The sequence below is a fragment of the Serratia nevei genome (genome assembly GCF_037948395.1).
GTDB classification, from domain to species: domain Bacteria; phylum Pseudomonadota; class Gammaproteobacteria; order Enterobacterales; family Enterobacteriaceae; genus Serratia; species Serratia nevei.
This window is the reverse complement of sequence record NZ_CP149940.1, coordinates 4,829,369-5,283,563: the sequence shown is the minus strand read 5'-3', so window position 1 is coordinate 5,283,563 and position 454,195 is coordinate 4,829,369. Positions and strand designations below refer to the sequence as shown.

Below are 454,195 nucleotides of genomic sequence, written 5' to 3'. Positions count from 1 at the left end.
ATCGCCACGCTGAGCTTCCGCGGTGCCAAAACCATGGCGGCCAAGCTGGAGCAGAATAAAGAGGTCGCGTATCTCTCCTATAAGCTGGCGACGATCAAAACCGACGTCGAGCTGGATCTGACCTGCGCTGAGCTGACGGTGTCCGAGCCGGATGTCGATACGCTGCAACAGCTGTTCAAACAGTACGAGTTCAAACGCTGGTTGGCGGACGTGGAAGCCGGCGTATGGCTGGAAAACAAGAAAGGCGCGGGTGCGAAAGCTGCCGGCGCCGCCAAACCGGCCGCCGCGGCGGAAGCGCCGAAGGCGCTGGCGGAGGCCAAGCTGTCCCAGGAGGGGTATGTCACTATCCTGGATGAAGCGACCTTTACCGACTGGCTGGCGCGGCTGAAAAAGGCCGACGTGTTTGCCTTCGATACCGAAACCGACGGCCTGGATACCCTGACCGCCAACCTGATCGGCCTGTCCTTCGCGATAGCACCGGGCGAAGCGGCTTATTTGCCGGTGGCGCACGATTATCTGGATGCCCCGCCACAGCTGGATCGCGCCTACGTGCTGGAAGCGCTCAAGCCGCTGCTGGAGGACGATAAAGCGCTGAAGGTCGGGCAAAACCTGAAGTTCGATATGAGCCTGCTGGCGCGCTACGGCATTGAGATGCGTGGTATCGCCTACGACACCATGCTGGAGTCCTATGTGCTGGACAGCGTCGGCGGCCGTCATGATATGGACAGCCTGGCCGATCGTTATCTGGGCCACAAAACCATCACCTTCGAAGAAATCGCCGGCAAGGGCAAGAACCAGCTGACGTTCAACCAGATCGCCCTGGAGCAGGCGGCGCCTTACGCTGCCGAAGACGCGGATGTCACGCTGCAGCTGCACCTGGCGATGTGGCCGCAGCTGAAGCAGAGCGCAGAGCTGCTGACGGTGTTCAACGAGATTGAAATGCCGCTGCTGCCGGTGCTCTCGCATATTGAACGCACCGGGGTGCTGATCGATCCGGCCATTTTGTCGGCCCACTCCCAGGAGCTGGCCAAGCGTCTGGCGGAACTGGAGGCGCAGGCCCATGAGCTGGCGGAAGAGCCGTTCAACCTGGCGTCGACCAAGCAGCTGCAGGCTATCTTGTACGAAAAACAAAAGCTGCCGGTGCTGAAGAAAACCCCGGGCGGGGCGCCCTCCACTAACGAAGAAGTGCTGGCCGAGCTGGCGCTGGACTACCCGCTGCCGAAGGTGATCCTGGAATACCGCGGCCTGGCGAAGCTGAAGACCACCTATACCGACAAGCTGCCGCTGATGATCAATCCGGTCAGCGGCCGGGTGCATACTTCGTATCATCAGGCGGTGACCGCGACCGGGCGTCTCTCCTCGAGCGATCCGAACCTGCAGAACATCCCGGTGCGCAACGACGAAGGGCGACGCATTCGCCAGGCCTTTATCGCGCCGGAAGGTTACCGCATCGTCGCGGCCGACTACTCGCAGATCGAGCTGCGCATCATGGCGCATCTGTCACAGGATGAAGGGCTGCTGAAGGCCTTCGCCGAAGGGAAAGACATTCACCGCGCCACGGCGTCGGAAGTCTTCGGCGTGCCGTTGGATAAAGTGACCGGCGAACAGCGCCGCAGCGCCAAGGCGATTAACTTCGGTCTGATTTACGGCATGAGCGCCTTCGGCCTGGCGCGTCAGCTGGGGATCCCGCGTGGGGAAGCCCAGCGCTATATGGATCTGTACTTCGAGCGTTACCCGGGCGTGCTGGACTACATGGAGCGTACCCGCCAGCAGGCTTCCGAACAGGGCTATGTCAGCACGCTGGATGGGCGCCGCCTGTATCTGCCGGACGTCCGCTCCAGCAACGCCATGCGCCGCAAGGCGGCCGAGCGTGCCGCCATCAACGCCCCGATGCAGGGCACGGCGGCCGATATTATCAAGCGTGCGATGATCGAGGTCGACGCCTGGCTGCAAGGGCAGGAGAAGCCGCTGGTGCGCGCGATCATGCAGGTGCACGATGAATTGGTGTTTGAGGTGCACGAGTCGGTGATCGAAGAAGCCAGCCAACGTATCCGCCAATTGATGGAGGGCAGCATGACGCTGGCGGTGCCGTTGAAGGTCGACGTGGGCGTCGGCATGAACTGGGATGAGGCGCACTGATCGCCGGTTTATCGCCGGATGTGCTAACTGGCGAGAACCTAAGCATTTTTCGTAATTAAGCTACAAGATGCGGCGATAGTTTCCCCAACTTCGCCGTTCTTGCGCCGCAAATTGTGTAAGTAAACTACAAAAAATTCTTTTGCCCTGTGAAAAAATGATGTAGAGTTACAGGCGTAGGGTACAGAGGTAAGATGTTCTATCTTTCAGACCTTTTACTTCACGTAATCGGATTTGGCTGAATATTTAGCCGCCCCAGTCAGTATTGACTGGGGCGTTTTTTATTGTAAAAACAGCAGCAAACCATACTTTTTTCCTATCTCTTCGCACCGTTTTTCGTTCCCGCTCCCGCTCCCTCAACGCCGTGATTTGGTGAGATCAGCCTGCCTGGCGATAAGTTTTTATGATGGCTTTATTTCAGAACTGTAATTAGATAACAAAAAATCCCGCCTGTGGCTGAACTGCGGGCATAAAAAAGCCGATGCGGTGAGGCATCGGCTCTGGCGTTCAGCCTGGGCTTATTCGCCGGCTTCGTCTTCCGGCAGCACTTCCGGCGGGATCTCGTTAAACCAGGTATCCAGCTTCTGGCGCAGCTTGTCGACGCCGATCTTCTTCAGCGACGAGAAGGCTTCAACCTGGATATCCCCCATAAACGGCAGCACCGCTTCACGCACCATATTGAGCTGCGCCTTGCGTGCGCCGGAGGCCAGTTTGTCGGCCTTGGTCAGCAGCACCAGCACCGGGGTGCCGACGTCGACCGCCCACTGGATCATCTGCTGGTCGAGATCTTTCAGCGGATGGCGGATATCCATCAGCACCACCAGGCCTTTCAGGCTGTTGCGCATCTGCAGGTATTCGCCCAGCGCGCGCTGCCATTTGCGCTTCATCTCTTCCGGCACTTCGGCGTAGCCGTAACCCGGCAGGTCGACCAGGCGGATGCCGTCTTCCACTTCGAACAGGTTGATCAGCTGGGTGCGCCCCGGTGTCTTACTGGTGCGCGCCAGGCTTTTTTGGTTGGTCAGGGTATTCAGCGCGCTGGATTTCCCGGCGTTGGAACGGCCGGCAAAGGCGACTTCAATTCCTGCATCCCCCGGCAGATGGCGAATATCGGGTGCGCTGGTGACGAAATGGGTCACATGATAGTTGTAGTTCTTGCTGGTCAAAATTTTTCGTCTCCGTGAGGATGGCTAACTGGTTGGCGATTATAACTGCATCAGCGGTAAAAATGGCGTGTTTCTCGGTTTTTAAGCGGTGGGACGCGATAAAACGACAGTTATGCCGCGCGTAGGTTGTGAGACATTTGCCATTCGAATCGCGGGTAATGTCGCTTTATTCGAAAGTGATATTTCTGTTTTTATTTTAAAAACAACATGTTGTTTTTTCGTTGTAGGGAAATGTCATCCAAAACGGTGTCAGGTGCCTTGAGCCTTCGCAACAATAACGTAAAGTAGTCGTTAACGCAGGGTTGCGCAGGATTAGGGAACATCCGGGAAGGATGACAAATCTCAGGGAACGCACAGGGCGTGCAATGAGTGCCAGGATGAACGCAAAAGGAAGTGACCCTTTCGCACCGGAATAGGCGGCAGGCACATCGGATGGTGAAGTATCGGCAATTTGGATGCCCGCAGGAAGCGCGCTCGGGAAGAGCGGATGCGAATGGATTGCGCCATGGACGATTTTTCTTTCAGGATGAAGGACGTAGTGGCAGGGAATGCGGTTATAGCAGAGGGAAAAACCGGGATGTTGCATGTACGCAAGGAGCGCGTAACAGGAATACCCTTCGCGAGAAGGTGCGAAATAGGCGGCAGGTTTAACCTGCCGCCTTTTTTCTTTGTCCGCTTTCTGCTAGATTCCGCCGCAATTCTATACTGAATCTACATACCTAAGAGCACACGCTATGAACCAGCCATCAAAAGCACCTCGCGGCAGCGCGGCGAAGTCAAAAACGAAAAAGAAAAGCCGTATGGAGCTCGATCAGGAAGCGCGCGAGCGCAAACGCCTGAAAAAGCGCCGTGGCCTCGCTTCCGGTTCGCGCACCCAGGTCGAGTCCGGCAGCCAGAAAAACAAATCGGCGGCGGCAGCCAAAGATCCGCGTATCGGCAGTAAAGTGCCGGTTGCGCTGGTGGTCGACGAGACCAAAGTGAAGGCCAAACCGCAGCCGAAACCAAAGGCCGAAGCGAAACCGCGCCTGTCGCCGGAAGAAGAGCTGGCGAAGCTGGAAAATGACGAGCGCCTGAACGCGCTGCTGGATCGCATCGACGACGGCGAAACGCTGAACGCGGAAGAGCAAGCGTATGTCGACAAGACGCTGGATCGCATCGATGTGCTGATGGACGTGCTGGGCATCGAACTGGGCGAAGACGACGACGAAGAAGAAGAGAAGCAGGAAGATATTCTGAAGCTGCTGAAAGGCGGCAATCCGAAAGACGCCTTTTAACGCGCTATGTGGCTAATCCCGACAATAGCCCTACTCTTGATGTGTTATCTGCTGTGGTTATTCGGTAAACTATGGCGGCTGTCTAAGCGCAAAGCGCGTTTTCGCAGCGCTTCCGTGGCCAGACAGCGCAGACAACCGCCCCTCTCCCGGCCCGGTAGAAAAAGATATCGGAAGGAGTGAGCATGTCAGAGCAGACGATTGTCTGGGATTTGGCCCTGATCCAAAAATATAACTACTCAGGGCCGCGTTATACCTCATACCCCACGGCGCTGGAGTTTAACCAGCGCTACGACGAAGCGGCGTTTCAACGCGCCGCTGCGCGCTACCCTGAGCGGCCGCTGTCGCTGTACGTGCATATCCCTTTCTGCCATAAGCTGTGCTACTTCTGCGGCTGCAACAAGCTGGTGACGCGCCAGACGCACAAGGCCGACGAATACCTGAACGTTTTGGCGCAAGAGATCGCCAGCCGTGCGCCGCTGTTCGCCGGCCGTAAGGTCGGCCAGATGCACTGGGGCGGCGGTACGCCGACCTACCTGGATAAAGCGCAAATCAGCCGGCTGGTGGCGTTGCTGCGCGAACACTTTGATTTCCTGCCCGATGCGGAGATGTCGATCGAGGTCGATCCGCGCGAGATAGAGCTGGATGTGCTCGATCATTTACGTGCAGAAGGCTTTAACCGTCTGAGCATGGGGGTGCAGGATTTCAACAAGCAGGTGCAGCAGTTGGTCAACCGCGAGCAGGACGAGGCCTTTATCTTCGCCCTGATTGAGCGGGCCAAAGCGCTGGGCTTCCGCTCGACCAATATCGATCTGATCTACGGTCTGCCGAAACAGACGCCGGAAAGCTTCGCTTTCACGCTGCAGCGGGTGGCTGAGCTGAATCCCGATCGCCTCAGCGTGTTCAACTACGCGCATATGCCGAACTTGTTCGCCGCCCAGCGCAAAATCAAAGACGCCGATCTGCCGGGCGCGCAGCAGAAGCTGGATATCCTGCAGCAGAGCATCGCTTTCTTGACCGGCGCCGGCTATCAGTTCATCGGCATGGATCACTTTGCGCGCCCGGACGACGAGCTGGCAATCGCCCAACGCGAAGGCAAGCTGCACCGCAATTTCCAGGGCTACACCACCCAGGGCGACAGCGATCTGCTGGGGCTGGGCGTGTCGGCCATCAGCATGCTAGGCGACAGCTATGCGCAGAACCAGAAAGAGCTGAAGCATTACTATGACAGCGTACAGGCGCAGGGTAATGCGCTGTGGCGCGGGCTGGCGTTGACGGACGACGATTGCCTGCGGCGCGATCTGATCAAAACCCTGATCTGCAATTTCCGGTTGGCGTATCAGCCGCTCGAACGGCAATACGGCATCGACTTTACCGCTTACTTCGCCGAAGACCTGCAGCTGCTGGCGCCGTTTGAACGCGATGGGCTGGTGGAGCGGGACGAGCAGGGCATCCGCGTCACGCCGCGCGGGCGCTTGCTGATCCGCAATATCTGCATGTGTTTTGACCGCTATCTGCGGCAACAGGCGCGCAGCCAGCAATTCTCACGGGTGATTTGAGGATGAAAAAACAGCCGCTGATGCGGCTGTTTTTTTAACTGAAGAAGTTAATCAGCGCGGCGCACAACACCGCGGCAACCGTCGCCTGCGGGGTGTGACTGGCAGCGGAGCCCAGCTCCGCGCCCTGAGAAATGAATACGATGAAAGAGTCCAGCATCGTCAACCTCCAGAGTGTGCGACACGATCATACTGCGCCCGCACCGGCTGTAAAGCCTGCGATTGGCGTTTTTTTGTGCGCTGGACTGCGTTTTTCATCATCCATCCCGCTCCTATTCCATGCCCAGCTCTTTGAGCTTGCGGGTCAGGGTATTGCGCCCCCAGCCCAGCAGGCGCGCGGCTTCCTGTTTGTGCCCCTGAGTGTGGCGCAGCGCGGTGGTGAGCAGCGTGCGCTCCATTTCCGGCTGCGCTTCCGACAGCAGGTTTTGATGACCGGAACGCAGCGCGCGATCGGCCCACTGCGCCAGCAGCGTGGCCCAACTGTCCGGCAAACTGTGGCTGGGGCTTTCCGGCGCGGCGGTTTCGAACAGCTCACCCGGCAGATCCTGGATCAGCACTTCCTGCCCGGCGGCCATCACCGTCAGCCAGCGGCAGGTGTTCTCCAGCTGGCGCACGTTGCCCGGCCAGGGCAGGCGGGTCAGCGCGGTTTCGGTTTCCGGGTGCAGGTTCTTGGCCTCGACGCCTAACTCTTTGGCGGCGATCTGCAGGAAGTGGCGCGCCAGCCGCGGGATGTCTTCACGGCGCTCGCGCAGCGGCGGCAGGTGTACGCGGATCACGTTCAGGCGGTGGAACAGATCCTCGCGGAACTTGCCTTCCTGCACCCGCAGCTCCAGGTTCTGGTGCGTGGCGGCGATGATGCGCACGTCGACCTTCACCGGCGCATAGCCGCCGACCCGGTAGAACTGGCCGTCCGCCAGCACCCGCAGCAGGCGCGTTTGCACGTCGAGCGGCATATCGCCGATCTCGTCGAGGAACAGCGTGCCGCCGTCGGCCTGTTCAAAGCGGCCCTGACGGATTTGGTTCGCGCCGGTGAAGGCGCCTTTCTCGTGGCCGAACAGCTCCGACTCGATCAGATCCTTGGGGATGGCGGCCATGTTCAGGGCGATGAACGGCGACTTGGCGCGCGGGCTGTGGCGGTGCAGCGCATGCGCCACCAATTCCTTGCCGGTGCCGGATTCGCCGTTGATCAACACGCTGATCGACGAACGCGACAGCCGGCCGATGATGCGAAACACGTCCTGCATCGCCGGCGCTTCGCCGATGATGTCCGCCGCCGGATCGCTGGCCGGCTGGCTGCGCACCGGCTGCTGCTGCTCCTGATAATGGCTGATGGCGCGCTCGACCAGCGCCACCGCTTCGTCGATGTCGAACGGCTTCGGCAGGTAGTCGAAGGCCCCTTGCTGATAGGCGCTGACGGCGGCGTCCAAATCCGAATGCGCGGTCATGATGATCACCGGCAGCATCGGATGGCGCTGTTTGATCTGCTTGAGCAGCGCCAGGCCGTCTATACCCGGCATGCGGATATCGGACAGCAGCACGTCGGGGGTTTGCGTGGCCAAGGCTTCCAGCACGTCATTGCCGCCTTCGAAGGTGGCGCAGCTCAGGCCCGCGCCGGTGAGCGCACGCTCAAGCACCCAGCGGATGGAGCTATCGTCATCGACGATCCAGACTATCCCTCGTTGCATAGCAAACCTCACTGACGAATGGGCAGGTAGACCGAGAATTCGGTATGACCTGGCCAACTGTTGAATTCAATTTTTCCGCAATGCTGATCGATAAGATTGCGGGCGATGGATAATCCCAGGCCGGTACCGCCTTCACGGCCGCTGACCATCGGGTAGAACAGCGTGTCCTGCAGCTGCGCCGGTACGCCGGGGCCGTCGTCTTCGACGTCGATGCGCGCCGCCAGGCGGTAGCGGGTGCCGTGCAACGTAATCTGAAACGCGGTGCGGGTGCGCAGCGTGATGGTGCCGCCCGCTTCGCCCAGCGCCTGCAGCGCGTTGCGGGTGATGTTCAGCAGCACCTGTTCAATCTGATCCGGGTCGTGGGCCATTTCCGGCAGGCTCGGATCGTAGTCGCGCACCAGCGTGACGTTATCCGGCATTTCCAGCGACACCAGCTGGCAGACGCGCTCCGCGACCTGATGAATGCTCTGGGTAATGTGCTGGCCGGGCCGCTGTGGGCCGAGCAGGCGATCCACCAGATTGCGCAACCGATCGGCCTGCTCAATGATCACCTTGGTGTATTCGGTCAGCGCCGGATCGGGCAGTGCCTTGGCCAGCAGCTGCGCCGCGCCGCGCAGGCCGCCCAGCGGATTCTTAATCTCGTGCGCCAAACCGCGCACCAGATCGCGAGCCGCCACCTGTTGGGCATGCTGCAGCTGTTCCTGGCTCAGGCGGCGCTGATTGTCCATCGGCGCCAGCTCGACGAGGATATAACCTTCCGGCAGCGCCTGAGCGGTCAGGGAAAGGATATGCGCGCGGCCATCGACTACCAGGGTCACTTCGTTGTCGGTGAAGCCCTGACCGGCGCGCAGGCTTTCGCGCATCAAAGAGACGTTCAGCGAAAAATAACCGAGCAAATCGGGCAGCGGCGTGCCGAACAGCTTGCGGGAGCTTTGCGCCAGCAGCTGCTGTGCCGCCGGGTTGGCGTAGTGAACCGCCAGTGAGTCATCCAACAGCAGGATGCTGTTGATGAGTGAATTGAGGATCTGCCCAGCATCGGGCAGCTTGCCAGTTGCCATACAGCAGACTCCTGCACCTTTTTAGTGCATCTATCCTACTCCATCCGGGATCGGCGCGGTATGGAATAGTTTTGCAGAAAATACGGTGGAGAAAAAAACCCATCCGAAGATGGGCTGAAAGTTTCCACGGCAACAAAAAAGCGATAACAAAAATGTGGGCGCCGCCCACCTGTGCAGACGGCGCGGGTAGGGCTTAGACGCTGTAGTACAGTTCGAACTCAACCGGGTGTGGCGTCATGCGAACGCGGTCCATCTCTTCTTTGCGCAGTTCGATGTAGGCATCGATCGCATCGTCGGTGAACACGCCGCCGCGGGTCAGGAACTCGCGGTCTTCGTTCAGTGCGGCCATTGCTTCGTCCAGCGAGCCGGCCACTTTTGGGATCTCGGCTTCTTCTTCCGGCGGCAGGTCGTACAGGTTTTTGTCCATGGCGTCGCCAGGGTGGATCTTGTTGATGATGCCGTCCAGGCCGGCCATCAGCAGCGCGGCGAAGCACAGGTATGGGTTAGCCGCCGGATCCGGGAAGCGGGCTTCGATGCGGCGCGCTTTCGGGCTGGAGACCACCGGGATACGGATGGACGCGGAGCGGTTACGGGCGGAGTAAGCCAGCATCACCGGCGCTTCGTAGCCTGGCACCAGACGCTTGTACGAGTTGGTGGTCGGGTTGGCCAGGGCGTTGATCGCTTTGGCGTGCTTGATGATGCCGCCGATGTAGAACAGCGCGGTTTCAGACAGGCCGCCGTATTTGTCGCCGGCGAACAGGTTGGTGCCGTTCTTGGACAGCGACATGTGGCAGTGCATGCCGGAACCGTTGTCGCCGAACATAGGCTTCGGCATGAAGGTCGCGGTTTTGCCGAAGGCGTGCGCCACGTTGTGCACCACGTATTTGTAGATCTGAATTTCGTCGGCTTTCTTGGTCATGGTGTTGAAGCGGGTTGCCACTTCGTTCTGACCGGCGGTTGCCACTTCGTGGTGGTGCGCTTCAACCACCAGGCCCATCTCTTCCATGGTCAGACACATGGTGGAACGCAGATCCTGCGAAGAGTCGACCGGTGGAACCGGGAAGTAACCGCCTTTCACCGCCGGACGGTGGCCTTTGTTGCCGCCGTCGTATTTTGTACCGGAGTTCCAGGCGCCTTCGATGTCGTCGATGGCCACGTGGGAACCGCGGATGCTGCTGCCGAAGCGGATGTCGTCGAACAGGAAGAACTCAGGCTCTGGCCCGAACAGCACGGTATCCGCGATGCCGGAGGAGCGCAGGAAGTCTTCGGCGCGTTTGGAGATGGAGCGCGGGTCGCGATCGTAGCCTTGCATGGTGCCCGGCTCGAGAATGTCGCAGCGAATGATCAGCGTAGGTTCTTCGAAGAACGGATCCAGAACCGCCGTGCTGGCGTCCGGCATCAGCACCATGTCAGATTCGTTGATGCCCTTCCAACCACCGATAGAGGAGCCGTCAAACATTTTACCTTCTTCGAAGAAGTCGGCGTTTACCTGGTGAGCCGGGATAGTCACGTGCTGTTCCTTACCCTTGGTGTCAGTGAAACGCAGGTCTACGAATTTCACTTCATGCTCATTCAGCATCGTCAAAACGTGTTCAGCGGACATACTTAACTCTCCCGGTTTATCATTGTCGTTGTCGTGGAACGAATCTGTGGAACTGGCTTTTTTTCGCCTTGAAAAGACTAAAGCGAAAAGCGTGCCAACTTTTAGAAAAGGCTTTTATCGCCTCTCTGCGCGGGTTTTACCCAGCCACAGTATGCACCATCAACGATAAATTGCACTGTTATGGTGCAACAAGGGTGGGCGCGGGCACCGAAATGGTGCAAAAGTGCAACGATTGCGGCTTTTTGCACCGTGAAAGGGATCACAAACTGACCGGTACGCGGTTGTTTATAAGAGATGGTTGTGATCTTGTTTAGTCCCTCGCTTAATACGTGTACAATAGCGCGCTATTTCTAATGCCCGAGGCAAAGCTGTGATCGAAAATTTGCGTAACATCGCCATTATTGCCCACGTTGACCATGGTAAAACCACCCTGGTTGATAAGCTGCTGCAACAATCCGGTACTTTCGGAGAGCGTGCGGAAGCGACCGAACGCGTAATGGACTCCAACGATTTGGAGAAAGAGCGTGGGATTACCATCCTCGCAAAAAACACCGCCATTAATTGGAACGGTTACCGTATCAACATCGTGGATACCCCAGGACACGCCGACTTCGGCGGCGAGGTAGAGCGCGTGATGTCGATGGTTGACTCGGTGCTGCTGGTTGTGGATGCAATGGATGGCCCTATGCCGCAAACCCGCTTCGTGACCAAGAAGGCCTTCGCCAACGGTCTGAAGCCGATCGTGGTCATCAACAAGGTTGACCGTCCTGGCGCGCGCCCTGACTGGGTTGTGGATCAGGTGTTCGACCTGTTCGTGAACCTCGACGCGACCGACGAGCAGCTCGACTTCCCGATCATCTACGCTTCTGCGCTGAACGGCATCGCCGGCGTCGACCACACCGACATGGCGGAAGACATGACCCCGCTGTATCAGGCGATCGTCGACCACGTGTCTGCGCCGCAGGTTGAGCTGGAAGCGCCATTCCAGATGCAGATCTCCCAGTTGGACTACAACAACTACCTGGGCGTTATCGGCATTGGCCGCATCAAGCGCGGTAAAGTGAAGCCGAACCAGCAGGTCACCATCATCGACAGCGAAGGTAAAACTCGCAACGGTAAAGTGGGCAAAGTGCTGGGCCACCTGGGTCTGGAGCGTATCGACAGCACCCTGGCGGAAGCGGGCGACATCATCGCCATCACCGGCCTGGGCGAGCTGAACATCTCCGACACCATCTGCGACACCAACGCCGTAGAAGCGCTGCCGGCGCTGTCCGTCGACGAGCCGACCGTAACCATGTTCTTCAACGTCAACACCTCGCCGTTCTGCGGTAAAGAAGGTAAGTACGTAACGTCGCGTCAGATCCTTGATCGTCTGAACAAAGAGCTGGTACACAACGTAGCGCTGCGCGTTGAAGAAACCGACGATGCGGACGCCTTCCGCGTATCCGGCCGTGGCGAACTGCACCTGTCGGTGCTGATCGAAAATATGCGTCGCGAAGGTTTCGAGCTGGCGGTTTCCCGTCCGAAAGTTATCTTCCGTGAAATCGATGGCCGCAAGCAGGAGCCATTCGAGAACGTAACGCTGGATATCGAAGAGCAGCATCAGGGTTCCGTGATGCAGGCGATGGGTGAGCGTAAAGCCGACCTGAAAAACATGGATCCGGACGGTAAGGGCCGCGTGCGTCTCGACTACGTGATCCCAAGCCGCGGTCTGATCGGCTTCCGTAACGAATTCATGACCATGACTTCGGGTACCGGCCTGCTGTACTCCACCTTCAGCCACTACGACGACGTGCGTCCGGGCGAAGTGGGCCAGCGTCAGAACGGCGTGCTGATCTCCAACGGCCAGGGCAAAGCGGTAGCGTTCGCGCTGTTCGGCCTGCAGGATCGCGGCAAGCTGTTCCTGGGCCACGGTGCAGAAGTGTATGAAGGCCAGATCATCGGTATTCACTCACGCTCTAACGACCTGACCGTAAACTGCCTGACCGGTAAGAAGCTGACCAACATGCGTGCTTCCGGTACTGACGAAGCGACTACCCTGGTTCCGGCCATCAAAATGACCCTGGAGCAAGCTCTGGAGTTCATTGATGACGACGAACTGGTAGAAGTGACGCCAACCTCGATCCGTATCCGTAAGCGTCACCTGACGGAAAACGATCGTAAGCGTGCCAGCCGCGGTCCTAAAGACGCTTAATCGCTGATTGAGTGTCTCATGCTTAGGGCGCGGTTCTCGCGCCCTGAGTTTTTTCCTCTGTTGTTCCCCGTTTGTGCGGCGCGCTATGCGCTTTTCCGTTCGCTCCCTGTTCAGCTGTTCCTTTTCCCGCTACAGTGAAATCTCACCGGCCCATCAGGAGAGGACTATGCTGTATATCTTTGATTTAGGTAATGTGATCGTCGATATCGATTTCAAGCGTGTGCTGGGCGTGTGGAGCAATTTGAGCGGCACGCCGTTGGCGGTGCTGTCCGATCGTTTCACCATGGGTGAGGTATTCCAGCAACATGAACGCGGTGAAATCAGCGACGAAGACTTCGCCGGCAAGCTGTGCGATGAAATGGGCATCGCGCTCAGCTTCGAGCAATTCGCCACCGGCTGGCAGGCGGTATTTGTCGCGCTGCGCCCGGAAGTGATCGACATCATGCAGCGCCTGCGCAACGAGGGTCACCGGGTGGTGGTGCTGTCGAACACCAACCGTCTGCACTGCAACTACTGGCCGCAGCACTATCCTGAAGTGGCCGCCGCCGCCGATCATCTTTATCTGTCGCAAGATCTCGGCATGCGCAAGCCGGAGGCCGATATCTATCAACATGTGCTGGCTGCGGAAAACACCGCCGCCGCCGACGCGGTGTTCTTCGACGATCACCCGGCGAACGTCCTCGCCGCGCAGGCGCTGGGGATCAAGACGGTGCACGTCACCGATCGCGACGTGGTGCCGGCCTATTTTGCCCAATGAGCGCAGGGCGCGTTAAGCTTAAGGCGTATCAACTGACATCAAGGAGTGACCATGTCGTTTTTCCGCCGCAAGAAGCTGCCCTCTGCGATTAAGCCCGGCGTCACCTTCGGACGGTTGCTGTACCAGCGTATCGATCACGATGGCCTGACGATGTTGGCGGGCCATCTCGCCTATGTTTCCCTGCTGTCGCTGGTGCCGCTGGTCACCGTGGTGTTCGCGCTGTTCGCCGCTTTCCCGATGTTTTCCGACATCAGCGAACAGCTGAAGAGCTTCATCTTTTCCAATTTCGTGCCGGCCGCCGGCAACGTCATACAGAACTACCTGGAACAGTTCGTCGCCAACTCCAACAAGATGACCGCCGTCGGCACCTGCGGGCTGATCGTCACCGCGCTGCTGCTGATCTCCTCGGTGGACAGCGTGCTGAACACCATCTGGCGCAGCAAGAACAAGCGGCCGATCGTCTTCTCCTTCGCCGTGTACTGGATGGTGCTGACGCTGGGGCCGCTGCTGGTGGGTGCCAGCATGGCCATCAGCTCCTACCTGCTGTCGCTCAACTGGCTGGCACAGACCGGCGTCAACGGTTTGGTGGATCAGGTGCTGCGCATCTTCCCGCTGATTTTGTCGTGCATCTCCTTCTGGCTGCTGTATTGCATCGTGCCGACGGTGCGGGTGCCGCCCAAAGACGCGCTGATTGGCGCGGTGGTGGCCGGATTGCTGTTCGAGCTGGGCAAGAAGGGATTCGCGCTGTACGTCACCATGTTCCCCTCCTATCAGCTGATTTACGGCGTGCTGGCGGTGATCCCGATTTTATTCCTGTGGGTCTACTGGAGCTGGTGTATCGTGTTACTCGGCGCGGAAATCACCGTGACCATCGGCGAATACCGCGACTACCGCCGGCAGAAGGCGGAGCAACAGGAACAGAAACCAGAAGGGCAGCAGGAATGATTGCGTTGATTCAACGGGTGTTAAACGCCAGCGTCACGGTGGGTGGCGAGACGGTAGGCAAGATTGGCCCCGGTTTGTTAGTGTTATTGGGCGTGGAGCAGGGCGATAACGAGCAAAAAGCGCAGCGCCTGTGCGAACGCGTGTTGGGATACCGCATTTTCGGCGACGAGAACGACAAGATGAATCTCAACGTCCAGCAGGCCGGGGGCAGCGTGCTGGTCGTTTCGCAGTTCACCCTGGCGGCGGACACCCAAAAGGGCATGCGGCCCAGCTTCTCGCGCGGTGCTGCGCCGCAGGAAGCCGATCGGTTGTATCAATATTTTGTTGGCCAGTGCCGCGAACGCGGCGTAGAGACCCAGACCGGCGAGTTCGCCGCCGACATGCAGGTGGCGCTGGTCAACGATGGTCCGGTGACATTCTGGCTACAGGTCTAAGCATTCGGAGAACAGGCGTCTATGTATCACCTACGAGTACCCGTAACAGAGCAAGAACTGAAGGAGTATTACCAGTTTCGCTGGGAAATGCTGCGCAAGCCGCTGCACCAGCCGGTGGGTTCGGAAAAGGATGCCTATGACGCCATGGCCCATCACCAAATGGTGGTGGACGAGGCCGGTAAAATCGTCGCCATCGGGCGGCTGTACATCAATGCCGACAACGAGGCGGCGATCCGTTTTCTGGCGGTAGATCCGACGCTGCAGGATAAAGGGCTGGGGACGCTGGTGGCGATGACGCTGGAGTCCGTTGCGCGGCAGGAGGGCGTGAAGCGGGTGGTGTGTAGCGCCCGTGAGGACGCGGTGGACTTCTTCGCCAAGCTGGGGTTCGTCAATCAGGGGGAGATCACTGCGCCGCAGACCACCCCGATCCGCCACTTTTTGATGATCAAACCGGTAGCGACGCTGGACGATATCCTGCATCGCCCCGACTGGTGCGGCCAACTGCAGCAGGCTTGGTATGAACATATCCCGCTGAGCGAAAAGATGGGCGTGCGCATCAGCCAATACACCGGCCAGCGCTTCGTCACCACCATGCCGGAAATCGGCAACCAGAATCCACACCATACGCTGTTCGCCGGCAGCCTGTTCTCGCTGGCGACGCTGACCGCCTGGGGGCTGATTTGGCTGCTGCTGCGCGAGCGCCATCTCGGCGGCACCATCATTCTGGCGGACGCGCACATTCGCTACAGCAAACCGATCACCGGCAGGCCGCGGGCGGTGGCGGATCTCGGCTCGCTGAGCGGCGATTTGGCGCGTCTGGCGCGCGGCCGCCGCGCGCGCGTACACGCCGAAGTGCATCTGTTCGGCGACGAGGATAAAGGCGCGGTGTTCGAAGGCACCTACATGGTGTTGCCGGCCGAGCCGGATGTGCCGTTGGATAAGGGCGGTTCTGAAGCGCTGGAAGAATAAGGCGGCGGCCCTGCCCTGAGGGCGGGCCGCGCAGTGCATTACGGCAGTTGTTGGTTCACCGCTTGGCCGTCGCCGGCGGTGGCCTGCAGATTGCCCTTCAACGAGGCTTTGAACGGCCCGTCGCTGTTCAGCAGCCCTTTCAACTGCAGCTCAAGGTTGCCGTCGCCCGTCAGCGGCACCGGCTGCCATCCCCATTGCTGCAAAGTGTTGATCGGTACCGATCGGCCGTGCAGCGTCAGCTGGAACGGCTTGCCCGGCAGCTGATCGACGGTCGCTTTGGCCTCAAGCAACCCATTAGGCATAAAGGCGCTGAGCTCGGTGACGGCGATCTGATTGGCGTCGGCGTTCAGCGCCAGCGAAGGGCGCCGCACGTCTATCTTGTTGAAGGTCGCTTCGCTGCCGTTCAGGTTCAGCGAGCCGGACCAGATGCCCCATTGGCGATCGCGCGCCAGCAGCAGGTTGCTGCCGTAGCCGTCCAGCGCGGTGATCTGGAACGGGAATGCCGGGTTGATATCGATGATCAGATTGCGGTTGGTGGTCAGTTTAGTGACGTACACCTCCGCCAGCCAGTCCGGCAGCGGTTTCAGCCACAGCTCGCGCCAGTCGATCGGCAGGGTGTACTCCAGCGCCGCCATGGCCACTTCATCCAGCTGCAGGCGTTTGCCGGCGCGCAGCCAGTTGCCGGAGGTGCGCAGCAGCCCGCCTTCCCAGCGGGTGGTGAATTGCTGAATGGCGATGCCGGCGGAAGAGAGCCGCAGGGTGGCGATCGGATCGATCAGGTGGAAACTGCCGTTGATCACGTCACCGGCGTTGACGTTGAGCGAGCCGTCTTCGCTGCGCCAGTCGCCTTTTTCGATACTGACGTTTTGCAGCGACAGATCGAGATCGTTAAACGCCCATGCCTTGCCTTCCAGGCGCGCGTCGATCAGATCGAAACGCTTGAGGGTGACCGGCGGCAGCGTGGTAAAGCGCTGCATGAATTCCGCCAGCGTCAGCGGGGTCTGCATGCGCACGCCGCTCAGCCGCAGGCGATCCACCTGCCAACTGCCGTCGGCGGCGCGGCTGGCCACGCCGGTCAGGTCGCCCTGCGCCAGATTGGCGCCGAAGTTGTTCAACAGCAGCTGGCCCTGTTTTTGCTCCCCCTGCACCAACACCTTCGAGGCGGGTATGCCGTTCAGCGTCATCGAACCGGCGCTGAACTGGAACTGGTTGTTGTCCCCCAGCAGATGGCCGGCCAGCGGGCGCCACGGCGTGATGCCGGCAGTGACCTGCTGCGCGTTGAGCTGCCACTCGCTATCGTTGGACTGCAACGCCATGTTGCTCAGCTGCAGCACGTCGGCCTGTACAGGCAGCGCCGCCGCCTGCGGCTGCACGTTCAACGTGCCGTCGCGCAGCGTGACGCTGTGGAAATAGCGCGGTTCGGTGATTTGGCGCAGGCTGAGGCCGAGATCGACGCGTTTGGCGACCAGCGCCTGCGGCTGGCCGTTGCGCGCCAGCTGCACGTCTTCCAGAGCGATCTGCTCCGGCTGGCTCCACGAATGGGTGATTTTTCCTATCGACAGGCGGTATTCGCTGTTGTCGCTGATCCAGGCGCTCAGGCGGCCTGCCGCCCAGCGAGTTTGCCCCACCAGGTACAGCACCACCACCGCCAACACGATCAGCAGCAGCAACGTCAGCAACAGCTTTCCGATAAATTTCATCGTCTACATCCGCATCGGTCAAAAAAGATACCCTGTTTATGCCGCAATTGGCCGGGCATCTCAAGGGCAATGGTCTGATAGACAATAAAAAACGGCCGCAAGCGGCCGTTTGAACATCAATGGACGGGTTACTTTTTCTCGAGTTCCTGCGGGAACACCAGGTTCAGCACGATGGCGGTAATGCCGCCGGCGGCGATGCCGGAAGAGAGCAGGGTTTTCAGCCAGTCCGGCGCGAACTGCAGGATCAGCGGCTGCTGGGAGACGCCCATGCCGACGGCCAGCGACAGCGCCATGATCATGATGGCGCGACGGTTCAGACGCTCGCGCGACACGATGCGCACGCCGGAGGCGGCGATGGTGCCGAACATCACGATGGTCGCGCCGCCCAGGACCGGCTCGGGAATGTGCTGTACGAAGCCGGCCACCGCCGGGAACAGCCCCAGCGCGATCAGCATCAGCGCCACCACGAAGCCAACGTAGCGGCTGGCGACGCCGGTCAGCTGGATCACGCCGTTGTTCTGGCCGAAGCAGGAGTTGGGAAAGGTGTTGAACACTGCCGACAGCATCGAGTTCAGGCCGTTGGCCAGCACGCCGCCCTTCAGGCGCTTCATGTACAGCGGCCCGCTGACCGGCTGTTCGGAGACGTCGGAGGTGGCGGTGATGTCACCAATGGTTTCCAGCGAGGTGACCATAAAGATCAGCATCAGCGGCAGCAGCAGGTTCCAGTCGAAGCCCAGGCCGTAATAGAGCGGCGTGGGGATGGTGATCGCCGCCGTGGGGGCCGCCGGTGCGTCGGCGGGCAGCATGTCCATCGCCCAAGCCAACAGATAGCCGACCGCCATGGCGATCACCAGCGAAGCCACGCGCAGATAAGGGTTGCGCTGGCGGTTCAGCAGGATGATCACCGCCAGCACCGCGCCGGCCAGCAGCAGGTTTTTCGGCGAGCCGAAGCTGTGATCGTTCATCGCGGCGTAGCCGCCGCCGATCGAGGTCAGGCCGACCTGAATCAGCGACAGGCCGATGATCATCACCACGATGCCGGAAACCAGCGGGGTGATGATGCGGCGCGCCAGATGCAGCACGCGCGACAGCAAAATTTCGGTGCAGGAAGCGACCATCAGGGTGCCGAACAGCGCGGCCATCATGGTCGGCACGTCGGCGCCGCCGTTTTTCAGCGCCAGACCGCCCATGATCAGCGGCGAAACGAAGTTGAAGCTGGTGCCCTGAATCGACAGCAGCCCGGAACCCACCGGCCCCCAGGTTTTGATTTGCAGAATGGAAGCCAGACCGGAGGCGAACAGCGACATGCTGATGATGTGCTGGGTATCCTGTGCCGGCAGGCCCAGCGCCTGGCAGATCAGCAGGGCCGGAGTGATCACCGCGACGAACATCGCCAGCAGATGCTGGCCGGCGGCAAACAGCGTCTGCGGCAGCGGCGGGCGATCTTCCAGGCGATAAATCAGTTCACTGGCGCGGGGTTCTGAGGCGGCTTGGCGCGCGGCATCAAGCTCGGAGGATGACATGCTCATGGTGTGGCGTTTCCAGATACGGCAAAGCAGGCATTTTAATGCTCCGCCCCGCAAAAGCAAACGGTTGCGCGTAAATATTATGTTGCCGACTTTCTCGTTTATGTCGCATTTTCATTCATTTTTTCTTGTCATCTCAGCGTTTTTTACTTTTAATCCCGCACTCATCAAGTTTAAAAACTAAGTGGTTTTCTATAACTTATTATTTTTATTTGGATCTTTTCCCTTACATGGAGTACCTGGATGTTTCATCTTGATACTTATGGCACGTTAGTCGCGGCGACGCTGGTTTTGCTCCTCGGGGGCAAGTGCGTCAGAACCATTCCTCTGCTGCGAAAATATACCATTCCTGCTCCCGTCGCTGGCGGTTTGCTGGTGGCTCTCCTGCTGTTAGCCCTGAAAAAGCTCGTCAACTGGGAAATCAGTTTTGACATGTCGCTGAAGGACCCGCTGATGCTGGCCTTCTTCGCCACCATCGGCCTGAACGCCAACCTGGCGCGTTTGCGCGCCGGCGGCAAGGTGCTGGTGGTGTTCCTGTTCGTGGTGCTGGGGTTGCTTATCGTGCAGAACGCCATCGGCATCGGGATGGCGAAAATGCTGGGGCTGGATCCGCTGATGGGCCTGATCGCCGGGTCGATCACTCTGTCGGGCGGGCATGGTACCGGGGCGGCCTGGAGCAAGCTGTTCATCGAGCGCTACGGTTTTGAAAACGCGACGGAAGTCGCCATGGCCTGCGCCACCTTCGGGCTGGTGCTGGGCGGCCTGATCGGCGGCCCGGTGGCGCGCTATCTGGTCAAGCACTCCTCCACGCCGGAGGGCACCCCGGAAGACAGCGTGCAGCCGAGCGGCTTCGAGAAGCCGGAAAGCGGTCGCCTGATCACCTCGCTGGTGATGATCGAAACCATCGCCATGATCGCCATCTGTCTGAGCCTGGGGCAGCTGATTGCCGGCCTGCTGAGCGGCACGGTGTTTGAACTGCCGAACTTCGTTTGCGTGCTGTTCGTCGGGGTGATCCTCAGCAACACGTTGGCCTTCACCGGTTTTTATACCGTGTTCGAGCGGGCGGTATCGGTGCTGGGCAACGTCAGCCTGTCGCTGTTCCTGGCGATGGCACTGATGAGCCTGCGCCTGTGGGAGCTGGCCTCGCTGGCGCTGCCGATGCTGGCGATCCTGGCGGTGCAGACGCTGGTCATGGCGCTGTACGCGATCTTCGTTACCTACCGGGTGATGGGTAAAAACTACGACGCGGCGGTGCTGGCTGCCGGCCACTGCGGCTTCGGCATGGGCGCCACGCCGACGGCGATCGCCAACATGCAGGCGATCACCGATCGCTTCGGCCCTTCGCACGTGGCGTTTTTGGTGGTGCCGATGGTGGGGGCGTTCTTTATCGATATCGCCAACGCCATCGTCATCAAGCTGTATCTGCTGCTGCCGGTGTTCCCGGCGGTGGGGTGATATCGCGAGTCATAATGAAAAGGGCGCCTGCGGCGCCCTTTTTTATGCGTTGGAGTAGCGTGCCTTCTCCGGCAGCCAGCGTTCTATCAGCGCCTGGGCGTGCTCCGGATAGTGCTGATGGAGATGGCGAGCGACGCGCTGCACTTCGGGGATCATCGCCTGGTCGCGCAGCAGGTCCGCCACCTTGAATTCGGCGCTGCCGGTCTGGCGGGTGCCAAGCAGCTCGCCCGGGCCGCGGATCTCCAGATCGCGCTGCGCGATGACGAAGCCGTCGTTGCTGTCACGCAGCACCTGCAGGCGCGTTTGCGCAGTCTTGCTCAGCGGCGTTTTGTACAGCAGCACGCAGTGTGAGGCCACGGCGCCGCGTCCTACGCGGCCGCGCAGCTGGTGCAGCTGCGCCAGGCCCAGCCGCTCCGGGTTTTCGATGATCATCAGGCTGGCGTTCGGCACGTCGACGCCGACTTCGATCACCGTAGTGGCGACCAACAGCTGCAGCTCGCCCTGTTTAAACGCCTGCATCACCGCCTGCTTTTCCTGCGCTTTCATGCGGCCGTGCACCAGCGCCACCTTCAGCTCCGGCAGCGCGGTTTTCAATTCTTCCCAGGTGGCTTCCGCCGCCTGCGCTTCCAGCAGTTCGGACTCTTCGATCAGCGTGCACACCCAGTAAGCCTGCCGCCCCTCTTCCAGACAGGCGCTCTTCACCCGTTGAATGATGTCGGCGCGGCGGGTATCGGGAATGGCGACGGTAGTCACCGGCGTGCGGCCCGGCGGCAGCTCGTCGATGACCGAGGTATCGAGATCGGCATAGGCGGTCATCGCCAGCGTGCGTGGGATCGGCGTGGCGGTCATGATCAGCTGATGGGCGTGGAAGCCCTGTTCTTCGCCTTTCTCCCACAGCGCCAGCCGCTGATGCACCCCGAAGCGGTGCTGCTCATCGATGATCACCAGCGCCAGGCCGTTAAATTGCACCTGCTCCTGGAAGATGGCGTGGGTGCCGACCACCATCGACACCTGACCGCTGGCGATGGCCTCCTGCTGCGCGATGCGCGCCTTGCCTTTCTGTTTGCCGGCCAGCCAGCCGACCTCCAGCCCCAGCGGTTCGAACCACTGGCGGAAATTGTTGGCGTGCTGCTCGGCCAGCAGCTCGGTCGGCGCCATCAGCGCCACCTGCTTGCCGTGCGCGATAGCGCGCAGCGCCGCCAGCGCCGCCACCAGCGTTTTGCCGGAGCCGACGTCGCCCTGCACCAGTCGCATCATCGGGAAGTCTTTTTGCATATCGGCTTCGATGTCGGCCACCACGCGCGTTTGCGCGCCGGTCGGCGAGAACGGCAGCTGGGCGAGAAAACGGTTTTTCAGCCGATCGTCTGGCAGCAGCGGCTGCGCCTGGTAACTCTGGGCGCCGGCGCGCACCGCCAGCATGCTGAGGTTATGCGCCAGCAGCTCTTCGAGGATCAGGCGTTTTTGCGCCGGGTGTTTGCCCAGCTCCAGATCCGCCAGCTGGATGTCCGGCGGCGGGCGATGCAGGGTGTGCAGCGCCTGCGGCAGGCTCATCAGGCCGCCGCTCAGCTCCGACGGCAGCAGTTCGGCGATGGCGCAGGTATCCAGCAGCTCCAGCGCCTGATCGGTCAGCTTGCGCAGCGTGGCTTGCCGCACCCCTTCGGTGGTGGGGTAGACCGGCGTCAGCGACTCCTGCAGCTCGACTTCGCTGGCTTCGCCCTGAATGCGGTATTCCGGATGGATGATCTCCGCGCCGTGGTTGCCGCGTTTGATCTCGCCGTAGGCGGTCACGCGGCGGCCGGTGGCCAGGCTGTTCTTCATCGCGGCGTTGAAGTTGAAGAACCGCATGGTGAGGATGCCGGTACCGTCGCTGATCTGGCAGGTCAGCATGCGGCGGCGGCCGAAGCTGATGTCGCTGCGCAGCACTTCCCCTTCTACCGTGGCGTAGATGCCCGGCAGCAGATCGTTGATCGGGTAGAGGCGAGTGCGGTCTTCGTAGCGCAGCGGCAGGTGCAGCAGCAGATCCTGAATGGTCTCGAGGCCAAGCTTGGCCAGTTTGCCCGCCTGGCTGGCGCCAACCCCGGAAAGCGTGGTGAGTGGGACAGCATCCAGCAGGCGGCCTTTCATTTGCGCGCCGTCGCCTGCATGGCCGCCCACCATTCGGCGCTGGCGACCACCTGGCCCTGCTCGTCAATCTGCGGGCGTGGCAGCCCTTTGCGCTTGGCCACGTTGGCCAGCACCGGGTAGCCGCCTTCGAACAGCAGACGCTGCTGCTCTTCTTCATCCAGCATACTGTTGTCGCGGCGATACAGGCCGGCGTTCTGCCGCTGGCGCTGCGCTTCATACAGGATCAGTGCTGAGGCCACGGAGACGTTGAGCGATTGCACCATGCCGATCATCGGAATGACGATGTCCTGATCGGCCAGCGCCAGCGCTTCTTCGGTGATGCCGGTTTTTTCCTGGCCGAGCAGCACGCAGGTGGGCCGGGTGTAATCCACCTCGCGGAAATCGACCGCGCGCGCAGACAGATTGGTGGCCAGAATTTGCATGCCCTGCGCTTTCAGGTGACCGACCGCGTCGCCGATGGAGCGATGGGTTTTGACGCTGACCCAGCTGTTGCTGCCGGCGGCGGAGGAAACCAGGGTGCGCATGCGGGTGGTGGGCCACACGGCGTGGACCTGATGCACGCCGACGGCGTCGGCGGTGCGGATAATGGCGGAGACGTTATGCGGTTTGTGCACTTGCTCCAGGCAGACCGTCAAATCCGGCTGCCGGGTCGCGAGCATTTCACAAATCCGCGCATAGCGTTCAGGACTCATAAGCGCTAGTTTCGGTTGCGGTTAACTTTGATCACATCCGGCATGATACGGATTTTACGCATAATGTTTGCCAAATGGATGCGATCGCGGGTGGTCAAGCGGATAAAGGCGCTATAAACCCGACCGTCTTTCTCTTCGGTGTTCAGGCTCTGAATATTGGACTCGGCTGCGTTGATCGCCGCCGTCAGGTTGGCCAGCGCGCCCTGGTGGTTGAACATGTCCACCTTGATCTCGGCGATGAACTCCTGCTCGGTCTCTTTATCCCACTCGACCGCCATGAACTTCTCAGGCTCTTTCTGATAGCCGCGAATATTGCGGCAGGATTCATGGTGGATCACCAGCCCTTTGCCCGGGCTGACGTGAGCGATAATCGGGTCGCCCGGAATCGGACGGCAGCACTTGGCGAAGGTGATCAACACCCCGTCGGCGCCCTTGATGGCCAGGTTACGCACGCCGGAGGAAGCGCCCAGGCTGGACTGATCGCCCTGCAGGTTCTTCGCCACCACCACGCTCATGGCGTTGCCGAGGCCGATTTCCGCCAGCAGATCGTCCAGCGTCGCCAGCTTCATGCGGTCCAGCTCGTGCTGAATGTTTTCCTGCGGGATTTCGGCCAGCTTGCGGCTGCCACCCAACGCGTGGTTGAGCAGACGGCGGCCGAGGCCGACGGAGTCGTCGCGCTTGAGATTCTTCAGCATCTGGCGAATTTTGGCGCGCGCTTTCGAGCTGACTACGAAGTTCAGCCAGGCGGCGTTGGGCCGTGCGCCCGGTGCGGTGATGATCTCGACGGTCTGGCCGCTGGTCAGCGACTGCGACAGCGGGTATGGCTGACGATCGACGCGCGCGCCGACGCAGGCATGGCCGATATCGGTATGCACCGCATAGGCGAAATCGACCGGCGTGGCGCCGGCGGGCAGCTCGACGATGCGGCCTTCCGGGGTGAAAACGTAAATCTCATCCGGGAACAGATCGGATTTGACGCTCTCGATAAATTCAAACGAACTGCCGGCGCTTTGCTGCAGCTCCAGCAGGCTTTGCATCCAGCGCTGGGCGCGGATCTGCGCCGTGGTGCCGGTTTCGCCCTGTTCTCTTTCCTTGTAAGCCCAGTGCGCGGCCACCCCCATCTCAGCCATCTGATCCATGTCTTCGGTGCGGATCTGCACTTCGACCGGCACGCCGTGCGGGCCGATCAGCGAGGTATGCAGCGATTGATAGCCGTTGGCCTTGGGAATGGCGATGTAATCTTTCACTCGCCCCGGGCGCGGTTTGTACAGGCTGTGCACCTGGCCGAGCACGCGGTAGCAGGTATCGACCTCTTTCACGATCACCCGGAACGCGTAGATATCCATGATGGAATGGAAACGCTGTTCTTTGAGGTGCATCTTGAGGTAGATGGAGTAGAGGTGTTTTTCCCGCCCGCTGACGCGGCAGGCGATGCCGGCTTCGGTCAGCCGCCCTTCGATCTCGGAGAGGATTTTTTGAATCATCTCTTTGCGGTTGCCGCGCGCGGCTTTCACCACTTCCTTGATCACGCGATAGCGGTTCGGGTACAGCGCCTCGAAGCCCAGCTCTTCCAGCTCGGTCTTCAGGTGATGAATACCCAGACGGTGGGCGAGCGGGCTGTAGATTTCCAGGGTTTCACGCGCGATGCGCCGGCGTTTGTCGGGGCGCAGCGAACCGAGGGTGCGCATGTTGTGCGTACGGTCGGCCAGCTTGATCAGCACGACGCGGATATCCTGCACCATCGCCATGATCATCTTGCGGAAGTTTTCCGCCTGCGCTTCTTTCTTGTCCTGGAACTTCAGCTTGTCGAGCTTGGAGACGCCCTCAACCAGTTCGGCGACGCTCTTGCCGAACAGCTGTTCCATATCTTGATAGGTGGCTGGGGTGTCTTCGATGACGTCGTGCAGCAATGCCGCCATCAGCGTCTCGTGATCGAGACGCATTTCCGCCAGGATGCAGGCCACGGCGACCGGGTGAGTAATGTAAGGCTCACCGCTGGAGCGTGTCTGGCCCTCGTGCGCGTCGCGCGCGACGAGGTATGCCTGTTTGAGGCGCTTAATCTGCTCCTCGGGCAGGTAACGTTGAATCAGCAGATTCAGGCTTTCAAACAGGTACAAGGCGGACTCGCAGTCTAATTAACGACGACCTTCAGCAATCGCGGTAACCGCTTGAATCTCTGCGGCTTCCTGCTCTTGCTGTTCCTGGCGCTCACGCACGTCGAGGATCTGGCTGGTGATCAGGCCTTCTTCGATTTCGCGCAGGGCGATAACGGTGTACTTGTCGTTCTCTTCCGGAACCAGTGCATCTTTGCCGCCGGTCTGGATCTGACGCGCCCGACGAGCAGCGACCAACACCAGGTCAAAACGGTTACCAATTTTCTCTACAGCGTCTTGAACAGTTACGCGTGCCATATTTGTGCTACTCCACAGGTGACGAAAAGACTGGGCATGATACTGAAACTGCCTTCAGTCTGCCAATAGTTTGCTGATTAAAGCGTCATGCCGCAGCAACTGGCGGCCCAAACGCAGGCGTTCGGCGCGAATGATGGTCTTCAGATCGGACAGCGCCAGATCGAAATCATCGTTCACAATCAGGTAATCGTACTCCGCATAATGCGTCATTTCCGCCACGGCCTGAGCCATGCGCTTGGCGATCACCTCTTCGGAATCCTGCCCGCGCCCGCGCAGGCGGCGGCCCAGTTCTTCCTTCGACGGCGGCAGAATGAAGATGCTGCGCGCCTGCGGCATTTTGGCGCGGATTTGCTGCGCGCCCTGCCAGTCGATATCCAGAAACACGTCTACGCCGGTCGCCAACACTTGTTCGATGGCGGCGCGCGAGGTGCCGTAATAGTTGCCGAACACTTCGGCGTGCTCAAGAAACGCGTCCTGCTCGATCATCCGGCGGAATTCGTCTTTCGAGACGAAGAAATAGTGTTCGCCGTGATTTTCACCCGGGCGGCTGTCGCGCGTGGTGTGCGAAACCGAAACCTGCGTGTCGTACAGCGGTTGCGTCTTTAACAAAGCCTGAATCAGACTTGATTTACCTGCGCCACTGGGAGCAGAGACAATATAAAGCGTGCCTTGAGCCATGATGATGTTCGTTGATAACGGTTGATATGCCAATAACAGCGGATGTGTATTTTCTCCGCACAGTATACACGGCTAACGCGCCGGGTGCAGCGTTAGCTCGCATTTTGCCCGCCGCTTTGCGCGGAAAAAGCGGCGAATGAGCGAATTTGCGCGTCGAAGGGCAACATTTCAGCTGTTTTGGCCTCGGCGGCGAGGCCATGTCAGATTACGGCGCGTCGGTAATGCGTGGGGCGGACGAAGGGGTTTCCCGTGCGGGGGGGCGGAGAAAGAGAAAGATAATGACGGCGGACGCCAGCGTCGTCAGGGCGAGTAAGTACAGCAGATTCTGGAAAGCCAGTTCGTAGGCGTGCTTCAGCCGTGCGGCGTCCGCATTGAGCAGGGCGGTCGCCCGCGGCATATCCCCCATGGCCAGGGCGTGCGCGCCGGCGGCGTTTGCGGTTGGGGGAGCGAGATGGCGCCCAACCAACAAGGTCAACAGGGCACCGACGATCGCCAATGCAATGCCTTCCCCCGCGACGCGAACGGTGCTGAAAATGCCGGTCGCCATGCCCGCTCGCTCTCGTGGCACGACGCTGACGGCTAAACCGTCCATCAATCCCCAGGGCAAGCTGATGCCGCAACCGATGGTCAGCATCGGCAGCAGTAACCGCGCGAGCGATTGCCCCGGCGCATAGTGCGCCAGCCATGCCAGCCCGGCGGCGCAAATCAACAAGCCGAGGCTGGAAACGGCGCCGGCGGAAAAGCGGTGAGCGAATACCCCGGTCAGCAGCGGCAGCGCCAGCATTGGCGCGGACAACGTCAGCATCATCATGCCGGTTTCCACGGTGCCGTAACCCTCGATACCGATAAATCGGAGGGGAAGCAGCACCAGCAACACCACGTATGAATAGGCCGGCGCTGCCGCCAACAGCTGTACGCCGACAAAGCGCGGGTAGCGAAACAGCGACAGATCGAGCATCGGCCGAGCGGTGCGGCGTTCTATCAGGATAAAAGCCAGCATAAACAGCAGCGCGCCGGTCAGCGGCCTAATGACTTGCGCGCTGCTCCAGCCGCTGTCGGGCGCCAGCAGCACGGCGTAAGTCAACAGCGACAGCGCCAGCGTAAAGACGATGGCGCCGGGCCAATCGAGGCGAGAGGCGGCGGGATCGCGCGATTCGGGCATATCGCGCTGGCCGCTGAACAACGCAATGGCGCTGAGCAGCGCCAGGCAGAGAAAAAGCGCGCGCCAGCCGAAGAGCTGCGTCAGCGTGCCGGCCAGCAGCGGCCCGAATGCCAGCCCGATGCCGAACGTGGTACCCAGCAGGCTGAAGGCCTTGCTTCTCTCCGGTCCGTTAAATACCTGGGCCAGGCTTGCGGTTCCGCCGGCCAGTGCGGCCGCGGCGGAGATGCCTTGCAGCGCGCGTATCGCGTCGAAGGACATAATGTCTTGCGCCGCGCTCATGAGCAGAGCGCTGAGCGCGAGCGCCGCCAATCCACAGATAAACACACGCTTGCGGCCAAAACGATCGGCGAGCGCTCCGGCGAGCATCAGGCTGCAGCCGAAGGTCAGCATAAACGCGTTGGTGACCCAACTGAGCGCGACCAGTCCGCCGCCCAAATCTTTGGCGATTGCGGTGAGCGCGACTGCGGGGCCGGTAAAGCTCAGCGGCATGATCAGGCCCGCGAGACACACGGAAAAGAGTATGAGCCAGCGCTGCGGGGGCGCATTCCGGGATGGATGAGCGTTCATGGGCGATTCCTGATGCGGTGGTTTCGATGGGTATGGATGATAAATAAGACTGAATAGGTTAAAAATAAGGCTGAATTCCACACTTTCAGGACAAAAACGCTCTAATGGGGGCCATATGGAAAGTTTGAGCGGGCTGCTGGCGTTTGTTCGCGCTGCCGAATCGTGCAGCTTTGTCGCTGCTGGGGAGCGATTGGGGGTGTCGGCCTCGGCGGTGGGTAAAAGCGTGGCGCGGCTGGAGGCGTCGTTGGGCGTTAGGCTGTTCAACCGCAGCACCCGGCGCATCAATTTGACGGAGGAAGGGGCGCTATTTTACGAACGCTGCCGGCGTATTGTTAGTGACATCGAGAACGCTGAAGCCGAGATGGTACGTATTTCAGAGGCGCCGCGCGGCAAGCTGCGCGTCAGCATGCCCGCCATCGGTTACCGCATGCTGGTGCCGCTGTTGGCTGATTTTACCGCGCGTTATCCTGAGATTGAGTTGGATGTGGACTTCAACGATCGCATCGCGGATCTGATCGCCGAGGGCGTTGATGTGGCGGTTCGCGGCGGCGAGCTGGCTGATTCCCGCCTGATGGCGCGGCGTCTTGGACCGTTTCGACAGGTTTTAGTCGGCGCGCCGGACTACTTCCGCCGGCGCGGAACGCCGTTGAAACCGGCGGATCTGCTCGAGCATGCTTGTTTGCGTTATCGCTTCCCGGGCGGGCAGCAGTTGCAGGCGTGGCGGCTGAGCGCCGACGATGAGGCGTTGTCGTTAAGGTTGCCGGTGACGATGAGTTTCAGCAGTGTTGAGGCGCTAATCCATGCGGCGCAGCAGGGATTGGGCATCGCCTACCTGCCGGATTTCACTTTGAGCCAGGCCCTGCGCAGCGGGCAGCTGACGGCGGTGCTGCAAGACAGCACGCCCGAGCGCGGCGCGTTTTCTGCCGTGTGGCCCTCTAACCGGCACATGTTGCCGAAAGTCCGGGTGTTCGTGGATTATCTGGCGCGGTACATGCTGCCGGACGATCAGTGATCCGGATGCTGGTAGTTGAACACCGGCAGGCCGAGGCGGAAGCGCAGGGCGATCAGGCGCGCGCTCAGGCCGGCGACCAGCGTGAGGATCACCACCAGATTGTGCGGCAGGCTGAGGTGCTGCAGGCCGATATACAGCCAGGCGGCGCTGAAGGAGATGCCGGCATAGATCTCTTTCTGGAAAACCAGCGGGATACGGTTGCAGAACATGTCGCGCAGCACCCCGCCGAAGACGCCGGTGATCACTGCGGCGATGGCGGCGATAATCGCACTGTGCCCCATATCCAGCGCCACCTGCGCGCCGATGATGGAGAAGACGATCAGGCCGACGGCGTCGAGCACCAGGAACAGGCGGCGCAGATGGCGCATCAGGGGGGCCACCCAGGTGGTGACGATCGCCGCTATCGCGACGATGACGATGTATTCCGGGTGTTTGACCCAGCCCAATGGAAAATGCCCGAGCAGCATATCGCGCACCGACCCGCCGCCGATCGCCGTGACCGAAGCGATGATGATCACGCCGAACATGTCCATTTGGCGGCGGCCGGCCGCCAGCGCGCCGGTCATGGCTTCGGCGGTGATGCCGATGATATAAAGGATGCTCAGTAACATAAGGGATTCACAGCGTACTTGCGTCAGAATGATGGCCGGCAGGGTAATCGCCGCCGATGGCGCGCGCCACTGAGTTTTTTTCACTGATGGTGTTTCGGATTAATTTAGCTAATCCAAAATCCGTTTTTATTGCCGATAACCAGCCTTTTTTAACATCTGGCTGTTGATAAAAGCATTAGAAATTTCGCGCTGGTTTCCATCGCTGACTATGCTTTTTGCAGCTAATCCTTCAACCGAGAAACCGAGACTGCAGATGAAAAACTCCCCGAAACTGGCCGCCGGCGCCGTGGTGGCCGCCCTGCTGCTGAGCGGCTGCGTGGCGCCAGGCCATCAGGCTGTGTCACCCGCTCCGGCTTGCCACACCGGCGATCCGATGATGCAAACAACGCTCTACTTCGGCCTGAATCGCCCGGCGGGGCCGGCGATCACCGCCGCCGAGTGGCAAACCTTCGTCGACAGCCAGGTGACGCCGCGTTTTAAAGACGGGCTGACGGTCTTTGATGCCAAAGGGCAGTGGCTGGGCCACGACGGCAAGCTGGCGCGCGAGAACAGCAAGGCGCTGCTGTTGATCCATGCGCCGGGCAAAGAGAGCGAGGCGAATATCGAGGCGCTGCGCAGCGGCTATAAGCAGCAGTTTGCGCAGGATTCGGTGATGCGGGTGGATGCGCCGGTGTGCGTGGCGTTTTAAAGCGAACTCCCGGCCATGCGGCCGGGAGTGGGGATTACAGCACCAGGCCGGCGATGGCCGCTGACAGCAGGCTCACCAGCGTCGAGCCATAAACCAGCTTCAGGCCAAAACGGGAAACTACGTTGCCTTGCTGCTCGTTCAGCCCCTTGATGGCGCCGGCGACGATGCCGATGGAGGCGAAGTTGGCGAACGACACCAGGAACACCGACAGAATACCTAGCCCGCGCGGCGACAGCTCCGCCGCGATTTTCTTCAGCTCAATCATCGCCACGAATTCGTTGGCCACCAGCTTGGTCGCCATGATGCTGCCCGCCTTCAGGGCCTCCTCCGCCGGGATGCCGATCAGCCAGGCCAGCGGATAGAACACATAGCCGAGGATCTGCTGGAAGCTGATGCCGAGCACCGCGGAGAACAGCGCATTGACGGCGGAGATCAGCGCGATAAAGCCGATCAGCATCGCCGCGATGATCATCGCAATCTTGAAGCCGGCCAGAATGTACTCGCCCAACATTTCGAAGAAGCTCTGATCTTCATGCAGTTTGTTCAGCTTCAGCTCCGGCTCGTCTTCGACCTGATACGGGTTGATGATCGACAGAATGATGAAGGTGCTGAACATATTAAGGATCAATGCCGCCACCACATACTGCGCGTCGATCATCGACATGTAGGCGCCGACGATGGAGAGCGATACCGTCGACATGGCGGTCGCGGCCATGGTGTACATGCGGCGCGGCGAGATATCGCCGATGATGCCTTTATAGGCGATGAAGTTCTCCGACTGCCCCAGCACCAGCGTGCTGACGGCGTTGAACGACTCCAGCTTGCCCATGCCGTTGACCTTGGATAGCAGGGTGCCGACCAGGCGGATGATCAGCGGCAGGATACGGAAATGCTGCAAAATGCCGATCAGGGCGGAAATAAAGATGATAGGGCACAAAACGCCGAGGAAGATAAACGCCAGGCCATCCTTGCTCATGCCGCCGAACACGAACTCCGATCCTTGGGCGGCGTAGGCGAGCAGGGTGTCGAAGAAGCCGGCGACGTGTTTGATCACGCTGAGCCCGCTGGCGGAGTGCAGGAAGAAATAGGCCAGCGCGCCTTCGATCACCAGCAGCTGGATGATATAGCGCAGGCGGATTTTCTTGCGATTATTGCTGACCAGCAGCGCCAGGGCGATGATCACCACCAGAGCCATAATAAATTGCAGAATTTGTGGCATAAACGGTCCGTACGGTTCACGGGCAGAGAAAAAACACATTTAGCCACAGCATCGACGTCCTTTCATTACCTTGCGTGATAATTAGAACAAAATACTTATGGCATGCGGGATATCTTGCCAAATGTCATCCACACGTGCTGTCCGGCAGTTTTTCATAAGCTTCCCGGTGCAGGGGCCTGCCGGCTCGCAACCTGATGCAATCACTGTCACTCGCGTGCAAACGCCTGGAATCTGGCTCGCAACTGGTGCTTTTTCATGGCGTAAAGCGTGGTTTTCTCGAGGGAGGCAAAGAAAAATGTCTGAACAAGGCGCCACGACCGGCGCATCTTCTCGGATAAGGAGGCGAACAATGAATACCGGCACGTTGCTCAGGGCGCTGGCCAACGGGGTTAATCCCGACACCGGTGAGCTGTTGAGACCGGCTTCGGCGGCTTGCGCGCCGGAGGCTATCCGCCTGCTGTTCGCGTTGGCCAACGAGTTCGACGGTGAAGCCGAACTGCAGAAAAAAGCCCGGCTGACGCCGGAGGAGAAGCGGCAGAAGAATCTGGCCGAGGGGCGGCCGGCCAATGCCTACTTCCCTTGGCCGGAAGAGGAAAAGCTGAGGTTGCGCGAGAGCCATGCGGCCGGGGCGACGCTGGAAGCGCTGAGCGATGAGTTTGAACGCTCAACCTGGAGCATTGCGGTGCAGCTGCAGAAAATGGGGCTGATGGGCGAAGAGCCGGTGGCTGCCCATCGCTGATCTACAGCCATAAAAAAGCCCGCTTGGCGCGGGCTTGATGGCGTGCGGGGCCGGATCACTCGATGTTCTGAATCTGCTCGCGCATTTGCTCGATCAGCACTTTCAGCTCGATGGCGGAAGCGGTGACGTCGGCATTGATCGACTTGGAGGCCAGGGTGTTCGATTCGCGGTTGAACTCCTGCATCATGAAGTCGAGGCGGCGGCCGACGGCTTCTTTCTTCTTCAGGATGTTGTGCGTCTCTTTCACGTGCGCTTCCAGACGGTCCAGCTCTTCGGCGACGTCGATGCGCTGCGCCATCAGCACCAGCTCCTGCTCCAGGCGGGTGTTTTCCAGCTGTACCTGCGCCTCTTCCAGCTTGCTGACCAGGCGTTCGCGCTGCCATTGCAGGATGTTCGGCATCTGGGCGCGCACTTTGACCACTTCGGCGCTGACGCCGTCGAGGCGTTGTTCAATCAGCGTTTTCAGCGCGGCGCCTTCGCTTTCGCGTGCGACGATGAAGTCATCCAGCGCGCCGTCCAGCGCCTGCATCAGCTCGGCGCTGATGGCGTCCAGATCCTGCTCCTGCGCGGACATCACGCCCGGCCAGCGCAGCACGTCGATCGGGTTGATTTCCCCTTCGTCGCTCTGCATTTTCACCCAGTTGGCGGCTTCAACCAGCTGTTTGGCCAGTTTTTCGTTCAGGATCAGCGAGCTTTGCGCGCTTGGATCCAGTTCGAAACGCAGGTTGCATTCGACTTTGCCGCGGGTCAGGCGGCCACGGATACGTTCACGGATCACCGGCTCCAGGCTGCGGAATTGTTCCGGCAGGCGGATGTAGGTTTCTAAGTAGCGCTGGTTAACGGAACGCAGCTCCCAGGCTGCGCTGCCCCATTCACCCTTGATTTCACGCCGGGCGTAGGCGGTCATGCTGCGGATCATTGATGCGTACCCGTAATAGGAAAAGATGGGGCGATTATAGCGTCGCGGCTGCGGGCAGGATAGGCATTACGTCACGAAGCCCGTATAATGCGCAGCCAATAGTTGATTTGAAGCCGGAGAGAGCCCATGCGTCCTGCAGGCAGAGCACCACAGCAAGTTCGCCCCCTGACACTGACCCGTCACTATACCAAACACGCTGAAGGTTCAGTGCTGGTTGAGTTTGGCGATACCAAAGTCTTGTGCACCGCCACGGTAGAAGAGGGCGTTCCGCGCTTCCTGAAAGGCCAGGGGCAAGGTTGGATCACCGCCGAGTACGGTATGCTGCCGCGCTCCACCCACAGCCGCAATGCCCGTGAAGCCGCCAAAGGCAAGCAGGGTGGCCGCACGCTGGAGATCCAGCGCCTGATCGCGCGCTCGCTGCGCGCCGCGGTGGATCTGAAAAAGCTCGGTGAATTCACCATCACCCTCGACTGCGACGTACTGCAGGCCGACGGCGGTACCCGCACCGCCTCCATCTCCGGCGCCTGCGTGGCGCTGGCCGATGCGCTGAACACGCTGGTGGCCAACGGCAAGCTGAAAGCCAACCCGATGAAGGGCATGGTGGCGGCGGTTTCCGTCGGCATCGTCAATGGCGAAGCGCTGTGCGATCTGGAGTATGTGGAGGATTCCGCGGCGGAAACCGACATGAACGTAGTGATGATGGAAGATGGCCGCATGATTGAAGTGCAGGGTACCGCCGAAGGCGAGCCGTTCAGCCACGATGAGCTGTTGGCGCTATTGGCGCTGGCCCGAGGGGGCATCGAAACCATCTTCCAGGCGCAGAAAGCGGCGCTGGCGGACTGATTTTTTAAGGCGACTGAGAAGTCGCCTTTTTTATGCCCGACGATCGGGCGGCAGTAATGACAAGACCCAAGCAGATTCAGACGAGGAGAAGCAGTAATGAAAGCCTATCAGCGCCAGTTTATCGAGTTCGCGCTTAACAAGCAGGTATTGAAATTCGGCGAGTTCACCCTGAAGTCCGGCCGCACCAGCCCGTATTTCTTCAATGCCGGCCTGTTTAATACCGGGCGCGATCTTGCGCTGTTGGGGCGCTTCTACGCCGAAGCCCTGATGGACTCCGGCATCGATTTCGACCTGCTGTTTGGCCCGGCCTATAAAGGTATTCCTATTGCCACCACTACGGCGGTGGCGTTGGCGGAACACCATGAGCGCGACGTGCCTTACTGCTTTAACCGTAAGGAAGCCAAGACCCACGGCGAAGGCGGTTCGCTGGTAGGCAGCCCGCTGCAGGGGCGCGTGATGTTGGTAGACGATGTGATCACCGCCGGCACCGCGATCCGCGAGTCGATGGAAATCATCGGCGCCAGCGGCGCTTCGCTGGCGGGCGTGCTGATCTCCCTCGACCGTCAGGAACGCGGCCGCGCGGATATCTCCGCCATTCAGGAAGTGGAACGCGACTATCACTGCAAGGTGATTTCAATCGTGACGCTGAAGGACCTGATCGCCTATCTGGAAGAGAAACCGGAAATGGCGGACCACCTGGCGGCGGTGCGCGCTTACCGCGAGCAGTACGGGGTGTAAGTAAAAACGCCGGGCATGCCCGGCGTTATCTTTATTGCAGCTGGGCCGCCAACAGCGGCCAGCGGGCGTCAAATTCCTGCGTTGGGCGATAGCGGAATTCCGAACGCACATAGCGCGACAACATGCCTTCGCAGAAGGCCAGCAGCTGGCTCGCCAGCAGCGTTTCATCGACGATAAAGCCTTTGCCTTCGCGCAATTTACGCTCTTTCAACACCTGGCGCAGCTGCGCCTCGATGCGTTCGAACAGCTGGTTGATGCGGCCCTGCAGGCGATCCTGTTCAAACATCAGCGCGTGGCCGGTCATGATGCGCGTCAGCCCCGGGTTGCGTTCCGCAAAGCCCAGAATCAGCAGTAAAATCAGGCGCAGACGATTAAACGTCTCTTTCTCGTCCTGCAAGATCAGGTTGATGCGGGTGATCAGGCTGTCTTCGATAAACTCGATCAGGCTGTCGAACATCCGTGTCTTGCTGGGGAAATGCCGATACAGCGCAGCTTCAGAAACACCCACGTTCGCGGCGAGCTTGGCGGTGGTGATGCGTTGGCTGCCGTCGCTGGACTCCAGCATCTGGGCTAACGCCTGCAATATTTCCTCGCGCCGATTCCTTTTCGTCTTTTCTTTTTCTGCCATGTCTGATTAGACCCTTGCTAAAACTTAACTGACGGAAACCCGCGCACCGGCCGCTGCAGAGCAGGCTCTGTGCGGCTTATGTGATAGCTTTTTTACGATGCTGGGGTCAGCGGCCTTAACGGCCTTTTTCCGCGCTGCCTGGTGTGCGCTGCAATTGTCGCGGTAAAACCTTGCCGCAGAGACATCCTTCTCCCCGGAAAGGCAAGGTTCAGGCGACGTTTCCCTGCCGGCCATCGTGCATTGGGTGGCGCTTAGTGGCGCCCCGAGTGGCCGAAGCCGCCTTCGCCGCGCTCGCTGCTGTCGAACTCTTCCACCAGGTTGAATTCGGCCTGCACCACCGGCACGAAGACCATCTGAGCGATACGTTCGCCCGGCTCGATGGTGAAGTGTTTCTGGCCGCGGTTCCAAACGGACACCATCAGCTGGCCCTGATAATCGGAGTCGATCAGGCCGACCAGGTTGCCCAGCACGACGCCGTGCTTGTGGCCCAGGCCGGAGCGCGGCAGGATCACCGCCGCCAGGCCGGCGTCGGCGATGTGGATCGCGAGGCCGGTAGGCAACAGCGTGGTTTCACCCGGCGCCAGCTCCACCGCGCTGTCCAGGCAGGCGCGCAGGTCGAGACCGGCGGAGCCCGGCGTGGCGTAGGTCGGTAGCGGGAAATCCTGACCGATGCGCGGGTCGAGGATCTTAACGTCGATTTTTTTCATCATAACGGCTGACTATCTCGTCTATTAAACGTTGGCCAAGGAGTGCCTTGTCGCTCAGCGCCAGGCGCTTTTCTCCATCCTGCCAAAAAAGATGCAGGGCATTGGTGTCGCTGTTGAACCCGTGCTCTGCAAGCGATACATCGTTAGCGCAAATCAAATCCAGCTTCTTACGCGCCAGTTTTTGCCGCGCGTATTCTTCCACATTCTGGGTTTCGGCGGCAAACCCCACGACAAACGGTCGATTTTTGGTCATCGCCGCCACGCCGGCGACGATATCGGGGTTTTTTACCATCTTGAGGACGATTTCATCACCCTGTTTTTTTATTTTTTCATCGGCGATCTGCTCGGGGCGGTAGTCGGCCACGGCGGCGCAGGAGATGAAAATCTGCTGCTGCGCGGCGCGCTGTTGCACCGCCTGCTCCATCTCCAGCGCACTGGTGACGTCCACTCGGGTGACCGATGGCGGCGTCGGCAGGCTGACCGGTCCGGCGATCAGCGTCACCTGCGCGCCGCGGGCGGCGGCGGCGCGGGCAATGGCGAAGCCCATTTTGCCGGAGCTGTGATTGCTGATGAAACGTACCGGATCCAGCGCCTCACGCGTCGGGCCGGCGGTGATCATAACCTGTAAATGTTGCAGATCCTGCGGGGCGGAGAAATGCGCGTTCGCCAGGTCGACGATGTCCAGCGGATCCAGCATGCGGCCCGGGCCGACGTCGCCACAGGCCTGGCTGCCGCTGTCCGGCCCCCAGAGCAGCATGCCGCGCGCCTGCAGCGTTTGCAGGTTGGCCTGCGTGGCGGCGGCGCGATACATCTGCTGGTTCATGGCCGGGGCGGCGGCGATAGGGGCGTCGGTCGCCAGGCAGACGGTGGTCAACAGATCGTTGGCCATGCCGGCGGCGACGCGCGCCAGCAGATCGGCGGTCGCCGGCGCCAGAATCACCAGATCCGCCCACTTGCCGAGTTCGATGTGGCCCATGGCGGCTTCGGCGGCGGGATCCAACAGATCGTCGGACACCGGGTAACCGGAAACGGCCTGCAGCGTCAGTGGCGTAATGAACGCCTTGGCGGCGTGGGTCATCACCACGCGCACTTCTGCGCCCCTGTCGCGCAGGCGGCGCACCAGCTCTGGGCATTTGTAGGCGGCGATGCCGCCGCTGATGCCAAGTACAATATGTTTGCCGGAAAGTCCCGTCATCATCATTGTCCGATTGAAAGCCGAAAGATGCGCCATTTTAGCATATCCGCCGTTCAGGTGAGCGATTCCGCAATGACTGCAGGGCGTTACATTGTGCTTTGCGAAACACTTCGCAATGTTATCAAACACCTGTCGAACGCGCCGGGCAGCACATGGCATGCTGTAGCCCTTTCAGGGAGGAATACGATGAGCAACCCGATTGTGGCGTGCTGGCCGGGCGCGCTGGCGCCGCGTGAAAAGCTGTTGATGCAGGGGGCGGCGGCGCTGTCAGACGCAGAACTGTTGGCCATTTTTTTGCGTACCGGGCTGCCCGGCGTGCACGTGATGCAGCTGGCGGAGCAGCTGCTGCGCCGGTTCGGCTCGCTTTATCACCTGATGTCGGCCGATCATCAGGCTTTTTGCAGCCAAAAAGGCCTGGGGGACGCCAGCTATACGCAGCTGCAGGCGATTGCCGAGCTGGCGCTGCGCTTCTTTTCCAGCCATTTGTCGCAGGAAAACGCCATGCTCAATCCGCGCGTCACCCAGCATTATCTGCAAAGCCTGCTGGCGCATCGCGAGCGTGAGGTCTTTTTGGTATTGTTTTTAGACAATCAGCACCGGGTTATTCGCCATCAGGAGATGTTTGCTGGTACCATCAGCAGCGTCGTCGTCTACCCGAGAGAAATTGTGCGTGAAGCGTTGAAGGCTAATGCCGCCGCGCTGATTCTCGCGCATAATCACCCTTCGGGTAAGGCTGAACCCAGTCATGCCGACCGTTTGATAACGGAACAGGTGGTGAAAGCCTGTCAGTTATTGGAGATCCGAGTGCTTGATCATTTGGTGATCGGTCGGGGTGAATGCGTCTCTTTTGCCGAGCGCGGATGGCTTTAAGCGATTTTTTCGCGATCCTTGTGGGATCTTTAGCTGTTCGGGACTTGAGCACTTACGCTTCAGAGCGTATACTACGCCACCTTTGAGAATCTTGGGTTTGGCGCAAGAGCCTATCTCAGCAGGTTTCTGACCTGATGTGTGGTTTCTACCTGATGACGAGAGTCTCCTCAGTATGAAGTTTGCTGAGATGGGCTCTAAAAGCCTGACGAGGCGGCCATACCCTATACGAAGCTCGAGCTGATTTGATTTTTGGAGAATAGACATGTCCCGAGTCTGCCAAGTTACTGGCAAGCGCCCGGTGAGCGGTAACAACCGTTCCCACGCAATGAACGCGACCAAACGCCGTTTTCTGCCTAACCTGCACTCACACCGTTTTTGGGTTGAGGCTGAGAAGCGCTTTGTAACTCTGCGTGTATCTGCTAAAGGTATGCGTGTTATCGATAAGAAGGGTATTGAGACGGTTCTGGCCGATCTGCGTGCCCGTGGTGAGAAGTATTAAGGAACTGAATCATGGCTAAAGGTGTTCGCGAGAAGATCAAGCTGGTTTCTTCTGCTGGTACTGGTCACTTCTATACCACCACGAAGAACAAGCGTACTAAGCCGGAAAAATTGGAACTGAAGAAATTCGATCCAGTTGTCCGTCAGCACGTAGTATACAAAGAAGCTAAAATTAAATAATTTTAGTGGATTAATGAAAAACCCGGCCTTGGCCGGGTTTTTTGTTTTATAAAGGGTAGAAAACGTCGGAGGGGAAGCCAGATGCCTGAATTACCGGAAGTTGAGACGAGCAGACGCGGTATAGAGCCTTATCTTGTCGGCCACAGCATTCAGTATGCGGTGGTGCGCAACGCGCGCCTGCGCTGGCCGGTTTCCGAGCAGATCCTGACGCTGAGCGATCGGCCGGTGCTCAGCGTGCAGCGCCGGGCTAAATACCTGCTGATCGAGCTGGAGAACGGTTGGATTATCGTGCACCTGGGCATGTCGGGCAGCTTGCGCATGCTGCGCGAGGAAAACGAAGATGAAGCCGGCAAACACGACCACGTCGATCTGGTGATCAGCAACGGCATGATCCTGCGCTATACCGATCCGCGCCGTTTCGGCGCCTGGCTGTGGTGCGAAGATTTGGCGACCAGCAGCGTGTTGGCGCACCTGGGGCCGGAACCGCTGAGCGAAGCGTTCAACGGCGACTACTTGTATGAAAAATCACGCAATAAGCGCACGTTGATTAAACCGTGGCTGATGGATAACAAGCTGGTGGTCGGGGTCGGCAATATTTACGCCAGCGAATCGCTGTTCAGCGCCGGGATCTTGCCCGATCGTCCGGCGGGATCCTTGAGCAAAGCCGAAGCGGAACTGCTGGTGAAGACCATCAAGGCGGTGTTGCAGCGTTCTATCGAGCAGGGCGGCACGACATTGCGCGACTTTTTGCAGTCGGACGGCAAACCGGGGTATTTCGCACAGGAGCTGCAGGTTTACGGGCGGGCGGGAGAACCGTGCCGCGCGTGCGGCACGCCGATCGAATCCGCCAAGCACGGGCAGCGCAGCACCTTCTTTTGCCGTCGCTGCCAGCGCTGAGCATCACTCGGCGGCGAGCTTCGCCATCAGTGCCTGGGTGACCACGTCAGGCAGGAAAGGTGCGATATCGCCGCCGTGACGGGCGACCTCTTTCACCAGTGAGGAGGAGATGAACGACCACTCTTCGGAAGGCATCAGGAACACGCTTTCCAGCGTCGGCATCAAATGGCGGTTCATGTTCGCCAGCTGCAATTCGTATTCAAAGTCAGACACCGCACGCAGGCCGCGCACCAGGATATTGGCATTTTGGTGAGCGGCGAAGTGCGCCATCAGCTCGCTGAAGCCCAGCACTTCCACATTGTCCAGATGCGAGGTGACCTGCGTCGCCAACGCCACGCGTTCATCCAGGCTGAACAGCGGCTTTTTACTCGGGCTGGCGGCGATGGCCAGAATCACGTGATCGAACATCAGTGACGCGCGCGTCACTAAATCCAGGTGGCCGTTGGTCATGGGATCGAAGGTCCCGGGATAGATGGCTTTGCTGGTCATGATTCACTTCTCTGAGTAGTTGCGGCCCAATGCCCATAATGCGGCATATTTATTGAAGGTATATTGCGCGTTGACCACCGCTAACAGCAACCCCTGTTTGCCATCCAGGAAGCCGGCGCGCAGCAGCCAGGTTTTGACGAAGGCGCCGAGCGTGTGGGTCAGGATAGACAGATAGCCGCAGCGCTTGCCGGCCCGGTGGCGCTGCGTGGCCCACTCTTCGGCGTAGCGCAGCTGTTTGCGCTGGAAGGCGAAGAAGTCGCGGCAGGTCAGGTGCAGCATATCACCGCTGAGGGGGATCACTTTGGCGCCGCCGATGTTCAGCGATTCGTGCACCAGATCGTCGTTATAACGATAGCGTTGGTTGGCGTACAGGCGGTTGACGCGGTCGGGATACCAGCCGCTGTGGCGCATGAAGCGGCCTAGAAACAGGTTGCGCCGCGCACAGCTGTAGACGGCGCCGTCGTCCGGCGCATTCAACACCCGCTCGATGGATTGCCGCAGCTCGGGCGTGACGCGTTCGTCGGCGTCGATCATCAAAACGTAGTCATGGCTGGCGTAGTTTTGCGCCAGCTGACGCTGCTTGCCGAACCCTTGCCAGTCGGTGTGCGTGAAGACTTTGGCGCCCAGGCCTTCGGCGACGGCGACGCTGTCGTCCTCGCTGCCGGAGTCCAACACGATGATTTCATCGGCCCATTCGACCGAACGCAGACAGTCCGGCAACAGCCCGGCTTCGTTTTTGGCGATCATCACCACCGACAGGCTTTTGCGGCTGCTCATTCAGTGACTCCGGGGCGGCAGGTGCGGTTCCAGCAGCTGCAGCAGGCGCTGCAACGCTCCCTGATTCTGATACAACACTTCCACCGCATGGCGGCCGTAGTAGCGCCGGTAGTCTTCGTCGGTCAGCAGGGTTTCCACTTCCTTCACCAGCGAATCCACGTCGGTCACGGTGATCAGGCCTTCGGCCTGCGAGAGCTTGGCGCAGATGTCTTTGAAGTTGAAGGTATGCGGGCCCATCAGCACCGGGATGGCGTGCGCGGCGGCTTCCAGCGGGTTGTGCCCGCCGCGTTCCACCAGACTGCCGCCGACAAAGGCCAGATCGGCGATGCCGTACAGCAGCATCAGCTCGCCCATGGTATCGCCGATCACCACCTGGGTGCTGCCGGACGGGATTTCGCCGCTGCTGCGCAGGGTGTAGCTGAAGCCGGCCTTCTGCACCAGCTCTTTAGCGGTCGGGAAGCGTTCCGGATGACGCGGCACCAGGATCAGCAGCAGGTCGGGGTGTTTTTCCAGCAGTTTGCGATGCGCTTCCAGCAGGATGGTTTCTTCACCGTCATGGGTGCTGGTAGCGATCCACACCGGGCGGCGCGGCGCCCATTGGCGACGCAGCGTAACGGCGCGGGCGGCCAGTTCCGGGGTGACGGAGATATCGAACTTCAGGCTGCCGGTTACGGCCAGCTGCGAGCGCTTCAGGCCCAGTTCGATAAACCGATCGCCGTCTTCCTGGTTCTGTGCGGCGATCAGCGTAATGCGGCGCAGCATATCGCGCATGAACCCGCCAATTTTCTTATAGCCGGCGGCGGAGCGGGCCGACAGGCGCGCATTGGCGATCACCAGGGGGATCTGCCGCTGATGCAGCGCGTTAATCAGGTTAGGCCACAGCTCGGTTTCCATGATGATCACCAGCTTGGGATTCACCTGGTCGAGGAAGCGGTTCATGGAACCGGGCAGATCGTAGGGCAGATAGACATGATGTACGTCTTTGCCGAAAGCGGACTGGACGCGTTCTGAACCTGTTGGGGTCATTGTGGTCACAGTTATCGGCAAAGCGGGGTAACGGTGGCGCAGTGCCCGTACCAACGGGATGGCCGCCAGCGTTTCGCCGACGGAGACGGAATGCAGCATGATGCCGCCTGGCACGACTTTCCCGGCGCAGAAGCCATAGCGTTCCGCCCAGCGTTTACGGTAGGCTGGAGCTTTGCGGCTGCGCAGCAGTAAGCGGAGCCAGATCAGGGGTTGGATGAGGTAGAGTAGTACCTGATATAAACGCAGCAACATTCTATCAATTTCATTTATATGGGTTATTCGGAATAGTACCATAACTGGAAGGGAAAGGCGCTAATTTGGTAACCTTGGGTGTCAGTTTCAGACAACCGGCGAGCGATTTCGCCGACAGGCTCGGAATGAAGAATATTTTAATTATTCGCCGCGACAACATCGGCGATCTTGTTTGCACCACGCCTCTGATTGAAGGGGTGAAAATTGCCTATCCGGACGCTAAAGTTTATCTGCTGATCAATAAAGTCAGCCAGGACGTTGTTAAAAACAATCCTCATCTCGAGAAAGTCTTTGTCTATAAAAAGGCCAAGCACAAGGCCAAAAATGAAACGACGTTGGGCGTTTATTTCGAACGCTTGATGATCTTCCTGAAGCTGCGAAAAATAAAGTTCGATGCGGTCATTCTGGCCAACCCGGTGCCTTGCAAATACAGCCTGCGTTTAGCGAAAATGGCCGGCGCCACCCATATCATCGGCGCCGATTTGGGCACGAAAGATATCCATCGTCCGTTCCGCAAGGACGATTTCCACGGTCAACATCAGGTCGAACATACCTACAGCTATTTATCGGCGATAACCGACCAATCCATTCCGATCCCGCCGGTGCGGGTGTTTCTGACGCCTGAAGAGCGGCAATTGGCGGCGCAACGGCTACAGGAGCGTCTGCCGCCGGTCGAACGCGTATGCGCCGTGCACATCAGCAGCCGCAGCCCGAAAAGGCGTTGGCCGGTTGAACGCTATGCCGAAATCATCAACCGTCTGGTTGCCGATCCCCACACCGGCGTGCTGATCTTCTGGTCGCCGCAGGGCACGCTGGCGCCGGACGACATCGGCGACCAGCAGCGCGCCGAACAGCTGTTGGCGCTGTGCCAAAACGAACGCGTCGCGCTTTATCCGACGGCCTCGGTGCGCGAGCTGTTGGGTGGGTTCGATTTATGCGACCGGGTGCTGTGCAGCGACGGTGGGCAGATGCATCTTGCTGCCGCGCTGAATAAGGACATGGTGGTGTTCTTTGGCGATACCGATAAAGCCTCCTGGCATCCATGGACCGGCCGTCATCATATTTTGCAGAGTGAGTCGGGGCACTGTGAAGATGTTTCTGTCGATGAGGTTTGGCAGAAAATGCAGGCGCTCAGCTAACGAAGAAAATAAGGCAGGTACCCCCTGCCTTATTTATTTCTCTATTATTTTTCTTTCAGCTCAATATATTGACGGCAAATAGGCTCCAGCCCATAACTCAGCAATTGCTGTTGATTTATCTGGGGCGGATTGGCGTAAATTTCCGCCATTTTTTCTGCCAGCGACGCTTCGTTTAATTCCGCCAGCGCGTTAGCCATGCCGGCTTTTTCCAGAATTTCCGCAGGGCCGCCCGGGCAGCGAGTGCTGACCACCGGCGTGCCGCACAGCAGCGATTCCACCAGCACGTTACCAAACCCTTCGCTGTCGGAGCTGAGCACCAGCAGCGAGGCATGGCGAATAAACGGGTAAGGATTGGCCTGGAAACCGAGGAAGAGCACGCGCTCTGCGATGCCCAGCTCTGTCGCCAGACGTTTGACCTCGGCGACTCTGGCATCATTCCCGGTGCCGATCAAGGCCAGCGGTGCCTGAATGCCCGAGTGCGCATAGGCTTTCAGCAGACGGTCATGCCGTTTGGTGGCGTGAAAGCGGCCGACGTGCACCAGATAGTCCTGGCCGGCCAGTTCGCAAGGCGCCGCCGCCTGTTGCTGGATGGCGTCGATGTCGAACGGGTTGTTGATGACCGCCAGCCGGCGTGGGCGAATCGGCAAGTTCTGCTGCAGATCGTCGCCAACCGCCCGTGAAACGGCGACGATATTTCTTCCTTGGTAAACGTTGGCGATTTTGCGCTGCTTCAGCCAGCGATCCAGGCCCTTGCGGTGGCCGAGATAGGAGGTGGAGAGAATGCCGTGAATGCAGAACCACAGGCGATCCGCGGCCAACCGCTTGCTGCGGCTGACGATGCGATCGGTTTTATGCAGATTGGAGAACACCAGATCGAACGCGCCGTGTTGGCGCTCGTGTTCGGCTATTGCCCGATCCAGCGCGGCGGCGCGGCGCGACAGCTCGGTCAGCTTGCGCCAGGGGGCACGGCTGCGATCGGCCACCACCTGATAATCAATGCCTGACGGGATAGGGTAATTGCAGACGTCGCGCAGCGAGATCAGACTGACGTCATGCCCCTGTTGCTGCATGCCCTGGCATAGGGTCAGCACCACTTTTTCCGCGCCGCCTCCCGGCAGGCCGTCGATGATCATCAGAATACGCATAGCTAATCCAGTAACCGGTTATAGAGGGAAATCAGCTGTTCGGACAGATGCGCCGGCGTAGCCGTCATAATGCGCAATCTCGCCGCTTCGCCCATGGATGATCCCAGCGCCTGGCGCGGCAGCGCCCGAATGGCCTCCGTGATGGCCGGTACGTCGAGCGCGTCGGTCACGAAGCCGTTCTGGCCGGGGGTGATAAACTCGGCGCCGCCGCAGGTGGTGCTGGTGATAACCGGCAGGCCGCACGACATCGCTTCCAGAATCACATTCGGGAACGGATCGTACAGCGTCGGCAGGAGCAGCGCGTCCGCGGCCTGATAGAACGGCAAGGTCTGCTTCTGCACGCCCATAAAGTGAACCTGCTCGCCGCAGCCCTGCGACTGTGCCAGCGCTCGATAGCGTTTTTCGGCCTTGTCTTTGCCGACCACCAACAGGTGGCTGTCGGTCGCCGCCACGGCGCGGATGGCGGCGGCCAGCCCTTTGCGCTCGAAACCGGAGCCGACGAAGATCAGGCAGTGCGCCCGTTGTGGGATCTGATACTGCTCGCGCAGACGTTGGCGCTGGGCCTCGTCGGCGGGCGGGAATTTTTGATTGTCGATGGCGTTATAGATCACCGTGATTTTGTCGGCAGGCACGCCAAAGTCGGCGATGATTTCCTGCTTGATCATCTCGGCGTTGCAGATGACGGCTTTCAGCTCCGGCGCGGCGTACATGGCGCGTTCGGCGCACATCACATAGCGGTGATAGCGATTGGAGAACAGCCATTTGCGGCGCCATTCCGGCAGCAGACGCGCGCGTTGCAGCAACCAGCGGCGGTGTACGCCGTCGCCGGCGCGGTAGATGTCGCAGCCGGGAATGCGCTCGTGGCTTTGCACCAGATCGAAACGCTCTTTCTGCCACAGCGCCCTGGCTGCCACGGCGAAGCCTCGCTCGCGGCTGATGCGGCCGAGTTTTAACGGGTTGCACAGGTGGATATGCCAGTTGGGATTGGCGTCACCCTGCCATTCGCGGGTGATGACGTTCAGATCGAGATCCTGTTGCTCCAGCGCCTCCAGGGCGCGGGAAACGAAACGTTCGGCCCCGCCGTCCGGGCGGTATTTTTGGCGAACGATCGCCAAACGAAATGCTTTCATGCCAGCGTGCTCCGCGCGGCTGCAATCACCGCGTCTGTAGGAATAAGGTCGAGATACCGTTCGTCGGTGCCGGTATCAATGGCGTCCGGATCGGGCAGTTCGCCGAAGTCGCCGGCCCAGATCACGGCGCCGGTAGCCTGCCATGGCCGCCAGAAAGTCAGCTTGGAAGGGCCGAACAGCGCCACACACGGCGTTTGCAGCGCGGCGGCCATGTGCATCGGCACCGAATCCACGCCGATAAACAGCTTGGCGTGGTCGATCAGGGCGGCCAGCTGGCGCAGCGTCAGCTGGCCGGCCAACGAGATCACGCCCTGCGGCGGGCAGAGCGCCAAAATGCGTTCTACCATGGCTTGTTCTCTGGCGTCGGGGCCGGAGGTGATCACCAACTGATGGCCATCGGCCTGCAAGGCGGCGAGGGTGGCGGCCATTTTCTCTTCGCTCCAGCATTTGAAGAACCAGCGCGAGGTGGGCTGCACCACAATATAACTGCCGGCGACGCCCTGTTTCTGCAACCGTTGCTCACAGGCCTGCCAATCCTGCGGATCGTAACTCATGGTCACATGATCACTGAGCGCGGGCAGGTTCAGCGGCGCCAGCAGCGAGAGATTTTGTTCGACGGTATGCAGGTGGGCGTGATTGTCGACCGGCACCAGCTGCGTGTGGCAGTGGCGCCACAGGAAGCCGCGGCGTTTGGGGAAATCGAAGCCCAGACGGATGCGCGCGCCGGTCAGGCGCGTGATAATGGCGCTGCGCCACTGATCGGCCAGGTTGACCACCAGATCGTAGCGCTGCGCCTTCAGGCGGCGCAGCAGCGCCAGCTCGTGCCCCAGATGCGCGCGGGTGCCCTGTTTTTTCCATTGGCGGTCGATGGCGAACAGCGTCGACAGTTCCGGATTGCTGGCCAGCATCTCCTGCGTTTCCTGATACAGCAGCACATCGATCTGCGCCTGCGGGTAGTTTTGCCGCAGGCTGCTGATGACCGGCGTGACCAGCAGCATATCGCCGTGATGGCGCAGTTTTATGATCAAAATACGCTGTACGGATGGGGCGGAAGTTGGGGCTGGCGCGTCGTTCATCATGAGTCGCTTTCTGGGAAACCAATCTTTGATTCTAAATGACCCGATCGCATGTGGCTACTGTTGCAAGGTTTTCTTGCCGGGCCGCAAAAAAATCGTCGGGCCGGGGACGAATGCGCTTCAACGTTGTCCAAACCAGGCAGCAAAGTCGTTTGCCCTGGCGAAACGGCCTGCGTAACATAGTGCATTCTGTTGATATCAGGCTCGATATTCATGACTAAACCGGCGTTTCTCATCACCATTGATACCGAAGGCGATAATCTGTGGCAAAACCACGATCGCATCGCGACCGAAAACACGCGTTTCTTGCCGCGCTTTCAGGCATTGTGCGAAAAATACGCCTTCAAACCGGTTTATCTCACCAACTATGAAATGGCGATGGATCCGGCTTACGTCGAGTTCGCGCGCGACGTGATCGCCCGCGGCGCGGGAGAAGTGGGCATGCACCTGCACGCCTGGAACAGCCCGCCGCTGACGCCGCTCACCGACGACGACTGGCGCCACAAGCCTTATTTGATCGAGTATCCCGCCGATCAGATCCGCGCCAAGGTCGATCACATGACCAAGCTGCTGGAAGATGCCTTCCAGACCAAAATGCTCAGCCATCGCGCCGGCCGCTGGGCGTTCAACGAATATTATGCCTCGCTGCTGCTGGAATACGGCTATCAGGTGGACTGTTCGGTGACGCCGCGGGTCAACTGGCAGTTTTCGCCGGGCAATCCGCAGGGCAACGGCGGCACCGATTACACCCGGTTCCCGTCGCAGGCTTATTTTATCGATCCGCAGAACATTGCCAAACCGGGCGCTTCGCCGCTGTTGGAAGTGCCGATGAGCATTCAGTACAAGCACTCGGCGCTGATGAACGCGTTCAAGCAAGGTTATGACCGGCTGCGCGGCAAGCGGCGTTCGCCGTCCGTCAACTGGCTGCGGCCGAGTGGCGGCAACGTGGCCAAGATGATAAGCGTGGCTGAGGCGTCGCTGGCGCAGGGGCATGACTACGTCGAATTTATGCTGCACTCCTCCGAATTTATGCCGGGCGGCAGCCCGACGTTCAAAACCGAGCAGGATATCGAAGGGCTGTACCGCGATCTGGAGCAGCTGTTTGACTGGCTGCAGCAGCGTACGGTGGGCATGACGCTGGCCGAGTATTATCAACTTAAAGCGAACTAAGCACGCACATGTCGAAGAAATGGAAAATCAAGGTTGCCGACTGGTTCTTGCGGCGCTATACGGCGAAGTACGGCCGTTTTCAGGATAAGGCGACGTTCGACGGCGCCCAGCAGTTTGACAATATCGTTATCTATTCCACCACGGCGTTGGGCGACTTCATGTTCAACACGCCGGCATTGAGGGCGATGAGGGAACGCTACCCCAATGCGCACATCACGCTGGTGGTGCACAAGAAAAACCGCGAGCTGGTGGAAAACGGCCGTTATTACGATCGCGTGGTGTATTGGGACAGCAAGATCAAGACGATACGCCCATTGCTGAAATCGTTGCGCGAACATCAGCCGGATTTGGCGCTGATTCTGCACTCCCACCTGCCTTATGACATCATCAGCGCCGTACTGGCCGGGGCGAAGTACATTATCAGGGATAACTACAGCTCGGGCATTTGCGGGCTGGAGCCTTGGCTGACCAACTATATCTTCCATTATTACGGCCACTTTGTACGCCGCAAACTGGAGCTGATTTCCATCTTAGGCTGCCGCAGCGACGATCCGACGATGGAAATTCCCGTGGATTATCAGCGCGGCGTCAAAAGCAGCGAGCATCCCACCATCGGTTTTCAGCTGGGGGCGTCAACAGAATCGCGTTGCTGGCCGGTTTCGCACTATGCGCGGCTGGCCGATGAGCTGGTGGCGAAGCACCCCAATGTGCGCATCGTGCTGATTGGCGCACCGTTCGACGACGGCAAGGCCAAACAGTTTATGAGCCTGATCGGCCCGCAAACGCAGGCCTGCGTGGATAACCAGATCGGTAAAACGGGGCTGCAAGGCTTGCTGACGTTGATCGACAGTTTCCATGTTCTGGTCACCGGCGATACCGGGCCGCTGCATCTGGCGGTGGCGTTGAAGGTGAAAACCATCAGCCTGTTCGTGACCGCCGACTCACGCTCCACCGGCCCGATTCAGGATGCTGAACTGCACCGCATCATTCAGGTGTCGCGTACCGGCTATACGATGCCGCTGGAGGCGGAAAACCCGATGGGGGTCATCCAGCCGCAGCGGATTTATGATGAGCTGGTCGCGCACGTGCCTTTAGCGCGCTGAGGGAGCGACGACGCATCGGCCGCCCGGCCGATGCGGTTAGTGCGGCTTGCGCCCGCGCAGCTTCGAAAGAAAGGTATCCACTCGCGCATAGCGCATCTGGCGGACTTTTTTGCCCGGCACGTCGCTGTTGCGGCAGATATCGGCGGCGCGGCGCAGGGTGTGCAGCGTTGCCGGCGCGTAATGATAATAGCCGTACACCGCCTTCGACATGCTTTTCACCTCGGAAAAGCAGTTGGCCAGCATCAGGGCGGCCAACCGGCGCAGCGGCTCATCCCCGGGATGCTGCGCCACAAAACGCAGCATCTTCTCCATGGCGAACAGCAGATCTTCAATATCTTTGGGTTTGATATTGCGAGTGATGCCTTGGCTGTTATCCCGATAGAAATAGAGCTCGCAGTCCAGATGGGCGATGCGGCGGGTTTTGAAATACTGAAAAGGCGTGAAAATCACGTCTTCATAGCGCCTGCCGTCTTCGAACGTTTCCCCTTCCAGCAGCGAACGTTTATACACGCGGCTCCAGAGATGCCACATCGAGCGTGCGAACAGCGGTTGCAGGCAGCCGAGCCCCAACTGTGAAAAGTCGTAGGTTACGGGCTGAGTCGCGCGGTTATCCGGCGTCGGCGGTTGTTCGGTGAACTTCTGATAATTAAAGTCGATCAGGTCATATTCACCGGTGGTAAGCAGGGGCCGCAGGATTGCCAGATAGTCGTCGCTCAGCAGATCGTCGCCGTCGAGGAAGGTGAGATAGCGGCCGGTGGCCAGCCGTAAGCCGACATTGCGGGCGTGCGCAATGCCGCCGTTGGCCTGTGAAGTAAAGACCACGCGCGGGTGCCGCCGCTGCGCCAGATATTGGTTGACCTGCGCACCGGAGGCGTCGGTGGAGCCATCGTCGATGATCACCACCTCGATATCGTCGCTAATCTGCGCAAATAACGAATCCAGCGCAGCGATAACGAACGCTTCATTATTATAAAACGGCACGATAACGCTGAGCAGCGGCTCCTGAGGATTCACGGGGTGGGCTCCTGAACAAGGGGCTGTTTCGTGACGGAAAGAACGGCGGCGAGCAGCGCCAGGCAGAACATGGCGGTGCCTTCCGTGCTGAAGAAGATGACGTCGCTCAGGCCGTAAACGAACAGGCTGACGCTAACGCTCAGCAGCAGCGCGTTGCGCTGTGGCCGGAACGAAGAGAAGAACAGACAGACATAGAGCGCCAGCAGCAGCAGTACGCCCCAGACGCCCTTGAGCGAGTAGGTTTCCAGCAGCTCGTTGTGCAGGTGGACGTTGATGTAGGGCATGACGCCAGACAGGCGAGGTTGCTGTGCGACCATTGCACGGATCTCTTCGCCGCGCTGTTCGGCGGATTGGCCCCAAGGGGCTTGTGAACCGGTGCGCCATGCCAGCGTTTGCATCGACAGCCGTGAAATGATCGAGTTTTCAGTCTGTGGCTGATCCATCAGACGCATATCGGTCTCAAAGGCCTGAATGCGTTCTTCTATCTGCGGTTTAAACACCAGGCCGCAGGCTACGAGCAGCAGCGGTACCGAGGCCACCAACGCGAGTTTGTGTTTCCTGGAAACCAGCTGCTTGGTCGCCAGCAGCGACAGGCAGACCGCTACCGGGTAGACCAACATGGCCGCGCGCGTGCCGGTGAGCACCAGTGCAGAGAAGGACAGCAGGAATGCCGCAATGTACAACACCAGGCGGTAGCGGGTGCGCAGCATCAGGATGGCTTGCATCATGACCAGATCGATGGCGGTCATCAGGTAGGCGGCGACCGTGGCGCGATCGAAGTTGAGCTCTACGCGCGGGATATCCAGCCGCAATCCCTGATAGAGGGAATAGCCGTTGACCGCCAGGCCGGTGGCGAGAGCTACAACGATCAGCAGGCGCTGCACGCACAACCGCTCATTGAGTGCGATCAGCAAGATGAAGGCGGTCGCGAGCTGCAGTTTGCCGGTCGACATATAAGAGCGATAAATATTGATGTACTCACCCGGCTGTTTGAAGTGATGCATCCAGAGGATGGTTCCCATGCCCACGCTGAACATCAGCGCGGGCAGCAGCAGATTTCTCGCGTTGCTGAAGTAGTAGCGCGGGTACAGGCAAACGGCGATAAAGGCGATGTAGCTGGAAACGTAAAACAGATTGCGTCCGGTCGCGGAACCGAAAGGGATGGTGCAAAAAGCGATGGCGCACCCCAGATAGATCAGATAGCTGAAGGCAGGGTGCGGCGTTCTGTGTTTTAGCATCGGGCGTGTTTTCCGGCTCACGTTTCAATTAAGCGATAAAGGATCGCAGCGTGTCGTCGAACTCAGCTTTGAACTGAGCATAGTTGAAATGTTCCGCAGGATAGCGCTGCGCATTTCGGCTCAGAGTCTGGTAGGTTTCGCGCGCCAGCAATTTCTCAACCGCATCCGCACAGTCGAGATGCGACAGCAGCTTGGGCGCGACCAGGCTGTCGGTCAACGGATCGTAGACCTCATGCGGGAAGTCGACCTCGATATCGGTGAGCTGCCGGTGTTGTTCGACGGTGACCGACGGCGTCAGGCCAATGCCGCAGACGCCGTCCTTGACCGCTTCCGGCTGGCCGTCAACCTGCGGGAAAATGACCGGCACGCCGAAATAGAGCGATTCCATGCAGGACAAGCCGAACGGCTCGGTGATCGGCGTGCTCATGTAGATGTGCGTGCGATTGAAGAAGCCGGCGACGTCATCCTGATAACCGCTGAAGGTGACGCGGTCGCCGAGCTGAAGCCGGGCCGCCAGCGCCTCGAACGCCGCGCGATCCGGCCCTTTGCCGGCCACTTCCAGCGTGACGTCATGCCCGCGCCGCAGCAGTTCCTGCATCATTAATAATGAAACGCTGATGCCTTTCAGGCTGACCAGGCGTGAAGCGGTGCCGATCCTGACCGGCTGCGACAGCGTTTTCGGCGCAGTGTCGATCCCCGCCGGCGTCTTGATGCGGTTGATCACCACGTGATTTGGGCAAGGCAGATTAAAACGCAGCTCCATCACCCGCTTCGACGCGTGCGAGGCGGAAATGACGCCGTCCAGCATGGCGAAGAAACTCAGCGTCTTTTTATTCTTGGGGTAACGCCAGGAGCAGCCGTGATCGTAGTAAACCAGTTTGCCGCGTTTGGGTTTGGCCGCCAGCCCCGGCACCAGGTCCCAGACGATCACCACGTCGGCGTTCGCCCGCTCGATTTTCCACTTCAGCAAAAATTTGCGCAGGAACTGCGGGCAGCGTAACGGCAGCGCATTGATCAGGCGGTTGGCGAAGGTGACGGGCTGATGCGCAGGCAGCTGGCGGCGGATCTCTTCGCCAATGTCGCCGCTGATGCACAAGACCTGGTTGCTGCCGTCGGTGGTATCGTTGATGTACTGCAGGAACAGGCGTTCGACGCCGCCCATTTTACCCAGGTTGATAATATGCAGTTTTTTCATGCTATAACCTTTTGCAACGCCTGCCATGCCGTATCGGCGTCGATTGTCGCCATGCTTTTTTCCGGCGAAATCAGCGAGTGCTGATTTTGCCCGTAGCCGCCGATCAGGCCGGGATCGGTCGGCCCGAACAGCGTGATGTTGGGTTTGTCGAGCGCGGCGGTCAAATGGCTGAGCCCGGTGTCGACCGAGACCACGCCCTTGGCGCCGGCCAGCACCTCGGCCACCTGCTGCAGGCTGAGCTTCGGCAGCACTTCGACATGTGAAAAACCTTCCGCCAACCGCAGCGCGCGCTGATGTTCATGCTCTGCGCCCCACGGCAGTTTGATCTTCAGCCCGCTGTCGGCCGTCAGCGCGATCAGCTCGCGCCAGTTCTGCTCCGGCCAGTGCTTGTCGTCACGCGTCGTCGCGTGCAGAAACACCAAATACTGCCCGGCATCGGCCGGCGGGCGGCTGAGAAAGCGCGCGGCGATGGCGTAATCGCCGTAGCTGCCCGGTTTGTCGTAACCGAGGCTTTTGGCGAACAGCTCACGGGTGCGTTCCACCGCGTGCTGCTGTTTGTCTATCTCATGGCGCACGTTGTAGAACCAGCTGGCGAACGGCTCGCGCGCGCTCTTGCAGTCCGGGCCATGTTTGTTGCCTTTGGCGATGCGCGTGATCAGCGCGGCGCTTTTGATCAGGCCCTGAGCGTCGATCACCACGTCGTAACGGCGTTCTTGCAGCGCGCGCTTGAAGTCGCAGCGCTGTTGCCGGGTGTCGTTGCCGAACCAGTTCTTGCGCCAGCGGCGAATGGCCACCGGGATCACGCGATCCACCGCCGGGTGCCAGGTGGGGATTTGGCTGAAGCCTTCTTCCACTACCCAGTCGAAGCGGATATCGGGAATGGCCTGCAGCGCGTCGGTCAGGGCGGGCAGCGTATGCAGCACGTCCCCCATCGAGGAGGTTTTTACGATTAACACCTGCATGACTATTCCTCGCTGGCGACAAGTAACGGCGTCAGCGCGTCCAACACTTGCTGCGGCTGAATATCGATCAAACTTTGGTGGTACCCCTGCTCGGCATCGCCCTTACGCACCTTGTGGTAGCCGCTGATCAAGCGAATGACCCGCGCCTTGTCGGAGAGCGGCGGCGTGAAGTCGGGGCTGCTTGGGCCGTACAAGGCTATCAGCGGTTTGTTCAACGCTGCGGCAACGTGCATTAAGCCCGAGTCGTTGCTGACCACTGCCCGGCAGGCCGCGATCAGGATCACCGCCTGCTCCAGCTGGGTTTTTCCGGCCAGGTTAAGGCAGAAATCGCGCGCGTCTTCCTGCAGCGCGGCGCGGATCTGTTCGCCGGCCTCGTGGTCTTTCGCCGAACCGAACAGCGCTATTTGATAGCCGCTCTCGATCAGCCGCTGAGCCAGCGCCGCGTAGTGATAGTGCGGCCAGCGTTTGGCGGGGCCGAATTCCGCGCCCGGGCAGAAGCCGACGATCGGTCGGCTGCCGGTCAGGTTGAAAGCCGCGGTGGTGTCGGCGATTTCTTCGTCGCTCACCTGCAACTGCGGCCACAGCAGCGGCTGCGGCAGATCGTCGGCGCGCTGAATGCGGCCTTTGTCATAGGCCAGCGCCACGTAGCGCTGCACCATCAGCGGGAAGGCCGCCTTGTCGAGCACGCGGACGTCGTTCAGCAGGCCGTAACGCATTTCGCCCCGCCAGCCGGTACGCTGCGGGATATCGGCAAAGAAAGGCACCAGCGCGGATTTGAACGAGTTGGGTAGAACGTAGGCGCGATCGTAACGGTTGGCGCGCAGGGCGCGCCCCAGGCGGCGACGCTCGCCGAGCCCCAGCGCGCCGTGGCCCAGCGGCATCGCCAGCGCCTGATTGACTTCCGGCATGCGCGCCAGCAGCGGGCGGCACCAGGCCGGCGCCATCACATCGATCTCCGCCGACGGGTATTCGGCCTTCAGGGTGCGATAGAGACTTTGCGACATCATCATGTCGCCAACCCAAGAAGGGCCGATAACCAGTATTTTCATACCCAGCGTTAATTCCTTCAGCTTATGCGGTGCGGTTCAACCAGGCCATGTACTCTTTCACGCCTTCGGCGACCGTTTTGAACGGTGCGTCGTAGCCGGCGGCGCGCAGCTTGGTCAGATCGGCCTGGGTGTACGCCTGATAGCGGCCCTTCAGCTTCTCCGGGAACTCGATGTATTCCACCGCGCCCTTCTGGTGGAAGTCCACCACCGTGTCGGCCACCGCCTGGAAGGTTTCCGCCCGGCCGGTGCCGCAGTTGAAGATGCCGGATTTGCCGGTTTCCCAGAACCACAGGTTAACCGCCGCCACGTCGCCGACGTAGATGAAGTCACGCTTGAAGTGTTCGCTGCCGGCGAACAGCCTCGGGTTTTCGCCGCGGTTGATCTGGGTATTCAGGTGGAAGGCGACGCTGGCCATGCTGCCTTTGTGGCCTTCGCGCGGGCCGTAAACGTTGAAGTAGCGGAAGCCGCAGATCTGCGAGTCCGCTTCCGGCAGGATCTCGCGCACGTACTGGTCGAACAGGAATTTGGAGTAGCCGTACACGTTGAGCGGTGCTTCATACTCCCGCTCTTCGATGAACTCTTCGCGGCCGCCGTAAGTGGCGGCGGAGGAGGCGTACAGGAACGGGATTTCGCGATCCAGGCAGTAGTGCAGCAGGTCTTTGGAGTACTGATAGTTATTGTCCATCATGTACTTGCCGTCCCACTCGGTGGTCGCGGAGCAGGCGCCTTCGTGGAAGACCGCTTCGATATCGCCCAGATCGTCGCCGGCCACGATGCTGGCGATAAAGTCTTCTTTATCGATATAGTCGGCGATGTCCAGATCGACCAGGTTGACGAACTTGGTGCCGTCTTTCAGGTTATCCACCACCAGGATATCGCGATATCCCTTGTCGTTCAGTGCCTTAATGATGTTGCTGCCGATCATGCCGGCGCCGCCAGTGACGATAATCATTGGGTTACCCCTGCTAAGCTGCTGGCGGGGCACAATGCCCCACGCTCAATGGCGGTTATCATAGCATTTCATGCCGCGGCAAACAGCGGAAGGGCTCCGAATATCCCGCATTGCCATTGAAGCCCGCCTTTTGCCGTGATATCTGCTGCAATTTTAATATTCTCTCCCGCGCATTCTCGTCAGTTTGGTTACAAATCAGTAAAATATGCCGCAAATAGCCCAATCCTGGAGATAACCGAATGTCAGCGTCTTTTTATCAGCAGTTGGAACAACAGCTTGCCGCCACTCGCAGTGAAGGGCTGTTCAAGGAAGAACGCATCATCACCTCCGCGCAACAGGCGGACATCGCCGTCGCCGACGGCAGCCATGTGATCAACTTCTGCGCCAATAACTACCTGGGTTTGGCCAATCATCCGGCGCTGATCGCCGCCGCCAAGTCGGGAATGGACAGCCACGGTTTCGGCATGGCGTCGGTGCGCTTCATCTGCGGCACTCAGGACAGCCACAAGCAGCTGGAACAGAAACTGGCGGCTTTCTTGGGCATGGAAGACGCGATCCTGTACTCCTCCTGCTTCGACGCCAACGGCGGGCTGTTCGAAACCCTGCTGGGCCCGGAAGACGCCATTATCTCCGATGCGCTGAACCACGCGTCGATCATCGACGGCGTGCGCCTGTGCAAGGCCAAGCGCTATCGCTACGCCAATAACGACATGACCGAGCTGGCCGCACAGCTGAAGCAGGCCAAAGCCGACGGCGCGCGTCACATCCTGATCGCCACCGACGGCGTATTCTCGATGGACGGCGTGATCGCCAACCTGAAAGGGGTCTGCGATCTGGCGGACGAGTATCAGGCGCTGGTGATGGTGGATGACTCCCACGCGGTGGGCTTTGTCGGCGCCAACGGGCGTGGCACCCATGAATACTGCGAAGTGATGGGCCGCGTCGATATCATTACCGGTACGTTAGGCAAAGCGCTGGGCGGCGCGTCCGGCGGCTACACCGCCGCCAAGAAAGAAGTGGTGGAGTGGCTGCGCCAGCGTTCGCGCCCGTACCTGTTCTCCAACTCGCTGGCGCCGGCGATCGTCGCCGCGTCGATCAAAGTGCTGGAACTGCTTGAAGAGGGCGACGCCCTGCGCGATCGCCTGTGGGCTAACGCGCGTCTGTTCCGCGAAAAAATGACCGCCGCCGGCTTCACATTGGCCGGCGCCGATCACGCCATCATCCCGGTCATGCTGGGTGAGGCGAAGCTGGCGCAGGAATTCGCCAATGCGTTGCTCAAGGAAGGCATCTATGTGACCGGTTTCTTCTATCCGGTGGTGCCGAAAGGCCAGGCGCGCATCCGCACCCAGATGTCCGCCGACCACACCCCGGAGCAAATCGAACGCGCAGTGGCGGCGTTTACACGTATCGGTAAGGATCTTGGCGTTATTGCATAAGGTAAAACCATGAAAGCACTGTCAAAACTGAAAGCGGAAGAAGGGATTTGGATGACCGACGTGCCTCAGCCGGAGCTGGGCCACAACGACATCATGATCAAAATCCGCAAAACCGCGATCTGCGGCACCGATGTGCATATCTACAACTGGGACGAGTGGTCGCAAAAAACCATTCCGGTTCCGATGGTGGTCGGCCATGAATACGTGGGCGAAGTGGTGGCGATCGGTCAGGAAGTCAAAGGTTTCAGCATCGGCGATCGCGTGTCCGGCGAAGGCCATATCACCTGCGGCCACTGCCGCAACTGCCGCGGCGGCCGCACGCACCTGTGCCGCAACACCGTCGGCGTGGGCGTGAACCGTCCGGGCAGCTTCGCGGAATACCTGGTGATCCCGGCGTTCAACGCCTTCAAGATCCCGGATAACATCTCCGACGAACTGGCTTCGATCTTCGATCCGTTCGGCAATGCGGTGCACACCGCGCTGTCGTTCGATCTGGTCGGTGAAGACGTGCTGGTCTCCGGCGCCGGCCCGATCGGCATCATGGCGGCGGCGGTGTGCAAACACGTCGGCGCCCGTCATGTGGTGATCACCGACGTTAACGAATACCGTCTGGAACTGGCGCGCAAGATGGGCGTGACCCGCGCGGTGAACGTCAGCAAGGAAAACCTCAACGACGTGATGGCCGAGCTGGGCATGACCGAAGGGTTCGACGTCGGTCTGGAAATGTCCGGCGCGCCGCCGGCGTTCCGCACGCTGCTCAATGCGATGAACCACGGCGGGCGTATCGCCATGCTGGGCATTCCGCCTTCGGACATGTCGATAGACTGGAACCAGGTTATCTTCAAAGGGCTGTTTATCAAAGGGATTTACGGCCGCGAAATGTTCGAAACCTGGTACAAGATGGCGGCGCTGATCCAGTCCGGGTTGGATTTGACCCCGATCATCACCCACCGCTTCTCGATCGACGAGTTCCAGCAGGGCTTCGACGCCATGCGCTCCGGCAAATCGGGCAAAGTGGTGCTGAGCTGGGATTGATCTCGGCAAACGTGAAAAGGGCCGGCATGCCGGCCCTTTTTTATGCTTGCGGTTTGGCTTGCGTCCAGTGCTGCCAATGACGCTTGATGAAGGTCACCGGCGGCGAGCTGGCGATGCTGTCGGCGATGATGCCCAGTGCGGTACCGGCGTTGGTTTTTTCCTTCGGCGGTTTGACCTTGCACTGCTTGATGCCGCCGCTGAACGGGTTCTTCGGCTGCGGTTTTTGCGGTTTGACCGGCGGCGGGACGTAGCTGCCGCCAGCGTTGCCCTGCGGTTCGTTCAGCAGCGCGCTCGGTTTGACCAGCACGATATCGGCGGGCAGCGATGGCAGCATCTGCTGCAGCACCTTTACCGTCGCCGGGCGCGGGTGGCCGATGGCGATGGCGGAGCCGTTGCGCCGCGCCAATTCGACCGCGCGGTTGAACTGGCGGCGGATGTCGGCTTCGTTCGCGGTATCGTCGAGAAACACCTTGCGTTTGATCACTTTCACGCCGGTGCCGGCCGCGGCGCGGGTCGCCTGGCTGCTGCCGATGGTCATGCTGTCGAGGAAGTACAGGCGGTAGCTTTCGAGCGCCTGCATCACTTTCTGCATGCCCGGCAGGCTGGAGGTCATGGCGCTGCCCATGTGGTTGTTCATGCCGACCGCGTAGGGCACGTTGTTCACCGCATTGCGGATGATGCGCTGGATCTCGTCGCTGCTCATGGAAGGCTGCAGGGTATCGCGCTCCAGCGGCTGCTTGCTGAGCGGCGCCATCGGCATGTGGATCAAGACTTCGCGGCCCTGGCTGTGGGCGCGGGTGGCCATCAGGCGGGCATGCGGCGCGTTGGGCAACACCGCGACCGAGATCGCCGTCGGCATTTGCAGCACCGCGTTTTCTTCGTGAGGGCGGTAGCCCACGTCATCGATGACGATGGAGAGTTTTCCTGCCTGCGCAGCGTAAACCTGCAGCAGACAGCCTATTAACAGAGCTGTTCGGGTTTTGACATAGCGCAAATCTATCTTCCCAACCACGGCAGTGGGTTAACCGCCTGTCCCTGACGACGGATTTCGAAATAGAGCGACGGCGTTCCCTGGCCGCCGCTGGTGCCGACCAGAGCGATCGGCTGGCCGGCGCGCACCTGCGCCCCGACGTTGACCAACGCGCTTTGGTTGTAGCCGTACACGCTCATGTCGCCTTTACCGTGTTCGACCACCACCATCAGGCCATAGCCTTGCAGCCAGTCGGCCAGCAGCACGCGGCCATCGGCGACGGCTTTCACTTCGCTGCCTTCGCGGGCTTCGATCACCATGCCTTTCCAGCGTAGCTCGCCCTGCTGCTGTTCGCCAAAGCCGTGCAGCGTGCGGCCGCGCACCGGCCACATCAGCTGGCCGGCCGGACGACCGAGGCCGCCGGTTCGCGCCATCAGCGAGCGATCGGCTTCGCTAGGTTTGTAGGTCGTGCCGGTTTTCTTCGCCTGCTGCTCCTTGATGCGCACCTGTTCGCGCACCTTGGCCGCTTCACGCGCTTCGCGTTCGGCGCGCGCACGGGCTTCGCGCTCCGCCCGAGCGATCTTGTCGCGCATGCGGGCTTCGTTCTGGCGCAGTTCCACCAGGCGTTGTTGGTCTTTTTCCAGCGAGGCTTCCAGCGCGGTCAGCGTTTTCTTGCGGGCGCCACGCGCCTGCTCCAGCTTCTGCTGCTGCGTCTGTTGCTCGCCCAGTAAGGATTTTTGCTGGCCCTGTTTGGCCACCAGCGTGGTTTTTTGCTTCGCCAGCTCGGCGCGGGTCTGCTTCAGCTCTTCGATGGTTTTCTGACGCGCTTCGTTCAGATAGCCGAAATAGGCCAGAATACGTTCGCTGCGCTGGCTTTCTTCACCGCTGAGGATCAGCTGCACGGCGCTGTGCTGCCCTTGCCGGAAGGCGGCGTCGAGCTGTTTGGCGAGGAGGTTTTGTTGGGTCGATTGCTGCTTTTGCAGTTTGGCTATCGAGGCGTTCAGGCCGGAAATGTCTTTGCCCAGCTGGGTGAGCGTGCCCTGGGTGTCGCGCAACTGGCGGCTGGCCTGGGCGATGGTTTTTTCCTGCTGACGCAGCTGATCCTGCAGCGAGCTGCGCTGCTGTTGCTGCTGCTTCACCGCTTTTTCTTTCTCGGCGATGCTCTGCTGGATGTCTTTCAGCTGGGATTTATTGTCTTCCGCCGCCTGGCCGGCGAGCGGCAACAGCAAGACGCCAGCGCAAAATACGCTGGCGCACATGGCGGTGAACGTCCTTGGCGCGGTGCGTTCAGGCAGCGGTCGGCTGCCTGCGTTTGCGCTTCGGGTTACCCTTGATAGTGCAAAAAACGCCATCTCCCTCATGGAGAAGGATTATTCCACGATGAACAGCGGCTTACCAGTCATCTCTTGCGGGATTTCCATTCCCATCAGCGTTAACAGGGTTGGCGCGATGTCCGAAAGCTTGCCGCCTTCGACCGCCCGCGCCGGTTTGCCGACGTAAATCAATGGCACCGGCAGGCTGGTGTGGGCGGTGTGCGCCTGGCCGGTGGCCGGATCGCGCATCTGCTCGGCGTTGCCGTGATCGGCGGTGATCAGCAGCTGGCCGTCGACGTCGCGCACTGCATCAACCACCTGGGCGATGCAGGCGTCCAGCGTTTCCACCGCTTTGACCGCCGCTTCATACACGCCGGTATGCCCTACCATGTCGCCGTTCGGGTAGTTGCAGATAATGGCATCGTATTTGCCGCTGCGGATGGCGCTCAGCAGCTTGTCGGTCAGCTCGGCGGCGCTCATCTCCGGCTGCAGATCGTAGGTGGCAACCTTCGGCGAGTTGACCAGCACGCGGTCTTCGCCCTTGAACGGCGTTTCCACGCCGCCGTTATAGAAGAAGGTGACGTGGGCGTATTTTTCGGTTTCCGAGATGCGCAGCTGGGTTTTGTCGTGCTTCATCAGCCATTCGCCGAAGGTGTTGGCCAGCGACGCCGGCGGATAGGCGCAGGCGGTCGCGATGTCGGCGGCGTATTCGGTCAGCATCACGAAATCGCCGAACTGTACCTGCTTGGCGCGTGGGAAACCGTCGAAATCCGCGTTCACGAAGGCGCGGGTGATCTGGCGCGCGCGGTCGGCGCGGAAGTTCATGAAGATCAACGCGTCGCCGTCCTGCATTGCGGCATCAGCCTCACCGGCGGCGCGGATCACGGTCGGTCTGACGAACTCGTCGTTTTCACCGCGCTGATAAGCGGCCTGCAGGCCGGCCATCGCATCCTCGGCCACGGCGTCGCCTTTGGCCGCGGTCAGCAGGTCATAGGCCAGCTGCACGCGATCCCAGCGGTTGTCGCGGTCCATCGCGTAGTAGCGGCCGATCAGCGAGGCGATGCGCCCGACGCCCAACGCGGCGAAGGCGTCACGGCAGCGTTGCAGCGGGGCTTCGGCGCTGCGCGGCGGCGTGTCGCGCCCGTCGAGGAAGGCATGCAGATAAACGGCTTTGGCGCCGCGTTGGGCGGCTAGCTTGATCATGGCCAGGATGTGCTCGTCGTGGCTGTGCACGCCGCCCGGCGACAGCAGGCCCATGATATGCACCGCCTTGTCGGCCGCTACGGCCTTATCGACGGCGGCGGTCAGCACCGGGTTGGCGAAGAAGTCGCCGTCGGCGATCGCTTTGTCCAGCCGGGTCAGATCCTGGTACACGATGCGCCCGGCACCCAAATTGACGTGGCCGACTTCGGAGTTGCCCATTTGGCCGTCGGGCAGGCCGACATCCAGCCCGGAAGCGGCGATCAGCGTATGCGGCTGCTCCCGCCACAGGCGATCCATCACCGGGGTGCCGGCGTTCAGGATCGCGTTGTCCTGCCGCTCTTCACGATGGCCGTAACCGTCCAGGATCACCAGTACCATCGGTTTTTTGTTGCTCGACATTGCATTGACCTCTTATGAACTTTTTAAGCTGCGAATAGCCATGCGCCCGCCGCAGGCATGGCTATTCACCCTCGAAAAACCGGCTGATTTTACACCGCCGGCGGCGATAAATAGCCCAAAGAGATCAAGGTTGCGGCGAATCGCGCGGGCTTTTATGCTCTGACGTCGGGAATTTCTCAGCGCAGCCCGCAGTTTCTACAATCGCGCTTGCTTATTGGCTGTATTTGCCGCACTCGGCAGGTATACTCTGGAACCTTGACTTATTTATCCCTTAACTGACGGGAGTTGTTACACCCCATGCTGCAAGAAATTATGCCATTCGTAAGCAGACACCCTATTCTGAGCCTGGCTTGGATCGCTCTGCTGGTCGCCGTGATCGTCATGACCTTCAAAAGCCGTTTCTCCAAGGTTAAAGAGATCGCCCGCGGTGAGGCTATTCGCCTGATCAATAAAGAAGAAGCCGTGGTGGTCGACACCCGCAGCCGCGACGATTTCCGCCGTGGTCACCTGGCCAACGCCATCAACCTGACCGCCAGCGAAATCAAAAACGGCAGCCTGGGCGAGCTGGAAAAACACAAAGCGCAGCCGATCATCGTCGTGTGCGCCAACGGCACCGCCTCCCGCGAGCCGGCGGAGAACCTGAGCAAGGCCGGTTTTGAAAAGGTGACTATGCTGAAAGACGGCATTTCCGGCTGGAGCGGAGAAAACCTGCCGCTGGTGCGCGGTAAGTAACCGTTTAACCTATTTGAGGTGGCAATCCATGGCTAACATTGATATCTACACCAAAGCGACCTGTCCGTTCTGTCATCGCGCCAAGGCGCTGTTGAACAGCAAGGGCGCGGCGTTTAACGAGATCGCCATCGACGGCGATAACGCCAAGCGCGAAGTGATGATCGAGCGCAGCGGGCGCACCACGGTGCCGCAGATTTTCATCGACGGCCGGCATATCGGCGGCTGCGATGATTTATATGAACTCGATGCTCGCGGCGGCCTGGATCCGCTGCTTTAAGCAGCTTGCCGGTTCACCGAGTGTCAATAAGGACGTTTAACCAAGGGTATTACTCACATGTCAGAACAAAACAGCACCGAAATGGCTTTCCAGATCCAACGTATTTATACCAAGGACATTTCCTTCGAAGCGCCGAACGCGCCGCAGGTTTTCCAGCAGGAATGGCAGCCGGAAGTTAAACTTGATCTGGATACCGCGTCCAGCCAGCTGGCTGACGAAGTGTATGAAGTGGTACTGCGCGTAACCGTGACGGCGAGCCTGGGCGAAGAAACTGCGTTCCTGTGCGAAGTGCAACAGGCGGGCATCTTCTCGGTAGCAGGCATCGAAGGCACGCAGCTGGCGCATTGCCTGGGTGCATACTGCCCGAACATCCTGTTCCCGTATGCGCGCGAGTGCATCACCAGCCTGGTTTCCCGCGGCACATTCCCGCAGCTGAACCTGGCACCGGTCAACTTTGACGCGCTGTTCATGAACTATCTGCAGCAGCAGGCGGAAGGCGAAGGTGCCGCACCACATCAGGATGCCTGATGAACACCGTCAATGCTTCAATGACTGTCATCGGTGCCGGCTCGTACGGCACCGCATTGGCCATTACGCTGGCGCGTAACGGCCACTCCGTGGTGCTGTGGGGGCACAACCCCGCGCAAATTCAAACGTTGCAGCAAGATCGCTGCAATCAGGCGTTTCTGCCCGACGTTCCCTTCCCCGATACCCTGCTGCTTGAAGCCGATTTGGCGCGTGCGCTGGCGGCCAGTCGCGACGTGCTGGTGGTGGTGCCGAGCCACGTGTTCGGCGACGTGCTGCGCCAGCTGAAGCCGCATCTGCGCCCGGACGCCCGTATCGTGTGGGCCACCAAGGGGCTGGAAGCGGAAACCGGCCGGTTGCTGCAGGACGTGGCGCGTGAGGCGTTGGGCGAGACGATCCCGCTGGCGGTGCTCTCCGGGCCGACGTTTGCCAAAGAGCTGGCCGCCGGCCTACCGACGGCGATCGCGCTGGCGGCGACCGATGCGCAGTTCGCCGACGATCTGCAACAGCTGCTGCACTGTGGCAAGAGCTTCCGCGTCTATAGCAATCCCGACTTCATCGGCGTGCAGCTTGGTGGCGCGGTGAAGAACGTGATCGCCATCGGCGCCGGCATGTCCGACGGCATCGGTTTCGGCGCCAACGCCCGCACCGCGTTGATTACACGCGGGCTGGCGGAAATGAGCCGTCTGGGTTCTGCGCTCGGCGCCGATCCTTCGACGTTCATGGGCATGGCGGGGCTGGGGGATCTGGTGCTAACCTGCACGGACAACCAATCGCGCAACCGCCGCTTCGGCATTATGCTGGGGCAGGGCAAAGGCGTGCAGGAAGCGCAGGACAGCATCGGCCAGGTGGTCGAGGGCTATCGCAATACCAAAGAGGTGTTGGCACTGGCGCAGCGGCACGGCGTGGAAATGCCGATCACCGAACAGATTTATCAGGTGCTTTACTGCCATAAAGACGCCCGCGAAGCGGCGCTGAGCCTGCTGGGGCGAGCCCGAAAGGACGAAAAACCCAGCGCGTGACATAAAACGATATGCCGGGGCAGCGTGCTGACCCCGCAAATGACCTGGGCCGCTTCGCGCTACCGTGTGAAGCGGCCCGTTTGGCAAGGCAGAGGGGAATGTGATGTCGTCAGAAGAGTTGGAGCAGGTCTGGAACAGCATTAAATCAGAAGCGCGAACACTGGCTGATTGTGAACCGATGCTGGCCAGCTTTTTCCATGCGACGTTGCTCAAGCACGAGAACCTGGGCAGCGCGCTCAGCTATATGCTGGCCAACAAGCTGGCGACGCCGATCATGCCCGCCATCGCGGTGCGCGAGGTGGTGGAAGAGGCGTACAAGTCCGACAACCAGATGATCGTTTCGGCGGCGCGCGATATCCTTGCGGTGCGGCTGCGCGACCCGGCGGTCGATAAATACTCCACGCCGCTGCTTTACCTGAAAGGGTTCCATGCGCTGCAGGCTTACCGTATCGGTCACTGGCTGTGGCAGCAAGGGCGGCAAGCGCTGGCTATCTACCTGCAAAATCAAATTTCCGTCGCCTTCGGCGTGGACATCCACCCGGCGGCGACCATCGGCTGCGGCATCATGCTCGATCACGCCACCGGCATCGTGATCGGTGAAACGGCGGTGGTGGAGAACAACGTCTCTATCCTGCAGTCGGTCACCCTGGGCGGTACCGGTAAAACCAGCGGCGACCGTCACCCGAAAATTCGCGAAGGGGTGATGATTGGCGCAGGCGCCAAAATTCTCGGCAATATCGAGGTGGGCAAGGGCGCGAAGATCGGCGCGGGATCGGTGGTCTTGCAGGCGATACCGCCGCACACCACCGCCGCCGGCGTACCGGCGCGCATCGTCGGGCGGCCGGAGAGCGATACGCCGTCGATGGATATGGACCAATACTTCAACGGTACCAATCACGGCTTTGAGTACGGCGACGGCATTTGAGTGCCGTCTGCGCAGCCATTCAGGGGGAGCTTCGGCTCCCCCTGTGTTTTTCAGGCGGCGGTCAGCCCTGTTTCGGGAAGTTGGTGATATCGGTAACGATGTCGTCGATCGCCGCCTTGACGTCATCCGCCGTGACCGGCGTGCTGTCGTTGTTGACGGTTTTGCCGTAAGCCTTGCGTACCACTTCCATCACCGTTTTACCGGTATCCTGGTCGATCAGCTCGCCTTCGATATACAGCGCGGTATTTTGCGTCCGGTGCCCGGTCGCCGCCATGGTGCTGGCAACGACCGCCGCGACCGGTACCACCTCATAGAACTTCATGTCTTCGTTTTCGGCGGAAACGGCGGTGATGGCGAGTTTGGCTACTAATACACGTGAGCCTGCCGGGCTGGGCAGAATGGTGAAGCGGTTCTGTAGCGCGGCTTTAATCCGCTGGGTCGCATACGCCTTGATTTTGTTCAGCGTGTCCTGGCTGACGCGCGTGGTCGGTTTTTCCGCCGGGAAATAGACCACCGGTTGGAAATAGAGGCCGCGGTAGTTGGATTCCTTGTAGTTTGGATCTATCCAGCGCAGCGTTTTATGGCCGCTTGGCGAGGTGGTTTCCTGCAGTTTGCTGTAATCGGACAAGAAGCCCGAATATTGAGACGTTTGGGTGACTTTGGACGAACAGCCCGCCAGCAACAGGCCCGCTGCCAGAACCGCCATGGCAACGCTCAAGCGTTGTTTCTTCATATGGTTTCCTATGATGAGTGGTGATTACCCTTACAAAACATAGCGCATTATCTGTGCCTCATCGGGCATTTTCGGGGCCGGGCGTGCCCTGCCGTGGCCTTTTTTCAGGATCGTGATGCGCCGCCGGTTTTCGCCGCCAGCGCCGGTGATAAGGCGGCGAGTAGGGTATCCGCTCTGGCCAGCGCCTGGCGTTGCTCAACATGCCATAGGGGCAACAACGGCCAGAGATCCGCCTGATGCTCGGCCTGCAGGCACCAGACCTCCCGATCGTGCCAGTCGCCGAGGGCGTTTTGCGCCGCTTTGAGGCCCGCCGTCGCTTCGGCAGAGAGGGAAAGGCGTTGCGGATAGGCTTCGGCGGCGTAACGCAGGCGTTTTATCAGCAGCCGCAGATGGTGGCGATCGTAGCCGGTATCGGCCAATGCCCGGCGCAGCTGCCGCTGTTGGCGCTGCAGGCGCCGGTTCAGGCGGTATTTGGCGGTGCGTCGCGCGGTGCGGCGGAAGCGGCGCGGCCAGGCGTGCAACAGCGAGGGAAAGTCGATGAGCTGCGGATGGGCGAGCAGTTGACGGCAGCGAGCCTGAAGATCGCTCCGGCGCACGTTGGCCTGCCAATCGAGGCGATGGCTTGCCAGTTCGGCGATCAGCACCTCGAGATCGCGCAGCGGCGTCGTGAGCCTGCCCAACTCGGCGGCGGCCCGATCGAGCCGCGTTGCGCCGGGGCAGCCGCGCAACGGGCGCAGCAGGCTGCGAATGCGGCGCAGACAGACGCGCAGGTCGTGCAGCGCTTCGCTGTCTTGCGCCTGCTGCAGCCGCAGCAGCGCCTCGTTCAGCGCCGTCTCGAGGCGGCGAAGCTGGGTGACAATATCCTCGATGAAAGCCATGTGCCGTTCCTGGAAAGAACATCGCAGCGATGATGCTTCCAGTATGGCGCGTCGTCGCGGATTATGCCTTGATCAGCGCGCCGGCATAGTCCAGCTGCCGCCAGGCCTCATACACCACCACCGATACGGCATTCGACAGGTTCATGCTGCGGCTTTGCGCCTGCATCGGGATGCGGATTTTTTGCTGCGCAGGCAGTGCATCGAGGATGTCGGCGGGCAACCCGCGCGTTTCCGGGCCGAACAGCAGGTAGTCGCCGGCCTGATAGCTGACGGCGCTGTGCGCCGGCGTGCCTTTGGTGGTCAGGGCAAACAGCCGCTGTGGGTTTTCGGCGGCGAGAAAGGCAGCGTAATCGGCATGGCGGCTGACGCGGGTGAACTCATGATAGTCCAACCCGGCGCGGCGCAGGCGCTTGTCGTCCCACGGGAATCCCAGCGGTTCGATCAGGTGCAGGTTAAAGCCGGTATTGGCACACAGGCGGATGATATTGCCGGTGTTGGGTGGAATTTCGGGTTCAAATAAAACGATGTTCAGCATGTTGCAGGCCCCTCGTGAACGAGGGGCGCAGGATAGCAAACTCTTACTGTTCTGTCTTAGTCGACAGACGTTGATGATGCAGCGGCAGCCACAGCACCAGCCGCAGGCCGCCAAGCGGGCTGTCTTCGGCCTTCACCCAGCCGCGATGCTGGTTGACTGCCGCTTCGACGATCGCCAAGCCGAGGCCGGTGCCGCCGGATTCGCGGTCGCGCGCTTCATCGGTGCGGTAGAACGGACGGAAGATCTGCTCGCGATCTTCGGCGCTGACGCCGGGGCCGTCGTCGTCAACCTCGATGGTCACGCCCTGATTGTCGGCGCTGAACGCCACGGCAATGCGGGTGTGCGAATAACGCAGGGCATTGCGCACGATGTTTTCCAACGCGCTGTCCAGCGCACTCGCGTTGCCGAACAGCGTCCACGGGCCGGGCGGCGCGGTGATCTCCAACTGCTTGCCCATCTGTTCCGCTTCGAAACGGGCATTGTCCAGCACGTCGGCCCACAGGTCGTTGGCCTTCAGCTGCTCGCGCGCCAGCTCGCCTTTTTGCTGCCCGCGCGACAGCGCCAGCAGATCGTTGATCATCGAATCCAGCCGCTGCGCTTCGGTTTCGATGCGCGCCAGCTCGTGGCCTTCACCATGGCGGCGACGCATCAACGCGGTGGCCAGCTGCAGGCGCGTCAGCGGCGTGCGCAGCTCGTGCGAGATGTCCGAGATCAGCCGTTGCTGCGCGTTCATCATGCGCTCCAGCGCGCTGACCATCTGGTTGAAGCTGGCGCCGGTGGCCAGAAACTCCTGCGGGCCGGCCTCCAGTTCCGGATGCTGCTTCAGGTTGCCACGCGCCACGTCATCGGCGGCGTTCTTCAGCTTGCGTGCCGGTTTCGCCAGGCTCCAGGCCAGCCACAGCAGCAGCGGGGCGCTGATCAGCATGGTGACGATCAGCAGCAGCAGCGGCCGGTCGAACATCAGGTTGATGAAATCGGATTGCGGGCTGTTGGCGGGGCGGATCAGGTACAGCTGGTAGTTGTCTTCGCCGTCGCGCACCGCGAACGGCCCGACCAGCTCGACGCGACCGTACTTTTTCTTCTTCGGATGATCTGAATTATCGGATTGGCCGATGAAGTTGCGGACGATCTGCATTTCATTGCGCTGCGCGCCGATCACCCGGCCTTCGCTGGTGACCAGCAGCAGGCGTTGGCCCGGCGGCGCCCATTTGTCGATGGCGCGGAACAGGCGGCGCCACCACATCAGATCGTTGGCCGGATCGTTTTGCAACTCGGCCTCGACGTGCTGTTCCAGCATCAACCCCTGCCGCTGCTCGCTGTCGAGCAGCGAGGTCATTTGGCGGGAGTCGAGCTTGGGCACCATCAGCACCAACATTAGCACCAGGGCTAACGTGAACCAGAAAATGGCGAAGATGCGTGCCGTCAAACTGTTGATCATGTTGCAGATACCATCAAATAACCCCGCCCGCGCAGGGTTTTGAACCACGGATGCCCGTCTTTGCGATCCGGCAGCTTACGCCGCAGGTTGGAAATGTGCATGTCGATGGCGCGATCGAACGGGGTCAGGCGTTTGCCCAGCACTTCCTGGCTCAGCAGTTCGCGCGACACCACCTGGCCGAGATGCTGCGCCAGCAGGTAAAGCAGGGTGAATTCGGTGCCGGTCAGATCCAGTACCTGACCGTCGAAGCTGGCCTCCTGGCGGCCGGGGTTGAGCTGCAGGCCATCGACATCCAGCGTCGGGGCGCCGCTGTCGACCTGCTGCTGCTGTTCGCTCCAGTTGGAACGGCGCAGAATGGCGCGAATGCGCGCGACCAGTTCGCGATCGTTGAAGGGTTTCGGCAGGTAATCATCGGCGCCCAGCTCCAGACCCAGCACGCGGTCCAGTTCGCTGCCGCGCGCGGTCAGCATGATGACCGGCGTCTGGTGATGTTGGCGCAGTTCTTTCAGCGTATCGATGCCGTTTTTCTTCGGCATCATGATGTCGAGCAGCAGCAGGTCGACGGAGCTGTCCAGCAGCGACAACGCCTGCTCGCCATCGTGCGCGACGACGATATTAAAACCTTCCATTTCAAGCAGTTCTTTTAACAGCGAGGTCAACTCGCGGTCGTCGTCAACTAACAGAATCTTGTTCATTATGATTTACCTCCAGACGCAAAATACGTCATCAACTGTTGCCATTCCATGACTTTACGTAGTTTTACATGCACTGACGCAGGTTTTCAGGTGTAGCGGTACACTGCTCCTCGTTGATTCGCAAAGTGAGAAAGCTTGAGGAGTTGAAATGCGTAAGGTGACCGCATTAGTTATGGCATCACTGCTGGCAATTGGTTCGACCGCTGCCTTCGCTGCCGACACTATACCGGACACAGCCCAACCTCCCGGCAACGACGCGATGACCCGAATACCCGGCCAGCACCATATGTTCGACGGTGTCAGCCTCAGTGAACAGCAGCGCCAGCAAATGCGCGATTTGATGCGCCAGGCCCGGCACGATCTGCCTGGTGTCAATGTAGCTGAAATGGAAGCCATGCATAAACTGGTGACCGCAGAGAAATTTGACGAAGCCGCCGTGTATGCCCAGGCGGAAAAGATGGCCCAACAGCAGGTCAAGCGCCAGGTCGAAATGGCCCGGGTGCGCAACCAAATGTATAACCTGCTGACGCCAGAGCAAAAAAGTGTTTTAGACCAGAAACATCAGCAGCGTATGCAGCAGATGGAGCAACAAATTTCTGGTTTGCAGCAAGCTTCTGCCCAGAAGTGAAGTACGACTGAGTAGTCCCCTGTTTTTCCTTGCCATAGACACCATCCCTGTCTTCCCCGCCATGATGGCGGGGTTTTTTTTATCCGACATTTCGCTATATTGAGCGCCACACCTTTTGACCGGGATCCCTTCATGGAACAGCGCTATGCACGCCTGGTAAAGTCCGCTGCGTTGGGCGCTACCGCGCTGGCGTCGTCGCTGCTGTTGATCAAAATCGTCGCCTGGTACCACACCGGTTCAGTCAGCCTGCTGGCGGCGCTGGTGGATTCGCTGGTCGATATTGCCGCCTCGCTGACCAACCTTCTGGTGGTGCGCTATTCGCTGCAGCCGGCCGATGCCGAGCACACCTTTGGCCACGGCAAAGCGGAATCGCTGGCGGCGCTGGCGCAAAGCATGTTTATTTCCGGCTCCGCCCTGTTTCTGTTCCTCACCGGCTTCCAGCATCTGTATGCGCCGCAAACGCTGCGCGATCCCGGTATTGGGATCGTCGTGACGGTGATCGCGTTGGCCAGCACCCTGATTCTGGTTACCTATCAACGCTGGGTGGTCAGAAAAACCCGCAGCCAGGCCGTGCGCGCAGATATGCTGCATTATCAGTCAGATGTCATGATGAATGGTGCTATTCTTATCGCTCTTGGGCTAAGCTGGTACGGCTTCCACCGGGCAGATGCGCTGTTCGCGCTGGGCATCGGCGTATACATCCTCTATAGCGCGCTGCGTATGGGCTACGAAGCGGTGCAGTCGCTGCTGGATCGGGCGTTGCCGGATGACGAACGCCAGGCGATTATTGAGGTGGTTTCCTCCTGGCCCGGGGTGAAAGGCGCGCACGATCTGCGCACGCGGCAGTCGGGGCCGACGCGTTTCATCCAGCTGCATCTGGAGATGGAAGACACGCTGCCGCTGCGTGAGGCGCATCGGTTGGCCGATCAGGTGGAACAGGCGTTGCGGCACCGTTTTGCGGGGGCAGACGTCATCATTCACCTGGATCCGTGCTCCGTGGTGCCACCGGGTAGGCAGGGGCATTGGGAGCTATAATCAGATAGAGGCATAGATCGAAGTATTATCATGAATATCTGAGTTAGCTCAGCGTGCCATGCGGTATTTTTACCGTTATATTGCGTGACTTGAATCAATTCAGCTGGGTGTTTTTGATATAATATCCAGCAATAAGCCGTAAAGCTGGTTTTCTGCAGCCGGAGAGGTTTCAAGACGATCGGCGGAGACAGAATTCTTAAGAAATTGCATCTACACAGTTCAGAGGTAGTCATGATCAAGAAAATCGGTGTACTGACGAGCGGCGGTGATTCGCCGGGTATGAACGCTGCAATCCGCGGCGTTGTGCGTTCTGCGCTTTCAGAAGGTCTGGAAGTTTTTGGTATTTACGATGGCTACCTTGGCTTGTACGAAGATCGCATGGAGCAGCTGGACCGCTATAGCGTGTCCGACATGATCAACCGCGGCGGCACCTTCCTCGGCTCGGCCCGCTTCCCGGAGTTCAGGGATGAAAACGTGCGCGCCAAGGCGATTGAAAACCTGAAGAATCGCGGCATCGACGCGCTGGTGGTGATCGGCGGCGACGGTTCCTACATGGGCGCCAAACGCCTGACGGAAGAAGGCTTCCCGTGCATCGGTCTGCCGGGCACCATCGATAACGACGTTGCCGGTACCGACTACACCATCGGTTACTTCACCGCGCTGGAAACCGTGGTGGAAGCGATCGACCGCCTGCGCGATACCTCCTCTTCGCACCAGCGTATCTCCATCGTGGAAGTGATGGGCCGTTACTGCGGCGATCTGACGCTGGCGGCGGCGATTGCCGGTGGCTGCGAATTCATCGTGCTGCCTGAAATCGAATTCAACCGCGAAGATCTGGTGTGCGAAATCAAGGCCGGTATCGCCAAGGGTAAAAAACACGCCATCGTGGCGATCACCGAGCACATCTGCGATATCGATGAGCTGGCGCGCCACATCGAGCAGGAAACCAAGCGTGAAACTCGCGCTACCGTGCTGGGCCACATTCAACGCGGCGGTTCGCCGGTTGCCTACGACCGCATCCTGGCCTCGCGCATGGGCGCCTACGCCATCGAGCTGCTGCTGCAGGGTTACGGCGGCCGCTGCGTCGGTATCCAGAACGAAAAAATGGTGCATCACGACATCATCGACGCGATCGAAAACATGAAGCGTCCGTTCAAGGGTGACTGGCTGGAAACGGCGAAAAAACTGTACTGATATGCCGCTCACCGCACGACAAAAAAGCCTCCGCTCGCGGGGGCTTTTTTATGCCCGTCGGCGATATATTCCGGAATCATCTATCCCAAAATTTTTTATTCTTTAATTGCCGGGAAAGTTTCTGGCAGGCTCTGATGCTAAATCAACCGATTGAGGTTGCGCTTAATTTTCTGGGAGAGCCTGTCGATGCGTAAATGGGGTGTTGGTCTGACATTGGTGCTGTTGGCGTCCGGCGCCATGGCGAAGGATATTCAACTGCTGAACGTGTCATACGATCCGACGCGTGAGTTCTATCAGGCTTACAACACGGCATTCAGCAAGCACTATCAGGCGGAAACCGGCGATAAGGTGACGGTGCGCCAGTCGCATGGCGGCTCCGGCAAACAGGCGACCTCGGTGATCAACGGCATCGAGGCCGACGTGGTGACGCTGGCGTTGGCCTATGACGTCGACGCTATCGCCGAACGCGGGCGTATTGAGAAAGATTGGATCAAACGCCTGCCGGACAACTCGGCGCCTTACACCTCGACCATCGTCTTCCTGGTGCGCAAAGGCAACCCGAAACAGATTCACGATTGGCCCGATCTGCTCAAACCGGGCGTGTCGGTGATCACCCCGAACCCGAAAACCTCCGGTGGCGCCCGCTGGAACTACCTGGCCGCCTGGGGCTACGCGTTGCACCACAACAACAACGATAAGGCCAAGGCGCAGGAGTTCGTCAAAAACCTGTACAAGAACGTCGAAGTGCTGGATTCCGGCGCGCGCGGCTCGACCAACACCTTCGTTGAGCGCGGCATCGGCGATGTGCTGATCGCCTGGGAAAACGAAGCGTTGTTGGCGGAGAAAGAACTGGGCAAAGACAAGTTCGAGATTATCACCCCGAGTGAATCGATCCTGGCCGAACCGACGGTGTCGGTAGTGGATAAGGTGGTCGATAAACGCGGTACCCGCAACGTGGCGACCGCCTACCTGAAGTATCTGTATTCACCGGAAGGGCAGACCATCGCGGCACAGCACTATTACCGTCCGCGCGATGCGGCGGTGGCGGCCAAGTTTGCCGGGCAGTTCCCGCAGCTGAAGCTGTTCACCGTGGATGACACCTTCGGCGGCTGGACCGAAGCGCAGAAGGTGCACTTCGCCACCGGCGGCGTGTTCGATGAGATCAGCAAACGCTGATGCCGGCTGAGCGGCAATAAAAAACCCCGGCTTGCCGGGGTTTTTTTATGACAAGCCTAAGACAATCAGGCTTTTTTCGCTGCGGCAGCGGCTTTGACGATCACGGCGAAAGCGTCGGCTTTCAGCGAAGCGCCGCCAACCAGCGCGCCGTCGATGTCCGGCTGAGAGAACAGCTCTGCGGCGTTCTTGTCGTTCACCGAACCGCCGTACTGGATGATGATTTCAGCGGCAACCGCGGCATCGTGTTTGGCGATGTGGTCACGGATAAATTTGTGCACGGCCTGCGCCTGCGCAGGGGTAGCGGACTTGCCGGTACCGATGGCCCAGACCGGCTCATAGGCGATCACGGTGCCTTTCATCGCCGGTGCGCCCAGCGTTTTCAGCACGGCGTCGATCTGGCGCGCGCACACTTCTTCAGTTTTGCCCGCAGCGTTTTCCGCTTCGGTTTCACCGATGCACAGCACCGGGATCAGGCCGGCTTCTTTCAGCACGGCGAATTTCTCGGCGATGACTTCGTCGCTTTCTTTGTGGTAGGTGCGACGCTCGGAGTGGCCGATGATGATGTACTGGGCGCCGACGTCTTTCAGCATGTTGGCGGAAACTTCACCGGTGAAGGCGCCGGACAGGTTAACGTCCACGTTCTGCGCGCCCAGCGCGATGCGGCTGCCGGCCAGCGCGTGCTTGGCCTGATCCAGATACATCACCGGCGGGGCGATGGCGACGCCACAGCCGTCAACGCTGCTCAGCTCATTGCGCAGGCCGGCGATCAGTTCGTTGACCATGTGGGTGCTGCCGTTAAGCTTCCAGTTACCCATAACTAATGGATGACGCATGTTTTTTCCTCCAACTAGAAAACGCGAGAGTCGAAATGACAACTGCCGGACCGGCAGTTTACCTGCCCAACAGTATAGAGATCATTAAGCGCGAAGGCTTTGCTTTTCGTCATTAAATGCCGCGCCGTTACGGCTCGGAAAGCGCCAGCTTAATCGGTTCAACCGCGAAGGTTACGCCTTTATCGCCGTTGTCCGAGACGACATAGCGAATGGCGCCGACCTGCTGTTGGTAAAAGCGCGACCCTTTGCCTTTTTCCAGCAGGCTGTTCACCTTGTTCTGGCTCTGTTCCATTGTCAACGCCGGTTCGAACTGGCGCATCAGCGCCGCCATGTAGCTGATGGCGATGGCGCGCGCGGTTTTTTCTTCATTGGCCTGCTGCAGCGGCAGGTGAGTGATCTGCAACGTTTTGATTTTACCGGTGCCTTTCTCCAGCGCGGTGGAGGCGTACAGGTTTTCGTTGAGTTTGCTGGCGGCGCGCGTCAGCAGCGGCGAATCGTCTTCGGCGGTGGGAATGGCGCGGAATTCGCCAATCGGCAGCTTCGGGTTATCGCGGTTGTATTTTTCGCGGAATTTGACCACCGTCAGATCGAACGTCGGTGCCCCGGCCAGCAGGTAAGGTGCGGCGGGCGTCGCATCGGCGGGCGGCGGATCGGCCCAGGCGCTGGCGGCCACCTGCAGCAGGCAGGCGATGACGAGGGTTTTTCTCAGCATGGCGTATGGCATCAAGGACAAAGATGGCTCCGATTAAAGCGATAACCCGCGGGGCTTGTCAAAGATCCCACGCCATTATCGGTTCGCTGACGAGAAAGCTGTGCGGCGCACCGCGTTATGCGAGGCGGAAAACTCGGCCCGGCAGCGCCTATGTTACACTGCGGCGCAGAATATGGGCAGGCTTAGAGCGCAGGAATCGATGACGTTACAACAGTGGTGTTTTTCTTTTAAGGGCCGCATCGGGCGGCGCGACTTCTGGATTTGGATGGGGCTGTGGTTGGTGCTGATGGCGGCGGCGTTTACGTTGGCCAATTATCAGCTGGTCGCCATCCAATCCATCGCCTTCTTTATCGTGGCGCTGCTGTGGCCGACGGCGGCGGTGCTGGTCAAGCGCCTGCACGATCGCAACAAGGCCGGCTGGTGGGCGCTGCTGCTGATCCTGGCGTGGATGCTGGCGGCGGGGAACTGGCAGATGCTGGCGCCGATCTGGCAATGGGGCGTTGGGCGTTTCATTCCGACGCTGATTATCGTGATGATGATGATCGATCTGGGTGCCTTCGTCGGCACGCCGGGAGATAACCGGTTTGGCCCGGAAGCCGAACCGGTGAAGTTCCGCTGACCCTCGCCGGGTTACCAGTAGTGTTCGCTGGTGATGTGGCCCGGCTTGCGGCGCAGGTGCTTGCGCATCTGGCGGTGGTCTTTCAGCGTTTGCTGGGTGTCCCGCACCATTTGCGGGTTGCCGCACAGCATCACGTGGCTGGTTTCGGCGTCGATAGTCAAACCGATCGCCGCTTCCAGCCGGCCGTCCTCGATCAGCGCCGGTACGCGGCCGGTCAATGAGCCGGGCGCCTCTTCGCGGCTGACGACGGTCTGGATGCGCAGCTTGCCGTTGTAGCGCTGCTGCAGTTGCTGCATCAGCGGCAGGTAGCTCAGGTCACGCGCAAAGCGCGCGGCGTGCACCAGCACCAGGTTGTTGAAGCGCTCCAGGCCGGCGCCCTGCTGCAGAATCGATAAATAGGGGCCGATGGCGGTGCCGGTCGCCAGCATCCACAGCGTATCGCAGTCGGGCACCTCGTCCAGCACGAAGAAGCCGGCCGCTTCTTTGGTTACCATCACGTCCGAGCCCGGCTGCAGCTGACTGAGGCGCGGGCTCAGCTTGCCTTCCGGCACGGTGACCAGATAGAACTCCAGATTGGCGTCGTCGGGGGCATTGACGTAGGAGTAGGCACGTTGCACCCGTTCGCCGTCGATCTCCAGCGCCAGCTTGGCAAATTGCCCGGCGGTGAAAGGATCGATGGGGGCATTGACCACCAGGCTGAACAGCCCGTCGGTCCATTGTTTTACCTGCGTAACCTTGCCGTTTACCCATTCAGCCATACTCTAAAGCTCCCGTGGTCGAATCAAATAAGCACAATGTCGTGAGCCGGAAATGGCGTGCGCGGTGCGCTCTACCCGGTAGTCGTTGCCGAACAGGCGGTGAAACAGCTGCAGCTCGGAATTGCACAGGCTGCTGCAGCTGGAACCGGCCACGCCAATCGGGCAGTGGTTTTCCACCAACAGCGCGCCGTGCGGGTGGTCGAACAATTCGGCCATGTAACCGTCGTGTTGCCGCAGGCGCACCAGGCGGGCTAACCGGTCCTGATGGCTGCGCTCGGAGGACAGCTCTTCGGCATAACGCAGATAAAGCTGCTCTTCGCGCGCGTTGAGCAACGGCTCCACCCCGGCGCCGCCAAACAGCTGCAGCGCGGATGCCCGCAGCCGCTCCTGATCGGCGGCGGCAAAGGCGTGCCCTCGCTCGGTCAGCGACCAGTAGCGCGTCGGGCGGCCGACCTTGCTGCGCGCTTCTTCGTAACAAACCAACTCACGTTTTTCCAGGGATTGCAGATGTTGTCGGATGCCCATCGGCGTAATGTCCAGACGCTCCGCCAGCATTTTGGCCGAGTGCGGGCCGAGAGCCTTTAACTGCAATAAAATCAGCTCAGGTGTTTTCATGAACCAAATCCCTATGGTGTTATTTTATTTCAAGTTGATGAAAAGAATTATCGATTAAATGCTAAAGCGCGGCTACTGCAAGGGCGCTATTTTTAACTCCAAAGCGTTAGACGTACAGTTTAATTTACGAGCCTGGTCGGGTTTGCTGCCAGTGTGACCTGGATCAATATCTTCCTGAAACTCGCTAAAAAAATCAGATTTGATTAGTTTATGCCGCCATAGAGGGCTGCTCGCCGTTCTGGCTGCTGCAACGGCCATACCGGGACGCTGTGACGAGTTGAAACGTTAACGAAGATAATGAGAAAACTAGAGAATTTTCACCTGCTGGTGATGCTTATCCTGTTGGTCGCCGTCGGCCAGATGGCGCAAACCATTTATGTTCCCGTGATTGCTGATATCGCCCACGATCTGTCGGTTCGCACCGGCGCCGTGCAACGGGTGATGGCGGCGTATCTGCTGACCTACGGTTTCTCCCAGCTGATTTACGGTCCGATATCGGACCGTATCGGACGTCGTCCGGTGATCCTGACCGGCATGATGATCTTCCTGGTCGGTGCGCTGGGCGCGCTGCTGTCCACCAACCTGACGATGCTGGTCGCCGCCAGCGCGATTCAGGGCATGGGCACCGGCGTGGCGGGCGTGATGGCGCGCACCATGCCGCGCGATCTGTATGCCGGCACCGCGCTGCGCTACGCCAATAGCCTGTTGAACATGGGGATTCTGGTTAGCCCGCTGCTGGCGCCGGTGATCGGCGGCGCATTGGCAATGGTGTTCGGCTGGCGCGCCTGTTATGCCTTCCTGTTGGCGCTGTGCGCCTGCGTCGCCTTCGCCATGTTTCGCTGGTTGCCGGAGACCCGCCCGGTGCAGACGGAAAAACGCCGCATGCTGGCCAGTTTTCGCCAGCTGCTGGGCGACAGCACCTTCAGCTGCTATCTGGTGATGCTGATCGGCGCGCTGGCGGGGATTGCGGTATTCGAGGCCAGCTGTGGCGTGTTGATGGGCGGCGTATTGGGGCTGAGCGGTCTGACCGTCAGCATCCTGTTCATTCTGCCGATCCCGGCGGCGTTTTTCGGCGCCTGGTACGCCGGGCGCGACGGCAAGACCTTCCACACCCTGATGTGGCATTCGGTGATTAGCTGCCTGCTGGCGGGGGCGATGATGTGGATCCCGGGCTGGTTCGGCGTGATGAACATCTGGACGCTGATCGTGCCGGCCGCGCTGTTCTTCTTCGGCGCCGGCATGCTGTTCCCGCTGGCGACCACCGGGGCGATGGAGCCGTTCCCTTACCTGGCCGGCGCGGCGGGCGCGTTGGTGGGCGGCATGCAGAACATGGGATCGGGGCTCGCGACCTGGCTTTCCGCCATGCTGCCGCAAACCGGGCAGTTCAGCCTCGGATTGCTGATGTTCGCGATGGCGCTGCTGATCCTGCTGTGCTGGTGGCCGCTGTCCAACCGGATGCAACATCAGGGGCATACCGCATAACCCTCTTCCTGAACCGGCGCAGGCCTTAGTCTTGCAAGACGACTAAGGTCCTGCCGCCGGTTTGACCCAGGTTATTACTGCGCTGAGGCGATCGGTATACACTTTACCGACAGTATTTTTCCGGGTTATTCGCTATGTCATCACTGCAGTGCATTCAACGTGTTCCCGTCGGTTTCTTTGGGATGGTTCTGGGGGTTTTCGGCCTCGGCAGCGCCTGGCGATACGCCGCCACGCTCGGCTATGGGCCCGGCTGGCTGGGTGAGTCGCTCATCTTTCTCGGCAGTGCTATCTGGCTGGCGTTGGCGCTGATCTATCTCTGCCGCTGCCTGATTGACCCACGCGCGGTGCGTGACGAGTTTCGCAGCAACACTCAGTTCAGTTTTATCAGCTTGCTTCCGGCAGGCGGCGTGTTGGTGTCCATCGGTTTGCACCCCTACAGCCTGCCGCTGGCGAATGGGCTGATGGTCGCGGGCTCCGTCGGCCAGCTCATCTTCTCGGCCTGGCGCTGTGCGCCGTTGTGGCGCGGCGAGTTCGCGTCGGAGGCCACGACGCCGGGATTCTACCTGCCGACGGTGGCCGCTAACTTTATCTGCGCGATGGCGTTTGGCACCGCCGGCCACCCTGATATCGGCATGATGTTTCTTGGCGCCGGTTTGATTTCATGGCTGACCCTCGAACCCGCCATTATCCACCGTCTGCGCACCAAGGCCGCGCTGCCGGCCGCCGCCCGCGGCGTTATCGGTATTCAGCTGGCTCCGGCCTTTGTCGCCTGCTACGCGTGGTTATGCGTCAATGGCAACGACTTCGATACGTTCGCCTTAATCCTGTTGGGCTACGGCCTGCTGCAGCTGTTTTTTATGTTCCGGTTGGTGCGTTGGTTTTTTGCCGGTGGCTTCAGCCCGGGCATGTGGGCTTTCTCGTTCGGCTTATCGGCGATGGCGAACGCGTCGCTGCGGTTGTTGCAGAGCCAGCGCGGGGCCGATATGCAAGTGCTGGCCTGGGGGCTGTTCGCGTTGGCTAACCTGCTGCTCGTCGGCCTGATGGTGAAGACGCTGTGGCTGCTGTTGCGTGGGAAACTGCTGCCCGCCAAAACGCCGGTGGCGGGATGAACCCGCCCTCAGCGGCTACTGGGGGCGGTCTCTTGTCGGCTTACAGCAAAAACTCGTGCAGCGCCGGGTCTTTGCGATCCAGATAGTGGGTCGAACGGATGCGGCGGATGGTGCGTGACTTGCCGCGGATCAGCAGGGTTTCGGTCGTGGCCATGTTGCCCTGGCGGCTGATACCCTCCAGCAGATCGCCCTTGGTGATGCCGGTGGCGGAGAAGATCACGTTGTCGTTGCGCGCCATCTGGTCCATGCGCAGCACCTGACCGGCCTCGATACCCATTTCCCGGCAGCGCGCCAGCTCCTGTTCGCCGATGCGGCGGTTCTCGGCGCTGTCGCCTTTCACTTCATGGCGCGGCAGCAAACGCGCCTGCATGTCGCCGTCCAGCGCGCGGATCACCGCAGCTGAGATCACCCCTTCCGGCGCGCCGCCGATGCCATACATCACATCGACCTCGCTTTCCGGCATGCAGGTGAGAATGGAGGCCGCCACGTCGCCGTCAGGAATGGCGAACACCCGCACGCCCAGCTGCTGCATCTGCGCGATGACGCCGTCGTGGCGCGGTTTGGCCAAGACGATCACCGTCAGCTGCGACAGCGGTTTGCCCAGCCGTGCGGCGACGTTCTGCAGGTTCTCCGCCAGCGGCAGGTCGAGATCGATGGCGCCGCGCGCCGCCGGGCCGACCACCAGCTTCTCCATGTACATGTCCGGCGCGTGCAGGAAGGTGCCGCGATCGCCCACCGCCAATACCGCCAGCGCATTCGACTGGCCCATGGCGGTCATGCGGGTGCCTTCGATCGGATCGACCGCGATGTCGACCGCGTCGCCCTGGCCGGTGCCGACCTGTTCGCCGATATACAGCATCGGCGCTTCGTCGATCTCGCCTTCGCCGATCACAATGCGGCCATCGATATCCACTTTGTTGAGCATGATGCGCATGGCGTGGACCGCCGCGCCGTCGGCGGCGTTCTTGTCGCCGCGTCCCAGCCATTTGTAGCCCGCCAGCGCGGCGGCTTCGGTAACGCGGGAAAATTCGATGGCTAATTCACGTTTCATGGCAAACCTGTCTGTGAGAAAGGGAAGAAAATATCGGCAAAGTCTATCACAGCACGGTGGCGGCGGGGCGGGGCAAAAAAAAGCGCCGCCCGCAGGCAGCGCTTGTTGGAGAAACGGCAGCGTCGAGATTACTCGTGATCTTCCCATGCCTGAGCACGAGCCACCGCTTTTTTCCAGCCGCTGTAGCGGTAGTTGCGTTCGGTGGTTTCGATGCTTGGGCGGAATTCGCGCTCAATCACCGCTTTGCTCTTCACTTCATCCAGATCGTTCCAGTAGCCGATGGCCAGGCCCGCCAGGAACGCGGCACCCAGCGCCGTCGATTCACGCACCTCAGGGCGTTCTACGCGGGTGCCGAGGATATCGGACTGGAACTGCATCAGGAAGTTGTTGGCGACCGCGCCACCGTCCACGCGCAGCGATTGCAGGCGGGTGTTGGCGTCGGCCTGCATGGCGTCCAGCACGTCACGGGTCTGGAAGGCGATGGATTCCAGCGTGGCTCGGATGATGTGGTTGCTGTTGGCGCCACGGGTCAGGCCGAAGATGGCGCCGCGGGCATACGGATCCCAGTAAGGGGCGCCCAGGCCGGTAAAGGCCGGCACCACATAGACGCCGTTGCTGTCTTTCACCTTGGTGGCGAAGTATTCGGAGTCGGCGGCGTCGCTGATCAGTTTCAGCTCATCGCGCAGCCACTGGATAGACGCACCGCCGATGAACACCGCGCCTTCCAGCGCATAGTTCACTTCGCCGCGCGGGCCGCAGGCGATGGTGGTCAGCAGGCCGTTTTTCGAGCGCACCGCTTCTTTGCCGGTGTTCATCAGCAGGAAGCAGCCGGTGCCGTAGGTGTTCTTCGCCATGCCCGGTTGAACGCACAGCTGGCCGTACAGCGCTGCCTGCTGGTCACCGGCGATACCGGCGATAGGAATACGCGTACCGCCCTTACCGCCGATGTTGGTCTGGCCGTACACCTCGGAGGAAGGACGGACTTTCGGCAGCATGGCGCGCGGGATATCCAGCACTTCCAGCATGCGCTCATCCCAGTCCAGCTCGTGGATGTTGAACATCATGGTGCGTGAGGCGTTGGTGTAATCGGTAACGTGTACGCGGCCCTGGGTCATTTTCCACACCAGCCAGGTATCGACGGTGCCGAACAGCAGTTCGCCGCGCTTGGCGCGCTCGCGGGCGCCTTCGACGTTGTCCAGGATCCACTTCACCTTGGTGCCGGAGAAGTACGGGTCAACCACCAGGCCGGTGTTGTGACGGATGTACTCTTCCAGGCCGTCGCGCTTGAGCTTCTCGCAGATGTCGGCGGTGCGGCGGCACTGCCAGACGATGGCGTTGTAAATCGGCTTGCCGGTCTCTTTTTCCCAGACGATGGTGGTTTCGCGCTGGTTGGTGATGCCAATGCCGGCGATCTGATCGGAACTGATGTCGGCTTTCGCCAGCACTTCTACCAGCGTCGAGCTTTGCGACGCCCAGATCTCCATCGGGTCGTGCTCAACCCAGCCGGCCTTTGGATAGATCTGCGGGAATTCGCGCTGCGATACCGCAACGATGTTGGCGTCGTGATCGAGCACGACGGCGCGTGAACTGGTGGTCCCTTGGTCGAGTGCGACAATGTATTTTTTTTCTACAGTCATGGTAATTATCCTGCTGTTGTTAACCGTGTAAAACTGCACCCATCACGCTTTGCGCTGCTGGGTCTTGGCATCAGGCTCTTCTTCCGTCACGCAGACGTCGCACGGCAGGTGGCGGCCAATCAGCGCGCGGTAACCGAAAGCGCCCAGGCCACAGCCGACGATAGGGGCGAAGATCGGCACCAGGAAGTACGGGATGTCCCGTGCGCCGGTGAAGGCGACTTTGCCCCAGCCGGCCAGGTAGGCAAACAGTTTCGGCCCGAAGTCACGCGCCGGGTTCAACGCAAAGCCGGTCAATGGTCCCATGGAGGCGCCGATCACGGCAATCAGAATACCGATCAGCAGCGGGGCCAGCGGGCCGCGCGGAATGCCGTTGCCGTCGTCGGTCAGCGCCAGGATCAGGCACATCAGAATGGCGGCGATCACCGTTTCTACCAGGAAGGCCTGGCCGACGGAGATGTGCGCGTTAGGGTAAGTCGAGAAGATGCCCGCCAGTTCGAGGCTTTCGTTGCTGCCGCGCACCATGTGGTGAGCCGCTTCAAAGTCGAAGAACAGGTTGTAGTACAGCCCATAGACCAGGGCAGCGGCGCAGAAGGCACCGGCGACCTGTGCAATGATGTAAGGCACCACTTTGCGCCCGTCGAAGCAGGCGAACAGCCACAGAGCGAGGGTGACCGCAGGGTTGAGATGCGCGCCGGAAATGGCGGCGGTCAGATAGATGGCCATGGCGACGCCCAGGCCCCAAATGATGCTGATTTCCCACTGGCCGAAGCTGGCACCCGCCAGTTTCAGCGCGGCAACGCAGCCTACGCCAAAGAAGATCAGCAGCGCCGTGCCGAGGAACTCGGCGATGCACTGGCCTTTTAATGTCGGACTGGTGGTTTGGCTCATAATGTTGTTGTCCTGCAAAACGGCGGTTGTTGGTTTATAGGCTCAGTTGGGTATACATCCGGCCTATGGGCACAGTTTTTTTCATCTCGTCCAATTATTGAATAAGGACGTGATGTAAATTTATCGTTAACGAACATAAACGAGAAATAGCGAAATCAAAATGTGTGTGGCGCGTCATAAAATTGAGCGATTTCGCGTCGTTTAGTGTTCTTTCTGAGCCATAAAAGTGTGATCTGACCAGTGGTTTGGCGAGGGTTGTTAACAACTCGCGGCGGTGGCGGCGGGGATTTTCAGTTTTTGCTGATGGCGGGGGCAGGAAAATTGCAACAGACTGCGCGATGATCCGGTATGTTGCTAGACAGGCGGAGACTGGCTACTTACAATCGTTTTTAACGAATCGAGACTGGCGCGCCTTCCGTAACGGCGCGCGTCACTGAGCGCGATGCAATATTCGCAGTAGCTGCAGCCGACGTTGCGGCCGCTACTTATAGATGTACGCCTTGCTATCATGAGGGGACTGAAGCATGTCATTTGAAGTATTTGAGAAACTGGAAGCAAAAGTACAGCAGGCGATTGATACCATCACCTTGTTGCAGATGGAAATTGAAGAGCTGAAAGACAAAAACAACTCTCTGTCGCAGGAAGTTCAGGCTGCCTCCGGCAACCACGAAGCGCTGGTGCGCGAAAACCAACAGCTGAAAGAAGAACAGCACGTATGGCAAGATCGCCTGCGCGCTCTGCTGGGCAAAATGGAAGAGGTCTGATTCCTCACGCCATGCAGCAACGAAAAGGGCGCCTCAGGCGCCCTTTTTCATGACCGAAAATCACTCGATGTCGAGCGGGTCTTCGGAGAGGATGATGCCGGTGTTGTCGGCATACAGGTGATCGCCGGAGAAGAAGGTGACGCCACCGAAGTTGACGCGGATATCGCTTTCGCCCACGCCTTCGCTCACGGCACCCACCGGGATCGCCGCCATCGCCTGAATGCCGATGTCGAGTTCTTCCAGATCGTCCACCTGACGCACCGCGCCGTACACCACGATGCCTTCCCATTCGTTCTGGGCGGCCAGGCGCGCCAGTTCGGCGTTGATCAGCGCCCGGCGTACCGAACCGCCGCCGTCGACCAACAGCACGCGGCCGCGGCCGTTTTCTTCAAGCAGATCGAACAACAGGCCGTTATCCTCAAAGCATTTCACCGTGGTGATCTGCCCGCCAAATGAAGTACGCCCGCCAAAATTGGAGAACAGAGGTTCAACAACGTTCACCTCTTCATGATAGATGTCGCAAAGTTCGGAAGTATCGTATTTCATAGGATTTTACGTCTGTTTGCCGCTGGAATGTTCAGTATATCCCTTTATTCGCCCTGTTGGCAAAATCATCAGTTTTTAACTGAGCGCCACGCCGATGGCGAACAGCAGGTTGGCCAGCAACGCCGCCTTGACCATGTGTTCCAGCATCGGCCGCATGCCGACCGGCGTCGGATCGCGCAACACGCGCAGGCCGTGGCGCACCAGCAGCGGGATCGCCAGCACGAACAGCCAGCCCCACGGGCTGTGGAGATTGAACAGCGTAAACAGCGCGAAACACAGCACCGCGCCGCCGAGCAGCAGGGCATGGTAAATGCGCGCCTTGTGCGGGCCGAGGCGCACCGCCAGCGTGTTCTTGCCGTTTTCGCGATCGCTCTCGATATCGCGCAGATTGTTGATGTTGAGCACCGCCGTCGCCAGCAGGCCACAGGCGGTGGCCGGCAGCATCACGACGCTGTCGAAGGTGTGCGTTTGCAGATAGTAGGTGCCGGCCACGCTCAGCCAGCCGAAGAACACCAGCACCGAGATGTCGCCCAGCCCCAAATACCCGTAGGGCTTGTTGCCGACGGTATAGGTGATGGCCGCCACGATAGACAGCCCGCCCAGCACCAGGAAGCCCACCACGTCGCTGGGTTGCTCGCAGGCGACTGCGATCAGCGAACAGCCGGCGAGGGCGATCAGCACCACCGTCACCACCAGCGCCCGTTTCATCTGCGCCTGGGTGATCATGCCTTTTTGCATGCCGCGCAACGGCCCGATGCGATCTTCTTTGTCGCTGCCTTTGACCGCATCGCCGTAGTCGTTCGCCAGGTTGGAGAGGATCTGCAGCAGGCCGGCGGTCAACAGCGCCAGCAGCGCCACTTCAGGTTTCAGGCTGCCGTGCCAGGTGGCGATGGCCGAGCCGACCACGATGGAGGCAAAAGCCAACGGCAGGGTGCGGGGGCGTAGACTTTCCAGCCAGGCGGAGATCGGGGTGGTGGAGGTTGATGAGCTCATGTTTCGCTTCTGTCAGTGAGTTGCGGTGTCCGTTAGAAATAATTGTGGGAGGCAATGCCTCCCACACAGATGACTGACAAGACAATGATTGAGCGATTATAGGATAAAACGACTCAAATCTTCATCCGCCACCAGTTCATCCAGATGACTGCGCACGTAATCCGCATCAATTGTAATGGATTGGCCATTAATTTCACTCGCATCGTAGGAAATATCTTCCATCAGACGTTCCAGCACGGTGTGCAGACGACGCGCGCCGATATTCTCGGTGCTTTCGTTGACCTGCCACGCGGCTTCGGCGATGCGGCGGATGCCGTCGGCGGTGAACTCGATGTTGACGCCTTCGGTGCCCATCAGCGCTTTGTACTGCTCGGTCAGCGACGCGCTCGGCTCGGTCAGGATGCGCTCGAAGTCTTCGGTGGTCAGCGCCTGCAGCTCAACGCGGATCGGCAGACGGCCCTGCAGTTCCGGGATCAGATCCGACGGATTGGCGGTCTGGAACGCGCCGGAAGCGATGAACAGGATGTGGTCGGTCTTCACCATACCGTGCTTGGTCGATACGGTGCAGCCTTCCACCAGCGGCAGCAGATCGCGCTGCACGCCTTCGCGCGAGACGTCCGGACCGGAGCTCTGGCCGCCGCGCTTACAGATTTTGTCGATCTCGTCGATAAACACGATGCCGTGCTGTTCAACCGCTTCGATCGCCTGCTCTTTCAGCTCTTCCGGGTTCACCAGTTTTGCAGCTTCTTCTTCCACCAGCAGCTTGAAGGCTTCTTTGATCTTCACCTTGCGCGGCTTTTGCTTCTGGCCGCCGAGGTTCTGGAACATCGACTGCAGCTGGTTGGTCATCTCTTCCATGCCCGGAGGCGCCATGATTTCCACGCCCATCGGCGCCGCGGCCAGATCGATTTCGATCTCTTTGTCGTCCAGCTGGCCTTCGCGCAGTTTCTTGCGGAATGCCTGGCGGGCGGCGGACGGCTCCTGATGCTCTTCCGGCTGGCCCCAGTTGTTCTTGGCCGGCGGGATCAGCACGTCGAGAATGCGCTCTTCGGCCAACTCTTCGGCACGGGTGCGGTTTTTCTCGATCGACTGCATGCGCACCATTTTGATGGCGGCATCGGTCAGATCGCGGATGATGGAATCCACTTCTTTGCCCACATAGCCCACTTCGGTGAACTTGGTGGCTTCAACCTTGATGAACGGCGCGTTGGCCAGCTTCGCCAGACGACGGGCGATTTCGGTTTTACCGACGCCGGTTGGGCCGATCATCAGAATGTTTTTCGGGGTCACTTCGTGACGCAGCATCTCGTTGAGCTGCATCCGGCGCCAGCGGTTGCGCAGGGCAATGGCGACAGCGCGTTTGGCCTTGTTTTGGCCAATGATATAGCTGTCCAGTTCGCTGACGATCTCGCGCGGGGTCATTTCAGACATGGTATTCGATCCTTACGCTTTGGAAGGCAATTCTTCAATGGTGTGGAAATGGTTGGTGTAAATACAGATGTCGCCGGCGATGTTGAGGGATTTCTCAACGATGTCGCGGGCGCTCAGCTCGGTATTTTCCAACATGGCGCGGGCTGCGGCCTGGGCGTACGGGCCGCCGGAGCCGATGGCGATCAGATCGTTTTCCGGCTGCACCACATCGCCGTTGCCGGTGATGATCAGCGAGGCGGTTTCATCGGCGACCGCCAGCAGCGCTTCGAGCTTGCGCAGCATGCGGTCGGTGCGCCAGTCTTTCGCCAGCTCGACGGCGGCTTTCACCAGGTGGCCCTGATGCATTTCCAGTTTGCGTTCAAACAGTTCAAACAGCGTGAAGGCGTCAGCGGTGCCACCGGCGAAACCGGCGATCACTTTGTCGTTATACAGGCGACGCACTTTCTTGACGTTACCCTTCATCACCGTATTACCCAGGGTTGCCTGGCCATCACCACCGATGACGACCTGGCCGTTGCGGCGTACGCTTACAATTGTTGTCACGAGCAGACCCTCGTTAAAGACGGAAAGAAGTCCCCGCAGCGCCTGCTTTCGCAGACGCTACGAGGCATATTGAGAGTATAGATGGGGGGGGATTGACGCTTTTCAACCCCCAACGGAGAGGGGAATGCAACTCGACATGCCGACGCCCTTCAGGCGCGAAAGGGTTTTGTCCGCGGCGGCACGGCTGCTGTACGGGCCGAGCACCACGCGATTCCAACCGCCGCCGGCGGTGATGCGGCTCTCGATGCCTTCGAACGCCAGGCGCGCACGCACGGATTCAGCCTGATCGGTGGCGCGGAACGAACCGCATTGCACCATCCACTTCTGCTTCGATTCCGGTTTGGTTTCCTGCTTGGCCGTTTCCTGCTTCACTTCCGGTTTGGGCTCCGGCTTCGGTTGCGGCTTCGGCTCAGGCTGTTTCACCTGCACCGGTTGCTGGGTAGTCGGTTTTGGCTGCGGGTGCGGCTGCACCGGCGCGGTAGTGGCCCCGTTGCTGAACGGGTTGCGCGGCGGCTGGCTGACCTGCTGCTGTTGCTGTACCGGCTGCTGCTGCATTTGCTGTTGTTGCATCTGCTGCTGTTGGCGGGTGCTGCGCGCGTTGGCCTGGCCCGGATCGTTATACGGCACTTCGTTCAGCTGCGTCGGGCGCTGCTGCATATCGGCCTGCATCTGCTCCAGCAACTGCCGCTGTTCGGCGGTCAGCTGAGTTTTGGAATTGAGCTCGCCGCCGGCCGTCGGTTCGGTCGGGGTTTGCACGCCGATCTGCCGGTTTTCCAGCTCTTTGATGTAGCGCCAGCGCTCTTCCGGCTTCGGCGGCAGGCCGTTGCCGGGGCGCGTGGTGTGCGCAGGCAACAACGGCGCGTCTTCCGGCTTGTTGTGGGTAATGAAATAGAGGCCACCGACAAAGACAACCAGCAACGCGGCGGCTAACGCCAGCACGGTTTTGGAAACCTTCGGAGAACTGCGTTTTTTACGGCTGGGGGTTTTACGCTTAGCTCCTGCTGCGCGCCCACGGCTTACATAGTCTTTTTGTGCCACTATTATTCCGCTGTGTCCTGATGAGAGGATAAGTCCGTCATGTTACTGAACCCTAAAATATTTGACTAGCGTTTCGGGGCAGCGGTGCTGCCTCTGATAATCAATTCACTGTCCAATAGCCGGGAGCCGCTGGCCACCGTCTGGCCGTTCAACTGCTCCAACAGCAACAACATCGCCTGCTGGCCGATCTGGAAGCGCGGCTGCGCCACCGTGGTCAGCGGCGGATCGCAATACTGCGCCAGCTTGAGGTCATCAAAGCCGACGATCGACAGATCCTGCGGTATCCGCAGCCCCATTTTCTTCGCCTGGGACAGCACGCCGATCGCCATGACATCGCTGTGGCAGAATACCGCCGTTGGCGGTTTCGGCTGCGCCATCAGCGCCGTCAGCGCTTGCGCGCCGGCTTCGTAGGTAAAATCACCCCGGGTAATATAGCTGCTTTCGACGGTAATGCCATTACGACGTAGCGCTTGAACGTAACCCTGCAGCCGATAATGGCTCAGCGGCATCTGTTCCGGCCCGGCGACGCAGGCGATCTGCCGGTGGCCCAATTGATGCAAATAATGCACGGCTTCAAAGGCGGCGGTCAGGTTGTCGATGTGCACCGTCGGCAGTTCCAGCTCGGGGGCGAACTCGTTGGCCATCACCATCGGCGGCAGGTTGCGCTGTTCTTCCTTGCTGGCATCGAACGGCAGGTTGGAGCCCAGCAGCAGCATGCCGTCGATCTGTTTGGTGATGATCAGATTGACGAAGGTGCGCTCTTGCTGGTTTTGCTGCGCGCAGTCGCCGATCAGCACCAGATAGCCTTGTTGGGCGGCGGTCTGTTCGATCCCCTGGATCACATCGGCGAAAAACGGATCGCAGATGTCGGGCACGATCACCAGGATGGTGCGGGATTCGTTGCGCTTGATATTGCGTGACAGAGCATGAGGAGAATAACCCACGGCCAGGACGGCCTGTTCCACTTTCTGGCGCGTCGGCGTTGACACCTTTTCCGGGTTCATCAGCGCACGCGATACGGTAGCCGTTGAAACGCCCGCCATTTCGGCGACGTCTTTCATGGTCGCCATGGATAACTCTTTCTTGTGTTCCAACGCCTTTCTCCTTGCGTCAGCCCCATGCCGACGCCACTACTGCTGTTTGCTCACAATGTCCGGCATGCGGTGGCGAGATTGTTGTCATTGAGCGCCACTCGCGTTCGGGCAGTCCGTCGCGCTGCGATGTGGCGACAAAATTTGCCCTCGCAGACATTCTAAACAGAATACGCCCCGCCTTTGTTACCTAATTTGCATAAAAAATGTGACCTGAGAAGGTTTTTTAGCGTTCGCTCGCAATTTCAAGGGTAAACGTTTGCACTGCGGCAGCTAAATCGGACTTTTCCGGGATCAGCTGTCGATCGGATCGACATCCAGCGTCCATTTCACCTTGCGCGTTTGCGGCAGGGTGCCGATCAGCGGCAGCGAGCTTTTCATCAGCTGTTGCAGGACGCGCCGCGTCGGGTGCTGCAGCAGCAGCTGCCAGCGGAAACGGCCGCCGCGTTTGGACTGCAGCGCCGGCACCGGGCCCATCACCCATAGCGAGTCGTCCTTCAGCGGGCTGGCTTCCAGCAGGTTGCGCAGCTGCTGCAGGAACAGCGGGGCCTGCTGGTTGTCGTGATCTTCGGCGCGCACGATGATGTGGCTGGTGTAAGGCGGCAGAAACACGCTGTTGCGCTCCGCCAGCGTCTGTTTGGCGAAGGCGTCGTAACCCTGTTGCAGCAGCACCTGCAGCAGCGGGTGCTCCGGATGGTGGGTTTGCAGCAGCACTTCCCCCTGCTTGCCCGCACGGCCGGCCCGCCCGGAGACCTGGGTATACAGCTGAGCGAAACGCTCGGCGGAGCGGAAGTCGGCGGAGAACAGCGCGCCGTCCACGTCCAGCAACGCCACCAGGGTGACGTCGGGAAAATGGTGGCCCTTGGCCAGCATCTGCGTGCCGATCAAAATGCGCGCTTCGCCGCGATGGATATCCGCCAGATGCTGTTCAAGCGCTCCCTTGCGGCTGGTGGTGTCGCGATCGATGCGGGTGATCGGCGTGTCGGGGAACAGCGGCGCCAGCTCCTGCTCCAGCTGTTCGGTGCCGACGCCGACCGACACCAGGTGGGTGGAGCCGCACTGCGGGCACTGGTGCGGCACCGGTCGCTGGCTGTCGCAGTGGTGGCAGCGCAGCTGGCGCTGATGCTGGTGGAAGGTGTAGTAATGATCGCAGCGCTGGCATTCGGCGATCCAGCCGCACTCGTGGCACAGCAGCGCCGGGGCGTAACCGCGGCGGTTGAGGAACAGCATCACCTGATTGCCGGCTTTTAAATGGTGCTGCATGCTCTTCAGCAGCGGCTGCGACAGGCCGACCTTCAGCGGCAGCCCCTTCAGATCGATCAGGTGCTGCGCCGCCGGTTTGGCGTTGCCCGCGCGCTGGGTGAGCTTCAGCTGGCGATATTTGCCCAGCTGCACGTTGTGCAGCGTTTCCAATGCCGGGGTCGCGGAGCCCATCACCATCGGGATATCCTCTTCCCGGGCGCGGAACACCGCCAGATCGCGGGCGTGGTAGCGCCAGCCTTCCTGTTGTTTATAAGAGCTGTCGTGCTCTTCGTCGATGATGATCACGCCCAGCTGACGGAACGGCGTGAACAGCGCCGAGCGGGTGCCGATGACGATGGCGGCTTCGCCGCTGCGCGCGCGCAGCCAAACCGCCAGCCGCTCGCTGTCGTTCAGGCCGGAGTGCAGTACGTCTACCGGCGCGTTGAAGCGCTCGCGAAAGCGGGCGATGGTTTGCGGCGTCAGGCCGATTTCCGGCACCAGCACCAGCGCCTGCCGGCCTTTGGCCAGCACGTTCTCCAGCACGCTGAGGTAGACCTCGGTCTTGCCGGAGCCGGTCACCCCGGCCAGCAGCCAGGCGGCGAACTGCTCATCCTCGCTTCTGATCGCCCCGACGGCGGTAGCCTGCTCAGTGTTCAGCCGCAGCCGCTCGCCGAGCACCGCGAAGTTGGGGCGCCAGTCGTGCGTATCCGCGACCTGAGCGCGCAGATCGATCAGCCCTTTGGCGCGCAGCGCCTGCAGGGCGCTTTCCGTCAGCTCCAGCTGGCTGACCTGGTGGCGATAGACCGGGCGTTGCAGCAGCGCCGCCAGCGCCTGCTGCTGTTTCGGCGCGCGTTTCAGGCTTTCGGGCGGGGTGGCACGCCCCTCTTCGGTGGCGAACCATTGCCACAGCGGTGCGGCCTCGGCCGGTTTGCCTTGCCGCAGCAGGATCGGCAGCGCATGGAACAGCACCTCGCCGATGGGGTAGTGATAGTAATCGCTGGCCCAGCGCAGGATGCGCCACAGGCTGGGGGAGAACAGCGACTCGGCGTCGATCACGCTGTCGATCGGTTTGAGCTTGTCCAGCGGCAGTTCGCTGGTGTCGCTGCAGCCGGTGACGATGCCGATCGCATGCTGCCTGCCCCAGGGCACGCCCACGCGCGCGCCGGCCACCGGCTGCATGCCGGGCGGCAGCAGATAGTCGAAGGTGCGGGCGAGGGGGACCGGCAAGGCAACGTGTACGACGGGCATGATCTCATCCAAATTGAAAAAAAGAGGGCATCAGTTTACACGGCGCATCGGCAAATGTACGGTTCCGATTGCGCGCCTCGGCTAATGCTGTATAATTTGCCGCCTTTGGTATAATTCGATACCAAAATTCTATTATCAACCACGTGTGGTGTCTGGCGAAACAGGGCTGGATAGCGACACGGCCTTAACTGAGGTTTCCCATGAAACAAGGTATCCACCCAAAATACGAAGAAGTTACTGCTAACTGCTCTTGCGGTAACGTGATGAAGATCCGCTCCACCGTGGGCCACGATCTGAACCTGGACGTTTGTGGCGCATGCCACCCGTTCTACACTGGCAAGCAGCGTGACGTTGCTACCGGTGGCCGCGTTGACCGCTTCAACAAGCGTTTCAGCGTACCAGGCGCTAAGAAATAAGATTTCTTATCGTCCGATGAAAAAGGCGCCTTTGGCGCCTTTTTTCGTTTCTGCCGCCGGCGTTCGCCGGACGGTTCTCAATATTCCCAGGTATCGGGATCGACACCCAGTTCGCGCATCAACGCTTTTGCGGCTTCCGGGATTTCATCGCTGCGCTCTTTGCGCAGGTCTTCATCGTTCGGCAGCGGCTGGCCGGTAAAGGCATGCAGAAACGCTTCGCACAGCAGTTCGCTGTTGGTGGCGTGGCGCAGGTTGTTCACCTGGCGACGGGTCCGTTCGTCGGTGAGGATTTTCAGGACCTTCAGCGGAATGGATACCGTGATCTTTTTGACTTGCTCGCTTTTTTTACCGTGTTCAGCGTAAGGGCTGACATACTCGCCGTTCCACTCAGCCATGGGACACCTTAACTTTGTCAGAAAAATTACAAAATTCTAAAAACCGGCCAATTATGCCCGATCTTCACTGTTCTCACTAAATAAATGTCAATTTTACGCGACCAGGGTCACTGAATGCCCCGCCTCGGCCGGACATTGTGGCTTAACATCTTATCGTCATGTCATATCGGCATAATTTTAGCGGGTATTGTGCCATTGCTCAATCTATACGCAGAGAAGTTTAGATGTCCAGATGTATTGACGTCTATCAATCCTGCGATTACTCTTTAGGCCTCATTCACCGAACCGAGAGCCGAGCGAGCCCATGACGCGTAAACCAGCCACGATTGCCGTACGCAGCGGCCTGAACGACGACGAACAGTATGGCTGCGTTGTCCCGCCGATTCATCTGTCCAGCACCTATAACTTTACCGACTTCAACCAACCCCGAGCCCATGATTACTCGCGCCGCGGCAACCCGACGCGCGACGTGGTGCAACGCGCGTTGGCGGAGCTGGAAGGCGGCGCCGGCGCGGTGATGACCGGCAGCGGGATGTCGGCGATCCATCTGGTGACCACCGTGCTGCTGAAGCCGGGCGATCTGCTGGTGGCGCCGCACGACTGCTACGGCGGCAGCTATCGGTTGTTCGACAGCCTGAGCAAGCGCGGCGCCTATCGCGTGCTGTTCGTCGATCAGGGTAATGAAGAAGCCCTGCAGCAGGCGCTGGCGCAAAAGCCGAAGCTGGTGCTGATTGAAAGCCCCAGCAATCCGCTGCTGCGGGTGGTGGACATCGCGGCGATCTGCGCCGCCGCACACGCGGCGGGCGCGTTGACGGTGGTGGACAACACCTTCCTCAGCCCGGCCCTGCAACAGCCGATCGAACTCGGTGCCGATCTGGTGGTCCATTCTTGCACCAAATACCTGAACGGGCATTCGGACGTGGTGGCCGGCGCGGTGATTGCCAAAGATCCCGAGCTGGCGGTCGAATTGGCCTGGTGGGCGAACAATATCGGCGTGACCGGCGGCGCGTTCGACAGCTATCTGCTGCTGCGCGGCATGCGCACGCTGTCGCCGCGCATCAAGGCGGCGCAGCAAAACGCCGAAGCGATTGTCGGCTATTTACAGCAGCAACCGCTGGTGAAAAAGCTGTATCATCCTTCCCTGCCGGAAAACCCGGGGCATGAGATCGCCCGCCGGCAGCAGCGTGGCTTCGGCGCGATGCTGAGTTTTGAACTGGACGGCGATGAAGCGGTGCTGCGCCGTTTTCTCTCTGCCCTTGAGCTGTTTACTCTGGCAGAATCGCTGGGCGGCGTAGAAAGCCTGATCTCGCATGCAGCGACCATGACCCACGCCGGCATGGCGGCGGAGGCGCGGGCAGCGGCCGGCATCTCCGAGAGCCTGCTGCGCATTTCCGTGGGTATTGAAGACAGTGAAGATTTGATTGCCGATCTGGAACGCGCTTTCCAGGCGGCGGCAACGAGGTAAGCATGAATGCAATTGCTGTAGCAGGGCCGGTGAGCGGGCGTCAACTGCACAAGTTTGGCGGCAGCAGTCTGGCGGATGTGAAGTGTTATCTGCGTGTGGCCGGGATTATGGCGGAATACAGCCAGCCGGGCGACATGATGGTGGTATCGGCCGCCGGCAGTACCACCAACCAGTTGATCAACTGGCTGAAGCTCAGCCAGAGCGATCGCCTGTCTGCGCACCAGGTGCAGCAGACGTTGCGTCGTTATCATAGCGATCTTATCGGCGGCCTGCTGCCGCCGGAAAGCGCAGAGCCGCTGATCGCCGAGTTCATTCAGGATCTGGAACGTCTGGCGGTGCTGCTGGACGGCAAAGTCGACGAGGTGTGCTATGCCGAAGTGGTCGGGCACGGCGAGATCTGGTCGGCGCGCCTGATGGCGGCGGTGCTCAACCACCTGGATATGCAGGCGGCCTGGCTGGATGCGCGTGATTTCCTGCGCGCCGAGCGCGCCGCGCAGCCGCAGGTGGATGAAGGCCGTTCTTATCCGCTGTTGCAACAATTGTTGGCCCAACATCCGGGCAAGCGCCTGGTGGTGACCGGCTTCATTTCGCGCAACGACGCCGGGGAAACCGTGCTGTTGGGGCGCAACGGCAGCGACTACTCTGCCACTCAGGTCGGCGCGTTGGCCGGCGCGGCGCGCGTCACCATCTGGAGCGACGTGGCCGGGGTTTACAGCGCCGACCCGCGCAAGGTGAAAGACGCCTGCCTGCTGCCGCTGCTGCGCCTGGACGAAGCCAGCGAGCTGGCGCGCCTGGCGGCGCCGGTGCTGCATACCCGCACCCTGCAGCCGGTCTCCGGCAGCGATATCGATCTTCAGCTGCGCTGCAGCTACCAGCCGGAGCAGGGCTCGACACGCATCGAGCGCGTATTGGCGTCCGGCACTGGCGCCAAGATTGTCACCAGCCACGATGACGTGTGTCTGATTGAGCTGCACGTCGCCGCTCAGCACGACTTCAAATTGGCGCAGAAAGAGTTGGATCTGGTGCTCAAGCGCGCACAGATCAAACCGCTGGCGGTGGGCATCCATCCTGACCGCAATCGGATACAGCTGTGCTACACCTCCGAGGTGGTCAACAGCGCGCTGGCGACCCTGCAGGCCTCGGCGCTGCCGGGTGAACTGCACCTGCGCGAAGGGTTGGCGCTGGTGGCGATGGTCGGCGCCGGGGTATGCAAGAACCCGCTGCACAGCCACCGTTTCTATCAGCAACTGAAAGATCAGCCGGTCGAGTTTATCTGGCAGGCCGAAGATGGCATCAGCCTGGTGGCGGTATTGCGCCAGGGGCCGACCGCGCTGCTGATTCAGGGGCTGCACCAAAGCCTGTTCCGCGCCGAGAAGCGCATCGGTCTGGTGCTGTTCGGCAAGGGCAACATCGGGTCGCGCTGGCTGGAGCTGTTCGCCCGTGAGCAGACCAATATCTCCGCGCGCAGCGGTTTCGAATTTATCCTGGCGGGGGTGGTGGACAGCCGCCGCAGCCTGCTGAACTACGACGGGCTGGACGCCAGCCGTGCATTGGCGTTCTTTGAGGACGAGGCGCAGGAACTCGACGAAGAGTCGCTGTTCCTGTGGATGCGCGCGCACCCGTTCGACGATCTGGTGGTGCTCGACGTGACCGCCAGCGAAGAGCTGGCCGGACAGTATCTGGATTTCGCCAGCTACGGTTTCCACGTGATCAGCGCCAACAAGCTGGCGGGTGCCTCGTGCAGCGATACCTATCGCCAAATTCGCGACGCCTTCGCCAAAACCGGCCGCCACTGGCTGTATAACGCCACCGTCGGCGCCGGGCTGCCGGTCAACCATACGGTGCGCGATCTGCGCGACAGCGGCGACAGCATTTTGGCGATCAGCGGCATCTTCTCCGGCACGCTTTCCTGGCTGTTCTTGCAGTATGACGGCACGGTGCCGTTTACCGAACTGGTGGATCAGGCCTGGCAGCAGGGGCTGACCGAACCGGATCCGCGGGTCGATCTCTCCGGTCAGGACGTGATGCGCAAGCTGGTGATCCTGGCGCGCGAAGCGGGCTACGACATCGAACCGAACCAGGTGCGGGTCGAGTCGCTGGTGCCGGCGGGCTGCGAGCTGGGCTCCGTCGATCAGTTCTTCGAGAACGGCGAGGCGCTGAACCAGCAGATGCAGCAGCGCTTTGAGGCCGCCAGCGAAATGGGCCTGGTGTTGCGTCACGTGGCGCGTTTCGATGCCAACGGCAAGGCGCGGGTCGGCGTGGAGGCGGTGCGTCCTGAGCATCCGCTGGCCTCGCTGCTGCCGTGCGACAACGTGTTCGCCATCGAAAGCCGCTGGTATCGCGATAATCCGCTGGTGATCCGCGGGCCGGGCGCCGGCCGCGACGTGACCGCCGGCGCGATCCAGTCAGACCTTAACCGGTTGGCACAGCTGCTTTAATTCTCTGCGGGCGCGGGTTCACCGCGCCCCTTTGCTTTTCCTGCCATACTTATCCCTGCCGCCGTCATGAAATTCCCTCGTTGAGCGGGTGAAGATTAATCATCTTATTCCCCTCATTTTCCTGTTGACTCTTTAGCCAACATGCGGCATTTTCTATCTAGACGTCTAAACGTATAGACGCTCATAAAAATGAAATAAAAACAGTGATCGATAAGAGGTGAGCAGGGTATGAGCTTTTTCCACGCAAACCAGCGGGAAGCGCTGAATCAGAGTCTGGCGGAGTTGAACGGCCAGATTAACGTATCATTCGAGTTCTTCCCGCCGCGCACCAGCGAGATGGAAGAGACCCTGTGGCAGTCGATCGATCGTCTGAGCATCCTCAAACCCAAATTCGTTTCCGTCACCTACGGTGCCAACTCCGGCGAGCGCGATCGCACCCACAGCATCATCAAGGGGATCAAGGAGCGCACCGGCCTGGAGGCGGCGCCGCACCTGACCTGCATCGACGCCAGCCCGACGCAGCTGCGCGACATCGCGACCGATTACTGGAACAGCGGCATCCGCCATATCGTGGCGCTGCGTGGCGATCTGCCGCCGGGCGCCGGCAAGCCGGAAATGTACGCGACCGATCTGGTGGCGCTGCTGAAAGATGTGGGCGACTTCGACATTTCCGTCGCTGCCTACCCGGAAGTGCACCCGGAGGCGAAGAGCGCCCAGGCCGATTTGATTAACCTGAAACGTAAGATCGATGCCGGCGCCAGTCGCGCCATCACCCAGTTCTTCTTCGACGTCGAGAGCTACCTGCGCTTCCGCGACCGCTGCGTCGCCGCCGGTATCGACGTGGAAATCGTACCGGGCATTCTGCCGGTGTCCAACTTCAAGCAGCTGCAGCGCTTCGCCACCATGACCAACGTGCGGGTGCCAAGCTGGATGACCAGCATGTTCGAAGGGCTGGACGACGATGCGGAGACCCGCAAAATGGTCGGTGCCAACATCGCCATGGACATGGTGAAGATCCTCAGCCGCGAAGGGGTGAAAGATTTCCACTTCTATACGCTGAACCGCGCCGAGATGAGCTACGCCATCTGCCACACGCTGGGCGTGCGCCCGGTGGCCGCTGCCTGACAGGCTTGTTCCATTGAAAAAGGGCGTCGCTTTACCGCGGCGCCCTTTTTTTGTGGGCAAGACAAGACATAAAAAAACGGCCCCGATAAACGGGGCCGCGATTAGGCTCACTAGCCGGTGTTGCGCATCCCGGCGGCGACGCCGGCGATGGTGACCATCAGCGCCTGCTCGACGCGGGCGTCCGGCTGCTCCTGCTGACGCGAACGATGCAGCAGCTCGGCCTGCAAGACGTTCAGTGGGTCGGTATAAACGTTGCGCAGCGCGATGGATTCGGCGATCCACGGCAGGTCTTCCATCAGGTGCGCATCGTTGGCGATGGTCAGCACCACCTTGATGTCGCTTTCCAGCTGATCGCGCAGCTGTTGGCCCAGCGGCCACAGCGATTTATCCACCAGGCGCTGATCGTAGTATTCCGCCAGCCACAGGTCGGCTTTGGCGAACACCATTTCCAGCATGGCGATGCGGGTGGAGAAGAACGGCCAGTCGCGACACATCGCCTCCAGCTCCGCCTGCTTGCCGGCTTTCACCGCTTCCTGCAATCCGGCACCGGCGCCGAGCCAGGCCGGCAGCATCAGGCGGTTCTGCGTCCAGGCGAAGATCCACGGAATGGCGCGCAGGCTTTCCACGCCGCCGTTCGGCTTGCGTTTGGCCGGGCGTGAGCCCAGCGGCAGTTTACCCAGCTCCAGCTCCGGCGTGGCCGCGCGGAAGTAAGGCACGAAGTCCGGGTTTTCACGCACGTAGCCGCGATACATTCGGCAGGAGGTCTCGGACAGATCGTCCATCAACGCCCGCCATTCTTTCTTTGGTTCCGGCGGCGGTAGCAGGTTCGCCTCGAGGATCGCGCCGGCATACAGCGCCAGGCTGCTGATGGTGACTTCCGGCAGACCGAATTTGAAGCGGATCATCTCGCCCTGTTCGGTGACGCGCAGGCCGCCCTTCAGGCTGCCCGGCGGCTGCGACAGCAGCGCCGCATGCGCCGGTGCGCCGCCGCGGCCGATGGAGCCGCCGCGCCCATGGAACAGCGTCAGCGCCACGCCGGCCTTTTCACAGGTTTTGATCAGTGCGTCCTGCGCGCGGTACTGCGCCCAGGAAGCCGCCATCACGCCGGCGTCTTTCGCCGAGTCAGAGTAGCCGATCATCACCATCTGTTTGCCCTGAATAAAGCCGCGATACCAGTCGATGTTCAGCAGCTGGGTCATCACGTCGTCGGCGTTGTTCAGATCGTCGAGGGTTTCGAACAGCGGGGCGACCGGCAGCGCGAACGGGCAGCCGGCCTCTTTCAGCAGCAGGTGCACTGCCAGCACGTCGGAAGGCGTGCGCGCCATCGAAATCACGTAGGCGGCGATCGAGCCCTGCGGCGCTTCGGCGATCACCTGGCAGGTTTCCAGCACTTCCTGCGTGTCGGCGCTCGGTTGCCACTTCAGCGGCACCAGCGGGCGCTTGGAGTTCAGTTCGCGGATCAGGAACGCCTGTTTATCGGCTTCCGACCAGCTTTCATAGTCGCCCAGCCCCAGATAACGGGTCAGCTCGGCGATGGCTTCGGTATGGCGAGTGCTTTCCTGGCGCACGTCGATGCGCACCAGCGGCACGCCGAAGCAGCGCACGCGGCGCAGGGTATCCAGCAGCTGACCGTTGGCGATGATGCCCATGCCGCAGGCCTGCAGCGACTGGTAGCAGGCATACAGCGGCTCCCACAGCTGCTCGTTGTTCACCAGCAGGTCATGCGGCTTCAGCACGCGCTCGCCCTTCAGGCGGCCTTCCAGATAAGCCTGGGAGCTCATCAGCTGGCTGCGCAGCTGCTTCATGATTTCGCGGTACGGTTCCTGCACCTCGTCACCGCCGGCGCGGGCGCGCAGCTCCGGGGTGCATTCGGTCATCGACAGCTCGGAGACCAACACCTGGATATCGCGGGTGAACAGGTCGCAGGCTTTCCAGCGGCTGAGCAGCAGCACATGGCGGGTGATTTCGGCGGTCACGTTCGGGTTGCCGTCGCGGTCGCCGCCCATCCAGGAGGTGAAGCGCACCGGCACCGCTTCCGCCGGCAGGCTGTAATTGATGGAGTTTTCCAACTGCTCGTTGAACTCGCGCAGGAACGCCGGCACGCCTTCCCACAGGCTGTTTTCTACCACCGCGAAGCCCCATTTGGCTTCGTCGATCGGGGAGGGGCGATGTTTGCGAATTTCATCGGTGTGCCACGACTGGGCCACCAGCTGGCGCAGACGGCGCATGATCTTGTTGCGCTCGTAGTCGGCCAGATCGTTGTGATCGAGCTGGCTGAGGCAGGTGTTCACCTCCACCAGCTTGTGGATCAGGGTGCGGCGGGTGATCTCCGTCGGGTGTGCCGTCAGCACCAGCTCGATGGAGAGTTGCGACACCGCGTGCTGCAGCTCTTTGTCGCTGAGCTTTTTGTCTTTGAGGCGGCTGAACAGCTGCGCCAGCGCTTCCGGGTTGCTGGCGGCTTCGCCGTTGGGCGAAATGCTGTGGTACTGCTCGGCGACGTTGGTCAGGTTGAGGAACTGGCTGAAGGCGCGCGCCACCGGCAGCAGCTCGTCGTTGGACAGGTTCTGCAGGGTGGAGAGCAACTCCTGGCGATGCGCTTCGTTGCCGGCGCGTGAAGATTTGGAAAGCTTACGGATGGTCTCAACGCGATCGAGAATATGCTCGCCCAGCGCTTCTTTGATGGTATCGCCGAGCAATTTGCCGAGCATACTGACATTACTGCGCATTGCCGAATATTGTTCGTTCATATAACCCCTGACCCAGTTCTGTATGATTTTTATCTTGTAAATAAATTTCACGCGTCAGGCGCAGACCGCCTGCCTGATCACATCGCGTTCCTGTCCAATCGTCAATTGACACTATTTTTAGCAAAAAAACATCAAAATCGGCGCATTTTCTGAAATTTAATTACGGCGCGTCGGTTATCAGCGTGGCTTATTTCGCCGCTTTATACTTATTTTGAGGTAGGGGAAAGCATAAAGCATTTCCCCTGTTAAATGTCGGGTTTATTGCCGGCAAAAGTGATTGACCAGCTGGCCCAACAGTTTGCGCGTCGGTTCGATAAACGCGGTGTCGATGTATTCGTCCGGCTGGTGGGCCTGATCGATGGAGCCGGGGCCGAGCACCAACGTCGGGCAGACCTGCTGCACGAACGGCGCTTCGGTGCAGTAGTTGACCACCTGTGTACGGGTGCCCAGTAGTTCCTCGATCACCGCCACCATGCGGTGGTCGGTCGGGCATTCGTAACCCGGCACCGACGCGTGCAGCTCTTCGATGGTCAGGCGGCCCGGCCAGCGTTGGCTCACCGGCTCCAATGCCTGATGCATCAGCTCGTTGATGTTGTCGAGCGTCATGCCGGGCAACGGGCGGATATCCAGGTGCAGCTCACAGCAGGCGCAGATGCGGTTGGCCGCGTCGCCGCCGCTGATATGGCCGAAGTTCATGGTGGGATAAGGCACGGCGAACGCCGGATTGTTGTAGCGCTCCTGCAGGGTTTTGCGCAGCTCCATCAGGTGGCCGATGGATTCGTGCATCAGATCGATGGCGTTGACGCCGCGCGCCGGATCGCTGGAGTGGCCGGACTGGCCGACGATGCGAATGGCGTTGGCCATGTGGCCCTTGTGTGCGCGCACCGGCTGCAGCGAGGTTGGTTCGCCGATGATGGCGAAATCCGGCCGAATGGCGGTGGAGGCGGCGAAATAACGTGCGCCGGCCATCGTCGTTTCTTCATCTGCGGTAGCCAGAATGTACAGCGGCTTGGTCAGTTTGCTCGCGTCGATGTCGCGCACCGCATCCAGAATAAAGGCGAAGAAGCCTTTCATGTCGGCGGTGCCCAGGCCGTAGAGCTTGTTGTCGTGCTCGGTCAGGGTGAACGGATCGCGCGTCCAGCGGCCTTCGTCGTAAGGCACCGTATCGGTATGGCCGGCCAGCAGCAGGCCGCCGCTGCCTTCGCCGATGCTGGCCAGCAGGTTGAATTTGTGGCGCGATTCCGGCACCGGCTGTACGTCGACGCGAAAGCCCAGGTCGGCAAACCATCCGGCCAGCAAGTTGATTAACGCCTCATTGCTCTGATCGAGGCCGGCATCGGTGGCGCTGATCGACTTCGTTGCGATCAACGCCCGGTACAGCTCAATAAATGGAGGTAATTTCATCTTCACTGTTGACAGCCTTTGGTTAGGATAGTATCAATATTCATGCATTTATTTTGAATAAAAATACAGTAAGCCGAAGCGTAAGGGAACCCGATACCCGGATGTTTATAAAAGCATCAACGCCTGGCTCCGTGGGTGAACGGCGCAACAACGCTGGCTAGCCCTGTTACCTGGGTCGCAAGCGACCGCACGTCAGTTTAGAAGGTGAAAGGCCACATGTTGAATACGCTGATCGTTGGTGCCAGCGGTTACGCCGGAGCGGAGCTCACGGCTTACCTGAATCGCCACCCACACATGAACATAACCGCTTTAGCGGTTTCAGCGCAAAGTGCAGATGCAGGAAAGTTGCTTTCCGATCTCCATCCCCAGTTGAAAGGCATCGTCGATCTGCCGCTGCAGCCGTTGACCGACGTTGCCAAGGCGGCACAGGGCATCGACGTGGTGTTCCTCGCCACCGCCCATGAAGTCAGCCACGATATCGCACCGGCTTTCCTGGCGGCGGGCTGCGTGGTGTTCGATCTGTCGGGCGCCTTCCGCGTGCAGGACGCCGGTTTTTATAGCCAGTACTACGGTTTCGAACATCAGCATGGCGCCCTGCTGGAGCAGGCGGTGTACGGCCTGGCGGAGTGGCAGAGCGACAAGATTAAACAGGCGCAGCTGATTGCCGTGCCGGGCTGTTACCCGACGGCGGCGCAGCTGGCGCTGAAGCCGTTGATCGAGAAGCAGCTGCTGAACCTCGACCAGTGGCCGGTGATCAACGCCACCAGCGGCGTCAGCGGCGCCGGTCGTAAGGCCAGCATGACCACCAGCTTCTGCGAAGTGAGCCTGCAGCCGTACGGTATTTTCACTCATCGGCACCAGCCGGAGATCGCCGCGCACCTGGGCGTGCCGGTTATCTTTACGCCGCACCTGGGCAACTTCCCGCGCGGTATCCTTGAAACCATCACCTGCCGCCTGAAGGCCGGCGTGACCGCGCAGGACGTCGCGGCCGCCTATCATGCCGCCTATGACGACAAGCCGCTGGTGCGGTTATACGACCAGGGCGTGCCGGCGCTGAAAGCGGTGGTGGGGTTGCCGTTCTGCGACATCGGTTTTGCGGTGCAGGGCGAGCATCTGATCGCCGTAGCGGTGGAAGACAACCTGCTGAAAGGCGCGGCGGCGCAGGCGGTGCAATGCCTGAATATCCGTTTCGGCTTCCCGGAAACCCAGTCACTCCTTTAAACCAGCGTGAGTAAACAGCAATGAACCCGTTAATTATCAAGTTAGGTGGCGTGTTATTAGACAGTGAAGAAGCGCTGGAGCGCCTGTTTACCGCGCTGGACAGTTACCGGCAGCAGCATCAGCGCCCGCTGGTGATCGTGCACGGCGGCGGCTGCGTGGTGGACGAACTGATGAAGCAGCTCTCTTTGCCGGTGGTGAAAAAGAACGGCCTGCGGGTCACGCCGGCCGATCAGATCGACATCATCACCGGCGCGCTGGCCGGCACCGCCAACAAAACGCTGCTGGCGTGGGCGATTAAACACCAAATCAACGCCGTCGGCCTGAGCCTGGCGGATGGCGGCAGCGCGGTCGTGACCCCGCTCGATCCGGCATTGGGCCACGTCGGCAACGCGCAGCCCGGTTCGCCCGCGCTGCTCAATACCCTGCTGAGCGCCGGCTACCTGCCGGTGGTCAGCTCCATCGGCATCACCGCCGAAGGGCAGTTAATGAACGTGAACGCCGATCAGGCGGCGACGGCGCTGGCGGCGACGCTGGGGGCGGATCTGATCCTGCTGTCGGACGTCAGCGGCATCCTCGACGGCAAGGGGCAACGCATTGCGGAAATGACGGCGCAAAAAGCGGAACAACTGATCGCGCAAGGCATCATCACCGATGGTATGGTGGTGAAGGTGAATGCGGCGCTCGACGCGGCCCGCACCCTCGGCCGCCCGGTGGATATCGCCAGCTGGCGCCATGCCGATCAGCTTCCTGCTTTGTTTAACGGCGTGTCGATTGGCACCCGGATCCTCGCTTAATTTTAGAATTAGAAAGGAATAGATCATGCAAAACCAAGGCATCAAAAAAATCGTTCTGGCGTACTCCGGCGGCCTGGATACCTCGGCCATCATTCCATGGCTGAAAGAGAACTACGGCGGCTGTGAAGTGGTGGCGTTCGTGGCGGACATCGGTCAGGAGCGCAGCGATCTGGAAGGCGTGGAGCAAAAAGCCCTGCAGTCCGGTGCCTCTGAATGTCACGTGGTGGATCTGCGTGAAGAATTTATCCGCGATTACGTTTATCCGGTGCTGCAGACCGGCGCCCTGTACGAAGGCAGCTACCTGCTGGGCACGTCGATGGCGCGGCCGATCATCGCCAAGGCGCAGGTCGAGCTGGCGTTGAAAGTGGGCGCCGACGCGCTGTGCCACGGTGCGACCGGCAAAGGCAATGACCAGGTGCGTTTCGAGACCACCTACACCGCGCTGGCGCCGCAGCTGAAAGTGGTGGCGCCGTGGCGTGAGTGGAACCTGCGTTCCCGTGAAGCGCTGTTGGATTACCTGAAAGAGCGCAACATTCCGACCACCGCGTCGCTGGAAAAAATCTACAGCCGCGATGAGAACGCCTGGCACATCTCCACCGAAGGCGGCGTGCTGGAAAGCCCGTGGAATGCGCCGAACAAAGATTGCTGGGTATGGACCGTCGATCCGCAGGAAGCGCCGGATCAGCCTGAGCAGGTGACCGTTACCGTTGAGAAAGGCCGCGTTGTGGCGGTTAACGGTAAAGCGCTGTCGCCTTACCAGTGCCTGGAAACCCTGAACGCGCTGGGTGCCAAGCACGGCGTCGGCCGTATCGACATCGTGGAAAACCGCCTGGTGGGCATCAAATCCCGCGGCTGCTATGAAACCCCGGGAGGCACCATCATGGTGGCGGCGCTGCGCGCCGTCGAACAGCTGGTGTTGGATCGCGACAGCTTCAAATGGCGCGAGCAGCTGGGCCTGGAGATGTCCTATGTGGTGTACGACGGCCGCTGGTTCGCGCCGCTGCGCCGCTCGCTGCAGGCTTCTGCCGAAGCGCTGGCGGAAGAGGTGAACGGCGAAGTCGTGCTGCAGCTGTACAAAGGCCAGGTGACGGCGACCCAGAAGAAATCGGCCAACAGCCTGTACTCCGAAGAGTTCGCCACCTTCGGCGAAGACGAAGTTTACGATCACAGCCACGCGGGCGGCTTTATTCGCCTGTTCTCTCTGTCTTCACGCATCCGCGCGTTGAACGAGAAAAAGAATAAATAATCGATTGGCGTGACTCTGCAAGGGCGCAGCATGCTGCGCCCTTTCGCATAAAAATTCAGGAGTAAGATATGGCACTTTGGGGTGGACGGTTCACTCAGGCGGCGGATCAGCGGTTCAAGCAACTCAACGATTCGCTGCGGTTCGATTATCGCCTGGCGGAGCAGGATATCGTGGGCTCGGTGGCCTGGTCGAAGGCGCTGGTGACCGTTAACGTGTTGACGGCAACGGAGCAACAGCAGCTGGAGCAGGCGCTGAATGCGCTACTGACGGAGGTCCAGGCCGACCCTTTGGCGATCGTCCAAAGCGATGCCGAAGACATCCACAGCTGGGTGGAGCAGAAGCTGATCGAGAAGGTCGGTGATTTGGGCAAGAAGCTGCACACCGGCCGCAGCCGCAACGATCAGGTCGCGACCGATCTGAAGCTGTGGTGCAAACAGCAGATCGGCGATCTGCATCAGGCGATCGTCCAGCTGCAGCAGGCGCTGGTGGAGACCGCCGAAGCCAACCAGGATGCGGTGATGCCGGGGTATACCCACCTGCAACGCGCGCAGCCGGTGACTTTCGCGCACTGGTGCCTGGCCTATGTCGAGATGCTGGCGCGCGATGAGAGCCGTCTGCAGGATACCCTGAAACGGCTGGACGTCAGCCCGCTGGGCAGCGGCGCGCTGGCCGGCACCGCTTATCCTATCGATCGCGAGCAGCTGGCCGGCTGGCTGGGCTTCGCCTCGGCGACCCGCAACAGCCTGGACAGCGTATCCGATCGCGATCACGTGCTGGAGCTGCTGTCCAACGCCGCCATCAGCATGGTGCACCTGTCGCGCTTCGCCGAAGATCTGATCTTCTTCAACAGCGGCGAAGCGGCGTTTGTCGAGCTGTCCGACCGCGTGACCTCCGGCTCTTCGTTGATGCCGCAGAAGAAAAACCCGGACGCGCTGGAGCTGATCCGCGGCAAATGCGGCCGCGTACAGGGCGCGCTGACCGGTATGATGATGACGCTGAAAGGCCTGCCGCTGGCGTACAACAAAGACATGCAGGAAGACAAAGAAGGGCTGTTCGACGCGCTCGACACCTGGATGGACTGCCTGCAGATGGCGGCGCTGGTGCTGGACGGCATCCAGGTGAAACGCCCGCGCTGCCAGGAAGCGGCGGAGCAGGGCTATGCCAATGCCACAGAGCTGGCGGATTACCTGGTCGCCAAGGGCGTGCCGTTCCGCGAAGCGCACCACATCGTCGGCGAGGCGGTGGTAGAAGCGATTCGCCAGGGTAAACCGCTGGAAGCGCTGCCGCTGGCGGACTTGCAGCAGTTTAGCGCGACGATCGGCGACGACGTTTACCCGATCTTGGCGTTGCAATCCTGCCTGGACAAGCGTGCGGCCAAAGGTGGCGTCGCACCGCAGCAGGTGGCCGCGGCAATCGCCGCAGCGAAACAGCGTTTGGCCTGACGACGACAAGGGCGGCCCGGCGCCGCCCTTGAACCTTTACCCCGCCAGACGTGCACACAGATAGCGGTTCAGGCTCACGCCTTCCTCCATCGCGCCGAGCGCCAGCCGGCGATGCTGTTCCGGCGTCATGCGCAGCACCAGTTTTCCGCTGAAGTTCTTTTCCGCCAGCGCCTGCGGCGGCGTTTCGCCTTGCGCCAGCATATCGGCGATCGTTTCGCTCACGACTTTTTCGATACCCTCCAGTGCGCCGGTACGCGTGGCCGCCAGCCAGGACAACGAGGGGAATTCGGCGCACAGCCCGACATATTCACGATCTTCCGCTGACCAGGTGATGCGATAGGTATAGTGTTCATGCCTTTCCATGTTCTTCCTCCATTCTGGCTCCTTTCTTCATTTTAGTATCAATATTGGTATCATTTCAATGTCGACGCATAAAAAATGAGCGCAGAAGGGCCGTGAGGCAAGAGGAGGTAGGGAAGTGCTGTGCAAGAAAACCGGGCCTGAAGGCCCGGTGGGGATGAACGGAGAATGAGAGGTTATTCGCCCGGGCAGCGCTGGCAGCGCTCGATTTCGGCCGTGCCGAGTTTGAGCTTCGCCTGCAGATCGCGCAGCGCGGTGCGCAAACCTTCTTCGATCACCGGATGATAGAACGGCATGTCCAGCATCTGATCGACGGTCATCTGCTGCTGGTGAGCCCAGGCCAGCAGGTGTGCGATGTGTTCGGCGTCCGGTCCGATCATTTCCGCGCCGAGGAAACGGCCGGTGCCTTGCTCGCCGTAGACGTGCAGAATGCCTTTGTTGCGCAGCATCACCCGCGAGCGGCCCTGATTCTCAAACGAGACTTTGCCCACTTCAAAGCAGCCGCAGGCACTGAACTTCTCGCTCAGCTCGCGGAAGGTTGAGCCGACCATGGCGATCTGCGGATCGGAGAACACCACCGAAATCGCGCTGCGGCGCAGGCCCGGGTTGATCTCCGGGAAGCTGCCGGCGTTGGCGCCGGCGATACGTGCCTGATCGCTGGCCTCGTGCAGCAGCGGCAGTTGGTTGCTGGCGTCGCCAGCGATGAAAATATGCGGCACGCTGGTTTGCATCGTCAGGCGGTCGGCCAGCGGTACGCCTCGGGCGTCGAGTTGCAAGCCGGTGTTTTCGAGGCCCAGCCGATCGACGTTGGGGCGGCGGCCGGTGGCGGCCAGCACGTAGTCCACCAGGATCTCCTGCGGTTGGCCCTGCAGGTTCCGATAGCGGATAAACACCTTGTCGCCTTCGCGCTGCATCATCTCTACCTTCACGTCGGCGTCGAGATAGAACTCTTCCCCCAGTGCTTTGGCGGCGTAGTCGCGCACGGCGCTGTCGGTGAGCGGCCCGACTGCGCCGCCGATGCCGAAGACCTTGGTGTCGACGCCGAGGCGGTGCAGCGCTTGCCCCAGCTCGAGCCCGATGACGCCGGGACCGAATACCGCTACGGACTGCGGCAAATCATCCCAGTTGAACAGGTCGTCGTTGACGATCAGACGATCGCCCAGTTCGCTCCACGGCGCCGGCCAGCTGGGGCGGGAGCCGGTGGCGATCACAATGCGCTGCGCCACGATGCGCGTATGGTCATCGACCTGCAGCGTGTTGTCGTCGATAAAGCGGGCATAGCCCTGAATTTTGTCGCCGGCCGGGATCTCGTCCACGCCTTCCAGCACGAAACCGACGAAGCGATCGCGTTCGCGCTTGACGCGCGCCATCACTTCACGTCCGTCGATGCGGGTTTTACCGGTTGGGTGCACGCCAAAGCCCGGCGCGCGTTCGATTTGATGCACCGCTTCGGCAGCGGCGATCAGCAACTTGGATGGCATACAGCCAACGCGCGCACAGGTGGTGCCGTAAGGCCCGCCTTCGATCATCACCACGCTGGGGGTAGACAGCTTGGCCGCGCGATAGGCGCCGAGCCCTGCGGTGCCGCCGCCGATGACCGCGACATCAACGTTCAACAGTTTCATATCCGCTCCTGAAAGGTAAAAAAAGGGCGGGCCGTAGCCCGCCAAAGTTCACGTTGGCTTTGTTATTACTTATTAAGCTGACAGGAAAGTTTCCAGATCGTCGCTGCCACCGATGTGACGGCCGCCGATGAACACTTGCGGCACCGTGGCGCGGCCGCTGACGGCGCGCAGGCTGACGGTGGTGGCGTCTTTGCCCAGCACGATCTCTTCATACTGAATGCCGCGTTCTTGCAGCATCTGTTTGGCTTTGGCGCAGAATGGGCAGCCTGGTTTGGTGAACAGGGAGACCGACTCCTGCACTTTGAATTCCGGCGCCAGGTATTTCAGCATGGTGTCGGCGTCGGACACCTCAAACGGGTCGCCCGGTTTGTTCGGTTCGACGAACATTTTCTCGACCACGCCGTCGCGCACCAGCATCGAGTAGCGCCATGAACGTGGGCCAAAGCCCAGATCCGCTTTCTCGACCAGCATGTTCATGCCTTTGGTGAATTCACCGTTGCCGTCCGGCACGAAGGTGATGTTTTCCGCATGCTGATCGGCTTTCCAGGCGTTCATCACGAAGGTGTCGTTCACCGAGACGCACAGAATACCGTCGACGCCGTGCTGTTTGAATACGCTGGACAGCTCGTTGTAGCGCGGCAGATGGCTCGAAGAGCAGGTCGGCGTGAACGCGCCCGGCAGCGAGAACACGATGACCGTTTTGTTTTTGAACAGGTCATCAGTGGTCACATCAATCCATTGGTCGCCCTGACGGGTGTGGAAAGTAACCTGAGGAACTTTCTTGCCTTCTTGACTGGTAAACATTGATTAACCCCTTAATTAGGAAAAGTAATTTTTAGCATTTAGCGCGATATCGCTTCGTTGGGACACATTATTGTCGCTGGGGCTTGATAGATCTAATCGCTCATTGCTATCTTATCTATCGCCATGAGCTATCATGGAATGGAGGGAAACAATGAATATTCGTGATTTAGAGTATCTGGTCGCCTTGGCCGAGCACCGGCACTTCCGCCGTGCGGCCGATTCATGCCATGTGAGCCAGCCCACGCTGAGCGGGCAGATCCGCAAGCTGGAAGACGAGTTGGGCGTCATGCTGCTCGAGCGCACCAGCCGCAAGGTGCTGTTCACCCAGGCGGGTCTGTTGCTGGTGGAGCAGGCGCGTACCGTGCTGCGCGAAGTGAAAGTATTGAAGGAGATGGCCAGCCAGCAGGGCGAAGCCATGTCCGGGCCGCTGCACATCGGCCTGATCCCGACCGTGGGGCCTTATCTGCTGCCGCAGATCATCCCGACGCTGCACAAAACTTTCCCGAAACTGGAAATGTACCTGCACGAAGCGCAAACCCAGCAACTGCTGGCGCAACTCGACAGCGGCAAATTGGACTGCGCCATTTTGGCATTGGTGAAGGAAACCGAGGCGTTTATCGAAGTGCCTCTGTTCGATGAACCGATGAAGCTGGCGGTGTATTCCGATCACCCGTGGGCGCAGCGCGAGCGCGTGGCGATGCCGGATTTGGCGGGAGAGAAGCTGCTGATGCTGGAAGATGGCCACTGCCTGCGCGATCAGGCGATGGGCTTCTGCTTCCAGGCGGGCGCGGACGAGGATACCCACTTCCGCGCCACCAGTCTGGAAACGCTGCGCAATATGGTCGCGGCCGGCAGCGGCATTACCCTGCTGCCGTCACTGGCGGTGCCGCCGCAGCGCGAACGCGACGGCGTCTGCTATCTGGATTGCTACAAGCCGGAACCGAAGCGCACCATCGCGTTGGTGTATCGCCCCGGTTCCCCACTGCGCAGCCGTTATGAGCAGTTGGCCGAAGCGATCCGCGAGCACATGCAGGGCTACATCGACAACGCGTTAAAACAGGCGGTTTAAGCCGTTAAGCGCCGCCACCCGGTAGGCTTCGGCCATGGTCGGATAGTTGAAGGTCGTATTAACGAAATACTCGATAGTATTGCCTTCACCTTTCTGTTCCATGATCGCCTGACCGATGTGGATGATCTCCGCCGCACGCTCGCCGAAGCAGTGGATCCCGAGGATCTGCAGGGTGTCGCGATGGAACAGGATCTTCAGGCTGCCGACGTTCATCCCGGCGATCTGCGCGCGCGCCAGATGTTTGAACTGGGCGCGGCCCACTTCATACGGCACCTTCATCGCCGTCAGTTCCTGCTCGGTTTTGCCGACGGAGCTGATTTCCGGAATGGTGTAGATGCCGGTCGGGATATCTTCGATTAAGTGACCGCTGGCTTCGCCGGAAGCGATCGCCTGCGCGGCGATGCGGCCCTGATCGTAGGCGGCGGAAGCCAGGCTCGGATAGCCGATCACATCACCGACCGCGTAGATGTGCGACAGCGCGGTTTGGTACATGCTGTTCACCTTCAGCAGCCCGCGGCTGTCCGATTCCAGGCCGACGTTTTCCAACCCCAGCGAATCGGTGTTGCCGGTACGGCCGTTGGCGTACAGCAGGCAGTCCGCTTTCACCTTCTTGCCGGATTTCAGGTGTACGATCACGCCGTCTTCGGTGCCTTCAATCTTCTCGAACTCCTCGTTGTGGCGGATCACCACGCCGTTGTTCCAGAAGTGGTAAGAGAGCGAATCCGACATCTCCTGATCGAGGAACGCCAGCAGGCGATCGCGGGTGTTGATCAGATCCACCTTGACGTTCAGGCCGCGGAAGATAGACGCGTATTCGCAGCCGATCACCCCGGCGCCGTAAATGATCACGTGGCGCGGTTCATGGCTCAGCTCGAGAATGGAATCACTGTCGTAGATGCGCGGGTGATTGAAATCGACGCTGGCCGGATGGTAAGGGCGCGAGCCGCAGGCGATCACGATGTGGTCGGCGCGGATGGTGTCCTGGGTGCCGTCCATGTAGCTGACGCTGACGGTGTTGGCGTCGATGAAGCGCGCGTCGCCGGCGAACAGTTTGCACTGGTTTCGCTCATAGAAGCCTTGGCGCATGCGGGTCTGCTGGCTGATGACGTTATCGGCGTGGCGTAAAATGTCAGGGAAGGTCGCGCTGAGCGTGCGCGAGTTGTTGTAAAGCGGGTTCTGGTTGAATTCGATAATGCGGCTGACGGCGTGGCGGAGGGCTTTGGAAGGGATGGTGCCCCAGTGGGTACATCCGCCGCCTACGTTGTTGTACCGTTCGATAACGGCCACGCGGGCGCCCTGTTTCACCAGCCCCATGGCGGCACCTTCACCACCAGGGCCCGAGCCAATCACAATGGCATCAAATTGATAGTGCTGTTGCATGTAGGAGAGACCTGTTTTTTTATACAAGATTACAACGGTATCTTAACATCATAGCGCTGCTCACCCAATCACCATTAGGCTTTTTGAGGCAAAGCACAATCGGCTCAGGGCGGAAGTGTGATAGAGCGCGTTAGTATAAATGCTGTTGCAATAAAATTTGCTATATTGCCGAGTCTAGGGCGTTAGACTGAGAGAATGGAACCTATCCGGATATGCATATGGGCGTCAGAGCACAACAAAAAGAACGGACTCGTCGTTCCCTGATCGAAGCCGCATTCAGCCAGCTGAGCGCCGAACGCAGCTTCGCCAGCCTGAGCCTGCGGGAAGTTTCACGCGAGGCGGGCATCGCGCCCACGTCGTTTTACCGCCATTTCCGCGATGTGGATGAGCTGGGGCTGACCATGGTGGACGAAAGCGGCCTGATGCTGCGTCAGTTGATGCGCCAGGCGCGCCAACGCATCGCCAAGGGCGGCAGCGTGATCCGCACCTCGGTGTCCACCTTTATGGAATTTATCGGCAACAACCCGAACGCCTTCCGCCTGCTGCTGCGCGAGCGCTCCGGCACGTCGGCGGCATTCCGTGCGGCGGTGGCGCGCGAGATCCAGCATTTCATCGCCGAACTGGCGGACTACCTCGAGTTGGAAAATCACATGCCGCGCAGCTTTACCGAAGCGCAGGCGGAAGCGATGGTCACCATCGTGTTCAGCGCCGGCGCGGAAGCGCTGGATATCGACGTCGAGCAGCGGCAGCAGCTGGAAGAACGGCTGGTGCTTCAGCTGCGGATGATCTCCAAAGGGGCGTATTACTGGTATCGTCGCGAACAAGAAAAAGCTTCTGTGTCCCACGTATAAAAAAGGTAAAAAATGATGGAAAAACCAGGCCGTGAAAATGGCACCTTACTGCTGGCGTTGATTGCCGGCCTTTCGATCAACGGTTCGTTTGCCGCGCTGTTCAGCTCGGTGGTGCCGTTTTCGATCTTCCCGCTGATCGCGTTGGTGCTGGCGGTGTACTGCCTGCATCAGCGTTACCTGAACCGCGCCATGCCGGACGGCATGCCGAAGCTGGCGGCGGCCTGTTTCCTGCTGGGGCTGCTGATGTACAGCGCCATCGTGCGCGCAGAATACCCGCAGATCGGTTCCAACTTCCTGCCGTCGGTGATCTGCGTGGCGCTGGTACTGTGGATCGGAGTCAAACTGAAGGCGCGCAAGGCGCCGGATGCGCCGACTCAAGAGTCGTAATGCAACGGGGCGCCATGATGGCGCCCCTGTCGTATCAGCAGCGCTTTTCCAGCAGCACGCCGCATTCCATGTGATGGGTATACGGGAACTGATCGAACAGCGCCAGGCGGCTGACCCGGTGCGTGGCCTGCAGCGTTTCCAGGTTGGCGCACAGTGTTTCCGGGTTGCATGAGATATACAGAATGCGCGGGTAGGCCTGCACCATCTTCACCGTTTCATCGTCCAGCCCGCTACGCGGCGGATCGACGAAAATTGTCTCGCAGTTGTAACCGCTCAGATCGATGCCCTTCAACCGGTTGAATTCGCGCACCCCGTTCATCGCCTGGGTGAAATCTTCCGCCGCCATGCGGATGATCTGCACATTGTCGATATGGTTGGCAGCGATGTTGTATTGCGCCGCCGCCACCGACGGTTTGGCGATCTCGGTCGCCAGCACGCGCTCGAAATTGCGCGCCAGCGCCAGCGAGAAGTTGCCGTTGCCGCAATACAGCTCCAGCAAATCGCCTTTGGAACCGGCGGTCACCGCCAGCGCCCATTCCAGCATCTGCACGTTCATGGCCGCGTTGGGCTGAGTGAAGCTGTTTTCCACCTGGCGGTAGATCATGTCGCGGCCGGCGACCGGCAGCACTTCGTCGACATAATCCTGGTCGAGCATGATTTTGGTCTTCGACGCCCGGCCGATCAGCTGCAGGTCGAAACCTTGTGCGCGCAGTTCGTCACGCAGCTGCTCGGCGCGCCGTTGCCAAACGTCATCCAGCTTGCGGTGGTACAGCAGCGAGGCGATGATTTTGCCGCTTTGCGTCGACAGATAATCGATCTGGAACAGCTTGTGGCGCAGGATCGGCTCCGGTTTCAGCGCGGCGATCAGGGCGCTCATCAGGCGGTTGATCAGTTCGCTGGCGGCCGGGAATTGATCGACGCGAATACGCTGCTTGGTCTGCTGATCGAACATGATGTGGTACATGTCGTCCGCGTCGTGCCAGATGCGGAATTCGGCGCGCATGCGGTAGTGGTCGACTGGCGAGCGGAACACTTCCGGCTCGGGCGCCGCGAACGGTGACATCAACGTCTTCAGGCGGGCGACTTTCTCCGCCAGTTGGTCATCGTAACGTTCAATAGGCAAATTCTCGGGCGTCATGTGTGTCTTCTCGTCAGGCAAATTTGATCAGCGGGGATTGTAGGGAATCAGCCCGTGAAGTCCAGTTTTGTCGCGTTTATTATTTGTAACATTAGTAGCAGTCTAGACATCTATTTTCATTGATCGTAGCATTGCCGTCCGGCCTCAAGCAGCGAGTGAAAAGGGAATCCGGTGTGAATCCGGAGCTGACGCGCAGCGGTAAGGGGAAGTCACGGCGATAGCGTTTCGACGCAGACACTGTCCACTGCAGGATGGGAAGTCATCGCCCGTTGCCGGTCGCACCCCGCGGCCCGCAAATCCCAAGCCCGAAGACCTGCCGGTGTTACGTCGCAATGTCCGTGGCCGTCGCGAACTACCGGCCATGATCCTGCGGCATCCGCCAATTAAGTTTGGATGCTTTTCTCATGACAATTACAAAAAATACGCTGCTGGCGGTGGTCTCCTCCGTCACGGCTTTTTCTGGATGGGCGCAAGACAACACGACAGCCACGAATGGCGATAACCTGGTGGTGACCGCCAACCGCTTCCCGCAGCCGGTTTCTTCCGTGCTGGCGCCGACTTCTATCGTCACCCGTAACGATATCGATCGTTGGCAGGCCAAGAGCCTGACCGACGTGATGCGCCGTTTGCCGGGCGTGGACATCGGCCAAAACGGCGGGCTGGGGCAAAAGAGCTCACTGTTTATTCGCGGCACCAACTCCAGCCATGTCTTGGTATTAATCGACGGCATTCGCCTTAACCAGGCGGGCGTCAGCGGCTCTTCCGATCTCAGCCAAATCCCGATTTCGCTGGTGCAGAAAGTCGAATACATTCGCGGCCCGCGCTCGGCGGTGTACGGTTCCGACGCCATCGGCGGCGTGGTCAACATCATCACCACGCGTGAAAAGAACGGTACTACGCTCTCTGCAGGCGTCGGCTCCAACGGCTATCAGGCCTATGACGCGTCGACCCAGCAACAGCTGGGCGACAGCACCGTGGCGACGGTGGCAGGGAATTACACTTATACCAAAGGGTATGATGTGGTGGCTGAAGGCAGCACCGGCATGCAAAGCCAGCAGGACCGCGATGGCTTTATGAGTAAGTCTCTGTATGGCGCGCTTGAGCACCAGTTCAGCGAATCGGTCAGCGGCTTTGTACGCGGATATGGCTATGACAACCGCACGGCGTACGATGGTTACTATTCCTCCCCGACCAGCCCTCTGTTAGATACTCGCAAACTTTACAGCCAAACCTGGGATACCGGATTGCGTTATAAAGAAGGGATTTACGCAACACAATTGATCGGCAGCTACAGTCATAGCAAGGATTACGATTACGATCCTCGTCGCGGTATGTATGACAGCTCGGCCAGTTTGGTGGATTCCGAACAGTACAACCTACAGTGGGGTAATACGCTGCAGGTTGGAGAGGGTACCGTAAGCTCTGGCGTTGACTGGCAGCAACAGAAAATCAAGCCGGACTCCACCACCGTGAAGGGTGAAAAAAGCCAACGTGATGCAGGCATCTACCTGACTGCGCAGCAACTGGTTGGCCCGGTAACGTTGGAAGGTGCGGTTCGAGGTGACGATCATTCCGAGTTTGGCTGGCACGGCACTTGGCAAACCAGCGCAGCCTGGGAATTCGTCGAGGGATACCGTTTTATCGCTTCGTATGGCACGGCGTTCAAAGCACCGAATATGAGCCAGCTATACGGCAATTTCGGCAACAATACCGATCTGAAACCGGAAGAAAGCAAGCAGTGGGAAGGCGGCTTTGAAGGACTGACCGGCCCGGTGACCTGGCGCGTTTCCGGTTATCGCAACGACATCGACAATTTGATCGATTCCACGGGGGAAACCAACTACGTCTATTACAATGTGGGTAAGGCGACCATCAAAGGGATTGAAGCCACTGCCTCGTTTGATACCGGCCCGTTGACGCATCAGATTGGTTACGATTATGTCGACCCGCGCAATGCTAAAACCAACGAAGTGCTGCTGCGCCGCGCGAAACAACAGGTGAAATATGAGCTGGATTGGCAGCTGTACGACTTTGACTGGGCAGTGACCTATCAATACTTAGGTGAGCGCTACGACAAGGATTATGGCGTTTATCCAAGCCCGACGGTTAAACTTGGCGGCGTGAGCCTGTGGGATCTCGCAGTTTCGTATCCGGTCACATCTCATCTGACAGTTCGTGGTAGAATTGCCAACCTGTTTGATAAAGATTATGAGACGGCCTATGGCTACGCTACTCCAGGAAGAGAATACTACCTCACTGGAAGCTATACCTTCTAACAGCACCGCCACACCTCGCCCGACGGTGCTGGTTTTCGATTCCGGCGTCGGCGGGCTGTCGGTATATCAAGAGATTCGGCAGTTGCTGCCGGATCTCCACTATATATACGCTTTCGACAACGTGGCGTTCCCCTACGGCGAGAAGTCCGAAGAGTTTATCGTTGAGCGCGTGGTGGAGATTGTCGGCGCAGTGCAGCAGCGGCATCCTCTGGCGATTGTCGTCATTGCCTGTAACACGGCCAGCACCGTCTCTTTGCCGGCCCTGCGCGAGCGCTTCAGTTTCCCGGTCGTGGGCGTGGTACCCGCCATCAAGCCTGCCGCCCGTCTTACCGTCAATGGCATTGTCGGCCTGTTGGCGACTCGCGGCACCGTACAGCGCAGCTACACCCACGAACTGATTTCCCGTTTCGCTACCGACTGCAAGATTGAGCTGCTGGGCTCTTCAGAGCTGGTGGAGCTGGCGGAGGCCAAGCTGCACGGCGAAGCCGTGCCGCTGCCGGTGCTGAAGAAGATCCTGCATCCGTGGCTGAGCATGCGCGAGCCGCCGGATACCGTCGTGCTGGGCTGCACTCATTTTCCTCTATTAGCTGAAGAGCTGATGCAGGTGTTGCCAGAAGGCACCCGGCTGGTGGATTCCGGTGCGGCGATTGCCCGTCGTACCGCCTGGCTCATCTCGACGCAGGAAAATCTGGTCTCGAGCCAGGAAGAGAATCTGGCGTATTGCATGGCGCTAAATGAAGATACTGACGCTTTATTGCCCGTTTTGCAGGGCTACGGCTTTAAATCGTTGAAAAAACTGCCGCTTTAACGGTGTTTTGGTTAAACATTCAACGGTCGGAAAAAATATTGAAAATAGGGGTTGCGGCCCGCCGAGAACTCCCTATAATGCGCCTCCACTGACCGGGAACAACGACTGACAAGCCGCCGGGTCAGCGAGAAGAAAGCGAAATAAACGCTTGACTCTCCGGGTGAAAAGCGTAATATACGCAGCCCGCGCCGATGAGTTTCTCGGCACTGCTCTTTAACAATTTATCAGACAATCTGTGTGGGCACTCCACAAGACGATATCCAGCATCTTCGGATGCAAAAAAATATCAAGTCTTGAAGAGTGACTAACTGAAGTAAAATTCATGCAGTAAATCTTTGAGCATCGCTTCTCGAGTGGAAGCAAATCAAGCTTTTAATTGAAGAGTTTGATCATGGCTCAGATTGAACGCTGGCGGCAGGCTTAACACATGCAAGTCGAGCGGTAGCACAAGGGAGCTTGCTCCCTGGGTGACGAGCGGCGGACGGGTGAGTAATGTCTGGGAAACTGCCTGATGGAGGGGGATAACTACTGGAAACGGTAGCTAATACCGCATAACGTCGCAAGACCAAAGAGGGGGACCTTCGGGCCTCTTGCCATCAGATGTGCCCAGATGGGATTAGCTAGTAGGTGGGGTAATGGCTCACCTAGGCGACGATCCCTAGCTGGTCTGAGAGGATGACCAGCCACACTGGAACTGAGACACGGTCCAGACTCCTACGGGAGGCAGCAGTGGGGAATATTGCACAATGGGCGCAAGCCTGATGCAGCCATGCCGCGTGTGTGAAGAAGGCCTTCGGGTTGTAAAGCACTTTCAGCGAGGAGGAAGGTGGTGAGCTTAATACGCTCATCAATTGACGTTACTCGCAGAAGAAGCACCGGCTAACTCCGTGCCAGCAGCCGCGGTAATACGGAGGGTGCAAGCGTTAATCGGAATTACTGGGCGTAAAGCGCACGCAGGCGGTTTGTTAAGTCAGATGTGAAATCCCCGGGCTCAACCTGGGAACTGCATTTGAAACTGGCAAGCTAGAGTCTCGTAGAGGGGGGTAGAATTCCAGGTGTAGCGGTGAAATGCGTAGAGATCTGGAGGAATACCGGTGGCGAAGGCGGCCCCCTGGACGAAGACTGACGCTCAGGTGCGAAAGCGTGGGGAGCAAACAGGATTAGATACCCTGGTAGTCCACGCTGTAAACGATGTCGATTTGGAGGTTGTGCCCTTGAGGCGTGGCTTCCGGAGCTAACGCGTTAAATCGACCGCCTGGGGAGTACGGCCGCAAGGTTAAAACTCAAATGAATTGACGGGGGCCCGCACAAGCGGTGGAGCATGTGGTTTAATTCGATGCAACGCGAAGAACCTTACCTACTCTTGACATCCAGAGAACTTTCCAGAGATGGATTGGTGCCTTCGGGAACTCTGAGACAGGTGCTGCATGGCTGTCGTCAGCTCGTGTTGTGAAATGTTGGGTTAAGTCCCGCAACGAGCGCAACCCTTATCCTTTGTTGCCAGCGGTTCGGCCGGGAACTCAAAGGAGACTGCCAGTGATAAACTGGAGGAAGGTGGGGATGACGTCAAGTCATCATGGCCCTTACGAGTAGGGCTACACACGTGCTACAATGGCATATACAAAGAGAAGCGACCTCGCGAGAGCAAGCGGACCTCATAAAGTATGTCGTAGTCCGGATTGGAGTCTGCAACTCGACTCCATGAAGTCGGAATCGCTAGTAATCGTAGATCAGAATGCTACGGTGAATACGTTCCCGGGCCTTGTACACACCGCCCGTCACACCATGGGAGTGGGTTGCAAAAGAAGTAGGTAGCTTAACCTTCGGGAGGGCGCTTACCACTTTGTGATTCATGACTGGGGTGAAGTCGTAACAAGGTAACCGTAGGGGAACCTGCGGTTGGATCACCTCCTTACCTAAAGATATTAGTTCGAGTGGCGTGCTCACACAGATTGTCTGATAGAAAGTAACGAGCAGAAATACCTTTATAGGCTTGTAGCTCAGGTGGTTAGAGCGCACCCCTGATAAGGGTGAGGTCGGTGGTTCAAGTCCACTCAGGCCTACCACTTCTCGGAAGTGGAAAAGGTACTGCGCGTGACTGTATGGGGCTATAGCTCAGCTGGGAGAGCGCCTGCCTTGCACGCAGGAGGTCAGCGGTTCGATCCCGCTTAGCTCCACCATATAGTCCGGTATTTCAATACTTCAGAGTATATTGGCGACAGTATGCTGCGAAGTATTTTGCTCTTTAACAATCTGGAACAAGCTGAAAATTGAAACATGACGGCTGAAATTTATCCCTCCGTAGATGTACTGGGATAAAGAGTAACCTGTCATAGAGTCTCTCAAATGTTTGCAGCGCGAACGATGGAAACATCTTCGGGTTGTGAGGTTAAGTGACTAAGCGTACACGGTGGATGCCTAGGCAGTCAGAGGCGATGAAGGGCGTGCTAATCTGCGAAAAGCGTCGGTAAGGTGATATGAACCGTTACAACCGGCGATACCCGAATGGGGAAACCCAGTGTGTTTCGACACACTATCATGTCATGAATACATAGTGGCATGAGGCGAACCGGGGGAACTGAAACATCTAAGTACCCCGAGGAAAAGAAATCAACCGAGATTCCCCCAGTAGCGGCGAGCGAACGGGGAGGAGCCCAGAACCTGAATCGGCTTGTGTGTTAGTGGAAGCGTCTGGAAAGTCGCGCAGCAAAGGGTGATAGCCCCGTACACTAAAATGCACAGGTCGTGAGTTCGATGAGTAGGGCGGGACACGTGACATCCTGTCTGAATATGGGGGGACCATCCTCCAAGGCTAAATACTCCTGACTGACCGATAGTGAACCAGTACCGTGAGGGAAAGGCGAAAAGAACCCCGGCGAGGGGAGTGAAATAGAACCTGAAACCGTGTACGTACAAGCAGTGGGAGCACCTTCGTGGTGTGACTGCGTACCTTTTGTATAATGGGTCAGCGACTTATATTTTGTAGCAAGGTTAACCGTATAGGGGAGCCGTAGGGAAACCGAGTCTTAACTGGGCGAATAGTTGCAAGGTATAGACCCGAAACCCGGTGATCTAGCCATGGGCAGGTTGAAGGTTGGGTAACACTAACTGGAGGACCGAACCGACTAATGTTGAAAAATTAGCGGATGACTTGTGGCTGGGGGTGAAAGGCCAATCAAACCGGGAGATAGCTGGTTCTCCCCGAAAGCTATTTAGGTAGCGCCTCGTGAACTCATCTTCGGGGGTAGAGCACTGTTTCGGCTAGGGGGCCATCCCGGCTTACCAAACCGATGCAAACTCCGAATACCGAAGAATGTTATCACGGGAGACACACGGCGGGTGCTAACGTCCGTCGTGAAGAGGGAAACAACCCAGACCGCCAGCTAAGGTCCCAAAGTCATGGTTAAGTGGGAAACGATGTGGGAAGGCATAGACAGCCAGGATGTTGGCTTAGAAGCAGCCATCATTTAAAGAAAGCGTAATAGCTCACTGGTCGAGTCGGCCTGCGCGGAAGATGTAACGGGGCTAAACCATGCACCGAAGCTGCGGCAGCGACGCTTAGCGTTGTTGGGTAGGGGAGCGTTCTGTAAGCCGTTGAAGGTGGCCTGTGAGGGTTGCTGGAGGTATCAGAAGTGCGAATGCTGACATAAGTAACGATAAAGCGGGTGAAAAGCCCGCTCGCCGGAAGACCAAGGGTTCCTGTCCAACGTTAATCGGGGCAGGGTGAGTCGACCCCTAAGGCGAGGCTGAAAAGCGTAGTCGATGGGAAACAGGTTAATATTCCTGTACTTGGTGTTACTGCGAAGGGGGGACGGAGAAGGCTAGGCTAGCCGGGCGACGGTTGTCCCGGTTTAAGCGTGTAGGGGGTGTGACCTGGTAAATCCGGTTGCATACTAACCCTGAGGCGTGATGACGATGCACTACGGTGCAGAAGTAGTTGATGCCCTGCTTCCAGGAAAAGCCTCTAAGCTCTAGGTAACATTAAATCGTACCCCAAACCGACACAGGTGGTCAGGTAGAGAATACCAAGGCGCTTGAGAGAACTCGGGTGAAGGAACTAGGCAAAATGGTGCCGTAACTTCGGGAGAAGGCACGCTGGCATGTAGGTGAAGTCCTTCGCGGATGGAGCTGAAGCCAGTCGAAGATACCAGCTGGCTGCAACTGTTTAATAAAAACACAGCACTGTGCAAACACGAAAGTGGACGTATACGGTGTGACGCCTGCCCGGTGCTGGAAGGTTAATTGATGGGGTCAGCCGCAAGGCGAAGCTCTTGATCGAAGCCCCAGTAAACGGCGGCCGTAACTATAACGGTCCTAAGGTAGCGAAATTCCTTGTCGGGTAAGTTCCGACCTGCACGAATGGCGTAATGATGGCCAGGCTGTCTCCACCCGAGACTCAGTGAAATTGAACTCGCTGTGAAGATGCAGTGTACCCGCGGCAAGACGGAAAGACCCCGTGAACCTTTACTATAGCTTGACACTGAACATTGAGCCTTGATGTGTAGGATAGGTGGGAGGCTTTGAAGCGTGGACGCCAGTCTGCGTGGAGCCATCCTTGAAATACCACCCTTTAATGTTTGATGTTCTAACTCGGCCCCATAATCTGGGGTGAGGACAGTGTCTGGTGGGTAGTTTGACTGGGGCGGTCTCCTCCCAAAGAGTAACGGAGGAGCACGAAGGTTAGCTAATCACGGTCGGACATCGTGAGGTTAGTGCAAAGGCATAAGCTAGCTTGACTGCGAGAGTGACGGCTCGAGCAGGTACGAAAGTAGGTCTTAGTGATCCGGTGGTTCTGAATGGAAGGGCCATCGCTCAACGGATAAAAGGTACTCCGGGGATAACAGGCTGATACCGCCCAAGAGTTCATATCGACGGCGGTGTTTGGCACCTCGATGTCGGCTCATCACATCCTGGGGCTGAAGTAGGTCCCAAGGGTATGGCTGTTCGCCATTTAAAGTGGTACGCGAGCTGGGTTTAGAACGTCGTGAGACAGTTCGGTCCCTATCTGCCGTGGGCGTTGGAAGATTGAGAGGGGTTGCTCCTAGTACGAGAGGACCGGAGTGAACGCACCACTGGTGTTCGGGTTGTCATGCCAATGGCATTGCCCGGTAGCTAAGTGCGGAAAAGATAAGCGCTGAAAGCATCTAAGCGCGAAACTTGCCTCAAGATGAGTCTTCCCTGGGCCTTCAAGGCCCCTGAAGGAACGTTTAAGACTAAGACGTTGATAGGCTGGGTGTGTAAGTGCAGCGATGCATTGAGCTAACCAGTACTAATGATCCGTGAGGCTTAACCTTACAACACCGAAGGTGTTTTGGTGAGACCAAGACAATATTCAGCTTGTTTACAGATTGGTTCTGATGGCGACACGAGAGTGGCGCGGTTGGAATGAAACAGAATTTGCCTGGCGGCAATAGCGCGGTGGTCCCACCTGACCCCATGCCGAACTCAGAAGTGAAACGCCGTAGCGCCGATGGTAGTGTGGGGTCTCCCCATGCGAGAGTAGGACACTGCCAGGCATCAAATAAACGTTATCAGTGTGACGACTGGTAATGCGCAAATCGCAGAGCGCGATTTTGCCGGCATCGAGAGATGCAACGTAAAAGAATCGGTGGAGCGGTAGTTCAGTTGGTTAGAATACCTGCCTGTCACGCAGGGGGTCGCGGGTTCGAGCCCCGTCCGTTCCGCCACTTATTTAATTATGCCTGCTTTATTAGCAGGCATAATGTTAAGCGAGATTTAGGGGCGTAGCTCAGTTGGTAGAGCACCGGTCTCCAAAACCGGGTGTCGCGAGTTCGAGTCTCTCCGCCCCTGCCATATTAAGAACCCTTTGCGAAAGCAAAGGGTTTTTTTTGCCTATCATTTTTCTTCCTTACCGCTTTGGAACAGAGCACATGGATGTTAGGTGCCGATGTTTGCCCGATCCTGGTTGCTCCATCTTTCTTCCGATCTTTACCCCCGTGACCTCCTGATTCCCTTGCTGTTTTGCATTATCTCCTCTCAGAAGGCGATGAGCGCGTTTTTGCTTGATAGACAGTCATGACCACGATGACGGCGTTTAAGGCCGCCATAACGCTTTAGGCTGCGGTATTTAAAGGTATTTTAAGTAATTGCCGAATCAAAGGCTGTTGATCGCTGTTTTGCAACCAGACGGCATACAGTGGGCGGATAATCGGTGGGATCTCAGCGGAGGCCACCAGCTGTGGGTACTCTTGTTCCCACTGGCTGGGCAGGAAAGCGCATCCGCCCGTGGTTTCCAGCAGCTGACGCGTCAGGTGAGCGGAGGTAGTGGTGAGCACCGGCACGTTATCGCCTTCCAGCATGCGGCTTTCCTGTTGGTGAAAGTCGGCTCCCCATTCCAGCTTGATGTAGGGCATTGGGGCTTGTTTATCACGATGCGCGGATGAGAACAGGCGTAATGAGAAATTGCTCAGCTGCTGGCTGGCCAATTCATCCATCTTCGGCGGTTCAGTGGTGATCAGTAAATCGAGCTGCCTTTCATGCAGTTGTTTTACCAAAGAGTGCCTTAATGCCACCCTGGCTTCGAGCTGTAGCGCCTCGCGTTGTTGATAGAGCGCCTGCAACCAGGGGGTCAGATAGGCTTCCCACAGCGAAGCGGTCGCGCCGATCGACAACTCGGTGTGTTGCAGCGAACGCACGACCTCCTTCTTCGCCAGCTGCCAGGTGTTCATCAGGCTCTCGGCATAGGGCAGAAGCCGCTCACCGGCAGGTGTCAGGCGGATATTATTGCGATGACGGGTAAATAAATTTGCGCCCAGCTGGTTTTCTAACTGACGGATGCGGAAACTGACCGCGGACTGCGTTAAGTACAAAGATTCTGCGGCTCTGCCAAAGTGACGCGTTCTACTGACCTCCAAAAAGGTTTTCAGTAATTCGGTATCCACACCTATCTCCAAAAAAATTTGTCGTTAAGATTTAAATGTTTTGTTTTACACGCTGTCAAGCCTATCTAATACTCCGCGCCATAAACAGCACGGCCATAAGAGAATTAGGAGCGTGTCAGATGGCGGATAGCTTCACCACGACCAATCGTTTTTTTGATAATAAACATTACCCTCGCGGGTTCTCCCGTCACGGCGATTTCACCATTAAAGAGGCGCAATTGCTAGAGCGCTTCGGCTACGCGTTTAACGAGCTGGACTCGGGCAAACGTCAGCCGGTCACTGAAGAAGAACAGCTGTTCGTCGCAGTGTGCCGCGGTGAGCGCGAAGCGGCTACCGAGCAGGAAAAAGTATGGGCTAAATATCTGGCGCGCACACGTCGCCCGAAGAAATTCCATACTCTGTCCGGCGGTAAACCGCAGGCTGACGCAGTAGAAGATTACAGCGACAGCGACGACTAAAGACGATGGGGCCTGCGGGCCCCATTTTCTATTCCAGACTACGATGCAGCTGTAACAGCAGACGGTCCATACTGCGATAGCCCAGCGCTTCGCAGAGGTGGCTCCTGTTGAGCTCCGCATCCCCCGCCAAATCCGCCAGCGTGCGCGCCACTTTCAAAATGCGCTGCCAGGCGCGGACCGATAACCCCAGCGCGTTTAATGTTGCCTCCAAAAACTCGGCGTCTGCCGCCTGCAGAATGCAATCACGTTCCACTTCGCGGTTGCTCAACAGCGCGTTGACTTTCCCGGCGCGTTCGAGCTGCCGGGCGCGCGCCTGTTGAACCCTTTCCCGCACTTTCTCACTGCTTTCTCCATGCGTTTTCCGCTGACTGAGCGTACCCGGCGGTAACAGCGGCACTTCGATAGACAGATCGAAACGGTCGAGAAAAGGCCCTGACAGCCGGGCCAGATAGCGCAATACCTGCTGCGGCGAGGCGCGATTGTGTAACCCCTGATAATGCCCGGTCGGGCTGGGGTTCATTGCCGCAATCAACTGCACTCTGGCGGGGAAACAGACCTTGGCGTTGGCGCGTGAAATTACGATCTCGCCGGACTCCAGCGGCTCACGCAGCGCATCCAGCACCTTACGCTCGAATTCCGGTAGCTCATCCAGAAACAGCACGCCGTTATGCGCCATAGAGATTTCACCCGGGCGCGGCAGTGAGCCGCCGCCGACCAACGCCGCCATCGATGCACTGTGATGCGGTGCGCGAAACGGCCTCTGGCGCCATGGCAGGGCGGCGGGGATATGGTGCTGCAAGCTGGCGACCGCCAGGCTTTCCAGCGCCTCAGGCTCCGTGAGCGGCGGCAGCAAGCCCGTGAGGCGGCTGGCCAACATGGTTTTACCGGTGCCCGGCGGCCCAATCAGCAGCAGGTTATGCCCGCCGGCGGCGGCGATCTCCAGAGCCCGCTTGGCCTGTTCCTGGCCGATGATGTCGCGCAGATCGGCGTTGTCGCAGGCGGTGTCCGCAGCGGGAGGCGTGGCCGCCACGGGCAGCTCGCCCTGGCCGAGCAGAAAGGCACAGACTTCCAACAGGTGCCGGGCGGTATGGGAGTGCGACTGCGCAATCAGGCCGACTTCGGCGGCGTTGTCCGTCGAGAGGATCAGTTGCCGCCCGGCGTCAGCCGCCGCCAGCGCCGCCGGGATCGCGCCCCTGACCGCGCGCAGTGCGCCGGACAGTGCGAGCTCGCCAAGAAACTCGTAGCGCGCCAACGGTGCGAGGGGCAATTGCTCGGAGGCGGCGAGGATCGCCAGTGCTATCGGCAGATCGTAACGCCCGCCTTCTTTCGGCAGATCGGCGGGCGCCAAATTGACGGTGATGCGCCGGGCGGGAAAGGTGAAACCGTTGTTGATCAGGGCGCTGCGCACCCGATCGCGCGCCTCTTTCACCGTGGCTTCTGGCAGACCGACCAGCGTCAGGCCGGGCAGGCCATTGCTGATATGCACCTCCACCGTTACTGAAGGGGCCTGAACGCCGATGATGGCGCGGCTATAGATTACCGCCAATGACATATCGCTCTCCTTGCTGAGGGCAACATGATGCGCGATTCATTCTGGCTTCGCGCGGCGTTATTAGCGATTTTTCCCGGAGGTTCGCAGCGTAATTGCCGATTTTCATTTCAGCGAATGAGGTTGTGCGATCTGTCTCGCAGGCTGCGGCAATACCCATTAACAATATCGCCGAAGGCTGCAACACATTAGCGGCCCAGACGCATTGCAACCATAGGCTTAATGGGTGTATTTAACAATTGATTAAAAGAAAAATCACTTTTTTAACAAACTCCGACAGCCGCCGCATTCTGCCCGGCAGCCGCTAAGCCTCCTGACTTCGTACTCTACGGTAGGGATAACACTATGTTTGGTTGGACCCCGCTGCAACGCAACGCGGCAATCGCCAGCTTTTCAAGCTGGACGCTCGATGCTTTCGATTTTTTCGTGCTGGTATTCTTACTCAGCGATATCGCGCAATCCTTTCACGTCGGCCTGGAACAGGTCACGTTGGCGATTTTGCTCACGCTGGCGGTGCGGCCTATCGGCGCGCTGATCTTCGGGCGCGCGGCGGAAAAATATGGCCGCAAGCCGATCCTGATGTTGAATATCGTCTTCTTCTCGGTATTTGAGCTGCTCTCCGCCGCTGCGCCCTCGCTGACGGTCTTTTTGCTGTTGCGGGTGCTGTACGGGGTGGCGATGGGCGGCATCTGGGGCGTGGCGTCGTCATTGGCGATGGAAACCATACCGGACCGCTCACGCGGCCTGATGTCGGGTATTTTCCAGGCCGGCTATCCGTTCGGTTATCTGCTGGCGGCGGTGGTGTACGGCCTGCTGTTCGAAACGGTCGGCTGGCGCGGCATGTTCGTTATCGGCGCGGCGCCGATCCTGCTGCTGCCGTTTATATATTATTGCGTGCAGGAGTCGCCGGTGTGGCTGGCGGCGCGCGAACGCAAAGAAAGCACCGCCTTGCTACCGGTGCTGAAGAGCCACTGGAAGCTGTGCTGCTATCTGGTGCTGCTGATGGCGGCGTTCAATTTCTTCTCCCACGGCACGCAAGATCTGTATCCGGTATTTTTGAAAGTTCAGCACGGTTTCGACCCTAAAACCGTCAGTATCATTGCCATAAGCTACAATATCGCGTCCATTATCGGCGGCGTTTTCTTCGGTTCGTTATCGGAAAAGATCGGCCGTAAGAAAGCGATCATCATCGCCGCGCTGCTGGCGTTGCCGGTGATCCCGCTGTGGGCGTTTTCCAGCGGTTCACTGATGCTCGGGATCGGCGCTTTCCTGATGCAGTTTATGGTGCAGGGTGCCTGGGGCGTGATACCGACCTACCTGACCGAACTGGTGCCAGCCAACACCCGCGCGGTGCTGCCGGGGTTCGTGTACCAGCTGGGTAACCTGATCGCCTCGGTCAACGCCACGCTGCAAGCCACCATCGCCGAGCATCATGGGCACAATTACGGCCTGGCGATGGCGATCGTCGCCGGTACGGTGGCGGTGGCGATCGCCCTGTTGGTGTTCTTTGGCAAGGATACGCGCGGCAAGGCGATCACCGACGCGGTGAAAAATCCGGACATGCGCGCCAACGTGTGAAAGAGGGGCGATTTGCGTGAGGTATGACCAGATTGCGCCGAATAATAACGCAAAAAAAGTGTTGTCATGCCGCGCGCGACTATGGTACCTCTGTAAGCATTAGTTCTGAATGAGCACAGTGAACAAACCCATTATGAAAGCCTTTGCCCAAGTGATTAGCCTAGTCGTGATTAGCGTGGTGGTGATTATTATCCCACCGTGCGGGGCTGCACTTGGACGAAGAAAGGCTTAGCAAACAAGCCGGAATCGCAAGAGAACCCCCGCACCGTCAGGTCCGGGGGTTTTTTATTGGCAAGAGAAAAGTGGAGCAAGGGGCAGAGCATGAAAAACAGAACAAAATCCTGCAGTTGTCGAAGTAAGGCGGGGAAATAACTATGAATGGCGCTCAGTGGGTAGTTCAAGCGTTGCGTGCGCAGGGGGTGGATACCGTATTCGGCTATCCGGGCGGGGCAATCATGCCGGTGTACGATGCGCTGTACGACGGTGGTGTGGAACACCTGCTGTGTCGCCATGAACAGGGCGCCGCGATGGCCGCCATCGGCTACGCCCGCGCCACTGGCAAAGTCGGCGTTTGCATCGCCACTTCCGGCCCTGGCGCCACCAACCTGATCACTGGCCTGGCTGATGCGCTGCTCGATTCCGTTCCCGTTGTCGCCATCACCGGTCAGGTGGGTTCCGCGCTGATCGGCACCGATGCCTTTCAGGAGATCGATGTTCTCGGCCTGTCTCTGGCCTGCACCAAGCACAGTTTCCTGGTGGAATCGCTGGACGCCTTGCCGGGCATCATGGCGGAAGCGTTCGCCATCGCCGCAGGCGGCCGCCCTGGCCCGGTGCTGATCGATATCCCGAAAGACATCCAGCTGGCGCAGGGCGACTTGCACCCGCATCTGATGCCGGTCGACGAAGCGCCGGCGTTCCCGGCGGCAGCGTTGGCGGAAGCGGCCGAGCTGCTGGCACAGGCGCACAAACCGATGCTGTACGTCGGCGGCGGCGTGGGCATGGCACAGGCGGTGCCGGCGCTGCGTGAATTTATCGCCGTGACCCGCATGCCGAACGTCGCCACCCTGAAGGGGCTGGGCGCGCCGGATGCGCAAGATCCGCTGTACCTCGGCATGTTGGGTATGCACGGCACCAAGGCTGCCAACCTGGCGGTGCAGGCGTGCGATCTGCTGATTGCCGTCGGCGCGCGTTTCGATGACCGCGTGACCGGCAAACTGAACGCCTTCGCGCCGCACGCCAAAGTGATCCACATGGATATCGATCCGGCGGAGATGAGCAAGCTGCGCCAGGCGCATGTCGCCCTGCAGGGCGACCTGAAAGCGTTGCTGCCAGCGTTGCAGCACCCGCTGAACATCGCCGCCTGGCAGCAGCAGGTGACGGCGCTGAAAGCCGAGCACGTCTGTCGCTACGATCACCCCGGCCAGCCGATCTACGCGCCATTGTTCTTGCGCCAGCTGTCCGCCCGCAAGCCGGCCAACAGCGTGGTGACCACCGACGTGGGCCAGCACCAGATGTGGAGCGCGCAGCACATGACGTTCGAACGCCCGGAGAATTTCATCACCTCCAGCGGCCTCGGCACCATGGGGTTCGGCGTGCCGGCGGCAGTGGGGGCCCAAGTCGCGCGCCCGCAAGATACGGTGATCTGCGTCTCGGGCGATGGCTCCTTCATGATGAACGTGCAGGAGCTGGGTACCATCAAGCGCAAACAGCTGCCGCTCAAGATCGTGCTGCTGGACAACCAGCGCCTCGGAATGGTGCGTCAGTGGCAGCAGCTGTTCTTCGACGGCCGCTACAGCGAAACCAACCTGTCCGATAACCCCGACTTCCTGATGCTGGCCGCCGCCTTCGGCATTCCCGGCCAGCGCATCAGCCGCAAGGATCAGGTGGAGGGCGCGCTCGAGGCGCTGTTCAACACCGAAGGCCCTTATCTGCTGCAGGTCTCTATCGACGAACTCGAAAACGTCTGGCCGCTGGTGCCGCCGGGCGCCGGCAACGAAACCATGTTGGAGGAAATATCATGATGCAGCATCAACTCTCGATCCAGGCGCGTTTTCGCCCCGAAATGTTAGAGCGCGTATTGCGGGTCGTGCGTCATCGCGGCTTTCAGGTTTGTGCTATGAATATGGTTTCTCCGGCCAACGCCGACAGCATCAATATCGAATTGACCGTTGCCAGCCCGCGTCCGGTCGCCCTGTTGTCATCTCAGTTAAGCAAACTGCTGGACGTCTCCTGCGTCGAGATCCAGCAGCCAACATCACAACAAATACGCGCCTGAGGCGCCGAGAAGGATAAATAACAATGACAAAGAAAGCCGATTACATTTGGTTCAATGGTGAGATGGTTCCCTGGGCCGAGGCCAAAGTGCACGTGATGTCGCACGCGCTGCATTACGGCACGTCGGTATTTGAAGGCGTGCGCTGCTACGACTCGCACTTGGGGCCGGTGGTGTTCCGTCATCGCGAACATATGCAGCGCCTGCACGACTCGGCGAAAATCTACCGCATGCCGGTTTCGCAAAGCGTCGACGAGCTGATGGAAGCCTGCCGTGCCACGCTGCGCAAGAACAACCTGGTCAGCGCGTACATCCGCCCGCTGGTGTTCGTCGGCGATGTCGGCATGGGCGTCAACCCGCCGGCCGGTTACAAAACGGACGTGATTATCGCGGCGTTTCCTTGGGGCGCTTATCTGGGTGAAGAAGCGCTGGATCAAGGCATCGATGCGATGGTCTCCTCCTGGCACCGCGTCGCACCAAACACGATCCCCACTGCGGCCAAGGCCGGCGGTAACTATCTTTCCTCCCTGCTGGTGGGCAGCGAAGCGCGTCGCCACGGCTATCAGGAAGGCATCGCGCTCGACGTGCACGGCTACATTTCCGAAGGGGCGGGCGAGAACCTGTTTGAAGTGAAAGACGGCGTGATTTACACCCCGCCGTTCACCTCTTCGGCGCTGCCGGGCATCACCCGCGACGCGATCATCAAGCTGGCGAAAGACATGGGCTTCGAAGTGCGTGAGCAGGTGCTGTCGCGCGAATCGCTGTACCTGGCCGACGAAGTGTTCATGTCCGGCACCGCGGCGGAAATCACGCCGGTACGTAGCGTGGACGGCATTCAGGTCGGCATCGGCAAATGCGGCCCGGTGACCAAACAGATCCAACAGGCGTTCTTCGGCCTGTTCAGCGGCAAGACAGAAGACAAATACGGCTGGCTGGATCCGGTAAATCCGTAACGACAAGACAGACAGATAAGAATATCCAGGCGGTTCGTTCGCCGCCTGTCATAAATACATTTGGAGTGAAAAGAGCATGCCTAAGTACCGTTCCGCCACCACCACCCACGGCCGCAATATGGCGGGTGCCCGCGCATTGTGGCGCGCGACCGGGATGACCGACGCCGATTTCGGCAAGCCGATCATCGCCGTGGTCAACTCCTTTACCCAATTCGTGCCGGGCCACGTGCATCTGCGCGATCTGGGCAAACTGGTCGCCGAGCAGATCGAAGCCTCTGGCGGCGTGGCCAAAGAGTTCAACACCATCGCGGTGGATGACGGCATCGCCATGGGCCACGGCGGCATGCTCTATTCCCTGCCGTCGCGCGAGCTGATCGCCGACTCGGTCGAATACATGGTGAACGCCCACTGCGCCGACGCGATGGTGTGCATCTCCAACTGCGACAAGATTACCCCGGGCATGCTGATGGCGGCGTTGCGCCTGAATATCCCGGTGATCTTCGTCTCCGGCGGCCCGATGGAAGCCGGCAAGACCAAACTCTCCAACCAGATCATCAAGCTGGATCTGGTGGATGCGATGATCCAGGGCGCTAACCCGAACGTCAGCGACGCCGACAGCGAGCAGATCGAGCGTTCCGCCTGCCCGACCTGCGGTTCCTGCTCCGGCATGTTCACCGCTAACTCGATGAACTGCCTGACCGAAGCGCTGGGCCTGTCGCAGCCGGGCAACGGCTCGCTGCTGGCCACCCACGCCGATCGCAAAGCGCTGTTCCTCAACGCCGGCAAGCGCATCGTCGAGCTGACCAAACGCTATTACGAGCAGGACGACGAGAGCGCGCTGCCGCGCAATATCGCCAACAAGGCGGCGTTTGAGAACGCCATGACGCTGGACATCGCCATGGGTGGCTCGACCAACACCGTACTGCACCTGCTGGCTTCGGCGCAGGAAGGCGAGGTGGACTTCACCATGGAAGACATCGATCGCCTGTCGCGCAAAGTGCCGCACCTGTGCAAGGTGGCGCCGAGCACGCAGAAATACCATATGGAAGACGTGCACCGCGCCGGCGGCGTAATCGGCATCCTCGGCGAGCTGGATCGCGCCGGCTTGCTGAACCGCGAGGTGAACAACGTGCTGGGGCTGACCCTGCCGCAGACGCTGGAAGCCTACGACGTAATGCTGACCCGCGACGAAAGCGTCAAGAAAATGTACTCCGCCGGGCCGGCCGGTATCCGCACCACGCAGGCATTCTCGCAGGACTGCCGCTGGGATTCGCTGGACACCGACCGCAAGGAAGGCTGCATCCGCACCCGTGAACACGCCTACAGTCAGGACGGCGGGTTGGCGGTGCTGTACGGTAACCTGGCGGAAAACGGCTGCATCGTCAAAACCGCCGGCGTAGACAAGGAAATCCTCACCTTCCGCGGCCCGGCCAAAGTGTATGAAAGCCAGGATGATGCGGTAGAAGCGATTCTCGGCGGCAAAGTGGTGGCGGGCGACGTGGTCGTTATCCGTTACGAAGGGCCGAAAGGTGGGCCGGGCATGCAGGAAATGCTCTATCCGACCACCTACCTGAAGTCGATGGGGCTGGGCAAGGCGTGCGCGCTGATTACCGACGGGCGTTTCTCCGGCGGCACCTCCGGGCTGTCCATCGGCCACGCCTCGCCGGAGGCGGCCAACGGCGGCCTGATCGCCCTGGTGCAGGACGGCGACATGATCGCGATCGACATTCCTCATCGCGGCATCCAGCTGGACGTCAGCGAGCAGGAGCTGGCGGCGCGGCATGAAGCGGAACTGGCGCGCGGCGACGCGGCCTGGACGCCGAAAAACCGTGAGCGTCAGGTATCCTTCGCGCTGCGCGCCTACGCCTCGTTGGCCACCAGCGCCGACAAAGGCGCGGTGCGCGACAAGAGCAAACTGGGGGGATAAGCAGCATGGCGGTTTCTCAACCCCTACCCAGCGCCCCCTGCGGCGCGGAATATCTGCGAGCGGTACTGCGCTCGCCGGTCTACGAGGTGGCGCAGGTCACCCCGTTGCAGGCCATGAGCAAAATTTCTTCGCGCCTCGGCAACACCATTTTGGTGAAGCGCGAAGATCGCCAGCCGGTGCACAGCTTCAAGCTGCGCGGGGCCTATGCGATGATCGCCGGGCTGGACGAAGAGCAGAAGGCGCGCGGCGTCGTGACGGCTTCGGCCGGCAACCACGCGCAGGGCGTCGCCTTCTCCGGTAAACGGCTGGGCATCAAAACGCTGATCGTGATGCCGGTGTCCACCGCGGACATCAAAGTGGATGCGGTGCGCGGTTTCGGCGGCGAAGTGCTGCTGCACGGCGCCAATTTCGACGAGGCCAAAGCGAAGGCGATCGAGCTTTCCCAGCAGCAGGGCATGACCTTCGTGCCGCCGTTCGATCATCCGACGGTGATCGCCGGGCAGGGCACGCTGGCGATGGAGCTGCTGCAGCAAGACGCGCATCTGGATCGGGTCTTCGTGCCGGTCGGTGGCGGCGGCCTGGCCGCCGGGGTGGCGGTGCTGATCAAGCAGCTGATGCCGCAGATCAAAGTGATCGGCGTCGAAGCGGAAGACTCCGCCTGCCTGCGCGCGGCGCTGGATGCCGGCCATCCGGTGGATCTGGCGCGCGTCGGGCTGTTCGCCGAAGGCGTGGCGGTGAAGCGTATCGGCGACGAAACTTTCCGCCTGTGCCGTGAGTATCTGGACGACGTAATCACCGTGGACAGCGACGCCATCTGTGCGGCGGTCAAAGATCTGTTCGAGGACGTGCGTGCCATTGCCGAACCTTCCGGCGCGCTGGCACTGGCGGGGCTGAAAAAGTACGTCCAGCAGCACAACATTCAGGGCGAGCGTCTGGCGCACGTGTTATCCGGCGCCAACCTCAACTTCCACGGGCTGCGCTACGTTTCCGAGCGTTGCGAACTGGGCGAACAGCGTGAAGCGCTGTTGGCGGTGACCATTCCGGAACAGCAGGGCAGCTTCCTCAAGTTCTGCCAACTGTTGGGCGGCCGCTCGGTGACCGAATTCAACTATCGCTACGCCGATGCCGACAACGCCTGTATTTTTGTCGGCGTGCGTCTGACGCGCGGGCACGCCGAACGGCGGGAAATCATCGACGAGCTCAATGCCGACGGTTATCAGGTGGTGGATCTGTCGGACGACGAGATGGCCAAACTGCACGTGCGCTACATGGTGGGCGGGCGTCCGTCGAAGCCGCTGCGCGAACGGCTGTACAGCTTTGAGTTTCCGGAGTCGCCGGGCGCGCTGCTGAAATTCCTGCAGACGCTGGGCACGCACTGGAACATTTCGCTGTTCCACTATCGCAGCCACGGCACCGACTTCGGCCGGGTGCTGGCGGCCTTCGAACTGGCGCAAACCGAGCCGGAATTCGAGCGGCACCTGCAGGCGCTGGGCTACGATTGCCATGACGAAACCGACAACCCGGCGTTCCGCTTCTTTTTGCAGGGGTGAGCCCGGTGCGTTTACCCGGCCGGCTGGCCCGCTTATTGACGCAGGGCCGGGAGATGGAACGCCAAATCGCGGCGCGCGATCGCGCACTGTTCGCCGGCGTAGATGCGCAACTCGAGCAGCATTTCCTGACGCCGGGCCAGCGGCTGTCGCCGCCGGGCGTCGGCAATGTCATGTTGCTGCTGGTATGCCTGACGTTGGGGCTGGCGGGCGTGATGGGCCTGGCCACGGACGTGGCGGCCGCCTGGAGCGGCAACACTTCCGCCGCCGTTCTCATGGGCAGCGGCGCGATCGTGGCGGTGTGGATGACATTGATCCTGTTCCAACTGGTGCAGGGTAAAAACAGCGGGGTGGTATTGTTGCAATATTACCTTGGCATGCTCGGCCTGTTTTGCCTTGGCGCCGCAGCGGCGTGGGCGTCGGGGATGACCGGTATCGCCACCGTCGCCATGCTGCTGTGGGGCGTGGTTGGCGGTGCACTATTCAGCAACCGGGCGGCGTTCTCTCTCTATGTCGCTTACTTTCGCACGCGTCGGCGCGTGTTTATCAAACGCCGTTGGCAGAGGGAAGATCTGCGCAACACCCGATAAACCGTCAGAACGGAAAAACTTATGGCGCAACCTTTCTCCGGCTTTAGCCAGCAGGGTCTGAATTTCCTGCAGCAGGTGCGGATCGAGAACGATAAGGCGTGGTTCGACGGCAACCGCGATATCTACGATCGCGAGTTGTTGGCGCCGTTTCGCGCGCTGGTGGAGCAGCTGGCTCCCGGCATGCTGGCGATCGACCCGCAGTTCGAGACTCGCCCGGCGATCGGAAAAACGCTGTCGCGCATTCATCGCGACACGCGCTTTTCTCATGACAAATCGCGCTACCGCAGCCGCATGTGGCTGACGTTCAAGCGTCCGAGCAAAGACTGGAAAGACGCGCCGGTCTACTTTTTCGAACTGGGGCCGGACATGCTGCGCTATGGGCTCGGCTACTACAGCGCCAACAAGCCGACTATGGATCTGTTCCGCCATACGCTGAGGCAGCGGCCGCAGCCTTTCCTTGAGGTGGCCGCCTGCTGCCGGCGGCCGTTCGAGCTGGTGGGTGAGAGCTACAAGCGCCCGCTGGTGAAGGAGCAGGCGGCGGAGATCGCCACCTGGTACAACCGCAAGTCGTTTGCGGTGATGGTGACCGACAGCGAAGTGGAAAAGCTGTTCAGCGCCGATCTGGTGCCGCTGCTGACCGGGGCATTTTTGCAGCTTGAGCCGCTCTACCACTGGTTGATGCAGGTAGAGACGATGAAGCAGATCGATCCGGCGGATCTGTAAACCTCGCGTCAGCGGGGATGCAGCAAGCGCCAAAAGGCGTCGATCAGCGGATCGCTGAGGCGCTTTTTCTGGACGCAGACCCCCAGCTCGAACGGTTCGACCATCGAGATGTTATCCAGCTGCGAGATGCGGTTGCGTACCGGCTCCGGGCTGTTGTCCACCACCACGCTCGGGATCAGCGCGATGCCGCAGCCCAACGCGACCATTGACACGATGGCTTCGTGGCCGCCGACGGTGGCGTAAATCAGCGGATTGCTGATGCGGTGGCGGCGGAACCACAGCTCGATGCGTTTTCGCGACGGGCCGTGCTCCGGCAGGATGAACGGGATCTCGGCCCAGTCGGGCCTGTCGGCGAATGCCTGGCTGCGCACCGCACAGGGCAGCGCCGGCGCGATCAGCACCAGCGGAATTTCGCCGATTTTGGTGAACGCCACGCTGGCGGGCAGCGTTTCCGGCCGGCCGGCGATGCCGAGATCGGCCTCGTTGGATTGCACTTTGTCGACCGCGTCGGCGGCGTCGCCGGTGGTCAGCTTAATCTCGACCAGCGGGTGCTGCGCGCGGAAACGATCGAGGATCGGCGGCAGGTGGCTGTACGCCGCGGTCACCGAGCAGAACAGCCGCAGTTCGCCGCTCAGCGAAGGGCCGTGCTGGCCGAGCGAGTGCTTCAGCTGCTGATACTGCAGCAGCGTTTGCTGGGCGAATTCTTTCAGCTGTTCGCCGGCGTCGGTCAGCTGCACGGTGCGGTTGTCGCGCAGGAACAGCGGCTGCCCGAGGATCTCTTCCAGCCGCTGGATCTGGCGGGAGAGCGTCGATGGGCTGACGTGCATCGCCTTGGCGGTGCGCCCGAAGTGATGGCTTTCGGCCAAATGCAGGAACAGCTTTAAATCACGTAAATCCATATCGATACGCTCGCAGTGAGAGTGTTGCATAAATTGCAATATCACGTTCTCAATATATCAATTTAAGCAACGCATTTCCTGTTATACATTGAGTTTAACGAATCTCCGCACAGACAGGGCGGGGAATGAAAATAACAATGCAAGACAACATCAAACCGGAGTACCACCATGGCTAACTATTTCAACACATTGAACCTGCGTCAGCAGTTGGCGCAATTGGGTAAATGCCGCTTTATGGCGCGCGACGAATTTGCTGACGAAGCCGGCTACCTGAAAGGTAAAAAAGTGGTGATTGTCGGCTGTGGCGCCCAGGGTCTGAACCAGGGGCTGAACATGCGCGACTCCGGCCTGGACGTCGCCTATGCCCTGCGCAAAGAAGCGATCGACGAGAAGCGCGCTTCCTGGCGCAAGGCGACCGAAAACGGCTTTAAGGTCGGCACCTACGAAGACCTGATCCCGCAGGCGGATCTGGTGGTCAACCTGACGCCGGACAAGCAGCACTCTTCCGTGGTGCGCGCGGTGCAGCCGCTGATGAAAGACGGCGCGGCGCTGGGTTACTCCCACGGCTTCAACATCGTTGAAGTGGGTGAGCAGGTGCGTAAAGACATCACCGTGGTGATGGTCGCGCCGAAATGCCCGGGCACCGAAGTGCGTGAAGAGTACAAGCGCGGCTTCGGCGTGCCGACTCTGATTGCGGTTCACCCGGAAAACGATCCGAAAGGCGAAGGCATGGCGATCGCCAAGGCCTGGGCGGCGGCGACCGGCGGCCACCGCGCCGGCGTGCTGGAGTCCTCCTTCGTCGCCGAAGTGAAATCCGACCTGATGGGCGAGCAGACCATTCTGTGCGGCATGCTGCAGGCGGGTTCGCTGCTGTGCTTCGACAAGCTGGTTGCTGAGGGCACCGATCCGGCTTACGCCGAGAAACTGATTCAGTTCGGCTGGGAAACCATCACCGAAGCGCTGAAGCAGGGCGGCATCACGCTGATGATGGATCGCCTGTCCAACCCGGCCAAGCTGCGTGCCTATGCGCTGTCCGAACAGCTGAAAACCATCATGGCGCCGCTGTTCCAGAAGCACATGGATGACATCATCTCCGGCGCGTTCTCCAGCGGCATGATGGCCGACTGGGCGGAAGACGACGTGAAATTGCTGACCTGGCGCGAAGAGACCGGCAAAACCGCGTTCGAGAATGCGCCGCAGTTTGAAGGCAAAATCAGCGAGCAAGAGTACTTCGATCACGGCGTGCTGATGGTGGCGATGGTGAAAGCGGGCGTTGAGCTGGCGTTCGAAACCATGGTCGATGCCGGCATCATCGAAGAGTCGGCTTACTATGAGTCGCTGCACGAGCTGCCGCTGATCGCCAACACCATTGCGCGCAAACGTCTGTATGAAATGAACGTGGTTATCTCCGATACCGCAGAGTACGGCAACTACCTGTTCGCCAACGCGGCGGTGCCGCTGCTGAAGGACTTCATGACCACCCTGCAGGCGGGCGATTTGGGCAAAGCCGCGGCGGGTACGGCGGTGGACAACGCGCAGCTGCGCGACGTGAACGAAGCGGTGCGCAGTCACCCAATCGAAACCGTCGGTCGCAAACTGCGTGGCTACATGACCGACATGAAACGTATCGCCGTTGCGGGCTGATTTTCCGCAAGGTAAAGAACACAAAGCCGGCTGTGATGCCGGCTTTTTTTATGCCTCCGGCGGCGCGAGCAACTGCCGTTCAAGGCAGCGCCGGATCGCGTGTTTGGCGTTGGCGACCCCCAGCTTACGCACCGCATTGCCGATGTGAAACTTCACCGTGCCGGTTTTGATCCCCAGGATCAGCGCGATCTCATGGTAGGTTTTGCCCTGGCTGGCCCAGTAGAGGATTTCCCCTTCGCGCGGCGAGAGCCGGTCTGTCCGGCTCGCCTCGGCGCTGGCCAAGGCCAGAGCGTGCTGGTGGGTATCGACCAATACCATCTGCAGGCTGGCCCTCTCGTCTTCCATCAGCTGCCGCAGATCGGCGTCATCGGCTGCCTTGGCGCTGATCGACAAGATCGCCAGGTTGTTGTCGTGATCGTGCAAAACAAAGCTGCAGCCGTGCACGATGTCGTATTCCCGCGCCTGGCTGAAGATCTTCCGGTAATGCCGATCCTCGGTGGTGACGGGGGTGTCGTGCCACATGAAGGGCGCGCAGCGACTATGGGCGGCGCGCACGACGGGATCGATGCGCTGATAGCGATTGGCGCTGTATATGTCCAGCCATTCTTGCGGGTAGCTCGAGACCAGCAGATGGCGATCGGGACGGTGTTTGTTGAAGGTCAAATAAGCGTATTTGAATTGGCTGAAGGCGTGCAGTCGGCCGTCAAGATGCAGTCTTGCGGCGACGGCGTTGGCGAATGCGACGGCCATCGGTAACCTCCCTGTCGTTCGGCGGCTCAGCCCGACCTGCACCAAAGTCCAGCTAGTCAGTGCGGCGGATTGAAATTTATACTCGGCTAATAAATTCAAAAAGGCGGTAATGCCAAGACCCGAGCTTAGCAGCTCTGGGCGGAAATAAGCCAACGCCAGGGAAATTCTTTCAATCATCCTCTGATCAATGTTTCTGGGAACTATTGCGCGGGCGGCGGGGTAACCTCGCCGCCGCCTTATTGGCTATGCGGGCATTGCCGTTGCGGGAATGATGGCGCCGCGATGTTGGATCACCGTCGCGGCAAGCCGGTGGCCGCGCTGCGCCGCCTGCTGGGCGCTGCCGCCGCTCAGGCGTTCCGCCAGATAACCGGCGCTGAAAGCGTCGCCCGCCGCGGTGGTATCCACTACGCACTCCGGCGGCAGCGCAATCGCCGGTACCTCAAGTCGCTCTCCCTCCACGCCGAACACCAGACAGGCATCCGCGCCGCGTTTGATAACGATCTCGCCGACGCCGAGCGCCTGCGTGCGTGCCACCACCTGTTCAACCGGCTGCGTGCCCCACAGCAACGCTTCGTCATCCAGCGTCAGGAAGGCAATGTCGGTGCAGGCCAGCACCTCGCGGTAGGCCAGCTGTGTTTCTTCACGGCTTTGCCACAGGCGCGGGCGGTAGTTGTTGTCGAAGATAACCTGGCCGCCGTTGGCGCGGCAGCGGTGCAGCAGCGCCAGCAGCTTCGTGCGGTCGGCAGGCGCGAGGATCGCAAGGCTAATGCCGCTGAGATACAGATAATCGAACTGCGCCAGCTGGGCGCACAGTACCTCGGCCTGGGGGCCCGCAAGCCAATACCGGGCGGCGGCGTCGTTGCGCCAGTAGTAGAAGGTGCGTTCGCCGGCGGCGTCGGTTTCGATCACGTACAGGCCCGGCAGTTTGTTTTCCAACTGCTGAATCAGCCCGGTCTCGATCTTCTCCTGCCGCCAGGCCTGCAGCATCTCGCCGCTGAAGCTGTCGGTGCCGAGCGCGGTGACGTAATGCACCTGCAGCGCCTGTTCCGGCATTTGGCGGGCGAGGTAGACGGCGGTGTTGAGGGTATCGCCGCCAAAGCCGCGCGTCAGCTGCGCGCCCTGCTGCGACAGCTCGATCATGCATTCGCCGATCACGGCGAGATTTCGGATAGTCATCGTCAATAAGCCCTGGCTAAAGAAGAAGCAACAGCCATCAGTCTCTACGCAAGGCGGTGAGGGAGTCAATAAATTAAAACAGTGTTTTAATTTTTTATGATCGCGATCGGCCCATGCCAACAGGGCGAAGAGGAAAGCGCGCGGCAATTCATGCTTAAAGTTTTACGCGGTGCGGCCGATAAGCTGGGTAAAGAAACAGCGGCAGCGCTCTCACTTCCCCGCCACGGCGATAGTACCGATGATAACCAACCTGATCTCGGGTCTGCTGGCGCCCTGTTTTGCCCTCTATGCCTGCGCCAAATCGCGGCGCTACTGGCGGCAATGCCGGCGCTTGTATACCTTCCAGCCGATTTATCGCACCAGCGGCGCGCTGCTGGCGGTGGAACTGCTGACGGCGGTATATCACCCGAATGAGCCGGACAAACGGCAATCTCCCGAACAGTATTTCGCCTCGCTCGGCGTCGCCCAGCGTTTGCGGGTGATCCAGGAACAGCTGGCGTTGTTGCAGCGCTGGCAGGCATTGTTCATTCGCCACGCGGTGATGGTGTCGGTCAATATCGACGGCATCGCGCTGCAAGCGTTGCAACGTCATAGCGAGCTGCAACGCCAGATCGCCGAGATGCCCTATCTGCGCTTCGAGCTGGTGGAGCACGCCGAAACGGCGTCAAACCACCCGTTGCAGCAGATCGTCGGCGGCGAACGGCTGTGGCTGGACGATTTCGGCAGCGGGCTGGCCAACTTCTCCGCCGTCGGCGCCTGGCGCTATCAATACATCAAGGTGGCGCGCGAGTTGTTCACCTTGCTCAAACAGTCGGAAGAGGGCGTACAGCTGCTCGGCACCCTGATCACGATGATGAACCAGCACAGCGACGGGGTGATCGTCGAAGGCGTGGAAACCGAGCAGGAGTGGCGGCTGGTGCAGCGTTCCGGCGCGTTGGCCGCGCAGGGCTACTATCTTTCCCGCCCGGCGTGCTTTGAAACTCTGCACAGCGTACCGACGCTGTTCGCCGCGCCCGGCGCGCCGGCGTGAACTCCGGCCTATCCTCAGCTAGGCTTAAACGGGGCTGCTCATTCTTTTTCCTTTCATTCGGCAGCCCGGTTTATGTGCTGAGGGAGCCCTATGACAAGAACAGGAAAGGTTTTCAGCTGGCTGGGCGGCATTGTGCTGCTGGCGATCGTCGCGCTGGCGATCTTCATCGCTACCTTCGACTGGAATCGACTCAAACCCACCATCAACGACAAAGTGTCGGCCGAACTGCGGCGGCCGTTCGCCATCCGCGGCGATCTGGGCGTCGACTGGTCGCGTAACCGGGATGAGGGCGGCTGGCGCGCCTGGGTGCCCTGGCCGCATATTCACGCCGAAGACGTGTGGCTGGGTAACCCGAAAAACATGCCCGGCGACAGCATGGTGACGCTGCAGCGCGTCGACGCCAGCATCGCGCCGCTGGCGCTGCTGAGGAAAGAACTGCTGATCCCGCGCATCTGGCTCAAGCAGCCGAATGCGTCGTTGGAACGCCTGGCCAACGGCGACAACAACTGGACGTTTGATCTGGCTGCTGGCCAGGATCCGCAGCAACCGCCTTCCGCCTGGTCGTTCACCGTTCACGACATCGTGTTCGACAAGGGACAGATCGCCTTTAAAGACGCCACCCTGAAGGCGGATTTCCGCGCCGTCATCGATCCGCTCGGTAAACCGCTGCCGTTCAGTGAAGTGACCGGCAAGCAGAGCGGCGGCAAGGCCGCTACCCCCGACTACGTTTTCGGTTGGCAGGTCAAGGGCAAATATAACGGCGAACCGCTGAGCGGCAGCGGCAAGATCGGCGGCATGCTGTCACTGCAGAGCGCCGATCTGCCGTTCCCGCTGCAGGCCGACGTGCGTTCCGGCAGCACCCGTGTTGCGGTGGCGGGCACCTTGTCCGATCCGCTGAACCTCGGCGGCCTGGACGTGCAGCTGAAATTTTCCGGCGAAAGCCTGGGTGACCTCTATGGCCTGACCGGCGTGCTGCTGCCGAACACGCCGCCGTATGCGACCGATGGCCATCTGATAGCCCGCCTGCATCAGCCGGGCGGCGCCGTGTTCGAATATCAGAAGTTCGACGGCAAAATCGGCGACAGTGACATTCACGGTGACTTGAAATACGTTGCCGGTAAGCCGCGGCCGACGCTGAGCGGCGCGGTGAGCTCCCGGCAGCTGAGGTTGGCGGATCTGGCGCCGTTGATCGGCGCGGATTCCAACGCTGCCAAAGCCGGGCGCGGCGAGAAGAGCCGCCAACCGGCGGATAAGGTGCTGCCGGTCGCGCAGTTCGATACGCAAAGCTGGCGCAAGATGGATGCGGACGTGAAGTTTGCCGCCGCGCGCATCGAACGCGGCAGCGATTTACCGCTGAGCGATTTGGCCACGCACCTGAAGCTGAACAATGGCGAGTTGCGTCTGGATCCGCTGCGCTTCGGCATGGCGGGCGGCAGCCTGAACGCCGTGGTGCGCCTCGACGGCGGCAAAAAGCCGATGCGCGGCCAGGTGGATATGCACGCGCGCAAACTCCAGCTCAAACAGCTGTTGCCGAACGTAGCGGCGATGAAGCGCAGCCTTGGGCAAATGAACGGCGATGCCAGGCTGACGGGCAGCGGAAATTCGGTGGCCGAGCTGCTGGCGACCAGCAACGGCGACCTGCGCCTGTTGATCAATAACGGGGTGATCAGCCGTAGCCTGATGGAGATCCTCGGCCTGAACGTCGGCAACTATCTGGTGGCGCAGCTGTTCGGCGACGACGTGGTGGGCATCAACTGTGCCGCGGCGGACGTCGGCATCCGCAGCGGCGTCGCCGCGCCGCGGCTGTTCGTGTTCGACACCGAGAACGCGGTGATCAACATCACCGGCAACACCAACCTCGCCACCGAACGGCTGGATTTGTCCATCGATCCGGAAAGCAAGGGGATGCGCGTGCTGACCCTGCGCTCGCCGCTGTACGTGAAAGGCACCTTCAAGCACCCCGACGCCGGGGTGAAAGCCGGGCCGCTGATCGCGCGCGGCGCGGCGGCGGTGGCGTTGGGGGCGGTGCTGACGCCGGCGGCGGCGCTGCTGGCGCTGGTCTCGCCCAGTGAAGGCGGCGAGGAAAACCAGTGCGGGCAGATCCTGCGGGAGATGAAAGGCAAAAAGTAATCAGGCACGCGGCGGCGGTGAGAGTAGCCGGCAGTCGTGATCCTGGATCTCTTCCGCCGAGGCCAGGGTGAACGGCAGCAGGCTGCGCTCGGTCGCCAGCAGCAGGAAATCGCCGTCCGGCAGCGCGGTCATCGCCAGGCCGAAGCTGCCCATGCGCCCGTCGGCGCGCGGCAGGCCGGAGGCCAACAGACGGAAGGCGCCCTGTTGCTCCAGCTCGGCAGGGGTCACCCGCCGCCCCAGATAGTCATGCCCCAACAGGCCGCCGGGCAGCGGTTGCCATTGCTCGATAAAATCGGGGCCGATCTGCGCCAGCCGCTGTTTTACCGCCGGCAACAGGCAGGAGATATGAATATGCAGCTGGTTTTGCGTGCGGCCATATTCCGAGTTGATCGCCAGTGAAATATCGCCGTCGTCGATCGGTTTGCCATAGCGTTCCGCCATCACGTGGCGCGCGCGCCAGGCCTGGGCGAAGAAATTCGGCGTGGCGGCGTCCAGCACCGCCGGGCTTTCTATCCCGGTGATTTTGGCGCTGGGCATCAGCAGGTATTGCAGCGGCCCGTTGCGATCTTTAAACACCACGAAGCCGGCCGGCACATCCACCTGCGCGCAGGGCGCCGGGTTGTCATGCGCCTGCTGATTGGGCAGACATTGCTGGCTGACGATGCGCCACAGCGCATCGGGATGGTCGGGCTTCAACCCGTAATAGAGCGCGATGGCGAGAGCCGCCAGCAGCGCAACGCAGACAAATACCCCATGACGCAGAGACATCGGCCAATCCTGTTACCGAGAGAAACGTCCAGCATAGCCCGGTTTTATGACAGGAAACGAACAACGCGTGCGGCCCCCCGCAGTGAGGGGGCCGTAGGGGATCACAGCGACTGGTGGCGGGTTTCTTTCATCAGCAGCAGGGCCAACAGCGTCAACCCAGCCATCGCCGCCAGGTACATGCCGACGTAGAACAGCCCGTAGTGGGCCGCCAGCCAGGTGGCGATATAAGGCGCCACGGACGCGCCGAGAATAGACGCGACGTTGTAGGAGAACGATGCGCCGGTATAGCGCACTTCGGTCGGGAACAGCTCCGGCAGCAGCGCGCCCATGGGGCCAAAGGTCAGCCCCATGATGCTCAGGCCGCACAGCAGGAAGCCCATCACCAGCGCCTGGTTACCGGAACCCAGCAGGGTCGGGAACAGGAACGCGAAGCCGATCATCAGCAGGGTAATGGCGATCATGGTCTTGCGGCGGCCGAACGCGTCCGCCAGCAGGCCGGCGATCGGTACCATCACGCCGAAACCGATTACCGCCACCATCAGCATCCACAGGAAGCTGTTGCGGGAGTAGCCGAGCCCCAACGGCTGCGGCGTGGTGCCGTAGGTCATCGAATACACCGTCATCAGATAAAACAGCGTGTAGGTCGCCAGCATGATGAAAGTGCCGAGGATGGTCGCTTTCAGATGCTTGCTCAGCAGCGTGCCGAGTGGCACTTTCACCTGTTTGCCGGCTTTGGCCACTTTGGCGAACACCGGCGTTTCATGCAGCGACACCCGAACGTACAGGCCAATCAGCACCAGCGCGGCGGAGAGGATGAACGGCACGCGCCAGCCCCATTCCATAAACTGCTGGTCGCTCAGCAGCCAGGAGAGCAGCAGGAAGGTGCCGTTGGCGAAGAAGAAGCCGATCGGCGCGCCCAACTGGGGGAAGGAGCCGTACAGCGCGCGCTTTTTGGCCGGCGCGTTCTCCGTCGCCAGCAGGGCGGCGCCGCCCCATTCGCCGCCCAGCCCCAGGCCCTGCCCGAAGCGCGCCAGCGCCAGCAGGATAGGGGCGAAGATGCCGATGGTTTCATAGCTCGGCAGCAGGCCGATCAGCACGGTGGAAATCCCCATGGTCAGCAGCGAGGCGACCAGCGTGACCTTGCGCCCCACGCGATCGCCGAAGTGGCCGAACAGCGCAGAGCCGATAGGGCGCGCGACAAAGGCGACGGCGAAGGTGGCCAGCGACTGCAGCGTTGCGGTGGTCGGGTCGCCCTGTGGGAAGAAGATATGTGGAAACACGATCACCGCGGCGGTGGCGTAGATGTAGAAGTCGAAGAACTCGATGGCGGTACCGACCAGCGAGGCGACGATGACTTTCCCGCGGGAGTTCACCGGTGTGGACGCGTCGTCGGCGTCGAGTGGGGGTGCGATGGTGGCTTGCATAATATTTCTTATTGTTGGAAGGGGTAAAAATCCATCTTAGTGACAGCATTCGGCCTTTTCAACGCGGGAACTTTGGGCAATGGCCCCGCTAACCGGTTAAAAAGACTAATGTTTTATCTGGCTTGTTTTCTGCAGCGTTAAACGTTGAGAAAGGGCTTTCGTGCAGAGGGAATGGCTGTAAAAGCGGCAAAGAAAAGTGAGCGAGCAGTTTGTTATGCTGGTTTTTCGGATCGCGTGCCGAGTTATTTAGACGTATTGACTGGTTTTCTGGTTGATATCCAGAGGAAAGTGCCGGTGTGTGCGATAACACCGGCACGATCGCATGGCTTCAGCGCGCCGGAGGTTCGCGTTCCGGCAACGCTTTGTCGCCTTTGTAGTCGGCGGTGGCGATCCAGGCGGCGCAAAACAGCGTCAAACGAGCGAAGAAGTAGAAGAACGCCATCAGCCCGATCACCGATCCGAAGGCCGCGCCGGAAGGCGACTTTGCCACCTGCGGCAGCGTCATGGTCATCACGAACTTGATCACCTCAAAGCCGATGGCGGCGAGCAAGGTGCCGCGCAGCAGCGCTTTTTTCTTCGGTTTGTGGCGCGGCAGCATCCAGAAAATCCACAGGAACAGCAGATAGTTGGCGAAGATCGAGATCGACAGCGCGATCAGCGTCAGCGCCGGCCGCAGCCATTCGATGCCGTCCAGCCCCAGCGCATTGACGATCGCCGCCTGCGCCGACCCGGCGACCGAAGTCAGCGACAGCGTAATGATCAGCGCGACCACCAGGCCGGTCAGCGAGATGAAGTCGCGGGTGTATTTGAAGTAGATTTTCTCCTGATCCTGCGGATTGCGCTCCCAGACATCGCGCGACTGCGCGCGGATCGCCTCGCGCAGGTTGCCCATCCAGCTGATGCCGGAATAGAGCGCCAGCGCCAGGCCGGTCAATCCCACGGTGGTGCGCTGCTGAATGGCGGTGTTGACGGTGTTCTTCAGCGTGCTGGCCAGCGTCGGATCGCTGATGCTGCCGACGATGCGGTTGATCAAGCGGGCCAGCAGATCCGGGTTGGAGGCCAGCACGAAGCCGGCGGCGGCAAACGACACCATCAGGATCGGGATCAGCGAGAGGAATGAAAAATAGGTAATAGCGGCGCCGAACTGGCTACCCAGCCGATCGTTAAAGCGTTCGGCGGCGCGCAGCAGGTGCGCCACGCTTGGCCAGGCTTTGATGCGTTCAATCAGACGTGAAAAACCACCGATGCGGCGGTCGAGGGTCTCATGGCCGGTCTTGATGGCGATAAGCGGCTTCGGCGGCGTGTCTTGTGCGGGCTGGTGGCGTTCCTGGTCTGGTCCTGTAGGCATTACTTCACGATTTCCTTAACGTTAAACGGCATGTTTCAGCGTTGATTATAGCCAAAGCCCCGCAGCGTTTTGAACGCCGGGGCGGCAAACGGTCATTTTCCGAGCTTAGCGCGTTAGCGCCCGGCATGAAATGCCGGGGAGGGGTCGATAGGTAAAATTCCTATGAAAACCCCGTGGCGCCTCGGTTTTTTTCACTTCCCTACCTCCAATTTTTATCTGTTTCGTCGGCGAGAAAGCGTTTACTCATGATGTGGCGTCGCGCTTTTGCCGCCCACCGCTCCGCTGCAGCCGTAGGGGCTGGAACGGTCTCATCCGTCATCAACAGAAAAACTGGAAGGTCTTATGAAATTGCTTAATCACCCCACCTGTCGTCCGTTTACCGAAGCGGGCAATCTGTCGCAGCTGTCCGCCTACTATGAAGAGGGGCGGCACATCATGTGGATGCTGCTGCGCGCCGCGCCGCGCCCCTGCTTCAACCAGGCGCTGATCGAAGACATCATGACGCTGGCGCAGGCGGCGAAGGAGTCTTCGCTGCGGTTCGATTTCTGGGTCACCGGCTCGCTGGTGCCGAACATGTTCAACGTCGGCGGCGATCTGCAGTTCTTCGCCGAAGCGATCAAAAACCGCAAGCGCGAGGCGATGATGGCCTACGCGCGCGCCTGCATCGACTGCGTACATGCGGCGGCGCGCGGTTTCGACACCGGCGCGGTCAGCATTGCGATGGTCGAAGGCAGCGCGCTGGGCGGCGGTTTTGAAGCGGCGCTGGCGCACCATTTCGTGCTGGCGCAGAACAACGCGCGCATGGGGTTTCCGGAGATCGCGTTCAACCTGTTTCCCGGTATGGGCGGTTACTCGCTGGTGGCGCGCAAGGCTGGCATGCGCTTGGCCGAGGAGCTGATTTGGGGCGGCGAGTCGCACACCGCAGAGTGGTTCGAGAGCCGCGGGCTGGTAGACCAGCTGTTCCAGCCCGGCGACGCCTACATGGCGACGCGCACCTTTATCGATACCATACGGCCGAAGCTCAACGGCATGCGCGCCATGCTGCGGGCGCGTCAGCGCGTGTTGCAGCTGACGCGTTCCGAGCTGATGGACATTACTGAAGACTGGGTGCACTCGGCCTTTACCATTGAGGAAAAAGACCGCGCCTACATCGAGCGGCTGGTGATGTTGCAGGATCGCCATACCCTGAACCTGCGTCGTGCCGGCTAACGTTAACGCGCCCGCCTCACGCGGAGGGTGAGTGCGGGCGGTAGGACTGCAGCCAATGCTCCAGCTGTTCCGGGAGCATTGGCCGCGCAAACAGAAAGCCCTGTTTTTCGTCCACGCCGACCTCGTCGAGGAAGTGGTTTTCGCTCTCGGTCTCCACCCCTTCGGCGATCACCCGGAACGCCAACGCCTCTGCCGCCGCAACGATCGCGCGCACCAACGATTGCGATACCGGGTTGAAATTCACCCCGCGCACGAAGCTTTTATCCAGCTTGATGGCGTCCAGCGGAATACGCGCCAGCTGCGCCAGCGACGAATAGCCGGTGCCGAAGTCGTCGAGATGCACCTGCGCGCCCAGTTCGCGCAACCGGGTGATCAGCGCGCGAGCGCGGTTCTCGTCTTCAATCAGGCTGCTTTCGGTCAACTCGAAGTCCAACAGACAAGGGGCCATGCGGTGACGGCGCAGCACCCCGAGCAGGTCGTTGACGATGCTGTCGTCGGCCAGCTGCCGGGCGGAGAGGTTGACCGCCACCCGCAGATTCAATCCCTGCTCTTGCCACTGCGCCGCCTGGCCGGCGGCGGTCTGCAATACCCATTGCCCCAGTGGGCCGATCAGGCCGGACTCCTCGGCGTAGGAGATGAACTGCAGCGGCGGGATCAGGCCGCGCTCCGGCGAATCCCAGCGCACCAGCGCTTCCACGCTGTGCACTTCACCGCTGCGCGCGTCGATTTTCGGCTGGTAATACAGCACCAGCTGATTTTGCTCCAGGCCTTTGCGCAGATTGGTGTCCAGCCACATGTATTCGGCGACGCGCTTGTTCATCTCCGGCGAGAAGACGGTATAGGTGCGTTTGCCGTGCTCCTTGGCGACGTACATGGCGGTATCGGCGCTGCGGATCAGGCTGTCGAGATCGTTGCCGTGCTCCGGGCACAGCGCGATGCCGATCGAACAGCCGGTATACACCTCAATCAGGCCGATGCGGAAAGGGGTTTTCAGCCTGTCGATGATGCGCTGCGCCAGCGTTTGCAGGCGCTCGCGATCGGTTTGCGGCGCCAGCACCAAGAATTCGTCGCCGCCGAGGCGGGCGAGCACCTGGTCCGGGCTCAGGCAGCCGAGGATCGCCAGCGCGACCTCGACCAGCAGCCGATCGCCGAACATATGGCCGTAGGCGTCGTTGACCTTCTTGAAGTTGTCGAGATCGAGGTAGACCAGGCCGAAACTCTCTTCGCTGCGCGTGGCGATGGCGTGATTGATCTTGTCCTGGATCGCGTTACGGTTCGGTAGGCCGGTGATGAGATCGGTGTTGGCCAGCACCCGCAGCCGCTCCTGCGCACGGCGTTCTTCGGTGATGTCGGTACCGGAGCAGATAAGATACACCTCGTTCTTGCCGCTGCCGCTGTGCACGAACTTATTGCGGAACAGGAACAGCCGTTCGCCCTTGACCGTTTTTACCCAGCGTTCCACCTCATAGGACGAACCGTTGCGGAAGAAGCCGGCGATGTTGCGCCGCGAAGCGGCGGCTTCTTCCGGGCTCATAAACAGCTGGAAAACGTTTTTGCCGATCACTTCATGTTCGCGCAGCCCGGTGTACTCCTCGCTCAGCCGGTTGAAGCGTTGGATGCGGCCGTGCTGATCGACGATCACGATCACCGAGTTGGCTTCGGACACCACCTGCTCGGCGAAGGAGAGGCCGTGCACCAGATCGCGCGCCACGGATTGGGTGTCGCTGAAGGCGGAAGCGGTGCCCGCCCATTCGAGATTATTGACGCGGCGCCCCACCAGATGCAGATGCAGCGGTTCTCCGGCGAGCGTAATGGTCAGTTCAAGGCTGGCTGTGACGCCGGTCAGACGGCGGATTTTCGCCGCTTCCATGGCGCTGAGCGCCACCGCGACGTGGGCTTTGCCCTTAACGGCGGACAGCTCCAGGGCATTGCTGTCAAACGCCAGCCGCCAGTGGGGGCTTTGGGTGCCGAAGTGGGCGTTAAGAAGCTCAGGGCCTTGGTCTGCGGGCATGATGATTCCTCAAAAGAGCACGGGCGGCCGGTCAGCACAGCTCCGGGGCAGCCTGTTGGCCCGAAAGTGGTCGCCGTGCGCATCTGTGCATCATATAACAGGTTTTCACAGGCGAGGCGGGTGATGGAAACTATTATATAAGCAATGATTAGTTTTGCGGTGTAAACGTCACCCGGCGGCCGGTTGTCTTAAAGTGTAGGAGAACATCGGATCCTGTGATGTTTGTACCGACCTCCCCGCTATCGGAAAACGGTTGATGCAAGGTTGCCGTGGAGGCGAGTAAATTATAGCGGTGAGGGGAAAGCGGAAAAATAACTCCACCGGGGGGATTTTTACCGGGAAATTAAAATTTCCATCAAATAAACGCCATCTTCATAGTTTTCTCATAATTGGTGAATAAATCCGAGACGGGTTTTAAAAAGTTTACACACCCTCGCATTACTTGAATTTTATCAGCCTATTATTATCTCCGACGACGAATGAGCCTGTTAACGTACAGCGCTCCTGATGAAGAAAAACTTTTAAGGAAATGATTATGCGTAAATTGACGGCTTTATTTATTGCTTCCACGCTGGCTCTGGGTTCTGCTTCTGCGGCGTTCGCTGCAGACACGACGGCACCGGCACCGGATGCGGCGCCGATGAAAATGATGCATCACAAGGGTGAAGGCAAAGGCGGCCCGTTCGCCGGGCTGAACCTGACCGAACAGCAGCGCCAGCAGATGCGCGACATCATGAAAGAGTCGCACCAGAAGCGCGGGCCGGGCATGAAAGAGGAACGCCAGGCGCTGCATAATCTGGTGGCTTCCGACAGCTTTGACGAAGCGAAGGCGAAAGCGCAAATTGACGCGATGGGCAAAGCGCAATCCGAACGCATGCTGGAACGCGCCAAAGCGGAAAATAAAATGTATAACCTGCTGACTCCTGAGCAGAAAAAACAATACAATGAGAATTATCAGAAACGCGAGCAAAAGATGATGGACCATATGAATAAAATGAAGGAGCAGATGTCCTCCGGTCAGTAATATCCGCTCGCGGTGAATAAAAAAGGGCCAGACTATTTGTCTGGCCTTTTTTATTTGGCGTTATCACCGGCAGGTTCTGCAGTGAGTGATAATCATTCCCCGCCGACAATGTGCCGGAACTGTTCGGCAACGGCCTGTGCAAAGCGCGGGTCGTTAATATGATAAGGCGTTTTTATCAGCCGGCGTTTGTCGGTGGCGTATACCGTCTCCTCCAGCGCTTGCGTAAAGGCGGCCAGCGCCGCCGGATCCCAGAACGGTTGCCCCGGCGCATCCAGAGCCGATACGCCGCCTGCCGGGATCACGAAGCGCACTTCGCCCGTACAGGCATTGATTTTTTCGCCCATCCAACGTCCGATTAACGCGCTTTCCCGCGCGCTGGTGCGCACCAGCGTCACTTGCGGATTGTGATGGTGGCGCAGGCGGTTGGCGTAGCGAGCCGGCACCGTATTCGGCGCGCCGAAGTTGATCATGTCGATCGCGCCGCAGGAGAGCACGCAAGGGATGCCGGTACGCGCGATGGCCCCGAAACGATCTGCATTGCAGGGTAGCACACCGCCAAACAGGTAATCGGCCACTTCGGTGGTGGTCAAGTCGATGGCGCCGCGCAGTTGGCGGCTATCGATCAGTTTTTCCAGCGCTCTGCCGCCGCTGCCGGTGGCGTGAAACGTCAGGCAATCCCATTGCGGCTCAAGGTCGGCAACCAGCGCCTGAATGCAGGGCGTGGTGACGCCAAACATCGTCAGGCCAATCGCGGGCTTATCGTCGGGATAGTCGACGGCGGCGAAGCGTACGGCCCCGGCTATCTGGCGCGCCGCGTTGCCGAGCACCCGTCGCGAGATGCGGTTCAGACCGGCGAGATCGGTGACCGAATACAGCATGTTGATGTCACTGGCGCCGACATAGGCGGAAACGTCACCCGCCGCCATGCTTGAGACCATTATTTTCGGCAGGCCGATCGGCAGCTGCTGCATGGCCGGCGTGATGATGGCGGTGCCACCGGAGCCCCCCAGGCCAAGCAGGGCGGCAATATCGCGGCGCGTCAGGATAAAGCGTTCGAAAGCGGTCGCCATGGCGGCGATCGCCTGGCCGCGGCTGGCGCAGAAGACCGCGCCGGCGCCTGCCGGATGGTGGCAGGCAACGTCCTCTGGGCTGATATCGGCGGGGGAATCAAACGGCAAGCTACGGGTGGAGAGATCGACGGTTCGCGTAGGTAAGTTCAGGGCAGCGATCAGCCGCCGTACGTACTCCAACTCTTGTCCTTTGGTATCTGCTGTGGTAGCAATATAGACAAAATTTGAAGTATCAATCATGGGGTTTTCCCGAGTGTTTCTAGTTTTTATTTATAAATTATGATGTTATATTTTTATTGGAACCCTGGTGCTGGCTGTTAAGTTAAAGTAATTAATGTATTTATATAATGAGACGGCCGTATCATTTTTGCAAGGGTTAGGCGATGCAAAATGGGACTTCTGTCTCATTTTTGAGCTTTTCAACGTGGCCGGCGCTTTACCGGCAACCGGCCAACAGAGGCATCGTCCCCGGTTGTGCTAGCGTGTGCAGATGCATGAGGTTTATGTGCCGATAGATACTTTTCCCGTCCCTCTCGATCCTTCTCTGACCTCCGCCCGGGCAAAAACCTACCGTTTGTTGCTGGCCAGCGCGATGGCGCTGTATGACGAAGGCGCGTTTCCTTCGATCACCGAACTGGCGGCGCATGCACAGGTATCGCGTGCGACGGCCTACCGTTACTTTCCGACCCAAAGTGCGCTGATTAGCGCCGTGGTGGCGGAAAGCCTGGGTCCAATTCTGGAATGGCGCCCGCAAGACGATGATGCTTTGAAGCGTATTCAGCAATTGCTGAGCTTCGCCTATCCTCAGATGGAGCGGCATGAGGGGGCGTTGCGCGCGGCGTTGCAGCTCTCTTTACAGCAGTGGGCGAACGCGACGCCGGGCGAAAAATTCGTGCGCGGCAACCGCAAGCGTCTGCTGGCGCTGGCGGTAGAGCCGTTGCAGGGCAAACTGCCGTCGGACTCTCTGCAGAGAGTGATTCATGCTTTCTCGCTGATTTACGGCTCGGAAGTATTTCTGGTGTTGAAAGATATCTGGGGCCTGGAGCTGGATAATATTCAGGACGTCACGCAATGGATGGCCAAAGCCATCCTTCGTCAGGCGGAAGAAGACGCGATGAACAGCAAAAAAACATCAGCAGGATAATCCAATTTTTGCCGATGGCTGAGTGAAAATCCAGCATAATTCACTGAGTGAATATTGGCAAAATTTATAATTAAAAGTGATAAAAGACGCCTGTTAATCACTTTTCAGGCGTTCTGCCTCTTTGTTATTTACTGAATTATATTCTTATTTATCATAATCATAATATTGTTTCTCTCACCTCATGCCGCGACTTCGGCGTTGGGAGATGTCATTGCCATTTCTTATCCTCCTTCGCCTGATTCACCCCTGAAACTTTCTCTCCTCCCTCCTGACTGCCGGATGACACATTAAGCGCACTTGAGATTGTTGTGCTTTATTTATTTGGTGTTACCAAACTGTTACACAAAAAATCTTATAAAACATTTGCAAACAACAACGGACGGTATCTGGGATGGAGAAGAAACTTAGAGGAGTCAAATCCGCTCGGGCGGCCTTCGGCTGGCCTGAAATCGGAGTTCATCGCGCACAATGGAGCGCGATGCTGATCTGCCTGACGGCGATCGGCGGGGCGCAGGCGGCCACCTATATAGAGAACGGCAAAGCGGGCGATCCGGCCAGCTGGCGCAGCAGTGAGTTCAACGCGGAATGGGGGCTGGGGGCGATCCACGCCGACCAGGCCTACGCCGCCGGTTATACCGGCAAAGGCATCAAACTCGGCATTTTCGATCAGCCGGTTTACGCCAAACATCCCGAATTTGCCGGTGAGAATAAGGTGATCAATTTGGTTACCGAAGGCATCCGCGAATACACCGACCCCTATATTCCGGTGAAAAAAGGCGACGCTTTCCGCTATGACGGCACGCCGAGCGTGGATTCCGATGGCACGCTCGGTTCGCACGGCACCCACGTGGGCGGCATCGCCGCCGGCAGCCGCGACGGCGGCGCCATGCACGGCGTGGCGTTCAACGCGCAGATCATCAGCGCAGAAAACGGCGATCCCGGCCCGGAGGACGGCATCATCCTCGGCAACGACGGCGCGGTGTACCAGGCCGGTTGGGATGCGCTGGTGGCCAGCGGCGCGCGCATCATCAACAACAGCTGGGGCATCGGCATTACCGATAAATTCGCCAAGGGAGGCAAAGATCCCGCTTATCCTCATTTCACGGTCGACGATGCGCAAAAGCAGTTCGATCAGATCAAGGTTATCCTGGGCACCAAGCCCGGCGGCGCCTATCAGGGCGCGATCGACGCGGCGCGCAGCGGCGTGGTCACCATCTTCGCCGCCGGTAACGATTACAACCTGAACAACCCGGACACCATGGCCGGCCTGGCGTATTTCGTGCCGGATATCGCGCCGAACTGGCTGTCGGTCGCCAGCCTGCAAGATCCCACCAATACCGGCGATTACAGCATCAGCACCTTCTCTTCCCGCTGCGGCTATACCGCCAGTTTGTGCGTCTCGGCACCGGGTACCCGGGTGTACAGCTCGGTGATTGAAGGCACCAGCGTGGAGAATCTGACGACCGGCTACGCCAAATACAGCGGTACCTCAATGGCGGCGCCGCACGTGGCCGGCAGCGTTGCGGTGCTGATGGAGCGTTTCCCGTATTTGAATGGCGCACAGGTGGCAGACGTGCTGAAAACCACCGCCACCGACATGGGCGCGCCGGGCATCGACGCGCTCTACGGCTGGGGGATGATCAACCTGGGCAAGGCCATCAACGGCCCGGGCATGTTGGTGACCGTCGAAGATATTCCTGCGGAGTTCCGCATCCCGGATCCGACTGGCGTGGCTTACGGCCCGACCCAGTTCGTGGTGGATCTGCCGGGCGTCGGTGCGGTGCTGGACAAGGGTAAACCGACCGAGCGTGTCTGCAGCAGCGATCTTTGCGGCCTGGACTTCTGGAGCAACGACATCTCCGGCCACGGCGGCCTGACCAAGCAGGGCATCGGCACGCTGGTGCTGACGGGTAACAACACCTATGCCGGCCCGACGCTGGTCAATCAGGGGCGGCTGGCAGTCAACGGCTCGGTCACCTCGGCCGTCAGCGTACAGAACGGCGGCATCGTCGGCGGCAGCGGCACGGTCGGTTCGCTGACCGCCCGCCGCGGCGGCACCGTGGCGCCGGGTAACTCGATCGGCACCCTGAACGTGGCGGGTAACGTCAGCTTCGAGCCGGGTTCGCGCTACGCGGTGGAAGTGGGGCCGAACGGCCAGAGCGATCGGATCCAGAGCAGCGGATCGGCGACGATCGGCGGCGGCGAGGTGGCGGTGACGCTGGAGAACAGCCCCAACCTGCTGACGCAAAGCGAGGTGCGCAGCCTGCTGGGCCAGCAGTACAACATTTTGAGCGCGCAGCAGGGGGTGAGCGGGCAGTTTGACGCGGTGGCGCCGAACTACCTGTTCCTCGGCACCGGGCTGAGCTACCAGCCGACCGGGGTGACGCTGAGCGTCGGGCGCAACGGCACGAGCTTCGCCAGCGTGGCGCAGACGCCGAACGAGCGGGCGGTGGCGGCAGCGGCGGATGCGCTGGCGGCGGGCAATCCGGTGTACGAGAGCCTGCTCGGCAGCGGCACGGCGGGCGAAGCGCGGCAGGCGTTCCGTCAGCTGTCGGGGCAAATCCATGCGGATATCGCGTCGGCGCTGGTGAACGACAGCCGCTACCTGCGTGAGGCGCTGAACGGGCGTCTGCGTCAGGCGGAAGGGCTGGCGAGCTCGTCGGCCATCAAGGCGGACGAGGGTGGTGCCTGGGCGCAGCTGCTGGGGGCGTGGGACCACGCGTCGGGCGACGCCAACGCCACGGGTTATCAGGCCTCGACCTACGGGGTGCTGGTGGGGCTGGACTCGGCGGCGGCGGACGACTGGCGGTTGGGGGTAGCGACCGGCTACACCCGCACCTCGCTGCACGGCGGGTACGGGTCGAAGGCGGACAGCGACAACTACCACCTGGCGGCGTACGGCGACAAGCAGTTCGGGGCGCTGGCGCTGCGCGGCGGGGCGGGCTACACCTGGCACCGCATCGATACCAAGCGGTCGGTGAACTACGGAATGCAGTCGGACCGCGACACGGCGAAGTACAGCGCGCGCACCGAGCAGCTGTTCGCGGAAGCGGGTTACAGCGTGCAGGGTGAGTGGCTGAACCTGGAGCCGTTCGTGAACCTGGCGTACGTGAACTTCGAGAACAACGGCATCGCGGAAAGCGGCGGCGCGGCGGCCTTGCGCGGGGATAAACAGCACACGGATGCGACGGTGTCGACGCTGGGTCTGCGTGCGGACACCGAATGGCAGGTGAGCGCGGGCACGACGGTGGCGCTGCGCAGCGAGCTGGGGTGGCAACACCAGTACGGCGGGCTGGAGCGAGGCACCGGGCTGCGGTTCAACGGCGGCAACGCGCCGTTCGTGGTGGACAGCGTGCCGGTCTCGCGCGACGGGATGGTGCTGAAGGCGGGGGCGGAAGTGGCGGTGAACGAGAACGCCACGCTGTCGCTGGGCTACGGCGGGCTGCTGTCGCAGCACCACCAGGACAACAGCGTCAACGCCGGCTTCACCTGGCGCTTCTAAGCAACATCGACTTAATCCTTGTAGGGAACCGTCTGCGGGCGGTTCCTTTTTCACATCCTGCTAATGAGAACCCGGCGCACCTGGGGCGTCGGCCAATAACAAGCAAAAGGTAAGGAAATGACAACAACAATGGGTTTTGATAGCAAAGGAAACGTTCGTCGCTCGCCGTGGCGGCTGAACGCGCTGGTCTGCTGCATGGCGCTGGCGGGGTATGCGCAGGCGGCACCGCACGAGGTGAACGGCCAAGCCGGCGATCCGGCCAGCTGGCGCAGCGCCGAATTCAACGCCAACTGGGGGCTGGGGGCGATCCATGCCGATGAGGCCTACGCCGCCGGTTATACCGGCAAAGGGCAGAAGGTGGGCATTTTCGATACCCCGGTCAACCGCCATCCCGAGTTCGCCGGCGACGGCAAACTGATCAACGTGGTCACCGAAGGCTATCGCGCCTACACCGATCCGCACCGGCCGGGCATTAACGCCGGCGACCGCTTTTACTTCGACGGCACCTTCCACTTCTACAGCGGCTCACAGGGCATGCTGAGCAATCACGGGGTGCACGTCGCGGGCATCAGCGCCGCCAACCGCGATGGCGTCGGCATGCACGGCGTGGCCTTCGATTCGCAGGTGATCAGCGTCGATAACGACAACGACGGCCCGGCCTACGGCGAATTTCTCGGCCTGGACGGCGCCGTCACCAATGCCGGCTGGCAGGCGATGATCAACAGCGGTGCGCGGGTGATCAACAACAGCTGGGGCGTCAGTATTCCCGACTTTCTGTCCGACGGCGGCCGCGATCCTAACGCGCTGCACTTTGAGCTGAAGGATGCGCAGGAACAATTCGATCAGGTCAAACCGCTGCTCGGCAGCCTGGCCGGCGCAGGCTATCAGGGCGCCATCGACGCGGCGCGCAAAAATATTCTGGTGCTGTTCGCCGCCGGCAACGACGGCAACTACAACCAACCGGATGTGATCAGTGGGCTGGCCTACTTCGTGCCGGACATCGCACCGAACTGGTTGTCGGTTGCCAGCGTGGCGCAGGATGCGGCATCGACCAACAGCGTGCCTTACACCATCAGCAGCTTCTCTTCCCGCTGCGGCTATACCGCCAGCTTCTGCGTCTCGTCGCCGGGCAGCAAAATCTACAGCACCGTGGCCAACGGTTCCGATCCGGCCAACCTGGTGTCGGACTACGGCAATAAAAACGGCACCTCGATGGCGACGCCGCACGTCACCGGCGCGGTGGCGGTGTTGCTGCAGCGCTTCCCGTACATGACCTCGGCGCAGATTGCCGACGTGTTGAAAACCACCGCCACCGACATGGGTGCGCCGGGCATCGATGCGCTCTATGGCTGGGGGATGATCAACCTGGGCAAGGCCATCAACGGCCCGGGTATGTTCTATACCGTCGAGGATATTCCCGCGGAGTTCCGCATCCCGGATCCGACGGGCGTGGCCTATGGCCCGACCCAGTTTGTCGCCAATATTCCGGGGAGGGGCGCCGAGGTGGATGCCGGTACGTTGCACGCCAGGAAATGTGATGACTTCCACTGTGGATGGGAAATCTACTCCAACAACATTTCCGGCCACGGCGGCCTGACCAAAGAGGGCGCGGGAATCCTGGAGCTGACCGGCACCAACACCTATGCCGGCCCGACGCTGGTCAATCAGGGGCGGCTGGCAGTCAACGGCTCGGTCACCTCGGCCGTCAGCGTGCAGAACGGCGGCATCGTCGGCGGCAGCGGCACGGTCGGTTCGCTGACCGCCCGTCAGGGCGGCACCGTGGCGCCGGGTAACTCGATCGGCACCCTGAACGTGGCGGGCAACGTCAGCTTCGAGCCGGGTTCGCGCTACGCGGTGGAAGTGGGGCCGAACGGCCAGAGCGATCGGATCCAGAGCAGCGGATCGGCGACGATCGGCGGCGGCGAGGTGGCGGTGACGCTGGAGAACAGCCCCAACCTGCTGACGCAAAGCGAGGTGCGCAGCCTGCTGGGCCAGCAGTACAACATTTTGAGCGCGCAGCAGGGGGTGAGCGGGCAGTTTGACGCGGTGGCGCCGAACTACCTGTTCCTCGGCACCGGGCTGAGCTACCAGCCGACCGGGGTGACGCTGAGCGTCGGGCGCAACGGCACGAGCTTCGCCAGCGTGGCGCAGACGCCGAACGAGCGGGCGGTGGCGGCAGCGGCGGATGCGCTGGCGGCGGGCAATCCGGTGTACGAGAGCCTGCTCGGCAGCGGCACGGCGGGCGAAGCGCGGCAGGCGTTCCGTCAGCTGTCGGGGCAAATCCATGCGGATATCGCGTCGGCGCTGGTGAACGACAGCCGCTACCTGCGTGAGGCGCTGAACGGGCGTCTGCGTCAGGCGGAAGGGCTGGCGAGCTCGTCGGCCATCAAGGCGGACGAGGGTGGTGCCTGGGCGCAGCTGCTGGGGGCGTGGGACCACGCGTCGGGCGACGCCAACGCCACGGGTTATCAGGCCTCGACCTACGGGGTGCTGGTGGGGCTGGACTCGGCGGCGGCGGACGACTGGCGGTTGGGGGTAGCGACCGGCTACACCCGCACCTCGCTGCACGGCGGGTACGGGTCGAAGGCGGACAGCGACAACTACCACCTGGCGGCGTACGGCGACAAGCAGTTCGGGGCGCTGGCGCTGCGCGGCGGGGCGGGCTACACCTGGCACCGCATCGACACCAGGCGGTCGGTGAACTACGGGATGCAGTCGGACCGCGACACGGCGAAGTACAGCGCGCGCACCGAGCAGCTGTTCGCGGAAGCGGGTTACAGCGTGCAGGGTGAGTGGCTGAACCTGGAGCCGTTCGTGAACCTGGCGTACGTGAACTTCGAGAACAACGGCATCGCGGAAAGCGGCGGCGCGGCGGCCTTGCGCGGGGATAAACAGCACACGGATGCGACGGTGTCGACGCTGGGTCTGCGTGCGGACACCGAATGGCAGGTGAGCGCGGGCACGACGGTGGCGCTGCGCAGTGAGCTGGGGTGGCAACACCAGTACGGCGGGCTGGAGCGAGGCACCGGGCTGCGGTTCAACGGCGGCAACGCGCCGTTCGTGGTGGACAGCGTGCCGGTCTCGCGCGACGGGATGGTGCTGAAGGCGGGGGCGGAAGTGGCGGTGAACGAGAATGCCACGCTGTCGCTGGGCTACGGCGGGCTGCTGTCGCAGCACCACCAGGACAACAGCGTCAACGCCGGCTTCACCTGGCGCTTCTGACCTTCAACGGCGATCTCAAGGACAACGGAGCCGGCATGCCGGCTCCGTTTTTATTTGCGGCTGCGGGGTGAGTCCGTATGATGGCGCGGCGCCAGGGGCAATAAAAAACCGGGACCCTGACGGATCCCGGCTCAAAAGTGGGTAAAACAGATTAGCGCTAAAGGCTCAAGCCCCGTTTTGCTTGTGCAGTCCGAGCGATGTGCTCATCGTCTCAGTAGCGGCAACGGAACAAATTTTCCCTGGTGTTACTATGGTTATTATTAAAAAACGTGCTGGTGTTATTTTTTATAGTGTATTGCTGTATGTCTCTTTTGATACCATGTTTGACGATGCAACATGGTATGTCAAGCAACGTTTTTAACGCATAATTGCATGAGATGCTAGTTTTAGATGTGGCTTTTTCAGCAGAAATAATCAAAACGACTGATAAATCAGTAAAAAAAATCGAAGGAACAAATGGATAACAATCACCAAAAATTCGATTCACAGTCGATTGCCAATCGGGTCAGGGAGCTGTTTTTACATTACGGGATTGGAAAACGTCAGCATGCCCGAGAGCTCAGCCGCATCTTGGATCTGAGTTTTTCACATGCGCACCGCAAACTGAAAGGGCAAAGCCCTTGGACGCTGGAGCAGATCAACAGCGTCGCGGCCGCGCTGGGAGAAACGCCGGCGGCGATCGCCGATTTGAGCGCCGAACACGAGACGCCCGAGCCAAACATGGCGCGCGATGCCATCTTTGTCGTGGCGGGGGTGGCGATACCTTGCGTCGGGCACATCGGCGACGAGCTTGCTGCCGGGCGGCCGGCGGAGTTTGTGGCGCTGCGCGTGGAAGGGCAGTGGCATATCTATCGCGCCGATGAGGCGCCGGCAGGCCCGCGTTACGGCGTCGATCTGATCGAAATCCGGCCCGGCTTCGGCGACGACGAGCGGCTGAGCATCGCGGTATTGGACGATTCGCATCAGGCGGCCGATGAGCTGGCCAAGTATCTCGGCGGCTGCGGTTTCAACGCGGTGGCGTTTTACGACGTCGACAGCTTCTGTCAGGCATTGCAGCAAAGTCTGTTCGACGGCTACGTGGTGGACTGGCTGATCGGTGAGGAAACGGCGGATCGCTGTATCGCCACCATCCGCGCTTCCGACAACCCGGATGCGCCGGTACTGGTGCTGACCGGCGAGCTGGGGACCGACCGACGCGAGTCGGAAATCGCTCAGGCGATGCGCGAGTACGACGTGCTCGGCCCTTATGAAAAGCCGGTGCGGCTCCATGTGATCGAAGCCGCACTGCAACGCTGTTTTAATCTTTAGCGGGGAACACCTCGGCCAGCGCGCTCGACAGCGCATCCAGCCGGACCGGCTTCATCAGATAGTTGTCGAACAGGGCGCGCTGGTCCGCCGTCAGCTGCTCCGGCGTGTAGGCGCTGATGCCGATGATCGGCACATGGCGGTTGGGGCCGCGACGGTTGCGCAGCTGCCTGGCCAGGGCGGCCCCGTCGATGCCCGGCATCTGCAGATCTAGCAACAGCGCGTCGTAAGGGCGTCTGAGCAGCTTCTGCAGCGCGCGCTCCGGCGAGTCGCACAGTTCGTGCTGATAGCCCAGCTTGTCCAATAGCGCCGCAAAGGCGTCACCCACCGACTTGTTGTCATCCACCACCAGGACCTGCTGCGGCTTCTGCTGCAGAGAAGCATTGGCGGCGGCGGGCTCGTCGGCACGTTCGTCTTCACTGATCTGCACCGGAATGCTGACGATAAAGGTGCTGCCCTTCTTGATTTCGCTGTACACCGTGATGGTGCCGTCGAGCAACGTCACCAGGCCGTGCACGATCGCCAGCCCCATCCCCACGCCGGCATACTGCTTGGTATGCGACTGATCCAACTGGGTAAAGGGTTTGAAGATCTGATCGAGCTGGTCTTTTTCGATACCGATGCCGGTGTCGGTCACTTCGATGATCAACGAACTGCCGCCCGGTTGGCGGCGCAGGCAGCTGTGCAGCGTGATGCTGCCGCTTTCGGTGTATTTGTAGGCGTTGGTCAGCAGGTTGACGATAATCTGCCGGATGCGCAGCGGATCGGAGTGCACCAGCAGGTGGCTGCACTCCACCTCGCAGCTGAGTTTGACCTGCTCTTTGCGGGTCAGGGTGGCGATTTCGTTGGCGGTCTCCGCGATCAGCTTCTGCGCGTCGAACGGCACGATGCGCAATTCCATCATGCCGCTGTCGAGGTGCGCATAGTCGGTCAGATCTTTCATCTGGCTTTCGATTTGCTGCGCGGCGGTCTCCAGCCGCTGGAAAGTGTCCGCATGCTCCACCGACACCCGGGTGTTCACCAGTACGTCGATGGCCGACATCACGCTCTGCAACGAGGTGCGCAGCTCGTGGCCGATGGCGCCGAGGAAGGCGTTCTTGGTGCGAGTCGCTTTCTCCGCCTCGATCGCCTTGGCCTGCTGGCGAATGGTCAGCCGCTGCTGGCGGAACACGATCAGGGTGATGGCGATCAGCGCAATCACCGAGAACATGACGATCACCAACCCATAGAAAATAATGTGCCGTTTCTCGATGTAGTCCTCATAGGCGGCGGTGCGCTGCTTCACCTCGGCGTGGTCGGTCAGGTTGGCCATTTCGATGGCGTAAGGCTTGATGGCCTTCATGGCCGCGAAAACCTGGTCGAAGTCGATTTTCGGGCTGTCCAGCAGCTTATCGATGCGATCCATCTGCAGGCGCATCTGTTTGACCACTTCCGGGTAGCCCGGCTCGGCGTACAGCGGCTGGGTCGATTCGGAGACGGTTTCCAGCACGTAAAAGCGCGAATAGAGGATTTCGAACCGCAGCCGCAGATTGTCGTTGTCGACCTGCGGAGCGTGGCTCTGCTGCTCGACGAAGGTGTCGAATTCCGCCAGCTTGATGGAGAACTTGGCGATCGACCACGAGTAGTTCTCCTGCGTGCCGGCGATGGCATACAGCCCTTTCTTCGACAGGGTGGCGCTGTAGTAATAGAGCGTGACGGTCGACGCCACCAGAAACAGCGCGGCAAAGATCGCCGGGATCGCCAGCCTGCTGCCGTTCTTAAAGGTCGTCAGCTTCATTTGATCACGATCCTGTCGACTTGCCAGATAAAGCGCGAGTTGTACAACGGCGAGTTCAGTTCAGGCCCGGCGGCGTCGCGCGGGTAAACCAGGAACAGCGGGCCGAAGTTTCTGAGCTTCAGCATTTCCCCGTCCATCTTGTAGGCCAGGATCATGTTGTACTTTTTGACGTCGGACAGCGGCACGTCGATGTAATAATCGTTCAGCGCGTAGAAGGTCAGCGTCTCGCCCTTGGCGCCGACGCGCTCCAGGATATCGGCCACTGAAATTCCTTCGAATTTTCTCTGCGGCGTCCAGGACGTGGAGGTGGTGATGCTGCGCACCGGCATCGCCAACAGCTGCTTATCGGTGAACAGATAGCTTTTATTGACCGGGTCGGTCACGTTGTCGATCTTGCCCGCCACTTCCAGGGTAAAGCTGAGCGCGCTGCTCTGGGCGATAATCAGGGCCACGCAGGCCATCGCAAGGGTTTTGCATAGTTTGAACAGCATCGGTGTTCTCCAGAGGCGCGGGGAGGTTGTATCAGTCCCGCTAATTTATCAGGCAGAATAATGGCAGAAAAAGCAGGCGGGTGCGAAGGGAATAGTAAACCGCACAAAAAGAACAGGCCGGTGTTTACCGGCCTGAGAATGGGCTAACCGCAGCGGTTAGCGCATGGTAACGAACTCTTCCGCCGCGGTCGGGTGGATCGCCACGGTGTTGTCGAAGTCCTTCTTGGTGGCGCCCATCTTCACCGCTACCGCGAAGCCCTGCAGGATTTCATCCATGCCGAAGCCGATGCCGTGCAGGCCGACGATCTTCTCTTCTTTACCCGCGCACACCAGCTTCATGCGGCACGGCTGGCGGTGCTGCGTCACGGCGCTGTACATGGCGGTGAAGGAGGATTTGTATACCTTCACGTTGTCCGCCCCGAACTTCTCGATGGCTTCCGGCTCGGTCAGGCCGACGGTGCCGATCGGCGGGTGGCTGAACACCACGGTGGCGATGTTGCTGTAATCCAGGTGCTCGTCCGGCTTGTTGTTGAACAGGCGCTCGGACAGGCGGCGGCCGGCGGCCACGGCGACCGGGGTCAGCTCTACCGCGCCGGTGTTGTCGCCCACCGCGTAGATGCCTTTGACGTTGGTATTCTGGAACTTATCGACGTCAATATAGCCTTGCTCGTTGGTCTTCACCCCGGTAACGCCGAGGTTCAGGTTGTCGGTCGCCGGTTCGCGGCCGATGGCCCAGATCAGGCAGTCGACGGTGAATGCCTTGCCATTTTCCAGCTGCAGCGTCAGGCTGCCGTCGGCGTTCTTGACGATCGCTTTCGGCACCGATTCGGTGTGCAGGCTCGGCCCTTCGGTGTTCATCACTTCCACCAGGGTTTCGACGATCATCGGATCGAAGCTGCGCAGCGGCGCGTGCTTGCGCACGAACAGGTGCGTTTCCGCGCCCAGCGCGTTCAGCACGCCGGCGATCTCTACGGCGATATAGCCGGCGCCGACTACGGCGACGCGCTTCGGCATGGCGTCCAGCTCAAAGAAGCCGTCGGAGTCGATGCCGTATTCCGCACCCGGAATCGCCGGGTGGCTCGGGCGGCCGCCGGTGGCGATCAGGATGTGGTCGGCGGTGATGGTCTCGCCGTTCACTTCCACGGTGTGCGCATCCACGAAGCGCGCGAAGCCTTTGATCACGTCGACCTTGTTCTTGCCCAGCACGTTGTCGTAGGAGTTGTGGATGCGGTCGATATAGGCGGTGCGGTTGGCGACCAGCTTCTTCCAGTCGAAGGCGTTGACGGTGGTGTCGAAGCCGTAGTCCGGGCCGTACTGATGGATGGCCTCGGCGATCTGCGCCGCGTGCCACATGACTTTTTTCGGTACACAACCCACGTTTACACAGGTGCCGCCCAGCTCTTTGGCTTCAATCAGCGCACACTTTTGGCCGTACATGGCTGCCCGGTTGATCGATGCGATACCGCCGCTGCCGCCGCCAATTGCTAGATAATCGTAATGTTTCGTCATCTGGGATTTCCATGAGTTGTGAATTTGAAGAGGGTAAGAGTTTAACGCCTGACCGGGGTTTGTCGCAAAGATTGCGTCGATGGCTGCGATAGGTGGACGCAGGGCGCGGCGAACCGCGCCCTGCCGGGGATTATTCCGGTACCACCCAGTTCACCAGATGGTGGCCGATGCCCGACGGCACCAGCACCTTGTGCAGCCACGGCAGCACGTTTTTCATCTGCTGTTCCAGCTTCCACGGCGGGTTGATGACGATCATGCCGGAGGCGGTCATGCCGCGCTGATCGCTGTCGGGTTTCACCGCCAGTTCGATCTGCAGAATGCGGCGAATGCCGGTGGCTTCCAGATCGCGCAGCATGCGTTTGATCTGCTGGCGCATCACCACCGGGTACCACAGCGCGTAAGTGCCGGTGGCGAAACGCTTGTAGCCTTCCTGAATGCCTTTGACCACGTCCTGGTAATCGGTCTTCATTTCATACGGCGGGTCCATCAGGATCAGGCCGCGGCGCGACAGGGGCGGCAGCTGGGATTTCAGCTGCTGATAGCCGTCGGCGCGCTGCACTTTGGCGCGTTCGTCTTTCTGGAACTCGCTGCGCAGCAGCGGGTAGTCGCTCGGGTGCAGCTCGGTCAGGTGAATTTTGTCCTGCGGGCGCAGCAGCTGGCGGGCGATCAGCGGCGAGCCGGGATAGTAGCGCAGCGTGCCGGAACGGTTGAAGTTGTGTACCACGCTCATGTAGGCCGCCAGCTCTTCCGGCAGATCGTCGCGCTGCCACAGCAAGCCGATGCCTTCCAGGTATTCGCCGGTGCGCTCGGCGTGTTCGCCGCTGAGCTGATAACGGCCTGCGCCCGAGTGGGTATCCAGATACAGGAACGGCTTCTCTTTTTCCTTCAGCGACTCGATGATCAGGCTCTGAACGGTGTGTTTGAGCACGTCGGCGTGGTTGCCGGCGTGGAAACTGTGGCGATAACTTAACATGACGGGTGGCGATTCCTTGTGCTCCGCAGACGGAGCATTCAATGCAATAAGGCTTATAATCTGCACAGTATAAACTGTCTGGCCGGGAAAAACTGGACTCCGTTGCCGCAGACGTTCACAGAAAGGGACAGGACGATGAGCAAACAGGCGATTTTGGCGAACTACCCCGACGCGGCGCGCTGGGCGTTCGGCGACGGCCCCGAGTTGGCCGACGAACTGCTGCAGTTGGTGCTGAGCGGGGAAAAGACCGCCACCTGCAGCTCCTATGCGAGCTATCGCCGGGAGCAAACGCCGATGATCGGCGACGATAGCATTATTCTCGACGGCCGCGGCGAACCGGCCTGCGTGATCAAAACCCTGGCGCTGCGCCTGGTGCGCTACGACCAGGTGACCGCCGAGATGGCGGCCAAAGAGGGCGAAGGCGACAAAAGCCTGGCGTTTTGGCGCGAGGGGCATCGGGAATTTTTCACCCGCGAAGGCACTTTTGCGGCGGATATGTGGCTGGTGTTAGAAGAGTTTGCGCTGGTGGAGATTTTATCGCGGCCCCAGCGCGGCCACCACCTGCTCGCGCAGCCAGCTGTGGGCCGGGTCGAGATGGGAACGTTCATGCCATACCATCACCATGTCGTAACCCGGCATCTCCAGCGGAGCCGCGCAGGTGCGCAATTCCCCCAACAGTTCCCCCAGCATGCGCGAAGGCAGCATGGCGACCATATCGGACTTCGCCAGCAACGCGGGAATAAACAGGAAGTGCGGCACCGACATTACGACCCGTCGGGTTAGCCCCTGTGCGGCCAGCAGCGTATCGATCTGGGTACGAAAACCGCCGCCATCTTGCGAAACCATCACAAACTCAAGCTGGCAGAACTGTTCGAGTGAGGGCGGCCGTTGCAACAGCGGGTGATCCCGGCGGCCGACCAGCAGGTAGTTCTCGTGAAACAGCGGCCGATGGCGCAGCTCCGCCGGCGCTTCTTCCCGGCTCAGAAAACCGAGATCGATCACCCCGTCCGCCAAATCGCGGCTCATGCGTTTGGGCGCCGCTTCGCGGATCGCCAGACGGGATTTCGGCGCCGCCAGCCGCAGACGGGGCAGCATCGGCAGCAAAATTGCGTATTCAGCGGCATCGGCGGCGGCCAGCTGCCAGGTGACTTCCGCCTGCCGCGGATCAAAGGGCTGCTCCGGCGCGACCAAGCGGCCCACATCGGCCAGCGTTTGGCGCAGCGGTGCCAACAGGCCGAGCGCGCGCGCCGTCGGCAGCATGCCGCGCGGGTTCGGCAGCAGCAGCGGGTCACGGTAGATCTCACGCAGCTTGGCAAGCTGAATGCTGACCGAAGGCTGGCTGAGATTGAGGCGCGCCGCCGCCCGCGTCACGCTGCGCTCGCTGAGCAACGCTTCCAATGTAACCAAAAGATTGAGATCGAGCCGCTTTAAATTGTTGATAACTATTCCCCGAATTAAATCTATCAATTTCAACTATAGCGCCGATCTCCCTACCGTGGAACGGACGCCGGAACAGACCGGTGAAACCGCAACGGAGAGGGGGACGATGATGAAATTGAGCGAATACGTGAGCTACGATGCGCTGGGATTGGCCGAATTGGTGCGGCGTGGCGAGGTCAGCGCAGCGGCGCTGCAACAGGCGGCGCGGGCCGCCGTCGAGGCGGTGAACCCGGCGATTAACGCGGTGGTGGAACACTGGGAGCAGCCGCCGGAACAAGACGACGGGCCTTTGTCGGGCGTGCCTTTCCTGATCAAGGACATCGCCATCAGCATGGCAGGCAAGCGCGTTGAGCTGGGCAGCCGGTTGGCGCAGGGCAGCGTCGCCGCCGCCGACAGCCATCTGATGAGCAATATCCGCCAGGCCGAGCTGGTGACCTTTGGCCGCACCAGCACGCCGGAAATGGCGTTCAGCACCACCACCGAGGCCGTGCTTTACGGTGCCACGCGCAACCCCTGGAACCTGGATTTCAGCGCCGGTGGATCCAGCGGTGGCGCCGGTGCGGCGGTTGCCGCCGGTATGGTGCCCATCGCTCACGCCACCGACGCCGCCGGCTCGATTCGCGTACCGGCTTCGTCAAACGGGGTATTTGGTCTCAAGCCTACGCGCGGTCGGGTGCCGCATGGCCCGGTGATGGATGAGGTCTTCAACGGCTTTGGCGTCCAGCTGGGGCTCAGCCGCACGGTGCGTGACAGCGCCGCGTTGCTGGATGCGATGCAGCGTCCTCACGTTGGCGAGCCGTATTACACGGCGCCGCCGGCGCACAGCTGGTTATCGCAGGTGACGCGGCAACCGGGCAGGCTGCGCATCGGCATGATGACCGAGGCGTGGAACGGCGGAAAAACCGAGTCGAACATCGCCGGCGCCACGGCGGAAACGGCGGTGTTATTGGCGGCGTTGGGGCATCAGGTCAGCGAAACGGAAATGGCGATCGGCGTCAGTTGGCAAGAGTTGGTGTTCGCCAATGCGCAAATCTGGTGCGCCAATCTGGTCGGCTGGGTCGATGGTCTGAGCCAAGCGAGCGGACGGGCTATTTCAAGCGAAACGCTGGAGCCGGAAACGCTGGCCTGCTATCGCTACGGCCAGGCGGCCAGGGCGGTGGATATGGTGCGTGCGCTCGAGGTACGCAACCGGGTGACTCGCGCAGTCGGCGCCTATTTCCAGCAATACGACCTGCTGCTGACGCCGACGCTACCCGACCTGCCCTGGCGGCTTGGCCGTTATGGCGCGAATGCGGCGAATATGGACGGGCTGGAATGGACGGCGCATTTGTTCGATCATTCACCGTTCACCCCGGTATTTAACGTCGCCGGCGTACCGGCGATGTCGGTGCCGCTGGCCCAGGATGCGCAGCACAACCTGCCGATAGGCATGCAGTTTGTCGCCGGTTTTGGCCGTGAGGATCGGTTGTTGCAGCTGGCCGGACAGCTGGAACGCGCCGCGCCCTGGCATGGGCGGCGTCCGGCGATTTGGGCGGGGAATGCCGTTTAATAGCGGTAAAAAAGCAAAATATCCGCTATGTTGCCGAGAGGTGTTTGATGGCGGGCCGTCGGCTCGACGCTGCACCCTGGAGGCGATATGAGCTGCATTTTTTGCGACATCGCGGCGGGCAAGGCGCCGTGCCATAAAATCTGGGAAGACGACGACCATCTGGCGTTCCTGTCCATCTTTCCCAACACCGACGGTTTCAGCGTGGTGATCCCCAAGGCCCACCACCCGAGCTACGTCTTTGACCTGCCGGACGAGGTGTTGAGCGCGCTGATGCTGGCGACCAAGCGGGTGGCGAAGCAGCTGGACCGCGCGTTCGACGACGTCGGCCGCTGCGGCATGGTGTTCGAGGGCTACGGCGTCGACCATGTGCACGCCAAACTGATCCCGCTGCACGGCACCGCGTCGCTGGATCAGTGGCGGCCGATCGAATCGACCTCGCCGAAGTTTTTCGAACGTTACGAGGGCTATATCTCCTCCCACGACGCCGCGCGCGCCGACGACGAACAGCTGGCGGCGCTGGCCGCCCGCATCCGCCAAAGCGCCGTTTAAGGCACGAACGATCAACGCCGGGCATTGATTTTCCTGTTGTCTGGCTCCATGTTAGAGATTCATACGCATTTTAAGGCTCGCCCCCGCGGCGGGCCCCAACGCTAATCAGGACTGCCCTATGACAAATCCGTTGCTGACCCCGTTTTCCCTGCCGCCGTTCTCGGCGATCCGCCCTGAAGATATCGTGCCTGCGGTGCAATCCGCGCTGGCGGACTGCCGCGCCGCGGTAGAGCGCGTGGTTGCGCAGCCGGGGCCGTTCACCTGGGATAATCTGTGTCAGCCGCTGGCGGAGTCGGACGATCGCCTGTCGCGCATCTGGTCGCCGATCGGGCACCTGAACTCGGTGAAAAACAGCCCGGAGCTGCGCACCGCCTATGAGCAGGCGCTGCCGCTGCTGTCTGAATACGGCACCTGGGTTGGCCAGCACGAAGGGCTGTACCAGGCCTACCGCAGCCTGAAAGAGGGTGCGGCGTTCGAGGCGCTGAGCGTGCCGCAGCGCAAGGCGGTGGACAACGCGCTGCGCGATTTCGAACTGTCGGGCATCGGCCTGTCGGCGGATAAACAGCAGCGCTACGGTGAGATCGTCGCGCGCCTGTCCGAACTGGGGTCTACCTACAGCAACAACGTGCTCGACGCCACCATGGGCTGGAGCAAACTGATTACCGACGAAGCCGAGCTGAGCGGCCTGCCGGAGAGCGCCCTGGCGCAGGCACAGGCGATGGCGCAGGCCAAAGAGCAGGACGGCTGGCTGCTGACGCTGGACATGCCGAGCTACCTGCCGGTGTTGACCTACGCCGACAACCGCGCGCTGCGCGAAGAGATGTACCGCGCCTTCGCCACCCGCGCCTCCGATCAGGGGCCGAACGCCGGCAAATGGGACAACAGCGAAGTGATGGCGGAAACGCTGGCGCTGCGCCACGAGCTGGCTCAGCTGCTGGGCTTCGATACCTACGCCGACAAGTCGCTGGCGACCAAAATGGCGGAGAGCCCGGAGCAGGTGATCGGCTTCCTGAGCGATCTGGCCAAGCGCGCCCGCCCGCAGGCCGAGCAGGAGCTGGCGCAGCTGCGCGCCTTCGCCAAACAGCACTATGGCGTGGACGAGCTTGAAGCCTGGGACATCACCTATTACGGCGAAAAACAGAAGCAGCACCTGTTCTCCATCAGCGACGAGCAGCTGCGCCCGTACTTCCCGGAACAGCGGGTGGTGGAAGGGCTGTTCGAAGTGGTGAAACGCATTTACGGCATCACCGCCAAAGAGCGTAAAGACGTGGAGACCTGGCATCCGGACGTGCGCTTCTTCGATCTGTTCGACGCTAACGGCGAGCTGCGCGGCAGCTTCTACCTCGATCTGTACGCCCGCGAAAACAAACGCGGCGGCGCCTGGATGGACGACTGCGTCGGCAGCCTGCGCAAGGCCGACGGCACGCTGCAAAAACCGGTCGCTTACCTGACCTGCAACTTCAACCGCCCGCTGGGCGACCAGCCGGCGCTGTTCACCCATAACGAAGTGACCACGCTGTTCCACGAGTTCGGCCACGGTCTGCACCACATGCTGACGCAGATCGATACCGCCGGCGTCTCCGGCATCAACGGGGTGCCGTGGGATGCGGTCGAACTGCCGAGCCAGTTTATGGAAAACTGGTGCTGGGAGCCGGAAGCGCTGGCGTTTATCTCGGGCCACTACCAGAGCGGCGAGCCGCTGCCGAAGGCCATGCTCGACAAGCTGCTGGCGGCCAAGAATTACCAGGCGGCGCTGTTCATCCTGCGCCAGCTGGAGTTCGGCCTGTTCGATTTCCGCATGCACTTCGAATACAGCCCGGAAAAAGGCGCGCAGATCCTGCCGACGTTGGCGGAAGTGAAGAAAATGGTGGCGGTGGTGCCTTCGCCAAGCTGGGGCCGCTTCCCGCACGCCTTCAGCCACATCTTCGCCGGCGGCTATGCGGCGGGTTACTACAGCTACCTGTGGGCGGAAGTGCTGTCGGCCGACGCCTACTCGCGCTTCGAAGAAGAGGGGATTTTCAACGCCGAAACCGGCAAATCCTTCCTCGACAACATCCTGTCGCGCGGCGGGTCGGAAGAGCCGATGGCGCTGTTCAAACGCTTCCGTGGCCGCGAGCCGCAGCTGGATGCTATGCTGCGCCATTACGGCATTAAAGGATAACCCGACACGTGAGCGTGTGTTTATTGTGTGAAGCAGGCGCCGATCCCGGCGCCTTGTCTGTTTTGGCGCAGCGCTGGCAGCTGGTGTCCGACGACGACGCGCCGATGGCGCTGGTACTGACCCCGCAGCGGCTGGAGCTGCGCAAGCGCGACGAGCCGAAGCTCGGCGGGATCTACGTTGATTTCGTCTCCGGCGCCATGGCGCACCGGCGCCGCTTCGGCGGCGGCCGCGGCGAGGCGGTGGCCAAAGCGGTCGGCATCAAGGGCAGCTATCTGCCGGACGTGGTGGACGCTACCGCCGGGCTGGGGCGCGACGCCTTCGTGCTGGCGGCGCTGGGCTGCCGGGTACGGATGCTGGAGCGCAATCCGGTGGTGGCGGCGTTGCTGGACGACGGTCTGCAGCGTGGCTATCAGGATGCGGAAATCGGCCCGTGGCTGCGCGAGCGTCTGACGCTGCTGCACGCCTCCAGCCTGACGGCGCTGGCGGATCTCATCCCGCGCCCCGAGGTGGTGTATCTCGATCCGATGTTCCCGCACAAGCAAAAAAGCGCGCTGGTGAAAAAAGAGATGCGGGTGTTTCAATCGCTGGTGGGCAGCGACGATGACGCCGACGGCCTGCTGGAGCCGGCGCGCCGCCTGGCGACCAAGCGCGTGGTGGTGAAACGTCCGGACTACGCGCCGCCGCTGGCCGACGTGCCGGCGCACGCCGCCACGCTGACCAAAAGCCACCGTTTCGATATCTACATGCCGCTGTAATGTCTGCCGGGCCCGCGGTGTCGGGCCCTCAGTTTTCCTCCCGCAAACTTTTCCCCACGCCGCCGCCCGGATGCACCGCCAGCAAGGCCTCCTTGTCGTAACCGCTGCGCGCCATCAGGCAGGCGCAGGCGGCGTCGAAGATCGCCAGCACCAGCACAATTGAGGTGGTGGCCAGCATGTTCAGCGGATCTATCTCCTTTTGCACCCCGGTGGCGATCGTCAGCTGCGCCGCCTGCGCGATGGCGGAATGCGGGTTTTCCGTCACCGCGATCAGCGTCACGCCCTTGGCCTGCAGCGTTGGCAGCAGGCGGGTCAGCTCGTCGGAATTGCCGCCGCGCGAGATCAGGATCAGCAGATCGTCGGCGCGCAGAAAACCCAGATCGCCGTGCGCCGCGCCGGTGGCGTCGAGGTAGACCGCCGGCCGTTCCACACAGGCCAGCATGTGGGCTATCTTGCGCGCCGCAATCCCCGAGGTGCCGACGCCGGTGACGGCGATTTTACCGCGGCAGTCGGCCAGCAGCGCCAGCAGCCGCTGCCAGGTGCGCGCGTCGAGGCGCTCGCCCAGCTGCGCCAGCTCCTGGCTGTAGGTTTGCCAACCCTGCACAGCCTGCCGCCATTCCTGCTGCATCACGCCTCCTCCTGCATCAACCGGCGGTATTTCATGTGGTCGTTGTACAGCTCGTGGAATACCCGGTATTTGCGGTCGTAGTAGCTTTTTATCTGGTTGGTCTGCGGCGTGACCGTCTTGCCGATGCGGCTCATGGCGCTCATCGCCTCCGGCAGGGTGTCGAACACGCCCGCCGCCACGGTGCCCATCATGGCGCCGCCCAGCAGCATCGCTTCGCTCTCCTCCGGCAGCAGCATGGCGCAGCCGGTGGCGTTGGCGTGTTCCTGCACGAAGATCGGGTTCTTGGTGCCGCCGCCGCTGGCCATGATGGTGTCGATGCTGTAGCCGCTGTGGTTCATGGTTTCGATGATGTGGCGGGTGCCGAGCGCGATGGCCTGAATGGTGGCCAGGTAGTGCAGCGCCATGTCCTCCGGCGTGCGCGACAGCTTCAGCCCGGTCAGGATGCCGGTCAGCGTCGGGTTGGCGCGCGGCGAGCGGTTGCCGTGGAAGTACGGCAGCATATGGATGTCCTGCGTCAGGAAGGCGATATTCTCCGGCTCGCCGGCCATGCGGCGCAGAATGGCGTTCAGCACTTCATAGATGGTCTGTCCCTGGGTTTTCGCCTGCGCCAGCAGCTCCGGGTAGCACGGGTGCGACTGGATGACGTGGTCGATCAGCGCGCCGGTGGCGGACTGGCCGCCCTCGTTCAGCCAGTATTCCGGCAGGATCGCCGAGTAATACGGCCCCCAGACGCCGCCGATAAAGCGAGCGGTGCGCGACATCGCCATGTGGCCGGTGGAGGTGCCGCCGATCAGCGCGACGCGGCGGTTGAAGTCGGCCACCTCACCGGAGACGCCGGTGGCGCCCAGCGTGCCGAGAGTGCCGGCGTGGGCGTCGATGATCGACACGCTCACCGCCGTGCCTGCGATCAGCCCCATCTCGCTGGCGGCGCGCTGGGTCAGGCCGTGGCCCAGCGGCTCGCCCATCATTTTGACGTCGCTGCCGATCTTGGCCGCGTCATGTTCCAGCACGTCTTCCAGCCCGATCTGCTGGAAGTAGCTCTTGTCCCAGCGCTGTTCGTGGCCGAGATAGGTCCACTTGCACACCGTCGAGCACAGCGAACGGGTGGCGTCCTGGGTGGCACGCCAGGTGAGGAAGTCCGGCAGATCGAACAGGTAACCGGCGTTGGCCCAGGTGGTGGGCATGTGCTGTTTCAGCCACAGCAGTTTCGGCGTCTGCATCTCCGGCGAAATGATGCCGCCGACGAAGTCCAGCACCCGGTGTTTGGTGGCGTTGATGCGCTCGGCCTGGGCGATCGCCCGGTGATCCATCCACACGATGATGTTCTGTTCGGTGCGGCCGGAGGGGCTGACGGTCAGCGGCTTGCCCTCTTTATCCAACACCACCAGCGAACAGGTGGCGTCGAAGCCCAGCCCCTTGACCTGAATCGGGTTGATGTCGGCCTGGTTGACCGCGTCGCGCACCGCATTGCACACCGCCTGCCAGATGTTATCCGACGACTGCTCGACGAAATCCGCCTTCGGTCGGTACAGATCGATGGCCCGGCTGGCCTGGCCGACCATGCGGCCATTGAGATCGAATACGCCCGCGCGCGCGCTTCCGGTGCCCACATCTACGCCAATAAAATAGCTCGCCATTATTTTCTCCTCAGGCTTTTCGATTCTGTAACGCGATAAACAGGATCAGCACGCCGCCCCACAGGGCCATGGTCAGGTAGCTGCTGACCCCCAGCAGATTGAGGCCGCTTTCCAACATTTGCAGCACGATCAGCGCCAGCACCAGCCCCAGAATACGGCCGAAACCGCCGTCCGGGTTAATGCCGCCCAGCACCGAGGCCAGAATGGTCACCAGCAGATAAGATTCGCCGTAGCCGGCCTTGGCCGAGTTGAACTTGGCCATCATCAGCAGGGCGGCGCCCCAGCCGAGCAGCGCCGACAGGATATACACCGCGATCTGCACCCGTGCGGTGTTCACGCCGCTGAAGCGGGTGGCCTGTTCGTTAGAGCCGATCAGGTACAGGCTGCGGCCCAGCGTGGTGTGCTCCAGCAGCAGCCACAGCCCGGCCGCCACCAGCAGGAACAGGATCAGCGCCACCGGCACGCCGAGTACGGCGCCGTTGCCGAGAAATTGAATCGCTGCCGGGAAGCCGGAGATCACCGCGCCGTTGGACAGCAGGATATTCAGGCCGGTGATCAGCGTCATGGTGCCGAGCGAGGCGAGGATTGGCGAGACGCCGATCCAGGCCACCAGCGCGCCGTTCAGCGCGCCGATCGCCACCGCCACCAGCAGGCCGGCCAACAGCGCCAGCGCCAGGAACAGCGGCTGGTCGGGATGGCTGACGATGATCGCCGCCATCACCAGCGAACAGGCGTTAGCGCCGGCGATGATCGACAGGTTGATGCCGCCGGTCAGCATGGTGATGCCCATGCCGAGCGCCAGCAGGCCGAGGATCGGCAGCTGCGAGGCGATCGACTGGAAGTTGCCGAGGCTGAAGAAGCGCGATCCGAGCAGCCCGGCGAAGAGCAGCGCCACCGCGATGATGATCGCGCCCTGCAGGCGAATGATCCGATCGCTTGGGATCAACCGAGTTAACTGCGTCATGTCAGATCTCCTTGAGCAGCTTGCGTTTTTCGTTCCAGGCGGTGGTGCTGATGCTGATCAAAATGATCGCGCCGCTGAATACCTGGTGCCAATAGGCCGAGACGCTGAGCAGCGTCAGCCCGTTTTGCAGGAAGGCCAGCAGCACCACGCCGAGCAGGGTGCCGGTCAACGAGCCGCGGCCGCCGCTCATGCTGGTGCCGCCCAGCACCACCGCCGCCAATACCGTCAGTTCGAAGCCGAGCAGCGAGTTGGGGGCCACCGACTGGGTGATCTGCGCCTGCACCACCGCCGCGACGCCGGCCAGAATGCCCATGTAGCCGTAGACGCAAAAATGCAGCCGCAGCAGGTTCAACCCCAGGCGCGACGCCGCGTCGCGGTTGCCGCCCATCGCGTAGATCTGGCGCCCCAGCCGGGTGCGGTTCATCAGCACGCCGGTGACGACGATGGTCCCCAGCAGGCACAGCAGCGGCAGCGTCAGGCCGTAGTCGTAGCCGTCGGCGCCCTGGAACGAGAACCAGTTGATGCCGTTCATGAACCAGTCCGGGAAGCCGTACAGCCAGGTGCCGTTAGTGGCGTACACCAGCAGGCCGTAGAACAGGTTAAGGGTGGCGATGGTGATGATGATCGCCGGCACTTTCAGCCAGTACACCAGGAAACCGTTCACCAGCCCGAGCAGCAGGCCGACGCCAATCGCCAGGGCGAACGCCAGCGGAAAGCTGCCGCCGTGCTGGATCACCCAGCTGGCCATCACATACTGGGCGATGGCGGTGACCGCCGGGAACGAAATGTCGATGCCGCCGGCGATCAGCACCACGAACAGCCCGCAGGCCAGGATGCCGAGAATGGCGTAGCTGGTGGCGACGTCGGTCAGGTTGCCGAGCGTCAGGAATTCGTCGGTGCCGGCGCTCAGGCCGATCGCCAGCAGCAGCACCAACAGGCCGAGATAAAACTCGTGCCGCCCGGCCAGGCGGGCCAATAATGACTTATCCATTCACCACCTCGGCGATCTGTTGCTCGGTACTCTGGTGCGGCGCGAATTCGGCGATCAGTTCGCCCTTGCGCATCACCATCACCCGATGGCTGTTGTAATAGGCTTCCGGGATCTCGTCGCAGATCATCAGCACCGCCATGCCCAGCTGCGCCAGATCGCGGGCGATCTGGTAGATCCCCTCTTTGTTGGCGATGTCCACGCCGACGGTGGGCGAGTCGAGGATCAGGATCTTCGGCTGGGTCGCCACCCATTTGGCGATGGCGATGCGCTGGGCGTTGCCGCCGGACAGGGTTTTCACCGGCAACGCGCTGTCGGACACCTTGATGTTCAGATCGCGGATCAGCCGGTTGACCAGCTCGGTCGCCTTGGCGTGATCCAACAGCCCGAGCGAGGTATGCAGCCGATCGAAGACGGTGACGATGGTGTTGTCGTAGATGGATTGTTCCATGATCAACCCCTGCGTCAGGCGATCCTCCGACACATAGCCGATGCCGTGGCGCACCGCTTCGCGGTTGTTGTGCAGCTGCACCGCCTGGCCCTCGATGCGGATCTCGCCGCTGTCCGGCCGCGTCATGCCGAACAGGCTGAGGCACAGTTCGGTGCGGCCGGCGCCGAGCAGGCCGACGATCGAGACGATCTCGCCGCCGCGCAGCGCCAGATTGACGTTGCGGTATTTCTCGCCGCGGCTGAGGTTGCGCACCTCGAGCAGCGGCGCCTGTTCGGCCGGCGGCAGCGGCGGCAGCGGGCTGTAGTGGAAGCGTTGGCCGGTCATCAGGAACGCCAGTTCATGGCTGTCCAGTTCGCTGGCCGGCCAGGTGCCCACCAGCTTGCCGTCGCGCATCACGCTGATGCGATCGGCGACTTCCATTACTTCATCCAATCTGTGGCTGACGAATACCACGCAGATGCCGGCCGCCTTCAGCTCGTTGACCACCCGCAGCAGGCCGTCGACCTCCTGGCGGGTCAGCGAGGCGGTCGGTTCGTCCATGATAACCAACCGCGCCTCGGCGGCGATGGCGCGGCAAATCGCCACCAGTTGCCGATCGGCGATCGACAGTTTTTCCACCTTTTTATCGGGGTCGATGCGTATGCCGACCCGCGCCATGGCGTCGAGCGCCGTCTGGCGCATCACCCGCTTGCGCACCCAGAAGCGGCCGCCGGGCAGGTAACGGTGAATGGCGATGTTCTCCGCCACCGTCAGGTTGGGGAACAGCGACAGGTCCTGGTAGATCACCTGTATGCCGTAATAACCGGACAGCTGCGGCGTCAGGGCGTGGAAGAGTTTGCCTTCCAGCGAAATGTTGGCGCCTTTTTCCGGCTGATAAACGCCGGAGATGATTTTAATGATGGTGCTTTTGCCGCAGCCGTTTTGCCCGGCCAGGCAGTGCACTTCGCCTTTATTCAGCGTCAGGTTGATCTGGTCTAATGCCAGCACGCCTGGGAATCGCTTGCTGATATTCTCCAGGGTGATAAATGCGGGGGAGGCTGTCATAACGTTAACCTGTGCTTGCGTAGCGGCCGAAGCCCTGGGCGCAGCAACGCTGCGCCCCTACGAGGGTTTAACTACTTTCCCGGTGTGGCGAAATTACGCGAAAAATCAGAATCCAAGCGATTGGGCGTTGTCTTTGGTCACTTCCAAAATCTTATTAAACCGAATCACTTTGTGTTCCATATCGACGTCAGCCTTGCCAAGGCCCTCGATCGACAGGTCTTTGTTCACTTCCTTGCCCTGCAGCAGCTGGTCGGCCACCGTCACCAGCGCATAACCGGCGTCTTTCGGATCCCACAGCAGCGCTTTCTTGATGTCGCCGCGCATCAGGTAAGGGGCGGCCTGCGCCGGCATGGCGATGCCCACCACCGCGATTTTGTCCTTGGCGCGTTTCTTGGCCACCGCCTGGCCGGCGCCGATCGGGCCGAGCGAGCCGAAGCCGATGATGCCCTTCATCTGCGGATAGGTTTTCATCAGATCCAGCGTGGTGGCGTAGGATTTGTCGATGCTTTCCGCCACCGGCAGGCGCGAGGTGACTTCAAACATGTCCGGGTATTTTTCTTTCTGGTATTTGATGGCGGAGTCGGCCCAGGCGTTGTGCAGCGGCACGGTCAGCGAGCCGACGTAGATCGCATAGCCGCCTTTGCCGCCCATGTCTTTCGCCAGCTCATCGACGTTGGCCTGCGCGTATTTCTCGCTGTCGATGGTCTCGATGTCCCACTGGCCGATCTGCTGGTCCGGGGATTCATGGGTCAGCACCACGATGCCTTTGTCGCGCGCTTTTTTCAGCACCGGCTCCAGCACCTTGGCGTCGTTCGGCACCACGATGATGGCGTTGACGTTCTTGGCGATCAGATCCTCAATCACCTTGACCTGCGCGGCCGGATCCGGCGTAGAAGGGCCGGTCTGGTAGGCGTTGACGTCGAGTTTTTTCGCCGCTTCGTTGACGCCCACTTCCATGCGGTTGAACCACGGAATGCCGGTCACTTTAGCGACCACGGCAATCTCATACTTATCAGCGGCGAACACAGGTGTTGTCGATAACATGCACGCAGAAACCACACATGCATTTAATAATGCGAGGTTAAATTTCATTAGCTGTACCTTTTTTTATCTGTAGGGGTGGCGGTTTTTCCACCGCTGCAGATTACAAAGGAATGGAAGAGGGGGCGTAGCTGAAGTTAATGAAATGTGATCTGTGCACATTTAAGTAAAATAATGGCGTATTTAGTGTTAAATAAATGTTTAATTATTTGGTGGTGGTAAATTTACTACCGATTAATAAGCAATAAAAAACCTTTTATTAACTTTTATTTAACGTATTGGCATCATTTGGATGGAGGGAAAGCATAAAAAAATGCCGGCGCAGAGGCCGGCATTGAAGCATTTAATCGATGTGTGAACAAGATCACCTTTAAGGCGGATTACAGCACGCCCTGCGCCAGCATGGCGTCCGCGACCTTGACGAAACCGGCGATATTCGCGCCGTGCACGTAGTGGGTTTGCTTGCCTTCGCCGCCGTATTCCACGCAGGCGTGGTGAATATCGGCCATGATATGTTGTAAACGTACATCCACTTTCTCTGCCCGCCAGCCGATGCGCGCGGCGTTTTGCGCCATCTCCAGTCCCGAGGTGGCGACGCCGCCGGCGTTGGCCGCCTTGCCAGGCGCGAACAGCACGCCGGCGTCGAGGAAGGCGTCGGTGGCCTGGATGGTGGTCGGCATGTTGGCACCTTCCGCGACCGCCTTCACTCCGTTGCGGATCAGCGTTTGCGCCGCCTCGAGATCCAGTTCGTTCTGGGTGGCGCACGGCAGGGCGATATCCACCGGCACGTTCCACGGCTGCTGGCCCGCCAGATACGTCAGGCCGCGTTCGCGGGCGTAGTCCGCCACCCGGCCGTAGCGTTGGTTTTTGATCTCCGCCAGGTGCGCCAGCTTCTCAGTGGTGAAGCCGTCTTCGTCCACCAGGGTGCCGCCGGAATCCGACACGGTGATCACGCGCGCGTCCAGCTCCAGCGCTTTCTCGATGGTGTACTGCGCCACGTTGCCGGAGCCGGACACCGCCACCCGCATGCCCTCAAAGCCCAGGCCGTGGCGCTGCAGCATGGCGTCGGTGAAGTAAACCAGGCCATAGCCGGTCGCCTCAGGGCGGATCAGGCTGCCGCCGAAGGAGAGGCCCTTGCCGGTAAATACGCAGGCGGTATTGTTGGACAGTTTTTTCATCATGCCGGCCATAAAGCCGACTTCGCGGCCGCCGACGCCGATATCGCCGGCCGGCACGTCGGTGTCCGGGCCCAGATGGCGATACAGCTCGGTCATCAGCGCCTGGCAGAAGCGCATGATCTCACCCTGGCTTTTGCCCTTCGGATCGAAATCGGAGCCGCCTTTGCCGCCGCCCATCGGCAGGGTGGTCAACGCGTTCTTGAAGGTCTGCTCAAAACCGAGGAACTTCAGGATCGACAGGTTCACCGACGGGTGGAAGCGCATGCCGCCCTTGTAGGGACCGATAGCCGAGTTGAATTGTACGCGGAAGGCGCGGTTGACCTGCACCTGGCCGCGATCGTCCACCCAGCTGACGCGGAACTGAATGACGCGCTCGGGCTCCACCAGGCGCTCCAACAGCGCCTGTTCGCGATAGTGCGGGTTGCGTTCGATAAACGGCCACAGCGAGGTGAATACTTCGCGCACCGCCTGCAAATATTCCGGCTGGTGGGGGTTATGGCGTTGTAACGAGGACAGGAAAGACTCTACCGATACGGCATATTCCATGGATAACTCCTTTTCGCATTAAATTTCCCCTGCTATTTCTTATAGATATGGGTATAGGCAATGCCCGGGGGAGGATGTTGTGTCTTTAGCGACTATATCATCGGAGGGCGGTTGATTATCAAGCGATTAATCGGCGTGGCGGCATGAAAAACGCCCGCAGGGCGCGGGCGTTGGGCAGTTAAGTTAGCAAGTGCTTACTTTATTCGTCTTCTTCATCGCGCAGCGGCACGATCAGCATATCGATGTGCACGGTATTGATAAGCTGGCGAGCGGAAGACATCAGCTTGCTCCAGAAGTCCTGGTGGTGGCCGCACAGCACCAGGTCCATGTCGTATTTCTTGATGGCATCGACCAATACCTGCGCCAGATCGCCGCTGCCGCTCAGGGTCTCGGTGATCGGGTAGCCGGCGTTCTGCGACAGCTCGGTCAGCGCCTGATGGGTTTCCTCGGAGATGCGTTTTTGCATGTCGCCGAGATTGACGTCGATAAGGCCGGTATAGAGGTCGGAATAGTTGACATCGACGTGGATCAGAGAAACTTTAGCGTTGTACGGCCGCGCCATCGAGACGGCTTTTTCTACCAGGATTTTGCTTTCCGGGGATAGGTCCACCGCGATCAGTATGTGTTTGTAAGCCATAAGAATACTCCTTCCATAAACATGCCGATTAAAAAGGGTTAGCAGGCGTTCCGTTTACCCGCCTGGCGCTTTTGGTTCCATAGTATCATTCGGATAACGCAATGATATGTTGGGGCGATCACACTGCGCCGCATCGAAAATCTCTCCGCCCGATACCTTTCGTTGTACACCCGCGCGGCGTAAAAGCCTATGAATTATGCGGATGCTGACGGTCTGACCGCTTGAATTATAAGCGTTATTAAACAAAGTATAGCGCTAAATGTGCAATCAGCGCTCCAGATGTGGCTGCAGCAGGCTTTCAAACCACTCATGAAACACCGCCAGGCGGCGCGATCGCTGGCGGCGGTGGGGGTAGATCAGGGCGATCGGCATGGAGGCGGCGCGGTAACCGGGCAGGACTTCCAGCAGTTCACCGGCGTCGAGCAGGTGTTGCACGTCGTAGCGCGGGATCTGCATCAGCCCCAGCCCGGCGCGGCAGCAGGCGATATAGCTTTCGGCGTTGTTGACCACCACCCGGCTGGGCAGTTCGAGCCGTTGCGTATGGCCGTCGTCGGCCAGGTATTCCCAGGGGGATTCGCGGCCGGTTTTGGGCGAGGCGTAGCCGATGCTCCAGTGTCCCTCGACGAGATCGCCGGGCTGGCGCGGATGGCCGAATTCGCCCAGGTAAGCGGGGCTGGCGCAGTTGATCAGCGCGATATGGCCGAGCGGGCGCATTACCAGGCTGCTGTCGTGCAGATCGCCGACGCGCACTGCGCAGTCGACCCCTTCCTGCACCAGATCGATGGCGCGATCGGCGGAGCCGAGCACCAGCTGCAGGTGGGGATGGCGCCGCAGCAGGCCGGGCAGCGCAGGCGCGATCAGCCGGCGGGCGATGCGGCTCGGCACGTCGACGCTGAGCCGGCCGGAGGCCTGGCGCTGGCTGGCCTGAAACGACTGATCGATGTCTTCCACCTCGGCCAGCAGCGGGCGCAGCCGCTCGAGCAGCTGTTCGCCGTCGGCGGTCAGCCGCACCTGTCGCGTGGTGCGGTGCAGCAGGCGCACGCCCAGCTGCGTTTCCAGCTGTTGCACGGCGGCGGACACCGAGGCGCGCGGCACCTCCAGCGCATGGGCCGCCCGGATAAAGCTGCCCATTTCCGCCACCTGTACGAATACGCGGTATTGATTGAATCTGTCCATCTCGTTGACCTGCTGTTCCTTGGCGCCGTTTCTGACAGAGAGTGTAGCCGCATGGCGCGGTTGCGCGCGAGCAGGTGCGGGGGCATTTCCGCCCCCGTCGAACTTATTTGGTGGTGTAGCCGCCGTTGATCAGGATGGTTTGGCCGGTTACCCACCAGCCGTCGCTGACCAGGTGGCGGATGAACGGCACCACGTCTTCGATATCGGTCAGGCCGGTTTTGCTGAACGGCGACAGCGCCGCTGCCGTCTTGTGGTAGGCCACGGCGTCCGCGCCCTCCGCCGGGTAGAAGAACGGGGTGTCCATCGGGCCGGGGCCGACCGCCGTCACGGAGATACCGCGTTCGCCAAACTCCTTGGCGGCGGCGCGGGTGAAGTGTTCCACCGGCGCTTTGGTGCCGGCGTAAGCGGCGTAAAACGGCGTGAAGGCGCCGAGCAGCGAGGTGACCAGCGTGCAGATTTTACCGTTGTCGTTGAGGTGCTTGCCCGCCTCTTTCAGGAAGAAGAACGCGGTTTTGGCGTTGACCGCCGTCATCTCGTCGTACTCGGCTTCGCTGATGTCGACCATCGGTTTTTTCAGCACTTTGCCAACGGTATTGATGGCGATATCCGGCTTGCCGACGGCGGCGACCGCATCGGCGAACAGCTTTTCGACCGCGCCCGCGGTGGTGAGATCGGCCTGCAGCGCGACGCCTTGCGCCCCGGCGGCCTGAATGGCGGCGACGGTTTTTTCCGCTTCGGCTTGGGAAGCGGCGCTGTTGTAGTGGATCACCACCGCTTTGGCGCCTTGTTCAGCCAAATCGCGTGCGATCAGCCCGCCGAGGTTTTTGGCGCCGCCGGCGATGAGGACGGTTTTTCCCTTGATTGAATGGTTTGCCATAACAGTTTCCTTGGATGAACGTAACGGAAACCTGAGTCTAGCCAGCGTGGGGGGAAAGATCAGCGGCGTGGAGCGGGATAGACTATCCAGAAAAACCGACCAATCACAGCCGTTAGCCCGCCCCGGCGGAGGGCGTTTCGGCGCGGGGCGGTAAATTTTATCCACTGATCAGGCCAGTTTGCGTTTCATTAACCTACAATGATGGATATGGGCCTCATCATTTCCCCTCTGAGTGGAACCACGCTGTGCAAATCTCTCTGTGCGGTGCGGTAACGTCTCCGGAGGCGGTGGGTTATGGGCGTGGCCCGTGCAGGCAAAAAAGGGGATGAGAGCGGTAAGCTCCAGCAGAGTATCGGGTAATGAGGTAGGGCGGTTGGACCCGGCGGATGGCCGCGGATAACAACGCCTTGAGGGGGCAATCATGATCAGTACCGTCGCGCTGTTTTGGGCCTTATGTGTGGTGTGTGTGGTAAACATGGTGCGGTATTACTCTTCTCTGCGCGCGCTGCTGGTGGTATTGCGCGGCTGTGACCCGCTGCTGTACCAATACGTTGACGGCGGCGGTTTCTTCACCGCCCACGGGCAACCCAGCAAGCAGCTGAGGCTGGTGCGCTATATCTTTGCGCAACGCTATGTCGAGCACCACGATCCGGAGTTTATTCGCCGCTGCGAGCGGGTGCGCGGGCAGTTTATGCTGACCTCGGCCCTGTGCGGTCTGGTGGTCATCAGCCTGATAGCGCTGATGATTTGGTATTAATGCCTTCCTGTTTCCCTTGATGCAGGCAAAAAAAAAGGCGGCCTTTCGGCCGCCTTTCTCATGATGCTTATCGCTTAGATCAGCTTCAACGCGACCCAATACAGCGCACCGGAAAGCAGAATCGAGATTGGCAGGGTCAGTACCCAGGCCAACAGGATGTTCTTCACGGTTTTGCTCTGCACGCCGCCGCCGTCCACGATCATCGTCCCGGCAACCGCCGAAGAGAGGACGTGGGTGGTGGAGACCGGCATGCCGGTATAACTCGCCACGCCGATCGACAGCGCTGCGGTCATCTGGGCCGACACGCCCTGGGCGTAGGTCATGCCTTTCTTGCCGATCTTCTCGCCGATGGTGGTGGCCACGCGTTTCCAGCCCACCATGGTGCCGAGCGACAGTGCCAGCGCGACGGCGACGATGATCCACATCGGCGCGTACTCGACGGTCTGCAGCAGATCCTGACGCAGGTTCTTCAGGAAGCGCTGGTCGGCGGATGAGGTTTCCGGCAGCTTGGCGACTTTATCCGCCGTGTCGGTCACGCACATCAGCAGGCGGCGCAGGTGGCTGCGCTGCTCAACCGTCAGCTGATCGTAGCTTTGCAGGTTGGTCAGCATGCCCTGAGCCAGCTCGATCGCCGGCATGGCGCGCGAACTGTCGCAGTGGAACTCAGCCGGCTTGTTCGGCGCAGCTTCATCATCCGGGCTTGGCACCAGCGGCGTCAGCGACACCGCATGCGACAGCGCGTCGCCGTGCTGCTGGTAATATTGCTGCAGGTGGGTCACGGCATCACGCGTACGGGTGATGTCATAGCCGGTTGCATTCATATTGACCACGAAGCCGGCCGGCGCAACGCCGATCAGCACCAGCATGATAAGGCCGATGCCTTTCTGGCCGTCGTTGGCGCCGTGCGAGAAGCTGACGCCAATCGCCGACAGGATCAGCGCGATACGGGTCCAGAACGGCGGCTTGCGTTTGCCGTCGACCTTTTCACGTTCCGCAGGGGTCATGTGGATACGCTGGCGTTTCTTGGTGCCACTCCAATAGCGGCGCAAGGCGAACACCATCACTCCCGCCACCATCATGCCGACCAGCGGCGAGAACAGCAGAGAAAGGAAAATACCAATCATTTTCGGGACGTTAAGCGCATCCACCACCGAAGTGTGGGTCATCAGGGCGTTGGTTAAACCGACACCGATGATTGCGCCTATCAGCGTATGGGAACTGGAGGCCGGCAGACCGAAATACCAGGTGCCGAGGTTCCAGATGATTGCCGCCAACAGCATGGAGAAGACCATGGCTAATCCGTGTGCTGAACTGACGTTCAACAACAGATCGGTAGGCAGCAAGTGGACGATGGCGTAAGCAACACTCAAACCGCCGAGCATTACGCCAAGAAAGTTGAACAAACCTGCCATCACGACCGCAAGTTGCGAGCGCATGGCGCGGGTATAAATAACTGTAGCGACCGCATTGGCCGTATCATGAAAACCGTTGATGGCTTCATAAAACAACACGAACAACAATGCGAGAATTAACATCAGGCCGGTATGGAAATCCAGGCCAGCGAACAAATGCAGCATAAGCGTTACGCCAGTTTGTGGACATGAACGCCGCGCATTATCAGTGACAACCGGGGCCGGGGAAAAGGAAAATATGACGTTTTTTTGATTTGGACATGACGAAATGATGGCGTGTCTATAACAAAAATATGGAATATCAACGCGTTATTCTCCTCTGACCTCTGTAATATTTTCTTACTATGGCGTTGGCGGCGCCGGGGCTTTACAATCTGCCGCCGTGAATTTGGCGGTGACCGGCGGCGAAACGGCGTAATATGGCGCTCTTTTGTCGCGATTGTGGTTTTGATAAGTGAGGCTCAGGTGGAACAGTTTGATGTCGTAGTGATTGGGGCGGGCGCCGCCGGCATGTTTTGCGCCGCGCAGGCGGGGCAACTCGGTTGCCGCGTGTTGCTGCTCGACAACGGCAAAAAACCGGGCCGCAAGATCCTGATGTCCGGCGGCGGGCGCTGCAACTTCACCAATATGTACGCCGAGCCGGCGGCCTATCTGTCGAACAACCCGCACTTCTGCAAGTCGGCGTTGGCGCGCTACACCCAGTGGGACTTCATCGATCTGATCAACCGCTACGGCATCGCCTACCATGAAAAAACGCTGGGGCAGCTGTTCTGCGACGACTCGGCGCAGCAGGTGGTGGATCTGTTGGTCAAAGAGTGCGAGCTGGGCCAGGTGACGATGCGCCTGCGCAGCGAAGTGCTGGGCGTGGAGAAAACCGAGAACGGTTACGCGCTGGCGCTGAATGGCGGAAAAGTAAGTGCTCGCTCACTTGTGGTGGCCAGCGGCGGTTTATCCATGCCGGGGCTGGGCGCTTCGCCGTTCGGTTACAAGCTGGCGGAGCAGTTCGGCCTCAAGGTGCTGCCGACGCGCGCGGGGCTGGTGCCTTTTACCCTGCATAAGCAGCTGCTGGAGCATGTGCAGACGCTGTCCGGCGTCTCGGTGCCGGCAGTGATCACCGCCGAGAACGGCGTCAGCTTCCGTGAAAGCATCCTGTTCACCCATCGCGGCCTGTCCGGCCCGGCGGTGTTGCAGCTGTCCAGCTACTGGCAGCCGGGTGAGTATGTGAGCGTTAACTTACTTCCTGAGCTGGATCTGGCGGCCTTCCTGGATGACCAGCGCCGCCAGCACCCGAACCAAAGCCTGAAAAACACCCTGGCGTTGCACTTGCCGAAGCGGCTGGTGGAATGCTTGCAAACGTTGGGACAACTGCCGGAGGCCACGCTGAAGCAGCTGAATGCGCCGCAGCAGGCGGCGCTGGTGGATCTGTTGCAGAACTGGCGCGTGCAGCCGAACGGCACCGAAGGCTATCGCACGGCGGAAGTGACGCTCGGCGGCGTCGACACCAACGAACTTTCCTCCAAGACGATGGAAGCCCACAAGGCGCCGGGGCTCTATTTTATCGGCGAAGTGGTGGACGTGACCGGGTGGTTGGGCGGCTACAACTTCCAGTGGGCCTGGAGCTCTGCCTGGGCGTGCGCCCAGGCGTTGGCGGCGCAGGAGCGTTAAAACCCGCTCAGCCTTGAAACGTACCGGGTCACATTGGCCCGGCCTTGAGCTGATTCATTAATTTAATTTTAGTATCGCCGTCGAGAAAACTCGCTTCCAACGCCTGTCGGTTGCTGCGGTTAAAATCGTCATCCTGCCAGCCGAAGGCGTCATGCAACAGCTGGTACTCTTTGTTCAGCGTGGTATCGGCGACGGTGCGCGCATCGGTATTCACGTTCAGCCGCACTCCCATCCTTTTCAGCCGGTCTATCGGGTGACTGTCGATGCTGTCGAACAGATTGCAGACGAGATTGCAGCTGGGGCAGATCTCGAGCAGGACACCGGTGGCTACCAGGCGCTCGATAAGCGCAGCATCCTCGATGCTCCTGACGCCGTGGCCGATGCGCGACACCTGCAGCCTATCCAGCGTTTCCCGTACGCTGTCGGCGCCCTTCGCCTCACCGGCGTGGGCGATGACGTTGCCGCCGGCTTCGCGCACCGCCCGAAAGGCCGCTATGTGATTGGCCAGCGGGTAACGCGCTTCGTCGGCGGCCAAATCCAGCGCGACCACGCCGCGGCCCAGAAAGTTAACCACGAGCCCGGCGGTTTGCAGGCTGGCGGCCGCATCGAAATGCCGTAGCGTGCACAGGATCAGCCCGGCGGCGACGCCGTAAGTTTGCGCGGCGTCACGCATCGCGGCGAGCACCGTCTCGACCACCGCTTCACCGCTTAACCCCATCCGGGTATGCAGCAGCGGGGCAAAGCGCACTTCCGCATAAATGACGTTATCCGCCGCCAGCTGCGCGAACAAGTCATCGACGGCCAGCGTTATCGCCTGGCGCGTCTGCAGGAGGTCTATTTGCGGTGCGATCTTGTTTAAAAAGTCTCCGAGATCGGCGCATCGTTTCGGCGCGATAAATTGCCGATTAAAGGCCGTTCTGGTTATTTGCGGGTCGATCTTTTTGACATAGTGGTAGCTTAAACAGGTATCCAAATGGACGTGTAATTCCACTTTCTTCAATTTTCTTGGATCGAATTTCATACGGGCCACTTATTTCATTAACGGCTGAGATAACAACGAAAACAGTTTTTCTTTAAACAGGCCGGGTTTAATGCGGGTGATCACGCGGGCATTGGCCGGTTCGCCGGTCAGATGGGTGGAATCAATGATGTAATGGCCGTAAGACCTTTCACTTTTATATTCTACCCAGGAATACGCCTCCAGACTGGTCTCGACGATATCCGGGTAGAGCGCCACCGCCATGGTGGTCGGATCGGGCAAATCAAAGCCTTTACGCTCTGTGCGCCCGGCGTTGAACGCCATCAGCGTGCGGTTGCAGCGCACGGCAAAGCGCCCCAGTTCGCCGAGATGATGCAATCGTTCAATATCGTCCTCGCCAATAAACGCTTCTCCCATCCCGATCTCCCAACCGACGAGGGTGAGGGGCAGCCCGGCATTCAACACCAGATGGGCGGCCTCAGCGTCGGCGTAGAAGTTAAATTCGGCCAGCGGGGTAATATTGCCCGGCGTCAGCCCGGAACCGCCCATGACATAAACCCTTTTCACTTGTTCGGCCAGCGCGGGCGCTTTTAGCACCGCCATCGCGAGATTGGTCAGCGGCCCGAGGGTGACGATTTCCAGCTCGCCATTGAGCCGTGCGGCGCAGTCGATGATGGCGTCTACGGCATGAATGGGTGCGGCGGTCAGCTGCGGGTCGGGCAAGGCCATGTCGCCCATGCCGTCTTCGCCGTGAATGTGGTGCGAGTGATAGCGCGTGCGGAACAGCGGTTTCGCCATGCCGGCGTATACCGGAGGGGCATAGGTTCCCGCTTTTTCGACGCAGATAAGCGCATTTTTGACGCATTGTTCAAGCGGGCAGTTGCCTGCGACCGTGGTGATCGCTTCCACCCTCACGTCAGGCTCGCGCAACGCCATCAGCAAGGCGACGGCATCGTCGGAGGCGGTATCGGTATCTATCAAAATATGTCGCATGGCACTCTCCTTGGGTGGGGTCTGCGGAGAAAATACCCAGACGGCCCGAGGCAAAAAAGGTCAGATGTCCTGTTTCGTTCTGAAGCGTGCCGGCTATTCTGGGCGCAGTCGAAAAGATAGGATGCTAGACGTTAACGGATAAGCCCTGGGAGTGAATCGCCGTGAAAACTGTCGGTGACAGCAAGCTGAAAGAAGCGTTTATCGAAGCTCACGATCTGCGAACGGCGCTTTCGCCCCCGCTGCTGGCCGCCCTGCGCCTGGTCAGGGTCGAGGCCGGTGAATACCTGGTGACGCAAAGCGATCGGTTGACCCACCTGTTTTTTCTCGTGCAGGGAAAATTGCAGGTTGAGAATTACGATGTGAACGGCATGCACATCGTCTTTTCCTTCGAAACGGATTTCTCCGTGATAGGCGATCTGGAGCTGTTCTCCCAGGCGCAGCGGGCGGTGTTCAGCACCGTACAGGCGGTCACGGACGCGCTGATCTTCACGCTGCCTATCGAGGCCATCAAAGAGCGGGCCATGCACGATCCTGTTTTCCTCGCCTTTATGTGCCGGCAGTTAAGCGACAAGCTGCTTAACGCTTCATTGCTGCATGCGAGCGGCGGCTTAACGGCAGAATATAAGTTGCGTAAATTTCTGTTATTTAAAATAAAGCAGGAAGGCGTGCAGATTCAGCTCGAAAACAGGGAGTTGCTGGCGGGCAGATTAGGGATCTCCGTCAGGCAGCTGAGCCGCGCGCTGGCGCAGCTCGCGGCGGACGGTATTATTCAGTTTAAAAACAAATCGCTGCGGGTGGTGGATAGCCAACGGCTGGCCGACATCAACGGGAGCGCCAGGATCTAGCCGATCGCCGGCCCCTTAAGCTCGATGCGATTGCCGTCCGGATCGCTGAAGTAAATCGACGGCCCGTCACCTTCCGCGCCGTAGCGCGATTCAGCAGGATCGACGGCGATCCCTTGCGATCGCAGATAGGCCAGCAGTTCGTCTTCGTTGAAAGGATCGATGCGCAGGCAGAGGTGATCGACATTTTGCCGGTGAGGATCGGGCGCATCGCCGCCTTTTTTTCCAAGCTGGCCGTTAACGTCGACCAGATCAATCATGGCCGCCCCGGCGCGCAGGTGCATCAGCCCCAAATCCGGCCGCCGTTTGGCGATATCACAGCCGACGATCTGGGTATAAAAATGCAGGCTTTTCTGCATATCGCACACGCGCAGAACCACATGGTCGATAGTCTTCAGGCTGAAAGGGGGCATGATTTTCTCCCAGAATCGCGGCGTTACTCATCAGCATAATCGGCAACGCCCGATTTATCCTGTTTTCTCCCCCTATTGCAGCCAGAGCCGCCGCTTAGCGCAGAGTCGCCACGATCTCTTCCAACGCCGCGCGCTGCGCCTCGCCGAGTGCGCTCTCCGTCGCCGCATTCTCCGCCAGCAGGGTTTGCAGGCCGATCAGCCAGTCATAGATATAAAACGCGGTGTTTTTGGTCGGCGTCGGCGCCAGCCGGGTTAACCGCTGCTGGCGGCTCCAGTCCACCGCCGGCTGCGGCGGTGGGGTAAAGATCGGCTGGCCGGGATTGACGCGGCTCTCGGGGCGCGTTGCCGCATCGCGCCGCTGGAAACCGAGCCAGGCGACAAAGTCGCCCAGTATCGCCAGCGCCTGGCTGATTTGCCGATCTTCGCTCTGTTCCGGCAGGCCCCCGGCGCACAGCGCGTTCTCCAGCTCATCATCGAGCCGCAGGCGGCAGGCGGCGCCGATCAGCGCATCAACCAGCAGTTCCAGGTGCGGCTTTTCGACGCCGAGCAGCTCCAGCAACCGACGGCTGTCCGGCAGGCTGCGCAGATGGTTGATCCAATCCGCGAATACCCGCGCGGCAAAGGATGACGCGGGGGGCTCGCCGGGCGCCGGGGTTTCCGGTGCGCCGAACAGATCGATATCGAGCCCGAACGGCGCTGGCGTCGCCGTCGGGGCCGGCGCGGCGTGCTGCTGTTGCTGATAAAGCTGGCGCAACGTATCGCGCTGCGGCAACAGCCGTTCCAGCAGTTCGCCGTGGCGACCGGCCTGCGCCTGCAGCGCTCGCAGCAGCTGCTGGCCGCGTTGCTGCGCCGCGTGTGGATCGGCGGCGGTGAGCCAGTTGCCGAGCAGGCTTTCCGTCAGCTCGCGCTGCAATTCTTCGCGCTGTTCGAGCAGGCGCGCTTGCTTCTGGGCCGGGCGCGCCTGAGCGGTCAGGTAGCTCACCATACGGCGGCAATCCTGTTCATCCAGCGCCAGCAGTGTGGCCCAGCTGTCGCCGGGCTCGCCGACCTGGCGCTGTACGGCGTCGTCGGGGCGCGTTTTGCCTTCCCCGCGTTGATCAAACGGCGTGATCGCCCAGATCAGGCCGGGTTTGCGGCGCTGGCGCAGCGCCGGGGTTTCCCCCTGAGTCTGGTTGACCCAGTTGGCGAGCCTCTGGCCGATGCGGGCGGCGTCCTGTGGCGTGGCGGCGGCATCGGCTACCAGCAGCAGGTTGGCGTGCAGGCCGTCTGCACAGCGGGTCAGCAAATGGTCGCGTTTCGCCTGTTGCAGCCGCTGCGTCGGTTCCGCCTGCGGGCAAGCGCGGCTGCCGGGCAGGTCGATCAGCGCCACGTCGGCGGGCAGGCCCGTCTGCGCCGTTTGCGGCAGAACGGTGGTGACTTCGGCGGTCAGCCAGGTCAGATCGCTCAGCGCGATCTCCCGTCCCCCGCCGTGTTCGGCCATCACGACGATCGTCGCGTTTTCCGCTGTGGCGCTCGCGGCCAGCAGCGGCAAGGCGCGGTGCGGAGCATGAACCTGTCGGCTGCCGCCGAGGGCATGCAGCGTGTGTGCCAGCTGGCGATAACGCGCCGTCAGCGTTGTTTCCTCTCCCCACAGCGGCGCAAACAGGCGCGCGCGATCGTCGATGCTCAGCTGCGGCGCCAGCGCCACGGCCTGCGGCCAGAAATGCCTGTCCAGCGTCTGTTGCCCCTTGTCGCCGTGGCGGCGTTGGCTATCCCACAGCGTCAGTACATCGCTGTCGCTGAGGCCGTCGAGGGCGACGGTTTGGCGGTGGCGCGCCAACGCTTGCAGATGGCCGGCGATCGCGCGGGCGTCCCAGTCCAGCCGGAAGCCGCCCATCGTGGCGGCATCGAGCGTGATGGCCAGCCACTGCGCTTCATCGAGCAGCGCGAGGGCGAGAGGATACTCGGCGCACGGCGACGGCGCGGCGGCGCAGTAACGCACCGCCAGCGCGGCATCTGCGTGCAGCCTTTCTGCGCCGGGGGCCAGCGCCGCCAGCAGGTGAGCCTTGGCGGCGGCGTTGTGGCCGTACAGGCCGATAGCGACCTGCTCAGGTTGCGCATTCGCCAATTGCAGCGCGCGGTTATGGCAACGGCGCAGGCGCAGCGTCAGGCGATCCGCCTCCTGTTCCAAACGGGTGGACTGCCGGCGCGCGGCGTCCACCCAGGCGATCGCCTGCAGAATGCCGGTGCTGAGTGCGTGGTTCGGGGCCGATTGGGCGGTAGTGGTAGCTTTCATCGTGGGTAAATGCTCCCGCTGTCTATCCAGTAGTGGGTCGCGCCGGAGGCGCTGGCAGCCAGGGTATTGAGTTTCAGTTGCAGGTGGTGCGCCGGGACGGGGCTGCCGTCGGCCAGCAACGCCTGCGCGATCTTGACGCTTTCTGCGCCCTGTTCGGCGCTGGCGGTAATGGCCAGCCGCAGGGTGATCACCGCATCGCCGGCCAGTTTGCGCGCCAGCTGGGCGTCATTAATGGTCAGCGTATAGAGCGGCGAGGCCGGCCAGCGTTCGTTGTCCAGTTGGCGGAAGCCCAGGCGCAGCGGGCCGCGCAGCTGGAAGCTGCCGGCGGGGTCGAGCACGAAGTCGGCGCGATCCAGATCGATGTCGCGGTAATAGACGTTATCGTCCGCCAGCATGTTGTTGCCGTCCAGCATGCCCAGATGGCGAATGGTGGAGTAGGGCTGGAAATCGCCGACGTTGAAGTAAAAGCTCTCCAGGCGCAGGTCGATCGCCAACAGGCACAGCATGGCACCTACCGCGGCGGTGGATTTCGGGTTGTCGATGCGGCCGCGCTTGTTGAACGGGTACCAGCTGCGGGTGTGGTAGCCCTCGAGCGGCAGAATGCGGCTGGCGGGCAACGGCTGCAGATGGCGCAGCAGCGCCTGCACGCCGGGGAAACGCGCCGGGCGGCCGGTCAACAGCAGCACGTCGCAGGTATACAGCGCCACCACCTCGGCCAACAGGCGCAGGCAGCGGCCGATGCCGATGCGATCGGACAAGAAGGCGGCGTGCAGATCGGCCAGGCGGATCACCAGCGGGGTGTGCAGAATATCGAAGGCGTCGCTGTCGGCTTCGCGCTGCACCTCGCCGTTGATAAACGCCAGCACCTGCGGCGTCGGCGGCTGCGGCAGCAGATCGCCCAGGCTGGCGGCGATTTCCGCCCGGCTGTCCAGCGGATCGTATTCTTCATAGGCGCCGAGCAGCGCGCGTCCGGCGGGCATGAAAATCTGCAGCGCCGCCTGCTGACGCAGGGTAGAAAGCCCGTCCATGCGCCCTTCGTTGCCGAACAGCCTGTCCATCAACGCCGGGGCGGCGCTCACGCCGGCGGCTTCGAACGCCTGCTGCACGGCGGGCAGGATAAACTGCTGGATGGCGTCCAGCAGGATATCGTCGCCGGCGACTTTAAAGCCCTCGCGGAACAGCAGGCGCGGGTTGATTTTGATGTTGTTGCCCACGCCGTCATCGAGCGAATAGTGCGTGATCGCCAGATCCGTGGTGCCGCCGCCGATGTCGATGGAGGCGATGCGCAGCGTTTTTCCCGCCTGCTCACCCGGCGCCAGCGGCCGGTCGGGCCGGGCCATGGCGGCGAAAAAGGCGTCGGTGCGGCCGGCGAAGTTCACCTGGGTTTCATTGTACAGATAGACCATCTGGCCGCAGGTGGCCTCGTCCCACTCCATCTGCACCTGAGGCACCGGGAAGCGGACGTGCGCGCCGTCGAACGGCGCATCCTGCGGGTGCCAGCCGAGGGACTTCCACACCAGCCCGATCGCTTCCTGCATGCGGCGGCGGAAGATCTCGCGCTCCGGCTTCGGCATGGCCGAAGGCAGCGTCAGAATGATGGCGCGCAAACGGCGCGGCGCGGCGGCGTTCGGCATGCGGCTGCGCTGGGCGATGCTGTTGATCTGCATCAGCGCCTGCGCCAGCAGCTCGCTCAGCATCAGCGTCATCACCGCGCTGCGGCTGTAATGGGCGGCGAACACTGGCAGCCGTTGCGCCGTCGGCAGGGCGGACAGCGGCACGCCTTCGTCGTTGATGAGGGTGGTCAACGGCGCGGCGGCGGCCATCGGCTCGTGCCGCTCGTTGAAGCGCCAGCCGGGCGCATAGCGCTCCTCGTCCCACAGATAACGCCGTGGGCTGGAGATGCCGGTGGTGCCTTCATGCCCTTCGCGTCGCTGCGCCAATTGCGCGGCCTCACGACCGACGCGGGTGATGGAGGGCCACTGGAAGGCGTCGTCGCGCCCGCTCTGGAACGACAGATGCGGCTTGCCGAAGCTGGCCTGAGAAAACTCCACCCGGCTCTCGAACAGTTCGTTGTAGACGCGGTGCGGTTCGGACAGCGAACGCAGCTGCAGCTCGTAGGTTTGCTTCAGGCCGTTGCTCTCTTCCGGGTGGTCTTCGACCAGCACGCCGCAGGTGTGCGAGTTGCCGACGTCCAGCACCAGATCGACGTCGATCGCCGGTTGCTGCAACGTCGCCGCCACCATCTTTATCTGCGGTACCGCCAGCTGATGGCCGAGCATGTGCAGCAGATTGAGGTAGTGCGCCTGATACTCGAAGGTTTTCAGCCCGGCGTTGATCTCCACTTCGGCACGCTGCTCCCGCTCGGCGGCGCGCTGGCTGAACGCTTCGCGCAGCCAGCCGTCTACCCAGGTCAGATCGAGAAACTCGCCCAGTTCGTGGTTGCGGTGCGCCAGCGCGAAGTTGAGCCCGGTGCCGAGATCGCTTTCGCCCGGCGCCAGCGTCTCCTGGCCGGGCGCGGCGGCGCGGGTGTCGAAGGCCAGCACCACGCGCAGCAGGTTGCCGTCCTGATCCGGTTCATCCAGCTGCACCACCTGCAGGCGCGCCCAGTTGTCCGGGCCCGACAAAAACAGGCCTGCCGGGGTGTGGCGCAAGAAGGGCAGCGGCAGCCAGAGCTTATCCAGCAGGCGCAGCGACTGCTGCAGCGGATAGCTGAACTCCGGCCGCACCACTTCGGCGGCCTGGTCGCCCACGGCCGGAAGCTGGTATTTGCCGCTCTCGGCCTCCCATTGCAGGCGCAGCAGCGGGCCGCTGGCGGTCTTGCGCACGAATTTGCCGGGAAACTCGGCGTCCAGCAGCGGCGTCAGGGCAAAGTCCAGAAACTGAATGCCGCTGTCCTGAATCAGCGTAATGCCGTGTTTGTAGTCCGTAAGGGGTGCCAGCATCATTTACTCTCGCGCTTGAACGTCATGGGATAGATGGTGTCCGCATCGTAGCGGCCGGTGCACTCCGCCGCGCCGGTTTCGCCCTGGCGGCAAACGATCTCCGGGATCTGGTAGCGGCTACCGTCGCTGCAGCGCGCCTTGGTGCGGCTGTTGATCACCAGATTGCCGGACTGCATCAGCCCGGCTTCGACCGCCACCCGGCAGCTGACGCCGTCGCCGTAGGCGATGATGGCGTTGCCTTTGCCGCCGTTCAGACGGTATTGCAGGCCGGGGCGTTTGCCGGTGATCGGGTCTTTCAGCGCCACCGTGGCGCGCCATTTGCCGTTAAGGAAACGGGTGGAGCCGGCCTTCACCGCCTCGGGCGGCAGCACCAGCGCATTTTTGTCCGCCGGCTGCGGGATGACCGGCGCCGGTGGCGGCGGCAACAGCGTCGCGTGCGCCAGCGGCAAGCGCAGCTTGGGCAACGGCGCGGCGGCTTTTTCCGGCGGGGCCGGATGCTGGACCTCCGCCGGCATCGCCGGTTGCGGCGGCGGCGAGCGGTGCAGCCAGGCGGCCAGCGCCGCACTGCCTAGCAGCAGTATGGGCAAGAGCCAGAGAGCGTAGCGCCGGCGCGGGCGAACGGCGGCAGGGGGGGCGATAGGCGCTGCCGGGGCAGGCACCGGTTCGGGCTCGGCGGCCGGGGCCGGTTTTACCGGTTCGACAACGGCCGGTTTACGCGGTGCGGCGGCGATCGGCGCCGGTTTTTCCACTTCGACTTTCACCTCTGCTTCGATCGGGCGCAGGCAGGCCAACGGATCGTCCGGGCTCTGCGCCTGCGGCTTGATAAAGCCCCAGAAGGTCAGCACCGGCCGGTCGTCCACCAGATAAACGTGGTTGGGATCGGGCATGTGCATCGCTTTGGCCAGCAGCGCGCCGAACAGGCGATGGCTGGGGTGATCGGTCGCCTGGGCCTGTTCCGTCAGGCTGCGGAAGGTCGTCAGGCAGTGTTCCAGGTGGCGCACCGCCTGCGTGCGCTGGGCGTCGCTCGCCGCCAGCCAGGAGGTGACCTTGCCGGGGAAGGGCGCATACCAGTCGATGCGGGTGCCGCTTTCGTTCGGCTGGGGGATCGCCAGACAGTCGGCGGCCTGCTGCTGCCGGCGAAGACGCAGGGTTTCCCGCAGCTGCTGCGCGCAGGCGTAGACCGGTTGCCCGTTTTCGCCTAAAGCCAGCACATCATCCAAACTGCCACTGCGTAAGAAGGGTTTCACCACGGCACCGCACCTTGTCCTGTTCTGCAAAAACGCATAAAAGTCCATGATACCCCGCAGGCAGAGCCGCCAAACGGCCAAGGACAGCCCGAAAAACGCCCTTCTTTGGCGTTAGCGGCGCGCTTTGCTAACCGGCACAGTGAAAATTTCGCTATCTGGACCTGTCTGTGAACCGCTTTATCTGAAAAATAGAACCTGGCCCCGGCAAGCGACGCCGGGGAACGATGTTCTCTTTCACTATGACATCGCCTCGCGGGTTGCCGATTTCGGTATGCCTCAGGCGTGCGGAGCGTTCACATGACGGACAGTCAGTCTGAAAAAACTCTCGTTGTTCCCCCTGCTCATCCCGCCGCCGGGCATTCGGCTCAGGGCTGGATGAACGGCTTCCTCGGCATGATGATCTTCAGCGGCTCGCTGCCCGCCACGCGAGTGGCGGTGCTGGAGCTCGATCCGCTGTTTCTGACGGCGGTCAGGGCGGCGATCGCCGCCTTGCTGGCCCTGTGTGCGTTGCTGATCACCCGGCAGGCGCGGCCGACGCGGGCCGATTTGCCGCCGCTGCTGTTTGTGGCGCTCGGCGTGGTCATCGGTTTTCCGCTGCTGACGGCGCTGGCGCTGCAGCACACCACGTCGGCGCATTCGCTGGTGTACATCGGCCTGCTGCCGCTGGCGACCGCCGGTTTTGGCGTTTTGCGCGGCGGAGAACGGCCCAAGCCCGCTTTTTGGGCTTTTTCAGGCGTCGGCGCCGTGCTGGTGGGCGCTTTCGCGTTGAGCCAGGGGAGCGGCGGTGCCTGGCAAGGGGATGCGCTGATGGTCGGGGCGGTGTTGCTGTGCGGCCTGGGCTATGCCGAAGGGGCGGTGCTGTCGCGCCGGATCGGCGGCTGGCAGGTGATCTCCTGGGCGCTGGTGGTGGCGTTGCCGTTGACGCTGGCGGCCACCTGGCTGGCGGCGCCGGCCGGTTGGCCTGCGATCAGCGGCGCCGCCTGGCTGTCGCTGGTTTACGTCTCGGTGTTCAGCATGTGGATTGGGTTTATTTTCTGGTATCGCGGCCTGGCGCAGGGCGGCATCGCCGCCGTCGGACAGTTGCAGCTGCTGCAGCCGTTCTTCGGCCTGGCGCTGGCGGGCTGGCTGCTGCATGAGACCGTCCAGCCGATGATGATCGCCGTGATGGCCGGCGTGGTGGTTTGCGTGTTCGGCGCCAAACGTTTTTCCCGCTAGGCGCCGCTGCCGGCGCAGGCCAGGATCACCTGTCCGAGCCGTTCCACCGCCTGTTGCACCTGGCGGTCGGCGTAACCGCCCAATCCCAGCACCAGACCCGGCTCACCGTGGCCGGGCGCATACATCGGCGACACCGCCCGCAGCGCCAATCCGGCTTCGTTGGCGCATTGGGCGACCCGCACGTCATCGAGATCTTTCCTCAGCCACAGCACCATGTGCATGCCCTGATCGCAGGGCTGCACTACCGCCAGCTCCGCGGGGATATGCGTGTTGATCGCCTCGATCAGCACCCGGCGTTTCTCGGCGTAGACGCCGCGCATTTTGCGGATATGGCGGTCGAGATACCCTTCGGCGATAAAGGCGGCCAGCACGTGTTGATCCGCACTGGGTGGATGGCGATCCATCAGGATCCTGGCGCCGCAAAAGGCGTCGACCAGCGGCGGTGGCACGATGGCGTAACCTAGCCGCAGCGAAGGGAACAGCACCTTGCTGAAGGTGCCGAGATAGAGCGTCCGTTCGGGCGCCAACCCCTGCAGCGAAGGGAACGGGTGACCGGCGTAGCGCATCTCGCTGTCGTAGTCGTCTTCCACGATCCAGGCCTGCCGCTCTTTGGCCCAGGCCAGCAGGGCGCTTCTTTTCGCCATGCTCATCGGCATGCCCAGCGGATATTGATGCGACGGCGTGACAAAGGCGGCGCGGGCGTCGGCGGCCAGACGCACGCCGGCGGCAACGTCGATGCCGTCGTCGGCGACGGGCACCCTAATCATGTGCCGATCGCGAAACAGGCTGTCGAAAATGGCGGTAATGCCGGCGTAGGCGGGATCTTCGACCCAGGCGCTGTCGCCGGCGTCCAGCAGGATCTGGGCGGCCAAATAGAGCCCTTGTTGCGTGCCGGAGGTGATGAGGATTTGCTGCGGCGTGCAGTTTACCGAGCGGGAACGGCGCACATAGTCGCAGATGGCTTCGCGCAGCGGCAACGCGCCCAGCGGATCGCCGTAGCCCGACGGGGCGCCCGGGCCACGTGCCCGGATGCGGTTGCCGAGCCGCCGCCAGACATCGTCGGGCGCGGTATCACCGATCGGCACCGAGACGGTGAACGGCACCGGCGGCAGCGCCCGTGCCTGGGCGGCGAAGCGCGCCAGATGCTGCGCCTGTGAAGAAAGCGGCACCGCTACCGCCGAACTCGCCTGCACGTTGGCGTGCGGCGTGCGCCGCGGCGCCTGATAGTGAGCGACCCGGGTGCCGGAGCCGGGCTGCGGTTCGAGAAAGCCTTCCGCCGTTAGCTGAGCGAATGCTTCCAATACCGTGCCGCGTGCCAGATTCAGCGCCGCTGATAGCCGGCGCGTCGAGGGCAGCAGATCGCCCGCTTTCAGATCGCCCCGGTGGATGGCCTGGCGCAGGGCCTGCGCCAGCTGGTGGCTAAGCTGGCCCGCCAGGCGATCGAGCTCGCCGATGGCGGGGACGTCAACGACTTTGGCTGTTCTGGGCATGCATTCCGGCTCGTTTTGCAGTACGAAAATGAGTATTCAGAGTAAACCACTCTGGCGTCACTCGCGAGCCTGTTGTTGCTCAGCCAAGCCCCCGCTGATTCAGCAGCACCTTATTCAACTCGCTGTTTTTGCGCACGTTCAGCTTGCGCATCGCCGAACGCTTGTGGGCGCTGATGGTTTTCTGGCTGCGCTGCAGCAGGCCGGCGATGCTGCAGGCGGACATGCCGCTGCTCATCAATCCCAGCACCTTTTTCTCGCAGTGGCTGAGCGCGGCGATGCGGCAGGCCTGGCATTTCCACATGCCGGCGGCATGCAGCGCCATCCACGGATGCTGGATGAATTTTTCCAACGCCATTTGCAGCTTGAGACGGATGGCGTAGGCCGAATCGCGCCGATGGATGCTGAACAGCGGCGGCAGGTTTTTCACCTGTTGCTGGGTCGTGTCGTCGAGGATCAGCAGAGTCAGCTGCCGCTGGCGCGGGATGCCGTAGGGGCTCTGATAACAGCAGGCGCAGCCCCAGCGCTCTTCCGGCGTGCGGAACACGATTTCGATGTTATCCAACGCCTGCAGCGCCAGCGGTGAGAACTGCGGATACCGGCGCTGGCATTCGTTCAGGGAGTGCAGATAGTCCTGCAGCAGCAGACGCAGCCCCTGCTGGTAGAAGTTATCGCTGTCGAACAGCGTGAAGCGAATATCTGGCATGGGTGGCTCCTTAAAAAGCCGCGGCACCGCGCCGGAGCGAACGGTGACGGCCAATCGCCGGCGTTCGCGCGCCGGTCGTTTTCCTGATTTCCCTGGGGCGGTGCGGGCTTATTGGTACGCCAGCACAAAATTGGCGACGGACGTGAATTCGCCTTCGGTAATGCTTTGGTTCTGAATCGCACTCGGCCGCCCCTGTACATAGGCGGTGAAGTTCAGGCTGTTGGGGCCGTTTTGCAGCGCGACGGCGCTGGTGGCCTTATTCAGATCGATATCTGCACCCTGATGATCGAACAGGGCGATGGCGGCGCCGTTCGCGCCGTTGTTGATCGCCAGCTTGCCCGGCAGCTCTCCGTCTTCGGTGCCGCTGAAGGTCACGCTGACGGATTTGAACACCGTGGTCTTGCAGTCGGTCAGCTTGATGCTGAACGGCACCGGCGTGGTGTGGCCGTAGCGGTACAGGGTTTTGACGATCACCGTGCCCATCTCCACCAGTTGATCGGCGGACTGCGGTTCGATATTGCACGGGCGGCTCACCACGGTGCCGTGGAACTGCACCGGCGCGCCGATAAGCTCGGTGTTCGCCGTCGCCGGCATGGCGGTAAACCACCAGGGCACGCAGCTCAGCAGCGCTAAAGCGCGTAGACGCATTTTCGTTCCTCCCTCGGTTACTGGAATGCCGCCACGATGGTGGCCGATGCGTTGAATTCCCCTTCGCCGATCTCTGCGCCGCCGTTGGCGAACGGTGCCGCCACCAGGTTCCAGGAGCCGCCGTTGCCGATGTTCGGCACCGGGTAAAACTCATTCGGGATAACCAGCTGGCCGTTGTGCGTCAGCCGGATGCCGAGATCGTTCTTGTCGGTTTTGAACACCTCGTTGCTGAAGGCGGCCGCCGTGCCCGACACCGCCAGCTTGATGTTCAGCGTACCGTCCTCGAAGCTGCCGCCCTCGCACTGGAAGCGCACCGGAATGCTTTGCGGGTAGTTCGAGCCGTTGAGATCGCTGCCGCCGATCTCGCCGAACTCCACGTTGATCAACTGGCCTTCGTTCACCACGCATTTATCCGGCACGTAGAGGATCGCGGACTGGATGAACACCTGCGCCATCGGGTTGGGGCCGAAGCCGCCGTCGGTCGAGCCGAGGCGGCCGTACATCTCGATGATCTGCCGATCGTTAATCTCAACGCCGTTGATGATCTTTTTGCGCACCCGGAAGGTGATCTTGCCTTTGGAGCCGCTGCCGTAGTTGTTGACCTGCAAGTACGGTGGCCGGCAGCTGTGTTGGTTAAGCAAATTCGATTCGTTGTAAAAAGGCACGGTGACGTAGGCGTTCTTGTTGCCGGCGATCCACACCTCGGCCTTTAAATCCAAAAAGTCATTCAGTTTTAAATAGCCATTGCCATAGTCGGAGGGGGGCAACGCCGAATCCGACTTGTAAAAGTGCGGGCTGGTGGGGATGGGGGTATCGCAATACACCTTGCCGGTATAGGTTCCGCCCAGGTCATAGGGAAACAGTTTGGTGAACCCCACCTGGTTAGTGATGTTGGTTTCATTCAGATCGATATAGAACTGTTTCGGCCCGCCGTCCGGCGTGACGTAGCCGTTGGCCCAGGCGGCGGGGGCCGCCAGGGCGATCGCCAGCGGCAGGCAGAGTTTGGTCAGTTGAGTTTTCATCGCGTTCTCGAGCCTCACAGGTAAATCACCTGAATGTGCGCCACGGCGGCGAACCCGGCCGCCATCACCGCCCGCTGGGTGGACTCCACGCTGGCGCTGAACCACAGGGTGTTGCTGCCGGGTTGCAGAATGTAGGGGCGGCTGCGCTGATTCAGCTCCAGCGCCTGGCCCTGCTGGTCTTGCAGCCGCAGGCCGATGCCCTGCACGCCGCCGTTCAACTTCAGCAGCGACGGGTTGTCGACGTCGCTTTCGCCGAGAAACACCAGCGTCGCGGCCTGCTCTCCCTGCAGATAGAGGCGGCCGGCGTCGCCGTTGCGCGGGCCGGCCGGGTTATCTGCCAACGCGCGCGCGCCCAGCAGGCAGTTGCGGAACGAGAGGCGAAAACGCACCGGCGCGCTGCGATCGCCGGCGTTGCGGAAGTCGCGTGCGCTGACGTCGCCCAGATCGACGGACTGATCCCGGCTGTCCGGCGTCAGGCTGCAGGGGGAGCTGAGCAGGCCGCCGTGAAAGCTGACGGTGCCGGTGGTGCCTTCGATCACGCCCAGCGGCGTTGCCGCCAGCGCGCTGCCGCCGCACAGCAGTGCGCCGAGCAGCAGCGGGCGCAGTCGATCGGTGAATTCAGCCATGCTGGACCTCCTTATTTTTTCTCGGGCACGGCGGTGCAAACGTTGCCGTTGCAGGCGAAGCGCAGTTCGGGGTGGCCGCCGTAGTCGTTGATGTAGGTGATGACGAAGCTGTTCATGCCCGTGTCGTGCAGCTTGAGGCTTTCGCTGGATTTCGGCTTCAGCATCAGCGGCTGAAAACCGCCGATCGCGCCGCCGCCCTGTTTTTGCGTCTGCCGCGTCATGCCGGTCAGGGTGATGTAAAACGGCGTCGGGTTGTCGACGGTGACGGTGCCGCCGCTTTTACGGAACACCAGCTTTTCCTGCCACACCTGGCCCTTGGGCGCGACGATGGCCTTCGGCCGGTAGAACAGTTTGATCTGCGTTTGCAGCGCCAGCTGCATCACGTTGGTTTTGGTGCTTTTCGGCGGAATTTCGCGCAGGTTGAAGTAGAACACCGACTCGCGATCCTGCGGCAGGCGATCTGCCTCCGGCGTCTTGGTGATGCGCACTACGCTGCGTTCACTCGGCTCCACGCGCTGCAACGGCGGCAGCACCACCAGCGGCGAGGTGATTTTCTGGTGCTGCTCGTTCTCCAGCCAGGACTGCGCCAGGAAAGGCAGCTCTTTGTTTTCGTTGACGATATTCAGGCTGATCGATTTGGCGTCGCTCACATAGACGGCGCGCGTGCGATCCAGCGATATCGCCGCATCGGCGGTGGGCAGTACGGCGGTCAGGGCCAGGCCGGCGGCGGTCAGTAGCGTTATCGGGTGTTTGTTCATGTCATTATTTCTCAGCGTTACGGATTACAGGGTGGCGCACGGCAGCAGCAGCTGGTCCAGCGGCTTGGCGGCGCCCGGGATCACGATGCGGCAGCGGCGTTGGCCTTCCCAGGCGACGTCCAGCTTTTCCTCCGGCTGCACGCCGGTCAGGTAGACCGAACCGCCGTCGTTGACCACCGCGACCTCGCGGCCTTTTTCGCTCAGCACCGCGGCGCCGAACGGCGGTTCGCTGCCGTCCGCGAGGCGAATGGTGGCCAGCAGCTTGCTGCCTTTCACCACCTCGAAGTGGCGGTAGCCGATCGCGCCTTCGGTCAGCGTGCCTTGCACCACGGCGCGAGTGGCCTCGACGTCGTCCGCCAGCTTGTTGACGTCGATGCGGGTGTCGGTGTTGTAGTAGCTGGTGATGTCGGAAATCACCGCCAGCCCGAAACGGTTGCTGTAGGCGCGGCCGTTGTTGATCGGCACGCCGGCGATGCCGTCGGTGTCGAGCATCATGCGGCTGCCGCCGTTACTCGAGTTCTGGTGCGCCGCGATACCGTGTCGGGTGGCGGTGAGGCCGCCGCGGAACGAGCCGCCGATCGACGAGTAGCTGTCCTGCTGGTAAGAGGCGCTGGCGTTCAGCGAGCCGAACGAAGCGTTATGGGTGTAGTACCCGCGCGCCAGCGATTTGCCGGACTGATTAAAGCCGCCGCTGACCTGCCAGGTATTGTCCGGATCGCTGTAGTCGTTGTACGACGCGGTCTGCGTGACATCGCCATTGTTGGTTTGCAGCGCATAACCGACGCGCCGGCGATCGCCGATCGGCACGGTGAAGTTGAGCATCACGCTGTCGTCGGTGCGGCCCTGGTAATAGGTGCGGTAAGCCGACAGCGAGGCGGTGATGTTGCTGATATCGCCGACGCTGAACAGCTTGCTGGCCGACAGCCCGTAACGATCCTGAGTTCGCGCATCCCAATAGGTCTGGTGCGAGTAGGTCAGGTAGGCGGTGATCGCCTTGGCGCTGTCTTCCGCCATAAAGGTTTTGCTGGCGGTGATGGTGTACAGCTCTTTCTGACGGCCGTTGTAATTCTTGTCGTAATCGCCGTAACGCTCCTGCAGGTACTGCGACATGTTCATGAACTTGCGCTGTGAGAAGCGGTAGCCGGCGAAGGTGATCTGGCTGTTCAGCTCGTCGAAGCGTTTGGCGTAGTTGAGCTTGAACGACATGCCGCTGGCGGTCGGTTCGCCGGGCAGGCGGGCGATCGACTGGGTGACGTCCAGCGACATGGCGCCGAACACGTTCAGATCGCGGCCGAGGCCGAGCGCCCAGGCGTTATAGTCGCCGCCGAGCAGCGCGCCGCCGTACAGCGACCAGGCGTTACTCAGGCCCCAGGAGAAGTCGCTGGCGGAAAACAGCGGCCCCTGGGTGCGGTGGTCGTAGGCCGAGGTTTTGCCCAGCGCCACGTTGTAGCGCACGTAGCCCGGTCGGGTCAGGTACGGAATGGTGGCGGTATCCACCTGGAAGGTCGAGACGGTGCCGTCTTGCTCTTCCACCTTGACGTCCAGCTTGCCGCGCACCGAGCTGTTGAGATCCTGAATGGCGAACGGCCCGGCGGGCACGGTGGTTTCGTACAGCGTGCGGCCTTCCTGCGAGACGGTGATCTTGGCGTTGCTCTTGGCGATGCCGCGCACTTCCGGCGCGTAGCCCTGCAGGTTGGGCGGCAGCATGCGCTCGTCGCTGGCCAGGTTGAGGCCGGTGAAGCGATAGGCGTCGAACACCCCGGAGTCGAGGTAGATCTCGCCCAGCGTCAGCTTGGCGGCCTGCATCGGCAGCGCGCGATAGGCGTAGATCTGGTTCCAGTCGAAACCGGTGCTGCGATCGCCGGCCTGCTGATTGTAATTGGACTGGAAGTCCGCGCGCAGGCGCCAGGCGCCCAGGTTGGCGCCCAAGGTGCCGTAGCTGCTCAGGTTCTGGGCGGTGTTGTTGTTATGGCTCTGCTTGCCTAGCTGGCCGCTGATGTTGTAATCCAGCAACAGGCCCGGAATGCCGTCATCCCACTGTTCGGGCGGCGTCCAGTCGGGATCGGAGTATTTCATCCACGCCTGCGGGATGGTGATCGCCAGCACGCCGCCGCCGATGCGATCGGAGACGGTCGCGCCTTTGATGCCGCGAATGTCGGCGCACTGGTTGTCGTGCCACAGGGTGACTTTTTTGGCCGCTTCTTCTTTCAGCGCCATTTTTTCCACCAGGTCAGGCGGCAGGCACACCTGGCTGCCGCTTTTGTTATCCGGCGACGGGAAATACTGAATGCTGCGCTGGGGCAGCGTTTTCTGGTTGATCTTGATGTCCAGCAAATAAGCGCCGGGCATGACGTAGTCGGCATCGGAGAAACGCGAAAGATCCACTTTGCTGCGCTCGCCGATGTCCAGAACGTCGGTATTGAACTCCGTGGCGGAAAATGCCGGACGCACCCAGAGGAAAGATAGAATGACGAGGAGAGGTAGGTGTTTCCGTGTCAGTAATGACGTCATAGCATAATCACTCATGGCAAGTCCGCGCCCAATAGCAGGTCATCCGTACGACCTGAATACGTAATGCTGTGCAGCGCCCGCCGGCGCTAGAGATAAGACAGGGTGAATTTGGCCAGAGAGCTGAAGCCGCCCGCCCGCGCCTTGTCGGGATGCAGGCGCAACTGCGCGCCGAAGCGCAGCGTGTTGTCGCCGGCGACAATCTGGTAATCCGCCGTCGTGCTGCCGAGCGGGATCGGGGTGCCGGCATCGGTCAACAGCTCGATAGCCACCCCCTTCGCCTCGCCGTAAACGCCCAGCAGAGAAGGATCCCGGCTGTCGGCGGTGCCGTCGAACGTGACGTTGGCCGCGCGATAGATGAAGTCAGGCTTCACCTGGCTGGCCAGCTCGCAGTTCACCAGTTTGATCGTGAAATGGCGGCGGCTGCCGATCAGCACCGACTGCCCGTCCTGCGAAGCGTCGCTCATGGAGATCAGCCCGAAATCGACGGTTTGATCCAGGCTGTCGCTGGCGATGCCGCACGGCGTTTCGACGATGGTGCCGCCCAGGCTGACTTTGCCGTGGCCCTGATTTTTCGCTGCCGCCGCCGCGTTGCCAACGCTGAGCGCGATGAGCAACAGGCCGCAAAGGCGGATAGTCATACTGGCGTCTCCCTGTCTTTCCCTGTTCCCTTGCCGGTATCCTCGGCATGCAATAAAGCGGGGGATGCCCTGAGACATCCCCTGTGGGGTATTACAGGTAAGCCAGGGTGAAGTTCGCCACGCTGGTGAAGTCGCCCGGTACCACGGTGCTTGAGGCGCTGCTGCCCTGCAGGTAAGCGGCGAATTTCAGCGAGTTGTCGCCGTCGTTCAGGCCCTGGCCGTCGGTCGCGGTGCCCAGTTCCACTTCTTTGGAGTGCAGGTTGTCGTAGATCACGATGCCGGCGCCGGTTGCGGTGCCGCTCAGAGCCAGCAATTTGCTGTTGATCGGATCAGGCGTGCCGGTAAAGGTCACTTTGACGTTTTTCATGGTGGAGATGGAGCAATCTTTCAGTTCGATGTTGAAAGGCTGCATGCTGGATTTACCCTGGTTGGCCAGGATGCGGCTGCTGATCTGGCCCATTGGCACGGTCTGATCAACGGATTCCGGCGCGACGCTGCATGGCGCATCGATAATTTCGCCGGTAAAGGTGACTTTACCGCTGCCCTGATTTGGTGCTGCATGCGCAACAGATGCGGAAGCGAAAGCAATCACGGTTGCCAGCATTAATTTATTCAGTTTCATTTCTCAGGTTCCTGTAGAGAGTTTTTAAATAAAAAGAACAGCACATCTAAATCCCCCGCGGCGGCGGCAACGCCATGTCGCCGGCCGTGCGGTTGGAGCCAGATCCTTTTGCTCTGGGCAATACGCCAACATCCGTTATTTATGAGAAATAACGAGATTTGGAAAATCGACAATGGATTTTCTGGTAAATAAAATACGAGTTTTATGTGTGGCGTGTTGCTGGGAATATTCTTGCAAATAATAGTATTGCTTGGAAATAGATTTTATTAAATTAAGTCAAATTCAGAATATAAAACCAAAAGGAAAAAGAAATATATTTGCTTTAAAATCAATAGATCGTATACAAATATTATCCAGTATAAATCACTATATAAATAACGATATGCGAGATATTAGATCGGGGGAAATAGGGGTGCACCTACAATTCACAATATTGTTTTGCTAATATCGCCCTTAGGCAGCAGATGATGCATTTCTCTTTAGAAACAAAATATAAAACATAATTCATTGTTTTTATTGTTGTTTCATGGTTTTCTGTTCACGAGTGATTGGGTTTCTTATTCGCGTTTAACCCGCGTTTAGATCTGATTAATTAACAATTGAATAACAATTACACCGGTAGTGAATTATTCTATCGCATTGCGGTATAGGGATTTTTCGCTGTCTAACCCCTTTTGATTAATCAAATTAAGGCATGTGCCGCTGCCGTTCGCCACATAATGATGACCTAAGTGACAATTAAAGGATTATAAACGGAATGATAACGATGATTAATGCTTGCGGCGGACGCCGCAAGGTGGGATTGGCTATATTTTTGCTGTCTTTTATGGTGCTATCGGGCTGTGCGGACGGTAGCAAGACAAAACTGAATTCTGTGAAAAAACTTTCACAGAACAATCCTAATGATAAATCCGATGAACAACGCATCGCGCTTTGCCAACAACGGGTTAATTCGTTAAAAAATATTAATCCACAAAGTTACCAAAAGCGCATTGCCTATTTTAACGGCCTGCTTTCCAACGCCTCGGGATATGCCGGGGTGCGCGGCAACGTGGATGAGAGTACCCGTAAAGCGATTGATGCTCTTTATCAATATAAAACCGAGAAATTCTGCGCCGACGTCGAGCATGAGCTGATGTCCGATCTGTCCAGCCGGGTTGAGAATCTGTAGCCATGAAGCGATGCGCGCAAGGATGGGCGATGGGCTTTTTGCTGTTGGCGGCGAACGGGGCCGCTTGCGCCGCCGACGACGGCATTCCCGCCCTGTTGAAGTTCGCTGAACAACGGCAGGCGCCGCCGGCCGCGCTCGGGGAAGACGCCGCGCGTAAACCGGCACCCGCACCGGCCGCCAAATCGGCTGCCATCGCCGGGGCAGACGGCGTTCGTTTAACTTCACTGAAGCAGTCTTTGCAACAGCAGGCGGAGAAAATTCGTCAGTTGGAGCGGCAGTTAGCGGCGGCTCAGGCCGCGGCGGCGCCGAAACGGGAGCGGGCCGTCGTCGACATTCGGCCGCTGGCCGATGCCCTGAAGGGATTGCGGCAAGCCGTTGCGCCGGTGCCTGAGGTGGGCGCACTGGCCGCTTCGCTCACGCAGGCCGAACAGCGCAGCGCAAGGTTGGCGGCGCAGTTGGCGCAGCAGCAGCAGCGGATCGACACCTTGCTGGCCGAGCGGCAGCAGGCCACCGAACCGCCCTTGCTGGCCAGCGAGGCGGACCAACAGGCGTATGCCGCCGGCGTGTCTCTGGGGCGCGACATTGTGCATTTGCAGCAGGAGAACCGGCGCGCGGGGCTGGAGGCGGACAGCCGGCTGCTGCTGGCCGGCATCGCCGATACTCTGGCCGGGCGGTTGCGGCTGGATGAGGCCGCCATCGACAGCGCGTTGCGCACGGCGCAGCAGCGGTTGCAGCAGACACAGGCTCCTCCGCGGGACGACAAAGCCTATCTGGCCGATTTCGCCCGTCAGGAGGGCGTCAAGCAGGATGCGCTCGGTTTCTACTACCGGGTGGACTATGCCGGCAATGGGGCGATTGGTGCCGACGATCGGGTGGATATCGTGGTGCGCGAAAGCCTGGTCGACGGCCGGGTGGTCAAAGATATGGAGTTGGCAGGGACGGTGATCTCTCAGCCGTTGACGCGCTATCCGCCGCTGTTTCGCGCCGCTATCGAGAAGCTGCAGCGCCACGGCTCGATCACGCTGGTGGTGCCGCCGGCGCTGGCGTACGGCAAGCAGGGCAGCCCGCCGGCAATCCCCCCGGATGCCACCATGATTTATACCCTGCGCATCGCTGACGTGCAGCCGTGAGCGGGGGAGCTCAGCAGTAACCACTCAGGAGGAATGCTATGGCCAAGGCGCCGAAAACGTTTGAAAGCAGAAAATCGCTGATGCTGAATGTGTTGCAAGGATTGTGCAGAGAGCGTGTCGAAGGGTCAGGGGGCCATCATCCCCCGCCGGAGCAGTGGCCGAAGACGCGCGAGCTGGCGGATAAATGCGGTGAAAACATTTATACCACCCGAACCCTGCTGCTGGCGCTGGAAAAGGAGGGCAAGGTCCACTGCACCCACCGCAGCATCAACAATTCTCTACGCTGGTACAGCGGCGACGAACAGGCAGCGATAAAAAAAGAGTGATTCGACCCTGGCGGTCGCTTTTGACTATCTCTACAGCTAATCATTAATTAATCTTATCATTTGGCGGGGCGTTTTGCTCCGCCAATCCTCCTCTCTGCTCTCTGCCATCCGCGCAGGCATTGCTAAGATGTTTTTTGCGGCCATATACTTATCGCTCAGACGGGAACAGGTGTAGGGAGCCGGCATCGTAATGAAGGAAAAGAAAGACATACTGAGATTGGATGATATTCATTATCAAATAGACAACCAGGTGATCCTGGACTCCGTCTCTTTCACGCTGGGTGAGGGCGAGTTCAAACTGATCACCGGGCCTTCCGGCTGCGGGAAAAGCACGCTGCTGAAAATCATCTCTTCCTTAATGGATCCGACCCGCGGGAGCCTCTATTTCGACGGCCAGGCGATCGCCGAGATGTCGCCTGAGGCGTATCGCAAGCAGGTTTCTTACTGCTTCCAGACGCCGGCGCTGTTCGGCAATACGGTTTACGACAATCTGGCGCTGCCCTATCAGATCCGTCAACAGTCGCCGGATGAACGAAAAATGAAGGCCGATCTAACGCGTTTCGGGCTGCCGGAGGCGATGCTGACCAAAAGCATCAATGAGCTGTCCGGCGGGGAGAAGCAGCGCGTGTCCCTGATCCGCAACCTGCAGTTTATGCCCCGGGTGCTGCTGCTCGATGAGATCACCAGCGCGCTGGACGAGGAAAACAAACGCAACGTCAATGAGATAGTGCATCAGCTGGTGGCGGAGCACCGGCTGGCGGTGCTGTGGGTGACGCACGATACCGAAGAGATAGCGCATGCGGATGAGGTGATCACCCTGCGCGCGCACGGCGCCGAGCAACAGGAGCAACAGCATGAATCAGCATAACATCACCAACGAATCCTTAGGCTTGTCGATGATCCTGGTGGTGGTCGCCATCCTGATCAGCCACCGGGAAAAGCTGGCGCTGGAAAAGGACATTATCTGGAGCATCTGCCGCGCGGTGGTGCAGCTGATCATCGTCGGCTACGTGCTGAAGTACATTTTCGACCTGGATAACGCGCTGCTTACCGTGTTGATGGTGCTGTTCATCTGCTTTAACGCGGCCTACAACGCCAAGAAACGCAGCAAGTACGTCGAACACGCGTTCGTGACGTCGTTTATCGCCATCACCACCGGCGCGGTGCTGACGCTGGCGGTACTGGTCTTGACCGGTTCCATCGAATTTACGCCGATGCAGGTGATCCCCATCTCCGGGATGATCGCCGGTAACGCCATGGTGGCGGTGGGGCTGTGCTACACCAACCTCGGCCAGCGTTTCAAAAGCGAACAGCAGAAGATTCAGGAGATGCTCAGCCTGGGGGCGACGCCCAAGTTCGCTTCGGCGGCGCTGATCCGCGACAGCATCCGCGCTTCGCTGATCCCGACCGTGGACTCGGCGAAAACCGTTGGGCTGGTTAGCCTGCCGGGCATGATGTCCGGGCTGATCTTCGCCGGCATCGACCCGGTGAAAGCGATCAAATACCAGATTATGGTGACCTTCATGCTGCTTTCTACCGCCAGCCTGTCGACCATCATCGCCTGCTATCTGACCTACCGTAAGTTTTACAACGAGCGCCACCAGCTGGTGGTCGGCAACCTGAAGTAACGCCATGAAAAACGGCCTCCGCGGAGGCCGTTTTTTTACCCTTGCAGCAGGGCAATGCTGTGGCGGATTTCCCGTTCGATATCCGCCTCGCTCCAGCTGTCCAGCTGCGAAGAGAAGGGCTCGAAGGCATAGACGCCGGTGTAGCCCAGGCGTTCCAGGTTCTGCACCTGGCGGCGGCTCTCCAGCCGATCGCCCTCGCTCAGCATGATGCGCTCTTCGTCTCTCAGCGCGCCTTTATCCCGCCCGTCTTCCACGCCGGACAGATGCACCAGGCCGATCTGCGCCACCTGGATTTGCGCATCGAAGTCGGCCTGCGTCACATCGCTCAGGTAGTGGTGGAAAGTATCGAGCACGATGCGGTACGGCGCGCCCGAATCGCGGATGAGCGCCTGAGTCAGCAGCGACGATCGCAGCGAACTGATGCCGAAGCCCAGTGGCTCGACGTACCCCTGCACGCCATAGCGGGCAAACAGCGGCGCCAGCAACCGCAACGCCGCGAGGGTGTCGTCGCGTTTTTGCTGCTCGCTGCGCTTGTCATCAGCGCTGCAGTGCGGGCACAGCACCAGCGCCCGGCTGTGGATGGCCTGCGCCTGCGCTAGCAACGCTTCGGCGCGCTGCAGCAGCGCCGCCGGGTCGTCTACCCGATTGAACATGCCAAGGGCGTTGATCGTGACGATCTCGATGCCGTATTGCGCGGCGAGCGCGTTGAGCTGCGCGTCGCTCAGATCGTCAGTTACCTTGCCGCTGGGCATGTCGTTGCGTAGCTCAACTTTGCTGAGCCCGCAGCGTTTCACCAGGCGGAAAAAACTGTCCAGATCGAGATTCGGCGCGATCTTGCGGTTAATGCAGAAGCGGTCCAGCGCAAGTATCATGAGGCATTACTCCAGCGGTCAGGGTTGAGAGATCAGGATTTGCCGTTTTCCAGCGGCAGCGGCTTGCCGTCGGGCAGGGGGTGGCGGTGGCGTTTGGCCAGCACCACCTGCTCCATTTTTTCCAGCGAGACGCCTTTGGTTTCCGGAATGTAGCGGCCGATGAACCAGTAGCTGAACAGGCAGCAGGCGGCGAAGATCCACATCGGGAAGGCGCCGTGGAAATGCGAGAACAGATACGGGTGGTCGTTGATCATCGGGAACGACTGCGACACTGCGAAGTTGGCGACCCACATGCAGCCGACGGCGATGCTCATCCCCTGCGCGCGCATGCGGTTCGGGAAGATTTCCGACACCAGCACCCAGGCGCCGACGCCCCAGGACAGCGCATAAAACACCATGAAGAACAGCATGCCGAACAGCGCGAAATAGCCGGTTGCCTGGGTGTAGAGCGCGTACGAGGTGAGCAGCAGGCCGGCGATGGCGCCCAGCGTGCCATAACGCATCAAGGGAATGCGGCCCATGCGATCCATCAACATGGCGCCGATGACCGAACCGACCAGCTGCAGCACGCCGATCCAGATGGTCTGAAACAGCGCTTCCTGCGCGTTTTCGGTCACGGTTTTCAGCACCACCGGCGCGTAATACATCATTACGTTGACGCCAGTCACCTGTTGCAACATGGCGATCATGCAGCCGACGAACAGGATGAAACGTACCCGCACATCGCCGTAGTTCAGCTTCCGGTGCTGCTGCTGTTGATCCTGCTGCAGCGAGTCTTTGATTTCTTTCAGCAGATTCTGCGCGTGGGCGGCGTTGGAGACCTTGGTCAACATCGCCAGCGCCTGATCGTCGCGCCCCATCATTACGTTCCAGCGCGGCGATTCAGGAATGACGAACACCAGGATGCAGAACAGAATGCAGGGGATTACGCCCGAGGCGAACATCCAGCGCCAGCCCATTTCCACCAGCCAGGCTTCGCTGGCGAGGCTGGCGATTTTGAAGTTGACGTAGAAAATCACGATCTGACCGAAGACGATGGCGAACTGCTGCATGCTGAGCGCGCGCCCGCGCATGTCTTTTGGCGACACTTCCGACATGTACATCGGCGACACGGTGGCGGCAATGCCGACCGCCAGCCCGCCGATGATGCGGTAGATGACGAACCAGGTGAAGGTCGGGGCCAAGGCCGCGCCCACGGCGGACACGGTGAACAACAGCGCCGCCAGCATCAGCGCCTTTTTACGGCCCCAGCGCGCCGCCAGCGGCCCGGCGGCGAAGGCGCCGACCACGCAGCCGATCACCACGTTGGAGACCGCCCAACCGGTTTCGGCCGGGCTGAGACTGAAATAGGTTTTCAACGCTTCGATCGCGCCGGAGATCACGGCGGTATCGTAGCCGAACAGAATGCCGCCCAGGGCGGCGATGCCGCAAATTCGCAATATGTAGCCGGTATTGTGCTTACGCTGATATGACATGTGTTGCTCCGATTTTTATCCTGGCTTCCGTCCGCACGGTTGGGGTGTCGGGAAGAGGGCGAGCGGAAGGGTGTGAACCGTGCCTGTCATCAAGGCGATGTCGTCGATAAATGCTGGAACAAACAAGAACATTTATTTCATAATTAGTGAATAATGGAATATTGATTTTTAGATCCAGTTCAAAAAAAACCGTCGCGAGCGATTCGGGCACCTTGGGCGAACGGGGGCTGGCGGTAACGACGACAGGGCAGGCATAGCGCGGGTTTTCTGTAGCAAAGTCAGTGTGCATTACCCCGGATTTCTTCTCCGCCGTTGCGCTTTCCCTGGCACGGTAATGAAAGCGCCAACCGGATCGACACCGCAAAATTGCGACCTCACGCACTAAAAATAAATTTTCCAAAACAATTTATTTGAAACTTTTTTTTCAATGAAATAGAGTTTGCTGCATCCGGTCAGGATTTAGCCGGCTTGCCGACGGGGTTTGGCGAGCGGGATGATTAACGCCGCGCCGCCGGCGAGTGGCCAGGCGACAGCGGACTTGAAAAGAGGGCGTGACATGAAAACCGTGGGTAACTTTATTGGCGGGCAGGTGTGCCTGAGCAGCAGTAATCAAACCGTTGACGTGCACAACCCGGCCAGCGGGCAGGTTGAGCGGCGCGTCACGCAGAGCACCGCTGCCGAAGTCAAACAGGCCATCGACGTGGCCCATCGGGCGTTTGCCGACTGGTCGCGCACCACGCCGCTGCGCCGCGCGCGCATCATGTTCAATTTCAAGGCGCTGCTGGAACAGCACCGCGACGAGCTGGCCGAGCTTATCGTCAGCGAGCACGGCAAAGTGTACTCGGATGCGCTGGGCGAACTGACGCGCGGCATGGAAGTGGTCGAATTCGCCTGCGGCATCCCGCATCTGATCAAGGGCGAGTATTCGCCGGACGTCGGCAGCGGCGTCGACAGCTTCTCGCTGATGCAGCCGCTGGGCGTGGTGGCGGGCATTACCCCGTTCAACTTCCCGGCGATGGTGCCGATGTGGATGTTCCCTATCGCGCTGGCCTGCGGCAACACCTTCATCCTCAAGCCGCCGGCGCTGGTGCCTTCCGCCTCGGTGCGCCTGGCGGAGCTGCTGAAAGAAGCCGGCCTGCCGGACGGCGTGTTCAACGTGGTGCACTGCGCCAATGAAGACGCGGCGCAGCTGTGCACCGATCCGCGCATTCAGGCGGTGAGCTTCGTCGGCTCCTCCACCGTGGCGGAACATATCTACACCACCGCCAGTGCGCACGGCAAGCGGGTGCAGGCCTTCGGGGCGGCGAAGAACCAGGCGATCGTCATGCCGGACGCCGATCTGGACGCCACGGTTAACGCGCTGATGGGCGGCGCGTTCGGCTCCGCCGGCGAGCGCTGCATGGCGTTGCCGATCGCCGTGGTGGTCGGTGACGATACCGCCGACAAACTGATCGCCAAATTGAAGCCGCTGATCGCGCAGCTGCGCGTCGGGCCGGGCTTGCAGCAGGGCGGCGAAGAGAATGAAATGGGGCCGCTGGTGTCGTCCGCCCACCAGAAGAAGGTGCTGGGCTACATCGATCTGGGCGTGGAAGAAGGCGCGACCCTGGTGGCCGACGGCCGCAATTATCAGGTGCCGGGCTATCCTGAAGGCTACTACGTCGGCGGCACGCTGTTCGACCATGTGAAACCGAACATGCGCATCTACCGTGAAGAGATCTTCGGGCCGGTGCTGGGCATCGTGCGGGTGCCGGACTACCGTACCGCCATCGACACGGTGAACGGCCACGAGTTCGGCAACGGCAGCGCCATCTTTACCGGCAGCGGCCACTACGCGCGCCAGTTCGTGCAAGAAGTGCAGGCCGGGATGGTCGGCGTCAACGTGCCGGTGCCGGTGCCGATGGCGTTCCACAGCTTCGGCGGCTGGAAGCGCTCGGTGTTCGGCGCGCTGAACGTGCACGGCACCGACGGCGTGCGCTTCTACACGCGCATGAAGACCGCCACCGCGCGCTGGCCGGCCGGGCAGCAGACGGTGTCCGAATTCAGCATGCCGACGCTGGGTTAAGCGCTGTCATATTCAGGCCAGGCCGTTGCTCCTTCGGGGCAGCGGCCTTTGCACGAATCATTAACAGGAGAATCGAGATGTCTTCACTGCTTGCCAAATGTCAGACGCCGAACGCCGAAGGGCGCATCCAGCACGTGACGCCGGAAAATGCCGGTTGGCGCTATGTCGGCTTTGACGTTTATCGCCTGGCCGCCGGGCAGTCGCTTCAGCTTGAGTGCGGCGATAAGGAGCTGTGCCTGGTGCTGGTGGCCGGTATCGCCTCCGTCGCCACGCTGCGCGCCGAGTACCCGCATATCGGCAAGCGCATGAGCCCGTTCGAGCGCACGCCGCCTTACGCGGTGTATGTGCCGCATCACGATCGCATCGACGTGCGGGCAGAAACCGATCTGGAACTGGCGGTGTGCAGCGCGCCCGGCAGCGGCCACCTGCCCTCACGGCTGATCACGCCGGCGGATATCGGCGTGGAGCGGCGCGGCAAGGGGCGTAACCAGCGGTTGGTGCACAACATTCTGCCGGACAGCGAGCCGGCCGACAGCCTGCTGGTGGTGGAGGTTTACACCGACGAGGGCAACACCAGTTCCTACCCGAGCCACAAGCACGATCGGGAAGACTCGCCGGACGAAACCTATCTCGAAGAGACGTATTATCACCGCATTCAGCCGGAGCAGGGGTTCTGCATGCAGCGTGTCTATACCGACGATCGCACGCTCGACGAGTGCATGCCGGTCTACAATCGCGACGTGGTGAAAGTGCCGCGCGGTTATCACCCGGTGGCGACCCTGGCAGGCTACGACAACTATTATCTCAACGTGATGGCCGGGCCGGTGCGGCAGTGGAAATTCACCTGGGAAAAAGACCACGCCTGGATTAACGGCGACGCCTATCCCGCCGCGCAATAAGCGCTTGAGGCCCGGCTTGCCGGGCTTTCTTTTTATCAGGGTATAAATTTAACCTAAATTTGCCCTCCATCTTGTTCAAATGATAACCTGTCCGCACACGAGCGCTCCCCGGCTGAGTGAATCCAAAGAACCGCTGTGATACAGCGTGATTGCCTATGCGCAGGAGGAAAAACCATGACGACTACCATGTCCCAAAAAGCGGCGCGAGAAGGATTAGGTTCGCCCGATCTGTTTGAAGGCGGGGTTTACGTCACAAAAAATGGTGTTGCTGAGCTGTTTGTGCAAACGGCGGCTGAGAGAGAGGCCGAAATTCGGGAACGCAATCTGGAGCGCCAGTCCAACGCGTTGCTGAAACTGACTATGATGGCGAAGCAAGAGATTAAAAATCAGCGCGGTCTGTCGCCCGAAGAAACGTTGCAGCGGCTGCGCGACGCGCGGAAATAGGCCCGAGGTGCAGGATGCCCAAGGAAATACGTTTTACCGTCGCGCCGGCGGCGGAATGGAGCCTGAAAGACATCGAGTCTTACAAGAGCGGAACGATAGGGGCCGCCGCAGCCGGGGTGTTCGTGGACAATCTGTTGTTATCGTCCCTTGCGGCAATTGCCGACGATCCTGCCCGCTACCGCTTCAACGCCGTGCTGGCGGGCATGGGGGTACGGTTGCACGAGCGATTGGATCCCGATAGCGAATACCGCGTCATCTATGACTACGACGGCCAGACGGTGGAGATTCTGCTTTTCATCAGCATGAAGCAGGATCTGGAAAGCGCGCTCTACCGCTATTTGTTGCTGCAATAATCCCGCCGCGCCCGAGCCTGTCGGGCGCGTTCACCCCAGCCTTACTCGTCCCGGGCGTTATTCAGCGCCAGCGAGACCGCCAGCGTCTGCGCCAGGCACATCGAAGCCACCTGCGAGCGGAAGCCGTCCACCTGCGCTTCACGCACCACGAAACAGACGTCGCTGAAGGCGGCCAGCGGGCTGACCTGACTGTCGGTGATGGCGATCTGCTGCGCACCGCGCTTGGCGCCCAGTTCCACCAGTTCCACCGCTTCGCGGGCGTACGGCGAATAGCTGATGGCGATCACCACGTCCTTCGGTTTTACCATGCTCAGCTGTTCGGTGAACATGCCGCCCAGGCCGTCGATCAGAAACGCGCGGCGCTCCAGATGGCGCAGCGCATAGGTGAGGTAGGAGGCGACGCTGAACGAACGGCGCAGGCCGATCACGTAGATATTTTCGGCGTTGTTGAGCAACTCGACGGCGCGATCCAGCTGCTCGGGGGCGATCTGCATCGCCAGCTGCTGCAGCGCCTGCGCGTTGACCATGGTGAATACGTTGAGAATTTCCGCCGGTTTCTCCGGCGCGACGTTGTCGTCGGTGGAGGTTTGGCGGAACAGGCGCGCGCGTTCGGTATAGTTCACCGTCTCTTCCATCAGATGCTGACGGAATACCTGCTTCATTTCGTTGAAGCCGCTGAAGCCGAAGGCGTTGGCGAAACGGATCAGGGTAGACGGGGGGACGCTGGCCTGTGCGGCGATGGAGGCAACGGTATCGAAAGCGATGCTGTTACTGTTATCCAAAATATAGCGCGCCACCTGCTTCAAACGCTTGCTCAGCGTTTCATAACGGTGGCGAATCTCGTCCTGTAACAGCGAAAGTTGAGTTGGGTTGTTCATCCATTCGGCTCGCAGTGGGGTGAAGGCGCATTGGCCTGACGCCTGAAATATTGACAGGGTATTTTAACAGACGGAGCGGAAATTTCATTTCCTCAAAAAGCGATTTATTCGATCGCACATTGCGCGACTTCACAGAAAAGGGGCAAAAAAATCCCCTTAAAGCGGCGAAATGGCCTTAAGGGGACGTGAACTCGCGCTCGCTGTCAGTGCGCACCGCTCGCCTGCGGACGGTACTGGCGCCAGAAACCGATCAGCGTCAGGTATTTTTGTTTCACCTGCTCGATCAGGGCCGCGTCGTCGATTTCATCCTGCAGCCAGCGGCGCGAAGGCTGGCCGAAGATGGTGCGGCCGACGGCGAAACCCTTCACCCAGCGCGCATCCGCGGCGGCGGCAAAGCCCGCCTTCAGCACCGCTTCCGGGGAGTCGAGCCCCAGGATCAGCACGCCGCGGCAGAAGGGATCGTAGGTGTCGATCAGCGCACCGACCCGCCGCCAGTTTTCCGCGCTCAGCGGCGGCAGTTTCCACCAGTCCGGCTGAATGCCCAACCGGTAGAAGTGTTCAATCATCTCCAGGTAATGGCGTTCGTCCTTGTCGGGGTTGTTGTCCGGCAGGATCACCTCCAGCAGCAGCTCGTGGCCGGATTTGCAGCAGCCGCGGTAGACGTCGGCGATCAGCGCATCCTGCTCGCGGCGCAGTTCCGCCGCGTCGTGCGGGTGATAAAACACCAGGCACTTCACCACGTGCTCCTGCGGCCAGTCGATCAATTGCGAGCCGATATTGCCGTGCTCCAGGCGCAGCGGGCGCGAGCTGGGCAGCTCCACCGGCCGGCCGATCCACCATCCCTGGCCGGTGATCTCGTTCAACGCCGCCTGCCCGTAGGTGGTGTCGGCCAGAATGCCGCTGTTGCCGTTGAGCCCGGCCTGCGCGGCAGCCTGTTGCGCCGCGGTGAGCAGCAGGGTTTTCAGGCGCGGAATGCGTTCCTCGCCGACGCCGGCTTCGCGCGCCATGTCCGCCAGCTGCTTGCGGTGATCGAAGGCGAACACGCACAACTCTGGCCATTGCTGCTTGCGGGTGGTCACCCGGTGCAGGTGGTTCAGGCGTGCGTCGCGGTCCGGGCGCGTGACCTGCCGTTCGCGCAGCAGATAGTCGTCCAGCTCCCGTTTGGTCGGCATGGCCGGCGCGCAACCGTGGCGCGACACCACCAATGCGCCGCAGGCGTTGGCGTAGCGGCAGGCCTGATCCCAGCCCTCATCGTTCAGGTAGCCGCGCAGCAGGCCGGACATAAAGGCGTCGCCGGCCCCCAGCACGTTCAGCACCTCAACCCGCACGCCGGCGTGCAGCTTCACCTGCGCCCAGTCGTCGGCGATTTCGCCTTCGAACACCGAGCAACCCTGCGCGCCGCGCTTGCACACCAGCGTGGCCGCCGTGGCCCGCCGCACGTTTTTTAGCGCCGTCAGCGTGTCGGTGCTGCCGCCGGCGATGTGAAACTCCTCTTCGGTGCCGACGATCAGATCGAAATGGTGCAGCACCTCCTGTAGCTCGCGCGTGACCTGGTCCGATTCCACAAAGCGGGTTTCGCCGTCGCCCAGCGACGTCAGCCCCCACAGCACCGGGCGGTAATCGATGTCCAGGGCGGTGCGCAGACCGTGGCGGCGCGCGTATTCCAGCGCCTTCAGCACCGCGGCGCGGGTGTTCGGGTGCGACAGGTGCGTGCCGGTGATGGCCAGCGCGCGCGAGGAAGCGATGTAGGCCTCGTCGATGTCGTCCGGCGTCAGCGCCATGTCCGCGCAGTTTTCGCGGTAGAAGATCAGCGGGAAAGTTTCCTGATCCTTGATGCCGAGGATCACCAGGCCGGTTAATCGTTGCTTGTCGGTGATGAGGCAGCGGGTATCGGCCCCGACGCGCTGCAGCTCTTCACGCAGAAAGCGGCCCATGTGCTCGTCGCCGACGCGCGCCAGCATGCCGGATTTTAACCCCTGAATGGCGGTGCCGTAGGCCACGTTGCCGGAGGAGCCGCCGAGGTACTTGGCGAATGTGCCGGCGTCTTCCAGCCGCGCGCCGATCTGCTGAGCATAGAAATCGACGGCGATGCGCCCGAGACAAATGACATCAAGCTGTTTTTCTTGTGTAGCCATACCCGTTTCCTTCTGTTTAAGCAAAACTCCGGCGGCGGCCCGAGCGTGGCGCCCTGCAGGAAGCATGTGGACAGTATGGGGAATGAAAATTTCAATTTCAATATAGAATGAAATTTACACCCCAAAAATGTGATGCATTTAAAACATCGGCAAGCGGGTGGAAAAGGCGGTGAAACGGCCACGGAAGGGCGGCCAGGCGCGCGCTGAAAAGGAGTGCGAGGACAGGATAAAAGGCTGTCATCCTGAGTGCTGACGGTGGTCACCCGCCACTGCGCGGTGCGAAGTCAGCGAAGGCTGAAGCACGAGATGAAACGGGCTTTTCATGCAATATGCGATCTTTATCGCAAAATGAAATGTTTCTTCTGTAATGTGATTTTATGAAAAATATATTTGTTTATAATCGCTTCACGTTTCAGGTTGTCGACTTCGTGAGCAGCGGGCATCGCCTGCTCAAGATAATAGCTGCCGCCGCGTAACACAAACACGGGATTGTCGGCTCGGCGCGAGCACTTTCCGGGGCGGCCCTCAATCTAAAGGGTGAGTAAATGGGCAAGATCAGGCTAACCATGGCGCAGGCGCTCGTCAGATTTCTCGATAACCAGTATCTGCTGGCCGACGGCGTGGAGACCAAATTCGTCGCGGGCATTTTCGCGATTTTCGGCCACGGCAACGTGCTGGGGCTGGGGCAAGCGCTGGAACAGGATAGCGGTGAGCTGCGGGTACATCAGGGCCGCAACGAGCAGGGCATGGCCCACGCGGCGATTGGCTTCGCCAAACAGAAGCTGCGCCGGCAGATCTACGCCTGCACCTCATCGGTCGGCCCCGGCGCCGCCAACATGATCACCGCCGCGGCCACCGCTACCGCCAACCGCATTCCTTTATTGCTGCTGCCGGGCGACGTTTACGCCTCCCGCCAGCCGGATCCGGTGCTGCAGCAAATCGAGCAGCCTTACGATCTCAGCATCAGCACCAACGACGCGTTCCGCGCGGTGAGCAAATACTGGGATCGCATCGTGCGGCCGGAGCAGCTGATGAGCGCCTGCATCAACGCGATGCGCGTGCTGACCGATCCGGCGGATACCGGCGCGGTGACGCTGTGCCTGCCGCAGGACGTGCAGGGTGAAGCCTACGACTATCCCGACTATTTCTTCCAAAAACGCGTGCATCGGCTCGATCGCCGCCCGGCGACCGACGGCATGTTGGCGGACGCGCTGGCGCTGCTGACCGCCAAGCGCAAACCGCTGCTGGTGTGCGGCGGCGGCGTGAAATACTCGCAGGCCGGGCGGGCGCTGCGCGAATTTGCCGAGCGCTTCGGCATTCCGTTCGCCGAAACCCAGGCCGGCAAAGGCACGGTGCCGAGCGACCATGAATTCAACCTCGGTGGCATCGGCGAAACCGGCTGCCTGGCGGCCAACACGTTGGCCCGGCAGGCCGATCTGGTGATCGGCGTCGGCACCCGTTACACCGATTTCACCACCTCGTCCAAATGGCTGTTCCAACACCCGGACGTCAGCTTCCTCAATATCAATGTCAGCGCCTTTGACGCCGGCAAGCTCGACGGCGTGCAGGTGCTGGCGGACGCCCGCGAGGCCCTGAGCGAACTGGGTGCGCTGCTGGCGCAGGCTGACTACCGCGCCGGCTGGGGCGATGCCATCGCCGCGGCGCGCGGTGCCCAGCGTGAAGAGACCGCGCGTGTTTACGCGGTGGAATACGGCGGCGCGGGTTTTGTGCCGGAGATCGACGATCACCTCGATCGCGAGCGGGTGTTCGCCGAATTTATCGCCCAGACCGATTCCGCGCTGACCCAGAGCCGCGTGCTGGGGGTGTTGAACCGCGAGCTGCCGGCGGACAGCGTGATCGTCGCCGCCGCCGGCAGCCTGCCGGGCGATCTGCAGCGGGTGTGGCACAACCGCGGCGAGCACGGCTACCACGTGGAATACGGTTACTCCTGCATGGGGTACGAGGTGAACGCCGCGCTGGGGGTCAAGCTGGCCGAGCCGCAGCGCGAGGTGTACGCAATGGTGGGCGACGGCGCATTCATGATGCTGCATTCCGAACTGGTCACCTCGATTCAGGAAGGCTGCAAGATCAACGTGGTGCTGTTCGACAACATGACCAACGGCTGCATCAACAACCTGCAGATGGAACACGGCATGGACAGCTACACCACCGAATTCCGCTTCCGCAATCCAGAGGGCGGCAAGCTCGACGGCAAGCTGGTGCCGGTCGATTTCGCCATGCTGGCGGCGGCTTACGGCTGTAAAACCTATCGGGTCACCACCGAGCAGCAGCTGCTCGACGCGCTGGCCGACGCCCGCAGGCAAACCGTGTCCACGCTGCTGGACATCAAGGTGTTGCCGAAGACCATGGTGCACAAGTATCTCAGCTGGTGGCGCGTGGGCGGCGCTCAGGTGGCCGACAGCGAGAAAATCGTCGAAGTGGCGCGCAAGCTGCAGGAAAACATCGATAAGGCGCGCGATTACTGATTCGTTTTCATACATAAATCTCGAGGGTAGCGAAAATGACATTGAACATTGGGGTTATCGGCACCGGCGCCATCGGCCGCGATCATATCCGTCGCTGCAGCAAAGTGTTGCAGGGTGCCCGCGTGGTGGCGGTAAACGACATCAACCGCGACAACGCCGCCAAGGTGGTGAGCGATCTGCAGCTGGATGCGCGGGTGTATGACAACGGCCACGATCTGATCAAGGCCGCCGACGTGCAGGCGGTGCTGGTCACGTCCTGGGGGCCGAGCCACGAAGAGTTCGTGTTGGCGGCCATCGCCGCCGGCAAACCGGTGTTCTGCGAGAAGCCGCTGGCGGTGACCGCGCAGGGCTGCAAAAACATCGTCGATGCCGAAGCGAAACACGGCAAGCGGCTGGTGCAGGTCGGCTTTATGCGCCCCTATGACCAGGGCTATCGCGCGTTGAAACAGGTGCTGACCAGCGGCCAGATCGGCGAACCGCTGATGCTGCACTGCGCGCACCGCAACCCGACGGTCGGCGAGGCCTATACCACCGATATGGCGATCACCGACACCCTGATCCACGAAATCGACGTGCTGCGCTGGCTGCTCGATGATGACTACGTGTCGGTGCAGGTGGTGTTCCCGCGTAAGAGCCCGAAGGCGTTCCCGCACCTGAAAGATCCGCAGATTGTGCTGTTTGAAACCGCCAAGGGTACGCGCATCGACGTCGAAATCTTCGTCAACTGCCAGTACGGCTACGACATTCAGTGCGAAGTGGTGGGGGAAACCGGCATCGCCAAACTGCCGGAGCCGTCCTCGGTGCAGATGCGCAGCGGCGCCCGCCTGTCGACCGAAATCCTGACCGACTGGAAAGATCGCTTTATCGACGCCTATGACGTCGAGCTGCAGGGTTTCATCAACGACGTGGCTGCGGGCAAGCTGACCGGGCCTTCCGCCTGGGACGGCTACGCCGCCGCGGTGACCGCCGACGCCTGCGTGGCGGCCCAGCTCAGCGGCGAGATTGTGCCGGTGACCTTGCCGGCGCGCCCGGTGTTCTACAACAAATAATCGGCCTGTCCCCCATACCTACGATTGCAGAGGAGTGACCATGAAGATCGCTTTTGATGTCGACGTTATACGGGATTTGGGCGTGACCAAGATGGTGCAGCAGGTGGCGGACTGGGGCTACAAATACATCGAACAGTCGCCGCACCCGCAGATCAACCCGTTTTACAAGCATCCGAAGGCCAGCCGCGAAATCATGGCGGAGTATAAAAACGCCCTGAAAGCGACCGGCGTGGAGATCTCCTCATTTATCGTGGTGTATCGCTGGTCCGGGCCAGGGGAAGATCGCCGCCAGGCGGCGGTCAAAAACTGGCGGCGGATGATCGAAATCGCGGTGGAAATGGGCGTGCAGGTGATTAACACCGAACTGGCGGGCAACCCCAACGAACCGGAGATCTGCGAGGAGCTGTGGTATCGCTCGATGGAGGAGCTGCTGCCGATCGTCGAGCGCGAGGGTATCCGTATGGAGATCCAGTCGCACCCGTGGGACTTTTGCGAGCTGAGCAACGAAACCGCCGATCTGGTGAAATCGCTGCGCAGCGACCACGTCAAATACCTCTACAGCGTGCCGCACACCTTCTACTACGACAAGGGGCAGGGTGACGTGGCCGGCATGCTGCAGTACGCCGGGGACGATCTTTCCCACGTGCTGATCGCCGACACCATGAATCACACCAAGCATTGCCGTTATATCGTCAACCCGCCGGGCGTTGACGCCGCGGTGCATCAGCACGTCGGCATCGGCGAAGGCGAGGTGAATTTCGACGCCCTGTTCCAGACGCTGCGCGACATGGAATTTGCCAACCGCAGCTTCAAGGTCGGCGGCGAATCGATCATCTGCACCTCGCTGTTCGGCTACCCGGAAAAGATGCCGAGCCAGGCGGTGGCGACCAGAGAGCGCATCGAAAGAGAGCTGTTGGGCAAATAATCTTATTCGGCTCGCCGGCGGCGTTTGCACCGGCGGCCCTCCAAGGACCGAGGCAGACCATGAATAAAGACAACGTGAAATTGGCCATTGCGCCGATCGGCTGGACCAACGACGACATGCCCGATCTGGGCAAGGAAAACACCTTCCAGCAGTGCGTCAGCGAAATGGCGCTGGCCGGCTTCACCGGCAGCGAAGTGGGCAGCAAATACCCGCGCGATCCGGCGGTGCTGAAACCGATGCTGGATATTCGCGGCATCCAGATCTGCAACGCCTGGTTCAGCACCTTTTTCGCCGACGGCCAGAAAGACAAAACCATCGATGAATTTATCAACCACATGAATTTCCTGCATGCCATGGGCGCCAGGGTGATCGGCTGCTCCGAGCAGAGCAAGAGCATTCAGGGCACCACCAAAGGCGTGTTCGAAGAGAAGCCGTACTTCAGCGATGAAGAGTGGCAGCGCGTGGCCGACGGTTACAACGAGCTGGCGAAGATCGCCGCCGGCAAAGGCATGCAGGTGTGTCTGCACCACCACATGGGCACCGGCATTCAGACCACGGCCGAAATCGATCGCTACATGAGCATGGTCAACGACGACGTCTACCTGCTGTTCGATACCGGCCACGCCTACTATTCGGAAGGCAGCCAGCAGGCGATGATGGCGATCCTGGAGAAGTATCTGCCGCGCATCAACCACGTCCATCTGAAGGACGTGCGCGATGAGGTGGTGGCGGAAGTGAAGGCCAACAAGCTGAGCTTCCTCGACGGCGTGAAGAAGGGCACCTTCACCGTGCCGGGTGATGGCGTGATCGACTTCAGGCCGGTGTTCAAGCTGCTGGACGAGCGCGGTTACAAAGGGTGGATGGTGGTGGAGGCCGAGCAGGATCCGGCCCTGGCCAACCCGTTCGAGTATGCGGTAAAAGCGCGCCGTTATATTCGGGAAACCGCCGGCATTTAAGCGACGAGGGTTAATCATGATTAAGGGGCGCCAGCGCCCCATTTTTGGTGGCGGCGTGTTAGCCGCCGAGCGTTTGCCAGGTTGCGACCTGGCTGCCGGGCCACGGCGTGGCGGCATGTACGCCACGGGCGATCGCCCGGGCCAGGGTGTCCGCCGCCAGCGCGCCGATCTGCAGCACCGCCAGTTCGCGGCTGCCCTGAACCTCGCGCTGCCCGGTGGACAGGGCGAACACCACGTCGCCGTCAAACGGGCTGTGCAGCGGGCGGATGGCGCGCGCCATGCCGTCTTGCGCCATGATGGCCACCCGTTTCAACTCCACCCGCGTCAGCGCCAGGTCGGTGGCGATGCAGGCCAGGGTGGTGTTCTTTCTGCCGCCCTGCGGCTCTTGTTCCATCCAATCTTCGCCCTGCGCGCGCAGTTGCGCCAGCGCCGCTGCGCCGCCGTTGCCGAATTCACCGTCAATTTCATAGGGGGTCGCCCAGAAGGCGCGGGTGCCGGGTGCGACCACCGCACCCAAACTGTTGACCGCCACCAGTGCGCCGACGGTAGCGCCATTGGCGGCAATGATAGATGCCGAGCCGAGGCCGCCTTTCAGCTTACCCATGCCGGTCATGGCACCGTAGCCGGCGCCGACGGTGCCCAGCGGAAAGTCCAATCCGGCCTTGCCGACCGCATCGATGCCCAGTTGGCGATACGGCGGCGTGAGCTGCCAGTTTTTGTCGCCGCCGTTGGCCAGATCGTACAGGCAGGCGGTGGGCACGATAGGGGATACCGGCACGCCGGGGGCCGGGCGCAGCGCGTAGCCTCGGCCCTGTTGCCCCAGCCAGGCTGCGACGCCGTCCGCCGCCGCCAGGCCGTAAACCGAGCCGCCGCTGAATGTCAGCGCATCGACGGTCTGTACCAGATTGTCTTCACCCAGCGCGTCGGTTTCCCGGGTGGCGGGGCCGCCGCCGCGCACGTCCACGGCGGCGATCGCCGGGCTGTCCGGCAGGATAACCGTCGTGCCGGTACGTATCCGGCTGTCTTGCGCTACGCCGACCTTCAGGCCCGGCACATCGGTAATCAGGTTGCGGGCGCCTGGGCGCCCGGCGGCGGAAGTTGGCATAGCGGCACCTAACGGGGTGAGAGGAGAGAATATGCCGACGGCGGCGGTCAGGCCGGCCAGCGCTTGTAAAAAGGTTCGGCGGTTGATGCACAGGGGCCGGCGCAGCGGCCCCCGTGGGTGAGGGCGATTACGCATCGCCGTGCGGCTGCCCGGAGCGCAAACGCGCCATATGGTAGGCGTCGACCAATACGCCGTCGCGCATGGCATAGGCGCGGCTGGTGCCCTCTATCTCGAAACCGAATTTGCGGTACAGCGCAATGGCCGCCGGGTTGTCGGTGAACACCGTCAGCTCGATGCGCTCGATGGCCGCCCAGTTGTCGCACAGGTCTATCATCGCCTGCATCAGGCGGCTGCCAACGCCTTTGCCGTGGTAGCGAGGATCGACGCCGATGCCGAAGGTGGCCACGTGGCGGCGGCGCACGCGCTGATTCAGCATGACGGCCAGCTGGCCAGCAAGCTGCCCGTCGATGAAGGCTGCCAGGTTATGCGTGCCCGGTTCGGGATTGGCGAGGCGTTTCTGCCAGGACTCGACGGACGGTAGCGGGAGCTGCAGCGTATCGCGGTAGACGGGCGTCTGCGAATAAAGATGATGCAGGGCTTGCGCATCCGTCGTTTCCACGTGGCGTATCACGATCTCGCTCATCTCGCTGCTCCTGTTGCTTACCGGTTGAATAACCTCTGAATTTATCCGTTTACTGCCTTGAGTCAATATTATTTGAACGGGTCAAAAAAAACGCTTTACAGGTGCGAATGATAATGATTATTATTGCGATGCGTTCCGGGGAGGGCATCAACCCTTGATACTCTCGCTGCGAAGGCACGACATTGCTCACATTGCTTCCAGTGTTTACTTAGCCAGCTCGGGTGCTGGCTTTTTTTTTGCCCTTTTTCAACCGCTTCCGCCTTCAACAAATCCGTTGCCCATCAGGTGTTTCATTTCATCGAAATTTTTGAACAGAGGCATGAGTTTTTTACGCTTTCTTATTCTGCCCGCAGGACTAGACTGTAAAAAAACATTGAGGAGAGTTGAATATGATTTATGTACGTAAAGCGGAAGACCGCGGCCACGCCAATCATGGCTGGCTGGATAGCTGGCACACCTTCTCTTTTGCCGACTACTACGATCCGAACTTTATGGGGTTCTCGGCGCTGCGGGTGATCAACGAAGACGTGATCGACGCGGGGCAGGGTTTCGGTACCCACCCGCATAAAGACATGGAAATCCTGACCTACGTGCTGAGCGGCACGGTGGAACACCAGGACAGCATGGGCAACAAGGAGCAGATCCAGGCCGGCGAATTCCAGATCATGAGCGCAGGCACCGGGGTGCGTCACTCCGAGTACAACGCCAATCAGGATCGTCCGTTGCACCTGTACCAGATTTGGATCATTCCGGATCAGGTCGGGCTGGAGCCGCGCTACGAGCAGCGCATGTTCGACGCGCCGCAGGGCCGTCAGCTGGTGCTGTCGCCGGATGCGCGCGACGGTTCGCTGAAGGTGTTCCAGGATATGACGTTGTCGCGTTGGGCGCTGAATAAAGGCGAACAGGGTGAGTACCCGATCGCCGCCGGCCGCCGCATTTGGATCCAGGTGGTGCGCGGCAAGGTCTCGGTCAACGGCCAGGCCGCCGGCATCAGCGACGCATTTGCGGTGTGGGATGAATCGGCGCTGACGATCCAGGCCGACGAAGAGAGCGAAATCCTGCTGTTCGATCTGCCGCCGGTGTGATTAAGCGGTAAATTTCAAGGGCTCACGCTGTGAGCCCTTGAGGTTAACGACAAGCCTGATGACGTTGCCCGCCTGAAAGCCGGCAGCATATAAAAACAAGGAAAATCAATTTATTGATTTTCGGCTGACAATCACAAAGGGGAAAAACCACGCTTTTTCCCCTTGGTCACCGTATGAAGGGCTCACGCTGTGAGCCCTTTTTGCGTTGGCCGTCGCATAACCGACAATATCGGCCCGCCGTTTTTTTTGCTAAAATGACTGCCCATTCACGGTTAGTCAGTTCATTGATAATGAAGAAAAAACGGCCGGTACTCCAGGATGTGGCGGACAAGGTGGGCGTGACCAAGATGACGGTGAGCCGTTATCTGCGCAATCCCGACCAGGTTTCTGCCGCCCTGCAGCAAAAAATCGCCGTCGCGCTGGATGAGCTGGGCTACATCCCCAACCGCGCGCCGGACATCCTCTCCAACGCCACCAGCCGGGCGATTGGCGTGCTGTTGCCGTCGCTGACCAACCAGGTGTTCGCCGAAGTGCTGCGCGGCATCGAAAGCGTCACCGACGCGCACAACTACCAGACCATGCTGGCGCACTATGGCTACCTGCCGGAGCGTGAAGAAGAGCGTCTGACCTCGCTGCTTTCTTACAATATCGACGGCCTGATCCTGTCTGAGCGCCATCACACGCCGCGCACCCTGAAAATGATCGAGGTGGCGGGCATTCCGGTGGTGGAGCTGATGGACTGCGTCTCGCCGTGCATCGATCTGGCGGTGGGCTTCAACAACTTCGAGGCGGCGCGCCAGATGACCCAGCAGATCATCGCGCACGGCCACCGTCACGTGGTCTATTTCGGTGCCCGTCAGGATGAACGTACCCTCATCAAGCAGCAGGGGTATGAGCAGGCGATGCGCGAATCCGGCCTGGAGCCGTACAGCATCATGACCGCGCGTTCTTCCTCCTATTCCGCCGGCGGCGAGCTGCTGCGCCTGGCGCAGCGCGACTATCCGCAGATCGACAGTATCTTCTGCACCAACGATGACCTGGCGATCGGCGCGGCCTTCGAGTGCCAGCGACAGGGGCTGTCGATCCCGCAGGACATGGCGATCGCCGGTTTCCACGGCCATGATATCGGCCAGGTGATGGTGCCTAAGCTGGCCAGCGTGCTGACGCCGCGCGAACGCATGGGGCAGATCGGTGCCGAGCGCTTGCTGGCCCGGCTGCGCGGCGAAACGGTGTGCCCGCGCATGGTGGACGTCGGTTTCACCGTGATCCCCGGCGGCAGTATCTGAGCCATTTTAACGTTCTGTTTTAACACCCTTTCTTTTTGCAGCGCGCCCTGAGGCGCGCGGGTTATCCCGCCTGTAAGCCCGCCGGTCGTTGCCGGCATAAGTTTGATCTCTGTCCCAGAACGCGAATTTTAGCCGCTTACCCGGTTCCGGCGCTCATGTTGTTACCGGTATCATGATACCGGTAACAACGAGCGTGCGGTCATCTTGCTGCAAGACTGAACCTCTGAATCAACAACACCTACAGCTCTTCTTAAACACCGGGAAAGAGCCTAAAAATAAAACAACCGCACGCTTTACGCCTATCGTAAAGAGAGTCGCGATAAAAGGTTGGAGAAAAATTATGCCATTAGTGATTGTTGCAGGCGGCGTAGCGCTGCTGCTGCTGCTGATGATCCGCTTCAAGCTGAACGGCTTTATCTCTCTGGTGCTGGTTGCTCTGGCGGTCGGGATCGCACAGGGTATGCCGGTCGATAAGGTCATCGGCTCCATCAAGGCCGGCGTGGGCGGCACGTTGGGCAGCCTGGCGCTGATCATGGGCTTCGGCGCCATGCTCGGCAAACTGCTGGCGGACTGCGGCGGCGCACAGCGCATCGCCACCACGCTGATCGACAAGTTCGGCAGAAAACATATTCAATGGGCGGTGGTGCTGACCGGCTTCACCGTCGGCTTCGCGCTGTTCTACGAAGTGGGCTTCGTGCTGCTGTTGCCGCTGGTGTTCACCATCGCCGCCTCCGCGCGCATCCCGCTGCTGTACGTCGGCGTGCCGATGGCCGCCGCGCTGTCGGTGACCCACGGCTTCCTGCCGCCGCACCCGGGCCCGACGGCCATCGCCACCATCTTCCATGCCGACATGGGTAAAACCCTGTTGTACGGCACGCTGCTGGCGATCCCGACGGTGATCCTGGCCGGCCCGGTTTATGCCCGCTTCCTGAAAGGCATCGACAAGCCGGTGCCGGAAGGCCTGTACAACCCGAAAACCTTTACCGAAGCAGAGATGCCGAGCTTTGGCGTCAGCGTCGCCACGTCGCTGGTGCCGGTGATCCTGATGGCGCTGCGCGCGGTGGCTGAAATGGTGTTGCCGAAGGGCCACAGCCTGCTGCGCTTCGCCGAGTTCTTCGGCGACCCGGTGATGGCGACCCTGATCGCCGTGCTGATCGCTATCTTCACCTTCGGCCTGAACCGCGGCCGCACCATGGATGAAGTGATGGGCACCATCACCGACTCGATTAAAATCATCGCCATGATGCTGTTGATCATCGGCGGCGGCGGCGCCTTCAAACAGGTGCTGGTGGACAGCGGCGTCGAGCAGTACATCGCCGGCCTGATGGAAGGCAGCAACGTTTCGCCGATCCTGATGGCCTGGTCGATCGCCGCCGCGTTGCGTCTGGCGCTGGGTTCCGCCACCGTGGCGGCGATCACCGCCGGCGGCATCGTCGCCCCGCTGATCGCCACCACCGGCGTCAGCCCTGAGCTGATGGTGATTGCGGTCGGTTCCGGCAGCGTTATCTTCTCGCACGTTAACGATCCGGGCTTCTGGCTGTTCAAGGAGTACTTCAACCTGAGCATCATGGAAACCATCAAATCCTGGTCGGTGCTGGAAACCATCATCTCGGTGTGCGGCCTGGTGGGCTGCCTGCTGCTGGCGACGGTCGTATAATCGTTATCCGACGCCCTGCGGGGCGTCGGCGTTCCAGAGTATCTTTATCAGTTGGGACGCATTTGGCGCGCTCGCGCCAGTTCCCATAAGGGCATGACACAATGAGTAATCCGCAGAATCACGTATTTATCCTGATGGGGGTGTCCGGCAGCGGTAAATCCGCCGTGGCCAGCGCCGTCGCCCGGGAAGCCGATGCCGCCATGCTGGACGGCGATTACCTGCACCCGCGCGCCAACATCAACAAAATGGCCGCCGGGCATGCGCTGGACGACAACGATCGCGCTCCGTGGCTGGCTGCGCTCAACGACGCCATCTTCGCCATGCAACGCACCAATCCGGTGTCGCTGCTGGTGTGTTCGGCGCTGAAAAAAAGCTATCGCGACCGCCTGCGCGAAGGCAATCGCAACCTGCATTTCCTCTACCTGAAAGGGGATAAAACGGTGATTGAGGAGCGCCTGAAACAGCGCAAAGGCCACTTCTTCAAACCGCAGATGCTGGTTTCGCAGTTCGCCACGCTGGAAGAGCCGGGCGAGCAGGAGCCGGATGTGCAGGCGATCGACATCAACCAGCCGCTGGACGGCGTGGTCGCCGACACGCTCGCCTGCATCAACCGCATCACCGCCCGCTAAGCGCGGGCCGTCGTCGGCGCCGTCAGGCGCCTACAGCTTCATATAAGCCCGCACGCCGTCCAGGAACATCTGGGTCGACAGCATCACCAGAATCAGCCCCATCAACCGCTCCAGCGCGCTGACGCCTTTGCTGCCCAGCAGGCGCAGGAACAGGTTCGACATCAGCAAAATGGCCGCAGAGAGACCCCAGGCGATCAACAGCGCCGCCACCAGATGGGGCAGCTGATGCGGATACTGGTGCGACAGCAGCATCAGCGCTGCCAAAATCGACGGCCCGGCCACCAGCGGGATCGCCAGCGGCACCAGGAAGGGCTCTTCGCCGGCGGACAGCCCCGAACTGTTGCCCTCCTGAGACGGGAAAATCATCTTGATGGCGATCAGAAACAGAATGATGCCGCCGGAAATGGAGACGGTTTCGGTGCGCAGGTTGAGGAACGCCAGAATTTTCTCGCCGGCGAACAGGAAAATCAGCATCAGCAGCAGGGCGATCAGCAGCTCGCGGATCAGCACCACCCGGCGCCTGCGCGGCTCCAGGTGCTTGAGCACCGACATGAAAATCGGCAGATTGCCCAGCGGATCCATAATTAAAAACAGCAATACCGTAGCGGAAATCATCTCTGTCATGGTGACCTCGTGATCGGGAAAACGCCTCGGCCTTTCCGGCCGCGTCCTTGCCTATAAGAAGGATTGCTGAGAAATCCTCAGCCATCGAATAAATTCACTTTGCGCCCGCGCCGACATTTTGTAAGGTGAGGAGATATTGCACACAACTCGTTATCACCTACATAGCCCTTATCCGGGCGGGAAACAGATATTATGAAAAACGTTGGTTTCATCGGTTGGCGCGGAATGGTCGGCTCGGTTCTCATGCAACGCATGACGGAAGAGCGCGATTTCGACGCCATTCGCCCGGTCTTTTTCTCCACCTCGCAGCACGGTTCTGCCGCGCCGGCCTTCGGCGGCCAGCAGGGCACGCTGCAGGATGCGTATGACATCGACGCGCTGAGCGCGCTCGATATCATTATTACCTGTCAGGGCGGCGATTATACCAACGAAGTGTATCCTAAGCTGCGCGCCAGCGGTTGGCAGGGTTATTGGATCGACGCGGCCTCTTCGCTGCGCATGCAGGACGATGCCATCATCATCCTGGATCCGGTCAACCACGCGGTGATTCAGCAGGGCCTGGACAAAGGCATCAAAACCTTCGTCGGCGGCAACTGCACCGTCAGCCTGATGCTGATGTCGCTCGGCGGTCTGTTCGCCAACGATCTGGTGGAGTGGGCGTCGGTCGCCACCTACCAGGCGGCCTCCGGCGGCGGCGCGCGCCACATGCGCGAACTGCTGACTCAAATGGGCATGCTGCACGCCGACGTGGCGAAGGAACTGCAGGACCCGGCCTCCGCCATTCTGGATATCGAGCGCAAGGTGACCGAGGCCACCCGCAGCGGCAAACTGCCGACCGATAACTTCGGCGTGCCGCTGGCCGGCAGCCTGATCCCGTGGATCGACAAGCAGCTCGACAACGGCCAGAGCCGTGAAGAGTGGAAAGGTCAGGCGGAAACCAACAAGATTCTGAACACCGGCAGCGTGATCCCGGTCGATGGTCTGTGCGTGCGCGTCGGCGCGCTGCGCTGCCACAGCCAGGCGTTCACCCTGAAGCTGAAAAAAGACGTGTCGCTGCCGGAAATCGAGCAGATGCTGGCGACGCACAACGACTGGGTGCGCGTGATCCCGAACGACCGTGAGCTGACCATGCGCGAACTGACGCCGGCGGCGGTGACCGGTACGCTGAATACGCCGGTCGGCCGTCTGCGCAAGCTGAATATGGGGCCGGAGTACCTGTCGGCGTTCACCGTGGGCGACCAGCTGCTGTGGGGCGCGGCTGAGCCGCTGCGCCGCATGCTGCGTATCCTGTTGTAAACCCGCACTTCCTGGGGGCTGGCTGATTTCAGCCCCCTAAAGCCTCATTTTCCGCTTTTTTGTTCGCCGCGCACCGCGCCGGGTAACGTCACCGCAAGCCTCGTTTCACCGGGCTCCACCCCGCATATCTCCTCGTCGACCGCCGCATGCAGAAGCCGCCGGGCTGGCAGTTTTCTTAATGAAGAATTTTCCTGAGCAATGCTGAGCAGTTTTTAACAGACATTGGCTATGCTTAACGCATGGGCGAACAATTTTTCACCATGACTGAAATATTTCAAAAAATAAGCATAAAGAGCGAAATTCAGGTCGGCAGAGTAAAGATTGGTCAATAACCGACCGCAATCACGCTTTAGAGTCCGAATGCATTGCATGATGACCAAAACGGCCAAGGAATAACCAACAAGCCGTGCTTAGATCATGCTGTTAATCTAAGGAAGAAGACTATGCCTGTACTTCCCGATCGTGACGTGATTGATCAGATCATCTCCGGCCATTACGCCGATCCCTTTGCTCTGCTTGGCATGCATGCGACCGATAACGGTCTGCAGGTGCGTGCGCTGCTGCCGGACGCCACCGAAGTTTGGCTGATTGAGCAGCAAACCGGCCGGCGGTTGGCGCAGCTGAACTGCGACGATCCGCGCGGCTTCTTCAGCGCCGTGGTGCCGCGGCGCAAAAATCCTTTCCGCTATCAGCTGCAGGTCAGCTGGCGCGATCACCAACAGACTGTCGACGATCCCTACCGGTTCGGCCCGCTGCTGCAGGATATCGACAGCTGGCTGCTGGCCGAGGGTACGCATCTGCGTCCCTATGAACGCCTGGGGGCTCACCTCGCCACGCTGGATGGCGTCGACGGCGTCAGCTTTGCCGTTTGGGCGCCTAACGCCCAGCGCGTCTCGGTGGTGGGGGAGTTCAACTTCTGGGACGGCCGCCGCCATCCGATGCGTTTGCGGCGTGAAAACGGCATCTGGGAGCTGTTCCTGCCCGGCGTGCGGGCCGGCCAGCTGTACAAATATGAAATCGTCGATTGCTACGGCAATACCCAGCTGAAAGCCGATCCTTACGCCTTCGAGGCGCAGATGCGCCCGGACACCGCCTCGCTGGTGGCGCCGCTGCCGGAGGTGGTGCCGTCGACGCAGGCGCGCCGCCGCGCCAACGATTTTGACCAGCCGATCGCCATCTACGAGGTGCATCTCGGCTCATGGCGTCGTCACACCGACAACCACTTCTGGCTCAGCTACGGCGAGCTGGCGGTGCAGCTTATCGACTATGTGAAGGACATGGGATTCACCCATATCGAGCTGCTGCCGATCAACGAGCACCCGTTCGACGGCAGTTGGGGCTATCAGCCGCTGGGGCTGTATGCGCCAACCCGGCGCTTCGGCACGCCGGCCGATTTCAGGGCGTTCGTGGCGGCGGCGCATGAGGCGGGCATCAACGTGATCCTCGACTGGGTGCCGGGGCACTTCCCGAGCGACGCCTACGGCCTGGCAAACTTCGACGGCACGGCGCTGTACGAATACGCCGATCCGCGCGAGGGCTTCCATCAGGACTGGAATACGCTGATCTACAATTACGGCCGCCACGAGGTGCGCAACTACCTGGCGGGCAACGCGCTGTATTGGCTGGAGCGCTTCGGCATCGACGCGCTGCGGGTCGATGCGGTGGCGTCGATGATCTATCGCGACTACAGCCGCGCCGACGGCGAGTGGGTGCCGAATTACTACGGCGGCAACGAGAACCTGGAGGCGATCGCCTTCCTGCGTTATACCAACCAGACTATCGGCCAGGCGCAGCCGGGCGCGGTGACGTTGGCGGAGGAGTCCACCGACTACCCCGGCGTCACCCTGCCGCCGGACGCCAACGGTCTGGGGTTCCACTACAAATGGAACCTCGGCTGGATGCACGACACGCTCAATTACATGAAGTGCGATCCGGTGCACCGTAAGTATCACCACAACCAGATGACCTTCGGCATGCTGTATGCCTATACCGAGAACTTCGTGCTGCCGATCTCGCACGATGAAGTGGTGCACGGCAAAAAATCGATCCTCGACCGCATGCCGGGCGACGCCTGGCAAAAGTTCGCCAACCTGCGCGCCTACTACGGGTTTATGTGGGCGCATCCGGGCAAAAAGCTGCTGTTTATGGGCTGCGAGTTTGCGCAGGGGCGCGAGTGGAATTTCGATACCAGCCTCGATTGGCATTTGCTGGAAGGGCTGGATAACTGGCACAACGGCGTGCAGCGGCTGGTGCGCGATCTGAACCACTGCTACCGGCAGCAGGCGCCGCTGTATGAGCGTGACTATCGCCCGGACGGCTTCGAGTGGCTGGTGGTCGACGATCACGACAACTCGGTGTTCGCGTTCGCGCGCTACGATTCGCAGGGCAATGAGCTGATCGCCATCAGCAACTTTACCCCGGTGCCGCGCTACCGCTACCGCATCGGCCTCTCCCGCGCCGGCGACTATCGCGAGATCCTCAATACCGATTCGCACCACTATCACGGCAGCAACGCCGGCAATCAGGGGCGGGTCTCTTCCGAAGCGGTCGGCAGCCACGGCCGCGACTTTTCCATCTGCGTGACGCTGCCGCCGCTGGCGACCATTTATCTGCTGCGGGAGGCGCCATGACGGAGCTGACGGCCGGCCTCGCCGCGCCGCTGGGCGCGCATTACGACGGAGAAGGCATCAATTTTACCCTGTACTCGGCGCACGCCGAGCGGGTGGAGCTGTGCCTGTTCGACGGCCAGCAGCGTGAGGTGCGCCTGCCGCTACCGGCGCGCAGCGGCGATATCTGGCATGGCTATTTGCCGGGCGGCAAGCCGGGACAACGTTACGGTTACCGGGTCTACGGCCCGTTCGACCCGGCGAACGGACAGCGGTTCAACCCCAACAAGCTGGCGCTCGATCCGGCCGCGCGCGCGGTGGAAGGGCCGGTGGCGGACCACCCGCACCTGCACGGCGGTTACGATCGGCCGGATCCGCACGACAGCGCCGAGCTGATGCCGAAATGCGTGGTGGTGGACCAATGCTATGACTGGCAGGACGATCGCCCGCCCGCCACGCCCTGGGGGCAGACGGTGATTTACGAAGCGCACGTACGCGGCCTGACGCTGCTGCACCCGAAGATCCCGCCGGCGCTGCGCGGCAGCTTCGCCGCGCTGGGGCACCCGGTGATGATCGCCCACTTCAAACGCCTCGGCATCACCGCGCTGGAACTGCTGCCGGTGCAGCAACATACCTCCGAACCGCGTCTGCAGCGGCTGGGGCTGATCAACTACTGGGGCTATAACGTGCTGGCGCCCTATGCGCCGGACAACCGCTACGCCAGCCTGAGCACCGACGGCACGCCGCTGAACGAATTTCGCGATGCGGTCAAGGCGCTGCATCAAGCCGGCATCGAGGTGATCCTCGACGTGGTGTTCAACCACAGCGCCGAGCTGGATATGGACGGGCCGATGCTGTCGCTGAGCGGCATCGACAACCAGAGCTACTACTGGCTGACGCCGGAAGGGGACTACGTCAACGACACCGGCTGCGGCAATACCCTGCGGCTCGATCAGCCGCAGGGCGTGGCCTGGGTGATGGACTGCCTGCATTTTTGGGTGCGGGAGTGCCACGTCGACGGCTTCCGCTTCGATCTGGGCAGCGTGCTCGGCCGCACGCCGGGGTTCGATCGCGATGCGCCGCTGTTCCAGGCGATGCTGGCGGACGATGTGCTGTCGCGCTGCAAGCTGATAGCCGAACCCTGGGACGTTGGCCCCGGCGGCTATCAGGTGGGGGCGTTTCCCGGCCGCTTTGCCGAATGGAACGACCATTACCGCGACGACATGCGCCGTTTCTGGCTGCAGAGCGGCGTGTCGCTCGGCCAGTTCGCCCGGCGTTTTGCCGCCTCCAGCGATGTGTACAACCAGCGCGGGCGAGCGCCTTACGCCACCGTCAACATGCTGACCGCCCATGACGGTTTTACCCTGCAGGACGTGGTCAGCTTCAACGAGAAACACAATCAGCCGAACGGCGAAGGCAACCGCGACGGCAGCGATCGTAATTTCAGCAACAACCACGGCGTGGAAGGCCTGGTCGCCGACGACGCCATTGTGCAACGCCGCAGGGCCAGCCAGCGGGCGATGCTCGCCACGCTGTTGCTGTCCCAGGGAACGCCGATGCTGCTGGCCGGCGATGAACAGGGACACAGCCAGCAGGGGAACAACAACGCCTATTGTCAGGACAACGCCACCACCTGGCTCGACTGGTCCACGGCGGATGACGCGCTGACCGATTACGTCGCGGCGCTGATCGCGCTGCGCCGCCGGATCCCCGCGTTGCAACAGGACCGCTGGTGGCAGCAGGACGATGGCAGCGTGCAGTGGCTGAACGCACAAGGCCAGCCGCTCGACGCGCAGCAGTGGGAGCAAGGCGATCTGTTCATGCAGATCCTGCTGTCGCAGCGCTGGCTGCTGCTGGTCAACGCCACGCCGCAAACGGTGGAGATGAGGTTGCCGGAAGGCGATTGGCAGGTTGTCGCTCCGTTCACTCAGGAAGACTCACGGGCGGTGTTACCCGCCTGGCACCAGGACGCGCGCTCGCTTTGCGTTCTGGTACGGAAATAATAAAAGGAGTCCGCTATGGTTAGGTTTGAAAATAAAGACCCCCTGATGTTGGCGCGCCAGCTGCCGATTAAATCCGTAGCGCTGATCCTGGCCGGCGGCCGCGGCTCGCGCCTGAAAGATTTGACCTCCACCCGCGCCAAGCCCGCCGTCCACTTTGGCGGCAAATTCCGCATCATCGATTTCGCCCTGTCGAACTGCCTGAACTCCGGCATCCGCCGCATCGGCGTGATCACCCAATACCAGTCGCACACGCTGGTGCAGCACATTCAGCGCGGCTGGTCGTTCCTCAACGAAGAGATGAACGAGTTCGTCGACCTGCTGCCGGCCCAGCAACGCCTCAGCACCGAACATTGGTACAAAGGCACCGCCGACGCGGTCTACCAGAATCTGGACATCATCCGCCGCTATGAGGCCGAATACGTGGTGATCCTGGCGGGCGACCATATCTACAAGATGGATTACTCGCGCATGCTGATCGACCACGTCGAGAAGGGGGCCCAGTGCACCGTGGCCTGCCTGCCGGTGCCGCGCAGCGAAGCCGGCGAATTCGGCGTGATGAAGGTGGATGAAAGCGACCGCATTATCGAGTTCCTGGAGAAACCCGCCGATCCGCCGGCGATGCCGGGCAACCCGGATATGTCGCTGGCCAGCATGGGCATCTATATTTTTAATGCCGCCTACCTGTTCCAGCTGCTGGAAGAGGATATGTCGACCCCCGGCTCCAGCCACGATTTCGGCAAGGATCTGATCCCGAAAATCACCGCGCAACAGGCGGCGTGGGCGCATCCGTTTACCTTGTCCTGCGTGACCTCCAACCCCGATCTGCCGCCGTACTGGCGCGACGTGGGCACGCTGGACGCCTACTGGCGCGCCAACCTCGATCTGGCGTCGGTAACGCCGGAGCTGGACATGTACGACCGCGCCTGGCCGATCCGCACCCACATGGAGCCGCTGCCGCCGGCCAAGTTCGTGCAGGATCGCTCCGGCAGCCACGGCATGACCATGAACTCGCTGGTGTCCGGCGGTTGCATCGTGTCCGGGTCGGTGGTGGTGCATTCGGTGCTGTTCCCGCGCGTGCGAGTGAACTCGTTCTGTACCATCGACTCTACCGTATTGTTGCCGGACGTGAACGTCGGCCGTTCCTGCCGCCTGCGGCGCTGCATCATCGACCGCGCCTGCCACATTCCGGAGGGCATGGTGATCGGGGAAAACGCCGATGAGGACAGCAAGCGCTTTTATCGCTCGGAAGGCGGCATCGTGCTGGTGACGCGCGAAATGTTGTCAAAATTGTGAGTTAACGTGGGCGGCAGAACGATAGCCTGCCGCCTGATGAACGGTTCGATGGCTTGCGCAACGCGGCAAACATAACAGCGGCAAGCCTGCTTTATTTCTTATCCAGAGGCCTTCGGCCGACTTTCAGGAGTGATAATGCAGGTCTTACACGTATGTTCTGAAATGTTCCCCCTGCTGAAAACGGGCGGACTCGCAGACGTGGTTGGCGCACTGCCGGCGGCGCAAATCGCCGAAGGCGCCGATGTTCGGGTGCTATTGCCCGCTTTCCCTGACGTACGCAACGGCATTCCGGACACCGTGCTGGTGGCGGAAATCGACTCGTTCGCCGGCCGGGTGGGCCTGCGTTACGGCACCTACCATGGCGTGGGCATCTATCTCATCGACGCCCCCTGGCTGTATGACCGGCCGGGCAGCCCGTACCACGACCAATCCATGTACGCCTACCCCGACAACCATCGCCGCTTTGCGCTGCTGGGCTGGATGGCCTGCGAGCTGGCCAAGGGGCTGGATCGCTACTGGCGCCCGCAGCTGGTGCACGCCCACGACTGGCACGCCGGCCTGAGCTGCGCCTATCTGGCCGCCAACGGCCACCCGGCGCGCTCGGTGTTCACGGTGCACAACCTGGCCTATCAGGGGCTGTTCTCCGCCCATCATGTGACCGAGCTGTGGCTGCCGGCGTCGTTTTATGACGTTTATGGCCTGGAGTTCTACGGCCAGATGTCGTTCCTCAAGGCCGGGCTGTTTTATGCCGACCACGTGACCGCCGTCAGCCCGACCTATGCGCGCGAGATCACCCGGCCGGAGTTCGGCTATGGCATGGAGGGGCTGCTGCAGGAACGGCAGCGGCAGGGCCGGCTGAGCGGCATCCTCAACGGGGTGGACGACAAGATTTGGGATCCGGCCCACGACCCGCGGCTGAGTACCCGCTACGACGCCGACGATCTGAAAAGCAAGGTCAAAAACAAGCTGCATCTGCAAAAGGCCATGGGGCTGAAGGTGGACGAATCGCTGCCGGTGTTCGCGGTAGTGAGCCGCTTGACCAGCCAAAAAGGTCTGGACCTGGTGCTGCAGGCATTGCCTGAACTGCTGGCGCAGGGCGGGCAGCTGGCGCTGCTGGGCGCCGGCGACGCGGTGCTGCAACAGGCGTTTCTGGCCGCCGCCGCCGACTATCCCGAGCAGGTTGGGGTGCAGATCGGCTATCACGAATCCTTCTCCCACCGCATCATCGGCGGTGCCGACGTGATTCTGGTGCCGAGCCGCTTCGAACCCTGCGGCCTGACGCAGCTCTACGGCCTGAAATACGGCACGCTGCCGCTGGTGCGCCGCACCGGCGGGCTGGCAGACACGGTGGTGGACTGCGCGCTGGAAAATCTGGCCGACGGCACTGCCAGCGGCTTCGTGTTCGACGATTGCGATGCCGTCGCGCTGGGCAACGCCATCCGCCGCGCCATGGTGCTGTGGAGCCGGCCGAAACACTGGCGCCACGTTCAGCGCCACGCCATGAGCGTGGACTTCGGCTGGCCGGTGGCGGCGAAAGAGTATCTGTCGCTTTATCAACGTTTGTAGCCCGCGTTTCGCGTCTTGAGTTGACGCGCGGCGGGCAGCCGTTTGGGTTGATTGTCGGGGCGCGGCGTACCGCGTCCATGTTCAGCGGGGCCAGCTATTCCGCGGCGAATGGCTGGGCTCCCTAAAAGGGATCAAAAAGCCATGACTTCACCGTTTAGTTACACCTCACCTACGGTCAGTGTGGAAGCGCTGAAACACTCCATCGCCTATAAGCTGATGTTTATCGTCGGCAAGGATCCGGCCATCGCCAACCGGCACGACTGGCTGAACGCCGTGCTGTTCGCGGTGCGCGATCGCATGGTTGAACGCTGGCTGCGCTCCAACCGCGCCCAGCTGTCGCAGGACGTGCGGCAGGTGTATTACCTGTCGATGGAGTTCCTGATCGGCCGCACCCTGTCGAACGCGCTGCTGTCGATGGGCATCTATCAGGACATCGACAACGCGCTGAACGAAATGGGGTTGAGCCTGGGTGAACTGCTGGAAGAAGAGAACGACCCTGGCCTCGGTAACGGCGGTCTGGGGCGCCTGGCGGCCTGCTTCCTCGATTCGCTGGCGACGCTGGCGCTGCCGGGGCGCGGCTACGGCATTCGCTACGAGTACGGCATGTTCAAGCAAAACATCGTCAACGGCCAGCAGATGGAATCGCCGGACTATTGGCTGGAGTACGGCAATCCGTGGGAGTTTCCGCGCCACAACACCCGCTACAAGGTGCGCTTCGGCGGCCGCGTGCAGCAGGAGGGCGCCAAGGCGCGCTGGCTGGAAACCGAAGAGATCGTGGCCATCGCCTACGATCAGGTGATCCCCGGTTTCGACACCGACGCCACCAACACCCTGCGGCTGTGGAGCGCGCAGGCCAGTAACGAGATCAACCTCGGCAAGTTCAACCAGGGCGATTATTTCGCCGCGGTGGAGGATAAAAACCACTCGGAGAACGTGTCGCGCGTGCTGTATCCGGACGACTCGACCTCCTCCGGGCGCGAGCTGCGGCTGCGGCAGGAGTATTTCCTGGTGTCGGCCACGGTGCAGGACATCCTTAACCGCCATTGGCTGATGCACAAAACCTTCGACAACCTGGCGGACAAGATCGCCATTCACCTTAACGACACTCACCCGGTGCTGTCGATTCCCGAACTGATGCACCGGCTGATCGACGAGCACAAATTCAAGTGGCTCGACGCCTGGGAAGTGGTGGAGCAGGTGTTTTCCTACACCAACCACACGCTGATGAGCGAGGCGCTGGAAACCTGGCCGTTGGACATGATAGGGCGCATCTTGCCGCGCCATCTGCAGCTGATTTTCGAAATCAACGATCACTTCCTCAAGATGGTGCAGGAAGTGGCGCCGGGCGACAATGACCTGCTGGCGCGGGTCTCGATCATCGATGAAACCAACGGCCGCCGGGTGCGCATGGCGTGGCTGGCAGTGGTGGCCAGCCACAAGGTCAACGGCGTTTCCGCCCTGCATTCCGAGCTGATGGTGCAGTCGCTGTTCGCCGACTTCGCCCGGCTGTTCCCCAATCGTTTCTGCAACAAAACCAACGGGGTGACGCCGCGCCGTTGGCTGGCGCTGGCCAACCCGCCGCTGGCGGCGGTGCTGGACGACTGCATCGGGCAAACCTGGCGCACCGATCTCAGCCAGTTGAGCGAGATCAAAGCCAACGTCGATTACCCGAGTTTCCTGCAGGCGGTGCAGCGCGCCAAGCGGCAGAACAAGGAGCGGCTGGCGCTGTACATCGCCAAAACGCTCAACGTGGTGGTCAACCCGGATGCGCTGTTCGACGTGCAGATCAAGCGCATCCACGAGTACAAACGGCAGCTGCTCAACGTGTTGCACGTCATCACGCTGTATAACCGCCTGCTGGACGATCCGGAGATCGAGCGCGTGCCGCGGGTGGTGATCTTCGCCGGCAAGGCGGCCTCGGCCTACTATGCCGCCAAGCAGATCATCCGCTTGATCAACGACGTGGCCAAAGTGATCAACAACGATCCGCGCGTGCATACCCAGCTGAAGGTGGTGTTCATTCCGAACTACGGCGTCAGCCTGGCGCAGATCATTATCCCGGCGGCGGATCTGTCGGAACAGATCTCGCTGGCGGGCACCGAAGCCTCAGGCACCAGCAACATGAAGTTTGCGCTGAACGGCGCGCTGACCATCGGTACGCTGGACGGCGCCAACGTCGAGATGCGCGAGCACGTGGGGGAGGAGAACATCTTTATCTTCGGCAATACCGCCGAACAGGTGGAGGAACTGCGCCGCAACGGTTACAACCCGCATCAATACTACGAGCAGGATCCCGAGCTGCATCAGGCGCTGACGCAGATCGCCACCGGCGTGTTCAGCCCGGACGAACCGAAGCGCTACAGCAACCTGTTCGACTCGTTGGTGAACCTGGGGGATCACTACCAGCTGCTGGCGGATTATCGCAGCTACGTGGATACGCAGGACAAGGTGGACGAGGTGTATCTTAATCAGGACGAGTGGACGCGGCGCGCGGTGCTGAATATTGCCAACATGGGCTACTTCTCCTCCGATCGCACCATCCAGGAATACGCGGACGAAATCTGGCACATTCAGCCGGTGAAGCTGTAAGACGGAAGAGAAAGCGCAAAGAAAAGGGCCGGATAACCGGCCCTTTTTCGTTACGCTGCGGCTCAGGAAGCCAGAGACAGCGCTTTCGTTTTCGCGTGTTCCGCCAGCCAGGTTTTCACTCGCGCCTGCTGCGCTTCGTCCAGCCACATGCCCAGCTTGGTGCGGCGCCAGATGGCGTCGTCCAGCTCTACGACCCACTCTTTGTCGGTCAGGTAGCGCAGTTCGGCTTCATACAGACCGTGGCCGAAGTCTTCGCCCAGATCGCCGAGGCCGTTGGCGCCGGCCAGGATCAGCTCGCTCTGGCTGCCGTAGGTGCGGGCATAGCGGCGCGCCAGGGCTTCCGGCAGCCAGCCGTGCGCATGGCGCAGTTTGGCTGCGTAGCCGTCGCGATCGCCGCCGATGTCACCGCCCGGCAGCGTGGCGTTTTTGGTCCACGCCGGGCCGCAGCCTGGGTAGTAGTGGGCCAGTTTTTCCATCGCGTGCTCGGCCAGCTTGCGGTAGGTGGTCAGCTTGCCGCCGAAGACCGACAGCAGCGGCGCCTTGCCTTGCTCGTCGTGCACGTCCAGCGTGTAATCGCGGGTGATCGCCTGCGGCGAATCGGATTCGTCGTCGCACAGCGGACGCACGCCGGAGTATGTCCAGACGATGTCGTCGCGGCCCAGCTGCTTCTTGAAGTGATCGTTGTACACTTTCAGCAGATAAGCGATTTCGTTCTCGTCGATCTTCACGTCCTTCGGATCGCCTTTGTACTCCACGTCGGTGGTGCCGATGATGGAGAACTCGTCATTCCACGGGATCACGAACACGATGCGGTGGTCTTCGTTCTGCAGAATGTAAGACTGCGGCTGATCGTGCACGCGCGGCACCACGATGTGGCTGCCTTTGATCAGGCGGATGCCGTAAGGCGATTTCAGCTTCAGGCCGTCGTCGAAGAAGTTTTTCACCCACGGGCCGGTGGCGTTCACCAGGCCTTTGGCGCGCCAGGTGAAGGTTTTGCCGCTGTCGATATCGACCGCTTCCACCATCCACAGGCCATTTTCACGCCATGCGCGGGTCACTTTGGTGCGGGTGCGCACTTCGCCGCCGCGTTTTTCCACTTCCTGCGCGTTCAGTACCACCAGGCGAGCATCGTCGACCCAGCAGTCGGAATATTCGAAACCGCGCTTCAGTTCAGGCTTCAGCACCGACTCTGGTCCAAAGCGCAAGCCCTTGCTGCCCGGCAGGCTGGTGCGTTTGCCCAGGTGATCGTACAGGAACAGGCCGATACGGATCATCCAGGCCGGACGCAGGTGCGGCTGGTGCGGCAGGCGGAAACGCATCGGGAACGCGATGTGCGGCGCCAGCTTCAGCAGCACTTCACGCTCGGCCAGCGCTTCGCTCACCAGACGGAATTCGTAGTGTTCCAGGTAGCGCAGGCCACCGTGGATCAGTTTGGAACTGGCGGAAGACGTAGCACAGGCCAAGTCTTGCGCTTCCAGTAGCAGTACCGACAGCCCGCGCCCGGCAGCATCCGCCGCGATGCCGGCACCGTTGATGCCGCCACCGATAACGATCAAGTCTTTGGTTTCCACGTCATCTTCCTCCAGATGTTCGAAATAGCTCTTTCATGTTCGTTTTCGCTCATGATTGTAATCAAAAACCAACAAGCAAGCCAAGACTTAACCAAACAAAAACATTTAGGCGTGATAGAGGTAACAGTTTGGTGATGATAGTCACATAAATGATGTGGATATGGCGCGAGCGCGCAAACGGCTGTCGATAAAGAGGGCGGGGGGTAGGAAACGGGGCGGCGGCGCGCCCCGCAGGTTAACAGCGGATCAGCACAGCTCCAGCTGCACGTCGTACTGCTCGATGATTTTCATCACGCTCGGCGGCGGCAACTGGTCGGTAAACAGGTAGTCGATCAGATTCATGTTACCCAGGTTGACCATGGCGTTGCGGCCGAATTTGGAGTGGTCGGTGACCAGCATCACGCAGCGGGAATTTTCGATAATCGCGCGTTTGGTGCGCACTTCGTGATAGTCGAATTCGAGCAGCGAGCCGTCCATATCGATGCCGCTGATGCCGAGAATGCCGTAATCGAGGCGGAATTGGGAGATAAAGTCCAGGGTGGCTTCGCCCATGATGCCGCCGTCGCGGGTGCGCACTTCGCCGCCGGCCAGGATCAGGCGGAAGTCTTCCTTGGCGGTCAGCAGGGTGGCGACGTTGAGGTTGTTGGTGACCACGCGCAGGTTCTTGTGGTTCATCAGCGCATGGGCCACCGCTTCCGGCGTGGTGCCGATATCGATGAACAGCGTGGCGCCGTCCGGGATCTGGCTGGCGACGCGCTGCGCGATGCGGGCTTTCTCTTCCGACCACATCACCTTGCGATCGTTATAGGCAGCGTTGACCGAGCTGGAAGGCAGCGCCGCGCCGCCGTGGTGACGCTGGATCTTGTTCTGGTCGGCCAGGTCATTCAAATCGCGGCGAATCGTTTGCGGGCTGACGTCAAAATGTTCCACCAGCTCTTCCGTGCTGACGTAACCCTGCAGGCGCACCAGCTCGATAATTGCGTCATGACGCTGTGTTTGCTTCACGATAATCCCCTAAAACGCCCGCTGTGCCCGCTGGGCACAGCTCCCGGCTGTTATTGTTCGTTGTGTGCGCGATGACGCGTATCCCAAAATGCCATCAATAACCCTAACACTAAACCGGCTACGTGTGCCGCGTTGGCGATCGACATTCCTAAAATATCGAAATATCCGGCCACCAGCCACAGCACCGAGAACACCATCAGCCCGCGCGGCAGCATCAGGCCGCGCTCCGGCGCCCGTTCGCCCGTCAGCCACACATAGCCCATCAGCGCATAGACCACGCCCGACAGCCCGCCGAACAGCGCGCCGCTGAACAGCGATTGCGCCCAGCCGCTGAAGAAGGCCGACACCACCGCCAGCACGAACAGCTTGCCGGCGCCGAGGCGTTTTTCCATCTGGCCGCCGAGATACCACCACCACATCAGGTTAAACAGGATATGCAGCAGGGAGAAATGCAGGAACGCATGGCTGACCCAGCGCCACAGCTGCGTGTATTGGCTGCTGTCCTGCGGCCAGGAGAGCCAGTACATCACGGTGTTGTCGCCCAGCACCTGCATCAGGATGTAGACCGCGATGCACAGCACCATCACGCCGAGCGTCAGCGGCCCGGCCTTGCTGCGCAGGGTGTGCAGGTAGGATTCGCTCTGATAGTGCAGGCCGGCGTCGGTATGGCCGGTCTGCCAGCTGGCGGCCTGATAACGGCGGTTGAGCGGATCGACCAGAAACTGCTGCAGCTCGTGTTGCACCTGTTCGAGGTGGCCGTCGTCGGCCAGCCAGATTTCTGCCGCCTCGCCGCTGTTGCGCAGCTCAAGCCGGATGCCCTGGGTCGCCATATAGTCGACAAAGGCCAGCGCCAGGCGCGGGTTGGATATGGCGATTACTCTAACCATTGCTCTTCCGTCGTAAGTGAATGATTTTGGCCGCGGCTTGCTCGCCGGCGACCCTGACGGCCGATTATAACGTCGAAATCCTGAGCGCTGGCAAACGGATCTGCGAAAAACCCGCGAAAACGCGCACAAAAATGAAGGGGAAGCCCGCCGACGCACGGCGGGCGGCGGGGATCAGGCAGAGGTTTCCACGTCTTGCGGATACTGGCGGGCCCAGGCCTCGAAGCCGCCGTCGATGCTGTAGACCGCGTCGAACCCCTGGTGCAGCAGGTACTGCGCCGCGCTGCGGCTGCTGTTGCCGTGGTAGCACATCACCATCACCGGCCGCTCGAAGTCGTTTTGTTGCATAAAGGCCGACAGGGTGGCGTTGGTGAGGTGAAAGGCGCCCGGCGTATGCCCGGCTTCAAAACTTTGCGGATCGCGGATGTCGACCAGGGCGGCGCTGCCCTCTTTCCAGCGGGTGTACGCCTGCTCAACGTTGATCGCTTCGAACTGTTCCATACTGCTGACTGCCTCGTAATTGGGGGACGCCGCTATTGTAACCAACTCTGCGGCGTTTAAGACCAGAGTAAGGTTGTGGTTTTGTCACACCAGCAGCACTTCAACGCCTTGCTGACGCAGTTGCTCAACGATGGCGGGATCGGCGGCCCGGCCAGTGATCACCATGGCAATTTGCTCGGTGCGGCTGAACAGCATGCCGGCGCGTTGGCCGACTTTGCTGCTGTCGACCAGCACCACCAGTTTACCGACATAGTTGAGCATCTTCTGTTCTGCCATCGCGGTCAGCATATCGGTTTTATACAAACCGTCAGCGGTGAGGCCGATACCGCTGGTGAACATCCAGTGCCCGGCGTACAGGGTTGCGTCGCCTTCCTGAGGCGCCAGAGTAATCGACTGGGTTTTGTTGTACTGGCCTCCCATGATCACCACGCTGTCGTGTTCCTGATCGATCAGGTAATTGGCCAGCGGTAGATAATTGGTGATCACCTGAACCGGCTTGCCGCAAATTTCACGGCCCAACAGAAATGCGGTGGAGCCGCAGTTGATCACCACGCTTTCACCCGGCTGACAGAGCTGTGCCGCCGCTGCCGCGATGCGCATTTTTTCATCGAGGTGCTGGGTTTGGTGGATATTGAGCGGCGTCCAGGCCGGGCGCGGAGTTTGCGTGGCTTCGGCGCCGTTGCGTACTTTGCGCAATTTGCCGATTTCATTCAGCTTGTTGATGTCCCGGCGCGCGGTGGCCGGAGAGATGTCAAACGCCGCGATGACGTCCGCCACGGAGATTTGCCCCTTGCGCTGCAAGAGATCGAGAATAGCGTTGTGGCGTTGGGACTCTGTCATGCGGGCTCCGTGGAGAGAAAAAACGTCGTTGCCTTCGATTATATGCGCGCCGTTTGACGATTTGAATCATTGCCGTTCAAAAGCGCGCATCCGTATGCAACACCGATTGATTACAAGAAAGACTTGAAGGGCAGGTCGGGTTCCTGGATGAAACAATCATCGAACCCGCGCGGGTAGTGATATTCCAGATTGTCTTTGTCCTGCGGCCAGATGAACTTGCCGCCAACCTGCCAGATAAACGGTTTGAAACCGTACTTGAGCCGGTCCTTTTTCATATCCCACAACACGCGGATCTCCTGCGGATCTGCCTGGAAATTAGACCAAATATCGTGGTGGAAGGGGATAACGACCTTGGCGTTCAGCGATTCCGCCATGCGCAAGATGTCTGCGCTGGTCATCTTGTCAGTAATGCCGCGCGGGTTCTCGCCGTAGGAACCGAGGGCGACATCGATCTGATGATCGTTGCCGTGCTTGGCGTAATAGTTGGAGTAGTGGGAATCGCCGCTGTGATAAAGGTTGCCGCCCGGCGTTTTGAACAGGTAGTTGACCGCCCGCAGGTCCATGCCGTCCGGCAGAACGCCCGCCGCTTTTTGTTCCACCGGCAATGTGATGAGTGCCGTGCGATCGAAGGCGTCCAGCGCATGAATTTCAATGTCTTTGATTTTTATCACGTCGCCAGGTTTGACGGTGATGCAGCGCTCCGGCGGCACGCCCCAGCCGATCCAGATATCTACGCAGCTTTGCGGCCCGATAAACGGGACGGTGGGGGCGCAGTTCTGCAACACTGCCGCCGCGACGTTCACATCGATATGATCGTTGTGATCGTGCGTGGCCAACACGGCGTCGAGCTGGGTAATGGCGAACGGATCGAGCACGAATGGGGTGGTGCGCAGGTTCGGTTGCAGTTTACGCACCCCGGCCATGCGCTGCATTTGATGGCCGGTTTTCATCTGCGGGTTGCCGTGACTCTGCTTGCCGGTGCCGCACCAGAAATCGACGCACAGGTTGGCGCCTTCTTCAGACTTGAGCCAGATGCCGGTGCAGCCCAGCCACCACATGGCGAAAGTACCGGGCGCGACGTTCTCCTGCTCTATCTCTTCGTTCAGCCAGGTGCCCCATTCGGGAAAGGTGTTCAATATCCAGGACTCGCGGGTGATGTCGTTGACTTTACTCATGGGTCTTTCCTCGTTGGTGGTGATAATAAAATCACAAGTAATCATTTAAAGATTTTATGTGATGTGTTTTGATCGAATCTAGCACCGTTTTTTTCAACTGACAACGATCGAAATACACGTAAACGCCGCAGGATTTACGCGCTGCGCCGGCGTTTTCTCTCCTTTTTGTTTGATTAACTGCTATTAAATTCAATAGGTAATAAAGTGTAAGTCGTCTAATTCATTGAATGTTAGTGGAATTGATTTTTAACTTGCGAGGTTGTTCACAAATAATCATTTATGATCTTTTTGTGATTTATTGTGATTGGTATGGTGAAGGCGTTACCTGCATGCCAACCTTTTCGGGAGAGCCGTATGGAAACTCTTTACACCATCTTCACCGTCTTTTTTAACCAGGTGATGACCAATGCACCGCTGCTGTTGGGGTTGGTTACGCTGTTGGGTTACACGTTGCTGCGCAAAAGCGCGGCGGTCATTATCAAAGGCACGATCAAAACCATTATCGGTTTCATGTTATTGCAGGCCGGCTCCGGCATCCTGACCGGCACGTTCAAACCCGTTGTGGCGAAGTTGTCCGAGGTATACGGCATCAACGGGGCGATTTCAGATACCTATGCCTCGATGATGGCCACCATCGAACGTATGGGGGACGCCTATAGTTGGGTCGGCTACGCGGTCTTGCTGGCATTGGCGCTGAACATACTCTACGTGTTGTTGAGGCGCATCACCGGCATCCGCACCATTATGCTCACTGGCCACATCATGTTTCAGCAAGTTGGGCTGATCGCGGTATTTTTCTACATTCTGGGTTACGGCATGTGGACGACGGTATTGTGCAGTGCGCTCTTGGCTTCACTGTACTGGGGCATCACCTCCAACATGATGTTCAAACCGACGCAGGCGGTAACGGAAAACAGCGGTTTCTCCATTGGGCACCAACAGCAGTTCGCTTCGTGGCTGGCATACAAGGCCGCGCCGTATCTCGGTAAAAAAGAGGACAGCGTAGAAGATCTGAAGCTGCCTGGGTGGCTGAACATTTTCCATGACAACATCGTGTCCACCGCCATCGTGATGACGCTGTTTTTCGGCATCATTCTGTGCTCGTTCGGCTTGGACACTCTGCAGGCGATGGCCGGTAAAACTCACTGGAGCATCTATATCCTGCAAACCGGGCTGATGTTCGCGGTGGCGATTTTCATCATCGTGCAGGGCGTGCGCATGTTCGTCGCCGAATTGACCGAGGCCTTTAACGGCATTTCCCAACGTCTGATCCCCGGCGCGGTACTGGCCATCGACTGTGCCGCCATTTATAGCTTCGCGCCCAACGCCGTGGTGTGGGGTTTTATGTGGGGCACCATCGGCCAACTGATCGCCGTCGGCATACTGTTAGCGCTTGGCTCTTCCATCATGATTATTCCCGGTTTCATTCCCATGTTCTTTTCTAACGCCACCATCGGCGTATTCGCTAACCACTTTGGTGGCTGGCGCGCGGCGATGAAGATCTGTCTGGTGATGGGAATGATAGAGATCTTCGGCTGCGTGTGGGCCATCAAACTGACTGGGCTAAGTGCCTGGATGGGCATGGCGGACTGGTCGATTCTGGCGCCGCCGCTGATGCAAGGGCTGAGTCTGGGCCTGTGGTTTATGGGCGTGGTGATCGTTATCGCCCTGCTGTACATGTTCTTCGCCGGACGCACCCTGCGTGCGGAAGAAGATGCTGAAAAACAATCGGTTGAATCGGCGTCACGTTAATAGGAGTGCAGATTATGACGGTACGAATCCTGGCGGTATGCGGTTGCGGACAAGGCAGTTCCATGATCATGAAAATGAAAGTCGACCAATTTTTAACGCAGCAAGGCGTGGATCATTCGGTCAACAGCTGTGCGGTGGGGGAATACAAATCCGAGTTGAATGGGGCTGACATCATCATTGCTTCCACCCATGTCGCGGATGAAATCGTCGTCAGCGGCAACAAATACGTGGTCGGGGTACGCAATATGCTCTCGGCGGCGGACTTCGGCCCGAAGCTGATGGACGTCATCGGCGCGCATTTTCCGCAAGATTTGAAGCAGTGAGGAGCGAGTCATGAAGCTGAGCGATTCGTTGGCGCAGAATAACGCTATCCAACTGCAGGCGGAGGCTGCCGACTGGCGCCAGGCGGTGCGGCTGGGGGTCGATCTGCTGGTGGCCGCCGGCGTGGTGGAGCCCCGCTATTTTGACGCCATTTTGGCCGGCGTCGAACGGCACGGCCCTTACTTCGTGCTGGCGCCGGGCCTGGCGATGCCGCACGGCCGGCCGGAGGAAGGGGTGCTGAAAACAGGCTTCGCCTTGGTCACCCTGAAGACGCCGGTGTGTTTCGGTGATGAGGATAACGATCCGATAGACATCTTGATCACCATGGCGGCGGTGGACGCCAAAACGCATCAGGAGGTGGGGATCATGCAAGTGGTGAACCTGTTTGAAGATGAGGCGAATTTCGATCGCTTGCGGGCCTGTCGCCACGCGAGCGAGGTATTGGCGTTGATCGACAAAACGTCTACGGCGGCGGCGAATTGAAGGAGACAACCAATGAACACGCATTTACCGATGTTGCAGGTGGCGCTGGATAACCTGTCCATGGCTGCGGCTTACGACACGATTCGCCTGATCGCGGCCGAAGTCGACATCATCGAAGTCGGCACTATTTTGTGCGTGGCGGAAGGCGTGCGAGCCGTACGCGATTTAAAAGCGCTGTATCCGGATCGCATCGTGTTGGCGGACGCAAAAATCGCCGATGCGGGTCAGATTTTGGCGCGAATATGCTTCGAGGCGCATGCCGATTGGATCACGGTGATCTGCTGCGCTGACATCAATACGGCCAAGGGCGCGCTGCAGGTGGCACATGAGTTCGGTGGTGACGTGCAGATAGAACTGACGGGGTTCTGGACCTGGGAACAGGCGCAGGCGTGGCGTGAAGCGGGAATTGGTCAGGTGGTGTATCACCGCAGCCGTGACGCGCAGGCGGCGGGGGTATCCTGGAGCGATGACGATATTCGCGCGGTTCGTCGCCTGAGCGAGATGGGTTTTAAGGTGACGGTCACCGGCGGACTGGCGCTGGAGGATTTGCCTCTGTTCCAAGGTATTCCCATCCATGTCTTTATCGCCGGGCGCAGCATTCGTGATGCCGCCGATCCGGTCGCGGCGGCGCGGGAATTTAAACGTGTCATCGCCCAGCGGTGGGGCTGAGGAGCGGTTATGTTGCACAAATCCGTGCCGTTGGGCATCTATGAGAAAGCGTTGCCGCCGGGCGAGGACTGGCTGACGCGCCTGCAACTGGCGGGTGAGTTGGGATTCGATTTCGTTGAAATGTCGATCGATGAAAGCGACGGCCGCCTGGCGCGGCTGGACTGGAGCGTTGAACAGCGGCTCGCGTTGGTTAGCGCCGTTGCGGCGAGCGGTGTGCGCGTGCCTTCTTTATGCCTCAGCGCCCACCGGCGTTTTCCGTTGGGCAGTGAAGACGACACGACGCGCGACCGAGGACTGGATATCGTGCGAAAAGCTATTCGGCTGGCGCAGGATACCGGCATCCGGGTGATCCAACTGGCCGGGTATGACGTTTATTACCAGCAGTCTACTGCGCAGACCCGCACCCGTTTCCGCGCCGGATTGGTGCAGGCGGTAGAGATGGCCAGCCGTGCTCAGGTCATGCTGGCGATGGAAATCATGGACTATCCGCTGATGAACTCGATCAGCAAGGCGTTGGGCTATGCCCACTACCTGAATAACCCGTGGTTTCAGCTATACCCGGATATCGGCAACTTGTCTGCCTGGGACAACGATGTGCCGATGGAGCTCATGGCCGGGCGCGGACATATCGTGGCGGTACACGTTAAGGATACGCGGCCGGGGGAGTTTAAGAATGTACCGTTCGGCGAGGGCGTAGTGGATTTCGTACGCTGTTTCGAAACGTTGCTTGCGAGCGGCTATCGTGGTCCCTATCTGCTTGAGATGTGGAGCGAGAAAGCGAACGATCCGCTGCGGGCGGTGCGGGAGGCGCGTGCCTGGGTGGTTGAACGCATGGTCGAGGCCGGGTTGGAAATAAGGAGGTAGCATGCTGGAGCAACTGAAAAGTCAGGTGTACCGAGCCAATATGGCGTTGCCTGAGCACGGGCTGGTGACCTATACCTGGGGCAATGTCAGCGGCATCGATCGGGCCAGTGGGCTGGTGGTGATCAAACCCAGCGGCGTACCTTATGAAACGATGCGGGTTGAGGATATGGTGGTGGTGAATGCGCGAGGTGAGGTTGTTGAGGGGCAACTGCGGCCTTCGTCCGATACGCCGACGCATTTGGCGCTGTACCGGGCATTCCCTCAACTCGGCGGTGTGGTGCATACGCACTCCACCCATGCCACCGCCTGGGCGCAGGCAGGGGAAGCGATACCGGTGCTCGGCACCACCCACGCCGACTATTTTTCCGGCGATATTCCTTGTACCCGCGGGCTGACGGCGGAAGAGGTGGCGCGGGAATATGAGCTGAACACCGGTCGGGTGATTATCGAAACCCTGAAAGGGCGTGAACCGTTGCACGTTCCCGGTATCCTGGCGTATCAGCATGGCCCGTTCAGTTGGGGAAGGACGCCGGATGAGGCGGTGCATAACGCCGTGGTGTTGGAGGAGGTGGCGAAAATGGCGTGGATCAGCCGGGATATTAACCCCGACCTACGGCGGATCGATGACTATCTGCTGGAAAAGCATTTCAGCCGCAAACATGGCGCCGGCGCCTATTACGGCCAGCGCTGACTCTCAGGCGCCGTACCCCATCATCTTCAGCAGCTGCTGCGCCTGCTGCACCGCCTCCTGGCGATGAGCCACGCCGAGCTTCTGGTACAGGTTGCGGATGTGCGTCTTGATGGTGGTGGCCGCCACGTCCAGCTCGCCGGCGATCTGGTCGTTGCTGTAGCCGGAATAGATCAGCCCCAGCACCTGCCATTCGCGCTGGGTGAGCGGGCTGGTGCGGATCAGCTCCGGCACCTGCGGGTGGGTCAGCAGCTTATCGACGAAGTTCTCGTCAAAATGCGCGAACTTGTGCCGATGATGCTGGTTGATGTCGCGCAGGATGCGCTGGGCGCGATGCTGTTCCAGCTCCGGCAGCGTGTTGAGCTGGATCAGCTGGCGCAGCTGCTGCGCCATCGCTTCGCCCTCGATGACGAAATGGCTGATAAAGCCGGTGCGGTTGGCCAGCGACAGCGCTTCGATCAACGCCTGCTGCGCTTCGCCCTTGCGCTCTTGCAGCCAGTACAGCTGGTTGCTGAGCAGCAGGTTGCGGTTGAGATCGCTCACCAGCCGCAGCCGGCGGGCGTTCTCGTTCAGTTCATCCAGCACCACGCCGGCCTCGTCATACTGGCCGAGCAGAATCTGCACCCGCGCGATGTTGCGCCACTGGCCCTGCGTGAAGTGGTTATCCGCCATGCCGGGCTTTTCGGTGTGGCGCAGCCACTGGGCGGCGGCGGCGGTGTCGCCGGTCATCTGCCAGTGGATCACCCGCGACTTGTCGGTGTTGGTCAGCCAGTCGCGATGGTAGTGGGCGCCGTGCAGCAGGGTTTCGCAGCGCTGCAGGTGAGTATTGGCATTGTCCAGATCGCCGCGCGCCAGCGAGCATTTGGCCAGCATGGCGATGCACTGCAGCTGTTGCTGCGGCTGGTAGTTGGCCAGGATTTTCAGCCCGGTGCGCGCCGCGTCTTCCGCCTCGTCCAGCCGCGACCACGACCACAGGATCTGCGCGCGAATGCGCAGCAGGAACTCGTGCATCGGCAGCTGTTCCAGGTGCTGCTCGCGGATCAGTTCGAACGCCTTGTCCTGGGTTTCGTAAGCGGCCTGCAGGAAGCCCTGGGCGATGAGGATTTCGCTCTGCTGCAGCAGCGCCCAGAGCGCGTAATGGTTGGCCTGATGGCGACGCGCCATCTGCTCGGTTTGCTGCATCATCGGCAGCGCGCGCGCCAGCTCGCCCTTGCAGTGGTGCACTTCGCCGGTCACCGAGGTGGCGACGATGCGGCTGTAATAGCTGGATAGCGGCAGGAATTTCAACGCTTCGGTCGCCAGCCGTTCGGCCTCTTCCGGTTTGCCGGCGTTGATCGCCACCTGTGCGCGCAGGGCGTCGAACTCGGCGTGCAGCGTTTGGTCTATCTCGATTTTCTGTTCGCGCATGGTGCGCTCGGCGCGCTCCAGCAGAGTGTTGACCTCGCCGTAGCGGTGCTGGCTCTGCGCCAGCCAGGCCTGCAGCAGCGCCAGCTTGGGATTCTGGATCAGGCGCTCATAGGGCAGCGCGTTGAGGCACTCTTCCAGCAAGGCCAGTTCGCTGTGGTGGAACAGCGACCAGGCGTGTTGCAGCAGGATATCGCGCAGCATGCTGACGTCGCTGGCCGCCAGCGCATGGTGAATGGCCTCTGCCGGATATCCCAGCGCCAGCCAGCCTTCGGCGGCGGCGCGGTGCAACCTCGGCAGCTCCAGCGCCAGTTCCCACTGGCAACGCTGGCGCAGGAAAGAGGCGAACAGCGGGTGGAAGTTGAACCATTCGCCGGTGTCGTCCATGCGGTGGATAAACAGCCCCTGGCGCTCCAGCTCCTCCAGCCGCTGCTGGCCGTTGTCTTCGCCGGTCAGCCGCACGATCAGCGCGTCGTTCATCGAGCGCAGCACCGAACAGCGCAGCAGGAAGGCGCGCGCATCGGCATCGACGTGATCCAGCACTTCGTCCACCAGGTAGTCGGACAGGTGACTGGCGTTCAGCCCCGCCAGGCGCTTGGCCGACAGCTGGGCCGACGAGGCGGACTGGCGGGCCGACAGCGCGATCAGCTGCAGCGCGGTGGCCCAGCCTTCGACTTCGTCGCACAGGCGGCTGCTGTCCTGCTGCTCCATCGGCGCCGCCAGGCGGCAGTCGAAGAACTGTTTGGCTTCCTGATGGGTAAACGCCAGCTGCTGCGTACCCATTTCCAGCAGCTGATCGCGCACCCGCAGATTGGCGATGCCGAGCGGCGGCAGGGTGCGCGAGAGCAGGATCAGCGTCAGGTTTTCCGGCTGATGGCGCAGGAAAAAGCGCATGGCTTCGTGGATGGCGTCGTTGGTGATCAGGTGGTAGTCGTCGATCACCAGGTACAGTGGCTGGTGCCAGTCGGCCAGCTCGATAAACAGCTGGGCGAACAGCGCCGACAGGCTGGCGTACTGATGCTTCTGGCTCAGTGCCTCGCTCTTGACGCAGCGGCCGCCGCTGGCCTGCTGCAGCGCGGCGATCAGGTAGCTGGCGAAGCGCTCCGGCTGGTTGTCGCTCTCATCCAGGGAATACCAGCCCAGATCGGCCTTGCCGGCCGCCCATTGGGCGATCAGCGTGGTTTTCCCGTATCCCGCCGGGCAATTGACCAGTGTCAGGCGATAGTTGCCCGCGCTGGCCAGTTTGGCCAGCAGGCGATCGCGGATCACGGTATTTTGCAGCCGTACCGGGCGGCTCAGTTTTGATGGGATCAGCATAGTATTCCAGGGTATAAATCGCGGTTCCCGCCGGGATTGGAGTGGCGCTAATTATTTTATGGTTCGTAATTAATAGCTCCCCCTAACTTCTGCCAACCCTAAACGTATTGCAACAAGCTTCCGCATCGGCTTGGAGTTAAGTTGCTATCGATCACACTTTTTTACGTTTGGCGCCGGCGCGCGGCGATGCGGTTGCAGATCGCATTTCCGGCCATGGACAAAACTTCAGCAGTGCGAATACTTGTGCTAACGTCATGGTTAACGTTCTCAGTGCTCGCCGCACGCGTTGGCGGGCTTTTTTGCATCGTTGCAAGGGAGTCAAAAAGTGCCTGAGATCACAATTCCAGCTACGCCCCAATCCTCCTCCCCAGCTAATCCCCAGGCGGGATGATGCCGTCAGGCTTTCTCACCGGCACGATAGCGGCAATTTGACCCACTTACTGGATAGAGAGTTTTCCTTATGTCACAGCCTACGCTCAAGAAGGATGCTTTTCTGGCGGCGCTTGCCCGCCAGTGGCAACGGTTCGGCCTCAGTTCCGCACAGCAGATGACGCAGCATCAATGGTGGGAAGCCGTCAGTGCGGCGCTGGCCGAGCAGTTGGCCGCGCAGCCGGCGCCGCGCAAAAGCGCCAAACCGCTGCGCCACGTGAACTACATCTCGATGGAGTTTCTGATCGGCCGGCTGACGGCGAACAACCTGATCAACCTGGGCTGGTACGACACCGTCGAGCAGGCGCTGGCGGAGCAGAACGTCAAGCTGGCGGATTTGCTGGAGCAGGAAACCGATCCGGCGCTGGGCAACGGCGGGCTGGGGCGCCTGGCGGCCTGTTTCCTCGACTCGATGGCGACGGTGGAGCAACCGGCCACCGGCTATGGGCTGAACTACCAGTACGGGCTGTTCCGCCAGTCGTTCCAGGGCGGGCAGCAGCAAGAGGCGCCGGATAACTGGCAGCGCGAGAGCTACCCGTGGTTCCGCCACAACGCCGCGCTGGCGGTGGATGTAGGCATCGGCGGCAAGCTGGAAAAGCAGGCCGACGGCCGCGAACTGTGGCGCCCGGCCTTCACCCTGCGCGGCGAAGCCTGGGATCTGCCGGTGCTGGGGTATCGCAACGGCGTGGCGCAGCCGCTGCGCCTGTGGCAGGCGACCCATCAGCATCCGTTCAACCTGAGCGATTTCAACGACGGCAAATTCCTGCAGGCGGAGAAGCAGGGCGTAGAAGCCGACAAGCTGACCAAGGTGCTCTACCCGAACGACAACCATCAGGCCGGCAAGCGCCTACGCCTGATGCAGCAGTATTTCCAGTGCGCCTGCTCGGTGGCGGACATTTTGCGCAAGCACCATCAGGCCGGCCGCAAGATTGAAGAGCTGCCGAAGTACGAAGTGATCCAGCTGAACGACACCCACCCGACCATCGCCATTCCGGAAATGCTGCGTATTCTGCTGGACGAACACCAGCTGGAGTGGGAGGCGGCCTGGGCGATCACCAGCAACACCTTCGCCTATACCAACCACACCCTGATGCCGGAAGCGCTGGAGTGCTGGGATGAAAAACTGGTGCGCAGCCTGCTGCCGCGCCATTTCTCCATCATCAAACAGATCAACGCCAGGTTCAAAAAGCAGGTGGATAAGCACTGGCCGGGCGACGAGGCGGTGTGGGCCAAACTGGCGGTGCATCACAACAAGCAGGTGCGCATGGCCAACCTGTGCGTGGTCAGCGGCTTTGCGGTCAACGGCGTGGCTCAGCTGCACTCGGATCTGGTGGTGAAAGATCTGTTCCCGGAATATCACCAGCTGTGGCCGAACAAATTCCATAACGTCACCAACGGCATCACGCCGCGCCGCTGGCTGAAACAGTGCAACCCGGCGCTGTCGGGCCTGATCGACGAGACGCTGAAGGTGGAATGGGCGAACGATCTCGACGCGTTGCGCGGGCTGGAAAAATTCGCCGACGACGCGGCGTTCCGCCAGCGTTATCAGCAGATCAAACGCGACAACAAGGTGGCGCTGGCCCATTACGTGCACGGCGTGATGGGGTTGACGCTCGACCCGGACGCAATTTTCGACGTGCAGATCAAGCGTCTGCACGAGTACAAACGCCAGCACCTGAACCTGCTGCACATCCTGTCGCTGTATCGCCAGCTGCGCGACAACCCGAATCTGGACATCGTACCGCGCGTCTTCCTGTTCGGCGCCAAGGCGGCGCCGGGCTACTACCTGGCGAAAAACATCATTTACGCGATCAACCAGGCGGCCGAGAAGATCAATAACGATCCGTTGGTGAAAGATCGCCTGAAAGTGGCGTTCATTCCCGACTACCGCGTGTCGGTGGCCGAACTGATGATCCCGGCGGCGGATATCTCCGAGCAGATCTCCACCGCCGGTAAAGAGGCCTCCGGCACCGGCAACATGAAGCTGGCGCTGAACGGCGCGCTGACGGTCGGCACGCTGGACGGCGCCAACGTCGAAATCGCCGAGCAGGTGGGCGAAGACAATATCTTTATCTTCGGCAATACCGTGGAGCAGGTGAAGGCGATACTGGCGAAGGGCTACGATCCGCTCAGCTACCGCAAGAAAGACAAGCACCTGAAGGCGATTTTGGACGAGCTGGCGAGCGGCGCGTTCAGCCACGGCGACAAGCACGCGTTCGACATGATGCTGCACAGCCTGCTGGAAGGCGGCGATCCCTATCTGGTGCTGGCGGACTTCGCCTCGTACTGCCAGGCGCAGCGCCGGGTCGACGAACTGTACCGCGACCGGGACGAATGGACGCGGCGGACTATCCTTAACACTGCGCGCGTCGGCATGTTCAGCTCGGATCGCTCGATTCGCGATTACCAGCAGCGCATCTGGCAAGCCAAACGTTAAGGAGAGCGAATGGATCGTAAGCGTATCGATCAGGCGGCAGCGCAGGCGGGGATCGCTGCCGATTTCATCAATGCCCACGGCAAGCGGCAGGCGATTGAGCCGGAGACCAAGCGCAAGCTGCTGGCGGCCATGAATCGGGGCGATGCCGCGCAGGAAGGGGCGGCATCGCCGTTGCCGGCGGTTAAGGTGTTCTATCAGGGCGCGCCGCTGGCGCTGACCCCGGCGGGCGAAGGCGACTACCTGTGGGTGCTGCAGCGTGAAGACGGCGAATGCCTGCAGGGGCGCGTCGGCGCGCGCAAGACCCTGACGCTGCCCGGCGACCTGCCGGCGGGGTATCACCAATTGACGCTGAGCCAGGGCGCACGGCAGTGGCCATGCCGAGTGATCGTCGCGCCGAGGCGCTGCTTCGAGCCGGACGCCTTGCTGACCGGCAAGAAACTGTGGGGCGCCTGCGTTCAGCTGTATACGCTGCGTTCTGATCGCAACTGGGGCATCGGCGATTTCGGCGATCTGCGTCTGATGGTGGAGCAGGTGGGGGAGCGCGGCGGTGCCTTCGTCGGTCTCAATCCGATCCATGCGCTGTATCCGGCCAACCCGGAGAGCGCCAGCCCTTACAGCCCCTCGTCGCGCCGCTGGCTGAATCTGGCGTATATCGACGTCAACGCGGTGGAGGATTTCCAGCGCAGCGACGCGGCGCAGCGCTGGTGGCAGAAGCCGGCGACGCAGAAGCAGTTGGCCAAGGCGCGCTCCGCGGAGTGGGTGGATTACACCGCCGTGATGCAGCTGAAGCTGGCGGCGCTGAAGCTGACGTTCCCGCTGTTTCAGGCGCGCAAGCCGAACGACGCGCAGCGTCAGGCGTTCGAACGGTTCGTGACTGAGGGCGGCGACAGCCTGTATCAGCAGGCGGCGTTCGACGCGCTGCATGCCCACCTGGCGGCCAAAGACGCCAGCCAGTGGGGATGGCCGGCCTGGCCCGAGGGCTATCGGCGGGGGCAGAGCGAAGCGGTGCGGCAGTTCTGCGACGAACATCAGGACGCGGTCCGCTTTTACCTGTGGCTGCAATGGCTGGCGGCCACGCAGTTTGCGCAGTGTTTTGAGCAGAGCCGGCAGCAGCAGATGCCGATTGGTCTGTATCGCGATCTGGCGGTCGGGGTGGCGGAAGGCGGGGCGGAAACCTGGTGCGACCGCGAGCTGTACTGCCTGAAAGCGTCGGTCGGCGCACCGCCGGACATCCTGGGGCCGCTGGGGCAAAACTGGGGCCTGCCGCCGATGGATCCGCACGTGATGGCGGCGCGCGGTTATCAGCCGTTCATCGATCTTTTGCGCGCCAACATGACCAGCTGCGGCGCGCTGCGTATCGATCACGTCATGGCGCTGCTGCGGCTGTGGTGGATCCCTTATGGCGAAACCGCCGATCGCGGCGCCTACGTCAAATACCCGGTGGACGATCTGCTGGCGGTGCTGGCGCTGGAAAGCCAGCGCCACCGTTGCATGGTGATCGGCGAGGATCTCGGCACCGTGCCGGTAGAGATCGTCGGCAAGCTGCGCGACAGCGGCGTCTATTCCTACAAAGTGCTGTATTTCGAAAGCGACGGTGAACACCATTTCCGCGCGCCGCAGGCCTATCCGGTGCAGGCGATGGCGACCATCACTACCCACGATCTGCCGACGTTGCGCGGCTATTGGCAAAGCGGCGATCTGACACTGGGCAACCGACTGGGGCTCTATCCGGACGCGGAGATCCTGCGGGCGCTGTTCGCCGATCGGGAACGCGCCAAGCAAGGGCTGCTGGACGGGTTGCATCGCTATGGCTGCGTGCCGCAGAAGGTGGGCAAGAGGGCGGCGCTGCTCGGCATGAGTCCGCTGCTTAACCGCGGTCTGCAGCGTTATGTCGCCGACAGCGCCAGCGCCCTGCTCGGCCTGCAGCCGGAAGACTGGCTGGACATGGCCGATCCGGTCAATATTCCCGGCACCAGTGACCAGTACCCTAACTGGCGGCGCAAGCTGACCCAAACGCTGGAGGAGATGTTCGCCGATCCGCGGATAAACCGGCTGCTGAAGGATTTGGACAAACGGCGGCGCAAGGTGTCGGTGGGCTAAAAACGACAATGCCGGAACGGGTTCCCCCTTCCGGCATTGCGTTATCTACCGTGGCGTGAGCGCCGGGTATCAGTAGTAAGAGTGCTCGCCGCGCTGGTGTTCGGTCAGATCACGCACGCCCTTCAGCTCCGGGAACTTCTGCAGCAGCTCTTTCTCGATGCCTTCTTTCAGCGTGACGTCGACCATCGAACAGCCGTTGCAACCGCCGCCGAACTGCAGGATCGCCATGTTGTCGTCGGTGATCTCCATCAGCGTCACGCGGCCGCCGTGGCCCGCCAGCTGTGGGTTGATCTGCGACTGCAGCACGTATTCCACGCGCTCCATCAGCGGCGCGTTGTCATCGACCTTGCGCATTTTGGCGTTCGGCGCCTTCAGCGTCAGCTGAGAACCCAACTGGTCGGTCACGAAGTCGATTTCGGCGTCTTCCAGATACGGCGCGCTCAGCTCATCGACATAGGCGGACAGTTTGTCGAACTTCAGTTCGGTATCCGTCGCTTCTACCGCGTCCGGCGGGCAATAAGAGACACCGCATTCGGCCGTCGGCGTGCCCGGGTTGATCACGAATACGCGGATTTGGGTGCCTTCTTCTTGATTTGCCAGCAGTTTGGCAAAGTGTTCCTGTGCAGCATCTGTTATACGGATCATAGCATTAGCTCAATAGTTGACTTCTATAGTCGGTTATAATACGCCCATTGCCGTGGCACTACAACGTGCGGCAAACGCACCAGATCTGCACCGAGGCGGCGCCTTGCCGCCGCAGCAGCGCCGCGATCTCCGCGACGGTGCTGCCGGTGGTCACCACGTCATCCACTAGGGCGATATGCCGGCCGGCGACCGAGACGGTGCAGACGAACGCGCGCTGCAGATTGCGCCTGCGTGCTCCGGCGCTCAGCCGCTGTTGCAGGGCGGTCTTGCGTACCCGGCGCAAGGCGGCGGGCCGATAGGGGCAGCCCAGCCAGCGCGCCAGCGGCCGGGCCAGCAGATCGCTCTGGTTATAGCCGCGGCGCCAGCAGCGTGATGCATGCAAGGGTACCGCTAAAATCAGGTCGGGTCTGTTCAGATACTGCTCTCTGCGCGCCTGCTGCCAGCGCAACAGCATCAGGCGCGCCAACGCCGGGGCCAGCTCGGACGCGCGGTGAAACTTGAACCTCTTTACCAGTTGGCTGAGGGGCGCAACGTAGTCGCCGACGAACACCAGCCGTTGCCAGGGCGGCGGCCGTTGCAGGCAGCGGCCGCAGGGCGTTTGCGTTCTCCCGGCGGGCAACCCGCAGCGCGGGCAACACGGTGGGCTGACCGGCAGATGGCGCAGGCAGCAGCTGCAGATGCCATGACGCATCAGGCTCAACGGCTGTCGGCATAGCCAACAGCGGCTGCGGATTGATAGCATAGAGCCTCCGAGACGGGTAAGCATGAAAGGACAATAACCAATGACAGCGCTGTACTGGCAAACAATAGGTGAAGGCGAACGCGATCTTGTGCTGCTGCACGGCTGGGGATTGAACGCCGAAGTGTGGAGTTGCATTCAGGCGCGACTGGCGCCGCATTTTCGCCTGCACCTGGTCGATCTGCCGGGGTACGGCCGCAGCCAGGGGTTCGGCGCCCTGTCGCTGGAGCAGATGACGGAAATCGTGCTGGCGGCCGCCCCGTCGCAGGCCTGGTGGCTGGGCTGGTCGCTCGGCGGGCTGGTGGCCAGCCAGGCGGCGTTGATGCAACCTGAGCGGCTCAAGGGCTTGATCACCGTGGCCTCTTCGCCTTGCTTTGCCGCCCGCGATGAGTGGCCGGGGATCCGCCCGGACGTGCTGAGCGGTTTTCAGCACCAGCTGAGCCTGGATTTCCAGCGCACCGTCGAGCGTTTTCTGGCGTTGCAGACGCTGGGCACCGAGAGCGCGCGTCAGGATGCGCGCCAGCTGAAAGCGGTGGTACTCAACCAGCCGACGCCGAGCGTCGAAGTGTTGAACGGCGGGCTGGAGATCCTGCGCACCGCCGATCTGCGTGCGCCGTTGGCCGCGCTGGAGCTGCCGCTGCTGCGGATTTACGGCTATCTGGACGGGCTGGTGCCGCGCAAGGTCGCCGAGCTGCTCGACGCGGCCTGGCCGAATTCTACGTCGCAGGTCGTGGCCAAAGCCGCCCATGCGCCGTTTATCTCTCATCCCGACGAATTTGTGACGATGATCGAAGCGTTTATTGCAGCACATTGAATGCGGCGGTAAAACGCACGATAGGGCGCGAAAAAAAACGCTGCCGGGTGGATAAAAGACAAAGCTGTTCGATACTTAGTGAGTCAATGCGTTGGCTGCAAAATGAAAAGACCGCGTGCGGCGCTTTTCATTTTGGCGTTTCGTCTCTGGGAAACAGGCCCCGTCAGGGAAAGCAACGAGGCCTGAGGATGTCGCGGCAGCCTGCTGTACTACGCATGGATTCTTGACGGCTTTCATAACAGATAAATTATCCATTGAGAGGTTAGTGTCATGAAATCATTGAAGATGATTATTGCAGCGGCAGTGCTGGGTTCGGTGTCTTTCGGCTCCATGGCGGCAACCCTGCTGACCAAGGAAGATCTGGATAAGAACCCGGGTAAATACGAGAAGATCGGCACCGTGACCACCACGGCGCAGACCACCTCGCCGATGGATGCCAAGGATGAGCTGTCCAAACTGGCGGACGAGAAGGGCGGTCAATACTACGTGATCCTGGCAGGCCGCGAGCACGGTAAATTCAGCGCCATCGCTGAAGTTTACAAAGACAAGCAATAAGCCTTCAACGGCAAGGGGCGCCGCTGCGGCGCCCCTGATCGTCAGGCCTTCAGCCGGTAGAAAACCGTGCTGCACCCCTGGCCCTGCGGGCAGCCTTTGCAACTGCCGCTCAGACAGGCGCCGTCATCCTGTTCGATACGCTCTACTTTTCCCATCGCCGCCAAACGGTCCAGCATCGCCTGCACCAACGGCAGCGGCGTCGCCAGCGATTGGCTGAGCTGCTGCGCCTGAGCGCTGCCAAGCAGCGCCAGCGCATCGCGCACCTGCAGCAGCCCGGCCATCAGTGACAGCTCCCCTTGGCGCCCTGGCAACAGGCCGCCGGCGTAGCGTTGCCCAGGCGCACCGTAACGCGGCTGCGCGCCCGGCGCAGGCCGAACAGCACCAGCAGGTTCACCGCCAGCACCACCAGGATCGCCGTCAGGCTGTACTGCGGGTGTTGGTTGAAGGTGGCCACCTGGTAGAACAGCGTCGCCAGCGAGTAGGCCACGTTCAGCCCCCACAGAATAGAGAAGGTCATCCAGCCGCGGCTCGATTCACGGGCGATGGCGCCCATCACCGAGACGCAAGGCACATACAGCAGCACGAAGATCAGGTAGCTGTAGGCGGAGATGCCGGAGCCGAATTTGCTGCTCATTACGCCCATCGAGCCGACGCCCATCTCGCCGTCGCCCTTGCTGGCTTCGATTGGGTTGGAGAGCACGCTCAGGCTGAAGGTGTTTTTCAGGCCGTCCCAGGTTTCGTTCAGCGCGCCGCCCAGCTCATCGAGCAGGTTGAAGTTGGCGGCGTCGAACGCCTCTTTGTTGATGTGCTCGGCGGTGTACAACGTGTTCAGCGTGCCGACCACCACTTCTTTCGCCATCGCGCCGGTCACCAGGCCGACGGTGGCCTGCCAGTTATCGCTGTGGACGCCCATCGGCTGCAGCAGCGGCGTCAACACCTTGGAGACCGAGGCCAGCGCGGAGTCGTTGATATTGTCGACCGTCTTGCCGCTGAACGAGAAGCTGTTCAGGCCGCCGATGAACATGCTGGCCACCACGATCACCTTACCGGCGCGCAGCACGAAGCCTTTCAGCCGCTGCCAGGTTTGCAGCAGCAGGCTTTTCAGGTGCGGCACGTGGTAGACCGGCAGCTCCATCACGAACGGCGAGGCCTCGCCACGCATGATGGTGTATTTGAGCACCAGACCGGTGAGGATCGCCACCGCAATGCCGAGCATGTACAGCGAGAACACCACCCCGGCGCCGTCCTGGCCGAAGAAGGCGGCGGCGAACACCGCAAAGATCGCCAGACGGGCACCGCACGACATGAACGGCGCCATCATGATGGTGATCAGGCGCTCACGCTGGGCGTCCAGCGTCCGGGCACCCATGATGGACGGCACGTTGCAGCCGAAGCCGACGATCAGCGGCACGAAGGATTTGCCCGGCAGCCCGAGCGCCTGCATCAGGCGGTCCATCACGAACGCCGCGCGCGCCATGTAGCCGGAATCCTCCAGGAAGGACAGGAACAGGTACATCATGCCGATCTGCGGCACCAGCGGCAGCACGGTGTTGATACCACCGCCGATGCCCTGCGCCAGGAAAACGGTCAGCCAGTCGGGGAAGTGCAGGGTGTAGCCGAGCCACTGAATGCCCTGAATGAAGATCGCCGCCGAGCCGATATCGAAGATCGGCTGCAGCGCGCCGCCGATGTTGATCGCCAGCAGGAACATCAGGTACATCACCAGCAGGAAGATCGGCACGCCCAGCCAGCGGTTGAGGATCACTTTATCCAGCATCTCGGTCAGGCGGTTGGGCATCGCCTGCTGCGGGTTGCTGACCGCGTCGCACAGGGCGGCGATAGACTGATAGCGCGCGTCGGCGATCACCAGCGCCGGGTCTTCTTGCTGCTGCTGTTGCAATGCCTGAATGGCCGCAGGCAGCAGCGCGACGGCGGGGCCGGCCAGCCGGTGGCTGTAGATGTCGCCTTCCAGCATTTGCAATGCCAGCCAGCGGCGCTGCACCGCCGGCAGCGTTTGCGGCATGGCGTCGCTCAGCGTGGCGACCGCTTTCAGCAACAGCGGCGGATAGTTCACCAGCGCCTGCTGTTCGTTGATGTGGTGATTGTCGATCATCTGTTTCAGCACGCCGATGCCGTCAGCGCGGGTGGAGACCATCGGCACCACCGGGCAGCCGAGGCGCGCCGACAGCGCGGCGACGTCGATATCGATATGCTGGCTTGTGGCGATGTCGAGCATGTTCAGCGCCACGATGCAGGGAATGCCCAGCTCCAGCAGCTGCAGCGTCAGATAGAGGTTGCGCTCCAGGTTGGAGGCGTCGACCACGTTGATCAGCAGATCGGCGTCGCCGCTCAAAATGTAGTGGCAGGCGATCTGCTCATCGAGCGAGGTTTGCTCTGAAATGGTGGTCAGAGAATAGGTGCCCGGCAAATCGACCAGCCGCACGTCGGACTGCGGGGTCGTGAAATGGCCTTCTTTGCGTTCGACCGTCACGCCCGCCCAGTTGCCGACCCGTTGGCGTGCGCCGGTCAGCTGGTTGAACAGCGTGGTTTTGCCGGAGTTCGGGTTACCGATTAAGCCGATGGTGAGTTTTTTCATAGTTCAGCGTGTCGTCTTCAAGGAGAACAGCGCCGGCGCAAGGGCGCGTCGGCAAACGGAGGGCGTGCCGGCTCAGGACTGGCCGTCGAGCTGCAGCAGCGCCAGATCCTTCCTGCGCAGCACCAGGCTGACGCGGCGAGTTTTAATTTCTATCGGATCGCCCAGCGGCGCGACGCGCACCACGTCGAACGAAGAGCCGGGCAGCATGCCGAGCGATAACAGTTTCTGGCGGTAGGCCGGCGCAATTTCACCGGAAAAGCCGACAATCTTATACGTGCGTTTAGGTTGAAGCTGCATGTGATTAACCTTCCGGGTGCCGATGAACATCGGGCTGATGATAATTGGACGTTGCCGGCGAAAATGCCACGCCGTCGGCGGTATTCATCCATAAGGTCATGCAATAAAGTGAGCGCAAATAATAGTAATTATCATTATCGCGTTCAATACAAAAAGTAAGGGTATTGTAACCAATTATTATGGCGACGACAGTTTTTGATGGCGTTGCCTTTATTAATGACGTTTTACCACCGCTGGCGAGCGGGAACAAATGAGAATGGCGAGTTAAATCAGTTACGTATTTGTAGCCGAGTTTTCTCGTTTGCAAACTTCGAGGGCTTTTTCCCTTTATTTATTTCCGTCGAAAGGCAATTCAATAACATTATTCCGGCGTAATGCGAGCGGTAACCATTTGTGTTTCGTTCACAATTCGCGAGATGAAACAGGCGTGTTAACGAAGTTGTTAATAAATGGCTGCGGAGAGGATTTTTATTGCCTGAATAATGGGAGGACGGTCACGCAGGAACGGGACATAAAAAGATGACGGTTTATTGAGACGGGTCAAAAAATGCCGCAGGTTTTATTCATCAGAAAGGGCGGAGCAGGCTCCGCCCTGTCGGTTCCGACTTAGCGTTTCTTGCCGAATGCCGCCGCCAGCGCGTCGCCCATGGCGCTGTTGCCGGCCGGCGCCGCGTTGCGCGGTTTGGCCTTGTTGGCACCCGCCGAACGGCTGGCGTTGTCGCGTGTCTGCGCTGGCGCGTTGCCGCCGCGGCGCGGTGAACCTTCGCCCGGCTGTTCATCCAGGCGCATGCTCAGCGCGATGCGTTTACGCTGCAGATCGACTTCCATCACCTTCACTTTGACGATGTCGCCGGCCTTTACTACGGTGTGCGGATCTTCAACGAACTTGTCCGCCAGCGAGGAGATGTGCACCAGGCCGTCCTGATGCACGCCGATATCCACGAAGGCCCCGAAGTTGGTGACGTTGGTGACCGACCCTTCCAGGATCATGCCCACCTGCAGATCGTTGAGGGTTTCCACCCCTTCGGCAAAGGTCGCGGTTTTGAACTCCGGGCGCGGATCGCGGCCCGGTTTCTCCAGCTCTTTCAGGATATCGGTGACCGTCGGTACGCCGAACTTGTCGTCGGTGAAATCGACCGCTTTCAGGCTGCGCACCGCCGAAGCGTTGCCCATCAGGTCCTGCAGCGCCTGCTCGGTGGCGACCAGAATGCGCTGCACCACCGGGTAGGCTTCCGGGTGAACGGTGGAAGCGTCCAGCGGGTTGTCGCCGTGGTTGATGCGCAGGAAGCCGGCGCACTGTTCGAAGGCCTTTGGCCCCAGGCGGCTGACCTTCAGCAGCTGTTCACGGTTGCTGAAGCGGCCGTTCTCGTCGCGCCAGTTGACGATATTTTGCGCCATCATGCGCGTCAGGCCGGCCACGCGTGTCAGCAACGGCACCGACGCGGTGTTCAGATCGACGCCGACGGCGTTCACGCAGTCTTCCACCACCGAGTCCAGCTTCTTCGCCAGCTGGCTCTGGCTGACGTCGTGCTGATACTGGCCGACGCCGATGGATTTCGGGTCGATCTTCACCAGCTCCGCCAGCGGATCCTGCAGGCGACGAGCGATGGACACCGCGCCGCGCAGCGACACGTCGAGATCCGGGAATTCCAGCGCCGCCAGTTCGGACGCGGAATACACCGATGCGCCCGCTTCGCTGACGATCACTTTCTGCGCCCGGACCTCGGCGAACTGCTTTTGCAGGTCGAGATAAAAGCGCTCGGTTTCACGCGAGGCGGTGCCGTTGCCGATGGCCACCAGCTCCACGTTATGTTTGATACACAGCGCCGCGACGATGGCGGCGGCTTTGGCCGCTTGCCCGGTGTGTGGGTAGACGGTGTCGGTGGCGACCAGCTTGCCGGTCGCGTCGACCACGGCGACTTTCACCCCGGTGCGCAGGCCCGGATCGAGGCCCATGGTGGCGCGCATGCCGGCCGGCGCGGCCATCAGCAGATCGTGCATGTTGCGGGCGAACACGTTGATCGCTTCGTCTTCCGCGCGCTCGCGCACCGTGCCCATCAGCTCGGTTTCCAGGTGCAGCAGCACCTTGATGCGCCAGGTCCAGTTGACCACCGCCTTGCGCCAGGCGTCGGCCGGGGCGTTGTTCAGGCGCAGGTTGAGGTGATTGATGATGATCAGCTCCGCCTGGCTTTCGCGCGGCGCTTCCTCAAACTGCGGATCGGCGTTCAACGCCAGCTGCAGCACGCCTTCGTTGCGGCCGCGGAACATCGCCAGCGCGCGGTGCGAAGGCACCTGGGAAATCGGTTCGTGATGATCGAAATAGTCGCGGAACTTGGCGCCTTCTTCTTCCTTGCCCTCGACCACTTTGGACACCAGATGGGCGTTTTTCCACAGGTAGTCGCGCACCTTGGCCAGCAGCGTGGCGTCTTCGGCGAAGCGCTCCATCAGGATATAGCGCGCGCCGTCGAGGGCGGCTTTGACGTCCGCCACGCCCTTGTCGGCATCGACGTAGCGTTCAGCCAGCTGTTCCGGCTGCTGTTGCGGATCCTGCCACAGCGCGTCCGCCAGCGGTTCCAGACCGGCCTCGATGGCGATCTGGCCGCGGGTGCGGCGCTTCGGTTTGTACGGCAGGTAGAGGTCTTCGAGTTCGGTCTTGCTCAGCGTGGCGTTGATCGCCCCCGCCAGTTGTTCGGTCAGTTTGCCCTGTTCATCGATCGACTTCAGGATGGTCTGGCGACGATCTTCCAGTTCACGCAGATAACCCAGGCGGGTTTCCAGCTGGCGCAGTTGGGTGTCGTCCAGGCCCCCGGTGACTTCCTTACGATAGCGTGCAATAAAGGGCACGGTATTACCTTCATCCAGCAGACGGATGGCGGAGTCGACTTGCTCCGGCCGGGCCTGCAGTTCTGTTGCAATAATGCGGCTCAGTGGGTCATTCATAGGTCTGGTATCTGTATTGAGAACGGTGAATAAACAGGGGACAGTTATACGGATTGATCGCGGAAAATGCCAGCGGAGCGGGCCGCCGCCGCGCGGCCGCGGCGTGGAGAACAGCTCAGGCGGCGGCGTTGGCGGCGGTTCGGAAAAAGCTGAAAGCTTACTTCCGGTAGTCTATCTCGTTCACGTACCACTGTGCCTCGCCCAGCGGCGTATTGACGGTGGCGACGTCCCCGACCTCTTTTTTCAGCAGGGCGCGCGCCATCGGCGCGTCGATGGAGATGTAATCCTTGCGGCCGAAGATCTCGTCGTAACCGACGATGCGAAAGTGTTTGGTCTCGCCGTCTTCGTTCTCTACTTCCACCCAGGCGCCGAAGAACACTTTGCCTTCCTGCTGCGGGGAGTAATCGACGATCTTCAGCTGCTCCAGGCATTTGGTCAGATAGCGGACGCGGCGGTCAATTTCGCGCAGCCGCTTCTTGTTGTACTGGTAGTCGGCGTTTTCGCTTCTGTCGCCCAGGCTGGCGGCCCAGGTCACTTTCTTGGTCACCTCGGGGCGTTCTTCGCGCCAGAGGTAATCCAGCTCTTGTTTGAGCTTGTCATACCCTTCACGGGTTATCAGTTGAGTTCTCATCGTGATTTATCTTTATGGGGCCACCGCCACAGTGTACGTGAATGCGCAGGGCTTTAGAAATGGCGTGGGGGCCTGCGTGTTGTCGCACGGTTTTTATTCAGTTTGCGCAGCTTTTAACAATCGGGAGTATGCTTAGCGATAGCGGAAAAGGAATGTGACGAAAGGAGGATATCTGGCGAGAGAGACAAGGAATTTTGGCGCACAACCCAACACATTGAAGGTATTACCGCATGGAATTTAAAGATTACTACGCAACGATGGGCGTTGAGCCCAACGCCGATCTGAAAACCATCAAAACGGCCTACCGCCGGCTGGCGCGTAAATATCACCCTGACGTGAGCACCGAAGAAGACGCCGAGAGCAAATTCAAGGAGCTGGCCGAAGCCTATGAGGTGCTGAAGGACGAAGAGCGCCGCGCTGAGTACGATCAGATCCGGCTGCACCGCAACGATCCGAACTTTGGCCGCCAGGCGCGCGGCGATCGCGGCGGCTATCAGCAGAGCGCTTCATGGCACGGCGGCGGTGCCGACGCGCAAGACTTCTCCGATTTCTTCGAAAGCATGTTCGGCGGGCGTGCGGCAGGCGGGCACCGCTCCGCTTCGCACTCGCACGGCGGGCATGGCTTCCGCGGCCAGGATCTCGAGATGGAGGTGCCGCTGTTCCTCGAGGAAACGCTGCATGGCCAAAGCCGCGAGATCGCCTACAAGCTGCCGGTGTACGACGAGCTGGGGCGGCAGGTGAGCGAAGCCAGCAAAACGCTGAACGTGAAAATCCCGGCTGGCGTGGGCGACGGCGAGCGCATTCGCCTCAAGGGGCAGGGCGTTGCCGGCGTGGGCGGCGGCCAGAACGGCGACCTGTATCTGGTCATCCGCCTCGCGCCGCATCCGCTGTTCGAGATTGACGGCCACAACCTGAGCATCGTGGCGCCGCTCGCCCCGTGGGAAGCGGCGCTGGGGGCCAGCATCGAGGTGCCGACGCTGACCGGCAAAATCGCGCTGACCGTGCCGGCCGGCAGCCAGAGCGGCAAACGGCTGCGGGTCAAGGGCAAGGGGCTGGCGGGCAAGAAAGAGCCCGGCGATCTGTATGTCATTCTCAAGGTGGTGATGCCGCCGAAGCCGAACGAGAAGGCCAGCGCCCTGTGGCGAGAACTGGCTGAACAGGCGGCGTTCAACCCGCGCGCGGAATGGGAGTAAAGCACATGATGAAAAAAGAGATCACATTCACCGTGGTGGAACTGTGTCAGAGGGTGGAGATTTCAGAGGATGAGCTGGTCGAGATCGTCGGCCTGGGCGTGATCGTGCCGCTGGAGCCGGCGCAGCCGAGCTGGGAGTTCGATTACCCGGCGCTGAGCCATCTGCAGCGTGCGCGCAGGCTGCGGGCCGAACTGGATCTGGATTGGCCGGGGATCGCCATGGCGCTGACGCTGCTCGACCGGGTTGATGCACTGCAGCAAGAGAACCGGCAGCTGCGCCGGCAGCTGGCGCGTTTCCTGCAGACTTCCTGACTCGTCGTCAAAACGCCACCGTGCGGTTTGCCGGTGGCGAAATTGCGTAAAATTGGGCCACTGCCCCACATTGCGCCGATAAAGGGCGAAATTTTGACGAACCCCCGTCGACATTCGATGAAAATTGTTGATAAATGGGGAAAAGAATAAGCTTTGTAACAATTTCGTCTAGAATACATACCATTAAACGCTGTCTCAAATGGCAAGGTTTTCTAACAATATTCGAGTCAGGCAATAAAGCCTTTGGGAGTAATACCATGCAAGAGAATCATAAGATCCTGGTTGTCGATGATGACATGCGCCTGCGCGCGCTTTTAGAACGTTATTTAACCGAGCAGGGCTTCCAGGTTCGCAGCGTTGCCAACGCTGAGCAAATGGATCGCTTGCTGACACGTGAATCCTTCCATCTGATGGTGCTCGATCTGATGTTGCCGGGCGAAGATGGGCTGTCCATCTGCCGCCGCCTGCGCAGCCAGAGCAACCCTATGCCGATCATTATGGTCACCGCCAAAGGCGAAGAGGTCGATCGCATCGTGGGGCTGGAAATCGGCGCCGACGACTACATTCCTAAGCCGTTCAACCCGCGTGAGCTGTTGGCTCGCATCCGCGCGGTGCTGCGCCGCCAGGCTAACGAACTGCCGGGCGCGCCTTCGCAGGAAGAAGCGGTGATCGCGTTCGGCAAATTCAAACTGAACCTCGGCACCCGCGAGATGTTCCGCGAAGATGAACCGATGCCGTTGACCAGCGGCGAGTTCGCGGTCCTGAAGGCGCTGGTCAGCCACCCGCGTGAACCGCTGTCGCGCGATAAGCTGATGAACCTGGCGCGTGGCCGCGAATACAGCGCCATGGAGCGCTCCATCGACGTGCAGATCTCGCGCCTGCGCCGCATGGTGGAAGAAGATCCGGCGCATCCGCGTTATATCCAGACCGTTTGGGGTCTCGGCTACGTGTTCGTCCCGGACGGCAGTAAGGCATGAGGCGATTGCGCTTTTCACCGCGTAGCTCGTTTGCCCGAACCCTGTTGTTGATCGTCACCTTGCTGTTCGTCAGCCTGGTGACGACCTATCTGGTGGTGCTGAACTTCGCCATCCTGCCCAGTCTGCAGCAGTTCAACAAGGTATTGGCGTACGAAGTGCGTATGCTGATGACCGATCGGCTGCAGCTGGAGGACGGCACGCTGCTGGAAGTGCCGCCGGCGTTCCGCCGTGAGATCTACCGCGAACTGGGCATCTCTCTCTACACCAACTCGGCGGCGGAGGAGAGCGGCCTGCGCTGGGCGCAGCACTACCAGTTCCTCAGCCAGCAGATGGCGCAGCAGCTCGGCGGGCCGACCGATGTGCGGGTGGAGGTGAACAAGAACTCCCCGGTGGTGTGGCTGAAAACCTGGCTGCAGCCCGATATCTGGGTGCGCGTACCGCTGACGGAAATCCACCAGGGCGACTTCTCTCCGCTGTTCCGCTATACGCTGGCGATCATGCTACTGGCGATCGGCGGCGCCTGGCTATTTATCCGCATTCAAAACCGCCCGCTGGTGGAGCTGGAACATGCGGCGCTGCAGGTGGGCAAGGGCATCATTCCGCCGCCGCTGCGCGAGTATGGCGCTTCCGAAGTGCGGTCGGTGACTCGCGCATTCAATCAGATGGCGTCGGGCGTCAAGCAGCTGGCGGACGACCGCACCTTGCTGATGGCCGGGGTCAGCCATGACCTGCGCACGCCGTTGACGCGCATCCGGCTGGCGACGGAGATGATGAGCGCCGAAGACGGCTATCTGGCCGAGTCGATCAATAAAGACATCGAAGAGTGCAACGCCATCATCGAGCAGTTCATCGATTACCTGCGCACCGGGCAGGAGATGCCGACCGAAAGCAGCGATCTGAACGCCATTTTGGGCGAGGTGGTCGCGGCGGAGAGCGGCTATGAGCGGGTGATTGAAACCGCGCTGTCGCCGGGCGAGCTGATGATGAACGTGCATCCGCTGTCGATTAAGCGGGCGGCGGTGAACATGGTGGTGAACGCGGCACGTTACGGCAACGGCTGGATCAAGGTCAGCAGCGGCCGTGAGCTGCAGCGCGGCTGGTTCCAGGTGGAGGATGACGGCCCGGGCATCAAACCGGAAGAATTGAAGCATCTGTTGCAGCCGTTCGTACGCGGTGACAGCGCGCGCAGCACCAGCGGCACCGGTCTGGGGCTGGCGATCGTGCAGCGCATTATCGACGCGCACGACGGCGAACTGGATATCGGCACCAGCGAACGCGGCGGGCTATTGATCCGCGCGTATATTCCGTTGCCGATGGAGAAAAAAGAGTCGGCCAACGGCCATCAAACCGCCAGGGAAAACGCCTGACGCTCTTGGCGCGGGCCGCGTTGCTGCGGCCCCGTCAGGACTTCCTGCTCATCACGTAGTATTCCGCCGCATCCTCATGCAACCGACGGCCGGTCGGCGCCTGCCACGGATCGATTAACTCGATGCCGCAGTGGAGGAAGTCTTTGGTGTTGCGGGTGGCCAGGGCGGCACCGTAATGCAGGCAGGTGGCGGCGATTTGGGTATCCGGCATGCTGACGCCAATGCCTCGGCGGCGATTGGCGCCCATTAATTCCGCATGCTGCATCGCACAGCCGACGTCAAAGGGTAAGATTCTGTCTGAAAACTCTTCCTGCAGCATGTCGCCGAGGTTAGTTTGCAGTTCGAGCTGTTTCTTGCCGTGAGGCATGCAGGCGATGCCCGTATACAGCTCCGCAACCACGATGGCGCTCAAATAGAACCGATACGTATCCTGCTCATCTAACCAGCGCAATACATTGTAGTGAGGCGCCGGCCGCAGCAATTCCGAAACGACGTTGGTATCCAGCACAATCATTTTTCATCGTCTTCATCAAAGTTGACAATACGATGAGGGGCTTCATCACGTGGGGGGATCTCCAACTCAACGCCGCCGAATTCGGCGAAGTACTGATGCATGCGTGTTCCTAACCCATAGCGCGGCGGTTTTTTCACCAGCGCCTGTTTCAGGATCATGCGCGCTTCCTCTTCCATAGAATGGCCGTTTTTCGCCGCTGAAATACGCAGCAGCTCTTTGATTTCGTCGTCCAGATTTCTGACGGTGATAGTAGCCATTGAAACCTCCTTTGCTATCAATGATTGCATTGACTTATTTTCTCGCCTTGCTGGTTAAAAAGCAATCACTGAAAATAAAAAAAGGCGCGGGATCCGCGCCTTAGCTGAAGAGGTAACGCTACCGAATTACAGCTTAGGGCCGGCGCTGACCAGCGCGGCGCCAGCAGGCGTGTCGGTGTATTTATCGAAGTTGGTGATGAAGCGCTCGGCCAGATCCTGCGCTTTTTCCTGCCACTGCTCGAGGCTGGCATAGGTATTGCGCGGATCGAGGATCTCCGGGTTCACGCCCGGCAGCGCGGTCGGCATCGCCAGATCGAAGATCGGCAGGGTAACGGTTTCCGCCTTGTCGATTTCACCGCTCAGGATGGCGTCAATGATGCCGCGCGTATCTTTGATCGAGATGCGCTTGCCGGTACCGTTCCAGCCGGTGTTGACCAGGTAAGCCTGGGCGCCGGCGGCCTGCATGCGTTTCACCAGCACTTCGGCGTACTGCGTCGGGTGCAGCGACAGGAATGCGGCGCCGAAGCAGGCGGAGAAGGTTGGCGTCGGTTCGGTTACGCCGCGCTCGGTGCCGGCCAGCTTGGCGGTGAAGCCGGACAGGAAGTGGTACTGAGTCTGGTTGGCGGTCAGACGCGATACCGGCGGCAGCACGCCGAAGGCATCGGCGGTCAGGAAGATCACCTTGGTGGCGTGACCCGCCTTGGACACCGGCTTGACGATGTTCTGGATATGGTAGATCGGGTAAGAAACGCGGGTGTTCTCGGTTTTCGAACCGTCGTTGAAGTCGATGCTGCCGTCGGCCAGCACGGTGACGTTTTCCAGCAGCGCGTCGCGTTTGATGGCGTGATAGATGTCCGGCTCGGCTTCTTCAGACAGCTTGATGGTCTTGGCGTAGCAGCCGCCTTCGAAGTTGAACACGCCGTCGTCGTCCCAGCCGTGCTCGTCATCGCCGATCAGCTGACGCTTCGGATCGGTGGAGAGGGTGGTCTTGCCGGTACCGGACAGGCCGAAGAACACCGCCACGTCGCCTTTCTCGCCCACGTTGGCCGAGCAGTGCATCGAGGCGATGCCTTTCAGCGGCAGCAGGTAGTTCATCATCGAGAACATGCCTTTCTTCATTTCGCCGCCGTACCAGGTGCCGCCGATCAACTGCATGCGCTCGGTCAGGTTGAAGGCGACGAAGTTCTCCGAGTTCAGGCCTTGCTGCTGCCAGTTCGGGTTGGTGCATTTGGCGCCGTTCATCACCACGAAGTCCGGCTCGAAGTCAGCCAGTTCTTCATCGCTCGGGCGGATGAACATGTTTTTCACGAAGTGCGCCTGCCAGGCCACCTCGGTGATGAAGCGCACTTTCAGGCGCGAGTCGGCGTTGGCGCCGCAGAAGGTATCCACCACGAACAGGCGTTTGCCGGACAGTTGTTCGGTGACCAGGTGTTTCAGATCGGCCCACACTTCCGGACTGAGGGGTTTGTTGTCGTTTTTGCCTTTGCCCTGATCGGCCCACCACACGGTATCGCGGGTGATGTCGTCGCGGACGATGTATTTGTCTTTCGGCGAGCGGCCGGTGAAGATGCCGGTATCGACGGAGACGGCACCCAGCTTGGTGACTACCCCACGCTCAAAACCTTCCAGAGATGGGTCTGTTTCTTCCTTAAACAGCAGTTCATAGCTCGGGTTGTGAACGATTTCGCTAACGTCGTGAATGCCGTAAGCGGCCAGATCCTGAGGGGTTATACCTTTAACGCGCATGTTACTACTCCTTGGTCACAGAATTTCTGGCGGCAATTGTAGGGATCTAACGGTGCGTAACCGCGATGGGTATCAAATATTTAACGTTTTAGGCGGTATTTCGTTACGATCTGAGAGATAGCACACGGAAAAAAGCAAACGTGCAAACGGCGGGCGTTGGCGGGCGCCGAGCGCGCCCGCCGAGGGGGTGTGACTTAGTGCAACTGGTCGCTTTCGCCGGTGTTACCCGCATACAAAGCGGCAACATCAACCGGGTCAAAGACATAGTGGCTGCCACAGTAGTCGCAGTGCATGTCGATATTGCCGTCCTGCTCCAGCATGTCCGCCACTTCGTCGGTCGGCAGGGTCAGCAGCGCGTCGGCGCAACGCTGGCGCGAACAGGTGCAACGGAACTGCACGTCCTGTGGTTCGTACAGGGTGACCTCTTCCTGGTGATACAGGCGGTACAGCACTTCGTTGGCCGGCAGGCCGAACAGCTCTTCGCTTTTTACCGTGTTGGTCAGTTGCACCAGATGATCGAAATCATCGAGGTTGCCGTCCTGCGCCGGCAGCACCTGCAGCAGCATACCGGCCGCCGCGGCGTTGCCTTCCGCTTCGCCGGTGCGGATGAACAGGCGGGTTGGCAGCTGCTCGGACTGGCGGAAGTAGGCTTCCAGGCATTCGGCCAGGGTTTCACCTTCCAGACCGACTACGCCCTGATAGCGCTCGCCTTCCGTCGGCGAAATGGTGATGACCATGACGCCGTTGCCGATCATCTGATGCAAGGTGCTGTCGTCGGCGATAGGCGCCTGGGTGCGCGCAACGCCGCGCATCTCCTGACGGTTGTTGCCGTTGATCACCGCCAGCTTCAGCGGGCCGTCGCCTTGCAGCTGCACGGTGATGTCGCCGTCGAACTTCAGGGTCGCGGTCAGCAGACTGGTGGCGACCAGCAGTTCGCCCAGCAGCTTCTGTACCGGCGCCGGGTAGTCGTGGTTGTTCAGGATCTGCTGATAGGTTTCGCTGACGGTAACCAGCTCGCCGCGCACCGCGTAGTTTTCAAACAGGTAACGGTGCAATTGGTCATGGTTGGACATAATCTTCTCTCATTGCGGTGAGGGGTTATTCCGGCTCACCAAATTTAAATTTCATCAGGTCTCGCCGCTCCTTTTTGTCCGGACGACGGTCCGGATGCGGCATGGTCAACGCGTTCATCTTGCGCGCCAGCGCCATCTTTTCGCGGTTGGCGATGCTGGCTTCGGTTTCCTGATACATTTGCTGCGCCTCGCCGGCGCCGCGGCGTTGGCTGGTCAGCGCCAGCACGATCACCGTACGTTCTTCGTTGCCTTGCCGCAGCTTGAGCTCGGCGTTGAGTTCGACAATCTTGCTCGGCTTGCCGCGCTGGCCGTTGTAATGCACCTTGCCGCCGTCGATCATTTCGCGTGCCAGCGCACGGGTCTTATAGAAGCGAGCGGCCCAGAGCCACTTATCCAGCCGTACCGCGTCGTCGCGCGTCGCTTTTTCCTTCATGCTTCCCCCTTGGCCAGCGCCGGTATCAGCAGGCGGTAGTCACGCATCGACGGATGGCGCTGGAAGCTTTTCTCCGCCGTACTGGAGTCCGGGTTTTGCACGCCCAGGCAGTAACGAATGCCGAAAGTGCGCGCCGCGTCGAGGATCGGCTCGCCGTCGTCGACGAACAGCGTGCGCTGCGGATTGAATCCGGTGTGCTGTTGCACCGCCTGCCACAGACGCTGATCTTCTTTCGGATAACCAAATGTGTGGGTGGAAAACAATAAATCAAGGTGCCGATCGAGGCCGGTATGCTCGATTTTCACCGCCAGGCTGTGCGGATGGGCGTTGGTCAGCAAAATGGTTTGCAGACCGGCGTCGCGCAGCGCCCGTAAAAACGGCTCGGTGTCTTCGCGCAGCCGGGCGCGGCTGCCGACTTCGCTGGTCATGCGGTAGATATCCAGATCCAACCGCTCGCTCCAGTAATCGAAGCAATACCAGTTCATGGTGTGCTGCACCGCCTGATACTCCCGCTCAATGATATGACGGGCTTCGTCGAAAGGAATGGCGCGCCTTTCGCTCAGCGCCTGCGGCACCAGGCTGAGCCAAAAGTGGCTGTCGAACTCCAGATCCAGCAAGGTGCCGTCCATATCCAGCAGCACGGTATCGATCTGCGGCCAATCAAACTCGGGAACCATAAAAACTCCACGGGCGGACCGACGGGCGGTCCGCAGATGAGAATAATAGCGTTAGCGTAGCATAAGCAGATGACAGGGCGGAGGCCCCGGCGTCAGGTTCAGGCCATCGGCCGCATCGACATCGGATTGAGCTGCGGATTGAAGCAGCTGTCGTAGTAACGCTGGATATCGGCGACGCGGTGCTGATTGATGCGCCGACGCTGCACCAGCCGCCAGGCGTTATAGCCCAGGCTGATGACGACCGCCAGCAACAGCAGACTGGTACCGAGGTAGCGCCACAGGGTGATCATGTCCGGTTCGCTGTGCAGCGCCACATGACGGGTGCCGTTGGCGTCGACGCTGAGGCTGGTGATCACGCCCTGTGCCTGGAAGGGGGTGTGCAGCAGCAGAGTGGAAAGGCGCTGCAACTCATTCCACTGGTCTAGGGCGTTGTATTCGCTCTGCGGCGCCGACGGCTGCGGATGGCTGACCAGCTGGCGGCCTTCGTCGCTGCTGATCAGGAAACCGCCCGGCGGCGGGCTGTTGAGCGCTGCGGCGGCCAAACGCGTTTCATTGAAGATGAACGACGATGTGGCCACTTTGGTCAGGCTTTCCAGCGACTCGGCGCTCACCGGGCGCAGCAGGACGTTGACGCCTTGCAGCGCGCCGGACCTGGCGCGTTTCACCAGACCGCTCCAGTTTTTGGCGTTGCCCAGGTTGACCAGGGCGTTCTTCAACCGCACACAGTCGCTTTCTGCCTGGCACAAATCCTGTGTTTTCAAAACGATATCAGAGAAGTCGTCCAACAGGATCATGCCGGATTTCTCGATGGCGCTGGCCAACTGAGGGTTGACCTTCTGATCGGCGCCGCTCGGATGCAGCTGGCTGTTGACCGTGGCCAGCAGGGCCGTCGCTTTGTCTATGACTTCCGATTCCGGCTGCGGCAGTGGGGCGGCGTTGTTCCAGTAGATGCCGGAACAGTCGAACGGCGCAAAATTGACGGCGCTGCCCCCATTGGCCGGCGGGGGCACATAGCACATGCCGCTGCCGCGCACTTTCAGCGTGTCGCCGATGCGCAGCGGCGTGGCTTCCAGCGCCTGAACGCTGGTCACTTCCACTTTTTGCGCACCCTGCAGCCAGGCCATGCTGAGGGTCAGCGGCAGGTTGAGCGGGATATAGATCAGCAGCAACAGCAGCACCAGCGCCGAGCTGGCGACCAGCACCGCGTTGCGGCCCCACTGCTGCAGCGGGAAGTTTTTCACTTCGTCATGCAGCGAGAGGAAGCGCCCCTGGCGCACTACCTGCCGATTGAGGTAGACGTCCACATCGGTGGTCTTGCCCAGGTCCTGCGTCAGGTAAGGCTGCCAATGCGGCGGGTAGATAAGATCGATGATGCCGAGTGAAATGTTGCTGATCTGCCCCTGGCCGGATTCGCCGAACAGGCCCCAGCGCTTCGGCGTACCGCGCAGACAGTGGATCTCTTTCAGCTCGCGTGACGCCGGACGGCGGAACAGGTTCCAGCATCCCCAGGCGATCATCAGCACCGCCACGAAAATCATCCAGGGGATCACCAGCACCGGGCTTATCAGGCTGAAGAACAGCAGCAGCAGCGCGGCGGAGATGATGACGGCTTCACGGATGCCGTTCGGCCGGTTCAGCGCATGCTCTTCCGGCGTTTCCTTGCGAATATTGACCAGCTCGACATGCTCGCTCTCTTCCTTGCGGATAGAGGCGTTTTTGGTCGGCGCGGCGCTCACCACCGGCGGTTGCGGCCGGTCGTGAATATGATCTTTCAGCGAGTGCCCGTTGAGCGAAATCACCAGCGGCAGCGTCTGGGTACGGATCACTTCCACATGGTTGTCGGCGGTGATATAGGGTTCCCAAAACGGCGGCAGGTGCACCTCTTCGGCATCGAGGTAATAGCGCCATTTATTGGGATCGTCGCTGGCCAGCCCATAGCGGGTGATGGCGTGCGTGACGGGATAAACGTTATCGCTTTGCGGGGTGAGCGCCAGTTTGGCTGCGGGCAAGGTAGCGCCGCCGCCGGGCAACAGCTTATTGCTCAGCTTGTTTTGTTGATTGAGATAGAACTCGACCGCAGCACGCTCTTCGTCGGTCAGCTTGCGGTGGGCAGGTTTGATAAACGGCAGCGCGTGCGCCAGCGCCGACGGGTTGCGCGCCTTGAACCACAGGTACAGGCCGGCGGCAATCAGGCAGACAAGCACTAAGGCCAATATCAACACTATTGTGCTCATGCAATCCCCATCTCACACCCGTGAATTTCGCCAACCTGATGAAAAGGTGAATATTATACGGAGTAAACCGCCAGGAGGCACCCAGAACTAATGAGGGAACAAACAGATTCTCGCTCTGGATCTCATTCCTTCATGACGCAAGGCCATTTTATCACTGATTCTTGCCTGCGTGATACTAGCAACCGGCCTCTGCCGTCGATATCGGTATTATCCTATTTTCATGCGTGCTGTTTGCTGAATCAGTACGGAAAATCGCCCGCCGCTGGCTACGCTTGTTAAAAGAAAGTAAATTACTGCTCATGCTCGTTGCGGCGGAGCTTACCCTTAACGCACAATGTGATCAGGATCGAATTTGGTCAGCGTTTGAGCGCCAACGAGCCGTGCGTTACGCCAATCATTATTTCGGTTGCCCCGTCCGCGCCTGGGTAACCTCTTTGAGGCAATCATGGATAAACACCTGCAAAAACCTAAAATTCTGAAAGTGGAAACCGTCGCGCGTTCGCGTTTGTTCAACGTCGAGTCGGTCGATTTGGAATTCAGCAACGGTGTGCGGCGGGTGTATGAGCGCATGCGTCCTTCGGATCGCGAAGCGGTGATGATCGTGCCGGTGATTGGCGATGACCTGCTGCTGATCCGCGAATATGCGGTAGGCACCGAATCCTATGAGCTGGGGTTCCCGAAAGGGCTGATCGATCCCGGTGAGGGGGTGCTGGAGGCCGCCAACCGCGAGCTGATGGAAGAGGTGGGATACGGCGCGAAGCGCTTCGATTTCCTCAGCAAGCTGACGATGGCGCCCTCTTACTTTTCCAGCAAAATGAATATCGTGCTGGCGCACGATCTCTATCCGCAGAGCCTGGAAGGGGATGAGCCGGAGCCCCTGCCGCAGGTGCGTTGGCCGATCGCCGACATGATGGCGCTGCTGGCGGAACCGGATTTTCGTGAGGCGCGCAACGTCAGCGCGCTGTTCCTCTCAGAGGCATTTTTGCGCGCTTCGCGCTGATACGCTTCGCGCCAAACAAAAAAAGGGCCAGATTTCTCTGGCCCTTTTCGATCAGAACAGCTCGTGGCTTTCACCGCCCGGATCGGTCAACGTGGTGCCGGTATCGCGCGATGGGTAGTCCGTCGGCTGAGTTCCTTCGATGAAGTACTCGGAACGGCTACCGCCGCCACCGCCAGAGAGCTTGCCGCTGCTCTTGTCGATGGTGACGCTGATGATGCCCGGCGGCGGCGTGACTTTCTGCTCCGGGATGCCTTCCAGCGCGGTCTTCATGAAGTCGTCCCACGCCGGCTGGGCGCTCTTGGCTCCGCCTTCACCGCCGGAAATCTGATCCGGGATGGCGCCGGATACCGTCGAACGGCCCAGGTCGCGGCGGTGATCGTCGAAACCGATCCACACCGACGTCACGGTATCCGGACCATAGCCGGAGAACCAGGCGTCTTTGGAACTGTTGGTGGTACCGGTTTTGCCGCCGATGTCATGACGCTTCAGATCGCGCCCGGCGCGCCAGGCCGTGCCCATCCAACCCGGTTCACCGAAGATGTTGCTGTTCAGCGCGTCGTGGATGAGGAAGGCCAGCGGCGTGCTGATCACGTGCGGCGCATACTGTTGGTCGCCGTCCTGCTGCACCTGAGCCGGGGTAACCTGCTCCAGCTGCGGCATCGGCACCGTGCTGTTGCTGCCTTCCTGCGAGGTGGCGACGTTTTCGATGTTGTCGTCGGACAGCACCGCCGAACGGTGGGTGTCGCCGTAGATCACCGGCAGGTTGCAGCTGCTGCACACCACTTTCGGTTTGGCTTCGAACACCGTATTGCCGTTGTCGTCTTCAATTTTGGTGATGAAGTACGGGTCAACCAGGTAACCGCCGTTCGCCAGCACCGCGTAGCCGCGTACCAGCTGCATCGGGGTGAAGGAGGCGGAGCCCAGCGCCAGCGATTCGGTATGCACGATGTTCTGCGCCGGGAAGCCGAAGCGCTGCAGATATTCCGCCGCGTAGTCGACGCCCATCGCACGCATCGCGCGCACCATCACCACGTTCTTCGATTGCCCCAGTCCCTGCCGCAGGCGAATCGGGCCGTCGTAGGTCGGCGGCGAGTTCTTCGGCCGCCAGTCGGTGCCGGCGCCGGCATCCCAACGGGTAATCGGCAAGTCGTTCAGAATGGTGGCCAGCGTCAGGCCTTTATCCATCGCGGCAGTGTACAGGAACGGTTTGATGTTCGACCCTACCTGGCGCAGAGCCTGCGTGACGCGGTTGAACTTGCTCTGGTTGAAATCGAAGCCGCCAACCAGCGCTTTCACCGCGCCGTCGTTCGGGTTGATTGAGACCAGCGCCGAGTTGACGTCCGGTACCTGCGACAGCCACCAGGCCTCGTTCACTTTACGCACCCACACCTGCTGGCCGGCCTGCACCACGTCGGTGACGCGTTTCGGCGTTGGGCCTTGCTGCGTGTCTGAACGGTATGGGCGCGCCCAGCGCATGGTCGCCATCGGCAGGGCAATGCTGCTGCCGTCGGCCAGCATCGCCGTCGCTTCCTGCGGGTTGGCGGCGGTGATCACCGCCGGCGCCAGCGGGCCGTAGTTCGGCAGGTTTTTCAGCGAATCAACAATCTGTTTGCGATCCCAGGCCGCTTCGCCGACTTTCCACAACACGTTGGACGGGCCGCGGTAGCCGTGGCGCATGTCATAGGCCAGCACGTTGTTGCGTACCGACTCCTGCGCCGCCAGCTGCAGCCGCTTGGTGACGGTGGTGTAAACCTTGTAACCGTCGGTATAGGCATTTTCACCGTAGCGCTTGATCATCTCCTGACGCACCATCTCGGAGAGATATGGCGCGGAGAAGCTGATTTCCGGCGCATGGTAGTTGGCGACCAGATCTTCGGCGCGCGCCTGATCGTACTGCGCCTGCGTGATGTAGTGTTCGTCCAGCATGCGCGACAGCACCACGTTGCGACGGGCAACGGCGCGATCGTGCGAATAGAGCGGGTTGAAGGTGGACGGCGCTTTCGGCAGGCCGGCGATGGTCGCCATTTCGCTCAGGGTCAGCTGGCTGACGTCTTTGCCGAAATAGACCTGCGCGGCGGCGCCCACGCCGTAGGCGCGGTAACCCAGATAGATCTTGTTCAGATATAGCTCAAGGATTTCATCCTTGGTGAGCATCTGCTCGATGCGCACAGCCAGGAAGGCTTCCTTGATTTTACGCATCAGGGTGCGTTCCGGGCTTAAGAAGAAGTTACGCGCCAGCTGTTGGGTAATGGTACTGGCCCCCTGCGAAGCGTGGCCGGAGACCAGCGCGATGGAGGCGGCGCGGAAGATGCCGACCGGATCGACGCCGTGGTGATCGTAGAAGCGGCTGTCTTCGGTGGCGATGAATGCGTGCACCATCACCGGTGGAATTTGATCCAGCTTCAGCGGAATGCGGCGCTTCTCGCCGTATTGGGCGATCAGTTCGCCATCGGCGCTGTAAACCTGCATCGGTATTTGCAGCCGCACATCTTTCAGCGTTGCGACGTCGGGCAGCTGTGGCTCGACATATTTGTACAAGCCGAAAATCGAGGCTGCTCCCAGCACGATGCAACATACTGCAAGGATTAGTAAATACTTTACGAACTTCACCTGAGATTTCCCATTTCTAAGTCATTTGGGCAGTTTATAAACAACCGCGCGGTAGTATAAAGGCAAGCCTGCGACATGGATATGTTCTTTTATCATCTGATGTTATGGAGGCTTGCGAAACATGTTCCCTCAAGCATGGCAGGTGGGGCTGGATATACAAATCGACTGCGTGCGGGCGGTGGCGGCCCAACGCCGCCGCAACGGCTGGCAGTTGCGCCACTGGTGGCAGCAGGCGCTGCCGCAGGCAGTTTTACGCGACGGCTGCCTGGAACCTTCCGAATTCCTGATCCGGGCGCTGCGGCAATGGCGCGTCCAGCTGCCGCGACATATTTCCTTACGCATTGCCCTGCCGGCGCAGCGTGTGTTGCAGCAGCGTATGGCACGGCCTGATGCGCGGCTGCGCGAGCCGGAACGCAGCGACTATATCGGCGGCCACGGTTTGAAGCAGTTTCCGCTCGACGGCCAGACGCTGGCGCTCGACTATCGCGCCGCACCGGGGGATGAGGCGGCGCTGCTGTTGACCGCCGCGCGGCGGCAGGAACTGCAGCAGTGGCTGCTTTGTCTGCGTCAGGCTGGCCTGCATCCGCAGGCGGTCGATATCACCCCCTGCGCGCTGCGGATGATGGCGACGGCGGCAGGCGTGCCGCCCGCCGCGGGGCTGATGCATCGCCTCGAACGAGAATGGCTGTGGGTGGCGCCGGCCGATGGCGCCTTCGCCTTTGGTCTGGCGCCGGGCGACGATGGCGCCCAGGCGCTGCGGGCGCTGCAAGCCCAGACGCCGGCGGGCGATGATCGGCCGGTCTATGCCGGCAGCGTGCTGGCGGGAGCCCTGCCCGCCGGCTGCCTGGCCTGGTCGCCGCTCAGCGCCTTTACGCAGCTGCGTCCGCCGTTGCCCGTGCATCCCTCGGCGTTCGCGTTGGCCGGTGGTCTGGCGCTGCGCGAGGAGGATCGTTGATGTATCAGGTTAACTTTCTGCCCTGGCGCCAGCGCCGCGATCGGCGACGCGCCTATTTCTGGCTGGGCGTGCTGCTGTTGCAGGTAACGGCGCTGCTGCTGGCACTGTTCCTGGCCGCTGGCCAACTGCGTCACCAACAGACGCAGCGGCAGGCGCGGCAGGCGATGCTGGGTGAGGAGCTGGCGGCATTGACGTCGCTCGCCCGCCAGCAGCAGCAAGAGCGGGCGCAGCAAGCGATGCACAGTGCCCGCGCCGAACGGCAGGCAAATAACGCCCAACATAACCGGCGTTATTTGCAGCTGCTGCAGCAATTGTCCTCCAGCATTCCTCCGCCGCTGTGGCTCACGGCGTTGGACTGCAATGCGGCGAACGGCCTGCGGCTGCGTGGATTGAGCCGCTCTCCTGCGGCCATCACGCAGTTCGAACGGCGGCTGGCGGGGATACCTGCGTTGCCACGGCTGCATTTGGCGGAGATGGCGCAACGCGAAGACGGCCTGTACTCCTTTCATCTGGCGGCGCAGTGGGGGCGTGATGGATAGCCGTTTGTCCTCCGGGCTGCGCCTCTGGCTGAGCTTACCGGGCTGGCTATTGCTGCTGTCGCAAGGGTTGGGCATCGGCACGCTGGCGCTGTTGGGCGGCGGTTGGCTGCTGCAAGACGAATGGCGTCAGCGGGAAAATGCGGCGGAGCGGCAACAGCGCCTGCTGCAACAGATCGCTATGGTGCAGAGCCAGTTGGAAGAGACGCCGCAAACCATTATCCCGGCGGCGGCGCTTGCGCCGACCACCACCGGCGATTTGGCGAGCGTGCTGCAACGGGCGGGGGGCGCTTTGCTGCGCTGGCAGCGGCAGGAAAAACCGCTGCGGCAAACGCTGAGTTTGCGCATTGACTACGCCGGTTTGTTGGCGCTGCTGGAGGCGCTGCCCGCCGATTTGCGCCTCGAGCAGCTGAGCGTGGAGACGCCGCCCCTTGGCATGACGGCGCGGTTGGTTTTGCAGGATGCCACCGAGGATCAGGCAGATGAGTAAAAGACCCGGCCGTGGGTGGTGGTGGCTGCTATGGCCGTGGGCCCTATGTGCTGAGCCGCGCGACCCGTTTGCGCCGCCTCCGCTGCCTGCTTGTGCCCAAACGGCGGCATCGCCGGCGGGCTGGCGCCTGAAAGGCATCATCGGGCAACCGGCGCTGCGCTATGGCTGGGTGGTGACGCCGGCGGGGCAGTGGCTGCGCCTGCGGCCGCAGCAGCGGGTGCTGGCCGAGCGTTGGCAGGTGACGCAGGTGCAGGCGCGCAGCCTGACGTTAACGGCGCTGGCGGCCGAACCGGATTGCCCGGCGAGCCAGGGCGACATCTCGCTGATAATGGACAACAAGGATGGGAAACCATGAAAGGACGCGCTGGATTGGGCGTGGCGCTGTGGTGTCTGACGCTCGGCGCCGCACAGGCGCAGGATAAACAGGTTATTTCGCTGGAGTTTCAGGATGCGCCGGTCACGGTCATCCTGCAGGCGCTGGCGGATTATCGGCAGATGAACCTGATCGCCGCGCCCGGCGTGAGCGGCAACCTGACGCTGCGGCTGGAGAATGTGCCCTGGCCTCAGGCGCTGGCGCTGACCCTGCGCATGGGCAAATTGGCGATGACGCGTGAGGGTAACGTGATGCTGATTGCGCCGGAGCCGGACGCGCAGGAAAAAAGGCAGCAGCGAGAGGCGCTGGCGCAGCGGCAACCGCTGCACAGCCTGAGCCTGACGTTACAGAACGGCGATGCGGCGGAGATTGCCGAAAGCCTCAATGCCCAACGCGGCGCCTTGCTCAGCGAGCGGGGCAGCGTGCTGGCGGATAAGCGCACCAATACGCTGCTGCTGCGCGACACCGCGCCGATCCTGGCGCAGTTGAAAAAGCGGGTAACGGAAATGGACGCGCCGCTGGCACAGGTCCAGCTGGCGGCGCATATCGTGACCATCAACAGCGAAAGCTTGCGCGAACTCGGCGTGCGTTGGGGATTGGCGCCTGACGACAGGCCGGAGCAGCCGCTGCGGCCGGGCAATCTCGGCGTCAACCTGCCGTTGGAGCGCAGCGCGGTGAACGCCGGTTTCCATCTGGCGCGCATCAGCGGGCGTTTGCTGAGCCTCGAGCTGACGGCGCTGGAACAGGAGAATCAGGTGGAGATCATCGCCAGCCCGCGGCTGCTGACGGCCCACCTGCAAACCGCCAGCATCAAGCAGGGAACCGAGATCCCTTACGAAGTGTCAAGCGGCGCCAGCGGTGCGACCGCCATCGAGTTCAAAGAGGCGGTGCTGGGCATGGAGGTGACGCCGAAAGTGTTGCCGGACGGGCGCATCACGCTGACGTTGCACATCAGCCAAAATATGCCGGGGCGCGCCATCAGCCGGGGCGCGGGGGAAGCGCTGACCATCGATAAACAGGAGATTAAAACGCAGATCACGGTGAAAAACGGTGAAACCCTGGTGCTCGGCGGTATTTTTCAACGGCATAGCGGCAAGACGGCGGACAAGGTGCCGGGATTGGCGAATGCGCCGTTATTGGGAGGCTTGTTCCGACAAAGCGGCGCACAACAGAAAAAACGCGAGCTGGTGATCTTCATTACGCCGACCCTGATTAAGGGATAAGCGGCTACCTGTCAGCCGGACGGCAAATCTCCTAAAGTTGATGAGCAGATACACTTTTTTATCTCCTTGGGGGGATCTGCGTTTGACGCTGCGGCCGATTTAGCTTACAAGGGTTACCGAATTGAGCACCGAGGTTTTTTGTTAGCGTCAAGACGCCGTTAAAAACATATGGTTTCCCTCCCGCGGCGTGGATTGCGATTTATTCGGTTGCCAAACTACCAAGAGTGTTGAGATAATTTTTCGTCTGATCTCGCACTATCGCTCATGAGGTTTCAGTTTAGGTCCCGCCGCTGATTTGATTGGCGGGGCGGGTTAACATTAACGAATTGTCTTAGTAATACCGAAAAACATGGCAGAGAAACGCAATATCTTTCTGGTTGGGCCTATGGGTGCCGGCAAAAGCACTATTGGCCGTCAGTTAGCTCAGCAACTCAATATGGAGTTCTTCGACTCCGATCAAGAAATTGAGCGACGTACCGGAGCTGACGTGGGCTGGGTATTCGACGTGGAAGGGGAAGAAGGTTTCCGCGATCGTGAAGAAAAAGTCATTAATGAACTGACGGAAAAACAAGGGATTGTGTTGGCGACCGGCGGCGGTTCGGTGAAGTCGCGCGAAACGCGCAACCGTCTGTCCGCGCGCGGCGTGGTGGTCTATCTGGAAACCACGATCGAGAAGCAGCTGGCTCGCACCCAGCGTGATAAAAAACGCCCGCTGCTGCAGGTCGATTCTCCGCCGCGTGAAGTGCTGGAAGCCTTGGCGAAAGAGCGCAATCCGTTGTATGAAGAGATTGCCGATGTCACCATCCGCACCGACGATCAGAGCGCTAAAGTGGTTGCTAACCAGATCATCAACATGCTGGAAAGCAACTGATTGCCGATTTTCGCGTTCGCCGTCGGCCAATGCGGAAAACTGATTTGTGTTCCCCGCCGCTGCGGGGATCAACCACCGCCGCACCATACAGAGAACTGAGCGCGACATGGAGAGAATTACTGTAACGCTTGGGGAGCGCAGCTACCCGATTACCATCGCCGCCGGATTGTTTAACGATCCGGCTTCTTTTATGCCGTTGAAGGCGGGTGAGCAAGCGATGTTGGTCACCAACCAGACCCTGGCGCCGCTCTATCTGGAGCGCGTCCGGCAGGTGCTGGAGCGGGGCGGCGTCGTGGTGGATCAGGTGATCCTTCCCGATGGTGAGCAGTACAAATCTCTGGCGGTGTTGGAGCAGGTGTTTTCGGCGCTGCTGGAAAAACCGCACGGGCGCGACACGACGCTGATCGCGCTCGGTGGCGGCGTTGTCGGCGATCTGACCGGCTTTGCCGCCGCGTGCTATCAACGCGGCGTGCGCTTCATTCAGGTTCCCACCACGCTGTTGTCGCAGGTGGATTCTTCCGTGGGCGGCAAGACCGCCGTCAACCACCCGCTCGGCAAAAACATGATCGGCGCTTTCTATCAACCCGCTTCGGTGGTGGTTGATCTGGATTGCCTGAAAACGTTGCCGACGCGTGAACTCTCTTCCGGTCTGGCTGAAGTCATCAAATACGGGATCATCCTCGATCGCGAGTTCTTCGTCTGGCTGGAAAACAACATCGATGCGCTGATGGCGTTGGATATGCAGGCGTTGGCCTACTGTATCCGCCGCTGCTGCGAGCTGAAGGCCGAGGTCGTGGCTGCCGACGAACGCGAAAGCGGCCTGCGCGCCTTGCTGAATCTGGGCCATACTTACGGCCACGCCATCGAAGCCGAAATGGGCTACGGCGTATGGCTGCACGGCGAAGCGGTGGCTGCGGGCATGGTGATGGCGGCGGAAACCGCGCACCGTCTCGGCCAGTTCTCCGTTGAAGATATCGAACGCATCAAAACGCTGCTGCTGCGCGCCGGGTTGCCGGTTTGCGGGCCGCAGGAAATGACGCCGGAGTCCTATCTGCCGCACATGCTGCGCGACAAGAAAGTGCTGGCGGGTGAACTGCGTCTGGTGCTGCCGACCGCGATCGGTGCGGCCGAAGTGCGCGGCGGCGTAGGGCATGAACTGGTGTTAGCGTCGATCGCCGCCTGCCTGCCTGAGCAGCAGCGTAATTAAATCGGACCAAGTAACAGTGGCTTAGCCGCCATTTGCATCTATATTAATACAGTGAGCAGAGCACGACGGGTGTCGCTTTGCCATCATCGGGTTAATCTGCCCGTGCCACGGTAGGTCTACGGTGGTGGGCTTTTGCCTCTAGTTGGAGGGTTTCAGATGGACGAGTTTAAACCGGAAGACGATCTCAGACCTGATAGCAGCGATCGTCGTCCTACGCGTTCGCGCAAGCCGGCCGCCGCGCCGCGCTTCGCCGTTTCGCGCCAGCATTTGATGATCGGCATCGGCATTTTGGTGCTGTTGCTGCTGATTATCGGTATCGGTTCCGCCTTGAAGGCGCCGACCAAGCATGAGGCGGCTCAGGAGAGCGGCGCGCAAAACGGCGCGGCTCGCGATATCAACCTGTCCGGTTCTTCGTCGCTGACCACCGCCAACAACGGCGTGCCGGGCGGCACGACGGATACCCACGACAACAACGGCGTGAGTGCGACTCAGCCGCAGCAACCGCAGAACGTCAGCGTTCCGCCGATCTCAGGCACGCCGACCGAAGCGCAAACTCAGCCTCAGCAGGGCGGTGCGCAGCAGCGCGTCGATCTGCCGGGCAACATGGCGGATGCGCTGTCGCAGCAGCAGGGGCAAGTGGATGCCGCGACCCAGGGCATGACCGGCGCAGCCTCGACGCTGCCGACCGCACCGGCGACGGTGATGAGCGGCGCCGCGGCGCGCGAGGCGACTCGCCCTGTGCAAGGTACCGCGCAGCAACAGCATAAAACGCCGGCGAAAACCGCCGCCACCAAACCGACCGCGACGCAGCATAAATCGCCGACTACGGTGTATACGCCGCCGGCCAAGCCGTCTTCCACCGCTAAAGCGGGAGCGGTCAGCAGCAGCGGCAGTTCGCTGCAGTCTGCACCGGGCAGCCATTACACGCTGCAGCTGAGCAGCGCTTCGCGTTCCGATACGCTGAACGCCTACGCCAAACAGCAGAAGCTGCAGAACTACCTGGTGTACGCCACCAAGCGTGACGGCAAACCGTGGTATGTGCTGGTAAGCGGCAACTACGCGTCTTCCGCGGAAGCGAAGCGCGCCATTGCTTCGTTGCCGGCGGATGTACAGGCAAAAAAACCATGGGTCCGACCTGTACATCAGGTACAGCAAGATCTTAAAAAATAAATCATTTAAATTTGTGCGCTGATGTGCTGTCTGAAACAGAGTACAATCCGCCGCTCTGAATTGTATAAGTAGCTAATTGACGGCATGAAGAAAAACCGCGCTTTTTTAAAATGGGCTGGTGGAAAATACCCGCTGGTAGACGAGATTCGTCGCCATCTGCCGGCGGGAGACTGCTTAATCGAGCCCTTCGTGGGTGCGGGATCCGTCTTCCTGAATACGGATTACGACGCCTACATTCTCGCCGACATCAATAGCGATCTTATCAACCTGTATAACATCGTTAAGCTGCGCACGGATGACTTCGTGCGCGATGCCCGCACGCTTTTCGCCGATGAATTCAATAACTCGGATCAGTTTTACCTGCTGCGAGAAGAGTTCAATACTAGCACCGAGCCTTACCGCCGGGCGCTGCTGTTCCTGTACCTGAACCGCCACTGTTATAACGGCCTGTGCCGCTATAACCTGCGCGGCGAGTTCAACGTACCGTTCGGCCGCTACAAGAAACCGTACTTCCCGGAAGAAGAGCTCTACTGGTTTGCCGAAAAATCGCGCAATGCCACTTTTGTCTGCGAGCATTACCGCGATACCATGGCGAAGGCCGTGGCCGGCGCCGTGGTGTATTGCGATCCGCCTTATGCGCCGCTGTCGGCGACGGCGAATTTCACCGCTTACCACACCAACAGCTTCAGCATCGCCGATCAGCAGAGCCTGGCGCAACTGGCGCATCAGCTCTCGGTAGAGAGCCGGGTACCGGTATTGATCTCCAATCACGATACCGAGCTGACGCGCGACTGGTACCAGAATGCTGCGCTGTATGTGGTGAAAGCGCGCCGCACGATCAGCCGCAACATTCTCGGCCGCAGCAAAGTGAACGAGCTTTTGGCGCTGTATCGCTAAGCCGGGGGCACCCCGGCGCATAACAACTCGACCCTACGTTTGGAGAAGCGGATGAAAAAGTTTTTGATTGCCCCGTCCATTCTGTCGGCAGATTTTGCCCGGTTAGGTGAAGATACCGCCAACGTGCTGGCCGCAGGCGGCGACGTGGTGCACTTCGACGTGATGGACAACCACTACGTGCCCAATCTGACCATCGGTCCGATGGTGTGCGAAGCGCTGCGCAACTACGGCATTACCGCGCCGATTGACGTGCACCTGATGGTCAAGCCGGTGGACCGCATCGTGCCTGATTTCGCCAAGGCCGGCGCGTCTTATATCTCTTTCCACCCCGAAGCTTCCGAGCATGTCGATCGCACCATTCAGCTGATCAAAGAGCACGGCTGTAAAGCCGGCCTGGTGTTCAACCCGGCCACGCCGCTGAGCTATCTCGACTACGTGATGGATAAAATCGACGTGATCCTGCTGATGTCGGTTAACCCGGGCTTCGGCGGCCAGTCGTTCATCCACGGCACCCTGGACAAGCTGCGCCAGGTGCGCAAGCTGATCGACGACAGCGGTCGCGACATCCGCCTGGAAGTCGACGGCGGGGTGAAGGTGGATAACATCGCCGAAATCGCCGCTGCGGGCGCCGATATGTTCGTCGCCGGTTCCGCCATCTTTGGCCAGCCGGACTACCGCAAGGTGATCGACGAGATGCGCAGCGAGTTGGCGAAGGTTTCCCATGGCTGATTTCGGCGCGATCCGCGCATTGGCCTTCGATCTGGACGGCACGCTGGTCGACAGCGCGCCGGGCCTGGCGGCCGCCATCGATATGGCGCTGGAAGAAGCGGGCCTGCCGCAAGCGGGTGAGGAGCGGGTTGGCACCTGGATCGGCAACGGCGCCGACGTGCTGGTGCAGCGCGCGCTGCGCTGGGCGGAAGCGGAAGGCACGCCGGAACAGTGCGGCCGGCTGCGTGAACGCTTCGACCATTTCTATGCGCAGACCGTCGACAGCGGTAGCCGCCTGTTCCCGCAGGTGCAAGAGACGCTGGCCCGACTGGCCGCGCACGGCTACCCGATGGCGCTGGTGACCAACAAACCGACGCCGTTCGTGGCACCGCTGCTGGCGGCGCTGGGCATTGGCGACTATTTCTCGCTGGTGATCGGCGGCGACGACGTGACGGAAAAGAAACCGCACCCGGCGCCGTTGTATCTGGTGCTCGGCAAGCTTGGGCTGCGCGCGCATGAACTGCTGTTCGTCGGCGATTCACGCAACGATATTCAAGCCGCGCAGGGCGCCGGTTGCCCAAGCGTCGGCTTTACCTACGGTTATAACTACGGCGAATCGATAGCCCTGAGCCACCCCGATCGGGTGTTGGAGCGCTTCGCCGATTTGTTGCCCGCTCTTGGGCTGTCATCTTTAGAGAATCAGGAAATTTAAACATGAGTAAGCCCATCGTATTTAGCGGCGCGCAGCCGTCCGGCGAACTGACCATCGGCAACTACATGGGTGCGCTGCGTCAGTGGGTGCAGATGCAGGACGACTACGACTGCATCTACTGCATCGTCGATCTGCATGCCATCACCGTGCGCCAGGACGCCGAGAAACTGCGCAAGGCCACGCTGGATACGCTGGCGCTGTACCTGGCCTGCGGCATCGATCCGGAAAAAAGCACCATCTTCGTGCAGTCGCACGTGCCTGAGCACACGCAGCTGAGCTGGGTGCTGAACTGCTACACCTATTTCGGCGAACTGAGCCGCATGACGCAGTTCAAAGACAAATCCGCGCGCTACGCGGAGAACATCAACGCCGGGCTGTTCAGCTATCCGGTGCTGATGGCGGCGGATATCCTGCTGTATCAAACCAACCAGGTGCCGGTGGGCGAAGACCAGAAGCAGCACCTGGAACTGAGCCGCGACGTAGGGCAGCGTTTCAACGCGCTGTACGGCGACGTGTTCAAAGTGCCGGAGCCGTTTATTCCTAAATCCGGCGCGCGCGTGATGTCGCTGCAGGAACCGACCAAGAAGATGTCCAAGTCGGACGATAACCGCAACAACGTGATCGGCCTGCTGGAAGATCCGAAAGCGGTGACCAAGAAGATTAAGCGCGCAATGACCGACTCGGAAGAGCCGCCTGTCGTGCGTTACGACGTGGTCAACAAGGCGGGCGTCTCCAATCTGCTGGATATTCTCGCCGGCGTGACCGGCAAGAGCATCGCGCAGCTGGAAGCCGAGTTCGAAGGCCAGATGTACGGCCACCTGAAAGGCGCGGTGGCGGAAGCCGTCTCCGGCATGCTGGGTGAGCTGCAGGAGCGCTATCACCGCTTCCGTAACGACGAAGCCTATCTGCAGCAGGTGATGCGCGACGGCGCCGCCAAGGCCCGCGCACGCGCGCAGGAAACCCTGGCGAAGGTCTATCAGGCCGTCGGTTTCGTACCGCCGCAGGCGTAACGCCAGCGAAAATAAAAAAAGCGGCCACGGGCCGCTTTTTTTATGTCGGTATCACGCCATTTGCGCCAGGCCGGCAGGCGGTACCTCGCTGGCGAACCAGTTGAGTTTGCTGCGCAGGCTGACCACGCTGCCGACGATGATCAGACTGGGGCTGGCGGCCTGCAGTGACAGGGCGCCCAGTTGGCCGAGTTCGCCTTCGATCACCCGCTGGTGGCAGGAAGTGCCGTTTTCTACCAGCGCCACCGGCGTGGTGGCCGCCAATCCATTCGCTATCAGCTGGCGTTGGATCTCCGCCGCCTGCGACAGCCCCATATAGAACACCAGCGTCTGTTGCCCGGCGGCCAGCGTCGCCCAGTCCAATCCGCCGTCGGCCTTGGCGTGGCCGGTCACCAGGCGCACGCTCTGCGCATGGTCGCGGTGGGTAAGCGGGATACCGCTGTAGGCGGAACAGCCGGAGGCGGCGGTGATGCCCGGCACCACCGAGAACGGCACGTTGGCGTCTGCCAGCGTCTCCAGCTCTTCGCCGCCGCGGCCGAAGATAAAGGGATCTCCCCCCTTCAGGCGCACCACGCGTTTGCCTTGCTGCGCCTGCTGCAGCAGGATTTGGTTGATTTGCTCTTGCGGCACGCAGTGGTGGCCGGCGCGTTTGCCGACGAAGATGCGTTCGGCGTCGCGGCGCACCAGCGTCATGATCTCTTCGGAGACCAGCCGGTCGTAAACCACCACGTCGGCCTGCTGGATCTGCTGCAGCCCTTTCAGCGTCAGCAAGCCGGCATCGCCCGGCCCGGCGCCCACCAGCACCACTTCACCGCGATCTTCCGGCTGTTCGCTGAACAGCTGCTCGAGCTGGCGTTCGGCCAGCGTGGCGTCGTCGTTGGCCAGCGACTGCGCCAGCCGATCGTGGGCGAATAACCGTTCCCAGAAGCGACGGCGCGCGCCGAGGCTGCTGAAGCGTTGTTTTACCCGCTGCCGCAGCGAGCCGCCCAGCTGGGCCAGCTTGCCGAGGTGCTGCGGCAGCATCGCTTCCAGCTTCTCGCGCAGCAGCCGCGCCAGCACCGGCGCTTTGCCGCCGGAGGACACCGCCACCATGATCGGCGAACGATCGATGATTGACGGCATGATAAAGCTGGCGCGTTTCGGATCGTCCACCACGTTGCAGAACACCCGCTGCCGGTTGGCGCACTGATACACCAGTGCGTTGACCTCCAGCCGGTCGGTGGCGGCGATCACCAGCCATTTTTCCGCCAGCAGGGCCGGGCTGAATTCGCCTTCGGCCAGCGTCAACCGGCCTTCTTCCGCCCACAGGCGGAACTGCGGGGTGAAGTCCACGGCGTTGACGGTCAGCGCTGCGCCGGCGTCCAGCAGCAGGCGCGCCTTGCGTTCGGCGATCTCGCCGCCGCCCACCAGCAGGCAGGCTTTATGTTGCAGTTGGCAGAAGATAGGCAGGTAATCCATCGGCACTCCTCGGGGTAATCAGTGTGGGGGCGAAGTGCGCCCCCGAAAACTCAGGCGGTCTGACGTGCAGCGGCTTTCGCCGCCTGCGGGCGTTCGGCGAGCGGCGTGGCGTACCAATACCCCAGGCCCATCAGCACCGAGCCGGACAGGATATTGCCCAGCGTCACCCACAGCAGGTTGTGGCCGATGCCGGTGAGGGTATAGGCCTCGCTGTGGTTGCCGAACCAGGAGAGGGCGAACAGCGTCATGTTGGCGACGGAGTGTTCGTAACCCGAGGCAATAAAGGCCAGCAGGCACCACCAAATGGCGATGAACTTGGCGGCGCCTTCAACGCGGATCGCCATCCAAATAGCCAGGCAAACCAGCCAGTTGCACAGCACCCCCTTGAAGAACAGGACTTCGGCCGGCGCGGTGGTTTTCGCCAGCGCGGCGCTGTGCACCAGGCTGGTATCCACCGGCAGCAGGCTGCCGCCGCCGTAGTAATACATCAGCGCCACCAGCACCGAGCCGAGCAGGTTGCCGAGCCAGGTTTGCGGCAGCACCGTCCACATCTGGCTTTGGCGGATGGTGCCGGCCTTGACGCCGAGCGTCAGGAACATCGTATGGCCGGTGAACAGCTCGGAACCGGCGATGATCACCAGCGTCAGCGCGATGCCGAAGGTGGCGCCCATCACCAGCGGCCGCACGCTTGGGTCGACCAGGTTGCCGAGGGTGAAGATCAGGATGATGCCGAGGCCGACGTAGGCGCCGGCCATCGCCGAGCTGATCCAGAAGCCGAGCGGGCTCTCCTTCGCCAGGCGGACGATGCGCGCCGCGTTGGCGGCGCATTTATTGATCGTGTCGGTAAACATGTTGCCTCCCGAAAGGTTATGCCGCGACTTGCACGATGCCGTCGACCACCCGGCTGGTGAAGCTGGCGACGGAACGGCTGTCGTCTTCCAGACAGTGGCCGTCGTACAGGCGGAAATGCTGTTTCTTCAGCGGGCTGGCGACCCACAACTCGCCCTGATGCTCGGCGATGAGGCCGCGCGACAGCACGCTGGCCTGGGCGAACGGGTCGATATTGCTGATGGCGAACACCTGCTCGTCGGCATAGGGGCGGAACACCGCCACCTGCCGATCGCCGATCAGGGCGCACACGCCGGTGCCGGGCAGAATGTCGGCGACGGGACAAACGGTAATCCACTGGCTCATGCGTGGCTCTCCTCGGTATCGATCAGGGTGACGGGAATGCGCTCGTCCGGGCGCGCAGGGCGGTGCTGGTCGCGTTCGGCCACCACCTGCACATTCGGATCGCGCAGCGGGCTGTTGATGAAGTGGGCGAAGCGCAGCTGCGTTTCCGGATGCTCGACGGTCTCTTTCCACTCGCAAATCACCGCATCGCGCAGGCGAGCGATCTCCGCTTCCAGTTGGTCGTTGATGCCGAGTTTGTCGTCGATGATCACCTTGCGCAGGTAATCGATGCCCCCTTCCAGGCTTTCCAGCCACACCGAGGTGCGCTGTAGCTTATCGGCGGTGCGGATATAGAACATCATGAAGCGGTCGAGGTAGCGCACCAGCGTCTCGCGATCGAGGTCGGCGGCCAGCAGGTCGGCGTGGCGCGGTTTCATGCCGCCGTTGCCGCAGACGTACAGGTTCCAGCCGTTCTCGGTGGCGATGATGCCGACGTCCTTGCCCTGTGCCTCGGCGCATTCACGGGTACAGCCCGAGACGCCGAACTTCATTTTGTGCGGGGTGCGGATACCTTTGTAGCGATGTTCCAGCGTGACGCCGAAGCCGACGCTGTCGCCGACGCCATAGCGGCACCAGGTGCTGCCGACGCAGGTTTTCGCCATGCGCAGCGCCTTGGCATACGCGTGGCCGGTTTCAAAGCCGGCGGCGAGCAGCTTGCGCCAGATGGCCGGCAGATCGTCTTTCTGCGCGCCGAACATGCCGATGCGCTGCGAGCCGGTCATTTTGGTGTAGAGATTGTACTCCTTGGCGATCTGGCCAATGGCCAGCAGGCCGTCCGGGGTGATTTCGCCGCCGGCGGAGCGTGGGATCACCGAGTAGGTGCCGTCTTTCTGGATATTGCCGAGGAAGTTGTCGTTGGTATCCTGCAGCGGCGTATGCTGCGGCTTGAGGATGTATTCGTTCCAGCAAGAAGCCAGCAACGAGCCGACGGTGGGTTTACACACTTCGCAGCCGTAGCCTTTGCCGTATTTGGCCAGCAGCGCCTCGAACGACTTGATGCCTTCGACGCGGATCAGGTGGAACAGCTCCTGGCGCGAATAGGCGAAGTGTTCGCACAGGTGGTGGTTGACCTCGATGCCTTGCTTGCTCAGCTCGGCGTTCAGCACTTGGGTGAGCAGCGGGATGCAGCCGCCGCAGCCGGTGCCGGCCTTGGTTTCGGCCTTCAGCGCCGCTACGGTGTGGCAGCCTTTGTTGACTGCCTGGATGATGTCACCTTTGCTGACGTCGAAGCAGGAGCAGATCTGCGCGCTTTCCGGCAGCGAATCCACGCCGATGGCCGGTTTGCTGCCCGCGTGGGCCGGCAGGATCAGGCCGTCCGGGTTTTCCGGCAGTTCGATGTCGTTCAACGCCAGCTGCAGCAGGTTGCCATAATCGCTGGTGTCGCCCACCAGCACCGCGCCGAGCAGGGTTTTGTTGTCGGCGCTGACCACGATGCGTTTGTAGACTTCTTTGCTTTCATCCAGATAAACGTAGCTGCGGGCGCCCTCGGTGCGGCCGTGGGCATCGCCGATGCCGCCGACGTCTACGCCCAGCAGCTTCAGCTTGGCGCTCATGTCGGCGCCCTGGAAGCCGTTTTCGCGGCCCAGCAGGTGATCGACGGCCACCTGCGCCATTTTGTACCCCGGCGCCACCAGGCCGAAGGTGCGATCGCGCCAGGCGGCGCACTCACCGATGGCGTACACGTCCGGATCCGACGTCTGGCAGCTGTCGTTGATGGCGATGCCGCCGCGGCGGCCAATCTCCAGCCCGCACTGACGCGCCAGCTTGTCCTGGGCGCGGATGCCGGTGGAGAACACGATGAAATCCACTTCCAGCAGGCTACCGTCGGCGAAATGCATGGTTTTGCGCGCCGTGCCGCCGCCGTTGACGATCTCCTGGGTATTTTTGCCGGTGTGTACCTTGACGCCCATGCGCTCGATCTTGCGGCGCAGCTGGTCACCACCCATCGGGTCGAGCTGTTCGGCCATCAGCACCGGAGCGAACTCGATCACGTGCGTTTCCACCCCCAGGCTTTTCAGCGCGCCGGCGGCTTCCAGCCCCAACAGTCCGCCGCCGACTACCGCACCGCGTTTGCTGCGGCGCGCGCAGGCTTCGATGGCGTTCAGGTCTTCGATGGTGCGGTAAACGAAGCAGTCCTGGCTATCCGAGCCTTTAATCGGCGGGATCCACGGATAGGAGCCGGTGGCCATGATCAGCTTGTCGTAATAGACGGTGCGGCCGGTGTTGGAGTGGATCACCTTCTCGTCGCGATTGATGGTGATGGCGCGCTCGCCGACCAGCACCTTCACGCCGTGTTTTTCGTAAAAGCCTTCGCGCACCAGCGACAGCTCTTCGGCGGTGTGGTGCGAGAAGTAGGAGGAAAGGTGCACGCGATCGTAAGCGATGCGTGGCTCTTCGCAAAATACGGTGATTTCGAATTGGTCTTTGTCTGCTTTATCCAACAGATCTTCGATGAACCGGTGGCCGACCATGCCATTGCCGACGACGGCAAGTTTGACTCTGCTCATTATTGCCTCAAAATTCTGGTTTCCTAGGCTTACCTTATCTCTCCCGATGGGCAATTTATTGATGCAAATCAATCACACCCTTATATACCTCTAACGTGGTATATGGATGATTTTTCACGTTTTTTGATAAGTTGCGGATTTTATTCACCTTTAGCTGAAGCGAGTCAGTTTGCATGCAAATTACCCCGCAGGGAGTAAACGCAGGGGGTAGGTAGGCAACGGCGACTTTGTCAGCGCGATCCGCTGCCAGTATGATGAAGAAAACCAGCGCAACGGCAGAGGTGAAGGGTGGCGAAACGTCCATTGAAGTTTATCGACAACCTGCGTTTAAGCGGGCATGAAGGGTTGTGGCAACTGGCGATCGAACAGGGGCGCATCGCGCATCTGGTGCCGCAGCCGGAAGGGCAGGAGTGGCGCAGCGACGTGTTGGATGCGCAGGGCGGGCTGGCGTTGCCGGCGTTCGTCGAACCGCATATTCACCTGGATACCACGCAAACCGCCGGTCAGCCGGCCTGGAACCAGTCCGGCACGCTGTTCGAGGGCATTGAGCGCTGGGCCGAACGTAAAGCGTTGCTGACCCATGAAGACGTCAAACAGCGCGCCTGGCAAACGCTCAAGTGGCAGATCGCCAACGGCGTGCAGTATGTGCGCACCCACGTCGACGTTTCCGATCCCACGCTGACCGCGCTGCGTGCCATGCTGGAGGTGAAGCAGGAGGTGGCGCCCTGGGTGACGCTGCAGATCGTCGCCTTCCCGCAGGAGGGGATCCTTTCCTATCCTAATGGCGAAGCGCTGCTTGAAGAGGCGCTGCGGCTGGGGGCCGACGTGGTGGGTGCCATTCCGCACTTCGAATTCACCCGCGAATACGGCGTGGAGTCGCTGCATAAGGCGTTCGCGCTGGCGCAAAAATACGATCGGCTGGTGGACGTGCACTGCGATGAAATCGACGACGAGCAATCGCGCTTCGTCGAGACCGTGGCGGCGCTGGCGCTGAAGCTGGAGATGGGAGCGAAAGTTACCGCCAGCCACACCACGGCGATGCACTCTTACAACGGCGCTTACGCCTCGCGGCTGTTCCGCCTGTTGAAAATGTCCGGCATCAACTTCGTCGCCAACCCGCTGGTGAACATTCACCTGCAGGGACGTTTCGACAGCTACCCGAAACGGCGCGGCGTGACGCGGGTGAAGGAGATGCTGGAGGCAGAGATCAACGTCTGCTTCGGCCATGACGACGTGTTCGATCCCTGGTACCCGCTCGGCACCGCCAACATGCTGCAGGTGCTGCATATGGGGCTGCACGTGTGCCAGCTGATGGGCTATGGCCAGATCGACGATGGGCTGAAGCTGATCACCCACCACAGCGCGCGCACCCTTAACCTGAGCGACTACGGCCTGGCGGCCGGCAACAGCGCCAACCTGGTGATCCTGCCGGCGGAAAGCGGCTTCGACGCGGTGCGCCGCCAGACGCCGGTGCGTTATTCGATTCGCCAGGGAGCGGTGATCGCCGAAACGCGGCCGGCGGAAACCATGCTGCATTTGCAGCAGGATGAGACGGTGGATTTTCGGCGCTAAGGCGCAAAAAAAGGGCGCCTTGCGGGCGCCCTTGGTGCATTTAATAAAAAGAAATCAGTGCGTCACGTGACCGTGGCTGCGGTGCTTGGTTACGAAGCCCAGCAGCAGACACATCACGAACACCGCCAGGTACAGGCCGTTGGCGGTGGTCAGCGCTGCGTGCGCGCCGCCTTTCGCCACGATCGGGCCGGTGACCACGAAGGTCAGCATGGTGCCGATGGTGCCGCAGGTCAGGATAAAGTTGACCAGCTTCGGTGAGGAGACCTTGGTCTGCAGCGAGCCGAGGGTGATCAGCGTGGTGTAGATGGCGCTGGAAACGAAGCCCAGGGCCATGATGTAGTAGCCCAGGTGCTCCGGGTTGTCGGTGCTGACGAAGAGGTACATCGCGCCGGTAGCCAGTGCGGCCAGCACGGTAACGATGCGCTGCAGATCGAAGAAGCGCAGGATGAAGCTGAACACCCACATGCCGACCATGTAAGAGGTCCAGAAGTCGCTCACCAGCTTACCGGCCTGGCCGATGTCCATGTTGAACGACTTGGTGGCGTACTCAGGCACCCACTGAATGAAGCCCAGCTGGCCGAGGATGTAGCACAGTGCGGCGATCGACAGGAACAGCACGCCGATGCCCCATTTTTCTTTTTCGACCGGCTGACCGGCGTCGGCGCCTTTCTTGCCCAGCACCGGGAATTCGGAGCACAGGGTCAGCACGAAGATCCCCACGTACAGCAGGCCGATGCAGGCATAAACCCAGTACCAGCCGATGTGGCGGGCCAGCAGCATCGCGGCGACGATCGGGAAGATCATCCCGGCCATGCTGAAGAAGGAGTCGGTGAACAACAGGCGTGAACCGCGCTGGCGGCCGGCATACATGTGGGTGATCAGGAAGGTGCCGATCGACATGGTGATACCGCTAACCACGCCGAGGATAAACATGCACAGCGAGAACATGGTCAGGCTCTTGCCGAGCATCAGCCCTGCGACTGCCAGCACCATCAGGACAAAGCCGAAGATCAGCTGACGCTTCAGCGGGATGATTTCCATCAGCCAGGCATTGAGGAAGATCGAAATCAAAATACCGGCGTTGAGGAAAGTAAAGGTGTTACTCATGCTGGAAACCGGCAGGTTAAAGTACTCTGCAATGTTTCCCATCACCATCCCTGTGACGATCACTAAAGCACCGGTCAGCGCGTACGAAAAGAAGCTGATCCAGGTAAGCCGTATGCGGTTACTGTCATTCATTGTATAGGCCTGAATATGTCTGTTAGAGGTTTTAAAGCTGGCATAAGGCCGCTGGCTTTTCCTGACAAACGCAGAAAAAAGTCCCGATCAGGCCACCAGGGGGCGGATCCTAGCACAGACAACGGGATTTTTTGTGATGGCTGTCGATTTTTTGATGTAACCCATGAAGGGGTGATGCGCATTATTGTGATCTATTTGCGTGCCGTCACAATGGAATCACGGTTGACTATCGTCGGCTCAAACCGGTGCGCCGGGGTGGCGGGGTCGATCAGCCTGCGCGCCGCGTATTGGGCCATCTCGCTGATGGGAAAATGGACGCTGCTCAACGCCGGGCGCACGAAAGGCGCGCGTTCGCCGCTGTCGTAGCAGATCAAGGAGATATCCTGCGGTACCCGCAGGCGGTGCTCGTTGATCGCCAGCAGCGCGCCGATCGCCATCTCTTCGTTGCAGCAGTAGATGGCGCTGGGCCGCGAGGCTTGCTGCAGCAGTCGATCGGCGCAGCGGTAACCGCTTTCCAGATCGTAGACGCCCTCCAGGCAGGCCACCGGTTCGATATTCGCCGCCTGCATTGCCTCTTCAAACCCCTGCAGCCGCAGGCGGCTCGACGGGCGCTCACGCGGGCCGCTGATGCAGGCGATGCGCCGGTGCCCGGCATCGAGCAGTTGCTGCGTCGCCATGCGGCTGGCGAGCGGGTGATCGAAGGTGACACAGCGGGCTTCCAGCCCCGGTACCAGACGATCGAGCAACACGAAATCACGTTGTTCCGCCGCCAATTGGCGCAGCCGATCGTCGCTGAGAAAACGCACGTGCAGGATCACGCCGTCGCAGCGCAGGCTAAATAGCCGCTGTATCGCCTGCCATTCGTTTTCGGCGCTGTTGCGGCCCTGGGTCACCAGCAGCTGTTTGCCGTGGGATTCGGCCTCGGTCTGCACGAAGTCCATCAGCGCGCCGAAGAAGCCGCCGCGGTACGACGTGGTGACTAGTCCGAGGGTATTGCTGTGGCTGGAGGCGAGCGCGCGGGCCGCCGGGTTGGGGGTATAACCGAGCTGGGCGACGGCGCGTTCAACCTTCTCGCGGGTCGGCGCCTTGACGTTGCTGTCGCCGTTCACCACGCGCGATACGGTGGCGCGCGAAACGCCCGCCAGCGCCGCGACATCTTCCAGTGTCACCATCGTCCCACTCCTGAATTACGGCTAAAAAAATGGGTTCGGCGCGCCGAACCCCTGTCTGGCTGCGTATAGCCGCTTACCTGAACTGCGGCAAATACGGCGCGTTTATCGTCAACACCTCGTCCAGCAGCGGCTGCGCCAGGTTGGCGTTGCCCACTAACGGGTTGGCGATCAGCGCCAGCAACCCGCTGCGGCGATCGCCGTGCACCGCGGCTTCGATGGTTAGACGTTCGTAGGCTTTCACCTGCTGCGTCAGGGCCTGCATCGGCTCCGGCAGCGGGCCGAAGGTCAGCGGGTGTGCGCCCTGAGCATCGACGATACAGTTGATTTCTATCACAGCATCGTCCGGCAGGCCATGGATTGCGCCGCGGTTTGCGGTGTTGACCACTAATTGCGTGCCGAGATTATTATGGATAGCACGAATCAGCTCCAGCGCAACTTCGGAATAGAAAGAACCGCCGCGGAAGCTGAGCTGCTCCGGTTTCGTGTTTAACTGCGGATCGGCATACAGCTCGAACAGCTCTTTTTCTACCTGCATCACCTGCTCGGCGCGGGTGCCGCGCTCGCCGGCGGCGGCCATCTCTTCCGCCAGCATCTCGCGGGTCTGGTAAAAATAGCGGTGGTACGGGCAGGGGATCGCGCCGAGCGCGCGCAGGAAGTCCGGCTGCCAGGGCTCTTCCTTGATGTTGTTCATGGTCAGCGCCGCACCGTCGCACAGCATGTCGATCACCTTGGCGGTGACGTCGCGCCCCAGGTGCGTGACCTGATGCACCCAGACCATGTGGTTCAGGCCGGCGAACTGCAGCTGTACGTCGGCGTAAGGCGCCTGCAGCATGTTGGCGATCATGTGATGCATGCTGATCGGCACGTTGCACAGGCCGATGATCTTCGCTTTGGTAAAGCGAGACACCGCCTCGGTGACGATGCCGGCCGGGTTGGTGAAGTTGATGATCCAGGCGTCGGGCGCCAGCTTTTCCACCCGGCGAGCGATATCCAGCATCACCGGGATGGTGCGCAGCGCTTTGGCGAAGCCGCCGACGCCGGTGGTCTCCTGGCCGAGCAGCTGATATTTCAGGCCCAGCCGTTCATCGGCGGCGCGTGCCGGCAGTTGCCCGACGCGGAACTGGGTCAGCACGAAAGCAGCGTCGCGAATGGCGTCGTCCAGCGCGAAGTGCACGCTGACCTTCACCTGCTCCAGCCCGTGGCGCGCCAGCATGCGGCGGGTCAGGGCGGCGATGGTTTCCACTTTTTGCCGGCCCGGTTCGACGTCCACCAGTGCCAGTTCGGTGACCGGCAGCTCCTCGATGCGCTGGATCAGCCCGTCCACCAGTTCGGGGGTGTAGCTGCTGCCGCCGCCGATCACGGCGATTTTGAGCGTGCTCATGGGCGGCCCTCCGTCTGCGACTGACGGCGATAGAGCTCGATCATGTCGTCGGCCAGATCCTGGATCACCATGGCGTTCATCAGATGGTCCTGCGCATGCACGGTGATCAGGTTGATCGCCAGCTTGCCGCAGCCTTCGTCCAGGCCGATCAGCTCGGTCTGGATCAGGTGCGCCTTCTTCACCCATTCTTTGGATTCGGCCATGTGCTTGGCCGCGGCGGCGAAGTCGCCGGCGCGCGCTTGCCGCAGCGCCATCAACGCATTGCTGCGCGCGCTGCCGGAGAACACCAGCAGTTCCATGATGGTGCTTTCAAACTCGGGGCTGACTTCAGTCATCAATTCACTCACGTCATTTCTCCAGGGGTTGCGCGGCGACGCCGCCGTGGGATGCTTCAGTATCCGTTCTTTTTATAATGAGAGCGCTCTCATTTAAATAGAGTAACGACAATGCGTGTGCAAACTGGGAGGCAGATCGCAAAAACCGACCCAGGGTGGCGCGGGGCAAAAAATGCGTGATGCGGTTGGCAAAAAAGTCTTCTGCGCCCATACTTTCCGCAGCAAAATTCAGGGCCGCCTAGGATATGTCCCGTAATTGGGTAAATATAGGTAAATGGCTGGCACTTGCCGATACAGCTCTTTAGAATCAAAGCGCTTTTCCGTTGTTTGTCTCTCAGAGAAAGGACCCGTTAATGTTCAAACGTACTTTAGTGACCTTCGTCGCGCTGTGTTCCCTGACCGCAGTGGCGCCAGCCGCACTCGCCGCCGGTGAGACCCACGTCATGCTGACGACCTCGGCGGGGAATATCGAGTTGGCGCTCGACAGCCAGAAGGCACCGGTTTCCAGCCAGAACTTCGTCGACTACGTGAACAGCGGGTACTACAACAACACCATCTTCCACCGCGTGATCCCGGGCTTTATGATCCAGGGCGGCGGTTTCACCGCTGACATGCAGCAAAAATCCACCAAGGCGCCGATCAAGAACGAAGCCGACAACGGCTTGCGCAACCTGCGCGGCACCATCTCGATGGCGCGCACCGCCGACAAGGACAGCGCCACCAGCCAGTTCTTCCTGAACGTGGCGGATAACGCCTTCCTGGATCACGGCCAGCGTGACTTCGGCTACGCGGTGTTCGGCAAAGTGGTGAAAGGCATGGACGTGGTGGACAAAATTGCCCAGGTGCCGACCGGCAACGTCGGTCCTTACCAGAATGTGCCGACCAAACCGGTGGTGATTCTGTCGGCCAAGGTACTGCCGTAAGTTTTTTGGCCGATCCCGCCGGGGTCGGCCGCTCCTTCCTCCCGAAGCCTTGCCTTCATCACTGTTTTCTCCTGCGCCCCATGCTCTAATCGGCAGACAATAATCAGACCGGAAATCCGGCGTTCGCCCTTTGTTGTCTCTGGATGAGTTGCTGCCATGTATGAATTTAACCAGGTGCTGTTGCTGCTGCAGCAGATGTGCGTCTATCTCGTTATCGCCTATCTGCTGAGCAAAACCCCGCTGTTCATCCCGCTGATGCAGGTGACCATTCGCCTGCCGCACAAGCTGCTGTGCTACGTGATCTTCTCGGTGTTCTGCATCATGGGCACCTATTTCGGGCTGCACATTCAGGATTCGATCGCCAACACCCGCGCGATAGGCGCGGTCCTGGGCGGGCTGCTGGGCGGGCCGTCGGTGGGCTTTCTGGTCGGGCTGACCGGTGGCCTGCACCGGTATACGCTCGGCGGCATGACCGATGTGGCCTGCGCGATTTCCACGGTGTCGGAAGGCCTGGTCGGCGGCATTGTGCACAGCATCGCCATGCGCCGGGGGCGCATCGAGCTGCTGTTCAATCCGCTGTTCGTCGGCGGCGTGGCGCTGGTGGCGGAAGTGCTGCAGATGGCGATCATCCTGGCGGTGGCGCGCCCTTACGACGAAGCGTTGCAGCTGGTGGAGCACATCGCGCTGCCGATGATGATCGCCAATACCGTCGGCGCGGCGATGTTCATGCAAATCCTGCTGGATAGGCGCGCGATGTTCGAAAAATACACCAGCGCCTTCTCTTCCAAGGCGCTGAAGATAGCCGAGCGCACCGAGGGCATCCTGCGGCAGGGGTTCGATCAGGAGAACAGCATGAAGGTCGCCCGGGTGATCTATCAGGAGCTGGGCATCGGCGCGGTGGCGATCACCGATCGCGACAAGCTGCTGGCGTTTATCGGCATCGGCGACGATCATCACCTGCCGGGCACGCCGATCGCCTCGGTGCATTCGCATCGCGCCATCGACAACAACGAGGTGGTGTACGCCGACGGTAATCAGCTCTCTTATTGCTGCTCGATCAACCCGGCCTGCAAGCTGGGTTCGACGCTGGTGATCCCGCTGCGCGGCGAAAACCAGCGGGTGATCGGCACCATCAAACTGTACGAACCGAAAAGCCAGCTGTTCAGCACCATCAACCGTACGCTGGGCGAAGGCATCGCCAGCCTGCTGTCGGCGCAGATCATGGCCGGACAGTACGAGCGCCACAAGCAGCTGCTGGCGCAGTCGGAGATCAAGCTGCTGCATGCGCAGGTCAATCCGCATTTCCTGTTCAATGCCTTGAATACCCTGGTGGCGGTGATCCGCCGCGATGGCGAGCGCGCCTGCGATCTGGTGCAGTCCCTCTCGACCTTCTTTCGTAAAAACCTCAAACGCTCGGATGACGAAGTCAGCCTGGCGGACGAGATTGAACACGTGAACGCCTACCTGCAGATCGAGAAAGCGCGCTTCGCCGATCGGCTGGAGATCGCGGTATCGCTGCCGGAGGCGCTGTTGGCGGTGCGGCTGCCGGCGTTCTCGCTGCAGCCAATCGTCGAAAACGCCATCAAGCATGGCACCTCGCATCTGTTGGGCGTGGGTCGCATCGAAATCGGCGCCTGCTGCGAAGGCGAGCATCTGCTGCTGCAGGTGACGGACAACGCCGGGCTGTTCCAGCCGAAACCGAACTGCAGCGGGCTGGGGATGAATCTGGTGGATAAACGCATTCGCGTGCGCTACGGCGAAGGCTATGGCGTGCAGGTGGATTGCCGGCCGGACGCCTACACCCGCATTACGCTCAATGTCCCCATGGAGAGGGCCGCCTGATGTTAAACGCACTGATTGTTGACGATGAACCTTCCGCCCGCGATAACCTGCGCCATCTGCTGGAGGCCGAGGCGGAGATCGCGATTATCGGCGAATGCGCCAACGCCATCGAAGCCATCAGCCAGATCCACCGGCTGCAGCCGGACGTGGTGTTTCTCGATATCCAGATGCCGCGCATCAGCGGGCTGGAAATGGTCGGCATGCTGGATCCCAACCGCATGCCGCACATCGTGTTTCTGACCGCCTACGACGAATACGCGGTGCAGGCGTTCGAGGAGCATGCCTTCGACTATCTGCTGAAGCCGGCGGAGCCGAAGCGGCTGAGCAAGACGCTGCAACGCCTGCGGCAGCGCAGTGCACCGCAGGACGTGGCGGCGCTGGAAGAGAGCGCCGGTTACCTGAAATACATTCCCTGCACCGGCCACAGCCGCATCTATCTGCTGCGGTTCGACGAAGTGCTGGCGATCCGTTCCAAACTGAGCGGGGTCTTCGTGGTGCGCAGCGACGGCATGGAGTGTTTCACCGAGCTGACGCTGCGCACGCTGGAAAGCCGTACGCCGCTGGTGCGCTGCCATCGGCAGTATCTGGTCAACCTGGAGCAGGTGCGCGAGATCCGCTTTGAAGAGGGCGGTGCGGCGGAGATGATCATGTCGGCCGGGGATCCGGTGCCAGTCAGCCGACGCTATTTGAAGGCGCTGAAAGAGCAACTGGGGCTGCGGGGGTGACGCAGGTCTTAGGGGGATTCTGAAAAGACAGGCATCATGGGCATCCCGACGGCGCCCTTTTTGTTTGTCCTTGACGGGGTTACGCGGCGCTTATAGCTTTATTGCATCAACAGGCGCGTTTCGCGCTGCGTCAGCGTCAAAGGAACAGAAAATGAGTGAACCACGGATTATCGCCAAAGCGATGAAAGACGGAAAACCGGAGCAGGATCTGGTGATTTTGCCGGCGTTGGCCAACCGCCACGGGCTGATCACCGGGGCAACCGGCACCGGCAAGACGGTGACGCTGCAGAAAATGGCCGAACAGTTCTCGCGCATCGGCGTGCCGGTGTTCCTGTCCGACGTGAAGGGCGATCTGTCCGGCATCGGCGCCGAGGGCGTGCCTTCCGAGAAACTGCAGGCGCGCCTGGCGGCGATCGGCGTCACCGACTGGCAGCCGCAGGCCTGCACCATTATCCCGTGGGATATTTACGGCGAAAAGGGCCATCCGATCCGCGCCACGATTTCCGATCTCGGGCCGCTGTTGCTGGGGCGCCTGTTGGATCTGAACGAGGTGCAAAGCGGCGTGCTGCAGTTGGTGTTCAAGATCGCCGATGACAATGCGCTGCTGTTGCTGGACATGAAGGACCTGCGCGCCATGGTGCAGTTCGTCGGCGACAACGCCAAACAATTCCAGACCCAGTACGGCAATATCTCTGCCGCGTCGATCGGCGCCATCCAGCGTGGGTTGCTGACGCTGGAAGAGCAGGGCGCCAACCAGTTCTTCGGCGAGCCGATGCTGGACATCAACGATCTGATGAAAACCGACGCCAACGGTCACGGCGTGATCAACCTGCTGGCGGCGGACAAGCTGATCAATCAGCCGAAGCTGTATTCGGTATTCCTGCTGTGGCTGCTGGCCGAGCTGTTTGAGCACCTGCCGGAAGTGGGCGACCCTGAACAGCCGAAGCTGGTGTTCTTCTTCGATGAGGCGCACCTGCTGTTCAACGATGCGCCGGCGGCGCTGTTGACCAAGATCGAACAGGTGGTGCGTTTGATCCGCTCCAAAGGCGTCGGCATTTACTTCGTCACCCAGAACCCGCTGGACATTCCGGACAGCGTGCTGGGCCAGCTGGGCAACCGCGTACAGCATGCGCTGCGCGCCTTTACTCCGCGCGATCAGAAGGCGGTGAAGACGGCGGCGCAAACCCTGCGCGCCAATCCGGCCTTCGATGCCGAAACGGCGATCACCGAGCTGGGCGTGGGCGAAGCGCTGGTGTCATTCCTCGACGAGAAGGGCCGGCCTAACGTGGTGGAGCGGGCGATGGTGATCGCGCCGGAATCCAAAATGGGCATGCTCGGTGCGGAAGGGCTGAACAGCGCGATCAACAAGTCGCCGCTGTATGGCCGCTATGAGGATATGATCGACCGCGAATCCGCCTACGAGAAGCTGTCGTCGGGCGGCTTCGCCACCGTCGGCACCCCGCAGCAGGGGCAGCAACCGCAGGCGCAACAGCAACAACAGCAGGCGGGCGGCGGCCTGATGGACGGCCTGAACGAGCTGCTGTTCGGTTCCACCGGCCCGCGCGGCGGCAAGCGCGACGGCATCGTCCAGACCGCCGCCAAGAGCATGGCGCGCGATCTCGGCCGCCAGATCCTGCGCGGCGTGCTGGGGTCGATCACCGGCGGCCGTAAAAAGTAAGCGGAAATTATCGTCGGCAGCGGCGGGTTAAATCAGTACACTGTGGCGGCATTTTTCTCTGCCGGACCTAACATGCTGCTGCTGATCGATAACTACGACTCCTTTACCTATAACCTTTACCAGTACTTCTGCGAATTGGGCGCCGAGGTGCTGGTGAAGCGCAACGATGAGCTGCAGCTGGCCGATATCGAGCGGCTGGCGCCGCAGCATCTGGTGATTTCCCCTGGCCCCTGTACCCCGAACGAAGCGGGTATCTCGCTGGCCGCCATTCGTCATTTCGCCGGCAAGCTGCCGATCCTCGGCGTGTGCCTGGGGCACCAGGCGCTGGGGCAGGCGTTCGGCGCCGAGGTGGTGCGCGCCCGCGCGGTGATGCACGGCAAAACCTCGGCGATTCGTCACCTGGGCGTCGGCGTGTTTCGTGGCCTGAGCGATCCGCTGACCGTGACCCGCTATCACTCGCTGGTGCTGAAAGCCGATACGCTGCCGGACTGTTTTGAAGTGACCGCCTGGAGCGAGCGCGACGGCGTGCGCGACGAGATCATGGGCATCCGCCACCGCACTTTGGCGTTGGAAGGCGTGCAGTTCCATCCGGAAAGCGTGCTCAGCGAGCAGGGCCACCAGCTGTTGGATAATTTCCTCAAGCGTTAATTCCGGTGCGCTTTTTTCGCCCGCCAGGCGTTTTGCGTTTGCGCTTGATTGGTTTTTTATGCATATTTCGTGATTATGTTTTCAATATGACATTACGATAGCGCTGAAAAACTTTCAGGGTGGAGCCGAAAATGACTGAAAAATCCGCAGTGAGCCGCAGTACCTTTGACCAGGTGATCCTGCCTGTTTATGCGCCTGCCCAGTTTGTGCCGGTGCGCGGCCAAGGCAGCCGGGTCTGGGATCAGCAGGGAAAAGAGTACATCGATTTTTCCGGCGGCATCGCGGTGACGGCGCTGGGGCACTGCCATCCGGCGCTGGTCGAGGCGCTCAAACGCCAGGGCGAAACCCTGTGGCATACCAGCAACGTCTTCACCAATGAGCCTGCGCTGCGCCTGGCAAGCAAACTGATCGACGCTACCTTCGCCGATCGGGTGTTCTTCGCCAACTCCGGCGCTGAGGCCAACGAGGCGGCGTTCAAACTGGCGCGCCATTACGCCATCACCCGCCACAGCCCGTACAAAACTAAAATCATCGCTTTCTATAACGCGTTTCACGGCCGCACGCTATTCACCGTGTCGGTGGGCGGGCAGGCTAAATACTCCGACGGGTTCGGGCCGAAGCCGGCCGACATCGTGCACGTGCCGTTCAACGATTTGGCGGCGGTGAAGGCGGTGATGGACGACCACACCTGCGCGGTGGTGATGGAGCCGATTCAGGGCGAGGGCGGTATTACGCCGGTCGACGCCGGCTTCCTCAAAGGCGTGCGCGAGCTGTGCGACCAACATCAGGCGCTGCTGGTGTTCGACGAAGTGCAAAGCGGCATGGGGCGCAGCGGCAAACTGTTCGCCTATATGCATTATGGCGTGACGCCGGACATTCTCACCACCGCCAAGGCGCTGGGCGGCGGTTTCCCGGTCAGCGCCATGCTGACCACCGAAGACATTGCGTCGGTGATGCAGGTGGGCACCCACGGCACCACCTACGGCGGCAACCCGCTGGCCTGCGCGGTGGCGGAGGCGGCGCTGGACGTGATCAATACGCCGGAGGTGCTGAGCGGCATTGAGCAGCGTCATGCGCTGTATGTGCAGGCTTTGCAGCATATCGGCGATAAATACGGTATTTTCACCGCGATTCGCGGCATGGGGCTGCTGATTGGCGCCGAGCTGACGCCGCATTATCACGGCAGGGCGCGCGACTTCCTCACCGTCGCCGCCGCGCGTGGGTTGATGATCCTCAATGCCGGGCCGAACGTGATCCGCTTCGCGCCGTCGCTGGTGGTGGAGCTGCAGGATATCGAGGCCGGCATGGCGCTGTTCGAGCTGGCGGTGCAGGATGTGATCAACGCCTGAAGCCCGCGCGGCATATAACGGGGCGCGGCATGCCGCGCCCTTATTGATCGCGCAGTTTGCGCTTGAGCCAGATGCCGTGGTGCGGGCGCTGGCGCCAGGCCAGCGACGAAATGGTGTGCATCACGCTCAGGTGCGACAAAATGCGCCGCAGATGGCGCTCCATCTCGGTAACGGGCATGTCCGGATGCAGATCCGGCGGCTGCATGATGCCGCTGTTGCCGCTGCTCGGGCCGTCGTATTCCAACCGCTGCTGGCAGCTTTGCAGCGCGATTTCACAGGTCTGCAGATACTCTTCCGCCAGTTTCGGCGTCAGCATGTAGTGCTCGCGTGCCAGAATGGTCATGGCGTTCAGGTGTTCGACGATGAACTGGCTGTGAGTGACCCACAGCCGCATGTCCGCCAGATAGTTTGACGCGAACCCCGGCTCTTGCATCGCCTGATTGAGCGAGGTGAACAGCGCGTTGTGTGCCTGGTTGACCTGCATGCGGGTATAGGCCAACGCGGTGGCGTCCGGTTCCGGTTGCTTCAGCATCAGCCGCAGCGCGGCTTGATCGTTCTCCAGCGCCTGATGGGCATTCTTGCGCAGCAGCCCGCTTTGCCACTGCGGCCACAGCCAAATGGTGCCGCCGAACGCCAGCACGCAGCCGATCAGCGTATCGATCAGGCGCGGTACCAGAAAATGCGAGCCGTTCAGCGCCAGCAGCTGCAGGGTGTAAACCGCCGTGACCGTAAAGCCAATCACCGACAGCCCGTAGTTCTTGCGCGAAACCAGGTAGGCCAGTAGGGTGATCACCAGCATGATGCTCAGCGTTTCTCCCTCCGGCAACTGCAGCTGCAGCAGCCCGGCCGCCAGCAATAGCCCGGCAATCGTGCCCAGCGCACGGTGCTGAATACGCACCCGGGTGGCGTTATACCCGTTTTGGCTCACCAGCATGATGGTGAGCAGGATCCAGTAAGGCTTCGGCAGGTTGAATACCGCACCCAGGCTGCTGCCGACCGCCAGCGCTACGCCCAGCCGCGCGGCGTTGCGCAGGGCGGTGGATTTGAACGACAGATAGCTGACCAGCGCCGGCCAAAACGGCAGGCGGTGCTGGCCGGGCATCAGGTCGCGGCGGTACAGTGGATGCTGGGTGCGCAGCAGGCGGGCGATGCGGCTGAAGTGGTAATAACAAAACTGGCCGACCGGATTATCGGGATGCTGCGCCGCCATTTTTTCCAGCGCCGCCAGCTCGTGGGTCATGGAGAAGCGCTTCGAATGTTGATGATAGAGAATATCGTGCGCCACCACGCGCAGTCGGCCGGCGATCACCTGAGCATTGCGGCGAATGATCGCTTCGGCCTGGCTCTGCTCCACCAGTTTTTGCACCTCTTCCGGCAGATGCAGGCTGACGGTGATGTGCTCCTGCAGGTCCATCGCCACCTGAAAGGCGCGCTGCAGGCGCTTTTGCTCGAGGTTGTTGGCGTGCGGCAGGAAATTAAGCTGTTGGTACAACAGGCTGATCAGATCCATCACCTTTTGCTGGCGCACCAGCAGCGGCGGCAGCGCGGTCTGCGGATCGGTGTGCTGGGTCAGCAGTGAGTATTTGGCTTCGAAATAGTCCGCCAGTTCCAGGTAGAGCTGGCTCAGCGTCTCGCGCATCGGCTGCTCTTTCCACAGCTTGAACCAGAACCAGGTGAATAAGCCGTACCAGGCGGTGCCGATCGCGTACAGCAGCGGCGCCTGCCAGATGGGTACCGTGCCGGCCGTGCTGAGGGCGAAGATGGCGGCCACCAGCGCCGCCGGCAACAGCCGGGCGTGCAGCGGGCTGATTTCCCCGGTGACGCCGAGCAGCAGCGCCAGGCCCAGCATCAGCGCCGGCAGCGGCACGTGCCACAGCAGGGCCTGTTGCAGCAGCACGCTGCTGAAGGCGAACAGCGAACCGCCGACGATCAGCCGTTTAAAGAAGCGCTTATGCGGCGTATCCAGCCCGGCGATATTGCAGCAGGCGGGCACGAGGGAGAACATCAGGCCGAGCTGCAGCTGGCCTATCAGCAGGCCGAACAGTACCGGCAGGCACAACACCAGCGTTTGTCGCAGTGCGTAGTTGATTTCCGGGTGGTAGATCAGGCGGCGCCACATGGCAGAGAGCAGACAAAAAAACGGCGCAGACTGCGCCGTTTTTTCAGGGATTAACGGGTGCCGTAGACGACAATGGTTTTGCCGTGGGCGGAAATCAGGTTTTGATCTTCCAGCATTTTCAGAATACGGCCAACGGTTTCACGGGAGCAGCCGACGATCTGGCCGATCTCCTGACGGGTGATCTTGATCTGCATGCCGTCCGGGTGAGTCATGGCGTCGGGTTGCTTCGCCAGATTCAGCAGGGTTTGCGCGATGCGGCCGGTAACGTCCAGGAAGGCGAGGTTGCCCACTTTTTCGGAGGTGACCTGCAGGCGGCTCGCCATTTGGGCGGACAGACGCATCAGGATGTCCGGGTTCACCTGGATCAGCTGGCGGAATTTCTTGTAGGAAATTTCGGCCACTTCACAGGCGGTTTTCGCGCGAACCCAGGCGCTGCGCTCCTGGCCTTCTTCGAACAATCCGAGCTCGCCGATGAAATCCCCCTGGTTGAGGTAGGACAGGATCATCTCTTTACCTTCTTCATCCTTGATCAGCACCGCGACGGAGCCTTTCACGATGTAGTAAAGCGTTTCGGCCTTTTCACCTTGGTGAATCAGCGTACTCTTCGATGGATATTTGTGGATATGGCAATGAGACAGGAACCATTCGAGAGTAGGGTCTGTTTGCGGTTTGCCGAGAACCATTCGCTGTTATCCTCTGTTGTTATCGCTGCCTTGTGTCACAGGGGTCAGAGTTCCCTGTAAAACCCGCCTGTAGCCGCAGTCATGAGCGAGGGCTACCGGCAAGTTTTGAGGCGTGTCATAAAAATACGCTGTCGCTCTAGCATATTAACTTGCCGTAAGCGCTGCAAGCTACATTCTGTTAACATACCGGTAAAGGAGCCTTTCTCTGGGCGTTTCCCTGAAATTCAGTGTCCCGGAAAGATTTATTGCGGCTCTGTTTGTAGCACAGAGTAAGGCGGGTGTCTCGTGTTGTCTCGCTTCAGCATGATTAGCATCAGGTTACGTTGCCTGTTTCTATGCGAAAGCGTACTCTGATTTTAAGAAATCAACCGGAGTGACCAGAATGCAGGCAAGAGTTAAATGGGTGGAAGGGTTAACGTTTTTGGGGGAATCGGCCTCCGGCCACCAGGTGCTGATGGACGGCAACGCCGGTGATAAAGCGCCCAGCCCGATGGAGATGGTGCTGATGTCGGTGGGCGGCTGCAGCGCGATCGACGTGGTGTCCATCCTGCAAAAAGGGCGCAACGACGTGCGCGACTGCGAGGTGAAGCTGACCTCCGAGCGCCGCGAAGAAGCCCCGCGGTTGTTCACCCATATCAACCTGCACTTCATCGTTACCGGCCAGGACCTGACCAACAAGATCGTCGAGCGTGCGGTGAACCTGTCGGCGGAGAAGTACTGCTCGGTGGCGCTGATGCTCAACAAGGCTGCCACGGTGACCCACAGCTTCGAGATCCGCCAACCGGCGTAATCGAAACGGAGCGCGGCCCGGCGCCGCGCTCAACGCATTTATTCGATCTTCTTGCCTTCCAGCAACCGCTGCACCAGCGGCGCCATGATCAGCTCCATCGCCAGCCCCATCTTGCCGCCCGGAACCACTAACGTATTGATGTGTGAGATAAAAGAGCCCTGCAGCATCGCCAGCAAATAGGGGAAATCTATCTGATCCAGCCCGCGGAAGTGGATCACCACGAAGCTTTCGTCCAGTGAGGGAATCGCCTTGGCGGCGAACGGGTTGGAGGTGTCCACCGTCGGCACACGCTGGAAGTTGATGTGGGTGCGCGAGAACTGCGGCGTGATGTAGTTGATGTAATCTTCCATCGAACGCACCACCGAATCCATCACCGCTTCGCGAGAGTGGCCGCGCTCGCCGGTATCGCGGATCAGTTTCTGAATCCACTCCAGGTTGACGATCGGCACCACGCCGACCAGCAGATCGACGTGGTTGGCCACGTCATGGTGCTCGGTGACCACGCCGCCGTGCAGCCCCTCGTAGAACAGCACGTCAGTCGGCGCCGGCAGCGGTTCCCACGGGGTGAAGGTACCCGGCACCTGATTGTAGGGCACCGCTTCGTCGTAGGTGTGCAGATACTTGCGCGAGCGCCCGGTGCCGTTCTTGCCGTAGTCGATAAAGCTCTGCTGCAGCAGGCCGAAGTCGTTGGCCTCGGGGCCGAAATAGCTGATGTGTCTGCCCAGATCGCGCGCCTTGCGGATCGCCGCGTCCATTTCCGGCCGGGTGTAGCGATGGAAGCTGTCGCCCTCCAGCTCGGCGGCGCGGATGTTGAGCTGTTGGAAGATCTTACGGAACGCCACGCTGGTGGTGGTGGTGCCGGCGCCGCTGGAACCGGTCACCGCGATAACGGGATGTTTGGCAGACATGATGGTTGTCACTCCGTGTTGAATGCGCCGGCGTCAGGGGATTATTGTGGCTCTTGTTGACGCTCTCTATCTCAGGAAAAAATGGCGCGCGCTGGTTTGCAATGCCCCATTGTTACCTGATTTTTTCCGTCAGTCATAGAACCGAGCGCCACTAAATTTCTTCCTGCCCGGCGCGGAACTGGCCGCGCGGCATGATGTTGACGCTCTCGTGCAGTTCCGACCACACCAGCACCACTTCGCCGTTTTTCAGCTGGCGGCGCACGTCCTCCACCTTCTGTTCCAGCGAGCGTTCGTGTTCGCCGTAATCGGTGCCTTCGCGCAGTACAAAGGATTCGATCAGGCTGTTCAGGGTGTCGGTTGCCAGTTCTTGCCAGGGAATGATCACGTCGGGATGTCCAGATAAGGGGAAAGCCAGGCCGGAATGCGATGTTCCAGCCACATGTGCGGTTTTTTCAGCGTGCCGCCGACGAAGCCGACGTGGCCGCCGTACTCGGTCAGTTGATATTCGATATTGCGCGGCAGGCCGGCGACGTCGGGGATCACCTCATGGGTCATGAAGGGATCGTCCTTCGCATGGATGATCAGCAGCGGCGTCTGAATAGCTGGCAACAGTGGCAGGGCGCTGCAGCGGCGATAGTAGTCGATAGCGTCGCTAAAGCCGTGAATGCGCGAGGTAATGGCGTCGTCGAATTCGCGAATGCGTCGCAACCCGTTCAGCTGTGACAGCTTGAGCGGCAGAGTGTCCGGGTAGTGCAACAGCTTGCGGGTGGCGTTTTGTTTCAGCTGCCCCAGCAGGTAGCGCTGATAAACGCGGGAGAAGCCTTGCTCCATGCGGTAGGCACAGGGCTCCAGCATCAGCGGCGCCGAGACCACCACCGCCGCCTGCAGCAGGCTGTCGGCGCCTTGCTGCGCCAGATAGCAGGCCAGCATGTTGCCGCCGAGCGAAACGCCTACCGCCGCGGTTGGCACCTCGCCGTAGCGGTCGCGCAGCCAGCGCAGGAAGAAGCGTGCATCTTCGGTTTCACCGGAGTGGTAGATGCGCTGCTTGCGGTTGGGCACGCCGCTGCAGCCGCGAAAGTGCATCACCACGCCGAGCCAGCCACGCTCACGCCAGGCGTTGAGCAGGCCATGTGCGTAGGGGCTGTAGAAGCTGCCTTCCAGGCCGTGGAACAGCACCGCGCGCGGTTTGTCGCGCGCCTGCGCCGGATCTTCGCTCCAGGCGAGATCGACGAAATCGCCGTCGGGCAATTCCAGCCGTTGCCAATGCGGTTTCAATAACACGCGGCGGCGCACCAACCGCGGCAACAGCGTTTGCAGGTGCGGGTTACTGGCCCCGGTCAGAGGGCGAAAAGTGTTAGGCATAGGCTGAGTAAAAATGTTGTGGGCGGCTATTGTGAGATCCCTAGCGCACTGTTAGCTTCAATACCAAGAACTAACAATGATACTGCAAAAAAGCGCCTTGGGTGAGGAGCACCCGTGCCATGGAACCGAGTTTATTCCTTTCGATGCTGGGCTTCCTGTGGGTCGCCGCCATCACGCCTGGCCCCAATAACCTGCTGTTGACCACCTCTGGCGCTAACTTCGGCTTTATGCGATCGCTGTGGCTGATGGTCGGTATCATGCTCGGCATGCAAAGCATTTTGCTGCTGGTGGCCTTCGGTGTCGGCAGCCTGATCCTGGTCTACCCGTCGCTGCACCTGATCCTGAAAATCCTCGGCAGTCTGTACCTGCTGTGGCTGGCGTGGAAAGTCGCCACCGCCGCCTATGAAAAACTGGAAACCGACGTGGCGCCGCCGCAGCCGGTGCGGCTGTATCAGGGCTGGCTGCTGCAGTTCCTCAACCCGAAAGCCTGGCTGATGGCGCTGGGGGCGGTGGCCAGCTTCAGCCTGGCGGGCGATAAGTACAACGGATCCATTGCGGCGATCGCGCTGGGCATTTTGGTGGTCAACATTGTCGCCGGCATTATCTGGCTGGCGTTCGGCACCGTGATCGGCCGCCTGCTGCGCAGCAAAAAGGCCTGGGTTATCTTCAACGGTTCCATGGGGTTGTTGACCGCAGCCTGTGTGTTACTGATCTGGCATTAAGGAGCGAACGATGGCGGAAAATTATTATCACGTGGTTGCCTTTACCGGCAAAGGGCTGCGCGGCAACCCGGCCGGGGTTTGCCTGCTGACGCAGCCGCTGCCGGCTGAGCGGCTGCAGGCGCTCGCCAACGAGATCGGCCTGCCGGAAACCAGCTTTGTCTGGGATGACGGCGACATGACTGCTATCCGCTGGTTTACCCCGGAACGCGAGGTCGATCTTTGCGGCCACGGCACCCTGGCAGCGGCGCATGTGATGTTCAGCGCGATCAATCCGGCGCTGCAGGATATCCGCTTCCGTTCGGCCGGCGGCGAGCTGTTCGTCAAGCGCGATGCGCAGGACGGGGAACGGCTGGTGCTCGATTTCCCTGCGCGGCCGCCGCAGAAGGTGGCTGAACCGGCGGGCCTCGCGGCGCTGCTGGGCGTGCAGCCGCAGGAGGTGTGGCAGGCGAAAGCGCTGATGGTGGTGCTGGAAAACGAGGCGCAGGTACGCGCGCTGCGGCCGGACATCCCGGCGCTGATCGCGCTGGCCGGGCGTGCGGTAATCGTTACCGCGCCGGGTGACACCGTGGACTTCGTGTCGCGTTATTTCACGCTCGACGGCGGTGAAGATCCGGTTACCGGCTCCGCGCACTGCACGCTGATGCCTTACTGGACGGCGCGTCTCGGCCGCCATCGGCTGCATGCGCAGCAGATCTCGGCACGCGGCGGCGAACTGTTCTGCGAACTGCACGGGGATCGCACGCTGCTCGGCGGCTATGCTCATGTGTTCCTGCGCGGAAGTATCGCGCTGTAACCCGCGTTTATATTACTCACGGTAATAAAGAAGACTTTTTTATTCTTTTATAGCCCGTCATCGCTCAGATAAAACTGTCAGCAACTGAACAGATTTTTATCAACGGAGCGGAACATGGCGGGCAAACTCTTTTCCTTACGCAACGCGGCGCTGTTGGCGCTGTCGCTCAGCGCAACCAGCGCCTACGCGGTGGATGTGACCGTGGCGTACCAGACGTCGGCAGAACCGGCCAAGGTGGCGCAGGCGGAAAACAGCTTCGCCAAACGGTCCGGCGCGACGGTCGACTGGCGTAAGTTCGACAGCGGCTCCAGCGTGCTGCGTGCGCTGGCCTCCGGCGACGTGCAGATCGGCAATATCGGCTCCAGCCCGCTGGCGGTGGCCGCCAGCCAGAAACTCCCCATCGAAGTGTTCCTCATCGCCTCGCAGCTCGGCAGTTCCGAAGCGCTGGTGGTGAAAAATGACATCAAAAGCCCGCAGGATCTGATCGGCAAGCGCATTGCGGTGCCGTTTATCTCCACCACCCATTACAGCCTGCTGGCCTCGCTCAAGCATTGGGGCATCAAGCCTGAGCAGGTGAAGATCCTCAATCTGCAGCCGCCGGCCATCGCCGCCGCCTGGCAGCGCGGCGACATCGACGGCGCCTACGTCTGGGCGCCGGTGGTCAACGAACTGGCCAAACAGGGCAAGGTGTTGACCGACTCCGCGCAGGTGGGCGAATGGGGCTCGCCGACGCTGGACGTGTGGGTGGTGCGCAAAGACTTTGCCGAGAAACATCCCGACGTGGTGACCGCCTTTGCCGCCAGCGCCCTGCAGGCGCAAAAAGCCTACCTGGCGGCGCCGGAACAGTGGCTGAAAGATCCGAACCACCTCAGCACGCTGGCGCGCCTGAGCGGCGTGCCGGAAGCGCAGGTGCCGGAGCTGGTGAAGGGAAACCGTTATCTGCCGGTGGCGGATCAGGTTGCCCAGCTCGGCCAGCCGGTGGACAAGGCGATCCGCGATACCGCCGAATTCCTCAAGCAGCAGGGCAAGATCCCGCAGGTCGACAGCGACTACAGCGCTTACGTGACCGACCGCTTTGTGAAACAGGTGCAGGCTGCGCCGCAGTCGTAAGGAAGCAGGATGCTAAACGTCAATCATCTTTCAGCAGAGTATCAGGGGCGGCCCGCGCTGCGTGACGTGTCGTTCCAGATCGCCACCGGGCAACTGGTGGTGGTGCTCGGCCCGTCGGGCTGCGGCAAGACCACGCTGCTGAATTTGATCGCCGGGTTTATCGAGCCTTCATCTGGCAGCATCACGCTGGATGGAACGCCCGTTCACGGCCCGGGCGCCGAACGGGGCGTGGTGTTCCAGCATGAGGGCTTACTGCCGTGGCGCAACGTGGTGGACAACGTCGAGTTCGGCCTGCAGCTGGCCGGCGTCGGCAAGGCGCAGCGCCGCCAGGTGGCGGAGCAGATGCTGCAGCGCGTGGGGCTGGCGGGCTATGAGCGGCACTTCATCTGGCAGCTTTCCGGCGGCATGCGCCAACGCGTCGGCATCGCCCGCGCCCTGGCCGCCGATCCGCGTCTGCTGTTGCTGGACGAGCCGTTCGGCGCCCTGGACGCGTTCACCCGCGAGCAGATGCAGGAGCTGTTGCTGACCATTTGGCGTGATACCGGCAAGCAGGTGCTGCTGATCACCCACGATATCGAAGAGGCGGTGTTCCTCGCCAGCGAACTGCTGCTGCTGTCGCCGGGGCCTGGGCAGGTGGTGGAGCGGCTGTCGCTGAACTTCGGCCAACGCTATGCCGACGGCGAAGCCTGCCGCGCCATCAAGTCAGATCCTGAATTTATTGCGCAGCGCGAATACGTGCTGGGCAAAGTTTTCCAACAGCGCGAGGCCTTGCTATGAGCCTGCATTCCACTCTGAAGGCCGCGGCGCAGCCGCAGGGCAAAGCGGCACGCCGTTTCAGCGTGCCGCGCAACGTTTGGCTGAGCGGCGCCACGCTGTTGACGGTGTTGATCGTCTGGTGGGGCGTGACGGCGCTGCAGCTGATCAGCCCGCTGTTTTTGCCGGCGCCGCAGCAGGTGCTGCACCAGTTGATCACCATCGCCAGCCCGCAAGGCTTTATGGACGCCACGCTGTGGCAACATCTGGCGGCCAGCCTGGGGCGCATTCTGGTAGCGCTGTTGGCGGCGGTGATCGTCGGCATTCCGGTGGGCATCGCCATGGGGCTGAACGACACGGTACGCGGCATCCTCGATCCGCTGATTGAAATCTATCGCCCGGTGCCGCCGCTGGCCTATCTGCCGCTGATGGTGATTTGGTTCGGCATCGGCGAAACCTCAAAGATCTTACTGATTTATCTGGCTATCTTCGCGCCGGTGACGCTCTCTGCCGTGGCCGGCGTGCGCAGCGTGGCGCAGGTGAGGGTGCGTGCCGCCCGCGCGTTGGGCGCCACGCGTTGGCAGGTGCTGCGTTTCGTGGTGCTGCCGAGCGCGCTGCCGGAGATCCTGACCGGCATTCGCATCGGGCTGGGCGTCGGCTGGTCGACGCTGGTGGCCGCCGAACTGATCGCCGCCACGCGCGGCCTGGGATTTATGGTGCAATCCGCCGGTGAGTTTCTGGCGACCGACGTGGTGTTGGCCGGCATCGGCGTGATTGCGGTGATTGCATTTGGGCTGGAGCTGGGGCTGCGTGCCCTGCAGCGCCGATTGACCCCGTGGCATGGAGTACAGCAATGAACGAACGTCTGAATATCACCCCGCTGGGGCCTTACATCGGGGCGCTGGTGGAAAACGTCGAATTGGCCCGGCCGCTGGGCGACGGCCAGTTTGAACAGCTTTATCATGCCTTGCTGAAGCATCAGGTGCTGTTCTTCCGCAATCAGCCGATCACGCCGCTGCAGCAGCGCGATCTGGCCGGCCGCTTCGGCGATCTGCATATCCATCCGGTCTATCCGCACGCCACCGACGTGGAAGAGATCATCGTGCTCGATACCCACGACGACAACCCGCCGGACAACGATAACTGGCACACCGACGTGACCTTTATCGAGAACCCGCCGCTGGGGGCGATCCTGGCGGCCAAGACCTTGCCTTCCACCGGCGGCGATACGCTGTGGGCCAGCGGCATCGCGGCCTACGAGGCGCTGTCGGCGCCGTTCAGAACGCTGCTCGCAGGGCTGCGTGCGGAGCATGACTTCACCAAGTCGTTCCCGGAACACAAACATCGCGGCAGTGAAGAGGAGCATCAGCGCTGGCAGCTGGCGGTGCAGAAAAACCCGCCGCTGCTGCATCCGGTGGTACGCACCCACCCGGTCAGTGGCCGGCAGGCGCTGTTCGTCAATGAAGGGTTTACCACGAGGATCGTCGATCTGGCGCCGAAAGAGAGCGACGCTTTGCTGAACTTCCTGTTTGCTCACATCACCAAACCGGAGTTTCAGGTGCGCTGGCGCTGGCAGGAAAATGACGTGGCGATCTGGGATAACCGCGTAACGCAGCACTACGCCAACGCGGATTATCTGCCGCAGCGGCGCATCATGCACCGCGCGACCATTCTGGGGGATAGGCCTTTTTACAAGGCCTGAGGCTTAGGCTTCGAACGCCTGCGTTAACTGTTCCAGTTGTTCCTGTGCATCCAGCCAGGTCATTTCCGTCTCTTCCAGCGCGGATTTGGCCTGGCTTTGCTTTTGCAGGCAGTCGGTCAACTCGGCCTTGCGGCTGATGTCGTACAGTGCGGAATCCGCCAGCTGTTCCTCCACCGTCGCCAGTTCGGCGCCCAGTTTTTCCATTTGCTGTTCCAGCTTGGCAATCTGCTTGCGCAGCGGCTGGGTCTGCGTACGGAACTCCGCCTCGCGGCGTTTTTGATCCTTGCGCGCCTGCGCGCTGTTGCCGCCGCTCTCTTTTTCCGGTGCGTCCTGCTGGCTTTCCTGGCGCTGCAGGTCGACAAGCCACTGCTGGTAGTCGTCGAGATCGCCCTCGAAAGGCTCGACCTGGCCGTCGTGCACCAGGTACAGATCGTCGGTGGTGGAACGCAGCAGGTGACGGTCGTGCGAGACCACCACCAACGCGCCTTCGAAATCGATCAGCGCTTCGGTCAGCGCCTGACGCATGTCGAGATCCAGGTGGTTGGTCGGTTCATCGAGCAGCAGCAGGTTAGGGCGCTGCCAGACGATCAGCGCCAGCACCAGCCGCGCCTTCTCGCCGCCGGAGAAACGTTCGGTCACTTCGCTGACCTTGTCGCCCTGGAAACCGAAACCGCCCAGATAGTCGCGCAGCTGCTGCTCCAGCACCCGTGGTGCGATGCGGCTCAGGTGCTGCAGCGGCGATTCGTCGGCGCGCAGGAATTCCAGCTGGTGCTGGGCGAAGTAACCCAGCTTGATGCCTTTCGCCAGGCCGATCTCGCCGCTCAGCGGTTCCAGAGTGCCGGCCAGCAGTTTGATCAGCGTCGATTTACCGGCGCCGTTGCGGCCGAGCAGGCCAATGCGCGAGCCGGGCACCAGGTTCAGCTTGATTGACTTCAGGATCACCTTGTCGCCATACCCGGCGCTGACTTTGTCCATGCGCAGCAGCGGATTCGGCAGGCTTTCCGGCGGACGGAAGCTGAAGGTGAACGGGTTGTCGACGTGCGCCGGGGCGATCAGCTCCATGCGCTCCAGCATCTTGATGCGGCTCTGCGCCTGCTTGGCCTTGGTGGCCTGCGCGCGGAAACGGTCGATATAGCTTTGCAGGTGCGCCACTTTCTCTTGCTGGTGCTGATACAGCGACTGCTGCTGCGCCAGCTTGGTGGCACGCTGGCGTTCGAACGACGAATAGTTACCGGTGTATTCATTCATCGTCTGCTGTTCGATATGCAGGATCTTGTCGACGATCGGATCGAGGAAGTCGCGGTCGTGCGAGATCAGCACCAGCGTGCCGGGATAGCTTTTCAGCCAGCGCTCCAGCCAGATCACCGCGTCGAGATCCAGGTGGTTGGTCGGTTCGTCGAGCAGCAGCAGGTCGGAACGGCACACCAGCGCCTGCGCCAGGTTGAGGCGCATGCGCCAGCCGCCGGAGAAGTCGCGCACCGGGCTTTGCAGCTGTTCGTTGGAGAAGCCGAGGCCGTGCAGCAGGCTGGCGGCGCGGGAGCGGATGGTCCAGGCGTCGATGGCGTCCAGCTTGCCGTGCAGGGTGGCGATGGCGTGGCCGTCGTTGCGATCGTTGGCCGCCTGCAATTCGGCTTCGAGTTGGCGAAACTCGCGGTCGCCGTCGATAACATACTCGATTGCCGGCACGTCCAGCGCCGGCGTCTCCTGGTTGACCCAGGCCAGCGCCCAGTTGCCGGGGAAGGTGAAGCTGCCGCCGTCCGCCGCGATCTCGCCCTTCAGCAGCGACAGCAGCGTGGATTTGCCGCAGCCGTTTTTACCCACCAGGCCGACCTTCTGACCTGGATTAACCGTCGCCGTGGCGTTGTCCAGCAGGACGCGGATGCCGCGTCGGATTTGTAGCGAGGAGAATACAATCATAAAGCGCCGTATGTTCAGAGTATGTTAAATTATCATTAAGGTAACAGAACGCGCACCGCGCGCTGTTTTTGTCTTTGCGATGCATGGTAACGGAAAACCGCTACCCTGACGACGCTTTGGAGGGGAATGATGTCGCAGCCGCCCAAGGTCTTGCTGCTGTATGCCCATCCGGAATCCCATGACTCGGTGGCGAACCGGGTTTTGCTTCGACCGGCGCAGCAGTTGGAACATGTCACCGTGCACGATCTCTACGCGCACTACCCTGATTTTTTTATCGATATCCATCACGAACAACAGCTGCTGCGTGAGCATCAGGTCATCGTGTTTCAGCATCCCCTGTATACCTACAGCTGCCCGGCGCTGCTGAAGGAGTGGCTGGATCGCGTACTGTCGCGCGGCTTTGCCAGCGGCGTGGGCGGCAATGCGCTGGCGGGCAAATACTGGCGTTCGGTGATCACCACCGGCGAACCGGAAGGCGCCTACCGCACCGGTGGTTATAACCACTACCCGATGGAAGATATTCTGCGGCCGTTCGAGCTGACCGCCGGGATGTGCCATATGCATTGGCTGACGCCGTTCGTGGTGTATTGGGCGCGGCGGCAAAAGCCGGAGGTGCTGCGTAGCCATGCGGACGCCTACGGCGAGTGGCTGAGCCACCCGCTGCCGCGCGGAGGACGGTGAGCATGGAAGGATCGACCTTACTGACCGCCATTTTACTGTTCCTGTTCGCCGCGGTGGTGACGGTGCCGATCGCCCGTCGCCTGGGGATCGGCGCGGTGCTGGGCTATCTGATCGCCGGCATCGCCATCGGCCCCTGGGGATTGGGCTTCATTCGCGACGTCGACGAGATCCTGCACTTCTCCGAGCTGGGCGTGGTGTTCCTGATGTTCATCATCGGCCTGGAGCTGAACCCCAGCAAGCTGTGGGAGCTGCGGCGTTCGATCTTCGGTGCCGGCGCAGGTCAGGTGTTGATCACCGCGGCGGTGCTGGGTGCGTTGCTGTACCTGACGCACTTCGCCTGGCAGGCGGCGGTGATCGGCGGCGTCGGCCTGGCGATGTCTTCCACCGCCATGGCGCTGCAGCTGATGCGCGAGAAGGGTATGAACCGCAACGAAGGGGGGCAGCTCGGCTTCTCGGTGCTGCTGTTCCAGGATATGGCGGTGATCCCGGCGCTGGCGCTGATCCCGATTCTGGCCGGCGCCGGCGGCACCAGCGACGACTGGGCGAAGATCGCGCTCAAGGTGGCGGCGTTCGGCGGCATGCTGATCGGCGGCCGTTTCCTGCTGCGGCCGCTGTTCCGCTATATCGCCGCTTCCGGCGTGCGCGAGATCTTCACCGCCGCGGCGCTGTTGCTGGTGCTCGGCTCGGCGCTGTTTATGGAAGCGCTCGGCCTGTCGATGGCGCTCGGCACCTTCATTGCCGGGGTGCTGCTGGCGGAGAGCGAATACCGCCACGAACTGGAGATTTCCATCGAGCCATTTAAAGGGCTGCTGCTGGGGCTGTTCTTTATCTCGGTGGGCATGGTGTTGAATATCGGCGTGCTCTACACCCATCTGGCCGAGGTGTTGATCGGCGTGTTGGTGCTGGTGACGGTCAAATCCGGCGTGCTCTACGGCGTATCGCGCCTGTTCGGCCTGCGCAGTTCGGTGCGCCTGCAGTTCGCCGGGGTGCTCAGCCAGGGCGGTGAGTTCGCCTTCGTGCTGTTTTCGGCGGCGGGTGCCCAAAAGGTGCTGCAGCCGGATCAACTCTCTTTGCTGCTGGTGGTGGTGACGCTGTCGATGATGACCACGCCGCTGTTGATGCAGGCCATCGACCGCATTTTGGCGCGGCGCTATAACGCCAAAGACGAAGACGAGGAGACGCCGTACGTGGAAGATGACGATCCGCAGGTGATCATCGTCGGCTTCGGGCGTTTCGGCCAGGTGATCGGCCGCCTGTTGATGGCCAACAAAATGCGCATTACCGTACTGGAGCGCGACGTCAGCGCCGTTGGCGTACTGCGGCGCTATGGCTACAAGGTTTATTACGGCGATGCCACCGAGCTGGAGCTGCTGCGTGCGGCGGGCGCCGAGAAGGCCAAGTCGATCGTGATCACCTGCAATGAGCCGGAAGACACCATGGAGATCGTGCGGCTGTGCCAGCAACACTTTCCGAACCTGAGCATTCTGGCGCGGGCGCGCGGCCGCGTGGAGGCGCATGAGTTGCTGCAGGCGGGGGTGAAACAGTTCAGCCGCGAAACCTTCTCCAGCGCGCTGGAACTGGGGCGCAAGGCGCTGATGGAGTTGGGCATGCACCCGCATCAGGCCTTCCGCGCCCAGCAGCATTTCCGCCGCCTGGATATGCGCATGCTGCGTGAACTGATGCCGCCGCATCAGGGCGACGTGGCGCAAATTTCCCGTGTGAAAGAGGCGCGGCGCGAGCTGGAAGAGCTGTTCCATCGCGAAATGCAAAAAGAAAGCCGCCAGTTCGACGGCTGGGACGAATACGAATAAGCGGGAGCATAACGATGTCTGCAACACGTAAAAGATTTATCGCCGGGGCAGTGTGCCCGAGCTGTAGCGCCATGGATACGCTGGCGGTATGGCGGGAGGATCAGGTGGAGGTGGTGGAGTGCGTCAAGTGCGGCCACCATCAGCGCCAGACCGAACAACAGGTGGAAAAACACGTTCGCCCGCAAGAGCAGGTGATCGGCATTTTCCAGCCGAAGTAGCGTTTTTTTATCCCGGAGGGTACAGCGAGGCAGATTTCCGTTACAATCTGTCCGGAAAAGGCGCGCATCCCGATAACGGTGCGCGTCCTAGTAGCCAACGGTAGGAGATATCATGAAAGTAGCAAAAGACTTGGTGGTCAGCCTGGCTTACCAAGTACGTACAGAAGACGGTGTTTTGGTTGATGAGTCTCCGGTGAGCGCACCGCTGGACTATCTGCACGGGCATGGTTCTCTGATCGCAGGTCTGGAAAAAGCACTCGAAGGCCACGACGTTGGCGATCGTTTTGACGTTCACGTCGGCGCGAACGACGCGTACGGCAACTACGACGAAAACCTGGTGCAACGCGTACCGAAAGACGTCTTCATGGGCGTTGACGAACTGCAGGTCGGCATGCGTTTCCTGGCTGACACCGATCAGGGCCCGGTACCGGTTGAAATCACCGAAGTTGACGGCGACCACGTGGTGGTTGACGGCAACCACATGCTGGCCGGCCAAAACCTGAACTTCAACGTGGAAGTTGTCGCGATCCGCGAAGCGACCGAAGAAGAACTGGCGCACGGCCACGTACACGGCGAGCACGACCATCACCACGAGCACGGTGAAGGCTGCTGCGGCGGTCACGGCCACAGCCACGATCACGACCATGGTCACGACCACGGTAAAGGTGGTTGCGGTAACGGCGGCTGCGGCTGCCACTAAGCAGAGCGCAGTGACGAGACAAGAGGGCGGCCATCGGCTGCCCTTTTTTATGCGCGGCGCACCGGGCGCCGAACGGCACAACAGGACATGCCATGGCCACCATGAAAGACGTTGCGCGCCGCGCCGGCGTTTCCACGGCCACCGTCAGCCGGGTGATCAATAATACCGCCTACGTTGAACCGGTGACCCGCGAACGCGTCGAGAAAGCGATGCGCGAGTTTAACTACCATCGCAACGCCGCCGCGCTGGCGCTGGCGAAAAGAAGCGGCAATATGCTGGGATTGCTGACCGGCAACCTCGACGATCCGTTTTTTTCACGCCTGGCGCGGGGCGTGGAAGACATCACGCGGCAGGCCGGCGTGCGGTTGATGTTGTGCAGCGGCGGGCATCAGGCCGAGCTGGAAAAAAGCGGCCTCGATTTTCTCATCAACCAGGGATGCGAAGCCATCGTGGCGCACGTCACGCGCATGGGGGAGGAGGAGCTGCTGCGCTACGCCGCCCACACGCCTGCGCTGGTGCTGATCAATCGTTATCTGCCCGCCATCGCCAACCGTTGCATCTGGCTCGACAACGCCAATGCGGCGCAGACGGCGACCGAGTTGCTCATACGCCAGGGGCATCGGAGAATTGCCTGCGTGACGGCGGATCTGCCGATCGACGACCGCGCGCAGCGGTTAGCGGGTTATCGCAAGGCCATGGCCGCCGCCGGCATTGAGGTACCCGGCAGCTGGATCATCAGCGTGCCCTTCAACGAGCGAGGGGGCGAACTGGCGGCCGAGCGCGTGCTGGCCAGCGACCCATGCTTCACCGCCGCAGTGACCTTCAACGACGTAATGGCCGCCGGCATGATGCGCACCTGCCACCAACGGCACATTCAGCTGCCTGAGGCGCTGTCGATCGTCGGTTTTGACGACATTGCCCTGGCGAAGTATCTCCACCCCGCGTTGACTACCGTGCATTATCCCATCGAGAAAATGGCTCGGCGTGCCGCGCGCCTGGCGCTACAGATTCACAGCGGCAGCGACGTCGCGCCACGAAACAACCGCTTTTCGGCCGAACTTATCCTGCGAGACTCCGTAGCTGACGGCGAACCGCATGAGCAAAGCAAGCGCGGTGAATGAGAGACGGCTCACACAACGCCATCTCATGAAACCGATTACATGGCCGGTTGCCTGCGCTCACATCCTCCAATTACCGAAGCCATTACGCTGTTGCAGTACCCCATCTTCAACAGGAGCCGTATATGGATAATAAGAAAACGCTCAACCTTGGGCTGGCGACGCTGCCGATTGTGGCCATGCTGTTGCTGCTCATCATCGGCTATGGCCAGTTCGGCCTGCGCATTGAACCGCTGCTGCTGGTTTCCGCCGCCATCGCCGCCGCGTTAGCCTGGTGGCAAGGCTACCGCTGGGATGACATCATCGAGGCCATCGTGGCCAAGCTGGCGAAGGCGATGCCGGTTATCCTGATCCTGATCTGCGTGGGCGGCCTGATCGGCACCTGGATGATCAGCGGCACCATCCCTTACATGGTGTATTGGGGGCTGAAGCTGATCAGCCCGCAATACATTCTGATCGCCGCGTTCTTCATCACCAGCGTGATCTCGGTGTGCACCGGCACCTCGTGGGGGGCGGCCGGCACCGTGGGCGTGGCGCTGATGGGCGTGGCCGCCGGTCTGGACGTGCCGCTGGCCGCCGCGGCCGGGGCGGTGGTGTCCGGCGCTTACTTCGGCGACAAAATTTCGCCGTTGTCCGATTCGACGAACTTCGCGGCTATCGTTGCGGATACCGATCTCTACAGCCATATCCAGCATCTGATGTACACGACGCTGCCGAGTTTTATCCTGGCCGCCGTGGTGTACCTGATCGCCGGCCACACCGGTGCGGTGGGCAGTGTGGCAACGCCCGAGAAAGTGACCGAAATTGTCGGTGCGCTCGAGGGGCTGTACCACTTCAATCTGCTGCTGATCCTGCCGCCGGTGCTGGTGCTGTGGGGCGCGGTGACCAAACGGCCGGTGATCCCCGTCATGCTGGCCGCCTGCGCGCTGGCGATCGCCATCGGCGTCGCGCTGCAGGGCTTTAGCCTGCAGCAGGGGCTGAATGCGTTGATGGACGGCTTCAATCTGTCGATGTTCGCCACTCAGGGCCATAACGTCGAAGGGATCGTCGCCGATGTGCCGCGCCTGCTGAACCGCGGCGGCATGTTCTCGATGATGAGTACGATCCTGCTGGTGTTCTGCGCCTTTTCCTTCGCCGGCGCCCTGACGCTGACCGGCGCGCTGACGGTGATCATCAGCCGGCTGCTGAAAGTGGTGCACACTACCGGCCAGCTGATCGCCGCCACCGTTGCCACCACTATCCTGGTGACCGGCGCGACCAGCGACGGCAAGCTGGCGCTGCTGATCCCGGCGGAGCTGTTCAAAGGGGCCTATCGACGCATGGGGCTGGACAACAAAAATCTGTCGCGCACCGTCGAAGATGCGGGCACCGTCATCGAACCGCTGATCCCGTGGACGGCCGCCGGCATTTACATGGCCACCACGCTGGGGGTCAGCACCCTCGATCTGCTGCCGTGGGCGATCCAATGTTATGCCGCGGTGGTGTTCGCCCTGATTTATGGGGTCACCGGCTTCGGTATCGCCAAACTCCAACCTCAGAACGACTTGCAGCGTAAGGAAGCCTGACATGACGAGTCATTTCAACGCCATCATCGATCGCCACAACACCGGCTCCGTGAAGTGGGACTTCACCGACCGCTATCTGCAACTGGACGGCAGTGAACTGTTGCCGATGTGGGTGTCCGATTTCGACTTTCCGTGCCCGCCGGAGGTGCAGCAGGAGCTGCATCAGCGGGTGGACCACGGCGTCTTTGGCTACAGCGAACGCGACGACGCTTACTATGAGGCGGCGATCGACTGGTTTGCCAAGCGGCACGGCTTGCCGCTGCGGCGCGAATGGTTCACGTCGATTGAAGGGGTAGTGCCGGGGTTGGCGATGCTGATCCAACTGCTCAGCAAGCCGGGGGATGGCGTGGTGGTGCAGGGGCCGTATTATGGCTCGTTCGCCAAGATAGTCACCATGAACGGCAGAGAGGTGATTGAAAACCCGCTGCTGGAAACCCCGCAGGGATACCGGATCGATTTCGACCAGCTGGCCGCCTGTCTGGCGCAGCGTAAACCGCCGCTGTTGTTGCTGTGCAATCCGCACAACCCGACCGGCCGTTGCTGGCGCCGTGATGAACTGGAGCGGCTCATGGCGCTCTGCCACGCCCACGACGTCACGGTGATCTCCGATGAAATTTGGGCCGACCTGCTGCTACCCGGCGAGACGTTTACGTCGGTGTTGCATCTGGGCGAGGAATATCGCGAGCGGGTCATTGCGGCGACGTCCGCCAGCAAAACGTTCGGCCTTTCCTCGCTGCGCATTTCGAATTTCCTGATCCCCAATGCCCGGCTTCGGCAGGCGTTTGTCGATCGGCTGAACGCCCACGGGCTGGATGTGTTCAACGCGCTGTCGATGACGGCGGCGACCGCGGCCTATCAACGGGGCGCTGCCTGGCTTGATGAGCTGCTCGACTACCTGGCGGAGAACCGGCGTTGGTTTAAGCAGGCGCTGGCGGACGCCGCGCCCTGGTGCACGATGACCCAGGCTGAAGGGACCTATCTCGCCTGGCTGGATTGCCGCTCGCTGGGTTTGAACGATGCTGACTTGCAGCAGGCGCTGGTGGCGGTGGCGAAGCTGGCGCCGTCGATGGGCAGCGGTTTCGGCCCGCAGGGGAGCGGTTTTATCCGTATCAACCTGGGGTGCCCGCGCCGGTATCTCGAGCGTGCCGTCGCAGGGCTGGCACGCCTGAAATAACCGCATGGCGGGCCCTCAATAGTGCGGCGGAGGCGTTTCTTCCGATTGCGAGGCGATCATTGAGGTTTGGGTCGAGCGCAGCTTGTCGGTCAACATGCGCAGATGTTCGCGCATCTTCAGCATTTCCATTTGATGCTGGATGACGGTCTGGTTGAGCTCTTCGATGGTGAGCTCTTGGAAGGCCTGACGGCTCTCCAGTTCTTCAAGCCGCTGTAGCAGGCGTTGAGTGTCGGCGTTGTGCATGAGGCTACCTCTGACGCGATAAAATCCTGATTCGGCGCTATGGTAACAGCTGGCGCCGGGTTTGCTCGCGCTATTTCTCCAGACGGCGCGCAACGTTGCGATCGGCAGTGTAAAGTGCTGAAAAGTTGCGCGCCTGATACGCCGTTTTTTGCTAACCTCGCCGAATATTCTGCAAGAAAAATCTGATTTATCATGCGAGTAGCACGCGGTGGGAAACTTCTTGGCAAAGCGGGAGTCACACTTTGACTCGATTGGTTACCTGTGCGACTGTTTTGTTTTGTTTCAGGCAGCTATAGTAGCCCGGTTATCTTACCTAATGATTGTTTGGGGCATTGCTTCAGACACTGGAGAAATGGATGAAATCTTTGTTTAAAGTCACGCTTCTGGCAACCACCATGGCTTTTGCTCTGAATGCGACCCAGGTCATGGCAGCCGATGCCGCCAAACCGGCAGAAGCCGCTAAACCAGCGGACGCGGCAGCAGCACCGAGCACCGGCAAGTTCAAAAACGACGACGAGCAAGCGGCTTACGCACTGGGCGCCTCTCTCGGTCGTTACATGGACAACTCTCTGAAAGAGCAAGAGAAGCTGGGCATCAAGCTGGACAAAGATCAGCTGATCGCCGGCGTTCAGGACGCGTTTGCCAACAAGAGCAAGCTGAACGATGCCGACATCGAGAAGACCCTGCAGGGCTTCGAAGCGCGCGTGAAGGCTTCCGCTCAGGCGAAGATGGAACAGGACGCCAAGGACAACGAAACCAAAGGCGCCAAGTACCGTGACAGCTTCGCTAAAGAAAAAGGCGTGAAGAAAACCGAATCCGGCCTGCTGTACCAGGTAGAGAAACCGGGCGCGGGTGAAGCACCGAAAGACAGCGACACCGTGGTAGTTAACTACAAAGGCACCCTGACCGACGGTACCGAGTTCGATAACTCCTACACCCGCGGCGAGCCGCTGTCGTTCCGTCTGGACGGCGTGATCCCAGGCTGGACCGAAGGCCTGAAACACATCAAGAAAGGCGGCAAAATCAAGCTGGTGATCCCACCGGCGCTGGCCTACGGTAAAACCGGCGTTCCGGGCATCCCGGCTAACTCCACGCTGGTCTTCGACGTTGAGCTGCTGGACGTGAAAGCGGCGCCGAAAGCCGACGCTAAAGCCGAAAAACCGGCTGACGCGAAAGCCGCTACCAAAGCGAAATAACATCGTCGCTCTGTTTGCCACCGCCGCGGATGCCCTCCGCGGCGGTTTTCATTTCGGCAGCCGCCGCCTCTCTCTCCATTGAACGCTTGACGCCTGCCGGGCATCGGGCTTAACGTCAATACCACGCGCAAACGCAAGGACTTTGCTCCGGCCGCTTTGCTAGACTAATAATTCTGATTTATCAGTCATGCGTCTGCCCCTTAGGGCGTGTACCTAAAATTGTTCCCGGCCGCCTCGCCCGCGGATGTCATCGTGCCGTTTGATGCCGCTCTCAGCTGGCCGCGCTGCGGCGTGCCGACGACGGCAGCGATCCGGTCCGAGCGGTTTTAGCTGCGCCCCCTGGCACAGGCGATCTATGAGGGTGGTATCTTCGATGTCGAATTCGCTTTTATCCAGCGAAGCCAGCGAACTTGATTTGCTGAATGAACGTCCGTTTACTCAAACGGATCATGAAATCCTGAAATCCTATGAAGCGGTGGTCGACGGGTTGGCGATGTTGATCGGCGGCCACTGCGAGATCGTACTGCACGCGCTGGAAGACCTGAACAGCTCTGCGGTACGCATCGCCAACGGTGAACATACCGGGCGTAAAATCGGCTCGCCGATCACCGATCTGGCGCTGCGCATGCTGCACGACATGGCCGGCGACGACAGCAGCGTGTCGAAAGCCTACTTTACCCGCGCCAAGAGCGGCGTGTTGATGAAGTCGGTGACCATCGCCATTCGCAATCGCGAGCAGCGGGTGATCGGCTTGCTGTGCATCAACATGAACCTCGACGTGCCGTTCTCGCAGATCATGCAGACCTTTATGCCGCCAGCCACGCAGGACGTGCCGTCGTCGGTGAATTTCGCTTCTTCCGTCGACGATCTGGTGGCGCAGACGCTGGAGTTCACCATCGAAGAGGTGAACGCCGACCGCTCGGTGTCCAATAACGCCAAGAATCGTCAGGTGGTGCTCAATCTCTATGAGAAAGGCATCTTCGACATCAAGGATGCGATCAACCAGGTGGCGGATCGCCTGAATATCTCCAAACACACCGTGTATCTGTACATCCGCCAGTTCAAGAGCGGCGATCTGTTGGGAAGCGACCGTTGATGCTCGATTATTGCCTGTTGGTCACCGGCCCGGCTTACGGCACGCAGCAGGCCAGCAGCGCCTATCAGTTCGCTCAGGCTTTGCTGGCGAAAGGGCACCGGCTTTCCAGCGTTTTTTTCTACCGTGAAGGGGTGTTGAACGCCAACCAGCTGACCGCGCCGGCCAGCGACGAGTTCGACCTGGTGCGCGGCTGGGCGCAGCTGGCGCAGCAACACGGCGTGGCGCTCAACGTCTGCGTTGCTGCTGCGCTGCGCCGTGGCGTCACCGACGAGCAGGAGGCGGCGCAGCAGGGGCTGGCAAGCGCCAACCTGCAGCCCGGTTTTACCCTGAGCGGGCTGGGTTCCCTGGCCGAAGCGTCGCTGAGTTGCGACCGTCTGGTGCAGTTCTGAGGATATGATGAAACGAGTCGCTTTTGTTTTCACCCACGGGCCGCACGGCGGCGCCGGCGGCAGGGAAGGGCTGGATGCGCTGCTCGCCACGTCGGCGCTCAGCGAAGACTTGGGGGTGTTTTTTGTCGGCGATGGCGTATTGCAGCTGTTGCCGGGCCAGCAACCGGAAAAGATTTTGGCGCGCAATTACATTGCCACCTTCGGCGTGCTGCCGCTGTATGACGTGGAGCGCTGCTATCTGTGCCAGGCTTCGCTGCAGGAGCGTGGGCTGAGCCAGGTGACCGATTGGGTGCTGGACGCCGAGGTGTTGGCGCCGGACGAACTGCGCCGCGAACTGGCCGGCTACGACGCCGTGATGACGTTTTAGGATCCTTTGATGCTGTATACCCTGAGCCATTCGCCAAACCAATGTGACTTACCTGCGCTGCTGCGCCTGACGGCAGAGGGCGACGCGCTGCTGCTGCTGCAGGACGGCGTGCTTGCCGGCCTTGCCGGCAGCGCCCATCTTGAATTGCTGCTCGCCGCCCCCATATCCCTTTACGCGCTGCAGGACGACCTGGAAGCCCGGGGATTGGTTGGTCATTTCTCGCACAAAATCACTGTCGTCGGCTATAATCACTTCGTTGAATTAACCGAACAACACCGCAGCCAAATGGCCTGGTGATGAGAGTGATGTTGTATATTTCTTGACACCCATACTGGTCAGCCCTAAAATTCTGCGTCCTCGTACTTTGCCAATAGTGCATACGAGGGGATTTATCACATGTTTACGAAGCTAGTACGAAGCAAAAACCAGGAGCTTTTTTAATGGCAACAATTAACCAGCTGGTTCGCAAACCACGCTCTGTGAAGGCTGCTAAAAGCAACGTTCCAGCGCTGGAAGCCTGCCCGCAGAAACGTGGCGTATGCACCCGCGTATATACCACTACCCCGAAAAAACCAAACTCCGCACTGCGTAAAGTTTGCCGTGTGCGTTTGACCAACGGTTTCGAAGTAACTTCCTACATCGGTGGCGAAGGCCACAACCTGCAGGAACACTCCGTAATCCTGATCCGTGGCGGTCGTGTAAAAGACCTGCCAGGTGTGCGTTACCACACCGTCCGTGGTGCACTTGACTGCTCCGGTGTTAAAGACCGTAAGCAAGCTCGTTCCAAGTACGGCGTGAAGAAGCCAAAGGCTTAATGGTTCTCCGTTAAGTAAGGCCAAACGTTTTAACTTTAATGTCAAAATAAACTCGTAGAGTTTTGGACAATCCTGAATTAACAACGGAGTATTTCCATGCCACGTCGTCGCGTAATCGGCCAACGTAAAATCCTGCCAGATCCTAAGTTCGGATCTGAGCTGCTGGCCAAATTTGTAAATATCCTGATGGTAGACGGTAAAAAATCTACTGCAGAAGCAATCGTCTATACCGCGCTGGAGACCCTGGCTCAGCGTTCTGGTAAAGATCACCTGGAAGCTTTCGAAGTCGCTCTCGACAACGTTCGCCCGACTGTAGAAGTTAAGTCGCGTCGCGTTGGCGGTTCTACTTATCAGGTACCAGTTGAAGTCCGCCCGGTTCGTCGTAATGCTCTGGCAATGCGTTGGATCGTTGATGCTGCACGTAAACGCGGTGATAAATCCATGGCTCTGCGCCTGGCGAACGAGCTGTCTGACGCAGCAGAGAACAAAGGTTCTGCTGTTAAGAAGCGTGAAGACGTTCACCGTATGGCCGAAGCCAACAAGGCGTTCGCCCACTACCGCTGGTAATCACCCGGCTGTAGTCATGCTAACCAAGCGGGCGCGTCAAATCGGCCCGCTTGGGTTAACTGAACTTGAACGCCCTAGGAATAGAGGAATCAAATGGCTCGTACAACACCCATTGCACGCTACCGCAACATCGGTATCAGTGCTCACATCGACGCCGGTAAAACCACCACTACCGAACGTATTCTGTTCTACACCGGTGTAAACCACAAAATCGGTGAAGTTCATGACGGCGCTGCCACCATGGACTGGATGGAACAGGAGCAGGAGCGTGGTATTACCATCACTTCTGCAGCGACTACTGCTTTCTGGTCTGGTATGGCCAAGCAGTTCGAACCGCATCGCGTAAACATCATCGACACCCCAGGGCACGTTGACTTCACCATCGAAGTAGAACGTTCCATGCGTGTGCTGGATGGCGCGGTAATGGTTTACTGTGCTGTTGGTGGTGTTCAGCCACAGTCTGAAACCGTATGGCGTCAGGCTAACAAGTACAAAGTGCCACGTATCGCGTTCGTTAACAAAATGGACCGTATGGGTGCTAACTTCCTGAAAGTTGTTGGCCAGATCAAATCTCGTCTGGGCGCTAACCCTGTTCCTCTGCAGCTGGCTATCGGCGCAGAAGACAAATTCACCGGCGTTATCGACCTGGTGAAGATGAAGGCGATCAACTGGAACGAAGAAGACGCAGGCGTAACCTTCGAATACGAAGACGTGCCGGCTGACATGATGGATCTGGCTGAAGAATGGCGCCAGAACCTGATCGAGTCCGCTGCGGAAGCTTCCGAAGAGCTGATGGAAAAATACCTGGGCGGCGAAGAGCTGACCGAGGAAGAAATCAAATCCGCTCTGCGTCAGCGCGTACTGAACAACGAAATCATCCTGGTTACCTGTGGTTCTGCGTTCAAGAACAAGGGCGTGCAGGCGATGCTGGATGCGGTAATCGAATACCTGCCGGCACCAACTGACGTTCCTGCGATCAACGGTATCCTGGACGACGGTAAAGACACTCCGGCTGAGCGTCACGCAAGTGATGACGAGCCGTTCTCTGCTCTGGCGTTCAAAATCGCTACCGACCCGTTCGTAGGTAACTTGACCTTCTTCCGCGTGTACTCCGGCGTTGTTAACTCCGGCGACACCGTGCTGAACTCCGTTAAGTCTGCGCGCGAGCGTTTCGGCCGTATCGTTCAGATGCACGCTAACAAGCGTGAAGAGATCAAAGAAGTTCGCGCAGGCGACATCGCCGCTGCGATCGGTCTGAAAGACGTGACTACCGGGGACACCCTGTGTGACCCAGACTCTCCAATCATCCTGGAGCGTATGGAATTCCCTGAGCCGGTAATCTCTATCGCCGTTGAACCGAAAACCAAAGCTGACCAGGAAAAAATGGGTCTGGCTCTGGGCCGTCTGGCTAAAGAAGACCCGTCATTCCGCGTATGGACTGACGAAGAGTCTAACCAGACCATCATCGCCGGTATGGGTGAACTGCACCTCGACATCATCGTTGACCGCATGAAGCGTGAATTCAACGTTGAAGCTAACGTGGGCAAACCTCAGGTAGCTTACCGCGAAGCGATTCGCGCGAAGATTACCGATGTTGAAGGTAAGCACGCCAAGCAGTCTGGTGGTCGCGGTCAGTACGGTCACGTTGTGATCGACATGTACCCACTGGAGCCGGGCTCTAACCCGAAAGGTTACGAGTTCATCAACGACATCAAAGGTGGTGTAATTCCTGGCGAATACATCCCTGCCGTTGATAAAGGCATCCAGGAGCAGCTGAAGTCTGGTCCGTTGGCTGGTTACCCGGTAGTAGACATGGGTATTCGTCTGCACTTCGGTTCTTACCACGACGTTGACTCCTCTGAACTGGCGTTTAAACTGGCCGCGTCTATCGCCTTTAAAGAAGGCTTTAAGAAAGCGAAACCAGTTCTGCTTGAGCCTATCATGAAGGTTGAAGTTGAGACTCCAGAAGAGAACACCGGTGACGTTATCGGTGACTTGAGCCGTCGTCGCGGCATGCTGCGCGGTCAGGAATCTGAAGTGACTGGCGTTAAGATCCACGCTGAAGTACCGTTGTCCGAAATGTTCGGCTACGCAACTCAGCTGCGTTCTCTGACTAAAGGTCGCGCATCATACACCATGGAATTCCTGAAGTATGATGATGCACCGAACAACGTCGCTCAGGCCGTAATCGAAGCCCGTGGCAAATAAGCCGCAGGGTTAAAACCAAAGTCCCGTGCTCTCTCCAGAAGGGGAGAGCGCTATAGTAAGGAATATAGCCGTGTCTAAAGAAAAATTTGAACGTACAAAACCGCACGTTAACGTTGGTACTATCGGCCACGTTGACCACGGTAAAACTACCCTGACTGCAGCGATCACCACCGTACTGGCTAAAACCTACGGCGGTTCTGCACGTGCTTTCGACCAGATCGATAACGCGCCAGAAGAAAAAGCTCGTGGTATCACCATCAACACCTCTCACGTTGAATATGACACCCCGACTCGTCACTACGCGCACGTTGACTGCCCAGGGCACGCCGACTACGTGAAAAACATGATCACCGGTGCTGCTCAGATGGACGGCGCGATCCTGGTAGTAGCTGCGACTGACGGCCCAATGCCTCAGACTCGTGAGCACATCCTGCTGGGTCGTCAGGTTGGCGTTCCTTTCATCATCGTATTCATGAACAAATGCGACATGGTAGATGATGAAGAGCTGCTGGAACTGGTAGAAATGGAAGTTCGCGAACTGCTGTCCGCTTACGACTTCCCAGGCGACGACCTGCCGGTAATCCGCGGTTCCGCGCTGAAAGCGCTGGAAGGCGAAGCTGAGTGGGAAGCGAAAATCATCGAACTGGCCGAAGCCCTGGACAGCTACATCCCAGAGCCAGAGCGTGCGATCGACAAGCCGTTCCTGCTGCCAATCGAAGACGTATTCTCCATCTCCGGTCGTGGTACCGTTGTTACCGGTCGTGTTGAGCGCGGTATCATCAAAGTTGGCGAAGAAGTTGAAATCGTTGGTATCAAAGACACCGTTAAGTCTACCTGTACTGGCGTTGAAATGTTCCGCAAACTGCTGGACGAAGGCCGTGCTGGTGAGAACGTAGGTGTTCTGCTGCGTGGTATCAAACGTGAAGAAATCGAACGTGGTCAGGTACTGGCTAAGCCAGGCTCCATCAAGCCGCACACCCAGTTCGAATCTGAAGTGTACATCCTGAGCAAAGATGAAGGTGGTCGTCACACGCCATTCTTCAAAGGCTACCGTCCACAGTTCTACTTCCGTACTACTGACGTGACCGGTACCATCGAACTGCCAGAAGGCGTAGAGATGGTAATGCCAGGCGACAACGTGAACATGGTTGTAACCCTGATTCACCCAATCGCGATGGACGACGGTCTGCGTTTCGCAATCCGTGAAGGCGGCCGTACTGTAGGCGCTGGTGTTGTTGCTAAAGTTATCGCTTAATCGCGAATAATTTTTCGACACAAAAAGGGCACTTCGGTGCCCTTTTTTTATGCAATTTGTTCAAATCTTAATTGAAATAAAAACCATTCCTATTTAGACTCAATGCATTGGTTAAGAAGTGAGTCTCTCTATGTATGTATGTCTGTGTAATGCGGTGACTGACAAAGCGATCCGTAATGCGGTGCGTCAGCACAATCCCCATACCATGAAGCAGCTGCGTGAACTTGTGCCGATTGGTACCGATTGTGGAAAGTGCATTCGTCAGGCAAGACAGATTATGGTGGAGGAACGCGGAACTATCATCCCAATGCATGAAGTTGCCTAACAAAGGGTAAGGTTATTTTTGACTCTTGGCTTACAGGTTCTACACTTTTAGAACTGGCCAGGAGGAGTTACCTATGAAAGGCGATAAAAAGATCATTGCTCACCTCAACAAGCTGCTCGGCAACGAGCTGGTTGCCATCAATCAATATTTCCTGCACGCCCGCATGTTCAAGAATTGGGGCTTAATGCGCCTCAACGACAAGGAATACCACGAGTCGATCGACGAAATGAAGCATGCCGATCGCTACATCGAGCGTATCCTGTTCCTGGAAGGGCTCCCTAACCTGCAGGATCTCGGCAAGCTGAACATCGGCGAAGACATTGAAGAGATGCTGCGTTCCGATCTGGCGCTGGAGCTGGCAGGCGCTAAAAACCTGCGTGAAGGTATCGCCTATGCCGACTCGATTCATGATTACGTCAGCCGCGATTTGATGATCGATATCCTGGCCGATGAAGAAGAGCATATCGACTGGCTGGAAACCGAGCTGGATCTGATCGCTCGCCTCGGTATTCAAAACTATGCCCAGGCCCAGGTTCTAGAGCGCAAAGAGTAAGCCTGTCTTCCGTTCGTCATCGTCTCTCCTGCCGGCGACCGTTTTTACGGTGGGGCAGGGGAGCTTCCCCGCCAAGCATAATTCATACCCTGTTAGCCGTCCTCATCTCGCGACTGCCGCTGAACGCGCAAAAATGACGATTTCCTGAGCATATTTCCAACTGCGGCTTGCTTCCTGGGCCATTTTGCGTATAATGCGCGGGCTTACCTAATCTTGGTAAGCCTGATTTTAGCGAATCAGTCGATTGGCAGGCCTTTTTTGCCTTTCGAACAATACTCCCGATATGGGGGTTATATGTTGACGATTACACTCCCCCATCAATCGAAATGGGTGTGAGGAGTAATTATTTACGTTTATAAATAATTGGAGCTCTGGTCTCATGCAGAACCAAAGAATCCGTATCCGCCTGAAAGCGTTTGATCATCGTCTGATCGATCAATCAACCGCGGAAATCGTCGAGACTGCAAAGCGCACTGGTGCGCAAGTCCGTGGTCCGATCCCGCTGCCAACTCGCAAAGAGCGCTTTACCGTTCTGATCTCTCCGCACGTCAACAAAGACGCGCGCGATCAGTACGAGATTCGCACTCACAAGCGTCTGGTTGACATCGTTGAGCCAACCGAGAAAACCGTTGATGCTCTGATGCGTCTGGATCTGGCTGCCGGTGTAGACGTGCAGATCAGCCTGGGTTAATCAGGTCATTGAGCGATTGAGAGGTTGAAACAATGATTGGTTTAGTCGGTAAAAAAGTGGGTATGACCCGTATCTTCACTGAAGATGGCGTTTCTATCCCAGTAACCGTAATTGAAATTGAAGCGAACCGCGTGACTCAGGTTAAAAGCCTGGACACCGACGGTTACCGTGCCGTTCAGGTTACCACTGGTAGCAAAAAAGCTAACCGTGTAACCAAGCCGGAAGCGGGCCATTTCGCTAAAGCTGGCGTTGAAGCTGGCCGTGGTCTGTGGGAATTCCGCCTGGAAGAAGGTCAAGAATTCGCTGCAGGTCAGGAAATTAGCGTAGAAATCTTCGCTGACGTTAAAAAAGTCGATGTTACCGGTACTTCTAAAGGTAAAGGTTTTGCTGGCACTGTTAAGCGCTGGAACTTCCGTACCCAAGACGCTACCCACGGTAACTCCTTGTCTCACCGCGTTCCGGGTTCTATCGGTCAGAACCAGACTCCGGGCAAAGTGTTCAAAGGCAAGAAAATGGCTGGCCACCTGGGTGATGAGCGCGTAACCGTTCAAAGCCTGGACGTAGTACGTGTTGACGCTGAGCGCAACCTGCTGCTGGTTAAGGGTGCTGTACCGGGCGCAACCGGTGGCAACCTGATCGTTAAACCAGCTGTGAAGGCGTAAGGGGATAGCAATGGAATTAGTATTGAAAGACGCGCAAAGCGCGCTGACTGTTTCCGAAACTACCTTCGGTCGTGATTTCAACGAAGCGCTGGTACACCAGGTTGTTGTTGCTTATGCAGCAGGTGCCCGTCAAGGTACTCGTGCTCAGAAGACCCGTGCTGAAGTAACTGGTTCCGGCAAAAAGCCATGGCGTCAGAAAGGCACCGGCCGTGCGCGTTCAGGTTCTGTAAAGAGCCCGATCTGGCGTTCAGGCGGCGTGACCTTTGCTGCTAAGCCACAGGACCACAGTCAGAAAGTAAACAAAAAGATGTACCGCGGCGCGCTGAAAAGCATCCTGTCCGAACTGGTACGTCAAGATCGTCTGATCGTTGTCGAGAAGTTCTCTGTAGAAGCGCCTAAAACTAAGCTGCTGGCACAGAAACTGAAAGATATGGCTCTGGAAGACGTGCTGATCGTGACCGGTGAACTGGATGAGAATCTGTTCCTGGCAGCTCGCAACCTGTACAAGGTTGACGTGCGCGATGTAGCAGGTATCGATCCGGTTAGCCTGATCGCCTTCGACAAAGTGGTTATGACTGCTGATGCTGTGAAGCAAGTTGAGGAGATGCTGGCATGATCCGTGAAGAACGTTTGCTGAAAGTGCTGCGTGCACCGCACGTATCTGAAAAAGCATCCGCTGCGATGGAAAAAAGCAACACCATCGTTCTCAAAGTTGCCAAAGACGCGACCAAAGCAGAAATCAAAGCTGCAGTGCAGAAACTGTTTGAAGTCGAAGTCAAAGACGTGAACACCCTGGTAGTTAAAGGGAAAGTGAAGCGTCACGGTCAGCGTGTTGGTCGTCGTAGCGACTGGAAAAAAGCTTACGTCACCCTGAAAGAAGGCCAGAATCTGGACTTCATCGGCGGCGCAGAGTAAGTCGGAGGAGTAAGAACAATGGCAATTGTTAAATGTAAACCTACATCTCCGGGTCGTCGCCACGTTGTTAAAGTGGTTAACCCTGAGCTGCACAAGGGTAAACCTTATGCCCCGCTGCTGGAAAAACTGAGCAAAAGCGGTGGTCGTAACAACAATGGCCGTATCACCACCCGTCATATCGGTGGTGGCCACAAGCAACATTATCGTCTGGTTGACTTCAAGCGCAACAAAGACGGTATCCCTGCTGTGGTTGAGCGTCTGGAGTACGATCCGAACCGTTCCGCGAACATCGCGCTGGTTCTGTACAAAGACGGCGAACGCCGTTACATCCTGGCGCCGAAAGGCCTGAAAGCTGGTGACCAGATTCAATCTGGCGTTGATGCTGCAATCAAAGCGGGTAACACCCTGCCGATGCGCAACATTCCAGTTGGTTCAACGGTTCACAACGTAGAAATGAAACCAGGTAAAGGCGGCCAGATGGCTCGCTCCGCTGGCGCCTACGTTCAGATCGTTGCTCGTGATGGTTCCTACGTAACTCTGCGTCTGCGCTCCGGCGAAATGCGTAAAGTTCCAGCTGATTGCCGCGCCACCCTGGGTGAAGTCGGTAACGCTGAACACATGCTTCGCGTTCTGGGTAAAGCAGGTGCTGCACGTTGGCGTGGTGTTCGTCCTACCGTTCGCGGTACGGCGATGAACCCGGTAGATCACCCGCACGGTGGTGGTGAAGGTCGTAACTTTGGTAAGCACCCGGTAACTCCGTGGGGCGTTCAGACCAAAGGTAAGAAGACCCGTAGCAACAAGCGTACTGATAAGTTCATCGTACGTCGCCGTAGCAAAAAATAATTAGAGGATAAGCCATGCCACGTTCTCTCAAGAAAGGTCCTTTTATTGACCTGCACTTGCTGAAGAAGGTAGAGAAAGCGGTGGAAAGCGGTGACAAGAAGCCTTTGCGCACTTGGTCCCGTCGTTCAACGATCTTTCCTAACATGATCGGTTTGACCATCGCTGTCCATAATGGTCGTCAGCACGTACCAGTGTTCGTTTCCGATGAAATGGTCGGTCACAAACTGGGTGAATTCGCGCCGACTCGTACTTATCGCGGCCATGCGGCTGATAAAAAAGCTAAAAAGCGCTAAGGTAGGAGGAAGAGATGGAAACTATCGCTAAACATCGCCACGCTCGTTCTTCTGCTCAGAAGGTTCGCCTTGTTGCTGACCTGATTCGCGGTAAGAAAGTGTCGCAAGCTCTGGAAACTCTGACCTACACCAACAAGAAAGCTGCTGGTCTGGTTAAGAAAGTGCTGGAGTCTGCCATTGCTAACGCAGAACACAACGATGGCGCTGACATCGATGATCTGAAAGTTACGAAAATCTTCGTAGACGAAGGCCCAAGCATGAAGCGCATTATGCCGCGTGCAAAAGGTCGTGCAGATCGCATCCTGAAGCGCACCAGCCACATTACTGTGGTTGTGTCCGATCGCTGAGACTCTGGAGACTAGCAATGGGTCAGAAAGTACATCCTAATGGTATTCGCCTGGGTATTGTCAAACCTTGGAACTCTACTTGGTATGCGAATACCAAAGAATTCGCTGACAACCTGGACAGCGACTTTAAAGTTCGTCAATTCCTGACTAAGGAACTGTCGAAAGCTTCCGTTTCTCGCATCGTTATCGAGCGTCCTGCGAAGAGCATCCGTGTGACCATTCACACTGCTCGCCCAGGCATCGTTATCGGCAAGAAAGGTGAAGACGTCGAAAAACTGCGCAAGGTCGTAGCGGACATCGCTGGCGTTCCTGCACAGATCAACATCGCCGAAGTCCGTAAACCGGAACTCGACGCTAAATTGGTTGCTGACAGCATCACTTCTCAGCTGGAACGTCGCGTTATGTTCCGTCGTGCTATGAAGCGTGCAGTACAGAACGCAATGCGTCTTGGCGCTAAAGGTATCAAAGTTGAAGTAAGCGGCCGTCTTGGCGGCGCTGAAATCGCACGTACCGAATGGTACCGCGAAGGTCGTGTTCCATTGCACACTCTGCGTGCGGACATCGACTACAACACATCTGAAGCGCACACCACTTATGGTGTAATCGGCGTTAAGGTATGGATCTTCAAAGGTGAGATCCTGGGTGGTATGGCTGCAGTTGAACAACCGGAACCGGCTGCTCAACCTAAAAAGCAGCAGCGTAAAGGCCGCAAGTAAGGAGAGTCGCTGATGTTACAACCAAAGCGTACAAAATTCCGTAAGGTGCACAAGGGCCGCAACCGTGGTCTGGCGCAAGGTACGGATGTTAGCTTCGGCACTTTCGGTCTGAAAGCTGTTGGCCGTGGCCGTCTGACTGCTCGTCAAATCGAAGCAGCTCGTCGTGCAATGACTCGTGCAGTTAAGCGTCAAGGCAAGATCTGGATCCGTGTATTCCCGGACAAACCGATCACCGAGAAGCCGCTGGAAGTGCGTATGGGTAAAGGTAAGGGTAACGTGGAGTATTGGGTTGCCCTGATCCAGCCTGGTAAGGTCCTGTACGAAATGGACGGCGTGCCAGAAGAGGTTGCCCGCGAGGCATTCAAACTGGCAGCAGCGAAACTGCCGATCAAAACCACCTTTGTAACTAAGACGGTGATGTAATGAAAGCACAAGAGCTGCGTGAAAAAAGCGTTGAAGAGCTGAATGCCGAGCTGCTCAACCTGCTGCGTGAGCAATTCAACTTGCGCATGCAGGCGGCCAGTGGCCAGCTGCAACAAACTCACCTGTTGAAACAAGTGCGTCGTGACGTCGCACGCGTTAAGACTTTACTGACTCAAAAGGCGGGTGTGTAAATGACTGAAGTTATCCGTACCCTGCAGGGTCGTGTTGTTAGCGATAAAATGGAGAAATCCATCGTTGTTGCTATCGAGCGTACTGTGAAGCACCCGATCTACGGGAAATTCATCAAACGTACGACCAAGCTGCACGTACATGACGAGAACAACGAATGTGGTACCGGCGACGTGGTGGAAATCCGCGAATGCCGCCCACTGTCCAAGACTAAGTCCTGGACGTTGGTTCGCGTTGTAGAGAAAGCGATTCTGTAATAGAGTAGCTGGCTCTCACTTAATAAACGGCTCAGAAAATGAGCCGTTTATTTTTTCTACCCATACCAAGTAAGCGGTGTTATAATGCTGCGCCCTCGGTTATGGGGCTTTTCAACGGCCTAATTTTTACTTGGGTCTTTAAAGTAGTAGTTGACATTAGCGGAGCACTAAAATGATCCAAGAACAGACTATGCTGAACGTCGCCGACAACTCCGGTGCACGTCGCGTAATGTGTATCAAGGTTCTAGGTGGCTCGCACCGTCGCTACGCAGGCGTCGGCGACATCATCAAAATTACCATCAAGGAAGCAATTCCTCGCGGTAAGGTGAAGAAAGGCGATGTTCTGAAGGCGGTAGTGGTGCGCACCAAGAAGGGTGTACGTCGCCCGGACGGTTCTGTCATTCGCTTCGATGGCAATGCATGCGTTATTTTGAACAATAACAGCGAGCAGCCTATCGGTACGCGTATTTTTGGGCCGGTAACTCGTGAACTGCGTAATGAGAAGTTCATGAAAATTATCTCTCTGGCACCAGAAGTACTCTAAGGAGCGAACATGGCAGCGAAGATCCGTCGTGATGACGAAGTTATCGTGATTACCGGGAAAGACAAAGGTAAGCGCGGTAAAGTAAAAAATGTCCTGTCTGCTGGCAAGGTCATTGTTGAAGGCATCAACCTGGTTAAGAAACACCAGAAGCCGGTTCCGGCTCTGAACCAACCAGGCGGCATTGTTGAAAAAGAAGCTGCAATTCAGGTTTCTAACATTGCTATCTTCAACGCGGCTACCGGCAAGGCTGACCGTGTAGGCTTTAGATTCGAAGAGGGCAAAAAAGTCCGTTTCTTCAAGTCTAACAGCGAAACTATCAAGTAATTTGGAGTAATACGATGGCGAAACTGCATGATTACTACAAAGACGAGGTAGTCAAACAACTGATGTCTCAGTTTGATTACAACTCTGTCATGCAAGTCCCTCGGGTCGAGAAGATCACCCTGAACATGGGTGTTGGTGAAGCGATTGCTGACAAGAAACTGCTGGATAACGCCGCAGCGGACCTGGCAGCCATCTCCGGTCAAAAACCGTTGATCACCAAAGCCCGCAAATCTGTTGCAGGCTTCAAAATCCGTCAGGGCTATCCGATCGGCTGTAAAGTAACTCTGCGTGGCGAACGCATGTGGGAGTTCTTTGAGCGCCTGATCTCCATTGCTGTTCCACGTATCCGTGACTTCCGTGGCCTGTCCGCCAAGTCATTCGATGGTCGTGGCAACTACAGCATGGGCGTGCGTGAGCAAATCATCTTCCCAGAAATCGACTACGACAAAGTCGATCGCGTTCGTGGTTTGGATATTACCATTACCACTACTGCGAAATCTGATGATGAAGGCCGCGCGCTGCTGGCTGCTTTTAACTTCCCGTTCCGCAAGTAAGGCAGGGTTACTGATGGCTAAGCAATCAATGAAAGCACGCGAAGTCAAGCGCGTGAAATTAGCTGACAAGTTCTTTGCAAAACGCGTTGAACTGAAAGCTATTATCTCTGATGTGAACGCGTCCGATGAAGATCGTTGGGATGCCGTTCTCAAGCTGCAAACTCTGCCGCGTGATTCCAGCCCGTCTCGTCAGCGTAAACGCTGCCGCCAAACTGGCCGTCCACATGGTTATGTGGGCAAATTCGGGTTGAGCCGTATTAAGCTTCGTGAAGCCGCTATGCGCGGTGAAGTACCAGGCTTGAAAAAGGCTAGCTGGTAATTACCAATTGAATCACGGGAGTAAAGACAGATGAGCATGCAAGATCCGATCGCGGATATGCTGACCCGTATCCGTAACGGTCAAGCCGCGAACAAAGTTGCGGTCACCATGCCTTCCTCCAAGCTGAAAGTGGCAATTGCCAACGTGCTGAAGGAAGAAGGTTTTATTGAAGATTTCAAAATCGAAGGCGACGCCAAGCCTGTTCTGGAACTGGTACTGAAGTACTTCCAGGGCAAAGCTGTGGTAGAAAGCATTCAACGTATCAGCCGTCCAGGTCTGCGCATCTACAAGAAAAAAGATGAGCTGCCAAAAGTTATGGCCGGTTTGGGTATCGCTGTTGTTTCTACCTCTAAAGGTGTTATGACCGATCGTGCAGCTCGCCAGGCTGGTCTTGGTGGCGAGATTATCTGCTACGTAGCTTAATTCGGGAGGAAAGAATGTCTCGTGTTGCAAAAGCACCCGTCGTCATTCCTGCCGGCGTAGAGGTAAAACTCAACGGTCAGGTTATTTCGATTAAGGGTAAAAACGGCGAGTTGACTCGTACTATCCACGACGCCGTTGAAGTGAAGCAAGAAGCTAACGCACTGACTTTCGCTCCGCGCGAAGGTTTTGCTAACGCATGGGCTCAAGCGGGTACCACGCGCGCTCTGCTGAACGCAATGGTTGTTGGTGTTACCGAAGGCTTCACCAAAAAGCTTCAACTGGTAGGTGTTGGTTATCGTGCTGCCGTTAAAGGCAACGTGGTGAATTTGGCCCTGGGCTTCTCTCACCCTATCGATCACCAGCTGCCGGCAGGTATCACTGCTGAATGCCCAAGCCAAACTGAAATCGTGCTGAAAGGCGCTGATAAGCAGGTTATTGGCCAGGTAGCAGCAGATCTGCGCGCTTACCGTCGTCCTGAGCCTTACAAAGGTAAAGGTGTTCGTTACGCCGACGAAGTCGTGCGTACCAAAGAGGCTAAGAAGAAGTAAGGTAACACTATGGATAAGAAATCTGCTCGTATCCGTCGTGCGACCCGCGCACGCCGCAAGCTCCAAGAGCTGGGTGCAACCCGCCTGGTGGTACATCGTACCCCGCGTCACATTTACGCACAGGTGATTGCTCCAAACGGTTCTGAAGTACTGGTAGCCGCTTCTACTTTAGAAAAAGCTATCGCGGAGCAACTGAAGTATTCCGGTAACAAAGACGCAGCAGCAGCCGTAGGTAAAGCTCTGGCTGAGCGCGCGTTGGAAAAAGGGATTGCGAAAGTATCCTTTGACCGTTCCGGTTTCCAATATCATGGTCGAGTCCAGGCACTGGCAGATGCTGCCCGTGAAGCTGGCCTTCAGTTCTAAGGAAGAGGTTTAAGATGGCTCACATCGAAAAACAAGCTGGCGAACTGCAGGAAAAGCTGATCGCGGTAAACCGCGTATCTAAAACCGTAAAAGGTGGCCGTATTTTCAGCTTTACCGCACTGACTGTAGTTGGTGATGGTAACGGTCGCGTTGGTTTTGGCTACGGCAAAGCACGCGAAGTTCCAGCAGCGATCCAGAAAGCGATGGAAAAAGCCCGTCGCAACATGATGAACGTCGCGCTGAACAGCGGCACCCTGCAGCACCCTGTTAAGGGCGCTCACACGGGTTCTCGCGTGTTCATGCAGCCTGCTCATGAAGGTACCGGTATCATCGCGGGTGGTGCAATGCGCGCCGTTCTCGAAGTTGCTGGGGTGCACAACGTATTGGCTAAAGCTTATGGTTCCACTAACCCGATCAACGTGGTTCGTGCAACTATCGACGCTCTGGCGAATATGAAGTCTCCTGAAATGGTCGCTGCTAAGCGTGGTAAATCCGTTGCCGACATTCTGGGGTAATTGACCATGGCTAAGACTATTAAAGTTACACAAACTCGCAGCTCAATTGGCCGTCTGCCGAAGCATAAAGCTACTCTGCTCGGTCTGGGTCTGCGTCGTATTGGTCACACCGTAGAGCGCGAGGATACTCCTGCTGTTCGCGGTATGGTCAACCTGGTTTCCTACATGGTTAAAGTTGAGGAGTAACAGATGCGTTTAAATACTCTGTCTCCGGCTGAAGGTGCCAAGCATGCGCCTAAGCGTGTAGGTCGTGGTATTGGTTCTGGCCTGGGTAAAACCGGCGGCCGTGGTCACAAAGGTCAGAAGTCTCGTTCTGGCGGTGGCGTACGTCGTGGTTTCGAAGGTGGTCAGATGCCTCTGTACCGTCGTCTGCCGAAATTCGGCTTCACTTCACGCAAAGCGATGATCACGGCAGAAGTTCGTCTGTCTGAACTGGCTCTGGTTGAAGGCGATGTTATCGACCTGAACGCGCTGAAAGCCGCTAACGTAGTTGGTGTCCAGATCGAATTCGCGAAAGTTGTACTTTCTGGCGAAGTCGCTCGTCCGGTAACCCTGCGTGGTCTGCGTGTCACCAAAGGCGCTCGTGCTGCTATCGAGGCTGCTGGCGGTAAAATTGAGGAATAAGTAGCAGATGGCTAAGCAACCAGGATTAGATTTTCAAAGTGCTAAAGGCGGGCTCGGCGAGCTGAAGCGCAGACTTTTGTTTGTAATCGGCGCGCTGATTGTCTTCCGTATCGGCTCTTTCATTCCGATTCCTGGTATCGATGCCACTGTGCTTGCCAAATTGCTTGAGCAGCAGAGAGGCACTATCATTGAAATGTTTAACATGTTCTCTGGTGGTGCCCTCAGCCGTGCTTCTATCTTTGCTCTGGGGATCATGCCGTATATCTCGGCGTCGATCATTATCCAGCTGCTGACGGTGGTTCATCCAGCGTTGGCGGAAATCAAGAAAGAAGGGGAGGCTGGCCGTCGCAAGATTAGCCAGTACACCCGTTACGGTACGCTGGTATTGGCCATATTCCAGTCGATCGGTATTGCTACCGGTCTGCCGAATATGCCTGGTATGCAGGGCCTGGTGTTAAACCCAGGCTTTGCATTCTACTTTACTGCGGTTGTGAGCCTGGTGACCGGGACAATGTTCCTGATGTGGCTGGGTGAGCAGATTACTGAGCGCGGTATCGGCAACGGTATCTCGATCATTATCTTCGCGGGTATTGTAGCGGGGCTCCCGCCGGCAGTGGCCCATACTATCGAGCAAGCGCGGCAAGGCGACCTGCACTTCCTCCTGCTGCTGTTGGTTGCAGTATTGGTGTTTGCAGTAACCTTCTTCGTTGTTTTCATCGAGCGTGGTCAACGTCGTATCGTCGTTAACTATGCGAAGCGTCAACAAGGTCGTCGTGTTTATGCAGCACAGAGTACACACTTACCGTTGAAAGTGAACATGGCGGGTGTTATCCCGGCGATTTTCGCTTCCAGCATTATTCTGTTCCCGGCCACGATTGCATCATGGTTTGGGGGCGGTACCGGTTGGAACTGGCTGACTACGATTTCGCTGTATTTGCAGCCAGGGCAACCGCTTTATGTGTTACTCTATGCGTCTGCAATCATCTTCTTCTGTTTCTTCTACACGGCGTTGGTCTTCAACCCGCGTGAGACAGCAGATAACCTGAAGAAGTCCGGTGCCTTCGTACCAGGAATTCGTCCGGGAGAGCAAACGGCGAAGTATATCGATAAAGTAATGACGCGTTTAACCCTGGTGGGCGCGATGTACATTACTTTCATCTGCCTGATCCCGGAGTTCATGCGTGATGCAATGAAAGTACCATTCTACTTTGGTGGTACCTCGCTACTGATCGTGGTTGTCGTCATCATGGACTTTATGGCTCAAGTGCAAACTCTGATGATGTCAAGTCAGTACGAGTCTGCATTGAAGAAAGCAAATCTGAAAGGCTATAACCGCTAGTCAGATTCGTTTGAGAAGTTACGGAGAGTAAAAATGAAAGTTCGTGCTTCCGTCAAGAAATTATGTCGTAACTGCAAAATCGTTAAGCGTAACGGTGTCGTTCGTGTGATTTGCAGCGCCGAGCCGAAGCATAAACAGCGTCAAGGCTGATTATCTCGCATATTTTTCTTGCAAAGTTGGGTTGAGCTGGCTAGATTAGCCAGCCAATCTTTTGTATGTCGCACTGCAACATTATTTGAGTATCCTGAAAACGGGCTTTTCAGAATGGTGTTGCTGTATAAAATAGTAGGAGTGCATAGTGGCCCGTATAGCAGGCATTAACATTCCTGATCATAAACATACCGTTATCGCCTTAACGTCGATCTTCGGTATCGGTAAAACCCGTTCACAGGCTATCTGTGCATCCACGGGTATTGCTGAAAATGTTAAGATCAGTGAGCTGTCTGAAGAGCAAATCGAAAAGCTTCGTGATGCAGTTGCCAAATACACCGTTGAGGGTGATTTGCGTCGTGAAATTACCCTGAGCATCAAGCGTCTTATGGACCTTGGTTGCTATCGTGGTTTGCGTCATCGTCGTGGTCTGCCGGTACGCGGTCAGCGCACCAAGACCAACGCTCGTACCCGTAAGGGTCCGCGCAAGCCGATCAAGAAATAATCGGGGTTATTGAATAATGGCAAAGGCACCTGTTCGTACACGTAAGCGTGTAAGAAAGCAAGTCTCTGACGGCGTGGCTCATATCCATGCTTCTTTCAACAACACCATCGTTACCATCACTGATCGTCAGGGTAATGCTTTGGGTTGGGCAACAGCCGGTGGTTCCGGTTTCCGTGGTTCTCGTAAGTCCACTCCGTTCGCAGCACAGGTTGCAGCAGAACGTTGTGCTGACGCAGTAAAAGAATACGGTATCAAGAACCTGGAAGTTATGGTTAAAGGACCTGGTCCTGGTCGTGAGTCTACTATCCGCGCTCTGAACGCGGCTGGTTTCCGCATCACTAATATTACTGATGTGACTCCGATCCCTCATAACGGTTGTCGTCCGCCGAAAAAGCGCCGCGTGTAACGCAGCTTTTAGGATTGTTGGAGAAAGAAAATGGCAAGATATTTGGGTCCTAAGCTCAAGCTGAGCCGTCGTGAGGGCACAGACCTGTTCCTTAAGTCTGGCGTTCGCGCGATCGATTCCAAGTGTAAAATTGAACAAGCACCTGGTCAGCACGGTGCGCGTAAACCGCGTCTGTCTGATTACGGTGTTCAGTTGCGTGAGAAGCAGAAAGTTCGCCGTATGTACGGCATTCTGGAGCGTCAATTCCGTAACTATTACAAAGAAGCAACCCGCCTGAAGGGCAACACCGGTGAAAACCTGTTGCAGCTGCTGGAAGGTCGTCTGGACAACGTTGTTTACCGTATGGGCTTCGGCGCTACTCGTGCAGAGTCACGTCAGCTGGTTAGCCACAAAGCAGTTATGGTAAACGGTCACGTTGTTAACATCGCTTCTTATCAGGTATCTCCGAATGACGTAGTCAGCATCCGCGAGAAAGCTAAAAAGCAGTCTCGTGTTAAAGCTTCTCTGGAGCTGGCTGAGCAGCGTGAAAAGCCGACTTGGCTGGAAGTTGATGCTGCTAAGATGGAAGGCGTGTTCAAGCGTATGCCTGAACGTACCGATCTGTCTGCGGACATTAACGAACACCTGATCGTCGAGCTTTACTCCAAGTAAAGCTTAGTACCAAAGAGAGGACACAATGCAGGGTTCTGTGACAGAGTTTCTAAAACCGCGCCTGGTAGATATCGAGCAAGTCAGTTCGACGCACGCCAAGGTGACCCTTGAGCCTTTAGAGCGTGGCTTTGGCCATACTCTTGGCAACGCACTGCGCCGTATTCTGCTTTCATCTATGCCGGGTTGCGCGGTGACCGAGGTTGAGATTGATGGTGTACTGCATGAGTACAGCACCAAAGAAGGCGTACAGGAAGATATCCTGGAGATCCTGCTCAACCTGAAAGGGCTGGCGGTGAGAGTTCAAGGCAAAGACGAAGTTATTCTTACCCTGAATAAATCTGGCATTGGCCCTGTGACCGCTGCCGACATCACCCATGATGGTGATGTCGAAATCGTCAAGCCTCAGCACGTGATTTGCCACCTGACTGATGAGAACGCGGCTATCAGCATGCGTATCAAAGTTCAGCGCGGTCGCGGTTATGTGCCGGCTTCTGCCCGAATTCATTCGGAAGAAGATGAGCGCCCAATCGGTCGTCTGTTGGTTGACGCCTGCTACAGCCCTGTAGAGCGTATCGCCTACAATGTTGAAGCTGCGCGTGTAGAACAGCGTACTGACTTGGATAAGCTGGTCATCGAGATGGAGACCAATGGCACGATCGATCCTGAAGAGGCGATCCGCCGTGCGGCCACCATTCTGGCTGAACAACTTGAAGCTTTCGTTGACCTGCGTGATGTACGTCAGCCGGAAGTTAAAGAAGAGAAACCAGAGTTCGATCCGATCTTGCTGCGCCCTGTTGACGATCTGGAATTGACTGTCCGCTCTGCTAACTGCCTCAAGGCAGAAGCTATCCACTACATCGGTGATCTGGTACAGCGTACCGAGGTTGAGTTGCTGAAAACGCCAAACCTGGGTAAAAAATCTCTTACCGAGATTAAAGACGTGCTGGCCTCACGTGGTCTGTCTCTGGGCATGCGCCTGGAAAACTGGCCGCCGGCAAGCATTGCTGACGAGTAACCGGATCACAGGTTAAGGTTTTACTGAGAAGGATAAGGTCATGCGCCATCGTAAGAGTGGTCGTCAACTGAACCGTAACAGCAGCCATCGCCAGGCTATGTTCCGTAACATGGCCGGCTCTTTGGTTCGTCATGAGATCATCAAGACGACCCTGCCAAAAGCAAAAGAGCTGCGTCGCGTTGTTGAGCCGCTGATTACTCTTGCCAAGACCGACAGCGTAGCTAATCGTCGTCTGGCATTCGCCCGTACTCGTGATAACGAGATCGTGGCAAAACTGTTTAACGAGCTGGGCCCGCGTTTCGCGAGCCGTGCCGGTGGTTACACTCGCATTCTGAAGTGTGGCTTCCGCGCAGGCGACAACGCGCCGATGGCATACATCGAGCTGGTTGATCGTGCTGAGTCTCAAGCAGAAGTAGCAACTGCAGAGTAATCTGTAGACGCGTAAAAAAACCGGGCTTGCCCGGTTTTTTTACGTCCAAACCCAGCCAAATGTGCGTAATTCTCCCGCTGCGCTTAAGATCCCCGCCCCTATCCGCTATGCTAAGGCTTCATCATTAGGCTTACCGAGGCTGTCTGTCATGGGGTTGCTCGATCAATGGGCGGAACGTCATATCCTTGATGCCCAGGATAAAGGCGAGTTCGTCAATCTGCCCGGCCAGGGCCAACCGTTGACGCTGGAAGATGACAGCGCGGTACCGGCTGAGCTACGCGCCGGTTACCGTCTGCTGAAAAATGCCGGTTACCTGCCACCGGAGTTGGAAGATCGCAAAGAGGCGTTGACCGTTGCTCGCTTGCTGCAAGGGATTAGCAGTGAGCATCCGGACTATGTCGAACTCAGTAAACGCATGGCGCTGCTAGAGCATCGATTACGTCAGGCTGGGATGAGTACGGATTTCTTGCATGGCGAATATCAGCGTGCATTGGATGGCAAATTCACCCGGGAGGAGAAGTAATGTTCAAGATAGGTCAGTTGGCCAAGCTTGCCGAAGTGACGCCGGATACCGTGCGTTACTATGAAAAGCAGGGCATGATGGATCACAATGTCCGCACCGAAGGCGGCTATCGGTTGTATACCGAACAGGACCTGCAGCGGCTGCGTTTCATTCGCTATGCTAAGCAGCTGGGGTTTACTCTGGAAACGATCGCCGAGCTGCTGTCGATCCGCGTCGATCCTGAGCATCATACCTGCCAAGAGTCGAAGTCGATCGTCGATGCGCGCCTGAGCGAAGTGGAAAGCACGTTGGCGGAGCTGACTCGTATGCGCGAATCGCTGAAGCGGCTGAGTGATGCCTGCTGCGGTACAGCCCATACCAGCAATTATTGCTCTATTCTGGAAGCTTTGGAACAGGGCGCCAGCGATGAAAAAGGCAAAAAAGGTTGCTGACGGCACTTTAATTTTTATACCGCCGGCAGTATTATCGCCTCGTTTTATTACCCCATCTTTTACAGGAGCATTATCATGACGAAATATCGTCACACTAAAGGTCAGATTCAAGATAACGCCATTGAGGCGCTGCTGCATGATCCGCTATTCCGTCAACGAGTAGAAAAGAATGTGAAAGGCAAAGGTAGCTACCGGCGTAAAGAAAAACACAACAAAGGCGGTAACTGGGAGGCCAGTGGTAAACTATCAAGCGATAATTTACCACTGGCCTTCTGGTTTTAAGCATTAAAAAAGCCACCTTCATCAGGTGGCTTTTTATTGGCATAACCAAACGCTGTTTTACAGTTTTGGCTGCTGTTGCTGGCTCAGCAAGTCACGAATTTCCGTCAGCAGTTTCTCTTCTGCGGTAGGTGCTGGCGGCGCTGCCGGGGCTTCTTCCTGCTTGCGGCGCATTTTGTTCATCAATTTAATCGCCAGGAAGATGGCGAAGGCGACAATCACGAAGTCGAATACGGTTTGAATGAATGAACCGTAGTTCATTACCACCGCCGGGACGGCGCCCTGAGCTTCACGTAAAACCAGATGGAACTGTTTAAAGTCGACGCCGCCGATCAGTAGCCCCAGAGGTGGCATGATGATATCGGCCACGAAGGACGAAACAATCTTGCCGAATGCAGCACCGATAATCACACCGACGGCCAAATCGACCACGTTGCCACGCATGGCAAATTCGCGAAACTCTTTCAACATACTCATAGAACGCACCCCTTGCAGAATTAATAACTCAAGTTTAACAAAGCAATTTCCCTTTGCCACAAAAGGAGAGAAGTTTTATCTCCCCCAAGGCAGAGAACAACTACGCGATTATAGACCATCGCCTAATAAATTCGTTCTACAAGAAGAACGGGCTCGGTTGGAACAAGCGTTCAACGTCCGGCACGAATTTCTTGTCGGTAATAAACATGATGACGTGATCGCCCTGTTCGATTTTGCTATTGCCGTTGGCGATGATCACGTCGTCGCCACGCACGATCGCACCGATGGTGGTACCCGGTGGCAGCTTGATGTCTTCGACGATGCGGCCGACCACTTTGGACGTGCTTTCATCGCCGTGGGCAATCGCTTCGATCGCTTCTGCCACGCCGCGGCGCAGCGACGAAACGCTGACGATATCCGCTTTGCGCACGTGCCCCAACAGGGCGGAGATGGTCGCCTGTTGGGGGGAAATGGCAATATCGATCACGCTGCCTTGCACCAGATCGACATAGGCGCGGCGCTGGATCAATACCATTACCTTCTTGGCGCCCATGCGCTTGGCCAGCATGGCGGACATGATGTTGGCCTCATCGTCGTTGGTGATAGCGATGAAGACATCCACCTGTTCGACGTGCTCTTCGGCCAGCAGCTCCTGGTCGGAGGCATCGCCGTAGAACACGATGGTATCGTGCAGCTGCTCGGCCAGTTCGGCGGCGCGTTGCTGGTTTCGCTCGATCAGTTTGACGTTGTAGTCTTTTTCCAGCTTGGCGGCCAGGCCGGCGCCGACGTTGCCGCCACCGACGATCATGATGCGCTTATACGGTTTTTCCAGCCGCTGCAGTTCGCTCATCACCGCGCGGATATGTTGTGATGCGGCGACGAAGAACACTTCATCACCGGCTTCGATAATGGTCGAGCCTTGCGGCCTGATCGGTCTGTCCTGGCGGAAAATTGCGGCGACGCGGGTGTCGATATGTGGCATGTGTTCGCGCATCGAAGAGAGCGCATTGCCGACCAGCGGGCCACCGTAATAGGCTTTAACCGCGGCGATGCTGACCTTGCCTTCGGCGAAATTGACCACCTGCAACGCGCCGGGGTACTCAATCAGCTTGTAGATATAGTCTATGACCAACTGTTCCGGTGAGATCAGATGGTCGATCGGCACCGCTTCCGGCAGGAACAGTTTCTCCGACTCGCGGATATATTCCGGCGCGCGGATACGGGCGATACGGTTGGGGGTATTAAACAGAGAATAGGCGATCTGGCAGGCGATCATGTTGGTTTCGTCGGAGTTGGTGACGGCGACCAGCATGTCGGCGTCTTCCGCGCCGGCTTCGCGCAGCACTCGAGGGTGAGAGCCGTGCCCCTGAACCACGCGCAGATCGAATTTATCCTGCAGCTGACGCAGACGACCGGAATCGGTATCGACGACGGTGATATCGTTGTTTTCACCCACCAGGTTTTCCGCCAGCGTCCCGCCAACCTGACCGGCACCAAGAATAATTATTTTCATCGTGTTCTCTGCTTCACACTGAAAGACTTAGGGCGCGCGTGCACGCCCCGAAGCATTACATTTTAATCAGCTTAGCGTAAAAGAAGCCATCGCCGTCCTCGGGATGCGGGATATTCTGCCGCCCTGGCCGCTGCGCATCACCGGTTTCAACCAGTTTGGCATCGGCGTGGCGCTGCAAGAACGCGGCGATCTGGCTGCTGTTTTCATCCGGCAGGATAGAGCAGGTCGCGTAAACCATCACGCCGCCCGATTTCAGATGGGGCCAGACGGCTTCCAGGATGTCGGCCTGCAGCGCAGCGAGTTCGGCGATGTCGCGATCGCGGCGCAGCCATTTGATGTCGGGGTGACGGCGGATCACGCCGGTGGCGGAACAAGGCGCGTCCAGCAGGATCCGGTCGAACTGCTTGTCACCGCACCATTGCTGCGGGGTGCGGCCATCACCCAGCTTAACTTCGGCATGCAAACGCAGGCGCTGCAGGTTTTCTTTCACCCGCGCCAGGCGCTGTTCGTCGATATCGACCGCTATGACGTGCGCTTTCGGTGCCGCTTCCAGAATATGCGTGGTTTTGCCGCCAGGCGCGGCGCACAAATCGAGGATCTGTTCACCGTCTTGCGGATCCAATAGATCGACACAGCCCTGGGCTGAGGCATCTTGCACGGTGACCCAGCCGTCGGCGAACCCAGGCAGATCGGTCACGGCGCAAGGCGCCAGCAAACGCACTGCATCGGCATAGTCTGCGTGAGGTTCTGCGGCGATGCCGGCGTCGGTCAACAACTGCAGATAAGCTTCCCGGGTGTGATGCAGGCGGTTGACGCGCAGCCACATCGGTGGCTTCTGGTTATTGGCGTCGACGATCTGTTCCCAGTTGGCGGGATAGGCTTGTTGAAGGCGTTTCAGCAACCAGCTTGGGTGCAGATAGCGGCTGTCATTGTTGGCGGCGAGCTGTAGCAGCTCTTCCTGCTGGCGCTGGAATTGCCGCAAGACGCCGTTAATCAGGCCTTTCAACTGCGGGCGTTTCAGCGCTACCGCGCCCTCCACGGTTTCCGCCAATACGGCGTGCGCCGGGATACGGGTATACAGCAGCTGATACAGGCCGACCATCAGCAAATAGTGCAGCGTGCGCTGCTTGCCGGTCAGCGGCTTAGCCATCAATTGCTGAATGCACCATTCGAGCTGCGGCAGCACGCGCAGCGTGCCGAAACACAGTTCCTGCAGCAACCCGCGATCTTTATCGCTGATGGTGGTTTGGAGCGCCGGCAGGACGGTGCTGAGCGACTGCCCTTGATCCAGCACCTGGCCGATGGCTTTGGCAGCGATGCTGCGGAGATTGTAATTATTTTTCATAGGCTGAAGCTGATAACGATCGGCATTAAGAAAATAACGGCCCGGCGATGAACGGCCGGGCAGTGGGGTGACTTACAGCCGGTTACCCGGGGTAAACCATTCACGACGTGAATTTAAAAGGTCTTGCGCCGACATCGGTTTCTTGCCGGCGGGCTGCAGTTGGATCAGATTGAGGATGCCGTCGGCGGTCGCCACCTGAATGCCGTGCTTGTCGGCATGGACAACGGTGCCTGGCTCCGCGTTGGTGCTTTGCGTCAGTACGCTGGCTTGCCACACTTTCACCGGTTGATCGTCGATGGTGAAGTAGCTGACCGGCCAAGGGTTGAAGGCGCGGATACAACGCTCTAACTGAGCGGCGGACAGATTCCAGTCCAGACGGGCTTCTTCTTTGCTCAGCTTCTCTGCGTAGGTGACCAGCGCTTCGTCCTGCACTTCGCGGGTGGCGCTGCCGTCTGCCATTTGGCGCAGCGTAGTCAGCATGCCCTGCGGGCCGAGCTGTGCCAGCTTGTCGTAGAGACTGGCGCTGGTATCACTGCTCTCAATCGGGCAGGCAATCTTGTGCATCATGTCGCCAGTATCGAGACCGACGTCCATCTGCATGATGGTCACGCCGGTTTCGCTGTCGCCGGCCCAGAGCGAACGCTGGATCGGTGCCGCGCCGCGCCAGCGAGGCAGCAGCGAGCCATGTACGTTGATGCAACCGAGACGCGGCATATCTAGCACCGCCTGCGGCAGGATCAGCCCGTAAGCAACCACCACCATCACGTCGGCGTGGAGATCGGCCACCAGGCGTTGGTTTTCTTCGGGGCGCAGCGATTTGGGCTGAAAGACCGGCAGTTGGTGTTGTTCAGCCAGTACTTTGACCGGACTTGGCGTCAGCTTGTTGCCGCGGCCTGCCGGGCGGTCGGGCTGGGTAAAAACGCCGACAATCTGGTGCTCAGATGACAACAGCGCGTCAAGATGACGCGCTGCGAAGTCTGGTGTTCCGGCGAAAATAATCCGTAAAGAGTCAGACACGTTGATTTCCTGATCGGTTAGGCGCGGGCTTGAAGCTTGGCCATTTTTTCCAGTTTCTGACGAATGCGCTGACGCTTGAGCGGCGACAGGTAATCGACGAACAGTTTACCCATCAGGTGATCCATCTCGTGCTGGATGCAGATCGCCAACAGATCGTCCGCTTCCAGCTCGAAAGGTTTGCCTTCGCGATCCAGCGCGCGGATCTTCACCTGCGCGGCACGGGGTACCAACGCACGCTGTTCGGGAATGGAAAGACAGCCTTCCTCGATGCCGGTTTCGCCGCTTTTTTCCAGCAGTTCCGGGTTGATCAGCACCAGGCGCTGATCGCGATTCTCGGAGACGTCGATCACGATAATGCGCTGATGGATATCCACCTGAGTCGCAGCCAGGCCAATGCCTTCCTCTGCGTACATGGTTTCAAACATATCATCCACGATGCGCTGGATATCTGCATTGACTTCTTTTACCGGCGCTGCGACTTTGCGCAGACGCTCGTCTGGGAAATGTAATACCTGCAAGACTGACATATATCTTTAGATCTGTATCCGAGTAATGAACGAGGTTTAACCTCTATTCTAGACATTTCCCGGCCTGATTGACAGCATTGCGCACCAATTGCTCAGATTGGTAATACCACCGTTTTTGCTGAGGGAACAGACGATGCGGCCGGAAGAGATCGCTTTACGGATGCGAGGGGTAACGGGGCTGCAGACCGTTGTGGCCAGCCGGCTCGTGCGGCAGCTATCGCAAATGGGGTGCGAGCCTCGCCGCGTGCTGCATGAGCTAGGGTTGGACGAACGGCAGCAGACGCAGTTCAACCAGGTGGATCCCGGTTATCTGGCCGCGACCCTGCGTTGGCTGGAGGAGCCGGCGCACCGTATGCTGAACTACGGAGCGGCCGGTTATCCGGAACGCCTGGCCCAGATCGACGATGCGCCGCTGTTTCTGCTGATCGAGGGCGATCCTCAGGCGTTGCTGCGCCCGCAGCTCGCCATGGTTGGCAGCCGGCAGTTCAGCCACTACGGTGAGCGTTGGGCCAATTATTTCGCCGAGGAATTGGCGCGTTGCGGTTTCACCATCACCAGCGGTTTGGCGATCGGCATCGACGGCATTTGCCATCGCGCAGCGCTGGCGGTCGGGGGTTGCACGGTAGCGGTGCTGGGCAGCGGGCTGGCCAATGTTTATCCACGCCGGCACCGCAGGCTCGCGGAGCAGATTGTCGAGCAGGGCGGCGCGGTGATTTCAGATCATTTGGTCACGGATTTACCTCTGGCCGACCATTTTCCGCGCCGTAACCGTATTATCAGCGGGCTGAGCCAGGGCGTTCTGGTCATAGAAGCCTCGTTGCGCAGCGGTACTCTGGTGACGGCTCGCTATGCGCTGGAGCAGGGGCGTGAAGTGTTCGCCTTGCCGGGGCCGTTAGGGAACCCGATGAGCGAGGGGACACATTGGCTGATCCAACAGGGCGCGCACCTGGTCACCGGGCCTAAAGATATCGCAGAATTGCTGGGAAGCGGCCTTCACTGGCTGCCACTGAACGAAAATACAACTATTTGTGCGTCGCAGGCTGAAGTTGAATTGCCATTTGCCGATGTGTTGGCTAACGTAGGAGATGAGGTGACACCTGTTGACGTCGTCGCTGAACGTGCCGGCCAACCTGTGCCAGTGGTGGTAATCAAGTTACTCGAACTGGAGTTAGCAGGTTGGATCGCAGCTGTACCCGGCGGCTATGTCCGAATAAGGAGGGCAAGCCATGTTCGACGTACTCATGTACTTGTTTGAAACTTATATCCACAATGAACCAGAGATGCGCGTCGATCAGGATCAACTGACTGATGATCTCGCTCAGGCGGGGTTTCATCGGGATGATATCTACAACGCGTTGAATTGGCTTGAGAAGTTGGCTGACCTGCAAGAAGGTCAAAATGCGCCTTACTTTATGGATGCCGATCCGCTGGCGATGCGGATCTACACCGAAGAGGAAAGCGCGCGTTTGGACGCCGGCTGCCGTGGTTTTCTCCTGTTCCTGGAACAGATTCAGGTATTGAACCTCGAAACCCGTGAAATGGTTATCGACCGCGTTATGGCCTTGGATAATGCGGAATTCGATCTCGAAGATCTGAAATGGGTCGTGTTGATGGTGCTGTTTAATATCCCCGGATATGAAAGCGCCTATCAGCAAATGGAAGAACTGTTGTTTGAAGTGAACGAAGGTTATCTGCATTGAGCTGATAACGCGCATAGAAGACGTTATGACAAAAAACGCGATTTTTGCCGCCAGGCAAAATGAACCCTGTCCGGAATGCGGGGCCGAGCTGGTGATCCGTAGCGGTCGCCATGGCCCCTTCCTCGGTTGTTCCCAGTACCCTGAATGCCAATATATTCGCCCGCTGAAAGCGCAGGCCGACGGGCATATCGTCAAGGTGCTGGATGGGCAACAGTGCCCGAAGTGCCAGGCGACGTTGGTGCTGCGCCAGGGGCGCTATGGCATGTTTATCGGTTGCAGCGATTATCCGCAGTGCGATCACACTGAAGTGATCGATAAGCCTGACGAAACCGCCATTACCTGTCCGCAGTGCGGTCAGGGCAAACTGCTGCAGCGTAAATCGCGCTATGGCAAGGTTTTTCACTCCTGCGATCGTTACCCGGAATGCCAATTTGCCCTCAATGTTAAACCCGTCGCCGGTGAATGTGCCTATTGCCATTATCCGCTGCTGATGGAAAAGCGCACGGCAAAAGGCCCCGTCCTGTGCTGTGCCAGCAAGCTGTGCGGAAAACCCGTCGCGACTACAGAATAATCACATCATGAACTCAGAATTAAGCCCGAACCTTGTATCTATCATCGATGCTTTGCATCAGCAGCAGGTGATTGCCTATCCTACCGAAGCGGTATTCGGCCTGGGGTGCGATCCCGACAGCGAACAGGCGGTCAATGCGCTGCTAGCGTTGAAACAGCGGCCGTGGGAAAAGGGGCTGATTCTGATCGCCGCCGACTATGCGCAGCTTAAGCCTTATATCGACGACAGTGCGCTCAGCGAACAGCAGCGCGCGACGATGTTCGCCAGCTGGCCTGGGCCGGTAACCTGGGTGTTGCCTGCTCGCCCGGAGACGCCACGTTTACTGACCGGGCGTTTCAGCTCGCTGGCGGTGCGCGTTAGCGATCACCCGTTGGTGCAGCGGCTGTGTCGGCAGTACGGTAAGCCACTGGTATCGACCAGTGCCAATCTCAGTGGGTTGGAGCCGTGCCGCAGTGCGGACGAAGTCACACGACAATTCGGCACTGCTTTCCCGGTATTGGCCGGCGAGGTGGGTGGCCGTCTTAATCCTTCCGAAATCAGAGATGCTCTGACCGGCGAACAGATCCGTCAGGGCTAGAGGTAATGGGCATGGAGAAGTTTGCGGTATTTGGCAACCCTATTGGTCACAGCAAGTCGCCGCGAATTCATGCGCTGTTCGCTGCCCAGACTGGCATTGAGCATCCTTATGGAGCGGTGTTGGCGCCGTTGGACAGTTTTGAAACCAGCCTGCAGGCGTTTATCCACGCCGGAGGGCTGGGGGCGAACGTCACGGTGCCTTTCAAAGAGCGTGCTTATGAGCTCGCCTCCGAGCTGAGCGAGCGTGCAGCGATGGCCGGGGCGGTCAATACCCTGAAGGTATTGCCGAATGGCGGTCTATTGGGGGATAACACCGACGGCGTCGGTTTGCTGACCGATCTGCAGCGTCAACAATTGATCCGGCCGCAGGATCGCATTCTGCTGGTGGGCGCCGGCGGCGCAGCGCGCGGTGTGATCCTACCGCTGCTGTCTTTCGGCTGCCGGCTCACGATCACCAACCGCACCTTCAGCCGGGCTCAAGAGTTGGCCCACGCTTTCCGGCATTTGGGGGAAATCTCGGCGGCGCCGATGGATCAACTGGATCAGCAAGCGTTCGATCTGGTGATCAATGCGACGGCGTCCGGCATCAGCGGGGAGATCCCGGCCTTGCCCGCGGGCGTAGTCAACGCGAAAACCCGTTGTTATGACATGTTCTATCAGCAGGGCGTCACGCCATTCCTGGCCTGGGCGCAGCAGCGGGGGGCAACGGAATATGCCGATGGGCTGGGTATGCTGGTGGGGCAGGCGGCGCATGCTTTCCTGCTTTGGCACGGAGTGATGCCAGAGATCGAGCCGGTATTGCGCCAGCTGCGCAGCGAGCTGGCGGCATAAATCCTACCCCGTTCTCTTTATAGGGAACGGGGCGCCCATCAGATATCTTCCGACAGGTATTCGTCTTTCCAGCGTACATAGTTGTTAGAAGAGTAAAGCAATCCCTCCAACTCGGCGGCGGTCAACGGCCGAACCTGGCGTGCCGGGCTGCCCATATAAAGATAGCCGCTCGCCAGGCGCTTGCCCGGCGCCACCAAACTGCCGGCACCAATCATTACGTCGTCTTCTACTACTACACCGTCCAACAGGATCGATCCCATACCGACCAGCACCCGGTTGCCGATGGCGCAGCCGTGCAGCATCGCTTTATGGCCCACGGTCACGTCTTCCCCAATCAGCAGGGGATAACCGTCTGGGTTGTGTTCGGAACGGTGAGTCACATGCAGTACGCTGCCGTCCTGAATATTGCTGCGCGCGCCGATCTTTACCGCATTGACGTCGCCGCGGATAGCGACCAGCGGCCAGATGCTGACGTCATCCGCCAGATCGACGTCGCCGATCACGACGCTGGAAGGATCGATCAAGACGCGCTGACCGAGTTTGGGAGTGTATTGAAGATAAGAACGTACTGCATCGGACATAATGCTGCCTCACGTCGGGATCATATTTACCGGCAATACTAGACTCTGGCGATGGAATTACAACCAACGGCAGCGCCGGATCCTGCGGAAAATGGCCCTGATCGCACAAGATCCACCCGGAAGGGCTGAAAAGTGTGCAAACAGAAAGAAAAGATCAAAAAAGGGGTTGTGCAAAAAACTCGGATCCCTATAATGCGCCTCCATCGACACGGCGCAAGTGATTCACTTCACACAGCGGCCGGGAAGAAAGAGAAAAAATCCTGAAAATTAGGGTTGACTCTGAAAGAGGAAAGCGTAATATACGCCACCTCGAGTTAGCAAGCGAAAGCGCCTAACTCACTGCTCTTTAACAATTTATCAGACAATCTGTGTGGGCACTCCACAAGACGATATCCAGCATCTTCGGATGCAAAAAAATATCAAGTCTTGAAGAGTGACTAACTGAAGTAAAATTCATGCAGTAAATCTTTGAGCATCGCTTCTCGAGTGGAAGCAAATCAAGCTTTTAATTGAAGAGTTTGATCATGGCTCAGATTGAACGCTGGCGGCAGGCTTAACACATGCAAGTCGAGCGGTAGCACAAGGGAGCTTGCTCCCTGGGTGACGAGCGGCGGACGGGTGAGTAATGTCTGGGAAACTGCCTGATGGAGGGGGATAACTACTGGAAACGGTAGCTAATACCGCATAACGTCGCAAGACCAAAGAGGGGGACCTTCGGGCCTCTTGCCATCAGATGTGCCCAGATGGGATTAGCTAGTAGGTGGGGTAATGGCTCACCTAGGCGACGATCCCTAGCTGGTCTGAGAGGATGACCAGCCACACTGGAACTGAGACACGGTCCAGACTCCTACGGGAGGCAGCAGTGGGGAATATTGCACAATGGGCGCAAGCCTGATGCAGCCATGCCGCGTGTGTGAAGAAGGCCTTCGGGTTGTAAAGCACTTTCAGCGAGGAGGAAGGTGGTGAGCTTAATACGCTCATCAATTGACGTTACTCGCAGAAGAAGCACCGGCTAACTCCGTGCCAGCAGCCGCGGTAATACGGAGGGTGCAAGCGTTAATCGGAATTACTGGGCGTAAAGCGCACGCAGGCGGTTTGTTAAGTCAGATGTGAAATCCCCGGGCTCAACCTGGGAACTGCATTTGAAACTGGCAAGCTAGAGTCTCGTAGAGGGGGGTAGAATTCCAGGTGTAGCGGTGAAATGCGTAGAGATCTGGAGGAATACCGGTGGCGAAGGCGGCCCCCTGGACGAAGACTGACGCTCAGGTGCGAAAGCGTGGGGAGCAAACAGGATTAGATACCCTGGTAGTCCACGCTGTAAACGATGTCGATTTGGAGGTTGTGCCCTTGAGGCGTGGCTTCCGGAGCTAACGCGTTAAATCGACCGCCTGGGGAGTACGGCCGCAAGGTTAAAACTCAAATGAATTGACGGGGGCCCGCACAAGCGGTGGAGCATGTGGTTTAATTCGATGCAACGCGAAGAACCTTACCTACTCTTGACATCCAGAGAACTTTCCAGAGATGGATTGGTGCCTTCGGGAACTCTGAGACAGGTGCTGCATGGCTGTCGTCAGCTCGTGTTGTGAAATGTTGGGTTAAGTCCCGCAACGAGCGCAACCCTTATCCTTTGTTGCCAGCGGTTCGGCCGGGAACTCAAAGGAGACTGCCAGTGATAAACTGGAGGAAGGTGGGGATGACGTCAAGTCATCATGGCCCTTACGAGTAGGGCTACACACGTGCTACAATGGCATATACAAAGAGAAGCGACCTCGCGAGAGCAAGCGGACCTCATAAAGTATGTCGTAGTCCGGATTGGAGTCTGCAACTCGACTCCATGAAGTCGGAATCGCTAGTAATCGTAGATCAGAATGCTACGGTGAATACGTTCCCGGGCCTTGTACACACCGCCCGTCACACCATGGGAGTGGGTTGCAAAAGAAGTAGGTAGCTTAACCTTCGGGAGGGCGCTTACCACTTTGTGATTCATGACTGGGGTGAAGTCGTAACAAGGTAACCGTAGGGGAACCTGCGGTTGGATCACCTCCTTACCTAAAGATATTAGTTCGAGTGGCGTGCTCACACAGATTGTCTGATAGAAAGTAACGAGCAGAAATACCTTTATAGGCTTGTAGCTCAGGTGGTTAGAGCGCACCCCTGATAAGGGTGAGGTCGGTGGTTCAAGTCCACTCAGGCCTACCACTTCTCGGAAGTGGAAAAGGTACTGCGCGTGACTGTATGGGGCTATAGCTCAGCTGGGAGAGCGCCTGCCTTGCACGCAGGAGGTCAGCGGTTCGATCCCGCTTAGCTCCACCATATAGTCCGGTATTTCAATACTTCAGAGTATATTGGCGACAGTATGCTGCGAAGTATTTTGCTCTTTAACAATCTGGAACAAGCTGAAAATTGAAACATGACGGCTGAAATTTATCCCTCCGTAGATGTACTGGGATAAAGAGTAACCTGTCATAGAGTCTCTCAAATGTTTGCAGCACGAACGATGGAAACATCTTCGGGTTGTGAGGTTAAGTGACTAAGCGTACACGGTGGATGCCTAGGCAGTCAGAGGCGATGAAGGGCGTGCTAATCTGCGAAAAGCGTCGGTAAGGTGATATGAACCGTTATAACCGGCGATACCCGAATGGGGAAACCCAGTGTGTTTCGACACACTATCATGTCATGAATACATAGTGGCATGAGGCGAACCGGGGGAACTGAAACATCTAAGTACCCCGAGGAAAAGAAATCAACCGAGATTCCCCCAGTAGCGGCGAGCGAACGGGGAGGAGCCCAGAACCTGAATCGGCTTGTGTGTTAGTGGAAGCGTCTGGAAAGTCGCGCAGCAAAGGGTGATAGCCCCGTACACTAAAATGCACAGGTCGTGAGTTCGATGAGTAGGGCGGGACACGTGACATCCTGTCTGAATATGGGGGGACCATCCTCCAAGGCTAAATACTCCTGACTGACCGATAGTGAACCAGTACCGTGAGGGAAAGGCGAAAAGAACCCCGGCGAGGGGAGTGAAATAGAACCTGAAACCGTGTACGTACAAGCAGTGGGAGCACCTTCGTGGTGTGACTGCGTACCTTTTGTATAATGGGTCAGCGACTTATATTTTGTAGCAAGGTTAACCGTATAGGGGAGCCGTAGGGAAACCGAGTCTTAACTGGGCGATTAGTTGCAAGGTATAGACCCGAAACCCGGTGATCTAGCCATGGGCAGGTTGAAGGTTGGGTAACACTAACTGGAGGACCGAACCGACTAATGTTGAAAAATTAGCGGATGACTTGTGGCTGGGGGTGAAAGGCCAATCAAACCGGGAGATAGCTGGTTCTCCCCGAAAGCTATTTAGGTAGCGCCTCGTGAACTCATCTTCGGGGGTAGAGCACTGTTTCGGCTAGGGGGCCATCCCGGCTTACCAAACCGATGCAAACTCCGAATACCGAAGAATGTTATCACGGGAGACACACGGCGGGTGCTAACGTCCGTCGTGAAGAGGGAAACAACCCAGACCGCCAGCTAAGGTCCCAAAGTCATGGTTAAGTGGGAAACGATGTGGGAAGGCATAGACAGCCAGGATGTTGGCTTAGAAGCAGCCATCATTTAAAGAAAGCGTAATAGCTCACTGGTCGAGTCGGCCTGCGCGGAAGATGTAACGGGGCTAAACCATGCACCGAAGCTGCGGCAGCGACGCTTAGGCGTTGTTGGGTAGGGGAGCGTTCTGTAAGCCGTTGAAGGTGGCCTGTGAGGGTTGCTGGAGGTATCAGAAGTGCGAATGCTGACATAAGTAACGATAAAGCGGGTGAAAAGCCCGCTCGCCGGAAGACCAAGGGTTCCTGTCCAACGTTAATCGGGGCAGGGTGAGTCGACCCCTAAGGCGAGGCTGAAAAGCGTAGTCGATGGGAAACAGGTTAATATTCCTGTACTTGGTGTTACTGCGAAGGGGGGACGGAGAAGGCTAGGCTAGCCGGGCGACGGTTGTCCCGGTTTAAGCGTGTAGGGGGTGTGACCTGGTAAATCCGGTTACATACTCAACCCTGAGGCGTGATGACGATGCACTACGGTGCAGAAGTAGTTGATGCCCTGCTTCCAGGAAAAGCCTCTAAGCTCCAGGTAACATTGAATCGTACCCCAAACCGACACAGGTGGTCAGGTAGAGAATACCAAGGCGCTTGAGAGAACTCGGGTGAAGGAACTAGGCAAAATGGTGCCGTAACTTCGGGAGAAGGCACGCTGGCATGTAGGTGAAGTCCTTCGCGGATGGAGCTGAAGCCAGTCGAAGATACCAGCTGGCTGCAACTGTTTAATAAAAACACAGCACTGTGCAAACACGAAAGTGGACGTATACGGTGTGACGCCTGCCCGGTGCTGGAAGGTTAATTGATGGGGTCAGCCGCAAGGCGAAGCTCTTGATCGAAGCCCCAGTAAACGGCGGCCGTAACTATAACGGTCCTAAGGTAGCGAAATTCCTTGTCGGGTAAGTTCCGACCTGCACGAATGGCGTAATGATGGCCAGGCTGTCTCCACCCGAGACTCAGTGAAATTGAACTCGCTGTGAAGATGCAGTGTACCCGCGGCAAGACGGAAAGACCCCGTGAACCTTTACTATAGCTTGACACTGAACATTGAGCCTTGATGTGTAGGATAGGTGGGAGGCTTTGAAGCGTGGACGCCAGTCTGCGTGGAGCCATCCTTGAAATACCACCCTTTAATGTTTGATGTTCTAACTCGGCCCCGTGATCCGGGGTGAGGACAGTGTCTGGTGGGTAGTTTGACTGGGGCGGTCTCCTCCCAAAGAGTAACGGAGGAGCACGAAGGTTAGCTAATCACGGTCGGACATCGTGAGGTTAGTGCAAAGGCATAAGCTAGCTTGACTGCGAGAGTGACGGCTCGAGCAGGTACGAAAGTAGGTCTTAGTGATCCGGTGGTTCTGAATGGAAGGGCCATCGCTCAACGGATAAAAGGTACTCCGGGGATAACAGGCTGATACCGCCCAAGAGTTCATATCGACGGCGGTGTTTGGCACCTCGATGTCGGCTCATCACATCCTGGGGCTGAAGTAGGTCCCAAGGGTATGGCTGTTCGCCATTTAAAGTGGTACGCGAGCTGGGTTTAGAACGTCGTGAGACAGTTCGGTCCCTATCTGCCGTGGGCGTTGGAAGATTGAGAGGGGTTGCTCCTAGTACGAGAGGACCGGAGTGAACGCACCACTGGTGTTCGGGTTGTCATGCCAATGGCATTGCCCGGTAGCTAAGTGCGGAAAAGATAAGCGCTGAAAGCATCTAAGCGCGAAACTTGCCTCAAGATGAGTCTTCCCTGGGCCTTTAAGGCCCCTGAAGGAACGTTTAAGACTAAGACGTTGATAGGCTGGGTGTGTAAGTGCAGCGATGCATTGAGCTAACCAGTACTAATGATCCGTGAGGCTTAACCTTACAACACCGAAGGTGTTTTTAGAGAGATTTTCAGCGAAGTTCCGAGATTGGTTCTGATGGCGACACGAGAGTGACGCGGTTGGAATAAAACGAATTTGCCTGGCGGCAATAGCGCGGTGGTCCCACCTGACCCCATGCCGAACTCAGAAGTGAAACGCCGTAGCGCCGATGGTAGTGTGGGGTCTCCCCATGCGAGAGTAGGACACTGCCAGGCATCAAATTAAGCGTGCTGATATGGCTCAGTTGGTAGAGCGCACCCTTGGTAAGGGTGAGGTCCCCAGTTCGACTCTGGGTATCAGCACCACTTTATTTAAAGTGGGTTTAGAAGTTCGGCAGAAAAAAGAATTTGCTTGGCGGCAATAGCGCGGTGGTCCCACCTGACCCCATGCCGAACTCAGAAGTGAAACGCCGTAGCGCCGATGGTAGTGTGGGGTCTCCCCATGCGAGAGTAGGACACTGCCAAGCATCAAATAAAACAACAAGCCTCATGCGAAAGCATGGGGCTTTTTGTTTTGTCTGTTATTTGGTGTTCTGCTCGAGCATGGGCATGCGAAAGGCCCGTCGGGAACGGGCCTTAACGCCGCGTGCGGCGGCCCCGCAGGGGAGAGTCTCAGGATGAGACGAATACTGTAGGACACTGCCAAGCATCAAATAAGCCAAGAGGCCATCCGAAAGGATGGCCTTTTTGCTTTTCAGTCCCTTTACTCCCCCTCCTCATATCTTGGCGCAGAGCGCGCAATGAAACATTTTCACCTTTCCGCCGAATGCTCGACATCGACGGAAAAAAACGCTATCTTCGGGCATCTAGAAGTCTAAACGTATAAATGGATGTGTGAGGGTTAAGCAATGCCGATTCGTGTTCCTGATGAGTTACCTGCGGTCAATTTCTTGCGCGGTGAGAATGTCTTCGTGATGACATCCTCGCGGGCAAAAACACAGGAAATCAGGCCACTGAAAGTGCTGATCCTCAACCTGATGCCAAAGAAGATCGAAACGGAAAACCAGTTTTTGCGCCTGCTGTCCAACTCGCCGCTGCAGATTGATATCCAGCTGCTGCGTATCGATAGCCGCGAATCGAAGAACACGCCGGCCGAGCATCTGAATAACTTCTACTGCGACTTCGAGGATATCCAGAACGAGAACTTCGATGGTTTGATCGTTACCGGCGCGCCGTTGGGGCTGGTCGATTTCTGCGATGTTGCCTACTGGCCGCAGATCGAGCGCGTGATCGACTGGGCCAAGCACCACGTTACCTCCACGCTGTTCGTGTGCTGGGCGGTACAGGCGGCGTTGAATATTCTGTATGGCATTCCCAAGATGACGCGCGAGGTGAAGCTCTCCGGCGTTTATCCGCACCAAACGCTGCAGCAGCATGCGTTGCTGACACGCGGCTTCGACGAAAGCTTCCTGGCGCCGCATTCACGCTATGCCGATTTCCCGACCGAGGTGATTCGTCAATATACCGACCTGGATGTTCTGGCCGAATCCGAGCAGGCCGGCGCCTACCTGTTTGCCAGCAAGGACAAGCGCCTGGCGTTTGTCACCGGCCATCCGGAATACGATACGCTGACCCTGGCAGGAGAGTATTGTCGCGATAACGAAGCCGGCCTCGATCCCGCCGTTCCACTCAACTACTTCCCCGATGACAACCCCGCACTGACACCGAAAGCCACCTGGCGCAGCCATGGCCATCTGCTGTTCTCCAACTGGCTCAACTATTACGTCTACCAGATCACGCCGTATGATCTGCGCCATATGAATCCGACGCTCGACTGATTTTTTCTGCTCGCCGGCGGCTGAATCGAGGCCGCCGCGCCGTTGATCCTCTGAACGATCCTCTTTTTCTCCGTCACACCTCCTTAAAGTCCATTGTTAAACAAGGCGTTAGCGCATCTTTATCACTCTGATGGAAGCGATTTCCTTACCTGTCATCATTGTTATTTTATCTAACCAATTGATAATAAAGTGTTAATAAAATATTTAATAATAAAATGGAAATGGTTTTTGATTTTTATTTTTTGTTGAGTATTCTTAGAGCTATCGGGATGAGATCTGACCAGTTGAGGATCGTTTCATCCGCCCTGATCCACAGTGATTTCTGATGAAAATGCGCCGGTCGCGCGAGCGCAACGATGGGAAGGAGCAAGGTCATGACACAACAGATAGCAGGCACGGAGTTAAGGTTTACGCAGGGTTTCGCCGCAGCGGAGCGCCAGGTGTTGACCGATGAAGCGGTTGAATTCCTGGCGGAACTGGTGGGGAAATTCACGCCGCGGCGCAACGAGCTGCTGGCGGCGCGTGTCCGCTGGCAGCAAAATATCGATCGCGGCGAACTGCCGGGATTTATTTCGGAAACCACTTCCATTCGCGAAGGTGATTGGCAGATCCGCGGCATTCCACAAGATCTGCGTGACCGCCGGGTCGAGATCACCGGGCCGGTTGAGCGCAAGATGGTGATCAATGCGCTTAATGCCAACGTAAAAGTGTTCATGGCAGACTTCGAAGACTCGCTGGCGCCAAGCTGGGACAAAGTCATCGACGGCCAAATTAACCTGCACGATGCGGTTAACGGCACCATTTCCTACACCAATGAAGCAGGCAAAATCTACCAGCTGAAACCGAACCCGGCGGTATTGATCGCTCGCGTGCGCGGCCTGCATTTGCCGGAAAAACACGTGCTGTGGCGTGATGAAGCCATTCCCGGCGGCCTGTTCGATTTCGCGCTGTACTTCTACCACAACTATCGCCAGCTGCTGGCCAAGGGCAGCGGGCCGTATTTCTATCTGCCGAAAACCCAGTCCTGGGAAGAGGCGGCCTGGTGGAGTGATGTCTTCAGCTTTACCGAGGATCGTTTCGATCTGCCGCGCGGCACCATCAAAGCGACCGTGCTGATCGAAACCCTGCCGGCGGTGTTCCAGATGGACGAAATTCTCTACCACCTGCGCGACCACATCGTCGGCCTGAACTGCGGCCGCTGGGATTACATCTTCAGCTACATCAAAACGCTGAAGAATCATGGCGATCGCGTGCTGCCGGATCGTCAGTCGGTGACCATGGAGAAACCTTTCCTCAGCGCCTATTCGCGTCTGTTGATCAAAACCTGTCACAAGCGCGGCGCGTTCGCCATGGGCGGTATGGCGGCGTTTATCCCGAGCAAAGACGCCGAGAAAAATGACTGGGTGTTGAATAAGGTACGGGCGGACAAAGAGCTGGAGGCCAGCAACGGCCACGACGGCACCTGGGTGGCACACCCGGGGCTGGCGGATACGGTGATGGAGGTATTTGGCAAAGCATTGGGCGATCGCCAAAACCAGCTGGAGGTGCTGCGTGAGCAAGACGCGCCGATCAGCGCCGCACAGCTGCTGGCACCGTGCGACGGCGAACGCACCGAGGCGGGGATGCGCGCCAATATCCGCGTGGCGGTGCAGTACATCGAAGCCTGGATCTCCGGCAACGGTTGCGTGCCGATTTACGGTTTGATGGAAGATGCGGCGACGGCGGAAATCTCCCGTACGTCAATCTGGCAGTGGATCCACCACGAGAAGAGCCTGAGCGACGGGCGTCCGGTCACCAAGGCGCTGTTCCGCCAGATGCTGCAAGAAGAGATGTTGGTGGTGCGTGAAGAAGTGGGGGAAGCGCGCTTTAACGCCGGCCGGTTCGAAGAGGCGGCGCGCCTGATGGAGCGCATCACCACGCAAGATGAATTAATCGATTTCCTGACGCTGCCCGGCTATGAGCTGCTGGCCTGAGTTTTCCCAATCAACCCTACACGACTGAAAGGATAAAAATTATGTCTACCTCTCGCTCTCAACAGATCCAGCAGCTGGAACAGGAATGGAAATCGGCCCGTTGGGACGGCATTACCCGCCCTTACAGCGCCGAAGACGTGATCAACCTGCGCGGTTCGGTCAACCCGGAATGCACCCTGGCGCAAAACGGCGCCGCCAAACTGTGGGCATTGTTGAACGGCAAGGCGCGCAAAGGCTACGTGAACTGCCTGGGCGCGCTGACCGGCGGCCAGGCGCTGCAGCAGGCCAAAGCCGGCGTCGAGGCTATCTACCTGTCCGGTTGGCAGGTGGCGGCGGACGCCAACAGCGCGGCGGCCATGTACCCTGACCAGTCGCTGTATCCGGTGGACTCGGTGCCGAAGGTCGTCGAGCGCATCAACAATACCTTCCGCCGCGCCGATCAGATCCAATGGGCTAACCAGATTGAGCCGGGCAGCAAAGGCTACACCGATTATTTCCTGCCGATCGTCGCCGATGCGGAAGCCGGCTTCGGCGGCGTGCTGAACGCCTTCGAGCTGATGAAAGCGATGATCACCGCCGGCGCCGCCGGGGTGCACTTTGAAGACCAGCTGGCGGCGGTGAAGAAATGCGGCCATATGGGTGGCAAAGTGCTGGTGCCGACGCAAGAAGCGATCCAGAAGCTGGTCGCCGCACGCCTGGCGGCTGACGTGCTCGGCGTGCCGACGCTGGTGATCGCCCGTACCGACGCCGATGCGGCCGACCTGCTGACCTCCGATTGCGATCCGTATGACAGCGCCTTCGTCACCGGCGAGCGCACGGCGGAAGGCTTCTTCCGCACCCATGCCGGCGTCGAGCAGGCGATCAGCCGCGGCCTGGCCTATGCTCCTTACGCGGATATGGTGTGGTGCGAAACCTCAACGCCGGATCTGGATGCCGCTCAGCGCTTCGCCGACGCCATCCACGCCAAATACCCGGGCAAGCTGCTGGCCTACAACTGCTCGCCGTCGTTCAACTGGAAGAAGAACCTCGACGACCAGACCATCGCCCGCTTCCAGCAGGCGCTGTCGGACATGGGCTACAAGTATCAGTTCATTACGCTGGCGGGCATCCACAGCATGTGGTTCAACATGTTCGACCTGGCGCACGCCTATGCGCAGGGCGAGGGCATGAAACACTACGTCGAGAAGGTGCAGCAGGCGGAGTTCGCCGCGGTGGATCGCGGCTACACCTTCGCGTCGCACCAGCAAGAGGTGGGCACCGGCTACTTCGACAAGGTCACCACCATCATTCAGGGCGGCGCCTCTTCGGTCACCGCGCTGACCGGTTCGACGGAAGAACAGCAGTTCTGATGCGGCAAGCTTGAAGACGTTTCACCCGGAGCCTGCATGCGCAGGCTCCTTTTTCTGGCGGGGGTAAGGATGGCGGCAAAACTGGAGTTGTTGATCGCACAGACGATCCTGCAGGGCTTCGATGCGCAGTACGGCCGCTTTCTGGAAGTGACCGCCGGCGCGCAGCAGCGCTTCGAGCAGGCGGACTGGCCGGCGGTGCAGCAGGCGATGAAAAAGCGCATCCATCTGTACGACCATCACGTCGGCCTGGTAGTGGAGCAACTCAAATGCATCACCGGGCAGAAATACTTCGACGCCGACTTCCCCAGCCGGGTCAAAGCGGTCTATATCGACCTGCTGCCGGACTATCCGCGTTTCGAGATCGCCGAAAGCTTTTTTAACTCGGTCTACTGCCGGCTGTTCAAGCACCGCGATCTGACGCCGGACAAGCTGTTCGTCTTCAGTTCGCAGCCGGAGCGGCGCTTTCGCGATATTCCGCGTCCGCTGGCGCGCGATTTCACGCCCAATGGCGATCTGCCGGCGATGCTGCGCAGCGTACTGAGCGATCTGCCGCTGCGTCTGCCGTGGGAGGATTTGACGCGCGATATTCGCTACATCACTCAGGCGCTGCAACGCGCCTTCAGCGCACAGCAGCTGGCGGGGGCAACCTTCCAGATCGCCAACGAACTGTTCTACCGCAACAAGGCCGCCTGGCTGGTCGGCAAGCTGCGCCTGGCCGACGGCGTTTATCCGTTCTTGCTGCCTATCCACCACAGCGAATCGGGCGCGCTGTTTATCGACGCCTGCCTGACCGGTAAGGCTGAGGCCAGCATCGTCTTCGGCTTCGCCCGTTCTTATTTCATGGTCTACGCGCCGCTGCCGGCGGCGATGGTGGAGTGGCTGCGTGAGATCCTGCCGGGCAAAACCACCGCCGAGCTGTACATGGCGATCGGCTGCCAGAAGCATGGCAAAACCGAATGCTATCGCGAATACCTGACCTTTATGGCGCAGTCGCAGGAGCAATTTATCATCGCGCCGGGGGTGAAGGGCATGGTGATGCTGGTGTTCACCTTGCCGTCTTTCGACCGGGTATTCAAAGTGATCAAGGACGAGTTCGCCCCGCAAAAAGAGGTGACGCAGGCGCAGGTGATGGCCTGCTATCAGCTGGTGAAAGAGCACGATCGCGTCGGGCGCATGGCGGATACCCAGGAGTACGAGAATTTCGTCGTCGACAAGGCGCGCCTCAGTCCGGCGCTGTTGGCGGAACTGCAGCGCGAAGTGCCGGGCAAACTGGAAGATCTCGGCGATCGCATCGTGATCAAGCACCTGTATATGGAACGGCGCATGACGCCGCTGAACCTGTATCTGGAGCAGGCCAACGACCAGCAGATGCGCGATGCGATCGAAGAGTACGGCAATGCCATCAAGCAGCTGGCCGCCGCCAATATCTTCCCCGGCGACATGCTGTTCAAGAACTTTGGCGTGACGCGCCACGGGCGGGTGGTGTTCTACGACTACGACGAAATTTGCTACATGACCGAGGTTAACTTCCGCGACATTCCGCCGCCGCGTTATCCGGAGGACGAGCTGGCCAGTGAGCCGTGGTACAGCATCGCGCCCAACGACGTGTTCCCGGAGGAGTTCCGCCACTTCCTGTGCGGGGATCGGCGCATTCGGCAGGTGTTTGAGGAGTTGCACAGCGATCTGTTTACGGCTGAGTATTGGCGCGGGTTGCAGCAGCGCATCCGCGAGGGGCACGTGGAAGACGTGTTCGCTTACCGCAAGAAGCAGCGGTTCAGCCAGCGCTGCGGGGCGGCGCTGCCGGCCGCCACCGCTGCGATGTAAATCAGGCCTTGGCGCCCGCGACGGCGGCGCGCGCCAGTTCGGTGATGCGGGCGTAGTCGCCGCTTTCCAGCGCGTCCGCCGGCACCAGCCAGGAGCCGCCGATGCACAGCACGCTTTTCAGCGCCAGATAGCTGCGGTAATTGTCCGGTGAGATGCCGCCGGTCGGGCAGAAGCGCACCTGCGGGAACGGGCCGCCGATCGCCTGCAGCGCTTTTACGCCGCCGTTGGCTTCCGCCGGGAAGAATTTAAACTCGCGCAGGCCGTAATCCATGCCCAGCATCAGCTCGGAAACGGTGCTGATGCCCGGAATAAGCGGAATGGACCCGGCGGTGGCCGCCTTGAGCAGCTCGTCGGTCAGCCCCGGGCTGATGGCGAACTGCGCACCGGCCTCGGTCACTTCACGCAGCTGCTGGGGATTGATCACGGTACCGGCGCCGATGATCGCTTCCGGCACTTCTTGGGCGATGGCGCGAATGGCGTCCATGGCGCAGGCGGTGCGCAGCGTCACTTCCAACACCCGCACGCCGCCGGCGACCAGCGCTTTCGCCAGCGGCACCGCATGTTCCAGCTTGTTGATCACGATGACCGGCACCACCGGCCCCGCCGTCAGGATCTGCTCGGCACTTGTTTTCCATTGGTTCATGATGACGTTCTCCTCTGTGGCCGCCGCCAGGCGGCCAGGCTATCGATTAAAATTTGATGCAGCAGGCGCCTTGCTCGGCGCCGGACAGCTGGCTGCGCAGCGCGCCGAACAGCTCGCGGCCGCAGCCGATGTGTTCTGCGCTCAGATCGGGCTGGCATGGCGCGCGCTGGGCCAGTTCGTCGGCGTCGACCAGCACCTGCAGCTCGCCGCTGCGGCCGTTGACGCGGATCGGATCGCCGTCGCGCACTTTCGCCAGCAGGCCGCCGGTATAGGCTTCCGGGGTGACGTGGATGGCGGAAGGCACCTTGCCGGAGGCGCCTGACAGGCGGCCGTCGGTCACCAGCGCCACTTTGAAGCCGCGATCCATCAGCACGCCCAGCGGCGGCATCAGCTTGTGCAGCTCAGGCATGCCGTTGGCCTGCGGCCCCTGGAAGCGCACCACCACCACGCAATCGCGATCCAGCTTGCCGGCTTCGAACGCCGGCACGATGTCGTGCTGGCTGTCGAACACCACCGCAGGCGCTTCGATGATCTGGTTGTCGGCGGGCACCGCCGAGGTTTTCATCACCGCACGGCCCAGATTGCCGGTCATCACTTTGGTGCCGCCGTGATGCTCAAACGGCTGAGCGACGCTGGCGATCACGCTGGCGTCGAGCGAGCCGGCCACGCCTTCACGCCACACCAGCTGGCCATTATCCAGCCAGGGTTCCTGGGTGTAGCGGTGCAGGCCGAAACCGGCCACGGTGTGCACGTCTTCGTGCAGCAGCCCGTGTTGCAGCAGCTCGCGCACCACCAGCGGCACGCCGCCGGCGGCCTGGAACTGGTTGATGTCGGCCGGGCCGTTCGGATAGATGCGGCACAGCAGCGGCACCGCCTCCGACAGCTCCGAGAAGTCGTCCCAGGTAATGATGATGCCCGCTGCGCGCGCCATCGCCACCAGATGCATGGTCAGGTTGGTGGAGCCGCCGGTGGCCAGCAGCGAGACGATGCCGTTTACCACCACTTTCTCGTCCACCAGGCGGCCGATCGGCAGGTAGTTGCCGGCGGTGTCGGTCAGTCGCGTCACCTGGCGCGCGGCGGCGTCGTTCAGCGCGTCGCGCAGCGGCGTGTCCGGATGTACGAAAGAGGCGCCCGGCAGGTGCAGGCCCATCACTTCCATCACCATCTGGTTGGTGTTGGCGGTGCCGTAGAAGGTGCAGGTGCCGATGCCGTGATAGGACGCGGCCTCGGCTTCCAGCAGCGCCAGGCGGTCGGCCTTGCCCTCGGCGTACAGCTGGCGCACGCGTACCTTTTCCTTGTTGGGTAAACCGCTGCTCATCGGGCCGGCCGGCACGAACAGCGCGGGCAGGTGGCCGAAGGAGAGGGCGGCCATCACCAGCCCGGGCACGATCTTGTCGCAGATGCCGAGGAACAGCGCGCCGTCGAACATGTTGTGCGACAGGCCGACGGCGGCCGACATGGCGATCACGTCACGGCTCATCAGCGACAGCTCCATGCCGTCCTGCCCCTGCGTCACGCCGTCGCACATCGCCGGCACGCCGCCGGCTACCTGGCCCACGGCGCCCACCGCCTGCAGCGCCTGTTTCAGCCGCTGCGGGTAGTGTTCGTACGGCTGGTGGGCCGACAGCATGTCGTTATAGGCGGTGATGATGGCGATATCGCTGCGCACCATGTTTTTCAGCGCCGTCTTGTCATCGGGCTGACAGGCGGCGAAGCCGTGGGCCAGGTTGCCGCAGGCCAGCTGCGCGCGGTGGACGGTTTGGGAACGGGCCGCTTCGATACGCGCCAGATAGGCGGCACGGCTGGCCTGGGAACGGTGGGTGATGCGCTGTGTGACACGGGACAAGGTTGGGTTAATCATGCCTTCCTCACATTGCTGTTGTTATAGTCGCCGCCTGTGGCGGTGCCCCCGGTGGTGATTTGCAGCCCTGGTGTGCAAGGCCGGGGGCGATTTAGGATTTAAAACATCGTGAATGCCATCATGCCGATAGCGCCGCCGACGCTGCCCAGAATCGTTTCCATCACCGTCCAGGTTTTCAGCGTTTGCAGTTCGTTGGCGCCGGTGAATTTGCCGAACAGCCAGAAACCGGCGTCGTTGACGTGGCTCAGCACGATGGAGCCGCCGGCGATGCAGATAGCCAGCGCGGCCAGCTGCCCGCCGTTCAATCCGAGCTGGCTGGTGACCGGCAGCACCAGGCCGACGGTGGTCAGGCAGGCGACGGTGGCCGAGCCCTGAATCACCCGCACCATGGCGGAAAGCGCAAAGGCGGCCACGGCGATCGGCAGGCCGGCGCCGATCATGGCGTCACCCAGCGCCGGCCCTACGCCGGAATCCACCAGGATCTGTTTGAACACCCCGCCGGCGCCGGTCATCAGTAGGATGATCCCGGCCGGTTGCACCGCGGCGGAGCAGATGGCCAGCGTCTGTTCGTTGCTCATGCCGCGCGGTTTCGCCAGGCCGTAAATCACGATCAGGCAGGCCAGCAGAATGGCGGTAAACGGGTGGCCGATAAACTCCAGCCACTGCTGCAGCTGTGAACCCGGAGTGACCAGCCGCGCGCCGATGGTTTTCATGCCGACCAGCACCAGTGGGCACAGCACCAGCGCCAGGCTGAAGCCGAATGACGGCAGATTGCCCTTGGTCAGCGTCGGCTCGTTCTCTTCCGGCGGCATTGGCCAGTTGACGAAGCGGCTGATAAAGCTGCCGTACAGCGGGCCGGCGATCAGCATGCCGATCACCGCCGCCACCAGGCCGATGGCGATCATCCAGCCGAAGTCAGCCTTCATCTGCGAAGCCAGCAGCATCGGTACCGGCCCCGGCAGCAGGAAGGAGGCGGCGGCGGCCACGCCGGCGAACAGCGGGATCGCCAGCTTGACGATATTGCCGTCGGTGCGGCGCGCCACGGCGAACACGATGCCGATCAGTAGCACCACCGCCACGTCGAAGAACAGCGGCAGCGCGCAGATCAGGCCAGCGATGCCGAGCGCATAGTGCGCCTTGCTTTGTCCGAATCGTTTCAGCAATTGCGCCGCAATTTGATCGAGCGCGCCGACCTCATGCAGGATCTTGCCGAACATCGCCCCCAGCGCCACCACGATCGCCAGAAAGCCCAGCGTGTCGCCCATGCCTTTTTGCATGGTGTCGGCGATATGGTCCAGCGGCATGCCGGAGAAAATGCCGGCGGCGATGGACACCAGCATCAGCGCGACGAAGGCGTGCATGCGCGCCTTCATCACCAGGAATAACAGCAGTAAAACCGAGCCGACTGCGGTACCGACCAGCGTAACGGTACTCACGCGCACACGTCCTGCGGCAGGAAGCTCTGGATATGGCGCACGGTATCGGCGATCACCGCGTCCAGCGGCTGGTTGATGTCGATCGCCATCACGTCGCTTTCGTCGGCGCCCGGTTGCTCCAGCGCGGCGAACTGGGTGACCAGCATCTGCGGTTTGAAGAAGTGGCCGTTACGCGCCGCCAGGCGGGATTCGATCACCGGGAACTCGCCGTGCAGGTAGATAAACGACAGGTTGCCGTTGCCGGCGCGCAGGCGGTCGCGATACTGCTTTTTCAGCGCCGAGCAGACGATGATCGACACGTTGTTGGTGCGCTGCATGGCGAAGGCGGCATCGTTGAGCGCGGCCAGCCATGGGGCGCGATCGTCGTCGTTCAACGCGTCGCCGGCGGCCATTTTCAGGATGTTGCTGCGCGGATGCAGGAAGTCGCCGTCGAGGAAGCCGGCGGAGAGTTGGCGGGCCGCGGCGGCGGCGACGGCGGACTTACCGCTGCCGGAAACGCCCATAACGACGTAAATGCGATTTTGATTGTTGGTCATGGCTTGGCTCCAAAACACCGGGTGACGTTACCTTCGTTCAGCTTGATTGTTACCGGTAACATGTTATCGGTAACATTGTCGAAGGAAGTGTGAGCGGTTGCAATGGGCTTTCGCCGTGAGGATCGTTAACTGTGATCGGCTTCAAGCTTTTTTCCCGTGTGCTAAACAGGATGCCGATAGCCTGTTACATGCTGACAACAGAGCAAGGAATCGGGAGAGAGGGCGCGCAGGGGCGCCCTCGGAGGGGTAGGATCAGCGCACGCCGCCGTAGGCCAGGCTGATCTCTTTCGCCGCGTGGATCACCAGCGCCCCCAGTTCGATCACGCGATCGTCGGTGATGCGCGACACCGGGCCGGAGATGGAGATGGCGGCGAAGGCTTCACGGTGCTCGTCGAAGATACAGGCCGCCACGCAGCGCAGGCCGAGCGCGTGCTCTTCGTCGTCAAAGGAGAAGCCCTGTTTGCGGATCTGCGCCAGCCCCTCTTTCAGGTTGTGCGGCGTCAGGGTGTGCGGCGTGTAGGTATGCATGCCTTTCTTATGCAGCAGTTTGGTCACCTGATCGTCCGGCAGGGTGGCGAGGAACGCCTTGCCGGCGCCGGAGGCGTGCATCGGCAGTTTACCGCCGATCGGCGCCGACATGCGCATCAGCGCCGTACACTGCACCTGATCGATGATGATTGCCTGGTACTCGCTGGTATCCAGCACCGCCAGGTTGACGGTTTCGCCGGACTCTTCCATCAGGCGCCGCAGCGTCGGATGCACCATCGCCAGCAGGTTGCGGCTTTGCAGGAAGCTGCTGCCGACCACAAAGGCGTGCGAGCCGATGGTCCACAGGCCGAGATCGCCGACCTGGCGCACGAATCCCTGCTGCTGCATGGTGGTGAGCAGGCGGTGAGTGGTGGAATTCGGCAGGCCGGCCTGCTGCGCCAGATCGGTCAGCGCCACGTTGCCCTGGGCTTCCGAAATGTATTCCAACAGCTTCAGGCCACGGGTCAACGATTGTACCTGGCCGGTCGCCGCACTGGCGGCCGGGGCTGCTGCGCGGGGCTTCTTGCCGCGTTTGGCGGGAGCAGGAGTGGCCATGGGTGAGATTCCTTTTTCCGTATGATGGAATTCATTTTCGTTTTTTGTCGATGAATTGCAAGTCGCCGCCAGCTCATCGGAGGTGTTGGCGCACAACCTGAAAAACTCTCAATTGTCGCCTGGCCCTTTGTCCCTACAAGCTGTGCTAGGATGACTCGTTGGTTTTTGCGGCAGTTGAGCGATGGGCTGGATGGCAATGGAAGGGGTTACAGTGACGAATCGAGTAGAACAACTGCGCCGCCAGTTAGCGCAGCGCATTTTGGTGTTGGACGGCGGCATGGGTACCATGATCCAGAGCTACCGTCTGGACGAGCGCGATTTCCGCGGTGAGCGTTTCGCCGACTGGCGCAGCGATCTGAAAGGCAATAACGATCTGCTGGTGCTGACCAAGCCGGAAGTGATCACCGCCATTCATTACGCCTATCTCGAGGCGGGCGCCGATATCCTTGAGACCAATACTTTCAACTCCACCTCCATCGCCATGGCCGACTACCACATGGAGTCGCTGTCCGCCGAGATTAACTATCAGGCCGCCTGTCTGGCGCGCGCCTGCGCCGATGAGTGGACGGCGCGCACGCCGGAAAAACCGCGCTACGTCGCCGGGGTGCTGGGGCCGACCAACCGCACCGCCTCCATCTCGCCGAACGTCAACGATCCGGCGTTCCGCAACATTTCGTTCGATGAGCTGGTGGCGGCTTACCGCGAATCGACGCGTGCGCTGGTGGAGGGCGGCGTCGATCTGATCATGATCGAAACCATCTTCGACACCCTGAATGCCAAGGCCGCCGCTTTTGCGGTGGAAACCGAATTCGAAGCGCTGGGGGTGGAACTGCCGATCATGATTTCCGGCACCATCACCGACGCCTCCGGCCGCACCTTGTCCGGCCAGACCACCGAAGCGTTTTACAATTCGCTGCGCCACGTTAAGCCGCTGACATTCGGCCTGAACTGCGCCCTGGGCCCGGACGAACTGCGTCAGTACGTCGCCGAGCTGGCGCGCATCTCGGAGACCTACGTCACCGCGCATCCGAACGCCGGCTTGCCGAACGCCTTCGGCGAGTACGATCTGGATGCGGCCGAGATGGCGCGCCAGGTCGGGGAGTGGGCGCAGGCCGGCTTCCTCAATATCATCGGCGGCTGCTGCGGCACCACGCCGGAACATATCGCCGCGATGGCCAACGCGGTCGAAGGCGTGCCGCCGCGCCGGCTGCCGGAGATCCCGGTCGCCTGCCGCCTGGCGGGCCTGGAGCCGCTGACCATCGACGCCAACACCCTGTTCGTCAACGTCGGCGAGCGCACCAACGTCACCGGTTCGGCGCGATTCAAACGCCTGATCAAAGAAGAGAAATACAGCGAGGCGCTCGACGTGGCGCGCCAGCAGGTCGAGAGCGGCGCGCAGATCATCGACATCAACATGGACGAGGGGATGCTCGACGCCGAAGCGGCGATGGTGCGCTTCCTTAACCTGATCGCCGGCGAGCCGGATATCGCCCGGGTGCCGATCATGATCGACTCCTCCAAGTGGTCCGTTATCGAGAAAGGCCTGAAGTGCATTCAGGGCAAGGGCATCGTCAACTCGATCTCGATGAAGGAGGGCGAAGAGGCCTTTATCCATCACGCCAAACTGGTGCGCCGCTACGGTGCCGCGGTGGTGGTGATGGCGTTCGACGAAGTGGGGCAGGCGGACACCCGCGAGCGCAAGTTCGAGATCTGCCGCCGCGCCTATAAAATTTTGACCGAGCGCGTCGGCTTCCCGCCGGAAGACATCATTTTCGACCCGAACATTTTCGCCGTCGCTACCGGCATTGAAGAGCACAACAACTACGCCGTCGACTTTATCGAAGCCTGCGCCGATATCAAAACCCACCTGCCGCACGCGATGATCTCCGGTGGCGTGTCTAACGTGTCGTTCTCGTTCCGCGGCAACGATCCGGTGCGTGAAGCGATCCACGCGGTGTTCCTGTATCACGCCATTCGCAACGGCATGGACATGGGCATCGTCAACGCCGGGCAGCTGGCGATTTATGACGATCTGCCTACCGAGCTGCGCGAGGCGGTAGAGGACGTGATCCTCAACCGTCGCGAAGACGGCACCGAACGCCTGCTGGAGCTGGCGGAAAAGTACCGCGGCAGCAAAGATAATGACGTGGCGGTGCAGCAGGCCGAATGGCGCGGCTGGCCGGTGGAGAAACGGCTGGAATATTCGCTGGTGAAGGGTATCACCGAGTTTATCGAGCTGGACACCGAAGAAGCGCGGCAGCAGGCCGAACGCCCGATCGAAGTGATCGAAGGGCCGCTGATGGCGGGGATGAACGTGGTCGGCGATCTGTTCGGCGAGGGCAAGATGTTCCTGCCGCAGGTGGTGAAATCCGCCCGCGTGATGAAGCAGGCGGTGGCCTATCTGGAACCGTACATCGAGGCCAGCAAGCAACAGGGCACCTCTGCGGGGAAAATCCTGTTGGCGACGGTGAAGGGCGACGTGCATGACATCGGCAAGAACATCGTCGGCGTGGTGCTGCAGTGCAACAACTATGAAATCGTCGATCTGGGCGTGATGGTGCCGACGGAGAAAATCCTGCGCACCGCGCGCGAGGAGAACGTGGACATCATCGGCCTGTCTGGGCTGATCACGCCGTCGCTCGACGAGATGGTCAACGTGGCGAAAGAGATGGAGCGCCAGGGCTTTACGTTGCCGCTGCTGATCGGCGGCGCCACCACCTCCAAGGCGCACACCGCGGTGAAAATCGAGCAGAACTACAGCGGCCCGACCACCTACGTGCAAAACGCCTCGCGCACCGTGGGCGTGGTGTCGGCGCTGCTGTCCGCCACCCAGCGCGACGAGTTTGTGGCGCGCACCCGCAAAGAGTATGAAACGGTGCGCATTCAGCATGCGCGCAAAAAGCCACGCACGCCGCCGGTCGATTTGCAGAAGGCGCGCGCCAACGCCATGGCGCTGGACTGGGCCGATTATCAGCCGCCAGCGCCGCGGCAGCTCGGCGTGTTCCCGGTGGCGGCCGGCATCGAGACGCTGCGCCACTACATCGACTGGACGCCGTTCTTCATGACCTGGTCGCTGGCGGGCAAATACCCGCGCATCCTGGAAGACGAGGTGGTGGGGGAAGAGGCCAAGCGCCTGTTCCACGACGCCAATCAGATGCTGGATCGGCTGGCCGCCGAGCGCAGCCTCAACCCGCGCGGCGTTTACGGCCTGTTCCCGGCCAACCGCGTCGGCGACGACGTGGAAGTATACCGCGACGAACGGCGTGACGAGGTGCTGGCGGTGAGCCGCCATCTGCGCCAGCAGACGGAAAAAACCGACTTCCCGAACTACTGTCTGGCGGACTTCGTGGCGCCGAAAAGCAGCGGCAAGGCTGACTACTTCGGCGCCTTCGCGGTGACCGGCGGGCTGGAGGAGGACGCGTTGGCGGCGGCCTACGACGCGCAGCACGACGATTACAACAAAATCATGGTCAAAGCGCTGGCGGATCGCTTGGCGGAGGCCTTCGCCGAATACCTGCATGAGCAGGTGCGCAAGCTGCACTGGGGCTATGCCGCCGACGAGAGCCTGAGCAACGAAGAGCTGATCCGCGAAAACTATCAGGGCATCCGGCCGGCACCGGGTTATCCGGCCTGCCCGGAGCACACCGAAAAAGCGACCATCTGGCAGCTGCTGGACGTCAACCGCCACACCGGCATGGAGCTGACGGAGTCCTTCGCCATGTGGCCGGGGGCGGCGGTGTCCGGGTGGTACTTCAGCCATCCTGAAAGCAAGTACTTCGCGGTGGCGCAGATCCAGCGCGATCAGGTGGAAGACTACGCGGTGCGTAAAGGGATGAGCGTGAGCGAGGTCGAACGCTGGCTGGCGCCTAACCTCGGCTACGACGCCGACTGATTTCCTCTTTAAGGGCGCAGCGATGCGCCCTTGTCATTTACTGCGCTTCCACGTCGATGTGCAGCGCATCGTAACGCCAATACTCCAGGTCGCAATCGATCACCCGGTCGTGCTGATCGCGGTTCACCCGCGTAATGAACAGCGCCGGGCTGCCGTAGGTCACCTTCAGCATGGCGGCGGCCTGCTGCGGCAGCAGGGTGGGCAGCATGTCGAAACGCACCCGCCCGTAGTGGATGCCGTAGCGCGCGGCGTACAGCGCGGTCAGCGACTGGGTCAGGTCTTCCTCCAGAATGCCGGGGAAATAGGCCGGGTTGAGGTAGTGCTCGCAGTACAGCACCGCGCGCCCGTCGATATAGCGCAGCCGGCGAATGCGATAGGCCTCGGCGCCGGGGGGTAGCGCCAGGCGGCCGGCCAGCGGCGCGTCGAGCGTGACTAGCGCGCTGTCGATCGCCTCGGTATGGGCGGCGCGCCCCTGCTGCTGCGCCATGGCGTGAAAATGGCTGCGCTGCAGCGGGTTGTAGATAAGACGCGGGGGCGAGATGAACCAGCCGCGCCGCACCTGGCGGTAGATGACGCCCTGCGCCTCCAGTTGACCGAGCGCCTCCTGCAAGGTAATGCGGGTCGTGGCGAACTGTTCGCTCAGGGCGCGTTCGGAGGGCAGCTTGCCGCCCACGGCAAACTCGCCTGCGGTGATGCGGGCGTTCAGCGTTTGGCAGATGGTCGCTACGGTCGTCGGTGCTTCACTCATACAGCGGGTGTCCCGTTTCAGTGCGTTTGGCCTCCCTTAAGGTAGACCAGCGTCGCGTTTTCGCCGTTGCAATGGGTGATAAAACTGTCGCTTTTTTAAGCTGACATATAATTATCACATTCGTCCGTTAGATTGGTTTGGTCCTTGCTGGACTAGTCCAGCCATCCCCACACTACCACCTGGAGCATCAGTTATGAAACGTTTGTGCGCTTCTGTGTTAACCAGTGCCATCGTGTTATCCAGCCAGATGAGCTGGGCCGCGGATACCGATCTGGCGGCGCTGGAGCAGGCCGCTAAAAAAGAAGGCGAAGTCAACAGCGTCGGCATGCCGGACAGCTGGGCCAACTGGAAAGGCACCTGGCAAGATCTGTTGAGCAAATATGGCCTGAAGCATGTCGATACCGACATGAGCTCCGCACAGGAGATCGCCAAATTCGATGCGGAAAAGAACAACGCCACGGCGGACATCGGTGACGTCGGCGCGGCCTTCGGCCCGGTGGCGGTGCAGAAGGGCGTAACGCAGCCGTACAAACCCTCCACCTGGGATCAGGTGCCGGACTGGGCGAAAGACAAAGACGGCCACTGGGCGCTGGCTTACACCGGCACCATCGCCTTCATCATCAATAAACAGCAGGTGAAAGATATCCCGCACAGCTGGGCCGATCTGCTGAAGGGCAGCTATCAGGTCACCATCGGCGACGTCGGCACTGCGTCGCAGGCGGCCAGCGGCGTGCTGGCGGCCACCTACGCCATGGGCGGCAACGAGAAAAACCTCAAGCCGGGCCTGGAATTCTTCGGCAAGCTGGCCAAGGCCGGCCGCCTGAGCCTGAGTAACCCGGTGATCGCATCGCTGGAGAAAGGGGAAGTGCAGGTCGGCGTGGTGTGGGACTTCAACGGCCTGAACTACCGCGACCAGATCGACAAAACCCGCTTTGAAGTGCTGATCCCTTCGGACGGCTCGATCACCTCCGGCTACACCACCATCATCAACAAATACGCCAAGCACCCGAACGCCGCCAAGCTGGCGCGCGAATACATCTTCTCCGACGCCGGCCAGATCAACCTGGCGCGCGGCTATGCCCGCCCGATCCGCGCCGAACATCTGACGCTGCCGGACGACGTCAAAGCCAAGCTGCTGCCGGCCGAGCAGTACAAGAACGCGCACCCGATCGCCGATCCGGCGGCCTGGGAACAGAGCGCCAAAGCGCTGCCGCGTCTGTGGCAGGAAAACGTCATTATGTTTATGCAGCAGTGAGTTAACGCACCATGAAAACGATCCTCGTGCTGCTGGACGGCCTCAACTACCGGGTGGCGCACGACGCCATGGGCTATCTGCAGGCCGAATGCGCGGCGGGACGCGGACGGTTGTACCTGCTGGAGAGCGAGCTGCCCTCGCTCTCCCGGCCGCTGTATGAATGCATCCTCACCGGCGTCACGCCGGTGGAGAGCGGCGTGGTGCACAACCACGTCTCGCGCCTTTCTCATCAACAAAGCGTGTTTCATTACGCGCGCGCCGCCGGGCTGACCACCGCCGCCGCCGCGTATCATTGGTTCAGCGAATTGTATAACCGCACGCCGTTCGACGCCGCGCGCGACCGCCATACCGACGCGCCTGAGCTGCCGATCCAGCACGGGCATTTCTATTACGACGACGGCTATCCCGACAGCCATCTGTTCGACGACGCCGAAAGCTTGCGCCTGCGTCATCAGCCGGACTTTCTGCTGGTCCATCCGATGAACATCGACGATGCCGGGCACCGCTTCGGCCTCTCTTCGCCGCAGTACCGCAATGCGGCACGCCGCGCCGACGGTTCGCTGTCGCGCTATCTGCCCGAGTGGCTGGCCGCCGGTTATCAGGTGCTGGTCACTGCCGACCATGGCATGAACGACGATCGCAGCCACGGCGGTGTGTTGCCGGAAGAGCGCCAGGTGCCGCTGTTCGTGTTCGGCACGGGCTTCAGCCTGGACGACGCCGATCCGCAGCAAACCGAGCTGTGCGGCACGATTTGCGATCTGCTGCAGGCACCGCACGACAAGCCGCGCTGCCGGGCGCTGCTGGCGCAGGATGCGCGATGAACGGCAAAACCAAATGGATCGCCGCGTTGTGCCTGCTGCCGTTTATCGTGCTGTTCGGCGCGTTTCAGATCGCCCCGCTGGTGTGGATCGCCGTTCACAGCTTTTTCAGTGAGAGCAGCGGCTGGGGATGGGGCAACTATGTCGATATCCTCACCTCGCCGTTCTACCTGCAGGCCTTTCAGTTCTCGCTGGAGATCTCGCTGTGGTCGAGCGTCTACGGCTTGCTGATTGCGTTAGTGGGCAGTTACTCGCTGCGCCAGCTCGGCCAGACCCGATTTCATGACTTCGTGATGTCGTTCACCAACATGACCAGCAACTTCGCCGGGGTGCCGCTGGCGTTTGCCTTCGTCATCCTGCTGGGGCTGAACGGTTGCCTGACGCTGCTGCTGCGCAAATACGGTCTGATGGAGAGTTTCAACCTCTATTCGAAGAGCGGCCTGATCGTGCTGTATACCTACTTCCAGATCCCACTGGGGGTGATGTTGCTGTATCCGGCGTTCGACGCGCTGCGCGCCGATTGGCGCGAGTCGGCGGCGCTGCTCGGCGCCGGCTCCTGGCGCTACTGGCGGCATATCGGCCTGCCGGTGCTGGCGCCGGCGCTGATGGGCACCTTCGTCATTCTGCTGGCTAACGCGCTGGGCGCCTACGCTACGGTCTACGCGCTGACCACCGGCAACTTCAACGTGATCCCGATCCGTATCTCGGCGCTGGTGGCGGGGGACATCTCCCTCGATCCGAACCTGGCCAGCGCGCTGGCGATGCTACTGGTGGTGATGATGGCGTTTATCACGGTGATCCACCAATGGATGCTGCGCAGGAGCTACCTCAATGCGCGCTCATAATCGGATGGAGAATGCTCATGTCGCGTGCTGAACGCTTGTACCATCGCACGGTGACCGGCCTGCTGCTGCTGATCCTGCTGTTGCCGCTGGCGGCGACGCTGATTTATGCGCTGGCCACCCAGTGGGGCGCCACCATTTTGCCGGACGGTTTTACCCTGAAGTGGCTGACGGCGCTGTGGAGCGACCCGCGCTTTTTGCAGGCGCTGTGGCACTCGCTGTTGATCTGCTTCGGCACGCTGCTGCTGTCGGTGGTGGTGATCCTGCCGGCGATGTTTGTGATCGCTTACTACTTTCCCAAGCTGGACGCGGTGATGAACGTGCTGATTCTGCTGCCGTTCGCCGTGCCGCCGGTGGTGTCGGCGGTGGGGCTGATGCAGCTGTTCGCCGCCGATCCGCTGCCGCTGCTCGGCACTCCGTGGATTTTGGTGGGCTGCTATTTCACCATCGCGCTGCCGTTTATCTACCGCGCCATCAGCAATAACATGCAGGCGATCAACCTGCGCGATCTGATGGACGCCGCACACCTGCTCGGCGCCAGCACCTGGCAGGCGGCGCTGCTGGTGGTGCTGCCGAACCTGCGCAAGGGCGGAACGATCGCCGTGCTGCTGTCGTTCTCGTTCCTGATCGGCGAGTTCGTGTTCGCCAACCTGCTGGTGGGCAGCCAGTATGAAACGCTGCAGGTCTATCTGTTCAACATGCGCAACGGCAGCGGGCATTTCACCAGCGCGCTGGTCATCTCCTATTTCGCCGTGGTGCTGCTCGTCACCTGGCTGGCGAACCTGCTGAATAAAAACAAGGGTTAACCCGATGGCTTATCTCAACGTCACCCGCCTGAACAAACACTATGGCCAGACCCAGGTGTTTCAGGATATCGATTTCACCGCCGAAGAGGGGGAGTTCGTCACCCTGCTGGGGCCGAGCGGCTGCGGCAAATCGACGCTGCTGCGCTGCCTGGCCGGCCTGACCCCGGTCGACAGCGGGCACATTTTGCTGCAGGGCCAGGATCTGGTGCCGCTGGCGCCGCAAAAGCGCGGCATCGGCATGGTGTTCCAAAGCTATGCGCTGTTTCCCAATATGACGGTGGAAGGCAACGTGGCCTTCGGTCTGAAAATGCAGAAGCTGGCGGCCGGGCAGATCGGCCAGCGGGTGCAGGAGGTGCTGGCGCTGGTGGAGCTGAGCGATCTGGCGAAGCGCTATCCGCATCAGCTGTCGGGCGGCCAGTGTCAGCGCGTGGCGCTGGCGCGATCGCTGGTCACCCGCCCGCGGCTGCTGCTGCTCGACGAACCGCTGTCGGCGCTGGACGCGCGTATCCGCAAACACCTGCGCGAGCAGATTCGGCGCATTCAACGCGAGCTGAACCTGACGGCGATCTTCGTTACCCACGATCAGGAAGAGGCATTGACCCTGTCGGATCGCATCGTGCTGATGAACAAGGGGCAGATCGTGCAGAGCGGCGATGCGGAAACCCTGTATACCCAGCCGGCGGACGCCTTCGCCGCCGGGTTTATCGGCAACTATAACCTGCTGACCGCCGAACAGGCCGCCCAGCTGACCGGGCGCAGCTATGCTGGCAAGGTGGCGATCCGGCCCGAGTCTATCGGCCTGTTGCCGGCCGGGCAGGGGATCGGCGGGGTGATCCTGGGCCACAGTTTGCTCGGGAATGTGGTACGCTATCGGATTCAGGTTCGCGGTGTAGAATTGCTGGTTGACGTGCTCAACCGGTCGGTGGCCGACCTGCGGCCCGACGGCGCGGAAATTGGGCTACACTTGGAACCTGTTGTATTGCGGGAAGTTGCATGACTTCGCAGCGCGGCGCCGGGGCCTTTCCGCCGCCGCATTAACCCTTCTTTTCTGCGGTCTGCCGCCCGCCCGCTGTCCTGCCAGACCTACGCCCGGCAGGCGGGACCGCGCGCTGTATCCGTCATCTTTTGGCCTACCGGCTGTGGCTAAGGCGAACAGAACCGTTCCGTCCGTCCGCACCGCCTGACAGGCATCGGGTATCAGCCTCCTTTGGCCGGGCGTTAATGGAGCGTATCTTCCGTGCTGACCCTTCTTCACCTGCTTTCCTCCGTGGCGCTGTTGGTGTGGGGTACCCACATCGTGCGCACCGGGATCATGCGGGTTTACGGCGCCAATCTGCGGCGCGTGTTGAGCGACAGCGTTGAGAAAAAGCCGCTGGCGTTCGTTTCCGGCATCGGCGTGACCGCGCTGGTGCAAAGCAGCAACGCCACGGCGCTGCTGGTGACCTCTTTCGTCGCGCAGGGGCTGGTGGGGCTGGCGCCTGCGCTGGTGATCATGCTCGGCGCCGACGTCGGCACCGCGCTGATGGCGCGCGTGCTGACCTTCGATCTTTCCTGGCTGTCGCCGCTGCTGATCCTGGTCGGCGTCTTCCTGTTCCTCAGCCGCAAACAGATGCGGATCGGCCAGATCGGGCGCGTCCTGATCGGCCTTGGGCTGATCGTGCTGGCGCTGGAGCTGATCGTGGCCGCCGCCACGCCGATCACCCAGGCCGCCGGGGTCAAAGTGCTGTTCTCGTCGCTGACCGGCGACGTGATGCTGGACGCCCTGACCGGCGCGCTGTTCGCCATCGTCAGTTATTCCAGCCTGGCGGCGGTGCTGCTGACCGCCACCCTGACCGCGTCCGGCGTGATTTCGCTGAAGGTGGCGCTCTGCCTGGTGATCGGCGCCAACCTCGGCAGCGGCCTGCTGGCGATGATCAACGCCAGCGGCCAGAACGCCGCCGGGCGGCGCGTGGCGCTCGGCAGCCTGCTGTTCAAGCTGGTGGGGTGCGTGCTGGTGCTGCCGTTCGTCGCCTATCTGGCGGATGTGATGGCTCAGTTGCCTGGCGGCAGCGAAGAACTGGTGATCTATTTCCACGTGTTCTACAACCTGATCCGCTGCCTAGTGATGATCCCGCTGGCCGGGCCGATGGCCACGCTGTGCGAGCGGCTGATCGTCGACGTGGCGGCCGACGATCCGCGCATGAGGCCGCGCCATCTGGACGCCAGCGCGCTGGACACGCCGACGCTGGCGCTGGCCAACGCGGCGCGCGAAACGCTGCGGATGGGCGACGTGGTGGAACACATGATGATCCTGCAGCGCGAAGTGCTGCACGGCAAGCAAGGGGTGGATAAAGAGGTGCGGCGTCTGGATGACGACGTCGACGTGCTGTACACCGCCATCAAGCTGTATCTGGCGCAGATCCAGAAGGAGGATCTGGGCGAGGAAGATTCGCGCCGCTGGGCGGAGATCATCGAAATGGCGCTCAACCTGGAACAGGCGGGCGACATCATCGAACGCATGGCCGGCGACGTGGGCGCCAAGTCGCACGCCGCGCGCCGGGCCTTCTCGACGGAAGGGCTGGCGGAGCTGGATGGGCTGCATGAGCGGCTGATCGGCAACCTGCGTCTGGGGCTGTCGGTGTTCCTGTCCGGCGACGTTACCAGCGCCAAGCGCCTGCGCCGTTCCAAGCACCGCTTCCGCATTCTGGATCGCCGCTACGCGCACGCGCACGTCGATCGCCTGCACCAGCAAAACGTGCAGAGCATCGAGACCAGTTCGCTGCATTTGGGGTTGTTGGGGGACATGAAGCGCCTGAACTCGCTGTTTTGCGCCGTGGCTTACAACGTGTTGGATCAGGATGCGAAGGACGACGATCGCGACTGGGAAGACACCCCAAGCACGCTGTAAAAAAATGCCCCCGGTTTTCACCGGGGGCATTACCTAGGAGAGGCGCGTTATTTGCCGCTGAACACGCCGGCTTTGGCGTCCGCCTGTTTCGTTGAGGCATGGCCGCTGGCGAACGGCACGTTGCCGTCAACGCCCTGTTTCGCCGCACCGGCGGCCAGGCCGCCTACCGTGGCCGCCACATCGACGCGGCCGCCGCCCTGATAGCGTTGGCCGCTGACGTCCTGTTGGCTGACCTGGCTGCCGCCCAGTTCCACCTTGCCCTGCTGGCTGCGGATCTCGCCGCCGGTGAGTTGGGTTTGGCCGCCGACCTGCAGCGCCACGCCGTGCTTACCGGTAATCGCCGATTGCTCGCCGACCGCGTTGTTGTTCACCACCTCGGCATTGACCTTGAGTTGCCCCTGGCGGCCCGCCGGCCCGGTGACGCTGTCTTTCACCGCGCCGCCGACGGTGCGTGCACCGCGATCCCACAGCGGGCCCTGCGGTTTCTCGCCGGCCGGCGTTTCCGGCAGCGTCACTTTACCGTCGGCTTTGCTGAAGCTGACCGCGCCGGTGGTGTCCTGCTGCGGATCGAGGCGACGCGCCACGCTGTTGTACTTGTCGGTAGTGGCGTCGGCCACTTTGTTCACCCCGGCGTCCAGTTTCTCTTTCACTTTCCCGGCGTAGCGCGGCGTGCCCACCTTCGACAGCTTGGAGGTGATGCTGCTGCCTGGATCGTTGCTGTGGCTCAGACCGGCATCCACATCCACCTTCACGCCTTTCTCGACGTCTTTGCGGCTTTCAACGTGCAGATCGCCGCCCACCTTGCCCTGTACGCTGTCGGCATCGATGCGCGCCCCGGCGAGGCGGGTGTCCTTGCCGCTGTTGAGCGCCACATCGCCCGCGGTGATGCCGGTGTTGGCGTGGGTGGTTTTATCCTGCTGTTCCACGCCGACCTTCAGACCGGCGCCCAGCGTATGGGTGTCTTTGCCGGTGTTCGGATCGACCTTGCCGGCGGCGTCCTTGTTGAACGTTTGGCCGCCTTTAGCGTTGGCTTTAATGCCCAGGCTCCAGTTGTCCTTATGCTGCTCGTTCTTGGCGGACTCCAGCAGGATACCGCCGTTTTTCGCCTCGAGCACGGCGCTGCCGCCGCTGACCTTGGCGCCCTGCAGATGCAGCGCGTCATCGCCTTTGCCGCCGGCGGACAGGGTGACCTTGCCGTCTGAGGCGAGCGTAGCGCCCTGGCGTTCGGTCGCGGACTCATTCACCTTGGCGATGTCGAACGCGCCGCCGGCGGAGAGACTGCCACCGGTTTTTTCCTTGCTGTCGCTGCTGCCGGCGCCCAGATCGAGATTGCCGGACAGCTGGCTTTCCTTGCGCGTTTGGGTCGATTCCGCCGCCTGCAGCGCGACCTTGTTGCCCGCGCTCAGGGTGATGTCGCCCTGGCTTTTAACGTCGGTGCCTTTAAGCGTCAGATCGCGGCCCGCCTTCAGTTCAACGCCCTGTTGGCCGCTGACGTTGCCGACCTGTGCGGTACTGCCGCTGCTTTCGCCTTTGTTGGTACCGCCGCCGAAGCCGGCGCCGAAGTTTTTACTGTCGGCGGTGAAGCCGCCCTTCGCCGAGGCCTTGACGTTAAAGCCGCTGTGGTTCTCACTCTGTTTGTCGCTGGCCTGATCAAAGCGGATATCGCCGCCGGCGTCGACGGTGGTTTTACCGCTGCCGCCGTTCAGCGCGGTACCCTGATAGACCGCGTCTTTTTTCACGTTGACGTTGATGCCGTTGGCCGCGTCGATCGAGCCGGTCACCGCCTGGCTGGCGCTGCTGTTGCTGCGCTGGGTGCCGCCTTCGCCCTTGGCGTCCACGGTCAGATCGCTGCCGGTGGAGGTGTAGACGCGCACGCCGGCGCTGCCGCGGGTATCGCGGTTCTGCTCTTCCTGGCGGTTCGTTGCAGCTTCGCTGCGGTGGCTGTCCGCCGTCAGCGTGACCGCGCCTTTGCTTGCCTGATATTGCGTGCCCTGATCGCGCACTTCGCCTTTGGCGTTGATGTCGATGCTGCCGGCTTTCACCGAGCTGACCACCGCCTGCGAGCTGCTGCTGCGTTTTTCGCTGCTGCCGCCCTGTGCGCCGATATCCAGGCCGACGTTAGGCGCGCCGATGCCGCCGATGTCGTTGATGACGCCGGTGGCGTCCAGCTTGGCCGCCTTGCCGACCGCGCGCTCGACCGGGCGGGTCACGGCGCTGTAATCGACGTTGGCGCCGATGTTCACGCCGACGTCGGTTTTGGTGGTGGTGCTGCTGGCGGTGTCGGCGGCGGCCAAATGATCGACGCCGGCGGCGTTCTCTTGGTAGGTGCCGCCGACGCTGTGCTGCGCGCCTTGCTGGGTCAGCTTGTCGCGGGCGTTGACAGTCAGGTTGCCTTTGACGTCGCTGCCGGAGGTGACCGCCTTGCTGCTCTGCGCCTGCGTTTTGCTGTTCTCGTAGCCGGCTTCCACGCCGCTGCCGAGCTTGTCGATGCCGCCGGTGTAGTAGAAACCGCCGCCGATCTTGGTCTGCTCGGTGTTCGAGGTGGTTTTATCGTCGGCCGCCAGGAACGAGACCTTGTTGCCGCTGACGCTGGCGTCGCCTTTGTCGGCGACCAGTTTGGAGCCGCTGAAGGTCACGTCCTTCTCCGCCTCGAGCTTCACGCTACCGCCGCTGAGGGTCGAGGCGCGGTTTTCGGTGCGGGTGGTTTTTTCGCTGTCGCGGGTGTGTTCGATGCGCAAACCGGCACGGTATTGCTTGTCGCCGGCTTCTTTGGCGTAGCCGTTGACGGTCAGCGCGGTCTTCTGCTCATCGATTTTTTGCTGCTGTTCGGCGGCCTTGACGTTGATGTTGCCGGTCTGCGACGTCACGCTCAGCTCGCCGCCGCTGGTGACCTGACTGCCGATGACGTCGGTATCCTTACGGCTGACCAGCTTCAGGTTGGTATCAGACTTCAGCTCGCTGGCGGTGCTGCTCTGGTAGCTGTTGTCGGCCTTGTGTGAACTGCTGGTGATGTTGAAGGCGGTGCCGGTGCGCGCATCGATTTTGTCCACGGTGGTGCTCAGCGCGTTGTCGATGCGCAGGCCACCTTGCGTGGCGTTGACCAGGCCGCCTTCCTTGCCGCGCGCCTTGCTGCCGGTGATGGTGACGCCCTGCTGGCCGTTCAGGCGCAGGGTGCCGTCGCTGGTCAGTTCGGAGGCGTGGCTGACCTCGCGGCGATTGCTGTTGTTCTTGTTGTCGCCGCCGCCGATGCCGCCCCAGGAGGTTTTGTCATCGCGCACCGCTTTGGCGTTGGCGGTTTTCTGCACCCCGATCTGGATTTGGTTGCCGGCATTGACCGTCAAATCGCGGCCGGCGTGCAGCTTGGCGCCCTGGGTCGCGACGTTGTTGCCGGCCTCCAGCGTCAGCGCCCCCTGGCTGCGCAGTTCGCTGGCCTTCAGGCTTTCGCTTTCGTCGCTGCTGCTCCAGCTGCCGGTGCGCAGGCTGGAAGTGTGGTTGCGCTGGTAGCCGCGTTCGGTGGACTTATCCTTCTCCACCAGCCCGGCGAGGTGCACGTCGCGCGCCGCCTTGACGCTCAGCGCCCGATCGGCGCTGACGTTGGCGCCCAACAGGTTCACGTCTTCCCGGGTACTGACGAGTTTGGCGCTGCCGCTGGCGGCGACGGTGCTGCCTGCCTGCTGCTGCTGCTCGCGCTCACGGGTGACGTCGTATTGCCAGGAGTAGAACCAGCGGTCGTCGGTGTGGCCCTGGGTCTGTTTCAACTGCTGGCCGTCGAGCGTCAGCTTGCCGCCCTGCAGCGTGATGTCTTCGCCGCGAATATCGGTGGCGGTGAGGTGCGCGTGGTTATCCGCCACCAGGCTGATGTTCTTGCCTTTCAGCTCGGTGCGGGTCAGCTTCTGGCTGCTGCTGCGGTCGTTGACGTAAATGCCGCCGCGGTAGTTCTGGTAGTTGTCGCCGCCGTTGCGGTTGCTGCTGGCGTCGTCAACGCGGCTTTCGCTGCGAATATCGTAGGCCTTCACCTTGAGATCGTCGCGGGCGGCCAGCGTGCCCGCCAGCTTCACGCCGCTGCCTTGCGCGGTGTTGATGATGTTGATGCGCCCGGCCTGCATGCTGCCGAGGTAGTAGCTGTCCAGCGCGGTGGTCGGCTGCACGCTGGCCAGCACCTTGCCGTCGCGCGCCACGCGGTTATGGCCGCTGATGGCGTTGATCGCCGCCGGCGTCACTTTGCCGTTGCGGTGGGTGAAGTCTTGTACGATCACGTCACCGCGGCTGTCTATCTTCGGTGCGATCAGATCCAGCACGCCGCCGGCGTTCAGGGTACCGTTGAGGCTCAGGGTATTGCGGTTGTCCAGGGTGCTGTAGCCCTGCAGCAGGCCGTTCTCCACCAGCGGGTTGCCGACCACCAGCGAGGAGCGGCTGGTATTGATGAACCCGCAGCCCTGGCAGCTGATGCCGTTCGGGTTGGCCAGCACGTAGTCGGCCGCCATGCCGAAGATCTCTTGCTGGCCGTGCAGCAGAGAAGGGTTACGGCCGATCACTTCGTTGAGGATGACGCTGGCTTCGCGCCCGCCCAGATTGGGGTTGGCGCCCAGTTGGCCGGCCAGCTGCGACAGCCCTGCCTCGCGGGAGTTGTTCAGCACCGCGCCGGGCTGGTTGACGTTGAAGTCCTGATACTGGTTGTGCGACAGCCCGTTACCGTTCGGCGCGACGATGTCGACCACCTGCGCGCCGGTTGCGGCGGTGGAAACGCCGGGGCCGTTGGCGCCGTTGGCCGCCACGATCTCCGCGGCATAGGCGCCGGCGGAAGCGGCGAGAATAATCGCCAGCGCGGCGGCCAGTTTGCCCGCTGCTGAAAGCCTGAAGTTATTATTTTTCATCCATGTCTCTCCGTATATTGCCGTGGGGTCCTGCAAAACTGCTGATTAATTAAAAGGTGTAAGAAAAGCGTGCCAGTACCTGAACGGGATCTTCCGGCGTGGCGTGATTTGACAAGATCCAGCCGCGGCTGACCTCGAGATCGACCAGCGCCTGCCGATAGCGCAACGTGGCGCCGCTGCTCAGGCCGGCGCTGCTGCGCCACCCCGAGTTGTCCTGGCGCGGCAAAATGCGGCCGACGTCGGCGCCGAGGCGCGGCGTCAGCGTGGTGGCGCCCAGATTGAAGCTGCGCGACAGCGTGTTCTGCAGATACCAGCCGTTGTCGCCGGACTGGGTGCTGCGGCTAAAGCCGCGCACGGCGCTGCGATCGGTAAGGCTCAGCCATTCCACGCCGGGCAGCGGGTCGCGGCTGTACTGGCCATAGAACAGGTTGTTGAGCTGATAGGTCGCCTCGCCCAGGTGAAGGCGCTGGCTGAGGTTGGCGAACAGCTTGCCCTTGGTGAACTGGCTGTCGAGGTGCACCGAGCTCGGGTGGCGATCGGCCCCCAACCACGGCAGACCCTGTTCGACGCTGAGATTGGCGCTGAACACCCCGTTGGGCAGAATCTGCAGGTGGCTGGCGCTCAGCTCGGCCAGGGTCAGCGTGGGGCTGCTGACTTCGAGGCGCACGCTTTCGAAGTAGTTGTCGATGCGCTTGTAGGTCAACTGGCCGCTCAGGCTGTCTATCTGATCGTGATCGCGGTAAAACACATAGTCGCTGCGCAGCCCGTACTGTTGGGTCTGGCCGTGCAGTTTGACCACGTTGTGCGGCAGCTGCTGGTGGTTCTCATAGGACGAGAAGCTGGCGAACCCGCTGAAGGTGAACGCGCCGTACGGCAGCGAATAGAGCAGGGTATAGGCGCGGTTATAGCGGTGAGCCGGGTTTTCCAGCGTGCTGCTGGCGTTCAGGCTGACGAAGTCCGACAGGCCGAACGGGCTGTCCAGCGTGGCGGTGGCGCGCGCCAGCCACTGGCCGGTGCTTTTTTGGCCGTAATTATCCGTGCCGGCGGTAATCAGCCAGGGCTTGGCATGTTGATTGCGCAAACGAATGACCGAACCGCCAACCTGGTGGCCGGGCAATATATCCAGCTTGGTGGTATTCGATTGCAAACGGTTGGCCTGATCCAATCCCTGGTCGAGCTCGGTTAATTTCAACGGCTTGCCTTCCAGCCCCGGAAATAATAAACGGCTGTTGACCCAGCGATCGCCGCCTTCTATTTTCTCGATAAATCCTTCGGTGACGCTTAACCCCAATTCTCCCTGTGAATTAGGGCGAACAATTTGCACGCGCGCGGTGATATAGCCTTTTTGCACATAAAGGCGCGTTAATTCGCGGGTCAGGCGATTGATATCATTGCTGCTGATGCAGTTTTCCGGCAGCGCGCTCAGGGCGGATAAATCGGTCGGCGAGAGCAGGGTGACGCCCTGCAGATAAACGCCGGCGATCGGCAGGCACTGCGCGGACTGCGGCAGGGCGGGCGCGGGCGGTTCCGGCTCCGCCAGCAAGCGTTGCTGCTTCAGCTGCTGGTAGCGGCGTTGCTCAATCAACTGGTTGACTTCACGCGTGCTGTCTTGCAACGCACGGCGCGACTCCCCCATCGACATATCCCGCATCATGTGGGCGTCCGGCAGGGTTTCGGCGGAAAGGGCCGTGCTGACCAACAGCGTCAAGGCGGTTATTTTTTTTATCATTGTAATCCATTATGAGAGGCCGCCGGGGCAGCCCGCCCAATCCATGAGGTTAACCACGGGCGGCCGACGGCCGGCCCGAAATAATGAGCGACATGCACATTGCGAGGTATCTTGATTTGCCGCGGCAAATAAGACGGTGGGTATAGATCTAAATAATAATTAGGCTGCTTCTTTTATGGTGGGCAACCCTGGTGACTTAATTAATTAAAAAAAGTAGAACGTCTCTTCCTCTTGCCAACATTATCGGCATGGTTAGGAAGAATCTGAATTTTTATTTTTCACGGATGATAGGGGATGAGAGGAATTATGACAATCCGACCAGTGGGAAATACGAAATTTCGCAGAGAAGAACGGGGACGCAATTGTTTGCGTCCCTACAGGCGGTTTATTTTTTCTTGATAGGGCGGCCGGACCAATACCCCGCCAGCAGCGAACCGGAGAGGTTGTGCCAGACCGAGAACAGCGCGCCCGGCAGAGCGGCCAGCGGTGAGAAGTAGATTTTACCCAGCGTGGCTGCCAGCCCGGAGTTCTGCATGCCGACTTCGATCGCCAGCGTGCGGCAGGTGGATTCGTCGAAGCCGAACAGCTTGCCGCCCCAGTAGCCGCTGAGCAAACCGATGCCGTTGTGCAGGATCACCGCGACGATCACCACCAAACCGACCGAGGCGATGTGGCTTTGGCTGCCCGCCACCACCGCGCTGATGATCGCAAGGATACACACCATCGACAGCGCCGGCAGCAGCGGCTCAATGCGTTTCACCGCCTTGGTCAGGGTGTGGTGGACGATCAGGCCCAGGCCGATCGGGATCACCACGATCTGCAGAATGCTCAGCAGCATGCCCATGATATCGACGCTGATCTTGGCGTCGACATACAGGCGGGTCAGCAGCGGCGTGGCGAACACCCCCACCAGCGTCGAGACCGCCGAGATGGTCACCGACAGCGCCACGTCACCCTTGGCCAGGTAGATCATTACGTTGGACGCGGTACCGCTGGCCACGCTGCCCACCAGCACCATGCCGGCGGACAGATCCGGCGGCATGCGGAACAGCATCGCCAGGATCCAGGCCGCCAGCGGCATGATCAGATAGTGCAGGAAGATGCCGGCCGCCACCGGGCCGGGGCGCGCCAGCACGCGTTTGAAGTCGTCCAGCCGCAGCGTGACGCCCATGGCGAACATGATCAGCATCAGCAGCGGGCTGACGTAGGGGCCGATGCCGGTAAAGGAGGTCGGCGTGTAATAGGCGGTGACGGACAGCAGTATCGCCCACAGGGGGAATAAGCGCGTGAAGAGTGCCAACATGCAGGTTTTCCTTAGCCAGATTGAGAACGGTGGGTGTGGTTGTGTTTTTTGCGGGTTCAACATGCTGAACCCCTGCAGGTTTTGAACGAATTTTTTAGACGCAGGGGCGCAGCGTGCTGCGCCCGCAATCAGGGATAATGACTTATTCGAACAGGTTGTGGTGCAGGGCGCGCACCACCTGCTCGGCTTCTTCGCCCGGTACCAGGAAGCACAGGTTATAGCTGCTGGCACCGTAGCAGATCATGCGGATATTGAACGGATCGAGCACGCCGAACACCTCTTTGCCTACGCCGCAGGCCCGCGACAGCTGGTTGCCGATGATCGCCACCAGCGCCAGGTTCTCTTCCACTTCCACCCGGCACAGCGACGACAGCTCGGTCAGCAGCGAGGTGGTCAGCAGGCTGCCGCCGACGGAGGTGGCACCGGTGGTGTCCATGGTCAGCGCAATGCTGACCTCCGAGGTGGTGATCAGATCGACGGAGATGTTGTGGCGCGCCAGAATATTGAACACCTCGGCCAGGAAACCGCGCGCGTGCAGCATGTTCAGGCTGTGCAGCGTCAGCAGCGTTTGCTTGCGGCGCAGCGCCAGCGCACGGAACAGCGGCGGGTTTTCGGTGGTGTTGCACACCAGCGTGCCGCCGGCCGCCGGATCCTTGCTGGAGCCGACGAATACCGGAATATCGCTGCGCACCGCCGGCAGCAGGGTGGCGGGGTGCAGGACTTTGGCGCCGAAGGTGGCCATTTCCGCCGCCTCTTCGAAACCGATTTTGTCGATGCGCTTGGCCGCCGGCACCACGCGCGGATCGGTGGTGTAAATGCCCGGCACGTCGGTCCAGATATCCACCCGGCCAACGCCGAGCGCCTCGCCGAGCAGCGCGGCGGTATAGTCGCTGCCGCCGCGGCCGAGCGTGGTGGTGCGGCCTTTCGGCTCGCTGCCGATAAAGCCCTGGGTGACCACCAGCGCTTCCTGCAGGCGCGGTTGCAACTGCGCTCGGGCCAGTTCGCTGAGCGCGGCGCTGTCCGGCACGGCGCGGCCGAAGTGATCGTCGGTGCGCATCACTTTGCGCACGTCGAACCATTCGGCCTGCACGTTGCGGGCGCGCAGGATTTCCACGAACAGCAGGGTGGACATCAGCTCCCCATGGCTGACCAGCTCGTCGGTCAACGCCGTCGAGGTGGCCAACGACGCGGCCTCCGACAGCATGGCGATGTTTTCCAGCAGTCGGTCGATCTCTTCGCGGATCACCGCCGGTGCCGTGAGGCGATCGAGGATGGCGTACTGGATGCGGCGAATTTCATCAAGCTGGTAGTTGCGCTTGTCGGCCTCGCAACCCTCGGCCAGGGCGACCAACAGGTTGGTGACGCCCGCCGAAGCGGACAACACCACCAGGCGGACCTGCGGGTTGGCCAGCACGACGTCGGCGCTGCGGTTCATGGCTTCAAAGTCGGCGACGCTGGTGCCGCCGAACTTGGCTACCACGGTGGAATTCTGGGGTGCTGCTTGGTTCATCTAGAAACCTCGTGTCAGGGATGCCCGTTTGGGGGCACTGTAATTCCATAGCCTTGGCACAAGGGGAGAGCGGTAAACAGGGGGCAGGCGTAGAGGTCAGGCTACGATACACCCAGAAGCGCCCCACCTTGTCGATCGCCCTGTGGGCGATCCCCTGGTGACAACCCAGGGGATTCAGCCCCTGTAGTCGATACGATAATGGCCGGCCATTATCGTACCTCGGCGTCGCTCCCCCTCGGGTGCCGTCAACGGAGAAACGGCTCCTCTGACACTCTACCTGGGCGACGCGCCTCTTCTGGCTTGCGCACCGGGTGCGCAAGTAGGCTGTTAGGAATAGCCGGTTATCGCCATTCTGTCAACGTACAGACGGTGAGGGATTTTCATCTTGTACCAGCGCGATAAGCGTACAGGGCATCGCGGGCGTGGAACCGGCGCCAATCGGTTGCAGAGAACCGTCTTCCTTTTGGCTGAATAACGGGATAACGCCCTGATGTTTCTCCAAATACTCCAGCCAACCGAAATTTTCGTTCAATTTGGTCGCCTTGATGGTGGCCCCCCTGGCGAGCAGGCTGCTCAGGCGGCCGTAGGTGGCTTCCTGATTAAATAAAATTTCATGCCGGCGGAAACGCGAACTTTCCGCGCTGGCGCCGCGCCCTTTCAGCGGCGCCCCCGAACGGATGGCAAACACGTGATCCTCACCGAAGAGATGGCCGAAGTGGTAGACCGCCAGCGCGTTCTGGTGGCGATTGGGCGACAGCGCCAACACCTGGGCGATATTGCTCAGGTCGAGATAGTTCTCGGCGTGTTCGGAGTAGGCGTGGCCATAGTAGGCCGGAATGCCGTCCATGCGCGCCTGGCGGTAGTATTCCCAACTGCTGTCGGTGACGATCACCGGCACGTTCAGCTTGATCAGCGCCTGCGCCAGCATGCGCGCCACGCTGTTGGCGCCGACGATCAGCACGCCGCGCGGCTTTTGCTGCTGTACCCGCAGCCAGCGCGCCATCATGCCGCTGGTCAGGCTTTGTAGCACCACGGTGCCGATGATGATGGCGAACACCACGGTGACCAGCCGGTCGGCGCCCTGATAGCCGCTGCGCTGCAGCGTCAGCGCGAACAGCGAGCTGACCGCCGCGGCGACGATGCCGCGCGGGGCGATCCAGCACAGCAGCAGCCGATCGCGCCAGTGCAGGGAAGAGCGCCAGGTCGATACCGCGATGCACAGCGGCCGGGCGATGAACTGCACCGCCAGCAGCAGCAGGAGCAGCGGCCAGCCCATGTTCCACAGCGCCTGGATGTCGAGCCGCGCCGCCAGAATGATGAACAGCGCCGAGATCAGGATCGCCGACAGCTCCTCTTTGAACGCCAGAATATCGCTGGTATCGACGTCGCGCATGTTGGCCAGCCAGATGCCCATCACCGTGACGGTCAGCAGGCCGGATTCGTCGGCGATGGCGTTGGAAACGCCGAAGGCGGCCAGCATGATCGCCAGCACCGCCAGGTTCTGCAGGTAGCGCGGCAGCCAGACGCGGCGCAGCGCCAGGCCGAGCAGGTAGCCGAACAGCGCGCCGGCGATCAGGCCGACGGCGGCGGTCACGCCCAGCGTCCAAAACAGGTGGGTATAGGACTCCGCATTCTGTTTCAGCACGATGAATTCGAACACCAGCAGGGTGAAAATGGCGCCGACCGGATCGATGACGATCCCTTCCCAGCGCAGCACCTGGTTAATGTTGGCGTTCGGCCGCACCACGCGCATCAGCGGGGCGATCACCGTCGGCCCGGTCACCACCGTCACCGCGCCGATCAGCGCCGCCAGCTCCGGCGGGAAATCCAGCAGCCACCAGCTGGCGAGGCTGATGACCAGAAAGGTAACCAGCATGCCGACGGTGACCAGATTGCGTACCACGCCGCCGAGGCCGCGTATCTCCTCGAAACGCAGCGTCAACGCCCCCTCGAACAGGATGATCGCCACCGACAGCGACACCAGCGGAAACAGCAGATCGCCGAACAGCAGATCCGGCTGCACCAGATGCACCGTCGGGCCGAGCACGATGCCGAACAGCAACAGCGGCAAAATGGCCGGCAGGCGCAGCAGCCAGGCCAGCCACTGCGCCAGCAGCGACGCCAGGCCGATAAGCACCAACATGAGCGGGGCGGATAATTCCATAAGCGAGATCCCTTTCAAATGACGAAATAAGCAACGATGACACAGCCTGATGACAATTCGGCAACCCCGATTAACAGGCCGTTAGCCCAAAGTATAGAGTGAAAGCTGAAACGAGGCGGCAATGCGTTGACAGTTAGCGCCTATCGCAAGAAAAGAGATCATAATCACAGTCGAACAGGCTACAATCGGACAAACGCGTCATTTTTATTCTCAAGCCTAAGAGTGTTGCTATGAAAAATATCAATCCTAGTCAAACCGCTGCTTGGCAAGCCCTGCAGCAACATTATGCACAGATGAAAGACGTACGGATCGCCGACCTGTTCGCCCAGGACAGCGATCGTTTCTCCCGGTTCTCCGCGACCTTCAACGACCAAATGTTGGTGGACTATTCCAAGAACCGTATCACGCAGGAAACCCTGGAGAAGCTGCAGGCGCTGGCGAAAGAAACCGATCTGCAAGGCGCCATCAAATCGATGTTCGCCGGTGAGAAAATCAACCGCACCGAAGATCGCGCGGTGCTGCACATTGCCCTGCGCAACCGCAGCAACAGCCCGATCCTGGTCGACGGCAAAGACGTGATGCCGGAAGTGAACGCGGTATTGGCCAAGATCAAACAGTTCTGCGCGCGCGTCATCGGCGGCGAGTGGAAAGGCTACACCGGCAAGCCGATCACCGACGTGGTGAACATCGGCATCGGCGGTTCGGATCTCGGCCCTTACATGGTGACCGAAGCGCTGCGCCCTTATAAAAATCACCTGAACATGCACTTCGTCTCCAACGTCGACGGCACCCATATCGCCGAAACGCTGCAGCCGCTGAACCCGGAAACCACGCTGTTCCTGGTGGCCTCCAAAACCTTCACCACGCAGGAAACCATGACCAACGCCCACAGCGCGCGCGACTGGTTCCTGAGCAGCGCCGCCGATCAACAGCACGTAGCCAAGCACTTCGCCGCGCTGTCCACCAACGGCAAAGCGGTGGCCGAATTCGGCATCGATACCGACAACATGTTCGAGTTCTGGGACTGGGTAGGGGGCCGTTACTCCCTGTGGTCGGCGATCGGTCTGTCGATCGCGCTGTCCATCGGTTATGACAACTTCGAGCAGCTGCTGAGCGGCGCGCACGCCATGGATAAGCACTTCGCCGAAACGCCGGCGGAGAAAAACCTGCCGGTGCTGCTGGCGCTGATCGGTATCTGGTACAACAACTTCTTCGGCGCCGAAACCGAAGCCATTCTGCCGTACGATCAGTACATGCACCGTTTTGCCGCTTACTTCCAGCAAGGCAACATGGAATCCAACGGCAAGTACGTCGATCGCAACGGCAATCCGGTGGATTACCAGACCGGCCCTATCATCTGGGGTGAGCCGGGCACCAACGGCCAGCATGCGTTCTACCAGCTGATCCATCAGGGCACCAAGCTGGTGCCGTGCGACTTCATCGCGCCGGCCATCAGCCATAACCCACTGGGCGATCATCACGCCAAACTGCTGTCCAACTTCTTCGCCCAGACCGAAGCGCTGGCGTTCGGCAAGTCGCTGGAAGTGGTGGAGGCCGAGTTCGCGGCGCAGGGTAAAACCCCTGAGCAGGTCAAGCACGTGGCGCCGTTCAAAGTGTTTGAAGGCAACCGTCCGACCAACTCGATCCTGCTGCGCGAAATCACCCCGTTCAGCCTGGGCAGCCTGATCGCGCTGTACGAGCACAAAATCTTCACCCAGGGCGCGATCCTGAACATCTTCACCTTCGATCAGTGGGGCGTGGAGCTGGGCAAACAGCTGGCTAACCGCATCCTGCCTGAGCTGGCGGGCAGCGAGAAAATCAGCAGCCACGACAGCTCGACCAATGCGCTGATCAACCGCTTCAAGGAATGGCGCTAATCGCCTGAGCTGAAGCTAATAAAAAACCCGCCGCGGCGGGTTTTTTTACGTCTGTAACAAATTACAGGTTGATCGGCACTTCGAAGCTGACGCCCGCGCCCACGTCATCGGCGGTGCTGTGATCGTTATCGGTGTACCACAGGCTGGTATCGAACTTAACCTGAGACGGGAAGGTGTAACCCCAACCGACCTGAATGCCCTTCAACGTATCGGATTTCGGGAACGCCTGGTTGATGCTTTGGCTCAGCGGGTTCACCTTGGCGTAAACCACGCGGGTGCTCCAGCGCTGGCTGTCGTCCAGCACCAGCTCTACGCGGCCAGACAGCATCTGGCCGTCGCCGCCCATAGCATGGCCCAGCGGGTAACCCTGCTGGTAGTAGCCGCCTTTGTAGGTATAGTGTGTGTACACATAGTTTTTGCGGCTCATATCCGAACGGGTGTCTGACCCTTCGATATACCAGTTAATGGTTGTCGGGCCCCATTCCGGGTGGCCTTCCAAACCGAGCAGATAGGTGTTTTGCGATGGCAGATAGCCTGCCTCATCTTCACCCACCAATTGACCATACAGGCTAACCGGCAGGCCGATCAGCGGCTGCATTTTCAGTTTGAAATCGAAACCGGCGAGCTGGTTGCCCGGATCGTTGCCTTTACCTGAATCATCGTTATCTTTACCGGTGAAGCCGTCCCAGAACGAGCTCCACGACTGCGGTCGGCCCTCGCCACCCCACATCATGATGCGTGAAGCACCCAGCTCCAGGAAGTCGGTCGGCATCATGGTAAAACGGCCACCGATCAGTTTGGTGTGCGGTACTGAACTGTACTGCGACAGCTGGCCGGCGCTCAGCTGGTATTGCCAGCGGCCGATCCACGACAGCCACGGGGTTTCAAACGGCGATTGGTCGGCTCGCTGCAGCATGAAGCCTGCCACCGGGCGCGCGGCGTCGGAGCGGATCAGGCTGCCGTCGTAGCCAGGGCCCCACCACTGGGAAACTTCGCCGAAGGAGAGCCATTGGTTCCAGATTTTCACCGCGCCGTAGGAGCCGTTCATATTGAATTTGGAGCCATCGCTGACGCGCTGATCGCCTTCCACCGAACCCTGCAGACGCACGTCCCAGAACTCGCCGTTGGCGCCGGCGCCGATGGTCAGGCGATCGTCGGCGTACTCATTTTGGCCGAAGCCCTGCGGGGTACCGGGTTTATCCGTTGACGCGTAACCGCTGACGCGGATGTTGGCTTTCAAGGCATCGACACGGCGCTGCACGCGGTCGATGACGTTTTTCTCGGTATTGGTGACCGGCTTGGCCTGCGCGATAACGGAACTGATCTCTTCCTGGCTCAGCGGCCAGGTGGACAGGCTGACGTTGATAACGCCGCGGTCAGACAACCAGGCGAGATCGTTACGTAGATCGTTGTCAGGGGTTACCAGGCCGGCGGCGTGGCCGGACAATGCACAGGTAAACAGGCCCGCAGCGACCAGTCCGTTAAGTTTAGCGCGCATAAAGAATTCCCTTGTTAATTCGAGGTTATTGGTTTTATGTAAAGATCTCTGTGACCCATGATAGTTGACATTTCGATTTGCTACAAATCTATAAGCCAGAAACATCTTATTATAACTTTATGAATTAAATGGAGTTTAAAGTGCTTTCGCGCGGGGCATAATTTTTAAGACAATGCCTATATTGGCACGGTTGAATCATATTAGCGGTATTCAGAGAGAGGTTTTATGGCAAAAACGTCGCGTTCGATCATGATAGCGAAAGGGCTGCAGCGGGTACTGAACGTAGGTTTGCTGCTGCTGGCGGCAATTCTGGTGGTGTTTCTGGTCAAGGAGACCCTCCACTTGGCGAAGGTGTTATTTATCAACAACGAAGAGTCTTCTTCATACCTGTTGATTGAAGGCATCGTGATTTATTTCTTGTACTTTGAATTTATCGCCTTGATCGTCAAGTATTTTGAGTCGGGTTATCATTTCCCGCTGCGCTATTTTATTTATATTGGCATTACCGCGATTATTCGTTTGATTATCGTGGACCACAAGAATCCCATCGATACCCTGATCTACGCCGCGGCGATATTGGTGCTGGTGGTGACGCTCTATCTGGCCAACACCGATCGGCTGAAACGGGAATAGCGGAGATAAAAATGGCGGCCAATGGCCGCCAAAGACACAGGATATCATTACCCGTCGTCTTTCAAGCTACAGCGTTGTTGACTGCACTCGCTGTAACTTGAAATCCATAGGGTAAAAGATAAGGAAAGACATCAAACGCACTGCAGTGGCACAAATTACCCCTTCACGCCGCCGGCCGTCAGGCCGCCCACCAGCCAGCGCTGCGCCAGCAGGAACACGGCGGTAATCGGTATCGCCGACAGCACCGCGGCGGCGGCGAAGTCGCCCCACAGGTAGTTCTGCGGGTTGAGATATTGCTGCATCCCCACCGCCAGCGTGTAGCTGTTCACATCGCGCAGCAGCAGCGACGCTACCGGCACTTCGGTGATGGCGGCGATAAACGACAGAATGAACACCACCGCCAGAATCGGCACCGACAGCGGCAGCAGCACCAGACGGAATGCCTGCCACGGCGTGGCGCCGTCCAGCGCCGCCGCCTCTTCCAGCGAGTTGTCGATGGTTTCGAAATAGCCCTTGATGGTCCAGACGTGCAGCGCGATGCCGCCCATGTAGGCGAAGATCACGCCGCCGTGGGTGTTCAGGCCGATAAACGGAATGTACTGGCCCAGGCGATCGAACAGCGCATACAGCGCCACCAGCGACAGCACCGCCGGGAACATCTGGAATATCAGCATGCTCTTCAGCAGCGTGCTCTTGCCGCGAAAACGCATGCGGGCGAAGGCGTAGGCGCAGGTGGTGGATAGCGTCACGATGCCGATGGCGGTGATCGCCGCTATCTTGATGGAGTTCCACAGCCACAGCAGCACCGGGAACGGCGGCGGCGTCACGCTGCCGTCGGCGTGGGTGACGCTGAAGCCGAGCGCCAGCCGCCAGTGATCCCAGGAGAGGGTTTCCGGTATCAGGCTGCCGGTGGCGAAGTTGCCGGAGCGCAGCGAGATGGCCACCACCATCAGAAGCGGGAACATGATCAGGGCGATAAAGCACAACATCAAAATATGGGTGATCCACAGGCGCAGGCGCTGGGACTTGGGTTGAACCATGGCCATCGTTATTCTCCCTAATCGAAGTTCATCTTGCTGGCTTTCAAATTCAGGATCGCCAGCGCGCCCACCAACAGGAAGATCAGCGTGGCGATGGCGGCCGCCAGCCCGAAGTCTTGCCCGCCGCCGCCTTCGAAGGCGATGCGGTAGGTGTAGCTGACCAGCAGATCGGTATAGCCGGCCGGCGTGGTGGTGCCGATCATGTCCGGGCCGCCGTTGGTCAGCAGCTGGATCAGCACGAAGTTGTTAAAGTTGAAGGCGAAGCTGGCGATCATCAGCGGCGTCAGCGGCTTGATCAGCAGCGGTAAGGTGATGCGGAAGAAGTTTTGCCACGGGTTGGCGCCGTCCATCGCCGAGGCCTCGTACAAATCGTCCGGGATGGCCTTCAGCAGCCCCATGCACAGGATCATCATGTACGGGTAGCCGAGCCAGGTGTTGACGATCAGGATCATGCTCTTGGCGGTGAGCGGATCGCTGAACCAGGCCGGTTTGATGCCGAACAGATGGCTGAGCATCATGTTGATCTCGCCGAAGCTCTGGTTGAACAAACCTTTGAAGATCAGGATCGAGATGAATGACGGCACCGCATAGGGCAGGATCAGCAGCACGCGGTAGATCGCCTTGCCTTTCAGCGCCTCCCACTGCACCACGCAGGCCAACACCATGCCGACCGCCACGGTGAGGATCACCGTCATCACCGAGAACACGATGGTCCAGATGAAGATCGACACGAACGGTTTCTTGATGCCTTCGTCCTGCAGCACCCGCAGGAAGTTTTTCCAGCCGGTGGTGACGGTATAGCCCGGGCTCAGGGTTTCCTGCGCCCAGCCGCCGTCGGCGTTGATCGCCTGATAGAAGCCGGTGTCGCCGTTCGGCCGGTAGCGCACCTGAGTCTGGTTATTGGTCAGCGTGCTGCCGTCTTTGCCCAGCGCATACAGCGGGCGGGTGCCGGAGAACTGGCGCAGGGAGCTCATGCGCAATTCCCCGCCGTCGGGCAGCTGCGCCACCAGCTGGCTCAGCGCTTGCCGGTTCTGGGTGATCACCCGCAGCGTGGCGCGTTCGCCCTGCGGCGCGGCGCTCTGCGCCGTCAGCTTCAGGGTTTGCGGCGCGGCGGCGTCGAGGCGGAAAGGTTCGGAGATCAGCGGCTGTTCGCTGTCCGGTGGCGTCAGCTGCAGGCGCCACTGCTGGTTTTCCGCCGGGTAGAGGCCGAAGGTAAAGGTTTTGCCGCTCTGGAATTGGCGCTGCATCAGCACCGATTGCGCGCGTTCAAAAGTCAGCTGGTTGGTGCTGCTGTAGTTGGTAAAGGCGATGGCGATGGTGCAGATCAGCGGGAACAGGACGAACAGCCCCATGCCGGCGACGCCGGGATACACATAGCGCCAGGCATAGGCGCGGCGGTTGGCGAAGACGTAAAGCCCGGCGCTGACCAGGATCAGCGTCAGGATGGCGAACAGGTATTCACCCTGTGCATACATCAACACAATCAGGTAGCAGGTCACCAGGCTGAACAGGCCGACCACCAGCCATTTCAGCGCGTCGCTTTGCCACCACTTCGATTTTTTACGCGCAGGCGTCCCGGCGTGAGCGAATTGCATAGGGCGTTCCTTTCTGTGAAGCAACGGCGGGGCACTTGTCCCCTTCATACTTGAAGCTACACCTTTGTTGGCTGCGTCCGCTCACCCCGGTCACATAGTTATCTATGCTCCCGGGGATGTGCGTACTTGCCGTCGCGGTGTAACTCCAATTATTTCGGGGATGTTAATCCCGCACGACGTCGTTACTTGGTGATACGGGTCTGCACGTCGTCCAGCGCGGCTTTCACCGTCTGACGGCCGCTGACGGCGTTGATCACCGCGCTGCGTTCGGCGTACCAGAAGGCGCTCATCTGCGGGATGTTCGGCATGATTTCCCCGTTTTGCGAGTTCTGCATGGTGGCGGCGATCTTCGGATCTTTGGCCAGCGCTTCCTGATAGGACTTCAGCGCCACCGCGCCCAGCGGCTTGTCTTTGTTGACGTCCGCCAGCCCTTCGTTGGTCAGCAGGTAGTTCTCGAGGAACTCGGTCGCCAGCTCTTTATTCGGGCTGGCGGCGTTGATGCCGGCGGTTAGCACGCCGACGAACGGCTTGGACGGTTTGCCTTTGAAGGTTGGCAGCAGCGTCACGCCGTAGTTGATTTTGCTCTGCTCGATGTTGTTCCAGGCCCACGGCCCGTTGATGGTCATCGCGGTCTGGCCTTTGTTGAACGCGGCTTCGGCGATCGAGTAGTCGGTATCGGCGTTGATGTGCTTGTTTTTCACCAGATCGACGATGAACTGCAGACCGGCCTGCGAACCGGCGTTGGCGACGCCGACATCCTTGATGTTGTATTTGCCGTTTTCATACTTGAAGGCATAACCGCCGTCGGCGGCGATGATAGGCCAGGTGAAGTAGGGTTCCTGCAGGTTCCACATGATGGCGCTTTTGCCGCTGGCGCGCAGCTGCTTGTCCAGCGCCGGGATCTCTTCCCAGGTCTTCGGCGGCTGTTTGACCAGGTCTTTGTTGTAAATCAGCGACAGCGCTTCGACGGCGATCGGGTAGCCGATTAGCTTGCCGTCATAGCGCACGGCGTCCCAGGTGAACGGGAACAGCTTGTCCTGGAAGGCTTTGGACGGGTGGATTTCGGCCAGCAGGCCGGACTGCGCATAGCCGCCGAAGCGGTCGTGGGCCCAGAAGATGATGTCCGGGCCGTCGCCGGTGGCGGCCACCTGCGGGTATTTTTCTTCCAGCTTGTCCGGGTGCTCGACGGTGACCTTGATGCCGGTGTCTTTTTCGAATTTCTTGCCGACTTCGGCCAGGCCGTTATAGCCCTTGTCGCCGTTGATCCAGATAACCAGTTTGCCTTCCTCGATCTTGGCGAAGGCGGAAGAAGAGAGCACCAGGGTGGCCAGTGCCGAGAGCGCCAGCGTGCGGGCGAGGGTAATGCTGCGAGTCATAATCCAGTCCTTCTTTTTGTGGGCACATAAATCAAGGAGAGACGTTTCGCGGTAATAGTGGGTCACAACGCGACATATTCTCATCCTCCCCCCCTCTACGCCCCTGTGATGAGGAGTGTGATCCAGTTAACGTTGCGCTCTATTCTGTGGCGTCAGGCACAAAATAGGGGGGCGATTTTTGCCAGCCGGATCACAGATTTGCCTTAAGCGCGGAACTTCTCATCGCTGTGGTCGTTCTCTCATCCTCCCGTCTCCTCCCCCATGAAAAATCCTGTTACGGATGATTACCCTTTCCGGCGACTCCCGCACTATCGGCCCATTGATTTTCAACGCCACGCGCAGCAGGGATACCGGATTTATGTCGTCAATGCCTATCGCCACCCAGCCTACCCTGTACCGGATCCATCCGGCCGGTTTCCGTGACGGAAACGGGGACGGCGTGGGCGACGCGCACGGCATGCTGGCGGCGCTGCCGTACCTGAAAGCGCTGTCGATCGACGGCCTGTTGCTGCCGCAGACGCTGGCGCCGGAGACCGAGGCGACGGTGACGGGCGAAGGGCTGACGCTGTGGTACGCCGATGAAGCCAACCGCGTTCGCAATGCGGTTGCGCCGCAGCGGTTCGCCCACGGCGCATTGGCGCTGGACGTGATGCCGTTCAGCGCGGAGAAGCTGGTGGCGGTGCTGCATGCCCGCCGCACCTCGTTGGCGGACAGCCTGTGGAGCACCGGCGACGCGGATCAGCCCCGAGTGGTCAGCCGCTGGGGGCAGGGCGATTTGCGCTCCGCCGCCGCTTTTCTGACGCTGCTGGCGATGTTGCCGGCGCCGATCTGCCTGTATCAGGGCGAAGAGCTGGGGCTGCCGCATGCCGCCGGCCTGCAGGATCCGCGCGGCGCGCAAACGCCGATGCCGTGGCATGAGGCCCCCGAACAGGTCACCGCCGGCGAAATCAGCTGGTATCAGCAGGTGGCGATCGAACACCGCGCGTTGGCCATCAGCCGCCAACAGCATGACAGCCACTCCACCTTACGTTACTGCCAGGCGCTGTTGGCCCTGCGCCGTTCGCCGCTCATCCAGCGCGGCGAGCTGAGCGCGGTCAGCCAGCGAGACGGCGTGGTGCGCTTACTTATAACCCATCAGGATCAATGCCTTGAAGCGCTGATAAACCTGCAGCCTTATACTCAGGCGGCCGCGCCGTCTGAGGCGACCTTGCCGTTGGCATGGCAGCACGGCGCGCAGCAAGAGGGTCATCAATGGGTTTTGGCGGGCTTTGCCTCCGCCATTTTCACACGACATGTTAACTGCGAAAGCAGGGGAGTAACGCATGGCTAGCGTCACACTGCGCAGCGTTTATAAGGCCTTCGGTGAGGCCGTGATTTCCAAAGACGTCAATCTGACCATCGAAGACGGCGAGTTTGTGGTGTTTGTCGGGCCGTCGGGCTGCGGCAAATCGACGCTGCTGCGCATGATCGCCGGGCTGGAGGACATCACCTCCGGCGAGCTGCTGATCGGCGAGAAACGTATGAATGAGGTGCCGCCTTCCGAGCGCGGCATCGGCATGGTGTTCCAATCCTATGCGCTGTATCCGCACCTGTCGGTGGCGGACAACATGTCGTTCGGCCTGAAGCTGGCCGGCGCCAGGAAAGCGGAAATCAATCAACGGGTGAACCAGGTCTCCGAGGTGCTGCAGCTGGCGCACCTGCTCGATCGGCGGCCGAAGGCGCTGTCCGGCGGGCAGCGTCAGCGCGTGGCGATCGGCCGCACGCTGGTGGCTGAGCCGGACGTGTTCCTGCTCGACGAACCGCTGTCCAACCTCGACGCCGCGCTGCGGGTGCAGATGCGCATCGAGATCTCCCGTCTGCACAAGCGCCTGCAGCGCACCATGATTTACGTCACCCACGATCAGGTCGAAGCGATGACGCTGGCCGACAAGATCGTGGTGCTCGACGCCGGTCGCGTGGCCCAGGTCGGCAAGCCGCTGGAACTGTACCACTACCCGGCCAACCGCTTCGTCGCCGGGTTTATCGGCTCGCCGAAGATGAACTTCCTGCCGGTCAAGGTGACCGCGGCGCAGCCGCAACAGGTGCAGGTCGAACTGCCCAACCGCCAGCTGGTCTGGCTGCCGGTGGAAGGCGCGGGCGTTCAGCCCGGCGCCAACCTGTCACTGGGCATTCGCCCTGAACATCTGCTGCCCGGCGAAGCCTCTGAAGTGCGGCTTACCGGCGACGTACAGGTGGTGGAGCAACTCGGCAACGAGACGCAAATCCACATCCAAATCCCGGCTATCCGTCAAAACCTGGTGTACCGCCAGAATGACGTGGTGCTGGTAGAAGAAGGTGCCACATTCGCCATCGGCCTGCCGCCTCACCGCTGCCACCTGTTCCGTGAAGACGGTACGGCATGTAAACGGCTGCACCAGGAGCCGGGCGTTTAAAGCATCAAAGTCGGTATAACAGGAGAATAATGATGACTACTCTGCGCAAACTTCCTCTGGCACTGGCTGTCGCCGCCGGTGTTCTCTCTACCCAGGCGCTGGCCGTGGATTTCCACGGTTACGCCCGTTCCGGCATCGGCTGGACCGGCAGCGGCGGTGAGCAACAGTGCTTCAAGGCCACCGGTGCCGCGAGCAAATACCGTCTCGGCAACGAATGCGAAACCTACGCCGAGCTGAAACTGGGGCAGGAAGTGTGGAAAGAAGGCGACAAGAGCTTCTACTTCGACACCAACCTGGCCTATTCGGTCTCGCAACGTTCCGACTGGGAAGACGTGACTCCGGGCTTCCGCGAAGTCAACGTGCAGGGTAAAAACCTGATCGACTGGCTGCCGGGCTCCACGCTGTGGGCCGGTAAGCGCTTCTATCAGCGTCATGACGTTCACATGATCGACTTCTACTACTGGGATATCTCCGGCCCGGGCGCCGGTCTGGAAAACATCGATCTGGGCTTCGGCAAGCTTTCCGCTGCCGTGACCCGCAACTCGGAGTCCGGCGGCTCTTACGGCTACCTGGATAACGAATGGAAACAGCGTCCGACCGTCAACGACACCTTCGACGTGCGCTTGGCCGGCCTGGAGCTGAACCCGGGCGGCACCCTGGAGCTGGGCGTGGACTACGGCCGCGCCAATGCGCAGGACCACTACCACCTGGCCGACGGCGCGAGCAAAGACGGCTGGATGTTCACCGCGGAACACACCCAAAGCATCCTGAACGGTTACAACAAGTTTGTGGTGCAGTACGCCACCGACTCGATGACCTCGCAGAACAACGGCCGCAACGAAGGCGCCACCATCGATAACAACGGCAAGATGATCCGCGTGCTGGATCACGGCGCCATTGACTTCAACGATCAATGGGCGTTGATGTACGTCGCCATGTTCCAGGACATCGACCGCGACAACAACAACGGCACCACCTGGTACACCGTGGGCGTGCGCCCGATGTACAAATGGACGCCGATCATGAGCACCCTGCTGGAAGCGGGCTACGACAACGTCAAATCCCAGCGCACCGGCGATCGCAACGGCCAGTATAAAGTGACCCTGGCCCAGCAGTGGCAGGCGGGCAACAGCATCTGGTCGCGCCCGGCCATCCGTCTGTTCGCCACCTACGCCAAGTGGGATGAGAAGTGGGGCTACGCCACCGGTGACGACACCGGGTATAACGCCGGCACCGCTTACAACGACACCAGCATGCATACCTTCAGCCGCGGCAAGGATGACGAAGTCACCTTCGGCGCCCAGATGGAAATTTGGTGGTAACGACGACAGGGCGGGGAGGGCCAGCGGCTCTCCCCCAACCGCATTCGCCGCGGCCGGATCTCTTGCCTGATCCGCCGCGGCGCTGAAAGAGGATATAACGATGAAAAAGAATCTGCTGTCACTCTGCCTGTCGCTGGCGCTGACCGTCGGCGCGCCTTTGGCGGCCAACGCCGAGACGCCGGCCAACGTTTCCGTCGCGCCGGCCATCAGCGCCGCCACGCTGCAAAGCCTGCCGTGGCAGCCGCTGCAGCCGCCGGTGTCGCAAGAGGTGAAGCTCGACGCCGTTAGCCCGCAGCTCAATCAGGGCGAGATTCAGGGGGCGATCGCCGCCTATACGCTGCCGGCCGATCGCGGTTCGCTGGAAGTGACGCTGAGCAGCCTTGCCAAAAACAATTCGCTTTATGCGCCGAGCGTGCTGGTGCTGGACGAGCATCTGCGCCCGGCGGCGTATTACCCGAGCAGCTACTTCCCGTATCAGCCGCCGGGGGCTATGTCCTCCGATCGCCTCGAAGGCACGCTGAAACTGACGCCGGCGCTCGGCCAAAAACAGATTTACCTGCTGGTGTACACCACCCGCCAGGACTTGGCGAAAACCACTCAGTTGACCAACCCGGCCAAGGCCTATGCGCAGGGCGTGGGCAACGCGGTACCGGATATCCCGGATCCGATCGCCGGCCACGCGACGACCGGCACGCTGAAGCTTAAGGTCACCGCTGAACAGGGCACCGGCAACGTGATGATCGGCATGCTGCAGCCTGCGCCGACCGTGGCGCCGGTGGTGGTGGGCTCGACCGCCCCTGCCGCCGTGGCGGCACCGGCACCGGCGCCGGAGAAACCGGCGGAGCCGATGCTCAACGATACCGAAAGCTACTTCAATAACGGCATCAAACAGGCGGTGAAGGCGGGCGATATCGACAAGGCGCTGAAACTGATGAATGAGGCCGAGAAACTGGGCTCGACCACCGCGCGTAAAACGTTTATCAGCAGCGTTAAAGGCAAGGGGTAACACCCGGCGCTGCCGATGCTGGCTCGATGATTGGTGCGCTTTGGCGCACCTTTTTTCATCCGCGGGCCAGCGTTGCGCCGATCAACGCCAACAGACGGGCGTTGTCTACCTGCTGCATGACACGCACCGGCTTGCCCTGCGGCGGCGGCATGCCGACCGTCAGGCGCAGACTGTCCGGCCGCCAGCGGCGTGAGCTGCCGCGCGTCAACGCCCCTTCCAGCGCCACATCCACATGGAACATCTCGGTGGTGACCAGCTGCGGCGCCAGCAGCCAGGCGATCACTAACGCATCATGGATCCAGCAGCCCGGCAGGTGCCGCGTATGGCGCGAATAGTCGATCCACGGCCGCGTGGTGGCGCGTAAATAGCGGCACAGCGGGGTATCCGGCTGGGTCAACGCGGCCAGATCCGCCTGGGTCAGCATGGTCTGGGTGGTGACATCCAGCGGTGCCAGCGTGATGGTGGCGCCGCTGTTCAACACCAGCCGCGCCGCTTCCGGATCCAAACCGAAATTGGTGTCCTTGATGTACCCGTCGACGTTGAATACGCCCCCCATGATCACAATCTCTTTCACCGCCTGCGCCATCTGCGGGTAAAGCTGCATGGCGTGCGCAACGTTGGTCAGCGGGCCGATCGCCGCCAGCGTGATCTCGCCGGGATGCCGGCAGATCAGCTCGCCGATGGCGATGGCGGCGTCCGGTGCGGGCGCGTTGGCCAGCGAGGGCGCGGGCAGGTCACGCCACAGCGCCGCCAGCTTCGGATCGGCGATCGGGCGGTCCAGATGTGCGCGCCACGGCTCCGGCGGCTCGCTCAGGGCGCGCGCCGCGCCGAGGGCGACCGGCACCTGATAGCCGCTCTGCGCCAGCAGATCGGTGGCGACGGCGAAGCCCACTTCTCGCGGGGTGTTGCCGGCCACGATGCTGATCAGCTCCAGCTGCAGCTGCGGTTTGGCCGCCAGCGCCAGGGCTAGCGCCAGGCCGTCGTCGACGTTGGCGCCGGGCACGCCGTTGCCGGGATCGCAATCAATGATTAAACGCATATATATAAGGTGTCCTGAAAAACCGCTAACAGCCGCAGGAGCGGCGGATGCGCAGTTGAAAAGCGAATTCATGCAGCTCGGCGGGCGCGGCACCGGCGGCCAGCATGGCGATGGCCCGCTTGGCCATGGCGTCGATCGGCTGCTCGACCGCGCTGAGCGGCGGCACGCTGAATTCGGATTGCTGCGTGCCGTTAAAACAGATCAGCGCCAGATCGTCCGGCGCGCGCAGCCCATGCTCCGCCAACGCCGACAGGCAGCCGAGCGCCTGCTGCTCGTTAGAGGTGAAAACGGCGCGCGGGCGCGGGCCTTGCACCAGGCGCTGGGTGGCCTGGTAACCGCCCTGGCGGGTGTAGGGCACCTCGAAAATCCACTCGTCGCGTGGCGCGATGCCCGCCTCCAGCAGCGCATCGCGCCAGCCGTTCAGGCGATCCTGCGCGTTGAGCATGGTCAGCGGGCCGATAAAAATGCCGATATCGCGGTAGCCGTGTTGCAGCAGATGGCGGGTTGCCTGGCAGGCGGCGTCGCGCTCGTCGACGCGAATGGCGCAGACGCCGGCCTGGCTGTCGATGGTGTCTATCATTACGCAGGGCGTGCCGGAAGCGCGGATCAGATCGAACCACGGATGGCGATCGACGCTGGTGTACAGCAGGCCGTCGACCTGGCGGCGCAGCAGGTTGTTGATAAGTTCATACTCGCGCTGACGATCGTCGCCGGCGTCGCCTAGCAGCAGCACACGGCCGCGGCTGAAGGCTTCCTGCTGCAGTGCCCGCGCCAGGGTGGCGAAGAACGGGTTGGAAATATCCGGCACCACCAGCCCGTAGGTTTGTGTGCTGCCGGAGGCCAGCGCCCGCGCGATGTCGTTCGGCCGGTAGCCGGTCTGCTCGATCGCCGCCAGCACGCGCAGCCGGGTGGCTTCCGCCACCGGGCGCGGGCCGTTGTTGATCACATAGCTGACTACGGCGACGGAGGTGCCCGCTACGCGAGCCACGTCGGCGCGGGTAACGCGTCGCGCGGAGTGATTATCCACATTGAGGTCCTGTTCGCCTTCTCGCTACGCGGCATCCTGCGGCAGGTTGAGATCGCGGCCGCGGGTTTCGGGAGCAAAGAAGGTGGTGATTAAGCCGATGCCCGCCATTACAACAAAATAGCAGGCGACAGGCCACCAGTGACCGAAACCGGACAGCAGTGCGGTGGCGATCAGCGGCGCGGTGCCGCCGGAGAGGATCGAGCCGAGCTCCTTGGCGAACGCCATTTTGGAGTAGCGGTTCTTCACGCCGAACAGTTCGACGCCATAGGCCGCCTGCACGCCGAAGATCCCCAGCGACGCGATGCACATGCCGACCACGATCACCGAGATGACGATCGCCGGCTCACGGCTGTCGAGCAGCCAGAACGCCGGGAAGGCGTACAGCACCAGCAGCAGGCAGAACCACCGGTAGGTGACGCGGCGGCCGAAGCGATCGGACAGCCAGCCGGCCAGCGGGATCACCAGAAAACCGCACAGCGAGGCGATCAGCACCGCCAGCGCCGGCACCGATTTATCGACCATCAGCACCTTGGCGACGTAGCCGACGATAAAGCCCTGGCACAGGTAGGAAGGGCCGTTTTCGCCGATGCGCAGGCCGAGCATCACCCAGAACGCCTTGGTGCGCTGCAGGTAGCTGCGCGTATCCGGTGCGGCCTGGGCGGCGTCCAGCATGCGCTGGTGGTTTTGCTGCAGCTCGCGCTCGAAGACCGGCGTTTCCCGCACGTGGCGGCGCAGGTACAGCGCCACGCCGGCGATCAGAATGCTGGCGAGGAACGGAATGCGCCAGCCCCAGCTCATCAGGTCTTCCTTGTCGAGCTGCAGTACCAGCAGCCACACCAGCGACGCCAGCAGGGTGCCGCTGTTGGAGCCGATGGCGATGATCGACGCCACCAGCCCGCGCCGTTTGGCCGGCGCGTATTCCGCCAGCATTACCGCGCCGCCGGACAGCTCCGCGCCGGCGCCGAACCCCTGCGCGAAGCGCAGGATCACCAGGCAGGTGGGCGCCCAAACGCCGATTTGCGCATAGGACGGGATCAGGCCGATCAGCGTGGTGGAGAGGCCCATCAGCGCCACGGTGGTGATCAGCACCACGCGGCGGCCTTTGCGATCGCCGATCCAGCCGAACACCAGCGCGCCGATCGGCCGCGCGACGAAGCCGACGGAGTAGGTGGCGAAGCTGGCCAGCAGGGCGACCAGCGGCGTGGCCTCGGGGAAGAACACGTCGCCGAACACCATGCCGGCCGCCAGGCCGTACAGCGCGAAATCGACGTATTCCATGGCGGTGCCGAGCCAGCAGGAGAAGGTGGCGCGCCAAAATTGGCTGCGCCCCTCTTTGGTTGCCAGGCGTTCATCGGCCGCCAGCGCGGCGTCGGCGGTCTGTGGAGTGGCAAGCGTTGTTTCGCTCATGGCAGTGCTATCCTCTTTTGTTCTGCGCCTGGAGGGGCGCGGTTAAAGATGGTTTCCCTGGTGCCGGCAACAAAGGTGTGCCGACAAATGATGTCGGACGCATGGCGATTCAACGCTGCGGTGTCAGAGTATCTACGCGCGTAGATAAAACAACGCGACAAAGATGAAACTTTGCAGGCGATCACAGAATCGTCATCGTGCCGGGGAACGAAGATAGAGAACGCGGATGGCAAAAAGATGACAGGAACCCGGTTTTTCCGGCGGAAGCCACCGCCGTTTTCGCCACGAATCAGCCTGCCGCTTTCGTATTTCTGCGCTACAATGGGGGCCTGTTAACAGTTTGTATCGTCTGGCGCGCCGTACCGGCCGCGGTTCAGGCGAGGAGTAAAGCAATGTCTGGCATCAGGGATTCCATCCTGCCGCCGCTGGAGTGGTTGTCCGAACAGGATCCTCCGGCGCCCGCCGCCGTCAGCGACTGGCTGATGGAGTTAGGCTCCATGACCCGCCGATTTGAACGCCATTGCGCCCAGGTGCGCGTCGAACCGCAGCGCGAATGCTTCGTCACGCGCGAGGCGCTGGGCGACGAGGCGAATCACCTGCCCGACAGCCCGCGCTACTGGCTGCGCGAAGTGGTGCTGCTGGGCGACGACCAGCCCTGGCTGCTGGGGCGCACGGTGATCCCGGAAAATACGCTGACCGGCCCCGACCAGGCGCTGGTGGATCTGGGCACGCTGCCGCTGGGGCGCTACCTGTTCAGCAGCGGCGATCTGACCCGCGACTATATCCATATCGGCCGACAGGATGCGCTGTGGGCGCGCCGTTCACGGCTGCGGCTGGCGGGCAAACCGCTGTTGCTGACCGAATTGTTTTTACCGGCTTCGCCGCTGTATTCAGCGGTTCCTGCATAAGAGAGGAGAGCAAGACCTTGGAGGGAAGCGTGACTCAAAGTAAATGGCGGGCTTACAGCCATTTGATGCGCATTGATAAACCGATCGGCACGCTGTTGCTGCTGTGGCCGACGCTGTGGGCGCTGTGGCTGGCCGGGAAAGGCGTGCCGCCGCTGTCGATTTTGCTGGTGTTCGTGCTCGGCGTGTTCCTGATGCGCGCCGCCGGCTGCGTGGTGAATGACTACGCCGATCGCGCGGTGGACGGCTACGTGAAACGCACCGCCGGGCGGCCGATGCCGAGCGGTCGGGTGAGCGCGAAAGAGGCCAAGGTGCTGTTTGCGGTGCTGGTGCTGATCTCGTTCTGCCTGGTGTTGACGCTCAATGCGATGACCATCTGGCTGTCGCTGGCGGCGCTGGCGCTGGCCTGGGTGTATCCGTTCATGAAGCGGGTGACCAACCTGCCGCAGTTCGTGCTGGGCGCCGCGTTCGGCTGGGGCATTCCGATGGGGTATGCGGCGGTCAGCGAATCGCTGCCGCTCAGCTGCTGGCTGCTGCTGCTGGCCAACATCTGCTGGACGGTGGCCTACGACACGCTGTATGCGATGGTCGATCGCGACGATGATTTGAAGATCGGCATCAAATCCACCGCTATCCTGTTCGGCCGTTATGACAAGCTGATCGTCGGGCTGCTGCAGTTCGCGACGCTGCTGCTGCTGGTGTGGGTCGGTTATCTGGCGCAGCTCGGCGGGGCGTTTTACTGGTCGCTGCTGCTGGCGGGCGCGCTGTTCATTCACCAGCAAAAACAGATCGCCGGCCGCGAGCGCGAAGCCTGCTTCAAGGCCTTCCTGCAGAACAACTATGTCGGGTTGGTGGTATTTATCGGCATCGCGCTGAGCTATCTGCCGGCGTAACGGTTCCCCAAAGCAAGAAAAAAGGCACCCCTCGGGGTGCCTTTTGTATTTCCGTACCGGACGAAATCACTCGTCCTGCTCTTCTTCCGCATCGGCCTGCGGCAGGACGTTGGTCTCTTCCGGCATGTTGACGCTTTCGATGGTCAGCTTGATTTCCGGCGTGATCAGATCGCTCAGCATGTTGTACACCTCAAGGGTGTGCTCGCGGATCGCATCGCCGCTGTCGTTGATATAGCCTTCTTCGCGCAGCGTCGCCACCAGGGTGGAGAACACCGCCTTGTCGAAGAACTCCGGCGCGTTGATGCCGTGCAGCACCGACAGACGCTGCGCCATGATGCGGCTCTCTTTCTCCAGCGCGCCGCGGTTGATGCTCGGGTTGGCGCTGAGGATCGACATGGTGATGGCGTAGCGTTGCAGGGTTTCGCGCACCCCGGCGGCCAGCAGCTGCAGCGGGCGAATGCGCGTCGGGTTCAGCACCAGCTCGTCGCCTTTGTCGCAGATCAGCTGTTGACGGATCAGCTCGTCGATCACCGGCTGCAGCACCTCCGGCAGCTGTTCCTTGTCGTTATGCAGGAACAGCTCGGCTTTCAGCATCGGGTAGATCATGCCGATTTGACGCAGCAGTTCGGCGCGCGATACCCGGCGATGATGCATCACGATGCTGGCGATCAGCGACGGCAGCACCAGCAGGTGGTGGATGTTGTTGCGGTAATAGGTCATCAGCACCGCCTGCTCGCGCGGCAGGATGATGATGTCGCCGATGTTGTCCTTCTCCACCTCGAACTTGTTCATGTTCAGCGCGTGATCCAGCAGCTCGTCCGGCGTTTGCGTCGGCACGGTGACGTCATGCGCGTAAGGCGCGTTGCGCATCAGCTGCAGGTAACACTCGAGCTGTTCGACCAGCTGTTCGCGGGTCAGCGAACGCTGGCGCGAAGCCAGCAGCGCGGTGGAACACAGGTTCATGGCGTTGGCCGCGGCGGCGTTGTTGATGCGCACCATGATCTGGCCGGCCAGATCGTTGACCGTCGGCGTCAGCCAGCTTGGGCGCTGAGCTTCGATCGGATCGATAGACTCGCGCCACTGCGGCACGTGCTGGTTGAGGTAAGCGGTCAACGGCAGCGGCTCGCCGAAGTTGACATAACCCTGGCCCAGATTGCGCAGCTTGCGCAGGCCGCGCAGCATCTGCGGCAGGCTCTCTTTTTCCTTGGTGGCGCCGCGCAGCTCTTTGGCGTAGGTGCCCACTTCCATCACGTGTTCGTAACCGATGTAAATCGGCACCAGCGTGATCGGACGGGTGCCGCCGCGCAGCATCGCCTGGATGGTCATCGACAGGGTGCCGGTCTTCGGCTCCAGCAGACGCCCGGTGCGGGAACGGCCACCTTCCACGAAGTATTCCACCGAGTAGCCGCGGGTGAACAGCTCGCCGAGGTATTCGCGGAACACCGTCGAGTACAGCTTGTTGCCCTTGAAGGTGCGGCGGATGAAGAACGCGCCCAAGCGGCGGAAGATCGGGCCGGCCGGCCAGAAGTTGAGGTTGATGCCGGCGGCGATGTGCGGCGGCACCAGGCCCTGGTGATACAGCACGTAGGACAGCAGCAGGTAGTCCATGTGGCTGCGGTGGCAGGGCACGTAGACGATCTCGTGGCCGTCCTGCGCCAGCTGGCGCACGCGCTCGGCGTTGGTGACGTTGATGCCCTGATACAGCCGGTTCCAGGTCCAGCTCAGCACGCGGTCGGACAGGCGCACGGTTTCGTAGGAGAAATCGGCGGCGATCTCTTCCATCAGCGCGATGGCGTTCTGCTGGGCCTTTTCGTGCGAGATCTTCTTGCTGCGCGCTTCGTCCTCGACCGCTTTTTCGATCGCTTTGGACGCCAACAGCTTGTTGAACAGATCCTGGCGGGCCGGCAGGCTCGGGCCTACCGCGGCCAGGCGCTGACGCGAGAAGTGCATGCGCGCCACGCGCGCCAGTTTCTGCGCGATGGTTTTATCCGTGCCGTGCTCGGTGGCCATGCGGCGCAGCGAAACGGTGTTGGAGAAACGCACGAAGCTGTCGCGGCCGAGCCACAGCACGGCGAAGAATTTCTGCACGCCGTTCAACAGACGCAGGTGCGGCGTGCCGTGGCCTTCGCGGCCCGGCGAGCGGCCGAACATCACCGAAACCGGCAGCATCTGAATGTCGAGATCCGGATTGCTGCGGTGCAGATCCAGATAGTCGTGGAACAGCTTTACCGACTCTTCTTTCGGGGTGTAGTAGCGGAACACGCGCGGGCCGTCGTGAATGAACACGTAGCTCGGCAGCACGGTGCCGTCGATCTCCAGCGAGTTGAGCGGATCGGGCAGATCCTGCGCCAGGCACTGGGTGCGCAGCGTCAGCAAATCCGCCTTGGAATTGTAAGGTAAAACATACAAAATCGGCCGTGAGGGATCCAACCCTAGCTCGGTAACCGGATCTGAAGGGATGACCTTACTTCTTACCAACAATTTAAGTGGTAAATTCAATATTTTATAATAAATTTTACGCCAACCTGACATAAACAACGTGAAGCCTCTTGTTAGCAATGCGCCGCAAGCATACCAGAAACCGGGTAGCAGATCTGTGGTGTTCGAAAACCGAGAGCCGTCAGCGCGGACTGTTCTAGACTCTTTTTATTATGACCGACCTCTGAGAAAGGCACGAAAACATGGCAAACCAAGCAACCGGACTGACCCGCATCATCAAGGCCGCCGGCTATTCTTATAAAGGGCTTTCCGCCGCCTGGCAGCACGAAGCGGCTTTCCGCCAGGAGCTGGTGCTCACCCTGCTGGCTATCATACTGGCTGTCTGGCTGGATGTGGGTGCGATAGCGCGCATTTTATTGATCGGATCGGTAGCGCTGGTGATGATCGTCGAGATCCTGAACAGCGCGATCGAGGCGGTGGTGGATCGCATCGGCAGCGAACATCACGAACTGTCCGGTCGGGCCAAGGACATGGGATCGGCGGCGGTGTCGCTGGCGATCGTGCTGGCGCTGTTCGTTTGGGGCACGGTCTTATGGCAGCATTTTGGCTGACGAAAGGCGCCTACTGACTGATTTTTATTTATTCTTCGGTTCCCAATCCGCGCTTACCTGTATATACTCACAGCAAGACTGTATAAACAAACAGGGGGCGGAATGAAAGCACTAACTACCAGACAGCAAGAGGTCTACGATCTGATTCGCGATCATATTTCGCAAACGGGCATGCCGCCAACGCGTGCCGAGATCGCGATGCGTCTGGGGTTCCGCTCGCCTAACGCCGCCGAAGAACACCTGAAGGCGCTGGCACGCAAAGGCGTGATCGAAATCGTCTCCGGTGCCTCGCGCGGTATCCGCCTGTTGATGGAAGAAGAAGAAGGGCTGCCGCTGATCGGCCGCGTCGCCGCCGGCGAGCCGCTGCTGGCGCAGCAGCACATCGAAGGGCACTACCAGGTGGATCCTTCCCTGTTTAAACCGAGCGCCGATTTCCTGCTGCGGGTGAACGGCATGTCGATGCGCGACATCGGCATTCTGGACGGCGATCTGCTGGCGGTGCATAAAACGCAAGACGTGCGCAACGGCCAGGTCGTGGTGGCGCGCATCGAAGACGAAGTGACGGTCAAGCGCCTGAAAAAACACGGCAACGTGGTCGAGCTGCTGCCGGAGAACAACGAATTCCAACCGATCGTGGTCGATCTGCGCCAGCAGAATTTCACTATCGAAGGGCTGGCGGTCGGCGTGATCCGCAACGGTGACTGGATTTAATCGTCGCACTCTCAGTGCCGCCTCTTGTATCAATCGCCCCTGTTCTGGGGCGTTTTTGTTTCTGACCTTGCCCTTCGCCACTGCTACGGGAACATCTCATCATGCGCTTGATTTCCGCCTTCACCAGCGACACCGATAAAGCCCTGTGGCGCCTGGCTCTGCCGATGATTTTCTCCAATATCACCGTACCGCTGCTCGGGCTGGTGGACACCGCGGTGATCGGCCACCTCGACAGCCCGATCTACCTGGGGGGCGTCGCGATCGGCGCGGTGGCGACCAGCTTCCTGTTCATGCTGCTGTTGTTCCTGCGCATGAGCACCACCGGCCTGGCGGCGCAGGCGCTGGGGGCACAGAACCCGCAGGCGCTGGCGCGCGCCTTTATGCAGCCGCTTCTGCTGGCGCTGCTGGCCGGGGTGGCGATCGTCCTGTTGCGCTATCCGCTGATCGAACTGGCGCTGCGGATCGTCGGTGGCAATGGCGAGGTGCTGGAACAGGCGCGGCGTTTTCTTGAGATCCGTTGGCTGAGCGCGCCGGCGGCGCTGGCTAATCTGGTGCTGCTGGGCTGGCTGCTCGGCGTGCAGTATGTGCGTGCGCCGGTGATCCTGCTGATTGTCGGCAACCTGCTGAACATCGTGCTGGATATCTGGCTGGTGATGGGCCTGGGCTGGAACGTGCGAGGGGCGGCGGCGGCAACCGCCATCGCCGAATACGCCACGCTGCTGCTCGGCCTGTGGCTGGCGTGGCGGGTGATGTGCCTGCGCGGTATCACCCTGCCGATGCTGCGCCAGGCCTGGCGTGGCGATCTGCGTCGGCTGCTGGCGCTTAACCGCGACATCATGTTGCGTTCATTGCTGCTGCAGCTGTGCTTTGCATCGCTGACCATCTTCGGTGCTCGCCTGGGAAGCGACGTGGTGGCGGTCAACGCGGTATTGATGAATCTGCTGACGTTCACCGCCTATGCGCTCGACGGCTTCGCTTATGCGGTGGAAGCCCATTCGGGCCACGCCTACGGTGCCCGGGACGACAGCCAGCTGCGCAAGGTGTGGCACGCGGCCTGCAGGCAGGCAGGGCTGGTCGCGCTGGCCTTCGCCCTGGCGTATGCCGTTACCGGCCAGCAGATCGTGGCGGCGTTGACCTCCTTGCCGGAGCTGCGTGCGTTGGCCGCCCACTATTTACCGTGGCAGGTCATCCTGCCGCTGGTCGGGGTGTGGTGCTATTTGCTGGACGGCATGTTTATCGGTGCCACGCGCGGTGCCGAGATGCGCAACAGCATGGCGGTGGCTGCGGCGGGATACGGTCTGGCGCTGTTCAGCGTGCCGCTGCTTGGCAACCACGGACTCTGGCTGGCGCTGGCGGTGTTTCTGGCGCTGCGCGGTCTGGCACTGGGCTGGATTTGGCACCGCCATCAGGTGCGCGGCAGCTGGTTTGCCGCACGCTAAACCGCACGCCTTGTTGGGTTAATTATTAATTTTTCTTATGTTTTTATTCATGTTTGCTTACATGTTTTCAGCCTGGTTTTGCCCGGCTTAGTTTGTTGTTTGTTGGCGTTTTTTATGTTTATTTCATTTCTTAATGGTTTTTTATTCTGTCATATGGCTTTTTTATTTCCATGTTTAACTATAATGAATCATGTGGCTGGCGAATGAAGGGGAGAGATATTCCTTAAGGTGAAGGGCATATCGGCCAGAAAAATTTCTGGTTAACCCCGGCCGGCGACAGGGATCACTGATTCACCACAGGTTAACGGAGAGACTATGAATAAAGATCAAGCCGACGGTAACTGGAAGCAGCTTAAAGGCAAAGTGAAGGAAAAATGGGGCAAGCTGACCGATGACGATCTGACGGTCATCGAAGGGAAACGCGAACAGCTGGTCGGCAAAATCCAGGAGCGCTACGGTTACCAGAAAGAGGCGGCCGAGAAAGAGGTGAAAGCCTGGGAAGATCACACCAAACACCGCTGGTAATTTGCAGGGCCGCCATTGAAGGCGGCTTGCCCAACTCAGGCCGGCGTCGCTCTCATCCTCTGGCGCCCCGGCCGCAGGTACAGGGAGGTACCTGACTTCGTCTTACTTCTTCTTGATGGCGATGCTGTGATCGTGTTCGGCGCAGTCATGCTTGCTGTCGCACGCCTCAACCTCCACGCAGCCGGCGCACAGGCCGTGCGCTTCCACCACGCTGTGCCGCAGCGCAAATCCGGCTTCCTGCGCCAGCTTCTGCAGCGTTTCCTCTACGCCTTCGGTAGTGCGTTCGGTCACCTGGCCGCAGCGGTCGCAGATAAACAGTGCGGACGTGTGCATCGGCTGTTCGAAGTGGTGGCACAGCACGTAGCTGTTGGCGGACTCCACTCTATGGATAAACCCTTGCTCCAGCAGAAAATCCAGCGCGCGATAGACCGTCGGCGGCTTGGCTTGCGGTTCGGCGACGCGCAGCAGATCGAGCAGGTCATAAGCGCTGATTGCACCGGGTTGCTGAGTCATCAGACGCAGCACTTCCAGCCGTTGCGGCGTCAATCGCACATTGCGTTGTTGGCAGAGGCGTTCCGCCTGCGCCAGCAGCTTTTCCTGGGTGGTTGAGTTCATCGCAAATATCCCGGTACGTAAAAAAGCCGATTTTACCATGATTACGGCGAATCGCCGAGAGTTGCCCCCTTTTCCCCTGAGGATTGCGCAGGGAAAGGCGCGCTGAGTGCGCTAAAAGAGAGATGCATCACAACTTTTTCCCTCCACCGGGCGGCAAATCAACGTTGCCGATTTTAGCGCTGGAGAGCCGCTGGCGAGAGCGGTATAACGCGCTTCACCCGCGTGACGAACAGGAGCCTTGTGTGATGACGGACCTGGAGTACGACAGCGCGATGAAGAACTGGTCTCTATGTGTGGCAAGATGTGGACAAAATTGGTGATAGAGGATTTTTCGCGCAGGGGTCTAGTAATAATTATTTAAACGTGCAGTGACAGATTTATTAATAATATTCTTATTGGGTGTATTGCTTATTGTGATCTTTTTTGTCTTTTTTTGAGAGGGGTTAATGTTGGCTGTGTTTATGGGGCGTGAGACTGAGGGATGTGCTAATAAAGATGATAGCCACTTAATTTAAGTGGCTATCAATCATTTTTATGTCAGTTAACGATGTATTCTTTTTTCTATTTTTTCATACAGGAATATACCCAGAGTTGCAGAGGCGAATATTGTTATTAAACCTGCTAACAGACATATCCACATACTTGATGTGTTTTTGGTTATAATCCCGTAAGCCAGAACTATAAATGAGTGACTCAAATATATTGTGTATGAAGCATCACCAATTTTTAAGAGGCTTTTCCTTCCCTGGTCAATCGGCAAGATAAAAATCAGTATCAATATACTTAACACGTAATCTATAATAACTGGTTTGTCAATGTAGGTTGCTATTAGTATAAGTAGGGTTGCAATTACCCACAGGGTATGGTTTTTTGTTTTTGTCAATAATTTGGTTATAACATCTTGGTTCTTTTCTAATAATATCCCTGCAACGAAAAGCAAAAGTAGCCAATTTGAGAAGAATATATTTAATTCGCTCAATGGGAATAGGTTTAATTGTGAAATCACTACTAATGCCGAAAAGAACACGAGTAGTAACATTGGCATGATTTTTTTATTTATTCCTAACATTATAAAAAATGCAAATGTTATATAAAAAAACATTTCGTATCTTAATGTCCACGCTTGAGTCAAGACTGGTGGCGTTATTTTATCATCAGTTACACCATAAGGTATTAGGATGTATGAACATATTATTTGAGAAAGGCTATAGTGGTGGGAGCGCATAGCTAGGCCAATAGCCCATAGCGCAATAAATATTGAAAGATATATCCAATATAAAGGATATATCCTCTTTATCCTTTTTTGTATAAATATCTTAGCATATGAAATGTCGAAATTTTTATTTTTTGTCGTATAGGACATTATATAACCACTAATGGCAAAGAAAACATATACGCCTATATTTCCCATGTTGATTGTTTTCTTTAACATTGTATCAATAAAGTCAATACCTGTAGACTGGTAGAGTGAGAATTGCGTTACAGTATGGTCTATGACGACAAGCATTGCTGCTATCGCCCTAGCGTACTGTAATGATTCTAATTTCTTCATGATTGCCTTTTTAATGGTTACGGTTAGTGATTTCAAGCGCTTGAGTTAACAACCTGATTTTCATCCTGAAAACTTGATTCTAACTCAGATTATACAGTAATTTTATCTTGCTAAGAGCTCCCTTGATTAAAGTGTGCCGTTGCATTCTCAATGGATTAGTTAACTATCAATAATGACTGCTCTGATGTTTAATAGTGTTAAATAATTTAATTTTGAGTATTTTTTCTTGAACGAAATTTATTAACTAAAGTTAAGCGAAAATATATATGTGCTTGTATTAGTCATTAAATAATGGCTGGATATAAATAAATAGCAAAGATAGTAAAGTAGTGAATGTAAATTTTCCAGCTTTTTCTTTGTTTTAGGAATAACCTTAACTTTATCTTTTGGCGGTGATAAGGCAATAGTGTCAGAATATTTACAATGGTAAAGGTAACCGGTTCTAGGCATTGTTACCTTGTGGTTCTTTGGGCAACGAACAATAAGCCTCGCTAGTGAAGCCGTGCCGGGTTATCCGCACGTTGGAATAGGGCGTTCAACACGGATCGGCGGCCTGCGGTTTATCGGCGAGTGCGGGGCAAGGGGGAAGGATGGCTCTCCTTACGGTGCGAATCGTCGGTTTGCCGCTGTCGGTCATCGGCCAATGCCAGGCGTGCGGCCGCCAGGCGGCTCATAACGGTGCCGAGCGGCACCGCCAGCACGTTCGCCGCTTCTCGGTAGGACAGCCCTTCGACATACACCAGAAACAGCGCGTTGCGCTGAGCCGGTGGCAGCCGGCTGATGCGCCGCATCACTTCATTGAGCCAGACCGGCTGTTCACCGTTGTCCGCATCGCCAAGCTCTTCCGCCGCCATGCAGCCTTGCCCTTGGCGAAGATGCTGGGCGCGAACTTCATTGAGCCAGATGGAGTGCAAGATGGAAAATAACCAGCGATCCAGGTGTGAACCGGGGGTGAATTGCGCAGCGCGCTCCAGCGCACGCACGCAGGTCGCTTGCACCAGATCGTCGGCAATGTCCCGCCGGTGCGAGAGCACCAGCGCGTAGCGCCACAGGCGGGAGAGATAGTGGCCGAGTTCATCGCGTATCGCATCGCCGCTGATAGTCACCTCCGCAGGCGTGTCGGATCAAGATTCCGGTTGGTGATCGATGGCCGCCGCCAGATCGCGGTACTCCTCGCATCCGGTGCCGCACAGCGACTGAATCACCTGCAGCTGCTGGCGTGCCAGATCGGGCCGGCCTTTCTGCATATAGGCTTCCCCCAGGTACTCGCGCACTTTAGGGTATTTCGGATTGAGGGCGACTGATTTTAAATAATAGCCGATCCCCTCATCGGTGCGGCCAAGTTTGCGCGTGGCGTAGCCGCGGTAATTCAGCGCAACGGCGGTGTTGGGATCTTTCAGCGTGTTGAGCACATCGAGCGCTTCCTGATAGCGGCCGCTTTTTGCCAATGCATAGGCGTAATTGGTGCGGTCGGCGTCGCCGACTCTGCCGCCTTTATCCACCATGCAGGTCTGGGTTTTGCTGTCGTAGACCTGCCCTTTCGGACAGGTAGGCGGGGTTTGATTGCTGCCGTCGCCACCCATCGCCAGCGCTGCACCGGAAAACAGCAGACAGCCGGCAATGGTCGATGCCAGCAGACGTTTAATGAAGCTGTTCATGGTCGTGTCCTCAAGGCAGAGGCGCCGTGCGCGCCCGTAATGAGATAACACCTGAACGAGCGGGTTTATTCGCTTTATCCCCGCTTATTTTTGCCGGCGGCAAGCGGGTTTTCCCAACGGCGCCGATTGTCGTTATAATAGCCGTTTGCGGCCGCGCGCCGTTCGTTAAACCCAGACAGACTCAGGTAGCCAGTAACTCAGCATGACGAAAGACAACCACGCCCCAACCTACGCCGCCAATCGTTTCTCCATCGCGCCGATGCTCGACTGGACCGATCGTCATTGCCGTTACTTCCACCGCCTGCTGACCAAGGAAACGCTGCTGTACACCGAAATGGTGACCACCGGCGCGATCATTCACGGCAAGGGCGACTACCTGGCCTACAGCGAAGAAGAGCACCCGGTGGCGCTGCAGCTGGGCGGCAGCGATCCGGCCGCGCTGGCGCACTGCTCCAAACTGGCGGAGCAGCGCGGTTACGACGAGATTAACCTCAACGTCGGCTGCCCGTCCGATCGCGTGCAAAACGGCATGTTCGGCGCCTGTTTGATGGGGCAGGCGACGCTGGTCGCCGACTGCATCAAGGCGATGCGCGACGTGGTGTCGATCCCGGTGACGGTGAAGACCCGCATCGGCATCGACGATCAGGACAGCTACGCCTTCCTGTGCGACTTTATCCAAACCGTCGCCGGGCGCGGCGAGTGCGACATGTTCACCATCCACGCGCGCAAGGCCTGGCTCTCCGGCCTCAGCCCGAAAGAGAACCGCGAAGTGCCGCCGCTGGACTACCCGCGCGTTTATCAGCTGAAGCGGGATTTCCCGGCGCTGACCATCGCCATCAACGGCGGGGTGAAAACGCTGGAAGAGGCGCAGCAGCATCTGCAGCATCTGGACGGCGTGATGATGGGGCGCGAGGCGTACCAGAATCCGGGCATCCTGGCGCAGGTCGACAGCGAACTGTTCGGCGCGCAGACCGCAGTGCCGGACAGCGTGGCGATCGTCGAAGCGCTGTATCCGTATATCGAGCGCGAGCTGTCCAACGGCACCTATCTCGGCCACATCACCCGCCACATCCTCGGTTTGTTCCAGGGCGTGCCGGGCGCGCGCCAGTGGCGTCGCCACCTGAGCGAGAACGCCCACAAGCCGGGTGCCGATGTGCGGGTGGTGGAGCAGGCGCTGGCGCTGGTGCGTCAGCCGCGTGTGGAAATGGCGTAACCCACAAAATTTTTGACCAACAGTTAGTCTTTTTCACCAGGCATTCGGCGCGTTGCCGGATGCCTGCCCCATCTTTTCAATAGGTTAGCCCTTCCGCCATTCTGGCACGCTTCTTGTAATTCCCTCAGCAGATACGTTGTATTGCAAAGGAGCAATCATGTTGGAAATCTTCTTTCTCATTGGCTTTGTGGTGATGCTGATGGTGACCGGCATCTCGCTGCTGGGGATCTTCGCTGCGCTGTTGGTGGCGGCGGCGTTCATGCTGTTGGGCGGGTTGTTCGCGGTGGTCATCAAGCTGCTGCCGTGGCTGATTTTGGCGGTCGTCGGGGTATGGATTTACCGGTCGATGCAGAAACCGCAGGCCAGACGTTACTGATTTTTTGCTGAATAATCAGTCAGTCGCGATGAAACTTGCACAACTTGCCGCCCCGCTAATGCGGCAGCGATCACAGCTTGGCAGTTTTGCCGCGCGATGTGGCACATAAAGCGTGTTTTTTGCCGGACGGGGCTGTTAGGATGTTTGTCGATGCAGTGATGCGACCGATTTCATCACCGTGAGAGACAACCAAAATTCGTGTTGCTGAAGCAACCCCCCTGTCTCTGGCGGACTCTGCTCTACCCCTACAAAACGCAGTAACAGAAAGGGCTCCGTAAGGAGCCCTTTTCTTTTGCGGCAATTAGGGGATCAGCAGGCTGGAGCCGCTGGTGCCGCGGCTTTCCAGCACTTGGTGCGCCCGCTGGGCGTCGGCCAGCGCAAATTTCTGCTCGTCTTTCACCTCCACCCGAATGGCGCCGCTGCCGATCAGCGAGAACAGCTCGTTGCTGGCGTACTGCAGCTCGGCGCGGTTGGTGATGTAGCCGTTAAGGGAAGGGCGGGTGACGTACAGTGAGCCCTTCTGATTCAGCAGTGCCAGATCGACGCCGGTCACCGGGCCGGAGGCGTTGCCGAAGCTGACCATCAGGCCGCGCCGTTTCAGGCTGTTGAGCGAGGCCTGCCAGGTGCTTTGCCCCACCGAATCGTACACCACGCCAACCTTCTCGCCGTGAGTCAGCTCGGCCACCCGCTGGGCGATATCCTCTTTGTGGTAGTTGATGGTGGCCCAGGCGCCGGCCTGTTTCGCCAGCGCGGCCTTTTCGTCGGAGCCGACGCTGCCGATCAGGCGCGCGCCCAGCGCTTTGGCCCATTGGCAGGCGATCAGCCCAACCCCGCCGGCGGCGGCATGGAACAGGAACACTTCACCCGGCTGCACGTCGTGGGTCTGGCGCAGCAGGTAGTGCACCGTCAGCCCTTTGAGGAAAGAAGCGGCGCCCTGCTCAAAGCTGAGGTTGTGCGGCAGCAGCGCCACTTTTTCTTCCGGCACGTTGTGGACTTCGCTGTAGGCGCCGAGCGACGACTGCGCATACACCACCCGGTCGCCCGGTTTGATCGCGCTGACGCCGGCGCCAACCTTGACCACCACGCCGGCCGCCTCGGTGCCGAGGCCGCTCGGCAGGCTCGCCGGGGCGTACAGCCCGCTGCGCACATAGGTGTCGATGTAGTTGATGCCGATCGCCTTGTTCTCGATCTGCACTTCGCCGGCGGCGGGATCGAGCGGTGTAAAATCAACGTATTGCAAGACTTCCGGCCCGCCGGTGGCGGAAAACTGAATGCGCTTGGCCATATCGTTACCTCGTTTGAGTGTCTGATTTCACCCTATTCTTTTTAGTATCGGAGATCCAGTTCACCCGTGCGGGATTCAATACCTTTTTTGCATCGGTTATGACGCAAAAATCACGTATACTCTCGCGTCAAGATCCTTCATTCGCAACCGGATAAAGACTACGTTTCATGGCAGGAAAAAAACCAACCAACAAAACAAACGCGGACGAAACCAGAGAGCGTTCCAGAGATCGTCAGATGGAAGGGCTGAAGATGCCGCCGCACTCGCTGGAGGCCGAGCAGTCGGTGTTGGGCGGTTTGATGCTGGATAACGAGCGCTGGGACAACGTGGCGGAGCGCGTGGTCGCCAACGACTTCTTCAGCCGCCCGCATCGCCTGATCTTTACCGAGATGCAGCGTCTGCTGGAGATGAGCAAGCCTATCGACCTCATCACCCTGTCCGAATCGCTGGAGCAGAAAGGCGAGCTGGATTCGGTCGGCGGCTTCGCCTACCTGGCCGAGCTGTCGAAAAACACCCCGAGCGCCGCCAACATCGGCGCCTACGCCGACATCGTGCGCGAGCGCGCGGTGGTGCGCGAGATGATCTCGGTGGCTAACGAGATCGCCGACGCCGGCTACGATCCGCAGGGGCGCAGCAGCGAAGACCTGCTCGATCTGGCGGAATCTCGCGTATTCCAAATCGCCGAGAACCGCGCCAGCAAAGACGAAGGCCCGAAGGGCATCGAGCGCATCCTGGAAGACACCGTATCGCGTATCGAGCAGCTGTATCAGCAGCCGCACGACGGCGTGACCGGGGTCGATACCGGCTATCAGGACCTCAACAAGAAAACTGCGGGCATGCAAAAGTCCGATCTGATCATCGTCGCCGCCCGTCCATCGATGGGGAAAACCACCTTCGCCATGAACCTGTGCGAAAACGCCGCGATGACCCAGGAAAAACCGGTGCTGATCTTCAGCCTGGAGATGCCCGGCGAACAGATCATGATGCGTATGCTGGCGTCGCTGTCGCGCGTGGATCAGACGCGCATCCGTACCGGCCAGCTCGACGACGAGGACTGGGCGCGCATTTCCAGCACCATGGGTATCCTGCTGGAAAAGCGCAACATGTACATCGACGACTCCTCCGGCCTGACGCCGACCGAAGTGCGCTCTCGCGCGCGGCGCATTTTCCGCGAGCACGACGGGCTTAGCCTCATCATGATCGACTACCTGCAGCTGATGCGCGTGCCGGCCCTGTCCGACAACCGTACGCTGGAGATCGCTGAGATTTCGCGCTCGCTGAAGGCGCTGGCGAAAGAGCTGCAGGTGCCGGTAGTGGCGTTGTCGCAGCTGAACCGAAGCCTGGAGCAGCGCGCCGATAAGCGCCCGGTCAACTCCGACCTGCGTGAATCCGGCTCTATCGAGCAGGATGCCGACCTGATTATGTTCATCTATCGTGATGAGGTGTATCACGAGAACAGCGATCTGAAAGGGATCGCGGAAATTATTATCGGTAAGCAGCGTAACGGCCCGATCGGCACCGTGCGCCTTACCTTTAACGGCCAGTGGTCGCGTTTCGACAACTACGCGGGGCCACAATACGATGACGAATAATCAGCTAAGGAACTGAAATGAAAGCGGCAACCGCTGTAATCGACCGCCGCGCTCTGCGACATAATCTGCAACAGGTGCGCCGCCAGGCGCCGCAAAGCCGCCTGATTGCCGTTGTGAAAGCAAACGCTTATGGACATGGCCTGCTGGAAACAGCACACACCCTGCAAGACGCCGACTGCTACGGCGTGGCGCGCATCGGCGAAGCGCTGATGCTGCGTTCCGGCGGCATCGTCAAACCGATCCTGCTGCTGGAAGGCTTCTTCAGTGCCGAAGATCTGCCGGTGCTGGTGGCGAACAACATCGAAACCGCGGTGCACAGCATCGAACAGCTCGAAGCGCTGGAGCAGGCCGAGCTGGCGCGTCCGGTGCCGGTGTGGATGAAGCTCGATACCGGCATGCATCGGCTGGGGGTGCGCCCCGAACACGCGGAGGCGTTTTATCAGCGCCTGTGCGCCTGCCGCAACGTGGCGCAGCCGGTCAATATCATGAGTCACTTCAGCCGCGCCGACGAGCCGGAATCCGACACCACGTTGAAACAGATCGCCTGCTTCGAGCAGTTCGCGCGCGGCAAACCGGGCCAGCGCTCGGTCGCCGCGTCCGGCGGCACGCTGCTGTGGCCGGACGCCCACAACGAGTGGGTACGCCCCGGTATTATTTTGTACGGCGTGTCGCCGCTGGATAACGGCAGCGGCGCCGAGCATGGGCTGCAGCCGGCGATGACGCTGAAGTCCAGCCTGATCGCGGTGCGCGAGCACAAGGCCGGCGAAGCGGTCGGCTACGGCGGCACCTGGGTCAGCCCGCGCGATACCCGGCTGGGCGTGGTGGCGATGGGGTACGGCGACGGCTACCCGCGCAGCGCGCCGACCGGTACGCCGATCCTGATCAACGGCCGCGAAGTGCCGATCGTCGGCCGGGTGTCGATGGACATGATTTCGGTCGATCTCGGGCCGGCCGCCGCCGATAAGGTGGGGGATGAAGCGGTTCTGTGGGGGCCGGCGCTGCCGGTCGAGCGCATCGCCGTCTGCACCGGCATCAGTGCCTACGAGCTGATCACCAAGCTCACGCAGCGCGTGGCGATGGAATACATCGGCGACTGAAACGCCGCAGGGGCCGACGCGCGTCGGCCCCGTTTCTCAGCGGGTTACTTCTTTACCGCCAACCACTTATCGATAATCTTCTGATATTCGCCGGTCGCCTTGGCCAGGTGCAGCCACTGATCCACATACAGTTTCCAGCTCAGATCGTCGCGCGGCAGCATGTAAGCCTTCTCGCCGTACTGCATCGGTTTGGTCGGATTCACCGCGCACAGCTTCGGATAGCGCTTCTGCTGGTACAGCGCCTCGGAGGCGTCGGTGATCATCACGTCTGCCTTGCGGTCCACCAACTGCTGGAAAATGCTCATGTTGTCGTGCGTGAGCGTCAGTTTGGCCTTTGGCAGATAGGCGTGCACGAAGGCTTCGTTGGTGCCGCCCGCCGGTTCCAACAGACGCACCGACGGTTTGTTGATCTGCTCGAGAGTGCGGTATTTCTTCACGTCGGTGCAGCGCACCAGCGGGATTTTGCCGTCGGTATCCAGCTTGTCGGCGAAGAACACCTGCTTTTGCCGCTCCAGCGTGACGGAGATACCGCCCATCGCAATGTCGCACTTGCCGGAGGTGAAGTCCGGCGTCAGGGTTTTCCAGCTGGTCTTCACCCACTTCACTTTCGCGCCCAGGCTCTTGGCCAGCGATTCCGCCATGTCGATATCGATGCCTTCATAGCTGCCGTCTTCCTTGAGGAAGGTATAGGGCTTGTAGTCGCCGGTGGTGCAGACCTCCAGGGTCTTTTGCTGCAGCACCTTATCCAGGTGGGATTGCGCGCCGGCGCTGCCGGCGGCGAGCAGCAGCGCGAGAGGGAGTAACTTTTTCATCTGGCGTCCTTTTTATACATTCGTGGTTTTATGCGTTACTTCGCCGTTAATTGTCGTTTGCCTGCATGAGTTAGCCGTTTTTTATGCCGCTTACCGGCGAAAACGCCGGGCGTTGCTGCTGTACGCGATTTAAGCGCCAGGGTGTGACGTCGGCAACGGTAAAAAAACTGGTAGGCTGTAACGTCAACATTTATTAACACAGTTTACAGGTGGCTATGTACAACATTGACGATTTTGATATGAAAATCCTGACGCTGTTACAGGCCAACGGCCGTCTGACCAATCAGGAGCTGAGCGAGCTGGTGGGGCTCTCCGCCTCCCAGTGTTCGCGGCGGCGCATCAGCCTGGAGCAGGCGCAGCTGATCCGCGGCTACCACGCGCGGCTGGCGCCGGAGGCGGTCGGCCTGGGGCTGGTGGGGCTGATCGAAGTCAGCCTGATCACGCACGCCCAAGAGCAGATCGACAGCTTTCATCAGATGCTGGAGGAGGTGGATGCGATCCTCGACGCTTACAAGACCACCGGCGACGCCGATTACCTGCTGAAAGTGGCGGTGGCGGACCTGCCGGCGCTGAGCGAATTCATCAGCCAGACGCTGTCGCCGCACAAAAGCGTGGCGCATATCAAAACGGCGGTGGTGCTCAATCGCATCAAGGAAAACGGTTTATTGCCGGTGGCGCGAGAAAGCTAAAACCGAATGCGGTTTTCCGTCTATATTAGGAACGTAACGCTGTGCCCAAACCACAATAAATAAACCAGGAGAAAAACCCCGTGTTCCAGAACGTTGACGCCTATGCCGGCGATCCCATTCTGTCGCTGATGGAAAAATTCAAACAAGACCCGCGCGCGCACAAGGTGAACCTGAGTATCGGCCTGTACTACGATGCGCAGGGCATCATTCCGCAGATGCGGGCGGTCGCCGCGGCGGAGGCGCAGTTGAACAGCGTCGAGCACGGCGCCTCGGTATACCTGCCGATGGAAGGGCTGCAACCCTACCGTTCCGCCATCCAGCATCTGCTGTTCGGCGCGCAGCACCCGATGCTGCAGCAGGGGCGCATCGCCACCATTCAGACCGTCGGCGGTTCCGGCGCGTTGAAAGTGGGCGCCGATTTCCTGAAAAGCTACTTCCCGGATTCGCAGGTGTGGGTCAGCGATCCGACCTGGGAAAACCACGTCGCCATCTTCAGCGGCGCCGGTTTCAAGGTGAATACCTACCCGTATTTCGACAGCGAAAGCCTGGGCGTGAAGTTCGACGCCATGCTCGCCGCGCTGAAACAGCTGCCGAAGCACAGCATCGCGCTGCTGCACCCGTGCTGCCACAACCCGACCGGTTCCGACCTGACTCCTGCCCAGTGGGATGAGGTGGTCAAGGTGATCGCCGAGCGTGAAATCATTCCGTTCCTCGACATCGCCTACCAGGGCTTCGGCGGCGGCATGGAGCAGGACGCCTACGCCATTCGCGCCATCGCGGCGGCCGGCCTGCCGTGCCTGGTGAGCAACTCGTTCTCGAAGATCTTCTCGCTGTATGGCGAGCGCGTCGGCGGCCTGTCGGTGGTGTGCGAAAGCGAAGAGGCGGCCGGGCGCGTGCTGGGCCAGTTGAAGGCCACCGTGCGCCGCAACTACTCGAGCCCGCCGAATTTCGGCGCGCAGCTGGTGGCCAAGGTGCTGAACGACGCCCAGCTGAAAAACCAATGGCTGGACGAAGTGGAGAGCATGCGCACCCGCATTCTCGAGATGCGTCACGCGCTGGTGGACACCCTGAAGAGCGCGCTGCCGCAGCGCAACTTCGATTACCTGCTGGCGCAGCGCGGCATGTTCAGCTATACCGGCTTCAGCGCGGCGCAGGTCGATCGCCTGCGTGAAGAGTTCGGCGTCTACCTGATCCACAGCGGCCGCATGTGCGTGGCTGGCCTGAACCACAACAACGTGCGTCAGGTGGCCGAGGCGTTTGCCGCGGTGCAGTAACGTCTGTTAGCCTGAACGGACGTTCATCGGGGAGCGATAGCGATATCGCTCCTTTTTTATTGCCGGCGCGCCGCCGAAGTTGCCGCAAACCGGAGAGAGAATATACTGATTGAGGGGCGCTCACTCATGTGGCATCAGCAAACGCTAATCCTCAGCGCAAAAGCGCGTGGCTTTCATCTGGTTACCGACGAGATCGTCAACCAGTTAACCCACTTACACCGCCTGCAAACCGGCCTGCTGCATCTGTTGCTGCAGCATACCTCGGCCTCGCTGACGCTCAACGAGAACTGCGATCCCACGGTGCGAGCCGATATGGAGCAGCATTTCCTGCGTCAGGTACCGGAAAACGCACCCTATCAGCATGACTACGAAGGGCCGGACGACATGCCGGCGCACATCAAATCCTCGCTGCTGGGCGCGTCCTTGACGCTGCCCGTCAGGCACGGGCGGCTGATGTTGGGCACATGGCAGGGCATCTGGCTGGGGGAGCACCGCATCCACGGCGGAGCACGCCGTATTGTGGCCACATTACAGGGGGAGTAACCCAATGAATAACAGCGCATTGCTGGAGTACTGCATGGCGAAGCCGGGCGCGGAGCAAAGCGACCAAAACCAGTGGCAGGCCAGTCAGATCAAGGTAGGCGACGTGATGTTCGCCATGGTGTGCGAGGTCGAAGGGCGGCCGGCGCTGGCGGTCAAGTCCAGCCCGGAGCTGGCGGAAAGCCTGCGTGAACACCATCCTGAGATCGTCGCCTGCGCCGGCCTGAACAAGGCGCACTGGAACACGGTGTTTCTCGACGGCAACCTGCCGAACTCGCAGTTTTACACGCTGATCGACAGCTCCTATCAGCTGGTGGTGGAAGGCCTGCCCGAACACGTGCGCCAGGAACTGCGCGCCTGATTGCCGGGCGGCGCCGCCGCCCGTTTTTCTCCTGTTTTTTCGTGTCAAAGCGTGATCGTGATTTTAAATTGGGAACGTTCCCTTTTTGTCGTCAGGCAAAAGCGGCTACGCTTGGGGCATTCAAGAAACGCGGATAACATAAGGAGGCCGACATGGCCATCAGCGAAGAAAAGCGCAAGATGATCGCCGGGGAGCTGTACGACGCCGGCGATGACCTGCTGCGCAGCGAGCGTCGGCGCGCGCGCCAGCTGACGCATCGCTATAACCACTCCTCGCCGGAAGAGGGCGAACTGCGTAAACAGTGGCTGGGTGAGCTGCTGGGCGGCTATCAGGGCGGCACCATCGAGCCGACCTTCCGCTGCGACTATGGCTATAACATTTATCTCGGCAAGAACTTCTACGCCAATTTCGACTGCGTGATCCTCGACGTGTGCGAGGTGCATATCGGCGACAACTGCCTGCTGGCGCCGGGCGTGCATATTTACACCGCGACCCATCCGCTGGACGCTGAGACCCGCGTCGGCGGCGCGGAGTTCGGTAAGCCGGTCAAGATTGGCGACAACGTATGGATTGGCGGACGCGCGGTGATCAATCCGGGCGTGACCATCGGCGACAATGCGGTCGTGGCCTCCGGCGCGGTGGTGACCAAAGACGTGCCGGCCAACTGCGTGGTGGGCGGCAACCCCGCGCGGGTGCTGAAAACGCTGTAGGCCCGGCGGGGCGGATTAAAACATGCTGCCGTGGCGCTCGAAGCCGTGCATCTCAATGTCTTTGAGCGCCTTGAAGCGTTTGACCATCACCGCATGATCCGACAGCAGGTTGCTGATGCGGACAAACAGCTCCTTGTTCTCTTCTTCGCACTGTTCCAGCCAGGCCTGCGGGTTCACGCCGTGCTGCATCCAGGGGCCGACGGCCAGCAGCCGCACCGTGTCGGCGTAATTCGGGCAGACGGCGAGCGCCACGCGGTCTGCGGAATACTCCTGTGCGCGGGTGGTCGCCAGGCCGGGCAGCACCAGCGATTGCGGTACGACGCCGATCGCCAGGCGCCACAGCGACACGTGGCGCAGCTTATGGTGGGCCAGCTCGTGCGCCAGAACGAACTCCACGATCTCCGGCGCGGTGGGCATCAGCATGGCGATTTCAGCGTGGATCACCACATAGCGCTGACGGCGGTTGCATTCCAGCGCGAAGGCGTTGACCACGCCGTTGCCGTTGGTCAGGTAGAGCTTCGGCAGCGTCTTGAGCTCCAGGCGGCGGCCAATATCCTGATACAGCGCGAACAGCTCGGGAAATTGTGCCGGCCCGACGCGCAAGGCGTTGGATTTCGCCTGGGCGGCGAGATAGAAACGATAAATATAGAAAGCGATAGGGATCAGCGGTAATAAGGCGAACAGGCTGAGCGTATCCAATGTTTCTTTGGCTTCCGTGCCTAATCCCAGCATCGTCTCGTCCGAGGACGCGACGATAGCGGCGATGCCAAATAAAAAACCGAGAAGCGTTATTATCGCCGATAGCCAGATCATGGGCATTTCCCAGCGGTGGCGAAATGCCGTGAAGTTACGACATTCTGTCGAATGATGTTGGCACATAAAATATCCTTAATAAGGGAGAGCAACGCCAGATATTGTCAGGTAAATATGGCATGGTTTAATTATCCGCCTGTTTACCTCACAATTCGTTAAGCTATGGTTTATTTTTTCACCGTCGCGTTATGGCGTTATCTGACGGGCGTACGCGCTCACTCTCATTGGGTAAAACGTCAGAAGCTGTAGCTGGCGCTGGTGAAGGCCATACCCGACGTGGTTTTTTCGACGATAGGGCTGTCGGCCGCGTCGCCCAGCAGACGGGTCACGCCGACCCCGGCCTGGAAGGCCACGTTCGGTCGCCATTGGTAATTGAGCGCGGCGGTGAGGGTCGCGTCCTTGAAGCCGCTGCCCGGCCGATAAGCGCTGAAAGCGCTGCGCTGTGCCTGCTGCGACGTCACGCCGAAATAGCCGCGCTGATAGCCGCTGTTGGCCCAGGTGGTGGAAAGGTTGCCGATCAACGTCAGCTGTTCGCTGAGTGGATATTGCCCGGTGAGCCCGGTTTCCACATAGGCCGTGTGGCCCAGTTCTTCCCCGCCGTAGCTGCGCTTGCGCGTTGCCTGCATGCCTTTTACGTAGGCGCGGAAGGGATCGAGTTGGTAGCTCAGTTCGGCGCCGGCCTCCAGTGCGCCACCCAGCTTGCCCATGCCCTTGAGTCGTGTGTTGCGCCCGCGCAAGGTTCTGATTTCCTCGTCACGGCCGGCGTCATAGTTGAGCAATAACGCGATGCCGACGGGGCCGGCAAGCGGGAATTGCCAGCGTGCCCCCTCGCTGCCTGCGCTGAGCTCCCCCCAGCTGGCGTTTTGATAGCCGGCATTCACCTGATACAAGGGTTCAATGCTGTAAAAAGAAGAGCCTTCATAGGCGGGGGCGACGGCAAGGCCGCCGGCGAGCGTTAAAGAGGCCTCGCCGTCCTGCGCCTGAGCGGCGAAAGGAAACAGAAATAACAGTGCGGCGACAGAGGTTCCCAGTTTAGTATCCACGTTAAACACCTTTTATATCATCCCATTGAATATACGGCCCGCAGGCCGGCGATTAATTGCAGCTTATTTATAAACGCCAGGTTTATATTGATTAATTGACAGACGACGGCGCGTCATTGGCGTTATTTCACCGCAACAGTGAAACGCATGGGGAATAAACAACAGCCAAACGAGTGGCATGATTGGGCGAGTTTATTATTGGCAGGGCTCAAAGCGCCTGTTTTTAAAGGCATGATGCAGAGAAGATGATTTAATGTTTTTCAGAAAGGGATATGTTGATTGCTCAACGAGGCGGCCTATTCCGCCTCGTTGAGAGGGATAACCCGCCGTTATTTTTCCAGCAGCGGTTTCAGGAAGCGTGCGGTGTGCGATTTTTCACACTCGGCCACGGTTTCCGGCGTGCCGGCGACCAGGATTTCGCCGCCGCCGCTGCCGCCTTCCGGCCCCAGATCGACGATCCAGTCGGCGGTCTTGATCACGTCCAGGTTATGCTCGATGACCACGATGGTGTTGCCCTGATCGCGCAGCTGATGCAGCACCGCCAACAGCTGCTGGATATCGGCGAAGTGCAGACCGGTGGTCGGCTCGTCGAGGATATACAGCGTCTGGCCGGTGCCGCGTTTCGACAGCTCGCGCGCCAGCTTGACGCGCTGCGCCTCACCGCCGGAGAGCGTGGTGGCCGACTGGCCGAGACGGATGTACGACAGGCCGACATCCATCAGGGTCTGCAGCTTGCGCGCCAGCGCTGGCACCGCGTCGAAGAACTCACGCGCTTCTTCGATGGTCATCTCCAGCACTTCGTGGATGCTCTTGCCCTTGTACTTCACTTCCAGCGTTTCGCGGTTATAGCGCTTGCCCTTGCACTGGTCGCACGGCACGTAGATGTCCGGCAGGAAGTGCATCTCGACCTTGATCACCCCGTCGCCCTGGCAGGCTTCACAGCGCCCGCCCTTGACGTTGAAGCTGAAACGGCCCGGCGTATAACCGCGGCTGCGCGATTCCGGCACGCCGGCGAACAGCTCGCGCACCGGGGTAAAAATGCCGGTGTAGGTGGCCGGGTTGGAGCGCGGCGTACGGCCGATCGGGCTTTGATCGATGTCGATCACCTTGTCGAAATGTTCCAGGCCGGTCACTTCGCGGAACGGCGCCGGTTCGGCGATGGTGGCGCCGTTGAGCTGGCGCTGAGCGATCGGGAACAGCGTATCGTTGATCAGCGTCGATTTGCCGGAGCCGGAAACGCCGGTGATGCAGGTAAACAGCCCGACCGGCAGCGTCAGCGTCACGTCCTTCAGGTTGTTGCCGCGCGCGCCGCTCAGCTTCAGCACCTTGGTCGGATCGGCCTGCACGCGCTGCGCCGGAATGGCGATCTCGCGCTTGCCGCTGAGGAACTGGCCGGTCAGCGAGTCCGGCTGCGCCATGATGTCGTCGACGGTGCCTTCCGCCACCACCTGGCCGCCGTGCACGCCGGCGCCGGGGCCGATGTCGATCACGTGGTCGGCGGCGCGGATGGCGTCTTCGTCATGCTCCACCACGATCACCGTGTTGCCGAGGTTGCGCAGGTGGATCAGCGTTTCCAGCAGGCGCTCGTTGTCGCGTTGGTGCAGGCCGATCGACGGCTCATCCAGCACGTACATCACGCCCACCAGGCCGGCGCCGATCTGGCTGGCCAAACGGATACGCTGCGCTTCGCCGCCGGAGAGCGTCTCCGCCGAGCGGGACAGTGACAGGTAGTTCAGGCCGACGTTCACCAGGAATTTCAGGCGATCGCCGATCTCTTTCAGCACTTTTTCGGCGATTTTGGCGCGTTGGCCGCTGAGCTTCATGTTCTGGAAGAAGGTCATCGCATGGCCGATGCTCAAATCGGAGATCTCCGGCAGCGTGGTGTCTTCGACGAACACGTTGCGCGCTTCTTCGCGCAGGCGGGTGCCGTGGCACGAGGCGCAAGGGCGGTTGCTGATGAACTTCGCCAGCTCTTCGCGCACCGCGCTGGATTCGGTCTCTTTGTAGCGGCGCTCCATGTTGTGCAGCACGCCTTCGAACGGATGGCGGCGCACGGTGGTGTCACCGCGGTCGTTGATGTATTTGAATTCGATCGACTCTTTGCCGGAGCCGCTCAGCACCGCCTTCTGTACGTTGGCGCTCAGGGTGTTGAACGGCGCCTCTACGTCGAACTCATAATGCTCCGCCAGCGAGCGCAGCATCTGGAAGTAATAGAAGTTGCGGCGATCCCAGCCGCGGATCGCGCCGCCGGCCAGCGACAGCTCGGGGTTTTGCACCACGCGATCCGGATCGAAGAACTGCTGCACGCCCAGGCCGTCGCAGGTCGGGCAGGCGCCGGCCGGGTTGTTGAAGGAAAACAGGCGCGGTTCCAGCTCGCGCATGCTGTAGCCGCAGATCGGGCAGGCGAAGTTGGCGGAAAACAGCAGCTCGTCCGCTTTCTCGTCGTCCATGTCCGCCACCACCGCAGTGCCGCCGGACAGCTCCAGCGCGGTTTCGAACGATTCGGCCAGGCGCTGCGCCATGTCGTCGCGCACCTTGAAGCGATCGACCACCACTTCGATGGTGTGTTTCTTCTGCAGCTCCAGCTTCGGCGGATCGGACAGATCGCACACTTCGCCGTCGATGCGCGCGCGGATGTAGCCCTGGGCGGCCAGGTTTTCCAGCGTTTTGGTGTGCTCGCCCTTACGGTCTTTCACCACCGGCGCCAGCAGCATCAGGCGTTTGCCTTCCGGTTGGCTCAGCACGTTATCGACCATCTGGCTGACGGTTTGCGCCGCCAGCGGCACATGGTGATCCGGGCAGCGCGGCTCGCCGACGCGGGCGAACAGCAGGCGCAGGTAGTCGTGGATCTCGGTGATGGTGCCGACCGTGGATCGCGGGTTGTGCGAGGTGGATTTCTGCTCGATGGAGATCGCCGGCGACAGGCCTTCGATATGGTCGACGTCGGGTTTTTCCATCAGCGACAGGAACTGGCGCGCATAGGCGGAGAGCGATTCGACGTAGCGGCGTTGCCCTTCGGCATACAGCGTATCGAAAGCCAGCGATGACTTGCCGGAACCGGACAGGCCGGTGACGACGATCAGTTTGTCACGCGGGATGATCAGGTTGATGTTTTTCAGATTATGGGTTCGAGCACCACGAACTTCGATATTGTCCATTTACACTTCCCGTCTTGATGATACACCGCGCCTGTCGCGATTTTTGCGGGGGATTTTGTGATGGATCTCGCAAAAAACCGGCACAGCCTGGTCGAAACGCATAATTATGACACAAAAAAACCTGAATGAATATCCAGTATGCGAATGCAACAAGGTCGATCGAAAAGACAATTCTGGAATGCAATTCGCACTTATCAACACGGGTGTGGTTTCGCACTCAGCGTGGTAAACTGACGCGTTTATACTGTGTAGAAATCAATCATCGGGAGAAGTGCTCATGGCCAGCAGAGGCGTAAACAAAGTAATTCTGGTCGGGAATCTGGGTCAGGATCCAGAAGTCCGTTACATGCCGAACGGCGGCGCAGTGGCCAACATTACCCTGGCGACCTCCGAAAGCTGGCGTGACAAGGCGACCGGCGAACAGAAAGAGAAGACCGAGTGGCACCGCGTCGTGCTGTTCGGCAAACTGGCCGAAGTGGCGGGCGAATACCTGCGTAAAGGCTCTCAGGTCTACATCGAAGGCTCCCTGCAGACCCGTAAATGGCAGGATCAGAGCGGCCAGGATCGCTACACCACCGAGATCGTGGTTAACGTCGGCGGCACCATGCAGATGCTGGGCGGCCGTCAGGGCGGCGGCGCACCGGCCGGTCAATCTGCCGGCGGCCAGGGCGGTTGGGGCCAGCCTCAGCAGCCACAGGGCGGCAACCAGTTCAGCGGCGGCCAGCAGCAGTCTCGCCCAGCGCAGAACAGCGCTCCGGCGACCAGCAACGAACCGCCAATGGATTTCGACGACGATATCCCGTTCTGATATCCGGCCGTTTACAGCCAACAAAAAAGCCCCTTCACGGGGCTTTTTGCATTTCAGGGGCGGTTACGCCGAGAAGCCGCCGTCGATGCTCAGGCTGGCGCCGGTGATATAACCCGCCTGCGGGCCGGCGAGGTAGACGACGAAGCCGGCGATCTCTTCATCTTTGCCGTAGCGGCCGATCGCCATCAGCTGCTTGAGCTGATCGGCGAACTCGCCGGCATCCGGGTTCATTTCGGTGTCCACCGGGCCGGGCTGCACGTTATTGACGGTGATGCCGCGCGGGCCGAGATCGCGCGCCATGCCTTTGGTCAGGCCGACCAGCGCCGATTTGCTCATCGCATACACCGCCGCGCCGCCGAACGGCACGCGCTCGGCGTTGGTGCTGCCGATGTGGATGATGCGGCCACCGTCGTTCATGTGGCGCGCCGCCTCCTGGCTGGCGACGAACACGCTGCGCACGTTGACCGCCAGCATGCGATCCAGGTCTTCCAACGCCAGTTCCTCGGTGCTGCCCAGCGTAAACACCCCGGCGTTGTTCACCAGAATATCCAGATTGCCGAACTGGCTGACCGCCTGGCGCACCGCCTGCTGCAGCGCCGCCGCATCGGCGCTGTCGGCCTTGATGGCGAGGGCTTTGCCGCCGGCGGCGGTGATGGCGCTTGCCACCGCTTCGGCGCGATCGGCCGAGGCGGCGTAGGTAAAGGCGACGGCGGCGCCTTCACTCGCCAAACGTTTAACGATGGCGGCGCCGATGCCGCGTGAACCGCCTTGAACGAACGCGACTTTGCCTTGCAGAGGGTGTGCTGTGGTCATGTTATTTCTCCAAAGTGGGTGAGGGTAAAGTAAAGTGCCGGCATTCAGTATCGGAGATCGCCGGCACGGCCACTAGCCACAAAGAGCTATAATCAGTTCAAACCATTAGTTTGAAATCCATAGAGGAAAAGTATGCTGGGACACCTGGAATGCTTCGTCAGCAGCGCGGAAAACGGCAGCTTTTCCGCCGCCGGCCGCAAGCTGGGCCTCAGCCCGGCGGCGGTGGGCAAAAACGTCACCCGGCTGGAGACGCTGGTTGGCGTGCGCCTGTTCCAGCGCAACACTCGCCAGCTGATCCTGACCGAAGAGGGCGA

The 454,195-nt window shown here is 60.2% G+C and carries 410 protein-coding genes, 7 tRNA genes, 7 rRNA genes, 1 pseudogene and 2 riboswitches (2 of these 427 cut by a window edge); of the genes and pseudogenes, 243 read left to right on the top strand and 182 right to left on the bottom strand.

What is annotated here, in order from left to right; genetic code table 11:
• On the top strand, positions 1-2,139 hold the 3' portion of the coding sequence (gene polA, locus V8N38_RS25185; protein ID WP_049270887.1) for a DNA polymerase I. 660 nt of this gene lie to the left of the window's left edge; 2,139 of the gene's 2,799 nt are visible here — the last part of the coding sequence; its start codon lies beyond the left edge, outside the window; the stop codon is at positions 2,137-2,139.
• 515 nt (positions 2,140-2,654) lie between these two features.
• Here the strand turns inward: polA and yihA are convergent.
• Positions 2,655-3,299, bottom strand: coding sequence for a ribosome biogenesis GTP-binding protein YihA/YsxC (gene yihA / locus V8N38_RS25180; protein ID WP_019452177.1), 645 nt, complete (start codon positions 3,297-3,299; stop codon positions 2,655-2,657).
• 734 nt (positions 3,300-4,033) lie between these two features.
• Between yihA and yihI the strand changes: the two genes are divergently transcribed.
• Entirely contained in the window at positions 4,034-4,573 is a 540-nt protein-coding gene (gene yihI, locus V8N38_RS25175) for a Der GTPase-activating protein YihI (protein WP_071890410.1), read from the top strand.
• A gap of 182 nt (positions 4,574-4,755) precedes the next feature.
• The gene (hemN, locus tag V8N38_RS25170) at positions 4,756-6,129 is read left to right on the top strand and encodes an oxygen-independent coproporphyrinogen III oxidase (RefSeq protein ID WP_087762530.1); all 1,374 of its coding nucleotides are present in this window, start codon (positions 4,756-4,758) and stop codon (positions 6,127-6,129) included.
• A gap of 34 nt (positions 6,130-6,163) precedes the next feature.
• On the opposite strand, the gene V8N38_RS25165 is transcribed toward hemN, so the two are convergent.
• From V8N38_RS25165 to glnA, 4 genes are all read right to left on the bottom strand, one after another.
• Positions 6,164-6,286, bottom strand: coding sequence for a YshB family small membrane protein (locus tag V8N38_RS25165; RefSeq protein ID WP_147840648.1), 123 nt, complete (start codon positions 6,284-6,286; stop codon positions 6,164-6,166).
• A 112-nt stretch (positions 6,287-6,398) separates the two neighbouring features.
• On the bottom strand, positions 6,399-7,811 hold the full coding sequence (gene glnG / locus V8N38_RS25160) for a nitrogen regulation protein NR(I) (RefSeq protein WP_015379452.1): 1,413 nt from the start codon (positions 7,809-7,811) through the stop codon (positions 6,399-6,401).
• Between the two features lie 8 nt (positions 7,812-7,819).
• On the bottom strand, positions 7,820-8,869 hold the full coding sequence (gene glnL / locus V8N38_RS25155) for a nitrogen regulation protein NR(II) (protein WP_004931246.1): 1,050 nt from the start codon (positions 8,867-8,869) through the stop codon (positions 7,820-7,822).
• Between the two features lie 193 nt (positions 8,870-9,062).
• On the bottom strand, positions 9,063-10,472 hold the full coding sequence (glnA, locus tag V8N38_RS25150) for a glutamate--ammonia ligase (RefSeq protein WP_019452181.1): 1,410 nt from the start codon (positions 10,470-10,472) through the stop codon (positions 9,063-9,065).
• A gap of 370 nt (positions 10,473-10,842) precedes the next feature.
• On the opposite strand from glnA, the gene typA reads away from it, so the two are divergent.
• The 5 genes from typA to fabY all read left to right on the top strand — a co-directional run bounded on the left by typA (position 10,843) and on the right by fabY (position 15,771).
• A complete protein-coding gene (typA, locus tag V8N38_RS25145) occupies positions 10,843-12,666 on the top strand; it encodes a ribosome-dependent GTPase TypA (RefSeq protein WP_004931243.1) in 1,824 nt (607 codons plus the stop codon).
• Positions 12,667-12,832: 166 nt separating this feature from the next.
• Positions 12,833-13,423: a glucose-1-phosphatase gene (gene yihX / locus V8N38_RS25140; protein WP_060425015.1), complete on the top strand. Its 591-nt coding sequence runs from the start codon at positions 12,833-12,835 to the stop codon at positions 13,421-13,423.
• Between the two features lie 51 nt (positions 13,424-13,474).
• A complete protein-coding gene (locus tag V8N38_RS25135; protein WP_049201866.1) occupies positions 13,475-14,368 on the top strand; it encodes a virulence factor BrkB family protein in 894 nt (297 codons plus the stop codon).
• The gene (dtd, locus tag V8N38_RS25130) at positions 14,365-14,802 is read left to right on the top strand and encodes a D-aminoacyl-tRNA deacylase (protein WP_025304712.1); all 438 of its coding nucleotides are present in this window, start codon (positions 14,365-14,367) and stop codon (positions 14,800-14,802) included. The genes V8N38_RS25135 and dtd overlap by 4 nt, the downstream gene beginning before the upstream one ends.
• A 21-nt stretch (positions 14,803-14,823) precedes the next feature.
• Complete coding sequence (gene fabY / locus V8N38_RS25125) at positions 14,824-15,771, top strand: fatty acid biosynthesis protein FabY (RefSeq protein WP_147840650.1); 948 nt, start codon at positions 14,824-14,826, stop codon at positions 15,769-15,771.
• Between the two features lie 38 nt (positions 15,772-15,809).
• On the opposite strand, the gene V8N38_RS25120 is transcribed toward fabY, so the two are convergent.
• On the bottom strand, positions 15,810-17,471 hold the full coding sequence (locus V8N38_RS25120; protein ID WP_147840651.1) for an AsmA family protein: 1,662 nt from the start codon (positions 17,469-17,471) through the stop codon (positions 15,810-15,812).
• Positions 17,472-17,599: 128 nt separating this feature from the next.
• Positions 17,600-19,000 (bottom strand): nucleobase:cation symporter-2 family protein, encoded by a 1,401-nt coding sequence (locus tag V8N38_RS25115; protein ID WP_147840652.1) that lies wholly within the window; start codon positions 18,998-19,000, stop codon positions 17,600-17,602.
• Between the two features lie 240 nt (positions 19,001-19,240).
• On the opposite strand from V8N38_RS25115, the gene gltS reads away from it, so the two are divergent.
• Complete coding sequence (gene gltS / locus V8N38_RS25110; protein WP_038872558.1) at positions 19,241-20,452, top strand: sodium/glutamate symporter; 1,212 nt, start codon at positions 19,241-19,243, stop codon at positions 20,450-20,452.
• Positions 20,453-20,494: 42 nt separating this feature from the next.
• Here the strand turns inward: gltS and recG are convergent, their stop codons facing one another.
• From recG to V8N38_RS25080, 6 genes are all read right to left on the bottom strand, one after another.
• Positions 20,495-22,576, bottom strand: coding sequence for an ATP-dependent DNA helicase RecG (gene recG / locus V8N38_RS25105; RefSeq protein WP_060441442.1), 2,082 nt, complete (start codon positions 22,574-22,576; stop codon positions 20,495-20,497).
• Positions 22,573-23,268: a tRNA (guanosine(18)-2'-O)-methyltransferase TrmH gene (gene trmH, locus V8N38_RS25100; protein WP_147840653.1), complete on the bottom strand. Its 696-nt coding sequence runs from the start codon at positions 23,266-23,268 to the stop codon at positions 22,573-22,575. Before trmH ends, recG begins: the two co-directional genes overlap by 4 nt.
• Positions 23,269-23,273: 5 nt before the next feature.
• On the bottom strand, positions 23,274-25,385 hold the full coding sequence (gene spoT / locus V8N38_RS25095; RefSeq protein ID WP_019452189.1) for a bifunctional GTP diphosphokinase/guanosine-3',5'-bis pyrophosphate 3'-pyrophosphohydrolase: 2,112 nt from the start codon (positions 25,383-25,385) through the stop codon (positions 23,274-23,276).
• An 18-nt stretch (positions 25,386-25,403) separates the two neighbouring features.
• Positions 25,404-25,679: a DNA-directed RNA polymerase subunit omega gene (rpoZ, locus tag V8N38_RS25090; RefSeq protein ID WP_004931221.1), complete on the bottom strand. Its 276-nt coding sequence runs from the start codon at positions 25,677-25,679 to the stop codon at positions 25,404-25,406.
• Positions 25,680-25,733: 54 nt separating this feature from the next.
• A complete protein-coding gene (gene gmk, locus V8N38_RS25085; protein ID WP_004931218.1) occupies positions 25,734-26,357 on the bottom strand; it encodes a guanylate kinase in 624 nt (207 codons plus the stop codon).
• Between the two features lie 205 nt (positions 26,358-26,562).
• Entirely contained in the window at positions 26,563-28,086 is a 1,524-nt protein-coding gene (locus tag V8N38_RS25080; RefSeq protein WP_147840654.1) for an MFS transporter, read from the bottom strand.
• Positions 28,087-28,201: 115 nt separating this feature from the next.
• Here V8N38_RS25080 and V8N38_RS25075 point away from each other — a divergent pair, with 115 nt between their 5' ends.
• Positions 28,202-29,098: a LysR family transcriptional regulator gene (locus V8N38_RS25075; RefSeq protein ID WP_147840655.1), complete on the top strand. Its 897-nt coding sequence runs from the start codon at positions 28,202-28,204 to the stop codon at positions 29,096-29,098.
• Here the strand turns inward: V8N38_RS25075 and V8N38_RS25070 are convergent.
• On the bottom strand, positions 29,092-29,709 hold the full coding sequence (locus V8N38_RS25070; RefSeq protein ID WP_025304704.1) for a trimeric intracellular cation channel family protein: 618 nt from the start codon (positions 29,707-29,709) through the stop codon (positions 29,092-29,094). The two genes, V8N38_RS25075 and V8N38_RS25070, sit on opposite strands and share 7 nt — an antisense overlap.
• 253 nt (positions 29,710-29,962) lie before the next feature.
• On the opposite strand from V8N38_RS25070, the gene V8N38_RS25065 reads away from it, so the two are divergent.
• Positions 29,963-30,397 carry a DUF3574 domain-containing protein gene (locus tag V8N38_RS25065; RefSeq protein ID WP_055317175.1) on the top strand — a complete coding sequence of 145 codons (435 nt, stop codon included), beginning with the start codon at positions 29,963-29,965 and terminating at the stop codon, positions 30,395-30,397.
• A gap of 34 nt (positions 30,398-30,431) precedes the next feature.
• Here the strand turns inward: V8N38_RS25065 and V8N38_RS25060 are convergent, their stop codons facing one another.
• Positions 30,432-31,616: a NupC/NupG family nucleoside CNT transporter gene (locus tag V8N38_RS25060; RefSeq protein WP_004931212.1), complete on the bottom strand. Its 1,185-nt coding sequence runs from the start codon at positions 31,614-31,616 to the stop codon at positions 30,432-30,434.
• Positions 31,617-31,965: 349 nt separating this feature from the next.
• On the opposite strand from V8N38_RS25060, the gene V8N38_RS25055 reads away from it, so the two are divergent.
• Positions 31,966-32,355: a hypothetical protein gene (locus tag V8N38_RS25055; RefSeq protein ID WP_147840656.1), complete on the top strand. Its 390-nt coding sequence runs from the start codon at positions 31,966-31,968 to the stop codon at positions 32,353-32,355.
• Between the two features lie 55 nt (positions 32,356-32,410).
• Here V8N38_RS25055 and V8N38_RS25050 read toward each other — a convergent pair whose 3' ends face one another.
• Positions 32,411-33,274, bottom strand: coding sequence for a YicC/YloC family endoribonuclease (locus tag V8N38_RS25050; RefSeq protein WP_015379441.1), 864 nt, complete (start codon positions 33,272-33,274; stop codon positions 32,411-32,413).
• Between the two features lie 126 nt (positions 33,275-33,400).
• Here V8N38_RS25050 and rph point away from each other — a divergent pair, with 126 nt between their 5' ends.
• Together rph and pyrE are read left to right on the top strand one after the other, a co-directional pair.
• A complete protein-coding gene (gene rph, locus V8N38_RS25045; protein WP_025160305.1) occupies positions 33,401-34,117 on the top strand; it encodes a ribonuclease PH in 717 nt (238 codons plus the stop codon).
• A gap of 96 nt (positions 34,118-34,213) precedes the next feature.
• Positions 34,214-34,855, top strand: a complete 642-nt coding sequence (pyrE, locus tag V8N38_RS25040) for an orotate phosphoribosyltransferase (RefSeq protein WP_004931204.1) — start codon at positions 34,214-34,216, stop codon at positions 34,853-34,855.
• A 31-nt stretch (positions 34,856-34,886) separates the two neighbouring features.
• Here the strand turns inward: pyrE and slmA are convergent, their stop codons facing one another.
• From slmA to coaBC, 3 genes are all read right to left on the bottom strand, one after another.
• A complete protein-coding gene (slmA, locus tag V8N38_RS25035) occupies positions 34,887-35,483 on the bottom strand; it encodes a nucleoid occlusion factor SlmA (protein WP_004931203.1) in 597 nt (198 codons plus the stop codon).
• 251 nt (positions 35,484-35,734) lie between these two features.
• Positions 35,735-36,193, bottom strand: coding sequence for a dUTP diphosphatase (gene dut, locus V8N38_RS25030; protein WP_016929680.1), 459 nt, complete (start codon positions 36,191-36,193; stop codon positions 35,735-35,737).
• Complete coding sequence (coaBC, locus tag V8N38_RS25025; RefSeq protein WP_049201884.1) at positions 36,171-37,388, bottom strand: bifunctional phosphopantothenoylcysteine decarboxylase/phosphopantothenate--cysteine ligase CoaBC; 1,218 nt, start codon at positions 37,386-37,388, stop codon at positions 36,171-36,173. The genes dut and coaBC overlap by 23 nt, the downstream gene beginning before the upstream one ends.
• Positions 37,389-37,571: 183 nt before the next feature.
• Here coaBC and radC point away from each other — a divergent pair, with 183 nt between their 5' ends.
• From radC to mutM, 4 genes are all read left to right on the top strand, one after another.
• Positions 37,572-38,255: a RadC family protein gene (radC, locus tag V8N38_RS25020; RefSeq protein WP_025304698.1), complete on the top strand. Its 684-nt coding sequence runs from the start codon at positions 37,572-37,574 to the stop codon at positions 38,253-38,255.
• A 262-nt stretch (positions 38,256-38,517) separates the two neighbouring features.
• Positions 38,518-38,754, top strand: a complete 237-nt coding sequence (gene rpmB, locus V8N38_RS25015; RefSeq protein WP_004931195.1) for a 50S ribosomal protein L28 — start codon at positions 38,518-38,520, stop codon at positions 38,752-38,754.
• 11 nt (positions 38,755-38,765) lie between these two features.
• Positions 38,766-38,933 carry a 50S ribosomal protein L33 gene (gene rpmG / locus V8N38_RS25010; protein ID WP_002442576.1) on the top strand — a complete coding sequence of 56 codons (168 nt, stop codon included), beginning with the start codon at positions 38,766-38,768 and terminating at the stop codon, positions 38,931-38,933.
• Positions 38,934-39,014: 81 nt separating this feature from the next.
• Positions 39,015-39,830: a bifunctional DNA-formamidopyrimidine glycosylase/DNA-(apurinic or apyrimidinic site) lyase gene (mutM, locus tag V8N38_RS25005; RefSeq protein ID WP_004931185.1), complete on the top strand. Its 816-nt coding sequence runs from the start codon at positions 39,015-39,017 to the stop codon at positions 39,828-39,830.
• 3 nt (positions 39,831-39,833) lie between these two features.
• Here the strand turns inward: mutM and coaD are convergent, their stop codons facing one another.
• The 3 genes from coaD to waaA are packed head-to-tail and all read right to left on the bottom strand — an operon-like array spanning position 39,834 to position 42,374.
• A complete protein-coding gene (gene coaD, locus V8N38_RS25000; protein WP_004931181.1) occupies positions 39,834-40,319 on the bottom strand; it encodes a pantetheine-phosphate adenylyltransferase in 486 nt (161 codons plus the stop codon).
• A gap of 3 nt (positions 40,320-40,322) precedes the next feature.
• Positions 40,323-41,096, bottom strand: a complete 774-nt coding sequence (locus tag V8N38_RS24995; RefSeq protein WP_147840657.1) for a glycosyltransferase family 2 protein — start codon at positions 41,094-41,096, stop codon at positions 40,323-40,325.
• Positions 41,097-42,374, bottom strand: a complete 1,278-nt coding sequence (waaA, locus tag V8N38_RS24990; RefSeq protein WP_025304695.1) for a lipid IV(A) 3-deoxy-D-manno-octulosonic acid transferase — start codon at positions 42,372-42,374, stop codon at positions 41,097-41,099. It lies immediately after the preceding gene.
• Positions 42,375-42,499: 125 nt separating this feature from the next.
• On the opposite strand from waaA, the gene V8N38_RS24985 reads away from it, so the two are divergent.
• On the top strand, positions 42,500-43,513 hold the full coding sequence (locus V8N38_RS24985) for a glycosyltransferase family 9 protein (RefSeq protein ID WP_049201837.1): 1,014 nt from the start codon (positions 42,500-42,502) through the stop codon (positions 43,511-43,513).
• A gap of 44 nt (positions 43,514-43,557) precedes the next feature.
• Here V8N38_RS24985 and V8N38_RS24980 read toward each other — a convergent pair whose 3' ends face one another.
• The 3 genes from V8N38_RS24980 to rfaQ are packed head-to-tail and all read right to left on the bottom strand — an operon-like array spanning position 43,558 to position 46,867.
• On the bottom strand, positions 43,558-44,658 hold the full coding sequence (locus V8N38_RS24980; protein WP_100397019.1) for a glycosyltransferase: 1,101 nt from the start codon (positions 44,656-44,658) through the stop codon (positions 43,558-43,560).
• A gap of 2 nt (positions 44,659-44,660) precedes the next feature.
• Positions 44,661-45,788 carry a glycosyltransferase family 4 protein gene (locus V8N38_RS24975; RefSeq protein WP_147840658.1) on the bottom strand — a complete coding sequence of 376 codons (1,128 nt, stop codon included), beginning with the start codon at positions 45,786-45,788 and terminating at the stop codon, positions 44,661-44,663.
• Positions 45,785-46,867, bottom strand: a complete 1,083-nt coding sequence (gene rfaQ, locus V8N38_RS24970; protein ID WP_147840659.1) for a putative lipopolysaccharide heptosyltransferase III — start codon at positions 46,865-46,867, stop codon at positions 45,785-45,787. The genes V8N38_RS24975 and rfaQ overlap by 4 nt, the downstream gene beginning before the upstream one ends.
• 210 nt (positions 46,868-47,077) lie before the next feature.
• On the opposite strand from rfaQ, the gene V8N38_RS24965 reads away from it, so the two are divergent.
• Entirely contained in the window at positions 47,078-48,034 is a 957-nt protein-coding gene (locus V8N38_RS24965) for a polysaccharide deacetylase family protein (RefSeq protein ID WP_060441451.1), read from the top strand.
• 8 nt (positions 48,035-48,042) lie between these two features.
• The gene (locus V8N38_RS24960; RefSeq protein ID WP_147840660.1) at positions 48,043-49,137 is read left to right on the top strand and encodes a glycosyltransferase family 9 protein; all 1,095 of its coding nucleotides are present in this window, start codon (positions 48,043-48,045) and stop codon (positions 49,135-49,137) included.
• 36 nt (positions 49,138-49,173) lie between these two features.
• On the opposite strand, the gene V8N38_RS24955 is transcribed toward V8N38_RS24960, so the two are convergent.
• Genes V8N38_RS24955 through rfaD form a run of 6 tightly spaced genes read right to left on the bottom strand, consistent with a single transcriptional unit; the run spans position 49,174 to position 55,547 of the window.
• Complete coding sequence (locus tag V8N38_RS24955; protein ID WP_147840661.1) at positions 49,174-50,151, bottom strand: glycosyltransferase; 978 nt, start codon at positions 50,149-50,151, stop codon at positions 49,174-49,176.
• The gene (locus V8N38_RS24950) at positions 50,148-51,389 is read right to left on the bottom strand and encodes an O-antigen ligase family protein (protein WP_147840662.1); all 1,242 of its coding nucleotides are present in this window, start codon (positions 51,387-51,389) and stop codon (positions 50,148-50,150) included. The genes V8N38_RS24955 and V8N38_RS24950 overlap by 4 nt, the downstream gene beginning before the upstream one ends.
• A 28-nt stretch (positions 51,390-51,417) precedes the next feature.
• Positions 51,418-52,584, bottom strand: coding sequence for a glycosyltransferase (locus tag V8N38_RS24945; protein WP_147840663.1), 1,167 nt, complete (start codon positions 52,582-52,584; stop codon positions 51,418-51,420).
• Entirely contained in the window at positions 52,581-53,546 is a 966-nt protein-coding gene (gene rfaC / locus V8N38_RS24940) for a lipopolysaccharide heptosyltransferase RfaC (RefSeq protein ID WP_047729607.1), read from the bottom strand. The genes V8N38_RS24945 and rfaC overlap by 4 nt, the downstream gene beginning before the upstream one ends.
• A 2-nt stretch (positions 53,547-53,548) precedes the next feature.
• Positions 53,549-54,595, bottom strand: coding sequence for an ADP-heptose--LPS heptosyltransferase RfaF (gene rfaF, locus V8N38_RS24935; RefSeq protein ID WP_047729608.1), 1,047 nt, complete (start codon positions 54,593-54,595; stop codon positions 53,549-53,551).
• 22 nt (positions 54,596-54,617) lie between these two features.
• Positions 54,618-55,547, bottom strand: a complete 930-nt coding sequence (rfaD, locus tag V8N38_RS24930; RefSeq protein ID WP_147840664.1) for an ADP-glyceromanno-heptose 6-epimerase — start codon at positions 55,545-55,547, stop codon at positions 54,618-54,620.
• 239 nt (positions 55,548-55,786) lie between these two features.
• On the opposite strand from rfaD, the gene kbl reads away from it, so the two are divergent.
• Entirely contained in the window at positions 55,787-56,983 is a 1,197-nt protein-coding gene (gene kbl, locus V8N38_RS24925) for a glycine C-acetyltransferase (RefSeq protein WP_004931154.1), read from the top strand.
• A 9-nt stretch (positions 56,984-56,992) separates the two neighbouring features.
• On the top strand, positions 56,993-58,018 hold the full coding sequence (gene tdh, locus V8N38_RS24920; protein WP_025304682.1) for an L-threonine 3-dehydrogenase: 1,026 nt from the start codon (positions 56,993-56,995) through the stop codon (positions 58,016-58,018).
• Between the two features lie 40 nt (positions 58,019-58,058).
• On the opposite strand, the gene V8N38_RS24915 is transcribed toward tdh, so the two are convergent.
• The 3 genes from V8N38_RS24915 to gpmM are packed head-to-tail and all read right to left on the bottom strand — an operon-like array spanning position 58,059 to position 61,903.
• Complete coding sequence (locus V8N38_RS24915; protein WP_047573306.1) at positions 58,059-59,012, bottom strand: divergent polysaccharide deacetylase family protein; 954 nt, start codon at positions 59,010-59,012, stop codon at positions 58,059-58,061.
• Positions 59,013-59,014: 2 nt separating this feature from the next.
• Positions 59,015-60,349 (bottom strand): murein hydrolase activator EnvC, encoded by a 1,335-nt coding sequence (gene envC / locus V8N38_RS24910; protein WP_147840665.1) that lies wholly within the window; start codon positions 60,347-60,349, stop codon positions 59,015-59,017.
• Between the two features lie 9 nt (positions 60,350-60,358).
• Positions 60,359-61,903, bottom strand: a complete 1,545-nt coding sequence (gpmM, locus tag V8N38_RS24905) for a 2,3-bisphosphoglycerate-independent phosphoglycerate mutase (protein ID WP_089186597.1) — start codon at positions 61,901-61,903, stop codon at positions 60,359-60,361.
• 297 nt (positions 61,904-62,200) lie between these two features.
• Between gpmM and V8N38_RS24900 the strand changes: the two genes are divergently transcribed.
• From V8N38_RS24900 to cysE, 5 genes are all read left to right on the top strand, one after another.
• Positions 62,201-62,635, top strand: a complete 435-nt coding sequence (locus tag V8N38_RS24900) for a rhodanese-like domain-containing protein (RefSeq protein ID WP_038872623.1) — start codon at positions 62,201-62,203, stop codon at positions 62,633-62,635.
• A gap of 28 nt (positions 62,636-62,663) precedes the next feature.
• Positions 62,664-62,912 (top strand): glutaredoxin 3, encoded by a 249-nt coding sequence (grxC, locus tag V8N38_RS24895; RefSeq protein WP_004931142.1) that lies wholly within the window; start codon positions 62,664-62,666, stop codon positions 62,910-62,912.
• Between the two features lie 57 nt (positions 62,913-62,969).
• Entirely contained in the window at positions 62,970-63,440 is a 471-nt protein-coding gene (secB, locus tag V8N38_RS24890) for a protein-export chaperone SecB (RefSeq protein WP_025304678.1), read from the top strand.
• Positions 63,440-64,459 carry an NAD(P)H-dependent glycerol-3-phosphate dehydrogenase gene (gpsA, locus tag V8N38_RS24885; RefSeq protein WP_038872626.1) on the top strand — a complete coding sequence of 340 codons (1,020 nt, stop codon included), beginning with the start codon at positions 63,440-63,442 and terminating at the stop codon, positions 64,457-64,459. The genes secB and gpsA overlap by 1 nt, the downstream gene beginning before the upstream one ends.
• Positions 64,460-64,562: 103 nt before the next feature.
• Positions 64,563-65,384, top strand: coding sequence for a serine O-acetyltransferase (cysE, locus tag V8N38_RS24880; RefSeq protein ID WP_147840666.1), 822 nt, complete (start codon positions 64,563-64,565; stop codon positions 65,382-65,384).
• Between the two features lie 61 nt (positions 65,385-65,445).
• Here cysE and V8N38_RS24875 read toward each other — a convergent pair whose 3' ends face one another.
• The 5 genes from V8N38_RS24875 to cpxR all read right to left on the bottom strand — a co-directional run bounded on the left by V8N38_RS24875 (position 65,446) and on the right by cpxR (position 69,663).
• Positions 65,446-66,117 carry a DUF3313 domain-containing protein gene (locus V8N38_RS24875; RefSeq protein WP_038872629.1) on the bottom strand — a complete coding sequence of 224 codons (672 nt, stop codon included), beginning with the start codon at positions 66,115-66,117 and terminating at the stop codon, positions 65,446-65,448.
• 104 nt (positions 66,118-66,221) lie between these two features.
• On the bottom strand, positions 66,222-66,995 hold the full coding sequence (locus V8N38_RS24870) for a CHAD domain-containing protein (protein ID WP_060424975.1): 774 nt from the start codon (positions 66,993-66,995) through the stop codon (positions 66,222-66,224).
• Positions 66,996-67,056: 61 nt separating this feature from the next.
• Positions 67,057-67,530, bottom strand: a complete 474-nt coding sequence (gene trmL, locus V8N38_RS24865) for a tRNA (uridine(34)/cytosine(34)/5-carboxymethylaminomethyluridine(34)-2'-O)-methyltransferase TrmL (protein WP_004931130.1) — start codon at positions 67,528-67,530, stop codon at positions 67,057-67,059.
• Positions 67,531-67,573: 43 nt separating this feature from the next.
• Positions 67,574-68,968 (bottom strand): envelope stress sensor histidine kinase CpxA, encoded by a 1,395-nt coding sequence (gene cpxA, locus V8N38_RS24860; protein ID WP_047729612.1) that lies wholly within the window; start codon positions 68,966-68,968, stop codon positions 67,574-67,576.
• Entirely contained in the window at positions 68,965-69,663 is a 699-nt protein-coding gene (gene cpxR, locus V8N38_RS24855; RefSeq protein ID WP_004931124.1) for an envelope stress response regulator transcription factor CpxR, read from the bottom strand. Before cpxR ends, cpxA begins: the two co-directional genes overlap by 4 nt.
• A 148-nt stretch (positions 69,664-69,811) precedes the next feature.
• Here cpxR and cpxP point away from each other — a divergent pair, with 148 nt between their 5' ends.
• From cpxP to V8N38_RS24835, 4 genes are all read left to right on the top strand, one after another.
• Complete coding sequence (gene cpxP, locus V8N38_RS24850; RefSeq protein ID WP_004931122.1) at positions 69,812-70,291, top strand: cell-envelope stress modulator CpxP; 480 nt, start codon at positions 69,812-69,814, stop codon at positions 70,289-70,291.
• Positions 70,292-70,423: 132 nt separating this feature from the next.
• Positions 70,424-71,326, top strand: a complete 903-nt coding sequence (gene fieF, locus V8N38_RS24845; protein ID WP_147840667.1) for a CDF family cation-efflux transporter FieF — start codon at positions 70,424-70,426, stop codon at positions 71,324-71,326.
• 231 nt (positions 71,327-71,557) lie between these two features.
• Complete coding sequence (gene pfkA, locus V8N38_RS24840; protein ID WP_004931116.1) at positions 71,558-72,520, top strand: 6-phosphofructokinase; 963 nt, start codon at positions 71,558-71,560, stop codon at positions 72,518-72,520.
• A gap of 186 nt (positions 72,521-72,706) precedes the next feature.
• On the top strand, positions 72,707-73,696 hold the full coding sequence (locus V8N38_RS24835) for a sulfate ABC transporter substrate-binding protein (protein ID WP_089186594.1): 990 nt from the start codon (positions 72,707-72,709) through the stop codon (positions 73,694-73,696).
• Between the two features lie 65 nt (positions 73,697-73,761).
• Here the strand turns inward: V8N38_RS24835 and tpiA are convergent, their stop codons facing one another.
• The gene (gene tpiA / locus V8N38_RS24830) at positions 73,762-74,529 is read right to left on the bottom strand and encodes a triose-phosphate isomerase (protein WP_004931113.1); all 768 of its coding nucleotides are present in this window, start codon (positions 74,527-74,529) and stop codon (positions 73,762-73,764) included.
• A 127-nt stretch (positions 74,530-74,656) separates the two neighbouring features.
• The gene (locus V8N38_RS24825; protein ID WP_147840674.1) at positions 74,657-75,241 is read right to left on the bottom strand and encodes a DUF1454 family protein; all 585 of its coding nucleotides are present in this window, start codon (positions 75,239-75,241) and stop codon (positions 74,657-74,659) included.
• 199 nt (positions 75,242-75,440) lie between these two features.
• Here V8N38_RS24825 and V8N38_RS24820 point away from each other — a divergent pair, with 199 nt between their 5' ends.
• Positions 75,441-75,860, top strand: a complete 420-nt coding sequence (locus V8N38_RS24820; RefSeq protein ID WP_019452229.1) for a DUF805 domain-containing protein — start codon at positions 75,441-75,443, stop codon at positions 75,858-75,860.
• An 11-nt stretch (positions 75,861-75,871) separates the two neighbouring features.
• On the opposite strand, the gene fpr is transcribed toward V8N38_RS24820, so the two are convergent.
• Both fpr and V8N38_RS24810 read right to left on the bottom strand, forming a co-directional pair.
• The gene (gene fpr, locus V8N38_RS24815; RefSeq protein ID WP_047729616.1) at positions 75,872-76,618 is read right to left on the bottom strand and encodes a ferredoxin--NADP(+) reductase; all 747 of its coding nucleotides are present in this window, start codon (positions 76,616-76,618) and stop codon (positions 75,872-75,874) included.
• Between the two features lie 3 nt (positions 76,619-76,621).
• Entirely contained in the window at positions 76,622-77,233 is a 612-nt protein-coding gene (locus V8N38_RS24810) for a helix-turn-helix transcriptional regulator (protein WP_147840668.1), read from the bottom strand.
• 297 nt (positions 77,234-77,530) lie between these two features.
• Here V8N38_RS24810 and emrD point away from each other — a divergent pair, with 297 nt between their 5' ends.
• Positions 77,531-78,715, top strand: coding sequence for a multidrug efflux MFS transporter EmrD (gene emrD, locus V8N38_RS24805; protein ID WP_004931102.1), 1,185 nt, complete (start codon positions 77,531-77,533; stop codon positions 78,713-78,715).
• 134 nt (positions 78,716-78,849) lie between these two features.
• On the top strand, positions 78,850-79,824 hold the full coding sequence (tehA, locus tag V8N38_RS24800) for a dicarboxylate transporter/tellurite-resistance protein TehA (protein WP_060424970.1): 975 nt from the start codon (positions 78,850-78,852) through the stop codon (positions 79,822-79,824).
• Positions 79,825-79,864: 40 nt separating this feature from the next.
• On the opposite strand, the gene glpX is transcribed toward tehA, so the two are convergent.
• From glpX to V8N38_RS24785, 3 genes are all read right to left on the bottom strand, one after another.
• Positions 79,865-80,875: a class II fructose-bisphosphatase gene (gene glpX / locus V8N38_RS24795; RefSeq protein ID WP_060441465.1), complete on the bottom strand. Its 1,011-nt coding sequence runs from the start codon at positions 80,873-80,875 to the stop codon at positions 79,865-79,867.
• A gap of 128 nt (positions 80,876-81,003) precedes the next feature.
• Positions 81,004-82,512, bottom strand: coding sequence for a glycerol kinase GlpK (glpK, locus tag V8N38_RS24790; protein ID WP_019452234.1), 1,509 nt, complete (start codon positions 82,510-82,512; stop codon positions 81,004-81,006).
• A gap of 42 nt (positions 82,513-82,554) precedes the next feature.
• On the bottom strand, positions 82,555-83,400 hold the full coding sequence (locus V8N38_RS24785) for an MIP/aquaporin family protein (protein ID WP_038872721.1): 846 nt from the start codon (positions 83,398-83,400) through the stop codon (positions 82,555-82,557).
• A 524-nt stretch (positions 83,401-83,924) separates the two neighbouring features.
• Here V8N38_RS24785 and zapB point away from each other — a divergent pair.
• Positions 83,925-84,164 (top strand): septal ring assembly protein ZapB, encoded by a 240-nt coding sequence (gene zapB, locus V8N38_RS24780; protein WP_004931092.1) that lies wholly within the window; start codon positions 83,925-83,927, stop codon positions 84,162-84,164.
• 60 nt (positions 84,165-84,224) lie between these two features.
• On the opposite strand, the gene rraA is transcribed toward zapB, so the two are convergent.
• From rraA to priA, 7 genes are all read right to left on the bottom strand, one after another.
• Positions 84,225-84,710 (bottom strand): ribonuclease E activity regulator RraA, encoded by a 486-nt coding sequence (gene rraA / locus V8N38_RS24775; RefSeq protein ID WP_038872664.1) that lies wholly within the window; start codon positions 84,708-84,710, stop codon positions 84,225-84,227.
• Between the two features lie 75 nt (positions 84,711-84,785).
• Entirely contained in the window at positions 84,786-85,703 is a 918-nt protein-coding gene (locus V8N38_RS24770) for a 1,4-dihydroxy-2-naphthoate polyprenyltransferase (protein ID WP_147840669.1), read from the bottom strand.
• Positions 85,704-85,799: 96 nt separating this feature from the next.
• The gene (gene hslU / locus V8N38_RS24765) at positions 85,800-87,134 is read right to left on the bottom strand and encodes an HslU--HslV peptidase ATPase subunit (RefSeq protein WP_025304663.1); all 1,335 of its coding nucleotides are present in this window, start codon (positions 87,132-87,134) and stop codon (positions 85,800-85,802) included.
• Between the two features lie 12 nt (positions 87,135-87,146).
• Positions 87,147-87,677 (bottom strand): ATP-dependent protease subunit HslV, encoded by a 531-nt coding sequence (gene hslV, locus V8N38_RS24760; protein WP_004931085.1) that lies wholly within the window; start codon positions 87,675-87,677, stop codon positions 87,147-87,149.
• 102 nt (positions 87,678-87,779) lie between these two features.
• On the bottom strand, positions 87,780-88,715 hold the full coding sequence (gene ftsN / locus V8N38_RS24755) for a cell division protein FtsN (protein ID WP_087762548.1): 936 nt from the start codon (positions 88,713-88,715) through the stop codon (positions 87,780-87,782).
• 65 nt (positions 88,716-88,780) lie between these two features.
• Entirely contained in the window at positions 88,781-89,809 is a 1,029-nt protein-coding gene (gene cytR, locus V8N38_RS24750) for a DNA-binding transcriptional regulator CytR (RefSeq protein WP_038872675.1), read from the bottom strand.
• A 291-nt stretch (positions 89,810-90,100) separates the two neighbouring features.
• Complete coding sequence (gene priA / locus V8N38_RS24745) at positions 90,101-92,296, bottom strand: primosomal protein N' (protein ID WP_033654545.1); 2,196 nt, start codon at positions 92,294-92,296, stop codon at positions 90,101-90,103.
• A 200-nt stretch (positions 92,297-92,496) separates the two neighbouring features.
• Between priA and rpmE the strand changes: the two genes are divergently transcribed.
• Positions 92,497-92,712 (top strand): 50S ribosomal protein L31, encoded by a 216-nt coding sequence (rpmE, locus tag V8N38_RS24740; RefSeq protein WP_004931078.1) that lies wholly within the window; start codon positions 92,497-92,499, stop codon positions 92,710-92,712.
• A gap of 77 nt (positions 92,713-92,789) precedes the next feature.
• Here the strand turns inward: rpmE and metJ are convergent, their stop codons facing one another.
• Positions 92,790-93,107, bottom strand: a complete 318-nt coding sequence (metJ, locus tag V8N38_RS24735) for a met regulon transcriptional regulator MetJ (protein WP_004931076.1) — start codon at positions 93,105-93,107, stop codon at positions 92,790-92,792.
• A gap of 304 nt (positions 93,108-93,411) precedes the next feature.
• Here metJ and metB point away from each other — a divergent pair, with 304 nt between their 5' ends.
• From metB to metF, 3 genes are all read left to right on the top strand, one after another.
• A complete protein-coding gene (metB, locus tag V8N38_RS24730) occupies positions 93,412-94,572 on the top strand; it encodes a cystathionine gamma-synthase (RefSeq protein ID WP_060448501.1) in 1,161 nt (386 codons plus the stop codon).
• 2 nt (positions 94,573-94,574) lie between these two features.
• Entirely contained in the window at positions 94,575-97,010 is a 2,436-nt protein-coding gene (locus V8N38_RS24725) for a bifunctional aspartate kinase/homoserine dehydrogenase II (RefSeq protein ID WP_147840670.1), read from the top strand.
• Positions 97,011-97,238: 228 nt separating this feature from the next.
• On the top strand, positions 97,239-98,135 hold the full coding sequence (metF, locus tag V8N38_RS24720; RefSeq protein WP_147840671.1) for a methylenetetrahydrofolate reductase: 897 nt from the start codon (positions 97,239-97,241) through the stop codon (positions 98,133-98,135).
• 110 nt (positions 98,136-98,245) lie between these two features.
• On the opposite strand, the gene ppc is transcribed toward metF, so the two are convergent.
• Both ppc and argE read right to left on the bottom strand, forming a co-directional pair.
• On the bottom strand, positions 98,246-100,882 hold the full coding sequence (gene ppc / locus V8N38_RS24715) for a phosphoenolpyruvate carboxylase (RefSeq protein WP_147840672.1): 2,637 nt from the start codon (positions 100,880-100,882) through the stop codon (positions 98,246-98,248).
• Positions 100,883-101,140: 258 nt separating this feature from the next.
• Positions 101,141-102,286: an acetylornithine deacetylase gene (gene argE / locus V8N38_RS24710; protein ID WP_060423745.1), complete on the bottom strand. Its 1,146-nt coding sequence runs from the start codon at positions 102,284-102,286 to the stop codon at positions 101,141-101,143.
• Positions 102,287-102,502: 216 nt separating this feature from the next.
• Between argE and argC the strand changes: the two genes are divergently transcribed.
• From argC to argH, 4 genes are all read left to right on the top strand, one after another.
• Positions 102,503-103,507: an N-acetyl-gamma-glutamyl-phosphate reductase gene (argC, locus tag V8N38_RS24705; RefSeq protein WP_025304655.1), complete on the top strand. Its 1,005-nt coding sequence runs from the start codon at positions 102,503-102,505 to the stop codon at positions 103,505-103,507.
• Positions 103,508-103,527: 20 nt separating this feature from the next.
• Entirely contained in the window at positions 103,528-104,301 is a 774-nt protein-coding gene (argB, locus tag V8N38_RS24700) for an acetylglutamate kinase (RefSeq protein ID WP_038872691.1), read from the top strand.
• 25 nt (positions 104,302-104,326) lie between these two features.
• Positions 104,327-105,547 carry an argininosuccinate synthase gene (locus V8N38_RS24695; protein ID WP_019452247.1) on the top strand — a complete coding sequence of 407 codons (1,221 nt, stop codon included), beginning with the start codon at positions 104,327-104,329 and terminating at the stop codon, positions 105,545-105,547.
• Positions 105,548-105,615: 68 nt separating this feature from the next.
• On the top strand, positions 105,616-106,989 hold the full coding sequence (argH, locus tag V8N38_RS24690) for an argininosuccinate lyase (protein ID WP_043140965.1): 1,374 nt from the start codon (positions 105,616-105,618) through the stop codon (positions 106,987-106,989).
• A gap of 36 nt (positions 106,990-107,025) precedes the next feature.
• Here argH and V8N38_RS24685 read toward each other — a convergent pair whose 3' ends face one another.
• From V8N38_RS24685 to V8N38_RS24675, 3 genes are all read right to left on the bottom strand, one after another.
• Positions 107,026-107,352: a type II toxin-antitoxin system HicB family antitoxin gene (locus V8N38_RS24685; protein ID WP_060424959.1), complete on the bottom strand. Its 327-nt coding sequence runs from the start codon at positions 107,350-107,352 to the stop codon at positions 107,026-107,028.
• 173 nt (positions 107,353-107,525) lie between these two features.
• Positions 107,526-108,974: a dihydrolipoyl dehydrogenase gene (locus V8N38_RS24680; protein WP_100397031.1), complete on the bottom strand. Its 1,449-nt coding sequence runs from the start codon at positions 108,972-108,974 to the stop codon at positions 107,526-107,528.
• Positions 108,975-109,046: 72 nt separating this feature from the next.
• Positions 109,047-109,778 (bottom strand): glutathione peroxidase, encoded by a 732-nt coding sequence (locus V8N38_RS24675; RefSeq protein WP_019452251.1) that lies wholly within the window; start codon positions 109,776-109,778, stop codon positions 109,047-109,049.
• A 151-nt stretch (positions 109,779-109,929) separates the two neighbouring features.
• Here V8N38_RS24675 and oxyR point away from each other — a divergent pair, with 151 nt between their 5' ends.
• Positions 109,930-110,847, top strand: coding sequence for a DNA-binding transcriptional regulator OxyR (oxyR, locus tag V8N38_RS24670; RefSeq protein WP_033636422.1), 918 nt, complete (start codon positions 109,930-109,932; stop codon positions 110,845-110,847).
• Here oxyR and sthA read toward each other — a convergent pair.
• Complete coding sequence (gene sthA / locus V8N38_RS24665; protein WP_004931047.1) at positions 110,830-112,227, bottom strand: Si-specific NAD(P)(+) transhydrogenase; 1,398 nt, start codon at positions 112,225-112,227, stop codon at positions 110,830-110,832. The two genes, oxyR and sthA, sit on opposite strands and share 18 nt — an antisense overlap.
• 218 nt (positions 112,228-112,445) lie before the next feature.
• Between sthA and fabR the strand changes: the two genes are divergently transcribed.
• Both fabR and V8N38_RS24655 read left to right on the top strand, forming a co-directional pair.
• Positions 112,446-113,078, top strand: coding sequence for an HTH-type transcriptional repressor FabR (gene fabR, locus V8N38_RS24660; protein WP_004931044.1), 633 nt, complete (start codon positions 112,446-112,448; stop codon positions 113,076-113,078).
• 15 nt (positions 113,079-113,093) lie between these two features.
• Entirely contained in the window at positions 113,094-113,465 is a 372-nt protein-coding gene (locus V8N38_RS24655) for a YijD family membrane protein (protein WP_049201879.1), read from the top strand.
• Positions 113,466-113,499: 34 nt separating this feature from the next.
• On the opposite strand, the gene trmA is transcribed toward V8N38_RS24655, so the two are convergent.
• Positions 113,500-114,603 carry a tRNA (uridine(54)-C5)-methyltransferase TrmA gene (gene trmA, locus V8N38_RS24650; RefSeq protein WP_060424952.1) on the bottom strand — a complete coding sequence of 368 codons (1,104 nt, stop codon included), beginning with the start codon at positions 114,601-114,603 and terminating at the stop codon, positions 113,500-113,502.
• Between the two features lie 122 nt (positions 114,604-114,725).
• Positions 114,726-114,939, top strand: a riboswitch (cobalamin riboswitch).
• Positions 114,940-115,007: 68 nt separating this feature from the next.
• Between trmA and btuB the strand changes: the two genes are divergently transcribed.
• The 9 genes from btuB to V8N38_RS24605 all read left to right on the top strand — a co-directional run bounded on the left by btuB (position 115,008) and on the right by V8N38_RS24605 (position 123,501).
• Positions 115,008-116,879 (top strand): TonB-dependent vitamin B12 receptor BtuB, encoded by a 1,872-nt coding sequence (gene btuB / locus V8N38_RS24645; protein WP_147840673.1) that lies wholly within the window; start codon positions 115,008-115,010, stop codon positions 116,877-116,879.
• Positions 116,824-117,687, top strand: coding sequence for a glutamate racemase (gene murI, locus V8N38_RS24640; RefSeq protein WP_060424947.1), 864 nt, complete (start codon positions 116,824-116,826; stop codon positions 117,685-117,687). Before btuB ends, murI begins: the two co-directional genes overlap by 56 nt.
• A 373-nt stretch (positions 117,688-118,060) precedes the next feature.
• A 16S ribosomal RNA gene (locus tag V8N38_RS24635) occupies positions 118,061-119,602 on the top strand.
• Between the two features lie 74 nt (positions 119,603-119,676).
• A tRNA-Ile gene (locus V8N38_RS24630) sits at positions 119,677-119,753 on the top strand.
• Positions 119,754-119,791: 38 nt separating this feature from the next.
• A tRNA-Ala gene (locus V8N38_RS24625) sits at positions 119,792-119,867 on the top strand.
• Between the two features lie 207 nt (positions 119,868-120,074).
• Positions 120,075-122,981: ribosomal RNA gene (locus V8N38_RS24620) — 23S ribosomal RNA — on the top strand.
• Positions 122,982-123,087: 106 nt separating this feature from the next.
• A 5S ribosomal RNA gene (rrf, locus tag V8N38_RS24615) occupies positions 123,088-123,203 on the top strand.
• The 16S, 23S and 5S rRNA genes sit together here with 4 tRNA genes alongside, the layout of an rRNA operon.
• Positions 123,204-123,297: 94 nt before the next feature.
• Positions 123,298-123,374 (top strand) — tRNA-Asp (locus V8N38_RS24610).
• 51 nt (positions 123,375-123,425) lie between these two features.
• Positions 123,426-123,501 (top strand) — tRNA-Trp (locus V8N38_RS24605).
• Between the two features lie 260 nt (positions 123,502-123,761).
• Here the strand turns inward: V8N38_RS24605 and hdfR are convergent.
• The gene (hdfR, locus tag V8N38_RS24600; protein ID WP_060425370.1) at positions 123,762-124,589 is read right to left on the bottom strand and encodes an HTH-type transcriptional regulator HdfR; all 828 of its coding nucleotides are present in this window, start codon (positions 124,587-124,589) and stop codon (positions 123,762-123,764) included.
• 119 nt (positions 124,590-124,708) lie between these two features.
• Between hdfR and V8N38_RS24595 the strand changes: the two genes are divergently transcribed.
• Positions 124,709-125,047 (top strand): DUF413 domain-containing protein, encoded by a 339-nt coding sequence (locus V8N38_RS24595; protein WP_048232148.1) that lies wholly within the window; start codon positions 124,709-124,711, stop codon positions 125,045-125,047.
• Between the two features lie 28 nt (positions 125,048-125,075).
• Here the strand turns inward: V8N38_RS24595 and V8N38_RS24590 are convergent, their stop codons facing one another.
• Positions 125,076-126,599 carry a YifB family Mg chelatase-like AAA ATPase gene (locus V8N38_RS24590; RefSeq protein ID WP_147840469.1) on the bottom strand — a complete coding sequence of 508 codons (1,524 nt, stop codon included), beginning with the start codon at positions 126,597-126,599 and terminating at the stop codon, positions 125,076-125,078.
• A 342-nt stretch (positions 126,600-126,941) separates the two neighbouring features.
• Between V8N38_RS24590 and V8N38_RS24585 the strand changes: the two genes are divergently transcribed.
• From V8N38_RS24585 to V8N38_RS24545, 9 genes are all read left to right on the top strand, one after another.
• Entirely contained in the window at positions 126,942-128,174 is a 1,233-nt protein-coding gene (locus V8N38_RS24585) for an MFS transporter (protein ID WP_084827060.1), read from the top strand.
• A 133-nt stretch (positions 128,175-128,307) separates the two neighbouring features.
• On the top strand, positions 128,308-128,406 hold the full coding sequence (gene ilvL, locus V8N38_RS24580) for an ilv operon leader peptide (protein WP_013814970.1): 99 nt from the start codon (positions 128,308-128,310) through the stop codon (positions 128,404-128,406).
• 142 nt (positions 128,407-128,548) lie between these two features.
• Positions 128,549-130,195: an acetolactate synthase 2 catalytic subunit gene (gene ilvG / locus V8N38_RS24575; protein WP_147840468.1), complete on the top strand. Its 1,647-nt coding sequence runs from the start codon at positions 128,549-128,551 to the stop codon at positions 130,193-130,195.
• Positions 130,192-130,449, top strand: a complete 258-nt coding sequence (gene ilvM, locus V8N38_RS24570; RefSeq protein WP_038874702.1) for an acetolactate synthase 2 small subunit — start codon at positions 130,192-130,194, stop codon at positions 130,447-130,449. Before ilvG ends, ilvM begins: the two co-directional genes overlap by 4 nt.
• 23 nt (positions 130,450-130,472) lie before the next feature.
• Entirely contained in the window at positions 130,473-131,399 is a 927-nt protein-coding gene (locus V8N38_RS24565) for a branched-chain amino acid transaminase (protein WP_033636413.1), read from the top strand.
• 76 nt (positions 131,400-131,475) lie between these two features.
• Entirely contained in the window at positions 131,476-133,326 is a 1,851-nt protein-coding gene (gene ilvD / locus V8N38_RS24560; protein WP_033649965.1) for a dihydroxy-acid dehydratase, read from the top strand.
• A gap of 5 nt (positions 133,327-133,331) precedes the next feature.
• The gene (gene ilvA, locus V8N38_RS24555) at positions 133,332-134,876 is read left to right on the top strand and encodes a threonine ammonia-lyase, biosynthetic (RefSeq protein WP_033654502.1); all 1,545 of its coding nucleotides are present in this window, start codon (positions 133,332-133,334) and stop codon (positions 134,874-134,876) included.
• Between the two features lie 53 nt (positions 134,877-134,929).
• Positions 134,930-135,463 carry a hypothetical protein gene (locus tag V8N38_RS24550; protein ID WP_147840467.1) on the top strand — a complete coding sequence of 178 codons (534 nt, stop codon included), beginning with the start codon at positions 134,930-134,932 and terminating at the stop codon, positions 135,461-135,463.
• A 21-nt stretch (positions 135,464-135,484) separates the two neighbouring features.
• The gene (locus V8N38_RS24545) at positions 135,485-136,186 is read left to right on the top strand and encodes a DUF2461 domain-containing protein (protein ID WP_070914471.1); all 702 of its coding nucleotides are present in this window, start codon (positions 135,485-135,487) and stop codon (positions 136,184-136,186) included.
• Positions 136,187-136,194: 8 nt separating this feature from the next.
• On the opposite strand, the gene ilvY is transcribed toward V8N38_RS24545, so the two are convergent.
• Positions 136,195-137,085, bottom strand: a complete 891-nt coding sequence (ilvY, locus tag V8N38_RS24540) for an HTH-type transcriptional activator IlvY (protein WP_033636409.1) — start codon at positions 137,083-137,085, stop codon at positions 136,195-136,197.
• A gap of 168 nt (positions 137,086-137,253) precedes the next feature.
• On the opposite strand from ilvY, the gene ilvC reads away from it, so the two are divergent.
• Positions 137,254-138,729 (top strand): ketol-acid reductoisomerase, encoded by a 1,476-nt coding sequence (gene ilvC, locus V8N38_RS24535; RefSeq protein ID WP_038874693.1) that lies wholly within the window; start codon positions 137,254-137,256, stop codon positions 138,727-138,729.
• 48 nt (positions 138,730-138,777) lie between these two features.
• Here ilvC and V8N38_RS24530 read toward each other — a convergent pair whose 3' ends face one another.
• On the bottom strand, positions 138,778-139,479 hold the full coding sequence (locus tag V8N38_RS24530) for a LuxR family transcriptional regulator (protein ID WP_070914469.1): 702 nt from the start codon (positions 139,477-139,479) through the stop codon (positions 138,778-138,780).
• A gap of 243 nt (positions 139,480-139,722) precedes the next feature.
• Positions 139,723-140,655: a sugar kinase gene (locus V8N38_RS24525; RefSeq protein ID WP_084827063.1), complete on the bottom strand. Its 933-nt coding sequence runs from the start codon at positions 140,653-140,655 to the stop codon at positions 139,723-139,725.
• 238 nt (positions 140,656-140,893) lie between these two features.
• Here V8N38_RS24525 and pdeH point away from each other — a divergent pair, with 238 nt between their 5' ends.
• Both pdeH and V8N38_RS24515 read left to right on the top strand, forming a co-directional pair.
• Positions 140,894-141,685, top strand: coding sequence for a cyclic-guanylate-specific phosphodiesterase (gene pdeH / locus V8N38_RS24520; protein ID WP_060425390.1), 792 nt, complete (start codon positions 140,894-140,896; stop codon positions 141,683-141,685).
• 90 nt (positions 141,686-141,775) lie between these two features.
• Complete coding sequence (locus tag V8N38_RS24515; protein ID WP_060425392.1) at positions 141,776-143,815, top strand: AsmA family protein; 2,040 nt, start codon at positions 141,776-141,778, stop codon at positions 143,813-143,815.
• Here V8N38_RS24515 and V8N38_RS24510 read toward each other — a convergent pair whose 3' ends face one another.
• The 3 genes from V8N38_RS24510 to yhjD form a co-directional block, all read right to left on the bottom strand.
• Positions 143,816-144,583: a CDP-diacylglycerol diphosphatase gene (locus tag V8N38_RS24510; protein ID WP_147840466.1), complete on the bottom strand. Its 768-nt coding sequence runs from the start codon at positions 144,581-144,583 to the stop codon at positions 143,816-143,818.
• A gap of 101 nt (positions 144,584-144,684) precedes the next feature.
• Entirely contained in the window at positions 144,685-146,007 is a 1,323-nt protein-coding gene (locus tag V8N38_RS24505; RefSeq protein WP_038874673.1) for an MFS transporter, read from the bottom strand.
• Between the two features lie 328 nt (positions 146,008-146,335).
• Entirely contained in the window at positions 146,336-147,355 is a 1,020-nt protein-coding gene (gene yhjD, locus V8N38_RS24500) for an inner membrane protein YhjD (protein WP_060425396.1), read from the bottom strand.
• Between the two features lie 342 nt (positions 147,356-147,697).
• On the opposite strand from yhjD, the gene V8N38_RS24495 reads away from it, so the two are divergent.
• Positions 147,698-148,564, top strand: coding sequence for a crotonase/enoyl-CoA hydratase family protein (locus V8N38_RS24495; protein ID WP_038874666.1), 867 nt, complete (start codon positions 147,698-147,700; stop codon positions 148,562-148,564).
• 16 nt (positions 148,565-148,580) lie between these two features.
• Here V8N38_RS24495 and pdeR read toward each other — a convergent pair whose 3' ends face one another.
• Positions 148,581-150,575: a cyclic di-GMP phosphodiesterase gene (gene pdeR, locus V8N38_RS24490; RefSeq protein ID WP_147840465.1), complete on the bottom strand. Its 1,995-nt coding sequence runs from the start codon at positions 150,573-150,575 to the stop codon at positions 148,581-148,583.
• A 535-nt stretch (positions 150,576-151,110) separates the two neighbouring features.
• On the opposite strand from pdeR, the gene spy reads away from it, so the two are divergent.
• The gene (spy, locus tag V8N38_RS24485; RefSeq protein WP_038874659.1) at positions 151,111-151,599 is read left to right on the top strand and encodes an ATP-independent periplasmic protein-refolding chaperone Spy; all 489 of its coding nucleotides are present in this window, start codon (positions 151,111-151,113) and stop codon (positions 151,597-151,599) included.
• A 92-nt stretch (positions 151,600-151,691) separates the two neighbouring features.
• On the opposite strand, the gene V8N38_RS24480 is transcribed toward spy, so the two are convergent.
• Positions 151,692-152,909: a Tm-1-like ATP-binding domain-containing protein gene (locus V8N38_RS24480; RefSeq protein WP_102985375.1), complete on the bottom strand. Its 1,218-nt coding sequence runs from the start codon at positions 152,907-152,909 to the stop codon at positions 151,692-151,694.
• 250 nt (positions 152,910-153,159) lie between these two features.
• Here V8N38_RS24480 and V8N38_RS24475 point away from each other — a divergent pair, with 250 nt between their 5' ends.
• The 4 genes from V8N38_RS24475 (at position 153,160) to V8N38_RS24460 (ending at position 161,845) form a co-directional block, all read left to right on the top strand.
• Complete coding sequence (locus tag V8N38_RS24475) at positions 153,160-153,813, top strand: TetR/AcrR family transcriptional regulator (protein ID WP_147840464.1); 654 nt, start codon at positions 153,160-153,162, stop codon at positions 153,811-153,813.
• 478 nt (positions 153,814-154,291) lie between these two features.
• Positions 154,292-157,315 carry an autotransporter serine protease gene (locus V8N38_RS24470; protein WP_149506505.1) on the top strand — a complete coding sequence of 1,008 codons (3,024 nt, stop codon included), beginning with the start codon at positions 154,292-154,294 and terminating at the stop codon, positions 157,313-157,315.
• Positions 157,316-157,432: 117 nt separating this feature from the next.
• A complete protein-coding gene (locus V8N38_RS24465; RefSeq protein ID WP_371935050.1) occupies positions 157,433-160,537 on the top strand; it encodes an autotransporter outer membrane beta-barrel domain-containing protein in 3,105 nt (1,034 codons plus the stop codon).
• Between the two features lie 456 nt (positions 160,538-160,993).
• On the top strand, positions 160,994-161,845 hold the full coding sequence (locus tag V8N38_RS24460; protein WP_038873866.1) for a helix-turn-helix domain-containing protein: 852 nt from the start codon (positions 160,994-160,996) through the stop codon (positions 161,843-161,845).
• Here the strand turns inward: V8N38_RS24460 and V8N38_RS24455 are convergent.
• The 4 genes from V8N38_RS24455 to V8N38_RS24440 form a co-directional block, all read right to left on the bottom strand.
• Positions 161,835-163,619, bottom strand: a complete 1,785-nt coding sequence (locus V8N38_RS24455; RefSeq protein WP_060441428.1) for a hybrid sensor histidine kinase/response regulator — start codon at positions 163,617-163,619, stop codon at positions 161,835-161,837. The genes V8N38_RS24460 and V8N38_RS24455 overlap by 11 nt on opposite strands.
• Positions 163,616-164,110, bottom strand: coding sequence for a molybdopterin-dependent oxidoreductase (locus V8N38_RS24450; protein WP_033636391.1), 495 nt, complete (start codon positions 164,108-164,110; stop codon positions 163,616-163,618). The genes V8N38_RS24455 and V8N38_RS24450 overlap by 4 nt, the downstream gene beginning before the upstream one ends.
• 156 nt (positions 164,111-164,266) lie before the next feature.
• On the bottom strand, positions 164,267-165,619 hold the full coding sequence (gene gorA, locus V8N38_RS24445; protein WP_025304617.1) for a glutathione-disulfide reductase: 1,353 nt from the start codon (positions 165,617-165,619) through the stop codon (positions 164,267-164,269).
• A 130-nt stretch (positions 165,620-165,749) separates the two neighbouring features.
• Entirely contained in the window at positions 165,750-166,592 is an 843-nt protein-coding gene (locus V8N38_RS24440; RefSeq protein WP_004931012.1) for a 23S rRNA (adenine(2030)-N(6))-methyltransferase RlmJ, read from the bottom strand.
• A 135-nt stretch (positions 166,593-166,727) separates the two neighbouring features.
• On the opposite strand from V8N38_RS24440, the pseudogene V8N38_RS24435 reads away from it, so the two are divergent.
• Positions 166,728-167,129, top strand: a pseudogene (locus V8N38_RS24435) (ASCH domain-containing protein); the annotation flags it as partial.
• Here the strand turns inward: V8N38_RS24435 and V8N38_RS24430 are convergent.
• The gene (locus tag V8N38_RS24430) at positions 167,127-168,032 is read right to left on the bottom strand and encodes a LysR family transcriptional regulator (protein WP_147840535.1); all 906 of its coding nucleotides are present in this window, start codon (positions 168,030-168,032) and stop codon (positions 167,127-167,129) included. The pseudogene V8N38_RS24435 and the gene V8N38_RS24430 sit on opposite strands and share 3 nt — an antisense overlap.
• Positions 168,033-168,138: 106 nt before the next feature.
• On the opposite strand from V8N38_RS24430, the gene V8N38_RS24425 reads away from it, so the two are divergent.
• The 4 genes from V8N38_RS24425 to rsmJ all read left to right on the top strand — a co-directional run bounded on the left by V8N38_RS24425 (position 168,139) and on the right by rsmJ (position 173,046).
• A complete protein-coding gene (locus tag V8N38_RS24425; RefSeq protein ID WP_244952248.1) occupies positions 168,139-169,581 on the top strand; it encodes an amidase in 1,443 nt (480 codons plus the stop codon).
• A gap of 87 nt (positions 169,582-169,668) precedes the next feature.
• On the top strand, positions 169,669-170,130 hold the full coding sequence (locus V8N38_RS24420) for an HIT family protein (RefSeq protein WP_084827069.1): 462 nt from the start codon (positions 169,669-169,671) through the stop codon (positions 170,128-170,130).
• A gap of 118 nt (positions 170,131-170,248) precedes the next feature.
• Positions 170,249-172,291: an oligopeptidase A gene (prlC, locus tag V8N38_RS24415; RefSeq protein WP_147840532.1), complete on the top strand. Its 2,043-nt coding sequence runs from the start codon at positions 170,249-170,251 to the stop codon at positions 172,289-172,291.
• A gap of 8 nt (positions 172,292-172,299) precedes the next feature.
• Entirely contained in the window at positions 172,300-173,046 is a 747-nt protein-coding gene (gene rsmJ, locus V8N38_RS24410; protein WP_147840531.1) for a 16S rRNA (guanine(1516)-N(2))-methyltransferase RsmJ, read from the top strand.
• A gap of 28 nt (positions 173,047-173,074) precedes the next feature.
• Here rsmJ and V8N38_RS24405 read toward each other — a convergent pair whose 3' ends face one another.
• The 10 genes from V8N38_RS24405 to V8N38_RS24360 all read right to left on the bottom strand — a co-directional run bounded on the left by V8N38_RS24405 (position 173,075) and on the right by V8N38_RS24360 (position 184,213).
• Positions 173,075-173,674: a KpsF/GutQ family sugar-phosphate isomerase gene (locus V8N38_RS24405; RefSeq protein WP_060424423.1), complete on the bottom strand. Its 600-nt coding sequence runs from the start codon at positions 173,672-173,674 to the stop codon at positions 173,075-173,077.
• Complete coding sequence (locus V8N38_RS24400) at positions 173,674-175,311, bottom strand: FGGY-family carbohydrate kinase (protein WP_038873847.1); 1,638 nt, start codon at positions 175,309-175,311, stop codon at positions 173,674-173,676. Before V8N38_RS24400 ends, V8N38_RS24405 begins: the two co-directional genes overlap by 1 nt.
• Before the next feature lie 10 nt (positions 175,312-175,321).
• Positions 175,322-176,275: an ABC transporter permease gene (locus tag V8N38_RS24395; protein WP_060424425.1), complete on the bottom strand. Its 954-nt coding sequence runs from the start codon at positions 176,273-176,275 to the stop codon at positions 175,322-175,324.
• Position 176,276: 1 nt separating this feature from the next.
• Positions 176,277-177,266: an ABC transporter permease gene (locus V8N38_RS24390; protein ID WP_047729644.1), complete on the bottom strand. Its 990-nt coding sequence runs from the start codon at positions 177,264-177,266 to the stop codon at positions 176,277-176,279.
• Positions 177,259-178,758, bottom strand: coding sequence for a sugar ABC transporter ATP-binding protein (locus tag V8N38_RS24385; protein ID WP_060441425.1), 1,500 nt, complete (start codon positions 178,756-178,758; stop codon positions 177,259-177,261). Before V8N38_RS24385 ends, V8N38_RS24390 begins: the two co-directional genes overlap by 8 nt.
• Positions 178,759-178,863: 105 nt before the next feature.
• Positions 178,864-179,850, bottom strand: coding sequence for an autoinducer 2 ABC transporter substrate-binding protein (locus V8N38_RS24380; RefSeq protein WP_033636379.1), 987 nt, complete (start codon positions 179,848-179,850; stop codon positions 178,864-178,866).
• Between the two features lie 329 nt (positions 179,851-180,179).
• Positions 180,180-181,523 (bottom strand): NADP-specific glutamate dehydrogenase, encoded by a 1,344-nt coding sequence (gene gdhA / locus V8N38_RS24375; protein ID WP_060441424.1) that lies wholly within the window; start codon positions 181,521-181,523, stop codon positions 180,180-180,182.
• 199 nt (positions 181,524-181,722) lie between these two features.
• A complete protein-coding gene (uspA, locus tag V8N38_RS24370; protein ID WP_004930988.1) occupies positions 181,723-182,160 on the bottom strand; it encodes a universal stress protein UspA in 438 nt (145 codons plus the stop codon).
• 267 nt (positions 182,161-182,427) lie between these two features.
• The gene (locus V8N38_RS24365; protein ID WP_060424432.1) at positions 182,428-183,336 is read right to left on the bottom strand and encodes a LysR family transcriptional regulator; all 909 of its coding nucleotides are present in this window, start codon (positions 183,334-183,336) and stop codon (positions 182,428-182,430) included.
• Between the two features lie 103 nt (positions 183,337-183,439).
• Positions 183,440-184,213, bottom strand: a complete 774-nt coding sequence (locus tag V8N38_RS24360; protein ID WP_049202881.1) for an SDR family oxidoreductase — start codon at positions 184,211-184,213, stop codon at positions 183,440-183,442.
• A gap of 421 nt (positions 184,214-184,634) precedes the next feature.
• Here V8N38_RS24360 and uspB point away from each other — a divergent pair, with 421 nt between their 5' ends.
• On the top strand, positions 184,635-184,970 hold the full coding sequence (gene uspB / locus V8N38_RS24355; protein ID WP_016930435.1) for a universal stress protein UspB: 336 nt from the start codon (positions 184,635-184,637) through the stop codon (positions 184,968-184,970).
• Positions 184,971-185,044: 74 nt separating this feature from the next.
• On the opposite strand, the gene pitA is transcribed toward uspB, so the two are convergent.
• Positions 185,045-186,547 (bottom strand): inorganic phosphate transporter PitA, encoded by a 1,503-nt coding sequence (pitA, locus tag V8N38_RS24350; RefSeq protein ID WP_033636373.1) that lies wholly within the window; start codon positions 186,545-186,547, stop codon positions 185,045-185,047.
• 300 nt (positions 186,548-186,847) lie between these two features.
• Between pitA and V8N38_RS24345 the strand changes: the two genes are divergently transcribed.
• Positions 186,848-188,047, top strand: a complete 1,200-nt coding sequence (locus V8N38_RS24345; protein WP_147840530.1) for an NAD(P)/FAD-dependent oxidoreductase — start codon at positions 186,848-186,850, stop codon at positions 188,045-188,047.
• A gap of 28 nt (positions 188,048-188,075) precedes the next feature.
• Here the strand turns inward: V8N38_RS24345 and add are convergent, their stop codons facing one another.
• Together add and V8N38_RS24335 are read right to left on the bottom strand one after the other, a co-directional pair.
• On the bottom strand, positions 188,076-189,068 hold the full coding sequence (gene add / locus V8N38_RS24340) for an adenosine deaminase (protein WP_147840529.1): 993 nt from the start codon (positions 189,066-189,068) through the stop codon (positions 188,076-188,078).
• Positions 189,069-189,077: 9 nt separating this feature from the next.
• A complete protein-coding gene (locus tag V8N38_RS24335; RefSeq protein ID WP_147840528.1) occupies positions 189,078-190,019 on the bottom strand; it encodes a nucleoside hydrolase in 942 nt (313 codons plus the stop codon).
• 161 nt (positions 190,020-190,180) lie between these two features.
• On the opposite strand from V8N38_RS24335, the gene V8N38_RS24330 reads away from it, so the two are divergent.
• A complete protein-coding gene (locus tag V8N38_RS24330) occupies positions 190,181-190,864 on the top strand; it encodes a Crp/Fnr family transcriptional regulator (protein ID WP_060424439.1) in 684 nt (227 codons plus the stop codon).
• Here V8N38_RS24330 and V8N38_RS24325 read toward each other — a convergent pair.
• From V8N38_RS24325 to V8N38_RS24310, 4 genes are all read right to left on the bottom strand, one after another.
• Positions 190,861-191,274, bottom strand: coding sequence for a VOC family protein (locus V8N38_RS24325; RefSeq protein ID WP_147840527.1), 414 nt, complete (start codon positions 191,272-191,274; stop codon positions 190,861-190,863). The genes V8N38_RS24330 and V8N38_RS24325 overlap by 4 nt on opposite strands.
• A gap of 94 nt (positions 191,275-191,368) precedes the next feature.
• Positions 191,369-193,549, bottom strand: a complete 2,181-nt coding sequence (locus V8N38_RS24320; protein ID WP_147840526.1) for a virulence factor SrfC family protein — start codon at positions 193,547-193,549, stop codon at positions 191,369-191,371.
• Positions 193,546-196,491 carry a virulence factor SrfB gene (locus V8N38_RS24315; protein ID WP_187181582.1) on the bottom strand — a complete coding sequence of 982 codons (2,946 nt, stop codon included), beginning with the start codon at positions 196,489-196,491 and terminating at the stop codon, positions 193,546-193,548. Before V8N38_RS24315 ends, V8N38_RS24320 begins: the two co-directional genes overlap by 4 nt.
• A complete protein-coding gene (locus tag V8N38_RS24310) occupies positions 196,491-197,741 on the bottom strand; it encodes an SrfA family protein (protein WP_147840524.1) in 1,251 nt (416 codons plus the stop codon). The genes V8N38_RS24315 and V8N38_RS24310 overlap by 1 nt, the downstream gene beginning before the upstream one ends.
• Before the next feature lie 372 nt (positions 197,742-198,113).
• Between V8N38_RS24310 and V8N38_RS24305 the strand changes: the two genes are divergently transcribed.
• Complete coding sequence (locus tag V8N38_RS24305; protein ID WP_087762451.1) at positions 198,114-198,953, top strand: DMT family transporter; 840 nt, start codon at positions 198,114-198,116, stop codon at positions 198,951-198,953.
• Here the strand turns inward: V8N38_RS24305 and V8N38_RS24300 are convergent.
• The 9 genes from V8N38_RS24300 to V8N38_RS24260 all read right to left on the bottom strand — a co-directional run bounded on the left by V8N38_RS24300 (position 198,950) and on the right by V8N38_RS24260 (position 207,971).
• Complete coding sequence (locus V8N38_RS24300; RefSeq protein ID WP_060424451.1) at positions 198,950-200,443, bottom strand: PLP-dependent aminotransferase family protein; 1,494 nt, start codon at positions 200,441-200,443, stop codon at positions 198,950-198,952. The two genes, V8N38_RS24305 and V8N38_RS24300, sit on opposite strands and share 4 nt — an antisense overlap.
• A gap of 79 nt (positions 200,444-200,522) precedes the next feature.
• A complete protein-coding gene (locus V8N38_RS24295; protein WP_060441415.1) occupies positions 200,523-201,146 on the bottom strand; it encodes a LuxR C-terminal-related transcriptional regulator in 624 nt (207 codons plus the stop codon).
• 108 nt (positions 201,147-201,254) lie between these two features.
• Positions 201,255-201,794, bottom strand: a complete 540-nt coding sequence (locus tag V8N38_RS24290; protein ID WP_038871490.1) for a fimbrial protein — start codon at positions 201,792-201,794, stop codon at positions 201,255-201,257.
• A 17-nt stretch (positions 201,795-201,811) separates the two neighbouring features.
• A complete protein-coding gene (locus V8N38_RS24285; RefSeq protein ID WP_060424454.1) occupies positions 201,812-202,816 on the bottom strand; it encodes a fimbrial protein in 1,005 nt (334 codons plus the stop codon).
• A gap of 14 nt (positions 202,817-202,830) precedes the next feature.
• Positions 202,831-203,442 carry a fimbrial protein gene (locus tag V8N38_RS24280; RefSeq protein ID WP_047729654.1) on the bottom strand — a complete coding sequence of 204 codons (612 nt, stop codon included), beginning with the start codon at positions 203,440-203,442 and terminating at the stop codon, positions 202,831-202,833.
• An 11-nt stretch (positions 203,443-203,453) separates the two neighbouring features.
• Positions 203,454-204,200, bottom strand: coding sequence for a molecular chaperone (locus V8N38_RS24275; RefSeq protein WP_147840523.1), 747 nt, complete (start codon positions 204,198-204,200; stop codon positions 203,454-203,456).
• A gap of 24 nt (positions 204,201-204,224) precedes the next feature.
• On the bottom strand, positions 204,225-206,726 hold the full coding sequence (locus V8N38_RS24270) for a fimbria/pilus outer membrane usher protein (protein ID WP_157800492.1): 2,502 nt from the start codon (positions 206,724-206,726) through the stop codon (positions 204,225-204,227).
• Positions 206,727-206,797: 71 nt separating this feature from the next.
• Positions 206,798-207,349, bottom strand: a complete 552-nt coding sequence (locus V8N38_RS24265; protein WP_038871475.1) for a fimbrial protein — start codon at positions 207,347-207,349, stop codon at positions 206,798-206,800.
• Between the two features lie 91 nt (positions 207,350-207,440).
• Entirely contained in the window at positions 207,441-207,971 is a 531-nt protein-coding gene (locus V8N38_RS24260) for a fimbrial protein (protein WP_147840522.1), read from the bottom strand.
• Between the two features lie 757 nt (positions 207,972-208,728).
• Between V8N38_RS24260 and V8N38_RS24255 the strand changes: the two genes are divergently transcribed.
• The 5 genes from V8N38_RS24255 to fetB all read left to right on the top strand — a co-directional run bounded on the left by V8N38_RS24255 (position 208,729) and on the right by fetB (position 212,226).
• Positions 208,729-209,142, top strand: a complete 414-nt coding sequence (locus tag V8N38_RS24255) for a hypothetical protein (RefSeq protein WP_038871468.1) — start codon at positions 208,729-208,731, stop codon at positions 209,140-209,142.
• A 29-nt stretch (positions 209,143-209,171) separates the two neighbouring features.
• The gene (locus V8N38_RS24250) at positions 209,172-210,272 is read left to right on the top strand and encodes an FKBP-type peptidyl-prolyl cis-trans isomerase N-terminal domain-containing protein (protein WP_244951341.1); all 1,101 of its coding nucleotides are present in this window, start codon (positions 209,172-209,174) and stop codon (positions 210,270-210,272) included.
• A 38-nt stretch (positions 210,273-210,310) separates the two neighbouring features.
• Positions 210,311-210,598 carry a FaeA/PapI family transcriptional regulator gene (locus tag V8N38_RS24245; protein WP_070913853.1) on the top strand — a complete coding sequence of 96 codons (288 nt, stop codon included), beginning with the start codon at positions 210,311-210,313 and terminating at the stop codon, positions 210,596-210,598.
• 190 nt (positions 210,599-210,788) lie between these two features.
• Positions 210,789-211,466 (top strand): iron efflux ABC transporter ATP-binding subunit FetA, encoded by a 678-nt coding sequence (gene fetA, locus V8N38_RS24240; RefSeq protein WP_047729658.1) that lies wholly within the window; start codon positions 210,789-210,791, stop codon positions 211,464-211,466.
• Positions 211,453-212,226 (top strand): iron efflux ABC transporter permease subunit FetB, encoded by a 774-nt coding sequence (gene fetB, locus V8N38_RS24235; RefSeq protein ID WP_147840520.1) that lies wholly within the window; start codon positions 211,453-211,455, stop codon positions 212,224-212,226. Before fetA ends, fetB begins: the two co-directional genes overlap by 14 nt.
• Before the next feature lie 35 nt (positions 212,227-212,261).
• Here fetB and V8N38_RS24230 read toward each other — a convergent pair whose 3' ends face one another.
• From V8N38_RS24230 to V8N38_RS24220, 3 genes are read right to left on the bottom strand one after another with little or no spacing between them, the layout of a single operon-like run.
• Complete coding sequence (locus tag V8N38_RS24230) at positions 212,262-213,098, bottom strand: TIM barrel protein (protein WP_147840519.1); 837 nt, start codon at positions 213,096-213,098, stop codon at positions 212,262-212,264.
• Between the two features lie 32 nt (positions 213,099-213,130).
• On the bottom strand, positions 213,131-214,573 hold the full coding sequence (locus V8N38_RS24225; RefSeq protein WP_049202853.1) for a sugar porter family MFS transporter: 1,443 nt from the start codon (positions 214,571-214,573) through the stop codon (positions 213,131-213,133).
• Complete coding sequence (locus V8N38_RS24220) at positions 214,557-214,862, bottom strand: hypothetical protein (protein WP_147840518.1); 306 nt, start codon at positions 214,860-214,862, stop codon at positions 214,557-214,559. The genes V8N38_RS24225 and V8N38_RS24220 overlap by 17 nt, the downstream gene beginning before the upstream one ends.
• Positions 214,863-215,129: 267 nt before the next feature.
• Between V8N38_RS24220 and V8N38_RS24215 the strand changes: the two genes are divergently transcribed.
• The 4 genes from V8N38_RS24215 (at position 215,130) to V8N38_RS24200 (ending at position 218,331) form a co-directional block, all read left to right on the top strand.
• The gene (locus V8N38_RS24215; RefSeq protein WP_049202852.1) at positions 215,130-216,635 is read left to right on the top strand and encodes a CoA-acylating methylmalonate-semialdehyde dehydrogenase; all 1,506 of its coding nucleotides are present in this window, start codon (positions 215,130-215,132) and stop codon (positions 216,633-216,635) included.
• A 77-nt stretch (positions 216,636-216,712) separates the two neighbouring features.
• Positions 216,713-217,534, top strand: a complete 822-nt coding sequence (gene iolB, locus V8N38_RS24210) for a 5-deoxy-glucuronate isomerase (RefSeq protein ID WP_049202850.1) — start codon at positions 216,713-216,715, stop codon at positions 217,532-217,534.
• Between the two features lie 174 nt (positions 217,535-217,708).
• A complete protein-coding gene (locus V8N38_RS24205; RefSeq protein WP_004930864.1) occupies positions 217,709-217,978 on the top strand; it encodes a hypothetical protein in 270 nt (89 codons plus the stop codon).
• A 14-nt stretch (positions 217,979-217,992) separates the two neighbouring features.
• Positions 217,993-218,331: a type II toxin-antitoxin system RelE/ParE family toxin gene (locus V8N38_RS24200; protein ID WP_049202849.1), complete on the top strand. Its 339-nt coding sequence runs from the start codon at positions 217,993-217,995 to the stop codon at positions 218,329-218,331.
• 41 nt (positions 218,332-218,372) lie between these two features.
• Here V8N38_RS24200 and V8N38_RS24195 read toward each other — a convergent pair whose 3' ends face one another.
• Both V8N38_RS24195 and V8N38_RS24190 read right to left on the bottom strand, forming a co-directional pair.
• Positions 218,373-219,209: a MurR/RpiR family transcriptional regulator gene (locus tag V8N38_RS24195; protein WP_004930856.1), complete on the bottom strand. Its 837-nt coding sequence runs from the start codon at positions 219,207-219,209 to the stop codon at positions 218,373-218,375.
• A 203-nt stretch (positions 219,210-219,412) separates the two neighbouring features.
• Entirely contained in the window at positions 219,413-221,344 is a 1,932-nt protein-coding gene (locus V8N38_RS24190) for a bifunctional 5-dehydro-2-deoxygluconokinase/5-dehydro-2-deoxyphosphogluconate aldolase (protein ID WP_060441404.1), read from the bottom strand.
• Positions 221,345-221,889: 545 nt separating this feature from the next.
• Between V8N38_RS24190 and iolD the strand changes: the two genes are divergently transcribed.
• The 4 genes from iolD to iolE are packed head-to-tail and all read left to right on the top strand — an operon-like array spanning position 221,890 to position 226,760.
• A complete protein-coding gene (iolD, locus tag V8N38_RS24185) occupies positions 221,890-223,830 on the top strand; it encodes a 3D-(3,5/4)-trihydroxycyclohexane-1,2-dione acylhydrolase (decyclizing) (protein WP_147840517.1) in 1,941 nt (646 codons plus the stop codon).
• 35 nt (positions 223,831-223,865) lie between these two features.
• A complete protein-coding gene (locus V8N38_RS24180; RefSeq protein WP_038871433.1) occupies positions 223,866-224,879 on the top strand; it encodes a Gfo/Idh/MocA family protein in 1,014 nt (337 codons plus the stop codon).
• A gap of 40 nt (positions 224,880-224,919) precedes the next feature.
• A complete protein-coding gene (locus V8N38_RS24175) occupies positions 224,920-225,804 on the top strand; it encodes a sugar phosphate isomerase/epimerase family protein (RefSeq protein WP_004930845.1) in 885 nt (294 codons plus the stop codon).
• A gap of 59 nt (positions 225,805-225,863) precedes the next feature.
• Entirely contained in the window at positions 225,864-226,760 is an 897-nt protein-coding gene (gene iolE / locus V8N38_RS24170; protein WP_019455194.1) for a myo-inosose-2 dehydratase, read from the top strand.
• 58 nt (positions 226,761-226,818) lie between these two features.
• On the opposite strand, the gene V8N38_RS24165 is transcribed toward iolE, so the two are convergent.
• Entirely contained in the window at positions 226,819-228,000 is a 1,182-nt protein-coding gene (locus V8N38_RS24165; RefSeq protein ID WP_147840516.1) for a P1 family peptidase, read from the bottom strand.
• A complete protein-coding gene (locus tag V8N38_RS24160; protein ID WP_060441401.1) occupies positions 227,993-228,508 on the bottom strand; it encodes a GNAT family N-acetyltransferase in 516 nt (171 codons plus the stop codon). Before V8N38_RS24160 ends, V8N38_RS24165 begins: the two co-directional genes overlap by 8 nt.
• 389 nt (positions 228,509-228,897) lie before the next feature.
• Between V8N38_RS24160 and V8N38_RS24155 the strand changes: the two genes are divergently transcribed.
• The 4 genes from V8N38_RS24155 (at position 228,898) to gntK (V8N38_RS24140) (ending at position 233,165) form a co-directional block, all read left to right on the top strand.
• Positions 228,898-229,593, top strand: coding sequence for a pirin family protein (locus tag V8N38_RS24155; protein WP_038873615.1), 696 nt, complete (start codon positions 228,898-228,900; stop codon positions 229,591-229,593).
• Between the two features lie 290 nt (positions 229,594-229,883).
• Positions 229,884-230,879: a gluconate operon transcriptional repressor GntR gene (gene gntR / locus V8N38_RS24150; protein ID WP_084827088.1), complete on the top strand. Its 996-nt coding sequence runs from the start codon at positions 229,884-229,886 to the stop codon at positions 230,877-230,879.
• Between the two features lie 340 nt (positions 230,880-231,219).
• Entirely contained in the window at positions 231,220-232,536 is a 1,317-nt protein-coding gene (gene gntT / locus V8N38_RS24145) for a gluconate transporter (RefSeq protein WP_033636339.1), read from the top strand.
• Positions 232,537-232,637: 101 nt separating this feature from the next.
• A complete protein-coding gene (gene gntK, locus V8N38_RS24140; RefSeq protein WP_033649350.1) occupies positions 232,638-233,165 on the top strand; it encodes a gluconokinase in 528 nt (175 codons plus the stop codon).
• Between the two features lie 30 nt (positions 233,166-233,195).
• Here gntK (V8N38_RS24140) and V8N38_RS24135 read toward each other — a convergent pair whose 3' ends face one another.
• The gene (locus V8N38_RS24135) at positions 233,196-233,789 is read right to left on the bottom strand and encodes a YhgN family NAAT transporter (protein WP_025159894.1); all 594 of its coding nucleotides are present in this window, start codon (positions 233,787-233,789) and stop codon (positions 233,196-233,198) included.
• A 192-nt stretch (positions 233,790-233,981) separates the two neighbouring features.
• Here V8N38_RS24135 and asd point away from each other — a divergent pair, with 192 nt between their 5' ends.
• From asd to glgP, 6 genes are all read left to right on the top strand, one after another.
• Positions 233,982-235,085 carry an aspartate-semialdehyde dehydrogenase gene (gene asd, locus V8N38_RS24130; RefSeq protein WP_016930397.1) on the top strand — a complete coding sequence of 368 codons (1,104 nt, stop codon included), beginning with the start codon at positions 233,982-233,984 and terminating at the stop codon, positions 235,083-235,085.
• 443 nt (positions 235,086-235,528) lie between these two features.
• Entirely contained in the window at positions 235,529-237,715 is a 2,187-nt protein-coding gene (gene glgB / locus V8N38_RS24125) for a 1,4-alpha-glucan branching protein GlgB (RefSeq protein WP_060441400.1), read from the top strand.
• Entirely contained in the window at positions 237,712-239,694 is a 1,983-nt protein-coding gene (gene glgX, locus V8N38_RS24120) for a glycogen debranching protein GlgX (protein ID WP_060441399.1), read from the top strand. The genes glgB and glgX overlap by 4 nt, the downstream gene beginning before the upstream one ends.
• Before the next feature lie 15 nt (positions 239,695-239,709).
• Positions 239,710-240,987 carry a glucose-1-phosphate adenylyltransferase gene (gene glgC / locus V8N38_RS24115; RefSeq protein ID WP_004930810.1) on the top strand — a complete coding sequence of 426 codons (1,278 nt, stop codon included), beginning with the start codon at positions 239,710-239,712 and terminating at the stop codon, positions 240,985-240,987.
• A gap of 135 nt (positions 240,988-241,122) precedes the next feature.
• Positions 241,123-242,553, top strand: a complete 1,431-nt coding sequence (gene glgA / locus V8N38_RS24110) for a glycogen synthase GlgA (protein ID WP_049202834.1) — start codon at positions 241,123-241,125, stop codon at positions 242,551-242,553.
• 141 nt (positions 242,554-242,694) lie between these two features.
• Positions 242,695-245,142: a glycogen phosphorylase gene (glgP, locus tag V8N38_RS24105; RefSeq protein WP_055311829.1), complete on the top strand. Its 2,448-nt coding sequence runs from the start codon at positions 242,695-242,697 to the stop codon at positions 245,140-245,142.
• 62 nt (positions 245,143-245,204) lie between these two features.
• Here the strand turns inward: glgP and glpD are convergent, their stop codons facing one another.
• The 6 genes from glpD to ulaG form a co-directional block, all read right to left on the bottom strand.
• Entirely contained in the window at positions 245,205-246,713 is a 1,509-nt protein-coding gene (gene glpD / locus V8N38_RS24100; protein WP_147840515.1) for a glycerol-3-phosphate dehydrogenase, read from the bottom strand.
• 246 nt (positions 246,714-246,959) lie between these two features.
• The gene (locus V8N38_RS24095; protein WP_004930797.1) at positions 246,960-247,718 is read right to left on the bottom strand and encodes a DeoR/GlpR family transcriptional regulator; all 759 of its coding nucleotides are present in this window, start codon (positions 247,716-247,718) and stop codon (positions 246,960-246,962) included.
• A gap of 50 nt (positions 247,719-247,768) precedes the next feature.
• Complete coding sequence (gene glpG / locus V8N38_RS24090; RefSeq protein ID WP_084827091.1) at positions 247,769-248,605, bottom strand: rhomboid family intramembrane serine protease GlpG; 837 nt, start codon at positions 248,603-248,605, stop codon at positions 247,769-247,771.
• Between the two features lie 171 nt (positions 248,606-248,776).
• A complete protein-coding gene (gene glpE, locus V8N38_RS24085; protein WP_004930790.1) occupies positions 248,777-249,103 on the bottom strand; it encodes a thiosulfate sulfurtransferase GlpE in 327 nt (108 codons plus the stop codon).
• Positions 249,104-249,187: 84 nt separating this feature from the next.
• Positions 249,188-249,943: an HTH-type transcriptional regulator UlaR gene (gene ulaR, locus V8N38_RS24080; RefSeq protein ID WP_060424494.1), complete on the bottom strand. Its 756-nt coding sequence runs from the start codon at positions 249,941-249,943 to the stop codon at positions 249,188-249,190.
• A 110-nt stretch (positions 249,944-250,053) separates the two neighbouring features.
• Positions 250,054-251,118 carry an L-ascorbate 6-phosphate lactonase gene (ulaG, locus tag V8N38_RS24075; protein ID WP_147840514.1) on the bottom strand — a complete coding sequence of 355 codons (1,065 nt, stop codon included), beginning with the start codon at positions 251,116-251,118 and terminating at the stop codon, positions 250,054-250,056.
• A 354-nt stretch (positions 251,119-251,472) separates the two neighbouring features.
• Here ulaG and ulaA point away from each other — a divergent pair, with 354 nt between their 5' ends.
• The 6 genes from ulaA to V8N38_RS24045 are packed head-to-tail and all read left to right on the top strand — an operon-like array spanning position 251,473 to position 255,898.
• The gene (gene ulaA, locus V8N38_RS24070; protein ID WP_060424498.1) at positions 251,473-252,870 is read left to right on the top strand and encodes a PTS ascorbate transporter subunit IIC; all 1,398 of its coding nucleotides are present in this window, start codon (positions 251,473-251,475) and stop codon (positions 252,868-252,870) included.
• 14 nt (positions 252,871-252,884) lie between these two features.
• On the top strand, positions 252,885-253,193 hold the full coding sequence (gene ulaB, locus V8N38_RS24065; RefSeq protein ID WP_047729673.1) for a PTS ascorbate transporter subunit IIB: 309 nt from the start codon (positions 252,885-252,887) through the stop codon (positions 253,191-253,193).
• Positions 253,194-253,203: 10 nt separating this feature from the next.
• Positions 253,204-253,674, top strand: coding sequence for a PTS ascorbate transporter subunit IIA (gene ulaC / locus V8N38_RS24060; RefSeq protein WP_047729674.1), 471 nt, complete (start codon positions 253,204-253,206; stop codon positions 253,672-253,674).
• A gap of 12 nt (positions 253,675-253,686) precedes the next feature.
• Complete coding sequence (locus V8N38_RS24055) at positions 253,687-254,343, top strand: 3-keto-L-gulonate-6-phosphate decarboxylase UlaD (RefSeq protein ID WP_147840513.1); 657 nt, start codon at positions 253,687-253,689, stop codon at positions 254,341-254,343.
• A 9-nt stretch (positions 254,344-254,352) separates the two neighbouring features.
• Positions 254,353-255,207, top strand: coding sequence for an L-ribulose-5-phosphate 3-epimerase (locus V8N38_RS24050; RefSeq protein WP_147840512.1), 855 nt, complete (start codon positions 254,353-254,355; stop codon positions 255,205-255,207).
• A 4-nt stretch (positions 255,208-255,211) separates the two neighbouring features.
• Positions 255,212-255,898 carry an L-ribulose-5-phosphate 4-epimerase gene (locus tag V8N38_RS24045; RefSeq protein ID WP_147840534.1) on the top strand — a complete coding sequence of 229 codons (687 nt, stop codon included), beginning with the start codon at positions 255,212-255,214 and terminating at the stop codon, positions 255,896-255,898.
• 3 nt (positions 255,899-255,901) lie between these two features.
• On the opposite strand, the gene malT is transcribed toward V8N38_RS24045, so the two are convergent.
• On the bottom strand, positions 255,902-258,616 hold the full coding sequence (malT, locus tag V8N38_RS24040; protein WP_147840511.1) for an HTH-type transcriptional regulator MalT: 2,715 nt from the start codon (positions 258,614-258,616) through the stop codon (positions 255,902-255,904).
• Positions 258,617-259,076: 460 nt separating this feature from the next.
• Here malT and malP point away from each other — a divergent pair, with 460 nt between their 5' ends.
• Complete coding sequence (malP, locus tag V8N38_RS24035; protein WP_055311831.1) at positions 259,077-261,482, top strand: maltodextrin phosphorylase; 2,406 nt, start codon at positions 259,077-259,079, stop codon at positions 261,480-261,482.
• Positions 261,483-261,491: 9 nt separating this feature from the next.
• Positions 261,492-263,582 carry a 4-alpha-glucanotransferase gene (gene malQ / locus V8N38_RS24030; RefSeq protein WP_060441392.1) on the top strand — a complete coding sequence of 697 codons (2,091 nt, stop codon included), beginning with the start codon at positions 261,492-261,494 and terminating at the stop codon, positions 263,580-263,582.
• 69 nt (positions 263,583-263,651) lie between these two features.
• On the opposite strand, the gene nfuA is transcribed toward malQ, so the two are convergent.
• The gene (gene nfuA / locus V8N38_RS24025; RefSeq protein ID WP_033631902.1) at positions 263,652-264,227 is read right to left on the bottom strand and encodes a Fe-S biogenesis protein NfuA; all 576 of its coding nucleotides are present in this window, start codon (positions 264,225-264,227) and stop codon (positions 263,652-263,654) included.
• Between the two features lie 58 nt (positions 264,228-264,285).
• On the bottom strand, positions 264,286-264,969 hold the full coding sequence (gene gntX / locus V8N38_RS24020) for a DNA utilization protein GntX (protein ID WP_060441391.1): 684 nt from the start codon (positions 264,967-264,969) through the stop codon (positions 264,286-264,288).
• 40 nt (positions 264,970-265,009) lie between these two features.
• Between gntX and bioH the strand changes: the two genes are divergently transcribed.
• Together bioH and V8N38_RS24010 are read left to right on the top strand one after the other, a co-directional pair.
• Positions 265,010-265,780: a pimeloyl-ACP methyl ester esterase BioH gene (gene bioH / locus V8N38_RS24015; protein ID WP_064290858.1), complete on the top strand. Its 771-nt coding sequence runs from the start codon at positions 265,010-265,012 to the stop codon at positions 265,778-265,780.
• 270 nt (positions 265,781-266,050) lie between these two features.
• Positions 266,051-266,335 carry a YdgH/BhsA/McbA-like domain containing protein gene (locus V8N38_RS24010; protein WP_049202818.1) on the top strand — a complete coding sequence of 95 codons (285 nt, stop codon included), beginning with the start codon at positions 266,051-266,053 and terminating at the stop codon, positions 266,333-266,335.
• Positions 266,336-266,376: 41 nt separating this feature from the next.
• Here V8N38_RS24010 and V8N38_RS24005 read toward each other — a convergent pair whose 3' ends face one another.
• The 5 genes from V8N38_RS24005 to greB form a co-directional block, all read right to left on the bottom strand.
• Positions 266,377-266,616: a FeoC-like transcriptional regulator gene (locus V8N38_RS24005; protein WP_048232091.1), complete on the bottom strand. Its 240-nt coding sequence runs from the start codon at positions 266,614-266,616 to the stop codon at positions 266,377-266,379.
• Positions 266,616-268,931 carry a Fe(2+) transporter permease subunit FeoB gene (feoB, locus tag V8N38_RS24000; RefSeq protein WP_147840510.1) on the bottom strand — a complete coding sequence of 772 codons (2,316 nt, stop codon included), beginning with the start codon at positions 268,929-268,931 and terminating at the stop codon, positions 266,616-266,618. The genes V8N38_RS24005 and feoB overlap by 1 nt, the downstream gene beginning before the upstream one ends.
• A 72-nt stretch (positions 268,932-269,003) precedes the next feature.
• Entirely contained in the window at positions 269,004-269,228 is a 225-nt protein-coding gene (gene feoA / locus V8N38_RS23995; RefSeq protein WP_038878234.1) for a ferrous iron transporter A, read from the bottom strand.
• Positions 269,229-269,834: 606 nt separating this feature from the next.
• Entirely contained in the window at positions 269,835-272,168 is a 2,334-nt protein-coding gene (locus V8N38_RS23990; protein WP_060424511.1) for a Tex family protein, read from the bottom strand.
• A 157-nt stretch (positions 272,169-272,325) separates the two neighbouring features.
• Positions 272,326-272,799 carry a transcription elongation factor GreB gene (gene greB, locus V8N38_RS23985; RefSeq protein ID WP_147840509.1) on the bottom strand — a complete coding sequence of 158 codons (474 nt, stop codon included), beginning with the start codon at positions 272,797-272,799 and terminating at the stop codon, positions 272,326-272,328.
• A gap of 230 nt (positions 272,800-273,029) precedes the next feature.
• Between greB and cbpA the strand changes: the two genes are divergently transcribed.
• The 4 genes from cbpA (at position 273,030) to envZ (ending at position 276,647) form a co-directional block, all read left to right on the top strand.
• Positions 273,030-273,992 (top strand): curved DNA-binding protein, encoded by a 963-nt coding sequence (gene cbpA / locus V8N38_RS23980; RefSeq protein ID WP_070913842.1) that lies wholly within the window; start codon positions 273,030-273,032, stop codon positions 273,990-273,992.
• Positions 273,993-273,997: 5 nt separating this feature from the next.
• The gene (locus V8N38_RS23975) at positions 273,998-274,303 is read left to right on the top strand and encodes a chaperone modulator CbpM (protein WP_049202813.1); all 306 of its coding nucleotides are present in this window, start codon (positions 273,998-274,000) and stop codon (positions 274,301-274,303) included.
• A 257-nt stretch (positions 274,304-274,560) separates the two neighbouring features.
• Positions 274,561-275,280 (top strand): two-component system response regulator OmpR, encoded by a 720-nt coding sequence (ompR, locus tag V8N38_RS23970; protein ID WP_004709363.1) that lies wholly within the window; start codon positions 274,561-274,563, stop codon positions 275,278-275,280.
• Complete coding sequence (gene envZ, locus V8N38_RS23965; protein ID WP_038881686.1) at positions 275,277-276,647, top strand: two-component system sensor histidine kinase EnvZ; 1,371 nt, start codon at positions 275,277-275,279, stop codon at positions 276,645-276,647. The genes ompR and envZ overlap by 4 nt, the downstream gene beginning before the upstream one ends.
• A gap of 34 nt (positions 276,648-276,681) precedes the next feature.
• Here envZ and V8N38_RS23960 read toward each other — a convergent pair whose 3' ends face one another.
• From V8N38_RS23960 to V8N38_RS23930, 7 genes are all read right to left on the bottom strand, one after another.
• Complete coding sequence (locus V8N38_RS23960; protein WP_015379310.1) at positions 276,682-277,161, bottom strand: type II toxin-antitoxin system VapC family toxin; 480 nt, start codon at positions 277,159-277,161, stop codon at positions 276,682-276,684.
• Complete coding sequence (locus tag V8N38_RS23955) at positions 277,158-277,418, bottom strand: FitA-like ribbon-helix-helix domain-containing protein (protein ID WP_015379309.1); 261 nt, start codon at positions 277,416-277,418, stop codon at positions 277,158-277,160. The genes V8N38_RS23960 and V8N38_RS23955 overlap by 4 nt, the downstream gene beginning before the upstream one ends.
• A 126-nt stretch (positions 277,419-277,544) precedes the next feature.
• Positions 277,545-279,164, bottom strand: a complete 1,620-nt coding sequence (pckA, locus tag V8N38_RS23950) for a phosphoenolpyruvate carboxykinase (ATP) (RefSeq protein ID WP_015379308.1) — start codon at positions 279,162-279,164, stop codon at positions 277,545-277,547.
• Between the two features lie 194 nt (positions 279,165-279,358).
• Positions 279,359-280,237 (bottom strand): Hsp33 family molecular chaperone HslO, encoded by an 879-nt coding sequence (gene hslO, locus V8N38_RS23945; protein ID WP_015379307.1) that lies wholly within the window; start codon positions 280,235-280,237, stop codon positions 279,359-279,361.
• A gap of 25 nt (positions 280,238-280,262) precedes the next feature.
• Positions 280,263-280,670: a ribosome-associated heat shock protein Hsp15 gene (gene hslR, locus V8N38_RS23940; protein WP_015379306.1), complete on the bottom strand. Its 408-nt coding sequence runs from the start codon at positions 280,668-280,670 to the stop codon at positions 280,263-280,265.
• Positions 280,667-281,347 carry a GMP/IMP nucleotidase gene (yrfG, locus tag V8N38_RS23935; RefSeq protein WP_025304546.1) on the bottom strand — a complete coding sequence of 227 codons (681 nt, stop codon included), beginning with the start codon at positions 281,345-281,347 and terminating at the stop codon, positions 280,667-280,669. Before yrfG ends, hslR begins: the two co-directional genes overlap by 4 nt.
• Before the next feature lie 98 nt (positions 281,348-281,445).
• Complete coding sequence (locus V8N38_RS23930; RefSeq protein ID WP_070913841.1) at positions 281,446-283,581, bottom strand: intracellular growth attenuator family protein; 2,136 nt, start codon at positions 283,579-283,581, stop codon at positions 281,446-281,448.
• Positions 283,582-284,026: 445 nt separating this feature from the next.
• Here V8N38_RS23930 and nudE point away from each other — a divergent pair, with 445 nt between their 5' ends.
• The gene (gene nudE / locus V8N38_RS23925) at positions 284,027-284,581 is read left to right on the top strand and encodes an ADP compounds hydrolase NudE (protein ID WP_038878156.1); all 555 of its coding nucleotides are present in this window, start codon (positions 284,027-284,029) and stop codon (positions 284,579-284,581) included.
• 51 nt (positions 284,582-284,632) lie between these two features.
• Here nudE and mrcA read toward each other — a convergent pair whose 3' ends face one another.
• Entirely contained in the window at positions 284,633-287,191 is a 2,559-nt protein-coding gene (gene mrcA / locus V8N38_RS23920) for a peptidoglycan glycosyltransferase/peptidoglycan DD-transpeptidase MrcA (RefSeq protein WP_047729686.1), read from the bottom strand.
• A 121-nt stretch (positions 287,192-287,312) separates the two neighbouring features.
• Between mrcA and pilM the strand changes: the two genes are divergently transcribed.
• From pilM to trpS, 12 genes are all read left to right on the top strand, one after another.
• The gene (gene pilM / locus V8N38_RS23915) at positions 287,313-288,146 is read left to right on the top strand and encodes a pilus assembly protein PilM (protein WP_060424519.1); all 834 of its coding nucleotides are present in this window, start codon (positions 287,313-287,315) and stop codon (positions 288,144-288,146) included.
• Positions 288,146-288,685 (top strand): PilN domain-containing protein, encoded by a 540-nt coding sequence (locus V8N38_RS23910; RefSeq protein ID WP_060424521.1) that lies wholly within the window; start codon positions 288,146-288,148, stop codon positions 288,683-288,685. The genes pilM and V8N38_RS23910 overlap by 1 nt, the downstream gene beginning before the upstream one ends.
• Positions 288,678-289,172, top strand: a complete 495-nt coding sequence (locus V8N38_RS23905; RefSeq protein WP_147840508.1) for a hypothetical protein — start codon at positions 288,678-288,680, stop codon at positions 289,170-289,172. Before V8N38_RS23910 ends, V8N38_RS23905 begins: the two co-directional genes overlap by 8 nt.
• Positions 289,165-289,527, top strand: a complete 363-nt coding sequence (locus V8N38_RS23900) for a HofP DNA utilization family protein (protein WP_141960462.1) — start codon at positions 289,165-289,167, stop codon at positions 289,525-289,527. The genes V8N38_RS23905 and V8N38_RS23900 overlap by 8 nt, the downstream gene beginning before the upstream one ends.
• Positions 289,524-290,768: a DNA uptake porin HofQ gene (gene hofQ, locus V8N38_RS23895; RefSeq protein ID WP_147840507.1), complete on the top strand. Its 1,245-nt coding sequence runs from the start codon at positions 289,524-289,526 to the stop codon at positions 290,766-290,768. Before V8N38_RS23900 ends, hofQ begins: the two co-directional genes overlap by 4 nt.
• Before the next feature lie 349 nt (positions 290,769-291,117).
• Positions 291,118-291,639, top strand: a complete 522-nt coding sequence (gene aroK, locus V8N38_RS23890) for a shikimate kinase AroK (protein WP_004391482.1) — start codon at positions 291,118-291,120, stop codon at positions 291,637-291,639.
• 106 nt (positions 291,640-291,745) lie between these two features.
• Positions 291,746-292,846 carry a 3-dehydroquinate synthase gene (gene aroB, locus V8N38_RS23885; protein ID WP_060424528.1) on the top strand — a complete coding sequence of 367 codons (1,101 nt, stop codon included), beginning with the start codon at positions 291,746-291,748 and terminating at the stop codon, positions 292,844-292,846.
• Positions 292,847-293,002: 156 nt separating this feature from the next.
• Positions 293,003-294,016: an SPOR domain-containing protein gene (locus V8N38_RS23880; RefSeq protein WP_147840506.1), complete on the top strand. Its 1,014-nt coding sequence runs from the start codon at positions 293,003-293,005 to the stop codon at positions 294,014-294,016.
• A gap of 84 nt (positions 294,017-294,100) precedes the next feature.
• Positions 294,101-294,913 carry an adenine-specific DNA-methyltransferase gene (dam, locus tag V8N38_RS23875; protein ID WP_038878140.1) on the top strand — a complete coding sequence of 271 codons (813 nt, stop codon included), beginning with the start codon at positions 294,101-294,103 and terminating at the stop codon, positions 294,911-294,913.
• Between the two features lie 51 nt (positions 294,914-294,964).
• Positions 294,965-295,642, top strand: a complete 678-nt coding sequence (gene rpe, locus V8N38_RS23870) for a ribulose-phosphate 3-epimerase (RefSeq protein ID WP_019456160.1) — start codon at positions 294,965-294,967, stop codon at positions 295,640-295,642.
• The gene (locus V8N38_RS23865) at positions 295,635-296,333 is read left to right on the top strand and encodes a phosphoglycolate phosphatase (protein WP_060441382.1); all 699 of its coding nucleotides are present in this window, start codon (positions 295,635-295,637) and stop codon (positions 296,331-296,333) included. Before rpe ends, V8N38_RS23865 begins: the two co-directional genes overlap by 8 nt.
• Positions 296,334-296,335: 2 nt before the next feature.
• A complete protein-coding gene (gene trpS, locus V8N38_RS23860) occupies positions 296,336-297,343 on the top strand; it encodes a tryptophan--tRNA ligase (protein WP_025304534.1) in 1,008 nt (335 codons plus the stop codon).
• Positions 297,344-297,394: 51 nt separating this feature from the next.
• Here the strand turns inward: trpS and cysG are convergent, their stop codons facing one another.
• From cysG to nirB, 4 genes are read right to left on the bottom strand one after another with little or no spacing between them, the layout of a single operon-like run.
• Positions 297,395-298,798 carry a siroheme synthase CysG gene (gene cysG / locus V8N38_RS23855; RefSeq protein WP_060424534.1) on the bottom strand — a complete coding sequence of 468 codons (1,404 nt, stop codon included), beginning with the start codon at positions 298,796-298,798 and terminating at the stop codon, positions 297,395-297,397.
• Between the two features lie 50 nt (positions 298,799-298,848).
• Positions 298,849-299,649, bottom strand: a complete 801-nt coding sequence (gene nirC / locus V8N38_RS23850) for a nitrite transporter NirC (RefSeq protein ID WP_147840505.1) — start codon at positions 299,647-299,649, stop codon at positions 298,849-298,851.
• A gap of 16 nt (positions 299,650-299,665) precedes the next feature.
• Positions 299,666-299,992 (bottom strand): nitrite reductase small subunit NirD, encoded by a 327-nt coding sequence (gene nirD / locus V8N38_RS23845; RefSeq protein WP_038878129.1) that lies wholly within the window; start codon positions 299,990-299,992, stop codon positions 299,666-299,668.
• Complete coding sequence (gene nirB / locus V8N38_RS23840) at positions 299,989-302,538, bottom strand: nitrite reductase large subunit NirB (RefSeq protein WP_147840504.1); 2,550 nt, start codon at positions 302,536-302,538, stop codon at positions 299,989-299,991. The genes nirD and nirB overlap by 4 nt, the downstream gene beginning before the upstream one ends.
• Before the next feature lie 303 nt (positions 302,539-302,841).
• On the opposite strand from nirB, the gene V8N38_RS23835 reads away from it, so the two are divergent.
• Complete coding sequence (locus V8N38_RS23835; protein WP_194243149.1) at positions 302,842-304,110, top strand: cytosine deaminase; 1,269 nt, start codon at positions 302,842-302,844, stop codon at positions 304,108-304,110.
• Positions 304,111-304,164: 54 nt separating this feature from the next.
• Here V8N38_RS23835 and tsgA read toward each other — a convergent pair whose 3' ends face one another.
• The 4 genes from tsgA to V8N38_RS23815 form a co-directional block, all read right to left on the bottom strand.
• On the bottom strand, positions 304,165-305,349 hold the full coding sequence (tsgA, locus tag V8N38_RS23830; RefSeq protein WP_033636290.1) for an MFS transporter TsgA: 1,185 nt from the start codon (positions 305,347-305,349) through the stop codon (positions 304,165-304,167).
• A gap of 191 nt (positions 305,350-305,540) precedes the next feature.
• Entirely contained in the window at positions 305,541-306,521 is a 981-nt protein-coding gene (locus V8N38_RS23825; RefSeq protein WP_147840502.1) for a LacI family DNA-binding transcriptional regulator, read from the bottom strand.
• Between the two features lie 73 nt (positions 306,522-306,594).
• Positions 306,595-307,902: a 6-phospho-beta-glucosidase gene (locus V8N38_RS23820; protein WP_060424544.1), complete on the bottom strand. Its 1,308-nt coding sequence runs from the start codon at positions 307,900-307,902 to the stop codon at positions 306,595-306,597.
• Positions 307,899-308,237, bottom strand: coding sequence for a PTS lactose/cellobiose transporter subunit IIA (locus V8N38_RS23815; RefSeq protein ID WP_038878111.1), 339 nt, complete (start codon positions 308,235-308,237; stop codon positions 307,899-307,901). The genes V8N38_RS23820 and V8N38_RS23815 overlap by 4 nt, the downstream gene beginning before the upstream one ends.
• A 353-nt stretch (positions 308,238-308,590) precedes the next feature.
• Here V8N38_RS23815 and ppiA point away from each other — a divergent pair, with 353 nt between their 5' ends.
• From ppiA to argD, 6 genes are all read left to right on the top strand, one after another.
• Positions 308,591-309,160, top strand: a complete 570-nt coding sequence (gene ppiA, locus V8N38_RS23810) for a peptidylprolyl isomerase A (RefSeq protein WP_038878108.1) — start codon at positions 308,591-308,593, stop codon at positions 309,158-309,160.
• 156 nt (positions 309,161-309,316) lie between these two features.
• A complete protein-coding gene (locus V8N38_RS23805) occupies positions 309,317-311,002 on the top strand; it encodes a sensor histidine kinase (RefSeq protein WP_033636285.1) in 1,686 nt (561 codons plus the stop codon).
• Complete coding sequence (gene btsR, locus V8N38_RS23800) at positions 311,002-311,727, top strand: two-component system response regulator BtsR (protein ID WP_047729698.1); 726 nt, start codon at positions 311,002-311,004, stop codon at positions 311,725-311,727. The genes V8N38_RS23805 and btsR overlap by 1 nt, the downstream gene beginning before the upstream one ends.
• 151 nt (positions 311,728-311,878) lie before the next feature.
• Positions 311,879-313,405 carry a helicase HerA-like domain-containing protein gene (locus V8N38_RS23795; protein WP_033649312.1) on the top strand — a complete coding sequence of 509 codons (1,527 nt, stop codon included), beginning with the start codon at positions 311,879-311,881 and terminating at the stop codon, positions 313,403-313,405.
• Between the two features lie 72 nt (positions 313,406-313,477).
• Positions 313,478-314,053, top strand: a complete 576-nt coding sequence (locus V8N38_RS23790) for an aminodeoxychorismate synthase component II (RefSeq protein ID WP_049198366.1) — start codon at positions 313,478-313,480, stop codon at positions 314,051-314,053.
• 131 nt (positions 314,054-314,184) lie between these two features.
• A complete protein-coding gene (argD, locus tag V8N38_RS23785; protein WP_147840501.1) occupies positions 314,185-315,402 on the top strand; it encodes a bifunctional acetylornithine/succinyldiaminopimelate transaminase in 1,218 nt (405 codons plus the stop codon).
• A gap of 40 nt (positions 315,403-315,442) precedes the next feature.
• On the opposite strand, the gene V8N38_RS23780 is transcribed toward argD, so the two are convergent.
• Both V8N38_RS23780 and crp read right to left on the bottom strand, forming a co-directional pair.
• Positions 315,443-317,521 carry a YccS/YhfK family putative transporter gene (locus tag V8N38_RS23780; RefSeq protein WP_147840500.1) on the bottom strand — a complete coding sequence of 693 codons (2,079 nt, stop codon included), beginning with the start codon at positions 317,519-317,521 and terminating at the stop codon, positions 315,443-315,445.
• 50 nt (positions 317,522-317,571) lie between these two features.
• Positions 317,572-318,204: a cAMP-activated global transcriptional regulator CRP gene (gene crp, locus V8N38_RS23775; protein WP_004090925.1), complete on the bottom strand. Its 633-nt coding sequence runs from the start codon at positions 318,202-318,204 to the stop codon at positions 317,572-317,574.
• A 382-nt stretch (positions 318,205-318,586) separates the two neighbouring features.
• Here crp and V8N38_RS23770 point away from each other — a divergent pair, with 382 nt between their 5' ends.
• Complete coding sequence (locus V8N38_RS23770) at positions 318,587-318,994, top strand: OsmC family protein (protein WP_147840499.1); 408 nt, start codon at positions 318,587-318,589, stop codon at positions 318,992-318,994.
• A 38-nt stretch (positions 318,995-319,032) separates the two neighbouring features.
• On the opposite strand, the gene V8N38_RS23765 is transcribed toward V8N38_RS23770, so the two are convergent.
• From V8N38_RS23765 to V8N38_RS23755, 3 genes are all read right to left on the bottom strand, one after another.
• Entirely contained in the window at positions 319,033-319,902 is an 870-nt protein-coding gene (locus V8N38_RS23765) for a phosphoribulokinase (protein WP_033636275.1), read from the bottom strand.
• A gap of 151 nt (positions 319,903-320,053) precedes the next feature.
• Positions 320,054-320,287 carry a YheU family protein gene (locus V8N38_RS23760; protein ID WP_004930376.1) on the bottom strand — a complete coding sequence of 78 codons (234 nt, stop codon included), beginning with the start codon at positions 320,285-320,287 and terminating at the stop codon, positions 320,054-320,056.
• A complete protein-coding gene (locus tag V8N38_RS23755; RefSeq protein WP_047729705.1) occupies positions 320,284-321,264 on the bottom strand; it encodes a hydrolase in 981 nt (326 codons plus the stop codon). The genes V8N38_RS23760 and V8N38_RS23755 overlap by 4 nt, the downstream gene beginning before the upstream one ends.
• A gap of 119 nt (positions 321,265-321,383) precedes the next feature.
• Here V8N38_RS23755 and V8N38_RS23750 point away from each other — a divergent pair, with 119 nt between their 5' ends.
• From V8N38_RS23750 to tauD, 6 genes are all read left to right on the top strand, one after another.
• The gene (locus tag V8N38_RS23750; protein WP_060424559.1) at positions 321,384-321,986 is read left to right on the top strand and encodes a LysE family translocator; all 603 of its coding nucleotides are present in this window, start codon (positions 321,384-321,386) and stop codon (positions 321,984-321,986) included.
• 10 nt (positions 321,987-321,996) lie between these two features.
• Positions 321,997-322,779 carry a PhzF family phenazine biosynthesis protein gene (locus V8N38_RS23745; protein ID WP_147840498.1) on the top strand — a complete coding sequence of 261 codons (783 nt, stop codon included), beginning with the start codon at positions 321,997-321,999 and terminating at the stop codon, positions 322,777-322,779.
• 114 nt (positions 322,780-322,893) lie between these two features.
• Positions 322,894-323,889 carry a taurine ABC transporter substrate-binding protein gene (tauA, locus tag V8N38_RS23740; protein ID WP_060424564.1) on the top strand — a complete coding sequence of 332 codons (996 nt, stop codon included), beginning with the start codon at positions 322,894-322,896 and terminating at the stop codon, positions 323,887-323,889.
• A 9-nt stretch (positions 323,890-323,898) separates the two neighbouring features.
• The gene (tauB, locus tag V8N38_RS23735; protein WP_147840497.1) at positions 323,899-324,666 is read left to right on the top strand and encodes a taurine ABC transporter ATP-binding subunit; all 768 of its coding nucleotides are present in this window, start codon (positions 323,899-323,901) and stop codon (positions 324,664-324,666) included.
• Positions 324,663-325,499 (top strand): taurine ABC transporter permease TauC, encoded by an 837-nt coding sequence (gene tauC / locus V8N38_RS23730; RefSeq protein WP_033631937.1) that lies wholly within the window; start codon positions 324,663-324,665, stop codon positions 325,497-325,499. The genes tauB and tauC overlap by 4 nt, the downstream gene beginning before the upstream one ends.
• On the top strand, positions 325,496-326,344 hold the full coding sequence (tauD, locus tag V8N38_RS23725; protein WP_033636267.1) for a taurine dioxygenase: 849 nt from the start codon (positions 325,496-325,498) through the stop codon (positions 326,342-326,344). The genes tauC and tauD overlap by 4 nt, the downstream gene beginning before the upstream one ends.
• A 3-nt stretch (positions 326,345-326,347) precedes the next feature.
• Here tauD and V8N38_RS23720 read toward each other — a convergent pair whose 3' ends face one another.
• Entirely contained in the window at positions 326,348-328,261 is a 1,914-nt protein-coding gene (locus V8N38_RS23720) for an ABC transporter ATP-binding protein (protein WP_147840496.1), read from the bottom strand.
• A 129-nt stretch (positions 328,262-328,390) separates the two neighbouring features.
• Between V8N38_RS23720 and kefG the strand changes: the two genes are divergently transcribed.
• The 7 genes from kefG (at position 328,391) to V8N38_RS23685 (ending at position 335,528) form a co-directional block, all read left to right on the top strand.
• Positions 328,391-328,942: a glutathione-regulated potassium-efflux system ancillary protein KefG gene (gene kefG / locus V8N38_RS23715; protein WP_033645385.1), complete on the top strand. Its 552-nt coding sequence runs from the start codon at positions 328,391-328,393 to the stop codon at positions 328,940-328,942.
• 2 nt (positions 328,943-328,944) lie between these two features.
• Positions 328,945-330,753: a glutathione-regulated potassium-efflux system protein KefB gene (gene kefB / locus V8N38_RS23710; RefSeq protein ID WP_033645251.1), complete on the top strand. Its 1,809-nt coding sequence runs from the start codon at positions 328,945-328,947 to the stop codon at positions 330,751-330,753.
• Positions 330,754-330,767: 14 nt separating this feature from the next.
• On the top strand, positions 330,768-330,971 hold the full coding sequence (locus V8N38_RS23705; RefSeq protein ID WP_015379274.1) for a YheV family putative zinc ribbon protein: 204 nt from the start codon (positions 330,768-330,770) through the stop codon (positions 330,969-330,971).
• Positions 330,972-331,083: 112 nt separating this feature from the next.
• Positions 331,084-331,671 carry a peptidylprolyl isomerase gene (gene slyD, locus V8N38_RS23700; RefSeq protein WP_038878063.1) on the top strand — a complete coding sequence of 196 codons (588 nt, stop codon included), beginning with the start codon at positions 331,084-331,086 and terminating at the stop codon, positions 331,669-331,671.
• A gap of 92 nt (positions 331,672-331,763) precedes the next feature.
• Positions 331,764-332,792 carry a LacI family DNA-binding transcriptional regulator gene (locus V8N38_RS23695; RefSeq protein ID WP_102985419.1) on the top strand — a complete coding sequence of 343 codons (1,029 nt, stop codon included), beginning with the start codon at positions 331,764-331,766 and terminating at the stop codon, positions 332,790-332,792.
• A gap of 122 nt (positions 332,793-332,914) precedes the next feature.
• A complete protein-coding gene (nhaC, locus tag V8N38_RS23690; RefSeq protein ID WP_147840495.1) occupies positions 332,915-334,354 on the top strand; it encodes a Na+/H+ antiporter NhaC in 1,440 nt (479 codons plus the stop codon).
• 1 nt (position 334,355) lies between these two features.
• A complete protein-coding gene (locus tag V8N38_RS23685) occupies positions 334,356-335,528 on the top strand; it encodes a MalY/PatB family protein (protein WP_147840494.1) in 1,173 nt (390 codons plus the stop codon).
• Positions 335,529-335,543: 15 nt separating this feature from the next.
• Here the strand turns inward: V8N38_RS23685 and V8N38_RS23680 are convergent, their stop codons facing one another.
• Positions 335,544-335,771, bottom strand: a complete 228-nt coding sequence (locus tag V8N38_RS23680; protein WP_033649297.1) for a SlyX family protein — start codon at positions 335,769-335,771, stop codon at positions 335,544-335,546.
• Between the two features lie 356 nt (positions 335,772-336,127).
• On the opposite strand from V8N38_RS23680, the gene fkpA reads away from it, so the two are divergent.
• The 42 genes from fkpA (at position 336,128) to V8N38_RS23470 (ending at position 359,824) form a co-directional block, all read left to right on the top strand.
• A complete protein-coding gene (gene fkpA, locus V8N38_RS23675) occupies positions 336,128-336,967 on the top strand; it encodes an FKBP-type peptidyl-prolyl cis-trans isomerase (RefSeq protein ID WP_038878056.1) in 840 nt (279 codons plus the stop codon).
• Positions 336,968-337,340: 373 nt separating this feature from the next.
• Positions 337,341-338,063 carry a transcriptional regulator gene (locus V8N38_RS23670; protein ID WP_004930418.1) on the top strand — a complete coding sequence of 241 codons (723 nt, stop codon included), beginning with the start codon at positions 337,341-337,343 and terminating at the stop codon, positions 338,061-338,063.
• Positions 338,063-338,452 (top strand): sulfurtransferase complex subunit TusD, encoded by a 390-nt coding sequence (tusD, locus tag V8N38_RS23665; RefSeq protein ID WP_015379269.1) that lies wholly within the window; start codon positions 338,063-338,065, stop codon positions 338,450-338,452. The genes V8N38_RS23670 and tusD overlap by 1 nt, the downstream gene beginning before the upstream one ends.
• 7 nt (positions 338,453-338,459) lie before the next feature.
• Positions 338,460-338,819, top strand: coding sequence for a sulfurtransferase complex subunit TusC (gene tusC / locus V8N38_RS23660; protein WP_033636258.1), 360 nt, complete (start codon positions 338,460-338,462; stop codon positions 338,817-338,819).
• Positions 338,820-338,828: 9 nt separating this feature from the next.
• Positions 338,829-339,116, top strand: a complete 288-nt coding sequence (tusB, locus tag V8N38_RS23655; protein ID WP_019456119.1) for a sulfurtransferase complex subunit TusB — start codon at positions 338,829-338,831, stop codon at positions 339,114-339,116.
• 143 nt (positions 339,117-339,259) lie between these two features.
• Entirely contained in the window at positions 339,260-339,634 is a 375-nt protein-coding gene (gene rpsL / locus V8N38_RS23650) for a 30S ribosomal protein S12 (RefSeq protein WP_004930426.1), read from the top strand.
• Positions 339,635-339,730: 96 nt separating this feature from the next.
• A complete protein-coding gene (gene rpsG / locus V8N38_RS23645; protein ID WP_004956203.1) occupies positions 339,731-340,201 on the top strand; it encodes a 30S ribosomal protein S7 in 471 nt (156 codons plus the stop codon).
• Positions 340,202-340,294: 93 nt separating this feature from the next.
• The gene (gene fusA / locus V8N38_RS23640) at positions 340,295-342,409 is read left to right on the top strand and encodes an elongation factor G (protein WP_060428649.1); all 2,115 of its coding nucleotides are present in this window, start codon (positions 340,295-340,297) and stop codon (positions 342,407-342,409) included.
• A gap of 70 nt (positions 342,410-342,479) precedes the next feature.
• Positions 342,480-343,664 (top strand): elongation factor Tu, encoded by a 1,185-nt coding sequence (gene tuf, locus V8N38_RS23635; RefSeq protein WP_015376315.1) that lies wholly within the window; start codon positions 342,480-342,482, stop codon positions 343,662-343,664.
• Positions 343,665-343,794: 130 nt separating this feature from the next.
• Positions 343,795-343,989, top strand: a complete 195-nt coding sequence (gene bfd, locus V8N38_RS23630) for a bacterioferritin-associated ferredoxin (protein ID WP_015379266.1) — start codon at positions 343,795-343,797, stop codon at positions 343,987-343,989.
• A 73-nt stretch (positions 343,990-344,062) separates the two neighbouring features.
• Positions 344,063-344,542: a bacterioferritin gene (bfr, locus tag V8N38_RS23625; RefSeq protein ID WP_060424586.1), complete on the top strand. Its 480-nt coding sequence runs from the start codon at positions 344,063-344,065 to the stop codon at positions 344,540-344,542.
• A gap of 379 nt (positions 344,543-344,921) precedes the next feature.
• A complete protein-coding gene (gene rpsJ, locus V8N38_RS23620; RefSeq protein ID WP_001181005.1) occupies positions 344,922-345,233 on the top strand; it encodes a 30S ribosomal protein S10 in 312 nt (103 codons plus the stop codon).
• Positions 345,234-345,265: 32 nt separating this feature from the next.
• Positions 345,266-345,895 (top strand): 50S ribosomal protein L3, encoded by a 630-nt coding sequence (rplC, locus tag V8N38_RS23615; RefSeq protein WP_015379265.1) that lies wholly within the window; start codon positions 345,266-345,268, stop codon positions 345,893-345,895.
• Between the two features lie 10 nt (positions 345,896-345,905).
• On the top strand, positions 345,906-346,511 hold the full coding sequence (rplD, locus tag V8N38_RS23610; protein ID WP_004929779.1) for a 50S ribosomal protein L4: 606 nt from the start codon (positions 345,906-345,908) through the stop codon (positions 346,509-346,511).
• The gene (gene rplW, locus V8N38_RS23605; RefSeq protein WP_004929776.1) at positions 346,508-346,810 is read left to right on the top strand and encodes a 50S ribosomal protein L23; all 303 of its coding nucleotides are present in this window, start codon (positions 346,508-346,510) and stop codon (positions 346,808-346,810) included. Before rplD ends, rplW begins: the two co-directional genes overlap by 4 nt.
• Before the next feature lie 18 nt (positions 346,811-346,828).
• A complete protein-coding gene (rplB, locus tag V8N38_RS23600; protein WP_004929775.1) occupies positions 346,829-347,653 on the top strand; it encodes a 50S ribosomal protein L2 in 825 nt (274 codons plus the stop codon).
• A 14-nt stretch (positions 347,654-347,667) separates the two neighbouring features.
• Positions 347,668-347,946 carry a 30S ribosomal protein S19 gene (gene rpsS, locus V8N38_RS23595; protein ID WP_004929772.1) on the top strand — a complete coding sequence of 93 codons (279 nt, stop codon included), beginning with the start codon at positions 347,668-347,670 and terminating at the stop codon, positions 347,944-347,946.
• A 14-nt stretch (positions 347,947-347,960) separates the two neighbouring features.
• Positions 347,961-348,293 (top strand): 50S ribosomal protein L22, encoded by a 333-nt coding sequence (gene rplV / locus V8N38_RS23590; RefSeq protein ID WP_002223844.1) that lies wholly within the window; start codon positions 347,961-347,963, stop codon positions 348,291-348,293.
• A 17-nt stretch (positions 348,294-348,310) separates the two neighbouring features.
• Positions 348,311-349,009, top strand: coding sequence for a 30S ribosomal protein S3 (gene rpsC / locus V8N38_RS23585; protein ID WP_004929766.1), 699 nt, complete (start codon positions 348,311-348,313; stop codon positions 349,007-349,009).
• 12 nt (positions 349,010-349,021) lie between these two features.
• On the top strand, positions 349,022-349,432 hold the full coding sequence (gene rplP, locus V8N38_RS23580; protein WP_004929764.1) for a 50S ribosomal protein L16: 411 nt from the start codon (positions 349,022-349,024) through the stop codon (positions 349,430-349,432).
• Positions 349,432-349,623 (top strand): 50S ribosomal protein L29, encoded by a 192-nt coding sequence (gene rpmC / locus V8N38_RS23575; protein WP_004929762.1) that lies wholly within the window; start codon positions 349,432-349,434, stop codon positions 349,621-349,623. The genes rplP and rpmC overlap by 1 nt, the downstream gene beginning before the upstream one ends.
• Positions 349,624-349,878, top strand: a complete 255-nt coding sequence (rpsQ, locus tag V8N38_RS23570; protein WP_004929760.1) for a 30S ribosomal protein S17 — start codon at positions 349,624-349,626, stop codon at positions 349,876-349,878. It abuts the gene before it with no gap.
• Positions 349,879-350,050: 172 nt separating this feature from the next.
• Positions 350,051-350,422 (top strand): 50S ribosomal protein L14, encoded by a 372-nt coding sequence (gene rplN / locus V8N38_RS23565; RefSeq protein ID WP_000613954.1) that lies wholly within the window; start codon positions 350,051-350,053, stop codon positions 350,420-350,422.
• A gap of 9 nt (positions 350,423-350,431) precedes the next feature.
• Positions 350,432-350,746: a 50S ribosomal protein L24 gene (rplX, locus tag V8N38_RS23560; RefSeq protein ID WP_019456185.1), complete on the top strand. Its 315-nt coding sequence runs from the start codon at positions 350,432-350,434 to the stop codon at positions 350,744-350,746.
• Between the two features lie 14 nt (positions 350,747-350,760).
• Entirely contained in the window at positions 350,761-351,300 is a 540-nt protein-coding gene (gene rplE / locus V8N38_RS23555; protein WP_004929756.1) for a 50S ribosomal protein L5, read from the top strand.
• A gap of 13 nt (positions 351,301-351,313) precedes the next feature.
• On the top strand, positions 351,314-351,619 hold the full coding sequence (gene rpsN / locus V8N38_RS23550; RefSeq protein WP_019456186.1) for a 30S ribosomal protein S14: 306 nt from the start codon (positions 351,314-351,316) through the stop codon (positions 351,617-351,619).
• Positions 351,620-351,649: 30 nt separating this feature from the next.
• Positions 351,650-352,042 carry a 30S ribosomal protein S8 gene (rpsH, locus tag V8N38_RS23545; RefSeq protein WP_004929753.1) on the top strand — a complete coding sequence of 131 codons (393 nt, stop codon included), beginning with the start codon at positions 351,650-351,652 and terminating at the stop codon, positions 352,040-352,042.
• A 14-nt stretch (positions 352,043-352,056) separates the two neighbouring features.
• On the top strand, positions 352,057-352,590 hold the full coding sequence (gene rplF / locus V8N38_RS23540; protein WP_004929751.1) for a 50S ribosomal protein L6: 534 nt from the start codon (positions 352,057-352,059) through the stop codon (positions 352,588-352,590).
• 9 nt (positions 352,591-352,599) lie between these two features.
• Entirely contained in the window at positions 352,600-352,953 is a 354-nt protein-coding gene (gene rplR, locus V8N38_RS23535; protein WP_004929748.1) for a 50S ribosomal protein L18, read from the top strand.
• 14 nt (positions 352,954-352,967) lie between these two features.
• Positions 352,968-353,468: a 30S ribosomal protein S5 gene (gene rpsE / locus V8N38_RS23530; RefSeq protein ID WP_004929747.1), complete on the top strand. Its 501-nt coding sequence runs from the start codon at positions 352,968-352,970 to the stop codon at positions 353,466-353,468.
• 6 nt (positions 353,469-353,474) lie between these two features.
• On the top strand, positions 353,475-353,654 hold the full coding sequence (gene rpmD / locus V8N38_RS23525) for a 50S ribosomal protein L30 (protein WP_048232028.1): 180 nt from the start codon (positions 353,475-353,477) through the stop codon (positions 353,652-353,654).
• Positions 353,655-353,657: 3 nt separating this feature from the next.
• On the top strand, positions 353,658-354,092 hold the full coding sequence (gene rplO, locus V8N38_RS23520; protein WP_004929742.1) for a 50S ribosomal protein L15: 435 nt from the start codon (positions 353,658-353,660) through the stop codon (positions 354,090-354,092).
• Positions 354,093-354,099: 7 nt separating this feature from the next.
• The gene (gene secY / locus V8N38_RS23515) at positions 354,100-355,431 is read left to right on the top strand and encodes a preprotein translocase subunit SecY (protein ID WP_004929740.1); all 1,332 of its coding nucleotides are present in this window, start codon (positions 354,100-354,102) and stop codon (positions 355,429-355,431) included.
• Positions 355,432-355,464: 33 nt separating this feature from the next.
• Positions 355,465-355,581 carry a 50S ribosomal protein L36 gene (rpmJ, locus tag V8N38_RS23510; protein ID WP_002227352.1) on the top strand — a complete coding sequence of 39 codons (117 nt, stop codon included), beginning with the start codon at positions 355,465-355,467 and terminating at the stop codon, positions 355,579-355,581.
• A 148-nt stretch (positions 355,582-355,729) separates the two neighbouring features.
• Entirely contained in the window at positions 355,730-356,086 is a 357-nt protein-coding gene (gene rpsM / locus V8N38_RS23505; RefSeq protein ID WP_004929734.1) for a 30S ribosomal protein S13, read from the top strand.
• A 16-nt stretch (positions 356,087-356,102) separates the two neighbouring features.
• Positions 356,103-356,492: a 30S ribosomal protein S11 gene (gene rpsK / locus V8N38_RS23500; protein WP_004929731.1), complete on the top strand. Its 390-nt coding sequence runs from the start codon at positions 356,103-356,105 to the stop codon at positions 356,490-356,492.
• Positions 356,493-356,522: 30 nt separating this feature from the next.
• The gene (gene rpsD / locus V8N38_RS23495; RefSeq protein ID WP_025304496.1) at positions 356,523-357,143 is read left to right on the top strand and encodes a 30S ribosomal protein S4; all 621 of its coding nucleotides are present in this window, start codon (positions 356,523-356,525) and stop codon (positions 357,141-357,143) included.
• A gap of 25 nt (positions 357,144-357,168) precedes the next feature.
• Positions 357,169-358,158 carry a DNA-directed RNA polymerase subunit alpha gene (locus V8N38_RS23490; protein ID WP_002919219.1) on the top strand — a complete coding sequence of 330 codons (990 nt, stop codon included), beginning with the start codon at positions 357,169-357,171 and terminating at the stop codon, positions 358,156-358,158.
• Positions 358,159-358,198: 40 nt separating this feature from the next.
• A complete protein-coding gene (gene rplQ, locus V8N38_RS23485) occupies positions 358,199-358,588 on the top strand; it encodes a 50S ribosomal protein L17 (RefSeq protein WP_004929726.1) in 390 nt (129 codons plus the stop codon).
• A gap of 148 nt (positions 358,589-358,736) precedes the next feature.
• Positions 358,737-359,111: a DUF1992 domain-containing protein gene (locus V8N38_RS23480; RefSeq protein WP_147840493.1), complete on the top strand. Its 375-nt coding sequence runs from the start codon at positions 358,737-358,739 to the stop codon at positions 359,109-359,111.
• Positions 359,111-359,542 (top strand): Zn(2+)-responsive transcriptional regulator, encoded by a 432-nt coding sequence (gene zntR / locus V8N38_RS23475; protein ID WP_147840492.1) that lies wholly within the window; start codon positions 359,111-359,113, stop codon positions 359,540-359,542. The genes V8N38_RS23480 and zntR overlap by 1 nt, the downstream gene beginning before the upstream one ends.
• 75 nt (positions 359,543-359,617) lie before the next feature.
• The gene (locus tag V8N38_RS23470; RefSeq protein WP_033639242.1) at positions 359,618-359,824 is read left to right on the top strand and encodes an alternative ribosome-rescue factor A; all 207 of its coding nucleotides are present in this window, start codon (positions 359,618-359,620) and stop codon (positions 359,822-359,824) included.
• Between the two features lie 57 nt (positions 359,825-359,881).
• On the opposite strand, the gene mscL is transcribed toward V8N38_RS23470, so the two are convergent.
• The 5 genes from mscL to def form a co-directional block, all read right to left on the bottom strand.
• Positions 359,882-360,298 (bottom strand): large-conductance mechanosensitive channel protein MscL, encoded by a 417-nt coding sequence (gene mscL / locus V8N38_RS23465; RefSeq protein WP_025304493.1) that lies wholly within the window; start codon positions 360,296-360,298, stop codon positions 359,882-359,884.
• A 136-nt stretch (positions 360,299-360,434) separates the two neighbouring features.
• Positions 360,435-361,811 (bottom strand): Trk system potassium transporter TrkA, encoded by a 1,377-nt coding sequence (gene trkA, locus V8N38_RS23460; protein ID WP_004929716.1) that lies wholly within the window; start codon positions 361,809-361,811, stop codon positions 360,435-360,437.
• A gap of 55 nt (positions 361,812-361,866) precedes the next feature.
• Positions 361,867-363,156: a 16S rRNA (cytosine(967)-C(5))-methyltransferase RsmB gene (gene rsmB / locus V8N38_RS23455; RefSeq protein WP_147840491.1), complete on the bottom strand. Its 1,290-nt coding sequence runs from the start codon at positions 363,154-363,156 to the stop codon at positions 361,867-361,869.
• 72 nt (positions 363,157-363,228) lie between these two features.
• The gene (fmt, locus tag V8N38_RS23450; RefSeq protein ID WP_060424591.1) at positions 363,229-364,173 is read right to left on the bottom strand and encodes a methionyl-tRNA formyltransferase; all 945 of its coding nucleotides are present in this window, start codon (positions 364,171-364,173) and stop codon (positions 363,229-363,231) included.
• 17 nt (positions 364,174-364,190) lie between these two features.
• Positions 364,191-364,700 carry a peptide deformylase gene (def, locus tag V8N38_RS23445; protein WP_015379260.1) on the bottom strand — a complete coding sequence of 170 codons (510 nt, stop codon included), beginning with the start codon at positions 364,698-364,700 and terminating at the stop codon, positions 364,191-364,193.
• A gap of 133 nt (positions 364,701-364,833) precedes the next feature.
• On the opposite strand from def, the gene dprA reads away from it, so the two are divergent.
• From dprA to aroE, 5 genes are read left to right on the top strand one after another with little or no spacing between them, the layout of a single operon-like run.
• Positions 364,834-365,955 carry a DNA-protecting protein DprA gene (gene dprA, locus V8N38_RS23440; protein ID WP_147840490.1) on the top strand — a complete coding sequence of 374 codons (1,122 nt, stop codon included), beginning with the start codon at positions 364,834-364,836 and terminating at the stop codon, positions 365,953-365,955.
• On the top strand, positions 365,927-366,400 hold the full coding sequence (gene smg / locus V8N38_RS23435; RefSeq protein ID WP_033650013.1) for a DUF494 family protein Smg: 474 nt from the start codon (positions 365,927-365,929) through the stop codon (positions 366,398-366,400). The genes dprA and smg overlap by 29 nt, the downstream gene beginning before the upstream one ends.
• A gap of 25 nt (positions 366,401-366,425) precedes the next feature.
• On the top strand, positions 366,426-366,971 hold the full coding sequence (locus V8N38_RS23430; RefSeq protein WP_019456195.1) for a type I DNA topoisomerase: 546 nt from the start codon (positions 366,426-366,428) through the stop codon (positions 366,969-366,971).
• A 7-nt stretch (positions 366,972-366,978) separates the two neighbouring features.
• The gene (tsaC, locus tag V8N38_RS23425; RefSeq protein WP_047729720.1) at positions 366,979-367,548 is read left to right on the top strand and encodes an L-threonylcarbamoyladenylate synthase type 1 TsaC; all 570 of its coding nucleotides are present in this window, start codon (positions 366,979-366,981) and stop codon (positions 367,546-367,548) included.
• 11 nt (positions 367,549-367,559) lie between these two features.
• A complete protein-coding gene (gene aroE / locus V8N38_RS23420; protein ID WP_100396799.1) occupies positions 367,560-368,378 on the top strand; it encodes a shikimate dehydrogenase in 819 nt (272 codons plus the stop codon).
• A gap of 38 nt (positions 368,379-368,416) precedes the next feature.
• On the opposite strand, the gene V8N38_RS23415 is transcribed toward aroE, so the two are convergent.
• Entirely contained in the window at positions 368,417-368,959 is a 543-nt protein-coding gene (locus V8N38_RS23415; protein WP_004929699.1) for a gamma carbonic anhydrase family protein, read from the bottom strand.
• Positions 368,960-369,465: 506 nt separating this feature from the next.
• Here V8N38_RS23415 and V8N38_RS23410 point away from each other — a divergent pair.
• The 11 genes from V8N38_RS23410 (at position 369,466) to aceK (ending at position 381,310) form a co-directional block, all read left to right on the top strand.
• Positions 369,466-371,007: ribosomal RNA gene (locus V8N38_RS23410) — 16S ribosomal RNA — on the top strand.
• Positions 371,008-371,081: 74 nt separating this feature from the next.
• Positions 371,082-371,158, top strand: a tRNA-Ile gene (locus V8N38_RS23405).
• A 38-nt stretch (positions 371,159-371,196) separates the two neighbouring features.
• Positions 371,197-371,272 (top strand) — tRNA-Ala (locus V8N38_RS23400).
• 207 nt (positions 371,273-371,479) lie between these two features.
• Positions 371,480-374,388, top strand: a 23S ribosomal RNA gene (locus V8N38_RS23395).
• A gap of 98 nt (positions 374,389-374,486) precedes the next feature.
• Positions 374,487-374,602 (top strand): 5S ribosomal RNA (gene rrf, locus V8N38_RS23390).
• A gap of 14 nt (positions 374,603-374,616) precedes the next feature.
• Positions 374,617-374,692 (top strand) — tRNA-Thr (locus tag V8N38_RS23385).
• Positions 374,693-374,737: 45 nt separating this feature from the next.
• Positions 374,738-374,853, top strand: a 5S ribosomal RNA gene (rrf, locus tag V8N38_RS23380).
• Between the two features lie 381 nt (positions 374,854-375,234).
• Complete coding sequence (metA, locus tag V8N38_RS23375; protein WP_049201551.1) at positions 375,235-376,164, top strand: homoserine O-acetyltransferase MetA; 930 nt, start codon at positions 375,235-375,237, stop codon at positions 376,162-376,164.
• A gap of 374 nt (positions 376,165-376,538) precedes the next feature.
• The gene (gene aceB / locus V8N38_RS23370; protein ID WP_049201549.1) at positions 376,539-378,137 is read left to right on the top strand and encodes a malate synthase A; all 1,599 of its coding nucleotides are present in this window, start codon (positions 376,539-376,541) and stop codon (positions 378,135-378,137) included.
• Positions 378,138-378,178: 41 nt separating this feature from the next.
• Positions 378,179-379,486, top strand: a complete 1,308-nt coding sequence (aceA, locus tag V8N38_RS23365; RefSeq protein ID WP_147840679.1) for an isocitrate lyase — start codon at positions 378,179-378,181, stop codon at positions 379,484-379,486.
• Between the two features lie 69 nt (positions 379,487-379,555).
• Positions 379,556-381,310 carry a bifunctional isocitrate dehydrogenase kinase/phosphatase gene (aceK, locus tag V8N38_RS23360; protein WP_147840680.1) on the top strand — a complete coding sequence of 585 codons (1,755 nt, stop codon included), beginning with the start codon at positions 379,556-379,558 and terminating at the stop codon, positions 381,308-381,310.
• A 1-nt stretch (position 381,311) separates the two neighbouring features.
• On the opposite strand, the gene V8N38_RS23355 is transcribed toward aceK, so the two are convergent.
• The 5 genes from V8N38_RS23355 to iclR form a co-directional block, all read right to left on the bottom strand.
• Entirely contained in the window at positions 381,312-381,953 is a 642-nt protein-coding gene (locus tag V8N38_RS23355; protein WP_147840681.1) for a bifunctional 4-hydroxy-2-oxoglutarate aldolase/2-dehydro-3-deoxy-phosphogluconate aldolase, read from the bottom strand.
• Positions 381,954-381,999: 46 nt separating this feature from the next.
• Positions 382,000-383,814: a phosphogluconate dehydratase gene (gene edd, locus V8N38_RS23350; protein ID WP_087762607.1), complete on the bottom strand. Its 1,815-nt coding sequence runs from the start codon at positions 383,812-383,814 to the stop codon at positions 382,000-382,002.
• 98 nt (positions 383,815-383,912) lie between these two features.
• A complete protein-coding gene (gene gntU / locus V8N38_RS23345; protein ID WP_060425180.1) occupies positions 383,913-385,250 on the bottom strand; it encodes a gluconate transporter in 1,338 nt (445 codons plus the stop codon).
• Complete coding sequence (gene gntK / locus V8N38_RS23340; protein ID WP_038874371.1) at positions 385,247-385,786, bottom strand: gluconokinase; 540 nt, start codon at positions 385,784-385,786, stop codon at positions 385,247-385,249. The genes gntU and gntK (V8N38_RS23340) overlap by 4 nt, the downstream gene beginning before the upstream one ends.
• Before the next feature lie 252 nt (positions 385,787-386,038).
• Positions 386,039-386,869, bottom strand: coding sequence for a glyoxylate bypass operon transcriptional repressor IclR (iclR, locus tag V8N38_RS23335; protein WP_004936648.1), 831 nt, complete (start codon positions 386,867-386,869; stop codon positions 386,039-386,041).
• 196 nt (positions 386,870-387,065) lie between these two features.
• Here iclR and metH point away from each other — a divergent pair, with 196 nt between their 5' ends.
• Entirely contained in the window at positions 387,066-390,761 is a 3,696-nt protein-coding gene (gene metH / locus V8N38_RS23330; protein ID WP_147840682.1) for a methionine synthase, read from the top strand.
• Positions 390,762-390,798: 37 nt separating this feature from the next.
• Here metH and V8N38_RS23325 read toward each other — a convergent pair whose 3' ends face one another.
• Entirely contained in the window at positions 390,799-391,509 is a 711-nt protein-coding gene (locus V8N38_RS23325; RefSeq protein ID WP_060425131.1) for a UTRA domain-containing protein, read from the bottom strand.
• Positions 391,510-391,702: 193 nt separating this feature from the next.
• Between V8N38_RS23325 and V8N38_RS23320 the strand changes: the two genes are divergently transcribed.
• The 6 genes from V8N38_RS23320 to V8N38_RS23295 all read left to right on the top strand — a co-directional run bounded on the left by V8N38_RS23320 (position 391,703) and on the right by V8N38_RS23295 (position 398,117).
• A complete protein-coding gene (locus tag V8N38_RS23320; RefSeq protein WP_004936660.1) occupies positions 391,703-392,764 on the top strand; it encodes an ABC transporter substrate-binding protein in 1,062 nt (353 codons plus the stop codon).
• A gap of 11 nt (positions 392,765-392,775) precedes the next feature.
• On the top strand, positions 392,776-393,585 hold the full coding sequence (locus tag V8N38_RS23315; RefSeq protein WP_038874364.1) for an alkaline phosphatase family protein: 810 nt from the start codon (positions 392,776-392,778) through the stop codon (positions 393,583-393,585).
• Positions 393,582-394,427: an ABC transporter permease gene (locus V8N38_RS23310; protein WP_147840683.1), complete on the top strand. Its 846-nt coding sequence runs from the start codon at positions 393,582-393,584 to the stop codon at positions 394,425-394,427. The genes V8N38_RS23315 and V8N38_RS23310 overlap by 4 nt, the downstream gene beginning before the upstream one ends.
• A gap of 17 nt (positions 394,428-394,444) precedes the next feature.
• Positions 394,445-395,230 (top strand): ABC transporter permease, encoded by a 786-nt coding sequence (locus V8N38_RS23305; RefSeq protein ID WP_049201534.1) that lies wholly within the window; start codon positions 394,445-394,447, stop codon positions 395,228-395,230.
• A gap of 4 nt (positions 395,231-395,234) precedes the next feature.
• Positions 395,235-396,227 (top strand): ABC transporter ATP-binding protein, encoded by a 993-nt coding sequence (locus tag V8N38_RS23300; protein ID WP_038874358.1) that lies wholly within the window; start codon positions 395,235-395,237, stop codon positions 396,225-396,227.
• A 240-nt stretch (positions 396,228-396,467) separates the two neighbouring features.
• A complete protein-coding gene (locus V8N38_RS23295; protein WP_049201530.1) occupies positions 396,468-398,117 on the top strand; it encodes a Na/Pi cotransporter family protein in 1,650 nt (549 codons plus the stop codon).
• Positions 398,118-398,164: 47 nt separating this feature from the next.
• On the opposite strand, the gene V8N38_RS23290 is transcribed toward V8N38_RS23295, so the two are convergent.
• The 5 genes from V8N38_RS23290 to V8N38_RS23270 form a co-directional block, all read right to left on the bottom strand.
• Positions 398,165-402,991 carry a hemagglutinin repeat-containing protein gene (locus V8N38_RS23290; protein ID WP_147840684.1) on the bottom strand — a complete coding sequence of 1,609 codons (4,827 nt, stop codon included), beginning with the start codon at positions 402,989-402,991 and terminating at the stop codon, positions 398,165-398,167.
• Positions 402,992-403,040: 49 nt separating this feature from the next.
• Positions 403,041-404,720 (bottom strand): ShlB/FhaC/HecB family hemolysin secretion/activation protein, encoded by a 1,680-nt coding sequence (locus tag V8N38_RS23285; RefSeq protein WP_084827462.1) that lies wholly within the window; start codon positions 404,718-404,720, stop codon positions 403,041-403,043.
• 385 nt (positions 404,721-405,105) lie between these two features.
• Positions 405,106-406,023 (bottom strand): ketopantoate/pantoate/pantothenate transporter PanS, encoded by a 918-nt coding sequence (gene panS / locus V8N38_RS23280; RefSeq protein ID WP_049201525.1) that lies wholly within the window; start codon positions 406,021-406,023, stop codon positions 405,106-405,108.
• A 142-nt stretch (positions 406,024-406,165) separates the two neighbouring features.
• Positions 406,166-407,533, bottom strand: a complete 1,368-nt coding sequence (lysC, locus tag V8N38_RS23275; RefSeq protein WP_084827463.1) for a lysine-sensitive aspartokinase 3 — start codon at positions 407,531-407,533, stop codon at positions 406,166-406,168.
• Between the two features lie 108 nt (positions 407,534-407,641).
• Positions 407,642-407,836: riboswitch (Lysine riboswitch) on the bottom strand.
• 52 nt (positions 407,837-407,888) lie between these two features.
• Positions 407,889-409,697, bottom strand: a complete 1,809-nt coding sequence (locus V8N38_RS23270; protein ID WP_060425143.1) for a cation:proton antiporter — start codon at positions 409,695-409,697, stop codon at positions 407,889-407,891.
• Between the two features lie 230 nt (positions 409,698-409,927).
• Here V8N38_RS23270 and pgi point away from each other — a divergent pair, with 230 nt between their 5' ends.
• A complete protein-coding gene (pgi, locus tag V8N38_RS23265; protein WP_033639258.1) occupies positions 409,928-411,574 on the top strand; it encodes a glucose-6-phosphate isomerase in 1,647 nt (548 codons plus the stop codon).
• Positions 411,575-411,635: 61 nt separating this feature from the next.
• Here the strand turns inward: pgi and V8N38_RS23260 are convergent, their stop codons facing one another.
• Positions 411,636-413,072: a capsule assembly Wzi family protein gene (locus tag V8N38_RS23260; RefSeq protein WP_089186513.1), complete on the bottom strand. Its 1,437-nt coding sequence runs from the start codon at positions 413,070-413,072 to the stop codon at positions 411,636-411,638.
• Positions 413,073-413,297: 225 nt separating this feature from the next.
• On the opposite strand from V8N38_RS23260, the gene psiE reads away from it, so the two are divergent.
• Positions 413,298-413,705 carry a phosphate-starvation-inducible protein PsiE gene (psiE, locus tag V8N38_RS23255; RefSeq protein ID WP_004936694.1) on the top strand — a complete coding sequence of 136 codons (408 nt, stop codon included), beginning with the start codon at positions 413,298-413,300 and terminating at the stop codon, positions 413,703-413,705.
• 155 nt (positions 413,706-413,860) lie between these two features.
• Here psiE and malG read toward each other — a convergent pair whose 3' ends face one another.
• The 3 genes from malG to malE all read right to left on the bottom strand — a co-directional run bounded on the left by malG (position 413,861) and on the right by malE (position 417,716).
• Positions 413,861-414,751 (bottom strand): maltose ABC transporter permease MalG, encoded by an 891-nt coding sequence (gene malG, locus V8N38_RS23250; protein ID WP_004936696.1) that lies wholly within the window; start codon positions 414,749-414,751, stop codon positions 413,861-413,863.
• 11 nt (positions 414,752-414,762) lie between these two features.
• Complete coding sequence (gene malF, locus V8N38_RS23245; protein WP_147840685.1) at positions 414,763-416,340, bottom strand: maltose ABC transporter permease MalF; 1,578 nt, start codon at positions 416,338-416,340, stop codon at positions 414,763-414,765.
• 182 nt (positions 416,341-416,522) lie between these two features.
• Positions 416,523-417,716 (bottom strand): maltose/maltodextrin ABC transporter substrate-binding protein MalE, encoded by a 1,194-nt coding sequence (gene malE / locus V8N38_RS23240; protein ID WP_019453233.1) that lies wholly within the window; start codon positions 417,714-417,716, stop codon positions 416,523-416,525.
• Positions 417,717-418,074: 358 nt separating this feature from the next.
• On the opposite strand from malE, the gene V8N38_RS23235 reads away from it, so the two are divergent.
• The 4 genes from V8N38_RS23235 (at position 418,075) to malM (ending at position 422,476) form a co-directional block, all read left to right on the top strand.
• Positions 418,075-419,046, top strand: a complete 972-nt coding sequence (locus V8N38_RS23235) for an alpha-amylase family glycosyl hydrolase (protein WP_147840686.1) — start codon at positions 418,075-418,077, stop codon at positions 419,044-419,046.
• Positions 419,039-420,148, top strand: coding sequence for a maltose/maltodextrin ABC transporter ATP-binding protein MalK (gene malK, locus V8N38_RS23230; RefSeq protein WP_038874339.1), 1,110 nt, complete (start codon positions 419,039-419,041; stop codon positions 420,146-420,148). The genes V8N38_RS23235 and malK overlap by 8 nt, the downstream gene beginning before the upstream one ends.
• Before the next feature lie 29 nt (positions 420,149-420,177).
• Complete coding sequence (locus tag V8N38_RS23225) at positions 420,178-421,470, top strand: maltoporin (RefSeq protein ID WP_049288181.1); 1,293 nt, start codon at positions 420,178-420,180, stop codon at positions 421,468-421,470.
• Between the two features lie 100 nt (positions 421,471-421,570).
• Positions 421,571-422,476 (top strand): maltose operon protein MalM, encoded by a 906-nt coding sequence (gene malM, locus V8N38_RS23220; RefSeq protein WP_038874335.1) that lies wholly within the window; start codon positions 421,571-421,573, stop codon positions 422,474-422,476.
• 55 nt (positions 422,477-422,531) lie between these two features.
• On the opposite strand, the gene V8N38_RS23215 is transcribed toward malM, so the two are convergent.
• From V8N38_RS23215 to V8N38_RS23205, 3 genes are read right to left on the bottom strand one after another with little or no spacing between them, the layout of a single operon-like run.
• The gene (locus V8N38_RS23215; protein ID WP_089186512.1) at positions 422,532-423,515 is read right to left on the bottom strand and encodes a nucleoside hydrolase; all 984 of its coding nucleotides are present in this window, start codon (positions 423,513-423,515) and stop codon (positions 422,532-422,534) included.
• Positions 423,516-423,540: 25 nt separating this feature from the next.
• Positions 423,541-424,542 carry a LacI family DNA-binding transcriptional regulator gene (locus tag V8N38_RS23210; protein ID WP_060425151.1) on the bottom strand — a complete coding sequence of 334 codons (1,002 nt, stop codon included), beginning with the start codon at positions 424,540-424,542 and terminating at the stop codon, positions 423,541-423,543.
• A gap of 24 nt (positions 424,543-424,566) precedes the next feature.
• On the bottom strand, positions 424,567-425,949 hold the full coding sequence (locus tag V8N38_RS23205; RefSeq protein ID WP_060425154.1) for an MFS transporter: 1,383 nt from the start codon (positions 425,947-425,949) through the stop codon (positions 424,567-424,569).
• A gap of 392 nt (positions 425,950-426,341) precedes the next feature.
• On the opposite strand from V8N38_RS23205, the gene ubiC reads away from it, so the two are divergent.
• Positions 426,342-426,857, top strand: a complete 516-nt coding sequence (ubiC, locus tag V8N38_RS23200; protein WP_038874327.1) for a chorismate lyase — start codon at positions 426,342-426,344, stop codon at positions 426,855-426,857.
• Positions 426,858-426,874: 17 nt separating this feature from the next.
• Positions 426,875-427,747: a 4-hydroxybenzoate octaprenyltransferase gene (ubiA, locus tag V8N38_RS23195; RefSeq protein ID WP_049201503.1), complete on the top strand. Its 873-nt coding sequence runs from the start codon at positions 426,875-426,877 to the stop codon at positions 427,745-427,747.
• A 66-nt stretch (positions 427,748-427,813) separates the two neighbouring features.
• Here ubiA and plsB read toward each other — a convergent pair whose 3' ends face one another.
• A complete protein-coding gene (gene plsB, locus V8N38_RS23190; protein WP_147840687.1) occupies positions 427,814-430,279 on the bottom strand; it encodes a glycerol-3-phosphate 1-O-acyltransferase PlsB in 2,466 nt (821 codons plus the stop codon).
• A 149-nt stretch (positions 430,280-430,428) separates the two neighbouring features.
• Here plsB and V8N38_RS23185 point away from each other — a divergent pair, with 149 nt between their 5' ends.
• The 4 genes from V8N38_RS23185 (at position 430,429) to V8N38_RS23170 (ending at position 433,472) form a co-directional block, all read left to right on the top strand.
• Positions 430,429-430,797 (top strand): diacylglycerol kinase, encoded by a 369-nt coding sequence (locus tag V8N38_RS23185; protein WP_147840688.1) that lies wholly within the window; start codon positions 430,429-430,431, stop codon positions 430,795-430,797.
• Positions 430,798-430,899: 102 nt separating this feature from the next.
• Positions 430,900-431,508 carry a transcriptional repressor LexA gene (gene lexA, locus V8N38_RS23180; RefSeq protein ID WP_025160136.1) on the top strand — a complete coding sequence of 203 codons (609 nt, stop codon included), beginning with the start codon at positions 430,900-430,902 and terminating at the stop codon, positions 431,506-431,508.
• A 101-nt stretch (positions 431,509-431,609) separates the two neighbouring features.
• Complete coding sequence (gene dinF / locus V8N38_RS23175) at positions 431,610-432,947, top strand: MATE family efflux transporter DinF (RefSeq protein WP_147840689.1); 1,338 nt, start codon at positions 431,610-431,612, stop codon at positions 432,945-432,947.
• A 315-nt stretch (positions 432,948-433,262) separates the two neighbouring features.
• Positions 433,263-433,472 (top strand): CsbD family protein, encoded by a 210-nt coding sequence (locus V8N38_RS23170; RefSeq protein WP_004936743.1) that lies wholly within the window; start codon positions 433,263-433,265, stop codon positions 433,470-433,472.
• Positions 433,473-433,574: 102 nt separating this feature from the next.
• On the opposite strand, the gene zur is transcribed toward V8N38_RS23170, so the two are convergent.
• The 4 genes from zur to V8N38_RS23150 all read right to left on the bottom strand — a co-directional run bounded on the left by zur (position 433,575) and on the right by V8N38_RS23150 (position 437,297).
• Positions 433,575-434,087 carry a zinc uptake transcriptional repressor Zur gene (gene zur, locus V8N38_RS23165; RefSeq protein WP_015379223.1) on the bottom strand — a complete coding sequence of 171 codons (513 nt, stop codon included), beginning with the start codon at positions 434,085-434,087 and terminating at the stop codon, positions 433,575-433,577.
• Between the two features lie 541 nt (positions 434,088-434,628).
• Positions 434,629-435,639, bottom strand: coding sequence for an acyltransferase family protein (locus tag V8N38_RS23160; protein WP_147840690.1), 1,011 nt, complete (start codon positions 435,637-435,639; stop codon positions 434,629-434,631).
• Between the two features lie 560 nt (positions 435,640-436,199).
• The gene (locus V8N38_RS23155; protein WP_147840691.1) at positions 436,200-436,745 is read right to left on the bottom strand and encodes an RNA polymerase sigma factor; all 546 of its coding nucleotides are present in this window, start codon (positions 436,743-436,745) and stop codon (positions 436,200-436,202) included.
• An 18-nt stretch (positions 436,746-436,763) separates the two neighbouring features.
• On the bottom strand, positions 436,764-437,297 hold the full coding sequence (locus V8N38_RS23150; RefSeq protein ID WP_147840692.1) for a tetratricopeptide repeat protein: 534 nt from the start codon (positions 437,295-437,297) through the stop codon (positions 436,764-436,766).
• 202 nt (positions 437,298-437,499) lie between these two features.
• Between V8N38_RS23150 and dusA the strand changes: the two genes are divergently transcribed.
• A complete protein-coding gene (gene dusA, locus V8N38_RS23145) occupies positions 437,500-438,510 on the top strand; it encodes a tRNA dihydrouridine(20/20a) synthase DusA (RefSeq protein ID WP_147840693.1) in 1,011 nt (336 codons plus the stop codon).
• A 157-nt stretch (positions 438,511-438,667) separates the two neighbouring features.
• On the top strand, positions 438,668-438,886 hold the full coding sequence (pspG, locus tag V8N38_RS23140) for an envelope stress response protein PspG (protein ID WP_025304448.1): 219 nt from the start codon (positions 438,668-438,670) through the stop codon (positions 438,884-438,886).
• 301 nt (positions 438,887-439,187) lie between these two features.
• Here the strand turns inward: pspG and V8N38_RS23135 are convergent, their stop codons facing one another.
• Entirely contained in the window at positions 439,188-440,171 is a 984-nt protein-coding gene (locus V8N38_RS23135; protein WP_060425029.1) for a quinone oxidoreductase, read from the bottom strand.
• A gap of 167 nt (positions 440,172-440,338) precedes the next feature.
• On the opposite strand from V8N38_RS23135, the gene dnaB reads away from it, so the two are divergent.
• Positions 440,339-441,763: a replicative DNA helicase gene (gene dnaB, locus V8N38_RS23130; protein ID WP_025160134.1), complete on the top strand. Its 1,425-nt coding sequence runs from the start codon at positions 440,339-440,341 to the stop codon at positions 441,761-441,763.
• A 17-nt stretch (positions 441,764-441,780) separates the two neighbouring features.
• Positions 441,781-442,860 carry an alanine racemase gene (gene alr, locus V8N38_RS23125; RefSeq protein WP_060425158.1) on the top strand — a complete coding sequence of 360 codons (1,080 nt, stop codon included), beginning with the start codon at positions 441,781-441,783 and terminating at the stop codon, positions 442,858-442,860.
• A 44-nt stretch (positions 442,861-442,904) separates the two neighbouring features.
• Here the strand turns inward: alr and V8N38_RS23120 are convergent, their stop codons facing one another.
• Positions 442,905-443,672, bottom strand: coding sequence for a transporter substrate-binding domain-containing protein (locus V8N38_RS23120; protein ID WP_060425160.1), 768 nt, complete (start codon positions 443,670-443,672; stop codon positions 442,905-442,907).
• 215 nt (positions 443,673-443,887) lie between these two features.
• Here V8N38_RS23120 and V8N38_RS23115 point away from each other — a divergent pair, with 215 nt between their 5' ends.
• The 5 genes from V8N38_RS23115 to maa all read left to right on the top strand — a co-directional run bounded on the left by V8N38_RS23115 (position 443,888) and on the right by maa (position 447,246).
• Positions 443,888-444,361, top strand: coding sequence for an Lrp/AsnC family transcriptional regulator (locus V8N38_RS23115; protein ID WP_049201491.1), 474 nt, complete (start codon positions 443,888-443,890; stop codon positions 444,359-444,361).
• Positions 444,362-444,441: 80 nt separating this feature from the next.
• Positions 444,442-445,635 (top strand): amino acid aminotransferase, encoded by a 1,194-nt coding sequence (locus V8N38_RS23110; protein ID WP_087762597.1) that lies wholly within the window; start codon positions 444,442-444,444, stop codon positions 445,633-445,635.
• 126 nt (positions 445,636-445,761) lie between these two features.
• On the top strand, positions 445,762-446,178 hold the full coding sequence (locus V8N38_RS23105; protein ID WP_004936779.1) for a secondary thiamine-phosphate synthase enzyme YjbQ: 417 nt from the start codon (positions 445,762-445,764) through the stop codon (positions 446,176-446,178).
• Positions 446,179-446,182: 4 nt separating this feature from the next.
• Positions 446,183-446,536: an MmcQ/YjbR family DNA-binding protein gene (locus V8N38_RS23100; RefSeq protein WP_038874311.1), complete on the top strand. Its 354-nt coding sequence runs from the start codon at positions 446,183-446,185 to the stop codon at positions 446,534-446,536.
• A gap of 152 nt (positions 446,537-446,688) precedes the next feature.
• Positions 446,689-447,246, top strand: coding sequence for a maltose O-acetyltransferase (gene maa / locus V8N38_RS23095; protein WP_049201487.1), 558 nt, complete (start codon positions 446,689-446,691; stop codon positions 447,244-447,246).
• A gap of 15 nt (positions 447,247-447,261) precedes the next feature.
• On the opposite strand, the gene V8N38_RS23090 is transcribed toward maa, so the two are convergent.
• The 3 genes from V8N38_RS23090 to uvrA all read right to left on the bottom strand — a co-directional run bounded on the left by V8N38_RS23090 (position 447,262) and on the right by uvrA (position 452,260).
• Positions 447,262-448,059, bottom strand: a complete 798-nt coding sequence (locus V8N38_RS23090; RefSeq protein ID WP_187181588.1) for a M48 family metallopeptidase — start codon at positions 448,057-448,059, stop codon at positions 447,262-447,264.
• A gap of 236 nt (positions 448,060-448,295) precedes the next feature.
• Positions 448,296-449,102, bottom strand: coding sequence for a MipA/OmpV family protein (locus V8N38_RS23085; RefSeq protein WP_230200995.1), 807 nt, complete (start codon positions 449,100-449,102; stop codon positions 448,296-448,298).
• Positions 449,103-449,431: 329 nt separating this feature from the next.
• Entirely contained in the window at positions 449,432-452,260 is a 2,829-nt protein-coding gene (uvrA, locus tag V8N38_RS23080; protein WP_049201484.1) for an excinuclease ABC subunit UvrA, read from the bottom strand.
• 277 nt (positions 452,261-452,537) lie between these two features.
• On the opposite strand from uvrA, the gene ssb1 reads away from it, so the two are divergent.
• Positions 452,538-453,068 (top strand): single-stranded DNA-binding protein SSB1, encoded by a 531-nt coding sequence (gene ssb1, locus V8N38_RS23075; protein ID WP_004936793.1) that lies wholly within the window; start codon positions 452,538-452,540, stop codon positions 453,066-453,068.
• Between the two features lie 63 nt (positions 453,069-453,131).
• Here ssb1 and V8N38_RS23070 read toward each other — a convergent pair whose 3' ends face one another.
• Positions 453,132-453,881 (bottom strand): 3-oxoacyl-ACP reductase family protein, encoded by a 750-nt coding sequence (locus V8N38_RS23070; RefSeq protein ID WP_147840695.1) that lies wholly within the window; start codon positions 453,879-453,881, stop codon positions 453,132-453,134.
• A gap of 132 nt (positions 453,882-454,013) precedes the next feature.
• On the opposite strand from V8N38_RS23070, the gene V8N38_RS23065 reads away from it, so the two are divergent.
• Positions 454,014-454,195: the beginning of a LysR family transcriptional regulator gene (locus V8N38_RS23065; protein WP_049201481.1), read on the top strand. It continues 736 nt past the right edge of the window; 182 of the gene's 918 nt are visible here — the first part of the coding sequence; the start codon lies at positions 454,014-454,016; its stop codon lies off the right edge, out of view.

What these genes read in the sequence shown, in the direction of transcription:
- yihI (WP_071890410.1), top strand. Translation starts at nt 4,034, where the DNA reads ATGAACCAGCCATCAAAAGCACCTCGCGGCAGCGCGGCGAAGTCAAAA.
- hemN (WP_087762530.1), top strand. Translation starts at nt 4,756, where the DNA reads ATGTCAGAGCAGACGATTGTCTGGGATTTGGCCCTGATCCAAAAATAT.
- V8N38_RS25165 (WP_147840648.1), bottom strand. Translation starts at nt 6,286, where the DNA reads ATGCTGGACTCTTTCATCGTATTCATTTCTCAGGGCGCGGAGCTGGGC.
- glnG (WP_015379452.1), bottom strand. Translation starts at nt 7,811, where the DNA reads ATGCAACGAGGGATAGTCTGGATCGTCGATGACGATAGCTCCATCCGC.
- glnL (WP_004931246.1), bottom strand. Translation starts at nt 8,869, where the DNA reads ATGGCAACTGGCAAGCTGCCCGATGCTGGGCAGATCCTCAATTCACTC.
- glnA (WP_019452181.1), bottom strand. Translation starts at nt 10,472, where the DNA reads ATGTCCGCTGAACACGTTTTGACGATGCTGAATGAGCATGAAGTGAAA.
- yihX (WP_060425015.1), top strand. Translation starts at nt 12,833, where the DNA reads ATGCTGTATATCTTTGATTTAGGTAATGTGATCGTCGATATCGATTTC.
- V8N38_RS25135 (WP_049201866.1), top strand. Translation starts at nt 13,475, where the DNA reads ATGTCGTTTTTCCGCCGCAAGAAGCTGCCCTCTGCGATTAAGCCCGGC.
- dtd (WP_025304712.1), top strand. Translation starts at nt 14,365, where the DNA reads ATGATTGCGTTGATTCAACGGGTGTTAAACGCCAGCGTCACGGTGGGT.
- fabY (WP_147840650.1), top strand. Translation starts at nt 14,824, where the DNA reads ATGTATCACCTACGAGTACCCGTAACAGAGCAAGAACTGAAGGAGTAT.
- V8N38_RS25120 (WP_147840651.1), bottom strand. Translation starts at nt 17,471, where the DNA reads ATGAAATTTATCGGAAAGCTGTTGCTGACGTTGCTGCTGCTGATCGTG.
- V8N38_RS25115 (WP_147840652.1), bottom strand. Translation starts at nt 19,000, where the DNA reads ATGAGCATGTCATCCTCCGAGCTTGATGCCGCGCGCCAAGCCGCCTCA.
- gltS (WP_038872558.1), top strand. Translation starts at nt 19,241, where the DNA reads ATGTTTCATCTTGATACTTATGGCACGTTAGTCGCGGCGACGCTGGTT.
- recG (WP_060441442.1), bottom strand. Translation starts at nt 22,576, where the DNA reads ATGAAAGGCCGCCTGCTGGATGCTGTCCCACTCACCACGCTTTCCGGG.
- trmH (WP_147840653.1), bottom strand. Translation starts at nt 23,268, where the DNA reads ATGAGTCCTGAACGCTATGCGCGGATTTGTGAAATGCTCGCGACCCGG.
- rpoZ (WP_004931221.1), bottom strand. Translation starts at nt 25,679, where the DNA reads ATGGCACGCGTAACTGTTCAAGACGCTGTAGAGAAAATTGGTAACCGT.
- gmk (WP_004931218.1), bottom strand. Translation starts at nt 26,357, where the DNA reads ATGGCTCAAGGCACGCTTTATATTGTCTCTGCTCCCAGTGGCGCAGGT.
- V8N38_RS25080 (WP_147840654.1), bottom strand. Translation starts at nt 28,086, where the DNA reads ATGAACGCTCATCCATCCCGGAATGCGCCCCCGCAGCGCTGGCTCATA.
- V8N38_RS25075 (WP_147840655.1), top strand. Translation starts at nt 28,202, where the DNA reads ATGGAAAGTTTGAGCGGGCTGCTGGCGTTTGTTCGCGCTGCCGAATCG.
- V8N38_RS25070 (WP_025304704.1), bottom strand. Translation starts at nt 29,709, where the DNA reads ATGTTACTGAGCATCCTTTATATCATCGGCATCACCGCCGAAGCCATG.
- V8N38_RS25065 (WP_055317175.1), top strand. Translation starts at nt 29,963, where the DNA reads ATGAAAAACTCCCCGAAACTGGCCGCCGGCGCCGTGGTGGCCGCCCTG.
- V8N38_RS25060 (WP_004931212.1), bottom strand. Translation starts at nt 31,616, where the DNA reads ATGCCACAAATTCTGCAATTTATTATGGCTCTGGTGGTGATCATCGCC.
- V8N38_RS25055 (WP_147840656.1), top strand. Translation starts at nt 31,966, where the DNA reads ATGAATACCGGCACGTTGCTCAGGGCGCTGGCCAACGGGGTTAATCCC.
- V8N38_RS25050 (WP_015379441.1), bottom strand. Translation starts at nt 33,274, where the DNA reads ATGATCCGCAGCATGACCGCCTACGCCCGGCGTGAAATCAAGGGTGAA.
- rph (WP_025160305.1), top strand. Translation starts at nt 33,401, where the DNA reads ATGCGTCCTGCAGGCAGAGCACCACAGCAAGTTCGCCCCCTGACACTG.
- pyrE (WP_004931204.1), top strand. Translation starts at nt 34,214, where the DNA reads ATGAAAGCCTATCAGCGCCAGTTTATCGAGTTCGCGCTTAACAAGCAG.
- slmA (WP_004931203.1), bottom strand. Translation starts at nt 35,483, where the DNA reads ATGGCAGAAAAAGAAAAGACGAAAAGGAATCGGCGCGAGGAAATATTG.
- dut (WP_016929680.1), bottom strand. Translation starts at nt 36,193, where the DNA reads ATGATGAAAAAAATCGACGTTAAGATCCTCGACCCGCGCATCGGTCAG.
- coaBC (WP_049201884.1), bottom strand. Translation starts at nt 37,388, where the DNA reads ATGATGACGGGACTTTCCGGCAAACATATTGTACTTGGCATCAGCGGC.
- radC (WP_025304698.1), top strand. Translation starts at nt 37,572, where the DNA reads ATGAGCAACCCGATTGTGGCGTGCTGGCCGGGCGCGCTGGCGCCGCGT.
- rpmB (WP_004931195.1), top strand. Translation starts at nt 38,518, where the DNA reads ATGTCCCGAGTCTGCCAAGTTACTGGCAAGCGCCCGGTGAGCGGTAAC.
- rpmG (WP_002442576.1), top strand. Translation starts at nt 38,766, where the DNA reads ATGGCTAAAGGTGTTCGCGAGAAGATCAAGCTGGTTTCTTCTGCTGGT.
- mutM (WP_004931185.1), top strand. Translation starts at nt 39,015, where the DNA reads ATGCCTGAATTACCGGAAGTTGAGACGAGCAGACGCGGTATAGAGCCT.
- coaD (WP_004931181.1), bottom strand. Translation starts at nt 40,319, where the DNA reads ATGACCAGCAAAGCCATCTATCCCGGGACCTTCGATCCCATGACCAAC.
- V8N38_RS24995 (WP_147840657.1), bottom strand. Translation starts at nt 41,096, where the DNA reads ATGAGCAGCCGCAAAAGCCTGTCGGTGGTGATGATCGCCAAAAACGAA.
- waaA (WP_025304695.1), bottom strand. Translation starts at nt 42,374, where the DNA reads ATGTTGCTGCGTTTATATCAGGTACTACTCTACCTCATCCAACCCCTG.
- V8N38_RS24985 (WP_049201837.1), top strand. Translation starts at nt 42,500, where the DNA reads ATGAAGAATATTTTAATTATTCGCCGCGACAACATCGGCGATCTTGTT.
- V8N38_RS24980 (WP_100397019.1), bottom strand. Translation starts at nt 44,658, where the DNA reads ATGCGTATTCTGATGATCATCGACGGCCTGCCGGGAGGCGGCGCGGAA.
- V8N38_RS24975 (WP_147840658.1), bottom strand. Translation starts at nt 45,788, where the DNA reads ATGAAAGCATTTCGTTTGGCGATCGTTCGCCAAAAATACCGCCCGGAC.
- rfaQ (WP_147840659.1), bottom strand. Translation starts at nt 46,867, where the DNA reads ATGATGAACGACGCGCCAGCCCCAACTTCCGCCCCATCCGTACAGCGT.
- V8N38_RS24965 (WP_060441451.1), top strand. Translation starts at nt 47,078, where the DNA reads ATGACTAAACCGGCGTTTCTCATCACCATTGATACCGAAGGCGATAAT.
- V8N38_RS24960 (WP_147840660.1), top strand. Translation starts at nt 48,043, where the DNA reads ATGTCGAAGAAATGGAAAATCAAGGTTGCCGACTGGTTCTTGCGGCGC.
- V8N38_RS24950 (WP_147840662.1), bottom strand. Translation starts at nt 51,389, where the DNA reads ATGCTAAAACACAGAACGCCGCACCCTGCCTTCAGCTATCTGATCTAT.
- V8N38_RS24945 (WP_147840663.1), bottom strand. Translation starts at nt 52,584, where the DNA reads ATGAAAAAACTGCATATTATCAACCTGGGTAAAATGGGCGGCGTCGAA.
- rfaC (WP_047729607.1), bottom strand. Translation starts at nt 53,546, where the DNA reads ATGCAGGTGTTAATCGTAAAAACCTCCTCGATGGGGGACGTGCTGCAT.
- rfaF (WP_047729608.1), bottom strand. Translation starts at nt 54,595, where the DNA reads ATGAAAATACTGGTTATCGGCCCTTCTTGGGTTGGCGACATGATGATG.
- rfaD (WP_147840664.1), bottom strand. Translation starts at nt 55,547, where the DNA reads ATGATTATCGTCACTGGCGGCGCCGGCATGATCGGCAGCAACATCATT.
- kbl (WP_004931154.1), top strand. Translation starts at nt 55,787, where the DNA reads ATGTCAGCGTCTTTTTATCAGCAGTTGGAACAACAGCTTGCCGCCACT.
- tdh (WP_025304682.1), top strand. Translation starts at nt 56,993, where the DNA reads ATGAAAGCACTGTCAAAACTGAAAGCGGAAGAAGGGATTTGGATGACC.
- envC (WP_147840665.1), bottom strand. Translation starts at nt 60,349, where the DNA reads ATGAGGGAGATGGCGTTTTTTGCACTATCAAGGGTAACCCGAAGCGCA.
- gpmM (WP_089186597.1), bottom strand. Translation starts at nt 61,903, where the DNA reads ATGTCGAGCAACAAAAAACCGATGGTACTGGTGATCCTGGACGGTTAC.
- V8N38_RS24900 (WP_038872623.1), top strand. Translation starts at nt 62,201, where the DNA reads ATGCTGCAAGAAATTATGCCATTCGTAAGCAGACACCCTATTCTGAGC.
- grxC (WP_004931142.1), top strand. Translation starts at nt 62,664, where the DNA reads ATGGCTAACATTGATATCTACACCAAAGCGACCTGTCCGTTCTGTCAT.
- secB (WP_025304678.1), top strand. Translation starts at nt 62,970, where the DNA reads ATGTCAGAACAAAACAGCACCGAAATGGCTTTCCAGATCCAACGTATT.
- gpsA (WP_038872626.1), top strand. Translation starts at nt 63,440, where the DNA reads ATGAACACCGTCAATGCTTCAATGACTGTCATCGGTGCCGGCTCGTAC.
- cysE (WP_147840666.1), top strand. Translation starts at nt 64,563, where the DNA reads ATGTCGTCAGAAGAGTTGGAGCAGGTCTGGAACAGCATTAAATCAGAA.
- V8N38_RS24875 (WP_038872629.1), bottom strand. Translation starts at nt 66,117, where the DNA reads ATGAAGAAACAACGCTTGAGCGTTGCCATGGCGGTTCTGGCAGCGGGC.
- V8N38_RS24870 (WP_060424975.1), bottom strand. Translation starts at nt 66,995, where the DNA reads ATGGCTTTCATCGAGGATATTGTCACCCAGCTTCGCCGCCTCGAGACG.
- trmL (WP_004931130.1), bottom strand. Translation starts at nt 67,530, where the DNA reads ATGCTGAACATCGTTTTATTTGAACCCGAAATTCCACCCAACACCGGC.
- cpxA (WP_047729612.1), bottom strand. Translation starts at nt 68,968, where the DNA reads ATGATCAACAGTTTGACGGCACGCATCTTCGCCATTTTCTGGTTCACG.
- cpxR (WP_004931124.1), bottom strand. Translation starts at nt 69,663, where the DNA reads ATGAACAAGATTCTGTTAGTTGACGACGACCGCGAGTTGACCTCGCTG.
- cpxP (WP_004931122.1), top strand. Translation starts at nt 69,812, where the DNA reads ATGCGTAAGGTGACCGCATTAGTTATGGCATCACTGCTGGCAATTGGT.
- fieF (WP_147840667.1), top strand. Translation starts at nt 70,424, where the DNA reads ATGGAACAGCGCTATGCACGCCTGGTAAAGTCCGCTGCGTTGGGCGCT.
- pfkA (WP_004931116.1), top strand. Translation starts at nt 71,558, where the DNA reads ATGATCAAGAAAATCGGTGTACTGACGAGCGGCGGTGATTCGCCGGGT.
- V8N38_RS24835 (WP_089186594.1), top strand. Translation starts at nt 72,707, where the DNA reads ATGCGTAAATGGGGTGTTGGTCTGACATTGGTGCTGTTGGCGTCCGGC.
- tpiA (WP_004931113.1), bottom strand. Translation starts at nt 74,529, where the DNA reads ATGCGTCATCCATTAGTTATGGGTAACTGGAAGCTTAACGGCAGCACC.
- V8N38_RS24825 (WP_147840674.1), bottom strand. Translation starts at nt 75,241, where the DNA reads ATGCTGAGAAAAACCCTCGTCATCGCCTGCCTGCTGCAGGTGGCCGCC.
- V8N38_RS24820 (WP_019452229.1), top strand. Translation starts at nt 75,441, where the DNA reads ATGACGTTACAACAGTGGTGTTTTTCTTTTAAGGGCCGCATCGGGCGG.
- fpr (WP_047729616.1), bottom strand. Translation starts at nt 76,618, where the DNA reads ATGGCTGAATGGGTAAACGGCAAGGTTACGCAGGTAAAACAATGGACC.
- V8N38_RS24810 (WP_147840668.1), bottom strand. Translation starts at nt 77,233, where the DNA reads ATGAAAACACCTGAGCTGATTTTATTGCAGTTAAAGGCTCTCGGCCCG.
- emrD (WP_004931102.1), top strand. Translation starts at nt 77,531, where the DNA reads ATGAGAAAACTAGAGAATTTTCACCTGCTGGTGATGCTTATCCTGTTG.
- tehA (WP_060424970.1), top strand. Translation starts at nt 78,850, where the DNA reads ATGTCATCACTGCAGTGCATTCAACGTGTTCCCGTCGGTTTCTTTGGG.
- glpX (WP_060441465.1), bottom strand. Translation starts at nt 80,875, where the DNA reads ATGAAACGTGAATTAGCCATCGAATTTTCCCGCGTTACCGAAGCCGCC.
- glpK (WP_019452234.1), bottom strand. Translation starts at nt 82,512, where the DNA reads ATGACTGTAGAAAAAAAATACATTGTCGCACTCGACCAAGGGACCACC.
- V8N38_RS24785 (WP_038872721.1), bottom strand. Translation starts at nt 83,400, where the DNA reads ATGAGCCAAACCACCAGTCCGACATTAAAAGGCCAGTGCATCGCCGAG.
- zapB (WP_004931092.1), top strand. Translation starts at nt 83,925, where the DNA reads ATGTCATTTGAAGTATTTGAGAAACTGGAAGCAAAAGTACAGCAGGCG.
- rraA (WP_038872664.1), bottom strand. Translation starts at nt 84,710, where the DNA reads ATGAAATACGATACTTCCGAACTTTGCGACATCTATCATGAAGAGGTG.
- V8N38_RS24770 (WP_147840669.1), bottom strand. Translation starts at nt 85,703, where the DNA reads ATGAGCTCATCAACCTCCACCACCCCGATCTCCGCCTGGCTGGAAAGT.
- hslU (WP_025304663.1), bottom strand. Translation starts at nt 87,134, where the DNA reads ATGTCTGAAATGACCCCGCGCGAGATCGTCAGCGAACTGGACAGCTAT.
- priA (WP_033654545.1), bottom strand. Translation starts at nt 92,296, where the DNA reads ATGCCCGTCGTACACGTTGCCTTGCCGGTCCCCCTCGCCCGCACCTTC.
- rpmE (WP_004931078.1), top strand. Translation starts at nt 92,497, where the DNA reads ATGAAACAAGGTATCCACCCAAAATACGAAGAAGTTACTGCTAACTGC.
- metJ (WP_004931076.1), bottom strand. Translation starts at nt 93,107, where the DNA reads ATGGCTGAGTGGAACGGCGAGTATGTCAGCCCTTACGCTGAACACGGT.
- metB (WP_060448501.1), top strand. Translation starts at nt 93,412, where the DNA reads ATGACGCGTAAACCAGCCACGATTGCCGTACGCAGCGGCCTGAACGAC.
- V8N38_RS24725 (WP_147840670.1), top strand. Translation starts at nt 94,575, where the DNA reads ATGAATGCAATTGCTGTAGCAGGGCCGGTGAGCGGGCGTCAACTGCAC.
- metF (WP_147840671.1), top strand. Translation starts at nt 97,239, where the DNA reads ATGAGCTTTTTCCACGCAAACCAGCGGGAAGCGCTGAATCAGAGTCTG.
- ppc (WP_147840672.1), bottom strand. Translation starts at nt 100,882, where the DNA reads ATGAACGAACAATATTCGGCAATGCGCAGTAATGTCAGTATGCTCGGC.
- argE (WP_060423745.1), bottom strand. Translation starts at nt 102,286, where the DNA reads ATGAAATTACCTCCATTTATTGAGCTGTACCGGGCGTTGATCGCAACG.
- argC (WP_025304655.1), top strand. Translation starts at nt 102,503, where the DNA reads ATGTTGAATACGCTGATCGTTGGTGCCAGCGGTTACGCCGGAGCGGAG.
- argB (WP_038872691.1), top strand. Translation starts at nt 103,528, where the DNA reads ATGAACCCGTTAATTATCAAGTTAGGTGGCGTGTTATTAGACAGTGAA.
- V8N38_RS24695 (WP_019452247.1), top strand. Translation starts at nt 104,327, where the DNA reads ATGCAAAACCAAGGCATCAAAAAAATCGTTCTGGCGTACTCCGGCGGC.
- argH (WP_043140965.1), top strand. Translation starts at nt 105,616, where the DNA reads ATGGCACTTTGGGGTGGACGGTTCACTCAGGCGGCGGATCAGCGGTTC.
- V8N38_RS24685 (WP_060424959.1), bottom strand. Translation starts at nt 107,352, where the DNA reads ATGGAAAGGCATGAACACTATACCTATCGCATCACCTGGTCAGCGGAA.
- V8N38_RS24680 (WP_100397031.1), bottom strand. Translation starts at nt 108,974, where the DNA reads ATGAAACTGTTGAACGTTGATGTCGCGGTCATCGGCGGCGGCACCGCA.
- V8N38_RS24675 (WP_019452251.1), bottom strand. Translation starts at nt 109,778, where the DNA reads ATGTTTACCAGTCAAGAAGGCAAGAAAGTTCCTCAGGTTACTTTCCAC.
- oxyR (WP_033636422.1), top strand. Translation starts at nt 109,930, where the DNA reads ATGAATATTCGTGATTTAGAGTATCTGGTCGCCTTGGCCGAGCACCGG.
- sthA (WP_004931047.1), bottom strand. Translation starts at nt 112,227, where the DNA reads ATGCAACAGCACTATCAATTTGATGCCATTGTGATTGGCTCGGGCCCT.
- fabR (WP_004931044.1), top strand. Translation starts at nt 112,446, where the DNA reads ATGGGCGTCAGAGCACAACAAAAAGAACGGACTCGTCGTTCCCTGATC.
- V8N38_RS24655 (WP_049201879.1), top strand. Translation starts at nt 113,094, where the DNA reads ATGGAAAAACCAGGCCGTGAAAATGGCACCTTACTGCTGGCGTTGATT.
- trmA (WP_060424952.1), bottom strand. Translation starts at nt 114,603, where the DNA reads ATGACGCCCGAGAATTTGCCTATTGAACGTTACGATGACCAACTGGCG.
- btuB (WP_147840673.1), top strand. Translation starts at nt 115,008, where the DNA reads ATGACAATTACAAAAAATACGCTGCTGGCGGTGGTCTCCTCCGTCACG.
- murI (WP_060424947.1), top strand. Translation starts at nt 116,824, where the DNA reads ATGGCTACGCTACTCCAGGAAGAGAATACTACCTCACTGGAAGCTATA.
- V8N38_RS24595 (WP_048232148.1), top strand. Translation starts at nt 124,709, where the DNA reads ATGGCGGATAGCTTCACCACGACCAATCGTTTTTTTGATAATAAACAT.
- V8N38_RS24590 (WP_147840469.1), bottom strand. Translation starts at nt 126,599, where the DNA reads ATGTCATTGGCGGTAATCTATAGCCGCGCCATCATCGGCGTTCAGGCC.
- V8N38_RS24585 (WP_084827060.1), top strand. Translation starts at nt 126,942, where the DNA reads ATGTTTGGTTGGACCCCGCTGCAACGCAACGCGGCAATCGCCAGCTTT.
- ilvL (WP_013814970.1), top strand. Translation starts at nt 128,308, where the DNA reads ATGAAAGCCTTTGCCCAAGTGATTAGCCTAGTCGTGATTAGCGTGGTG.
- ilvG (WP_147840468.1), top strand. Translation starts at nt 128,549, where the DNA reads ATGAATGGCGCTCAGTGGGTAGTTCAAGCGTTGCGTGCGCAGGGGGTG.
- ilvM (WP_038874702.1), top strand. Translation starts at nt 130,192, where the DNA reads ATGATGCAGCATCAACTCTCGATCCAGGCGCGTTTTCGCCCCGAAATG.
- V8N38_RS24565 (WP_033636413.1), top strand. Translation starts at nt 130,473, where the DNA reads ATGACAAAGAAAGCCGATTACATTTGGTTCAATGGTGAGATGGTTCCC.
- ilvD (WP_033649965.1), top strand. Translation starts at nt 131,476, where the DNA reads ATGCCTAAGTACCGTTCCGCCACCACCACCCACGGCCGCAATATGGCG.
- ilvA (WP_033654502.1), top strand. Translation starts at nt 133,332, where the DNA reads ATGGCGGTTTCTCAACCCCTACCCAGCGCCCCCTGCGGCGCGGAATAT.
- V8N38_RS24550 (WP_147840467.1), top strand. Translation starts at nt 134,930, where the DNA reads ATGGAACGCCAAATCGCGGCGCGCGATCGCGCACTGTTCGCCGGCGTA.
- V8N38_RS24545 (WP_070914471.1), top strand. Translation starts at nt 135,485, where the DNA reads ATGGCGCAACCTTTCTCCGGCTTTAGCCAGCAGGGTCTGAATTTCCTG.
- ilvY (WP_033636409.1), bottom strand. Translation starts at nt 137,085, where the DNA reads ATGGATTTACGTGATTTAAAGCTGTTCCTGCATTTGGCCGAAAGCCAT.
- ilvC (WP_038874693.1), top strand. Translation starts at nt 137,254, where the DNA reads ATGGCTAACTATTTCAACACATTGAACCTGCGTCAGCAGTTGGCGCAA.
- V8N38_RS24530 (WP_070914469.1), bottom strand. Translation starts at nt 139,479, where the DNA reads ATGGCCGTCGCATTCGCCAACGCCGTCGCCGCAAGACTGCATCTTGAC.
- V8N38_RS24525 (WP_084827063.1), bottom strand. Translation starts at nt 140,655, where the DNA reads ATGACTATCCGAAATCTCGCCGTGATCGGCGAATGCATGATCGAGCTG.
- pdeH (WP_060425390.1), top strand. Translation starts at nt 140,894, where the DNA reads ATGATAACCAACCTGATCTCGGGTCTGCTGGCGCCCTGTTTTGCCCTC.
- V8N38_RS24515 (WP_060425392.1), top strand. Translation starts at nt 141,776, where the DNA reads ATGACAAGAACAGGAAAGGTTTTCAGCTGGCTGGGCGGCATTGTGCTG.
- V8N38_RS24510 (WP_147840466.1), bottom strand. Translation starts at nt 144,583, where the DNA reads ATGTCTCTGCGTCATGGGGTATTTGTCTGCGTTGCGCTGCTGGCGGCT.
- V8N38_RS24505 (WP_038874673.1), bottom strand. Translation starts at nt 146,007, where the DNA reads ATGCAAGCCACCATCGCACCCCCACTCGACGCCGACGACGCGTCCACA.
- yhjD (WP_060425396.1), bottom strand. Translation starts at nt 147,355, where the DNA reads ATGCCTACAGGACCAGACCAGGAACGCCACCAGCCCGCACAAGACACG.
- V8N38_RS24495 (WP_038874666.1), top strand. Translation starts at nt 147,698, where the DNA reads ATGAAATTGCTTAATCACCCCACCTGTCGTCCGTTTACCGAAGCGGGC.
- pdeR (WP_147840465.1), bottom strand. Translation starts at nt 150,575, where the DNA reads ATGCCCGCAGACCAAGGCCCTGAGCTTCTTAACGCCCACTTCGGCACC.
- spy (WP_038874659.1), top strand. Translation starts at nt 151,111, where the DNA reads ATGCGTAAATTGACGGCTTTATTTATTGCTTCCACGCTGGCTCTGGGT.
- V8N38_RS24480 (WP_102985375.1), bottom strand. Translation starts at nt 152,909, where the DNA reads ATGATTGATACTTCAAATTTTGTCTATATTGCTACCACAGCAGATACC.
- V8N38_RS24475 (WP_147840464.1), top strand. Translation starts at nt 153,160, where the DNA reads ATGCATGAGGTTTATGTGCCGATAGATACTTTTCCCGTCCCTCTCGAT.
- V8N38_RS24470 (WP_149506505.1), top strand. Translation starts at nt 154,292, where the DNA reads ATGCTGATCTGCCTGACGGCGATCGGCGGGGCGCAGGCGGCCACCTAT.
- V8N38_RS24465 (WP_371935050.1), top strand. Translation starts at nt 157,433, where the DNA reads ATGACAACAACAATGGGTTTTGATAGCAAAGGAAACGTTCGTCGCTCG.
- V8N38_RS24460 (WP_038873866.1), top strand. Translation starts at nt 160,994, where the DNA reads ATGGATAACAATCACCAAAAATTCGATTCACAGTCGATTGCCAATCGG.
- V8N38_RS24455 (WP_060441428.1), bottom strand. Translation starts at nt 163,619, where the DNA reads ATGAAGCTGACGACCTTTAAGAACGGCAGCAGGCTGGCGATCCCGGCG.
- V8N38_RS24450 (WP_033636391.1), bottom strand. Translation starts at nt 164,110, where the DNA reads ATGCTGTTCAAACTATGCAAAACCCTTGCGATGGCCTGCGTGGCCCTG.
- gorA (WP_025304617.1), bottom strand. Translation starts at nt 165,619, where the DNA reads ATGACGAAACATTACGATTATCTAGCAATTGGCGGCGGCAGCGGCGGT.
- V8N38_RS24440 (WP_004931012.1), bottom strand. Translation starts at nt 166,592, where the DNA reads ATGTTAAGTTATCGCCACAGTTTCCACGCCGGCAACCACGCCGACGTG.
- V8N38_RS24425 (WP_244952248.1), top strand. Translation starts at nt 168,139, where the DNA reads ATGATGAAATTGAGCGAATACGTGAGCTACGATGCGCTGGGATTGGCC.
- V8N38_RS24420 (WP_084827069.1), top strand. Translation starts at nt 169,669, where the DNA reads ATGAGCTGCATTTTTTGCGACATCGCGGCGGGCAAGGCGCCGTGCCAT.
- prlC (WP_147840532.1), top strand. Translation starts at nt 170,249, where the DNA reads ATGACAAATCCGTTGCTGACCCCGTTTTCCCTGCCGCCGTTCTCGGCG.
- V8N38_RS24405 (WP_060424423.1), bottom strand. Translation starts at nt 173,674, where the DNA reads ATGCAGCAGGAATGGCGGCAGGCTGTGCAGGGTTGGCAAACCTACAGC.
- V8N38_RS24400 (WP_038873847.1), bottom strand. Translation starts at nt 175,311, where the DNA reads ATGGCGAGCTATTTTATTGGCGTAGATGTGGGCACCGGAAGCGCGCGC.
- V8N38_RS24395 (WP_060424425.1), bottom strand. Translation starts at nt 176,275, where the DNA reads ATGACGCAGTTAACTCGGTTGATCCCAAGCGATCGGATCATTCGCCTG.
- V8N38_RS24390 (WP_047729644.1), bottom strand. Translation starts at nt 177,266, where the DNA reads ATGGATAAGTCATTATTGGCCCGCCTGGCCGGGCGGCACGAGTTTTAT.
- V8N38_RS24385 (WP_060441425.1), bottom strand. Translation starts at nt 178,758, where the DNA reads ATGACAGCCTCCCCCGCATTTATCACCCTGGAGAATATCAGCAAGCGA.
- V8N38_RS24380 (WP_033636379.1), bottom strand. Translation starts at nt 179,850, where the DNA reads ATGAAATTTAACCTCGCATTATTAAATGCATGTGTGGTTTCTGCGTGC.
- gdhA (WP_060441424.1), bottom strand. Translation starts at nt 181,523, where the DNA reads ATGGAATATGCCGTATCGGTAGAGTCTTTCCTGTCCTCGTTACAACGC.
- uspA (WP_004930988.1), bottom strand. Translation starts at nt 182,160, where the DNA reads ATGGCTTACAAACACATACTGATCGCGGTGGACCTATCCCCGGAAAGC.
- V8N38_RS24365 (WP_060424432.1), bottom strand. Translation starts at nt 183,336, where the DNA reads ATGGACAGATTCAATCAATACCGCGTATTCGTACAGGTGGCGGAAATG.
- V8N38_RS24360 (WP_049202881.1), bottom strand. Translation starts at nt 184,213, where the DNA reads ATGGCAAACCATTCAATCAAGGGAAAAACCGTCCTCATCGCCGGCGGC.
- uspB (WP_016930435.1), top strand. Translation starts at nt 184,635, where the DNA reads ATGATCAGTACCGTCGCGCTGTTTTGGGCCTTATGTGTGGTGTGTGTG.
- pitA (WP_033636373.1), bottom strand. Translation starts at nt 186,547, where the DNA reads ATGCTGCATTTGTTCGCTGGCCTGGATTTCCATACCGGCCTGATGTTA.
- add (WP_147840529.1), bottom strand. Translation starts at nt 189,068, where the DNA reads ATGAAATTCGATCCAAGAAAATTGAAGAAAGTGGAATTACACGTCCAT.
- V8N38_RS24335 (WP_147840528.1), bottom strand. Translation starts at nt 190,019, where the DNA reads ATGCGACATATTTTGATAGATACCGATACCGCCTCCGACGATGCCGTC.
- V8N38_RS24325 (WP_147840527.1), bottom strand. Translation starts at nt 191,274, where the DNA reads ATGCCCCCTTTCAGCCTGAAGACTATCGACCATGTGGTTCTGCGCGTG.
- V8N38_RS24320 (WP_147840526.1), bottom strand. Translation starts at nt 193,549, where the DNA reads ATGAAAGCTACCACTACCGCCCAATCGGCCCCGAACCACGCACTCAGC.
- V8N38_RS24315 (WP_187181582.1), bottom strand. Translation starts at nt 196,491, where the DNA reads ATGCTGGCACCCCTTACGGACTACAAACACGGCATTACGCTGATTCAG.
- V8N38_RS24305 (WP_087762451.1), top strand. Translation starts at nt 198,114, where the DNA reads ATGAACGGCTTCCTCGGCATGATGATCTTCAGCGGCTCGCTGCCCGCC.
- V8N38_RS24300 (WP_060424451.1), bottom strand. Translation starts at nt 200,443, where the DNA reads ATGCCCAGAACAGCCAAAGTCGTTGACGTCCCCGCCATCGGCGAGCTC.
- V8N38_RS24295 (WP_060441415.1), bottom strand. Translation starts at nt 201,146, where the DNA reads ATGCCAGATATTCGCTTCACGCTGTTCGACAGCGATAACTTCTACCAG.
- V8N38_RS24290 (WP_038871490.1), bottom strand. Translation starts at nt 201,794, where the DNA reads ATGCGTCTACGCGCTTTAGCGCTGCTGAGCTGCGTGCCCTGGTGGTTT.
- V8N38_RS24285 (WP_060424454.1), bottom strand. Translation starts at nt 202,816, where the DNA reads ATGAAAACTCAACTGACCAAACTCTGCCTGCCGCTGGCGATCGCCCTG.
- V8N38_RS24280 (WP_047729654.1), bottom strand. Translation starts at nt 203,442, where the DNA reads ATGGCTGAATTCACCGATCGACTGCGCCCGCTGCTGCTCGGCGCACTG.
- V8N38_RS24275 (WP_147840523.1), bottom strand. Translation starts at nt 204,200, where the DNA reads ATGAACAAACACCCGATAACGCTACTGACCGCCGCCGGCCTGGCCCTG.
- V8N38_RS24270 (WP_157800492.1), bottom strand. Translation starts at nt 206,726, where the DNA reads ATGAGTGATTATGCTATGACGTCATTACTGACACGGAAACACCTACCT.
- V8N38_RS24265 (WP_038871475.1), bottom strand. Translation starts at nt 207,349, where the DNA reads ATGACTATCCGCCTTTGCGGCCTGTTGCTCATCGCGCTCAGCGTTGGC.
- V8N38_RS24260 (WP_147840522.1), bottom strand. Translation starts at nt 207,971, where the DNA reads ATGAAACTGAATAAATTAATGCTGGCAACCGTGATTGCTTTCGCTTCC.
- V8N38_RS24255 (WP_038871468.1), top strand. Translation starts at nt 208,729, where the DNA reads ATGATAACGATGATTAATGCTTGCGGCGGACGCCGCAAGGTGGGATTG.
- V8N38_RS24250 (WP_244951341.1), top strand. Translation starts at nt 209,172, where the DNA reads ATGGGCTTTTTGCTGTTGGCGGCGAACGGGGCCGCTTGCGCCGCCGAC.
- V8N38_RS24245 (WP_070913853.1), top strand. Translation starts at nt 210,311, where the DNA reads ATGGCCAAGGCGCCGAAAACGTTTGAAAGCAGAAAATCGCTGATGCTG.
- fetA (WP_047729658.1), top strand. Translation starts at nt 210,789, where the DNA reads ATGAAGGAAAAGAAAGACATACTGAGATTGGATGATATTCATTATCAA.
- fetB (WP_147840520.1), top strand. Translation starts at nt 211,453, where the DNA reads ATGAATCAGCATAACATCACCAACGAATCCTTAGGCTTGTCGATGATC.
- V8N38_RS24230 (WP_147840519.1), bottom strand. Translation starts at nt 213,098, where the DNA reads ATGATACTTGCGCTGGACCGCTTCTGCATTAACCGCAAGATCGCGCCG.
- V8N38_RS24225 (WP_049202853.1), bottom strand. Translation starts at nt 214,573, where the DNA reads ATGTCATATCAGCGTAAGCACAATACCGGCTACATATTGCGAATTTGC.
- V8N38_RS24220 (WP_147840518.1), bottom strand. Translation starts at nt 214,862, where the DNA reads ATGCACACTGACTTTGCTACAGAAAACCCGCGCTATGCCTGCCCTGTC.
- V8N38_RS24215 (WP_049202852.1), top strand. Translation starts at nt 215,130, where the DNA reads ATGAAAACCGTGGGTAACTTTATTGGCGGGCAGGTGTGCCTGAGCAGC.
- iolB (WP_049202850.1), top strand. Translation starts at nt 216,713, where the DNA reads ATGTCTTCACTGCTTGCCAAATGTCAGACGCCGAACGCCGAAGGGCGC.
- V8N38_RS24205 (WP_004930864.1), top strand. Translation starts at nt 217,709, where the DNA reads ATGACGACTACCATGTCCCAAAAAGCGGCGCGAGAAGGATTAGGTTCG.
- V8N38_RS24200 (WP_049202849.1), top strand. Translation starts at nt 217,993, where the DNA reads ATGCCCAAGGAAATACGTTTTACCGTCGCGCCGGCGGCGGAATGGAGC.
- V8N38_RS24195 (WP_004930856.1), bottom strand. Translation starts at nt 219,209, where the DNA reads ATGAACAACCCAACTCAACTTTCGCTGTTACAGGACGAGATTCGCCAC.
- V8N38_RS24190 (WP_060441404.1), bottom strand. Translation starts at nt 221,344, where the DNA reads ATGGCTACACAAGAAAAACAGCTTGATGTCATTTGTCTCGGGCGCATC.
- iolD (WP_147840517.1), top strand. Translation starts at nt 221,890, where the DNA reads ATGGGCAAGATCAGGCTAACCATGGCGCAGGCGCTCGTCAGATTTCTC.
- V8N38_RS24180 (WP_038871433.1), top strand. Translation starts at nt 223,866, where the DNA reads ATGACATTGAACATTGGGGTTATCGGCACCGGCGCCATCGGCCGCGAT.
- V8N38_RS24175 (WP_004930845.1), top strand. Translation starts at nt 224,920, where the DNA reads ATGAAGATCGCTTTTGATGTCGACGTTATACGGGATTTGGGCGTGACC.
- iolE (WP_019455194.1), top strand. Translation starts at nt 225,864, where the DNA reads ATGAATAAAGACAACGTGAAATTGGCCATTGCGCCGATCGGCTGGACC.
- V8N38_RS24165 (WP_147840516.1), bottom strand. Translation starts at nt 228,000, where the DNA reads ATGCGTAATCGCCCTCACCCACGGGGGCCGCTGCGCCGGCCCCTGTGC.
- V8N38_RS24160 (WP_060441401.1), bottom strand. Translation starts at nt 228,508, where the DNA reads ATGAGCGAGATCGTGATACGCCACGTGGAAACGACGGATGCGCAAGCC.
- V8N38_RS24155 (WP_038873615.1), top strand. Translation starts at nt 228,898, where the DNA reads ATGATTTATGTACGTAAAGCGGAAGACCGCGGCCACGCCAATCATGGC.
- gntR (WP_084827088.1), top strand. Translation starts at nt 229,884, where the DNA reads ATGAAGAAAAAACGGCCGGTACTCCAGGATGTGGCGGACAAGGTGGGC.
- gntT (WP_033636339.1), top strand. Translation starts at nt 231,220, where the DNA reads ATGCCATTAGTGATTGTTGCAGGCGGCGTAGCGCTGCTGCTGCTGCTG.
- gntK (WP_033649350.1), top strand. Translation starts at nt 232,638, where the DNA reads ATGAGTAATCCGCAGAATCACGTATTTATCCTGATGGGGGTGTCCGGC.
- V8N38_RS24135 (WP_025159894.1), bottom strand. Translation starts at nt 233,789, where the DNA reads ATGACAGAGATGATTTCCGCTACGGTATTGCTGTTTTTAATTATGGAT.
- asd (WP_016930397.1), top strand. Translation starts at nt 233,982, where the DNA reads ATGAAAAACGTTGGTTTCATCGGTTGGCGCGGAATGGTCGGCTCGGTT.
- glgB (WP_060441400.1), top strand. Translation starts at nt 235,529, where the DNA reads ATGCCTGTACTTCCCGATCGTGACGTGATTGATCAGATCATCTCCGGC.
- glgX (WP_060441399.1), top strand. Translation starts at nt 237,712, where the DNA reads ATGACGGAGCTGACGGCCGGCCTCGCCGCGCCGCTGGGCGCGCATTAC.
- glgC (WP_004930810.1), top strand. Translation starts at nt 239,710, where the DNA reads ATGGTTAGGTTTGAAAATAAAGACCCCCTGATGTTGGCGCGCCAGCTG.
- glgA (WP_049202834.1), top strand. Translation starts at nt 241,123, where the DNA reads ATGCAGGTCTTACACGTATGTTCTGAAATGTTCCCCCTGCTGAAAACG.
- glgP (WP_055311829.1), top strand. Translation starts at nt 242,695, where the DNA reads ATGACTTCACCGTTTAGTTACACCTCACCTACGGTCAGTGTGGAAGCG.
- glpG (WP_084827091.1), bottom strand. Translation starts at nt 248,605, where the DNA reads ATGGTTAGAGTAATCGCCATATCCAACCCGCGCCTGGCGCTGGCCTTT.
- glpE (WP_004930790.1), bottom strand. Translation starts at nt 249,103, where the DNA reads ATGGAACAGTTCGAAGCGATCAACGTTGAGCAGGCGTACACCCGCTGG.
- ulaR (WP_060424494.1), bottom strand. Translation starts at nt 249,943, where the DNA reads ATGACAGAGTCCCAACGCCACAACGCTATTCTCGATCTCTTGCAGCGC.
- ulaG (WP_147840514.1), bottom strand. Translation starts at nt 251,118, where the DNA reads ATGAGTAAAGTCAACGACATCACCCGCGAGTCCTGGATATTGAACACC.
- ulaA (WP_060424498.1), top strand. Translation starts at nt 251,473, where the DNA reads ATGGAAACTCTTTACACCATCTTCACCGTCTTTTTTAACCAGGTGATG.
- ulaB (WP_047729673.1), top strand. Translation starts at nt 252,885, where the DNA reads ATGACGGTACGAATCCTGGCGGTATGCGGTTGCGGACAAGGCAGTTCC.
- ulaC (WP_047729674.1), top strand. Translation starts at nt 253,204, where the DNA reads ATGAAGCTGAGCGATTCGTTGGCGCAGAATAACGCTATCCAACTGCAG.
- V8N38_RS24055 (WP_147840513.1), top strand. Translation starts at nt 253,687, where the DNA reads ATGAACACGCATTTACCGATGTTGCAGGTGGCGCTGGATAACCTGTCC.
- V8N38_RS24050 (WP_147840512.1), top strand. Translation starts at nt 254,353, where the DNA reads ATGTTGCACAAATCCGTGCCGTTGGGCATCTATGAGAAAGCGTTGCCG.
- malT (WP_147840511.1), bottom strand. Translation starts at nt 258,616, where the DNA reads ATGCTGATCCCATCAAAACTGAGCCGCCCGGTACGGCTGCAAAATACC.
- malP (WP_055311831.1), top strand. Translation starts at nt 259,077, where the DNA reads ATGTCACAGCCTACGCTCAAGAAGGATGCTTTTCTGGCGGCGCTTGCC.
- malQ (WP_060441392.1), top strand. Translation starts at nt 261,492, where the DNA reads ATGGATCGTAAGCGTATCGATCAGGCGGCAGCGCAGGCGGGGATCGCT.
- nfuA (WP_033631902.1), bottom strand. Translation starts at nt 264,227, where the DNA reads ATGATCCGTATAACAGATGCTGCACAGGAACACTTTGCCAAACTGCTG.
- gntX (WP_060441391.1), bottom strand. Translation starts at nt 264,969, where the DNA reads ATGCTATCAATCCGCAGCCGCTGTTGGCTATGCCGACAGCCGTTGAGC.
- bioH (WP_064290858.1), top strand. Translation starts at nt 265,010, where the DNA reads ATGACAGCGCTGTACTGGCAAACAATAGGTGAAGGCGAACGCGATCTT.
- V8N38_RS24010 (WP_049202818.1), top strand. Translation starts at nt 266,051, where the DNA reads ATGAAATCATTGAAGATGATTATTGCAGCGGCAGTGCTGGGTTCGGTG.
- V8N38_RS24005 (WP_048232091.1), bottom strand. Translation starts at nt 266,616, where the DNA reads ATGGCCGGGCTGCTGCAGGTGCGCGATGCGCTGGCGCTGCTTGGCAGC.
- feoB (WP_147840510.1), bottom strand. Translation starts at nt 268,931, where the DNA reads ATGAAAAAACTCACCATCGGCTTAATCGGTAACCCGAACTCCGGCAAA.
- feoA (WP_038878234.1), bottom strand. Translation starts at nt 269,228, where the DNA reads ATGCAGCTTCAACCTAAACGCACGTATAAGATTGTCGGCTTTTCCGGT.
- V8N38_RS23990 (WP_060424511.1), bottom strand. Translation starts at nt 272,168, where the DNA reads ATGAATGACCCACTGAGCCGCATTATTGCAACAGAACTGCAGGCCCGG.
- greB (WP_147840509.1), bottom strand. Translation starts at nt 272,799, where the DNA reads ATGAGAACTCAACTGATAACCCGTGAAGGGTATGACAAGCTCAAACAA.
- cbpA (WP_070913842.1), top strand. Translation starts at nt 273,030, where the DNA reads ATGGAATTTAAAGATTACTACGCAACGATGGGCGTTGAGCCCAACGCC.
- V8N38_RS23975 (WP_049202813.1), top strand. Translation starts at nt 273,998, where the DNA reads ATGATGAAAAAAGAGATCACATTCACCGTGGTGGAACTGTGTCAGAGG.
- ompR (WP_004709363.1), top strand. Translation starts at nt 274,561, where the DNA reads ATGCAAGAGAATCATAAGATCCTGGTTGTCGATGATGACATGCGCCTG.
- envZ (WP_038881686.1), top strand. Translation starts at nt 275,277, where the DNA reads ATGAGGCGATTGCGCTTTTCACCGCGTAGCTCGTTTGCCCGAACCCTG.
- V8N38_RS23960 (WP_015379310.1), bottom strand. Translation starts at nt 277,161, where the DNA reads ATGATTGTGCTGGATACCAACGTCGTTTCGGAATTGCTGCGGCCGGCG.
- V8N38_RS23955 (WP_015379309.1), bottom strand. Translation starts at nt 277,418, where the DNA reads ATGGCTACTATCACCGTCAGAAATCTGGACGACGAAATCAAAGAGCTG.
- pckA (WP_015379308.1), bottom strand. Translation starts at nt 279,164, where the DNA reads ATGCGCGTTAAAGGTATAACCCCTCAGGATCTGGCCGCTTACGGCATT.
- hslO (WP_015379307.1), bottom strand. Translation starts at nt 280,237, where the DNA reads ATGTCCAACCATGACCAATTGCACCGTTACCTGTTTGAAAACTACGCG.
- hslR (WP_015379306.1), bottom strand. Translation starts at nt 280,670, where the DNA reads ATGAAGGAAAAAGCGACGCGCGACGACGCGGTACGGCTGGATAAGTGG.
- yrfG (WP_025304546.1), bottom strand. Translation starts at nt 281,347, where the DNA reads ATGGTTCCCGAGTTTGATTGGCCGCAGATCGATACCGTGCTGCTGGAT.
- V8N38_RS23930 (WP_070913841.1), bottom strand. Translation starts at nt 283,581, where the DNA reads ATGAGCACAATAGTGTTGATATTGGCCTTAGTGCTTGTCTGCCTGATT.
- nudE (WP_038878156.1), top strand. Translation starts at nt 284,027, where the DNA reads ATGGATAAACACCTGCAAAAACCTAAAATTCTGAAAGTGGAAACCGTC.
- pilM (WP_060424519.1), top strand. Translation starts at nt 287,313, where the DNA reads ATGTTCCCTCAAGCATGGCAGGTGGGGCTGGATATACAAATCGACTGC.
- V8N38_RS23910 (WP_060424521.1), top strand. Translation starts at nt 288,146, where the DNA reads ATGTATCAGGTTAACTTTCTGCCCTGGCGCCAGCGCCGCGATCGGCGA.
- V8N38_RS23905 (WP_147840508.1), top strand. Translation starts at nt 288,678, where the DNA reads ATGGATAGCCGTTTGTCCTCCGGGCTGCGCCTCTGGCTGAGCTTACCG.
- V8N38_RS23900 (WP_141960462.1), top strand. Translation starts at nt 289,165, where the DNA reads ATGAGTAAAAGACCCGGCCGTGGGTGGTGGTGGCTGCTATGGCCGTGG.
- hofQ (WP_147840507.1), top strand. Translation starts at nt 289,524, where the DNA reads ATGAAAGGACGCGCTGGATTGGGCGTGGCGCTGTGGTGTCTGACGCTC.
- aroK (WP_004391482.1), top strand. Translation starts at nt 291,118, where the DNA reads ATGGCAGAGAAACGCAATATCTTTCTGGTTGGGCCTATGGGTGCCGGC.
- aroB (WP_060424528.1), top strand. Translation starts at nt 291,746, where the DNA reads ATGGAGAGAATTACTGTAACGCTTGGGGAGCGCAGCTACCCGATTACC.
- V8N38_RS23880 (WP_147840506.1), top strand. Translation starts at nt 293,003, where the DNA reads ATGGACGAGTTTAAACCGGAAGACGATCTCAGACCTGATAGCAGCGAT.
- dam (WP_038878140.1), top strand. Translation starts at nt 294,101, where the DNA reads ATGAAGAAAAACCGCGCTTTTTTAAAATGGGCTGGTGGAAAATACCCG.
- rpe (WP_019456160.1), top strand. Translation starts at nt 294,965, where the DNA reads ATGAAAAAGTTTTTGATTGCCCCGTCCATTCTGTCGGCAGATTTTGCC.
- V8N38_RS23865 (WP_060441382.1), top strand. Translation starts at nt 295,635, where the DNA reads ATGGCTGATTTCGGCGCGATCCGCGCATTGGCCTTCGATCTGGACGGC.
- trpS (WP_025304534.1), top strand. Translation starts at nt 296,336, where the DNA reads ATGAGTAAGCCCATCGTATTTAGCGGCGCGCAGCCGTCCGGCGAACTG.
- cysG (WP_060424534.1), bottom strand. Translation starts at nt 298,798, where the DNA reads ATGGATTACCTGCCTATCTTCTGCCAACTGCAACATAAAGCCTGCCTG.
- nirC (WP_147840505.1), bottom strand. Translation starts at nt 299,649, where the DNA reads ATGTTTACCGACACGATCAATAAATGCGCCGCCAACGCGGCGCGCATC.
- nirD (WP_038878129.1), bottom strand. Translation starts at nt 299,992, where the DNA reads ATGAGCCAGTGGATTACCGTTTGTCCCGTCGCCGACATTCTGCCCGGC.
- nirB (WP_147840504.1), bottom strand. Translation starts at nt 302,538, where the DNA reads ATGAGCAGAGTCAAACTTGCCGTCGTCGGCAATGGCATGGTCGGCCAC.
- tsgA (WP_033636290.1), bottom strand. Translation starts at nt 305,349, where the DNA reads ATGAATGACAGTAACCGCATACGGCTTACCTGGATCAGCTTCTTTTCG.
- V8N38_RS23825 (WP_147840502.1), bottom strand. Translation starts at nt 306,521, where the DNA reads ATGGTGACACTGGAAGATGTCGCGGCGCTGGCGGGCGTTTCGCGCGCC.
- V8N38_RS23820 (WP_060424544.1), bottom strand. Translation starts at nt 307,902, where the DNA reads ATGAGCACGCTCAAAATCGCCGTGATCGGCGGCGGCAGCAGCTACACC.
- V8N38_RS23815 (WP_038878111.1), bottom strand. Translation starts at nt 308,237, where the DNA reads ATGACTGAAGTCAGCCCCGAGTTTGAAAGCACCATCATGGAACTGCTG.
- ppiA (WP_038878108.1), top strand. Translation starts at nt 308,591, where the DNA reads ATGTTCAAACGTACTTTAGTGACCTTCGTCGCGCTGTGTTCCCTGACC.
- V8N38_RS23805 (WP_033636285.1), top strand. Translation starts at nt 309,317, where the DNA reads ATGTATGAATTTAACCAGGTGCTGTTGCTGCTGCAGCAGATGTGCGTC.
- btsR (WP_047729698.1), top strand. Translation starts at nt 311,002, where the DNA reads ATGTTAAACGCACTGATTGTTGACGATGAACCTTCCGCCCGCGATAAC.
- V8N38_RS23795 (WP_033649312.1), top strand. Translation starts at nt 311,879, where the DNA reads ATGAGTGAACCACGGATTATCGCCAAAGCGATGAAAGACGGAAAACCG.
- V8N38_RS23790 (WP_049198366.1), top strand. Translation starts at nt 313,478, where the DNA reads ATGCTGCTGCTGATCGATAACTACGACTCCTTTACCTATAACCTTTAC.
- argD (WP_147840501.1), top strand. Translation starts at nt 314,185, where the DNA reads ATGACTGAAAAATCCGCAGTGAGCCGCAGTACCTTTGACCAGGTGATC.
- V8N38_RS23780 (WP_147840500.1), bottom strand. Translation starts at nt 317,521, where the DNA reads ATGTGGCGCCGCCTGATCTACCACCCGGAAATCAACTACGCACTGCGA.
- crp (WP_004090925.1), bottom strand. Translation starts at nt 318,204, where the DNA reads ATGGTTCTCGGCAAACCGCAAACAGACCCTACTCTCGAATGGTTCCTG.
- V8N38_RS23770 (WP_147840499.1), top strand. Translation starts at nt 318,587, where the DNA reads ATGCAGGCAAGAGTTAAATGGGTGGAAGGGTTAACGTTTTTGGGGGAA.
- V8N38_RS23765 (WP_033636275.1), bottom strand. Translation starts at nt 319,902, where the DNA reads ATGTCTGCCAAACATCCCGTTATCGCGGTGACCGGTTCCAGCGGCGCC.
- V8N38_RS23755 (WP_047729705.1), bottom strand. Translation starts at nt 321,264, where the DNA reads ATGCCTAACACTTTTCGCCCTCTGACCGGGGCCAGTAACCCGCACCTG.
- V8N38_RS23750 (WP_060424559.1), top strand. Translation starts at nt 321,384, where the DNA reads ATGGAACCGAGTTTATTCCTTTCGATGCTGGGCTTCCTGTGGGTCGCC.
- V8N38_RS23745 (WP_147840498.1), top strand. Translation starts at nt 321,997, where the DNA reads ATGGCGGAAAATTATTATCACGTGGTTGCCTTTACCGGCAAAGGGCTG.
- tauA (WP_060424564.1), top strand. Translation starts at nt 322,894, where the DNA reads ATGGCGGGCAAACTCTTTTCCTTACGCAACGCGGCGCTGTTGGCGCTG.
- tauB (WP_147840497.1), top strand. Translation starts at nt 323,899, where the DNA reads ATGCTAAACGTCAATCATCTTTCAGCAGAGTATCAGGGGCGGCCCGCG.
- tauC (WP_033631937.1), top strand. Translation starts at nt 324,663, where the DNA reads ATGAGCCTGCATTCCACTCTGAAGGCCGCGGCGCAGCCGCAGGGCAAA.
- tauD (WP_033636267.1), top strand. Translation starts at nt 325,496, where the DNA reads ATGAACGAACGTCTGAATATCACCCCGCTGGGGCCTTACATCGGGGCG.
- V8N38_RS23720 (WP_147840496.1), bottom strand. Translation starts at nt 328,261, where the DNA reads ATGATTGTATTCTCCTCGCTACAAATCCGACGCGGCATCCGCGTCCTG.
- kefG (WP_033645385.1), top strand. Translation starts at nt 328,391, where the DNA reads ATGTCGCAGCCGCCCAAGGTCTTGCTGCTGTATGCCCATCCGGAATCC.
- kefB (WP_033645251.1), top strand. Translation starts at nt 328,945, where the DNA reads ATGGAAGGATCGACCTTACTGACCGCCATTTTACTGTTCCTGTTCGCC.
- V8N38_RS23705 (WP_015379274.1), top strand. Translation starts at nt 330,768, where the DNA reads ATGTCTGCAACACGTAAAAGATTTATCGCCGGGGCAGTGTGCCCGAGC.
- slyD (WP_038878063.1), top strand. Translation starts at nt 331,084, where the DNA reads ATGAAAGTAGCAAAAGACTTGGTGGTCAGCCTGGCTTACCAAGTACGT.
- V8N38_RS23695 (WP_102985419.1), top strand. Translation starts at nt 331,764, where the DNA reads ATGGCCACCATGAAAGACGTTGCGCGCCGCGCCGGCGTTTCCACGGCC.
- nhaC (WP_147840495.1), top strand. Translation starts at nt 332,915, where the DNA reads ATGGATAATAAGAAAACGCTCAACCTTGGGCTGGCGACGCTGCCGATT.
- V8N38_RS23685 (WP_147840494.1), top strand. Translation starts at nt 334,356, where the DNA reads ATGACGAGTCATTTCAACGCCATCATCGATCGCCACAACACCGGCTCC.
- V8N38_RS23680 (WP_033649297.1), bottom strand. Translation starts at nt 335,771, where the DNA reads ATGCACAACGCCGACACTCAACGCCTGCTACAGCGGCTTGAAGAACTG.
- fkpA (WP_038878056.1), top strand. Translation starts at nt 336,128, where the DNA reads ATGAAATCTTTGTTTAAAGTCACGCTTCTGGCAACCACCATGGCTTTT.
- V8N38_RS23670 (WP_004930418.1), top strand. Translation starts at nt 337,341, where the DNA reads ATGTCGAATTCGCTTTTATCCAGCGAAGCCAGCGAACTTGATTTGCTG.
- tusD (WP_015379269.1), top strand. Translation starts at nt 338,063, where the DNA reads ATGCTCGATTATTGCCTGTTGGTCACCGGCCCGGCTTACGGCACGCAG.
- tusC (WP_033636258.1), top strand. Translation starts at nt 338,460, where the DNA reads ATGAAACGAGTCGCTTTTGTTTTCACCCACGGGCCGCACGGCGGCGCC.
- tusB (WP_019456119.1), top strand. Translation starts at nt 338,829, where the DNA reads ATGCTGTATACCCTGAGCCATTCGCCAAACCAATGTGACTTACCTGCG.
- rpsL (WP_004930426.1), top strand. Translation starts at nt 339,260, where the DNA reads ATGGCAACAATTAACCAGCTGGTTCGCAAACCACGCTCTGTGAAGGCT.
- rpsG (WP_004956203.1), top strand. Translation starts at nt 339,731, where the DNA reads ATGCCACGTCGTCGCGTAATCGGCCAACGTAAAATCCTGCCAGATCCT.
- fusA (WP_060428649.1), top strand. Translation starts at nt 340,295, where the DNA reads ATGGCTCGTACAACACCCATTGCACGCTACCGCAACATCGGTATCAGT.
- bfd (WP_015379266.1), top strand. Translation starts at nt 343,795, where the DNA reads ATGTATGTATGTCTGTGTAATGCGGTGACTGACAAAGCGATCCGTAAT.
- bfr (WP_060424586.1), top strand. Translation starts at nt 344,063, where the DNA reads ATGAAAGGCGATAAAAAGATCATTGCTCACCTCAACAAGCTGCTCGGC.
- rpsJ (WP_001181005.1), top strand. Translation starts at nt 344,922, where the DNA reads ATGCAGAACCAAAGAATCCGTATCCGCCTGAAAGCGTTTGATCATCGT.
- rplC (WP_015379265.1), top strand. Translation starts at nt 345,266, where the DNA reads ATGATTGGTTTAGTCGGTAAAAAAGTGGGTATGACCCGTATCTTCACT.
- rplD (WP_004929779.1), top strand. Translation starts at nt 345,906, where the DNA reads ATGGAATTAGTATTGAAAGACGCGCAAAGCGCGCTGACTGTTTCCGAA.
- rplW (WP_004929776.1), top strand. Translation starts at nt 346,508, where the DNA reads ATGATCCGTGAAGAACGTTTGCTGAAAGTGCTGCGTGCACCGCACGTA.
- rplB (WP_004929775.1), top strand. Translation starts at nt 346,829, where the DNA reads ATGGCAATTGTTAAATGTAAACCTACATCTCCGGGTCGTCGCCACGTT.
- rpsS (WP_004929772.1), top strand. Translation starts at nt 347,668, where the DNA reads ATGCCACGTTCTCTCAAGAAAGGTCCTTTTATTGACCTGCACTTGCTG.
- rplV (WP_002223844.1), top strand. Translation starts at nt 347,961, where the DNA reads ATGGAAACTATCGCTAAACATCGCCACGCTCGTTCTTCTGCTCAGAAG.
- rpsC (WP_004929766.1), top strand. Translation starts at nt 348,311, where the DNA reads ATGGGTCAGAAAGTACATCCTAATGGTATTCGCCTGGGTATTGTCAAA.
- rplP (WP_004929764.1), top strand. Translation starts at nt 349,022, where the DNA reads ATGTTACAACCAAAGCGTACAAAATTCCGTAAGGTGCACAAGGGCCGC.
- rpmC (WP_004929762.1), top strand. Translation starts at nt 349,432, where the DNA reads ATGAAAGCACAAGAGCTGCGTGAAAAAAGCGTTGAAGAGCTGAATGCC.
- rpsQ (WP_004929760.1), top strand. Translation starts at nt 349,624, where the DNA reads ATGACTGAAGTTATCCGTACCCTGCAGGGTCGTGTTGTTAGCGATAAA.
- rplN (WP_000613954.1), top strand. Translation starts at nt 350,051, where the DNA reads ATGATCCAAGAACAGACTATGCTGAACGTCGCCGACAACTCCGGTGCA.
- rplX (WP_019456185.1), top strand. Translation starts at nt 350,432, where the DNA reads ATGGCAGCGAAGATCCGTCGTGATGACGAAGTTATCGTGATTACCGGG.
- rplE (WP_004929756.1), top strand. Translation starts at nt 350,761, where the DNA reads ATGGCGAAACTGCATGATTACTACAAAGACGAGGTAGTCAAACAACTG.
- rpsN (WP_019456186.1), top strand. Translation starts at nt 351,314, where the DNA reads ATGGCTAAGCAATCAATGAAAGCACGCGAAGTCAAGCGCGTGAAATTA.
- rpsH (WP_004929753.1), top strand. Translation starts at nt 351,650, where the DNA reads ATGAGCATGCAAGATCCGATCGCGGATATGCTGACCCGTATCCGTAAC.
- rplF (WP_004929751.1), top strand. Translation starts at nt 352,057, where the DNA reads ATGTCTCGTGTTGCAAAAGCACCCGTCGTCATTCCTGCCGGCGTAGAG.
- rplR (WP_004929748.1), top strand. Translation starts at nt 352,600, where the DNA reads ATGGATAAGAAATCTGCTCGTATCCGTCGTGCGACCCGCGCACGCCGC.
- rpsE (WP_004929747.1), top strand. Translation starts at nt 352,968, where the DNA reads ATGGCTCACATCGAAAAACAAGCTGGCGAACTGCAGGAAAAGCTGATC.
- rpmD (WP_048232028.1), top strand. Translation starts at nt 353,475, where the DNA reads ATGGCTAAGACTATTAAAGTTACACAAACTCGCAGCTCAATTGGCCGT.
- rplO (WP_004929742.1), top strand. Translation starts at nt 353,658, where the DNA reads ATGCGTTTAAATACTCTGTCTCCGGCTGAAGGTGCCAAGCATGCGCCT.
- secY (WP_004929740.1), top strand. Translation starts at nt 354,100, where the DNA reads ATGGCTAAGCAACCAGGATTAGATTTTCAAAGTGCTAAAGGCGGGCTC.
- rpmJ (WP_002227352.1), top strand. Translation starts at nt 355,465, where the DNA reads ATGAAAGTTCGTGCTTCCGTCAAGAAATTATGTCGTAACTGCAAAATC.
- rpsK (WP_004929731.1), top strand. Translation starts at nt 356,103, where the DNA reads ATGGCAAAGGCACCTGTTCGTACACGTAAGCGTGTAAGAAAGCAAGTC.
- rpsD (WP_025304496.1), top strand. Translation starts at nt 356,523, where the DNA reads ATGGCAAGATATTTGGGTCCTAAGCTCAAGCTGAGCCGTCGTGAGGGC.
- V8N38_RS23490 (WP_002919219.1), top strand. Translation starts at nt 357,169, where the DNA reads ATGCAGGGTTCTGTGACAGAGTTTCTAAAACCGCGCCTGGTAGATATC.
- rplQ (WP_004929726.1), top strand. Translation starts at nt 358,199, where the DNA reads ATGCGCCATCGTAAGAGTGGTCGTCAACTGAACCGTAACAGCAGCCAT.
- V8N38_RS23480 (WP_147840493.1), top strand. Translation starts at nt 358,737, where the DNA reads ATGGGGTTGCTCGATCAATGGGCGGAACGTCATATCCTTGATGCCCAG.
- zntR (WP_147840492.1), top strand. Translation starts at nt 359,111, where the DNA reads ATGTTCAAGATAGGTCAGTTGGCCAAGCTTGCCGAAGTGACGCCGGAT.
- V8N38_RS23470 (WP_033639242.1), top strand. Translation starts at nt 359,618, where the DNA reads ATGACGAAATATCGTCACACTAAAGGTCAGATTCAAGATAACGCCATT.
- mscL (WP_025304493.1), bottom strand. Translation starts at nt 360,298, where the DNA reads ATGAGTATGTTGAAAGAGTTTCGCGAATTTGCCATGCGTGGCAACGTG.
- trkA (WP_004929716.1), bottom strand. Translation starts at nt 361,811, where the DNA reads ATGAAAATAATTATTCTTGGTGCCGGTCAGGTTGGCGGGACGCTGGCG.
- rsmB (WP_147840491.1), bottom strand. Translation starts at nt 363,156, where the DNA reads ATGAAAAATAATTACAATCTCCGCAGCATCGCTGCCAAAGCCATCGGC.
- def (WP_015379260.1), bottom strand. Translation starts at nt 364,700, where the DNA reads ATGTCAGTCTTGCAGGTATTACATTTCCCAGACGAGCGTCTGCGCAAA.
- dprA (WP_147840490.1), top strand. Translation starts at nt 364,834, where the DNA reads ATGCGGCCGGAAGAGATCGCTTTACGGATGCGAGGGGTAACGGGGCTG.
- smg (WP_033650013.1), top strand. Translation starts at nt 365,927, where the DNA reads ATGTTCGACGTACTCATGTACTTGTTTGAAACTTATATCCACAATGAA.
- V8N38_RS23430 (WP_019456195.1), top strand. Translation starts at nt 366,426, where the DNA reads ATGACAAAAAACGCGATTTTTGCCGCCAGGCAAAATGAACCCTGTCCG.
- tsaC (WP_047729720.1), top strand. Translation starts at nt 366,979, where the DNA reads ATGAACTCAGAATTAAGCCCGAACCTTGTATCTATCATCGATGCTTTG.
- aroE (WP_100396799.1), top strand. Translation starts at nt 367,560, where the DNA reads ATGGAGAAGTTTGCGGTATTTGGCAACCCTATTGGTCACAGCAAGTCG.
- V8N38_RS23415 (WP_004929699.1), bottom strand. Translation starts at nt 368,959, where the DNA reads ATGTCCGATGCAGTACGTTCTTATCTTCAATACACTCCCAAACTCGGT.
- metA (WP_049201551.1), top strand. Translation starts at nt 375,235, where the DNA reads ATGCCGATTCGTGTTCCTGATGAGTTACCTGCGGTCAATTTCTTGCGC.
- aceB (WP_049201549.1), top strand. Translation starts at nt 376,539, where the DNA reads ATGACACAACAGATAGCAGGCACGGAGTTAAGGTTTACGCAGGGTTTC.
- aceA (WP_147840679.1), top strand. Translation starts at nt 378,179, where the DNA reads ATGTCTACCTCTCGCTCTCAACAGATCCAGCAGCTGGAACAGGAATGG.
- aceK (WP_147840680.1), top strand. Translation starts at nt 379,556, where the DNA reads ATGGCGGCAAAACTGGAGTTGTTGATCGCACAGACGATCCTGCAGGGC.
- V8N38_RS23355 (WP_147840681.1), bottom strand. Translation starts at nt 381,953, where the DNA reads ATGAACCAATGGAAAACAAGTGCCGAGCAGATCCTGACGGCGGGGCCG.
- edd (WP_087762607.1), bottom strand. Translation starts at nt 383,814, where the DNA reads ATGATTAACCCAACCTTGTCCCGTGTCACACAGCGCATCACCCACCGT.
- gntK (WP_038874371.1), bottom strand. Translation starts at nt 385,786, where the DNA reads ATGACCAACAATCAAAATCGCATTTACGTCGTTATGGGCGTTTCCGGC.
- iclR (WP_004936648.1), bottom strand. Translation starts at nt 386,869, where the DNA reads ATGGCCACTCCTGCTCCCGCCAAACGCGGCAAGAAGCCCCGCGCAGCA.
- metH (WP_147840682.1), top strand. Translation starts at nt 387,066, where the DNA reads ATGGAAGGGGTTACAGTGACGAATCGAGTAGAACAACTGCGCCGCCAG.
- V8N38_RS23325 (WP_060425131.1), bottom strand. Translation starts at nt 391,509, where the DNA reads ATGAGTGAAGCACCGACGACCGTAGCGACCATCTGCCAAACGCTGAAC.
- V8N38_RS23320 (WP_004936660.1), top strand. Translation starts at nt 391,703, where the DNA reads ATGAAACGTTTGTGCGCTTCTGTGTTAACCAGTGCCATCGTGTTATCC.
- V8N38_RS23315 (WP_038874364.1), top strand. Translation starts at nt 392,776, where the DNA reads ATGAAAACGATCCTCGTGCTGCTGGACGGCCTCAACTACCGGGTGGCG.
- V8N38_RS23310 (WP_147840683.1), top strand. Translation starts at nt 393,582, where the DNA reads ATGAACGGCAAAACCAAATGGATCGCCGCGTTGTGCCTGCTGCCGTTT.
- V8N38_RS23305 (WP_049201534.1), top strand. Translation starts at nt 394,445, where the DNA reads ATGTCGCGTGCTGAACGCTTGTACCATCGCACGGTGACCGGCCTGCTG.
- V8N38_RS23300 (WP_038874358.1), top strand. Translation starts at nt 395,235, where the DNA reads ATGGCTTATCTCAACGTCACCCGCCTGAACAAACACTATGGCCAGACC.
- V8N38_RS23290 (WP_147840684.1), bottom strand. Translation starts at nt 402,991, where the DNA reads ATGAAAAATAATAACTTCAGGCTTTCAGCAGCGGGCAAACTGGCCGCC.
- V8N38_RS23285 (WP_084827462.1), bottom strand. Translation starts at nt 404,720, where the DNA reads ATGATAAAAAAAATAACCGCCTTGACGCTGTTGGTCAGCACGGCCCTT.
- panS (WP_049201525.1), bottom strand. Translation starts at nt 406,023, where the DNA reads ATGTTGGCACTCTTCACGCGCTTATTCCCCCTGTGGGCGATACTGCTG.
- lysC (WP_084827463.1), bottom strand. Translation starts at nt 407,533, where the DNA reads ATGAACCAAGCAGCACCCCAGAATTCCACCGTGGTAGCCAAGTTCGGC.
- V8N38_RS23270 (WP_060425143.1), bottom strand. Translation starts at nt 409,697, where the DNA reads ATGGAATTATCCGCCCCGCTCATGTTGGTGCTTATCGGCCTGGCGTCG.
- pgi (WP_033639258.1), top strand. Translation starts at nt 409,928, where the DNA reads ATGAAAAATATCAATCCTAGTCAAACCGCTGCTTGGCAAGCCCTGCAG.
- V8N38_RS23260 (WP_089186513.1), bottom strand. Translation starts at nt 413,072, where the DNA reads ATGCGCGCTAAACTTAACGGACTGGTCGCTGCGGGCCTGTTTACCTGT.
- psiE (WP_004936694.1), top strand. Translation starts at nt 413,298, where the DNA reads ATGGCAAAAACGTCGCGTTCGATCATGATAGCGAAAGGGCTGCAGCGG.
- malG (WP_004936696.1), bottom strand. Translation starts at nt 414,751, where the DNA reads ATGGCCATGGTTCAACCCAAGTCCCAGCGCCTGCGCCTGTGGATCACC.
- malF (WP_147840685.1), bottom strand. Translation starts at nt 416,340, where the DNA reads ATGCAATTCGCTCACGCCGGGACGCCTGCGCGTAAAAAATCGAAGTGG.
- malE (WP_019453233.1), bottom strand. Translation starts at nt 417,716, where the DNA reads ATGACTCGCAGCATTACCCTCGCCCGCACGCTGGCGCTCTCGGCACTG.
- V8N38_RS23235 (WP_147840686.1), top strand. Translation starts at nt 418,075, where the DNA reads ATGTCGTCAATGCCTATCGCCACCCAGCCTACCCTGTACCGGATCCAT.
- malK (WP_038874339.1), top strand. Translation starts at nt 419,039, where the DNA reads ATGGCTAGCGTCACACTGCGCAGCGTTTATAAGGCCTTCGGTGAGGCC.
- V8N38_RS23225 (WP_049288181.1), top strand. Translation starts at nt 420,178, where the DNA reads ATGATGACTACTCTGCGCAAACTTCCTCTGGCACTGGCTGTCGCCGCC.
- malM (WP_038874335.1), top strand. Translation starts at nt 421,571, where the DNA reads ATGAAAAAGAATCTGCTGTCACTCTGCCTGTCGCTGGCGCTGACCGTC.
- V8N38_RS23215 (WP_089186512.1), bottom strand. Translation starts at nt 423,515, where the DNA reads ATGCGTTTAATCATTGATTGCGATCCCGGCAACGGCGTGCCCGGCGCC.
- V8N38_RS23205 (WP_060425154.1), bottom strand. Translation starts at nt 425,949, where the DNA reads ATGAGCGAAACAACGCTTGCCACTCCACAGACCGCCGACGCCGCGCTG.
- ubiC (WP_038874327.1), top strand. Translation starts at nt 426,342, where the DNA reads ATGTCTGGCATCAGGGATTCCATCCTGCCGCCGCTGGAGTGGTTGTCC.
- plsB (WP_147840687.1), bottom strand. Translation starts at nt 430,279, where the DNA reads ATGTCAGGTTGGCGTAAAATTTATTATAAAATATTGAATTTACCACTT.
- V8N38_RS23185 (WP_147840688.1), top strand. Translation starts at nt 430,429, where the DNA reads ATGGCAAACCAAGCAACCGGACTGACCCGCATCATCAAGGCCGCCGGC.
- lexA (WP_025160136.1), top strand. Translation starts at nt 430,900, where the DNA reads ATGAAAGCACTAACTACCAGACAGCAAGAGGTCTACGATCTGATTCGC.
- dinF (WP_147840689.1), top strand. Translation starts at nt 431,610, where the DNA reads ATGCGCTTGATTTCCGCCTTCACCAGCGACACCGATAAAGCCCTGTGG.
- V8N38_RS23170 (WP_004936743.1), top strand. Translation starts at nt 433,263, where the DNA reads ATGAATAAAGATCAAGCCGACGGTAACTGGAAGCAGCTTAAAGGCAAA.
- zur (WP_015379223.1), bottom strand. Translation starts at nt 434,087, where the DNA reads ATGAACTCAACCACCCAGGAAAAGCTGCTGGCGCAGGCGGAACGCCTC.
- V8N38_RS23160 (WP_147840690.1), bottom strand. Translation starts at nt 435,639, where the DNA reads ATGAAGAAATTAGAATCATTACAGTACGCTAGGGCGATAGCAGCAATG.
- V8N38_RS23150 (WP_147840692.1), bottom strand. Translation starts at nt 437,297, where the DNA reads ATGAACAGCTTCATTAAACGTCTGCTGGCATCGACCATTGCCGGCTGT.
- dusA (WP_147840693.1), top strand. Translation starts at nt 437,500, where the DNA reads ATGACGAAAGACAACCACGCCCCAACCTACGCCGCCAATCGTTTCTCC.
- pspG (WP_025304448.1), top strand. Translation starts at nt 438,668, where the DNA reads ATGTTGGAAATCTTCTTTCTCATTGGCTTTGTGGTGATGCTGATGGTG.
- V8N38_RS23135 (WP_060425029.1), bottom strand. Translation starts at nt 440,171, where the DNA reads ATGGCCAAGCGCATTCAGTTTTCCGCCACCGGCGGGCCGGAAGTCTTG.
- dnaB (WP_025160134.1), top strand. Translation starts at nt 440,339, where the DNA reads ATGGCAGGAAAAAAACCAACCAACAAAACAAACGCGGACGAAACCAGA.
- alr (WP_060425158.1), top strand. Translation starts at nt 441,781, where the DNA reads ATGAAAGCGGCAACCGCTGTAATCGACCGCCGCGCTCTGCGACATAAT.
- V8N38_RS23120 (WP_060425160.1), bottom strand. Translation starts at nt 443,672, where the DNA reads ATGAAAAAGTTACTCCCTCTCGCGCTGCTGCTCGCCGCCGGCAGCGCC.
- V8N38_RS23115 (WP_049201491.1), top strand. Translation starts at nt 443,888, where the DNA reads ATGTACAACATTGACGATTTTGATATGAAAATCCTGACGCTGTTACAG.
- V8N38_RS23105 (WP_004936779.1), top strand. Translation starts at nt 445,762, where the DNA reads ATGTGGCATCAGCAAACGCTAATCCTCAGCGCAAAAGCGCGTGGCTTT.
- V8N38_RS23100 (WP_038874311.1), top strand. Translation starts at nt 446,183, where the DNA reads ATGAATAACAGCGCATTGCTGGAGTACTGCATGGCGAAGCCGGGCGCG.
- maa (WP_049201487.1), top strand. Translation starts at nt 446,689, where the DNA reads ATGGCCATCAGCGAAGAAAAGCGCAAGATGATCGCCGGGGAGCTGTAC.
- V8N38_RS23090 (WP_187181588.1), bottom strand. Translation starts at nt 448,059, where the DNA reads ATGATCTGGCTATCGGCGATAATAACGCTTCTCGGTTTTTTATTTGGC.
- uvrA (WP_049201484.1), bottom strand. Translation starts at nt 452,260, where the DNA reads ATGGACAATATCGAAGTTCGTGGTGCTCGAACCCATAATCTGAAAAAC.
- ssb1 (WP_004936793.1), top strand. Translation starts at nt 452,538, where the DNA reads ATGGCCAGCAGAGGCGTAAACAAAGTAATTCTGGTCGGGAATCTGGGT.
- V8N38_RS23070 (WP_147840695.1), bottom strand. Translation starts at nt 453,881, where the DNA reads ATGACCACAGCACACCCTCTGCAAGGCAAAGTCGCGTTCGTTCAAGGC.